344 protein-coding genes, 5 tRNA genes, 1 rRNA gene, 9 pseudogenes and 1 riboswitch (1 of these 360 running past the window's edge) are annotated in these 407269 nt (G+C 49.7%); of the genes and pseudogenes, 54 read left to right on the top strand and 305 right to left on the bottom strand.

Annotated features, from left to right (window positions below):
- Positions 1 to 1123: the 5' portion of a sensor histidine kinase gene (locus ABID13_RS00270; RefSeq protein ID WP_048930671.1), read on the bottom strand. Its footprint begins 662 nt before the window's first position; 1123 of the gene's 1785 nt are visible here — the first part of the coding sequence; its start codon is at positions 1121 to 1123; its stop codon lies beyond the left edge, outside the window.
- Positions 1124 to 1134: 11 nt separating this feature from the next.
- Positions 1135 to 2772 (bottom strand): response regulator, encoded by a 1638-nt coding sequence (locus tag ABID13_RS00275; protein ID WP_007863993.1) that lies wholly within the window; start codon positions 2770 to 2772, stop codon positions 1135 to 1137.
- Between the two features lie 239 nt (positions 2773 to 3011).
- Between ABID13_RS00275 and ABID13_RS00280 the strand changes: the two genes are divergently transcribed.
- Positions 3012 to 4418 carry an amidophosphoribosyltransferase gene (locus ABID13_RS00280; RefSeq protein ID WP_007863992.1) on the top strand — a complete coding sequence of 469 codons (1407 nt, stop codon included), beginning with the start codon at positions 3012 to 3014 and terminating at the stop codon, positions 4416 to 4418.
- A 2-nt stretch (positions 4419 to 4420) separates the two neighbouring features.
- Here the strand turns inward: ABID13_RS00280 and ABID13_RS00285 are convergent, their stop codons facing one another.
- The 15 genes from ABID13_RS00285 to ABID13_RS00355 all read right to left on the bottom strand — a co-directional run bounded on the left by ABID13_RS00285 (position 4421) and on the right by ABID13_RS00355 (position 19860).
- On the bottom strand, positions 4421 to 5080 hold the full coding sequence (locus ABID13_RS00285; RefSeq protein WP_007863991.1) for a precorrin-8X methylmutase: 660 nt from the start codon (positions 5078 to 5080) through the stop codon (positions 4421 to 4423).
- Positions 5081 to 5119: 39 nt separating this feature from the next.
- Complete coding sequence (locus ABID13_RS00290; RefSeq protein WP_048930670.1) at positions 5120 to 6739, bottom strand: cobyric acid synthase; 1620 nt, start codon at positions 6737 to 6739, stop codon at positions 5120 to 5122.
- On the bottom strand, positions 6739 to 7977 hold the full coding sequence (locus ABID13_RS00295) for a pyridoxal phosphate-dependent aminotransferase (protein WP_242849283.1): 1239 nt from the start codon (positions 7975 to 7977) through the stop codon (positions 6739 to 6741). The genes ABID13_RS00290 and ABID13_RS00295 overlap by 1 nt, the downstream gene beginning before the upstream one ends.
- Before the next feature lie 97 nt (positions 7978 to 8074).
- The gene (gene cbiB / locus ABID13_RS00300; RefSeq protein ID WP_007863986.1) at positions 8075 to 9055 is read right to left on the bottom strand and encodes an adenosylcobinamide-phosphate synthase CbiB; all 981 of its coding nucleotides are present in this window, start codon (positions 9053 to 9055) and stop codon (positions 8075 to 8077) included.
- Positions 9056 to 9073: 18 nt separating this feature from the next.
- Positions 9074 to 9571, bottom strand: a complete 498-nt coding sequence (locus tag ABID13_RS00305) for a bifunctional adenosylcobinamide kinase/adenosylcobinamide-phosphate guanylyltransferase (protein ID WP_053095361.1) — start codon at positions 9569 to 9571, stop codon at positions 9074 to 9076.
- Complete coding sequence (locus tag ABID13_RS00310) at positions 9568 to 10398, bottom strand: adenosylcobinamide-GDP ribazoletransferase (RefSeq protein WP_007863981.1); 831 nt, start codon at positions 10396 to 10398, stop codon at positions 9568 to 9570. The genes ABID13_RS00305 and ABID13_RS00310 overlap by 4 nt, the downstream gene beginning before the upstream one ends.
- Positions 10395 to 11051, bottom strand: coding sequence for a bifunctional adenosylcobinamide kinase/adenosylcobinamide-phosphate guanylyltransferase (locus ABID13_RS00315; protein WP_007863979.1), 657 nt, complete (start codon positions 11049 to 11051; stop codon positions 10395 to 10397). Before ABID13_RS00315 ends, ABID13_RS00310 begins: the two co-directional genes overlap by 4 nt.
- A 44-nt stretch (positions 11052 to 11095) precedes the next feature.
- A complete protein-coding gene (gene cobT / locus ABID13_RS00320; protein WP_048930669.1) occupies positions 11096 to 12154 on the bottom strand; it encodes a nicotinate-nucleotide--dimethylbenzimidazole phosphoribosyltransferase in 1059 nt (352 codons plus the stop codon).
- A complete protein-coding gene (locus tag ABID13_RS00325; RefSeq protein ID WP_048930668.1) occupies positions 12151 to 13596 on the bottom strand; it encodes a cobyrinic acid a,c-diamide synthase CobB in 1446 nt (481 codons plus the stop codon). Before ABID13_RS00325 ends, cobT begins: the two co-directional genes overlap by 4 nt.
- The gene (locus ABID13_RS00330) at positions 13581 to 14918 is read right to left on the bottom strand and encodes a bifunctional cobalt-precorrin-7 (C(5))-methyltransferase/cobalt-precorrin-6B (C(15))-methyltransferase (RefSeq protein ID WP_007863975.1); all 1338 of its coding nucleotides are present in this window, start codon (positions 14916 to 14918) and stop codon (positions 13581 to 13583) included. The genes ABID13_RS00325 and ABID13_RS00330 overlap by 16 nt, the downstream gene beginning before the upstream one ends.
- Complete coding sequence (cobK, locus tag ABID13_RS00335) at positions 14908 to 15774, bottom strand: precorrin-6A reductase (protein WP_048930667.1); 867 nt, start codon at positions 15772 to 15774, stop codon at positions 14908 to 14910. The genes ABID13_RS00330 and cobK overlap by 11 nt, the downstream gene beginning before the upstream one ends.
- Positions 15761 to 17257, bottom strand: coding sequence for a precorrin-4 C(11)-methyltransferase (cobM, locus tag ABID13_RS00340; RefSeq protein WP_048930696.1), 1497 nt, complete (start codon positions 17255 to 17257; stop codon positions 15761 to 15763). The genes cobK and cobM overlap by 14 nt, the downstream gene beginning before the upstream one ends.
- A gap of 17 nt (positions 17258 to 17274) precedes the next feature.
- Complete coding sequence (cbiD, locus tag ABID13_RS00345) at positions 17275 to 18459, bottom strand: cobalt-precorrin-5B (C(1))-methyltransferase CbiD (RefSeq protein WP_048930666.1); 1185 nt, start codon at positions 18457 to 18459, stop codon at positions 17275 to 17277.
- Positions 18460 to 18510: 51 nt separating this feature from the next.
- Positions 18511 to 19602: a cobalt-precorrin 5A hydrolase gene (locus ABID13_RS00350; RefSeq protein WP_007863970.1), complete on the bottom strand. Its 1092-nt coding sequence runs from the start codon at positions 19600 to 19602 to the stop codon at positions 18511 to 18513.
- A 45-nt stretch (positions 19603 to 19647) separates the two neighbouring features.
- Positions 19648 to 19860 carry an alpha/beta-type small acid-soluble spore protein gene (locus ABID13_RS00355; protein WP_007863968.1) on the bottom strand — a complete coding sequence of 71 codons (213 nt, stop codon included), beginning with the start codon at positions 19858 to 19860 and terminating at the stop codon, positions 19648 to 19650.
- Positions 19861 to 20091: 231 nt separating this feature from the next.
- Here ABID13_RS00355 and ABID13_RS00360 point away from each other — a divergent pair, with 231 nt between their 5' ends.
- Together ABID13_RS00360 and ABID13_RS00365 are read left to right on the top strand one after the other, a co-directional pair.
- A complete protein-coding gene (locus ABID13_RS00360) occupies positions 20092 to 20820 on the top strand; it encodes a LytR/AlgR family response regulator transcription factor (RefSeq protein ID WP_007863967.1) in 729 nt (242 codons plus the stop codon).
- Positions 20820 to 22157, top strand: coding sequence for a GHKL domain-containing protein (locus tag ABID13_RS00365; RefSeq protein ID WP_007863964.1), 1338 nt, complete (start codon positions 20820 to 20822; stop codon positions 22155 to 22157). Before ABID13_RS00360 ends, ABID13_RS00365 begins: the two co-directional genes overlap by 1 nt.
- An 84-nt stretch (positions 22158 to 22241) precedes the next feature.
- Here ABID13_RS00365 and ABID13_RS00370 read toward each other — a convergent pair whose 3' ends face one another.
- From ABID13_RS00370 to ABID13_RS00400, 7 genes are all read right to left on the bottom strand, one after another.
- A complete protein-coding gene (locus ABID13_RS00370) occupies positions 22242 to 24233 on the bottom strand; it encodes a bifunctional 4-hydroxy-3-methylbut-2-enyl diphosphate reductase/30S ribosomal protein S1 (RefSeq protein WP_045093288.1) in 1992 nt (663 codons plus the stop codon).
- A 2-nt stretch (positions 24234 to 24235) separates the two neighbouring features.
- Positions 24236 to 24913, bottom strand: coding sequence for a (d)CMP kinase (cmk, locus tag ABID13_RS00375; protein WP_007863961.1), 678 nt, complete (start codon positions 24911 to 24913; stop codon positions 24236 to 24238).
- A gap of 67 nt (positions 24914 to 24980) precedes the next feature.
- On the bottom strand, positions 24981 to 26225 hold the full coding sequence (locus ABID13_RS00380) for a BaiN/RdsA family NAD(P)/FAD-dependent oxidoreductase (RefSeq protein WP_048930665.1): 1245 nt from the start codon (positions 26223 to 26225) through the stop codon (positions 24981 to 24983).
- Positions 26222 to 27727, bottom strand: coding sequence for a polyphosphate:AMP phosphotransferase (gene pap / locus ABID13_RS00385; protein ID WP_048930664.1), 1506 nt, complete (start codon positions 27725 to 27727; stop codon positions 26222 to 26224). The genes ABID13_RS00380 and pap overlap by 4 nt, the downstream gene beginning before the upstream one ends.
- Positions 27728 to 27938: 211 nt before the next feature.
- Positions 27939 to 29258 carry an aspartate kinase gene (locus ABID13_RS00390; RefSeq protein WP_007863957.1) on the bottom strand — a complete coding sequence of 440 codons (1320 nt, stop codon included), beginning with the start codon at positions 29256 to 29258 and terminating at the stop codon, positions 27939 to 27941.
- Positions 29259 to 29472: 214 nt separating this feature from the next.
- Positions 29473 to 31557: a sodium-translocating pyrophosphatase gene (locus ABID13_RS00395; RefSeq protein ID WP_045093291.1), complete on the bottom strand. Its 2085-nt coding sequence runs from the start codon at positions 31555 to 31557 to the stop codon at positions 29473 to 29475.
- A gap of 156 nt (positions 31558 to 31713) precedes the next feature.
- Positions 31714 to 32301, bottom strand: coding sequence for a hypothetical protein (locus ABID13_RS00400; protein WP_007863953.1), 588 nt, complete (start codon positions 32299 to 32301; stop codon positions 31714 to 31716).
- A 213-nt stretch (positions 32302 to 32514) separates the two neighbouring features.
- Here ABID13_RS00400 and ABID13_RS00405 point away from each other — a divergent pair, with 213 nt between their 5' ends.
- The gene (locus tag ABID13_RS00405) at positions 32515 to 33027 is read left to right on the top strand and encodes a GNAT family N-acetyltransferase (RefSeq protein ID WP_007863951.1); all 513 of its coding nucleotides are present in this window, start codon (positions 32515 to 32517) and stop codon (positions 33025 to 33027) included.
- A 144-nt stretch (positions 33028 to 33171) separates the two neighbouring features.
- Here the strand turns inward: ABID13_RS00405 and ABID13_RS00410 are convergent, their stop codons facing one another.
- A complete protein-coding gene (locus ABID13_RS00410; protein ID WP_048930663.1) occupies positions 33172 to 36948 on the bottom strand; it encodes a phosphoribosylformylglycinamidine synthase in 3777 nt (1258 codons plus the stop codon).
- Between the two features lie 272 nt (positions 36949 to 37220).
- On the opposite strand from ABID13_RS00410, the gene ABID13_RS00415 reads away from it, so the two are divergent.
- On the top strand, positions 37221 to 38699 hold the full coding sequence (locus ABID13_RS00415) for a DUF1846 domain-containing protein (RefSeq protein WP_007863947.1): 1479 nt from the start codon (positions 37221 to 37223) through the stop codon (positions 38697 to 38699).
- Between the two features lie 269 nt (positions 38700 to 38968).
- Positions 38969 to 39241 carry a hypothetical protein gene (locus ABID13_RS00420; protein ID WP_048930662.1) on the top strand — a complete coding sequence of 91 codons (273 nt, stop codon included), beginning with the start codon at positions 38969 to 38971 and terminating at the stop codon, positions 39239 to 39241.
- Positions 39242 to 39343: 102 nt separating this feature from the next.
- Here ABID13_RS00420 and ABID13_RS00425 read toward each other — a convergent pair whose 3' ends face one another.
- The 13 genes from ABID13_RS00425 to ABID13_RS00485 all read right to left on the bottom strand — a co-directional run bounded on the left by ABID13_RS00425 (position 39344) and on the right by ABID13_RS00485 (position 51744).
- Positions 39344 to 39973, bottom strand: a complete 630-nt coding sequence (locus ABID13_RS00425) for an SGNH/GDSL hydrolase family protein (protein WP_007863946.1) — start codon at positions 39971 to 39973, stop codon at positions 39344 to 39346.
- 19 nt (positions 39974 to 39992) lie between these two features.
- Positions 39993 to 41285 (bottom strand): TRAP transporter large permease, encoded by a 1293-nt coding sequence (locus ABID13_RS00430; RefSeq protein ID WP_007863943.1) that lies wholly within the window; start codon positions 41283 to 41285, stop codon positions 39993 to 39995.
- 17 nt (positions 41286 to 41302) lie between these two features.
- Entirely contained in the window at positions 41303 to 41779 is a 477-nt protein-coding gene (locus tag ABID13_RS00435) for a TRAP transporter small permease (RefSeq protein ID WP_007863942.1), read from the bottom strand.
- 24 nt (positions 41780 to 41803) lie between these two features.
- On the bottom strand, positions 41804 to 42859 hold the full coding sequence (locus ABID13_RS00440; RefSeq protein WP_007863941.1) for a C4-dicarboxylate TRAP transporter substrate-binding protein: 1056 nt from the start codon (positions 42857 to 42859) through the stop codon (positions 41804 to 41806).
- A gap of 157 nt (positions 42860 to 43016) precedes the next feature.
- On the bottom strand, positions 43017 to 44411 hold the full coding sequence (uxaC, locus tag ABID13_RS00445; protein ID WP_048930661.1) for a glucuronate isomerase: 1395 nt from the start codon (positions 44409 to 44411) through the stop codon (positions 43017 to 43019).
- A 44-nt stretch (positions 44412 to 44455) separates the two neighbouring features.
- Positions 44456 to 45229, bottom strand: a complete 774-nt coding sequence (locus ABID13_RS00450) for an SDR family NAD(P)-dependent oxidoreductase (RefSeq protein WP_045093295.1) — start codon at positions 45227 to 45229, stop codon at positions 44456 to 44458.
- A complete protein-coding gene (locus ABID13_RS00455) occupies positions 45219 to 46334 on the bottom strand; it encodes a mannonate dehydratase (RefSeq protein WP_197092202.1) in 1116 nt (371 codons plus the stop codon). Before ABID13_RS00455 ends, ABID13_RS00450 begins: the two co-directional genes overlap by 11 nt.
- A 260-nt stretch (positions 46335 to 46594) precedes the next feature.
- Positions 46595 to 47425 carry a helix-turn-helix domain-containing protein gene (locus ABID13_RS00460; protein ID WP_048930660.1) on the bottom strand — a complete coding sequence of 277 codons (831 nt, stop codon included), beginning with the start codon at positions 47423 to 47425 and terminating at the stop codon, positions 46595 to 46597.
- 44 nt (positions 47426 to 47469) lie between these two features.
- On the bottom strand, positions 47470 to 48189 hold the full coding sequence (locus ABID13_RS00465) for a GntR family transcriptional regulator (RefSeq protein ID WP_048930659.1): 720 nt from the start codon (positions 48187 to 48189) through the stop codon (positions 47470 to 47472).
- 19 nt (positions 48190 to 48208) lie between these two features.
- On the bottom strand, positions 48209 to 49012 hold the full coding sequence (locus tag ABID13_RS00470) for an alpha/beta hydrolase (protein ID WP_053095360.1): 804 nt from the start codon (positions 49010 to 49012) through the stop codon (positions 48209 to 48211).
- Between the two features lie 91 nt (positions 49013 to 49103).
- Positions 49104 to 50351 carry a 6-phosphofructokinase gene (locus ABID13_RS00475; RefSeq protein ID WP_007863929.1) on the bottom strand — a complete coding sequence of 416 codons (1248 nt, stop codon included), beginning with the start codon at positions 50349 to 50351 and terminating at the stop codon, positions 49104 to 49106.
- 174 nt (positions 50352 to 50525) lie between these two features.
- Positions 50526 to 51131 (bottom strand): histidine phosphatase family protein, encoded by a 606-nt coding sequence (locus ABID13_RS00480; RefSeq protein WP_007863927.1) that lies wholly within the window; start codon positions 51129 to 51131, stop codon positions 50526 to 50528.
- A gap of 13 nt (positions 51132 to 51144) precedes the next feature.
- Entirely contained in the window at positions 51145 to 51744 is a 600-nt protein-coding gene (locus tag ABID13_RS00485) for a sigma-70 domain-containing protein (protein ID WP_048930658.1), read from the bottom strand.
- 152 nt (positions 51745 to 51896) lie between these two features.
- Here ABID13_RS00485 and ABID13_RS00490 point away from each other — a divergent pair, with 152 nt between their 5' ends.
- Positions 51897 to 52775, top strand: a complete 879-nt coding sequence (locus ABID13_RS00490; protein ID WP_007863922.1) for a LysR family transcriptional regulator — start codon at positions 51897 to 51899, stop codon at positions 52773 to 52775.
- Here ABID13_RS00490 and ABID13_RS00495 read toward each other — a convergent pair.
- The 6 genes from ABID13_RS00495 to ABID13_RS00520 all read right to left on the bottom strand — a co-directional run bounded on the left by ABID13_RS00495 (position 52756) and on the right by ABID13_RS00520 (position 58453).
- Positions 52756 to 55146, bottom strand: coding sequence for an ATP-dependent DNA helicase (locus tag ABID13_RS00495; protein WP_045093440.1), 2391 nt, complete (start codon positions 55144 to 55146; stop codon positions 52756 to 52758). The two genes, ABID13_RS00490 and ABID13_RS00495, sit on opposite strands and share 20 nt — an antisense overlap.
- A 242-nt stretch (positions 55147 to 55388) precedes the next feature.
- Positions 55389 to 55634 (bottom strand): HPr family phosphocarrier protein, encoded by a 246-nt coding sequence (locus ABID13_RS00500; protein WP_007863918.1) that lies wholly within the window; start codon positions 55632 to 55634, stop codon positions 55389 to 55391.
- A 322-nt stretch (positions 55635 to 55956) separates the two neighbouring features.
- Positions 55957 to 57195: a 6-phosphofructokinase gene (locus ABID13_RS00505; RefSeq protein WP_007863915.1), complete on the bottom strand. Its 1239-nt coding sequence runs from the start codon at positions 57193 to 57195 to the stop codon at positions 55957 to 55959.
- A 24-nt stretch (positions 57196 to 57219) separates the two neighbouring features.
- The gene (locus ABID13_RS00510) at positions 57220 to 57630 is read right to left on the bottom strand and encodes a PH domain-containing protein (RefSeq protein WP_045093301.1); all 411 of its coding nucleotides are present in this window, start codon (positions 57628 to 57630) and stop codon (positions 57220 to 57222) included.
- Positions 57620 to 57775 carry a hypothetical protein gene (locus ABID13_RS00515; protein WP_156200155.1) on the bottom strand — a complete coding sequence of 52 codons (156 nt, stop codon included), beginning with the start codon at positions 57773 to 57775 and terminating at the stop codon, positions 57620 to 57622. The genes ABID13_RS00510 and ABID13_RS00515 overlap by 11 nt, the downstream gene beginning before the upstream one ends.
- A gap of 222 nt (positions 57776 to 57997) precedes the next feature.
- Positions 57998 to 58453 (bottom strand): NUMOD1 domain-containing DNA-binding protein, encoded by a 456-nt coding sequence (locus ABID13_RS00520; protein ID WP_007863910.1) that lies wholly within the window; start codon positions 58451 to 58453, stop codon positions 57998 to 58000.
- 271 nt (positions 58454 to 58724) lie between these two features.
- Here ABID13_RS00520 and ABID13_RS00525 point away from each other — a divergent pair, with 271 nt between their 5' ends.
- Positions 58725 to 59147 carry a bacteriohemerythrin gene (locus tag ABID13_RS00525; RefSeq protein ID WP_007863909.1) on the top strand — a complete coding sequence of 141 codons (423 nt, stop codon included), beginning with the start codon at positions 58725 to 58727 and terminating at the stop codon, positions 59145 to 59147.
- A gap of 73 nt (positions 59148 to 59220) precedes the next feature.
- Here ABID13_RS00525 and ABID13_RS00530 read toward each other — a convergent pair whose 3' ends face one another.
- The 3 genes from ABID13_RS00530 to ABID13_RS00540 all read right to left on the bottom strand — a co-directional run bounded on the left by ABID13_RS00530 (position 59221) and on the right by ABID13_RS00540 (position 63093).
- Entirely contained in the window at positions 59221 to 60372 is a 1152-nt protein-coding gene (locus ABID13_RS00530) for a DUF4317 domain-containing protein (RefSeq protein ID WP_007863908.1), read from the bottom strand.
- A gap of 149 nt (positions 60373 to 60521) precedes the next feature.
- Entirely contained in the window at positions 60522 to 60668 is a 147-nt protein-coding gene (locus ABID13_RS00535) for a hypothetical protein (RefSeq protein ID WP_007863907.1), read from the bottom strand.
- A 151-nt stretch (positions 60669 to 60819) separates the two neighbouring features.
- On the bottom strand, positions 60820 to 63093 hold the full coding sequence (locus ABID13_RS00540; RefSeq protein ID WP_048930657.1) for a bifunctional diguanylate cyclase/phosphodiesterase: 2274 nt from the start codon (positions 63091 to 63093) through the stop codon (positions 60820 to 60822).
- A 204-nt stretch (positions 63094 to 63297) separates the two neighbouring features.
- On the opposite strand from ABID13_RS00540, the gene ABID13_RS00545 reads away from it, so the two are divergent.
- Both ABID13_RS00545 and ABID13_RS00550 read left to right on the top strand, forming a co-directional pair.
- Positions 63298 to 64767 (top strand): GntR family transcriptional regulator, encoded by a 1470-nt coding sequence (locus tag ABID13_RS00545; RefSeq protein WP_048930656.1) that lies wholly within the window; start codon positions 63298 to 63300, stop codon positions 64765 to 64767.
- Positions 64768 to 64903: 136 nt separating this feature from the next.
- A complete protein-coding gene (locus ABID13_RS00550) occupies positions 64904 to 65179 on the top strand; it encodes a GNAT family N-acetyltransferase (RefSeq protein ID WP_007863903.1) in 276 nt (91 codons plus the stop codon).
- A 21-nt stretch (positions 65180 to 65200) separates the two neighbouring features.
- Here ABID13_RS00550 and ABID13_RS00555 read toward each other — a convergent pair whose 3' ends face one another.
- From ABID13_RS00555 to ABID13_RS28615, 9 genes are all read right to left on the bottom strand, one after another.
- Positions 65201 to 66271: a 5'-3' exonuclease gene (locus tag ABID13_RS00555; protein WP_007863902.1), complete on the bottom strand. Its 1071-nt coding sequence runs from the start codon at positions 66269 to 66271 to the stop codon at positions 65201 to 65203.
- Between the two features lie 124 nt (positions 66272 to 66395).
- The gene (locus tag ABID13_RS00560) at positions 66396 to 66878 is read right to left on the bottom strand and encodes a deoxycytidylate deaminase (protein WP_007863901.1); all 483 of its coding nucleotides are present in this window, start codon (positions 66876 to 66878) and stop codon (positions 66396 to 66398) included.
- A gap of 278 nt (positions 66879 to 67156) precedes the next feature.
- Positions 67157 to 67888: a hypothetical protein gene (locus tag ABID13_RS00565; protein ID WP_048930655.1), complete on the bottom strand. Its 732-nt coding sequence runs from the start codon at positions 67886 to 67888 to the stop codon at positions 67157 to 67159.
- 89 nt (positions 67889 to 67977) lie between these two features.
- Positions 67978 to 69801 (bottom strand): ABC transporter permease, encoded by a 1824-nt coding sequence (locus tag ABID13_RS00570; protein ID WP_048930654.1) that lies wholly within the window; start codon positions 69799 to 69801, stop codon positions 67978 to 67980.
- Positions 69798 to 70481: an ABC transporter ATP-binding protein gene (locus tag ABID13_RS00575; protein ID WP_045093307.1), complete on the bottom strand. Its 684-nt coding sequence runs from the start codon at positions 70479 to 70481 to the stop codon at positions 69798 to 69800. The genes ABID13_RS00570 and ABID13_RS00575 overlap by 4 nt, the downstream gene beginning before the upstream one ends.
- 73 nt (positions 70482 to 70554) lie before the next feature.
- Positions 70555 to 71592 (bottom strand): sensor histidine kinase, encoded by a 1038-nt coding sequence (locus tag ABID13_RS00580; RefSeq protein ID WP_048930653.1) that lies wholly within the window; start codon positions 71590 to 71592, stop codon positions 70555 to 70557.
- An 8-nt stretch (positions 71593 to 71600) separates the two neighbouring features.
- On the bottom strand, positions 71601 to 72287 hold the full coding sequence (locus ABID13_RS00585) for a response regulator transcription factor (protein ID WP_048930693.1): 687 nt from the start codon (positions 72285 to 72287) through the stop codon (positions 71601 to 71603).
- Between the two features lie 126 nt (positions 72288 to 72413).
- Positions 72414 to 73847, bottom strand: coding sequence for a solute carrier family 23 protein (locus ABID13_RS00590; RefSeq protein WP_207740175.1), 1434 nt, complete (start codon positions 73845 to 73847; stop codon positions 72414 to 72416).
- A 140-nt stretch (positions 73848 to 73987) separates the two neighbouring features.
- A riboswitch (purine riboswitch) is annotated at positions 73988 to 74084 on the bottom strand.
- Between the two features lie 145 nt (positions 74085 to 74229).
- On the bottom strand, positions 74230 to 74646 hold the full coding sequence (locus tag ABID13_RS28615; RefSeq protein WP_416387858.1) for a peptidoglycan-binding protein: 417 nt from the start codon (positions 74644 to 74646) through the stop codon (positions 74230 to 74232).
- Positions 74647 to 74933: 287 nt separating this feature from the next.
- On the opposite strand from ABID13_RS28615, the gene ABID13_RS00605 reads away from it, so the two are divergent.
- Positions 74934 to 75482, top strand: coding sequence for a ferritin-like domain-containing protein (locus ABID13_RS00605; protein ID WP_007863875.1), 549 nt, complete (start codon positions 74934 to 74936; stop codon positions 75480 to 75482).
- A gap of 303 nt (positions 75483 to 75785) precedes the next feature.
- On the opposite strand, the gene lsrF is transcribed toward ABID13_RS00605, so the two are convergent.
- From lsrF to ABID13_RS00630, 5 genes are all read right to left on the bottom strand, one after another.
- On the bottom strand, positions 75786 to 76664 hold the full coding sequence (lsrF, locus tag ABID13_RS00610; protein WP_045093312.1) for a 3-hydroxy-5-phosphonooxypentane-2,4-dione thiolase: 879 nt from the start codon (positions 76662 to 76664) through the stop codon (positions 75786 to 75788).
- A 62-nt stretch (positions 76665 to 76726) separates the two neighbouring features.
- Positions 76727 to 77911 carry a substrate-binding domain-containing protein gene (locus ABID13_RS00615; RefSeq protein WP_048930652.1) on the bottom strand — a complete coding sequence of 395 codons (1185 nt, stop codon included), beginning with the start codon at positions 77909 to 77911 and terminating at the stop codon, positions 76727 to 76729.
- A 112-nt stretch (positions 77912 to 78023) separates the two neighbouring features.
- Positions 78024 to 79013 (bottom strand): ABC transporter permease, encoded by a 990-nt coding sequence (locus tag ABID13_RS00620; protein ID WP_007863869.1) that lies wholly within the window; start codon positions 79011 to 79013, stop codon positions 78024 to 78026.
- The gene (locus tag ABID13_RS00625) at positions 79010 to 80029 is read right to left on the bottom strand and encodes an ABC transporter permease (protein ID WP_007863868.1); all 1020 of its coding nucleotides are present in this window, start codon (positions 80027 to 80029) and stop codon (positions 79010 to 79012) included. The genes ABID13_RS00620 and ABID13_RS00625 overlap by 4 nt, the downstream gene beginning before the upstream one ends.
- Positions 80030 to 80045: 16 nt before the next feature.
- Positions 80046 to 81569, bottom strand: coding sequence for a sugar ABC transporter ATP-binding protein (locus tag ABID13_RS00630; protein ID WP_007863866.1), 1524 nt, complete (start codon positions 81567 to 81569; stop codon positions 80046 to 80048).
- A 365-nt stretch (positions 81570 to 81934) separates the two neighbouring features.
- On the opposite strand from ABID13_RS00630, the gene ABID13_RS00635 reads away from it, so the two are divergent.
- The 4 genes from ABID13_RS00635 to ABID13_RS00650 all read left to right on the top strand — a co-directional run bounded on the left by ABID13_RS00635 (position 81935) and on the right by ABID13_RS00650 (position 85089).
- On the top strand, positions 81935 to 82849 hold the full coding sequence (locus ABID13_RS00635; protein WP_007863861.1) for a sugar-binding transcriptional regulator: 915 nt from the start codon (positions 81935 to 81937) through the stop codon (positions 82847 to 82849).
- A 29-nt stretch (positions 82850 to 82878) separates the two neighbouring features.
- Positions 82879 to 84444 carry an autoinducer-2 kinase gene (lsrK, locus tag ABID13_RS00640; protein WP_048930651.1) on the top strand — a complete coding sequence of 522 codons (1566 nt, stop codon included), beginning with the start codon at positions 82879 to 82881 and terminating at the stop codon, positions 84442 to 84444.
- Between the two features lie 20 nt (positions 84445 to 84464).
- Complete coding sequence (locus tag ABID13_RS00645) at positions 84465 to 84815, top strand: cupin domain-containing protein (protein WP_007863858.1); 351 nt, start codon at positions 84465 to 84467, stop codon at positions 84813 to 84815.
- A 97-nt stretch (positions 84816 to 84912) separates the two neighbouring features.
- Positions 84913 to 85089 (top strand): (2Fe-2S)-binding protein, encoded by a 177-nt coding sequence (locus ABID13_RS00650; RefSeq protein ID WP_007863857.1) that lies wholly within the window; start codon positions 84913 to 84915, stop codon positions 85087 to 85089.
- Between the two features lie 81 nt (positions 85090 to 85170).
- Here ABID13_RS00650 and ABID13_RS00655 read toward each other — a convergent pair whose 3' ends face one another.
- Positions 85171 to 85710, bottom strand: a complete 540-nt coding sequence (locus tag ABID13_RS00655) for an RNA 2'-phosphotransferase (protein ID WP_045093316.1) — start codon at positions 85708 to 85710, stop codon at positions 85171 to 85173.
- Between the two features lie 16 nt (positions 85711 to 85726).
- Positions 85727 to 86008, bottom strand: a complete 282-nt coding sequence (locus ABID13_RS00660; protein WP_048930650.1) for a DUF503 domain-containing protein — start codon at positions 86006 to 86008, stop codon at positions 85727 to 85729.
- Positions 86009 to 86100: 92 nt separating this feature from the next.
- On the opposite strand from ABID13_RS00660, the gene ABID13_RS00665 reads away from it, so the two are divergent.
- On the top strand, positions 86101 to 86565 hold the full coding sequence (locus ABID13_RS00665; RefSeq protein ID WP_048930649.1) for a TspO/MBR family protein: 465 nt from the start codon (positions 86101 to 86103) through the stop codon (positions 86563 to 86565).
- Between the two features lie 220 nt (positions 86566 to 86785).
- Here ABID13_RS00665 and ABID13_RS00670 read toward each other — a convergent pair whose 3' ends face one another.
- The 5 genes from ABID13_RS00670 to ABID13_RS00690 form a co-directional block, all read right to left on the bottom strand.
- Positions 86786 to 88024 (bottom strand): SLC13 family permease, encoded by a 1239-nt coding sequence (locus ABID13_RS00670; RefSeq protein WP_045093319.1) that lies wholly within the window; start codon positions 88022 to 88024, stop codon positions 86786 to 86788.
- A gap of 35 nt (positions 88025 to 88059) precedes the next feature.
- Positions 88060 to 89091: a uroporphyrinogen decarboxylase family protein gene (locus ABID13_RS00675; protein ID WP_045093320.1), complete on the bottom strand. Its 1032-nt coding sequence runs from the start codon at positions 89089 to 89091 to the stop codon at positions 88060 to 88062.
- A gap of 227 nt (positions 89092 to 89318) precedes the next feature.
- A complete protein-coding gene (locus ABID13_RS00680; RefSeq protein WP_040416618.1) occupies positions 89319 to 90248 on the bottom strand; it encodes a LysR substrate-binding domain-containing protein in 930 nt (309 codons plus the stop codon).
- 797 nt (positions 90249 to 91045) lie between these two features.
- Positions 91046 to 91417, bottom strand: a complete 372-nt coding sequence (locus tag ABID13_RS00685) for a sporulation initiation factor Spo0A C-terminal domain-containing protein (protein WP_349129601.1) — start codon at positions 91415 to 91417, stop codon at positions 91046 to 91048.
- Complete coding sequence (locus tag ABID13_RS00690; protein WP_007863849.1) at positions 91401 to 91664, bottom strand: hypothetical protein; 264 nt, start codon at positions 91662 to 91664, stop codon at positions 91401 to 91403. The genes ABID13_RS00685 and ABID13_RS00690 overlap by 17 nt, the downstream gene beginning before the upstream one ends.
- Positions 91665 to 92543: 879 nt before the next feature.
- Between ABID13_RS00690 and ABID13_RS00695 the strand changes: the two genes are divergently transcribed.
- A complete protein-coding gene (locus ABID13_RS00695; RefSeq protein ID WP_354020858.1) occupies positions 92544 to 92693 on the top strand; it encodes a helix-turn-helix domain-containing protein in 150 nt (49 codons plus the stop codon).
- A 14-nt stretch (positions 92694 to 92707) separates the two neighbouring features.
- Here the strand turns inward: ABID13_RS00695 and ABID13_RS00700 are convergent, their stop codons facing one another.
- Complete coding sequence (locus ABID13_RS00700) at positions 92708 to 92941, bottom strand: hypothetical protein (protein ID WP_048930647.1); 234 nt, start codon at positions 92939 to 92941, stop codon at positions 92708 to 92710.
- Positions 92942 to 93056: 115 nt separating this feature from the next.
- Between ABID13_RS00700 and ABID13_RS00705 the strand changes: the two genes are divergently transcribed.
- A complete protein-coding gene (locus ABID13_RS00705) occupies positions 93057 to 93254 on the top strand; it encodes a helix-turn-helix domain-containing protein (RefSeq protein ID WP_048930646.1) in 198 nt (65 codons plus the stop codon).
- 162 nt (positions 93255 to 93416) lie between these two features.
- Here ABID13_RS00705 and ABID13_RS00710 read toward each other — a convergent pair whose 3' ends face one another.
- From ABID13_RS00710 to ABID13_RS00725, 4 genes are all read right to left on the bottom strand, one after another.
- Entirely contained in the window at positions 93417 to 94109 is a 693-nt protein-coding gene (locus ABID13_RS00710; protein WP_048930645.1) for a hypothetical protein, read from the bottom strand.
- Positions 94110 to 94332: 223 nt separating this feature from the next.
- On the bottom strand, positions 94333 to 95508 hold the full coding sequence (mobV, locus tag ABID13_RS00715) for a MobV family relaxase (RefSeq protein ID WP_048930644.1): 1176 nt from the start codon (positions 95506 to 95508) through the stop codon (positions 94333 to 94335).
- 151 nt (positions 95509 to 95659) lie between these two features.
- On the bottom strand, positions 95660 to 96877 hold the full coding sequence (locus ABID13_RS00720) for a tyrosine-type recombinase/integrase (protein WP_048930643.1): 1218 nt from the start codon (positions 96875 to 96877) through the stop codon (positions 95660 to 95662).
- 244 nt (positions 96878 to 97121) lie between these two features.
- Positions 97122 to 97192 (bottom strand) — tRNA-Trp (locus ABID13_RS00725).
- Between the two features lie 238 nt (positions 97193 to 97430).
- On the opposite strand from ABID13_RS00725, the gene ABID13_RS00730 reads away from it, so the two are divergent.
- The gene (locus ABID13_RS00730) at positions 97431 to 99122 is read left to right on the top strand and encodes a sensor domain-containing diguanylate cyclase (RefSeq protein ID WP_048930642.1); all 1692 of its coding nucleotides are present in this window, start codon (positions 97431 to 97433) and stop codon (positions 99120 to 99122) included.
- Between the two features lie 26 nt (positions 99123 to 99148).
- Here ABID13_RS00730 and radA read toward each other — a convergent pair whose 3' ends face one another.
- From radA to ABID13_RS00775, 9 genes are all read right to left on the bottom strand, one after another.
- Entirely contained in the window at positions 99149 to 100531 is a 1383-nt protein-coding gene (radA, locus tag ABID13_RS00735; RefSeq protein WP_040416687.1) for a DNA repair protein RadA, read from the bottom strand.
- A 97-nt stretch (positions 100532 to 100628) separates the two neighbouring features.
- Positions 100629 to 101045 carry a hypothetical protein gene (locus ABID13_RS00740; protein WP_007863841.1) on the bottom strand — a complete coding sequence of 139 codons (417 nt, stop codon included), beginning with the start codon at positions 101043 to 101045 and terminating at the stop codon, positions 100629 to 100631.
- Between the two features lie 107 nt (positions 101046 to 101152).
- Positions 101153 to 103705 (bottom strand): ATP-dependent Clp protease ATP-binding subunit, encoded by a 2553-nt coding sequence (locus tag ABID13_RS00745; protein ID WP_048930641.1) that lies wholly within the window; start codon positions 103703 to 103705, stop codon positions 101153 to 101155.
- A 25-nt stretch (positions 103706 to 103730) separates the two neighbouring features.
- On the bottom strand, positions 103731 to 104771 hold the full coding sequence (locus tag ABID13_RS00750) for an ATP--guanido phosphotransferase (RefSeq protein WP_007863837.1): 1041 nt from the start codon (positions 104769 to 104771) through the stop codon (positions 103731 to 103733).
- Positions 104764 to 105378, bottom strand: a complete 615-nt coding sequence (locus tag ABID13_RS00755; RefSeq protein ID WP_007863835.1) for a UvrB/UvrC motif-containing protein — start codon at positions 105376 to 105378, stop codon at positions 104764 to 104766. Before ABID13_RS00755 ends, ABID13_RS00750 begins: the two co-directional genes overlap by 8 nt.
- A gap of 41 nt (positions 105379 to 105419) precedes the next feature.
- Positions 105420 to 105827: a GntR family transcriptional regulator gene (locus tag ABID13_RS00760; protein WP_007863833.1), complete on the bottom strand. Its 408-nt coding sequence runs from the start codon at positions 105825 to 105827 to the stop codon at positions 105420 to 105422.
- A 157-nt stretch (positions 105828 to 105984) separates the two neighbouring features.
- Positions 105985 to 107091: a molybdopterin-guanine dinucleotide biosynthesis protein B gene (gene mobB / locus ABID13_RS00765; RefSeq protein WP_227884406.1), complete on the bottom strand. Its 1107-nt coding sequence runs from the start codon at positions 107089 to 107091 to the stop codon at positions 105985 to 105987.
- The gene (locus ABID13_RS00770; protein ID WP_048930640.1) at positions 107075 to 108109 is read right to left on the bottom strand and encodes a transglutaminase domain-containing protein; all 1035 of its coding nucleotides are present in this window, start codon (positions 108107 to 108109) and stop codon (positions 107075 to 107077) included. The genes mobB and ABID13_RS00770 overlap by 17 nt, the downstream gene beginning before the upstream one ends.
- A gap of 263 nt (positions 108110 to 108372) precedes the next feature.
- A complete protein-coding gene (locus ABID13_RS00775; RefSeq protein WP_048930638.1) occupies positions 108373 to 109260 on the bottom strand; it encodes a fructose bisphosphate aldolase in 888 nt (295 codons plus the stop codon).
- 301 nt (positions 109261 to 109561) lie between these two features.
- Here ABID13_RS00775 and ABID13_RS00780 point away from each other — a divergent pair, with 301 nt between their 5' ends.
- Complete coding sequence (locus tag ABID13_RS00780; protein ID WP_007863813.1) at positions 109562 to 110098, top strand: DNA-deoxyinosine glycosylase; 537 nt, start codon at positions 109562 to 109564, stop codon at positions 110096 to 110098.
- 5 nt (positions 110099 to 110103) lie between these two features.
- On the opposite strand, the gene deoD is transcribed toward ABID13_RS00780, so the two are convergent.
- The 8 genes from deoD to mgtE form a co-directional block, all read right to left on the bottom strand.
- Positions 110104 to 110805, bottom strand: coding sequence for a purine-nucleoside phosphorylase (gene deoD / locus ABID13_RS00785; protein ID WP_045093326.1), 702 nt, complete (start codon positions 110803 to 110805; stop codon positions 110104 to 110106).
- 5 nt (positions 110806 to 110810) lie between these two features.
- Positions 110811 to 111578, bottom strand: a complete 768-nt coding sequence (locus ABID13_RS00790; protein ID WP_007863809.1) for a GntR family transcriptional regulator — start codon at positions 111576 to 111578, stop codon at positions 110811 to 110813.
- A gap of 50 nt (positions 111579 to 111628) precedes the next feature.
- On the bottom strand, positions 111629 to 112534 hold the full coding sequence (locus ABID13_RS00795; protein ID WP_007863808.1) for an ABC transporter permease: 906 nt from the start codon (positions 112532 to 112534) through the stop codon (positions 111629 to 111631).
- Positions 112535 to 112537: 3 nt separating this feature from the next.
- A complete protein-coding gene (locus tag ABID13_RS00800) occupies positions 112538 to 113569 on the bottom strand; it encodes an ABC transporter permease (RefSeq protein WP_007863805.1) in 1032 nt (343 codons plus the stop codon).
- Entirely contained in the window at positions 113553 to 115070 is a 1518-nt protein-coding gene (locus ABID13_RS00805; RefSeq protein ID WP_007863803.1) for an ABC transporter ATP-binding protein, read from the bottom strand. The genes ABID13_RS00800 and ABID13_RS00805 overlap by 17 nt, the downstream gene beginning before the upstream one ends.
- Before the next feature lie 16 nt (positions 115071 to 115086).
- Positions 115087 to 116172 carry a BMP family lipoprotein gene (locus ABID13_RS00810; RefSeq protein WP_007863802.1) on the bottom strand — a complete coding sequence of 362 codons (1086 nt, stop codon included), beginning with the start codon at positions 116170 to 116172 and terminating at the stop codon, positions 115087 to 115089.
- A 596-nt stretch (positions 116173 to 116768) separates the two neighbouring features.
- Entirely contained in the window at positions 116769 to 117005 is a 237-nt protein-coding gene (locus tag ABID13_RS00815) for a hypothetical protein (protein ID WP_048930637.1), read from the bottom strand.
- 135 nt (positions 117006 to 117140) lie between these two features.
- Complete coding sequence (gene mgtE / locus ABID13_RS00820; RefSeq protein ID WP_007863795.1) at positions 117141 to 118490, bottom strand: magnesium transporter; 1350 nt, start codon at positions 118488 to 118490, stop codon at positions 117141 to 117143.
- A gap of 392 nt (positions 118491 to 118882) precedes the next feature.
- Here mgtE and ABID13_RS00825 point away from each other — a divergent pair, with 392 nt between their 5' ends.
- Complete coding sequence (locus tag ABID13_RS00825; RefSeq protein WP_045093330.1) at positions 118883 to 120256, top strand: hypothetical protein; 1374 nt, start codon at positions 118883 to 118885, stop codon at positions 120254 to 120256.
- A 58-nt stretch (positions 120257 to 120314) separates the two neighbouring features.
- Positions 120315 to 122168, top strand: a complete 1854-nt coding sequence (gene asnB, locus ABID13_RS00830; protein ID WP_048930636.1) for an asparagine synthase (glutamine-hydrolyzing) — start codon at positions 120315 to 120317, stop codon at positions 122166 to 122168.
- Here the strand turns inward: asnB and ABID13_RS00835 are convergent.
- Positions 122144 to 123529 (bottom strand): sensor domain-containing diguanylate cyclase, encoded by a 1386-nt coding sequence (locus tag ABID13_RS00835; protein ID WP_048930635.1) that lies wholly within the window; start codon positions 123527 to 123529, stop codon positions 122144 to 122146. The two genes, asnB and ABID13_RS00835, sit on opposite strands and share 25 nt — an antisense overlap.
- Positions 123530 to 123701: 172 nt before the next feature.
- Between ABID13_RS00835 and ABID13_RS00840 the strand changes: the two genes are divergently transcribed.
- Positions 123702 to 124049 (top strand): helix-turn-helix transcriptional regulator, encoded by a 348-nt coding sequence (locus tag ABID13_RS00840; protein ID WP_007863788.1) that lies wholly within the window; start codon positions 123702 to 123704, stop codon positions 124047 to 124049.
- Between the two features lie 227 nt (positions 124050 to 124276).
- Here the strand turns inward: ABID13_RS00840 and ABID13_RS00845 are convergent, their stop codons facing one another.
- Positions 124277 to 125479 (bottom strand): FprA family A-type flavoprotein, encoded by a 1203-nt coding sequence (locus ABID13_RS00845; RefSeq protein ID WP_048930634.1) that lies wholly within the window; start codon positions 125477 to 125479, stop codon positions 124277 to 124279.
- A 98-nt stretch (positions 125480 to 125577) separates the two neighbouring features.
- Positions 125578 to 127515: a leucine-rich repeat domain-containing protein gene (locus tag ABID13_RS00850; protein WP_048930633.1), complete on the bottom strand. Its 1938-nt coding sequence runs from the start codon at positions 127513 to 127515 to the stop codon at positions 125578 to 125580.
- A 161-nt stretch (positions 127516 to 127676) separates the two neighbouring features.
- Here ABID13_RS00850 and ABID13_RS00855 point away from each other — a divergent pair, with 161 nt between their 5' ends.
- Positions 127677 to 128969, top strand: a complete 1293-nt coding sequence (locus ABID13_RS00855; protein ID WP_007863785.1) for a RelA/SpoT domain-containing protein — start codon at positions 127677 to 127679, stop codon at positions 128967 to 128969.
- Here the strand turns inward: ABID13_RS00855 and ABID13_RS00860 are convergent.
- From ABID13_RS00860 to ABID13_RS00905, 10 genes are all read right to left on the bottom strand, one after another.
- Positions 128936 to 130339 (bottom strand): aminotransferase-like domain-containing protein, encoded by a 1404-nt coding sequence (locus tag ABID13_RS00860; protein ID WP_007863784.1) that lies wholly within the window; start codon positions 130337 to 130339, stop codon positions 128936 to 128938. The two genes, ABID13_RS00855 and ABID13_RS00860, sit on opposite strands and share 34 nt — an antisense overlap.
- A gap of 183 nt (positions 130340 to 130522) precedes the next feature.
- A complete protein-coding gene (gene asrC / locus ABID13_RS00865) occupies positions 130523 to 131566 on the bottom strand; it encodes a sulfite reductase subunit C (protein WP_007863783.1) in 1044 nt (347 codons plus the stop codon).
- A gap of 17 nt (positions 131567 to 131583) precedes the next feature.
- Complete coding sequence (gene asrB, locus ABID13_RS00870) at positions 131584 to 132375, bottom strand: anaerobic sulfite reductase subunit AsrB (RefSeq protein WP_007863782.1); 792 nt, start codon at positions 132373 to 132375, stop codon at positions 131584 to 131586.
- Between the two features lie 2 nt (positions 132376 to 132377).
- Positions 132378 to 133424, bottom strand: a complete 1047-nt coding sequence (gene asrA, locus ABID13_RS00875; protein WP_048930632.1) for an anaerobic sulfite reductase subunit AsrA — start codon at positions 133422 to 133424, stop codon at positions 132378 to 132380.
- Between the two features lie 185 nt (positions 133425 to 133609).
- On the bottom strand, positions 133610 to 135478 hold the full coding sequence (locus tag ABID13_RS00880) for a beta-glucoside-specific PTS transporter subunit IIABC (protein ID WP_045093335.1): 1869 nt from the start codon (positions 135476 to 135478) through the stop codon (positions 133610 to 133612).
- A 31-nt stretch (positions 135479 to 135509) separates the two neighbouring features.
- On the bottom strand, positions 135510 to 136922 hold the full coding sequence (locus ABID13_RS00885) for a 6-phospho-beta-glucosidase (RefSeq protein WP_007863778.1): 1413 nt from the start codon (positions 136920 to 136922) through the stop codon (positions 135510 to 135512).
- Between the two features lie 146 nt (positions 136923 to 137068).
- A complete protein-coding gene (locus tag ABID13_RS00890; protein ID WP_048930692.1) occupies positions 137069 to 137962 on the bottom strand; it encodes a MurR/RpiR family transcriptional regulator in 894 nt (297 codons plus the stop codon).
- A gap of 132 nt (positions 137963 to 138094) precedes the next feature.
- A complete protein-coding gene (locus tag ABID13_RS00895) occupies positions 138095 to 139921 on the bottom strand; it encodes a cadherin-like beta sandwich domain-containing protein (RefSeq protein WP_048930691.1) in 1827 nt (608 codons plus the stop codon).
- A gap of 39 nt (positions 139922 to 139960) precedes the next feature.
- Positions 139961 to 142264: an SH3 domain-containing protein gene (locus ABID13_RS00900; RefSeq protein WP_048930631.1), complete on the bottom strand. Its 2304-nt coding sequence runs from the start codon at positions 142262 to 142264 to the stop codon at positions 139961 to 139963.
- A 149-nt stretch (positions 142265 to 142413) separates the two neighbouring features.
- Positions 142414 to 143721 carry a D-alanyl-D-alanine carboxypeptidase family protein gene (locus tag ABID13_RS00905; protein WP_048930630.1) on the bottom strand — a complete coding sequence of 436 codons (1308 nt, stop codon included), beginning with the start codon at positions 143719 to 143721 and terminating at the stop codon, positions 142414 to 142416.
- 133 nt (positions 143722 to 143854) lie between these two features.
- On the opposite strand from ABID13_RS00905, the gene ABID13_RS00910 reads away from it, so the two are divergent.
- The 4 genes from ABID13_RS00910 to ABID13_RS00925 all read left to right on the top strand — a co-directional run bounded on the left by ABID13_RS00910 (position 143855) and on the right by ABID13_RS00925 (position 147529).
- Positions 143855 to 144772, top strand: coding sequence for an AraC family transcriptional regulator (locus tag ABID13_RS00910; RefSeq protein WP_197092200.1), 918 nt, complete (start codon positions 143855 to 143857; stop codon positions 144770 to 144772).
- A 212-nt stretch (positions 144773 to 144984) separates the two neighbouring features.
- Positions 144985 to 145224 (top strand): hypothetical protein, encoded by a 240-nt coding sequence (locus ABID13_RS00915; RefSeq protein WP_048930629.1) that lies wholly within the window; start codon positions 144985 to 144987, stop codon positions 145222 to 145224.
- Between the two features lie 130 nt (positions 145225 to 145354).
- Positions 145355 to 146620 (top strand): DNA polymerase Y family protein, encoded by a 1266-nt coding sequence (locus tag ABID13_RS00920; protein ID WP_007863764.1) that lies wholly within the window; start codon positions 145355 to 145357, stop codon positions 146618 to 146620.
- Between the two features lie 18 nt (positions 146621 to 146638).
- The gene (locus ABID13_RS00925) at positions 146639 to 147529 is read left to right on the top strand and encodes an RluA family pseudouridine synthase (RefSeq protein ID WP_045093339.1); all 891 of its coding nucleotides are present in this window, start codon (positions 146639 to 146641) and stop codon (positions 147527 to 147529) included.
- Between the two features lie 16 nt (positions 147530 to 147545).
- Here the strand turns inward: ABID13_RS00925 and ABID13_RS00930 are convergent, their stop codons facing one another.
- The 11 genes from ABID13_RS00930 to ABID13_RS00980 all read right to left on the bottom strand — a co-directional run bounded on the left by ABID13_RS00930 (position 147546) and on the right by ABID13_RS00980 (position 161297).
- On the bottom strand, positions 147546 to 149081 hold the full coding sequence (locus ABID13_RS00930; protein WP_048930628.1) for an RsmB/NOP family class I SAM-dependent RNA methyltransferase: 1536 nt from the start codon (positions 149079 to 149081) through the stop codon (positions 147546 to 147548).
- A 174-nt stretch (positions 149082 to 149255) separates the two neighbouring features.
- Positions 149256 to 149783, bottom strand: a complete 528-nt coding sequence (locus ABID13_RS00935) for a DUF6465 family protein (protein ID WP_048930627.1) — start codon at positions 149781 to 149783, stop codon at positions 149256 to 149258.
- A 160-nt stretch (positions 149784 to 149943) separates the two neighbouring features.
- Positions 149944 to 151992, bottom strand: coding sequence for a L,D-transpeptidase family protein (locus ABID13_RS00940; RefSeq protein WP_048930626.1), 2049 nt, complete (start codon positions 151990 to 151992; stop codon positions 149944 to 149946).
- A gap of 3 nt (positions 151993 to 151995) precedes the next feature.
- Positions 151996 to 152442: a 2-thiouracil desulfurase family protein gene (locus ABID13_RS00945; RefSeq protein WP_048930625.1), complete on the bottom strand. Its 447-nt coding sequence runs from the start codon at positions 152440 to 152442 to the stop codon at positions 151996 to 151998.
- Positions 152443 to 152476: 34 nt separating this feature from the next.
- Positions 152477 to 153835 carry an MATE family efflux transporter gene (locus tag ABID13_RS00950; RefSeq protein WP_007863758.1) on the bottom strand — a complete coding sequence of 453 codons (1359 nt, stop codon included), beginning with the start codon at positions 153833 to 153835 and terminating at the stop codon, positions 152477 to 152479.
- Positions 153836 to 153859: 24 nt separating this feature from the next.
- Entirely contained in the window at positions 153860 to 154990 is a 1131-nt protein-coding gene (gene ytvI / locus ABID13_RS00955; protein ID WP_040416682.1) for a sporulation integral membrane protein YtvI, read from the bottom strand.
- A 55-nt stretch (positions 154991 to 155045) separates the two neighbouring features.
- The gene (gene hisC, locus ABID13_RS00960; RefSeq protein WP_048930624.1) at positions 155046 to 156107 is read right to left on the bottom strand and encodes a histidinol-phosphate transaminase; all 1062 of its coding nucleotides are present in this window, start codon (positions 156105 to 156107) and stop codon (positions 155046 to 155048) included.
- 33 nt (positions 156108 to 156140) lie between these two features.
- Positions 156141 to 157328: a pyridoxal phosphate-dependent aminotransferase gene (locus ABID13_RS00965; protein ID WP_045093343.1), complete on the bottom strand. Its 1188-nt coding sequence runs from the start codon at positions 157326 to 157328 to the stop codon at positions 156141 to 156143.
- Positions 157329 to 157644: 316 nt separating this feature from the next.
- The gene (locus ABID13_RS00970; protein ID WP_048930623.1) at positions 157645 to 160038 is read right to left on the bottom strand and encodes a DUF6449 domain-containing protein; all 2394 of its coding nucleotides are present in this window, start codon (positions 160036 to 160038) and stop codon (positions 157645 to 157647) included.
- Positions 160013 to 160912: an ABC transporter ATP-binding protein gene (locus tag ABID13_RS00975; RefSeq protein ID WP_045093346.1), complete on the bottom strand. Its 900-nt coding sequence runs from the start codon at positions 160910 to 160912 to the stop codon at positions 160013 to 160015. Before ABID13_RS00975 ends, ABID13_RS00970 begins: the two co-directional genes overlap by 26 nt.
- Entirely contained in the window at positions 160905 to 161297 is a 393-nt protein-coding gene (locus tag ABID13_RS00980; protein ID WP_007863751.1) for a GntR family transcriptional regulator, read from the bottom strand. The genes ABID13_RS00975 and ABID13_RS00980 overlap by 8 nt, the downstream gene beginning before the upstream one ends.
- Before the next feature lie 245 nt (positions 161298 to 161542).
- Between ABID13_RS00980 and ABID13_RS00985 the strand changes: the two genes are divergently transcribed.
- The 3 genes from ABID13_RS00985 (at position 161543) to ABID13_RS00995 (ending at position 165656) form a co-directional block, all read left to right on the top strand.
- On the top strand, positions 161543 to 163246 hold the full coding sequence (locus ABID13_RS00985) for a LytS/YhcK type 5TM receptor domain-containing protein (RefSeq protein WP_048930622.1): 1704 nt from the start codon (positions 161543 to 161545) through the stop codon (positions 163244 to 163246).
- 51 nt (positions 163247 to 163297) lie between these two features.
- Positions 163298 to 164041 (top strand): LytR/AlgR family response regulator transcription factor, encoded by a 744-nt coding sequence (locus ABID13_RS00990; RefSeq protein WP_007863747.1) that lies wholly within the window; start codon positions 163298 to 163300, stop codon positions 164039 to 164041.
- Positions 164042 to 164216: 175 nt separating this feature from the next.
- The gene (locus ABID13_RS00995) at positions 164217 to 165656 is read left to right on the top strand and encodes a carbon starvation CstA family protein (protein WP_048930621.1); all 1440 of its coding nucleotides are present in this window, start codon (positions 164217 to 164219) and stop codon (positions 165654 to 165656) included.
- A gap of 152 nt (positions 165657 to 165808) precedes the next feature.
- Here the strand turns inward: ABID13_RS00995 and ABID13_RS01000 are convergent, their stop codons facing one another.
- The 8 genes from ABID13_RS01000 to ABID13_RS01035 form a co-directional block, all read right to left on the bottom strand.
- Entirely contained in the window at positions 165809 to 167680 is a 1872-nt protein-coding gene (locus tag ABID13_RS01000; RefSeq protein WP_048930620.1) for an ATP-dependent nuclease, read from the bottom strand.
- Between the two features lie 189 nt (positions 167681 to 167869).
- A complete protein-coding gene (locus tag ABID13_RS01005; protein WP_048930619.1) occupies positions 167870 to 169081 on the bottom strand; it encodes a molybdopterin molybdotransferase MoeA in 1212 nt (403 codons plus the stop codon).
- Positions 169081 to 169929: a DUF364 domain-containing protein gene (locus ABID13_RS01010; protein WP_007863737.1), complete on the bottom strand. Its 849-nt coding sequence runs from the start codon at positions 169927 to 169929 to the stop codon at positions 169081 to 169083. Before ABID13_RS01010 ends, ABID13_RS01005 begins: the two co-directional genes overlap by 1 nt.
- On the bottom strand, positions 169926 to 171077 hold the full coding sequence (locus ABID13_RS01015) for an ABC transporter substrate-binding protein (RefSeq protein ID WP_048930618.1): 1152 nt from the start codon (positions 171075 to 171077) through the stop codon (positions 169926 to 169928). The genes ABID13_RS01010 and ABID13_RS01015 overlap by 4 nt, the downstream gene beginning before the upstream one ends.
- Positions 171067 to 171879, bottom strand: coding sequence for an ABC transporter ATP-binding protein (locus ABID13_RS01020; RefSeq protein WP_007863734.1), 813 nt, complete (start codon positions 171877 to 171879; stop codon positions 171067 to 171069). Before ABID13_RS01020 ends, ABID13_RS01015 begins: the two co-directional genes overlap by 11 nt.
- A complete protein-coding gene (locus ABID13_RS01025; RefSeq protein WP_045093350.1) occupies positions 171873 to 172907 on the bottom strand; it encodes a FecCD family ABC transporter permease in 1035 nt (344 codons plus the stop codon). Before ABID13_RS01025 ends, ABID13_RS01020 begins: the two co-directional genes overlap by 7 nt.
- Positions 172908 to 173174: 267 nt before the next feature.
- Positions 173175 to 173639: a NanQ anomerase/TabA/YiaL family protein gene (locus tag ABID13_RS01030; RefSeq protein ID WP_048930617.1), complete on the bottom strand. Its 465-nt coding sequence runs from the start codon at positions 173637 to 173639 to the stop codon at positions 173175 to 173177.
- A gap of 90 nt (positions 173640 to 173729) precedes the next feature.
- Positions 173730 to 174563 (bottom strand): cell wall hydrolase, encoded by an 834-nt coding sequence (locus tag ABID13_RS01035; protein WP_007863728.1) that lies wholly within the window; start codon positions 174561 to 174563, stop codon positions 173730 to 173732.
- A 592-nt stretch (positions 174564 to 175155) separates the two neighbouring features.
- Here ABID13_RS01035 and ABID13_RS01040 point away from each other — a divergent pair.
- A complete protein-coding gene (locus ABID13_RS01040; RefSeq protein ID WP_007863727.1) occupies positions 175156 to 176730 on the top strand; it encodes a sodium:solute symporter family transporter in 1575 nt (524 codons plus the stop codon).
- Between the two features lie 108 nt (positions 176731 to 176838).
- Here ABID13_RS01040 and ABID13_RS01045 read toward each other — a convergent pair whose 3' ends face one another.
- The 17 genes from ABID13_RS01045 to nrdR all read right to left on the bottom strand — a co-directional run bounded on the left by ABID13_RS01045 (position 176839) and on the right by nrdR (position 195717).
- Positions 176839 to 177099, bottom strand: coding sequence for a hypothetical protein (locus ABID13_RS01045; RefSeq protein WP_007863725.1), 261 nt, complete (start codon positions 177097 to 177099; stop codon positions 176839 to 176841).
- Positions 177100 to 177309: 210 nt separating this feature from the next.
- Complete coding sequence (locus tag ABID13_RS01050) at positions 177310 to 178098, bottom strand: RnfABCDGE type electron transport complex subunit B (protein ID WP_007863723.1); 789 nt, start codon at positions 178096 to 178098, stop codon at positions 177310 to 177312.
- 16 nt (positions 178099 to 178114) lie between these two features.
- Positions 178115 to 178690 (bottom strand): electron transport complex subunit RsxA, encoded by a 576-nt coding sequence (rsxA, locus tag ABID13_RS01055; RefSeq protein WP_007863721.1) that lies wholly within the window; start codon positions 178688 to 178690, stop codon positions 178115 to 178117.
- 12 nt (positions 178691 to 178702) lie between these two features.
- Positions 178703 to 179494: an electron transport complex subunit RsxE gene (gene rsxE / locus ABID13_RS01060; protein WP_007863720.1), complete on the bottom strand. Its 792-nt coding sequence runs from the start codon at positions 179492 to 179494 to the stop codon at positions 178703 to 178705.
- 11 nt (positions 179495 to 179505) lie between these two features.
- A complete protein-coding gene (locus ABID13_RS01065) occupies positions 179506 to 180120 on the bottom strand; it encodes an RnfABCDGE type electron transport complex subunit G (RefSeq protein ID WP_007863719.1) in 615 nt (204 codons plus the stop codon).
- A gap of 2 nt (positions 180121 to 180122) precedes the next feature.
- A complete protein-coding gene (locus ABID13_RS01070; protein WP_048930616.1) occupies positions 180123 to 181058 on the bottom strand; it encodes an RnfABCDGE type electron transport complex subunit D in 936 nt (311 codons plus the stop codon).
- 15 nt (positions 181059 to 181073) lie between these two features.
- The gene (rsxC, locus tag ABID13_RS01075) at positions 181074 to 182399 is read right to left on the bottom strand and encodes an electron transport complex subunit RsxC (protein WP_007863717.1); all 1326 of its coding nucleotides are present in this window, start codon (positions 182397 to 182399) and stop codon (positions 181074 to 181076) included.
- Positions 182400 to 182596: 197 nt separating this feature from the next.
- Positions 182597 to 184477 carry an ABC transporter ATP-binding protein gene (locus ABID13_RS01080; RefSeq protein WP_007863716.1) on the bottom strand — a complete coding sequence of 627 codons (1881 nt, stop codon included), beginning with the start codon at positions 184475 to 184477 and terminating at the stop codon, positions 182597 to 182599.
- A complete protein-coding gene (locus ABID13_RS01085) occupies positions 184474 to 186222 on the bottom strand; it encodes an ABC transporter ATP-binding protein (protein ID WP_007863715.1) in 1749 nt (582 codons plus the stop codon). The genes ABID13_RS01080 and ABID13_RS01085 overlap by 4 nt, the downstream gene beginning before the upstream one ends.
- On the bottom strand, positions 186223 to 186699 hold the full coding sequence (locus tag ABID13_RS01090; protein ID WP_007863713.1) for a MarR family winged helix-turn-helix transcriptional regulator: 477 nt from the start codon (positions 186697 to 186699) through the stop codon (positions 186223 to 186225).
- A gap of 222 nt (positions 186700 to 186921) precedes the next feature.
- On the bottom strand, positions 186922 to 187548 hold the full coding sequence (locus tag ABID13_RS01095; RefSeq protein WP_007863711.1) for a flavodoxin family protein: 627 nt from the start codon (positions 187546 to 187548) through the stop codon (positions 186922 to 186924).
- Positions 187545 to 190703: a DEAD/DEAH box helicase gene (locus ABID13_RS01100; protein ID WP_048930615.1), complete on the bottom strand. Its 3159-nt coding sequence runs from the start codon at positions 190701 to 190703 to the stop codon at positions 187545 to 187547. Before ABID13_RS01100 ends, ABID13_RS01095 begins: the two co-directional genes overlap by 4 nt.
- 28 nt (positions 190704 to 190731) lie before the next feature.
- On the bottom strand, positions 190732 to 192519 hold the full coding sequence (gene argS / locus ABID13_RS01105; protein ID WP_007863708.1) for an arginine--tRNA ligase: 1788 nt from the start codon (positions 192517 to 192519) through the stop codon (positions 190732 to 190734).
- Positions 192520 to 192616: 97 nt separating this feature from the next.
- Positions 192617 to 193174 carry an elongation factor P gene (gene efp, locus ABID13_RS01110; protein ID WP_007863707.1) on the bottom strand — a complete coding sequence of 186 codons (558 nt, stop codon included), beginning with the start codon at positions 193172 to 193174 and terminating at the stop codon, positions 192617 to 192619.
- A gap of 136 nt (positions 193175 to 193310) precedes the next feature.
- Positions 193311 to 194699: a shikimate dehydrogenase gene (gene aroE / locus ABID13_RS01115; RefSeq protein WP_048930614.1), complete on the bottom strand. Its 1389-nt coding sequence runs from the start codon at positions 194697 to 194699 to the stop codon at positions 193311 to 193313.
- Between the two features lie 29 nt (positions 194700 to 194728).
- Positions 194729 to 195235, bottom strand: a complete 507-nt coding sequence (locus ABID13_RS01120; RefSeq protein WP_048930613.1) for a YqeG family HAD IIIA-type phosphatase — start codon at positions 195233 to 195235, stop codon at positions 194729 to 194731.
- Positions 195236 to 195264: 29 nt separating this feature from the next.
- Complete coding sequence (nrdR, locus tag ABID13_RS01125; RefSeq protein WP_007863704.1) at positions 195265 to 195717, bottom strand: transcriptional regulator NrdR; 453 nt, start codon at positions 195715 to 195717, stop codon at positions 195265 to 195267.
- 175 nt (positions 195718 to 195892) lie between these two features.
- On the opposite strand from nrdR, the gene aroD reads away from it, so the two are divergent.
- Positions 195893 to 196657 carry a type I 3-dehydroquinate dehydratase gene (gene aroD, locus ABID13_RS01130; protein ID WP_048930612.1) on the top strand — a complete coding sequence of 255 codons (765 nt, stop codon included), beginning with the start codon at positions 195893 to 195895 and terminating at the stop codon, positions 196655 to 196657.
- A 256-nt stretch (positions 196658 to 196913) separates the two neighbouring features.
- Here aroD and ABID13_RS01135 read toward each other — a convergent pair whose 3' ends face one another.
- The 10 genes from ABID13_RS01135 to coaBC all read right to left on the bottom strand — a co-directional run bounded on the left by ABID13_RS01135 (position 196914) and on the right by coaBC (position 207716).
- On the bottom strand, positions 196914 to 197207 hold the full coding sequence (locus tag ABID13_RS01135) for a PRC-barrel domain-containing protein (protein WP_045093357.1): 294 nt from the start codon (positions 197205 to 197207) through the stop codon (positions 196914 to 196916).
- 89 nt (positions 197208 to 197296) lie between these two features.
- Complete coding sequence (locus ABID13_RS01140; RefSeq protein WP_048930611.1) at positions 197297 to 198244, bottom strand: hypothetical protein; 948 nt, start codon at positions 198242 to 198244, stop codon at positions 197297 to 197299.
- A gap of 142 nt (positions 198245 to 198386) precedes the next feature.
- Positions 198387 to 199319: a MetQ/NlpA family ABC transporter substrate-binding protein gene (locus tag ABID13_RS01145; RefSeq protein ID WP_045093359.1), complete on the bottom strand. Its 933-nt coding sequence runs from the start codon at positions 199317 to 199319 to the stop codon at positions 198387 to 198389.
- Between the two features lie 238 nt (positions 199320 to 199557).
- Positions 199558 to 200223, bottom strand: a complete 666-nt coding sequence (locus ABID13_RS01150; protein WP_048930610.1) for a methionine ABC transporter permease — start codon at positions 200221 to 200223, stop codon at positions 199558 to 199560.
- Position 200224: 1 nt separating this feature from the next.
- The gene (locus ABID13_RS01155; RefSeq protein WP_007863697.1) at positions 200225 to 201241 is read right to left on the bottom strand and encodes a methionine ABC transporter ATP-binding protein; all 1017 of its coding nucleotides are present in this window, start codon (positions 201239 to 201241) and stop codon (positions 200225 to 200227) included.
- A 559-nt stretch (positions 201242 to 201800) separates the two neighbouring features.
- Positions 201801 to 202718: an SGNH/GDSL hydrolase family protein gene (locus ABID13_RS01160; protein WP_007863693.1), complete on the bottom strand. Its 918-nt coding sequence runs from the start codon at positions 202716 to 202718 to the stop codon at positions 201801 to 201803.
- A gap of 186 nt (positions 202719 to 202904) precedes the next feature.
- Positions 202905 to 204311 carry a dipeptidase PepV gene (gene pepV, locus ABID13_RS01165; RefSeq protein WP_048930609.1) on the bottom strand — a complete coding sequence of 469 codons (1407 nt, stop codon included), beginning with the start codon at positions 204309 to 204311 and terminating at the stop codon, positions 202905 to 202907.
- A gap of 18 nt (positions 204312 to 204329) precedes the next feature.
- On the bottom strand, positions 204330 to 204776 hold the full coding sequence (locus tag ABID13_RS01170) for a GatB/YqeY domain-containing protein (RefSeq protein WP_007863690.1): 447 nt from the start codon (positions 204774 to 204776) through the stop codon (positions 204330 to 204332).
- 30 nt (positions 204777 to 204806) lie between these two features.
- Complete coding sequence (locus ABID13_RS01175; protein ID WP_007863688.1) at positions 204807 to 206411, bottom strand: peptide chain release factor 3; 1605 nt, start codon at positions 206409 to 206411, stop codon at positions 204807 to 204809.
- Positions 206412 to 206531: 120 nt separating this feature from the next.
- A complete protein-coding gene (gene coaBC / locus ABID13_RS01180; RefSeq protein ID WP_048930688.1) occupies positions 206532 to 207716 on the bottom strand; it encodes a bifunctional phosphopantothenoylcysteine decarboxylase/phosphopantothenate--cysteine ligase CoaBC in 1185 nt (394 codons plus the stop codon).
- Between the two features lie 104 nt (positions 207717 to 207820).
- Here coaBC and ABID13_RS01185 point away from each other — a divergent pair, with 104 nt between their 5' ends.
- Positions 207821 to 208597 carry a type III pantothenate kinase gene (locus ABID13_RS01185; RefSeq protein ID WP_007863681.1) on the top strand — a complete coding sequence of 259 codons (777 nt, stop codon included), beginning with the start codon at positions 207821 to 207823 and terminating at the stop codon, positions 208595 to 208597.
- Positions 208598 to 208831: 234 nt separating this feature from the next.
- On the opposite strand, the gene ABID13_RS01190 is transcribed toward ABID13_RS01185, so the two are convergent.
- The 11 genes from ABID13_RS01190 to ABID13_RS01240 are packed head-to-tail and all read right to left on the bottom strand — an operon-like array spanning position 208832 to position 222137.
- On the bottom strand, positions 208832 to 209509 hold the full coding sequence (locus ABID13_RS01190) for a DUF3298 and DUF4163 domain-containing protein (protein ID WP_048930687.1): 678 nt from the start codon (positions 209507 to 209509) through the stop codon (positions 208832 to 208834).
- Between the two features lie 49 nt (positions 209510 to 209558).
- Positions 209559 to 210563, bottom strand: a complete 1005-nt coding sequence (locus ABID13_RS01195; RefSeq protein WP_048930608.1) for an electron transfer flavoprotein subunit alpha/FixB family protein — start codon at positions 210561 to 210563, stop codon at positions 209559 to 209561.
- A gap of 19 nt (positions 210564 to 210582) precedes the next feature.
- Positions 210583 to 211386, bottom strand: coding sequence for an electron transfer flavoprotein subunit beta/FixA family protein (locus ABID13_RS01200; protein WP_007863675.1), 804 nt, complete (start codon positions 211384 to 211386; stop codon positions 210583 to 210585).
- 27 nt (positions 211387 to 211413) lie between these two features.
- Positions 211414 to 212838, bottom strand: coding sequence for a SulP family inorganic anion transporter (locus tag ABID13_RS01205; RefSeq protein WP_007863673.1), 1425 nt, complete (start codon positions 212836 to 212838; stop codon positions 211414 to 211416).
- Positions 212839 to 212894: 56 nt separating this feature from the next.
- Positions 212895 to 214037, bottom strand: coding sequence for an acyl-CoA dehydrogenase family protein (locus ABID13_RS01210; RefSeq protein WP_045093362.1), 1143 nt, complete (start codon positions 214035 to 214037; stop codon positions 212895 to 212897).
- 29 nt (positions 214038 to 214066) lie between these two features.
- Entirely contained in the window at positions 214067 to 215302 is a 1236-nt protein-coding gene (locus ABID13_RS01215; protein ID WP_045093363.1) for a CaiB/BaiF CoA transferase family protein, read from the bottom strand.
- 31 nt (positions 215303 to 215333) lie between these two features.
- The gene (locus tag ABID13_RS01220) at positions 215334 to 216524 is read right to left on the bottom strand and encodes an acyl-CoA dehydrogenase family protein (RefSeq protein ID WP_048930607.1); all 1191 of its coding nucleotides are present in this window, start codon (positions 216522 to 216524) and stop codon (positions 215334 to 215336) included.
- Positions 216525 to 216557: 33 nt separating this feature from the next.
- Complete coding sequence (locus tag ABID13_RS01225) at positions 216558 to 217835, bottom strand: CaiB/BaiF CoA transferase family protein (protein ID WP_048930606.1); 1278 nt, start codon at positions 217833 to 217835, stop codon at positions 216558 to 216560.
- A gap of 27 nt (positions 217836 to 217862) precedes the next feature.
- Complete coding sequence (locus ABID13_RS01230; RefSeq protein WP_048930605.1) at positions 217863 to 219902, bottom strand: oxidoreductase; 2040 nt, start codon at positions 219900 to 219902, stop codon at positions 217863 to 217865.
- A 37-nt stretch (positions 219903 to 219939) separates the two neighbouring features.
- Positions 219940 to 220470 carry a desulfoferrodoxin family protein gene (locus ABID13_RS01235; protein WP_007863659.1) on the bottom strand — a complete coding sequence of 177 codons (531 nt, stop codon included), beginning with the start codon at positions 220468 to 220470 and terminating at the stop codon, positions 219940 to 219942.
- Positions 220467 to 222137: an AMP-binding protein gene (locus ABID13_RS01240; RefSeq protein ID WP_007863658.1), complete on the bottom strand. Its 1671-nt coding sequence runs from the start codon at positions 222135 to 222137 to the stop codon at positions 220467 to 220469. Before ABID13_RS01240 ends, ABID13_RS01235 begins: the two co-directional genes overlap by 4 nt.
- A gap of 481 nt (positions 222138 to 222618) precedes the next feature.
- Here ABID13_RS01240 and ABID13_RS01245 point away from each other — a divergent pair, with 481 nt between their 5' ends.
- From ABID13_RS01245 to ABID13_RS01260, 4 genes are all read left to right on the top strand, one after another.
- On the top strand, positions 222619 to 223197 hold the full coding sequence (locus tag ABID13_RS01245; protein ID WP_007863657.1) for a TetR/AcrR family transcriptional regulator C-terminal domain-containing protein: 579 nt from the start codon (positions 222619 to 222621) through the stop codon (positions 223195 to 223197).
- A 59-nt stretch (positions 223198 to 223256) separates the two neighbouring features.
- Positions 223257 to 223532: a hypothetical protein gene (locus tag ABID13_RS01250; RefSeq protein ID WP_040416590.1), complete on the top strand. Its 276-nt coding sequence runs from the start codon at positions 223257 to 223259 to the stop codon at positions 223530 to 223532.
- 113 nt (positions 223533 to 223645) lie between these two features.
- Positions 223646 to 224422, top strand: coding sequence for an RNA polymerase sporulation sigma factor SigG (sigG, locus tag ABID13_RS01255; RefSeq protein WP_007863656.1), 777 nt, complete (start codon positions 223646 to 223648; stop codon positions 224420 to 224422).
- A gap of 174 nt (positions 224423 to 224596) precedes the next feature.
- Positions 224597 to 225523, top strand: coding sequence for an NYN domain-containing protein (locus ABID13_RS01260; RefSeq protein WP_040416587.1), 927 nt, complete (start codon positions 224597 to 224599; stop codon positions 225521 to 225523).
- Positions 225524 to 225680: 157 nt separating this feature from the next.
- Here the strand turns inward: ABID13_RS01260 and ABID13_RS01265 are convergent, their stop codons facing one another.
- From ABID13_RS01265 to ftsZ, 5 genes are all read right to left on the bottom strand, one after another.
- On the bottom strand, positions 225681 to 226328 hold the full coding sequence (locus ABID13_RS01265) for a hypothetical protein (RefSeq protein ID WP_007863654.1): 648 nt from the start codon (positions 226326 to 226328) through the stop codon (positions 225681 to 225683).
- Positions 226329 to 226389: 61 nt separating this feature from the next.
- On the bottom strand, positions 226390 to 226866 hold the full coding sequence (locus ABID13_RS01270; RefSeq protein ID WP_048930604.1) for a YcxB family protein: 477 nt from the start codon (positions 226864 to 226866) through the stop codon (positions 226390 to 226392).
- Positions 226867 to 227009: 143 nt separating this feature from the next.
- Positions 227010 to 227750, bottom strand: a complete 741-nt coding sequence (gene sigE / locus ABID13_RS01275; RefSeq protein WP_007863651.1) for an RNA polymerase sporulation sigma factor SigE — start codon at positions 227748 to 227750, stop codon at positions 227010 to 227012.
- 30 nt (positions 227751 to 227780) lie between these two features.
- Positions 227781 to 228626: a sigma-E processing peptidase SpoIIGA gene (locus ABID13_RS01280; RefSeq protein ID WP_045093370.1), complete on the bottom strand. Its 846-nt coding sequence runs from the start codon at positions 228624 to 228626 to the stop codon at positions 227781 to 227783.
- A gap of 380 nt (positions 228627 to 229006) precedes the next feature.
- On the bottom strand, positions 229007 to 230302 hold the full coding sequence (gene ftsZ / locus ABID13_RS01285; RefSeq protein WP_048930603.1) for a cell division protein FtsZ: 1296 nt from the start codon (positions 230300 to 230302) through the stop codon (positions 229007 to 229009).
- A 581-nt stretch (positions 230303 to 230883) separates the two neighbouring features.
- On the opposite strand from ftsZ, the gene ABID13_RS01290 reads away from it, so the two are divergent.
- Entirely contained in the window at positions 230884 to 231399 is a 516-nt protein-coding gene (locus ABID13_RS01290; RefSeq protein WP_048930602.1) for a GNAT family N-acetyltransferase, read from the top strand.
- A 127-nt stretch (positions 231400 to 231526) separates the two neighbouring features.
- Here the strand turns inward: ABID13_RS01290 and ABID13_RS01295 are convergent, their stop codons facing one another.
- From ABID13_RS01295 to nox, 14 genes are all read right to left on the bottom strand, one after another.
- The gene (locus tag ABID13_RS01295) at positions 231527 to 231676 is read right to left on the bottom strand and encodes a hypothetical protein (RefSeq protein WP_156200150.1); all 150 of its coding nucleotides are present in this window, start codon (positions 231674 to 231676) and stop codon (positions 231527 to 231529) included.
- Between the two features lie 4 nt (positions 231677 to 231680).
- Positions 231681 to 232208 (bottom strand): hypothetical protein, encoded by a 528-nt coding sequence (locus ABID13_RS01300; RefSeq protein WP_048930601.1) that lies wholly within the window; start codon positions 232206 to 232208, stop codon positions 231681 to 231683.
- A gap of 124 nt (positions 232209 to 232332) precedes the next feature.
- The gene (locus ABID13_RS01305; protein ID WP_007863646.1) at positions 232333 to 233064 is read right to left on the bottom strand and encodes a cell division protein FtsQ/DivIB; all 732 of its coding nucleotides are present in this window, start codon (positions 233062 to 233064) and stop codon (positions 232333 to 232335) included.
- Between the two features lie 147 nt (positions 233065 to 233211).
- On the bottom strand, positions 233212 to 234477 hold the full coding sequence (murA, locus tag ABID13_RS01310; protein ID WP_007863645.1) for a UDP-N-acetylglucosamine 1-carboxyvinyltransferase: 1266 nt from the start codon (positions 234475 to 234477) through the stop codon (positions 233212 to 233214).
- Positions 234478 to 234569: 92 nt separating this feature from the next.
- Positions 234570 to 235793, bottom strand: a complete 1224-nt coding sequence (locus ABID13_RS01315) for an FtsW/RodA/SpoVE family cell cycle protein (protein WP_007863644.1) — start codon at positions 235791 to 235793, stop codon at positions 234570 to 234572.
- Positions 235794 to 235806: 13 nt separating this feature from the next.
- A complete protein-coding gene (gene murD / locus ABID13_RS01320; protein ID WP_007863643.1) occupies positions 235807 to 237165 on the bottom strand; it encodes a UDP-N-acetylmuramoyl-L-alanine--D-glutamate ligase in 1359 nt (452 codons plus the stop codon).
- 33 nt (positions 237166 to 237198) lie between these two features.
- A complete protein-coding gene (mraY, locus tag ABID13_RS01325; protein ID WP_007863642.1) occupies positions 237199 to 238167 on the bottom strand; it encodes a phospho-N-acetylmuramoyl-pentapeptide-transferase in 969 nt (322 codons plus the stop codon).
- A 70-nt stretch (positions 238168 to 238237) separates the two neighbouring features.
- Entirely contained in the window at positions 238238 to 240028 is a 1791-nt protein-coding gene (locus ABID13_RS01330) for a peptidoglycan D,D-transpeptidase FtsI family protein (protein ID WP_045093376.1), read from the bottom strand.
- Between the two features lie 104 nt (positions 240029 to 240132).
- The gene (locus ABID13_RS01335) at positions 240133 to 242454 is read right to left on the bottom strand and encodes a peptidoglycan D,D-transpeptidase FtsI family protein (protein ID WP_048930600.1); all 2322 of its coding nucleotides are present in this window, start codon (positions 242452 to 242454) and stop codon (positions 240133 to 240135) included.
- Positions 242432 to 242962 carry a septum formation initiator family protein gene (locus ABID13_RS01340; protein ID WP_007863639.1) on the bottom strand — a complete coding sequence of 177 codons (531 nt, stop codon included), beginning with the start codon at positions 242960 to 242962 and terminating at the stop codon, positions 242432 to 242434. Before ABID13_RS01340 ends, ABID13_RS01335 begins: the two co-directional genes overlap by 23 nt.
- Before the next feature lie 77 nt (positions 242963 to 243039).
- Complete coding sequence (gene rsmH / locus ABID13_RS01345) at positions 243040 to 243981, bottom strand: 16S rRNA (cytosine(1402)-N(4))-methyltransferase RsmH (RefSeq protein ID WP_048930599.1); 942 nt, start codon at positions 243979 to 243981, stop codon at positions 243040 to 243042.
- Positions 243981 to 244406 (bottom strand): division/cell wall cluster transcriptional repressor MraZ, encoded by a 426-nt coding sequence (mraZ, locus tag ABID13_RS01350; protein ID WP_007863637.1) that lies wholly within the window; start codon positions 244404 to 244406, stop codon positions 243981 to 243983. The genes rsmH and mraZ overlap by 1 nt, the downstream gene beginning before the upstream one ends.
- 274 nt (positions 244407 to 244680) lie before the next feature.
- Entirely contained in the window at positions 244681 to 245577 is an 897-nt protein-coding gene (gene lgt / locus ABID13_RS01355; protein WP_007863636.1) for a prolipoprotein diacylglyceryl transferase, read from the bottom strand.
- Positions 245578 to 245704: 127 nt separating this feature from the next.
- The gene (gene nox / locus ABID13_RS01360) at positions 245705 to 247042 is read right to left on the bottom strand and encodes a H2O-forming NADH oxidase (RefSeq protein ID WP_007863635.1); all 1338 of its coding nucleotides are present in this window, start codon (positions 247040 to 247042) and stop codon (positions 245705 to 245707) included.
- A 295-nt stretch (positions 247043 to 247337) separates the two neighbouring features.
- Between nox and ychF the strand changes: the two genes are divergently transcribed.
- The 4 genes from ychF (at position 247338) to ABID13_RS01380 (ending at position 251227) form a co-directional block, all read left to right on the top strand.
- Entirely contained in the window at positions 247338 to 248435 is a 1098-nt protein-coding gene (ychF, locus tag ABID13_RS01365) for a redox-regulated ATPase YchF (RefSeq protein WP_007863634.1), read from the top strand.
- Between the two features lie 306 nt (positions 248436 to 248741).
- Complete coding sequence (locus ABID13_RS01370) at positions 248742 to 249440, top strand: cyclase family protein (RefSeq protein ID WP_048930598.1); 699 nt, start codon at positions 248742 to 248744, stop codon at positions 249438 to 249440.
- A gap of 16 nt (positions 249441 to 249456) precedes the next feature.
- Complete coding sequence (locus tag ABID13_RS01375) at positions 249457 to 250389, top strand: acetamidase/formamidase family protein (protein ID WP_007863630.1); 933 nt, start codon at positions 249457 to 249459, stop codon at positions 250387 to 250389.
- Between the two features lie 64 nt (positions 250390 to 250453).
- On the top strand, positions 250454 to 251227 hold the full coding sequence (locus ABID13_RS01380) for an FCD domain-containing protein (RefSeq protein WP_048930597.1): 774 nt from the start codon (positions 250454 to 250456) through the stop codon (positions 251225 to 251227).
- 20 nt (positions 251228 to 251247) lie between these two features.
- Here ABID13_RS01380 and ABID13_RS01385 read toward each other — a convergent pair whose 3' ends face one another.
- From ABID13_RS01385 to ABID13_RS01425, 9 genes are all read right to left on the bottom strand, one after another.
- Complete coding sequence (locus tag ABID13_RS01385) at positions 251248 to 251637, bottom strand: RidA family protein (RefSeq protein ID WP_007863620.1); 390 nt, start codon at positions 251635 to 251637, stop codon at positions 251248 to 251250.
- Between the two features lie 29 nt (positions 251638 to 251666).
- Positions 251667 to 252926, bottom strand: coding sequence for a Zn-dependent hydrolase (locus tag ABID13_RS01390; protein WP_007863619.1), 1260 nt, complete (start codon positions 252924 to 252926; stop codon positions 251667 to 251669).
- A 15-nt stretch (positions 252927 to 252941) separates the two neighbouring features.
- On the bottom strand, positions 252942 to 254297 hold the full coding sequence (gene allB, locus ABID13_RS01395) for an allantoinase AllB (protein WP_048930686.1): 1356 nt from the start codon (positions 254295 to 254297) through the stop codon (positions 252942 to 252944).
- Positions 254298 to 254302: 5 nt separating this feature from the next.
- The gene (locus tag ABID13_RS01400; RefSeq protein ID WP_007863614.1) at positions 254303 to 255295 is read right to left on the bottom strand and encodes an NAD-dependent epimerase/dehydratase family protein; all 993 of its coding nucleotides are present in this window, start codon (positions 255293 to 255295) and stop codon (positions 254303 to 254305) included.
- Positions 255296 to 255376: 81 nt separating this feature from the next.
- A complete protein-coding gene (locus tag ABID13_RS01405) occupies positions 255377 to 256465 on the bottom strand; it encodes a sugar ABC transporter substrate-binding protein (protein WP_048930596.1) in 1089 nt (362 codons plus the stop codon).
- Positions 256466 to 256514: 49 nt separating this feature from the next.
- On the bottom strand, positions 256515 to 257468 hold the full coding sequence (locus ABID13_RS01410; protein ID WP_048930595.1) for an ABC transporter permease: 954 nt from the start codon (positions 257466 to 257468) through the stop codon (positions 256515 to 256517).
- A 52-nt stretch (positions 257469 to 257520) separates the two neighbouring features.
- Positions 257521 to 259017 carry a sugar ABC transporter ATP-binding protein gene (locus ABID13_RS01415; RefSeq protein ID WP_048930594.1) on the bottom strand — a complete coding sequence of 499 codons (1497 nt, stop codon included), beginning with the start codon at positions 259015 to 259017 and terminating at the stop codon, positions 257521 to 257523.
- A 21-nt stretch (positions 259018 to 259038) separates the two neighbouring features.
- Complete coding sequence (locus tag ABID13_RS01420) at positions 259039 to 259800, bottom strand: SDR family NAD(P)-dependent oxidoreductase (protein WP_007863607.1); 762 nt, start codon at positions 259798 to 259800, stop codon at positions 259039 to 259041.
- 145 nt (positions 259801 to 259945) lie between these two features.
- On the bottom strand, positions 259946 to 260608 hold the full coding sequence (locus ABID13_RS01425; protein WP_007863606.1) for a helix-turn-helix transcriptional regulator: 663 nt from the start codon (positions 260606 to 260608) through the stop codon (positions 259946 to 259948).
- 488 nt (positions 260609 to 261096) lie between these two features.
- Here ABID13_RS01425 and ABID13_RS01430 point away from each other — a divergent pair, with 488 nt between their 5' ends.
- Positions 261097 to 262527: an alanine/glycine:cation symporter family protein gene (locus ABID13_RS01430; RefSeq protein ID WP_007863604.1), complete on the top strand. Its 1431-nt coding sequence runs from the start codon at positions 261097 to 261099 to the stop codon at positions 262525 to 262527.
- Between the two features lie 171 nt (positions 262528 to 262698).
- Here ABID13_RS01430 and ABID13_RS01435 read toward each other — a convergent pair whose 3' ends face one another.
- From ABID13_RS01435 to ABID13_RS01455, 5 genes are all read right to left on the bottom strand, one after another.
- Complete coding sequence (locus tag ABID13_RS01435; protein WP_007863603.1) at positions 262699 to 262836, bottom strand: OadG-related small transporter subunit; 138 nt, start codon at positions 262834 to 262836, stop codon at positions 262699 to 262701.
- A gap of 42 nt (positions 262837 to 262878) precedes the next feature.
- Complete coding sequence (locus ABID13_RS01440) at positions 262879 to 264027, bottom strand: sodium ion-translocating decarboxylase subunit beta (RefSeq protein WP_007863600.1); 1149 nt, start codon at positions 264025 to 264027, stop codon at positions 262879 to 262881.
- A gap of 27 nt (positions 264028 to 264054) precedes the next feature.
- Complete coding sequence (locus tag ABID13_RS01445) at positions 264055 to 265401, bottom strand: hemolysin family protein (RefSeq protein WP_007863598.1); 1347 nt, start codon at positions 265399 to 265401, stop codon at positions 264055 to 264057.
- 279 nt (positions 265402 to 265680) lie between these two features.
- On the bottom strand, positions 265681 to 267450 hold the full coding sequence (locus ABID13_RS01450; RefSeq protein WP_048930593.1) for an ABC transporter ATP-binding protein: 1770 nt from the start codon (positions 267448 to 267450) through the stop codon (positions 265681 to 265683).
- Positions 267440 to 269182, bottom strand: a complete 1743-nt coding sequence (locus ABID13_RS01455; RefSeq protein ID WP_045093449.1) for an ABC transporter ATP-binding protein — start codon at positions 269180 to 269182, stop codon at positions 267440 to 267442. Before ABID13_RS01455 ends, ABID13_RS01450 begins: the two co-directional genes overlap by 11 nt.
- Before the next feature lie 191 nt (positions 269183 to 269373).
- Here ABID13_RS01455 and ABID13_RS01460 point away from each other — a divergent pair, with 191 nt between their 5' ends.
- Positions 269374 to 270279, top strand: coding sequence for a LysR family transcriptional regulator (locus ABID13_RS01460; protein WP_007863592.1), 906 nt, complete (start codon positions 269374 to 269376; stop codon positions 270277 to 270279).
- Here the strand turns inward: ABID13_RS01460 and ABID13_RS01465 are convergent.
- A complete protein-coding gene (locus ABID13_RS01465) occupies positions 270221 to 271072 on the bottom strand; it encodes a YihY/virulence factor BrkB family protein (RefSeq protein WP_007863590.1) in 852 nt (283 codons plus the stop codon). The genes ABID13_RS01460 and ABID13_RS01465 overlap by 59 nt on opposite strands.
- 46 nt (positions 271073 to 271118) lie before the next feature.
- The gene (locus ABID13_RS01470) at positions 271119 to 271385 is read right to left on the bottom strand and encodes an acylphosphatase (protein WP_007863589.1); all 267 of its coding nucleotides are present in this window, start codon (positions 271383 to 271385) and stop codon (positions 271119 to 271121) included.
- A 67-nt stretch (positions 271386 to 271452) separates the two neighbouring features.
- Here ABID13_RS01470 and ABID13_RS01475 point away from each other — a divergent pair, with 67 nt between their 5' ends.
- Positions 271453 to 271755 (top strand): hypothetical protein, encoded by a 303-nt coding sequence (locus ABID13_RS01475; RefSeq protein ID WP_048930592.1) that lies wholly within the window; start codon positions 271453 to 271455, stop codon positions 271753 to 271755.
- Positions 271756 to 271846: 91 nt separating this feature from the next.
- Positions 271847 to 272674 carry a metallophosphoesterase gene (locus tag ABID13_RS01480; protein WP_007863586.1) on the top strand — a complete coding sequence of 276 codons (828 nt, stop codon included), beginning with the start codon at positions 271847 to 271849 and terminating at the stop codon, positions 272672 to 272674.
- Here ABID13_RS01480 and ABID13_RS01485 read toward each other — a convergent pair.
- The 8 genes from ABID13_RS01485 to ABID13_RS01520 all read right to left on the bottom strand — a co-directional run bounded on the left by ABID13_RS01485 (position 272649) and on the right by ABID13_RS01520 (position 284059).
- Complete coding sequence (locus ABID13_RS01485; RefSeq protein WP_048930591.1) at positions 272649 to 274769, bottom strand: M56 family metallopeptidase; 2121 nt, start codon at positions 274767 to 274769, stop codon at positions 272649 to 272651. The two genes, ABID13_RS01480 and ABID13_RS01485, sit on opposite strands and share 26 nt — an antisense overlap.
- Entirely contained in the window at positions 274766 to 275155 is a 390-nt protein-coding gene (locus ABID13_RS01490) for a BlaI/MecI/CopY family transcriptional regulator (RefSeq protein ID WP_007863582.1), read from the bottom strand. The genes ABID13_RS01485 and ABID13_RS01490 overlap by 4 nt, the downstream gene beginning before the upstream one ends.
- A gap of 99 nt (positions 275156 to 275254) precedes the next feature.
- A complete protein-coding gene (locus tag ABID13_RS01495) occupies positions 275255 to 277342 on the bottom strand; it encodes a PTS sugar transporter subunit IIC/EAL domain-containing protein (RefSeq protein ID WP_048930590.1) in 2088 nt (695 codons plus the stop codon).
- A gap of 70 nt (positions 277343 to 277412) precedes the next feature.
- Positions 277413 to 278465 (bottom strand): ABC transporter permease, encoded by a 1053-nt coding sequence (locus ABID13_RS01500; protein ID WP_048930589.1) that lies wholly within the window; start codon positions 278463 to 278465, stop codon positions 277413 to 277415.
- Positions 278462 to 280135: a coiled-coil domain-containing protein gene (locus ABID13_RS01505; protein WP_007863577.1), complete on the bottom strand. Its 1674-nt coding sequence runs from the start codon at positions 280133 to 280135 to the stop codon at positions 278462 to 278464. Before ABID13_RS01505 ends, ABID13_RS01500 begins: the two co-directional genes overlap by 4 nt.
- 6 nt (positions 280136 to 280141) lie before the next feature.
- On the bottom strand, positions 280142 to 280984 hold the full coding sequence (locus ABID13_RS01510; protein WP_007863575.1) for a carbohydrate ABC transporter permease: 843 nt from the start codon (positions 280982 to 280984) through the stop codon (positions 280142 to 280144).
- The gene (locus ABID13_RS01515) at positions 280981 to 281838 is read right to left on the bottom strand and encodes a carbohydrate ABC transporter permease (protein ID WP_048930588.1); all 858 of its coding nucleotides are present in this window, start codon (positions 281836 to 281838) and stop codon (positions 280981 to 280983) included. The genes ABID13_RS01510 and ABID13_RS01515 overlap by 4 nt, the downstream gene beginning before the upstream one ends.
- Positions 281801 to 284059: a type 2 periplasmic-binding domain-containing protein gene (locus ABID13_RS01520; protein WP_048930587.1), complete on the bottom strand. Its 2259-nt coding sequence runs from the start codon at positions 284057 to 284059 to the stop codon at positions 281801 to 281803. The genes ABID13_RS01515 and ABID13_RS01520 overlap by 38 nt, the downstream gene beginning before the upstream one ends.
- 162 nt (positions 284060 to 284221) lie before the next feature.
- On the opposite strand from ABID13_RS01520, the gene ABID13_RS01525 reads away from it, so the two are divergent.
- Together ABID13_RS01525 and ABID13_RS01530 are read left to right on the top strand one after the other, a co-directional pair.
- Positions 284222 to 284905, top strand: a complete 684-nt coding sequence (locus ABID13_RS01525) for a response regulator transcription factor (protein WP_007863571.1) — start codon at positions 284222 to 284224, stop codon at positions 284903 to 284905.
- Positions 284902 to 286224 carry a sensor histidine kinase gene (locus tag ABID13_RS01530; protein WP_007863570.1) on the top strand — a complete coding sequence of 441 codons (1323 nt, stop codon included), beginning with the start codon at positions 284902 to 284904 and terminating at the stop codon, positions 286222 to 286224. Before ABID13_RS01525 ends, ABID13_RS01530 begins: the two co-directional genes overlap by 4 nt.
- 82 nt (positions 286225 to 286306) lie before the next feature.
- On the opposite strand, the gene ABID13_RS01535 is transcribed toward ABID13_RS01530, so the two are convergent.
- The 26 genes and pseudogenes from ABID13_RS01535 to ABID13_RS01660 all read right to left on the bottom strand — a co-directional run bounded on the left by ABID13_RS01535 (position 286307) and on the right by ABID13_RS01660 (position 322440).
- Complete coding sequence (locus ABID13_RS01535; protein ID WP_048930586.1) at positions 286307 to 288400, bottom strand: HelD family protein; 2094 nt, start codon at positions 288398 to 288400, stop codon at positions 286307 to 286309.
- Positions 288393 to 289241 (bottom strand): helix-turn-helix domain-containing protein, encoded by an 849-nt coding sequence (locus ABID13_RS01540; protein WP_007863568.1) that lies wholly within the window; start codon positions 289239 to 289241, stop codon positions 288393 to 288395. The genes ABID13_RS01535 and ABID13_RS01540 overlap by 8 nt, the downstream gene beginning before the upstream one ends.
- A gap of 177 nt (positions 289242 to 289418) precedes the next feature.
- Positions 289419 to 291539, bottom strand: a complete 2121-nt coding sequence (locus ABID13_RS01545; RefSeq protein ID WP_048930585.1) for a glycoside hydrolase family 36 protein — start codon at positions 291537 to 291539, stop codon at positions 289419 to 289421.
- Positions 291540 to 291545: 6 nt separating this feature from the next.
- Entirely contained in the window at positions 291546 to 292388 is an 843-nt protein-coding gene (locus ABID13_RS01550; RefSeq protein WP_007863565.1) for a carbohydrate ABC transporter permease, read from the bottom strand.
- Between the two features lie 10 nt (positions 292389 to 292398).
- A complete protein-coding gene (locus ABID13_RS01555) occupies positions 292399 to 293301 on the bottom strand; it encodes a carbohydrate ABC transporter permease (RefSeq protein WP_045093399.1) in 903 nt (300 codons plus the stop codon).
- Between the two features lie 85 nt (positions 293302 to 293386).
- Entirely contained in the window at positions 293387 to 294715 is a 1329-nt protein-coding gene (locus tag ABID13_RS01560) for an ABC transporter substrate-binding protein (RefSeq protein WP_007863562.1), read from the bottom strand.
- Between the two features lie 186 nt (positions 294716 to 294901).
- The gene (locus ABID13_RS01565) at positions 294902 to 296473 is read right to left on the bottom strand and encodes a response regulator (RefSeq protein WP_048930584.1); all 1572 of its coding nucleotides are present in this window, start codon (positions 296471 to 296473) and stop codon (positions 294902 to 294904) included.
- Complete coding sequence (locus ABID13_RS01570; protein WP_048930583.1) at positions 296474 to 298288, bottom strand: cache domain-containing sensor histidine kinase; 1815 nt, start codon at positions 298286 to 298288, stop codon at positions 296474 to 296476.
- Positions 298272 to 299606 carry an ABC transporter substrate-binding protein gene (locus ABID13_RS01575; protein WP_161797501.1) on the bottom strand — a complete coding sequence of 445 codons (1335 nt, stop codon included), beginning with the start codon at positions 299604 to 299606 and terminating at the stop codon, positions 298272 to 298274. Before ABID13_RS01575 ends, ABID13_RS01570 begins: the two co-directional genes overlap by 17 nt.
- A gap of 196 nt (positions 299607 to 299802) precedes the next feature.
- The gene (locus tag ABID13_RS01580) at positions 299803 to 301134 is read right to left on the bottom strand and encodes a DUF6034 family protein (RefSeq protein ID WP_143111240.1); all 1332 of its coding nucleotides are present in this window, start codon (positions 301132 to 301134) and stop codon (positions 299803 to 299805) included.
- A 91-nt stretch (positions 301135 to 301225) separates the two neighbouring features.
- Positions 301226 to 302614, bottom strand: coding sequence for a sensor histidine kinase (locus ABID13_RS01585; RefSeq protein ID WP_048930581.1), 1389 nt, complete (start codon positions 302612 to 302614; stop codon positions 301226 to 301228).
- A gap of 7 nt (positions 302615 to 302621) precedes the next feature.
- Positions 302622 to 303287 (bottom strand): response regulator transcription factor, encoded by a 666-nt coding sequence (locus ABID13_RS01590; protein WP_007863546.1) that lies wholly within the window; start codon positions 303285 to 303287, stop codon positions 302622 to 302624.
- A 129-nt stretch (positions 303288 to 303416) separates the two neighbouring features.
- Entirely contained in the window at positions 303417 to 304112 is a 696-nt protein-coding gene (locus tag ABID13_RS01595) for an Ntn hydrolase family protein (RefSeq protein WP_048930580.1), read from the bottom strand.
- A 2-nt stretch (positions 304113 to 304114) separates the two neighbouring features.
- A complete protein-coding gene (locus ABID13_RS01600; RefSeq protein WP_048930579.1) occupies positions 304115 to 304750 on the bottom strand; it encodes a CatB-related O-acetyltransferase in 636 nt (211 codons plus the stop codon).
- Between the two features lie 129 nt (positions 304751 to 304879).
- Complete coding sequence (locus ABID13_RS01605) at positions 304880 to 305143, bottom strand: CD3324 family protein (protein WP_007863539.1); 264 nt, start codon at positions 305141 to 305143, stop codon at positions 304880 to 304882.
- Between the two features lie 287 nt (positions 305144 to 305430).
- Positions 305431 to 305808 (bottom strand): VOC family protein, encoded by a 378-nt coding sequence (locus ABID13_RS01610; RefSeq protein ID WP_007863537.1) that lies wholly within the window; start codon positions 305806 to 305808, stop codon positions 305431 to 305433.
- A 13-nt stretch (positions 305809 to 305821) separates the two neighbouring features.
- A pseudogene (locus tag ABID13_RS01615) lies at positions 305822 to 306820 on the bottom strand (D-2-hydroxyacid dehydrogenase).
- Between the two features lie 46 nt (positions 306821 to 306866).
- Positions 306867 to 308135, bottom strand: a complete 1269-nt coding sequence (locus ABID13_RS01620; RefSeq protein WP_007863532.1) for an SLC13 family permease — start codon at positions 308133 to 308135, stop codon at positions 306867 to 306869.
- 58 nt (positions 308136 to 308193) lie between these two features.
- Positions 308194 to 309132, bottom strand: coding sequence for a transketolase family protein (locus ABID13_RS01625; protein ID WP_048930578.1), 939 nt, complete (start codon positions 309130 to 309132; stop codon positions 308194 to 308196).
- The gene (locus ABID13_RS01630) at positions 309125 to 309952 is read right to left on the bottom strand and encodes a transketolase (protein ID WP_416387690.1); all 828 of its coding nucleotides are present in this window, start codon (positions 309950 to 309952) and stop codon (positions 309125 to 309127) included. Before ABID13_RS01630 ends, ABID13_RS01625 begins: the two co-directional genes overlap by 8 nt.
- 43 nt (positions 309953 to 309995) lie before the next feature.
- Complete coding sequence (locus ABID13_RS01635) at positions 309996 to 310898, bottom strand: hydroxymethylglutaryl-CoA lyase (protein WP_048930576.1); 903 nt, start codon at positions 310896 to 310898, stop codon at positions 309996 to 309998.
- Positions 310899 to 310926: 28 nt separating this feature from the next.
- A complete protein-coding gene (locus ABID13_RS01640; RefSeq protein ID WP_048930685.1) occupies positions 310927 to 312117 on the bottom strand; it encodes a CaiB/BaiF CoA transferase family protein in 1191 nt (396 codons plus the stop codon).
- 211 nt (positions 312118 to 312328) lie between these two features.
- Positions 312329 to 314224 carry a sigma 54-interacting transcriptional regulator gene (locus ABID13_RS01645; RefSeq protein WP_048930575.1) on the bottom strand — a complete coding sequence of 632 codons (1896 nt, stop codon included), beginning with the start codon at positions 314222 to 314224 and terminating at the stop codon, positions 312329 to 312331.
- A gap of 129 nt (positions 314225 to 314353) precedes the next feature.
- Positions 314354 to 315355, bottom strand: a complete 1002-nt coding sequence (locus ABID13_RS01650) for a PspC-like choline-binding domain-containing protein (RefSeq protein WP_045093414.1) — start codon at positions 315353 to 315355, stop codon at positions 314354 to 314356.
- Between the two features lie 235 nt (positions 315356 to 315590).
- Positions 315591 to 321959, bottom strand: a complete 6369-nt coding sequence (locus ABID13_RS01655) for an InlB B-repeat-containing protein (RefSeq protein ID WP_048930574.1) — start codon at positions 321957 to 321959, stop codon at positions 315591 to 315593.
- Positions 321960 to 322074: 115 nt separating this feature from the next.
- The gene (locus ABID13_RS01660) at positions 322075 to 322440 is read right to left on the bottom strand and encodes a hypothetical protein (RefSeq protein ID WP_045093416.1); all 366 of its coding nucleotides are present in this window, start codon (positions 322438 to 322440) and stop codon (positions 322075 to 322077) included.
- Positions 322441 to 322625: 185 nt separating this feature from the next.
- On the opposite strand from ABID13_RS01660, the gene ABID13_RS01665 reads away from it, so the two are divergent.
- Positions 322626 to 322952 (top strand): helix-turn-helix transcriptional regulator, encoded by a 327-nt coding sequence (locus ABID13_RS01665; protein ID WP_048930573.1) that lies wholly within the window; start codon positions 322626 to 322628, stop codon positions 322950 to 322952.
- Between the two features lie 121 nt (positions 322953 to 323073).
- Here the strand turns inward: ABID13_RS01665 and ABID13_RS01670 are convergent, their stop codons facing one another.
- The 11 genes and pseudogenes from ABID13_RS01670 to ABID13_RS01720 form a co-directional block, all read right to left on the bottom strand.
- Complete coding sequence (locus tag ABID13_RS01670) at positions 323074 to 326673, bottom strand: protein kinase domain-containing protein (protein WP_048930572.1); 3600 nt, start codon at positions 326671 to 326673, stop codon at positions 323074 to 323076.
- 66 nt (positions 326674 to 326739) lie between these two features.
- Entirely contained in the window at positions 326740 to 328113 is a 1374-nt protein-coding gene (locus ABID13_RS01675; RefSeq protein ID WP_048930571.1) for a hypothetical protein, read from the bottom strand.
- Between the two features lie 162 nt (positions 328114 to 328275).
- A pseudogene (locus ABID13_RS01680) lies at positions 328276 to 328509 on the bottom strand (DUF4624 family lipoprotein); the annotation flags it as partial.
- A gap of 208 nt (positions 328510 to 328717) precedes the next feature.
- Positions 328718 to 329635 carry a homoserine O-acetyltransferase MetA gene (gene metA / locus ABID13_RS01685; RefSeq protein WP_045093420.1) on the bottom strand — a complete coding sequence of 306 codons (918 nt, stop codon included), beginning with the start codon at positions 329633 to 329635 and terminating at the stop codon, positions 328718 to 328720.
- Between the two features lie 155 nt (positions 329636 to 329790).
- A complete protein-coding gene (gene ligA / locus ABID13_RS01690; RefSeq protein ID WP_048930570.1) occupies positions 329791 to 331743 on the bottom strand; it encodes an NAD-dependent DNA ligase LigA in 1953 nt (650 codons plus the stop codon).
- Positions 331744 to 331762: 19 nt separating this feature from the next.
- Entirely contained in the window at positions 331763 to 332560 is a 798-nt protein-coding gene (locus ABID13_RS01695; RefSeq protein WP_045093421.1) for a pseudouridine synthase, read from the bottom strand.
- 26 nt (positions 332561 to 332586) lie between these two features.
- Positions 332587 to 333636: a tRNA preQ1(34) S-adenosylmethionine ribosyltransferase-isomerase QueA gene (gene queA, locus ABID13_RS01700; protein ID WP_007863492.1), complete on the bottom strand. Its 1050-nt coding sequence runs from the start codon at positions 333634 to 333636 to the stop codon at positions 332587 to 332589.
- Positions 333637 to 333654: 18 nt separating this feature from the next.
- A complete protein-coding gene (locus tag ABID13_RS01705; RefSeq protein WP_048930569.1) occupies positions 333655 to 334695 on the bottom strand; it encodes a hypothetical protein in 1041 nt (346 codons plus the stop codon).
- 178 nt (positions 334696 to 334873) lie between these two features.
- Positions 334874 to 334945, bottom strand: a tRNA-Arg gene (locus ABID13_RS01710).
- A 34-nt stretch (positions 334946 to 334979) separates the two neighbouring features.
- Entirely contained in the window at positions 334980 to 335435 is a 456-nt protein-coding gene (locus ABID13_RS01715; protein ID WP_045093424.1) for a threonine/serine exporter family protein, read from the bottom strand.
- Complete coding sequence (locus tag ABID13_RS01720; RefSeq protein WP_007863486.1) at positions 335429 to 336214, bottom strand: threonine/serine exporter family protein; 786 nt, start codon at positions 336212 to 336214, stop codon at positions 335429 to 335431. Before ABID13_RS01720 ends, ABID13_RS01715 begins: the two co-directional genes overlap by 7 nt.
- A 378-nt stretch (positions 336215 to 336592) precedes the next feature.
- On the opposite strand from ABID13_RS01720, the gene ABID13_RS01725 reads away from it, so the two are divergent.
- Positions 336593 to 337522: a DUF5688 family protein gene (locus tag ABID13_RS01725; protein WP_048930568.1), complete on the top strand. Its 930-nt coding sequence runs from the start codon at positions 336593 to 336595 to the stop codon at positions 337520 to 337522.
- A gap of 24 nt (positions 337523 to 337546) precedes the next feature.
- On the opposite strand, the gene feoB is transcribed toward ABID13_RS01725, so the two are convergent.
- The 5 genes from feoB to ABID13_RS01750 form a co-directional block, all read right to left on the bottom strand.
- Positions 337547 to 339646, bottom strand: coding sequence for a ferrous iron transport protein B (feoB, locus tag ABID13_RS01730; protein ID WP_007863481.1), 2100 nt, complete (start codon positions 339644 to 339646; stop codon positions 337547 to 337549).
- On the bottom strand, positions 339643 to 339879 hold the full coding sequence (locus ABID13_RS01735; protein WP_007863479.1) for a FeoA family protein: 237 nt from the start codon (positions 339877 to 339879) through the stop codon (positions 339643 to 339645). Before ABID13_RS01735 ends, feoB begins: the two co-directional genes overlap by 4 nt.
- A gap of 172 nt (positions 339880 to 340051) precedes the next feature.
- Positions 340052 to 341953: a plasmid pRiA4b ORF-3 family protein gene (locus ABID13_RS01740; protein WP_197092198.1), complete on the bottom strand. Its 1902-nt coding sequence runs from the start codon at positions 341951 to 341953 to the stop codon at positions 340052 to 340054.
- Between the two features lie 150 nt (positions 341954 to 342103).
- A complete protein-coding gene (locus ABID13_RS01745) occupies positions 342104 to 343555 on the bottom strand; it encodes a sensor histidine kinase (RefSeq protein WP_048930566.1) in 1452 nt (483 codons plus the stop codon).
- Positions 343555 to 344283, bottom strand: coding sequence for a response regulator transcription factor (locus tag ABID13_RS01750; RefSeq protein WP_007863475.1), 729 nt, complete (start codon positions 344281 to 344283; stop codon positions 343555 to 343557). Before ABID13_RS01750 ends, ABID13_RS01745 begins: the two co-directional genes overlap by 1 nt.
- A gap of 192 nt (positions 344284 to 344475) precedes the next feature.
- Between ABID13_RS01750 and ABID13_RS01755 the strand changes: the two genes are divergently transcribed.
- Positions 344476 to 344955 (top strand): hypothetical protein, encoded by a 480-nt coding sequence (locus ABID13_RS01755; RefSeq protein WP_007863474.1) that lies wholly within the window; start codon positions 344476 to 344478, stop codon positions 344953 to 344955.
- 196 nt (positions 344956 to 345151) lie between these two features.
- Here the strand turns inward: ABID13_RS01755 and ABID13_RS01760 are convergent, their stop codons facing one another.
- The 8 genes and pseudogenes from ABID13_RS01760 to ABID13_RS01790 form a co-directional block, all read right to left on the bottom strand.
- Positions 345152 to 346333, bottom strand: coding sequence for a cell wall-binding repeat-containing protein (locus ABID13_RS01760; protein ID WP_007863473.1), 1182 nt, complete (start codon positions 346331 to 346333; stop codon positions 345152 to 345154).
- Positions 346334 to 346474: 141 nt separating this feature from the next.
- Positions 346475 to 348457: an excinuclease ABC subunit UvrB gene (uvrB, locus tag ABID13_RS01765; protein WP_048930565.1), complete on the bottom strand. Its 1983-nt coding sequence runs from the start codon at positions 348455 to 348457 to the stop codon at positions 346475 to 346477.
- A 348-nt stretch (positions 348458 to 348805) separates the two neighbouring features.
- Entirely contained in the window at positions 348806 to 349345 is a 540-nt protein-coding gene (locus ABID13_RS01770; RefSeq protein WP_048930684.1) for a hypothetical protein, read from the bottom strand.
- 117 nt (positions 349346 to 349462) lie between these two features.
- Positions 349463 to 350743: pseudogene (locus ABID13_RS28620) on the bottom strand (InlB B-repeat-containing protein); the annotation flags it as partial.
- Positions 350736 to 352535: pseudogene (locus tag ABID13_RS28625) on the bottom strand (hypothetical protein); the annotation flags it as partial. The pseudogenes ABID13_RS28620 and ABID13_RS28625, both read right to left, overlap by 8 nt.
- A gap of 35 nt (positions 352536 to 352570) precedes the next feature.
- Positions 352571 to 354223, bottom strand: a complete 1653-nt coding sequence (locus tag ABID13_RS01780; RefSeq protein ID WP_048930564.1) for an N-acetylmuramoyl-L-alanine amidase family protein — start codon at positions 354221 to 354223, stop codon at positions 352571 to 352573.
- Positions 354224 to 354767: 544 nt separating this feature from the next.
- The gene (locus tag ABID13_RS01785) at positions 354768 to 355658 is read right to left on the bottom strand and encodes a tyrosine-type recombinase/integrase (protein WP_048930563.1); all 891 of its coding nucleotides are present in this window, start codon (positions 355656 to 355658) and stop codon (positions 354768 to 354770) included.
- Positions 355659 to 355956: 298 nt separating this feature from the next.
- On the bottom strand, positions 355957 to 357714 hold the full coding sequence (locus tag ABID13_RS01790; protein ID WP_048930562.1) for a S8 family peptidase: 1758 nt from the start codon (positions 357712 to 357714) through the stop codon (positions 355957 to 355959).
- Between the two features lie 494 nt (positions 357715 to 358208).
- Here ABID13_RS01790 and ABID13_RS01795 point away from each other — a divergent pair, with 494 nt between their 5' ends.
- Together ABID13_RS01795 and ABID13_RS01800 are read left to right on the top strand one after the other, a co-directional pair.
- Positions 358209 to 359396 (top strand): M20 metallopeptidase family protein, encoded by a 1188-nt coding sequence (locus ABID13_RS01795; RefSeq protein ID WP_048930561.1) that lies wholly within the window; start codon positions 358209 to 358211, stop codon positions 359394 to 359396.
- Between the two features lie 45 nt (positions 359397 to 359441).
- Positions 359442 to 359798, top strand: coding sequence for a hypothetical protein (locus ABID13_RS01800; protein ID WP_045093772.1), 357 nt, complete (start codon positions 359442 to 359444; stop codon positions 359796 to 359798).
- A 298-nt stretch (positions 359799 to 360096) separates the two neighbouring features.
- Here the strand turns inward: ABID13_RS01800 and ABID13_RS01805 are convergent, their stop codons facing one another.
- The 52 genes and pseudogenes from ABID13_RS01805 to ABID13_RS02060 form a co-directional block, all read right to left on the bottom strand.
- Positions 360097 to 360690, bottom strand: a complete 594-nt coding sequence (locus ABID13_RS01805) for a nitroreductase family protein (protein WP_007871372.1) — start codon at positions 360688 to 360690, stop codon at positions 360097 to 360099.
- Between the two features lie 50 nt (positions 360691 to 360740).
- Positions 360741 to 360884 (bottom strand): annotated as a pseudogene (locus ABID13_RS01810) (VOC family protein); the annotation flags it as partial.
- Positions 360885 to 360970: 86 nt separating this feature from the next.
- Positions 360971 to 361186 (bottom strand): hypothetical protein, encoded by a 216-nt coding sequence (locus ABID13_RS01815; RefSeq protein ID WP_227162442.1) that lies wholly within the window; start codon positions 361184 to 361186, stop codon positions 360971 to 360973.
- 256 nt (positions 361187 to 361442) lie between these two features.
- Positions 361443 to 362048 (bottom strand): hypothetical protein, encoded by a 606-nt coding sequence (locus ABID13_RS01820; protein WP_007871377.1) that lies wholly within the window; start codon positions 362046 to 362048, stop codon positions 361443 to 361445.
- A 73-nt stretch (positions 362049 to 362121) separates the two neighbouring features.
- Positions 362122 to 362298, bottom strand: coding sequence for a hypothetical protein (locus ABID13_RS01825; RefSeq protein WP_227884806.1), 177 nt, complete (start codon positions 362296 to 362298; stop codon positions 362122 to 362124).
- Between the two features lie 83 nt (positions 362299 to 362381).
- Positions 362382 to 362792, bottom strand: a complete 411-nt coding sequence (locus ABID13_RS01830) for an ester cyclase (protein ID WP_045093771.1) — start codon at positions 362790 to 362792, stop codon at positions 362382 to 362384.
- Between the two features lie 45 nt (positions 362793 to 362837).
- Positions 362838 to 363302, bottom strand: a complete 465-nt coding sequence (locus tag ABID13_RS01835; RefSeq protein WP_007871381.1) for a VOC family protein — start codon at positions 363300 to 363302, stop codon at positions 362838 to 362840.
- Between the two features lie 92 nt (positions 363303 to 363394).
- Positions 363395 to 364156, bottom strand: coding sequence for an MBL fold metallo-hydrolase (locus ABID13_RS01840; RefSeq protein ID WP_048930560.1), 762 nt, complete (start codon positions 364154 to 364156; stop codon positions 363395 to 363397).
- Positions 364157 to 364255: 99 nt separating this feature from the next.
- A pseudogene (locus tag ABID13_RS01845) lies at positions 364256 to 364672 on the bottom strand (ParB N-terminal domain-containing protein); the annotation flags it as partial.
- A 159-nt stretch (positions 364673 to 364831) separates the two neighbouring features.
- Positions 364832 to 365425 carry a VanZ family protein gene (locus ABID13_RS01850; RefSeq protein ID WP_045093769.1) on the bottom strand — a complete coding sequence of 198 codons (594 nt, stop codon included), beginning with the start codon at positions 365423 to 365425 and terminating at the stop codon, positions 364832 to 364834.
- Positions 365418 to 366536, bottom strand: a complete 1119-nt coding sequence (locus ABID13_RS01855) for an ABC transporter ATP-binding protein (protein WP_048930559.1) — start codon at positions 366534 to 366536, stop codon at positions 365418 to 365420. Before ABID13_RS01855 ends, ABID13_RS01850 begins: the two co-directional genes overlap by 8 nt.
- A 16-nt stretch (positions 366537 to 366552) precedes the next feature.
- Positions 366553 to 367392 carry a carbohydrate ABC transporter permease gene (locus tag ABID13_RS01860; protein WP_048930683.1) on the bottom strand — a complete coding sequence of 280 codons (840 nt, stop codon included), beginning with the start codon at positions 367390 to 367392 and terminating at the stop codon, positions 366553 to 366555.
- Between the two features lie 8 nt (positions 367393 to 367400).
- Positions 367401 to 368273 carry a carbohydrate ABC transporter permease gene (locus ABID13_RS01865; protein ID WP_048930558.1) on the bottom strand — a complete coding sequence of 291 codons (873 nt, stop codon included), beginning with the start codon at positions 368271 to 368273 and terminating at the stop codon, positions 367401 to 367403.
- Positions 368257 to 369498, bottom strand: coding sequence for a hypothetical protein (locus ABID13_RS01870; protein WP_048930557.1), 1242 nt, complete (start codon positions 369496 to 369498; stop codon positions 368257 to 368259). The genes ABID13_RS01865 and ABID13_RS01870 overlap by 17 nt, the downstream gene beginning before the upstream one ends.
- Positions 369488 to 371434, bottom strand: coding sequence for a hypothetical protein (locus ABID13_RS01875; protein WP_048930556.1), 1947 nt, complete (start codon positions 371432 to 371434; stop codon positions 369488 to 369490). The genes ABID13_RS01870 and ABID13_RS01875 overlap by 11 nt, the downstream gene beginning before the upstream one ends.
- A gap of 22 nt (positions 371435 to 371456) precedes the next feature.
- Positions 371457 to 372056, bottom strand: a complete 600-nt coding sequence (locus ABID13_RS01880; protein ID WP_007871401.1) for a hypothetical protein — start codon at positions 372054 to 372056, stop codon at positions 371457 to 371459.
- Between the two features lie 33 nt (positions 372057 to 372089).
- The gene (locus ABID13_RS01885; RefSeq protein WP_048930555.1) at positions 372090 to 374219 is read right to left on the bottom strand and encodes an ABC transporter substrate-binding protein; all 2130 of its coding nucleotides are present in this window, start codon (positions 374217 to 374219) and stop codon (positions 372090 to 372092) included.
- 327 nt (positions 374220 to 374546) lie between these two features.
- Positions 374547 to 375695 (bottom strand): sensor histidine kinase, encoded by a 1149-nt coding sequence (locus tag ABID13_RS01890; protein ID WP_007871406.1) that lies wholly within the window; start codon positions 375693 to 375695, stop codon positions 374547 to 374549.
- Positions 375682 to 376389, bottom strand: a complete 708-nt coding sequence (vanR, locus tag ABID13_RS01895) for a VanR-ABDEGLN family response regulator transcription factor (protein WP_045093762.1) — start codon at positions 376387 to 376389, stop codon at positions 375682 to 375684. Before vanR ends, ABID13_RS01890 begins: the two co-directional genes overlap by 14 nt.
- Positions 376390 to 376715: 326 nt before the next feature.
- Positions 376716 to 376904: pseudogene (locus ABID13_RS01900) on the bottom strand (VOC family protein); the annotation flags it as partial.
- A pseudogene (locus ABID13_RS01905) lies at positions 376896 to 377044 on the bottom strand (DUF3795 domain-containing protein); the annotation flags it as partial. The pseudogenes ABID13_RS01900 and ABID13_RS01905, both read right to left, overlap by 9 nt.
- A gap of 132 nt (positions 377045 to 377176) precedes the next feature.
- Positions 377177 to 377396: pseudogene (locus tag ABID13_RS01910) on the bottom strand (chromosome partitioning protein ParB); the annotation flags it as partial.
- 395 nt (positions 377397 to 377791) lie between these two features.
- Positions 377792 to 378685 (bottom strand): NAD(P)/FAD-dependent oxidoreductase, encoded by an 894-nt coding sequence (locus tag ABID13_RS01915; RefSeq protein WP_045093761.1) that lies wholly within the window; start codon positions 378683 to 378685, stop codon positions 377792 to 377794.
- Between the two features lie 173 nt (positions 378686 to 378858).
- Positions 378859 to 379623 (bottom strand): DeoR/GlpR family DNA-binding transcription regulator, encoded by a 765-nt coding sequence (locus ABID13_RS01920; protein WP_007871419.1) that lies wholly within the window; start codon positions 379621 to 379623, stop codon positions 378859 to 378861.
- Positions 379624 to 379749: 126 nt separating this feature from the next.
- Positions 379750 to 380757 (bottom strand): 4-hydroxythreonine-4-phosphate dehydrogenase PdxA, encoded by a 1008-nt coding sequence (gene pdxA / locus ABID13_RS01925; RefSeq protein WP_045093760.1) that lies wholly within the window; start codon positions 380755 to 380757, stop codon positions 379750 to 379752.
- An 84-nt stretch (positions 380758 to 380841) separates the two neighbouring features.
- Complete coding sequence (locus ABID13_RS01930) at positions 380842 to 382128, bottom strand: four-carbon acid sugar kinase family protein (RefSeq protein ID WP_045093759.1); 1287 nt, start codon at positions 382126 to 382128, stop codon at positions 380842 to 380844.
- Between the two features lie 241 nt (positions 382129 to 382369).
- Positions 382370 to 383824: a S41 family peptidase gene (locus ABID13_RS01935; protein ID WP_048930553.1), complete on the bottom strand. Its 1455-nt coding sequence runs from the start codon at positions 383822 to 383824 to the stop codon at positions 382370 to 382372.
- 85 nt (positions 383825 to 383909) lie between these two features.
- Positions 383910 to 385118 carry a murein hydrolase activator EnvC family protein gene (locus ABID13_RS01940; protein ID WP_045093757.1) on the bottom strand — a complete coding sequence of 403 codons (1209 nt, stop codon included), beginning with the start codon at positions 385116 to 385118 and terminating at the stop codon, positions 383910 to 383912.
- 27 nt (positions 385119 to 385145) lie between these two features.
- Positions 385146 to 386054 (bottom strand): permease-like cell division protein FtsX, encoded by a 909-nt coding sequence (gene ftsX, locus ABID13_RS01945; RefSeq protein WP_007871428.1) that lies wholly within the window; start codon positions 386052 to 386054, stop codon positions 385146 to 385148.
- A gap of 93 nt (positions 386055 to 386147) precedes the next feature.
- The gene (gene ftsE, locus ABID13_RS01950) at positions 386148 to 386828 is read right to left on the bottom strand and encodes a cell division ATP-binding protein FtsE (RefSeq protein ID WP_007871431.1); all 681 of its coding nucleotides are present in this window, start codon (positions 386826 to 386828) and stop codon (positions 386148 to 386150) included.
- A 13-nt stretch (positions 386829 to 386841) separates the two neighbouring features.
- The gene (locus ABID13_RS01955; RefSeq protein ID WP_007871433.1) at positions 386842 to 387930 is read right to left on the bottom strand and encodes a PucR family transcriptional regulator; all 1089 of its coding nucleotides are present in this window, start codon (positions 387928 to 387930) and stop codon (positions 386842 to 386844) included.
- A gap of 141 nt (positions 387931 to 388071) precedes the next feature.
- Positions 388072 to 389184, bottom strand: a complete 1113-nt coding sequence (locus ABID13_RS01960; protein WP_045093755.1) for an ABC transporter ATP-binding protein — start codon at positions 389182 to 389184, stop codon at positions 388072 to 388074.
- 264 nt (positions 389185 to 389448) lie between these two features.
- The gene (locus ABID13_RS01965; protein ID WP_007871437.1) at positions 389449 to 390288 is read right to left on the bottom strand and encodes a YitT family protein; all 840 of its coding nucleotides are present in this window, start codon (positions 390286 to 390288) and stop codon (positions 389449 to 389451) included.
- Positions 390289 to 390375: 87 nt separating this feature from the next.
- Positions 390376 to 391209, bottom strand: a complete 834-nt coding sequence (locus tag ABID13_RS01970; RefSeq protein WP_007871445.1) for a CvfB family protein — start codon at positions 391207 to 391209, stop codon at positions 390376 to 390378.
- 24 nt (positions 391210 to 391233) lie between these two features.
- Complete coding sequence (locus ABID13_RS01975; protein WP_007871456.1) at positions 391234 to 391974, bottom strand: acyl-[acyl-carrier-protein] thioesterase; 741 nt, start codon at positions 391972 to 391974, stop codon at positions 391234 to 391236.
- An 87-nt stretch (positions 391975 to 392061) separates the two neighbouring features.
- Positions 392062 to 393294, bottom strand: a complete 1233-nt coding sequence (locus ABID13_RS01980) for an acetate/propionate family kinase (RefSeq protein ID WP_045093753.1) — start codon at positions 393292 to 393294, stop codon at positions 392062 to 392064.
- Between the two features lie 143 nt (positions 393295 to 393437).
- Positions 393438 to 393509 (bottom strand) — tRNA-Gln (locus ABID13_RS01985).
- Between the two features lie 215 nt (positions 393510 to 393724).
- Positions 393725 to 394402 carry a YczE/YyaS/YitT family protein gene (locus ABID13_RS01990; protein WP_007871465.1) on the bottom strand — a complete coding sequence of 226 codons (678 nt, stop codon included), beginning with the start codon at positions 394400 to 394402 and terminating at the stop codon, positions 393725 to 393727.
- Positions 394403 to 394555: 153 nt separating this feature from the next.
- Positions 394556 to 395587: a lysylphosphatidylglycerol synthase transmembrane domain-containing protein gene (locus tag ABID13_RS01995; RefSeq protein WP_007871467.1), complete on the bottom strand. Its 1032-nt coding sequence runs from the start codon at positions 395585 to 395587 to the stop codon at positions 394556 to 394558.
- Between the two features lie 92 nt (positions 395588 to 395679).
- Positions 395680 to 395751: transfer RNA gene (locus ABID13_RS02000), tRNA-Gln, on the bottom strand.
- Positions 395752 to 395891: 140 nt separating this feature from the next.
- Complete coding sequence (locus ABID13_RS02005; RefSeq protein WP_045093751.1) at positions 395892 to 396422, bottom strand: RNA polymerase sigma factor; 531 nt, start codon at positions 396420 to 396422, stop codon at positions 395892 to 395894.
- Positions 396423 to 396458: 36 nt separating this feature from the next.
- Positions 396459 to 397643: a cation diffusion facilitator family transporter gene (locus ABID13_RS02010; protein ID WP_007871470.1), complete on the bottom strand. Its 1185-nt coding sequence runs from the start codon at positions 397641 to 397643 to the stop codon at positions 396459 to 396461.
- A complete protein-coding gene (gene truA, locus ABID13_RS02015) occupies positions 397640 to 398389 on the bottom strand; it encodes a tRNA pseudouridine(38-40) synthase TruA (RefSeq protein ID WP_048930552.1) in 750 nt (249 codons plus the stop codon). The genes ABID13_RS02010 and truA overlap by 4 nt, the downstream gene beginning before the upstream one ends.
- Positions 398386 to 398922 (bottom strand): VanZ family protein, encoded by a 537-nt coding sequence (locus ABID13_RS02020; protein WP_156200148.1) that lies wholly within the window; start codon positions 398920 to 398922, stop codon positions 398386 to 398388. Before ABID13_RS02020 ends, truA begins: the two co-directional genes overlap by 4 nt.
- Positions 398923 to 398929: 7 nt before the next feature.
- Positions 398930 to 400105, bottom strand: coding sequence for an aminotransferase class I/II-fold pyridoxal phosphate-dependent enzyme (locus ABID13_RS02025; RefSeq protein ID WP_048930551.1), 1176 nt, complete (start codon positions 400103 to 400105; stop codon positions 398930 to 398932).
- A gap of 35 nt (positions 400106 to 400140) precedes the next feature.
- The gene (locus ABID13_RS02030) at positions 400141 to 400863 is read right to left on the bottom strand and encodes a DUF554 domain-containing protein (RefSeq protein WP_048930681.1); all 723 of its coding nucleotides are present in this window, start codon (positions 400861 to 400863) and stop codon (positions 400141 to 400143) included.
- Positions 400864 to 401081: 218 nt separating this feature from the next.
- Positions 401082 to 402569: an ABC transporter permease subunit gene (locus ABID13_RS02035; RefSeq protein ID WP_048930680.1), complete on the bottom strand. Its 1488-nt coding sequence runs from the start codon at positions 402567 to 402569 to the stop codon at positions 401082 to 401084.
- Positions 402562 to 403656 carry an ABC transporter permease subunit gene (locus tag ABID13_RS02040; protein WP_007871481.1) on the bottom strand — a complete coding sequence of 365 codons (1095 nt, stop codon included), beginning with the start codon at positions 403654 to 403656 and terminating at the stop codon, positions 402562 to 402564. Before ABID13_RS02040 ends, ABID13_RS02035 begins: the two co-directional genes overlap by 8 nt.
- Positions 403649 to 405232: a sugar ABC transporter ATP-binding protein gene (locus ABID13_RS02045; RefSeq protein WP_040417845.1), complete on the bottom strand. Its 1584-nt coding sequence runs from the start codon at positions 405230 to 405232 to the stop codon at positions 403649 to 403651. Before ABID13_RS02045 ends, ABID13_RS02040 begins: the two co-directional genes overlap by 8 nt.
- Before the next feature lie 150 nt (positions 405233 to 405382).
- On the bottom strand, positions 405383 to 406612 hold the full coding sequence (locus ABID13_RS02050) for a DUF3798 domain-containing protein (protein ID WP_048930550.1): 1230 nt from the start codon (positions 406610 to 406612) through the stop codon (positions 405383 to 405385).
- 408 nt (positions 406613 to 407020) lie between these two features.
- Positions 407021 to 407092 (bottom strand) — tRNA-Gly (locus ABID13_RS02055).
- Positions 407093 to 407185: 93 nt separating this feature from the next.
- Positions 407186 to 407269: ribosomal RNA gene (locus ABID13_RS02060) — 23S ribosomal RNA — on the bottom strand; the annotation flags it as partial.

A 407269-nucleotide genomic window follows, 5' to 3' on the forward strand; every position in this document is an offset into this window, starting at 1 on the left:
CGGCCACAATATCATTCATCAGGCGGCGTATCTGCCTGGCCATGTTCTGGATGGATGTGCCCAGATGCTGTATCTCATAAGAGCCCACCATCTTCACCTCCGCTTCCAGGTTCCCCTCCTCGATCTCGTTTACCGCCTTTTCCAGTTCCTTAATCGGGTCCGTGATCCTGGTGGAGATGTAGGAGTTGATAATGGAAAGAATGAACAAAACAAATGCAATGATAAAAATGATCAGGAGCTTTGTCTTGATATTGTTAAGGGACATCCCATCCAAGGGCGTGACGCCCACGATCTTCCAGCCCGTATATCCAACGGTCTTTACAGTGACGATCCGCTTTTCTCCGCCAAATACAGTCTCATAATTCCCATCCCTCAGCCCGGCTGCCTCCAGGTTGTTTTCCTGGGCCAGACCTGAGTCTATGAGCTGGGCCCTGGGATGATAGATGATCTCCCCGTCACTGCTGATCAAATACACGTAGCCCCCGTTTCCCAGGTTCACCCCGTCAAAAAGCTGCTCCAGGCTGTTGTATCGGATATCGATGAGCAGGACCCCCTGGTCCGTGGAAGGCCCCTGGGTGATCTCCACTGCCCTGGAAAGGGAAATGACCCAGCGGTACTGGTTTTCGCTGGCATCAAAAATAGTCTGCACATGGGGCGTGGAGAAATGAAGGTTCTCCGTCTTTTCCAGGGTGTATTGAAACCAGTTTTCAGACCTCACATCCACATTGGTCTTTAAACGGGCTGCGGGAACGGCCTCCAGCATCTGCCCGTCCTTGGACAGCAGGGCGATATTTTCTATATTATCCTTATTATTGTCATACAACAGTGTGATCTCGCTGCCAATGGAACCGTCCGACAGGTCCGCATTCTTTATGACGCCGTAATACAGGGAATCGGACAGCTTCATGACCGTGCGCAGATAGGAGTCCATGGAACGGTTGATCTGGTTGATCAGGATCTGGTTCTCCTCCTGAATGGTAGACGCCATCTGGCCCGACAGCCTGGTGTACAGGGAGACACCGATAAACACGCTGGCCGCCAGGGCCGTCAGGGTAAAATATATGAATATGATATACCGGATACTGGCCTTTTGCAGATTGAGTTGCTGCTTTTTAAAAAGCATGGTCTTACTCCTTATTTAGTTCCCCTGAACTTTGTGGGGGAGATTCCAAACCGTTTCTTAAACACATAGCTGAAATAGTTCTGTTCCTGGTAGCCCACCTTGGCGGCAATGATATATGTCTTGTCATCGGTCTTGCCCAGAAGCTCCACGGCCTTATCCAAACGCACCTCGGTCAGGTATGCAATGTAGGCCTGTCCTGTTTCCTTCTTAAACATGGTGGAAAAATAGGCCGGGCTCATGTGCAGATGGCGGCATATCTTTTCCACTGAAAGCTCCGGATCCTGGTAATTGTCCATGATATACTGCTTGGCCTTCTGGATTACCTGCTTCATGGTGTTGTCACGTTCCTGGTTCATCACCTGGTTCATGCGCAGGGACGCGGACAAAAGCCATTGGCTGAAATCCTCCCGTTTCTGCATCCTGGGTATGATGGCAAAGGTATCCTCCCTTTCAGACCCTTCTTCCAGCAGCTGTTCCATATCCAGGTCATATTGCTGGATCATCTGTACAATGCTGCTGGACACGCTGAGCATGTACGCCTGGCACTGGCGGAAATGGACTTTGGCATCGCTCATCTTGTCAATAATGGTCTGGACCGCTGCCTCTATCTTTTCCCTTGGTCCGAATTTGATGGCGGATATCAGCTCTGCCTCATCCTTGCCGTCAAATTGGAGCTTTCCGCTGCTCACCGGCTCCACGTCATTGATATAGATGGTGCTTCCGCTGCCCACAATGGCTTTATATCCAAGGGCATCCACAGCCGCCTTATAGGAACTGCTGATATCGGAAAGCTTCTGGCATCCGTGCCCTATGCCGATGGTGATGGGCACCTCCAGGATCTTCCTGGTTTCCTTGCACACATCACCCAGCACATCGATCAGTCCGGTCTGGCTGTTTTCCTCATCAATTGCCGCAATGACCGCGATCTCAGACTCCGCGGTGCGCGCTGAAGTGGCCAGGGCGCACCGGCAGTAATTCTTAAGCTTTTCTTCCACAAGCTGCATCACGGATATGGGGATCAGGTCCTTTTCCTTGTGCAGGGGAAGCAGGACACCGTCCCGAATCTCCTCAGGCTCTATATCAATGGCCGCGGCCACCCACTTTTTGGCGCCGGAAAGGGGGATCGCATACTCCCTCAGCTTGTCCTCCACCTCCGTCTCAGGCATGGGATAACTCACCAGTTCATTTAAGAACTGCTCCCTGAGGATGGGCAGGCTTTTAATATAATTTTCCCGCAAAAGGTTTACATTCCTCTTCTGCTCGATCTCCTCATCCAGGTTGGCTTTGATCCGCTTTAAGATGGCTGTCAGCTCCTCCACATTGACCGGCTTAAGTATATACTCGGTCACGTTCAGCTTAATGGCCTGTTTGGCATATTCAAAATCATCATACCCTGAAAAGATCACGATCTTAATGGAGGGATATTTCTGGCGCACCCGTTCCGCCAGGGTCAATCCGTCCATGTATGGCATGCGGATATCCGTAAGGATCAGGTCCGGCTCCAGGGCTTCCACCTTTTCCAGGGCATCCTCTCCGTTCTCCGCATCCCCCACCACCTTAAAACCGGCCTCTGTCCAGTTTATTTTTCTTATAATACTCTGTCTGACTTCCTCCTCGTCATCCACCAGAATGATCCTGTATAAATCCATGTATGAACGCCCCTTTTCTTCGTAGTGATCAAACCGATCGTACCCTCAGCAGACAAGGGTATCCTATCAAATTATACAATGAGTCCCTGTATTTTGCAATTGCCGGAAATGTCCGGGCTGCTTATGATGTATGATAAGTATAAATAATATATCAATCATATTGTCCTTCACTGCTAATATATGTTATGATTAGTCCTGTAACAGACAGAATTATAGACCAAAAATAAAGAGGTACTAGCATGGGCGGAATATTTGGTGTTGCATCTAAGAACAGCTGTACGCTGGATTTATTTTTTGGAGTGGACTATCACTCCCATTTGGGAACAAAACGGGGCGGAATGGCCGTGTACGGCGAACAGGGATTTACCCGGTCCATACACAATATTGAAAATACTCCCTTCCGCACGAAATTTGATGGAGATTTAGCTGAACTGGAAGGCTACCTGGGAATCGGCTGTATTTCCGATAACGAACCCCAGCCCCTGCTGATCCAATCCCACCTTGGCAGTTTTGCCATCACCACCGTGGGCAAGATCAACAACCTGCAGGAACTGGTACAGGACGCTTACCAAAACGGTCATATCCATTTTATGGAAATGAGTCACGGGAGGATCAATGCCACGGAACTGGTGGCAGCCCTGATCAACCAGAAGGCCACACTTGTGGAAGGGCTCCTCTATGCCCAGGAACGGATCGAGGGCTCCATGACCATACTGATCCTGACCCCCCAGGGAATTTACGCTTCCAGGGACAAGTACGGCAGGACTCCTGTTATGATTGGAAAAAAGGAGGACGCCTTCTGTGCTTCCTTTGAGAGTTTTGCATATATCAATCTGGGCTATTCCGACTATATGGAACTGGGACCCGGAGAGATCGTATACATCACGCCAGAGAGCGTGGAGACCCTGAGTCCTCCAAGGCAGGACATGAAGATCTGTGCTTTTTTGTGGGTGTATTACGGTTACCCCACCTCCACCTACGAGGGAGTCAATGTGGAGAACATGCGCTACCAATGCGGAAAGCTTCTGTCCCGGCGGGACGAGTCCCAGCCCGATATTGTCGCAGGCGTGCCTGACTCAGGCATTGCCCATGCCATTGGTTATGCCAATGCGTCAGGGATTCCCTTTGCCCGTCCCTTTATCAAATATACTCCTACCTGGCCCCGATCCTTCATGCCCCAGAACCAGGGGGACAGAAACCTCATTGCCCGCATGAAGCTGATCCCTGTAAATGCGCTGATCCGCGGCAAAAAACTGCTGCTGATCGATGACTCCATTGTAAGGGGCACCCAGCTGGGGGAGACCACCCAGCTGCTCTATCAGAGCGGCGCCAAGGAAGTGCATATCCGTCCCGCATGTCCTCCTCTGATGTACGGCTGTCCCTATCTGAACTTTTCCCGATCTTCCTCTGAACTGGATCTGATCACCAGGAGGATCATAAAGGACAGGGAGGGCGACTGCGTGTCCGACCAGCTCCTTGCCGATTACGCCGACCCTGACAGCAGGAATTACCGGGAGATGGTGGAGGTGGTCAGGAACCATCTGGGCTTCACCTCACTGCGCTATCACAGGCTGGACGATCTGGTGGAAGCCATCGGAATCTCCCCCTGCAAGCTCTGCACCTACTGCTGGAGCGGCAAAAAATAATATTATTTTATCTGGTACAGGAGGGCATTGCATATGGCGGCAGCCACATTGCTGCCCCCCTTTCTTCCCCTGGCCACAATATAGGGGGTATCTTCCAATGTGAGGACCAGTTCCTTGGACTGCACCACATTCACAAATCCCACAGGAGCACCGATGATCAGCGAGGGCTTTATCCGTCCCTCCTTTACCAGCTCATAGAGCCGTATCAGGGCTGTGGGGGCATTGCCTATGGCAAATATACAGGGGCGTGTACCCTCCGGCGCCCCAAACAGCCGGACTGCTTTTTCCATGCTGGCAACCGCCCTGGTGCACTTCCTTTCTTTTGCCTCCCTGGCAATATCCTCATCCGCCATAAAGCAGAGCACCTCTGCTCCCAAAGCAGAAGCCGCCCTTTTATTGATCCCGGATTTTCCCATGTTCGTGTCCGTTATAATGACCGCCCCCTGCTTCAGGGCTTCCATGCCTTTTTTTACCGCATGGCTGGAAAATACCAGGCTGTCCGCATATTCAAAATCAGCCGTGGTGTGGATGGCGCGTTTGATGACCAGTTCATTCTCCGGATCCAGCCTGATCCCCATGTGGTCCAGTTCCTGCTGTATCAGTTCAAAGCTGCGGTGCTCGATCTGGGAAGGAAGCACCTGTTCCAACTGTATGTTTAACATTTTGTGATTTCTCCTTTTCCGGCTCCTTCAGCCAATCATTCAGTTCCTGCCCCTTGGCGGCAGGCCCATGATCCCATAGACAGCATCCATGTCCAGACTGGCCCTGAGTATATCCGCCAGCTTGTCATACTGCTGCCCGCGGTAGGATCTGTAGTCCCCGTTGGTTACCGTCTCCATGGACAAGCCCTTCTTTTTTGCCAGGCAGCTAATAATGTTCTCCCCAATACCGGGCGCATCAAACACGCCGTGGACATACGCGCCGTAGACATTTCCCCTGTTCCATCCGTCTGTCTTTACCTTTTTCCGGTCGCCGCCCCCTGCCTCCCCTGTCTGTTTTTCCATCAGGTACACCATGGGCCGGCAGATTTCCGGCTCCCGGCGCCAGGATACCAGCCGCGCTGTGTCCATGGCTCCGTTTTCCCTGTCTATGGCGGTTCTCCCCATATGGATCTCATATCCCTCAATACATGCGCCTGACAATGGCTGGAGCACTCCGTCCAGTTCCCCAAAGGAGCCTTCCACCTGTGTCCTCACCTTTTCTTCATAAAACTCGGTCCCAAGGGGAAGCAGCCCCATTCCGGCAATCTCCCTGTTCCCGTCAGACTCCACTCCCTGGGAATCCTTTAATCGTTCCCCCATCATCTGATATCCCCCGCAGATCCCCCACACAGGCACCTGCCTGTCCGCCAGCTTTAACACAGCCGCCTCCAGGCCATTCTGGCGCATCCACAGCAGATCCTGTATGGTATTCTTAGTGCCGGGAAGGAACACCATGTCCGGGGTTCCCAGTTCAGAGACCCTGGCCACATAGCGGAGGGACACTCCCGGGATTCTTGAAAACACATTAAAATCCGTAAAATTGGATATGCGTGGAAAACGGATAACAGCCAGGTCGATCATACCCGATTCCCCGCTGTCCAAATCCCGGCTGCTGTCCAGCCGTGTACTCAGGCTGTCCTCATCCTCAATATCCACATCCATGTAGGGGACCACTCCGGCCACCGGTATATGGCAAAGTTCCTCCAGCATATGGACTCCGGGATCCAGTATGGACTTGTCCCCCCGGAACTTGTTGATCACAAGACCCTTGACCCGGTCACGTTCCTCCTGTTCCAAAAGAGCGATGGTGCCGTACAGCTGGGCGAACACGCCTCCCCTGTCAATGTCCCCCACCAGAAGCACCGGGGCATCCACCAGGGCCGCAAGTCCCATGTTAACAATATCATCTGATTTCAGGTTGATCTCAGCCGGGCTCCCTGCCCCCTCGATCACAATAATATCATACGCCTTGGACAGGCGCTCATAGGATGCCATAATGTCAGGCACCAGGCTGCGCTTAATGGCAAAATAGTCCTTTGCCTTCATATTCCCCCTGGAAATGCCGTGGACGATCACCTGGGAGCCCACGTCCGTGGTGGGTTTGAGCAGAATAGGGTTCATGTCCACGGAGGGAGGGACGCCTGCAGCTTCGGCCTGGACCACCTGGGCCCTGCCCATTTCCAGCCCCTCTGAGGTGATATAGGAATTCAGCGCCATGTTCTGTGATTTAAAGGGAGCGGTCTTATATCCATCCTGCATAAAGATACGGCACAGGCCGGCTGCCAGGATGCTTTTTCCCGCATTGGACATTGTTCCCTGAATCATGATCGATCTTGCCATTATGAATTTCCCCCTGTGAGATCTGTATTTTCCTGTGTTCCTAAATCTGTATTCTCCCGTGTTCCTAAATCTGTATTCTCCTGTGTCCCTAAATCTGTATTCTCCTGTGTCCCTAAATCTGTATTCTCCTGTGTCCCGAAGTCTGTTTTTTCCCGTGACCCGGATGCTTCTGCAAAAACAGCCCTCATATGCCCCAGCAAATCTTTATTTTCCTCCCTGTTTTTTACGCAGATGCGGTAAAACGAACCGTCCAGGCCCGGATAATTGCCGCAGCTGCGTATAAGGACCCTTTTCTCCAATAGGCGGCGGCCCAGCTCCTCCCCCAGTTTTGTTTTAAAAAACACATAGTTTGCCTGGGAATCATACACGGTACAGCCCAGTTTTTTCAGCCCCTCCGTAAGCCACGCCCTCTCTGTCCCCATCAGTTTTCTCGTCCTCTCTACATATTCCTGTTCCTCAAGGGCAGCCTCCCCAGCCATCTGGGCCAGACCGGACACTGACCAGGGCTGTCGGACCATCTGAAGGGCTTCCATCAATGCCCCATCACAACAAAGCCCGTAGCCAAGGCGAAGCCCTGCCATGGCATACAGTTTGGTAAATGCCTTGAGCACAAACAAGTTCCCGTAGTCTCCCAGATCCGGTATAACCGAATACAGCTGGGGCTGATCCAGGAAATCACAGAAACACTCATCCACCACCAACAGGGTGCCGGTCTGTCTGCAGGCAGATACCGCCTTTGTCACAGCCCGGGAGGGCACCGGGATACCCGTGGGGTTATTGGGATTACACAGGAACACCATATCATAGGGGGCTCCTTCCTGTCCTGCCTGCAAAACCGTGGATACAAGCCGGTCCATGTCGGGGACAAAGCCAGCCTGTTCCTCCAGGAACAGGTAGTCCGGGCAGCAGCCCCATGCTCTCAGCGCCTGTTCATACTCAGTAAATGAAGGCGCTGTCACCAGGGCCCGTCCGGGTTTTAAGGCATACACCAGTCCAAAGATCAGATCCGCCGCCCCATTTCCGCAGATGACCCACTGTTCCGGGACCTGGTGGTGTCTGCCCAGTGCTTTTCTCAGCTTTCTGCATTGGCTGTCCGGGTACAGGCCGCACACATCTGTGTCCAGGCAACCGGCCAGCACCCGTCTAACCCCTTCAGGCAAGCCCAGGGGATTGATATTCGCAGAATAATCCAGATCTATTTCCCGGCTGTAAATGTCTCCTCCGTGCTGGTATTCCATGTATCTCTTCTCCTCTCCTTACCCTTGGTACACAGGGCAGATATGTTTTCTTTTATTGGGCCGGTTATAAATTGGGCCGGTTATAAATCGGACGATTTCAAACAGCTGCCAGGGCAGCGGCCAACACGGCGGCTAAAATCCCTTGTGCGGCAAACATCAGCTGATTGGCCCTTCTGATATCCGCCGGGACAATGGGCCTGTCATCCTCCCCTATGAAAGGCTTTTTGTGCAGGCTCCCAAAATACCAGGCATCTCCTGCCAGGCGCAGATGGAGGATTCCGGCGCAGGCCGCCTCCCCATGGGCCGAGTTGGGACTGGCATGCTTTTTCCTGTCCCTCAGGAATATACGCCATCCGTTCATTCCGTCCATCCCCGGAATGAAAAAAGCGGCCAGCACCATAAGACAGCCCGTGACCCTGGCCGGGATCAGGTTCAGGACGTCATCCAGCAAAGCGGCCGTACGTCCAAAGAACCGATATGTGTCATTTTTATATCCTATCATGGAATCCATGGTATTGACCGCCTTGTAAAACGTTCCTCCGGCCGGACCCAATAAAGCCATGAACAGGAACGGCGCCACCACCCCGTCCGAGGCATTTTCAGCCACTGTCTCCACCGCAGCCCTGGCAATGCCGTCCCTGTCAAGGACGCTTGTATCCCTGCCCACGATCATGGACACATGATGCCTGGCCATTTCCACCTCCCCGTCCTCCAGGCTCCGGCACACTTTCATGCTCTCCGTGCACAGCCCCCTGGCTGCCATCATCTGATAACATATGAAGGTTTCCAGGCAAAAGAGAAACAGGAAGGATCCGGGAAATCCGGCGCTGCGGACCAGGCGGAAAAGTCCCCATGGGACCATCCACCAGACGGCACACATGATAAACGTGAGAACAGCTCCCGCAGCAAGTTCTCTCCCCCTCATGCGCCTTCTCAGTTCCAGCTCCAGCCGGGCTATCATCCGGCCCATGAGACGGACAAGATGGGGAATGCAAACCGGGTCCCCAAACATCCAGTCCAGCGCGCATCCTGCCAGCAGCGCTGTGCTGTGAAATTTCCACAATTCAAGCCATCCCATGTTCTTTCCTGCTCCTTGTCATTTGATTCTCTGCCCTATTCCGCAGCACACTCTCCACACCTGGGACGCATACCCGGCTGCCTGGCAGCAGATTCTTCCCACCGTCTCCCGGTATTGGCGTTCAAAGGGATCCACCGGGACAATCCCATACCCGATCTCATCCGTTACCAGGATCCTGTCCGGGTTCGCCTTCATAAGGGCGTCCGCCATCCCCCTTATTCCATCCGCTCCCCTTCCTTCCCCGCAGACTGATTCTCCCAGCATGAGGCGCCTGATGAACAGGTGAAGATCATCACAATACATACCATCCATAAAGGTCCCCCAGTCCGCACCGGCCCCATGGGTCCAGATAACGGGCGGACCGGGCATTCCTGATGGACCGGATTGCCCGGATGCAGCGGACGGCCCGAATGCAGCGGACGGCCCGGAAACTACGGATTCCTCAAGGGAGGGCAAAAGGAATTTTTCAACAAACGCCTTTTTACCCTGACATCTTCCTCCGATCACCAAGATCACAGCACAAAACCTCCTGTCCTTACCAGTATTACCAGCACCCAGAAGCTGGCCAGTTCACAGATCTGCAGGAAACATCCCGCCAGATCACCTGTAATGCCCCCGAATTCTTTTACCGACATCCTGTAATACCATCCAAAGACCAGAAGCTGTACCCCTCCCACGGACGCGGCCAGGATCCCGGCCTCCTTCCCCGCGGTGAGACATGCCGCCGCGGCCAGGGCAGTACACAGGACCAGCCACAGGACCAGGACCAGCCTGTCCAGCTTCTTTTTGGATGTCCGGGCAAATCCGGCTGCCAGTCCGTCCTTTTTTGCCGGCGGAAACCATACCACGGACAGACCGCTGAGAGCCCGCTCCGTCACAAAAAACAACAACGGCACGGCATACAGGACCATTCCCGCCCCCTTCTGACGGGAAGCCAAAAGAAGTGCGTATTCATTGGCCGCCCCCAGGTACAGCATCATATAAACAGCTGTGGAAATAACTGCAAACGCCCCCAAATGGGGATCCTTCAGGATCTCCAGCTTCTTTGGCCTGCCGCCATAGGAATGAAGGGCATCCATGGTGTCCAGAAAACCGTCCATATGGATTCCTCCTGTTACCAGAACAGGGACGCAGGTTCCCACCAGGGCCGTGGTCCAGGGAGCAAAGCCAAGTACATCCAGACCGGCATAAAACCACGCTCCCACCACCAGTCCCTCCACAATTCCCACCATGGGAAAAAAACACATCACATAGCGCATCCGCTCCTGGGTCCATTCCACTGTGGGCATGGGGATCTTGGAATACATGGAAATGGCTATGATACAGGAATAAATTCCATTCATTTGACGCTGCCGCTCCTCTCAACACTGTTCCCGCACCTCTTCAGCCACACGGGAATCCCATAAACCACCTCCACCACCTGGTCCGCCATTTCCGCCAGACGTTGGTTCAGCAATCCCATGAGCCTGATATACTCCATAGTCTCCGGATCATACAGGATGCCGTCCATTGCCACCTCATTGGTGACAATCACCATATCTTTTACCTGGGCTGCGAGACATCTTATGTCCTCAGCCAGGACTTCGGCCAGGGAACAGGCATCCGGCCTTTCAGAGTGTGTCCGGTCAGCGCCGCCTGAGCCAAACATCTCATTTGCCGCCAGATTGGATACACATTCCAAAAGCACTGCCCGGTCCAGTCCCGTATCCGGCTGCTGACCGGGTCCACAACCAAGTCCATGGTTAGATTGACGGTAACGTTCATGGTCAGGTCCATGGCCGGAAAAAACGTTCCCCACGTCCCGCCGGCATTCTAAAGTGATAAATCCTTTTCCCCGGCGCAGTTCCTGATGACGCTTTACCTTAGCCCTGCCCTCCTCCCCAAACACCTCCATGGTCGCCACATAATAGCGCCTGGAACAAGGGGAGCCCATTATAAGGCCTTCTGCATATTCCGATTTTCCGCTGCCGCTGCCGCCTGTGACCAGGTAGATCATTTCCTTCCTCCCATTCCTCCGGATCCGATCCATATCCGGTTCCATCACTTCAGATGTTCATATTGCTCCACATGAATTTCCTCAAAGCTGCTCATCCGGTCATACACAACCGCCGCCATGTCAAGGAGGGGGAACAGGGCCGCTGCCCCGGTCCCTTCCCCCAGGCACATCCCGGCCTGGATGGCAGGCTTTAAACCCAGGGCTTTCAGCACCATTGCCCCTGCCGGTTCCGCTGAAATGTGGGAGGCCAGAAGATAATCCTTTACCGGCGGGCAGATGCCCACCGCCGCCAGGGCTGCCGCTCCTGTGATCAGTCCATCGATCACCACGGGAAGGCCCACCGCCCCACAGCCTATGTAGAAACCGGCCAGCGCCGCCAGGTCCAGTCCCCCCACCTTTGAAAGTACGTCCACGGGATCTTCCCTGTCCGGCCTGTGGAGGGCGATCCCATCCTTTATGACCCTTATCTTTCTTTTGTACCCCTCGGCGGTAAGGCCGGCCCCCCGCCCGGTCACCTGTCCAGGATCCTGATCCAGCAGAACGGACAGCACCGCACTGCTGGTGGTGGTGTTCCCGATTCCCATCTCTCCGGAGCCCGCCAGATTGTATCCCCTGCTTTTCAGACCTTCTGCGATCCGTATCCCCGCTTCCATTGCCATCACCGTCTGTTCACGGCTCATGGCAGGTTCCCTCAGGAAATTCTTTGTACCCATGGAAACCTTTTCCGGTATGACTCCGGGGATCTCCCCGCAGCAGTTCATGCCCACGTCCACAGGTATCACCTTCGCCCCTGCCTTTTCAGCCATCAGGCATACGCAGGAGCAGCCTTTTCCCATGTTTCCGGCCACAATGGCAGTGACCTCCTGCCCTGTCTGTGTCACCCCTTCCTCAACAATTCCATTGTCCGCGCACATAACCACAATTGCCTTTTTATCAATGGAAATGTGATGGGACCCCGAGGCTCCTGCAATACGGACAATATCCTCCTCCAGGACGCCCAGGCTGTTAAGGGGCTTTGCCACCCTGTCCCAGTGTGACAAAGCCTGCTCCAGGGCGCCGCGGTCCGCTCCCCTGACCGAATGAATCGCTTCCTCCATTGTCATGCTCTTGTTTCCTTTCCAAATTTGATACACCTCGCCGCAAACCGTTCCACCAGTTGAGGACAGGAGGGATAATACAGGTGGGGAAAACCTGCCATCACATTTCCCTCTGATCTCATACACGGCCACGACCTGTCACCTACAGGTTTTCTGGCAGTCATTACACAGACCTCTTTTTTCACCTCACAGTTCCAGTAATGGAACTCGTGCCCTTTGATCCATCCGCCAGTGGGCATATAGGGGAGTTCCCTTTCCGGATACAGGGTGATATATCCAAAACGCCCTTTTTCCCTGCCCCTATAGCCGCGGCCGGAAAACACCCCGACCATGGGATAATCCTGTCCATCCGCCCCTTCCAGTGTATCCAACAGATAGAGGTATCCTCCGCATTCTCCCAATATGGGCATTCCCCTTTTAGCCGCCTCGGACACCGAGAGGCGCATGGTCACGTTTTCAGACAGCTGCCCGGCATGGTTTTCCGGATACCCTCCGCCAAACAGAAGCCCATCCAGCCCATCCGGCAGCTCCCTGTCATGGACAGGGCTGAAATACACAAGCCTTGCGCCCGCCTGCTCCATGGCATCCAGGTTGTCTCTGTAATAGAAGCAGAACGCCTCATCCATAGCCACTCCAAGAGAAAATCTCTCAATATTTTTCTTGGAATCTGTTTTTTGTGCGCATTCTTCTTTTGAGTTTTTTTCTCGTGAGTTTTTTTCTCGTATTTTTGCCTGTCCGTTAACATACCCGGAAACCGCTGCCAGCTTTTTTATATCCACTGTCCTCTCCATCACATCGGCCAGCTGCTCCATCTGACCTTTGAGTCCCTCTATCTCATGGGGAAGGATCAATCCCAGATGGCGGCTTTGGACCTGAAGGAAGTCCAGCTCAGGCACATATCCCACCACAGGTATATGAAGCTGTTCCTCCACCAGTTTACCCATCTGTTCATATATCATGGGAGACATACGGTTAAACAGGACGCCTGCAATATGATTATGGCAGGAGGGACTCTCCCCCCGGTCATACGGCGGGATATATTCCATGAACCCATGGATCTGGGCTGCCAGGGACAGACTGGCCCCTTTTGCATCCACCACCAGTATCACGGGGATCTCCAGGATACCGGCCACCTCATAGGAGCTGCCCTTTACGCAAATACCTCCCAGGCCGTCAAAATATCCCATCACTCCCTCAACCACGGCAAAGTGGTCCATGGCAGCGCCTGAATACTTTCTGCGCATATGCTCCGGTGTCTCAAAAAAACTGTCCAGATTTCCGCTTTCCACGCCCAGCACCTTGCGGTGAAACAGGCCGTCAATATAATCCGGTCCGCATTTGAATCCCCAGGGATCCCATCCCTTTCTTTCAAGAAGGGACAGCAGGCCGCAGGTCACCATGGTCTTTCCGCTTCCGCTTTTCCCTGCAGCGATCATAACTCCTGCCATTGTATCTCACCCCCGCCGCCGGCCGGTTCCTCCGCATCGGCCGGATACTGCATGGCTGCCACATACACGGGATTCTGGGCTTTGGGCATGTGATATCTGCCCACGGATTCCACCGGCGCTGCCCATACCTGGACCAGCTCCGTTTCCCGGAATCCGAATTCGCGGATACAGTCCAGGATCTCCCCCACGGTCTCCAATGTAATGGCATTGGCCACAATGCGGGTTTCAGGGTTGGCTTCCAAAAGGGTTTCCACGATCTCCTTCATCCTGCCCCCGCTTCCCCCGATAAACGCATGGGTGGGAGCAGGAAGCTCCTTCATCGCCCCGGGAGCCTCCCCCTCCACGATATGAAAGCCCTGCCAGGCCCCATGGAATTTCTGGGCATTGGATTGGATCAGCTGCAGAGCTTCCCCGCTTCGCTCAATGGCATACACTTCTCCGGTGCCGCCCCTGCGCCTGATCTCCATCCCCATTTCCACGGCCACGGATCCGGTGCCTGCGCCGATGTCATAGCACACAGCGCCATCGCCTATACGAAGTTTTTCCAGGGAAAGCCGTCTGACCTCAGCCTTTGTCATGGGCACCTGCCCTCTGATGAAATCACTGTCCTCAGGCCCTGCTGCGGGATAGAGCTGTCCCTCCAGCGCCTGCTCATTCTCCACCAAAACACAGGCAAGGCTTCCGAACGGATGATGTTCATCCTCCATGATCAGTTCCGCCGGTGTCATCTCCCAGCTAATCCGCTCGTCCTCATAGGAGAAATTTTCTCCCGCCCATACGCTCACATGGCTCATGCCGCTGCTCACCAGCTGGCGGCAGAGGGAAGGCACGCTTCCCGGTCCTCCCAGAAGGACAAAACAGGACCTGTGGTTCCTTATATGGGCAACCACATCGCACTCCCGTCCGTGGTTGCTCACAGCATGGACATTCTGCCAGCTTTTCCCCAGACGCGCGCAGAAGTAGGATAAGCTGGATATGCCCGGAACATACTCCACATCCCAGCCCTCTCTCATAAAGGCTTTGGCAGCCGCCTCCGCGCCGCTGTAAAAGCCGGTGTCCCCGGAAAGCACCAGCGCTGCCTCCTCCCACTTAAAGCTGCCCAGCCACTGCACCATCTCGCTTGGTTTATAGGCGGAAAACACACGCTTTCCCTCCGTATATGAGCGAACACTTTCCAGCATGCGTTCCGCTCCCGTAACCACCTGCGCTGCCTCCAGGCAATCCATGGCCCGGCCTGTCAGCTGGTCCTCGCCCCCCATGCCGATCCCCACCAGATATACAATTGGACGCAGCTCATCCATATATGCATTGTCATCCCTCATGGTCCATCCACTCCTTTATCTGTTTTTTTACTTCCTCCAGTGAAATTCCCTGGCCGCTGTCCGGTCTGTCTATTAAAACGGCCGTGATCCCGGCCCTGGAAGCCGCGTCCAGCTTTTCCTCCAGCCCTCCGGCCCGGCCTCCGTCCTTGGTAACAAGATAACGGCAATCATATTCACGGATCATAGCCAGGTTCATTTCCCTGGAAAAGGGACCCTGCAGGGCAATGATATGGCGTCCTTCATACCCCAGGTTCCTGCATATCTGCACAGACTCCACAGACGGCAGGACCCTGGCATATACCCTCTGCCGGTAATCCTTAAGTTCACAGAAGGAAGCCAGCTCCTTGCTGCCTGTTGTCACCAGTATATTGCCCTCCCTGTGCTTTAACCAGGAAACTGCTGTCCCCAGATCCGGGACGGAGACCACGTCCTCACGCTCCCTGCCTTTGTCCCTCTGACACCGCAGAAGCCGGATCCACGGCCGTGTCTCACATGCCGTTCGTATGTTCCGCGTAACCTCAACCGCATAGGGGTGGGTGGCGTCTATTACCATCCCCGGCTTTACCTGGTCCAGCAATGCCTCCATCCCGGCCCGGTCAAGGCGGCCCTGCCGGATGTCCGGCTGCGCGTCCGGCTGCATGCCCGGCTGCGCGTCTGGCTGCGCGTCCGGCTGCGCGTCCGGCTGCGCATCTGGCTCCACTGTGCAGGATTCCATTATATACTGCCCATATTCCGTGGCCACGCATACCACTGTCTCGCATCCCATGGATACGAGATATCCGGCCAGCAGGCGGCCTTCCGTGGTGCCCGCAAAAAGCACTGCCTTTTTCTTTTCTTTACTTTCACTTTTCTCCATGCCTGTAGCCCCTGGGCGTCACCATATACGGCCCGATCTGTTTGGTGTGCGAGTTTCCGATGTACACAGTGGTAAACATGTCCACCTGCCTGTCCTTTATCTCCTCTAAGGACAACACCTCCATGGACTGTCCCTCCCGTCCAATATTGGCCACCAGACCGCAGACCGTATCCCCGGACCTGTATTTCAGGATCCGCTGGCATGCCTGTCTGAAATAATCAGGTCTCCCCTTGCTGGCAGGATTATAAATACACATGACAAAATCCGCCCGGGCCGCTGACTCGATCCTGTCCCAGATCGTATCCAGCGGCGTCAGTCTGTCGCTGAGGCTGACAACTGCAAAATCATGCATGAGGGGAGCTCCAAGAACAGCTCCTCCCGCACATGCGGCAGTAACTCCCGGCACGATCTTAACCTCTATCCCGGGATACTCCTTGGACAGCTCCAGCATCAAGCCTGCCATGCCATAGACGCCGGCATCCCCGCTGCATATCATAGCCGTGTCCTTTCCCTCCATACAGCACTCCAGGGCCTTACGGCACCGCTCTTCCTCCCGTGTCATGGCTGTTGTCAGAAATTCTTTCTGAGGAAAATGCTCACGCACCAGATCCACATAGACCGTATAGCCTGCAATGACCTGGCAGCGCCTTAAGGTTTCCAGGGCCTCCCCGGTCATTTGTCCCACGTTTCCAGGTCCCATGCCCACCACATACATGGTGCCCGGGGCGCGCTTTCCCTCCCTGTACATGGTCGTAAACCCAGGATCATACAGTTTAGAACGCTCATACCCCTTCTGGGCCACGCTGTCCCCCACCACGATCAGAGCCGTCTTTGTGATATGCTCCTTTTCCGCCGCTTCCTTCAGGGTTCCCACCGTGCAGCGCACCACCTTTTCCTCCGGCCAGGTGGCCTTATAGACAATGGCCGCCGGCGTATCCGCCTTATATCCGCCCTCCATCAGTTCCCGGGACAGTTCCTTCACCATTCCCGTGCTCAGGAATATCACCATGGCTGCACCGTGGGACGCAAAACCGCGTATGGACTCCCGCTCCGGAACCGGAGTCCTGCCCGCCATTCTGGTGATCACCACGCTCTGTGTCACATCCGGCAGTGTATACTCCATTCCAAGGGCTGCCGCAGCCCCGCAAAAGGAACTTACCCCCGGACATATATCATATGCAATCCCCTTTTCATCCATCCAGTCCATCTGCTCCCGGATCGCCCCGTAAATACAGGGATCCCCTGTGTGAAGGCGCACCACGCAAAGGCCTGCTTCCCAGGACCGCTCCACGATCCCAATCACTTCCTCCAGGGTCATCCTGGCGCTGTCATAGATAAGCGCGCCTTCCCTGGTCATGTCAAGAAGCTCAGGATTCACCAGGGACCCTGCATAGATCACCACATCCGCTTTGCCAAGCAGTTTTTGTCCTCGCACTGTTATCAGATCCGGGCTTCCCGGACCTGCTCCTACTATATGTATCATCCATATCACCTTCCGCTTCATTGATTCGCCTTCAAACGTGCAAGCATCCCGGACGCTCCCGGTGTCATTCCCAGTATCCCCCGTTCATTGGTAAATACCAGGGCCTGGATATCCAGTCTGCCCGCCGCCCTTTGTTTCAGATGTTCCGTTATACGTTCCATGATCCGCTCCATCACCTGTTCCCGAAGACCTTCCCTGGTTTCCAACAGCCGAAGCCCTTCGTCCACGGTGATGGCATCCAGTATCAGGTTTACCAAAGAGCAGCCGGCTCCGCAGGCCGCTCCATATGCTGCCAATATCTCCATGCGCCCATCTGCCACTGATGAGTGGGTGTTCATAATACCTGCCGCCAGTTTCAGCAGCTTTCCTCCATGTCCCACCAGGAACAGGGCCTTTACCCCTTCCTCCACCGCCATATCAATGGTACTGCCGATGAAATTACTGCACTTGACCGCCTGGTCCAGCCCGATCCCCAGGGAATGCTCTAAAAACGCCTCCCCGTAATTCCCGGGAGCAATGATAACCCTTTCATATCCTGCCAGCACCTTCTGCCTCAGCTCCAGGCGTATGGTTTCCAAAAGGGCCGATTCACTCATGGGTTCCACCATACCGCTGGTCCCCAGTATGGAAATGCCTCCCTGTATTCCCAGTTTGCTGTTAAAGGTCCTCTTTGCCACTTCCACTGCCCCGGGTACGCTGATCTCGATCTGCAGAAAACCTTTGAATCCGTATTCCATGCACTGGTCAGCCACCTGCCGGAAAATCATCTGCCGGGGCACAGGATTAATAGCTGCTTTTCCCACCTCACAGCTCAATCCATCCTTTGTAACAGTTCCAACTCCCACTCCGCCTACTAGTCTCAGGCAAAATTGGTCATTTTTATATTCATAAAACCCACTTTTACAAATGTCCCTCTCCCCGCAAACTGTGATCCTGGAATATACGGTCAGCCCATCGGTCACATCAGGGTCATCCCCCGCGTCCTTCCTCACCCCGCAGGAAACAAAGGCCTGTCCCATGGAAATGTCCTCCACCTCCAGATCCAGCCCTATCCCCTTAGGCGTGGTAATGGCCACCTGCTCTGTCCGCCTGCCGCCAAGCAGCATAACGGCAGCCGCCAAAGAAGCCGCTGCCGCACAAGTACCCGTGGTATATCCCCATCGCAATTTTTTCTGATTCTTATAGATGTATGAGTCTCCCATCGTATCACCTGCTGTCCAACCTCTGACTTATAAGCTAAAAGTATACCATATCTATATGTATTTCTCAATGTTTAATTTGACCGGAAGCACGGCGGCAGCCACCGTGATCCCGTCCCCGGCTTCACGGCCAAACGCCAGGCCTCCCCCCTTTGCCAGACAGGCTCTCTCGCACACATTGCCCACGCCTACGGTCCGTCTGACAAAGTCCGATTCCCGAAACTCTCCCTTCACCCCGGACAATTCACAGGCGCTGTAAAACGCCAGCTCCCACCCACGGTCTCGGGCCAGCGCAAGCACGGCCGCTTCGTCCCGTTTCACATCAATGGTAGCCAATGTTTTTACAGAAGCCGGATCGATCCCATGTCTGTCCAGGCACTCCCTTACCCGGTGCTCCAGAGCATGGACCTCCACTCCGCGGCGGCATCCAACGCCCACTGTCACAGCTTTTGGCACCAGTCTTAACAGCCCGGGCTTGTCCTGTTTCTCCCCGGACGTTTGATACCGTTCTTTCCATGTTCTCTCATCATTCACCGTAATCCATATATTTCTTTCACAGACATCCCGGACACATCCAGCCGGCACCCGGCCGGTCCCCAGGTCAAAATCACTGAAAAAGCCTACCGGCGTCCCCTCCAGCAGATCCACGGATACCTGCTTTGCAGCTTCCCTGTCCGCGATCACAAGCCGGTTCTCGGCTGCAAACACATCCACTGCAAAAAGGCCGTTCACGTCAGTGGCAGTGGTGATGACGGGAACAGCCCCCAACAGACGCGCGATCCGGACGGCCAGACGGTTTGCCCCTCCCACATGGCCGGACAGGATGGGTATAACAAAACGCCCTGCCTCATCCACCACTACCACGGGAGGATCTTCCATCTTATCCCGGACAAAGGGGGCAATGGCCCTGACAGCGATCCCGGCCGCTCCCACAAACACCATGGCCCTGTGGTCGCCAAACATGGCCGCGGTCCACTGGTCAAGGGACTGTTCCCGGCACTGTATATTAATATTTTCACATTCCCCGTCCCGGAAACGCTCCGGTACATATCCGGTGCATTCCAGCATTTCCCCTGCCAGTCCGTTAGCCAGCCGGCTGCACAGCCGGCTTCCCTTGGCTGTAAAACTGATAATTCCTATCTTCATCTGTATTCCTCCGCTGCCCAACCCCCGCTCCAGTATAACGGATATTTAATCCTGCTGCAATGCCTCCTGCTTCATCTCGCGCTTGCGCTTTGTGATCAATCCTCCGATCCTTCCGCTCTCCTTTGCCGTCAGGCTTCTCCATCCGCCTTCGATGACCTTGGATTCCAGTCCCAGTTCCTGGGCAATCTCAAATTTCAGCTGGTCCTGGGGACTTAAGTTATGAGGATCAAAGGGATCTCCCTTTTTTGCTTTTCCCATGCTAATTTACAGCTCCTTTCATATCTTTCAATTAAGTACAAAAGGATTATGCCCATGCACAGGCCCCCCTATACGGTCTTTACAACTAATTCCAATTACTCTTGCTTTTTAACTTGTTGTATATTATACTGAATCTATATTTATTGTCCCATTATATACAATATTTTGACGAAATTTTCACATAATCTATCGGCTATATATTTCATGTTAAATGTAGAAAGGAAGCACAACGTGAATATCGCAGTAATTGATGACTCCATTGATGAGGCGCGTCAGTTGGCCGGTTATATAAACACGTATTTTACGGATGCACATATCTGCCAGCAAACGACAATATTTAACACTGCCGCTGACTTTCTTCATTTATGGCACAGGAATGCATTTGACCTTGTTTTTATAGATATTTTTCTGAAAGGAGAGGCATCCGGAATCCGTGTTGCAGAACGCATCCGCAAGGATGATGACCAATGCGCCCTTATCTTTACCACCAGCAGCACAGATTTTGCCCTGAAGGGGTATGAAGTCCGTGCCCTGGACTACATGGTAAAGCCCCTGCGCTACGGAAAGTTCAGCCAGACCATGGACTATTTCAGATCCGTGTCCCAGAAAAAGCGCAGCCACTATATCGAAGTAAAAGAAAGCCGCATCATGGTCAAGCTGCCCATTGACGATATCCTGTACACGGACTACAGCAACCACTACATCCAGATCCACCTGGAGGATAAGACCGTGAGAACCTATATGAGGTTCCATGACTTTTCTAGTCTGCTGCTGTGTTATCCCCAGTTCATATGCTGTTACAGGAACTGTATCATCAACATGGATAAGGTTTCCGCCCTTGAAAAGACGGAATTTGTGCTCACCACAGGAGAACAGCTTCCCATCACCAGGAATCTGCGGTCCCAGATCCATCAGCAGTATGCAGACTATCAGTTTTCAAAGCTAAATGGAGGTATCTGATGGTTTCTATCGATATTCAGCTGGTCTGTACGATCCTGGCTGAGATTTTATTTGTAATCCTTCCGTTTATCATTACATTCCGCAAAGAATGGAGATTTTCTGCGGCTAAAATTACAGGTATTCTTGCAGGATACCTTTTTTTTGTGTGCCTTTTTACCTTTGCATCCCTTCGTTTTTCCAGGGATCAGATTTATCTTCCCTGGGTCTGCATCACCATGACGGCCAATGTACTGCTGTGCAGATGGCTTTCAAAGGCAGACTGGCAGGTGGTGGTGTACACGCTGTTTCTGTTTAAAAACTTCGCTGATATTGCTGTCTTTTGCGCCAGCCTGATCTATGCTTCCAGGAACCTTCCCAAAGGAAATCTCCACATCGCCAACGCAGAACTGGCTTACCGCCTGCTGCTGCTCTTTGTCATGGTCAGCAGCGCCTACTATCTGCTCCACTGTTATCTGCTGGAAGCCGTGGATTACACGCGCCCCCTGCCGGTGTGGAAGCATCTGGTCTCCATTCCCGTGCTGTTCTTTATCGTATATCACTTTGATACAGGAAGTGTTCCCGCCCAGCTATTCCTGGCCAGACATCCCAATGCCGCCTTCTCTGTTATGGGCTGGGCCGTATGTATTTACGCGGTGCATTACGTAACCCTGAGAATCCTTTCCAGACTGGCCCAAAGCTATGCCATCAAGGAACAGTACCGGACCACCAGGCTCCTGGCCAGCGTTCAGACCTCCCAAATGGCGACCCTTCAGTACAACCTGGACCAGCTTAAGAAAGTGCGCCATGATTACCGCCACCACCTTATCACTCTCAAGGGACTCCTGGAGGAAGAAAAGGCAGATCAGGCCCTGGAATATATCAACGAATATCTGGGAAGCTTTGAAGCCCTTTCCATGGTGCAATACTGCTCCAACGTATCCTCCAACGCCCTTCTCAATTATTACATCAAGCTGGCGCAGGATCAGGGAATCGATGTGGAGACCTCCATTTCGCTTCCGCCCTCCCTACCCGTTCCCGAGATCGATTTCTGCACCATTCTTGGAAACCTGCTCTCCAATGCGGTGGAGTCCTGTATGCGCCAGACCTGCGGCCCTGCCTCCATTGCCATCAATATCGGACAGGCCGGCAAATCCATGATCGCCCTGTCCGTACGCAATACCTACACCCATGTCATATGCCTGAAGGACGGACGTTTCATGTCCTCCAAAAGGGATGATCTGGGCACCGGCACATCATCGGTGCGCTACCTGGTGGACCGGTATCACGGAATCCTTAAATTCACCTACGAGGAAGGCATCTTTGAAGCATCCCTGCTTTTAAATCCGCTTATGAAGTAACTATAAGGCGCAGGTAACCAGTTCCCGCCCAAAGACAAAAACCGGCTGCAGGCATCTGTCTGCAACCGGTCTTATAACATACGATTATTCTTCTACCTGCTGTGCTACCGCATCAATATCCACGTCAGCTACATCCAGATCCTGTGCTGCAGGAGCCATCATAGCCTTGATGCTCAGGCTGATCTTGTGGTCTGCTTCGTTGAAGTCTACCACTCTTGCTTCAATCTCTTCACCGATCCTCAATACGTCTGCTGGCTTCTCAACATGTTCTCTGGAAATCTGGGAAACATGAAGAAGAGCATCTACGCCCGGCTCCAACTCAACAAATGCGCCGAAATCCGTCATACGCGCCACACGGCCTACTACAACATTACCAACAGCATACTTCTCTGCTGCCTGTACCCATGGATTCGCCTCAGGGAACTTAAGACTCAGTGCAATCTTCTCACCCTGGATATCCTTGATCAGGACCCTCACCTGGTCTCCGGCCTTGAATACCTTCTTAGGGTTCTCAACACGGCCCCAGCTCATCTCAGAAATATGAAGCAGTCCATCCGCTCCGCCCAGGTCAATGAATGCACCGAAATCTGTCACATTCTTAACAGTTCCTTCCACTGCATCACCAATCTGGATTCTGGAGAACAGTTCTTCTTTCAGCTGTGCCTTCTGTGCAACCAACAGCTGCTTTCTGTCGCCAATGATCCTTCTTCTCTTGGGATTGAACTCTGTAATCACAAATTCAATGTCCTGTCCGGCATACTTGGACAGATCTTTCTCATAGCTGTCAGATACAAGGCTGGCCGGGATAAATACCCTAGCGCCCTCAACCTCAACGCTTAAGCCTCCGTCTAATACCTGTGCTACCTTTGCGGTCAGAACCTCCTGGTTCTCAAACGCCTCTTCCAGACGCTTATTGCCTCTGTCAGCCGCCATACGCTTATAGGATAAAGAAACCATGCCCACGCCGTCATTCAGCTTAATGACTTTGGCTTCCATCTCCTCACCAATCTGTACTTTGGTGGTCAAATCTACATTATTGTCGTTGCTGTATTCATCACGGGTAATAACGCCTTCCGACTTATTCCCTGCAATACTCAGAATAATCTCATCTTTGCTGACTTCGATGACCTGACCGGTAACTATCTCTCCTGTACGTATTGGTTTGGTTGATTCTTCCTCTTCCTTTAATAACTCTGCAAAACTCTGCTCTGCCATTCTGGTATGAACCTCCTCAATAATCTTTTTTGGGGTGGATGCCCCAGCTGTAATACCTACGCTGCGCACAGAAGATACACTGTCAGGATCTAAATCGCCGAGTGTCTGAATGTAACATGTGTTTTTACATTCCTTGAGGCATATTTCATATAGCTTCTGGGTGTTAGAAGAATGCCTGCCACCTATAACAATCATGGCCTCCACCTGTGAAGCAATCCTCGCTGCCTCCACTTGTCTTTCCTGTGTTGCATTGCAAATCGTATTTAAAACACTACTATCATAACCCTTTTTTGAAAATTTTTCAACTAATTCTTTAAATTTGTTGTAATTAAATGTCGTTTGGGACACGATACACAGCTTCTGACCCTTAAGAAGAGAAAATTTATCAACCCCTTCCCCGTCTTCTATGACCGTGGTGTACTCATTTCCCCAGCCCCTGATTCCTTCCACTTCGGGATGGTCCGGGCTTCCGATGATCACCACCGCATCCCCTGCCTGGGAATGTTCCGACACGATGCGGTGAATTTTCTTCACAAAGGGGCAGGTGGCATCCACAATCGCCACCTGGCGCTGGCCGAGGATGTCATATATGTGACGGCTGACTCCATGGGAACGGATGATGACCGTCCCCTCTCCCCTGGGCAGGGACAATAGATCCGCCTCTGTCTCCAGCACCCGGACGCCCTTGCTCTCCAGGTCCTTTACCACTTCCTCGTTGTGGATAATGGGTCCATAGGTATAAATAGGCCCCTTTGCCCGCCCATCCTTCACTGCCTGGATCTGCTGGTACACCTGATCCACGGCGCGCTCCACGCCGAAACAGAAGCCGGCGCTTTTAGCCACCACCACTTCCCGCTCCATGGTCACACCTCCAGCCCATGTTCACGGGCAATGGCAATGATGGCATCCGCCACCTGGCTGATGGTCATGAGGGAACTGTCAAGGAGCACGGCGTCCTCTGCCTGCTTTAGGGGTGAATGTTCCCTGTTCATATCCCTGTGATCCCGCTCTTTTATATCCTCTGCAATGGACTCCAGGTCGCACTCCACACCCTTTTCCACCAATTCCCCGTACCGCCTCTTTGCCCTTACATCCACCGAAGCTGTGAGGTAGATCTTGGCAGGCGCATCGGGAAGCACACAGGTTCCGATATCCCGGCCGTCCATAATAACATTTGTTTTTCGCGCCAGCTCCTGCTGAAGTTCCACCAGCTTTTCCCGGACAGGCATGTAAACAGAGGTGGCTGAGGCCATGCTGCCAACCTCCTCGGTGCGGATCAGGTCTGAGACATTTTCCCGGTTCAGGATCACCTGCTGAGCGCCGTCCTCGTACCGGATCGTCACGTCCACATCACGGCATGCCTCTGCAATGGATGCTTCATCCGCGGGATCAATGCCTTTTCTCAGAAAATGGAGGGCCATGGTGCGGTACATGGCGCCCGTGTCCACGTACACAAATCCCAGCTTCTTTGCCACCAATTTGGCAATGGTACTTTTGCCCGCTCCCGCCGGACCGTCAATTGCTATGTTAAAATGCTTCATGCTTTCATTACTCTCCTGTCTTATAATGAGTTTTCAAACGTCCTCCGGCGCCTTGGCCGGACTGGCCCTAAGCCAGGGCCGCGCCCCTGCCTGCCGCCCATCCCGTGGACCATGCGATCTGCAGGTTGAACCCTCCGGTGACCGCATCCAGATCCAGTATTTCTCCTGCAAAATACAGTCCCCGCACCCGCTTGGATTCCATGGTGGAGGGATTTATGTCCCGGACAGAGATGCCTCCCTGGGTGATGATCGCTTCCTTGTAGTCCCTTAAACCGGTCAGGGTGAAGGTGAGCCCCTTGGTCACCTTCACAAGCCTGGCCCGTTCTTCCCTGGTCACCTCATTGACCTTCTTATCCGGATCAATGCCGCTGCGCGCAATGATCACGGGGATCAGTTTGGAGGGATACAGATGGGACAGGGAATTGCGGAACTGCTTATTCATGCTTTCCGTAAAGTCCCGCAGGATCCTGTCATCCAGCTGCTCCGTGGACAATGCAGGCTTTAAGTCAATGACCAGATCCAGGGGCTGCTTCCTGATTGCCTTTGCCCCAAAGGAGCTGGCGCTTAAAAGCAGGGGGCCGCTGACTCCGAAATGGGTAAACAGCATTTCCCCAAAATCCCGGAACAGCTCCTTTTTACCAGCTGATATCCATGCCTCCACGTTCTTCAGGGACAATCCCTGAAGTTCCTTTACAGTATCCGCTTCCTTTACCTCAAAGGCCGCCAGCGCAGGGGACAGGTCCGTTATCTTGTGCCCGCTTTCCCTGGCCCACTCATAGCCGTCACCGGTGGAACCCGTGGTGGGGTAGGACAAGCCTCCTGTGGTCACGATCACGCCCTCCCCGCTGTGAATGCGGCCGCCCACACGGACTCCCACACAAATACCGTCCTCTATCACCAGGCCCTCCACCCTTTGCTGAAGGTGGATCCGGACCTCCTCCCTTTTAAGGATCGAGGTCAGGGCAGCTATTACGTCAGACGACTTGTCCGACTGAGGGAACACACGGTTCCCCCGCTCCACCTTGAGCCTAAGCCCCGCCTGCTCCAGCAGGTTCATCATATCCTGGTTGGTAAAGCCGTAAAAACTGCTGTACAGGAACTTGGAGTTGCTCACCACCGATGCCAGAAGCTCCTCCATATCGCATGCATTGGTTATGTTGCAGCGGCCCTTGCCTGTGATGAATAATTTTTTTCCAAGTTTCTCATTTTTTTCATAAAGGTGCACCTTGGCGCCTTCCTTTGCGGCGGCAATGGCAGCCATCATCCCGGCTGCCCCGCCTCCCACTACGATTATCTCTTTTGTGTCACTCATCTGCTCTCTTTTACTTTCTTGATTTTCTTTTCCAGGGCATCCACCACTGTCTGAAGCACCTTTACCCTGGCATAGTGCTTGTCATTTCCTTCCACCACGATCCAGGGCGCATAGGTGGTGGAGGTGCGGACCAGCATCTCATTGACCGCATCCTCGTACTGGTCCCACTTTTCCCGGTTGCGCCAGTCCTCATCCGTGATCTTCCACTGCTTTAAGGGGTCTGCCTGACGTTCCTTGAACCTGCGCTCCTGCTCGTCCTTGTCGATATGGAGCCAGAACTTAAGCACCACCGCGCCTGCATTGGCCATGTGGGATTCCATCTCGTTGATCTCCTGGTAGGCCCGCTTCCACTGGGTCTCTGTGCAGAACCCCTCAATACGCTCCACCATGACCCGTCCGTACCATGTGCGGTCAAAAATGGCAATATGGCCGGCCTTTGGCACATTGTTCCAGAAACGCCACAGATAGTGATGGACCTTCTCTATGTCATTGGGCGCTGCCGTGGGATTCACCCGGTATCCCCGTGGATCCAGCTGACTTGTCAGACGTTTGATGGCGCCGCCCTTGCCGCCGGCATCCCAGCCCTCAAATCCGATGACCACGGGGATCCGAAGCCGGTAAAGTTCACTGTGAAGCTGGGCAAGCCGTTTCTGCAGCTTTTTCATCCGCTCCTTATACTCTTCCTCCGTCAGGCTTTTAGACAGGTCAATGCCTGAGAGGACTCCGTTTTTAAAGCGGTCCCTGGTTGTCTTTAAAGGAGTTTTCTCCGCCGGCTTCTCCCCGGCAGCCTTTCTCTCCTCCAGCTCGCTTTCCAGACGGTCCATGACGGCTGTCACGATCTTCAGCGCAGCGTAGTCTCTATCCACTGCCTCGATAATACTCCATGGCGCATAATCCGTATCCGTGTTCTCCAGCATCTCCTCATTCATGGTGAGATACCGTTCAAACTCCTTGTTCCTCTCCCAGTCCTCCCTGGTGACCCTCCATGCAGTCTCCTTAGACCCGTCCAGCTTTTTAAACCGTTTTTTCTGCTCCTCTTTGTCAATGTACAGGAAAAACTTTATTATGACCGTGCCGTCATCGCTCAGCTGCTTTTCAAAGGACAGTATGTCCTGATATGCGTCAGGCAGCTTATCCTCGGGCGTCAGCCCGTCAAAGCGGTCCACCTGCACGCTGCGGTACCAGCTTCTGTCAAAAATAGCGATCCTTCCCCTGGCCGGCGTCTTGGTCCAATAGCGCCACAGGAAAGGGCGCATCTGCTCATCCTCAGTGGGCCTGTCACATGCGTACACGTCAAATCCCCTGGGATCCAGGGCCTGGATCAGCCGGTTGATCTGAACCCCTTTGCCTGCAGCCCCCATTCCCTCAAACACAATGATCACGGGAATCCCGGCAGCTTTGCACTCCCGCTGCAGCAGTCCCAGTCTCTGAGAGGCCTCATCCATTACCTTGCGGTATGATTTCTTATCTACGGTTTTATTCAAATCAATTTTTTCCAACATATGCAGATCCTCCTTGTTCTCAGGCACATGATGACAGACAACCTCTTATTATTTTATCCAGTATACCATATTTTTTACTATTAGAAAATAAATAATGACAAGGGGATGGATTTTCCAACATATTCCTGAAAAAATGGCACGGTGCTTTACCGTGCCACTCTTTTGTTGCATATTTAAGTTATTGACCCGATCCCGGATCCTTTGTTCTTTCTCACAGTTCTGTGATCACAAAAATGTCGTAGATCGCACGGATCGCTGTCTCAAAGTCATCATTCTTCACCCCGATGATAATGTTCCACTCACTGGAACCCTGATCGATCATCTTAATATTCACCCTGGCATGGGCAAGGGCGGAAAATACCCTTCCCGCAGTGCCCCGGTTTGACCTCATGCCCCGGCCTACAACTGCGATCAGTGCCAGGTCCGACTCCAGCTCCACGGTATCCGGCTCCACAGCCCTGTGTATCCCGGCGATCACAGACTGCTCATATTCCTCAAATTCAGACTGGTGCACATAGACCGTCATGGTATCAATGCCAGAGGGCATGTGCTCAAAGGAAATGCCGTACTGCTCAAATACGCTTAACACCTTGCGGCCAAAGCCCACCTCGGCGTTCATCATGGCCTTCTCAATGTTGATGGAGCAGAATCCTTTCTTGCCCGCGATCCCTGTTATGGTATGGCGGGGTTTGCGGCAGGTGCTCTCCACGATCAGCGTACCCTTATCCTCAGGACGGTTGGTATTCCTGATATTGATGGGGATCCCCTCCTTGCGGACCGGAAATATGGCATCTTCATGAAGGACGCTTGCGCCCATGTAGGACAGTTCCCGAAGTTCCTTGTACGTAATGGTCTCGATCACCTCAGGATCATCCACGATCCTTGGGTCTGTCACCAGGACACCGGATACATCCGTCCAGTTCTCATACATATCCGCATGGATCGCCTTGGCCACAATGGAGCCGGTCACGTCAGAGCCGCCCCTGGAAAATGTCTTCACCGTGCCGTCATGTTTGGAACCGTAAAATCCTGGGATCACCGCCCGCTCCACATGCTCCAGGCGCTCAGACAGCTCCCTGTTGGTCAGATCCGCCTCAAAGTTTCCGTTATCGTCAAAAAAGATCACTTCGGCTGCGTCAATGAATTCATATCCCAGGTAATTGGCGGTCACAATACCGTTCAGGTACTCTCCTCTGGAAGCGGCGTAATCCCTTCCCGCCTTTGCCAGGAAATTCTCCTCAATCCTCTCGAATTCGTGGTCCAGGTTCAGGTTTAAGTTGAGGCCGTCAATGATATCCAGGTATCTGCTTTTGATCTTCTCCAGGATCTTCTTGTAGGACCTGCCTTCCACAACAGCGTCATAGCAGGCATACAGCATATCCGTAACCTTCTCATCCTTGTCACTGCGTTTGCCCGGCGCGGAAGGAACCACGTATCTTCTGGACTTATCAGCTTTTATGATATCCGCCACTTTCTTGAACTGTCTCGCACTGGCCAATGAGCTTCCGCCGAACTTCACCACTTTTTTCATCTTATCCGTCTCCCTTGCTTCTAACTTTGCACTGCTTATATCTTAACAAATCAACTGCTTTTATACTCTATGGCGTTACAAGTGCAAATGATACCTTACTTTAGCAAGTATGTCAATAGGTTTAGACGAAAAAATTTGCGTACAGAGGACATATGTTTTTATACCGCGGACTGTTTTGCAGAAAATCCAGGTTTATTTCTTTTGTTTTTGTGCATTACAGCAAATGGACCGCTACCACCAGCCCGGCAAACACAATGGACACCATGGAGGTCAGCTTGATCAGGATATTGATGGATGGCCCTGAAGTGTCCTTAAAGGGATCGCCCACCGTATCTCCGATCACCGCCGCCTTGTGTTCAGGACTGCCCTTTCCTCCGTGGGCACCGCCTTCAATGTACTTCTTTGCATTATCCCAGGCACCGCCTGCATTGGACATCATTACGGCCAGCACAAAACCGGTCACCGTGTTGCCGGCCAAAAGTCCCGCAACGCCCTGGGGCCCCAGAAGAAGTCCCACGGCCACAGGAACAGCCACTGCAACCATGGCCGGGGCGATCATAAGCCTTTGGGCGGACTTGGTACACATATCCACACAGGCGCTGTAATCCGGCTCCGCCTTTCCCTCCATCAGCCCTGCGATCTCCTTAAACTGACGCCGTACCTCCACCACAATGGACTGGGCCGCCTCCCCCACCGCATCCATGGTAAGGGCTGCAAAAAGGAACGGAAGCATTCCGCCGATAAAGAGCCCGATGAGCACCGTGGGATTAGTGATGGAAAGATCCAGGGACAGATCCGGCGCGATCTGCCGTACCTTGTCAATGTAGGAAGCGATCAGAGCAAGGGCTGTCAGTGCCGCCGAACCAATGGCAAATCCCTTTCCCGTGGCAGCCGTGGTATTGCCCAGGGAATCCAGGGCGTCCGTCTTATGTCTGACCTCAGGGGGCATATGGGTCATCTCGGCGATTCCCCCCGCATTGTCCGCAACCGGTCCATAGGCATCGGTTGCAAGGGTAATTCCCAGAGTGGAAAGCATTCCCACTGCCGACACCCCCACGCCGTAAAGCCCCGCATTAAAATCCCCCTGTCCGCCTGCGCAGTAATAACTCACCAGCACGGAAACACCCACAATGATGACAGGAGCCACTGTGGACATCATGCCCAGGGAAAGTCCGCTTATGATCACGGTAGCGCCTCCCGTCTCGCTGGATCCTGCCAGTTTTCTGGTAGGTGAATAGGAATCCGATGTATAATATTCCGTAATTGCCCCGATGGCCACTCCGGCCAGAAGACCGGACAGGATGGCTGCATATATCCCCATGTGTCCGGGAAGCAGCACACGGATGGCAAAAAATGCCGCAGCCACCACTAAAAGCGCGCTGATATAGGTTCCTGTCCTCAGTGCCTGAAGAAGATTCTTCTGGGAAGCATCCTCCTTTGTGTTCACAAAAAAGGTCCCGATAATGGATGCCACCACCCCCAGCGCAGCCAGCATCATGGGCACAGCCACGCCCCTGACGCCATACCCTGCCGCCACTGCCAGGGCTGATGTGGATACAATGGAGCCCACGTAGGATTCGTACAGATCCGCGCCCATACCGGCCACATCCCCCACATTGTCCCCCACATTGTCGGCGATCACTGCCGGGTTCCTGGGGTCATCCTCCGGGATTCCGGCTTCCACCTTTCCAACCAGATCCGCCCCCACATCAGCGGCCTTTGTGAAAATCCCTCCCCCAACCCTTGCAAACAGGGCCATGCTGGAGGCGCCCATGCCGAATGTAAGCATGTTGGCTGTGATCTGTGCGATCCGCTCCCCCTCAGGCAGACTGCCAAAGGCCGTGTTCAGGATAAAATACCACACAGTCAGGTCAAAAAGTCCCAGTCCAACCACGGTAAATCCCATGACCGATCCTGCGGAAAACGCCACTCTAAGCCCCTTGTTCAGGCTTTCAGAAGCTCCCTGGGCCGTACGGCAGTTGGCCATGGTGGCCGTCCTCATGCCGATAAAGCCGGACAGGCCGGAGAAAAATCCCCCTGTCAAAAAAGCAAAGGGTGTAAAAAAACTCAAAAAGCCGCAGAATGCCATCACAACCAGGATCGCAAAAACCACGGCAAAAAATATCCCCACGCCCTTGTACTGGCGCCTTAAATAAGCATTTGCCCCTTTCTGGACCGAACCGGAGATGCGCTGCATCTCCGGGCTGCCCCCGGGCTGCCTCTTTACCCTGACAAACATGCAGGCTGCAAAGACCAGCGCTGCCAGTGAACCAATTGCCACGAAATACATAGCATACATAACACCCCTTCTTTCTGAATATGCAACAGATACTTCCCGGTCAGATTCAATCGGGGACCATGATCAAGTTCAACTCCTTTATTTGTTCATTTACTTCTGTTCATTTACTTCCGTTCAAACTTCTGTCCGTTTACTTCCATTCAAACTTCTGTCCGTTTACTTCAACGCTTCCATCTGTTCATTCACCGACTCCTCGCAGGAACGCATGGCTAAAATGGCCTTTTCCATCAGTTCCTCCAAACTCCATCCCAGGCTTTCAGCTCCGCTTTTGATCACATCCCTGGAACAACCGGCCGCAAACCGTTTATCCTTAAATTTCTTCTTCAGGCTGGACACCTCCATATCCATCACACTTCCCGATGGACGCATCCTGGCCGCTGCGCCGATCAAGCCAGTGAGTTCATCCACCGCATACAGGATCTTCTCCATCTGGTGCTCCGGCTTGATATCCACCATGATCCCGTATCCATGGCTGCATACCGCACGGATGAGTTCCTCCTCTGCCCCCGCCTGTCTCAGCAGTTCCGGTGCCTTGATGCAGTGCTCCTGGGGATACATCTCAAAATCCACGTCATGGAGCAGCCCCACAAGTCCCCAAAAATCCTCCTCGTCCTCAAAGCCCTGATCCTTTGCAAACCATCTCATGGCTCCCTCCACGGTCAGCGCGTGAAGGATGTGGAACGGCTCTGTATTATATTTTTTAAGAGTCTCCAAAGCCTGATCTCTTGTAAGTTTTGTGTCCATGTCAATTATCCCCTTTCATTCCGCCATGGGACCACAGCGGTATATGTAATATTTATGATGTTAATTTCAGTATAGCACCCAGGCGGAAAAAATCAAGTATGCCTGCAATTTCAGCCGGAAGTTGACGAAACCGCCCGCCATTATGTATACTGATAAAAAACCGCCCTATATTGGCGGATATTGCAGGATTGGCTGCAGACAGGGAGGTATTACATGATATACCGGTTAGCGACACAAAGGGACCTGCCCAGGCTCCTCCATATGGTGGATCAGGCAAAAGCATCATTCAGGGCCAGGGGCATTGATCAGTGGCAGAAAGGCGATCCGGACGGACCGGGGCTTGCTGCCGCCATTGAACAGAAGACCATCCATGTTTTGGAACAGGAAGGACAGGCCGTGGGCATGATCACAGTGGTCCCCGGGCCGGAAGCCAGCTATGCACAGATTGACGGCGCCTGGTTAAACCAAGAGCCCTATGCTGCCTTTCACAGGGTCTGCGTGGAGGAATCATGCAAGGGCCGGGGCATTGCGGCACAGCTGTTTGGCCGGTCTGAGGACCTGGCGCGGCATATGGGCTTAACCAACATCCGCATCGACACCCATCCGGACAACCGTTCCATGCAGCGGGCGCTTGCCAAAAGCGGATACACGCTCTGCGGCAGCCTCACCCTCACGGAGGGCACGGAAAAAGGCGACCCCAGGCTGGCCTATCACAAGGTGCTGTAAAAGGCCGGTCCGGGCCTTGCCATTGGTCCGATGTTTACCAATCAGCCCAGCAAAAGCAGGCCATGAATATCCCGCCGGTCCCATTGAGGGAACCGGCAGGAAAACACAGCCTGCTTTTTTGTGCTTTTTTCACAGGGTACTTGTTTACAGCTGGAAATATTGAACTCCGCTTTCAAATATCTTCATATCCTGCTCTCCGTAAATGTTCATGGCAACTGCCTCTCCCCGTCTCTCGGAGTGGGCCATCTTGCCCAGGATACGCCCGTCAGGGCTGGTGATGCCTTCTATGGCCATATAGGAGCCGTTGGGGTTCCAATACTCGTCCATGGTCACATTGCCCTTGTCGTCCACATACTGGGTGGCCACCTGTCCGTTGGCGATCAGCCTGTGAAGCCATGCATCATTTGCCACAAACCTGCCTTCGCCGTGGGATGCAGGATTGCAGTACACGCCGCCCAGCCGGGCGCCGGCCAGCCATGGGGACTTGTCGGTCACCACCTTGGTGTATACCATCTTGGAGATATGGCGTCCGATCGTATTCATGGCAAGGGTCGGTGAATCCGGTCCCTGCTCCACGATCATTCCCTCCGGAACCAATCCCAGCTTGATCAGCGCCTGGAAACCGTTGCAGATGCCAAGCATCAGGCCGTCCCGCTCATTTAACAGCTTCTCTATCTCTTCCTTCATCACCTCATTGCGGAAAACAGTGGCAAAGAATTTGGCTGAGCCTTCCGGCTCGTCACCTGCGGAAAAGCCGCCCGGGAACATGACGATCTGCGCCTTGGCCATGGCCTTTCTGTATTCATCCACGGACTGCCTGATATCCTCAGGGCTTACGTTCCTGAACACTTTGGTGATCACCGCTGCCCCCGCCCGCTCAAATGCTTTGGCGCTGTCATACTCACAGTTGGTTCCCGGAAACACTGGAATGAACACGGTGGGACGGCCGATCTTGTGGTCGCAGATATACACCGCATCTGTATGGTAAAGCTTTTCCTCTATAACAGCTTTGTCACCCATTTCCGCCTTGCCGGTCACTGTTGGGAACACATCCTCCAGGGTGCCTGTCCATGCCTTCAGCGCCTCATCCATGGAAATTGACGTACTTCCGTACTCCAATACGCCGCTTTCAGTCACCTCACCGATCACCGTATAGGATATAGAAAGTTCTCCCACTTTCCCGTCCGCTGCCTCGCACACAATATTTCCCCAGCCTGCTCCAAAGAAATCCCTTGGATCCAGGCTGTGCTCTATCTTCACACCCAGCTTATTGCCGAACGCCATCTTGCTCACTGCCTCTGCAAGGCCGTTTCCTTCCACCGCATAAGCGGAAATGATCCTGCCCGCCTTTATATCTTCAAACAGTTTTCCGTACCCCTCCATCACCTGTTCATAATCCGGAAGGTCATATTGGTCTTTTGCGATCCTGAACTCCACGATCTTGCTGCCCGGCTTCTTAAACTCGGGAGTGATGATGTGCTTGCTGCTGCTCACATCCACTGCAAATGACACCAGGGTGGGCGGTACATTGATCTCTCCATCCTCCGTGTCAAAGGTGCCGGACATACTGTCCTTTCCGCCAATGGACGGAAGGCCGAATCCCATCTGTGCATTGTAAGCGCCTAAAAGGGCTGCAAAGGGCTGGCTCCATCTGGCGGGATCCGCATTCATCCTGCGGAAATATTCCTGGAAGGTAAAACGGATCTTCCTGTAATCTCCCCCGGAAGCCACAATCTTTGCCACGGATGACATCACCGCATATACGGCCCCATGGTACGGGCTCCAGCTGGAAAGGTATGGGTCAAACCCGTAACTCATCATGGTCACGGCATCTGTATGGCCCTTCAGCACAGGAAGCTTGGCCACCATGGACTGTGTCTCTGTCAGCTGATATTTTCCGCCGTAAGGCATGAATACGGAACCGGCTCCAATGGAACCGTCAAAGCGCTCCACCAGGCCCTTTTGTGAACACACATTGAGACCGGACAGCACCTCCAGCCATTTTGCCTTGACATCCCCTGTTTCCCTGCGCTCAAAGGGATTTCCCTCACGGCTTGGCACCTCCAGTGTCACATCCGCCTCCTGATGGGCGCCATTGGTATCCAGGAACCCGCGGCTGATATCCACAATGGTCTTCCCGCGCCAACTCATGACCAGACGCGGCTCCTCTGTCACCACTGCCACGGTCACTGCCTCCAGGTTCTCCTCTGCTGCGTACTCCAGGAACTGTTCCACATCTGCGGGATCCACCACAACAGCCATGCGCTCCTGTGACTCGGAAATGGCGATCTCCGTGCCGTCCAGGCCGGCATACTTTTTGGGAACCCGGTCCAGATCGATCTTCAGCCCTGCCGCCAGCTCACCGATGGCAACCGACACGCCGCCAGCACCAAAGTCATTGCATTTTTTGATAATGCTGCTAACCTCGGGACGGCGGAACATTCTCTGGATCTTCCGTTCAGTGGGAGCATTTCCTTTCTGCACCTCAGCGCCGCACACCTCAATGGAAGCCGTGGTATGTACCTTGGAGGAACCCGTGGCCCCGCCGATGCCGTCACGGCCCGTGCGGCCGCCTAACAGGATGATGATATCCCCCGGATCGGAATTTTCACGGATCACGTCTTTTCTGGGAGCAGCTCCCATCACCGCACCGATCTCCATCCTCTTGGCCACATAGCCCGGATGATAGATCTCCTTTACATATCCGGTGGCCAGACCGATCTGGTTGCCATAGGAGGAATATCCCTGGGCAGCGCTGTTGACGATCTTACGCTGGGGAAGTTTACCCTTAAGCGTTTCGCACAGCGGTCTGGTGGGGTCTGCAGCTCCTGTGACGCGCATGGCCTGGTACACATAGGTGCGGCCAGACAGCGGGTCACGGATGGCACCGCCCAGACAGGTGGCCGCGCCGCCAAAAGGCTCGATCTCCGTGGGATGGTTGTGGGTCTCATTTTTAAAGTTCACCAGCCATTCCTCCGTGACTCCATCGATCTCCACGGGAACAACGATGCTGCAGGCATTGATCTCATCAGAGATCTCCATGTCCTCCAGTTTCCCCTCGCTGCGCAGTTTCTTCATGGCCATGAGGGCCAGGTCCATGAGGCAGACGTATTTGTCATCCCTCCCTTTATAGATCACTTCCCTGTCAGCCAGATACTGCCTGTAGGTATTTTCAATGGGTTCCCTGTAATCCCCATCCGTAAAGCTCACATTCTTAAGTTCTGTGGAAAATGTGGTATGGCGGCAGTGATCAGACCAATAGGTGTCCAGCACACGGATCTCCGTGACGGAGGGATCCCTGCGTTCTTCATTCTTATAGTAGTTCTGTATGTGGAGGAAGTCCTTAAATGTCATGGCCAGGTTCAGCGTATCGTAAAGGGCTTTTAATTCCTCCTCCTTAAAGTCCGCTAACCCGTCAAAATACTTTATGTCCTCCGGCACCTCAAACTCAGTTACCAGGGTGGTTGGTTTGTCCTCTCCCGCCTCACGGCTGTCCACCGGGTTGATGCAAAAGCTCTTGATAGCGGCTTCCTGGTCATTTGTAAGAGGTGCTGTGATCACATAGGTGACCGCAGACCTGATGACCGGTTCCTCGTCCTCCTTTAAAAGCTTTACGCACTGCTCCGCGGAATCCGCCCTCTGGTCAAACTGGCCCGGCAGGTATTCCACGGAGAAGATCAGGTCCCCCGGATCCTTTGGAAATGTTTCCTCATATACCTCGTCCACCGGAGGCTCTGAGAAAATGGTTACCAGGGCCTTCTCATATATCTCTTCCGACAGGTTTTCAATATCATAACGGATCAAAACGCGTACATTTTTTAAATCGCTGATTCCCAGGTAATTTTCCAGTTCTTCCCTCAGCTCGCCTGCCTTAACTGCATAATCCGGTTTCTTTTCCACAAATATTCGCCTTACGCTCATTTAGCAACCTCCTGCTTGTTTCATGACCTCTTTTATTTATCGCGGCACAAAAAGGGCAGACGCCCTTTTATCTGTCCTTATCATACCACAAATATTATAGATTAGTAAAATTAATATATTTAATTATTTATCCAGCCTCTTCTTATAAATAATACTGATAATCATGGGAATCTATCTATGGCACATATGAACAAGTTGTGATATACTTGAAAGGTATGCGATTAAATCAGGGTGTTTTCATAACGCCCAAGGACAGGGAGACTACAAAGGAAATGAAAATCGGATTTGATAACGACAAATATCTGACCATGCAGTCAGAACACATCAAGAAGCGCATCGGGGAATTTGGGGATAAGCTGTACCTGGAATTCGGGGGCAAGCTCTTTGACGACTATCACGCTTCCAGGGTACTTCCGGGATTTGAACCGGACAGCAAGCTTCGCATGCTTCTCCAGATGGCCGACCAGGCTGAGATTGTCATTGTCATCAATGCGGCTGACATTGAAAAAAACAAAATGCGCCATGACCTGGGTATCACCTATGACGAGGACGTACTCCGTCTGATCCAGGAATTCCGCGACAAGGGCCTGTATGTGGGAAGTGTTGTGATCACCCAGTACAGCGGCCAGGGCGGGGCTGACCAGTTTAAGATAAAGCTGGAGCACCGGGGCATCAAGGTATACCGCCACTACTGCATTGAGGGCTATCCCAGCAACATCCCCCTCATTGTAAGCGATGACGGATTTGGAAAGAATGACTATATAGAAACCACCAGACCCCTGGTGATCATCACTGCCCCTGGCCCGGGAAGCGGCAAGATGGCTACCTGCCTGTCCCAGCTGTACCATGAAAACAAGCGGGGGATCAAGGCCGGGTATGCCAAATTTGAAACCTTCCCCATCTGGAACCTGCCTCTGAAGCATCCGGTAAACCTGGCCTACGAAGCTGCCACCGCTGATCTGAATGACGTGAATATGATCGATCCCTTCCACCTGGAAGCCTACGGCAAGACAACGGTCAACTACAACAGGGATGTGGATATTTTCCCTGTGCTCAATGCCATATTTGAGGGAATCTACGGTACCAGCCCTTACAAGTCACCCACGGACATGGGTGTAAATATGGCCGGCTTCTGTATCATAGATGACGAGGCATGCAGGGAGGCATCCTACCAGGAGATCATCCGCCGCTACTACCATGCCCTGAACCGTCTGGCCAAGGAGGAGGGCAGCTCAGATGAGGTATACAAGATCAACCTTCTTATGAACCAGGCAAAGATCACCACTGCCATGCGCCGCGTGATCGCTCCCTGTATGGAGCGGGCACAGCAGTTGGGTTCCCCTGCCGCTGCCATGGAACTGGAGGACGGACAGCTGGTAACCGGTAAGACCAGCGCTTTGCTGGGCGCCTCCGCCGCCCTGCTGCTGAACGCCATCAAGGTGCTGGGCAATATCCACCATGATGTGCATCTCATCGCCCCCTCGGCCATAGAGCCCATCCAGACCTTAAAGATCCAGTATATGGGCAGCAAGAATCCCAGGCTCCACACAGACGAGGTGCTGATCGCCCTGTCCATGAGCGCGGCCACGGACGATACTGCCAGAAAAGCCCTGTCCCAGCTGCCCAAGCTGCGCGGCTGCCAGGTACACACCTCCGTTATGCTGTCGGACGTGGATATCAAAGTATTTAAAAAGCTGGGTGTGGAACTTACCTCCGAACCTGTATATGAGCATAAAAAGCTGTACCACTAACAGACATAAGCCAGGCTGTCGCTTGAACGGTTGAATGACCGTAAATGCGGCAGCCTTTTTCTGAACCCGTTTCTGAACCCGTTTCTGAACCCGTTTCAAAACCCTTTTCAAAACCCTTTTCTGAACCGTTTTCAGGATTGTTTTTAGGACCTTACCAGGACTGCTTTTAGCACCGTCCCTTATGCCGCTGCTGTTTTGTAACACATATGCGGATGATCTGAATATGTTAATATCAGGTATAACAGCTAAGGGGAAGGCGAGGTGCGTTCATGCATAAAGTGCTGGATGAAAATTATATTGACCTGCTGATCGACAATATTGTGGCGGATAATCTGAAGCGGGATTATGATTTAACAAAGATCAATGAACGGTATTCCATTTTGCACTCTCCCAAGGAAATGCTTGACATGTGCTACCTGGGGTACCGTCCCTACCACATATTTCCAACTATCTATACATTGTGCTCTGACATTGCCCTTGAAAGTTCAGGTATTTCCTCTGTTCAGAACAATCCGAATTTTGATCTGTACTGGGGCAAATAACCTGCGCCCATGGGCGCACAAAAAAGCATCCCCGCCGGAATCTTCAATACTATAGGCATTGAATCCGGCGGGGATGCTTTTATCCGCGGCCATTTACATGTGTCATAAAATGGTCCTGACCTTTGAAGCCATGGCTTCTGCAAGCCTTATATGATCTTCTCTTTCCATATGAAGCTGGTCCACAGCACTGGGACCAGCATATTCGGCAGCGTTCAGGTAAAAACAATCCTGCCTTTTTGCAGCCTTTTGTACCAGAGGCGCAAGCTTCCTGCTGAGCACTGCCGCATCAGAGGTAAAGCCTGTCATGATACTGTTTTCAATCCCCTCCCCAATCACAATTGGGGAAACAAGCAAAATCTGGGGGACCGTATAATAAGGACCATATGTATAATTTTGTACAAGCTCAGCCAGCTGGCGTATTCCCTCAGCAATATCACAGGGAAGGACCCTAAACCGGCTTTTAAAATCATTTGTACCCAACATGATGATCACCAGGTCCAGGGGTTTGTGGGTGGCCAGGGCCACTGGCAGAAAGGAACGTCCGTTGCGGTAAAGCTCCAGATTGTCCTCCCACACGGTCGTGCGGCCGCCGCATCCCTCCTCGATCACATAAAACTCATTCCCCAGCAGCTGCTGAAGCCTTCCCGGCCAACGGATCTCCCTAGGCCATCTCCCACCGCTGGGATTTGTTCCAAATGTATTAGAATCGCCAAAGCATAAGATTGTTTTCATGCAGCATTTACCTCAGCCATTAATAGGTCCCATAAATCAAATTCGGCAGGAACAATACAATTCCAGGCAGGAATACCAGTACGATCATCTCCAGCATGATCGCCAGAAAGAACGGTATCGCCGCCTTGGTATACTCTTCCACCGGACACTCCAGGATTCCGCAGACCGTATACAGGGCTGAACCCACCGGAGGTGTCATAACACCCATTGTTACGATCGTTGCCATCAGCACGCCAAAATGGACAGGGTCAACACCAAGCCTTGTCACCATAGGCAGGAAAATGGGCGTCAGCAGCAGGAAATTCACATTGCTGTCCAGGAACATTCCCATCACAAAGAGGAACACCAGGATAATGATCAGCAGCAGCTGAGGATTTTCCGTGATTCCAAAAATAAGTGTAGACAATGCCTGGGGCAAATTCACATAAGTTACCGAATAGCTGAACGGCCCTGACAAGGTGACGATCAGCATAACCGCCGCCGTATCGATCATGGAGGTGGACAGCGCATTCACAAAGCCGTCAAAGGTAAACTCATGATATACAAACGCACCTACAATGATCGCGTAAAATACTGCAAATGCTCCGGCCTCCGAAGGCGTGCACACGCCAAAACGGATACCCACGATCAAGATGACCGGGAACAGCAAGGCCCATATGGATTCCCTGAGATTCGTAATCAGCTCATCCTTCGTCAGCTTAGGTGTCTCAGCATTCGGCTTCTCAAAGCCGTGCATCCGGCAGGTAATGTTCACGGTAGCCATCAGCACCACCATCATCAGGACTCCCGGTATCATCCCGGCACAGAACAGACGGCCGATGGATACCTCACCGATAAAACCATACAGGATCAGCCCCAAACTGGGCGGAATTGTAGCTGTGATCAATCCGGTCATGCAGTTAACCGCTGTGATATATCCTTTTGAGTAACCGCGGTTAAGCATTTCCGGTCCCAAGATCCTGGTCTCCATGGCAGCGTCCGCTGTGGCGGAACCGGAAACCCCTCCCATCAAGGTACTCATCACTACGGACACCTGCGCCATTCCCCCGTACATCCTGCGCGTCAGCATAGAAGCCAGCCCCAACAATCTTTTTGTGATTCCCGACTCATTCATCAGATTGCCTGCAAAGATAAAAAAGGGAACGGCCAGGAACGAGTAGGACTGTGTCTGGGCCACGATCCTCTGTACTGTAATGGAAAAGGGAATATCAGGAGTTGCCGCAAAAAAGGCCAGACCTGCCAGGCCGATCACAAAAGAAACCGGCATTCCTATGATTAACAGGACAACAAAGGTAATTAATAGTACTCCCACACTTCTACCTCCAAACTCTATTTCTTTGCTTCCACCAGCTGGCTGACAGACTCTTTGATCTTCAGCAATGCGGTTATGCTCATCAAAACAGAGGATACCGGCAAGCTGAGGGTTACAAACGAGTAACTGATCGTAAGGGTCTGGAATGACCGCTTCCAGCTTTCTACACTAAGGCGGAGGCCATATACAATAAAGATCACCAGGGCTCCCAGCATAATCACCTGGATGACCAGAGTCACTGCCTTTTGAACCTTCTCCGGCAGCTTACGTGTAAACAGGTCAAGGCCAACCAGTTTATTCCGGCGGAATGCAACGTCCGCCCCAAGAAAGCAGGTCCATGCCAGCAGCAGCTGCGCCACATCAATACTCCATGATATGGGATGCTTTACCAATCGGGCAAGGGCTGAGCACATAACAAGCACTACCATCATAAAAAACAGCGTACAGCTCAGAACCTCCTCACCCCTACAAAATAACCGATAGAATTTCTTCATTACGGCACCCCCGTTATCATTCCATTATTTTCCCATCTGTTCCATCAGCTGGCTGCGTACTTCCTCATATCCAAGCTGTGTATATACTGGAACAGATGCTTCCTTAAATGCATCAATATCAACATTATTGTTAATGATCACACCGTATTTCTCAGCCATCTCTTTCTCATACTGCTCGCTGAGCTCAACGCACTTCTGCTGGTATTCCGTACCTACTTCACGGAAAACCTTTTCCATCAGCGCCCTGTCCTCCTCACTTAAACTGTCGCGGAATTTGGTGCCTGTCACTACGGATCCGATCAGCTGGAAATGTTCCGTCTTATTGATGTACTTTGTCACTTCCCACAGACGGGTTGCGTAAAAGGAAGGGGTCTGAACCTCTGCTCCGTCCAGTGCTTTCTGCTGAATCGAAGTATAAACCTCACTCCAGCTCATAGGAGTCGGCACTGCGCCCATGGCTTTGACTGAGCTTGTGCAAAGATCGTTACCAATGGTACGGATCCTCTGTCCGTTCAGGTCTGCGGGTACATTCACTTCTTTGTTAAGGCAGAAGTTCCGGGTGCCGCTGAACCAGTTGGAGGTTACCAGCCATATGCCCTGGTCTGCAAATTCCTTTTCCCACTGTGCATACAATTCTGTTTCCATCACCTTGTCCAGTCCGGTATAATCATCAAAGATATACGGCATCTGCAGCATACCGTAATCATTTACAAAAGATGCCAAACGGCTGGGATCTGATACGGTCAGGATGGCAGCTCCCTGCATTGCCTGCTCTGTCAGGTCATCTGTATCTCCCAGTGAAGAGCTTGGATAGATCTCTGCCTCGATCCGTCCGCCGCTTTCCTCTGAAAGACGTTTTGCAACCTCGCGAAGGGCCATGGTCTGGATATCATCCTCTCCGGCTGTATTACCAAATTTGATCGTTACCTTTTTTGCATCCTGCCCGGCGGATGCGCCGGAATCCTGAGTTGATTTTTCCGAAGAAGCCGTTGTTGTGCTTGTTGTGCTTGCAGAACTCCCGCAGCCCGCCAAAGCCAGGCATCCTGTTAATACAAGTGTCATCAAAATTCTTCTTTTCATCTTTTTTCCCTCCATTTAATGATAGATAGTAAAAGTGGCACGGTCTAATTGCCTCCTGTCATTAACATACCATATTAACATGTTAGTGTCAAGCGTTATTAACTATTCCTAAATAAATGATCCTTTTTTGTTTTTTATTGTGCTATTAAGTCAATATCTATACTCCAAAATATTCTTTTGCATTCCAAAAGCAGATGTTTGCAATTATTCTTTGAAGCATGTCCTGATCGTCAGGCAATTCCCCCTTCTCTGCCCAGCTGCCCACCAGATTACAGAGGATTCTCCTGAAATATTCATGGCGTGTATAGGAAAGATAGCTGCGGCTGTCAGTGAGCATACCGATAAAATGACCCAAAAGCCCTGTATTTGCCAGCACACGCATCTGCTCCTCCATTCCGTCCCTGTGGTCCTGGAACCACCATGCACTGCCCAGCTGAATTTTGGACCTTATGCCGGCATTCTGAAAATTTCCAGCCATTGTTGCCAGCACTGACAGATCCCGGTTATTAAGCGAAAAGAGGATCATTTTGGGAAGCATTTCCATTTGTTCCATGTGGTCCATAAAGGAAGCCAGCGGCACGGCAATCCCAAAATCCCCAACAGAGTCAAATCCAGTGGCTTCCCCAATGCATTTCACCATTCTGGTATTTCTGGAGCGGATACATCCCACATGCAGCTCCATGGCCCAGCCTCTTCTGGAATATTCCTCTGCCAGCCAAATCAGCAGCTCTGTCTGGAACACATCGATCTCATCTTTTGCAGGGCACTCTCCTGACAGAGCCTTTTTTATGATCCGGTCCGCCTTTGCTGTTCCCTCAGGTCTCCAGGGAAACTGTTCAAACCCATGATCCGAGGCAACGCATCCTGCTTTTTCAAATACATCCATACGCGCCAGAAGCGCTTTCTCCAGTGTTTCCAGATCTGAAATTTCCACATCCGCAGCCTGTCCCAATCGCACCATATAATCCCGCCAGGATTCCCTTGTCATTTCCATTACCAGATCCGGCCGGAACGCCGGAAGTACTTTTACCGGAAATGCCTCCTCTATCAGCTTTTTGTGATAAATCAAGGAAGCGGCGGGATCTTCTGTGGTACAAAGACCATATACATTGGATCTTAGAATTAATGACCTGGGGGAAAAATCCTCTGCTTCCATCACTTTAGTTGATTTGTCCCAGATTACCCTGCTGTTTTTCTCTGTCAGCACATCCGTTATATGAAAATACCGCTGTAGTTCCAAATGGGACCAATGGAACAGAGGGTTGCCCACCGCCTCCTGCAGCGCTCCGGCATAAGCATGGAATTTTTCATAGTCATCCGCGGTTCCGGTGATCATCTCTTCCTCAATGCCATGTGCCCGCATGATCCTCCACTTATAGTGATCTCCGCTCAGCCAAAGCTCTGTAAGGTTAGAAGGCTTTTTGTTTTCGTATATTTCCTTTGCACTCAAATGACAGTGATAATCAAAGATCGGGATTTCCCTGCAGCTTTCGTAAAGCCGTCTCCCGGTTTCATTGTACAGCATAAATGTATCATCCATAAATTTCTGCATTTATCTTCCCCCTTCTTCTGCCTATACATTTCCAAACGCGTTGATCAAAAGCCGATGGAACAGCCCCCGTCCACCATTAACGTGGTGCCTGTCACAAATTCCGATGCCTTTGAAGCAAGATACAGGGCAGCCCACCCAATATCCTCCGGTGTTCCATACCTCTTCATAGGAGTATGTCCCAAAATTTTGGCCTGCCTGTCAGGATCCAGGTCCACTGCCTGGTGAAACATGGGAGTGTCAATAAAACCAGGCACGATCGCATTAACCCGGATCCCTTCCCCTGACAATTCCCCTGCCATTGTCCGTGTAAGCCCCAGCACCGCTGATTTTGCCGCAGAATATGCAGTTACATTTGTCATACCAATACAGGCCGACATGGAAGAGATAAAGATGATGCTACCGCCCTTTGCCTTTTTCATATAAGGAACTGCCGCCTGAGTCAGCGCATAAGCGCCAAATACATGCACATCCATAATACGTTTTAATTCTTCCTGGGTAATCTGTTCCATGGGCTTTTTACTGTGAACCCCCGCATTATTGACCAATATATCCAGGCTGCCCATCTGTTTCACAATGTCTTCTGCAAGCTTTGGAGCACAGCTGGTGTCGGTGACATCACAGACAATACCACTGGCCCCCGGCCCCAGACTTTGGCAGGCGGAGTCTAAAACCTCCCTGCGCCGCCCGGTAATTACTACCTTTGCTCCTGCCAGTAGGAATGCCTTTGCCATGGCAGCCCCCAGTCCGGTGCCTCCCCCCGTGATCAGAGCCGTTTTTCCATCCAGTCCAAATACGTCAAGAAGTCTTTCATCCCTCATACGATCCCTCCCCCTGTTCTAATATTTCTTTAAGCAGTCCTTTGCTTGCCATCTGAAGGGCTGACCGCATATATCCCAGGGCAAACGCCATTCCCGCGTGCCAGGGCGCGCTGCACAGTATTTCAGGTGTGTGGTCGGGAATGATCACCCCGTCAAAGTTATGGGCTTCCAGCAGAGCTAACGCTCGCAGCATATCAATATCGCCCTCATCCACAAAGACCTCGTCATATTTTGGCACCTTTCCCTTTACATTCCGAAAATGCACGTAACTGATCCCTCCCTGACCGCCGTACTGCTCTATGGCATCATAGACCGATCCATGGGTCATTTCCTGAATACTGCCCAAGCAAAGTTCCAGCTTATTGCTTTTGCTTGGCGAAATGTCGATCACCCTCTGGTATAGCTCCGGCTGAAATACAAGCCTTGGCATGCCGCGCAGCAAATCCATTGGAGGATCATCCGGATGCAGGGCCATCTCCACCCCGGCTTCCTCAGCCACGGGAAGGATTTCCTCCAAAAACCGCTTCAGCCTGTCCCACAGCTGCAATGAGGACACCGGTTCCAAACATGTGCCATCCCCCTCAGCATAGGTCATATTCCAGATCTGTCCTTTAGGAATAGGGGCGTCATATTTGATTTCGGAACTGTCAAAGCAGGTGCCCATTGCTCCGCCCCGGGCATGGGGATGCTTTTGGTGTCCCCAGACACCGGCCAGACTGAAATTGTAGCCAAAGGAGCGTATCCCGGCTTTTCCCGCATTTCGGATGATCTGCTTTAAAACCTCCATCTGCTCCTGCCGTCCGGGACCGTCCAACAGTATGTCATACCAGTCTGCCGGGCTAAAATTCTCGATTCCGTAAATACACAGACCGTATCTTCCCGCCATTTTCTGGAGGTCTGTCATATGTTCCGCGCTCCATATATCCTCTCCCCCCTTTGCAAGTCCATAGTTTGTGCTGTCATTGGTTGCTGTCACGATCTGCTTTGAGTAGTAGTCCGCAAGATGAATGATCAAATGCGTACATCCACACTGCTTTGCAAATGCAAAATATTCATCAGTTAACATATGTCTGTATAGGCCTAAGCCAAGTTTTATTTCCGACATCACCTGCTCCTTTCATAAAGTATAAGCGTTTGCCTGGATTGTTTTTCAATTGTACCAATTACTCAGGTGGGTTACTAGACATATTTTATAATCTTGGGGCGTATTTTTAACATATCTTAATCATTTCTCCTAAATATATCAAAATCCTCAGGGGGTCCGGGAAATGAATGGCTCACTTGTGTAAACAGTAAAAAAAATTCGGCTGTCATACTTGGATCAGGCATAGATCCAAGTATAACAGCCGAACTATTTAAGTCCGTTTATTTGTTTTCCCTCATTCGGACTCTCTTACGGAATACGGACGGCGTAATGCCGGTGATGCTTTTAAATACCCGGTTAAAATGAGTCACATTAACAAATCCCACTGATCGGCTTATTTCCGTTATCCGATCCTCTGTCTCCATCACCATTCTCTGGGCGTTCAGTATGCGGGTAGTATTGATATACTGCACCACTGTCTGATTTGCATATTCCTTAAATATCTTACACAAATAGGGCGGTGAGATAAACAACAGGTCAGCCAGCTTCTGAAGCGTAAGATCCTCCTGGTAATGGTAATTAATGTAATCCATGATTTCAGAAACACAATCCGTATTCTTTAACTTTTCAGCACCTGACATAACGGATTTTTCAAGCATGGTAAGCACCATTGTATTTAAAATAGATTTCATATATTCTTCCCGGTATTCTCCCGCCCTGTCCTGCTCCTCCATGAACATCTCCATGAGAAAATGCATCCTCTTGTTGGATTTGGCATCCATGCGATAAATACCGGTGCCTGCGGACAGTTTTTCCCGCAGTTCTTCAGAACTGATTTCATGTTCACGAAAGCAGATCAGGATCCGTTTAAACGCAATGTCCTTCCCGCTATATGCACAATGCATGATATAAGGAGAAAACAGGACAAAATCCCCCTGTCTGGCAAAATACGGCTGGTTGTTAATGACAAAATGGCGTTCCCCTGCTTCCATATAGTAGATTTCATAATAACTGTGGTAATGTGCTTTTTCTATATTGTCATTTACTCCACAGACTCTCTCGCAGGCCATTGATTTTCCCTGCTCCATCAAAATTCCAGCGTGGTCAACCATGTAATCCTCCACCAAACGTAACGTCTTTGCGCCATCTGTAAGGGTCAGCTTTGCAGAACAGTAAAATATTCAGGGTATTGCCGGAACAGGTCCCCTTCCTCATCCATTAATTTACACAAATGATCCTGAAGGATCTGTTTGGCTTCCTCTGCCTTTTTCTTTTCAAGGGCATTCACCAGTTCCACATGCTGGCGGATGGAGTTTTTCACGTTATTGATATCCCAGGTTGTCATTGTCCGCATCCGGTCATAATGACTGTTCCTGGTTTTCAAAATTTCCAGAAAAAGCGGATGGCCTCCGATCAGGAACTGGTCATGGTGAAACTTGTCATCCAGGGCAAAATACTGCAAATTCAAATACTGCTCGATCATCTTTTCCTGCTGTTCGATCAACTCCCGCAGCTGCCTGTAGTCATCTTCTGTGGCCCGTTCCACAACGCTGTTTATGTTCTCCAGTTCCAGCAGATAACGAAGCTGCCGTTCTTCCTTTGCCCTTTCCCGGTCGATCTTTGTCACCACTGTCCCGTATTGGGGCATCATGGAAACAAGGCCTTCCTTTTCCAGTTGTAAAAACGCCTCCCTGACCGGTGTCCTGCTCACTGTTCTCTCCATCAAAATCGTCATAGATGCCGCAATCTCACTGGCGCTCATGATCGACCCTGGAGCCCGCTCCAGCCAGCAGATCTGTCCCCGAAGGGTCGCGTAAATATTCTCCTGCATGGTATGGCGGTCCTTGACAACAGGCGCTCTCTGTCCATTCATCATCACAATATTCCCCCGAATCTTATTTGGCAAAGTGAAACTGCTGTCCAAGCCACTGGCAGCACAGGTAAAACCATGTTCTCGGATGCGGATCCACTTCTGCACCGGGCCTGCATACCTCTTCTGTGCACATGGACAGCCCATGGGCACCTGTGGGATACAAATGACATTCGTAGGATACTCCGGCCTGCTGGAGAGCATTGATCAAAACCAGGGAATTCTGGACCGGAACCACTGCATCATCCACGGTATGCCAGATAAAACAGGGCGGCGTATCTTCGCTCACAAAGTTCTCCAGGCTGAATTCTTTCCAGCTCTCTCCCCGCTTTTCGCCTGTTATATTCTCAAAAGAGCCTTCATGGGCATACTCCCCGGCAGATACCACGGGGTAACACAGGATCAAGGCGTCCGGGCGGTTCCATCCCTTATCTTCCGCAATCGGTGCTCTGTCCCGCAGCGTTCCCATGCTCAAAGCCAGATGCGCGCCTGCGGAGAATCCCAGAACAGCCAGCCGGTTCCGGTCCACTCCCCACACATCCCCGTTCCTGCGGATCGTGGCAACACATTCAGAAAGTTCCTTTAAGGGCTGGTATCCCCGCGCTTTATCCGCCACTGAATACAGAAGCAAAAAGACCTGATATCCCTGGGCAAGCCATTCCTGTGTCACCGGGTCCATCTCGCGGTCAGATAAAAATCCATATCCGCCTCCCGGGCATACCACCACACAGGGCCTCTCGTCAAATTGCGGCCAGCTTTCTGACTTTTCGTGGAGATAGCCCCGCATAAGTGCACCTTCCTTGCCAATTTGCATTTCAAAATATCTCATTGTCTCTCCCCTTACTGGTATGTTATCCTAACATGTCAACTCTTTTGATTGTACCACAAGTATCCCAATTTTGCAAAGAGCTTTGCTTGTCTTATTTCTTTTCCACATCCGTATAATACAGATGCCTGGGAAGTCCGTCTGTCATAATAGGAGTCAGCTCCGCCTGGATCAGGGGGCGTATGTAGTTTACAAATTCTTCGGTCACGTAATCTCCATCCCTGTTGATCCACTCCCGCGGAACCTTCTTTTCCACATTGGCTACCTTGTGGACATCATAGATATCCGTCACGCAGATATAGGGATCATCCGACACCCGCTTCAGTATGATCATCTTGCCGGTCTCCCCCTCAAAGGCTTCCTTTACCGCGGCGCCTCCAACCTGGAACGCCTCCGTGATATCCACCCTGGACACAATATGGGACGCACACCTTTGAAGGGAGTTAAACTCAATGGCCCTTGTCTTGCACCCCACTTCCCGGTTGATCTTTTCCGCCAGATATCTGGCCGTACCTGTAAGCTGCTTGTGGCCAAATGCGTCCACAAACTCAATCCCCTCCGTGAGTTCGCACACATAACGGCCGTCAGCCAGCTTCACGCCCTCGGACACGGCCACCACCACTGACTTTTTGTGCCTGTGAAGCTCCTCCACCTTTTTCATAAAGCTATCCACATCAAAGGTGACTTCGGGAAGGAAGATCATATCCGGGCCTTCACAGTCCTCACACTTTGCCAGGGCCGCCGCCCCTGTCAGCCAGCCGGCATTGCGCCCCATGATCTCCAGGATTGTAACGTTCTGCTGGTCATACACCAGTCCGTCCCGGATCACTTCCTTTGTTATGGCCCCTATATACTTTGCCGCACTTCCGTACCCCGGCGTGTGGTCCGTGGCCGCCAGGTCATTGTCAATGGTTTTGGGCACCCCCATAAAGCGGATCCTGCTGCCGTTTAAGAGGGAGTAATCTGACAGTTTCTTAATGGTATCCATGGAGTCGTTGCCGCCTATGTAAAAGAAAAACTCCACCTCCAGCTTGTCCAGGATAGCAAATATCCTGTCATAGATCTCCCGGTCCTCGCAGATCTCGGGGAGCTTGAAGCGGCATGAGCCAAGGTAAGCAGAGGGCGTCCGCTTTAACAGTTCAATATCCAGGTCCGTCTTAATGTGCTCCGACAGGTCCACATACCGTTCCTGCAAAAGCCCCTGGATACCGTGAAGCATGCCGTACACCTTCTTGGCCCCCCTGTCTTTAGCCGTCTTATAAACCCCTGCCAGGCTTGAGTTGATCACCGCCGTAGGTCCTCCGGACTGCCCTACGATCACATTACCTTTAACCTCTGTCATAAGAATACCTCCCATATTTAATTGTAAGCGCTTACAAAACTACTTATATTTTAATATAAAGAAAAAAGAAACGCAAGGGGGGAATCATATTTATTTGCGGAAATTTTTCCTGCGGTTTTCCCGGAGGGAAATCCGCAGGGCAGCCATCCCACTGCGCTGCCCTGCTCTCCCCACTCACTCGTCCAGATGACGGCAGTCATTTAACTCCACAAGGCGGCAGGTATTTGTGCCGGGATCATAGTCAATGGTGGTGATGCTCACATTGCTGACCACGATCTCCTTGGCCTCGGGCTGTCCTTTTAACAGGTGGACAATAAAGTGGGCCAGAGTACCTCCGTGGGCCACCACCGCAGTATCCCCCTCAATATCCCGGCGGATAATGTTCCAGGCCTCCTGACATCGGCTGTCCACCTGGTTCAGCGTCTCGCCTCCGGGCGGAGCTACGGTGGCAGGGTGCTGCCACCATGATTCATACAGTTCCCGGTCCGTGGTAAGTATGTCCTCCGCCCTGCGCCCCTCCCAGTTCCCATAGCCGATCTCCACCAGCTGAGGCAAGGTGTGGATCGGCACGTTCTGAGCCGCCGCAATGGCCTGGGCCGTCTCCATGGCCCGAAGCTGGGGGCTGGAATAGATGGCGGTTATGGGACGGTTCTCCATGCCTTTGGCCAGGGCCTGGGCCTGCATTTTGCCTGCGGCATTCAGAGGAATGTCCTGCCTTCCCTGGATCTTTCCTTCCACATTCCAGTCTGTCTGTCCGTGACGAATTATATATATCTTCATTTGTATTCTCCCCTTACAGTTCTTCCAGGCTCCATCCATCCCTTACAGGATTGTGTCCCAAAGCTTGATCCCCGCCTCCATCAGCAGGGTCTGCCTGTCCTTCACCATGTACCGTGATGGCATTCAGGGCCAGCTTCATGATGTCCTTGATCTCATCCTCCGTCATCTTCATCTTGGCCGCCAGTTCTTCCACTGAGGCTTCACGGCCCAGTTCAGCGGCCAGCATCTGGGATACGGTCTGGAGGACATTCACCCTGGCAGCCATATTTTCTTCAATCTCATGCTCGGCCTTCTGCTCTTTCAGGGCAAGTTCCACCCCTTCCTTTACGCGGCGCTCAAGCAGGCCCTCCCATTCCTCGCTGGCATCATATTCCACGGCCGCCAGCATAAGGGCTGTGTTGGCCTCCTGCACAATGTCTGACATGGGCAGTTCGCTGCCCTGGTATTCTGCCACCAGGTCCAGGACCTTTTTCAGGCTGCCCTCCACCAGGCGGCTCCTGGCATCCCCATCTCCCCGGGCTGTTTTTTCCAGAAGGACAGATTCCTCCTCCAAGGTCATGGGCGCAATATCCCCGATCTCCTCCAGATACATTTCAAAAAAGTTTTCAGCCATATATTTATTCAGTTCCTTTCACTCTGTTCCCTTTATTGTATTTAATAGGATAATCCATCCCCCTGTATAAGTCAAGAGATCAGGAAGAAACCTCTTTACAAACACTTGTGATACGTGATAAGATAGGCATAGTTTATAAGGAGGACTTAATAATGGATATCAACTATGAACTATATAAAGTATTTTACCATGTCGCCATCACACTGAGTTTTTCCGAGGCTTCCAAGCAGTTGTTCATCTCGCAGTCAGCGGTCAGCCAGTCCATTAAGGTCCTGGAGAAAAAGCTGAACCAGCCCCTGTTTATCAGAAGCACTAAGAAAGTACAGCTGACCCCGGAAGGTGAGATCCTTTTAAAACATATTGAGCCTGCCATGAACTTGATCAAGCGGGGGGAAAACCAGCTGCTGGAAGCCCATACCCTAAACGGCGGCCAGCTTCGCATCGGCGCCAGCGATACCATCTGCCGCTACTATCTGGTCCCCTACCTGAACCGGTTCCACAAGGAGTTTCCCAATATCCATATTAAGGTTACCAACCAGACCTCCATTGAGTGCGCCCGTTTTCTGGAAAATGGTCAGGCTGATTTTATTGTGACCAACTATCCCAACTCCGCCCTGGCCGGAAACATGCACACCCGGGTCATCAACGAATTCCATGATGTGTTTGTGGCCAGCAGGTCCGCCTTTCCTCTGGAAGGCAGGAAGCTCACCCTGGAGGAGTTGCTGGACTATCCCATTATGATGCTGGACCGGAAAAGCACCACCAGTGAATTCCTTCACCAGATTTTCCAAAAAAGCCAGCTGGACCTGGTTCCCGAGATCGAGCTCTCCAGCAACGACCTGTTGATTGATCTGGCCCGCATCGGCCTTGGGATCGCATTTGTGCCTGATTTCTGCATCCCTGCCCAGGATGAGAATCTGTTTATCCTGAACCTGAAGGAGCAGCTTCCCTCCCGCCAGATGATGGTGGCCTACAATGAAAGCCTGCCCGTATCCCAGGCTGCCAGACAGTTTATGGATATCCTGCAGTAGAGCACGCCTGGTCCGTCCGGTCCCAGAATGCGTTTACCGCCTGCCCCACATTATAGCGGTTGACCACCGTATAGGTCCCCCACTCCCTTGGAAACAGGGATACACACTGGGGATTCAGGAAGCGGTCGTCCAACAGGGCGATTACCCCCTTGTCCCTGATGGTACGAATCACGCGGCCTGCGGCCTGCATCACCTTATTCATGCCCGGATACTGATAGGCATAATCAAAGCCGCAGCCGCCCTGCTCATCAAAATAATCCCTCAGTATCTCCTGCTCCGTGTTCACCTGGGGCAGGCCGGTCCCAATGATAATGGCCCCAATAAGGCGGTCCTCCTTTAGATCGATCCCTTCTGAAAAGATCCCGCCCATAACGCATAGCGCTGCCAAAGACCGGTCCCTTTCCTCCTCGAAATGCTTCAGGAAATCTTCCCTCTCCTCCTCGGTCATACGATTCTTCTGGGCGATCCAGGTAAAATCCAAAACATGTTCTTCCTGCCGCCGGCCAAGGATCTCTCCTATCTCATTCAGATATTGGTAGGATGGGCAGAACACCATATAATTCCCCTGTCTTCCTTCCACGATCCGGCATATATAATCCGCTATTTTCTCATACTCCCGCCTGCTGCGCCTGCTGTACCGGCTGCTCACATCACTGGCTGCCAGTACCAGGCGGTTTTCCTGGGGAAAGGGGGACTTTGCATATACGGCATACTCTTCCTGGCTGCCGCTGAGCAGTTCCTTATAGTATTGGATGGGCAGCAGGGTCGCGGAAAAGAATACGGTGCTCTCCCCCCTATCCAGACATTCCTTCAGGTTCAGGGACGGATTGATGCACAGGAGCTTTACCATAAACTGTCCGTCAGGAAGAAGCCTGGCATAGATCCGATAATTGTCATCCAGCCTGTCATAGACATATAGAAAATCCCTTGCAGCAAAATAAAATTCCAATACAAGATCTCTGTCCGGAAACTCCACGTTCTCGTTCATAAAGGTTTCCAGTTCCCCGAACAAAGACATGAGCTGCAGCGCCAGAAGATTCACATCAGGGAGAAGTTCATAGTCACTTCCCAGGACCTGCCTGTGAACGATCCCCTCCTCGTTCCCTGACCCATATGCCCGCTTCAGCTCCAGAAACTTCTGGTTGCACTTGTCCAGCTGTGGCAGGACACGGCCTGCTCCTGGCTGGGATTTTAAAATCCGTTTTACTAAAAGCACGTCCTCCTTTACAAGGCTGGCGCTGTACATTTCCCTGGCTCTTGGCACCAGGTTGTGGGCCTCGTCCACCAGGAACAGATACCCCTGTCCCGGCTCCCCCTCTGAAAAGTACCGCTTCAGCCTTACATTTGGATCAAACACGTAGTTGTAGTCACAGATGATCCCATCCACCCAGTTGCTGATATCCAGGCAGAACTCAAAGGGGCAGATTTGAAAGCGCTCCGCATATTCCAGCACCTTGTCCCTGGTAATGCCGTCCACTTCCCCAATGATCTCATAGACCGCATCATTAACCCGGTCATAATGGCCCCTGGCACGCGGACAGGACTGGGGATTGCAGTCCGGCTTATCCATGATGCACAGCTTTTCCTTGGCAGTGATGGTAACCGTATTAAAATACAGTCCCCCTCGCCTCAATATGGCAAAAGCCTCCTCAGCCACACTTCTGGTAATGGTCTTGGCGGTGAGATAGAACAGCTTTTCCCCGTGCCCCTCACCCATGGCCTTCAGACTGGGATAGATGGTGGAAAGGGTCTTGCCAACTCCTGTGGGTGCCTGGATGAACAGGTTGCGCTTTCTGGCAATGGAGCGGTACACATCCACAGCCAGTTCCTTTTGTCCTTCCCTGTAGGGATAGGGAAAAGGCAGCTCCTTAAGGCACTCCTGCCTGCGCAGGCCATGGTGGTAAAGGTATCTCGCCCACTTTACATACTCGTGGATCAGTCCCTGAAACCACTGGGTCAGGTTCTCAAAGTCCCTCTCCTCCCTGAACCGCCTGATCTCCTCCGTCTCTATGTTGCAGTAGGTGATCTGGATCCCAATGGTATCCAGATCATGGTCATGGCTGTAAAAATAGCCGTAACACAATGCCTGGGCCAAATGGACCGGGTCCGGCTCCTCCAGCCGGTCTACATCCATATAAATACATTTGATTTCATCGATCACAGTGCCGGCCGGTTCCGTAATGATCCCATCCGCCCTTCCCTCCACCAGGATCTCGAACATATCCTCCCGGACCCTGTGCTTTAACATCACCTCAGAGCGGTAATCGCTTCCCATACGCCTCTGTATCTTGCGGTGAAGCCTGCTTCCGGCCTGCATGGCCTCTTTCTTTGCCCCTGCTGTCCTGCGGTTATCCAGATCACCGTTTCGCATCACAAATTCCACCAGATTGCGTACCGATATCCTGATTGGCGGCTGCGCCTGGGTCTGTTCCTCCAATTCCCGCTCCTTCCTTGCTCCCCGGATGCCCAAAATTCAATGAAACATCCATACCTGTCATCTGTCCGTCCTTATATCCCACATATCATACCATAAAAAAGGAGGGATTGCAAACAGACGTTCGCAATCCCTCCCGGCCGCTGCCATCAGGCAGCCGTCTATCAGGCAGCCGTCTATCAGGCAGCCGTCACAGCTGCATGGGGTAAAATGGTGTCCAGGTATTCCTCAAACCGTTCATCGGCTCCGTTAAACTGGACTGTCAGTACCCTGGTGAGATCCAGGCTCAGTACTCCCAGAATGGACTTTGCGTCAATGGTTACCCTGTTGTAAAATACGTCAATATCAAAGTCACACCTGGTAGCTTCCTCTACAAACCGCTTTGCTTCAGCTATTGTTGGTAACATAATCTTCTTTTCTTTCATAGTTCAGTCTCCTTTTAGGGGCACCCCCTGATCCCTGTTGCACGGATCCGGGTGTCCATCAATGACAATTGGAAAGGTTGAAATATATATATCACTATTATATTCAATTGTCAAATTTCGTTTCACCCCTCGCCCCTGCCGGGGGGAGGAATTTTTATGTCCATTATCACCTAAACAACAAAAAAATCCGTTATTTTTTTGTAAAATAGTTCAGGACAGTTCCCAAATTTCTGGGGAACCATCCTGATTCTTATCCGCTGCAGCCTGATTTTGTTCATTGAATTTTAGCTTTTCATAGAAAATTCCGGCCCGAAGCCGTCATTTACCGCTTTAAAACAAGGTGCTGCGGCAGTCCGTTGACCATAAACGGCTGATAATCTCCCTGGATCAGCGGCTCCACATAGTTGACAAATTCCTGGGTCACATAACTGCCGTCTTTGTTCACCCAGTTCCTGGGCACCACCTTTTCATTGTTTGCGATCTTGTGCACATCATAGATACCTGCCGCGCTCATATACGGATCATCTGAAACACGGTCGATCACCACCATCTTACCGGTATCTCCCTCATCCGCTGCCTTCACAGCAGCGCCGCCCACCATGAAGGCCTCATTGATATCCACTCTGGACGCCATATGGGAGGCACTTCTCTGCAGGGTTGAAAGTTCTACGGACCTGGCCTTGCAGCCCAGTTCAGCAGCCAGGAAACCTGCCAGATAATCTGCCGTACCTGCCAGCTGCTTGTGTCCGAATGCATCCACATAATCGCTTCCGCCTGCCAGCTGGCACACGTACCGTCCATCCAAAACCTTGATTCCCTCAGAAACGGCGATCACACTGGATGGTTTTTTCTCAATAAGATCCTTGCATTTTTTAAGGAATTTATCAATGTCAAAGGGAATTTCCGGCAGGTAAATAAGATCCGGTCCGCAGCAGTCCTCAGTCCTTGCAAGAGCCGTGGAACCGGTCAGCCATCCCGCATTCCTTCCCATACATTCCATGATCGTGATGGTCTTGCGCTTAAAGGAAAGGCCCATGGCATCCCGTATCACTTCCTTGGTGGATGTGGCTATGTACTTGGCAGCGCTTCCAAAGCCAGGGGTATGGTCCGTCAGCGCCAGATCATTGTCAATGGTTTTTGGAACCCCCAGGAACTTCTGGTCATGGCCCTTCACAATGGCATAGTCTGACAGCTTCTTTATGGTATCCATGGAGTCGTTGCCGCCAATATAGATAAAGACTTCGATCTGCAGCTTATCCAGGATCCCGAAAATCTTTTCATAAAATCCTGGATTCTCATGGATGTCCGGCAGCTTATAGCGGCAGGAACCCAAAAATGCAGAGGGCGTCCGCTTTAACAGCTCAATATCCATGTCCGAGTGGATCTGAGTGGACAAGTCCACATACATTTCCTCCAACAGGCCTTCAATCCCATGGAGCATTCCATACACCTTGTGGAATCCCCTCTCCTTTGCCGTCTTGTATACCCCTGCCAGACTGGAATTGATAACTGCCGTGGGTCCTCCTGACTGCCCAACTATGATATTACGTCTTTTCCCCATACAATATCCCCTTTCTTAGTAGTATTAATAATGGCCGTCCGGCTCATCAAACTCACTCTCATCGTTCCCATCGCCCTCATATCCACCCATAAACTCCCTGGAGGATACCCGCTTATTGTCACGCTCCTGCTCTACCAGCTGGGATAACTGTTCCTTCACCGCCTCGCAATTCCTGATATTATGTATATCAAAGGCCTTCATGGTCTTGTCGCTGCTGTCCACATGGATCGTGCCCAGCCCAACGATCCTCTGCCAAAAGGACCTGCGCAGGGATAGGTCCAGAATGCGGTACAGACGCACCTCATCCTCATGTATATTCAACATACCCGACTTGATAAAAAGACGGTCTTCCGTCAGTCCATATACAGTAAAGGTCCAGGGCAGACCCAGCCAGTTTCGTTTTCTGTCTCTCCATACCAAATCATCACGTTTCATTTCCAGTTCCTCCTCTGAGCGATCCTGCCAATGTCTCTTTTCCTATTGTACTATAAATTCTCGCAAATTTCCATAAAAATCTCGCAAATGCATTCATAATTCTGCGTTTTTTCTCTTTTGTTTCCAATGTTTTCTTATAACTCATAAAAACGCTCCTATCTTCTGAACACATGAAAACAGCTGCCCAAAGGACAGCTGTTGATGATCTCTTGATGATCTCTGTTTTTCTATATCTCTGTTTCTTCTATACCCTCAGTGGACAAGGGGACACACGGTTTTGCACCACAGCTTTGCGATTCTGCGGCGTTACTGTCGCTCGGCGTATGTCCCCCTTGTCCACTGAGGGTAATTATAGTGTATGTATATCTCAATCCTTAAGGTTCTCCTGTTCAGCGTCTTCCTCCTGCTCCTCAGGCAATTCCACTTCTTCCCAGATAAAACCGCCGGCTGTTTTCTGGGCCCCGCTGAGGGCACATGACAGGCTTCTTCTGCTGATCTTCAGGCTTCTGCTGGCATGGGCAATGGAAAGGAACTCCCCAACCACCTCTCCGTCCGGGGTTTTTTGAAGCAATGGCCGCTTATCGTGGTTTCCTATTTTACTTGTAAGATCGATCTCTATGTTCTCCTTGGGAGAATCCACCAAAACCTTCCTCCACACAAATCCGCCTCCGGTTCTGCGCTCGCCGTGAGCCGCCCTGGCTATGGAGCCAATGGAAACTCCTGTGGCCTCATGGGCCGCCCTGGAGCTTTTGTAGTCTGCCAGATACACACCTTCTGTAGAATATTGACGATATACATAACCTGCACTAATTGTCCGACTCATCTGTAGTATTATCCTCCCGTTATTGTAAGATTGCCAAATGCACATAGTCATTATATCAACTATTGACTTCTTTGTCCAGACAACTCCTTACACGTATACCTCCCCCTATTTATAGTGTATTCGTTTTTGCGAAGATGTTTTTTTCAAAACACTACCGCCCGCTGTCTGCCTTTTCTCAAAAAGGCTTGTACTTGTTGCAAAAGTCATAGTAATTTTCCATTGTTTGTGATAAATTATATATATCAAACATTCAGCACGGAGGTAATGGAATATGTATGCAGAATTTACAGATGACCTGATTACAGGTAATGAGATGATTGATTCCCAGCACAAGGAGCTGATCAGCAAGATCAACGACCTATTAAAGAGCTGCGAGGAACGGTCCAACCAGAGCGGGGCGGCCAGGATGTTAAACTTCCTGGCAGACTATACAGACTATCACTTCAGGGAAGAGGAGGAACTCCAGGCTTCCATCAATTATCCTGGCATCAATGAGCACAAGGAGAAACACAAAGAGCTGAGGAACACCGTACAGGAACTCCACGAGATGCTTATGGAGGAGGAAGGTCCCACTGATGCATTTGTGGAAAAGGTCAGTGAAAAAGTCAGGGACTGGCTCTACTACCACATCCAGACCTTTGACCGCTCTGTGGCGGAATTCAAATTCATGAGGGACAACGCGGAGCGTATCTGATGTCCCCACATTCAAAACAGCCGATTCCAGGCACCGGACCAGGTGCTGGAATCGGCTGTTCTTGATTAAAAATCTACTCTTCCTCCGGCCTCTTAATTCCCACCGGTCTCACTGAGATTCCATTTATTTCCACATGTTCATTGATGGCAATGACAATACAGGGCCGCCCCTCTATCATCCTGTTTTCCACCAGATAGGTTTTATCCGGCGCAACCTTGATGCTCACATCCGGGGTCTTGATCTCAAAACTCTTTGTGTTCACCACGTTTGCCGCCACAAAGCTGGTTCCCGGGCCATCCTCCACTTGCGCGTACCGCTGTTCAAATTCTTCCAGCTTTTCCGGCGTTGCCCCATTGGTCTCCAGAAGCTTTTTCACCTGATACTTATCCAGGGTCAGGGGAACGGGCTCATCCTTTGTCTCCTCCACCAGCTCGGCCAGGTTCTCGTGAATGGTCTTCACCGTCTCAAAATCGCAGTTTTCTCCCAATGTCTCCTCCACAATGGCCTGGAAGGTTTCCTTCTGGCTCTTGGCCGACATGGGAACCACGCACCCCAGAAGCTCATCGATCAGGATCTCCGGCATCTGTTCCGGGTTCTTTGAATAATATAAAAGACTGTGGATATCCGTATTCCTGTCATTAAAGGCCGGGAACAGGAATCCCTGGTCCGGCGCCTCCACCAGCCAGTCCCTGCTGCGGTTCTCAATGGCATTGGTCAGGGGATTGTAGCTCAGCCCGGCCTTGGCCAGTTTTACCGGACAGATGGTGCACTGAATAAACTCATACACGTATTCGGAGGCGTCAAACATCTCCATTCCGTCCGTGGCCTTGGCCGGAATATCATACGCACAGTGGATCAGTATGATATAATAATTTTCACCATAGTCATAGTTTGCGATCACCTTATCATAAAACTCCTCCAAAACCCCATCATCCTTAAGCTGGCTGTCCCGCAGCTTCATAAGGAAATGATGTGTGCCTCCCTCGGCCTCGGTATGTAAGGGAAATTCCATATTGATCAGGTTCTTCCCCACCGTACCGGACAGGGCATTCCTGAAAATGGTAAAATACTTAAAGGCTTCCTCCTCGGGCAGGGAAAGGAACGCCTCCTTAAGTTCCGTCTTCTTATTCTTCTCAGCATCTACGTAACAGCCGCAGATACGTGTGATGGCACAGTTTGCCGGAGTAAAAAGCTTTTTTATTTCATTTGCTTCCTTTTTATTCATCCTGTCTCTCTCCTGTCCTTACCGCCTTGTCCCACACCAAAATGGACCGGACGGTTCATATTGACAGCTTTTATACTAGAACAGAATCTCCCATAAGTCAAGTAGCCAGTTTCCCGAACTTACCGGTCTGCTGAGAGTAAGGAAAGATTTTAACAGTCCAGGGTCACCAGTGTCCATCTCTCATTCTGCATCATGACAAAGCATGGCCGTTTGATTCTGAACCGGTAATATTTCTCAACAATATTCTGGACAACTCCGTATTTCATCAGGCTTTCACAGGGCGGATAGATGGGCATATGTAATAACTCCTTTCAATGGTTCGGTCTGCCTTGGCGTGCTGGCGCCAACGCCGGTTTTGCTCCGGGCATAATCAGGCGGGCGCTTTGCACATTTGCCAAAGGGATTCTCATGTCAGACACAGATATTACATTTTATGCAGCCTGTCCTCTAAATATGCTCAAACCACAGCTTCTCAAACTCCCGGGCCGGAAGAGGCTTGGAAAATACATACCCCTGTACCATGTCGCAGCCGATAGAGCGCAGGTACTCCACCTGCTCCGTTGTCTCAATACCTTCAGCCACCACCTGCACATGCAGCCGTTTTGACAGGTCCACCAGGCATGTGATCACATCCCTGGCCTTTGACCCCGTCATGTTGAGGAAAAAGGACCGGTCCAGCTTGATCGTGTCCACGTCAAACTCCTTTAAAAGTCCCAGTGAGGAATACCCAGAGCCAAAATCATCCAGGGAACAGTCAAATCCCAGCATATGCATCTGGCGGATAATGTCCCTCACCCGGTCAATCTGCTGGTTGTCAAAGAAAATGGATTCGGTCAGTTCAAACTCAATGGCTCCCCGCGGAATCCCGTACTCCTGCGCAATGCGGTAAAACTCATCCAAACAATCTTCCTTTGTAAAATGCTGCCTGGACAGATTCACAGAAACAGGGATTAATTCCCTGCCCTGCCGGATCCAGCCGCGGATCAAAGCGCATACCTCTGTAAACACATAGAGGTCCAGCCTGCATATTTTTCCGTTGCGCTCAAACAGCGGGATAAAATCCGATGGATAGATCACGCCTCTCTCCGGGTGGATCCACCGCACCAATGCCTCGGCTCCCTTGATCTTTTCATCGCCAAGCCTTACCTTGGGCTGCAGATACACATGGAAATCATGATTCTCAAGGGAATCCTCAAACAGGTCATTAAGCTCCTGTTCCTTTTTTAATTGTTCCGTCAGGCTCTCATCATAGAACACACATCCCTGCCAGAAATCCAGATCCCGGCCCCGGCAGGCAAGCCTCGTCCTGTCCTGTATGATCGTAATCTCCTGGGAGGGATCCTCCACCCGGCAGGCTCCCTGCCTGAAAGCCATATGGCAGCCGGGCAGGTCTGTGTTGCGGAAGGAATTGATGTCCTGGATCATGTTGTCCAGCCTGCCCTGGACCTCCTGAGGTGTGTTGGCCCTGATACAAAGGAAAAAATAGTCGGATTCGCCTCTTCCCACAAACTCATCCTTGTGCGGGCACACGTGCTGTTCCAGCACCTGGTATATGTAGCCCAGTATTCGGTTGCCTGTAAGGCTTCCAAACCGTTCGTTGATGAGTTTAAAATTCTTCACATTCAACAGCACCACCGTATAAGTACCCGGTTCCATCCCCCTGGCCAGTTCCCGGTACTTCAGCTGGAAAGCGGCGTTATTCCTTCCCCCTGTCACCGGGTCCACAAAGGCAAGGCGTTCCAGCTGCAGCCTGTGGATATGATAAAACCGGTATACGGCAAAAAGAAAAATAAAAAAGATAAGCATTGTGACCGCCATGATCACAAAGGACTGGATGATATAGCGATCGGCTCCGCCGGAAATAATATCAGAGGGGATAAGTGTAAAGAGGAACCAGTCATTGATCTCCAGTTCATTGTATGCCAGAAACAGATCCTCCCCGGTAACTGCGGTAAATTCCAGAATGCCGCTGCTGCCCTTGTGCATGTCAGACTGCATCTGGTAAATATCCGACTTCACCTTACTGTCCTTCTCTTTTCTGAATATATCATCCAGCTGGAGGAACGGCTTTAAATCAGTGGGTGAAATAATCACCTGGCCGGTGCTGTCAACAATGCAGCTGATCACCTGCCCGTTAAAACTTTTAGAGGATATCATAGCCTGCATATTTTCCTTGCTTCTTATCCCAACCAGCACATCCTCCACCTGATTATCCCTGTAAACGGGAACGGAATAAAAAATGCTCCGCCCTCCCAGATAATTGGCACTTACCTTTCCCAAAAAAGAGGACTGGATGCCGGGTATCTTTAAATAGTCTTCCGGTGTCAATTCCCAGGAAGAAAGGTTAGAGTCGGAAGAAATAAAATTCCCCTGTCTGTCCATGATGATCAAAGGATCACATTCCAGTATGCGGGCTTTACGGTTCAGAAATTCAGTGATCGACTCCTCTTCCTGATACATTGTCAGGCGGGAAATGGAATCTGACACCATCTCCAGGTCGGTCATCTTATTGATCATTGCATCCCTGATATCCCTTGTAAGCTGTGATGTCACATCATACAGGTATTCCTGGGTGCTTTGGTTTAACACCACACGCAGTCCTGCCGCATTCCAAATGGATACCGCAAAAACAAAAACCAGGGCTACAGATAACAGTATCATCTGCACTCCCCGGAAAAAAGGCTTTTGATCATCAGGAAATCTGTTTTCTATCTGCTTCATTTCCTTTTGTTCTCCATTATCTTAAAGTGTACTCTGTTTTATTTTAAAATACGGCACAGGATAAATCAACATACGATTTGTGTACGTAAGCATATAGTATTCTGGAAAATCTATGATATAATAGAGTGTATTCCCGGAGTCCTGGCCCCCATTCCTGCGGCTGATTTTCCGAGAGTGCATTAGAGACATTTGGAGGATTTGTTAATGGAGAAAAAAAGAACATTATACGAATACCTGTACCAATGCCTGCGCGAACAGATCCTGACCGGTTACCTGGGTTATGGGGATACCCTCCCTTCCCTTAACCAGTTGTGCGATATCTATCACGTGGGGATCAGGACAGCAAAGGATGTATTAAAGGATCTGAAGGATGAGGGCCTGATCCGGACCGAGGAGAGAAGGCCTTCCGTAGTTATATACCGTCCCTGTACCGGTGCGTTAAATGAGGCGGCCATACAAACTGTCATGGAGAAAAAGACCTCGATCCTTCAGGTCTATGAAACCATGACCCTGCTGATGCCCTGCCTTTTTTCCTTTTCCGCCCAAGTGTGCGGCGCAGAGACGCTGGAGCACTGTTTCCAGCAATTAAAGAAAAGCAGCAGAAAATCCCTGCGGATCCGCTGGAAAGCCTCATCCGTTGCCCTCCACAGCCTGCTGGACGCATCTGATAACCTGCTGTTCAGGGATATTTTCACAAGCCTTGAAATCTGTGCTCGGGTACCGTTTTTCCTGGACTGCACCCAGTCTGAGTTCTTTGCGTCCGCTTATAAGGATTACAAAGATCCCATGTGGATGATGGATGCTGTGAACAGAAAACATCCAAGGGAGATCCATCGCTGTTTTACCGGTATGTATCGTTCCATCACAAGCGCGGTCAGACAGTATCTGGATGACCTGTCCTCCCACATGACGGTTCCCATAATGGATGATCCCGATTACTACACCTGGAGCGCGGAACAGGGAAGGGACCATTACTATATGCAGATTACCCGCGATCTGATCGATAAGATCGGGACAGGCTATTACAAGGACCGTTCCTTTCTTCCACCGGAGGCGGCACTGGCTGAGGAATACCAGGTCTCTGTGTCCACCATACGGAAAGCCCTTGCCGTGCTCAACAAGACCGGTTTCTGCCAAACCTACAATGTCAGGGGTACCCAGGTGACCCTTTTTAACGATGACGCCACACTGCAGTGCATGAAGAACAAGGTCTTTAAAAAGGACACACTGCTGTATCTCAGCGGACTTCAGTTCATGGCCATCGCAGTGTACCCTGCCGCCGTTCTGGCATTTGATTTCATTGACAGCGCCAGCATTGAGCGCCTGAAACAGGATATGAAAAAAAACAACGTCATTCCCCTGGACCTGCTGGTGCAGTGTATCATAGACCATCTTCCCCTACAGCCCTACAAGGTAATCCTTACAGAGGTCAAAGAAATGCTCCACTGGGGTTATTACTATTCCTTTTACAGCGAGGGGCTGAACGCAGCAGACGCATTATACCAGAAAAGCATGAAGGCATTCCGCTGTCTGGCTTTTGGTGAAAAGGAACGGTTTGCGGACCAGCTTTCCCAATGCTACTGCCATATGCTGGAATTTGTCCGCAATTTTCTCACAGGCTGCGGCCTTCCGGAGGCTGCCGTCCTGGCAACGCCCCATCCCGGAACTTACTGATCCCGGACATTGATGAGCGGAGACATTACTGGGATATTACTGTAGGCTGACATTGCCGATAGGGCTTGATGAGGATACGGCCGCATGCTATAATGTATCTCTCATTACCATCATATAAAAACACAGGAGGTTTCATATGGACTTTATTTATGAGAAGAATAGGATCATGCTGCCAGGAGACAATGGCGCCATTCTTGCCGAGGTATCATTCCCGGACGTGGATACGGATACGGTCAATATCGACCACACCTTTGTGGATGACTCTCTGAGAGGACAGGGGGTTGCCGGCAAACTGATGGAAGCAGCTGCAAAACAGCTTCGGGAAACCGATAAAAAAGCGGTTCTGACTTGCTCCTATGCCGTGAAGTGGTTTGAAAAGCATCCTGAATACAGCTCAGTGGTGAAGGGCTGATCACCTGACATCAACCTGATGTCACTTTCCAAAAACAGATTCTTCCTTGATATCCAGACGGCTGCACCATTCCCTCATCTTTGACTCATCATAATATGAAACAGAGAAGTCGTCCAGGGAGAGGCCGATCTGGATATCAGTCTTAATCGTGGCCAGCTGTTTGGAGAGCATGGCAGCCGCTTCCCCGCACACCTCGCCCTCTTCGGTCTTTGTCAGGGCCTTGTACGGGGAACGGCTGATCCCAAGACCATTTTTCCAGAAGTCCTGCAGTTCTTTTAAAGCTGTCTTATCCTCCTTTACATCATGAATGGCCTCATAGAGATCCTCCACACTTTTGTATTCGTTCAAAAGGATCGGCGCAGCGCTTGCCACCCCCTTGACTCCCGGGATATTATCTGAGGTGTCCCCCTGGATCCCCTTTAAGTCGGTTATCTGGCAGGGCCATACCCCTTCCTCCGCAAATACGTGCTCTGCTGTGAACTCAAAGGTTTTTTCCGGCAGGTTGACGCTCCTTTTATCCAGGCCGTAGGGAGCATAATATTTATTGTACAATTCATCTGCTTTTTCCTGTTTGGACTGGACCATCCAGGCTCTTACATTGTGCTCGTCACTGACAAGCTGAAGGTAATCGTGGTCTTTTGTCATCACCACCATGGGGATCTGATCCCTGAATTTCATCACCAGACTGCCTGCATAATCATCCGCCTCAAACTGACTGTCATATAAGACCCGAAACCCTGCATCCTCCAGGATTTGTTCAAGGAGTACAAACTGCTGTTTCAGCGGTTCCGGCGTAGCGGACCTGGTCCCCTTATAGTCCGGGTACAGCTTCCTGCGAAATGTATCCCTTGTTTTATCAAACACAAAGGCAATGTGGTCCGGCGCCTGTTTTTTTAGCAGGGAGGCTGTGGCCTTCAGCACGCCGAAAATCCCATTGGTATACGTACCGTTCTCTGAATGGAGTATTTTATCGTAGTGTTTCTGCCTCTCCTCCTCGGTCTTTGCAAACATGATTTCCCTTGGCAAAACAGCATAATAACAGGTTGACAACAGGGAGGAGCCGTCAACGATCACAAATTTTCTCTCTGACATATTCATTCCATCGCTTTCATTTTAGTCACAGTCCAGTATATCTTTTGCCCGCCCCACCGTCAATGCAAAAAATTCCGGGCCGGATCCCCGGCCTGAATCCCCGGCCTGAGTCCCCGGCCTGGATTCAACAATGCCAGGTCAGTTCACCTGCGGGCACCACAACATACTCATCCGCCCGGGCTCCCATCCTCATGATCACATTGCGGATCCCCGCCTGAATGATCATCCTTGCACATAAAGGACATGGTTTGGCCCTGTGCACGGAATTGTCCATGGGATTGACCCCTGCCAGATAAAGGTCAGCACCCATGGTCTGTTCCCTTGAGCAGTTTAACAGCGCATTCTGCTCCGCATGGACCGCACGGCAGATCCCATATCCCTCTCCCTGGTGCATTCCCAGTTCGATCCTGGGACATTTCCCTGTGTCACAGCAGTTGTCATACCCTCGGGGCGAACCGTTGTAGCCCGTGGAGACTACCACATCATCCTTAACAATCACGGCTCCGTATTTTCGTTTAATACAGGTGCTCCTGTAGGCAAATGTCTCAGCCACATTCAGATATGTGTCTGTCTTTGAAATTCTCTGTATTCCATTGGGCTGTACCATGGTATCTGTTCCCTCCCCATAAGTTCAATGTACTCTCGGAGTCTCCGAGAGTACACATCATTTAACTAATATCTTATATCAAAAATACGGAACTATCAACTAATTATAACCCAGGAATCTGTAAGAAAGTCTTAATTGTTTTTATGTATCTTTTATTCCACGGACAAACTTTTGTCATACTTTTCCAGTAATATAGAACATGTACAAGGCACAAACCTTTTTATATATACCTTTCATACTCATGCCGCCGGGATCATTACTGGCGGCTCCCCTCTTTTTTAGGGTTTCTCGTCTATCTGTTCTCTGGCTTCCTTCAGCTTATCCCCCTGGCTTTCCTGAAGATCCATGGCACTGTCCCACAGACGGCCGGCCCGTTTCCGCTTTGCCTCCAGTGAACGGTTCTCATTTTCAATCATATCGCCAACATTTGCACCGGTTCCCATTCCCTTGCTTTCCAGCTTGTCAATGTGTATCCCGCCCATGTGTATCTCAGCTTCCTGCACCCGTGCATCCCCTTCCTTGTCCTGTGCCGCTGCGATCTTTTCAGCATGTTTTAAGTCCGCCGATGCCCCCGCAAGCCTGCTCATATGCTCCGCGTCCCGCTGCTGCCGGGTTTTGTGTCCATCATCTCTCCCCGGCTTCTTTTGATCGTCCTGTTCCACGGCCTGCTTTGCCTGGCTTGCATATGCATCGGAAATCTGATGGTCGATCTGCTCCAGCTGCTTTCCATAATATTTCAGCTGCTCTTTAATGTCCTCCACCTTTCCTCCGTTTTTAAGCGTGGATTCCACAAGGTCATTCCTGTTCTTTATGACCGCCTCCTTTTGCTTCCTCAGATTCTCGATCATACTCATCAGCTTGCCCTGGGGCGAAAGGTTCACCCGGTCCTTTTTCATATGCCCCGCCTTAGCTCTACCGCCATCCGGATGATTCCTGGCAACAGAGGCATTGATCCGGGCGGTATTGATAACAGAATGTCCAGGCTGCTGCATCGTAAGGTTAACTCTCATCTTAATCCTCCTGTTCTTTATGAGTACTCTTATTCATTATCGTACCATAGCCTGAAAAGTTTACTGTTTTTAATCCAAGAGAAGCTTTTTTACAGTTCATTGATGGTTTCGGTTACGGACAGATCTCCTATTCTTTTCGCCGGAGCATAAGCTGCTATGGCCGCTGCCAAGAGTACAAACACAAGTATGACCGCCAAATTGACAACGGGGAACCGCCAAACAGCATAGCTGAAATGGCTGGCAATAAGTTGATCGAACAGCAGCTTACTGCAGGGCACTCCCACCGCACAGCCGGCGGCGCAGCCCCAGAAAGCATAGGTAAAAGCTTCAGCAGCGATCATCCGGGTGATCTGGCGCCGGTCCATCCCCACTGCCCGCATGGCGCCGTATTGCTTGATCCTTGCGGATACGCTCATGGAAATGCTGTTTACAATATTCAACAGGGTAACCAGGGTGATGATTCCCAAAAATCCATATACGCAGGATACAAAAGCAAAATATGTGCCGGTGGTGCGTTCATCGCGCTTATCGTTAAATACATACCCACCGCCTGCCGCCCGCCCCAGCGCCTTGATGTCCTCATCGGTCGCATCACCTGTTGTCTGGATCATAATCAGGGAGTAATCCTCCACATCCGTCAGGCGGGTAAACGTATCCCTGGAGGTGATCAGTGTAATCTTGCCGTTAGTAAGGCCGTCACTGCTAAAGGGGTCATATTTCAGCAGACCGGCGATTTCCAGTTCACTGCCAGCCACCAGAATCCTGTCGCCAATCCTCAAGGGACTGTTCTGATCCCAGGCTGCCAGGACATGACCGCTGTTTCCATAAACCTTTGAAAGGCTGCTGCCCCGTGTTAACGCACGGTCCTTTTTAAGGCAGTCTAAATCGAAATCATCAAAGGAAATGATATCAACCGCACCGTAAACCGTGGTATCGCCCATTACTTCTGCAGGGACCCCAAGGCAGCTTTGACGGCCATAGACATATTTTACCCCCTTCATACCGCTGATGGTGCGGACCAGTCCGCCTGGGATTGAGTTGGAACCGTCACTGCTTGAAATATCCACGTCAGAGGTGCTGGCCGATTGCGGCATCACGTAGTTTACAAAGTTGATCAATACGGAAAAACTGAGAAAAAGGATAATGGTAAGGGCAAAGGACCCCGTCATCAGAAACAGGTTTTTCTTTGCCGATACCCCATGATGAATGCCCAGGGCTGTTTCGATTTTAAGAAAACGGAAATCAACCGCACAGCGTACCGCCTGCGCTCCTGTCCGCGCATTTTCCCAATGACCGGAAGCTGCCGTCACAGGCGATACGTTTGCCGCTCTTTTTGCCGGTGATCCTGCAGCAAGCAATACAGTGACAACGCCCACCACAATACCGCTGATCAAACCAACAATGCTGAACCGAAACAAGGGTATATGAGAAAATTCCTCACCCACAATAAAACGCAGGACGGCACACAGGACCCATGAGGCAAACGTTCCAAGTAAAAGACCAATGGGGACCGCGGTTTTACACCAATTGAGAGCCTCCAGCCTGATAAAACGATAAATCTGCTGTTTACTCATTCCGATGCAGCGCATCATACCAAAAAACTGTGTTCTTTGGGCCACGCTGCTGTTCATACTGCTGGAGATCATTAAAGCTCCGGCGATCAATACCAGCAGAAATAAAACCGCGGCAATCAACAAAAGGGATTGTCCCATTGCGCTGTTAAACAAATTTTGAACCGGCAGACTACCATGTTTTTCCAGCAGTCTTTCCTGCTCCATCCTGGCCCCCATCTCGGCCATACTGAACACAGCCGTTACCATAAACACGGAAAAAATAATACACAGCAGGGTCATACGGTTCTGCCGCCTGTGTACTTTGGCTGATATCGGGATCAGGCTAAGGTAACTTTTCATTCGCGGCACCTCCCCAAGTCGGACACCACCCCATCGGACACCTGCAGGATCCGGTCCGCTGTCTGTGCAATGCTCCTGCTGTGAGTGATCATAACTATGGTCTGCTCATATTTTCTTGAGGCTTCCTTGAGCAGAGTGATCACCTCGCTGGTGTTTTGGGAGTCAAGATTGCCGGTAGGCTCATCAGCGAGGATGAGCGCCGGCCGTGTGATCAAAGCCCGCCCGATCGCAACGCGCTGCTGCTGGCCGCCGGATAGCTGGCTGGGCAAATGATGGCGGCGCTCTTTTAAATTCAATACAGCAAGCAGTTCTTCCAAATACTTCTTGTTAGGTTTCTCATAATCAAGCAGGACAGGAAAGATGATATTCTGCTCCACGGTCAATTCCGGGATCAGATTAAAGTTTTGAAAGATGAAGCCTATATTCCTGCGGCGGAAAACAGTCAAGCTGCTGTCTTTCATGGAGAAAATGTCCCTGCCATCAATCAACACCTTGCCTGAAGTAGGCGTATCAAGCGCGCCTATCATGTTCAGCAGCGTGCTTTTCCCTGAACCGGACTCTCCGACAATGGCAACGAATTCACCCTTTGGGACAGAGAAAGCCGCTTGCTTCAATGCATGTACAGCAGCTTCCCCCCTTCCATAGGTTTTTGAAACATTCTGTACTTCTAACAGATCCATAAAGTCTAACACCTCTTTCTTCCTTGATCAGGAAAGAGTACCACATCAACATTACTGCCGGATGACACACAGCCTACAATTTTGTAGGAATCAAAAAATTGATGGTAAAAACCGTGCCGGCGCCCAACACACTGTCCACCTCGATGGTTCCCCTGTGCGCTTCCACAATTGCCTTTGCAAGGGGAAGCCCAAGTCCCACCCCCTGCGTATCTTTTGAAAAACGGCTGCGGTAAAACCGTTTGAAGATATAATGTATGTCCTCCGGGTGGATGCCGCTGCCATTGTCTTTCACAACAATCTGGACCATTGACGCAAAGCTTCTCCACTCAACAGAAACAGAATTTCCTGCCTTGGTGTGGTCCAGGGCATTTTTCACAATATTACCGACCGCCTCTGTGAGCCAGTTACGGTCGCACAGCAGTACAACCATATCATCTCCAAAAAAAGACAGTGTTTTTCCTTCCTGTCCGGCCTGAAAAGCAAAATGCCGTTCAATACTTGCCATCATGTCGGACACATTTTCAACTGTCTTTTCCAAAGTGATCGTCCCCGCGTCCAGCTTTGTGATCTTCAAAAGATTCTGCACAAGTGTCTCTATCCGGTCAAGCTCCTGTTCCGAAAGGGCGGCAAACTCCCTGATGGCCGGCGCATCCTCTGCATCTTCCCGCATGATCCCGTTATAGATATTCAGGGCGGTCAGAGGTGTCTTGAGTTGGTGGGATATGTCGGATATGGTATCTTTCATAAACCTTTTCCCTCGTTCCTCATTCTCGGCATGGGCGTTCAGGATGGACACCAGAGAATTGACTTCATGAAACAATCGGTACAGCTCGCCCTCGTCATCACAGTGGATCCGGGCATCCTCATCTCCCCCAATATATTCTTTGATCTGCGCGATCGCTTTTTCCATGATCTTATGCCGGTTCCTAAAATACAGGTACATGGCGGCAAGAACAAAGCTTTCCATGCAGACAGACAATCCCAGTACATACAGCTCCGCATATTCCACCTTCAGACCGATCAGGACAGCGGAAAGCAGAACGGATCCCGCGGCGGACAGAAACACCATACAAAAAAGATGCTTGATTTTTCGATCTGTGAATATTTTCATGGCTCTCCTCAATCCTCAGCATTCCATTTATAGCCCACACGGCGGACCGTCACGATCTTTTGCGGATTGCCTGGGTCATCCTCGATTTTTGTGCGTAACCTGCGGATATAGACCGTCAGCGCACTGCTGTCTATATAGTTTTCATCACAGTCCCAAAGTCTGCCCAAGATCTGCTCCGGCAAAAGGACGATATTCGGATTTTCCATAAACAGGCACAGCAGTTTGTACTCGCCGGCCGTCAGATCGATCATCACTCCGCTTTTATAGACCTCCCGCTTTAGCAGCTGTATCTTGATGCCATTGGAGCTTAGTTCCGTATCGGCCTGGTTGAAATTATCACTTCTGCGAAGAAGCGCATTGACCCGTGAAAGGAACACCGCCAGCTTAAAAGGCTTTGTAATGTAGTCATCACCGCCTATATCAAGCCCCATGATGATATCTGTCTCTTCGTCCGCCGCTGTCAGGAAAATGACCGGTACTTTGGAGGTCTGGCGGATCTTCCTGCATAGATCATAGCCGGAGCCATCAGGCAGGGATACATCCAGAATGACCAGATCATACGTTCCATTCATCCACAGCGTTTCTGCTTCTAATTTTGTCCGGGCAACATCAATCTCATACCCCTGTTTTCTGATGGCAAAGGACAAACCGCTTATTAAACTCAAATCATCTTCAACAAAAAAAATACGCCTCATTCTTTTCACCGTCCTTAACATGCATGCACTTCCGATCATCCCATTATAGTCCATTCATTGGAAGAGTACAAGAAAACAAGAAAAACTGGCATAACCGCAGCTATGCCAGTTCCCGATAACAATTGATTAGCCCAATGTCATAAATGCGTATCTGACCACAAATACCACAGATATCACCAGCGTCAGGGCTTTTACATCCTGCTTCCTGCCGGTCATAAGCTTCATCAGGCAGTAAGTGATCAGGCCGAATGCCACACCGTTTGCAATGGAGTAGGTAAATGGCATGAATACGATAGTGCAGAATGCCGGAAGGGCATTGCTCATCTCACTGAAGTCCACTTCCCTGATATTACCCAGCATCAGAATGCCGACAAAGATCAGGGCGGGCGCGGTTGCCGCTGCCGGGACAATGCTGACAATGGGAACAAAAAGGATGGATCCCAGGAACATAAACGCTGTCACAAGGCTTGTGAGCCCGGTTCTTCCTCCCACTGCAATTCCCGCACTGGACTCCACCACGGTCGTCACGGTAGAGGTTCCAACCATAGCGCCTGCCAGGGTGGAGACAGCATCTGACATCAGGGCCTGTTTCATCCTGATGACTTCACCGTTTTCATCGATCATTCCGGACTGCCGGGCGGCTCCCAGCAAAGTTCCGATGGAATCAAACATATTCACCAGTGAAAAACTGATAACCAGCATAGTCACTGTAAATACGGTTTCCATAAAATTGGTTCCTGCAAATAAGCCCGCGAAGTCCATTCTCATAAAGGAAACCTCTGCAAAATCCCTGAATTTCACCCCGATGTTCATATCCAGGTTTGAGAGGTGGGTGATACCAAGAGGTATTCCAATCAGCGTGGCGGCTACAATTCCTAAAAGAATGGAGCCTTTCACCTTTCTCGCATGCAGGATCCCCATTATGATCAGTCCGATCAGGGCAGTCAGGGCGCCGTTGATGAGCATCATATCCGCTCCCTCCAGCTTCCACTGTGAAAAATCCACCAGACTGACAAGGGTGGCCGGGTTTGAAATAATAATACCCGCATTCTTCAGTCCGATAATGGTGATAAACAATCCGATCCCAGGTGTGATCGCCATCTTGACCGCATCGGGAATGGATCTGATGATCGCCTCCCTCAGGCCGATCGCTGTGATCACAATAAAGAAAATACCTGAAAGAAATACAATAACAAGGGCCTGCCCATATGTATATCCCATTCCCAACACAACCGTATATGCAAAGAATGCATTCAGTCCCATGCCCGGGGCCTGGGCAAAGGGAACTTTTGCGTACAGTGCGCAGAGCACGGTTCCGATAAACGCCCCGATACATGTTCCGATAAATACACCATTTGCAATTTTCTCCGCCATGACCGGATCCCCCATGATCACGTACGGGTCAGATAAGATCTGCGGATTCAAAATCAGAATGTAGGCAATGGTTATGAACGTTGTGATTCCTGCAAGAACCTCCGTTTTAATGCTTGAACGGCTTTGAGATATTCCGAAAAACCTGTCTGCAAAGTCTGCCTTTTGTTTCACTACTATGTCCTCCATATCATTTTTTCTATCTGAACGTATCAACCTTCTGAGCGTATCAACAGTCCAACGCCGCTATCCCTGCCTTGTAGCCGGAATCTCATTGGCTTTTCGTTTCCACTCCCCTCCACCAATAAATACCTGATTACCAAAAAAAGAGTCAACTACAAAAGCCATGTAGTCAACTCTTTACGGTAGTTGGTAGAAACTCTGAGCCAATTCTCAGGATATACATAGTGAATAGCATTATTTTTTAATACAAAAATAATTATATATCCTAAAAGATTTTTAGTCCATTTGCCTTTTTATCAATAAATCACTTTATTTTTTGTGCACATTGTATATTTTTTGCGTTTTTTTATGATTTTCAGAAGGAATTACGCCGGATTACCTTCTTTTATCACTCAATCCCCAATGCTTCTTTTACCTGATCACCGATCACTCCGTCAACGGTGAGTCCATTGTCCTCCTGAAAGGATTGGACGGCCTCCTTTGTCTTTGTGCCCGCTATGCCGTCAGCTTCTCCACAGTCATACCCTTTGTCATTGAGGGCCTGCTGCACCTTTTTCACAAGCTCCTTGTCCGATGAGGAAGCCGACTTAGCGCCCGATGCAGCGGCGGAATCAGAGGCGTAAGGGCATACGCCGCCCGTATGTAAATGTGCGGGATGTCCTCCGCAATGGTAATGATAGGAGCCTAAGCCGCTCTTATTTTTATTATCCTTATGGCCTCCGTTGGAATCAGTCCTTCCCGAGTGCGCTTCTGCGGTGATGACCGAGTATGTATTGATGTAACTTACCGATGTTCCGGCCACCATGATCCCCAGGCCCATTGCAATGATTTTGTTTCTTATATTCCTCATATTCTCCCGCCCCTTTTTTTAATATTTTAAAACAAGTTACTGTATATAGCATAATTATAGCGAAATTGTCAAAATATGTAACCATGTGTTTGGAGTATTTTTATAGTCGATATTACGACTATATCTTGATGGGGAAGGCTTCTCCCTTGGGTGAGAACCTCTATAAAAACAGTTCTATCCTATCATCCTTTCTCATAAAGTTTATTAAATCACCTAACCTGCCCTTTTCAGGAGGATGTTCCATGAATCGTATCCAATACAGTATCCTCGCAAATCCGGATTCTTTTCCAGTTATACATTCCAATTGGTATCCCCCGGTTGCCGTTGCAAAAAAGAACTTACAATATGCAGAGATCCTCACGCCGGACCTTGCCTCTGCCGCCAGCGAAATGACGACCGTACACCAGTATCTGTACCAGTCCTGGACCCTGAGCAATGACTACAGGACCATCCGGCGCGTGATCCAGCGCATTGCCGTGGTGGAACAGCATCATTTTACGATCATCGGGCAGCTCATCGCTCTTCTCGGCGGCCGGCCGGAATGCCGTTCTCTGGAACCTGGCTCGTACTGGTGCGGCAACATGGTGGACTATGACTGTGACCTTCGGACTTTGCTGTCAAAAAATGCTGAATCAGAGCAGTTCGCAGCCCAGGCATACGCAGCCCAGGCAAAAGAAATCAACGATCCCCATGTTTCCAAAATGCTTGCAAGGCTGTCCCTTGATGAGAAACTGCATCACAAAATATTCAGTGATTTTTTATCTCAAATACCTGAGCAGCCCATCTGTTAACAGGATTCCTAAGGCAATCCATATTAGAAGTCATTGAACATTTCTGTTATACCGGCCGTAAGAATTTTGCGGAGTTGCAGCCTGGTATGGAAACTCCGCAAAATACGATTTTAACGCTTAGACCACTGCAATTATCTGCATTTACAAATGAATTAAAGAAATTAGGCTGTTAAGTAAAGCATTCAATTATAAATTAAATTATAAATTAAAGGCAGGCAAAAAACACAGCCTGCCTTTCTGAATCAGTTCTTTCTGAATCAATTCTTCCGCACATCTGCCAGAAAGTACGTTCCAAATACACTTCTAGTGGATTGCATCCTCAAAAAATTCGTATGCTTCTTTATCCGTAAATCCTTCATGCACAATCTTTCCGATTGCTGCCGCCATCTCCAGGGAGTGGGCGCTCTGGAAAATGTTTCTTCCCATGTCCACGCCGTGTGCTCCGCCGCTGATTGCATTGTAAGCCAGGGTCAGGGCTTCCTTCTCCGGAAGCTTCTTGCCTCCTGCCACTACGATGGGAACAGGGCATGCCGCTACAACTTCTTCAAAGTTTTCACAGTAATAGGTTTTAATGATGTTGGCTCCCATTTCAGCAACAATCCTGGTCGCCAGCTTGAAGAAGCGGTCCGTGCGCTCCATCTGTTTACCCACGGCCACAACGCCCATGGTAGGGATACTGTATCTCATTCCCAGATTGATCGCCTTTGAGAGGTTCTCAATACTGGACAGCTGTCCATCGGCGCCGATGAAGGTCTGGATCGCCATACAGTCTGCATTCATACGGATCGCGTCCTCAATATCAACCGCCAAAATTTCATGGGACAGGTCATCGTTCAGCATAGAGGAGCCGGAGGTGGAACGAAGGGCAATGCCCTTGCCGCACGCCGGTGTCACGCATGAGCGCAGAGCGCCTCTGGTCCCCATAAGTACATCCACATAGGGAATCAGCTTAGGAATCACCAGATCCAGACGCTCCAGTCCGGCAGTTGACCCCATAAAGTATCCATGGTCAAAGGCAAACATAACCGTGTTCCCGCTTTTGGGATTAAAAATATTGGACAAATGTTTTTTCATTCCCCAATCCAGGTTGTTTGCTCCCTTAACATAGAAGCCATCGTTATTTGCAAAGGGTACATCCACGTGGTAATCCTTTGCAACCTTTACACCTTCCAAATCAGCCATAACCAGAAATCTCCTTCCAATTCTTCTCCTATAAGTTCATACAATTTTGATTCATTTTTAACTTAGAAGTTATAATCATTCATATTATCTGCGTTAAATACAGTGCGTTCCGGCAGCAATACAACACCGTTATTTACCTCTGCGGTAGATGCGCCCTCAACCAGGCTGTCATTTGGCATAACTTCTACCTCACCGATGTCAGGAATATTAATCTTGTCGCCTACATGTACTTCATTGCCTGCTGCAAGGTAAGCTGCAAGGTAGCAGCCCATTGCGCCCTGTACGCCGCAGTCCCACAGTCCCCACTGCTCGATCACGCCGGCTGCACAGTAATCCTTAATGGACATAGGTGATGCAAAGCCTGTTATTGTAACATCTTCCTTGGTCAGTCCCTTGTTCTGAGCTGCCTTGCACTGTCCCGGAAGGGCGGTGGAGTCATTGCATATGATCAGGTCAATGTCAGAGTGTGCTTCCAGAATGGATGCGCCGATGGAAACCGCCTTCTCTGCATCCTGCTCTGAATAATAATTGTCAGGAGCTACATTTTCCCAGTTCGGGAAGTTTTCTTTGATATAGGCCTCGCCTGCTACCTGCCAGGAATTCTGATCGGCAACCGTTGCCTGTGAATAATGCCAGCAATATTTGATGGTATCATTTTTAGTATCTTTGCCGCGGTTGGTCAGGGAATCAGCACCCATATCAACCAGCATTTTACCTAACAGATCCGGTGTTCCCTGGCTGACCATAAGGGTACGTGCTGTATCGGAAACATCCGAATCCCATGTAACAACGGTAACGCCGGCCTCTTTTGCCTCTGTCAGCGCGGAGTCCAGTCCGGTTGCGTCAACGGATGAAATACAGATCGCATCCACGCCGCTGGCAACTGCGTTGTTGATCACGTTAACCTGGTCTGCAACCGCTGCATTGGCGCTGCCCTGGTAGTCAACGGTAAAGCCCCAACCCTTGGAATACTCCTGTGCACCGTTGTTGGCGGACTCAAAGAATGCGTTTCCTGTCAGTTTTGGAACAAAGGCAACCGTCTTGCCTGCAACATCTGCGCCTGCTTCGGGAGCTGCCGCCTCTGTCTTGCCGTCTTCCGCTTGAGCCTCCTCCGTCTTGCTCCCTGCCGCTTCTGTCTTTGCCTCTGTTGCGGGCGCCGCTGCCGTGGCAGCAGTACCGCCGCCGCAGCCTGCCAGTGAAACTGTCATTGCTCCTGCAAGAACCACTGATAACCATTTTTTCTTCATAACATTGTTCCTCCTTAAATTATTTATAATTGTGATTGTTATCGTATTTTCAGGGAAATTCCGTTCCCATAATACTTCTCTTCGTATCAAAGAAGATGCGCTGTCCGCGCTGTTACAATTTCTTCCTGCGGAACATGGCGATCACCTTCTGGTTATTGACCAGAGAGCGGCCAACCACCACCACCAGAAGAATCAGTCCAACGGGAATATCCAGGTACTGCTGGCTTACCTTGAAGCAGAGAGGGAGCCCGAATCTTAATACTCCGATCACAACCGCTGCCAATGCAGTTCCCAGAACACTTCCCTTGCCCCCGGTGCTCAAGGTTCCTCCCAGCACCACGGCTGTAATGATAGGCATGGTCAGGGTTGCTCCGATATCACTTTTGGCAGTGCCCAGATAGGAGGTGAGGACAATACCTGCCACCGCCGCGCTCATGGCCGACAACACATAGGTGCTCATGATCACCAGCCTGCTGTTGATGCCGGAATACTCCGCCGCATTTTGGTTTACGCCAATTAAGAAAATCTGTCGTCCGTATTTCGTCTTATGCAAAAGGATGTAGGCAATAACTGCCAGCACCAGAAAAATCAGCACCTGGTTGGGTATGACCCCAAACAACTTAAACTTGGTAATCCTGATAAAGCTGTCGGGAAACCCGTTGATCCCCTTATAGCTTTCAGTGGCCGACAAATTGGATACCAGCAGCGCAAGACCAGAAAACAGGAAGCTTCCGCCCAGTGTGACCACCATGGGCTGTACGCCGCAGTAAGCCACAAAATATCCGGACAGAGCACCGCACAGCGCTGCAACTATGATTCCCAGCCCTGCCGCAACCCAGATATTAAGTCCCCAGTCCTGCCAGGATACACCGAGAACAATGGAGGTCAGTCCTACAATGGAACCAGCCTGAATATCAATTCCTCCAGTAATCATGACAAAGGTAACAAATAAGGAAATGATACAGATGGATATCATATCATTGATGCTTCCGAACAGTACACGGGGCATCAGAAATTTACTGTTGGCTGTTGCGAATATTATGAACTCCAGGGCCAGAATACAGATCAGGACGGTCTCCCAGCTTTTTAACGCCTTTTTCATGACTGAACTCCTCCTTTTTTATCAGCGCCCATCGCTGTCCTCGCAGACAGAATCTGGTGCCGGTTCTTCAGGATGGCCCTGTTCTGTGTCACTGTATTGATCACCACGATCGTAATGAGAAGAATTCCGGTAATGGTATTGTCATAGTCAGAAGAAAACCCCAGGAATACAAGGATCCTGCTGATAGAAGACATAATGATTGCGCCGATGGACGCGCCGATCAGGCTGCCCTGGCCTCCTGTCAGGCTGATCCCTCCAAGAACACATGCCGCAATGGCTTTCATCTCGTAGCTGTTGCCCGCGGTGGGCGTAATGAAGCCGATACGCGATGTGTAGATCATGCCGGCCGCTGCCGCAAAAACTCCGCTTACTATGTATGCTGTGATTTTCGTCTGGGATGCAGGGATACCAACAAGGGTTGCTCCTGCCGCGTTATCCCCTACCGCGATAAAATACTTGCCCTTTTTAGTCTGCGTCAGAATCATATGCCCCGCGATCACTACCAGGATTGCCACCGCATAAAAGGTGGTGAGCTGTCCCGCGATCAGGGTATTGGACATCCTTGTATATTCGGCGGGAAGGTTTTCCACCCATGCTCCTTTTGTAAATACGTAAATCAGGCCGCGGACAACACCATTGACGCCAAGGGTAAATATAAGGGATGGAATCTGAAGCACCGACACTCCGAACCCGTTGACAAATCCAATGATTGCTCCGATAGCCAGCGCTGCCAGAATGGCCACGGCCCAGTTGGAGCCGTCCCTCAGCAGCGTTGCTCCCACTGCCGCCGACATGCCCAGAGTCGCGCCCACCGAAACATCGATCTCACCTGTCAGGATAACAAAGGCGCTTCCCACCGCCAGCAAAGTAAACACCACACTGTCATTAAAGCAGTTCAGGATCGATGTGGGCTGCCAGAAGCTTGGATTTACACAGCCTACAATGAATATCAATGCTGCCAGAAATAAAAAACTGCTCATTTCATGGGTTTTCATTATTTTCTTCAATTGATTCATGTCTCTCCACCTGCTTTCATTCTTCTGTCACGCCAAAGGATGCCGCCATCAGGCTGGCCTGGCTGATTTCCGCCCTGGTCAGTTCGCCCTTGATCCGCCCGGAAAATACGACCACCGCCCGGTCCGAAAGCTCCACGATTTCTTCCATATCGGAGGAGATAAGCATAATCGCCACACCCCGGGCCTTCAGTTCATGAATAATGGAATACACATCTCCTCGCGCCGCCGCGTCAATACCACGGGTGGGTTCATCCAGGATCACCAGCTTGGGATTGGTTGAAAGGGAACGGCCGATAATGATCTTCTGCTGGTTTCCTCCCGAAAGGCTTCCTGCTGTCTGATCCTGCCCCGTAACCTTGATGCGGAAGTCGTCAATATATCGGCCGGCCACTTCCTTCTCGGCTTTTTTGTTCAGAAAGAATCCTCCCATCTTCTTATCTCTTAATAAGGAAGATGTGGTGTTGGCAGCCACATCGCTGATGGCGAATAGTCCGTTGAGTCTTCGGTCCTCAGGCACATAGTTGATTCCCGCCTCCAGAACTTGTGCGGTGGAGCATCCTGTTATATCCCTGCCATCCAGAATCGCCTTTCCTCTTAAAACCTTGTCTCTTCCAAATATGGTTGTGGCAAGCTCCGTACGTCCGGCGCCAACAACCCCGGCCACTCCCAGCACCTCACCCGGGTACACCTTAAGGTTTACATCCTCAAAACCATAGCCGGTGTAGCCCTGAAGCTCAAACACCGGCTTCAGTCCCTCATAATTAAGGGTTTTCTCCTCCCCTTTCCCATCTTTGAGATCCGCCACATCCATATTGGGAGGAAGGAGTCCCTTTACCAGCATTTCCCTGGTGAAGTCCGATACGCGCCCTTTTAATGTGATAATTCCGTCCCTCATAATTGCCACATGGGTGGCGATCTGAAACACTTCTGCCAGACGGTGTGTTATGTAAACAATTCCGATGCCCTTCTGCTTCAGATCTTCCACGATCTTGAAGAGGCTCTCAACTTCGTCAAATGTAAGCGCGCTGGTAGGTTCATCCAGGATCAGCACCCTGGCATTCCTCAAAAGTCCGCGCAGCAGCTCCACCAGCTGCTGTTCTGCTATGGAAAGACTCATGGCCTTTCTGTTCAGGTCCAGGTGCCATCCGATATCATCCATAATCTGTAGCAGCCGCTTTCTCAAGGTCCCTGTCTTTTCCTTAAATCCAATGAGGACGTTCTCTTCCACTGTCATGTTAGGAAAAAGCATAGGTTCCTGAGGTACCATATAAACGCCCTTGGCCAATATCACCGAAGGCTTGAATGAATGGATCTTTTCATCTGCGATGACCAGTTCTCCCCCATCCGGCTGATAAATACCCATGATGATCTTCATCAGGGTGCTCTTTCCGGCACCGTTTCCTCCTATCAAAGCCAGCACCTCGCCCTTGCCGACATCCAGATCAATTCCTTTTAATACTGCATTCAAACCAAATGTCTTAAAGACGCCACGGACAGAAAGCAGCACTTCCTTAGAATCACATGTCTCTGCTTGACTCATGTTTATCCTCCTTAGCGCACCTGTTATTGATATTTTTGTTTATAGTCAAAACATTTGTAACACTTGTAGTATACGGGAACCATATAAGTTTGTCAAGGGGTTTTAAGCATTTTAACCCTTGCCCCCACTGTTTTGCCCCTTCTATTTAAGCATATTTTTCTTTATTTTTTACCTCCATCCATTCTTATATTGGCCAATTATTATGTTTTTGTGGATTATTGTTCCTATTTTATGTACATTTCCTATACTATTTCATATTGACATTCATATTTGGCTCTGATATACTAATCACAGGGTGAAACATTTTATTGATTGTCAAACATTTGTTTCTACCGACACAAAAATCGGAGGTGCGTACGGCAGATATGGATTACGAAGATTCCTTGATTGTCAAAACAGCTTGGTACTATTATATAGAAAACATGACTCAGCAGAAAATTTCAGAAAAACTGGGCATATCCCGCATGAAAGTCATCAAACTATTGGAAAAGGCGAAACAGACAGGTGTGATTCAATTTAAAATTTCACCGGAACGGAGCCAGCAGCTGATGATCGAGCAGAAGCTGATCACCCAATGGAATTTAAAGGACATCTTTGTGGTTCCCACTCCGCCAAGCGGTTCCAATCTGAATGAAACCATTGCTCAGGCAGCCGCTATGTATATAGGGGACCGTCTGACAGAAAACATGTTTATCAATATGGGCTACGGAGACACCCCCAGCAGGGTATTAAACCACTTGGCCACCATTGCGGAGTCGCCCATTTCCGTGGTGTCCCTCACAGGAGGAGTCAGCTATTATCTGCCCAATATCCGTTCCAACATTTTCAATGCCAAGCTCTATCTCTATCCGGCGCCGCTTCTCGTCTCTTCCAAGGAGATGTGCAAAGCCATGCGTAACGAGCCTCCCATTGAAGAGATTGCAAGAATGGTCCGCCTGGCAACCATGACAGTGATCGGCATCGGAGCCATGAACGATGATGCCACTATCATTTCCAACGGAATTTTAAATCAGAATGATTTCCTATATCTCTCCATGCAGGGGGCAGTGGGCGACATTCTGACCCACTTTATTGATAAAGACGGAAAGCCGATTCACAGTGATGTGGAAGAGCGTCTTTTCAGCACGCCTCTGGAGACATTAAAAAGTCTGAATAATGTCATTGGGATTTCGGGCGGCCCTCAGAAGGTGGAGGCCATCCGCGCAGCGTTAAAGGGCGGATATCTGGATGTACTGATTACAGATGAAGAAACAGCCATGCAGCTGATTGATTTAAGCTGAAAAAGATAATGTAAAGGAGGAGTTTACATATGTCAAAGAATTATTTTCTTACAGTCGATGCCGGAACGGGGAGCGTCCGGGCCGTCCTGTTTGACTTAGCGGGCAACCAGACCTCATGTGTACAGCAGGAATGGGATCACAGGGAAGATCCCAGATACCCGGGCAGCATGGATTTTGACTGGGAATACAACTGGAAGCTGACCTGCGGATGCATCAGGGGTGTGTTGGAACAGTCCGGCATTTCCCCGGCTGACATTGCAGCAATCTCCACCACCTGCATGAGGGAGGGTATTGTACTCTATGATAAGGACGAACACGAAATTTGGGCCTGCGCCAATGTGGATGCAAGAAGCACGGATGAGGTCAGCCAGCTAAAGAAGGCATATCCCGGACTGGAACAGGAATTATATATGGAATCCGGACAGACCTACGCCCTGGACGCCCTCCCCCGCCTGTTATGGGTCAGGAATAAGATGCCGGATGTCTATGAAAAAATTGCATATGTGGGAATGTTTAACGACTGGCTGATCCATAAGATGACCGGAATCCTGGCCGTGGAGCCAAGCAACGGTTCTACCACCGGACTATTCAGCCTTAAAAAGAGATCCTGGGATCCCTCCATTGCCAGACGCTGCGGACTGCGCACCGATATGTTCCCTGAAGTAAGGGAATGCGGCTCCAGGGCCGGAACCGTGACTGCACAGTGCGGGGAACAGACCGGGCTGGCCCAAGGAACACCTGTGATCGTAGGAGGCGGCGATGCACAGCTGGGCTGTATCGGCGTAGGGGTTGTCAGGCCAAACCAGGCGGCTGTGTTCGGCGGAAGTTTCTGGCAGTATGAATATAATACAGCGGACGGCAGAACAGACAAGGAATGCAGAGTCCGGGTCAACTGCCATGCGGTGCCGGATGTATGGCAGTACGAAGCCCTGGCATTTAAACCCGGACTCGTGATGCGCTGGTTCCGGGACGGCTTCTGCCAGGCGGAAAAAGAGCTTGCGAAGCTGAAGGGCACGGACCCATATGATGTGATGAATGAGTACGCCAAGGACATTCCTGCAGGCTCCTACGGTATGATGTGTGCATTCTCCGATGTGATGAACTTCATCAACTGGAAGCACGCCTCGCCAACCTTTACCAACTTCGAGCTGGATCCGGTACGTTTTTCAAAGTATACCTTCTACCGCGCTATCCTGGAAAATACAGCCATGGTAACCAAGGGCCATCTGGACCTGGTGCGCGAGGCAACCGGGAACCAGCCTGAGGAGATCATTTTTGCCGGAGGCGCTTCCAAGAGCCCGTTGTGGTGCCAGATTTTATCCGATGTTCTTGGACTTCCGGTAAAGGTTCCGGTGGTCAAAGAAGCAACCGCCCTGGGTGCAGCGATTTTGGCAGGCTATGGGACCGGCATCTATAAAGACATGTCAAAAGCAGCAGAAAAACTGGTGCAATGGGATACCACCTATGTTCCGGATTCCGCCAATCATCAGCTCTACTGTGAAATATATGAACAATGGCGCAGAATTTATAAGGCTCAGCTGAATCTGTGCAACCAGGATCTGACCAGAAGTATGTGGGCTGCCCCGGGATTATAAAACAGGAGGAATAGTAGAAAATGTTTATTATAAATGAAAGTGAAAAAGAATATCGTTTCGGGGACAGCGGCCCCAAGTACCTGATGAAAGGTCCCAGAATGAATTTTGCTGTAGTCCAGTTCCAGCCAGGCCAGGATTTCAAGGCACATTACCACAACATCATGGAGGAAGACTTCTTTATACTCGAAGGAGAGATCAACATTGTGGTGGACGGGACCGTGCACCATTTAAAACAGGGAGACTTGATCCACATCGAACCGTTGGAAGTCCACTACTGTTTCAATCCATACGGGCAGACCGTGAAAATGATCTCCACCCTGGCTCCGTTCCAGGAAGCGGATAAAGTGGAGATAGATGATTATAAATTCTAGTAATGGGTGTTCTTTGCTGAAAGCTCACATATAGCCTGCTTTCAATACATATTCATATCCAAACCGCACATACTACCATTATTAGGAGGTGTGTCTTATGGATCCCAATGAAACCGTTTGCTTTTGCAATGATGTTACCCGCGGCATGATCAAAGATGCCATTGCTGCAGGGGCCAAAACCCTGGAAGATGTACAGGAAGCAACAGGAGCCGGCACCGCATGCGGCGGATGCCTTGATGATATCCAGGCGATCATTGACGAGTTGGCAGAATAATTCATCTTTGACCGTGCCCCCATGGAATTGCCATTAATTCCATGGGGGCATTTATCTTCCAGAAACTACTAAGCGCAGGATCTAATTAATAGAAAGGTATCCGGGATCAACATATTTTGTAAGCCAAACCCCATTCTCCGACAAGTAGAAATCAGCCCCATCCCGGCACATTCCGGCTGCATCCACTTTGATCACCACAGGCTCCCCATGGCGCTTTCCGACTTTCAAGGCCGTATCATAATCCTTTGAGAGATGAACATATAAACGGCTCATGGGTTTTAAACCCTTTGTCTTTATGCTCTCCATGAATCGGGTGGCTGTTCCGTGATACAATACATCCGGGGGAAGCATCTTTTTCAGCTCCACGTCCACAGCAATGCTGTGCCCCTGATTTGCTCTGATCCGCGTATGTCCTTCATCGAATCCATACCGATTCTTTTTGTCTTCCCGAACAATCTTTTCCAGCAGATCCAGATCAATAAATCTGCCCGTCCCATTGATGCCATGGATCAGCTCATTTACATCTGCCCAGCCATGTTCGTCCAAAGTTATACCTGCGGCATCCGGTTGATGACGAAGCACCAGACTTATAAATACACTTAATCGGTCATTACTTTTCATGAACGTTCTCCTTTAGTTAACGTATTCCACGATCAAACTCCAATAGCTCCGCTTCCGTGTTGGAATCCACAAAATGTTGTATTGCCTCGGAAACGCTGTCTGCCTGGGCATTATTTGCAACAATACCAGCTAATCCCAAAACAATGATCTGATGGATATCTTGTTCATCAAGTTCCGCCACTGATACATTAAATTTGTTTTGCAGTTTTGCCAGCAGACTTTTTACTACCATCCGCTTCTCTTTTAACGAATGCACCCAAGGAGCATGTAATTTTATCGTTATTGTCAGAATCATCATATGATTACACCTCGTTCATCAAAAACATAATTCATAAGCCACGGCCCCGGTGCATATAATTAGCTAAATACAAGCAAGAGGTATGCCATTGTATGAAAATCCAAAATAAAAGTGCTTTTATCATATCAATCCTTATCCCCCTGGCTGTTGGTGCCGTCTCTGCGTTAATAGGCGGAAATATGTCAACATACGCCGCATTAAACAAACCAGCCTTAAGCCCTCCCGGATTTGTCTTTCCTGTCATTTGGACCATACTTTACATCCTAATGGGATTTTCATCATATATCATCTATTCTTCAAGCCGTCCCAATAAGACAAACGCATTTTTACTTTATGGCATTCAGCTGTTTTTTAATTTTTTCTGGAGCATAATCTTCTTTCATTTTAAAGTTTACCTGTTTGCCTTTATTTGGCTCATAGCCTTAATCTATATAATAGCCATTATGATAAAGCATTTTTATATTGTTAGTCCTTTGGCTGCTTATTTACAGATCCCCTATTTCCTATGGTGTATATTTGCCGCCTACTTAAATTTATCCATATTAATATTGAATTAATACTTTTTACAGCACCGTCTTGCCATGCTCCCCGCTTAGATCCTATGATCTTAAGGTGGGGAGCTTTAATCTCCTCCCGCCTTAAAATTATAAACAGGCTTTGCCTAAAGAATACTACAAAATCCGCCAACTATCAATATGCAGAACAGCAGGCTCCAATGAGCCTGCTGTCCATAGTATGATCCGTTATGATATTATTCAAATACCGCACAAATATGAATTACAGATAGAATACCGCACAGAGAACAGTTGTAACAATACCAAAGAGGACTACTAACGGGAAACCGCATTTTATAAAGTCCTGAATATTGTATCCACCAGCTTCCATAACGATCAGGTTGTTTCCGGCACCAAATGGGGATGCGAACACACCAGATGCACAGATACTAACAAGCATTGCGCCTGCAAGAGGATTGATACCAGCTGCCTGGCAAAGCATAAGGGCAATTGGAAGAACCAGTACAGTTGCAGAAGAGTTCATCAGGAACTGAGTGATCAGCAGCTGAAGGGCTGCAATACCGCCAAGCAGTGCGATTGGAGAAAAGCCTGCAAGAACAGGTGATAACTGGGTTACGAAGAATTCAGCTGCTCCAGTGCTGACAAGTGCCTTACTAATTGGGAAAACGCCTCCCACAAGGAATACGGAAGAGATCGGGATTGCCTTAATAGCCTCATCCATGGTGATACATCCTGTTAAAACAACAAGCACGGAACCGATAACGCCTGCCAGCATGATCGGAATAACGCCGGTTGCCATTGCAAGGATTGTAAATACGAAAATAGCTGCACAGTAAGGCATCTTCTTCAGGTTGTAATCTTTTGTTCCGTCCACATTGACATCGATGTCTCTGTCAGGAAGCAGTCTAACGCCGATAAACATCATGTATAAGATACCAACGATCAATAACGGAACACCAATTTTTGCATATTCAAAAAAGGCAAACTCGGGAAGTCCATTATCCTTCAAAATACCATTTGCAACAATGTGAGGGGTGGTACCTGCAAGAGTGATACATCCGCCCAGAGAAGCAAAGTAGGAAAGCGCAAGTAACAGTCTGGATCTCTTAACGCCAGCCTTCTCAGCCATGGAGCTGACGATTGGCATCATACATGCTGTGGAGCCTGTATCGTTTAAGAATGCAGAAAGTCCGCCGGCCACGATACCTGTTCCTGCCAGCAATCCTTTTTCATTCTTTCCCAGAACTCCGATGATCTTTGTACCGAGAAAATCCGCAAGCCCTGTTTTAAAGAAAGCAGAACCAATGATGCAGAAACAGATCATGAAAATGGATGTGGAATTGGTGAAATCAGCAAAGGCTGTATCTGCCTTAATAATCCCAAAAAGTGCAAGAGCGGTAGGAATGATTGCTCCTGTAATAATAATGGGGATTGGTTTAAAAACTAAAAGTAATATGGTGATAACAAAAATCACACAGGTGATAGTTGCTTGTACAGACATAACATAACCCTCCTCTTACTGTCTTAATGATTCGATCAGTCCTCAACAGACGCGCGGAATGCCTTAAGTTCATCCTCTTGCGTGTTGACTGAGATGGAGCAATCAGGCCCCAGAATAAACGGCTGATCTTTCATTCTTTCAATGGCATTATGGGCCATTGCGCTTATTTCTAATGCTTTATTTTGGCCGAACAGCCGTTCATCACAGCCGCCCATTGGCGTAATCCTTCCAATCCAGTTCTTAGCGCTGTCCAATTTTACATTTCCTGTTGCGGATTCCGCCCAGTGAAGGATATCGATTGGATAGTCGGTAAAGTACTCAGGATTTGAATTAATTCCGCAGGTATGAACCCATATCTTCGCAGGTTTCAAAGCATCGATCAGCATAAGATCGTATTTCCTGACGTAACGCTCCCATTCTTCCTTTGTAAGATAACCAGTTCTTGCCAGTGCCGCCGAACTATAAAAAATACCGTAGAGCCCTGTTTTAACCAGTTTCTCCCCGTATTTTGCCAAAGAAACGGTAATGTTTCTCATGGCCTGATCGGTAAGCTGCGGATAATCTTGAATCGCCCTCACTAAGCCTTCCTTGGATGTGGGCCGATATCTTCCGGAAGCAATTTGTCCAAAAAACATTTCAAACACCGCGCCCGGACAAAAAATCGTATGGAAAACAGGAGTGCCTTCAGACCCAGCGATCACTTGTTTCACTGCGTCTATCTGCTCAAGAAAAACATCCTCACTTCCTGTCAGCTCAACAATTTTTTCTAATTCTTTTCCAAGGTTCTCATCCCCATGAAGCAACGGGTCTATACATGGCGCAACAACCGATCCCATGTAATCGTCATAGGAGTATTTCTGCCCCCATGCTTCGCAAAAAGAAGAAGCTCTGGGTTGAAGTTTGATATAGTCCCAGTCATATGTATTCTGAAATTCAAGCATTTTATTTGCAAATCTTTCAGCTCCGCTATGTTCATCTTCTAAAAAATGTCTCCATGCAGATACCGGAACACGATCCGCCTTCTCTCCGTTTAAAACTGCCTCCAGCCTTTCTTTTTTAGACCACATGCCCTTTCCCCCTTTCATAAAATTTTAATATCACAAATAAACCCGCGTTGATTGTTTATTTACTATTAGATAATATCACTATTTTTGTCGAATTAGAATCACAAAAATTAGATATATTGTATCTAAAAATTAGATATCAAAAAAAGGCAACAAAACATTGCCTTTAATTGAAAATTATTTAGTAAGATTTTAGGATGATTTAGCTCATAAACAAGCATCAAAATGCTTTAGGAGGAGGGGTGGGAATTTTCAATCATCTCCCTGCAAAAGCTGATAAAATGCGCGGTGGCGGATGACAGCGGATGCTCTGATGATACGATAACATGCCTGTCAGCACTGACATCACCGCTTTTTTCCCCTTCAATATCTACAAGCGGACGTACAAAGACATCTTTTGCCGCCAGATCTTTCACATCAGATATACAGACAATCCCAATGCCTGCCATGGCCTGCGCCAGCATAACAGTATAAAGCCTTGAACCCGATACACAGGTAATGTTAGGGTTAACTCCAAACTTTTGGAACGATAACCGTAAAACGTTTTCAAATGTTCTGGGAATGGCAAGAGGGATATTATCTAAATCCCGAATGGATACCTTATCAACATCCTCGGATATCCACGGGTTGCCTTTCGCGCAACAGACATGGAACTTCTGCTTGATCACCAACTCTTTCCTGACCAACGGCGACATGGCTTTACGCTGTCTGATAAAACCAACATCGATCTTATTCTGTATTAAAAGTTCTATGATTTCTTCAGACGGCCGTTCAAAAATACTATACCCGATCCGCGGATGGGCGATCTTAAAATTTGTCAGGATATTATTAAGGACAAGGTCAGGATGGGCCATGGTAAGTCCGATCCTTACGGTTCCGATCACCCCGTTTAATAAACAATCAATATCTCTGTGTGCGGTTTCTTCACAATGTGCGATCTGCTTTGCGATCGGATACAGGATCTTGCCCGCTTCCGTCAATTCCAAGCCCTTTGACTTTCTGATAAACAGCGAAGCATTATATTCTTTTTCCAATAGCTTTACCTGGTTAGACAGCGCGGACTGTACAATATGTAATTCTTCCGAGGCTTGAGTCAACGTCCCGTAATCAGCAATCATTATAAAATTTTTATAATATTCAACATTCATATTTATTTGCATGGTGTTTCAAATGCAATACACCACAACCTCCTTAATACCGCCAAATTTCAAAGATAGAATATAAGAGAGATTTCAGTCATTCTCTATCCGCAGAGCCAATGACCGACATCACCCTAATGTCTTTTATTATACCACATTTTGCGGTAAAGAGAAAGGCTTGTGTTCTTTTATGCGGATTACGGCGGGGGATGTCCTCGATTCTGAGTTCATATGCCGTCAATGGATGTAGTAAATATCCTTTTTGACCGTCATGTCCCCATCATTGATATCCGGATGATATTTGTAGCCAAGGTTTAATTTGCACTTGGAGGTATACTGTAAATAACACCGTTTATTTTTTCTTCTTTTCTTTCCCCCATCTTCATCACTCCATTGTATATAAGGCGTTCTGCCCGTTGTTTTAGGCAAATCCTATATTGTCCTTTTCCAATTTTTTAATATGACGATTCCTAAAACCAGCCATCATAAGGTTCTATTCTTCTATATCTGCATTTTTTAATTCTATTAATGACTTTTCTTCACCGAGCCCTGTCGAACTCACCATTCCTATATACAAATGCATGAACAGTGGCTTCTCCGATTATCAGTGGTGCATGGAGCACGGTATCCATCCGGAAACCTTTTACAACCGGGTCCGTAGACTTAGGAAGAAGGCCTGCTGTGAAATCCCTGAGTTGATTTCCAAAGAGGAGCCTTCACCTGCTCCGATTCAGGAAGTGGTTTGCTTAAATATTTGTAAAAGGCACTTGATTTAAGGAAGGGGCGGAATTCGGTATTAACCGACTGCCCCATAAGTATTAAGCTTGAATTTTTAAATTGCCTGAGCTACTAAGATACGCAAAAAGTATTGCAAGAAATTGACTAGAGGTTGGCCTTCTATCTAGCCTATGACCAGCCAGTTTTTGAAGAAGGCGTGGCTCAGATCTCCATGCTACTTGCGATAAAGTCCTAATATTTCGTTCTACCGAATTACATGATGTTTGATACTGTTTCGCGATTTCAGGATATAGACATTTAGTAACAGAATGTATGCACTCCTCATCTTCTTTCATAAGCAAAAGAGCATATTCCGTGTAACGATATCCGATATAATGCAAGTCTGCTCCAAGCAGAGTCAGTAATGTATGTATTTCTGAAGAATCAAATACGGGTTTATGCAGCATCTCCATTCCTCCTTCCTATCAAAATTTTCAACTCCTTGAAGAAGATCAGAATTTCTTCGTCTGTTAATAAAAAAACATAGTATACCAATGTCATGGCAGAAAATCCATACTTTCCATGTTCTTGATCAATATATGATCGCGGCGAGACACGTAGGGCTTCCGCCATATATTCTTGAGAGAAAGCATGAAAGTTACGGTACATATGAATTTGACTTCTTAAATAGTCTTGAAACATAAGCTTTTTCTCATTCATGAAGATTCCTCCTACATTCTACAAGTATGTAAAAATTATATCGTTAATTGGAAAAATATGCCATGAGGTACGCTTCAGAAGGGTTTCAATGTGTGATATTACTTTTTATAAGTTAAGTATTTTACTTTTATAAAATATGTTACTTTCTAAAACTCTGCCAGATTGTGATTATTTTATCTATAATGATTATAACATATTTATTGGATTTATATCCTTCAATATATGAAATATTTACAAAATTTTGCTATATAATTAATTGATATCAGACAAATGTAGTCAGTCAATACCTATATCACAATATTTTAACATAAAAGAGACTCTCTCTAGCCCCATAAGGATTTATTTTTTATTCATTATTATTTACCCTCAGTGGACAAGGGGATACACGCCCCAACCGCCGTCTTTTGGCGGCTGGCCGCGTTAACGTCAGTCGGCGTACGCCCAGTACGCCTCCATCCGTTGCCCTGCCAGCCGCCAAAATACGGTGATTGGGGTCCGAAGGAGTTTTGCCCCACAATCAAAGACTGTAACAGACGTGATATTAGAAAAAAAGCAAAAAGAAAAAGCCCAGAAACCTTATAAAATAAGGACTTCTCGACTTTCTTCGGGTTGGGCTATTCGTTAAAATAGTCAGCAGGGGAAGAGGGGCTCGAACCCCCATCTACGGTTTTGGAGACCCGCTCTACCACCTGCTAAAGCACGATTTTACGTCATATTTGAAGGCTGTGTTGGCATTACACCCATTTTACACCCAACCTATCTATAGAATAGCATATTACATCTAATTGTCAAGTTATAATAAGTGGCTATCTATACATATCCCTCCCCATAATTTTTTTGAAAGGAGTGATGAATATGAGCACAGAGTATATGACAATCATGGAGATGATGGAATACCTAAAAATTTCACGAAAAACAGCATACAACCTAGCTGCGAGCGGAAGTATTCCCGTCTATAGATTGAGTCCTCGTAAGATGTTAGTTAAAACATCTGATATTGACAAGTATCTATCCAAACGCAAATCGTGAGCAACGGGGCGGTTTTATTCTACCGCCCCAAATTCATCACCAAATTCGTTCATAAACTCAACTAATGTCCTGCATGCGCCTAAATCCATTAGTACAGCCAATGTACGGTCAAATAATTCCTGCGTCATAGGTATCTGATGGTCAATACCTTTTTGAATCTCTTTATCACAATACAGCGAAACCATTACGAAATCTGCAATGTTATATTTCTGTTTATCTGTCAGCTCCTCAAATTTTGGAAAATCCATGATAGCACCCCCTCCCCTTTTCCTCACTTCCAGTATACAGTATTGTGGATATATACACAATATATAAATTACTAAAATATGCGTACAATAAACCTTAAAGAAGAGGAGTTGTACGATGATTGACTATAGCCCATTATGGGAAACGATGGCCCGCAAGGGAATTACACAATATCAAATACTCAAGGATAAAGTTATCGACAATAAAACACTTGATTCTTTGAAAAAGGGAAAGAATATTACATTACTAACTGTCGAACGTTTATGTAAATATCTGGAATGTACTCCTAACGATATAGTAAGCTTTAAAGATTAAAAAGCAAGCCACTGATTGTCGTGACTTGCTTTTTTTGTTTCTTGCATTCGTTGTCCCAGCCAGCCCGCCGCCCCATGGGTTCCCGCTGCTCTGGGACTGCCCCTTTTAGGGGGCACCACTCGTTAATAGGCCTTCGGCTGTAAACAAAATGTAAATATTCTATCAGCCCCGCAGGGGTGGGCTGAACATTAATATCTCCTCAAACTCTGGAATATCATCATGTAAAGATTCCTGCTCTGATCCCAATTGTAATTGTGACTGCTGCACAGGTAGTAATGCTGTATATCGATAAGATATTTCCTCCTTGATAGACAAACTGACTGTGTTATAAGCTGCCTCAACTTTAGTTAATAGTGATACATCATTCCCCAGTATACGAGCTTTTCCACTGCGGGCTAAAGCAGTGTTAAGACGATAAATGATTGCGGCTTTATTGGTACGGTTTTTTACTGGTATGAGTAGTCCGGCACAAGTCAATTCCGATATAGCCCGTTTAATTGTTTTCCTGCTTTTCAATCCAGATAATTTCATAATTTGTAATTGCGTTAATTGAACATATTGATTAGTCGCACACATCATATATGCCTGCCATACCAACCGCGCCGCAGAATTTAAGGTAGTTAATACCGACACATTGCTGTTCAAAGTAGACTGCATAACAAATGATACGTTGCTGTATTGCCTTTGACGACTAATCATTTGCGCTGATCGTGCTATACCTTTCTGCTTGTGTAACGTCTTATACAGTTTAAATGCCTGTTCAGCAATTTCAATATTTCCCGCTGTAGCGGCTGCTCTTCGTATATCAAGCAACATCTGGATTGCGTCATTACATGATGGATTTTCTTTGCTCATAGTATACCTCCCAAATTTGATACATGAATTATGATTATATTTGAACTGGTTTTGGTTTTAAAATTTTAATAGATTCATATATCATAAGGTAAACTACGTTAATCGCTGATTATACAAGACTTTATTCATCAACAGAGTAGTAATTGAATACTACCCAATGTTATTTCCATGCCACTCAAACAGGAACTGCATACCATCTCTATGTACATAAATGTATTCCACATTATCTCTCTGCTCTGTCCTCATAACTGTAATTATGATCCAGACTATTATCCTGATTCCGCAGACGTTGGCCTAACGATATCAGATATTCTGTGTTCTCTTTAACCTTGTGAATGGCCTCGGGATTATTTTCAGCCAGAGCATTTAATCCACATTGATAATTACGCCATTTTATCATATCTCTGACCTTTTCCAATGCTTGTGGCCCACCTGGTTCTCTCTTTAGAAGAGCTATTGTTTCATTCCATTCTTCATTACTACGTTGAAGTGTCTGTTCTGCATTGTCCATTAAAACCTCCATATTGCCCCGTATGTCCTCTTTTTGTCTTTCGATGGTGTCCAGGTCGTTTTTTGCTTGTAAGACAGTATTAAGAGCATTCTGTGCAGCCTGCTCGGCTTCGTATGCCCTGTTCCTTGCTTCTGTAGCCTTATAACGTTCCTGTTCAATATGCTGCCGCCCGGAACCAATATCACCGCGTCCCAAATTGTAAAGGCTGGAAACCTGTTCGTAAAAATCGTCCTGCATACGGCGATACGACTGCCGTCCACCACGTTGCTGCCAATATTCTGTCCTGGATAATCGTGTTGGAGCCTCTTGATAATCGTATATCACTTTGCCCTCAGAGTCTCTTGCCCGTATACAATGCCCTTTCTTGTCCCGAATGAGACAGCCCTGTTCATCACGTGCATAAACATCTTTTCGCCGTTTCGAGCGCTCCACGATTGGTACATAGTCGATATGCATATGGGGCGTTGATTCGTCCATGTGAATAGTTGCCGATATAATATTATTAACCCCAAAATATTTCTCGGCCCACGTTATTGCCCAATTAAAATAATCGAATATACCAAGGGGGATTTCTTTTACAGTCCACAGCCATGCTGTTTCTTTATCCCAGCCCAGTGATTTGAAAAAGTTGGGACTCGCTGTAATGACTGCCTGTTCCATTGCAATTTGTCCTTTACGAGATACCTTGACACCCATCATCTCACATTTATCTTGCCATGCCCTAAATAATGTCTGTTCATTATCACGGCACACACGTACATTAAGATGTGACCGTTCGGCGTCAATATCCCCGTTACGCTCACTACATCTTGTTCTATCTTCTTCGGCACCAATATGTCCAATGCTTCCTACTGTAAACGACTTAATTCGCAAAATACCACAATCCATGTTTAAACCTCCTTTCCAACTTGTATCAATGCTATTGTTATTCATGGGGACAACCAGCTCGCCTTTGCCGGGGCGTTCTAGTTGTCCCCATAACTCACTAAGGGACAAGTCCCCCTGTTCGCTCTCCGAGGGCCCTGCGGGGCTAATAAGTCTAATTATCTGTCCCTGTCATTAATGCCATATCCTCCGGATTGTCCTCCATTGTATGACGATAGTAGCGATCTAACGTCACACTCAAAGATTTATGCCCCGCCCATTTTTGCACAGACTGCGGACGGGCCCCACGCCGGACGATCCAGCTAATACCATCATGCCTTAAATCATGTATTGTGTGAATCTCCAGCCCTGCGCGTTCACAGGCTACTCCGATCACTCGCCTTAAACCACCACGGAGAATATGCCCCTCATGTTCAAGTGTGTCTGAATTGAGTATTCCACTAGAAAATACCAGCTCATTAGATTGTTTGCCATCGCAGGATTTTTCCAGTATTTCCCGGCACGCTGACGCGATCGGAATATCTCGCCGGCTTCCCCATTTAGGCGGTACAATGAGTTTGTGCTGCTCATCATATTGCCTGCGTACATGTATTTTATTTTTGGCAAAATCAATATCTTTGACACGTAGCTCCACAGCTTCACCTACTCGTAAAAACTGATACATGATTATCACTAATGTCTTGCCATATAAGTAACCTCGTTCTAATCCATTACTTACCCGGGCAGCGGGGTTGTAATTTTTACAGAGTTCTTTTTCTAACCTTTGCATTTCCGTATCTGTATAAGCATATTTGTTTGTAGGTTCATCTTCATCATCGTCTAATGCCCATGTATAAGTTTCCTTTGTAGATTGCGGTCGTTTACATCGTGACATGGGATTTCCTCCATCTGGATACACATGCTTGAAAAACATGGAAAGCATATTCCAGCGTTTTCTAATTGTAGAATCCGCCAAATTTGCTTGAACCAATTCCAACATGTATTGCTGGATCATATCGCTGTCTATGTCACTAACTAACTTAGTTCCTAACACCACACAAATCTGTGTAATTGTATCCTCGTCTGTCTGCACTGTTCTAGCAGACCGTGGACGTCCACCATTGCCAACCTCATGCCTTTTATAGGCGTTGTACCAATTCCATATGTAATCTTTAAACTGAATTTTTCCAACTTTAATATCCAGTTTTTTGTCGATGGCTGCAATATGCTTATCATAATTACGTTTCCATGCTTTGCGCGCTTCGGTTTTACCTAACTTACTGCTTCCAGAACAATCAAATGTTTCGCCCTTGTAATATTCCCGGCTCTTTGCCACCCACTGATGGCGGGATTCTAGCCAATTAGCCGTAATAGAATCCTTTTTTGCTGGCATAAAAAAACACCCCTTTCTCACAACAATTATGGTTGTGGTTGGAGTGTCTCTACTAAATTTTATGGTATTAGATATCATATCTCCGCTACACCTAAATTACACCTACAAAGTGGGGGAATGTGTTATCATCTAATACTATTTGCTACTATTTAGTTTTGGTGATAATGCACAAAAAAACAGGCTCCATAGATGTAAAATCTGTGGAACCCATCATTCGGGTTGGGCTATTCGTTAAAATAGTCAGCAGGGGAAGAGGGGCTCGAACCCCCATCTACGGTTTTGGAGACCGCTGCTCTACCATTGAACTATTCCCCTATGGTCTGTTGTATTTCCGAACCTCAATTAGAATACCACATGTTTTGAAAAGTGTCAACCACTTTTTAAAAATAAGCGACTAAATTATACATACAATTCTAAACAATTCACAACATCAATGACACAGTTATATTTCTGTGCTAATATAGTTAGAAAGACAGGTGATTTGATATTTCTATAAAATAAATCAGTTATGAGTCACCGCATAAAGAGGCAGGAAGGTCTATCGGAGGGAAACATGAAAATTATGGGGAAATGGAATAAACGCTTCGAGTATACCGCTGTTTTTCTGGCAGTTAATCTTATTGCGATTCTGTTGTTGGGAAAAAAGGAATCCTTTTATATCCAAAACGCCATGGCCGCTCATGGTGAGGAAAACATACGCCAGATCGATGGGGTCATGAATAATTATATCCACTCCTTCCAGCTGTTCTCCCACATGATGGCCAGGGAGACAGAGGACAACCGTGATCCCGATGACGTCCTGGACTACTTAAAATCCATTGACTCGGAAATGCTGGACATTGAAGGGGATACCTTTGACGGCCTTTATATGTATTATCAGGGCCGTTATCTGTACAGCTGGGACACGCCTTACTCTGAATATGAAAGCACCGGCTATACAGCCACAGAGCGTCCCTGGTACAAGGATGCCGCGGCAGGAAAGGGGGACATTGTCTTCACGCCTCCATACATGAGCTATGCCAACCATTATATCCTGTCCACGATTTCCCAGCTTCAGCCGGATCAGCAGACCGTCTTTGCCTATGATATCAAAATGGGGAATATTCAGAATCTTGTATCTTCCCTGGTAAGCTATGACCGTGAGCAGATGATGATCTTTGATGACAACGGAACCGTGATCGGAAGCACCAACTCCGACTATCTCGGAGGGAACCTTTGGGATTCCCTGGAAGATATCAAAGCTTCCATAGAGGAAACCAGGGCTTCCATAGAGGAAACCGGGGCTTCCATAGCGGAAACCGGGGCTTCCCCGGAAGAAACAAAGGCCGGCCCGGAGCAGGAGCATATACCTGCAGCTGCCGGCAGCCTTTCGGACGCACAGACAGAAAAGCTAAAGGAGCAGATTCAGTCCGCAGAAGCATTTCTCTCTTTCAGGAAAGGCATTGATGCCGGCCTGTCCAATCTTTTGGACCAAACATCCACGGTTCTCACCGTAAAATCCGGGAACAGCACCTACTTTGGATATCTTCAGCCCGGGAATGGTTACCACTCCCTCACCCTGGTACCCGTGGCCTCCATGCTGAAGTCCTCGGTCCAGATCTGGCTGGTCCCTCTCCTGCTTATGGAACTTCTCCTTTTCTACATCCTTGGGCGTATAAGCAAGGACCGGAAAAGCTGTGAACTGAAAGCAGCATACATAGAGCTTGGACAGACGCAGCGGCGCCTGGAACTGGCCCTGTCCGTTGCCCAGAAGGCGGCTGCCATAGATGACCTGACCGGCATGATGAATTTTAAATCATTCCGGAAAAATGTTGCAGAATACCTGAATTCCATGGAAAAGGACGAATCCGGGATCCTTATTATGCTGGACGGAGACCGCTTTAAAGCGATCAATGATAATTACGGGCATTCCGTTGGCGATGAAGTCATCAAGCTGTCCGCCCAAATGATCGTTGGGCGTATCCGCACCATTGACCTTGCCTCCCGGCTCCATGGAGATGAGTTTGCCATATTCGTGTCCAAAACAGAGGACTATTCCGTGGCCAAACGGATCATTGATGATATCAATCATACCATCGCCGCAGAGGCATCCCGGAGAAATATGCCTCCCATTACCCTGTCCGCAGGGGCTGTTACCGCCCGCCAGGGAGACAGCTATTCCCAGCTGATCAAAGCAGCGGACGCGGCCTTATATCGGGCCAAGGCAACCCACAACGGCGGTTTCTCCTATGCTCCCCCGGCCTGAAACCGCAATTGTCCGGATCCGCTCTCCTAGATCACGCCAATGGCCTCCCGCACATTGGCCACTCCAATTATCTTAATCCCCTCCACCGGCTTCATCTTATCCGCGCACACCTTTGGCAGCACGCAGGAGGTAAAGCCCAGCTTGGCAGCCTCGCTCACTCGCTGCCCTGCCTGGGACACGGCTCTCACCTCTCCTGACAGTCCCACCTCTCCGAATATCAGCATCTTTGGGTCCACCGGCCGGTCTTTATAACTGGAGATGATGGCCATGACAATGGCCAGATCCAATGCAGGTTCATTCATCTTCATGCCTCCGGCAATGTTGACATAGGCGTCCAGACGGGACATCTCGTAGCGGCACCGCTTTTCCAAAACAGCCATCAGAAGATTCACCCGGTTATAATCCGTACCCGCGGCCGTGCGCCGGGGCATACCGAAATTTGTCTCGGTCACCAGGGCCTGGACCTCCAGCAGAATGGGCCTGGTGCCCTCAAAGGAACAGGAAACCACTGCTCCTGAGGCCTCCTCCGGCCGGCCGTCCAGCATATATTCGGAAGGGTTCTCAACCTCCACCAGCCCCTCCTCCTGCATCTCAAACACGCCGATCTCATTGGTGGAGCCAAACCTGTTCTTTACACCTCTCAAAATCCTGTAGGAAGCATGCCTGTCCCCCTCAAAGTAAAGCACCGTGTCCACCATATGCTCCAGCACCCTGGGACCGGCCACCACACCCTCCTTGGTAACATGCCCCACCACGAAGATAGCGATCCCGCGGCTTTTGGCGATCTGCATGAGAATACTGGTGGACTCCCTTACCTGGCTGACGCTTCCCGGGGCAGAGGATATCTCCTCCCGGTACATGGTCTGGATGGAGTCAATGACTGCGATCTGGGGCTTTTCAGCGTCTATGGCCTGTTCAATATGTTCCAGGCTGGTTTCACACAGGAATTTCAGTTCCCCTGTCACGGGTCCGATACGGTTTGCCCTCATCTTAATCTGCTTCAGCGACTCCTCACCTGATATGTATAACACTTTCTGCCCCGCTCCGGCCAGGTGCCTGCACACCTGAAGAAGAAGGGTGGATTTCCCTATACCCGGATCCCCTCCCACCAATACCAGGGAACCTGCCACAATACCATCTCCCAGCACCCGGTCCAGCTCCCGGAAGCCAGTGGGGATCCTGTCCTGCTCATCCAAATCGATTTCCGATAAAAGGGATGGCCTGGCTGTCAAAGCTGCCGGCTTTGAGCTGCCGCCCCCCATGCGTCCAAGACTGCCGGCCGGCGTTTTGGACACCGGCTCCTCCACCAGGGAGTTCCATTCCTTACACGCTGGGCATTGTCCCATCCATTTTGAAGATTCATATCCGCACTCTTTACAAAAAAACGCGGTTGTCCTTGCTTTTGCCATTCTTTCCTCCCGGATTCCTTTTGTCAGCCAATACGCCGTATATGATCTGCTCTGTATAGAAACAGGCTGGAATCTCTTCCAGCCCGCTTCCTGCATATTATACTCTCCTGATCGCCTTGACATTGACTGCCAGGCCCTCTTCCAACTCCACGCTTACGCTGAGCTTACCGCTCATGTTGGTCTTCATATTGCCCACGGCTGCATCGTTTACGTAAACTTCGTAGTCTGTATCATTCTCCAGCTGAATCGTGATCTGCGCATCCTTGCTTCCTTCTACTGTGAACTCCACGCCCTCATCCGTAACCTTGAAATGCTCTGCTGCGGTTCCCGGAACAGATTCATATACAAACATGTCATTGCGCTCCAGCTTGGTAATCTCATTGTAGGTCTTGACCTTGTACATATCCCCTTGATATTCAAAATCGGACTTCTTTGCCTTTTGCCCTAACGTATAATTGCCAAAACTAATGGTGCCATCCTGCTCTGTGCAGATTAATTCTTCAATGACCGGCATCTTCTTATCCTCCTGCTAAATGTGCTTAAGTAACTTCCTCATAAAAATTATACATCAATACCAAACAAATAACCAGTGAAAATATTCTTAAATTGATTTCCTTCTCATTAAGCCTTTGTAGCAGCGGTTGATTTCTTTTTTCCCGGCGTCTTGCCGGCGTCTCCCTTAGCCGCCTCTGTCTTGGTACCGGAAGTCCTGCGCTTTGGAGCTGCTTTGGATTTTGATGTAAAGGTCAGCTTTTCTCCGTCAAACCCTACCTGAACCGTATCACCGGCCTTTATGCTGCCATCCAGCATTTCCTCGGCCATCTTATCCTCCACCAGATTCTGGATCGTACGTCTCAGCGGCCTTGCGCCGTATTTCTCATCATAGCCCTTATCGATCAGGTATTCCCTGGCTTCATCGGTCACTGTAAGTTCGATTCCCAGCTGGTCCTTGCTGCGCTTTCCGATGGTACTCAGCATGATGTCCGCAATTCCCTTGATATGATCCTTGCTCAGCTGGTGGAATACGATGATCTCATCGATCCTGTTTAGGAATTCCGGCTTGAACAGACGTTTCACCTCGTCCATGACCCGTTCCTTCATAAAGGTATAATCAGCCTTTGCGTCACTGGCCGCACCAAATCCAAGGCGCTTCGGGGAAATGATATTCTCCGCGCCCGCATTGCTTGTCATAATGATAATGGTATTCTTAAAATCGATCTTGCGGCCCTGCGCATCCGTGATATGTCCGTCATCCAGCACCTGGAGCAAAATGTTAAACACATCCGGATGGGCTTTCTCTATCTCATCAAACAGGATCACGGAGTAGGGATTCCTGCGTACCTTTTCACTGAGCTGTCCGCCCTCATCATAGCCCACATATCCTGGCGGGGATCCGATCATCTTGGACACACTGTGTTTCTCCATGTATTCAGACATATCCACCCGGATCAGTGCATTCTCTGTTCCAAACATGGCCTCGGACAGGGCTTTGGAGAGTTCTGTTTTTCCAACGCCCGTGGGGCCCAGGAATAAGAAGGAGCCAATGGGACGTCCCGGATCCTTAAGCCCTACCCTGCCTCTTCGGATAGCCTTGGAAATGGCGGTAACCGCCTCCTCCTGCCCTACCACGCGCTGATGAAGGATTCCCTCCAGGTTCTTCAGGCGCTCGGACTCTTCCTCAGCCAGCTTGCGCACCGGTATCCTGGTCCATCCGGAAACCACATCAGCGATCTCATTATCGCTTACAAGCAGTTTCTTTGTTTCCTTTTCCTTCTGCCATTTCTCCATGGTCTGATTGATCTTTTCACGCAGCTTTTCCTGCTTGCTCTTGATCTCTCCCGCCTTTTCATAGGCTTCCTTTTTAATGGCCTCTTCCTTGCTCTCTTCCAGTGCCTCTATCTCTTCCTCGTATTCCTTGATCTTGGAAGGTTTTGTATAATTGGCAAGCCTTACCCTGGAGGACGCCTCATCGATCAGGTCAATGGCTTTGTCCGGCAGGAACCTGTCATTGATATAACGGCTGCTCAGCTTCACGGCAGCTGCCAGGGCCTCGTCCGTAATCTCCACCTTATGGTGTTCTTCATAGCGGCTGCGAAGCCCCCTTAAAATGGCCACGGATTCATCTTCCGTGGGCTCGTCTACGGTCACAGGCTGGAAACGGCGCTCCAGCGCGGAGTCCTTCTCAATATATTTGCGGTATTCGTTGATGGTGGTGGCGCCGATAAACTGCAGCTCTCCTCTTGCCAGGGATGGTTTCAGGATATTGGACGCGTCCAGCGCGCCCTCCGCTCCGCCGGCTCCGATGATCGTATGGATCTCATCGATAAACAGCAGCACATCCCCTGAATCGATCACTTCAGAGATCACCTTCTTAATCCGCTCCTCAAACTCTCCCCTGTACTTGGAACCGGCAACCATACCGGACAGGTCCAGGGTCATGACCCTCTTGTCCGCAATGGTTTCCGGCACATTGCCGGAAACGATCATCTGGGCCAGCCCCTCCACAACAGCGGTCTTGCCCACGCCCGGTTCTCCGATCAGGCAGGGATTATTCTTGGTTCTGCGGCTCAGGATCTGGATCACCCTCTGTATCTCCTGCTCCCGTCCGATCACGGGATCCAGCCTTCCGTCCGCCGCCAGCTGTGTCAGGTTGCGGCTGTAGCTGTCCAGGGTTGGTGTGGCATTGCTTTTTCTGCCTCCCTTTGCGCCTGAAATATCATCTTTTACAGCAGGGGCATCCTCCCCCATAGCTGCCAGCAGATCGATATAAAGCTTCTGGATGCTGACACCAATGGTGTTGAGAAGCCTGCTTGCCACACAGTCGCCTTCCCTGAGGATGGCTATAAGGATGTGCTCCGTTCCTATCTGTGCCGCCTTAAAACGCACTGCCTCCCTGTAGCTGTTCTCTATGACCCTGCGGGCCCTTGGGGTATATGCGGTCTGGTTGGTAGTCTGAATGGTGGGATTAGGCGCGATCAGCTGGCTTACCAGTTCGATCACCCGATCCTCCTCCACCCCATTGTCCTCCAGCACCTTGGCCGCAACGCCGGTTCCTTCCTGCAGCAGGCCGATGAGAAGATGCTCCGTGCCCACATATCCATGGTTCAGGCTCTCCGCCACGCCCACTGCCAGTCCCAGCGCTTCCTGGGCCTGCTGTGTATATCGTTCCATCATAAGTTTTATGTCCTCCTTACAAGTGTTACTTAACTTCTATCTCAGGTAGATTCTGTCTCACATATGCTGCCCTTACAGAGTCCATCTCATCCTTATCCAGGGGACGCTTTGCCCAAAGATTCAGGTTTGCGGGCTTAATACCCAGAACCAGGTTGTAAAGGGAACATTTTTTATCAAAGGACATCAGTCCGTCCTCCTCCCCTGCCATTAGCTGGGAAATGAAGATGCGCGCATCCTTTTCAGATATCTTCCTTGCATATTTGAGAACGCCGTAGGACTTATATACCTCGTCCTCGCGTTCCAGTCTCTGTGTATTAAGGGTGGCGTTCCTCACCCTCATCTCCTGGTTGTTCAGCTGGGATGCCGCCTTGGTCACCAGTTCCACGATCTCCTTTTCAGACAACCCTAAGGTCCTCTGGTTGGAGATTTCATAAAGGCTTCCGTAATTATCGCTTCCCTCTCCGTAAAGTCCCCGGATCGCTGTTCCAAAACGGCTCATATCGCCTACTATGCTCTGGAATTTTCTCACCTGGGACAGTGTTGGCAGATGAAGGACCACACAGGCCCGAAGTCCGGTTCCCACATTGGTGGGGAAGGAGGTCAGATAACCGTATTTCTCATCAAACGCATAGGAATAACGCTCATTTACATAATCGTCCATGGCGTCCGCCTTCTGCCATAATTCATCCAGTTTAAGACCGGAAGCCAAAAACTGCATGCGTATATGGTCATCTCCTCCCAGCACCAGGCTGCTGCCCTCATCCTCAGACAACAGAAGGCCCGCCGGCTCCTTCTTGTTCACTGCTGCCAGGTTCAGGATTCTGCGCTCCCTGAGCGCCAGTTTTTCCAGTTCCCTGACCTCATTCAGCTGCTGATACTTGTACGGATTTCCATCCAGTTCCGGAAGATTCTTAAGCCCTTCCTTCATGCGTTCCAGCATTTCCCCGCACTGCTGCGCCGTCATTCTGGAGGGAAATGCATACTCATCCCAGTTCCGGGCCAGGCGGATGCGGCTGTAAACAATATTGGAGTTTTTGTTGTCCACGCTGTCAAACCATTTACTCATGGATATCCGCCTCCTTTTTTAGTTCTTTGATCTGGTCACGGCACTGTGCTGCCAGCTCATACTCTTCCTGCTTCACCGCTTCCTTAAGCCGGGTCTCCAACTCACGGATCTGCTTATTCACAGCCGCTGACCTGCTGTCCATTCCATTTTCCTGAATGGCAGCGCTATCTGCGGTCTCCTTTGTCTCTCCGGCATTGGCCTGGGCGGGATGTTCCTTCTCAAATGTGCTTCTGAATTTGGGATGCTTGCCCTTATGGTTTCCGCTTCCCTGAAGCTGCTTCATCTTATCGCTGATGAACAGGTCGAATACCCCATAGCAGTCCGGGCATCCAAACCGGCTGTTTTCCACAAAATCATCAAAACTGGTGCCGCAGGTGGGACACACCACCTTGCCGCGCACATCGGTCTCCTCCTCATCGTCCTCAAGGCCCAGAAGGCCGGACAGGAGTTTTCCCAACGGGAATTCACCGTCCAGAATGGCGGCGTATTGTCCAAAATCCATCTCTCTCGCACAGTGGGAACAGAGATTGTGCTCTGTCTTGATCCCGTTTATGATCTCTGTGTATCTGATATTGGCTTCCCGGATCTTACATCTTTCACATAACATACGAATCCTCCATTTGTCATCAAAGGCGCGCTGTCACCGCCTTAGTTTTCTTCCGCCTCATCTTCTCCTTCCATACACCCGCGGGTGTACTTATCAAAAATCTCATCTACCAGCTGGTGAACTTCCTGCCTGGTCATATTCTTACAGATTCCCCAGGCAAGCACAACATCCAGGTTCCTGCGCATCTCTCCGATGGCCTGTATCTTATCAATATCCAGACTCACCACTGCGCCTCTGCGGCGGTCCAGCTTCACAAAGCCTTCCTGCTTAAGTACAGTGTATGCCTTATTAACTGTATGCATGTTGATGCCGATATAATCAGCCATCTGTCGCACAGAGGGAAGGGAGTCCCCCTCCCGGATCATGTCCGTGGCAATGCCCATGATAATCTGGTTGCGCAGCTGTATATAGATTGCTTCATCACTGTTGAAATCAATCTTCAATACCATAAATCCACCATCTTTCGTCTTATACTGACATAAAAGTTATATTTGTTCTACAAGCATTATAACAACACTTGTTAATATTACTATAGCAAGGGAACATGGATTCGTCAAGCAGAAAAAGGAGGGAATCCCCCCTCCTTTTACCGTTTTCCCTATTGTTTTAACACTTCCCGTCCATCCATCTTATGATCACTTCGGATATCTCATCAATGGAGTCAAAAGGAAATACCTTTCCCTGCTTAAGGGGCACATCGGATACGTAAGCCAGCACGGTCCGCGGATCACACACCGGTTCAGAGGACACAGCCGCCCTCAATACTTCGATCTTAGGAAAGGAAGAATACTTCTGCCCTTCCAGCAGGATCAGATCCGCCTCCGGGAAAAAAGCAAAGAAATCCTCCGCTTCCATGCCCGGCTGATCCTTGACCAGCGAAAACCGGCTGCCGGAATATACCACGGTCCCATAAGCCCCGGCCTTTTTCATGCGGAAGCTGTCCGTATCCGGTACATCGGCTTCAAACTCGTGTCCGTCATGTTTGATGACCGCGGTGCGTACCCCTGCCCCGGACAGTACCCCCACCAGTTTTTCCAGCAGCCATGTCTTCCCCGCATCCTTCCTTCCGCTGACAGCCAGGACAGGAAGTCGCTTCTTCCCCAGTTCTTTGTAAATCTCCGGGGTGTTTACATTCAAAAACCATGTGTCCGGGATATGTTCTTTTGCGGTCTTTGCCTCCACGCAGTTTACGTGCTCCAAAAAATCCATCATTCGATAATTCTGCGAATGGATCCGGGTCCTCAGTTCCCGCAGGCAGGTTCTGGAATACAGAGCGCACATGGGCTGCAGCCTGCCGTCCCTGGTGCGCCACAAAACAGCATCCACTCCCGGTTTCCAGTATTTTAACAGGCATTCCGCCATCCTGCCCCGAAACAGCGGCATGTCACAGGACACAAAAAACAGGAATGGTTCTGCTGTCTGCTCAAGGCAGGACCAGATTCCTCCCATGGGCCCAATCCATTCCCCATCCTTTCCCCGGACCGTATCCTCCACCACAGTAAAACCTTGCACCGGTTCTCCGCTTTTATAAGCAGCCCGGGACAGATAACACGGGACACCCAGGGAATGAAGTTCATTTCCAATTATATCCAAAAAAGTCTTTTCTCCATGGATCAGGCTGCTTTTATCCGCATACCCCATCCTGCTCCCCTGCCCTCCTGACAGGATCACGCCTCCCCAGCTCATGTCCATTCCCTCACTTCTCCCTGCCATCCAGTTCCCCTTCATTGGCCTCTTCCCTGCATATGGTTTCCTGAAGCTGGCTTTCCAGAACTGCAATTTCCATCACGGCCTGGCGGTAATTAACTGACAGGCGGATGTATTTCCCTTTTTCCCGTGCAGCCTCAGATGCAGTCCATACAATCCGCTCCAGCACCTCCCGGTTCAGGGCCCCTCCTCTCCAGTGAAACACAAAATAGGGCTGTTTTTTCCGCAGCACCGCCTTCATGCGGCCAGACACATCCTCCACCTTGGTCAGCGACAGACGGTTTTCCTTATAATAGAAGCGGGATCCATCCGGACAGGCAGGCATTCCATAAACCAGCGGCTGATGGTCCCTAAACATCATCTTATCATCCAGGTTATAGTAGTCAAAGCGTTTCTGCCCATAACGCCCCAGGGAATTGTCAAAGGTTGCATCCAGATGATACCACGTATTCTTAAGCTTTACCAGGTTCCAGGCATGGCGGTAACGGATTCCCTGTTCCGGATCAGCCTGGCTGATGGCAATGATACATTCCATTCCCATCCTGTCACAAAGGATCTTCACTGTTTTTGCAATCCCTTCGCAGACCCCTACCCCCTGCTGAAGAGGGCCTATGATTTCATGGGAATACTGCTTTTTCAGCTTATCATATGTCACATTGGTGCAGATAAAGTCGTGGATGTATTTCTCCTTCTCTTCTGGGGACAGATCCCCGGCCTGCTGGACCAGGCGGTTGATTCTGGATTCCAGGGCAAGTTTCATCTCCTTGATCTTTTTCTTCTCAAACATGTATTGGGGAATGAGCTGGACATATTGGGAATTGTCAGCATACCGGTAATTAAATCCCTCCACATAAAAGATTGAGGGATGATCCAGACGAAGCCTGAAAAACAAGTCGGAGAGTTCACGCCCGCCCAGGTTCAGTACCGGAAATTCGGGGGCAATTGCCTCAAAGCCGTCCAGCATGGAGCGGTACGCCGACTGCTCTCCTTTTGTCATGTGCTGGTAATAATATTCCTGTCTCATAATCTTATCCTGACATCTGTTATCGTTTAACTTCATTTGCATGTCCGGCTTTTTTAACCGGCTTTTTATATGCTAACATAAAGTCAGGAAAAAATAAACTGCTATTTGTGTTCCTGGTTGCCAAAAAGCACCATCCAAAAAAACAGCATGGCCATAACCAGCCATGCTGTATAACGTACGGGTGTGTAACAATATGTTAATATTATATGGGACACTCATATGTTCCTTCGTGTATTCTTTCGCATGTGTTTTCCCATCTCCCATCAGGTAATGGACGCCTCATAGATTTCCTTAATGGACTGCGCCAGCATGCGGTCAAACTCCCCTTCTGTCTGTTTGGCGCTAAGCCCTTCCGACAATGCCCGGGAGAAACTTGCGATCAATCCGGGGCTGCGGCTTAAGCGTTCATTGGCCTCCTCCCTGGAATAGCCTCCGGACAGGGCCACTACCCGGACTACATGGGGATCCTCCATGATATCGCTGTAGAAACCATGTTTATTCGGAATGGAAAGCTTAAACATCAGTTTTGTACCCTCTGGAAGTTCTGACAGATGAGTTTTGATTTCCTCCTTCATGATGCGCTCGCTCTCAGCCTTGTCAGGGCTGTAGATATCGATCTCAGGCTCCAGTATGGGAACCAGGCCGGCAGCTGCGATCTTCAGGCCGATCTCAAACTGTTGGTCCACAATCTTCTTAATACCTGCCGGATCCGCTTTCTTGATCACGGAACGCATCTTGGTGCCAAAGATATGATGCTCCTTTGCCCTGGTCAAAAGCGCATCCAAAGCCGGAATAGGTTTCATAAGGCGCACCCCGTCCTCCTCCTCTGCCAGCCCCTTGTCAACCTTCAGGATGGGGATGATACCCTTAACCTCCCACAGGTAATCGGCTGTCAGCCTGTCTTCGATCCTGCGCTCCATGGTGTTCTCAAACAGGATTGCGGCCAGGATGTGATCTGATGTAAAGGACGGGCTGGTAATGATCCTGGTCCTCATCTCATGAACCAGATTAAACATCTCTTCGTCCGTGCTGTACTGCTCCTCGCCTATGCCATAATTCTTCAGGGCCTTTGGCGTACTGCCGCCGCTCTGGTCCAATGCCGCAATAAACCCCCTGCCCTTGCTCATACGTTTTAACTGCTCCTGGTTCATAAGGCTACCTCTCTTTCTTGTTGAAAATACAATGAGTTAAAAAGAACAGGAAGACACACCTTGCGCCCGCCTGTTCCTGGTTCTTTTCCAACAATACTGGCTGCATAGGCGCAGACCCAACACATCGAAAACAATCACACTGAGAATACTATTATTACTGAGAATACTATTATTATAGTAAAATCCGCTTCCCATTGTCAATAGAAGTTTCCAGAAGTTGCTAAATATCCAAATGATGGTACAATGAAGTCAGGCCGTATTTCTGCCAAATTTATCCGCAGTACAAAAGGAGAACCACACAATGAATGAAAACAAAGACCTTCTGCTTCCTGGCTATACCAGGGTTTCCCATTCCCTGGAACCTGTATATGACCGGAATTCACGCATCCTGATCCTGGGCAGCTTCCCCTCCGTTAAGTCCAGGGAACAAAATTTTTATTACGGGCATCCCCAGAACCGGTTCTGGAAACTGATGGGGCGGCTGTTAAAGGAAACATTTCCTCCTGAATATCAGGGAAAAAAGTCCATCCTGCTGAGACACGGGATCGCCCTCTGGGACGTGATCCACTCCTGTGACATCAAGGGTTCCAGCGACCAGAGCATCTGTAATGTCACCCCCATGGATCTGGAGCGCATCTTACAGGCCGCCGACATAAGGGAGATCATCACCAATGGCAGCACAGCCCACCGCCTCTATGTAAAATACTGCCGCCAACACACGGGAAGGGACGCTGTCAAATGCCCCTCCACCAGTCCTGCCAATGCCGCTTTTACACTGGACCGCCTGGAAAAGGACTGGGGCGATGTGCTGCTCCCCCTTCTGGAGGCCGGGAGGTAACCTTATTATGCGATCTCCAATGCACACTGGATCATGGCATCCAGGTTTCTCTCACGTTCCCCATTGGTCAGGGCCCTGTCCGTATGGATGCTGCTGCCCACTGTCAGCATGCCCAGGGCGCGCTTTCCGGCCCGGGCAGCCGTACAGTAAAGGGACAGGGTCTCCATCTCCTGGACCAGTACGCCCATTTTCTCCCATTCCCCCTTTTCCCCTTTCCGGTCTTCATAAAATACATCTGAGCTGAATACATTGCCCACCCGAAAGGGGATCCTGCTGCCTTGGGCCTGGCTGACAGCGGCTGACAGCAGACTAAAATCAGCAATGGGTGCAAATGTGCCCGGCAGATGATACTGGGCCGGGAAATTGGAATTGGTGCAGCACCCCATGGCAAAGATCAGATCCCCCACCTCCACATCCCTGTGGATGGCACCGGCCGTGCCTATGCGGATAATGGTATCCACATCATAATTCTGGTAGAGCTCATATGCATAGATGCCCATGGATGGGATCCCCATCCCGCTTCCCTGGACTGAAATCTTTTTCCCTTTATAGTAACCAGTATATCCGTTCATTCCCCTGACACGGTTATAACACACTGCATCGGTCAGATAGGTCTGCGCAATGTATTTTGCCCGCAAAGGATCTCCCGGCATCAGGACCGTGCTGCCGATCTGTCCTGGCTCCGCTTCGTTATGAAATGTTTTCATGTCTATTACTCCAATTTTTTTATAGTATTCCTGTCATTCTTTCTCCTGATACTCAGCTCATGCTGGTCAGGGCCGAAAAACAGCTTCTGGGACAATACCGGTGTGTCGTATTCCGTATAGAGCACCTCCTCCAGAAGTAAGAGGGGATCTCCCTCCTGGATGCAAAGTATATTGGCCAGACGTTCCCTCGCCTGTCCCAGACGGATCTTTGTGTCACTGTACAGTCCGTTGGAGGACAAAAGCTCCGTATAGTACCGGTAAACGGTATCCGTATCCTCCAGATCCACATCGCTGCTGTCCAGTATCTCATGGGGCATATACACCATGGCGAATCCGGCCGGCGTCTCCCCGCAGTAGTAGGTGATGTCAATGACAGCCACCACACTGGACGGCCGGAGTTTCAGCACCTGCTGGTGCTTTTGTGTGGCCGGCTGGAAACCGATGGAGGTCACCACCCGGTCCACGGGCTGGATGCAGAAGTCCACAATTGGATTCCCGACTTTTTCCAGCCCACCTTTACTCATATCCTGATTAGAAAGGACAATATTTCCCTTTCCCTGATGATTAATGATCAATCCATCTTCCTGAAGGAGCAGCATAGCCTGCCGCAATGTGCCTCTGCTGACCTGAAGCTGTTCCGCCAGGATATTCTCCCCGGGCAGTTTGTCTCCAGCTTTGTATTTTCCCTCTTTCAGCCACTGGCTGATGGTCTCATATGCAGTCACATATAACGGTATCTTTACATTCTTCTCTTTAATAACGGTATCCTTCACAGGTCTCTTGTGCTCCTTTCATGCGCTTTGGTGTCAGTTCTAGTATAGGACTAATCCACCAATTTGCCAAGTGCTTCCGGACCTTTTACCCGTTTTCCCACAAACAGCAGCACGATCAGGGTCACTGCATAGGGCAGCATCTGCACGAACTGGGAGGGGATGGCCACATCCGTGAGATAAAATCTGGCCGCCTGGGCAACTGCAAATATCATGCCCGCTCCCATGGAGCCCAGAGGCTGCCATCCGCCAAAGATATTGGCCGCCAGTCCCATGAATCCCCTGCCCGCTGTCATGTCCACCACAAACAGGTTGTTCTGGGAAATGGAGAGATAGGAGCCTGCCAGTCCGGCAATACTTCCCGCTATGATCATGGCAATATAGCGGTAACGGTTTACCTGCACCCCGGCGGTCTGCACCGCATAGGGCTGGTCACCCATGGCCCTGTACCTGAGTCCGAATTTTGTCTTATAAAACACGATCCACACAGCCCCCACAATCAGGAACATCCCATAGAGATAGGGGGACTGTTCCTTAAACAGGGCCCCTAAGACGGGAATCCTGGAAAGCCCCGGAACAGTCAGGTTGGGGATGGATGCCACGGATTCCGACATGCCTTCCGTCTGCCAGATCGTCTTAAGCATAACTGCTGTGATCCCGCTGGCAAACAGGTTGATCCCTACGCCCACCACAGACTGGTGCGCTTTCCATTTTAAGCAGAAAAGTGCGTAAAACCAGCCGATCACGCCGCCCAATACAAGAGACAGGGCCACTCCCGCCAGAGCCGAACCAGCGGCGTAGGAACCGGCCACGCCGGCAAAAGCTCCTATGAGCATAATGCCTTCCACACCCAGCAGGATAATGCCTCCCCGCTCCGCAATGGTGCCGCACAGGGCTCCCAGGACAATGGGAACGGACAGCTGCAGGGTAAGTCCGATAAAATTATTGATCATATCCATATGTCATCCTCTCTTTCTGGTCCATTTGATCAGTTCCGGCGCTGCCACCAGCAGGATCACCAGGCTCTGTATTACAGTTACCATGTTTGTGCTGACCATGGTCTCCCTGCTCATGCGCAGAGAACCCATGTCCATGATCCCAAAGAGCAGGGCCGTGAGAAGCACGCCTGCGGGGTGGTTCCTGCCCAGAATGGCTACTGCGATCCCCGTAAATCCAAAGGAAGGCGAGAAACCTTCTATAAACCTGTGATATTTTCCAAATACTTCGGTCACTCCGGCCAGGGCTGCAATACCGCCGCTGAGAGTCATGGACATGATCAGGAACAGATTGACCCGGATACCGGCCGTACCGGCGGCTGAAGGGTTGGCCCCCACTGCCCGCAGCTGATATCCCACCGAGGTCTTCCACAGGAAAATGTACATGGCGGCTGCTATAAACAGAAGCAGGAACAGCGCCACGGTCAGCTGGGTCCTGGGCAGCAGCTTGCCAAACCAGATCTCCTCTGCAATCAGCTCGGTCTGGGCCGTGGACCCCTCTGTCTTATAGGGACCGTTGACCAGATAGGAGGTGAACAGGGTGCAGATATAATTGAGCATAATGGCCACAATGACCTCATTGGTACTGAATCTGGCTTTGAATATCCCCGGCACGCTGCCCACCGCCATCCCGGCAAGGATACCTGCCAGGATGCTGACGACCAGCAGCACAGGAGCCGGAAGAAAGCTCAGTGTAAGGGCCGTGATGACGCTTGCCATGGCTCCCGCATGAAGCTGGCCTTCCGCGCCGATGTTCAGCATGCCGCACCGGGAACCCATGGCCACAGCCAATCCCGTAAACGCCAGCGGAATGCTCTTGCTGATAGTATTGGCAATGGACTGGGGCGTACCCAATGCGCCCTGTATCAGGGATGAATAAGCTTTGATGGGGGATTCGCCTGCCAGAAGGATGAACAGAGCGCCTATAATAAGGGCTACTCCTATGGCTGCCAGGGATTTTCCGACCTCTGCGGTCTTCTTATTACATATCCATTTCATGAACATTTACCTCCTGTCTCTTTCCTGCCATAAACAGTCCGATCTCCTCTTTTGTGTACTCCCCATTTGTAAACTGGGCGCTGGCCTCCCCCTCATAGAACACGGCGATACGGTCGCTTAAGTTCATGACCTCAGACAGCTCGGCTGAAATCAGAAGGATGGCTTTTCCCTGCTCCTTTAGCTGAAGCAGTGTTTTATGTACACGCTCAATGGCTCCGATATCCAGTCCCCGCACAGGCTGGGCTACCAGCACCAGCCCCGGATCGTGGCTGATCTCCCTTCCAAGGATGACCTTCTGCTGGTTGCCTCCTGAAAGCTGCCCGATCTCCTGTTCCACGCCTGCAACCTTGATCTCAAATGCCTCCACCTGTTTGCCGGCATCCTGCTTCAGCCTGTCATAATCAATAAACCCTTTTTTACAGTATTCCGGTGTATTCTGATACCCCAGAAGAAAATTTTCCGTAATGGAGAATCCGGATACCATGGCATTCTTGTGGCGGTCGGAGGGTATATATCCGATTCCCATGGCTTTCCTGTCCTTTACCGGCAGGGTATGGATCGGCTTTCCGCCAAGCAGGATGCTCCCCTCCGTCACCTTCCGGTTTCCCACGATCATCTCCTCCAGTTCCTGCTGTCCGTTTCCGTCCACCCCGGCTATTCCCAGGATCTCCCCTGCCCGGACAGTCAGGCTCACGGTGTGTTCCGCTCTCTCATGAAGCCGGACTTCCTTTAACTCCAGGACCACATCCCCTGTCTGCTGCCCTTTCTTTGCAACCACGGATTCTACCTGTCTGCCCACCATCTGTGTGGCCAGCTCCTTCTCATTGGTGTCCTGGGTGTTGCAGCAGAATACTACCTTTCCTTTGCGTATAACAGTAATCCGGTCGGACAGGGACATAGTCTCATTGAGCTTGTGGGTGATGAATACAATGGTCTTTCCGCTCTTTTTCAGCTGTCTGAGAATCTTAAACAGCTCCTCCACCTCCTGGGGCGTGAGCACGGCCGTGGGCTCATCCAGTATAATGATATCAGCCCCCCTGTACAGGGTTTTAAGGATCTCCACACGCTGTTTCATACCCACGGATAGGTTGACCACCTTCTCATCCAGGTCGATCCTGAACCCAAACCGCTCCACCAGTTCTTCCACCCTGGCACGGCTCTCCCTGCGGTTCAGGAAAAATCCGCCTGACTCTTTTCCCAGGATGATGTTTTCCAACACGGTCAGCTGGCCTACCAGCATAAAGTGCTGATGTACCATTCCTATTCCCAGCGCATATGCATCATTGGGATTTGCAATGGATGCCTTTTTTTCATTGATAAAGATCTCCCCGGCATCGGGATGATATAACCCGAACAGGATATTCATAAGAGTACTTTTCCCTGTTCCGTTTTCTCCCAGAAGACAGTGGATCTCCTGGTGTTTTACCGTAAAATCAATGCCGTCATTGGCGCGTACCGGCCCAAAGCATTTTACAATGCCAACCATTTTGATTGCGTCCATACCTGCCTCCTGTTTTTTAGTTCAGCTCAGAGGGAACCTGGATCTCTCCTGCTATCACTTTTTGTTTCAGTTCTTCCAGCTGCTCAAGTATCTGATCCGTTACCTGGATATTGCTCTGCTCCACTGTTACATCCACACCGCCGTCACTTAATCCCAGCATCTGATTCTCCCCTGTGTAGGTTCCCTCCACAACGCTGGCAATTGCATGGTAAGCGCAGGAATCCAGCTTTTTAAGCATACTTGCCATCACATAGTCAGGCGCAATGCCGTTTTGGTTCAGATTCACTCCAATGGCCACAAATCCCTTTTCCTCCGCTGCCTGGAACATACCCATTCCGGAAGCTCCCGCTGCATGGAAGATCACATCCGCATCTTTTTCCACAAAGGTATTGGCAATGGTCTTTGCCGTGGTGGGGTCATTAAAACCTCCCGCATAATCGATCAGCACCTTCATCTCCGGCTCTATATACTGGGCTCCCGCCTGGTAGCCTGCCGCAAAGCGGTTGATCAGTGGATTGTCCACTCCGCCGATAAATCCAATGGTCTTGCTGTCCCCCAGTTTACCGTCTATCTTCTCCTGTTTTGCCAGGGCTGCCAGGGCGCCTGCCAGGAAAGCTCCTTCCTGTTCCTTGCATGAATAGGATGCCACATTGGACAGATCCGAGGTTGCGTCCAACAGGGCAAACCTTTGTTCCGGATATGTATTGGCCACATTGGTCAGGGCGTCCACCTGTTCCGCCCCCACACAGATGATCAGGTCATAATCCCCTGATGCCGCCATCTCATCCTGGATGATCTCCTCATCCGACACGGATTTAGGCTCCACTTCATCATATGTAATGCCAAAGTCCTCAGCTGCCTGCTTTACTCCCTCCAGCGCCAGGTCGTTAAAGGAGTTTCCCCCAAGGCCTGCCTCGGTAAATATGATGCCCACATGGATCGCTCCCTCCGCCGCACCGGCGCTTCCTGATTCATTACCGGACTTCTCCTCTTTACTCTGGGCTCCGCTTCCTGTGGCGGATGCGCCGCATCCCATGATTGCGCTGCCTGCCATGCTGACTGCTGCTAAAAGAACTGCCCATTTTTTCATTGTTTTTTTCATTTGATTCCCCTCCGTTTTAGACTTGTTTTATCACTCTTTAAATATGTTTCTAAACTTGTTTAACAAGTTATTTAGAATGTATCACTACTTTATTGATTTGTAAATCTATTTTTTTGTGTTTTCCTTCATTTCGTTAAAACTCCACGAAAACGGAGGGGGGATTTTGTGCACTATTTTAATCTTATTGGGATTTCCTGGATGAATCAATACTAGTACCCGCCATATAACATAATTTGGCCACGGTATCAGGTACATCTGTTGGACACTTCTAAATCATGATGACAACTCCTGTTTTACTGGTTTTGGCACAACAAAAAAACAGGTACCGATTCAGATTTCTCTTTCTCGATACCTGTTTTTTGTTTCTCTGCTCTCTTTACTTTGTGTTTTAGTCATCCCTTTACATGTACTGTTTTTATTTTCACCTTTCATTATCAATTTCATTTTACTGATACTTTCTCGTCATATCATTAAAATGTTCCCGTTCATTGATAATCTACTTGGTATATGAAAATATCAACCGGTCATGTATCTGGTTTCCTTTCACATTTCATCAGGCAGATCTCTTATTCTCTGTTTTCATATATAATTTAAAATTATATAGAAAACGAAAAATCTCTTTCCGGCGGACCGTACCTCCTTGTTTTTATTTCGTTTCTTTTGTTATTTATAGTATACATAATCGCCCATGTTTTGTCAATACTTTTTTCGTTAAATTTCAATCTTATTAGTTTATTGTTTGCTAACATGTGAATATTCTGAATATTTATACGATATATCCCAACAGCCGGGTACCTATGTCCGTCATTCCCCATCATATGCTCCTCCATCATATGCTCCTCCACAATATCGTTCCCCAGAATGCCTTCCCTCTTCCATTCTCTTTCTTGTCTCTTCTTGATCCACAGCAATCCTTTCGTAACTGTTCAGGACAGCCCATCTTTGCGGCTGATTTTCCCAGCGCGCACTTATATGCTTAACAGGCTGCAGGCCAGTTGAAAATAAATGATAAGGCTCACCGCATCCACAATGGTGGTAATAAGGGGCGCCGCCATAATAGCCGGGTCCAAATGCACGGCCTGGGCCACAATGGGCAGCACACAGCCGATGGTCTTGGCGATCACCACGGTGGCCAGAAGGCTTAAGACCACGGTGAGGCAGAGCATTTCCCTTCCCGGGAAACGGATGACCAGCTGGATGTAATTGACCAGCCCCAAAAGAACGCCCACGATCACGCCCACCCTGAGTTCCTTCCACAATACCTTGAATATGTCCCTGGCCTCGATCTCCCCCACCGCCATGCCGCGGATGATCATGGTACTGCTCTGGCTGCCCGCGTTGCCGCCTGTGTCTGTCAGCATGGGGATAAAGGTCACCAGCAGGGGAAGCACTGCAAATGCCGCCTCGTACTTGGCCAGTATGCCGCCCGTGATCATGCTGCTCACCATAAGGATCAAAAGCCAGGCCAGCCTGTTCTTTGCCAGGACAAATACCCCTGTCTTCAGGTATGGTTTCTCACTGGGGATCATGGCAGCCATCTTCTCAAAGTCTTCGGTTGCCTCCTGCTCCATCACGTCCACCACGTCATCCACGGTGACGATCCCCACTAGCCGTTCCTCATGATCCACAACCGGAAGGCTTAACAGGTCATATTTGCGGAAGCTCTCGGCCACCTCTTCCTGGTCGTCTGTGGTCACCGCCTTGATCACATGGGTGTCCATGATATTGCCGATGATCTCCTCATAGGGATGCATCAGCAGGTCCTTTACCGTGACCACCCCTTCCAGCCTCCGTTTGGCATCCATCACATAGCAGGTATAGATGGTCTCCTTATCCACCCCATGTTTGCGGATATAGGCAAACGCCTGTTCCACGGTCATGGTCTTCTTAAGGCCCACATACTCGGCTGTCATAATGCTTCCGGCGCTGTTCTCCGGATACTTGAGGAACTGGTTGATCAGCTGTCTGGTACCGGCGGTTGAGTTCTGGAGCACACGCTTCACCACATTGGCAGGAAGCTCCTCCAGCATATCCACCGCATCATCCACAAACAGGTCGTTGACAATGGCGCTGAGCTCATAATCCGTTATGCTGTTGATGATATGCTCCTGGTCCTCCACAGGAAGGTTGGCGAACACATCACTGGCCACTTCCTTTGACAGCATGCGGAACACCACCACTGTCTTCTCTGAATCCAGTTCCTCTATGAAGGAGGCGATATCCACCTCGTTCATCTCCAACAATATCTCTTTTAGTCTGCGGAACTGCCTGGTATCCAACAGCTCCATTAATTCTTTCAAGTCAAAATTCTCCTGCATCTTATTCCTTTCATGAACGGTACAATCCATGAAAGCAGCACACAAAATAGCCATAATTACAGAAACCTTCCGTAATCCATGGCTATCATCATAAACGCATGAGGAGACGCGCAAAGGCGCCCTGTATCAGTCTGTTAACGGCAGTGAAAGCAAAGCGGGACCAAAGCCGCCATAACAGCTCCCACTACCACACGCTTATGATAATTGTCTGCTTCCATCTTACGACTTCGACCTTCCACTTAGGTTCACTTCCTTTCATTGTTTATTTTATTCCGTTATTTAAGCATACCAGCACACCGCCATAAAATCAACCCCAAAATAAGGATTATTTCACCGCTGCCTGATTTTTCTCATACTATAGATTATATTCTCAAATAACAGGAGTGACTCATATGATTGAATCCACCATAGCGCTGACTCCCCTGCACTATGCCTATCTCATAGGCGTCATCGTCATCCTGGCTGTCATGGTCATGAGGCGGGACACGCCGGCTGTCTGTATTGCTTTTCTTTTCATCCTTGGACTGATCGGTCTTAAATCCGTTACCGGAGGGATTATGACCGTGTTCAATGCCATTCTCTATGCCGGAAAGGAATTCATGGAGGTTTTGGCCACCATAGCCCTGGTCACCTCCCTTTCCAAATGCTTAAAGGACCTTGGCAGTGATTATCTGATGATGGTCCCCATGTCCAGAATCATGAAAACCCCCTCCATCACCTGGTGGATCCTGGGTCTGACCATGTTTGTCTTTTCTCTCTTTTTATGGCCCAGCCCCTCGGTGGCGCTGGTAGGCACCATTATGCTTCCCTTTGCAGTAAAGGCCGGACTGAATCCCCTGGCGGCAGCCATGGCCATGAACCTCTTTGGCCACGGATTTGCCTTAAGCTATGACTTTGTCATCCAGGGCGCACCCGCTGTCTCCGCAGGCGCGGCAGGCATTACCACCACAGGCATCCTTCATCAGGCATGGCCTGTGTTCTGGGTTATGGGTATTGTGACGGTGGGAAGCGCATATCTGTTAAACAGGGAGGAAATGGAAGGAAAGGGGCTGCGCCTGTCCATCCAGACCGAGAGCACCGATCCGCCGCAGAACCGAAGGGCCGCTGTGATCATGGCCGTTGTCACCCCCCTGGCATTTGTGGGGGATATTCTTCTGATGCTGGCATTTCAATTAAAGGGCAACAGCGCCACCAGTATGGTATCGGGCACTGCCCTGATCCTCATGTGCCTGGGCGCGCTTTTGGGTTTCGGGAAACAGTCCTTAGAAAAGGTGACCGGGTATGTGACGGACGGTTTTCTCTTTGCCATCCGCATCTTTGCACCAGTGATCATCATTGGCGCTTACTTCTTTCTAGGCGGAGAAGGGATCGCAGCCATCATGGGCCAGGGATTTTCCCACGGGATCATGAACGACTGGGCCATGTGGCTGGCGCAAAATGCCCCCCTGAACAAATACGTGGCCGCCCTGATCCAGATGGCGGTGGGAAGCCTTACGGGACTGGACGGCTCCGGCTTCTCCGGCCTTCCTCTCACCGGTTCCCTGGCCCGCACCTTTGGCTTTGCCACCGGCGCGTCCGTACCTGTTATGGCAGCCCTTGGACAGATCACCGCCATCTTTGTGGGCGGAGGCACCATTGTACCATGGGGCCTTATCCCTGTGGCCGCCATCTGTAACGTAAGCCCCCTGGACCTGGCCAGAAAGAATCTGGTCCCCGTATGCCTGGGCTTTCTGTGTACCTTTATTGCAGCCTGTTTCCTGCTTTAGGCGTGTTCAAAGCACGCTCCGGGCAGTTTATATCTCATAGAACGAGGAGGAACTGATTATGTGCGGAATTGCTGGTTTTTATAACCCCCATGACCATTACCTGAAAGAAAAAATACATTACGAAACCGTTCTGGCCGACATGGCCGGCCGGCAGCGCCACCGGGGGCCGGATGACAGCGGCCTGTATCTGGCGGAACACGGCGGGCTCTCCCATGCCCGCCTGTCTATTATTGATCTGTCCGGCGGCCGCCAGCCCATGGTGAAATCCGGCTCCGGGCAGACCTTTGCCATTGTCTACAACGGAGAGCTCTACAACACGGAGGAACTGCGCCAGGACCTGATCCGCTGCGGCCGCTCCTTTCAGACCTCCAGCGACACCGAGGTCATTCTCACCGGATACATGGAGTACGGTCCGGAGTTTGTAAAGCAGTTAAACGGCATCTTTGCCTTTGCCATCCTGGACACTGCCAAAAACCGGCTGTGCCTGTTCAGAGACAGGTCCGGTGTAAAACCCCTGTTTTACATGGTACAGGGCCAGGAGATCATCTTTGCATCAGAGCCAAAGGGAATCTTTGCCTATCCCGGCATCCGCCCCAGACTGGACAAAAAAGGACTGAACGAAATATTTTCCATCGGCCCTGCAAGGACTTACGGATGCGGCGTATTCAAAGATATGGAAGAGCTGCTGCCAGGACATTTCCTTATCTGTTCCCACAGCGGGCTGCGTCTTAAGAGCTATTGGAAGCTGGAAAGCCATCCCCATGAGGACAGCTATGAAGAAACCGTTGAAAAGACATCCTTCCTGGTACAGGACGCGGTGCGCAGACAGATGGTCTCCGATGTGCCCATCTGTACCTTTCTTTCAGGGGGCGTGGATTCCAGCCTGGTATCCGCAATCTGCGCCGCGCAGCTGAGAAAGCAGGGAAAGAAGCTCACCACCTTCTCCTTTGATTTTGTGGACAATGACAAGTATTTTAAGGCCAATTCCTTCCAGCCCTCCCAGGACCGCCCCTTTGTGGACCGTATGGTACAGTTTCTGGACAGTGACCACCACTACCTGGAATGCGGCAATCTCACCCAGGCCGACCGGCTCTACGACTCTGTTCTGGCCCACGACCTGCCCGCCATGGGGGACATTGATTCCTCCATGCTCCAGTTCTGCTCCATGGTCAAGGAATACAACAAGGTGGCCCTCACCGGCGAGTGCGCGGATGAGATCTTTGGCGGCTATCCCTGGTTTCACAAAAAAGAGTGCTTTGAAGCCCATACGTTCCCCTGGACCATGGACCTAAATGCCAGAAAGATCCTGCTTGACGACAGCTTCCTGGAGTATCTGGACATGGACGATTATGTAAAAAACACTTACGAACGCTCCGTGGCAGAAACCCCTGTCCTGGCCGAGGATACGCCGGTGGAAGCCAGGCGCAGGGAGATCGCCTACCTGAACCTGAGGTGGTTCATGCAGACCCTTCTGAACCGGATGGACCGCGCCAGCATGTATTCAGGCCTGGAAGCCAGGGTTCCTTTTGCGGACCACAGGATCATAGAGTATGTGTGGAACGTACCCTGGGATATGAAGACCAGGGACGGGGTGGTAAAGAACCTGCTCAGGCAGTCGGCAAAGGGACTGCTTCCCGAAGATATCCTCTTCAGGCGCAAGTCCCCTTATCCAAAAACATATGATACTTCCTATGAAAAACTGCTGGCAGGCCGTGTCCGGGAAATGATGTCCGACAGCCATGCGCCCGTGATGCAGTTCCTGGACCGGAAAAAGCTGGAACTGTTCTTGTCCAATCCCGGCGACTACGGCAAACCCTGGTACGGCCAGCTGATGGCAGGCCCCCAGATGATGGCCTATATCCTACAGATCAACTTCTGGATGAAAACCTATGACATTGAACTGGTGGAATGATCCATTCCGGGCATATAGAACACGCACTGGTTTTTTCCCCTGTGCTTTGCCTCATAAACGGCCGCGTCCGCCTTTACAAACAGTGTGTCATAATCCTGTCCGTCCCTGGGGCACACGGCCCCTCCTATGCTGCAGGACAGTTTCATGGGCCCAAGCATTGGGTCCGTAATCCCTCCCACCGCATCACACAGGCGCCTGGCGCATTCCATTCCCTCCTCCTCGGAGACAACGCCTGTAAGGAATGCCACAAACTCATCCCCCCCAACCCTGCCGATCAGATCAGATGAACGCAGGGTATTGCGGAACAGTTCCGCCACCTGGCAGAGCACCTGGTCCCCGCTCCTGTGTCCCATGGTATCATTGACATTCTTGAAATTATCCAGATCCATGAAAAGCAGGACGGCCCGGGGATGGCGGGGGTCATTTAAGAACCGTCCGATCTCCCTGTGGATGGCCTGTCTGTTGAAAAGCCCTGTTAGGGAATCAACCCTGGCATGCTGCAGGGCATCCCGCAGCCGCTCCTTCTGTCTGCACTGCTCCTTGTACTCCTTGGTGATATCGGTCCTCATGAGAAGCACAATGTGGTTGGCCCTGTCATAATATACATACTGAAACCGCTTGCGGAAATACCCCTTCCCGGAGTCCGTCACCCCGTAGGAGACCGTGTGCTCCCCTTCCTTGTCCAGCACGGACAACACATGATCCATCTGCATTTCTTTTCTGACCCGCTCCCTGTCCTCCTTGACCACATATGTATCAATGAAAAAGCCGATCATCCGGCTGTAGCTGCCGGATGAGTCAGGAGGGAACAGGGACGCCCCCTCATTTCTGCGCAGCAGGGTATAGGCATCCTTGGATGCGTCCAGGCAGATGAGATAATCACAATTCCTGTACACATATCGGTCCACAATCTGCTTCAGTACATGGACCTCCCGGTCCTCCTGGCCCAGGTCGATCCCGTAACACAGCATGATGTCCCGGCAGTGTTTTTCCGGTATCAGAAGCACCCGGGTCCAGGTGTAGCCTCCCGTTTTCCTGAGACAGCGAAATTCCAGGTATAAATGCTCTCCTTTTCCGGCAGCTTCCTCCATCCGTTTTTTATTGAATATCCCCAGGAACATCCCGCATTCCTCGGGATGGATCCTCTCCCATGCAAAAGCCTGGAAATCCTCCAGGGTCCGGTTCACACAAAGGCAGCTCTTATCCTTTGTAAAAAAAATGCTCCTGCACTGGCCGGTAGCTATATTGCACTCCACCAGTTCATCAAAAATCCCGGAAAGGGAGCCTGCATATTCTTTTTCCCGTTCCGCGTCCAGCACCATGCGGTTTTGGGGCTTCCTTTCATCCAACTTCCCATCCATGAACCAATTTCTTCCTTTCCTGCAACATTCCCCTGACCCGGCACTGTGATGCATAGGTTTCCATGTATTCGTGCCTGGTATGCAAGTGTATTTTAATTCATAAAATATATGTATCCCATAGTAATTCATAATATGAGAACTGTAGTGTACACTAGTATTGAGGTGAATCACAATGCATGATTACGTTAAAACTTTAGGTACGGTCATCCGCAAAGCCCGGGAAGAACAGGGACTGTCCCAGGCATCCCTGGCTGAAAAGCTGGGAATTGATGTCCGTACCATTATTAATATTGAAAACTTCCGCGGGAATCCTAAGTTCGAGGTTCTCTATCCTTTGGTTACCACTTTGAGGATCCCGGCGGACAGAATATTTTATCCGGGCGCTGAGGCGTTGGGAGACGCCAAACAGCAGCTTCTCTGGGAACTGCACAACTGCAGCGAGGCAGAGGCCAAGGCGCTTCTTCCCGCTGTCCGGTATGTAACGGAACTGATGCGGAGCAAGGCAGCTGATTCCCCGTGATCCTGCTCCCCCAAATTTTCCCGTATACCTTAATTATTTTACTACGAGAACAAAAAAAATACAACAAGATATTCATTAAGGTACATATTTTTCATGTACTGCAATGTATGATCATACAGAAAAACAGCCCGCGGCACCATCTGTTGCGCCGCAGGCTGTTTTTGTTGTTTCCTGTCATCTCACTGATCCGGTATGAAAAACATTGATCATCAATGGGCGATCACGGTTTATTTCATGGACTCCACAATGGCGTCCGCCATTGCTTCCAGCTCAGCCATCTGAACATCCTTTAATGAGGATTTTACAGTTACCGACTGTTCCATGATCGTCATATTCTTCATGGAACCGATGATCTCTCTCATCTGTTTTCCGGAAAGCACGCCCCATGAACCGTTCTCCATGATGGCCACTGTCCTGTTCTGCAGATTGTGGGCCCTCAGGTCTGTGAGGAAATGCTCCATGTTGCTGAAAATACCGCCGTTGTAGGTAACGGACGCGATCACCAGATGGCTGCACCGGAATGCCTCGGAGATCATAATGGAAGGATGGGTGGAGGACACATCATACATGGCAATGTTCCTTACGCCCCGGTCCGCCAGCATGCCTGCCAGAATATTGGCCGCATTCTCCGTGTTGCCGTAAATGCTTCCGTATGCGATCATCACGGCCTTTTCCTCGGGCGCATAGCTGCTCCAGGTCAGATATTTGTTCACATACCACTCGATATCCGTTCTCCACACAGGTCCGTGAAGGGGGCACAGGGTATGGATCTCCAGGGCAGAGGCCTTCTTTAAAAGAGTCTGTACAGACGGGCCGTATTTACCCACAATATTGGTATAATATCTTCTGGCATCATCCAGCCAGTCCCGTTCAAAGTTTACTTCATCAGCAAAGATGTTTCCGTTCATTGCGCCGAATGTGCCGAAGGCATCGGCGGAAAACAGGATCTTGTCCGTGATATCATAGGTCACCATCACCTCGGGCCAGTGCACCATAGGAGCCATGATAAAGGTAAATGTATGTTTTCCCGTGCTCAGGGTATCATTTTCCTTAACAATGACAGCCCTGGAATCAATATCAAAATTATAGAACTGCTTGATAATGGGAACGGTCTTGGCATTGCAAATAACCTGAACCTCGGGATATCTGCGCACGATCTCACCCAGGGTTGCACAGTGATCCGGTTCCATGTGGTTCACCACCACGTAATCCAGATTCCGTCCCTTTAAAAGAGCGTCTATATTCTCAAAGAATTGTTCTGTAATGGCACGGTCCACGGTATCAAACAGAACCGTCTTCTCATCCAGAAGCAGGTATGCGTTATAGGAGATACCCCTGGGAATGGGAAATGCGTTCTCAAACAGGGCCAGTCTGCGGTCCGTACCGCCAACCCAGAACAGGTCATCTTTAATGCGTTTTACACAGTACATATTCAGTCATCCTTTCGTTAAATGATAATCAATGTTTTATTTCGTTTAGAAGTATACTACATTTTACCCAGATTGTCACTGTATTATTTAGTGTACACTTACTGAAGGATGGTCACGTCCTGGCTTAGGACCCTGTAATTCTCCACCGGATTGCCGGTGCAGTCCAGGAAGCGCAGCCTGCCCAGACCTTCCAGGGGTTTTATGTCTGTTATGTAATTATCCCTGACCGTAAGACGTTCCAGTTCCGGCAAAGCCGCGGCAAACTCCAGGCCGGTGAGCATATTGTCGGACAGGCTAAGGCTTTTAAGTCCGGGATAGTTTCCAAGGAAGTCCGTGTGTTCATCCAGGCTTACCTTGTCATAGTCCACGTACACGATCCCTCCCCCGCCGCTGATCTGAACATTTTTATATAACTTGACTCCGTCCATTTCCACCACTTCCAGGTTCCCATTGGGGGAGAGCTTTCCAAAATCCAGTTCACACTCCACCCCGTTCAGATAAAGTTCCCTCAGGGCAGGCATTCCAAACAGGCCCGATATGTCCTCATAGGTAGCCACACCGTTTAGATCCAGTATCTCCAAGGCCGGAATTTTGCTGACAAATCCCCATTTGGTGGTATCCGGAATGCGGGAGCATTTCAGCCTTTTAAGGTTTGTAAGCCCCGCAAAGGCCGAGGTGGCATCGATATCCACCCACTCCAGAACCAGTTCCTCAAGCTCCCCCATGCCTGCCAGATATCCCACCGTATCCATTCCGGATACCGCAAGCTCTTTCAGCCCGCTAAGCCCCCTGAGATCAGGCTGAGGACAGTTATAGGGCACATCCAGACGCAGCTTCGTAAGCCCGGTCAGCCCTGATACGGCGCTCAGGTCCGTCACCTTGCTGCAGTCCTCAACAGCCAGGGACTTAAGAGTGGTATTCCCCTTCAAACTGTCCAGGTTCAGGACCTCGGCCCTTGACAGGGACAATGAGGTCAGAGCAGGCATGCTTTTCACAAAACCTATATCCTTCATGTTTTCAGACTGGACCGACACCTCCTCCAGCCAGGTCATCACGGACAGAACGGAAAAATCCTTTAGTTCATTACAGTATTCCATGGTCAGGGATTTAAGCCCTTTCATGCCGGCCAGGGCTTTGATATCCGTCAGATCCGATCCCCTGACGGTCAGGCGCTCCAGCCCTGTAAAGACTCCCACTCCTTCCAAGTCTTTCAGTCCCGCGCTGACACGCAGATCCTTTAGCTGTCCGGGATCCTCAAAGGCAGCTGCCACCTCCTGCATGCTCTTTCCATAGCAGCTGATGCGCTCCAGCTTTAACCCCTTAATATCTCCGGCGGATACATATCCTGCCACACTGAGGGCTTTAAGCCCCGTAAAACGGGACAATGCCTTCATATCGATCTTTGTCTTGTCCCGGTCAAACTCCAGCCATGTAAGGTCAGCATCCCGGTCCTCCATCGGATCCTCAAAGCTGTATCCGGCCAGGATATGGTCGGAGGAATATTTATGCTCCACCCACCGGATACCTGCCAGGTCCTCATCCGTCAGACTGCCGGCCGGCTTTCCAATGGCAATGGAAGCCATGTCCCCAAACAGGCCCGTAAGCTCGGCCTTTTCCTCCTTTGGTTCCTCCAAAGCCTTTGACTCTGTAACAGCCCCACCGCTTCCGTTTTTTCTTCTGTCTGTCACTGACACGGGCCCGGGCCCCTTGGATCCATCCCACTGTTTTTTTAATCCCGGTCCGAACACCAGCGCCAAGACCACAAGGGCCAGGCCTGTGACAGCTCCTGCCCGTATCCATCCCTCCTTGTCCCGCCCGGAAGGCTTCCCGGATGAGGAAGGCTGCTTTGATCCCCCCGGCGTTTGGGGCACATAATTCATCCTGATCGGCTGGGAGGACAGACGGACATTCCCCTCCCCCTCGTCCTCCAGCACATAGCGGGACCTGCAGTATTCGCACACCGCTATGTGGGGGTTCTTCTCATCCAGTTTCAGTGTTCCGTTGCAGGCAGTGCATTTGAGTTCTGTCAGCTTCATCCCTGTTCTCTCTTTCTGAAAATCATATGTTATATATGTTTTCCATTGTATCACATAAATTGGAAATAGAAAAGAATACACCTGGACCTGAAAGTATTTGAATTATCACATGCATTACGATATACTGTTTTTATCCAGAAACAGGAACGGAGGTGTTCATATTGGATCTGATCAGCCAATTTATAGAGAACTACCGAAAAAAATATACATTCTATGAAAATGCCGGACGTCTGGCTGCCAAACAGCTGGAGACAGCGCTGCAGGCCGCCGGTATCCGTGCCATTGTAACTTCCAGGGCCAAGAACCCGGGAAGGCTGAGAAACAAAGCCATTTTGAGGAATTCAGAGCGGGAAACCCCATACAGGAGCATGAAGGAAATTTATGATGATATGTTTGACCTGGCAGGAGTGCGCGTATCCCTTTACTTCCCCGGCGACCGGGACAAGGCAGGCGCCCTGATCAACGATCTGTTTACGGTCCTGGAAAACAAGCAGTTCCCGGAACAGTCCAAACCGCCCACCTACAACAAGCGTTTTTCCGGCTATTGGGCCAACCATTACAGGATCCACATCAGCGAGGGATCCGTTGTTCCTGCCCAGAAAAAATACACTTCTGTCCGGGTGGAGATACAGGTGGCTTCCGTGCTCATGCACGCCTGGTCCGAGGTGGAGCACGACCTGATCTACAAACCGCTCCAGGGCGCCCTGTCCGATGAGGAGCTTTCTATCCTGGACGAGCTGAACGGGCTGGTACTCACAGGTGAGATTGCCCTGGAACGCCTTCAGAGTGCCGGAAATGAGCGGATCAAGAATAAAGACACCACCTTCAGCAGCCAGTACGACCTGGCCTCCTACCTTTACAACTATATGAGCAATCACCTGAAGCAGGAGGACATTGAGCTGCGCCTGGGAAACATAGAACTGCTGTTTAAGCTTTTGAGCAAGCTGAAGATCGTTAAAGTAAAAGATATCGAGCCCATATTAAAATCAGTAAAATTTGAAAAAGACCGCCGCAACATTTCCCAGCAGATCATTGACCAGATCATCACGGGCAATGAAAAGCGCTACCATATATATCAGGATCTGCGGACCGGCAATGAAAATGCGGATCCCAAATCCCTAAAAGCCATTGACTATTTCTTCGGCCAGTGGGTTCCGCTGGAGAACCTTCTCAACAAAGCGGCCTGCCGCAATGTTCCCAAATCATACGGCGCCTTTAACATCAATACGCTGAGGCGGATGAACGTGCTTGACAAGGATCTTTCCAACAAAGTGGGCGCGCTGCGCAGGACCAGGAACGTGCTGATCCATGACATTGAGACGCCGGATGTGGAGGAACTGATGCATCAGGGGGATGAGATCCACGAAGTATACCAGGCCCTGGCCCACCGCCTTGTAAAGGGCGATGCTAAGACGGAAACTCATACGATAAAGGAGGGGGATGCCTCCTCCTGATCCCTGATATGACCGCGCAGTATGGTAAGCCCCTGTTTCAGCTCCTCATCACTTTTCGCTGAACAGGTGGCAACCCGCACCGCATTTGCTTTTACTTGGTTTCCCACGGAGAACCGCTCGGCGCCGAATACACTGACTCCCAGGCGTGCCAACTCAGCCTCGCACAATCTTCCGGTGCAGTGCACGGGAAGTTCCAGCCATTGATAGTATGATTCCATGCAGGCCGGTCTGTCCGGAAAATAGGAAACATATATCCCATTGCGCCTGAGGGCGGATCTCTGCTTCTTCTGTATAATCTTACATGCCAGGCCGCTTCGGATGATCTCGGCCGCAATCTCCATGTTTAAAGAAGATATCTTCAGGTTCTGGCTGAAGATCCCCTGCTCCATGGGATTGATATATGATTCCGGGACATACAGGTACGCGATTCTCAGTCCGGGACACAGAGGCTTGGACAGCCCGCTGACATAAATGCAGTTTCCGGGGGCCTCCAGGGTAACCGGGATGTATGGGGTTTCCAAGAGAGAGGCATAGTTGTCATCCTCAATTCCCATCAGATCCATTTTCCTGATGATCCCGCCAATCTCCGTTTTTCGTGCATCCGACCATGCAATATTGGTGGGGTTGCTTCCCGCCGGCATCATGTAAACGCCTTTGATGTTCTGCAGGGCACAGGCGCTTTCCAACTGGTCGGGCCGCATTCCCTCCCTGTCGTTTTCAATGGGGACCAGCTGCAGATACAGCTGATTGGCCAGGCTGATGAAATTGGGATACGTATAGGTATCCACCGCAATACGGTCCCCTGCTTCAAACAGGGATGACAATATGGTGGCAAGGGCGTTCTGGGCCCCTGCTGCAATGATGGTATTGTGCTCGCCCGCATCCAGCCCGAACCGCGACAGCCACCGGGCGCCGGCCAGGATCTGTCCCCTGTCCCCCAATGGATGGGAATATTCAAACAGCTGCTCTGAAAAGGGTTTTTTTAAGATCTCAACGGTCAGATCCCTGATGGCGGCATTGGATTCATAAAAGGGATGGATCAGAGCCATCTCAATCCTTGGAGCAGTGCTCTTTTCCACCGTTGAGGTGGACACATTTGCATAGGGGGTCACAAAGGTTCCTCTTCCTGTCACTGCGTGGATCAGCCCGCGCATTTCACAGAGTTTGTATGCTTTTGTTATGGTACTCAGATTCAGATCCAGAAAATCGGCCAGCTCCCTCTGAGGAGGCAGCTTCGTATTGGCGGACAGTTTCCCGCTTTTAATATCCCTCTCCATCATATCCGCAAGACAATAATAGATGGGATAGGTCAGTTCCTGTTTATCCGGCGCCCAGGACATGGGGTAATCACTAAATGAATTGACTGGCATGGCTATCTCCTTTTTGATGCCATTATATCACCCAAATTGTACCTTTAAAATACTATTCTTGTATGGCATACAATTATAGCATATAAATACGGCATTTCATTATAACATGTATTTATAGCATGTGATCATAAGAAAAAGCGGGGGATACCTGACATATGGTTACGGCACCCCCGCCTTATTAGTTTATTTCTTCTCCTGAGGACCTGCGTGCTTGTGCTCGGAAAGCGGCATCACATGCATATTGCCCCTTTGCTCATTCTCCGCCCAGAAGATGTCGTCCGCCATCTTCGCCTCCGGATTAAATTCCACGCCTTCAAAGATATGCTTTACAAACTCCTTGTAGCCCACCCGGTCAATGAGGTGTCCGCCGTGGAGATACTCCGGCTTGTAATCCAGGGCCCATGCGGAGAACTTCTGCCAGTTGGAGAACATGCCCAGGATCACGTCCTCTGTCACCCAGTTTAGGAACAGCTTTCCTGCCCTTGGGTTCTGCTTGCCTGTTCTGCCTCCCAGGGTAACCCGGTAAAGCTTCTTGGTCCCTCTTGTCCAGGCTCCGGTGGGACAGATCAGGGAACATTCCCCGCAGCCCACGCAGCAGCAGGCATCCTTGTCAACCTTGCCGTTCTTGTTCAGGCTCAGGACCCCGGTGGCATGGTGTTTGCAGGCATCCACGCAGGAACCGCAGCCAATGCACCGGTCAATATCATAGTCCTGCTTGTTTACGCCCATGATGCCAAAGTCATTGAAGTTGGCCTTAACACAGTCATTGGGACATCCGGCCACTGCCACCTTGATGTGGTAATGGGACGGAAATATGATCTTCTCAATTTTCCTGGCCAGCTCGTATGTATTGATATTTCCCTTGATGCAGTGGGCGTTTCCAATACAGGACATCACGTTCCTGGCTCCGATGGTGGGATAGCCGTAATCATTAACCTCCATGTCCACATCGCACATCTCCACATCCACATCATGGATATAGCCTTTGAGAAACTTGTTCACTGCTTCGATGTTCTCGTATTTGATCCCAGGCACATCCAGGGTCTGCCTGGTACCCATATGAAATGTTCCGTTGCCGTAGCGCTCACAAAGTTCCTGCACCATGGACAGGTGCCTTGCCTCTATCATGGCTCCGGGCACACGCATCTGAAGCATAAACTCTCCTGCCACCTTGGACTGCCTGAAACAGTTGATCCTCACCTTTTTAATATCTATATCGTGATTCATTCCTTGCCACCCCTCTCTTAGTCAACCAGATACTTGGCCTGGGTATAGTTAAAAACAGGCCCGTCCAGACATACGTACACCTCATCGATCCGGCAGTGTCCGCATTTGCCCACAGCGCAGGACATCTTGCGCTCAAAGGACATCCAGATCTTCTCCTCAGGCACTCCCTGCTTCAGGACCTCAAAGCCGGTAAACTTCATCATTGGCGGCGGCCCCACCACCACTACTGCATAATCCTCCCCCAGATCCTTAAAGGGGATACGGGACACGAATTCAGTTACAAAGCCGGTCTCCCATCCATCCTTGCGGTCTTTGTCAAGGGCATAGATGGTGTCAAAGCGCCTGCTCCACCGCTCCAGGTCGCCCTTAAAGATAATGCCCTCCTCATTCTTAAATCCGCTGATCAGATGCACGCTTTTCACAAGGTCAGGGTTGTCGTAGAACATATTCAGCATGCTCTTAACCGGGGCAAGACCGGTCCCCCCCGTAATCACCACCATGTGCTTTCCCTTAAACTGGTCAATCGGCCAGCCCTTGCCATAGGCTCCGCGCAGGAACAGGATATCCCCTGCCTTTTTCTCAAATATCACATCTGTCACCTTGCCCACGGAACGGATGGTAAAATCCATATAGCCTTCCCCAAAGGAACTCACCGAGATGGGCGCTTCCCCGATCTTGGGTATGGAAAGCTGGAGGAACTGTCCGTGCTCCGGCTTGATGTCTGTCTCTACTCTATATGTATACTCGTGAAGGCTCTCACGCTTAACTTCCAATATCTTACATGCCACAGGCTTTACAATATTTTCCATACTTATCCCCTCTCCTGTCCCATTTCCCCTGCTTTTATCTCCTCAATGGCATCCGCCATTCGGTTTACCGTGGTCACAATGGAGATATACTCCGGACATCGGTCAATGCAGCGGCCGCATCCCACACACATGTGATAGTCCTTAAATCGCGCCTTGTAGTCGTGGAATTTGTGGAGCACCTTATAGCGCATCCTGTCACCGGCCCTGTTTCTAAAGCTCATGCCCCCGGCCATATCCGTAAAGTCTTTTACCTGGCAGGAAGCCGTTGTCCTCTTTCTCTCACCCACATTTGCATTTTCATTATAAATAATATCCGTGGTGGTAAAGCAGGTACAGGTACTGCAAGCAACCGTACAGGCTCCGCATGAAATACATCTCCCGTCATACTGCCTCCACATGGGATGGTCCTTTAGTTTTGTCAGGACTTCCTTGTCCGGGATCTCCGGCACCGTGACCTTGAGTGCATTTTCCTCCACAAATGCAGGGGCAAACTCCTCCTGTTCCATCCCTTCAAAATAAGGGGCAAAGGTCTCATCCTTTACCTGGACCGCCAGGCCGTCCTCACCAAAACAGACTGCCAGGGAATAATCCTCTGACCGGTTGGTGCCCATGCTGACGCAAAAGCAGGTATCCCAGCCCCCGGAGCATTCCATCATAACGATCTTCACCCGCTCCTTCATCCTCTTATAATACATATCCTCAAAGCCGCCGTTGGTAAGATATATCTTTTCCTGGTGGTGCTGGGCGTGGATGTCGCAGGGGCGCATGAATATCAGAAGCTTTTTGGATGAAACCCTGCTCTCAATAAACTCATCCTCGGTAAAATAAAACAGGGACTGAGTAATGGGGCTTAAAACCTCCTTTGCCGGAAAGTCTGATTTCTCCCTGTACTCAATCTCCTCTACACTGTCCACCCGGGCATACCTGATCAAATCCGTGTCTGAATACCTTCCCTTACCCACAAACCGCTTTGGGGCCCAGATCTCATACTCATCCTGAAGCTGCCCAAAAATCCTGTCGGCATCCTTAATTCCAACCTTATATCCCATGAAATGCCTCCTCCTTTACTGGTTATCCTTCTTTATTATTATTTAAGCCATGTTATTATTATAACAAATCAAAAATGGTCTGCCTAATTATATATTGTAATGGTTAAATAACAAATTTTTATCATTAAGGAAGCCTGGCATTGAATCCCCTTCAACACCAGGCTTACATTCCTAAATAGATTCATTTATTCCACTGTCATGATCAAATCACCAGCCTTGATCATTCCAGGTTCCCCTTTGCACACCGCTGTGTGGTTCGTTGAATTTGATACAATAACCGGAGTCACTGTCTCGTATCCTTCTTTCTCGATGGCCTCCTTATCAAACGTAAGCAGCATATCTCCGGTTTTAACACGATCTCCCGCCTTTACATGGGGCTTGAAATATTTTCCCTGCAGTTCTACCGTATCCATCCCCACATGGATCAGAAGTTCTGCACCGTTCTCAGCCACGATCCCTAAAGCATGCCCGGTATCAAACACCGAGGCAACTGTACCATTTACCGGAGCGTATAATTTTCCTTCCCAAGGCCGGACCGCAACCCCTATTCCAAGCATACCGCTGGAAAACACCTGATCATTAACCTGACTTAATGGAATCAGGTCCCCATTTAAGGGACTGGATATACTCAGTTTGTGACTTCCGCTTCCTGAAGATTTCTCCTTCACTCCAGTTTCTTCCTTCGCGCCGCTTTCCTCCGGCACATCCTCAAACCCAAGACGCCACTGGATAGCAAATGTCACAACAAAAGCAATAAAGGCTGCAATCAGGGCATTGATCACATTACGGGAATCAGGTCCCACATACAGTCCAATTGCCGCCAGACCGGCTCCGCCTCCGCCAAAGCGCTGTACTCCGGTTAAACCGGCATACAGGCCTCCAATCCCTCCGCCAATGGTTGTTGCGATCAATGGTTTGCGGAGCCGTAAGTTAACACCAAACAGGGCCGGTTCTGTAATGCCCAGAAGAGCGGTCACACCGCTGGAAACTGATAGCTGGCGCAATTCCCTGTTTTTTGTCTTCACTGCCACGCAAAGTGCCGCCGCTCCCTGGGCAATATTGGATGGAAGGTTACCGGGTCCTATCACTGTCTCATATCCCAGAGCGGAAAGGGAATTGACATAAGCCGGAAGCAGGCTGTAATGCATGCCGGTCATAACCAGAAATGGCATAAAGGCTCCGATCACAGTGGGAAGAATCCACGGTGCTATTTTTTCTACTGACAGCAAGAACGCCACCAGACCGTCACCAATGATGCTTCCCAACGGTCCCAGCACTACCAGACCGATAGGAGCCATGATCAGTATGGTCAGCAGGGGCCTTGCTATAAATTTAATTACAGCAGGAGTAATCTTTTCTACAAATTTTTCCACATATGACAGAACAAATACGATCATGATAATGGGGATTACAGATGAAGAGTATGTCACCATACGCACCGGAATACCCAATACTCGGACAATATCTCCGGTCTCTTTCAGGGCGATCAGATTGGGATGCAGCAGGACCGCGCCCATGAGCATGGCCATCTGCATACTGCACCCGAATTTTTTTGCAGCTGATGCCGCTAAAAACACGGGCAGAAAATAGTAGGATGCATCTGCTATAAAATTTAGAAAATAGTATGTATTGCCTGTTTTGTCAATCAGGCTGAACAGTGTAAGAATGGATAAAAGTGCTTTGACCATACCGGCACCGGCTATGATCGGCATGATTGGTGAAAAAATACCGGCTATGGTGTCCAGCAGCACATTGAGCCCCTTCTTTTTTTCATTTTGGGGTATTCCGTCCTTGGCCTTGTCTGTTCCGCATCCTCCAAGTTTCTGAAGTTCCTGATAAACGACAGGAACCTCCTGCCCAATAATCACCTGAAACTGTCCCCCTTTATTCACAACCCCCATCACTCCCGGGATTTCCCCGACTTTCTTTTCATCGATCCCTTCCGTTGACCGCAGGCTGAATCTCAGCCTGGTAACACAGTGGGTCAGGTTCTTAACATTGTTTTCGCCCCCAACTTCCTGAAGAATCTTTTGCGCCGTAACCTTAGCATCCATCTCAATACCTCCACATTTATCCTGACAATCATTATCCGATCATATCTATATCTTCACCGTTTGTTTCCAGCACCTTTTTATACCAAGCATAGGATTTCTTCTTAATGCGTTTTAAGCTTCCTTTTCCGCTGTCATCCTTATCCACATAGATAAAACCATATCGTTTGCGCATTTCCCCTGTTCCCACTGATATGATATCGATAGGTCCCCAGCATGTATAACCCATTACATCCACACCATCCAACTCTACCGCCTGCTTCAGCGCCTCTATATGGGATGCAAGAAACCGGATCCGATAATCATCCTGAATTGTTCCATCCTCCTCAACACGGTCAACAGCTCCCAACCCGTTCTCCACAACAAAAAGAGGCATCTGATATCGGTCATACAATTCATTAAGGGCGATCCTCAGGCCGATGGGATCAATGGGCCAGTCCCAGGCATTTCGTTCCAGGAATGGATTGGAACGTTCCACCCTGATATCTGATCCGTCCTCGCTGGATGCAACAGAGGAAAAATAGTAGCTGAAAGCAATATAGTCCACGGTCCCCGCCTTCAGGACCGTTTCATCCCCTTCCTCCATATGCAGTTCCACCCCCATGCGCTTTAACTGAGTCCTGCACAGGTTAGTGTAATATCCTCTGCACATCACATCCGTATAATAATAATTAGGTATCATGTGGAACCTCTGTGCCAGTACATCCTCAGGCCGGCATGTCTTGGGATACGTTGTCGGGTACTGCAGCATGCATCCGATTTTAAACTGCGGATCGATCTCATGACCTGCAATCACGGCCCTTGCGCTTGCCAAAAACATGTTGTGGCTGGCAATGACCTTAATCTCATTATGATCTTCTCCTTCCCTATAGCGTATTCCTGCTTGGTGATAGGGTTCTGCCTGATTCATGGTCTCATTGATCTCATTAAATGTTATCCAATATTTTACCTTATCCTTGTAACGCGTAAACACGGTCCTGCAATATCGTTCAAAACACTCAATCATCTTCCGGTTTCTCCAGGAACCATACTTCTGCACCAGATACAGTGGCGTCTCATAGTGGGACAATGTGACAATGGGTTGGATCCCCTTTTCCAAAAGGGTATCAAATACCTTGTCATAAAAAGCAAGTCCAGCCTCATTTGGCTGCATCTCATCTCCCTGCGGAAAAATTCTCGGCCAGTTTATGGACATCCTAAAACAGTTAAACCCCATTCCCGCTAACAGATCAATATCTTCCCGATACCTGTGATAAAAATCAATCCCCTCATGGCTGGGATAATAACATCCCGGTATCACACCATCATGGACCACCCTGGGAACCCCATGACAGGAGCCCTGCTCCACATCCGCTATACTAAGTCCCTTTCCATCTTCAAGAAATGCCCCTTCCAGCTGGTTGGCCGCAGTGGCTCCTCCCCATAGGAAATCTTTTCTCAAGCTCATAATCAAACCTCCTTATGACCCGATTATAAGCAGGAAAACTTTATTTGAAAACAAACAAGGCCGATTATGAAACAGTGTTTTATCTTCGAGCCGCTCCTCTGTGGCTTTGGATGAAACACTGTTTTAACAATCGGCCATCCCCTCACTTACTCCTTCTCCTCCCCTCCCATGATAATGGAATTGGTGGATTTACGGAAACGTTCCAAAAGGCTGGTGCGCTCCAGCTTTCTCTGATAATTTCCATTGTAATCCTGCTGGAAATAGGCTGCATAGAGAATATCCAGCAGCAGACTGACTGACAGATGTGTACTAAAATCCCCAAGATTCTGGAACAGACTTTCCTTGGTGGATATGGTTAATTTGCAAGCAGCATACTTTGTAAGGGAATTTTCACCAAAGGAGGTGAGGGCGATCACAGGAACCGATCTTTTTTTACATTCCATAGCCACACGAAGTGTCTTTCCTGTCTCACCGGAATAAGAAATAATAATAGCCACATCTTTGACCGACAGACAACCTGCCTCATAAAGCTGATAGTTAAGATTATTAGAAATAGTCACCCTTTTTCCAATTTTGATCATTTTTTCGCGGAAGCACTCTGCCTGGTTGATAGCCGTCCCTGCTGAAAACACATAAACATTTTGGCTATAGCGAAGGAGTTTGACTGCACGCTGCAAAGCATCATGACGGAGAAGGGACACCGTATCCTGTGCTGTCTCTTCGTACAGCAGAGCAATCCGGTTCGCCGCCTTCATTATGGTATCCTTCTCTGAAAAGGGAAAATTAACGTCCACCTCGCCGGGCTGCTGATCCAGATACCGTATTTCTTTTATATACTGTGTCTTAAAATCTTCAAAGCCGCCAAACCCCATACGCTTACACATACGGACAATGGTGGCCGGTGAAGTATAGGTCGCTTCCGCCAGGCTGCGAGATGAATACTTTTCAATATTGCTCCCCTGTTCCAACAGGAAATCCGCAATTTCTTCCTCAGTTTTTGTCATGGTTTCCTTTAATTTCAATTTTTCCATAATCAGCATAACAATCCCCCGTCCTTCTGCCTGTTTTTTCTTATGTTCTATTATAATTATAAAAAACACAGATGCAAGCAAAATGCAGCATCCCGACTACGGAACGCTGCATTCTGCCGCTCTATAAGGATCTATATGAATCTACAGATCAAATATCTCAAAATCATCATTCACGTCATCCTGGGCCAGGCCGGCCGGCTGTTCCGGCTTGGATGTCTGAACCGGTCTGGTTGGCTGGACCGGTCTGGTTGGCTGGGCTGACCCGGTTGTCCGGTCCGGTCTGCCGGACTGGGCTGGCCTGGACGGCCTGGAGGGGCCTGCAGATTTAGGCGGCCGGACTGCCTTGGGCGGTTCCACCGGGTCTATGGGTTTCACTGATTCCATTGGCTGCACCGGCTCCAGAGGCTGTGACGCCCTGGATGGGCGATGCTCTGTCCGGCTGCGCCTGCGGGCAGCTTCTTCCCGCTCATCGGCATCCTCATCCCGGTCCTCATATTCCCCTTCGTCCTCATACCCCATCTGGTATTCGTACTCCCGCCTGTCATCATAGACCCGGCCGTCTTCATCCGGTTCATCCTCATCATCTTCATCCCCGAATTCCTGGCCGTCATACTCGTCATATTCATCATACTCATCGCCATAGCCGTCTTCATCCTCGTAGGCCTGGTCCTCATCCTCCTGATACTCGTCTTCGCCTTCGGAGGATATCTGCTTTCTCTTCTTTGCGGCCGCCCTGCTTCTGCTGCCTCCTGGCTCCTCAGGAGTATCGCCGTCCCGGCCTCCTCCTTTGCCCTTCTTGTTCATTACAACCACCAAAAGGATGATCAGGAGCACCACTGCAATGGCAACGGTTACTGCCAGAAGGATCCTAAACAGGTTAAAGTCCTCACGTACCTTGTCATACTGTACTGCCAATGTATTGTACTGATCCGAGGTCACCATGCTGCTTGCTGCGGGATCCTCAAAGTATCTCTGGATGGTCCTCTCACTGTCCTTCATATCATAGCGGTAGAAGTTCTTTTCACCAGCCTCATTCATACCATACACAACACAGTACTGCGGCTCCTGATCAGCGCCCCATACCCAGCCCTTTACCTTGTGGCCGTCAATATTGATGGTGCTGGTCTTAAATCCGTCAGGAACCTTAACAGACTCGTCCGGAGGAAGTATGGTAATAGTCCGCCTGGATATCTCCATCTTGACCTGTTCTCCTGCATCCGCGGAAGCAGCGCTGGCACCGCCCTCCGCCTTGGTCACCACGATCACATATTCCTTGGCTGTCTCCCCATCCTGGGCCGTGACCTTACAGGTCACCCGGTTCTCTCCCATCTGGAGGCCTTCATTGCCGGAAATCACCTTGTTTGCATTATCATCCGTTGTGTCCGCGCTGATGATCAGCTTATCCACGTCCGTGCCCACGGTCACCGCATAGGTATCCACATCCGGCGAGAATGCCGGACTCAGTTCACCCGGCGAAACCTTCAGGCTCTTTAAGGTGGCATCCTTGGATGCGGTCTGAAGGGCGCTCACCGTAACAGTGGAGCTTCCCTCATGGTCCACGGTCACCAGCTGTGAACTGGAATCATATATCTCCTGGCTGGTTACCGAGATCTTGCTGGAGCCTGCCGCCAAAGCATTAAACTGCAGGGTAAAGGCCAGGGTGCCCGTGTTGGGCGTCCCTGCATCCCCATGAACCCGGACAGCTCCTGCCCCGCCTTCTGCGTTGGTTCCGCTGACAAACTCCAGCGCATTGGCGTCATAGGACAGCATAATATCCGCATTGGCCAGATTACTGCTGCTGCTTATCTTCATATTGACCTTAACCTGGCTTCCCACCGTGGCGGAGGGGTCGGAAAAGGTTATCTTAGCGCTTGCCGCAAATGCTGTCAGCATCTGTGCAGGCATCATCACTGCCATCATGCATGCCATTACCAGAATGGCAGCCCCGTGTCTCATTCGTCTTATCATCATTTATTCCCACTTTCAGATTATCATGTTTTCTTCCTGTCAGGACTGCACTTGCACAATAGTGACATTGCTTCCGCCCGGTGTGTTGCCGCCGCCAGGCATACTGCTGTCACCCGGCGCTCCCGGTCCGCCGCTGCCTCCCGGCCCTACGCCGCCTGAGCTGCTGCCTGAACTGCCGCCTCCCGTGCTTCCATCCGGCGCTGCCGGACTCTGAACACTGCCCTGGGTAGGTCCTCCTGCCTGCTGCACCACATGGATGGTGTAGGTCCGTACATTTCCGTTCTGTGCGGTTACCGTTATAATGACATCGTTGCCTCCGCTCTGCAGGTTTATATTGCCTGCGCCTGCCACGGTGGCGTTGGAGTCAGCCGATGATGCATTGACTGTAATGTTGGTTACGGAAGAATCCACGATCAGGTTATACTCCTGGGTATCCCTGTTAAAGGATGGGGTCAGGCTGAATCCGTCCACACCCAGGCCGGACAGCTTATTGTTAGGGCTTCCGTCCCCCGTGGGAGCGATGCACGCCTGCTCCGGCATGTTGTTAAATACCGGAATATGGAATTCCAGCGCCGAATTCTTCATGGTTGCCGTATATGCCTGGGACAGCTTGGCCGCTTCTGACGCAGCGCCCTGTACATTGCTCATATACTGGTGCTTATAGGGGTTGCTTCCCTGCACATTAAACTTTTTCAGGTAAAATGTATTCTGGCCGGCCTTTACATAGTTTTCCCCATAGCTCTGGGCCCCGCCCCGGATGGATTTTTCCACTGTGTTCCAGGGACGTCCGTAGGTGCCGGACTGTGACGCATATCTCAGCCCCATCTGGATCGCGGACATGGAACCGGACTGATATGCTTCCACATTAAAATAGTTATAATAACCCTCATACCCGGAATAGTTTCCGGATATAAGCGGGCTTGTGCCATTGTTGCCCTGCTCCTGCAAGATCATGGCTGCCAGCACGTAAGGGCTGACCCCTGACTGGGATGCTGCATTCATGATAATATCAATGTAAGAAGCCTCTTCTCCCGAAGGCGAAGTCCCTGCCGTGGATACGCCTGACGGGGAGTTGCTCGATGGTGAATTGCCTGACGGCGAATTGTCCGAGGGCGAATTACCCGAGGGTGAATTGGAAGAGGGTGAGTTACCGGATGGCGATTGGGTGGATGACGTATCACCTGAAGGCGGATTGCTGCCTGTATTGGTGCCGCCCACTGCAACCGGGCCATTGGACGAGGAGGAATTATCCTGTCCGGGAGCCACCAGGCTGACATTGGTTGTCACAAGCTGATGCTCCCTGGGAGTAATGGATGCCTGTGGTCCTTCCAGACTCACCTCACCGCTGCCGCCGGACGCCGGACTGCCCTGGGAAGAACTGTTGCCCGAAGGTGTCGAGCTGCCGCTTGTCCCTGACACACCGGGGCCGTGCTGGCTGTCATCATATGTACTTCTTCCCGGGCCGTTGGACGAACTGCTCCCCGAATGAGAACTGCTCCCTGGTCCCGTGCTGCTGCCCGGACCTGAGGATGATCCGCCGGAAAAATCACTGCCGCCCGTGCCCGTGGATGTGGTGGAACCTGACAGGAATGTACCGGTCACCATGCTGGTAAGGCCTTCCCTTGTCTGGGTATTCTGGTCATATTCATGGGCCAGGAACTGGAATACATAGGTCTCGTCCAGGAAATTCCTGGGATCCATGTAATACCGGATGATATCCGGTGATGCCGCCACCCAGTTGCTGCCATCCAGCCCGGTCCAGGTACTGTTATCCCAGTTATATGCGCCGTCCGCAACAGACTTCCAGGAAGAAACACTGCCGGAAGCTACCAGATTGCGGCTGAGTACGGACTCATTCTCAATGACCGTATTCCAGTCCAGCCCTGTATTCTTTGCCTTAAACACCCAGTTGGGATACTGGGCATGAAGCTGTCTTAAACCGTTCTTATAACTCTCCGGAAATCCCTGGGAATTCAGATATGCCTCGAAATTGGCATCCGGGGTGTAAGAAACAGGAAGCCGGACATAGAGAGAGGACACATAACCTGTACTCACCGCTCCGCCCGTTCCCGTAAATTGGATCTGATACCATGTATTGCCGTCTGTGCCCCGCTGTTCGCCAATGATGTTAATGGCTGCACCTGCCGCCAGCCTGCCCACGGATGAATACCCCGTGCCGGCGCCGCTGCGGACATTCAGGGAGGTTGCCTTTACCGTGGCAGCTCCCGTATATGCGTAGGAATTGAACATTGTAAAAGGCGTGGCAACCGATGCCGGAAGATTTGCTGCCATCATCAACCCCAGCACCAGCGCCAGACCTTTCTTAATTTTGTTTCCCTTCATTATGTACAAATCTCCTGTATTTTCATCCATATCCAATAAAAGTATGAATTTCTATTTTATGACATTAATCCTATTATAATGACAAATACCTTCATATGTCAACAAAAACGCAGGAAACTTCACATAATACAAACTTTCGTAAGAAAAGATTAAATAATGTGGTAACTCCTTCCAAAATCTATAAAAATTTCCAGTACGTGGCGGACTACGCCGAAAAATGTCATCTGCTTGACCCCCCTGTCCGCATACACTGGGAACTGCTTTACCAGGGTCCCGTTCAGGCTGTAATCAATGGTTCCGATCTTCTGCCCTTCCCGCACAGGAGCCTCTAATATAGAAGGGATCCGGGCCGTCACCTGCACCTGTTCATCCTCCTTTAGCAGCATGGGAAGCTTTTTTTCCTCCTCGCTCAGGTGCAAGGACGCGCCTGTGAATTCCTGGCAGTTTCCTTCCTCCTCCCAGCACAGGCCCCCTGTCACCGGAATATCCGGAATCTCCTTTTCACAAAACACATCTCTTATGTTGTAATGATCCAGGCCGTAGGTGTAGAGTTTTCTGGCATCTGTCCATTTATAGGTTTTATGAGGGGGCCATCCGCATCCTAAAAGGGCAATGATGTAAGTTCTTCCCCCATTCTCCATGGCGCCAACGTAGGAGTAGCCCGCTCCCCCTGTAAATCCCGTCTTGCCCGACAAAACACCCTGCATCATATTCAGGAAAGCATTGTGGTTGTAACAGCTGTAGGAACGTTTTCCTGAACTGTCGGAAAAGGAGTAGTTCTGGGTCTGGGTGATTTTAAGGAACTCATCCTTCTTAGGCGACTGCGTTACACAATAGCGCATGATAGCCGCCAGGTCCGATGCCGTGGTGGAATGAATATGTTCTGTTCCGTCTTTGTCCTTTTTCACCCCGTCCAGTCCATTGGGTGTAATAAAATATGTATTCTCACACCCCAGGCTTTTTGCCTTTTCATTCATCAGTGCGGCAAACCCTTCCACGCTGCCCCCTATATTTTCCGCGATCATGACCGCTGCATCATTGTAGGATTCCAGCATCAGGGCATACAGCAGGTCACCCAGGCGGTATTTCTCCCCGGACCGGACCCCCAGATGGACCTTGGGCTGGGAGGCGGCCGTGGAGGATACGGTTACACTGTCCTCCAGATTTCCCATCTCCAAGGCCAGGATACATGTCATTATCTTTGTGGTGCTGGCCATGGGGCGAATGATGTCCTGGCCCTTTCCATACAGGATACGGCCGCTGCTGCCGTCCATGAGAACAGCGGACTGGGCATAGAGTTTCAGAAAATCAGCCGTCTCATCCCCGTCTTTCGCACTCTCCCCGGCAGCCTCACCGCTTCTCCCCTCCTGCTGTGTGATATATGCTCCCTGCACGGTCTGAACACGGCCGCAGACAAGGGAAATCAATAATACAATAGTTACAATAAAACGTTTCATGGCAGCGCCGCCTTTTTGCCTTTATTTCATCCTATTCTGGCCTATATGCATTTATTCATGGAGTACTTCCCTGCCCGGTAAACTGTATGATATAATGAAATGATCATCTGTGTACTGTATAAGGAGGCGCAACATGCTGAAAAATATATGCTGCATACAATTCCGTGAAGGCAGCAAGGAAGAACTGCTGCCGGATTTCAGTCCGGATTTTCCTCATATTGCTTCCTATGTGGAACTGGACAAACTGCATCCGCTCCGCTTCATCCCCTGGCACTGGCACAAGGAAGTGGAATTGTTCTATGTTGAATCCGGTGTGGTGGAATACCATATCCCCAAGGGAACATTTGTGTTTCCTGCCGGTCATGGCGGTCTTCTCAATTCAAACGTCCTCCATATGACTCAGTCCCCCAAAGGGATCGTCCATACGGTTCAGCTGGAGCATCTGTTCGACCCATCTCTCATAGGAGGGACTCCCGGAAGCAGGATTGAAAAAAAATATATCCTTCCTCTCACAACAGCCGCACATATAGGCGTTATTCCCCTGGATCCCGGCCGGCCCCAGCAGGCTTCCATTCTGGAATCCATCCGCCGGTCTTTTCAGATCTCCTCTGAGGAATATGGATATGAGGTCAGGCTGCGGGATTCCCTCTCTGATATTTGGTGCAGGATTCTTGCCATCAGCGCCCCTCTCCTTGATGAAAATGGACACAGCACAAAAAACGATGACAAGCTGAAAATGATGATCATATACATCCATGAACATTTTAGGAATAAGATTACAGTTGGGAATATTGCCGGTGCTGCCTTTATCAGCGAACGGGAATGTTTCCGCACCTTTCAGGAATGTCTGCGCACCACTCCTGTGGAATATCTTAAGGCTTACCGTCTGCAGCAGGCCAGCCGTATGCTGGCCCAAGGCCGGGAATCCGTCACCCTGGTCAGCCAGGCATGCGGCCTGGGAAGCAGCAGTTATTTCGGAAAGGTATTCAGAGAGCATACAGGATATTCACCATTGGAATACAGGCGCCGATACGGCCGGGGGAATGAATGAGTGCAGCAGCCGCCTCATCCGCATCCTCATCCGCATCTGCCCTTTACATCATCTGCGAATGGCAGGATCGTGATAGATAAAGGCGGAAACCATATATAAATAAGAATATTATTTCACTATAATGATATCAGGTAAAGTGATAGGAAATCAGGACAGCCGACCACGCCGGATGATCACGCCAGCTGACCATGGCATTCAAAGGAGGCCCTATTATGATCAAACTGAATATCATTAACATGGAAGAATTCCTGCGCACGGTAAACCGCTGCAAGGGAGCCGTATATATGGTTGAACCGGGAACCGGTAAAACAGATATCACCGAGCAGGACGAAATCCAGGAATATCTGCGCAGAAAACACAGGGATAATAAGGGTTATCTGCCGCTGGTGCTGGAAATCCCCGTTCCTGCGGACTATATGAGCATTATCAACTTTTACGCCGGCGACCTGTGACCTGCTTTCACTCTGCAAAAAGCAATATGACCCCATGAAACAGATTGACAAGAACACCCCTTCATCTTAAACTAGAATATATGTTCTGTCTATACATGGAATCATATCATTAAAAGGAGTGTGAAATATTATGGAGCAGCCGGAAAAGAGACGCCTCATTTTCCACATTGATGTAAATTCCGCTTTTCTCAGCTGGGAATGTGTGTACCGGCTGAGCCAGGATCCCGATGCCCTGGATCTGCGCACCATCCCCTCCGCGGTGGGCGGGGATGCCAGTATGAGGCACGGCATTGTGCTGGCCAAATCTCCTCTTGCAAAGAAATACGGGGTCACCACAGGAGAACCCCTGGCCCAGGCGCGCCGCAAATGCCCGGACCTGACCGTGGTGCCTTCCCGTTTTGATTTTTATATCCGGTGTTCCAGAAAAATGATGGAGCTGCTGGAGGAATATACGCCGGACCATGAAAAATTCAGCATTGATGAGATCTTCCTGGATATGACAGGAACCATCCATCTTTTTGGCGACCCGCTGACAACAGCCAACCGGATACGGGAACGGATCGGGAGGGAACTGGGATTCACTGTGAACATCGGTATTTCCAGCAACAAACTTTTGGCCAAGATGGCCTCTGATTTTGAAAAGCCGAACAAGTGCCATACCCTGTTTTTGGAGGAAGTGCCGGAAAAGATGTGGCCGCTGCCCATCCGGGAGCTTTTCTTTGTGGGAGGGGCTGCCCAGAAAAAGATGGAAAGCCTTGGACTGCGTACCATCGGCCAGCTGGCTGCCTGCGATCCAAAGGTGCTGAAGGCACATCTGGGCAACAAATACGCCGAGCTCATTCACCAGTATGCCAACGGGATCGATGATGATCCGGTGGAGGAAAAGGAACCTGTTAACAAGGCCTACGGCAACAGCATCACCCTGTCCAGGGATATCTCCTCCTATGAGGATGCCTGCCAGGTCCTGCTGTCCCTGTGTGAAACAGTTGGCGCCAGGCTGCGGGCAGACCATGTCCTATGCAATAATGTCTGTGTGGAACTGAGGGATTGGGAATTCAGGAACCAGTCCCACCAGATGGCCCTGCCAGAACCCACGGATTCAACCTCCGTGCTCTACGATCATTCCTGCCGTTTATTAAGGGAATTCTGGACCATGACCCCACTGCGTCTCATGGGAGTGCGGGCCGGAAAGATTTCAGAGGATGCCTTTTCCCAGATCAGCCTTTTTGAGGATCCGGGACTGCAAAAGAAAAAAGAATTTGAAAAAACAGTGGATGCCATACGCAGCCGCTACGGCATAGACAGCATTAAGCGGGCCAGTTTTCTGCAAAAGGATTCCATCGTGGACCATGCAGCCAGCAAGAGAAAACATCTGAACCGCCAGGAAGACATATAAGTCACATCAGGAGAATACATGATCAAGAAAACCATTGAATACCATATAACAGATTCGTCCCAGGATTGCACGGTTGAAGAATTTTTAAAAGCCCGCGGCTATTCCCATCATCTGGTGGTGCATCTTAAGAAGGATCCTCAGGGATTGATTGTTGATCACATCCCTGTCTATACCGTACACCGCCTTCAGGCCGGTGAAAGGCTTAGGGTCACACTTACGGAGGAGGAATCCTCCCATAATATCGTCCCTGTCCCCCTTCCCCTTTCCATTGTGTATGAAGATGAGGATATCCTGGTGATCGACAAGGCGGCCGGAGTTCCCGTCCATCCATCTCAGGGCCACCATGACAACACTCTGGCCAATGCAGTGGCCTGGTATTATTGCCAGAAGGGTGAGCCCTTTACCTACCGGGCCATCAACCGCCTGGACAGGGATACCACGGGCCTTCTCATCCTTGCCAAGCACATGCTCAGCGCCTGTGTGTTATCCCATGAGATGCAAAACCGTAACATCAAGCGGGAATACCGGGCCATGGTGTGCGGCAGGACCATGGAACAGGGGTGCATCCGCAGCCCCATTGCCAGAGTCAGCGGCTCCACCATTGAGAGAGCAATAGACCATGAACACGGTGAATCCGCCTGCACCCACTACAGGCGGATCTCTTACAACGAATCCCTGGACCTATCCTATATCAGCCTTTGGCTGGAGACGGGACGCACCCACCAGATCCGTGTCCATATGAAGTCCATCGGCCATCCTTTACCGGGGGATTTTCTTTATCATCCCGACTACCGCCATATCAAACGCCAGCCCCTGCATTCCTACGGGCTGAGTTTCCTCCATCCGGTTACCGGCAGGTCCATGGAGTTTACAGCAGAGCTTCCCCAGGATATGGCCTGTCTTTTATAAGATCGGGGCCAATGGTTCACATCCACCTCAGTCCCTTGGGATAATGGTTCTTAAGCATTCCTCCGGCAAATTTGCACCAGCCAAGGCTGAGGCCGTCTGTGAGGACCAGCCCCCATCCCTTCCTGTCCCCCTCTGCTCTGACCTCATCCGCTGACAGGGTTTCCCCCTTCAGATATCGGATGACCTCCCTTTCATGGGAGGGAAGTTCAGCCCATCGTTTCACATCCTCTTGTCTCAGAACCAGGGCCAGGCCGTGGGAAGGTTCAAACCGATTTTTTTTCAGGGCCCCCATATGGAGTCCCGGCCGGATGATCTTCAGTCCCTTCATGTCCGGCATCTCAGGTGGCAGCAGATACAACTGGTCGCCAAACAGAACATACTCATCCCTTTCAAGGAACTGCTCCGGCCGCACCAGGGTATCCTTTAGAAACGCTTCATAGTCCTTAAAGATCCCGTCCCTTTTTCTGCTGTCCAGATACACAGCCTCCTTAAAGCGTGCCTGGCAACAAGCTTTATCCCCCGGCTCTCTCTTTTTAAGGACAGCCATATAGTGGCCTTCTCCCTCCAGTTTATGGGGCATGATGCGGAAGGTCTCTTCCAGATGATGTTGTTTTACCAGCTCTGATGTCTGCTCTGACGCCACCCCTTCCTGATCTGATCTCTCCCCTGCCTTCTCCCTATCTTTCCATCCGATCCATTGGGGTTTCCCCTCTGTGAATCCTTCGTAAGCTGCCACGGATTCCACACAAAACTCCTCATGGCGCTCCAGGAAACCCAGGATTGCCCCTTCATTTTCTTCCGGCGCAAAGGTGCAGGTAGAATAAACCATCCTTCCGCCCGGACGCAGCATGGCCGCGGCGCTGTCCAGTATCTCTCTCTGGCGGGCGGCACACATGTCCACATGCTCCTCGCTCCACTGCGCTCTGGCAGCCTCATCCTTTCTGAACATTCCCTCCCCTGAACAGGGCGCGTCCACCACGATCCCGTGAAAGTATTCCGTAAAATGGGGCGCCAATTGTCCTGGCTCCTGGTTGGAAACCACACAATTATAAACTCCCATGCGTTCCATATTCTGGGACAGGATCCTGGCTCTGGCCGGATGGATCTCATTGGACAGCAGGAATCCCTGTCCCTTTAACCGGGACGCGATATGGCTGGATTTGCCCCCGGGAGCCGCGCACAGATCCAGAACACGGTCGCCGGGTTGGGGATCCAGAAGCTCCACCACCGCCATGGCACTGGGTTCCTGAATATAGTACAGCCCGGCCTCATGGTACGGGTGTTTTCCCGGTCTGTGGCTTCCATCGTAATAGAAGCCTTCTTTTACCCAGGGAATCTTTTTCAGGGAAAATCCAGCCCTGTCGCTCACCTTTTGTGCCAGGTCCCTTACTCCCTGCTCCTCCCATCCATCCTCCGTCCCGCCCCAGGCCTTAAGGGAGTTAAAGCGAAGCCCCTGGACCCGTTCACTGTCATAGCTGGCCTCAAAAGCCTCATATTCATCTCCCAGCAATTCTTTCATTCGCTCCTTAAAGCGTACCGGCAATTCCGTCATCTTATATCCATCCTTTATTTTCACTAATCCTTATATTCCGATCCCTTGTCCACTGAGGGTATATTCACATCAGGAAACAGTCCCATGCCATGACGGCAAATGAGCCGCTGTATCATGATGATACAGCAGCCCACTTCATCCTTCAATCCCTGTTACAAATAAATCCAATCCTCTTTAGAGCACTACCTTAAAGTCATCATTGGCCTCTCCGTTCACCACATAGTATGCGGTGCCTTCATTGGCAACAATGTAAAGCTCAATAGTCTTGATCTCCACACCCTTATGATTGCTCTTATATGCTTTTACCGCGCGGTCCAGCACATCCTTGGCCACCAGGTCTTTTCCGTCAAACTGAAAATGTACCTCTGCCTTTGGTTCTGCCTTTTTAGCTGCCGTTTTCTTGGCTGGAGCCTTTACTTCTTTCTTCTCTGCTTCCTTTTTAACCGTCTCTTTTTTAACTGTATCTTTCTTAACCGGTTCCTTCTTGGCCGCAGTTGTCTTAGCCGGAGCCTTCTTCGCTGCTGCTTTCCTGGCCGGGGCTTTCTTGGCCGGTGCCGCTTCTGTCTCTGCGGCTGCCACAGCTTCTGTCTTTACTTCTTCAACTGGTGCCGCCTGCTTTGCCTCTGCTTTAGCAGCTGTTGGCTTTACTGCCTCCTCTGCCGGCTTTACAGTTGTTTTAACATCTTTCTTAGCTTCTACCATAGTCCATATCCTCCCTAGTTTTGAATAATGGCTTTACGAGTAATCCCTTAGATGCATTAAGGGCATTATAAAATGCTTTTTTTCATTTGTCAACAAATTAACCGGAAAAAACGCCCTCACACCTCAAAAAACACCTTTTTCTTACATTCTTTTTTAATAATTATACACCCGGGCCAATTTCGTCACCGGGTCCTGGGCTCTGGAATGCCGGGCCGTATCCTGCCGTTGTCTCCGGCGTCTGAGTACCCTCCGGTGATGCGGACTGCCCCACCGGATCTATGGATATCTGCGGCTCTGTGGGGGCTGGCTGGGACGGCACTGGCTGTCCCGGCTGAGTTTGAGCCGGCTGGGTCTGGGCCGGTAATGTCTGTTCCGGCTGGGTCTGGGCCGGAGGCGCAGCCGGCGCTGTGGCCAAAGGAGCGGTGGTCTCCGGCGCCGGCGCTGTGCCCGATGCTTTGCTGGGCTTGGAGCTTTCCGTGCCCGGCAGGTCATAACAGATCACCGGCATGCCCGCATACACGTTCTCAAACAGCTGCTTGGCAGCCGCATAAGGCATGTTCACACATCCGTGGGAACCGCCCGATTTATAGATGGAACCGCCAAAGCTGGATCTCCAGCTGGCATCATGAAAGCCGATCCCGCCGTTAAAGGGCATCCAGTATTTTACAGGGCTTGCGTACCCCTCCCCCTTCAAAACCGCATCCCTCTGCTTGTAGGTGAGGGCAAATATGCCCGGGGGAGTGGAATGGCCCCGGGAAACATTTCCGGACACAAAGTCCGACTCCAGTATCTTTTCCCCGTCCTTGTAAAAAAACATGTGCTGGGCTGTCAGATTGACCTCCGCATAGGTATTGCCATAGTCAGGGCCGTCATGGCTTGCAGCTGTCTGGGCATAGACAGGTTCCCTTGTTGTATCTTCCCCTGCCTCCAGTATCTCTGCCAGCTCCTCCAATTCAGCTTTCTGGTTGATCCTCCAGCCATAAAACCCGGTCACCTCCACGGTTTCCCCATAGCTGGTTTGAAAGGAGCGTTTTTTGTAGGCTGTGTTGTGTCTGAACGCCAGATCCTTTATGTATTCTGATATCTTATCCCTGTCAAGGGCAACGCTCTGCCCGTCAGAAACCAGCCACTGGTGAATGGTTTCCCCATCCAGCACTTCACTTGTGCTTCCAAAGGTGTATGTCACCGATAGATTGACATACCTGTTCCTTGCATCCCTGGCCGCCACAAGCGCACTGTTGTCAGACCTGATGGAGGGCGCCCGGTAACAGCCCAGCGCCTCCAGGTCCGCTTCCTTTTCAAGGGCCTGCACATGCTCTGCCGCTGTCTTCCTTACCAGGTCCGGATCCAGTTCATTGCCCTCAACTTCAGGTACGACCGCATATCCCTGGCCGCTCACATAATCTGACAAATAGGCATCCGCGGGCACGGTAACCAGTGCGGGGTCAAAGCAGTCCAGCTGTCCCAGACTGTCCTCCAGCTTGCGTTGGTCAAATGCGATCATGGTATGGATATCATATTCCGGGCCTCTGAACAGGTATCTGGGCCAGGCGTACGGATTCTGCTGGCGGATGATCTCCTCCAGGCTTCCGTCAAATACAGTATGCAGGTCAATATCCTCTCCCGAAACAGACTCGCTGTTTCCGCCCTTAAGCTTGAGCGTTAGGCTGTAATCCCTGATTCCTGCGGATATCATATCCTTTACTTCTTTTGAAGACCGTCCCGACACGTCCATTCCATTAATGACCGTATGGGGAAGGTATGTATCCCGGTATCCCATGGCCCGGTAATAATATCCCCCGGCACATGCCGCCAATGCCAGAGCCATCACTATGGCAGCCACTTTCCAATATCCGCCCTTCAACGGCTCCCGGGTTTCGCCGGCTTCCCTGCCTTTGCCGGACGGCTCCTGGCTTTTTCCGGCTTCCCTGCCTTTGCCGGACGGCTCCTGGCTTTTTCCGGCTTCCCTGCCTCTGCCGGACGGCTCCTGGGGGGGTCCGTCTGTTCTTATGCCGTTTTTCCGGTTCTGCGGACTGACGGTTCCCTGTGGCTGCGCCGGGCTCTCCCGTCTCTCCCCGGCTGCTTTTTCACGCGCCTGTTCCTCTTTCCTGGCCATAAAAGCGGCCTTGCTCCTGCTTCGCCGCGGACGGCCCGGATCCTGCTTTTCCTGTACTGATATCCCCTCTTTCTTATTCTGTTCTTTATCCATGCATCAATACCTTTCTAATTCCTCCAGCAATCTGGTAATCCGGCTTTCTCCGTACACCTTGATCCCATGTTGTTCTAAAAGCCCTGCACAGACCCCATCCCCCGGTATCAATCTGGCGGTAAAGGTTCCGTCATAGATCTGCCCCCTGCCGCAGGATGGACTCCGCTCCTTCAATATGGCCGCCCTGCACCCGTAGAGCTGTGCAAGCTTCAGCGCTGTCTCCGCTCCCTTTTGATAGGCCATGGTCACGTCCTCACCATCTCTGGTAACCACCCGCCCCTGTATCCGTTCGGCAGGTGTACGGGGCGTGGCAAGACCTCCCATAATCTCCGGACACACAGGGATCAGGTGATGCGTATGGAGCAGTTCCTCTATCTCCGGCTCAAGTACCCCTTTGCCGTTATATCTGCACTCCACCCCCAGCAGGCAGGCGCTTACCAGTATATTCATATTCCCCATCCTCCCATTTATGTATCATTTTACGTCAGAACCTCTTGTGATCTCCCAGCACCTTCCCGCTCAGGAGCAGATACGTGGCGGTGCTTGTCATACATGCAATGATATCTGAGATCGGTTCTGCAAAGAACACCTTTTCCACCCCGAATACCATGGGCAGAAACAGCATGGACAGGAAATACACCAGCTTCCTGAACATGGATAGGCTGACAGCCACCTTTGCAATGCCCATGCCCGTAAATCCGTCCACCACGGTGTACTGGACGGCCAGCGGGATCACACAAAGGGTGTAGATCCGGATCGCCCACTCCGTAATTCCCACATAGGAAGATTCCCTTGTGAAGATCCGTACAAAATATCCGGGGCCCACCTGGGCTATGATAAACATCACAGCTGTAAATACCAGTCCCAGGACCACGATGTGTTTTTCTGCCCTGCGTATCCTGTCAGGCCTGCCTGCTCCATAATTATAACCTAAAACCGTCTGTGTTCCACCGGTAATTCCTCCCAGCGGCATGGTGATCAAAAGCATGAAGCTCTGCACAATGGTATTGCAGGTGAGAAGCATATCCCCATCCCCCGGCCTGGCAAACTTGCTGATCACCATGTTCATCACAATAATCAGCAGGCTGTCGGAAGCAATGATAAGGAAAGGTGAAAGCCCAACGATCAGCACCTGTTTCATGGTATTCCATCTGTATCCCCCAAACGTGATCCGCACCAGAGGCCTCTTTCCAAACAGGAAAATGAGCACGTATATGCAGGAGGCCATCTGGGAAATCACCGTGGCGATGGCCGCTCCCTTGACCCCCATATTAAAATAGAATATGAAAATGGGATCCAGGACAATGTTGCTGACCGCACCCAGGACAACGGATTTCATCCCCACCTTGGCAAATCCCTGACATATGATAAACTGGTTCATGCCAGCTGATAGCAGCGCAAACACCGTTCCTGATAAATACCAGCTCATGTATTCGTTGGCATAGGGAAAGATAGCAGGGCTGGCGCCAAAAAATGTAAGCAATGGCTCCTTAAACAAAAAGGTAACCGTCATGATAATAAGGGCCATTCCTGTGAGAAGGGCAAAGCAGTTAGCCACCATTTGGGTTGCCGCCCTTTCATTTTTCTGTCCCAGCCGGATACTCATCAGCGGGGCGCCTCCCACCCCGATCCAGCTTGCAAAGGAGGAGATCAGGGTCACCACCGGACCGCAGATCCCAACCCCTGCCAGGGCCACTGCCCCGATTCCTTCTATATTTCCAATGTACATACGGTCCACGATGCTGTATAGCACGTTCACAAATTGAGCCAGCATGGAAGGAAATGCCAACCTCCACACCAGCCCTCTTACTTGATCCGTATCCAGATTATTCTCTACTCTCACCGTACTGCTCCCCTATAATCTAATCTATTCCTTCCTTCGGAAGGCATTTATATCCTTGATCAGGACATCCAGGCTGTCCTTGATTCCCTGGAATGCTCCGTATTCATATAAACTCACAAAAAACAATCCAATGGGCACTGCCAGGATCATGCCGGCTATGCCCTTTACTTTAAAGCCCAGGTATAAAAGCAGAAGGGTCAGGAGGGGATTGAGTCCCATACTGTCTCCCACCAGCTTAGGCTGTACCAGCTGACGCGTAACCTGGGTCAGGACATAAATCAGCAAAAGGCCTGCCGCAAAGGCATACTCGCCTCCCAGTAGCTTGATCAGTCCCCATGGGATCAGGGCCGTACCTGTGCCGAATACAGGCAGGAAATCCAAAAATGCAATGAGAAATGCCCAAAGCGGAGCATATCCCACTCCCAGCACAAGAAATCCCACGGTAAGGATCAGCCATACTACCACCATGATCTTAAACTGTGCCATAAAATAGCCGCCGATCAGGCGGAGAAGTTCCCCTCTCAGGTATCTGGTATAACGCTGGGCCCATGCCGGCGTGTGTGCTTTGATCATGGCCAGTATTTTATCCCGGTCCACAATAAAGAAATAGGCAGACAAAATAGTGACCACCAGATACACCAGTACGGCAGGAATGCTCCTGGCCACTGATCCGGCCGCCTCCACAGTAGGGGAAGCGAGTTTTTCCACTGCCTTTCCCACATAGCTTCCCAGATTGCTGCCGATCTCCGCCCAGGTCTGCTGGATGCTGTCGGGCAGGAACCGGAACAGATGTTCAATCTGTTCCATGCTGCGCGCCACATCCCCCTCAATGCCTTCATAGAGAGCTGGAAGATCTTTCATAAAGCCGTGAAGCAATACCAGGCTTCTGGACAGGATCAGATAGATAAGGCCAACCACCAGGGCCAGGGCCGCCACCACGATCACAATGGAACTGTGCTTTCGTACCAGCTTTACCCTGCGCTCTAAAAAGCGCACCAGGGGATTTGCGATCATGGCTATGATCCAGCCAATGACAAAGGGCATGAAAAATTTCAAAACCTTGGGCCCCATAACGCACAAAAGGATCCAGCCTGTTACCGGGATCAATATATTCAGCATAAGCCGCAGATAATGCTTCCACCCTGCATCTTCCATCCTATCACCTGTCCTGTCTGTCTCTTTTCCCTGTCCTGTCTGTCTCTGTCATCTCTCACTGCTCCCCGAGGAACCGTTCCAAAAATGCAAACAGCGTTTCCATTTCCTCATCCGTTCCAATACTGATGCGCAGGCTGTTGTCCAGCCTCTCCCCATCAAAATACCGCACATAAATCTGCTCCTTTTTGAGAGCTTCAAATATCTGTGCCGCGGGCACGCTTTTGTGGGATGCAAAAATAAAGTTGGCCTTTGAATCCGGGAATGTAAATCCCAATTCCCTTAAGCGGATCTTCGCCCGTTCCCTGGTAGCTGTTATTTTCCCTGTTATGTCCTCAAAATATTCCCTGTCCTTTACAGACTCCACTCCCATCACAATGGAGGGCAGGTTCATGGTATAGGAATTATAGGAATATTTCACATCGTTCAGTGCCTTGATCAGGGCTGGGTTTCCCACCGCAAAGCCTATCCGCAGTCCGGCCATGGAACGGGATTTGCTGAAGGTCTGCACCACCAGAAGGTTATCATAGGTCCCGATCAGCCCAAGGGCGGAAGGGCCTGCAAAATCTATATATGCCTCATCCACGATCACAACCGCATCCTGGTTGGCCTTTATGATATCCTCCACCTGGTCAAGGGGCATATAGACGCCCGTAGGCGCATTGGGGTTCGGGAAGATCACTCCTCCGTTCTCCCTTTTATAATCCCGGGGAATGATGGAAAAATCCCCATCCAGCTTTGGTGTCTCATAGGGGATCCTGTAAAGGTCCGCCCACACCTTATAGAAAGAATACGTAATATCCGGAAACAACACCGGCTTTGGGGAATTAAAGAACGTAAGAAAGGACATGGCGATCACATCATCAGATCCAACCCCCACAAATACCTGGTCCGTCCCTACCCCATAGTACTCCGCCAATACCTCCACCAGATCTGAAACCGTGGGGTCCGGATACTTGCGCAGCCGGTCCGTGTCCATCTCCCTAATGGCCCTCTCCGCTCCCGGCGCCGGGGGATACGGATTTTCGTTGGTATTCAGTTTTATCAGTTTACTGCCCTTAGGCTGGTCCCCCGGTACATAGGGAACCACCCTGCGGACATTTGCTTCCCATGGTCTCATACTCTGCACTCCTCTCTTAATGATCCCGATGAATCAAAGGCCGTAATCAGCCGCCACTTTCTTAAAGGCCGGAAGGGAACGCTCGATCTGGCCATAGGATACACAGTAGGAGATCCTCACATATCCCGGACACGCAAAGGAACTGCCCGGCACCACCAAAAGATTATACTTCTTACAGTTGGCGCAAAACTGCTTCTCATCCGGCTCCGGGGACTTCACAAACAGGTAAAATGCACCTTCCGGCTTAATGCACTCAAAGCCCATATCCCTGAGCCCGTTGTACAAAAGGTTCCTGTTCCTGTCATATGCCTCCAGGTTCACCTGCTCATCCACACATCGTTTGATCACGCGCTGCATCAGGGATGGTGCATTCACCGCTCCCATTACCCTGTTTGCAATGGTAGCCGCGTTAAACACTTCCTCACTGTCTGTCAGCTCATCAGGGATCACCAGGTAGCCGATACGCTCTCCGGGCAGTGACAATGACTTGCTGTAAGAATAGCAGATAACCGTATTGTCATAAAATCTTGTCACGTAGGGCACTTCCACCCCATCATAGGCCAGCTCACGGTACGGCTCATCAGAGATCAGCACGATCTCGGTCCCCAGTTTTGCCGCCCTCTTTCTCAGGACATCCGCCATATCGGTCAAGGTCTTAGCAGAGTACACCACCCCGGTAGGATTGTTGGGCGTGTTAATGATGACAGCCTTTGTCTTAGGTGTTATCTTCCGGGCAAACTCCTCCAGATTCGGCTGGAAATCCTTTGTATTGGGAGAGATCACCACCAGATTGCCGTCATAGTTGCGCACATAATTGCCATACTCCACAAAGTATGGGGCAAACGCAATGACCTCATCCCCCGGATTGAGGATCGTCTTTAGGATCACATTCAGGCCGCTGGCAGCGCCCACGGTCATGATAATATTGTTCTGGTGAAAAGCGGTTCCAAACCGGCGGTTCAGGGACTGTGCAATGGTGTCCCTCACATCCTCGTACCCGGAATTGCTCATATAGCCATGGACAAAAGTGGACTCTTCTTCCTTCAGGATATCACAGATCGCCTGATTCACAGCCTCCGGCGCAGGCACATTGGGGTTGCCAAGGCTAAAATCATATACATTCTCCGCCCCGTAAATGGCAGCCAGCTTCTTGCCCTCCTCAAACATGGCACGGATAGCGGAATTATTGTTCACCAATGGTTTCATCTTCTCTGATATCATATCTTATGTCCTCTCTTTCTCCCTGTCGGCAGACCCCTCATACGGACCGGCCCTTCTGTTGATATGATTGTAGCTTTCCTTTTGGGGATTGTCAATAAAAAGAAAATTGGGATTTGTGGGATGGGGAGAAGGCAGAGGTGGACCAATGAGAAGAATGGGGATGGGGCGGCGGATACGGCGGCGGGCTTGGCAGGTCTGAGACTCCGGGAAACGGCCCGGCCGCCGGAATTGTGCAAAAGGCTCTCTGGGGTTATCTAAAAGGCCGCGGGCCATCGAATATCAGATGGCGGCCGCGGCTTTGTTATATTTGACCGGCCTACTCCACTTCCATGGGAATCCCGGCAAACAGATCCAGCATCTCAGGCGTCACCCGGTCCTCCATAATGAGGCCGGATACATATTGATTGCCCTTCAGCTCGATCTGGCAGTATGAGAACCCTCCTGCCGGCTGATGGAACTGATCCATCTGATAGTATTCTTCCTCCATCATGGCATCCATAAGCAGGGCAATGTCATGGGCGTCTGTGAAGTGCAGGCTTCCGTCTTCCTGGTAATAGGGATTCTTTTTCTGCAGTTCTGCCAGTTCCTCATCCTGCGGTATGTCGCTGTAGGATGATTTTAAAAGGTTTTGGACATTGATGGTTATCTCTTTTACCTGCTCTGGGGCAAAAAAGGTTCCCGGTTTTTCCCCCTGGCTCTCCAGTATCTGGATGGTGCGGGTGAATGAGGGATAAATGGGCCAGTATTGGTTAAAGTCCTCTACCCTGTAATCCCAGTAACCGCCCCTGTATTTGTACAGGGAATCTTCGATCCCTTTTTTCAGATAATGAACCGAGTCCTTTGTCACAAAGCAGATGCTTCCAATGGGGGCTTCCTGGATCCTTGTCTGTGTATCCAGGGCCATAAGGTCTGTCTGATAGGCTTTTAACAGTTCGGTCAGCACGCTGCCCTCCTCCGCGGTGTAGGCGATGGTCCCCGCCTCCTTGTAATACGCCCGGCTCAGCTGTTCAGGCGTCTGGGAAAGGATGCGGTACAGTCCCGTCTTATAATCAGTCTGGCTGTACAGCTTCTCATAGGTATCCATTATGTCGGAAAGATAAAGGCTGTAAGCGCGGCTGACCCGGCGTCCGTTTGTAAGGCGGTAGTTAACAGTCACATTGGTATAGTACATCTGCCTGTCGGTCTCGTTTTCCTCTCCCGCCACTTTACCTGCCACAAAGACGGATGTGGGGCCGTCCGCCCCTCCGATATAGGAAACCCGGGTGTTTGCGTATGCCGGTGTCCTGCTGCTGCCCAGGCGCACCTTCCTGTCTTCAATGGCGTTGCGGCGCCCCTCTTCTGCAATGGGAAGCACCAGTCCCATATCGGTGAGCTTCATATTTTTCTCTATTTCTTCGTAGGCTGCTTTGTAGGTGACTCCAAACTCTCCGCTGTCACTGATGGTGATCTCCCGGCTGTCCAGCCAGTTGCTGTCAATGCCGATCTCCAGGCTGGCGGATGCGATCCGGTCGGCCTGAGGCATGTAGGAGTCATATCCGTACCAGTCATAACGGAAGCTTAAAAATGCCAGCACGCCTGCCGCCAGACAGATGACCAGCTGTACCCTATGGCCGAACAGTTTCTTAAAGTCAAAATGATAGATGATCTCCACAATGCAGTGGGTCAGTATAACGGCCACCACAATTCCGAACAGCCCCCATTTTAAATTGCTCTGGAGGGACCAGAAAAACATACCGCCGGCAAGGCCGCAGCCAATGACCAGGATCATGCGGATCGGCGCCATGGTCCGCTTAAACGCCATGGCTCTGCCCGCCGCCTCGGAGGGACGCTTGCGGTAGAGCTGAAGCCCCAGAAGTGAAAATGCCAGGAATCCGAAGCCTGTGCATATGAGTTCAGGTATATGTTTTCCTATGTTTTTCACGCCCCAGCTCAGGGCAGTCATGTATACGCTGAAGGGCGACAGGTATTTCATGCCCCACATAAAAGGTGAATCCTCGGAACTCCACATATTTCTGGCCGTGGTCAGGAAAAACGTCTCACAGTATGCTGCCAGAAGCATCATGATCGCCGGCAGGAAGAAAAAGAATACGCCGGAGCCCAGGAGGCCCACCACCATGTTTCCTGTCATCATCATGGCAACCACCACAACTGCATACATGAGAAGGAAATACAGCATGTTCAGCGCCCAGCCGCCTGCCATTGGTCCGATCAGGCTTCCCAGGCGCACGCCGTAAGACAGGGCCACTCCCAGCATAAGGATCAGGTTGATCAGGTAGCACAGGCCCACGATCAGGATACCCCCCGTATATTGTGTGCTGTACAGGATCTCCCTTCTCACAGGAATGCTGTGATAAAAATCGATTTTCTTTCTATTGTGCAGATAGGAGAAGCTGGATACACCAATCACCACGGCCGCCACAATGAGCAGGAATACGATCAGGCCGTTTCCAAAGGCCGCATCACTCAGCACCACCTTTGTCTTCAGTTCCAGCAGCTTGGCCTGGAACAGGTCATCGGGCAGGGAACCGTCCTGGACAAAGTTTCTGTATCCGTTATATATAAAGTAATCCGTATTGGCCGCGTTCTCCATGGAGAGTGCAAGGCCGATGGGCAGTGAGAAGAAGAACGCCAGGAAAACCAGGGCAATGGCCCATACGCGGCGCTTTAAATCCTCCCTTAACAACTTAAAGTACAAGCTTCCTGATGTCATAACCAGCCACCTCCGTTTCACTGATAAATATTTCCTCCAGGGACAGAGGGATGCATTCAAAGAACACCGGATCATAGGAGGACATGATCGCCTCTATCTCCGGCCTGGTCCCCCGCACCGTAACCGTGCACAGCCGTCCCCTCTGTTCAATGCTCACCTTGTCAAGAGCCACCAGGTCCTCGGGCTTCATGTCAGGCTGCAGCACACACTGGACCTTATGAATGTTCAGCTTCATGTCATCCAGATCCTTGGAAAGAAGGATCCCTCCCTTGTGGAGAAGACCTACGTGGTCACAGATATCCTCCAGCTCCCTCAGGTTGTGGGACGCGATAATGGGAGTCAGGTTCCTGTCCTCCATGTCAGCTGCAAATATGCTTTTAACCGTCTGGCGCATAACCGGATCCAATCCGTCAAACGTCTCGTCACAGAACAGATAGTCCGTGGCAGCGCACACGCCGCAGATAACGGAAACCTGCTTCTTCATGCCTTTGGAAAATGTGTGTATCTTACGCTTTTCATCCAGTCCGAAACTTTGCATCAGCTTGTGAAACCTGGTTTCATCAAACTTTTCATAGATTTTTCTGTAATAGTGCATCATCTCCAAAGGTGTTGTGTTGCTGAAAAAAAACTGTTCGTCCGATATATAGAAAAAACGCTTTTTTGCAGATGTATTCTCAAATACCTCATGTCCGTCTATGGTGATACATCCCTCATCCGGCTTCAGCACCCCGCTTGCCAGTCTGAGGAAGGTGGATTTGCCGGCCCCATTGGTGCCGATCAAGCCAAAGACGCTTCCGTCCTTTATGGTGGCGTTCAAGTGATCCACGGCCATAATATCATCAAACCGCTTGGTCAGATTCACTGCTTCAATCATGCCTCTCTCCCCTTTCTGTCATATACTCACGGTATTTTTTCTCTATGATCCCTGTCATATCTTCTTCCGTGACCCCGATCTTTATGCCCTCGCTTACCGAGGACTCAAACCGGATCTTCCATTCTCCCAGCATGCCCGCCCTTAGGCGGCTGCTGTCAGCCACAAAACTTCCCTTACCCTTGATGGAATAAATGTATCCCTGCCGCTCCAGCTCTCCATATGCGCGCTGGATGGTATTGGGATTGATGGAAAGCTCCGTTGCCAGGCTGCGCACCGAAGGAAGCTGTGAGTCCTGTGGAAGTACTCCGTTAAACATCAGTTCCTGGAACCGTTCCACCACCTGCTCATACAAAGGCCTCCGGTCCCTGTAGTCCAGTACGATCATCCCTTCTTTCCCCCTTTCCGGAAATTCACCCGGCCTATATAGCGTACTCTCGGAGATTCCGAAAGAACACCTTATTCCAACGGCACAGGCGTATTATCTGTATTAATTATATTAGTACAGTTATCTTCGACATTAGATTACCATATCTTTCCGGGAAAAACAATAAAAGATTTTCTTAAGATTCCCTGTTCTGCAAATATTTGGTATACTGATAGTACCATAAAATCATCACAAGGAGGCCTCCTATGCCCAATACCATGTTTTTCAGCCTGCTTTTAAACATAGGGCTGCTGGTTCTCATCGCCACGCTGCTCACCAAGATACCCGTTGTCCGCAGTATGCTTTTGGGTGATAACAACCCCATTGGCAGCCGTGCTGCACTGGCAGTTATCTTTGGCCTTGTCAGCATCTTCTCCACCTACACAGGCGTGCGTGCCCAGGGAGCCATTGTAAACACAAGGGTCATCGGTGTGCTGGCAGCCGGGCTCCTAGGCGGCCCCTATGTGGGCATGGGCGCCGCCATCATCGGAGGGCTGCACCGCTATCTTTTTGATATCGGCGGATTTACAGCCGTATCCTGCGCCGTATCCACATTTGTGGAAGGACTGATCGGATCCGTTTTTTCCAGACGTTTTAAGGCAGGAAAGATAGACAGCACAGGCGTGTTCCTGATCACGGCCCTGGCCGAGGTGGGACAGATGCTCATCATCATCCTTATTTCCAAGCCCTTTCCCGCCGCCCTGGAACTGGTCCAGTTGATCGCATTTCCCATGATCATCATGAACGCCCTGGGAATGGTTGTTTTTATTGCAACCTTTAACATGGTATTTATGGAGGAGGACAGCCAGTTTGCTGAAAAGATGCGCCTGGCTCTGGGAATCGTGGAACAGAGCCTTCCCCATCTGAGAAAGGGTCTTTACAGCGCAAGGGACATGGAAGCCACGGCTGAGATCATCTACAACTCCACCGCCTGTGCTGCTGTCATGATCACAGATACCCAGAGGATCCTGGCCATGAAGGGGGATGCCCGGTACAATGATCTAAAAGGGGATGCCATATTAAAACCCATACTGGACTCCATCCACAATAAAAAGCCCACTACATTTTCCTATGCGGAAAAACCGGACCCCCTGTATCACATCCTGAAAAACCACATTATCGTGGCCGCGCCCCTGATCGAGATGGATAAACCCATCGGCAGCCTGACCATGGTGGTGAGAAAACACTGGCATACCTCCCAGTCCAACCTGAATTTCGCCTCGGAGCTGGCCAGGCTTTTTTCCACCCAGCTGGAGCTCTCCGACCTGGATTACCAGAAGCAGCTGCGGCGCAAGGCTGAGTTTAAGGCACTGCAGTCCCAGGTCAACCCGCATTTCCTTTACAATGCCCTTAATACCATCTCCTATGTGTGCCGGGAAAATCCGGAGCGGGCCAGGGAACTGATACGCACCCTCTCCTCCTATTACAGGCAGACACTGGAAAACGACCAGTATATGCTGAGCCTTCACACAGAGCTCTACCATGTCTCCAGCTATCTGGAGCTGGAGAAGGCCCGGTTTGAGGAGAAGTTACAGGTCACCATGGATGTGGAGGAGGACATCAACTGCATGGTTCCCTCCTTCATCCTCCAGCCCCTTGTGGAAAATGCGGTCCGGTACGGAGCGGACAAAAGGGGACAGAGAAGCGTTTCCATCAGCGCCCATGGGGCGGGCAATTCCGTGGAGATCGCCGTGACCGACAAAGGTCCCGGCTTTCCCATGGAAGCCGTCAAACAGCTCTACAGCAATGAGGGGAAAGGCAGTGTGGGCCTGAAAAATGTGCACCGGCGCCTGAAAAGCATATACGGTGAGGACAATGGTCTGAAGATCGAATCATCCCAGGACGGTTCCAAAGTATGGTTCAGGGTTCCCATGCAGCCGGAACCGGACCAGGAACCGCTGTATTCGTAAGAGCTTTGCGCGGTTTTGGACAAACCACAAGACAAGGGGGAATTTTTACATATGAAAATAGCTGTGATCGATGACGAACGGCCGTCAAGAAAAGAACTGGTCCATCAGATCCTGTCCGTTCTGCCGGACAGCCGGATCGAGGAGGCGGACAGCGGGGCCGGGGCCCTTGAACTTATAAGCGCCCAGTCCTTTGATCTGCTCTTTGTGGACATCAATCTCAATGATATGGAAGGGACCACCCTGGCCGCTGCCGCCAGGCGCATACTTCCGGACGCCCAGATCGTATTTGCCACCGCCTACTCCCAGTATGCGGTCAAGGCCTTTGAACTGGGCGTGAACAACTACATCCTAAAGCCCTTTGACCCGGACCGTGTCCGCAGGGTCCTGGAAAAGTGCCAACTGGATCTAAAGCACTCATGTCCTGCCGGGGAAGATATAAACAGTCCATCCGGCTCCCTGCCGGTTGGCCGGCTGGCCGTCAATGTAAACCGCACCATTGTGCTGCTGGATATACATAAGATCGTATACATTGAGACCGCCGGACGCAGCTGTGTCATACACACCACGGACGGAGATTACACAGAGAACCAGCTGCTGGGGGAATATGAGAAAAGGCTGGCCTCCTGCGGATTTTACCGCATCCACAAGAGCTATCTTGTCAATCTCAGCCACATCACGGAAATGTTTCCATGGGCCAACAACAGTCTGGCCGTTAAGATGATGGGATATGAAAAAGATATCCTGCCCGTGGGAAGGGAAAAGGTGAAAAGCCTCAGACAGGCATTGGGGATCTAAGATACCGTTGAGGATAAACCTTCCGTTTGTGCATTCACAGCTTCCGTTCATTCATTTATAGGTGTCGTTTGTGCACTTAGTACTGCAGTTCATGCAAAAAGTGTTTTCTTTTGTATATATTTCAGTACAATTAAGACATGACAAATGAACGATTTATCAAACAGGAGGTAGGTTTATGATTAGTTTCTTTGTATGTCTGGCACTTTTAATCGGCGGTTTCATGGTGTACAGCAAGGTGGCTGAAAAAGTATTTGGTCCTGACGACCGCAAACCACCGGCACTTACCATGACGGACGGCAGTGATTACGTCCCCATGGGCACTCCCCGTATTTTCCTGATCCAGCTTCTCAACATCGCGGGCCTTGGTCCCATCTTCGGCGCCCTGGCAGGCGCATGCTGGGGACCCAGCGTATTTCTCTGGATCACCTTTGGTACCCTGTTGGGCGGCGGTGTCCATGACTACATGGTGGGAATGATGTCCATGCGTCACAAGGGAGCCAGCGTATCCGAGCTCACGGGAACTTATCTGGGCGATGCCATGAAACAGGTTATGCGCGTGTTTTCCGTGGTACTCCTGGTGCTGGTAGGCGTCAGCTTCTCCACAGGCCCGGCCAATCTTCTGGCCATGCTGACCCCTCAGGTCCTGGATGCCAAATTCTGGCTGGTTGTTGTCTTGGTTTATTACTTTATTGCCACATTTGTCCCCATAGACAAGGTGATCGGAAAGATTTACCCTATTTTCGGAATCTGTCTTATTGTTATGGCACTTGGAGTAGGAGGCGCCATCCTGTTGGGCGGATACCATATACCTGAGATCTCCCTGACCAACCTGCATCCTTCCGGCACCCCCATCTGGCCGACCATGTTCATATCCGTTGCCTGCGGCGCCATCTCCGGTTTCCATGCAACCCAGTCTCCCCTCATGGCGCGCTGTCTTACCAATGAAAAAGACGGACGCCGGGTATTCTACGGCGCCATGGTCGCTGAAGGCATTATTGCCCTGATCTGGGCAGCTGCAGGAGTTGCTTTTTACGATGGCACAGGCGGATTGTTGAATGCACTTGGAAACGGACAGTCTGCGGTTGTCTATGAGATCTGCTTCACGCTTTTAGGGCCTGTGGGCGCAGTGATCGCCATGATCGGCGTAATCGCCTGCCCCATCTCCTCCGCCGACACGGCATACAGGAGCGCAAGGCTTACACTGGCTGACTGGTTTAAGATGGACCAGAAGCCTGTTAAGAACCGCCTCATGCTCACCATCCCTCTGTTGGGCGTAGGTACTGTCCTGACCCAGGTTGATGTACAGGTAGTATGGAGATATTTCTCCTGGAGCAACCAGACACTGGCCATGATCGCCCTCTGGTCCGCAAGCGTGTATTTATTCCGCAGGAAACGCTTCTACTGGCTTACGGCCCTTCCTGCAACCTTTATGTCGGCCGTGTCCTGTACCTATATCCTGATGGCCAAGGAAGGCTTCCAGCTCTCCACCGCCATTGCTTATCCGGTGGGCATCCTTTTTGCCGCTGTCTGCCTGGGAACCTTTGTCTATACCTGTGTGATGGGCAAGGGAAAAAACGCGGAGTCCCCATCTGCGGAGGATGCATATACGGCTTGATGTATCAGTACAGCCTGGCGCATCAGTACAGCCTGGCGCATCAGTACGGCTTGACGTATAGTACGGTTTCACCTGTATACATAAAAAATATGCAAGGCATAAAATGATCATAGGGCCGGCAGGATTTTCCTGTCGGCCCATTTTGCTGGCAATCATTTATCGGCAATTGCATCTTCCTTTTTACGGCTGTCAAAATATACGAACCTGTCAATAGCCTCCAGTATATCTTTAAACTCTTCACTGGGCGCCATGTCTATGTATGCCTTGAGAATCTCCTGCTCACGCTCCCTGAAGGGCCCATAGAATATATCATAGAGATTATGGCCTCTCATATAGGTCTTGATCTCTTCCATATGTTCCCTCATATCCTGGCAAGATGTAAAATCCCGCCCCATGATCTCCTTTAACTGCTGTCCGCTTCGTATCCGGTAAAGATATTCACGCCACTTGTCATACAGGGTTTTATAAAATGCCTCCTCACTCTCCACGATCCCCAGCTTTGCCATAATGGATGGGTTTAAAAAATAGTTCTCAAAGGAATAATATTTTAATATGAGCACATTGCGCCTTGTCACCTTGGGGAGACGGTCCACATCCTCCAGGCTGCGCTCATCATAATACCTGCACAGCTGGGATGCCAGTTCCTCCGGGTCCTTACCGTCCCCGTCCCGGATCATCAGAAACTGATCCCGAAGATACACCTGATTCATATATTTCAGGTTGGCATACGTCTTTATATTGGTACAGCTGTTGGTGGTAATGATGGATATCCTGGAAAATTTGCCCTCTGAGTCATATATCTCGGAATAATACTTTTCCAAAAGCAGGGGCAGGCGGCTCTTATCCTGTTTCCCCTCCACAATGAACACAAAGCTTACATTTAGCAGGTCGCTGGCACCATACCCCAGGTCATCCAGGATTTCTCCCAAATCTGCCTTTTTCCTGACAACGGAATACCGCTCCTCATCCAGCACCACCTGGCGGATCTGGCGGATGCTGAAATTAAAAAGCAGGTCAGGACTGTGGGTCTTAAAAATGACCTGGTTTTTCTTTGAAAGCCGGTACAGAATCTCGCTGCAGGTCTTCTGAAGCTGGGGATGGAGGAATATCTCCGGGTCCTCCACCACAATGATGCTGGGAATGCGGCTCTGCTCGCTGATATAGGTTTCCAGCAGGGACAGCATATAGATGCTCCTCATCCCCTTTCCCATCAGTTCCACCGGCTTTACACTGCCCCTCTGAAGGTTGTGGGCCGTCACCTCAACGGAAAACAGCTGGTCCGTGTCGCAGTTCAACGTATACTGGATCTCCTCATAACCGCCGTTCTTGTAAAAATTTTCATTGACCTTTCTGGAAAACTCGCTGAGGTTCAGCTGGTAGATCTTATACTCCAGCAAACGTGCCGTCTCAAATACAGTGAGCTCCTCCGGCTTTTTCTTGTTAATCAGGCCAATACACTGGAAGCAGTGGTTGCATTTCTTGGCTCCTTCAAAGATACAGGTCCCTGAACGGAGCCGCCTTAACTCCTCATCCTCCTGGAACATCAAAAGGTCATTCTGCAGCTGGTTTAATTCCCGTTCCGCGGTGATCCGGTAAATATGGGGCAGGACCATGGGGATATAGGGGTTATTCTTGCGGTAAAGATCTTCATACCGCACCCGGCCGTCCAGGTTCACATGAAAGGTAAAGCACAGCTCACCGTCCCGGAAGGAGGGGAGCCGCTCCCCAAACACCCGCTTCCACACATCATAACGCCGGTACTGGCTCACAACGCCTCTCCGGTGAAACTGCTCCAGATCCCCCTCCTCTATGGAAAAGGCAGCATCAATGCGGATCGCCTGCCTTTTCTCATTAAAGTCCTGTTCCTGGATCTGATAGCATCCGCACACAGCGCATACCGCGTCCAGCACAGAGGTCTTTCCTGTATTATTTTTACCCACCAAAATCAGCGCCCTGTCAATATCACGGATCTCCAGGTCGCGGATGGATTTAAAGTTGCGTATGTGTAAATAGGTAAGCTGCATATGGTTGCCCCCGCTTATAAAAGTCATATGTTCTTTCTACCAGTATACGCCATAGAACACATCGGAACAACCCCTGAATTCACCTTATGATACCAACGGATATCACCGGGCCGGGCTGCTGCCGCTGGACTGGGATTTCCGCCATCATGTCACACCTGCTGCCACCGGACCGGGATTTCCGCCGTCATGTCACACCTCCTGCCGCTGGACCGGGATTTCCGCCAATGGAAGCTCCACCTTGACTGTCTCTCCCTTTGTAAACCTTCTTCCCTTTGGACAATAGCAGATGGCTTTGAGATCATTTCTGCACTCAGCCCTTGTCCTGCCGGATACAGGCCAGGGAACCCCATGGAATATCCCCTTATGCACGGATAACTCCATCCCCTGCATGAAATCAATGGGACGGGAGGGAATGTCCCCGTCCAATACGGCGCTGACCCATGGGACCGGGCGGATTTTCCCTGTCACAAGCAGCTCTATGGCTGCTTTGATATAGTATTCGCTTATGAGCTGCGCGCCTCCTGGCGGCCCCGGTATCCCCATAACAGGCACTCCCTCCACCATGGTAAGGCTGCAGTGTTTTCCCGGAGCAACCCCCAATTCGCGAACGATCACAGTTCCAATGGAATCCAGCACATCCATGGTAAAGTCCTTGCTTCCCTTGGATGAACCGGCGCCGATGATCACCAGATCCGCCTGGCGGATGCCACAAAGAAGGGCGTCTTTAATCACGTCCGGGTCATCCTCCAAAATACGCGACACGGACGGCTGTCCGCCAAAACGCCGTATCATGGCCCACAGCATCACACTGTTTGACTCCGTATTGCTGCCTGTTGGGACTCCCCCGCCAAAGGGCACCAGTTCATCTCCCGTGGGCAGGAACAGTACCCTTGGGCGCACGTAAACAGGAACACTCCGGTATCCGGCCCCTGCCAGGACTCCCAGCAGCGCGGGATGGAGCATTTCCCCTTTATGGGCCAGGATCTCCCCTTTCTTTATCTGACTGCCCACAGGAGTCACGTACTCCCCCCATGTTTGCGGACAGGATAAAAGGTGAAGTGCACCACCGGCCTCCATCACCACATCCTCTATGGCTATGACCGTATCAAACGCATCCGGTATGGCCACTCCTGTGTTGCTAAACACATAATCCGTTCCTCCCTTCCAGGCGGATGTGTCCGGAATCCCGGAGGTAAAATCCGAGAACCTGACCGCAATGCCGTCAAAGGCACTGGTTGGACGATTGGGCAGGGAATATCCCGCCCTCAGGTCCTCTGCCACAATCCGGCCATCCCCGTCCCATATCTGAACCTGCTCCGTCCTCCCCTTCCATGGAATATAAGTCTCCAGGATAGAGAACATCTCATCCCGGACAGGTTCTGTACCATATGTATCCCGCATCAGGCATTTCCCCCTTTTTTCACTATTACGGTCCTGTCCGCATATTTTCCAAAAAAATGATATCCCGAGCCGCCTTCGCTGATGATATCCAGCAGTTCATCCGCTTTTGTCACATGGATACCGCCCAGCATGGTAACCCCCCTGGAAAAGAAGGCATCGGGAAGCATACTGGCCGTGGGGCCTGTCACCAGAATCTGGGCCCCTGGTTTTGCCATATCCAAAAGGCCGGGAAGCGTGTCGTTAAGAATGGTCACTCCCGTGATCACCATAAGATCTGCCTCCGGCACATAAACGCCGGCCTGGTCAGCCGGTGCATAGTAAGGCAGCTCCCGCTCTTTTAAGGTTCGCGGATCCTGTTCCAGCACATGAAAACAGGCATTGGCCGCCATCAGCTTTTTAAGCATGGGCACCAGTGCTCCCACCACCACTGTTTTTGGATAGTTCTCCACCTCCAGCTGGTCAAATGCATCCACTCCGGCCAGGATCTCATATCCGGCAGGCACTTCCCGCTCCCACACAGCCATGCTGAGAGCATTGAGAGCAGCAATGCCAAGGGTGCGCCGCAGTATATTGTCCCCGAATATATCATCTAAATATTCCTTCACCGGACGCCCTTTCAGACGTCCGGACAAGGGCATGGCTTTGGCTGAACTGGGACAGCAGACTGCCTGAGGCATTTCCTTTACCGGTGTAAAGCAGAGTCCTCCCTGCCCGGTGGACAGCTTAACCCCTGAAAAGAACAGCCCGAACACCGCCCGTTCAACGGTCATATCCTCCAGCTCTCTTCCCAGATGCTGCCTGACCAGCTCCACGGATTCCCTCAGTATGGCGGATTCATAGCATCTCATGACACGCCTCCTATGATTGCATCCAGCTGCTCCTCACTGACTTCATATTGGAAGAAATGGCTGTAAAAATATGAGATTTTCTCCTTTAATTCATCAGTGCCCACCACTTCAGGATAAAGCTTATTCATGGTCCAGAATACGGTCAGCGGCTGTTCCACGGTCCGGTTCCCCCACACATGGGCCACGGTGGGAATGCTGTAGATCGCACCGTTCTTCACCCCGTTAATATCAGAGTACAGAGAATCCTCCATCAGAACTGTTTTCATGGACGGGTCCGTGACGATCATCACATCCGGATTCCATTTAAGCACATCTTCCTGGGTGTAGGTGCAGCTTCCATTTTCATTATTCCAGCTGTCTTTTGTAACACTGATCCCCCCTGCTGCCTCGATCCACCACTCTGCGATCACATGGGGCTGGGTCAGCTTGTCAATATTTCCGTACAAGACTGTCTTCTTATCCCCATCCTTAAGGGAAGCTGCCTTTTCGCCGGCTTCCTCCACCATCTGGTCAAAATAGGCCAGGTAATCCTGGGCCAGTTCCTTCTTATCCAGCACTTCCCCCATCAAGGTAACAGCTGTCTTTACATCATTGGTCTGCTTCCACTCAAAATAGATCACGTTCAGGCCGTTGGATTCCAACGGTTCAATCAGGTCCTTGGACATTACCAGGCACAGATCCGGGTTCAGGGCCAGCACCTTTTCCATCTGTATTTCCCCGTCCGCGTTCTGAAGCACCGGCGCACCCTTTATCTGAGGCGCAAACTCATACTGCATGGCCCATTTATCAGATTTGGTAAAACTGGCCGTCATGTCGTTGCAGATCTTCTCCCCGCTTCCCATAAGCTCTACAAATGCATTGATGACTCCGATGGATCCAAAGGTTGCGATGCTGTCTATCTCCGTGGGCAGTGTCACGGTCCTGCCGGCCATGTCAGTGACATCATGAGTGGCTTTCCCTTCCTGCTTTGCTGCCCCGGCTGTATTCTCGGCTGCGGTCCCGGCTGTGGTTCCGGCTGCGGTTACAGCCGGAGTTTCGGCCGTATTCCGGCCTGTGTTTCCACAGCCTGTCATCATCCCCGCTCCCAATGCTGCCGACAGGATCACCGCCATAATCCCAGATCTGCCTTTTCTCATATTACGTCTCATTATTTCCTCTCCTTTTGATCACCGGTACACAGACCCTTTGTATGGCCTGTTCCCCTTTATTCTCTAACGCGGCTTCGGTTACAACAACCGGTACGCGGTAAAGTTCCGTTAAATTATCACTGGTTACAACCTGATCCGGTGTTCCAAATGCCATCACTCCCCCATCCCTCATAAGGACCGCTTTGTTGCAGGCCAGGAATGCGTGATCCGGAAAGTGGGAGGTCATAAGGATCCCGTATCCCCCTCCTGACAAATTCCGGATCATATCCAATATTTTCACCTGATTGCTGTAATCCAGGGCTGCTGTGGGCTCGTCCAGGATCAGATAATTGGCCTGTTGGGTCAATGCTCTGGCAATCAGCACCATCTGACGCTCCCCTCCGCTGAGGATCTGAAAATTCTTATGTTTCATATCCATGATCCCCATACGGTCCATGACCTCATAAGCAATGCTCCGGTCCTTCTTTGATATGGATGCACCCAGACGCATATGTGCCACACGTCCCATCAGCACCACCTCCTCCACAGAATAGGGAAATGACAGTCCTGTGGACTGAGACACATAGGCCAGCCTGGCAGCCCTTTCCCTGGATGTCATACAGCAGATATCCCTGCCATCCAGAAGAATCCGTCCCCCATCAGGTTTCTGATGGTTCAGAAGACATTTTAACAAGGTTGTCTTACCCGTGCCATTGGGGCCCAGAAGGCACAGGCAATCCCCAAAATCCAGGTCAAAACTCACATCCTTTAATACCAAGTCTCCGTGTTTGTAGGAAAATCTCAGGTGCTCCACTGTCAGCATTGGGAAGCCCCCTTTCTGGAACGGACCAGAAGAAATGCAAAAACCGGAGTTCCTACCAGGGCAGTCAATACCCCAAGGGGCAGTTCCACGCTGTTAGCCCCCCGTATGATATCGTCCATGAGCAGCAGAAAGAAACCGCCGATGAGAAATGACACCGCGATCAGCCTGGAATATCTGGCCCCCGTAAACAGGCGGGTGATATGCGGCACCACCAGTCCTACCCATCCGATCATTCCGCAGATGCTCACCGACACCACGGTCATCATGGTGGAGGTGACGATCACAAGAAAACTCACCAGCTTCACATTCACTCCCAAGGCCGCAGCCTCTTCCTCCCCGGTTGCCAGCACATCGATCTGGTTCCGGTACAGAAACAGGATGAGGAGACAGACTCCGGTCACGGGCAGGAGGATTCCCACATCCTCCATGTCCCCCTTTCCCAAACTGCCCATAAGCCAGAAGGTAATGGATGGAAGCTGGCTGTCCGTATCCGCGTATGTTTTAACCACGGATAAAAGCGCCTGGAACAGGCTGGATACAATGACTCCGGCCAGAACCAGGGTAGTAACCTCAGCTTTCCCGTAAACAGAGCCGATCAAATAAGCGGCTGCCACGGCTGCCAGACCAAAGACCAGGGCGCTCAGCTGGATCTGGGCCCAGGAGCCGCTTCCCAGCATTGCCAGGGCGGCACCGAACCCTGCTCCTGCCGACACCCCCAAGATATCCGGGGATACCATAGGGTTCTTAAACAAGGTCTGATAGGATGCTCCGGAAACAGCCAGACCGCCGCCCACCAGGATTCCAAGCAGTATTCTGGGGATCCTGACCTGGAAAATGACTTTTTCCACGGCCGGATCCCAATAAGGCGTGAACTCAGTTATCCCGGACCAGAGCACATCCCAAACCGTTCCCACAGGAATGGGATAAGTACCCACCAGGAAAGAAGCAAAAAACAAGCCGGTCAGCAGCATGATCAGGACCAGCACCAATATGCGGAATTTCATTTTCCCCTTTTTATCTTTTCTCATTCCCCTTTACACGCTCCCCCGGACATGATTCCCTGTACGTTCTCCGCCTCAGACCAATCGGCCGCAATCCGTATCCCGGTTCCCCGCAGGGCCAGGCGTGTAACCGCCACCAGGGCAAATCGTTATTCTTTTTAAAGTATAACGATATTATACAATACTTTATCCTATGTGTCATCCACTTTTTAACTTCCTTATAATAAAAGCAGGGCCTTGGCATAAAAAATACCCGGCATACACTGCCGGGCAAAACCAGATCCGCCTAACGGATCAATCCTCTTTAATTTTTACGATCACCTTTTTAATGGGCGCCGGCTCCTGGTCAGCTGCCTTTGGCTTATGGGCATCCCATGGTTGAAAGATCAGGTACTGGTCTGCTTTTGTCACGATCCGAAGTCCCGGAGTTGTATTCTCAAAGAATACCACATCCTTGTCTGGATTATAAGGTGTCTTTACTATCATCTCGTGAACAGGCGCATAGGTCATGACCTCGCTTCCCTCGATCACATACTGGATATCAGTATAGTGCTCATGGGCTTCATACTTTGCCTCATCCCAGGGAATGGTGGTGTAAGCTACAACATTGGCATACACGTTCTTGCCGTCAATCTCATACTTACCTGGTTCAAGCGCGTCCAGATCCGTATTCTGCAGAAAATCCACCGCTTTGGCATATCTGCCTTCCACTCCCAAGTTTCTGTAAAAATCCAGGTTTTTCTTTTCATCAAAAATCATATCCCATTCTCCTTTGTGTTAATATTTTCCAATACAAGTATACACCTAAAGCTATGGGAAACTCAATCCTTTTTTAAGCCCTTATATTCTTTAACGGAAAAACTCATGGCCGTCATGGGCAAAAAGGTAAGTAAGGTGCCTGTCAAACCAGGCAGCCGCTCCTCCGGAACCTCTCCGGTTCATAAAATAAAGGGCTCCGCCCGAGTAATCCTCTCCGTCCAGAGCACGCTCCACACATGCTATGGTCTCCGCTGTCACCTTAACAGAATTGATCCTGCCGTTGGCCACGGGCTGAAACTGGGATGGCTCGTACACAACTGCTTTTATACTGTCAGGAAACTCCTTGGATAATACACGGTTAATGATCACATCTGCTACCAGGATCTTGCCTCTCTCATCACAGATGCCTGCCTCGGCCTGGACAATGCGCAAAAGGACTTGGTAATCCTCATCCGTATAACGGATTCTTCTGGCCGCCCTGCGCTCCTCTTCTGCCTTTTTTCTTGCTTCCTCTTCCTGTCTTTCTTTTAATATCTGTTTCTGAAGTGTCTCTATCTGGGTCTGTGCAGCTGCCTGCTGTCTCTGCTTTTCACGGACATTTGCTTCCAGCAGCGCACCGGCCAGATGTTGGCCTTCGCTGTCTGTGTTTAATAGCCCGAATTGTATTTTTGCTTCCGTAACCAGACCGCTTCCTTCTGCTTCCTCTGTCTGTGTATCCTCCTCCTGACTTTCCTCAGCAATGGGCGCAGCCAGGGCATTCTTGCCCCCGCCGCCAAACCCGTTGGCGGAAAATGCAATGATGGCAACCACCATCATCCCTGTCAGAAGAACAGATGAGGAACGGTACATCTGCTTTGTCACCTTCACGGTAAGTGATTTAACAAAGAGAACAACCGATTGAAGGAATGAATGTAATGTAAGCATACATACTCCTCTTTCCTGGACCCCATTCTGTCTGCGGGTATCCAATTCTCGTTTTTGTTGCAGTGGGTATCCCCCACTTTGTGCATGTTTTTCTGGGATGTACGGCTAATTATATGGGATTTGACTTTTGCAGTCAATGGACTTTTAACATGTTTGTTACATTTTTTATTATATTTGAAATATTTGTAATTATTTTTATGGATATGGTATAGTTTTTCCGTAACTCTTACTCCTAAATTGTTAAATTTTACCTCAATCATTTTACATTTATGTTACATTATTATTAAATTTTATTCATGCCTTTTGATTTCCTTTTTTTGTAATTTATTTTATGTAAAGTATTTTTTACTTAAATCAACTATTATTTACATCTGTTCTCAATTGGCACGCTTAACGTTTTTTGTCGATATTTGGCGTTCATTCCCCACTTTCATCAAAAAACGGCCTCTTCCATATATTTCATCTTACTTTCCTATGTGCAATTCAACCAAAGAATCCAAAACGCATAAATATCCTTTGACTTTCCGCCTCTGCTCTGATACATTAAAGTTCAGAAGTTTTAATTATTAAAGTATTCATGGAGGGTTTAACAATGACAATTAAACTGTTGATGCTGGTCATCTTTTTTTCCATCATGATCGGAGTGGGCTTCTATTCCAGACGCCATGCCACCAACGTCAATGATTTCGTCCTGGGCGGCAGAGGTGTAGGCCCCTGGCTCACTGCATTTGCCTACGGCACTTCTTACTTTTCCGCGGTTGTATTCATAGGCTATGCCGGGCAGTTCGGCTGGAAATACGGCCTTGCATCCACGTGGATCGGAATCGGCAATGCCCTGATCGGAAGCCTTTTGGCCTGGGTCATCCTTGGCAGGCGTACCAGGGTTATGAGCAAGCATTTGTCTTCCGCCACCATGCCGGAATTTTTCGGAAGCCGTTTTGACAGCAAGGGGCTTAAGATCGTGGCATCGGTGATTATTTTCATTTTCCTGATCCCCTATACGGCATCTGTTTATAACGGGCTGTCAAGGCTCTTTGGGATGGCATTTGACATTCCCTACAGTGTCTGTGTGCTGGGTATGGCCCTCCTCACCGCCGTATATGTAATTCTGGGCGGTTATATGGCAACTGCCATCAATGATTTTATCCAGGGCATCATTATGCTGGCCGGGATCATTGCCGTTATCTTAAGTGTGCTGAGCGGACAGGGCGGTTTCACTGCCGCGGTAGGCAAATTGGCTCAGATTCCCAGCGAGGTCCCCCTAACCATGGGGCAGCCCGGCGCGTACGCCTCCTTTTTCGGACCGGACCCCATCAACCTTCTGGGAGTGGTTATCCTAACCTCTCTGGGCACCTGGGGACTTCCCCAGATGATCCACAAATTTTATACCATACGCAGCGAGAAGGCCATTGCCACTGGAACTGTGATCTCCACTATATTTGCCATTGTCATCTCAGGGGGCAGCTACTTTCTGGGCGGCTTTGGACGTCTCTTTGACAGCCCTGCCATCTATAACGGAAATGGAACCGTGGCCTTTGATACCATCATCCCGGCCATGCTCTCCGGTCTGCCGGATGTATTGATCGGGATCGTGGTCATGCTGGTGCTGTCCGCTTCCATGTCCACCCTGTCCTCCCTGGTGCTGACCTCCAGCTCCACCCTTACCCTGGACTTTATCAAGGGAAACCTGGTAAAGAACATGAAGGATAAGACCCAGCTGTTCCTGATGCAGTCCCTGATCGTGGTGTTCATTCTCATCAGCGTTGTGCTGGCCCTGGATCCCCCTGATTTTATCGCACAGCTTATGGGGATCTCCTGGGGCGCCCTGGCTGGCGCTTTCCTGGCTCCCTTCCTCTATGGGCTTTACTGGAAAGGGGTCACCACTGCCGCTGTATGGGCAAGTTTTATCACCGGGGTGGGCATCACCGTATCCAACATGTTCCTCCACTATATTGCCTCCCCCATCAATGCAGGGGCTGTGGCCATGGTGGCCGGACTTGTGGTTGTCCCCGTAGTATCCGTCCTTTCACCCAAGCTTTCCGCCGATCATCTGGAACATGTATTTTCCTGTTACAACGACCTGGTGGAATCCACCAGCAAAAAGGTATTGCCCGATGACCAGTCCTTTGACTCGCCTGCATTCAAAAAGCGGAAAAAAAGCCACTAAGGTACACCGGTATATAAACGTATCAGGCCCGGATAAGACAGCTGCCTTATCCGGGCCTGATGCATATTATATGATTATTTTCCTTCTGTTTTTCTCCTGCTTCAGACCTCAGTTCTTTCGCAGCAGATACATGGCCTTATCCCTGTCTTTGCTGCGGACAAACACCTCATACTCATACTGCAGGCTGCTGTCCTGTCCCAGGCTTCCCGTCCGGCCCCTGAGCGTCCCTGAGCCGGTCCACTGTCCCATCTGATTCTTCACCTTATAAGTATAGCCGATCTGCTCCTGTGCCAGCGTCTGGCGCACTCTGGCAAACTCCTTCATATCCCTTCCAATGTATACGCTTGCCCTGTTAAATATGGTGATCATATTCATCCCTCCGTCAAAAGTAAACTCCTGTTATTCTGCTTTCATTTTATCACGGCGCCCCATGGAAATGTTCACTTTTCTTTTAAACTTCATTTACAATTTCCAGTGGGGACACAAAAAAAAGGCTACCTCCCCCGCAGCACTCTGCCGCAAAAGGAAACAGCCTTCCCTGATATTCACAGGATTTTCTTTCTCATGCCTTACACAATCCTACAGGATCACCTTGACCGGACACTTCTCTGCACACTTGCCGCAGTTGGTGCATTTCTCATAATCGATCACTGCCAGGTTATTCTCCATATGGATGGCGTCAAACTCGCACTGTTTTGTACAAAGGGTACAGCCGATACATCCTGATTCGCAGACTGCCTTTACGTCCTTGCCCTTGGCATGGGAACTGCACTGTACCAGATGCTCTGATTTATAAGGAACCAGCTCGATCAAGTTGTTGGGACAGGAGGATACGCACTTGCCGCAGGCAACACATTTCTCCTTGTCAACCACTGCAACACCGTCCACCACATGGATGGCGTCAAAGGCACATGCCTTCACACAGGAGCCGTAGCCCATACATCCGTATGTACATGCCTTTTCGCCTGCTCCAGGCACCACAGATACCTTCTTGCAGTCATCCACGCCGTAATAGTTATACTGAACCTTTGTCTTGTCACATGTACCCTTACATTTGACAAAGGCCACCTTTTTCTCAGCAGTTCCTCCGGCAACGCCCATGATGGCTCCGATCTTCTCTGCTGCCGAAGCACCGCCCACCGGACATGCGCCCACATCTGCCTGACCTGCCGCAATGGCTTTGGCCAGTGCATCACATCCTGCGTAACCACAGCCGCCGCAGTTGTTGCCGGGCAGTTCGTTGCGGACCAGGATTTCTTTCTCATCTACTTCTACCTTAAACTTCTCACTGGCAACTCCCAGGAAGATACCGATCAGGATACCAAGGATACCTACCACTGCTGCCGCTATAATAATACCTGTTACCATTTTCCTTCTCCTCCTTCTAAATTAATCCGGAAAATCCGAAAAATGCGATTGCCATAAGACCTGAGGTAATCAGGACAATAGGTGACCCCTGGAATGAATATGGTACGTCATTATGCTCAATCTTCTCGCGGACACCAGCTAACATGACAATAGCAATGGTAAAACCAACGGAGATACCCACACCGTTTACAACGCTCTGTACAAAGTTATAGGACTTCTGCACATTAGTAAGAGCCACGCCCAGAACCGCACAGTTGGTGGTGATCAGAGGCAGGTATACGCCCAGCGCCTCATACAGGGACGGCATGGATTTCTTTAAAAACATCTCCACAAACTGAACCAGTGCTGCAATTACCAGGATAAAGACAATGGTCTGGAGATATTCCAGGTGCAGGTTTACAAGGATACCTGTATACACCAGGCTGGTCACAGCGGATGCAATGGTAATAACGAAAATAACTGCTGCACCCATACCGGCTGAGGTTTCCACCTTTTTTGAAACACCGAGGAATGGACAAAGTCCTAAAAACTGGCTCAAAACAACGTTATTAACCAGAGCGGAACCAATGGCAATTAATAATAATTCTTTCATCTATCCACCCTCCTAATTTTCTTTTTTGGAAGTAGCTGCTTTTAACTCTGCTTCCTTCTTTGCTAACGCTTCCTTCTTTGCCGCCAGTGCCTTTTCCTCCGCCTGGCGCTTCCTGGTCTCAAGCACTTCGTGGTTGGACATACAGGAGGAACCGGAACACTCCATACAGTTGCCGCCGCATGCCAGCCTGGATTTTGGAACCGATCCATTGGTGGCAGAAGGCGCTTTGAACTTGTTCTGAAGGGCGGTCAGGATCGCCAGCACAAAGAATGCGCCGGGGGCCAGTACAAAGATGGCAATGTGGTAATCCTCAGGAATGACCACGTTTCCGAATATTGCGCCGGAACCTAAGATCTCACGGACTATGCCGATACAGGTAAGGGCAATGGTAAAGCCCAGGCCCATGCCGATACCGTCAAAGGTGGATACCAGCGGTCCGTTCTTGGATGCATAGGACTCAGCGCGGCCAAGGATGATACAGTTAACCACGATCAGGGGAATGTAGATACCCAGCGCGGAGTAAAGGCTGGGCACATATGCCTGAAGCAGCAGCTGTACAATGGTAACCAATGAAGCCACGATCACAATGTATGCGGGAATACGCACACGGTCCGGAATGATCTTACGAAGGGCTGCAATGATCATGTTGGAAAACAGTAAAACCACGGTTGTGGAAAGTCCCATACCAAGGCCGTTGATAGCTGATGTGGTTACGGCCAGGGTCGGACACATACCAAGCATCAGGACGAAGGTAGGGTTTTCTTTCACAATACCGTTATATAAACGCTCTGAACAGTTATTCATTATCCCACCTCCTATTCGTTCACGCAGTTGTGCAGATAGTATAATGCTGCATTGACCGCGTTGGTTGTTGCGCTTGAGGTAATGGTAGCGCCGCTGATCGCATTGATCTGGGTGTCATCTGCATTACCTGACTTTGTTACACTTAAGGATTGCGCATTCTTGCCTGTAAACTGGTCCTTGAATGCGGGTTCCTTTGCCTTAAGGCCCAGGCCTGGCGTATCGTTGATCTCCAGGAATTCGATCCCTGTGATGGTGCCGTCCTCCTTAAGACCCACAGACAGCTTTACAGCACCGCCGTAGCTGTCATTGGAAAGGGAGGTGATGACATAGCCAAGTTCATTGCCGCTGCCGTCCACTGCCTTTAACACGTTCTCCACTGCCACGCCTCCGAAATCCATACCGGCCAGGTCTGCATTGCAGCCCTCAATGGCGGCCGTAAGGGCATCATCTGACTCAAAGGTCTCAGCCTCGTTAAACACTGCCTTGTATGCCTTGTTGTTGGCGGCAATGGTTGCCTGGGCAATGGGCTCTTTTGTCACCTGGTACACTCCGCCCAGAAGACAGCCTGACACCAGGGTTATAACAAAGAGGATCACCGCGTCTTTCATAAATCCTGCTTTACTCATAATTACTTGCCCTCCTTTCCAAATGCCTTGGGAAGGGTCACCTTTTCAATCAGCGGAACCAGGATATTGCTGATGATGATCGCATAGGACACGCCCTCTGCGGAACCGCCGAAGATACGGAACAGTCCGGTCAGAACGCCCAGGAGGATGCCGAATACAATCTGTCCCTTTGGCGTAATGGGGCTGGTCACATAGTCAGTGGCCATGAAAAATGCACCAAAGATAAGTCCGCCGCCGCACAGGTGGGCCAGGATATAGTTCACATCAAATCCATGACCGCCAAACAGCACTGCGAAAACAACAACCGTAAGTATGTAGGTTCCCGGAATGCGGATGGAGATCACCTTCTTAAACAGCAGATAGGCAGCTCCTACCAGCAGGGCGATCACAGATACCTCGCCGATGGTTCCCGGAATGTTACCAATGAACATGGCAGGGATATCCACCTCACCGCCGCTCTTAAGCACTGCCAGAGGGGTTGCTCCGGAAATACCGTCAAAACCGCTGTAGCTGAAATTGGTCATCTTTCCTGCAAAAGAGATCAGCAGGAAACATCTTGCTGCCAGCGCCGGGTTCATGAAGTTCTGTCCAAGGCCGCCATACAGCTGCTTTACCACAATAATTGCAAAGATACCGCCCAGGGCCGGGATCCATACCGGAATCTCCGGCGGCATGTTCAGCGCCAGGATCATTCCTGTTACAAGGGCGCTGCAGTCGCTTAAGGTGCATGGCTTGTGCATCAGCTTTTCATATACGTACTCGCTGAGCATACAGGCCGCAACCGTTACAATCAATACCAACAATGCATGTAAGCCGAAATGATACACACCAAACGCAGATGCAGGCAACATGGCGATGGCCACATCCAGCATGATGCTGTGGGTGGTCTCATGGCTTCTCACATGCGGGGATGATGATACATTTAATAATTTACTCATTTCCTATGTCCCCTCCTACCCTTTCTTCCTGCGGTTTGCCGCAACCGTCTTGCGCATTTCCTTAAATGCCTGTGTAAGCGGACGCTTGGCCGGACAAATATACGTACAGCTTCCGCACTCCATACACTCCATACCGTTTAATTTTTCAAACGTTTCACAGTCATCGCGCAGGGCTGCCTGCATCATCATCACAGGTATGATATGGCTGGGACATACGCTGACGCATTTACCGCAGCGGATGCATGCTGAAGGCTCCATCTCTGCCACCTGGTCCTTTGTAAAACAGGTCAGTGCGGATGAAGTCTTGCTCACCGGTATATCCAGGCCAAACATTGCCTGTCCCATCATAGGGCCGCCGGAAATGATCTTCTCCGGCTCAGTCTTAAAACCGCCGGCCGCCTCTAACAGCTCCTGATAGTTGGTTCCCAGCTTCACATTAAAGTTCCTGGGATCAGCTACCGCATCGCCGGTCACGGTAATGATCTTGCGCATCAGCGGCGTGCATTTGCACACTGCCATATAAATTGCGATCACGGTATCAATATTATCCACAATACATCCCGCATCGGCAGGCAGCATGGAGGAATTGACCTTTCTTCCTGTGACCGCGTAGATCAGGGAACGCTCACCGCCCTGGGGATACTTTGTCTGCAATGGACATACGGTAATGCGCGGCTCGTCCTTTACCATCTCCGTCAGCTTTTTAATGGCCTCCGGTTTGTTGTTCTCAATGCCGATCACGCCCTTTGCATTGTCAAACAGCTGCAGGATGACCTTTAAGCCTCCTACGATCTTTTCCGGCTCCTCAAGCATCATGCGGTAATCGCTTGTAAGGTAAGGCTCGCACTCAGCGCCGTTTACAAGTATGTACTCAATGGCATTCTCGTCCTTTGGGGTCAGTTTCACATGCGTTGGGAAACCGGCTCCTCCAAGGCCTACGATACCTGCCTCCTTCACAATGCTTCGGATCTCTTCTTTGGAAAGGGCCGAAGGGTCCCTGTCTTCCCCTACTCCTTCAACCGTTTTATATTCCCCATCGTTTTCCACCACAATGGAGGGTACCATTGCTCCGTTCGCCATACGCCTCGGCTCAATGGCTTTCACCGTTCCTGATACAGAAGCAATTACATTGGCTGAAATAAAACCTCCCGCTTCTCCAATCTTCTGGCCTGCCAGTACATGGTCGCCCTTTGCCACAAGCGGTTTCGCAGGTGCACCGATATGCTGTGACATAGGATACACCAGGTCGCCCTTTGGCATCAGAACCTGTACCGGTTTGTTCTCTGACAGCTCTTTTCCCTCATACGGATGGATGCCGCCTATAAAAGTCGCCAAACCCATGGATTCTCTCCCTCTTTCTTTCATAATATTTCCTAGTGCCGCCCGGCGGCACAGTGCAGCCAGCAAAAAACCGGCATACGGGAGAAGCTGCCTGGTCCCCTCCCGAATACACCAGTTTAGTATAGCATAAATATACATTGTATACAATACAGAATTTAATCGTTATTTTTTTAATTTATATGTTAATTTCGTGGCAATTAATCCAGTTCTTTCATACCCGTATACAATTCGTAGTATCTTCCTTTGAGAGCCAGAAGTTCCTCATGATCTCCTCTTTCAATAATCTCCCCCTGTTCCAGGACCATGATGGCATTGGCGTTCCTGACCGTGGAAAGACGGTGGGCTATGACAAACGTGGTGCGGTCCGCCATGAGCCGGTCCATGCCGTGTTCAATGTGTTTCTCAGTCCTGGTATCCACGGAGCTGGTGGCCTCGTCCAGGATCAGCACCGGAGCTTTGGAAATGGCTGCCCTCGCAATATTAAGGAGCTGTCTCTGCCCCTGGCTTAAGTTGGCTCCGTCCCCCTCCAGCATGGTATCATATCCATGGGGAAGGCGCATGATAAAGGAGTGGGCCGAGGCGGTCCTGGCCGCCTGTATCACCTCATCATCCGTTGCGTCCAGCCTTCCGTACCGGATATTTTCCATCACCGTGCCTGTAAACAGATGGGTATCCTGAAGCACCATAGCGATATTCTGTCTCAGGCCGTCCCGGTTCATGCGGCGTATGTCCACCCCGTCAATGGTGATGACGCCTGACTGTATATCGTAGAAGCGGTTCAGAAGATTGGTTATGGTGGTCTTCCCCGCTCCCGTGGACCCCACAAAGGCGATCTTCTGGCCCGGTTTGGCGTACAGGCTTATATCCTTTAATATGGTCTTATCCGGGTCGTATCCGAATGTGACATGGTCCAGGATCACGTGGCCTACCATTGGATGCAGGGTCACCGCATCCTGGTCATCTGCCGGTTCCGGCTCCTCATCCATCACGGCAAAGACACGTTCCGCTCCCGCAAGGGCGGAGAATACATTGCTCACCTGCATGGAAATCTCGTTGATAGGCCTGGAGAACTGACGTGAAAAGTTCAGGAACACGGTAAGGCCTCCCACATCAAATCCCCTGAGCACACACAGCAGGCCGCCGATACAGGCTGTCAGGGAATAATTGATCTGGCTTAAGTTTCCCATGACCGGCCCCATGATGCCCCCGAAAAACTGGGCCCGGATCTGGTTGTTCCTCAGGTCCTGGTTCAGTATTTTAAATTCCTCTTTAGCCGCATCCTCATGGCAGAATACCTTGACCACCTTCTGCCCTGTAACCGTCTCCTCTATATATCCGTTCACAGCTCCCAGGGATGCCTGCTGGGCGGTAAAATACTTCTGGCTCCTTCCTGCCACCGCTCCTCCTGCCTTCATCATAATAGGTATCATAAGCACGGTGACAGCGGTCAGGATCAAATTGGTGTACAGCATCAGGGCCAGGGTTCCTATGATGCTCAGCGCACCGGAGAACAGCTGCACCAGCGTGCTGCTCAGCATCTGCCCTATGGTGTCCACATCATTGGTGAAACGGCTCATAAGGTCGCCGTTGGAATTGGTGTCGTAAAAGCGCACCGGCAGTCTCTGCAAGTTCCCAAACAGTTCATTGCGGATCTTCTGCAGTGCGTTCTGGGCCACGGTCAGCATAACCTTTGCCTGGGCATAGTTGGCGATCACGCCCACTATGAATACCAGCGCCAGCATGACCAGCGCCTTTGCAAGCCCTGCGGCATTCCCCGGGCTTCCGTCAGGCGGTGCGATAAATGTATTGATGATGGGCCTCAACATATAGGAGCCCGCCAGGGTGGCCACGGTATTTACAATGACACAGGCAAAAGCAAGGGTCATCTTGGCCTTGTCCTCATTCAGATAATGCATCAGACGCCTGATGGTCTGCCGGCTGTTCTTTGGCATTCCCTTGCCCACGGCCGCCATCCTGGCTCCTGGCCCGTGGCCCCCCATAGGCCCCTTTGCCGGACCGGAGGAGGGAGTGCGCCCATAGCGCCGTTTCAGGCTTTCGATTTTATGCTGTTGATTCATGATGCGCTCACCTCCTGTGTCTTTTCCCGGTCTCTCTGGGAATAGTAGATCTCCTGGTAAGCTTCGCAGTGTTCCAGCAGGTCCTTATGGCTACCCTGGCCAATGATCCGCCCGTCATCCAACACCAGAATCAGGTCGGATTCCTCCACGGAGCCAATGCGCTGTGCAATGATGATCTTTGTGGTATCCTTAAGGGTGGTCCGGAAACATTCCCTGATCTTAGCCTCTGTGGCCGTGTCCACGGCACTGGTGCTGTCATCCAGTATTAGGATCCTAGGCCGCTTTAACAGCGCCCTTGCAATGCACAGGCGCTGTTTCTGCCCGCCTGAGACATTGACGCCTCCCTGTCCCATATCCGTGTCATATCCATGGGTAAAGGATGTGACAAATCCATCGGCCTGGGCGCTTTGGGCCATGGCCCTGATCTCCTCCCTGGTGGCGTCCTCACTGCCCCAGCGCAGATTCTCCTCAATGGTGCCGGAGAACAGGACATTCTTCTGAAGGACCATGCCCACGCCCTCCCTGAGGTTCCGCAGGGAATACTCCCTTACATCCACGCCGTCCACCAGCACTTGTCCCCTGGTGGCGTCATAGAGGCGGGGTATCATCTGGACCAGGGTGGTCTTTCCGCTGCCCGTGGACCCGATGATCCCAAGGGTCTGACCCGGTTCAACGGTAAAGCTTACATCCTCCAGCACCAGCTCCTTCTCATTGTCCGAATAGCTGAAGTCCACATGTCTGAATTCCACCCGTCCCTCTGCGACCACCAGGTCCTTTCTGGAAGCCTGCTCATCTGTCAGGTCGATCCTGGTGTCCATCACCTCGCTTACACGCTTAACCGATGCCATGGCCCTGGAACTCTGTAAAAAGACCATGGACAGCATCATGAGGGACATGAGGATCTGCACAATATACGTGGTAAAGGCAGTCAGGTCCCCCACCGGCATGTCTCCCGCAATGATGATATTGCCCCCGTACCACACCACTGCCAGGGTTGTGATGTTCATGGCCAGCATCATCACGGGCATGGTGGCGATCACGATCTTCATGGCGCTTAAGCTGCTCTCCTTCAGGTCCTGGTTCATTTCCTTAAATTTGTTATATTCAAAATCCTCCCGCACAAAGGATTTGATCACGCGCACATTGGTCAGGGCTTCCTGGATGCCGGAATTTAACCGGTCCAGTTTCTTCTGCATAACGGTGAACCTTGGAAATGCAGTCCTGAGGATCAGCGCTATGGTCAGTGTAAGGAGGGGGATCACCACCAGGATGACCACGGCCAGCCTTGCATTCATGATAAACGCCATAATCAGGGCGCCCACAAACATTCCGGGGGCCCTGAGCATGAGACGCAGGCCCATCATGACCACGTTCTGTATCTGCTGTATGTCATTGGTCAGCCTGGTGACAAGGGAACCTGTGGAATAGCTGTCTATGTTCTTAAAGGAAAATTCCTGTACCTTTGCAAACAGGTCATCTCTCAGGTCACTTGTAAAGCAGATGGATGCCTTGGCTGAAAAGTAAGCCCCTCCGATCCCTCCCGCGGCCATCACAAAGGTGGTGAGTACCATCACGGCCCCCATGGACAGGATATACGGGAGATTCCTGTCAGCCACGCCGTGGTTGATGATCATTGACATGAGTTTTGGCAGCATGATCTCGCCAAATACTTCTGTCAGCATCAGAAGAGGCCCTATGATAAAAGCGCTGAGATAGGGCCGCATATATTTTTTATACCGCTTCACTTAATTGTCCTCTCTTTCATCTGGTATATGCTGTAAATTCTCATAGATCCGGTCCAGCAGTTCCCCCAGCACCTTCCTGTCATTCTCGGAAAATCCCTCAAACATGGAAAGTTCCATGCGCCGGAAAATGGAAACGCTGTCCTCCACCACCCGTTTTCCCTTTTCAGTGATGCATATCTGGTTACACCGGTTGTCATTCTGGTCCACCAGGCGGCTGATATAGCCTCCTCTTTCCAGCTTCTTAAGGGAAACCGCTATGGTGGCGCCGGATACTCCGTACATTCCGGCCAGCTCCTTCTGGGATACATTGGGATTCCTCGACACGTACATCAGTATCTGATGCTGGCTGCGGTAGACACCGGTTCCCTCCAGCTGGTGTTCCACCATGCTCCGGTGCAGCCTGGTCACCCGTATATACTTTTCAATGAGCCGGTGCTCCGGTGAATCAAAGGGCTCCCTGTATGTTGGTCTTTCCATCTTCCTTCCTCCTCCGTCAGGTGGTTACCTGGCCGATCATCCTCCGATTTGCTATTAGCCGGTTTATCATTAACCGGTTTACTATTAGCTGGTTTACTATTAGCTGGTTTATCATTAGTTAGCTAATTATTTGCATAGTATAACTCTGCGGAGAATAAAAATCAAGGGCCTTTTTCGCAAAAATCCCGGCGCCTTGAAGCAGACGCCGGGATCCCTATGGTTTTACCGTATAAAATTCGTTCTCTTTTTCTCAGTCTCCGGCTGGGGACATGATATCCCCGCCTTTTTACCTGCCTCTATGGACTGGAGCAGCCAGGCCATGTTACGGCCCAGGACACGCATGATCTGCATCCCCTCCTCGTCCTTTTTCACATCCTCCGGGCAGCTTCCGTGCACCATGTTCCAATACTGGGAGGATACCACCGGCATCTGGGAGATCATGAAATATTTATTCAGCTGGTCCAGGGTGGCCGTGGTGCCTGCCCGGCGGGCGGAGGCAACCGCTGCCCCGGGCTTATGCACAGCGTAAGCGCTGCCTGAATAAAAGAACCTGTCTAAGAATGAAGTGATGGCACCGCCCGCGGATGCGTAATGGACCGGCGAGCCCACCACCAGGCCATCGGATCCCTTCAGCTTCTCCACCGCCTCATTGACCTTGTCGTTGTTGTAAATGCATCTGCCCAGCTTAACGCAGGCCCCGCATCCCATGCAGCCGCGTACATCATCCCCGCCCACGTGCAGGATCTCCGTCTCAATCCCGGCTTTGTTCAGCTCTTTGGCCACTTCCGTCAATGCAGTGTAGGTACATCCCTTTTCATGAGGGCTTCCGTTTAACATTAATACTTTCATTCTTCTACCTCCTGGGTCACTATGTTCAGAATATCTTCCCTTGTCAGGCTTCCAAAACTCACCGTTCCCTCTGTGACGATCTGATCAGCCAGGTACTGTTTGGATTCCTGAAGTTTTAAGATGTTCTCTTCTATGGTATTTCTGGTAATCAGTTTATAGACCGTAACCTGTTTTTCCTGGCCGATCCTGTGGGTCCTGTCCGTGGCCTGGTTCTGGGCCGCCACATTCCACCATGGGTCATAGTGGATCACAATGTCGGCCGCTGTCAGGTTAAGCCCCGTGCCGCCAGCCTTCAGGCTGATCAGGAACACGGGCACATCATCCCGCTGGAACTCTCCTACCATGCGGATGCGGTCCTCCTTGGAAGTGGAGCCGGTCAGTTTATGGCACTTGATGTCTTCTTTTAAAAGCCGTGCCTCGACCAGTTCCAGCATGGAGGTGAACTGTGAGAACAAAAGGATCTTATGCTCCCCGGAAACACCTCTGCGTATGAGATCCATACATGTCTCAAGCTTGGCCGATCCGTTTCTGTAGTTCTCATAACACAGCCTGGGATCGCAGCAGATCTGACGCAGGCGCATGAGTTCGGCCAGTATCTGGAGTTTGCCCTCCCCGGCCTGGGCAAATCCCCCTGACTCCAGTTTTTCCTTCAGCTGCACCGCATTGGCAGTGTACAGCTTTTTCTGCTCGTCCTCAAAGTTTGAGTACACTACCTGCTCCAGCTTTTCCGGCAGTTCCTTAAGCACATCCCGCTTTACCCTTCTTAACACGAACGGGCCGATGATGCGTCTGAGCCGCAGCAGGGCATCCTCATCCCCCTCCTTTACAATAGGGGTTTCATACTCTTTCTTAAAATACTGGCTTCCAAAAAGGAATCCCGGCATCAGGTAGTCAAAAATGCTCCAGAGTTCGCTGAGACGGTTCTCCACCGGAGTCCCTGTCAGCGCAAAGCGGGTCTTTACATCAATGGACTTTACCGCCTTGGCACTTTGGGTGGCGGCGTTCTTTATATACTGCGCTTCATCTATGACCTGGTACCTGAACCGTATCTCCTGATAACAGGCCATATCCCGCTTTAAAAGATCGTAGGAAGTGACAAGGACATTGAAGCGGTCCCGGGACCGGATGACCGCCTTAAGCTTCTCCTCCCTTTCAGGCCCGTTTCCCACAATGGAAAGGACCTTAAGCTCCGGCGCGAATTTGCCGATCTCATGCTCCCAGTTATAGACCAGGGAAGCCGGGCACACGATCAGGGAGGGCTGCTGCTCTCCCCCTTCGTATGCGTCCTCCAAAAGGGTGATGATCTGAAGGGTTTTGCCCAGGCCCATGTCATCCGCCAGGATCCCGCCAAAGCCATAGCTGTCCAATGTCTTAAGCCAGCAATATCCAACCCGCTGATACTCCCTAAGGACCCCGCGCTGGGCTTTGGGCACCGGGTAGTCGCTGTCCTCCACGGACTTGATCCCCCTGACCATGGCTTTTAACAGCTGGTCACGGTAATAGGCAACCCCGGGACTTTCCTTTAACAGATGGTCCAGGTACAGGGCCCTGTATGCGGGCAGCCTGAAGGTTCCCTTATGCAGCTCCTTTTTGCTGAGCCCCAGGTCCGCTGCCATCTGGCTGACTGTAAAAAGACCGCCGTCCCCCAGCCTCAGGAACTGGCCGCTTTTAAGCCTGTAGTATTTCTTCTTCTGGCTGTAGGCCGCCAGGATCCTGGACAATTCCTCGCCCTTTAGGTCTCCCATGTCCACGGACAGCTCCAGCCACCCGGAGGACACGCCCACGCCCACACTCACCTTGGGGGAAGGAAGTATCTTCCACTCCCTCAGGCTTTCGGAGATGTAAACCTCCCCCATCAGGCGGAACTCTTCCATACCTGATTCCAGAAGCCGGTAAACCGCATCCTCGTCATCCCTGATCACCAGCTTCATGCCTTCCGGATCCTTATATTTAAAATACTTCTGGATCAGACGGCTGACCCTGCACTCTCCGGGCACGTCCCTGCATATGGTCTTGGGCAGGTTCTCGTCCTCCAGAGGATGGAAGGTATACTCCCCATAAGACAGGCTGGGTTCCAGGAGAAGTTCACCATGTTCCCCGGTGTCAAAACGGAAGGCGGCCCTCAGCGGTTCAGGCTCATAGTCGTTAAAATCCACATCCTCCAGCAGAAGACGGCTGTAAGGGCTTATATTCCTGATCACCCGTTCATAGAAAAGAGGGATATCCTTGTTCCCGATGAGAACGCTCCTCTCCCCTTCCTTCTCAATCTGTTCCAAAAACGGTTCCATGCTGGTGGTAAACGCCTCGCTGCAGCAGTATACCCCATGCCCTGACACCACATAAAGATGACGCTCGCCTTTCAGACATGCGATCATACGGCATGGCCTTTGGTCCCTTCCGTCCGCCACTCCCTGAAACTCCACCTTCAGGCCGTCCCTCCCGTATTTTGATACTTTAAGGGCCATGACCGGGTCCGCGTCCAGCACATCCATCTTCACCTTGATCCCGCCCGGGATCTGTACTTCCAGTTCCTGCCCCATGACCATGGAAAAAAAGCGGTCCCTGTTCATACGGCTCAGGCCGATATCACGGACCGCCTTCTGGTTCTCCGTCACTCCCAGGAGAAGGGACAAAAGGCTTTGGCTCTCCTTTTCAAAGGCGGATTTCTGGTGGTGGAATCCCAAATCCTTTCCATACTCCACGTACGTGCCGTTCTCCACCGCTTCCCTGAAAGCGCTTAAATCCCGAAGGGCATAAAACCGGGTGATGCCGGCCTTAAATTCCAGACGGATATCCCTTGCGCTTATCACAAGAACGGGTACCAGCCTTACGCGGCCCACCTCATCCTCTGCCAGGATCTGCGCCACTTCCCGGTTGGTGTACTCACGGATCATGGTATGCGCCTGGTTGGAGGTGTGGACAGGAGGCTTTGACCCCTCCTCCTTCTGCTGCCTATAATATGCAAAAAGGGCCTCCCCATGGGCACACATGCCCTTATAAGAATTGCCCTTTGCACAGGAGCAAGAGTAATCCTTCACACGGCCACTCCCCAGATATAAAGTTACATTATATGTCTTGCCCTGGTCTTCCACCAGGCCTTTTACACCAGCCTCTCCTTTCCAGAAGCTGCTGGCGTTCATCCTGATAATCTTCATTGGACTGATGCTCCCTTTCGGCGGTCATCTACATGCGGTCCGGCGCCTCAATTCCCAGCAGTCCGATGCAGGTTTCCAGTACCCGTTTGGTGAGGGTGATCAGGCCGATATAGCTGTCCTTCCTGGCCTCATCCTCCTCTGACAGGATCTTGGTATCGTGATAAAAGCTGTTAAACGCATTTGCCAGCTCGTAGATGTACTGACAGATTTTGTGGGGCGCTGTCTCTGCAAAGCTGTTTTCCAGCACCTCGTTGTATTTGGACAGCATAAGCATCAGAGCCTTTTCCGACTCTCCGCACGGAGGAAGAATATGCTTTTCCAGCGCTTGCTCACTGACTGAGCCGCCATTGTCCCTGTACTTGGAAAGAATGGACTTGATACGTACAATGGTGTACAGAATATAAGGTCCTGTATTCCCCTCAAAGGAAGTAAACCGCTCCGTATCAAACACATAATCCTTGCCCGCCTGGTTGGACAGATCCCCATACTTTAAGGCAGCCAGACCCACGATCTTAGAGGTCGTCCTGGCTTCCTCCCGGGACACGGTCCTGTTCTCCATGATCCTGGCATACACAGCGTCATCGATCTCATCGATCAGCTTCTCCAGGCGCATGACTCCGCCTTCCCGTGTCTTAAACGGCTTTCCATCCTTGCCGTTCATGGTGCCAAATCCAAGGAATATCATGGGCGTATCCTGAGCCACGATCCCGGCTTTCTTTGCCACCCTGAATACCTGCTCAAAGTGCATGCCCTGACGCTTATCCACCACATAGATATACCGGTCCGGATGGAAATCCTGCTCCCGTTCCACAATGGTAGCCAGGTCTGAGGTGGCGTACAGGGATGCTCCGTCCGACTTGCGGATCAGACAGGGGGGGATCTCCTTGGAATCGCTCTCCTCAGCCACATCCACCACCAGGGCCCCCTGGCTCTCATAGGCCAGTCCCTTGTCAATGAGCATTTGGATCATATCCCCGATATAAGGCTCGGCATCACTTTCGCCCTTCCACAGGTCAAACTCCACATTCAGGTTGGAGTAATTCTTTTTAAGGTCCTCCACTGAAACAGCCATGATATGCTGCCAGATAGCCCTATAGGGCGGATATCCCTTCTGAAGCTTTAAGGTCGCCTCATGGGCTCTTTCCTTAAACGCCTCATCCTCCTTGGACTTTGCGCTGGCCGCAGGATAAATCTCTTCCAATTCACTGATGGTAAAGGGAGCCTGGGAGGGGAATTCCCCTGTGTATGTCTGGTCAAAATACACCAGCTCCGGTTTTCTGTCCCTCAATTCCTCAATGATCAGCCCCATCTGCAGCCCCCAGTCTCCCAGATGCACATCACCGATCATCTTATGGCCCAGGAACCGTCCCATGCGCTTGATGCTCTCACCGATAATGGCAGCCCTCAGATGGCCCACATGAAGCGGCTTTGCCACATTGGCCCCTCCGTAATCCACCATTACGGTCTCAGGGCGTTCCGGCGCTTCCAGCCCCAGTTTATCACCGGCAGCCATTCCATTCACATAGCCGGACAGGAACTGCTCCGACAGCTTCAGATTGATAAAGCCGGGCATAACAGCCACCGCCTCCTTGAATACAGGATGGCCGCCCTCTCCGGTCAGCTTTTCCACCACAGCCGAAGCTATGTCGATGGGTTTCTTCTTATATGCCTTGGCAGCTGCCATGGCTCCGTTACACTGGTACTCGCACAGGTCCGGGCGGTTGGATAATACGACCTTGGCGAATTTCTCCTCATACCCGCAGGCTGCAAATGCCTGCTTCAGCTCCTGCTCCATCATATCCAGAATTTTCTTCACAGTATGCGTTCTCCTTTGCTATAACAATTCCTTCCGGGAAAGCTAAAAGTGCCCCGGCTGACGCCGGAGCAATTCATAAGCTCTTTTTTACAGATCATTATACACGTGAAAGATACTCGCCGGTCCTTGTATCAATCTTAATCTTGTCGCCGATCTCCACAAATAAAGGTACATATACGGTAGCACCGGTTTCTACGGTTGCAGGCTTGTTGGCTCCCTGAGCCGTGTCACCCTTAAAGCCCGGCTCTGTCTCAGTGATCTCCAGCTCTACAAACAGGGGAGGCTCCACAGAGAACACATTGCCGTTGTAAGAACAAACCTTACATACTTCGTTCTCCTTAACAAACTTCAGGGCATCGCCGATAATATCATGATTCAGGGCAACCTGATCATATGTTTCCTGGTTCATGAAGTTAAACAGGTCGCCGTCAGCGTAAAGGTACTGCATATCTACTCTGTCAATCCTGGCCTGTGGGAATTTTTCAGTCGGACGGAAAGTGCGCTCTACAACGCCTCCGTTAATTACGTTTCTAAGTTTGGTACGCACGAAGGCAGCGCCCTTGCCAGGCTTAACATGCTGGAATTCCATGATCTGAACAACCTGTCCATCAATTTCCAGTGTAACGCCATTTCTAAAATCACCTGCTGATATCATAAAGATATTCCTCCTTGAGTTCGTTCACGGCGCCGCGAAAGCGCCAGGTAAGACTTTAATCTTTTATATTCTATACTATGTAGACAGCATTTTCAAGGTTTTTTTTCCCGGCAGTGCAAATTTCTCCAAAATACAGTTAAATTCCGGCCCTGCAATGTATCTCTTCCACAATTTCCTCCACGCTGCGTCCGTTTACATCCACGATCACATGGGATGCTTCCAGATAGACCGGGCGGCGCATTGCCAGCAGGCCGCGGATCCTTGATTCCACATCCCCGCCCTGAAGCATGGGCCTGTCGGATACATCCCTTCCAATCCTGTCCATCACAGTCTCTGGAGAAACATCCAGATACACCACGCAGCCCAGTTTTTTAAGAAGGATCCTGTTCTCCTCCCGCAAAGGAAGCCCGCCTCCCACAGAGATGATGGAGTGGTCCGTATGGGCCAGCAATTCCTCCAGCACGCCTGTCTCAAGCCTGCGGAAAGCCTCCTCCCCCTGGGTGGCAAAGATCTTGGAAATGGCCATACCGGCCGCTGCCTCGATCCTCTGGTCCGTATCAATGATAGGAAGGCCGTACTCCCTGGCATAGCAGTCGCCCACACTGGTCTTTCCGGCTCCCATAAACCCAATCAGGATCAGGTTATGCTTTGCCTGTGACATGGACAGATGGTCCTGGATCAGCTGCCTTGCCATGGAGATAGTCTCCTCATCCACCCTGACCTGGGGATTCCAAAGTTCATAGGCAATAATACCCTGGTACAGCAGCATGTCCAATCCGTTGACAGCCTTTCCGCCTGCCCCCTCCACCAGTTCCATAAACCTGGTCCTGGCCGGTGTGTACACGATATCCACGCCTGTATGGATCAGCTCATAAAAGTACCTGTCCTCTACGATCACATCCTCCACATGGGGGTGCATACCCACGCTGGTGGACTGGATCGCCAGATATCTGCCCTTTTCCTGGGGAATGGATTCATAACCATCCAGGGGCAGAGCGGACGCAAGGTTCCGTCCCACAAGCCGGTTGATGTACTCAGCCAGCTCCTGGGCCCTGTCCAGATTGCGGTTCATGATGTAAATGGATGCTGCTCCCTCTTTGGCCAGCACATAGGCGGCAGCCTTGGCCGCGCCTCCTGCGCCTATCAGGATACACCTCTCCCCGCCCACATGGATCCCGGCCCCCAAAAGGGCACGAGTCAGGCCGGCGGCATCCGTATTATATCCCTTATAGCCATGTTCCGTCCGCACCAGTGTGTTGACCGCACCAATGGCTTTGGCGTCCCCATCTATGTCTGTCAGGAATTCCATGACCCTTTGTTTATGGGGCACGGTCACGTTCATTCCCAGGATATTCAGGGCAAAGGCACCTTTTACCGCGTCCCCCACCTGCTCATTTTCCACTTTAAAGGGCACATAGGCCAGGTTCACCCCTGTCCGCCGGGCATAAAAGTTATGCATCAGCGGTGACATGGAATGCTCCACCGGGTTGGCTATGAGTCCGCACACTCTTGTCTTTCCGTCCATTTTGCTGTCTCGCTCCCTAATCCTTCTTCTCATGCCTTCCTGCGGCATTGTCTTTTATAAAAATACAGTACCGGTTTTTCCAGATACCGCTTCAGGACGATCTGTATCTCCTCCTTCGGATTCATGGGTTTTACCAAAATACTGTAGATACCGGCCCTGTTGGCGCCGTATACATCTGTAAAAAGCTGGTCCCCCACAAAGATAGTCGTCTCCCGATCCGTGCCCATCCGCTCCATGGCCCGCTCATAGCCGTCCCGCTTTGGTTTCCCTGCCTTGTGTATATAAGCTGATCCCACCTTGTCCGCAAAGTGTTTGACCCTGGGTTCCTTATTATTGGACAGCAGGCATGTGTTCATGCCGATCTGATGAAGGTGTTCAAACAACTCCACGGCCTGGTCATCCGCCGGTGCATCATGGTTTGCCAGGGTGTTGTCGATATCAAATATGGCGCCCCGGATCCCATTGGCGTGATAGTGGTCATAGGGAATCACATAGGCCGATACCTCGTACCGCCTGGGGTAAAACATTTCCAGCATAATTTACATTGATCCTTTCTTTCATCCGCTTATTTCTTAAGCAGCTTTCCAATCTCATCAATAAACGTGTTCACATCCTTAAACTCCCTGTACACGGAAGCAAACCTCACATAGGCCACCTCATCCAGCATCTTCAGCTTCTCCATCACCAGTTCACCGATGACAGAGGTGGGGACCTCCTTTTCCTCCATGTTAAAAATCTGGTTCTCGATCTCATCGATCACAGTGTTGATCTGCTGTGTTGATACAGGGCGCTTATGGCAGGAATGGATGATTCCGGCCTCAATCTTGGAGCGGTCATATGTCTCCCTGGAATCGTCCTTCTTGATCACCATAAGCGGCATGGTCTCCAGCTTCTCATAGGTTGTGAACCGCTTTCCGCAGCTCTCACACTGTCGGCGCCTGCGGATGGAACTGTTGTCATCCGCAGGCCTGGAATCAATGACCTTTGTATCCTGTTCATTGCAATATGGGCATTTCATCTTTTTATACGTCCTTTCCTTCATTCACGGCTTAAGTGCTTCATATATTTTAACCGAATAAGGTTTGAATCGCAAGGACTTTGTATTTATTTTCGCAAGTGTCTGGACGAATCCCATGTCCCGCCTTATAATAAGACCCATAAATAAACCAAATGTACAGAAAGGCTGATTCCACATGAATACTCTCAAGGTTAAAAATATTGTTTTCGGGGAAGGGATCCCAAAAATATGCGCTCCCCTGGTCGCCACCGGCTATGAGGTCCTTATTAAGGAAGCCGCGCGCTTTCCTTCTCTTCCCATTGATGTGGCAGAGTGGAGGGCTGACTGGTATGAGGGGATCCTAAGCCCCGACACCTCCCTGGAGCCCCTTCCCGGCCTCACAGATGCCCTTAAGGGCATTCCCCTTCTCTTTACCTTCCGCACCCATAAGGAGGGAGGTAATCTGCCCGCCTCCGCGGACGCCTACTGCGAGCTGCTGCGCCGGGCCATTGGTTCGGGGTTCATCGACATAGTGGATGTGGAGCTGTTTACAGGAGATGGGATCGTCCGGGAATTGACGGATCTGGCCCACCGAAACGGGATCAGGGTCATCCTGTCCAGCCATGACTTCAGCGCCACACCGGATAAAGAGGAGATCTTAAACCGCCTGAAACACATGGAAGCCCTTGGCGCGGACATTGCAAAGATCGCAGTCATGCCAAACTCCCCGGCGGATGTGCTCACGCTTTTATCAGCCACGGAACAAGCTTTTCGCACCCTCTCCTGCCCTGTTATCTCCATGTCCATGAAGGGCACCGGGCTGGTCAGCCGGTTAAGCGGGGAAATATTCGGATCCTGTCTGACCTTTGGCTCCGTGGGGGACGCCTCCGCTCCGGGACAGATTGATGTGACGGAGTTAAAGATGATTCTGGAGACCATGCACAGAGGGCTCACGGGCTGAGCAGTTGCGAATCCTCTACCCGGATGGTTTTGATGTCAGCGCCGCGATGGATCACGGATTAGCCGGGGGGGATTTCACATTTTTTTCACAAACAGCACATAGAATCATCACATTTTTCCTGTATTGTAAAAAATGTAAAAAAGCTAATGCTTTTCATACAACTTTTTCTCACAAACCGGCCGGCAGGGTATACCCTGCCGGCCACTCCTCCGTTTGGATTATAATTTTTTGTCAGACGCAAAGCCGTGTGTCCTGATCAGCATTTTATGTTCTCCGTCACTTCTTTTTCTTTTATATCCACCAGAATAATGTCATTGCCCACCTGGCAGATGTCACAGAAGGGAATGATATACTCCTTTTCCCTTCCAAGAAAACCGCAGATACAGCCCGGGCCGGGCACGATCAGAGCCAGCAGGCACCCTGTCTCCATATCAAAATCCACATCCCCCACAAACCCCAGGCGTTTGCAGGTCTTTACATTGATTACTTCCTTTTGCTTTAAATCATAGATCCGCGTAGTCGTAACCTCCGGCTGCTTCTTACTACTTATATATGCAGCCCTGAACCCATTTAGACTTTGTCACTGCCTTTCCCTATCCGGAAATTTAAATTGGACAGGGAAAAACAGCACTCCAAAAACTACGGTAACAACTCCGGGACCAGGCCGATCACCTGCATTGCAATGACAAGAATAAGCATGATGATATTTATAACAACGCCCACAATAGAAAGGATCAGTCCAGCCTTTGCCTGTGCGCTCAGCCCATTCTCCCCCTTTGACATAATGGCAAATATGATTCCGAGAATTCCAAACACTATGGCAATCCAGTTGCAGCAGCATGTGACCAGGGCCAGGATTCCCATGACCAGTGAAGTGATGGCCATGCCGTTCTTATCCTCAGCGGGTTTCCGGTACTGGGTCTGATATTGGGTCTGATATTGGGTCTGGTACTGATTCTGCCCATCCCCCTGATACCCCTGCTGATATCCTGGTCCCTTCTGATATCCTGGTCCCTGCTGACATACCGGCCCCCGCTGATCCGGAACCTGCAGCTGACCTGGATCCTGCACCTGGCCTGGGTCCTGGTGCCGCCCCGCGCCCTGATGCACCGGCTCCTGCTGTCCTGAATAGGATGGAGGCGCTGTCTTATAGACCGGTTCTCCCTGATTCGGTCCGGTCCCGTTCTGGCTGATGGGGTTCTGGCTGTTGGGATTCTGGCTGATGGGGTTTGGGCCGCTTATATTCCGGCTGCTCCCCTTCTGGGTTCCCATATTATGGGTTCCCTGGTCCAGGGCACCCGGCTGGCAGCGCCCTTCTTGGCGGCTGCCGGAATCAGTCCCGTAGGAATCGGCATCCCCTCCATGGTTCCACGCGTCATGCTGGTCCGCTGCCCCTGGCTGGATCCATGTATCTGTTACTGAAGATGAGGCGGGTGCCTGGCTCCAGGAACTGTCCTGGGGTTCTGCCGGGCATTCCGGCTGCCTGGACGCTCCAACCGGTTCCTCTGAGTTGTTCCCGTTATCTGTTCTATTCAAGCCGGGGCCGCCTTCCCCTGCATAATTGGCATGATCATGTTCGTTGTCCATGTATTGTCCCCTTTCTCTGGCATGTGTCCTTTGGTCAAAGCATACGTGAAAAGTATACCATAACTTACAAAAAAATACAATCCGCCGGAAACCTGCCCCGGCGGACTGCGTCTTGTAATTGTCTTCTCTTTTATCTGTTCCTTTAGAACAGGGGAACTACGGCACCCTCATATTTTTCTTCCATAAATTGCTTTACCTCCGGGCTGGTCAGTGCCTCTACCAGCGCCTTGGTAGCGTCTGTAGTCTCATCGCCTTCCCTTACAGCCACAATGTTTCCATAGGTGGTTGCTGCCAGGGATTCGGAGTCCTCTGCCGCAAGGGCATCGCTCACCTTAAGTCCTGCCTCAATGGCATAGTTTCCGTTGATGACCGCAATGTCGCAGTCAGGAAGGGAACGTGGAAGCTGTGCGGCTTCCAGCTCTACGATATCCAGATTCTTGGGATTCTCAACAATGTCGTTTCTGGTGGCTTCCAGACCCACGCCTTCTTTTAACTTGATCAGTCCCTGTGCTTCCAGAAGCAGCAAAGCCCTTGCCTCATTGCTCACATCATTGGGAACCAGAACGGTTGCTTTATCCTTTAACTCATCCAGGGAGCTCGTCTTTCCTGCATAGATCCCAAAAGGCTCATAGTGGATGGCTCCTGCACTTACCAGTTTGGTGCCGTTCTGCTCATTAAAGGAATCCAGATATGGCTTATGCTGGAAATAGTTGGCATCCAGATCTCCTGAATCCAGGGCGTTATTTGGCAGCACATAGTCTGTGTACTCCACAATGTCCAGCTCATAGCCCTTTGATGCCAGGACTTCCTTGGCAGCGTTTAAGATCTCAGCATGGGGAGCCGGGCTTGCGCCTACAATAATCTTCTTCATTTCTCCGGCGGCCGTGGTTTCTGCTGCCTCAGTTTCAGCGGCTGTGGTTTCTGCCTCAGCACCTGCCGCAGTGGTATCCTCTGCCGTGGTTGGGGCTGCTGTGGTATCTGCGGTTGTCTCCTTCCCGCTGCCAGAGCAGGCTGTCAGTGCTCCTGCGGCCAGCGCTGCGGCCAGAATAGCTGCTCCTAATACTCTCTTCTTCATAATGTTTTCCTCCTCGTTTCAGGGTTTACCCCTTATTTTTTACCCATGACGGGCTGTTTTATCATCAGCCGGAGCCCTCCTTTTTTTGCGATATCCTTATCACATCAGGAAAGCCCCGGGAGATTTATCGTTTCTGTCTTATCTGTTCCGCTTTACCGGTACTGCCTCATTGGCTCCGTCTTACCGGTTCCGTCTTACCGGTTCCGCCGGTTGCCGTCCTGATCAAACAGGCTCTCGATCAGCGGACCCTCTTATCGCCCCTTCTGGACATTCTCATGAACACTTCCTGGATCAGCTGTACAATAATGATCAGAAGCACTACGGTAACCATCATCATATCTGTCTGATAGCGGTGGTAACCGTAACGGATCGCAATGTCACCCAAACCGCCTCCGCCTGTAAAACCGGCCATGGCGGAATAGCCCAGGATCGTTGTGACGGAAATGGCTGCCCCTACCAGCAGGGAGGGCTTTGCCTCAGGCAGCAGCACCTTCACGATGATCTGCCAGGTGGAAGCCCCCATGGATTTGGCCGCCTCTATAACTCCGGCATCCACTTCCTTTAAGGAGGATTCCACCATACGGCCGATGTAAGGGGCCGCGGCAATGACAAGAGGCACCACCGTGGCGTTGCAGCCAATGATCTTGCCCACAATCATTCTCGTAATAGGGATCACCATGATCAGCAGGATAATGAAGGGAATGGATCTGAGTACATTGATCACCAGTCCCAGGACTTTATTAAACAGGGGAACCGGACTGATGCCGTCCTTGTCCGTAACCACCAGGGCAATTCCCAGCGGAATGCCGATCACATAAGAAAGAGCGGAGGACAGGAACACCATATAAAGTGTTTCCCCGATCCCTTTTATAAGCATCTGCATGGTTGTTGAATCAAACTGCATCTCACCGCACCTCCTCAAACGCCACATTGGCTGTCTTTAAATAATTGCATATCCTGCCCGCATCCGTATCGTCCTCGGGCAGCTGGATGATCATCTGTCCCATGGCCTTGCCCTCGATATCCCTTGTGTCCGCGTGCATGATATTCACCGGCACCTTACAGGCCAGCACCATGTTCGCGATCACAGGCTCCGAGGACTCCCTTCCGTCAAATATGATACGGATCTGCCTGGAGGTTCCAAAGCTGGTCCTCTGGGCTGTCACATCCCCCAGGATCAGCTGACGGCCGATATCAGATTTGGGACCTGAAAAAATTTCAGACACCTTTCCCACCTCTGCAATATGGCTGTGATCAATAATAGCCACCCTGTCACAGATCGCTTCGATAACAGCCATCTCATGGGTGATCACAATGACGGTGATCCCCATCTCCTTGTTTATCTTCTTCAGAAGTTCCAGTATGGACTTGGTGGTATTGGGGTCCAGGGCGCTGGTGGCCTCATCACAGAGAAGTACCTTTGGATTGGTGGCCATGGCCCTTGCAATAGCCACCCTCTGCTTCTGCCCGCCGGACAGCTGGGCCGGATACGCCTTCATCCTGTCCTCAAGGCCCACCAGGCGCAGCAGTTCCTCCGCCCGTTTTTTCGCCTCACCTTTGGCTGTCCCGGCAATTTCCAGGGGGAAGCACACATTCTGGAGCACATTCCTCTGCGCCAGGAGGTTAAACTGCTGGAATATCATTCCCATGGACCGCCTGGCCAGCCGCTTCTCCCTGTCCTTCATGGCCGACAGGTTCTTTCCCTCAAAGATCACCTTGCCTGAAGTGGGCACCTCAAGATAATTAATGCAGCGCACCAGGGTGCTTTTGCCTGCCCCTGACAATCCGATAATACCAAAAACCTCTCCGCTGCGGATCTCCAGATTAATATCCTCCAGCGCTGTCACCGGGCCGCCGGACGTCTGAAACTGTTTTCCCAGTCCCTCCAGACGTATGATGGCATTTTCTTTGTTATCTTCCATGGCTTTTGTTCCTTTCTTCTGTTATTCCAGTATTTAATCCGCCTTGGCAAGTTGGGTCGGGCGCCGGGCGATCCCCATGATATGATTTTGCCGGAGCCCCTGAATAAAACAAAGAATCCTGCCCGCGGGATTCTCCGCCTGCGGCGGGTCGCTTCAGCAACATCTTCCCTTCCGCCGCAGCGCAATCCCCGCGGAGCGTTATTTGTATCATAGGGATTTTCAGAGGAATTTTCTATGATATAAAAAGGGCCGCACGTCCTGCAAGGACTTGCGGCCTGAAAGATTCTCTCCCAAAGCAACTCAATCTAAATTCATCACAATCCATACAGTTGGTACTTACATTCAGTTTTTTGCCCATGCGGATACACAGCACATCATCATGTACATGCCGTTCATCATATCCATATTCATCTGCATGGCTTTGAACTGATTCATAAGATCCTCCTGTATTTATTCTCTATAGATCAACTAGGAATTGTCTTAGTTAAGAAGATACATCACCCAATGGTATTTGTCAAGACTTTTTTGCAGTCTGATCCTGCTCTGATCCTGCTCTGATCTAATCCTGATCCAGTATAAATGCCTGTGCCATGCCCTGAAGTTCCTGAGCCTTGTCCTGATCCAGATCGGCCAGATATGGATTTCCCACAGGCGTCTCCTGGAATAACAAAGCATAGGCCGTACATGCTGCCAGATACGTCCCCTCCACGGAAGGATGCTGACCATCCTCCCCCCAGAGCTGCAGTTCCTCATCCTGCTCCAAGGCTTTGGCAAATACTTCCCCTCCGGGGATCAGCAGCGCGTCCAGCTCCTCTGCAATGGTCCTGTATCCGGCTGCCAGCTGTCCCTGCACCATTTCCCTGGAAAAGGCACCTGCGCCTTCCTCCGGTGCCCAGGTCATGAGAAATGCGGTCTGGCCTCCTGCGGCCTTGATCATCTCGTCCAGTTTCCGCGCATAGGGGTACATATCCTTTTTTGCATTGAAAGCAACAGCCGCATTGGTGTTCTCCTGAAGGACCACAAAATCCCATGGTTCACTTTGCAGCGCATCAGTAAGGATCTCGCCCAGTTCATCTTCCGGGTCTGAAAAGCGCTGGAGCGTATAGGACCCCTCCGTCAGGTCATACACATCCACCCCATGCCCCCCGGCCTGCGCCATCTCAAAGAACATACCCGGAAGATCATTGGTATATGTATGGCTGTTTCCCACAAAAAGGATCTTATCCCCGTCCTTGACAACCGGATCAGGAATCTTCCTGTATGTTTCCCCGGACGCTTTAGCGCTGTCGTCTTTCCCCTCATCCTGCTCTGCATCCTGTGCAGATCCTGTTGTGGTTTCCTCCGATGGCTCCTGCTGTTTTGCAGGCTGGGCCGTGGTCCGGTCTCCGCCATCTTTGCTGTCCGCACCGCATCCTGAAGACGCGGCCGCAGCCATGGCAATTGCCAAAACGGCCGCCATAATCCTGATCCTTTTCATACCCTTCCTCCCATGCCAGCTTACTGGCATAACAATCCGGCATAACAATCTGCGGTTAAACCGCTGCATTGTCCGATCCCGGGACCTCTGCCTGCCGATCCCGGGACCTCTGCCTGCCGATCCCGGACCCCTGTCCTGCCGCCTCCGGCAGGACAGGGGTTCCCTATTTTATCATCTGATACCAGGTCAGCGGCACAGCTCCACGATTGCCTGAGCAAATATCTTGGCGCTGACCACCAGCTCATCCACCACCGCGAATTCATCCGCGCCGTGCATCCTGTTATCCGTATCCGGAAGGGCCGCTCCAAAGGCAACGCCGTTCTTCAGGTGATGCACATAGGTACCGCCGCCAGTGGATTCACAGCTTCCCTGAAGTCCTGTGTACTCCTCGTAGCAGGCCAGCAGCGTTTTTACAAAGCGGGAGTTTCCATCCACATGGTGAGGAGGCACCATGGTCTCATTCTCCAGTGTCACGCCCTTGTCTGCCATGTTTTTCTTCACTGTCCTGAGTACATTATCCTCATTGGAGCAGATGGGGCAGCGGCTGTCAAATATGCCTTCCAGACTGTCTGATGAAACAGTCAGCATACTGAACGCAAGGGTAAGGGCTCCGGACAGTTCATCCCCCATGGCGATCCCGGCAGCCTTTCCGCAGGTGTCTCCGTGAGGAAACAGCTCCACAAGCGCTTTGACAGCGTCCATCTGCCCGCATTCTGCCAGGGGCAGACGCGTCAGGTATAACAGAAGTCCGGTGAGGGCATTCTTTCCCTCCTGGGGAGTGGAGGCATGGGCGCCCTCTCCCTGGGCAGTGATACGGAATACAGGGAAGCTGCCTTCAAAGCCAAAGGAAATACCTGTCTCCGCCTTCATCTCCTCCGCCAGTGTCTCCAGGGTTGCCAGATCGATTCCCTCCACCGTTGCCTTGGCCTTGCCCGGCACTACGTTGGCCTTGATGCCGGCCTCCACCTTCACAAGTCTGGGCACTGCCTCGGAAGCCTTAAACTCAGCATGGAAATGTCCCTCCAGGCGCCCTTTTTCAATGTTGATCACAGGAAATTCCGCATCTGGTGAAAATGTCATGGGAGCTTCCTTTTCCTTGTCATAGTAATAGGCTATATCAGAGCTTCCGCACTCCTCATCCGTTCCCAGGATCAGGCGGACGTTCTTATTCAGGGGGATCCCCAGCTCCTTCACCGCCCTCATGGCATAGAGGGCTGCCACTGCCGGGCCCTTATCATCCGCAGTGCCGCGTCCAAACAGCTTTCCGTCCTTAACAACCGGCTCATAGGCCGATGTCTCTGTCCATCCCTCGCCGGCAGGCACTACATCCAGATGGGCCAGGATATCCAGCTGGCTTTCCTTGTCATTGAGATCAGCGGTTCCCACGTAATTATCATAATTGGTAATGGAAAATCCATAGCCCTCAGCCATGGAAAGGGCTGCCTGGAGGGCCTCAAAGGTTCCCTCACCGTAAGGTTTTCCTTCCGTATAAGGCATCTTCTCGCTGTTGATCCTGCAGAGCCTGCAGATATCCTCTATCATATCTTCCCTGTGGCTGTCAATAAATCCTTCAATCTCTTTTCTATAATCCATTTTAAGAACTCCTTTTCTCTAATTCAACATGGATGCCAATGTCTCATTGACCACTTTTCCATCGGCCTTGCCCTTTACCCTTGGCATCAGCACCTTCATGATGGCCCCTTTATCCTTTGCTGTGGGGGATGCCAGCCCCAGTTCCTCCAGAACGGAAGCTATGACTTCTTTGATCTGCTCCACACTCATGTCCTCCGGCGCAAATTCCCTGTACACAGCAAGCCTTGCGGCGGCATCCCGGCGGATATCCTCACGGTCGGCCGGAGCCAGGTCATAGGTCTCCTGGGTCTGCTTGATCTCCTTTTTCACGATCGCGTCTTCCTCCGCCTCGGTCAAAGGCTCCCTCTTATCTATCTGTGCGTTCTTAAGGGCGGATAACAGCATGGAAAGGGAATCCTTCCTTGCCTTGTCCTTTGCCTTCATGGCCTCCACCATGGCTGCCCTTACAACATCAATTTTACTCATGTCATTACCTCCTTACATTTCCCTGTTTCATTATGCCTTGCCAAATTCACTGAGCCTCAGGTTGGGGTTGCGGTCCAGGACCATTCCCACGCTCCAGCTGTTAATGAACAAAAGCAGCGGATTGTCCTTAAGATCCTTGATTCGCTTCATATCGGATGTTCCCTGGATCCGGGCCACATCCACCTCCTCCGGATTCTCCACCCAGCGGATATGCTCAAAGGGAAGTTTCTCCAGAATAACCTCCACATTATACTCATTCTGGAGGCGGTATGTCAGCACTTCAAACTGCAGCACGCCAACCACCCCCACAATGATCTCCTCCATCCCTGAATTAAATTCCTGGAAGATCTGGATAGCGCCCTCCTGGGCGATCTGGTTCACACCCTTAATAAACTGCTTGCGCTTCATGGTATCCACCTGGCGCACCCTGGCAAAGTGCTCGGGCGCAAAGGTGGGGATCCCCTCAAACTCAAACTTTTCATTGGAGACGCACAGCGTATCCCCGATGGAAAAGATACCGGGATCAAACACGCCAATGATATCCCCCGCATACGCCTCCTCCACGATCTTACGGTCCTGGGCCATAAGCTGCTGGGGCTGGGTCAGACGGATCTTCTTCCCCCCCTGCACATGGTTCACCTCCATGCCGGCCTCAAATTTACCGGAACAGATGCGCATGAAAGCAATCCTGTCCCTGTGGGCCTTGTTCATGTTGGCCTGGATCTTAAACACAAAAGCGGAAAAATCCGGGCGGAAGGGGTCGATCTCCCCGTCCAGCGTCTTTCTTGAAAGAGGCGTGGTGGTCATCTTAAGGAAATGCTCCAGGAATGTCTCCACACCGAAATTCGTCAAAGCTGAACCAAAGAACACAGGCGACAGGTTTCCCCGCTGCACCCGGTCCATGTCCAGTTCATCGCTGGCCCCGTCCAAAAGCTCGATATCGTCAGTAAGCTGCTGGTGATAGTCGTGCCCGATGATACTGTCCAGATCAGCCTCATCCAAATCATATTCCTGGCTCTCCACTTCCTTTGCCCCGCCCATGGCAGCGGTAAAGGTGGTTATCTTTTTCGTAAAGCGGTCGTAAACCCCTTTAAAGCTCTTCCCGCATCCTATGGGCCAGTTCACGGGACAGGTGCGGATGCCCAGCACATTTTCAATCTCGTCCATCAGCTCGTAGGGATCCCTGGCCTCACGGTCAAATTTGTTGATAAAGGTAAAGATGGGGATATGGCGCATAACGCATACCTTAAACAGCTTAATGGTCTGTGCCTCCACACCTTTGGAGCCATCGATCACCATGACGGCCGAGTCAGCCGCCATCAGGGTACGGTAGGTATCCTCGGAGAAGTCCTGGTGTCCCGGTGTATCCAGGATATTGATACAGAATCCTTCATAATTAAACTGCATGGCTGACGAAGTAACGGAGATACCTCTCTCCTTCTCAATCTCCATCCAGTCAGACACCGCGTGCTTGGCTGCCTTGCGGCCCTTTACGGTTCCGGCCAGGTTAATGGCGCCCCCGTAAAGCAGGAACTTCTCAGTCAATGTGGTCTTACCTGCATCGGGATGGGATATGATTGCAAATGTCCTCCGCTTTTTAATCTCTTCTGCCAACTGGTCATCTATCTTTGACAAGTTTTTGTCCTCCATTTTTTAGTATTTGTTCCAATGCACTTTTTAAGTCTAATTTTTTATTTTATTATGAATATGACCATAAGTCAAGGCTTATCCTCTCACATCCCATGGCAATACGCTTCAGCCGCAGATCTCACTGAGAAGGGAATCCGCCACTTCCTCCTTGGACATCATGGGAAGCTCCTTTTCCATCTTCTCTGTGATGATCGTGACCAAATTGGTATCCGTGCCGAATCCCGCGCCCTCCACCTTCAGGTTATTGGCAACGATCATGTCAATATGCTTTTTCTTAAGCTTTGCCCTTGAGTTTTCCAGCATATTCTGGGTTTCCATGGAAAATCCGCACAAAAACTGCCCTTCCCTGCGGTGGCTGCCCAGCCAGCCAAGGATATCGTCCGTGCGCTCCAGGGCAATGGAAAGATCGCTGTCCTTTTTCTTTATTTTCTCAGTTCCCACCGAGGCCGGCCTGTAATCAGCCACTGCAGCTGCCTTGATAATAATATCCTGTTCCCGGCTGCGTGAAGTGACCGCCTCAAACATCTGTCTGGCGCTCTCCACTGCCACCACATCTGCAAACAGGGGCGGCGCCATGTCCACGGGACCGCTTACCAGGGTGACCTGGGCGCCGCGGTACGCCGCAACCCGGGCAATGGCATATCCCATCTTGCCGGTGGAATGGTTGGTAATGTAGCGCACCGGATCCATGGCCTCCCTGGTGGGACCGGCTGTCACAAGGATCTTCTTCCCTGCCAGGTCCTTTGGATAGCCTGCCTCCCGCAGGATATATTGGTATAACACCTCCGGCTCCGGCATCTTTCCGGCTCCGATATCCCCGCAGGCCAGATAACCGCAGGCCGGGTCGATAACCTCCATCCCATACCCGCGGCAGATCTCCAGGTTATCCTGGAGAATAGGGTTCTCATACATATTGGTATTCATGGCAGGGGCTATGATCTTTCTGCACCTGCACGCCATGATCGTGGTAGTCAGCATATCGTCCGCAATGCCGTGGGCGATCTTGCCAATGACATTGGCGGAAGCCGGGGCCACCATCACCACGTCCGCCTGTTTTGCCAGGGCCACGTGCTCCACGCTGAACTCAAAGTTGCGGTCAAATGTGTCCACCAGGCATTTGTTCCCTGTGAGACTTTCAAATGTAATGGGGTTGATGAAATTAGTGGCATTCTCTGTCATGAGCACATGCACCTTTGCCCCCTGCTTTACCAGCATGCTTGCCAGGCCGGCAATCTTATAAGCTGCTATACTTCCTGTCACTCCAAGAAGAACGGTCTTTCCTTTTAACATATCATCCTCCATGCGATCCTCTGGTTGTCTTTCCCGTTTTTCTATGTTACAATCCATGATAAAGTATATCACATATTTTTTCCAATGGAAAGGAGTTCCCCCCAATGATTTTAGCCATTGATATGGGCAATACAAACACCGTGATCGGCGGCATAGACGAAGAAAAAACATATTTTATCGAGCGGGTCACCACGGATCAGGGACGGACCGATACAGAATACGCTGTGAGTTTTAAGAACATTTTGGAAATGCACCAGATCGATATTTCCACCATTGAGGGAGCCATTCTCTCCTCCGTGGTCCCTCCCCTTAATTCCACTATTTTAAGCGCTGTGGAAAAAGTGACCGGGATCCTTCCCCTTCTTGTGGGCTCCGGCATGAAGACCGGCATGAATATTATCATGGACAACCCAAAGACAGTGGGAAGCGACCAGATCGTAGATGCCGTGGCCGCCAGCCATGAACATCCCCTGCCTCTTATCGTCATCGATATGGGTACCGCCACCACTCTGTGCACCGTGGACAAGAAGGGAAATTACATCGGAGGAGTCATCCTTCCCGGACTTAAGGTATCCTTAAATTCCCTGAGCAGCAAGACAGCGCAGCTGCCCTATATCAGCCTGGAGGTCCCCGGCCACGTCATTGGCAAGAATACCATTGACTGTATGAGATCCGGGATCGTGTACGGCAATGTGGATATGATCGATGGCATTTTGGACCGCATGGAAGCGGAACTTGGAGAAGAGCCCACAGTGATCGCCACCGGCGGACTGGCCAAATTCATCACCCCGCTCTGCCGCCATAAGATCATTGTGGACGATGCCCTTTTGCTCAAGGGATTATTGATCTTATATCGGAAAAACACATTACAGGAGCGGTGAGACGCAGTCCCCTGTCCCATCTCCCTCTGTATGTAAAAGAGATTTTAGGCGGTTCTCGCCAAATTTAAAACTGCATCCAAAACAGCGCCCGGATCCCCATCCCGGCGCTGTTTTCTCTATCGCTCATATTTCCGTTTTGTATATATTTCTGTTTTGTATATATTTCTGTTTTGTATATATTTCTGTTTTGTTTATATTTCTGTTTCACCCATATTTCTATTTGGCTGACCGAATTTAATGATCCTCTGTCCCGTCAGCCGCCTTTTGCTCCATTTCCCCAAAAGGCAGAAGAAATTGGGGAAGCCCGCTGGAATAGGGAGCAATATCATAGTGCTGGTAGTAAAGCACGATCCCCTGGGGTGTGAGATAGAAGTTCTCCGCCTGGAAGGTGCTTCGCAGCAATTCAGGGTAATTGTCAAAATAGGTGGATGGATCAGCCTTCAGCCGCTGGGCGATCTCGTATTCGATCCAGTTTTGGATCGCTTCCACATATCCGGGATCGTCCATAAAGAAGTCCCCCAGACGCAGCTGCCTGCCTGTTTCAAAATCCCAGGTCTGGGATGTACGCACCGTCATTCCGTGGGCTCCTCCCGTGAATTCATACTGGTCCAAATACAGGCTGACAATACAGTCATGGTTGTAGGTCACCTGATACCCCATGATAAACTCATAGGAAAAAAAGGGATACCCATTGCTTTTGCCGTACTGGTAATCCGTTACCGCCTGGGGATACAGGCTGTCTTGACAGTGCCTCCTTTTCTCCTCCGCCATGGATCGGTAGAATCCGCTGATGGATGCCGCCTCCCGGCTGCAGGTGCTGGTAAACCCGGGATAATAGATCCGGCAGTTTACCACAGGCGTGCCCTGATATTCCATCTGCTCTGTCACTGTGTACTTTGTTATGGTCTGCATGGAAACCTCATATCTTTTTTTACAATATATGAGCCGCCATGTACCCATATTACGCTCTGGCTTTTTTGATCTCCTCCGTTATCACGGGCACTACCTCGAACAGGTTTCCCACAATGCCGTAGTCTGCGATGCCGAATATGGGAGCTTCCGGATCCTTGTTGATGGCGATAATGCAGTCAGCCCCGCTCATGCCCGCCATGTGCTGGATGGCGCCGGAAATGCCGCAGGCAATGTAAATCTTTGGGGCAACGGTCTTGCCGGTCTGTCCCACCTGATGGGAGTGGCTGATCCAGCCCGCATCCACTGCCGCCCTGGAAGCGCCCACGGTTGCGCCCAGCACATCCGCGAGAGTACGCATAAGCTTAAACCCGTCCGGTCCGCCCAGTCCGCGGCCCCCTGATACAATGATCTCAGCTCCTTCCAGGTCCACCACCTCGCTGGCCGCCTCCCGGATGATCTCAAGGACAGTGGTCCGGATCTTTTCTTTGGGGAAAGAATACGCCTCTTTTATGATCCCGGCCCTGGAAATCCCTGCTTCCGGCTTTTTAAAAACCCCGGGGCGGACCGTACCCAGCTGCGGCCGGCAGTCCGGACATAGAATGGTTGCCATCAGGTTTCCTCCAAATGCAGGACGTGTCCAGGCCATATTGCCGGTCTCCGCATCCACATCCAGACTGGTGCAGTCCGCGGTCAGTCCGGTCTTTAAACGGCAGGAAAGCCTGGGGCCCAGGTCACGGCCCGTGGGCGTTGCACCGATGAGCATGGTGGTGGGTCCATATTTCTCTATGAGAAATGTAAGGGCAGCCGTATAAGCGTCCGTGGAGTACTCCTTAAACTCCTCGGAATCCACAACAATGATCTCGTCCGCTCCGTATTCTCCCGCTGCCTGAACCGAAGCCTCTGTCCGGCAGCCGATCACCACGGCCACCAGCTTTCCCTCCTGCTTATCAGCCAGTCTGCGGCCCGGGTTCAGCAGTTCCAGCCCCACTTTTCTCGGAGTCCCGTCTTCCTTTGTCTCAATCAATACCCATAAATCCTTTGTCTTTGCGTCCATCTGCGGTATCCCCTCCTCCTTATATCAGGCAGGCAGCGCTAAGCACCTGAACCAGCTTGGCTGCCGATGCCTGGTCACTGTCCTCCTTAATGATGACTCCGCCTTTTTTGCGTTCCGGGCAGAAGGATTTCTTCACCTTGGTAGGCGAACCCTTAAGCCCTGCCCGTGTAAGGTCAATATCCGGCAGATCCGCGGCAGTGAGAACAGGGATCACTGCGCGGTTGGCCGCCATCTTCCTCTTAATGGAAGGGTAACGCGGGTCAAAACCAGGCTTGGTAAATGTGATCAGACACGGCATGGTAATGCCGATCATCATATTGTAGTCCGGCCCTTCTTTCAAAACCCGGAAGGTGTTTCCCTCCGCCTCCGCCTCCAGAGCATAGGTCACCTGGGGCAGACCAAGATGCTCCGCGATCTCAGGCCCCACCTGGGCCGTATCCCCGTCAATCGCCTGCTTGCCGCAGAAAATAGCGTCAAATTTTCCCTCTGTCTCCTCGATCTTCCTGATGGTGTGTGACAGAATATAGCTGGTAGCCAGTGTATCCGATCCCCCAAAGGCCCGGTCTGAAACCAGATATGCCTTGTCCGCTGCAATGGCGAGGCATTCCTTTAACGCATTCGTTGCCTGATTGGGGCCCATGGACACCACCACTATCTTTGTATCCGGGTTGGCATCCTTGATGCGTGCAGCTGCTTCCAGCGCGTATCCGTCAAACGGATTGACAATGCTGGGAACGCCGTCCCTGATCAATGTATTGGTCACCGGGTCTATTTTTATTTCCGTTGTATCCGGCACCTGTTTGATACATACTAATATATTCATAATTCATCCCTCATCTTTATAACAGATTTACGCCGCCGCACCTTTTTCCCTTAATTCCTGTGCTCTGCGCTCCTCCTCGTCCTCCGCTGCGATCACAGACCTGTTATATGACAGATCATCCTTTCGCTTATCCCTGGAAGCAATAAATATGTAGCATACAATACCTACCGCAAATCCCCAAGCGGCGCCTCTGGCGACCATGACAGCCGCAATGGCTCCTGCAATGGCCAGGTCCGACTTGTCCCGGCACAGCCCGATACCGCTGGCCGTGCAGGTAAATCCCTGGGACACCAGGCAAAGGCTCATACAGATCGGTGCAATGGGGCGCACCAGGCTTACGATCGGTGTAAAGATCATTGTGATAAACGGCATATAGTTTCCCGACATAGCGCCGCCGTGCACACTGTAGAATCCTTTCTCTCCGCGGTCCTCATACCCCTGAAGCATGGAGATGGTGAACGCCGCTCCCAAAGGGGATGCAAGTGGCCCAAAGGGGCAGATCAGGCCCAGAACCAGGTTTCTCAACCCTGCTGTAATGCTTACACGGTTTACATTCAGCTCACAGTATTCATCTTCTCTTGACTTGGTTCCATCCCTGACGATTTCCTTCAGCACCAGGGTGTCGCCAAATGCAACAATATAAATGGCAAATGCCGTGGGAATGGCGGAAATCAATATGGCGGGACTTGGAAATCCTACGGAAAACGGTGACAGTTCTTTAAACATGATTGCAAAATTCGGAATCGTCAAAATAGGAAAGATGGAAAATTCCATGGGGCTCTCACCGGTGAGAGCAGCCAGGATCATTGCCAGGATAACTGCCGGTACAAGTCCAAAGCTTGCCAGCATCTTTGCCACAGGATTCCCCTTTTTAACCCAGCCCTTAAAAACAGGGCTGTACAGCAAAAAGATCATTGCAACCGTGGATACCATGATCGTGATGGGATAGGTTCCCACACGGCCGCCTGACTTGTATTCACCAAAGATCGAAGCAATGGCCGCACCCAGGACAATGCCGCCTTTGATGCTGGGCGGGACAAAGGCAATTACCTTTTTAGCAAGCCCTGTTCCGCCTAAGAACAGAAAGATTGCCGCCAGCATCAGCTGCAGTGCTGCCATGGCTTGGACCTGAAGCTCTGCCGGATATCCCTGGCAAAACGCAATTACAAGGGGCACTGCGGGCATGATCCACCCGCACACCGTGGGATCTCCTGCCAGGGAATTGATAATATAAAGGAATGTGCTGATAAATGCAGCCCCATAGGCAGCTTCCTCACTCACCCCTGTACAAAGCATGATCGTGGATATTGCGCCAAAACACAATACGCCGTTACACATGCCCTGAATTGCCTCAGGAAATGTGGGATTACAATGGATAAACGGAATACGCACCTTAAACATCCCCATTTTTATATACGGCTGCTCCCCGCCATACGGTCTCTTCATAGCCATACCAAAATCCTCCTCACTTTATCACTTAAGTACCATTATCATCTCTTGGTAAAATCTCAATAAAGTTTTGCCAATTCCCTGGATACCACCAGGCGCTGGATCTGATTCGTCCCCTCAAATATCTGGAATATCTTGGAATCACGCATCATTTTCTCCACGGGATATTCCTTGCTGTAGCCATAGCCGCCAAAAATCTGCACCGCATCTGTGGTGACCTTCACCGCATTGTCACTACAGAAGGTCTTTGCACAGGAGGCCTCCATGCTGACTCTCTTGACACCGGAGTCCAGCAGGCGCATTGCGCCAAATACCAGCTGCCGCCCTGCCTCGGTACCGATCTGCATATCTGCCAGCATCATCTGGATCGCCTGGTTTTCTATGATGGGCTTTCCAAACTGCTCCCTGGTCTTTGCATAGGCCACGCTTTCTTCCAGTGCGTTCTGGGCAATGCCCACTGCCACTGCAGCGTTATAGATACGCCCTGTATCCAGGCCGCCCAAAGCGATCCTGATACCATCGCCCACTGAGCCCAGCATATTGGCAGCCGGTACCCTGACGTCCTCCAGGAACAGGTCACAGGTATTGGAAAGGCGGAGTCCCATCTTGTTTTCATGCTTGCCTACGCTGAGTCCCGGTGTACCGCCCTCTACCATAAAGGCCACCGTCCCCTTGGAGCCAAGAGACCTGTCCACAGTGGCGATAATCACGTACAGATCACTGTATGCGCCGTTGGTGGCAAAGCATTTAGTACCATTGAGTATGTAATCATCCCCATCCCTGCGGGCCGTGGTGCGCAGGCTCAGTGTGTCAGAACCTGCATTTGGCTCCGTCATGCTGAAGCTTCCATGGGCGCCTGGTATTAAGATATCGGCCGCCCTCTGTTTCTGCTCATCATTGCCCCCCAGCAGGATACACTTAAGGGTCATGGATGTGCTGAGCATGGTGATGGCAAAGCCGGGATCACATCTTCCCATTTCTTCCAGAGCCACTGCCATGGTCACATAATCAAGTCCGGCGCCGCCGAACTCTTCCGGTATCTGCAGACAGTGAAGCCCCATTTCAAACGCTTCCCTGTAAATATCCTGAGGAAACTCTCCCTTATCATCCAGTTCCCTCAGATAGGGTTTCACTCTCTTTGCCATAAAGTCACGAATCAAATCCCTGATAGACAGCTGATCTTCCGTATAAATCATTGCCATATTCCTTCACCTCACAAGTTCAAATTAGATCATTCACAGTTATGGTGTTTCACTACGATAGCCCCGCTTCTTTTCATCTCATCCAGCTGTTCCTGGGTATAACCGTACTGGCTGAGGATCTCCTCAGTGTGATAACCGATGGGTTTGGACTGTTCCAGGGGCGGAAGTCCCATACTCTGGAAACGCACAGGCGTGTCTGTGACAATACCATCCACCCCGTTGTCATAGTGGATCTTTCTGAGGAAATCATTCTCCCATGCCTGAGGATCTGACAGTATGTCATCCACGGTAAAACATTTTCCGGCAGGCGTATCTTTTTCCTTAAAAATCCGTACCCACTCATCCGCATCCTTTTTCATAAAGCCTTCTTCAATGAGGTTGACCACTTCCGTGACACGCCCTTCTGCCAGCACCTTGTTATAGCTGCTGTACACGGGGGAGCCGATCAGGTCGGGCCTCTCGATCAGATCCATACATTTGTTGAATTCAGCGTCATAAACCGGCATGCACAAATAGATCCATCCGCCGTCCCTGGTGGGATATGTGTTGTTGAGAGGGCTGGGCGGGTTCTTTCTGGAGCTGGGATAATGATTGTCATATGTACTGGTCACGATCCCCACTGTCAGGAAATACAGGGCGGTGTGGTACAGGCTGATAAATACACGGTCCCCCAGCCCTGTTTTTGCCTTTTTCACCAATGCCCCGCAGATGCCTGCCGCAAGGGCCACTGAAGTGGGAAGATCCCCCAGGGCGTTGGGCCAGTTCATGGGGGCGTCTCCCTCCTGGGGCAGGGAGCGGAACCAACCGCCCCTGGCCGCATAACAAATGGTGTCATAGCCCGGATTATCTTTTTCCGGACCGCGGTCGCCGTATCCTGTAACCTGGGCGTAGATCAGCCCGGGGTATTTTTCCTTCAGTGATTCGTAATCCAGATGCAGTTTATCCAGGGCCTTCTGGCGCCAGCTGGTGGCAAACACATCCGCTGTTTCCAGCAGTTTATGCAGCGCCTCCATTCCCTCCGGCTTTTTCAGATCCAGGCAGATATATTGCCGGTTTCCGCCCACCATCATATCCACGCAGTGATTATAATCTTCCTTCATAAAATCGATCATCTTAAATGACGGCCCTAAATGTCTGCTGGGATCCCCCTGGGGCCGCTCAATCTTATACACGGTTGCGCCCCAGTCAGCCAGCAGCCGCGGTGCTCCGGGAACAGCCACATATTCTGCCAGTTCAATAACTTTAATGCCTTCTAATGGTTTCATAGTCGGAATACCTCTCTTTGTCATCTTACAATCAGCAGTAATTGGATGTCCTTATCTCCCCGTCCGCATCGATTACTTTGCGGACCAGAGTAAGGCGCTGAACCGTGCGGGGGCCTTCCTCAAACCACATGGCGCGTGCATCCCGGTACAGGCGTTCCACCGGCCCGTAAGGATTGTCCTCGAAGTATCCGATCCCGCCGAAGATTTCCAGACAGCCGTCCGACACGGTGCGGACCGTATCAATTCCGTGAAGCTTCATCATGGATGAGATCATCTCTATATCCTCACCCCGGTCCGCTTTCTGGGCGCAGTCCCGCACCAGCAGCCGCAGTGCGTGGACCTGCGTGGCCATATCTGCCAGCATCTGCTGCACGGCCTGACGCTGGATCAGCGCTTTTCCAAAGGTGACCCTGTCCTTTGCCCTGGCAATGGCCAGTTCCAGCATGCGCTGTGAAAGTCCCAGCAGGCAGACGCCGATGGATGCACGGGATACGGCCAGGGCATGGAGGAATACGGTGAGTCCTTCCCCTTCCGCTCCCAGACGGTACTCATCCGGGATCTCCATGTCTTCCATGATCACATCCCCGTGTCCTGTGCCCCTGCAGCCCATCATATGAGGCATGTTTTCCACTCTCAGCCCCTTTGTGTCAGCCGGAACATAAAACGCCGTATGGCCGCCCTTTTTGCGTTTCTCTTCATCTGAGACAGCGATGATATAGTATGCATCGCAGATATCTGTAAAGGAGATCAGGGTCTTACGTCCGTTCAGGACCCATTTGTCCCCTTTCTTTACGGCTGTGCTGCGGATGTCAACGCCGGAACCGCAGTCAGGTTCGGTGAGGGCAAAGGCCACAAAGAAATCACCGGTCCCCATTTTGGGAAGGTACTCATTCTTCATTTCCTCTGTGCCGTGCTCCGCCATGATCTCCCAGCTCAGTCCGTTTGCTACATGGAAAAACATGCGGATCGCCTGGTTGCCCCTTCCTATCTCCTCCAATACCGTAAAGTACTGCTCCAGGCACAGGCCCATGCCGCCGTACTGGGTGGGAAGGGAAAGGCGGAACATATCGTTTTTCTTACCGATCTCCCACATCTCCGGCGGATAAACATTACTTTTTTCCATTTCCGCGGAAAGGGCTTCCAAATCATTTTCAACTACATGGCGGATCTTCATCCTCAGGTCGTACAGTTCCTTCTCACTGATCCTCTGGTCGTTTAACATTCTTTTATTCCTCCTATTTTTGTTTGATTATTCTTACAAATTTGTTAATCCCGTTCTTCTGCCGGAAACACCAGGCGGATCCAGCGGCTCCGCAGCCAGAGACTCCTCCTCCAGTGGTTCCGGCCCCGGCCCCATAGCTTCAATGGTTCCGCAGGCTCCTGTTTCAGACATGTTTAATATTTCCTCGTCCGAGTATCCCAGTTCTTTTAAGATCGCAGCATTGTGCTCCCCCAGTTTGGGGGCGGGCGCCGCATGTTTCAGGGATACGGGAATGGAACTTATAAGCTGCGGTATCCGTGTCTGAAGTGTTTCACCCGTACATGGGAAATCGCAGTATTCCATCAGTCCCGTATCCTGTTCCAATATGTAATTGACGGCATCCGTCTTATCCATGACCCACATGGCGCATATGTCCTTGTCCTCCAGCCATTTCTTCCATTCCTGCGTTGTCCGGCTTTTAAACAGCTGCTCCATTGTATCAAAGGCTTCTCTGGCCTCCCCGGGATGGCTTAGCTTAAATGGCTTTAATTCTTCCAGACCGTTCAGGGAAAGGAAGGTATCCCAGAATTTGTCCTCCAGCATACCCACGGATATCTTTCCGCTGTCCGCTGTCTCGTACACGTTGTAAGCCAGGACCGGGAAGTCCAGCGTATCCGCGGTCAGCCGGCTGCCTGAAAACTGGTACCTGGCATCCAGTATGGAATTCCACCAGACAAACGAATCAAACATACGGATGTCGCAGAACGCCCCCTTACCTGTCCCATTTCTCTGTAAAAGCGCCGCCATAATACTCTGGACCGCAACCATGGCCGTGGACAGATCCACCAGATGGATCGGGCTGGTCTTTCCTCCGTTCAGGGAGAGATAACCGCTGAGGGCCTGGAAATTGATATCGTGAAATGCCATCAGGCTTCTGGGATCATCCTGCCCAAAGCCGGTCAGGGAACAGTGTATGATATCGGGCCTGATCTCCTTCTCATGGCTGTAGTCAATTCCCAGACGTTCCATGACTCCGGGACGGAAGTTTTCAATCACCACATCCGCCCGCTCCAAAAGACGGAAGTATGCTTCCCTGCCTGCTTTGCTCTTCAGGTTCAGGGACAGGCTCTTTTTATTGCGGTTCAGCGCTGAAAAATAGTGGCTGACACCATTGATCTTTGGATCATCGCTACGGCACAGATCACCCCTTGATATTTCTTCAATTTTGATCACATCCGCACCCAGGTCTGCAAAAACCTGAGTCGCATAACCGCCCAGCAGGTATCGGGTATGGTCAAGTATTGTCAAACCGGAAAAAACATTTTCTGTCATATTTATGCTTTCCTTTTTTTATCAGATTCAATTCATGGATATCCCCAGATCGTATGCCTCCCTGAGGGCGTCCATGGCCTTTCCGGGCGTGCAGGCATCACCGATCAAGGAAACCTCATGAAACTCTTTCTCTATCTCCTCATACAGGCCACGGTCCGCTTTTGACCCAATGGCAAGGACCACCGTATCAGCAGGGATCTCCTCTGCTCCATCAGGCCCTTCCACCACTACTCTGTCCCTTTTTATCTCCGTGAGACGGGTGCCTGTGCAGATCCTGACCCCCAGCTTTCTCAGCCGGTCCATCATAATCCAGCGGGTCGTCTTGCCAATATCCCTTCCCGCCTTATCAAGCATTTCCACAACAGTGACCTTTTTGCTGCCGCTGTTAAGCATCTCATACAGCGCTTCCTGGGGCTCTGCCTTGTACAGGGTAAGGAACCGGAGGGCTTCAGGGGTCAATGTCCCTTCCTCCCCCAGCAGGATGGCTGTCTCAATCCCCACCGCGCCGCCGCCCACGACCACCACATCCGAGCCTGTATCTGCATGTTTCTTAAGCACATCCCAGGCCTGCACAATGTGAGCGCCTTCTTCAGACGGAACTCCCGGCCTTACAGGACGTGCTCCGGTAGCTGTCACAACATGGTCAAATCCTTGTTCCTTCACTGCGCGAAATACTGACTGCGCATCCGCCCTGGTGTTAAAACAGAACCGTACCCCCGCCTTTATACAGGCAGACTGCAGATAATCCGCCAGGTAATCAAAATCATGGCGGGCAGGGGGAACGGCCGCCAGCCGCAGCTGGCCTCCACAGCACGGTCCTTCTTCCCATATGACAACCCTGTGTCCTCTCAGAGAGGCCACCCTGGAGAATTCCATTCCGGCCACACCGGCGCCGATTACCAGGATCTTCTTAGGATGGTCCGTCTTTTTTTCAGTGGGCAGGAGTCCGTTTTCATCCCTGAGCAGACTTTCCCTGCCGCACTCGGCATTGCAGAGACATTCAATACTCTTTCCGCTCATGGAATGGTCCAGACATCCCTGGTTGCATCCCACACAGGGCCTGATGTCCTCCACCCTTCCCTCCGATGCCTTGCGGGGAAGTTCAGGGTCCGCCAGCAGAGGCCGGCCAAACACGGCGAAGTCCACATCCCCCCGCTCCACCAGTTCCTCCGCTATCCGGGCATTCATGCGGTTGCCCATCATCACCGGAATTGAAACCGACCGGCGTATGTTCCTCCCCAGATAGCTGAATACGCCGTGGGGCAGGTCCATGGTTACCTGGGGCACACCGCTCTCATGCCATCCTCCGGTGACACTGATCCCATCCGCGCCTGCCTGTTCCAGCATAGCGGCGATCCGGCACGCCTCCTTGTTGGTATTGCTGCCCGGGACAAAATCACTCCCGCCCATGCGTACCGTGACCGGAATATCCTTTCCCACCTGCCCGCGCACAGCCCCAATGGTTTCCACCAGGAACAAAGCCCTGTTTTCCAGGGAACCGCCATACTGATCCGTGCGCAGGTTGGTCAGGGGGGATAGGAACTGTCCAAACAAATATCCCGAATTAGTACATATCTCTATCCCGTCAAAACCGGCCTCCACCGCCCGTCCGGCTGCCCGGGCAAATGCCTGTTCCAGGTCCAGGATCTCATCTACTGAAAGTTCCCTCGGGGTCTCCCCGGTCATCCGCGTAAAAACAGCTGATGGCGCCACTGCCTGCACCCCGTCTATATAATCCCTGGATTTCGCATACCTTCCCTGGTGGATCAGCTGGGCAAAGGTTTTGGCTCCCCCATCATGGATTACCTGTACCAGCGGACGGAGTTTTTCTGTAAAACAGTCCTCATACAGATTAAACCCGGGCATAACATGCCTGTGGGTGGAATCCACATGGATATTGCCTACGATCACAAGGCCGATCCCTCCTGCTGCGCGGACCCGGAAATATTCCAGGCTGCGCGCTGTAGGCATTCCCCCTTCACTATACCCATCCACCATAGGCGCCATTACCATCCTGTTTTTAAGCTGCAGAGCTCCGATCATGGCTGGGGTATACAGTTTCTTCATGTCTTTTCACTCTCCTTATCTTCTTGGAATCACACGGTCACAGTACAAGATGTCTTAAGCCATGAAGGCTGCAGTATGCATAGACCTCCCAGCCTCTCTTGCACTGGAACTGACAATGTTCACGTCCCATACGGCAAATACTGCGATCACAGTATGAATAAGCATCATTTCCGGCCATGGCAAATACAGCCTGAGCCTTTAAAGATGTATCCAAAAATTTCATCTGCCCTCCTTCGTAGGTAAGTAAATAAATCCACTCGATCCGATGCTCCTCTGTCATTGGATGGCTTCCGCCTCCAACCGAGATCCGGACCGCGTTATGCTGCGCCCCTCCAAAAAACACATAGGAGAGAATATGGGTCCTGTCCTCCTCATCCGGACCAGGCGTCTCCAGGCGCAGGCGCGTTCCATTGCACCCGCACTTGGATCCAGTGAGCGGACATCCTCCATACTCTATGCTTACGCTGCCGCAGCTTTCACACCGGTAAAATACCGGATGACTGCTGTGCATGGGCGGGCGGCGGCTGGTCATACAGGCCGTTGTATAATTTTGTCTTTCCGGAATCATTTGACCTCCATATGTTTTGCCTCGCATTTTATCTTCCGTCTGACGTCTTCCCTTAGCTTAAATTTCTGTACCTTTCCCGTTTCCGTCCTGGGCAGGCTGTCTATGAATTCCAGCCGCTCCGGCCATTTATATTTTGCGGTCCCGTTCTTTTCCATATGGGCCTGTATCTGCGCCAGGTCCATTGGTTTATCCTTATCCTTTAACACCAGGTACGCGCAGGCCTTTTCCCCCATACGGTCATCAGGATAGGATACCACGGCCGCCTCAATGATATTTTCATGCAGCATCAGGATACCTTCTATCTCCACGCTGCTGATATTCTCCCCGCCCCGGATGATAATGTTCTTTTTCCTGCCTGTAATACGTATAAATCCATCATCATCCATGATGCAGAGATCCCCGCTGTGGTACCATCCTTCCTCATCAATGGCAGCACTTGTCATCTCCGGCTCATCAATGTATCCCATAAACACACCGGGACCTTTGGACAGTTCCTCACCCTCCACCCAGGGTCCTACCTGATTGCCCCGTTCATCCACCACCTTAATCTCGGTGCCCGGTACGGGCAGGCCGTCTGTTGTCAGCACTTTTTCAGTGGGGAAATAGGGGGAGACAATACAGTGCGGGGCGCTCTCCGTGGATCCGTAAACCCCCAGCACCTTGATCCCCTTTTTTAATGCTTTCTCTACCAGGGTACGTGGGATGGGCGCTCCTCCGCAGTAAAAGAACCGGAGGGAAGAGATATCCACGTCAGGCCGTTCCTCGATCCGGCGCATGACATCATATGCAATTACAGTAGGCCCCTCGATCACCGTGCACTTTTCCTGCTGGATCATATCCAGGCACCGGTCCACGGTATACCGTTCCAGGAGCACGCTGGTCATTCCGGTTATAAAGGGGACGATGACGCCGTACATCAATCCGGTGGCATGGGACAGGGGAACCGGCATGATCATGGAGTCAAAGCTGTGCAGATCCGTCATGGATATATAGCCCTTCATATTGGCTATAAGATTATTGTGGGTCAGCATCACGCCTTTTCCAACGCTCTCTGTACCGGATGTGAACAGAACAATTGCCACGTCATCGGCCTCGCCCCGGCAATACGCTGCGGGCAGTGCATCCCTTTCCAGGATGTCTGAGAGATGGTCCCATTTTCCCTCCTCTTTGCCGTAAGGAGCATGCTTGTCCACGATCACAATCTTTTTCAGACTGGGAACACTTTCAGCCACCTTCTGTGCCAGTTCCACATGATCGTAATTTCTAAACTCACCCGGAACAAAGATCAGTTTGGAAGAACATTTTGACAACCGGTGGATCAGTTCGCTCTCCCTGAAACCGGTAAGCAGCGGATTGACCACAACTCCTGCCTTCAGGCAGGCAATGAGGATCAGGGTAAACTCCGTCCAGTTGGGCAGCTGGACGGAAACAATGTCCCCTTCCTCCAGTTTACATTCTGTCTTTAAGTAAGCTGCCAGCCGGTCGGATGCCTGGTCCAATTCCCTGTATGTATATGACGAGCCCTGGTCATCTGCAACCATGGCCTTGTCAGGATAAGATCTCACTGACAGCAGCCAGTAGTCCAGCAAGGTAGCATCACCCCAAAGCCCCTGCTTCCGGTATTTTTCCGCCTGTTTTTTGTCAATTTCAACTGCTAACTTCCCCATTGTACCCCTCCTGTTTTGCACAAAAATAGTTAAACAATTCAACATTTTACAGACAATATGCTGTGTGTTTCTGTTTGTTAATTTTTTATTAATTGAATTATATCCCAAAAATATTCATATTTGAATTTATAATCAGTAAATACCGTACAAATATGGACTATTGACTATTTTTGTCTAAATATGGACAAATTATTACATGTGTATCAGTGCTGAAAATTCAACGGCAAATAGCTCTTTTCCGGCTGCTTTCATAGTAATTGTGAATTTATTATCGTTTAGACCCCCTCCCCGCGGCAGAGAATCCAAGAGGAAAAATGTAAGAACGCACATATTGACTTTTTCCAAATATAGATTATTATGGTGGAAGAGAGTATCCTAAAACCTATTATTCTGTTTTACCTTTCTTGAATTTCACAACAGATTCCGAATCATTAATCTGACTCTTTGGAGAAAAGAAATAATACACACAGAGGGGATTTTTATGGCCATTGACGTAAAGAAGCTGTTTGCTGATGCAATAATTGAACTAAGCAATGAAAAACCATTGAGCAAGGTAACGGTCACCGATATTGTGAAACGTGTGGGCACAGGGCGGCAGACATTTTATAATCACTTTCTGGATAAAAATGATTTGATATTTTGGATTTTTCACAGGACACTGCGGGGTGAAAAAAGGATCATTGAAGCAAGCGGCTTTTACGCCTATCTTCTGAGTATCTATGAAAAAGCCAAGCTGAACCAGCCTTTTTTTACTCAGGCCTGCCATCTGGAAGGCCAGAACTGCCTTCTGGAATCCATCTACAATCAGACATATAATTATTATAAAGATTACATTTCCAACCGTTTCGGTGAACATGTACTCACAGATGAGTGCCTTTACGCGCTGGCCTTTAATGCCCACGGAGCGTCCAATATGTATGTCAAATGGGCCTGCGATGGTATGGTGGTCCCTCCCGAAGACATGGCGCGCTATGCCATGAATTCCACACCTGACTGCATCAAGGTTTATCTGGTCTCCAAGGGCAGCGAGCCAAAGCAGTTCACCTCGGAAATCGCTTAGATCTCTCTGCTGCCGAAAAGCTCCCTTTGCTGCCGAAAAAAGTGCGGCGGGAAATGGGGATGGATGATGGATATGGAATGATAGAACAGAATGATGAGACAGAAAATGCCGCCGCGCCTGCTGGTGAATCAACCAGCGGACACGGCGGCTTTGGTTTCTTGTTTTATTATTGGTTTTTCTTTTGTATCGCTTTTTTAACAGTAGTTTTAAGGTTAATAATATCCTTTCCATCATCCCACGAAAAGATAAACCCCCTGAAAGTGCCTGATTTTAAACAAAATTCCAGATTTTCCTCTCCTCATGTGCAAAAAATGGAAATCTTTTTCTGCCCCTAAATCGTATAAAACCCTCCGAATCAGTACATCATTTCGTTATAGCAGATTCATCCAGTACAGCCCTGCCATTTTTTTATGTCAGGGTGGATGGCATTATAACGGAGGTAAGGATTATGTCGGGCTACAAAGTTGAGATTTGCGGAGTCAATACCGCCAAACTGCCTTTACTGAGCAATGAAGAAAAAGAGGAGTTATTTCAAAGGATACTGAATGGAGATAAAGATGCCAGGGAGCAGTATATCAAAGGGAACCTGCGCCTGGTATTGAGTGTAATTCAAAGGTTTTCCAACAGTCAGGAAAACATTGACGACCTGTTCCAGATCGGCTGTATCGGACTCATCAAAGCCATTGACAATTTCGATATAACACAGAATGTAAAATTCTCTACCTATGCGGTTCCCATGATCCTGGGAGAGGTCCGCAGATACCTGAGGGACAACAATTCCATCCGCGTAAGCCGCTCTCTCAGGGATACGGCATATAAGGCATTGTACGCAAGGGAACAGCTTACAAGGACAAATGCCAAGGAACCCACCCTGATGGAGATCGCCCAGGAAATAGGGGTATCCAAGGAAGATATCACCTATGCCCTGGATGCCATACAGACACCGGTCAGCCTTTATGAGCCCGTATACACGGACGGAGGCGACCCTCTTTACGTTATGGACCAGATCAGCGATAAAAAGAATCTGGAGGAAAACTGGGTGGAGGATCTGTCCCTGGTGGAGGCCATGAAGCGCCTGCCGGAAAGGGAACGCCACATTATAGACATGCGGTTCTTTGAGGGCAAGACCCAGACCGAGGTGGCTGAGGAGATCCATATCAGCCAAGCTCAGGTAAGCCGTCTGGAAAAGAACGCCTTAAAGAGCATGAAGACCTATTTAAGTTGATTTGTTATTCCTCATCTATTTAACAGGCAACGTCACAATCGGAGTGAAAGATGAAAATGTGCATTCTTGTCGTACACTTTTTCTTGAAGCCCCTCCCATGATGTGTTACACTTAATATGTTAAGAAATTCCATCCTATTCTTAAAACATAACCGGACAGAAAGTGAACATATCTATGGAACAGAGTGAAAGAAGATTTGCAGTATTAATTGACGCGGACAATGTTTCGCCTAAGTATATCAAGTATATCCTGGATGAAGTAAACGACCAGGGGATCGCCACCTACAAACGTATCTACGGCGACTGGACTGACAATGAAAAGCGCAGTTGGAAGAACGTGCTGCTAGACTGGTCTGTAAACCCCATCCAGCAGTACAGCTACACCACGGGAAAGAATGCCACGGATTCAGCCATGATCATAGACGCCATGGACATCCTGTACTCCGGCAATGTGGACGGCTTCTGCCTTGTATCCAGCGACTCTGACTTTACCAAGCTGGCCCAGAGGCTTAGGGAGGCCGGGATGTTCGTCATGGGGATTGGGGAGCAGAAAACCCCCAAGCCCTTCCGGGCTGCCTGCGACACCTTTAAGCTGCTGGAGATCATATCCTCCGATGATGCGCCGGAAGCCACCGTGATTGAAAACCAGAAAACCATTACCAGCATTGACGAGATCCAGAAAGCCATCACCAAGCTTCTTATTGAGAACAACAGCCAGAACCAGCCGATCATCCTGGCCCGGGTGGGCAACTTTCTCACCAAGCGGTTTTCTGACTTTGATGTAAGGAACTACGGATATTCCAAGCTTTCCACCTTTCTGGAAAGCCTGGACAACAACGACTTCCAGGTGGTCAAGCTTCACGGCGGATTTTTTGTACAGGAAAAAAGCGCCAGCATTTCCAAGGCAGAGGTGGAAAAGGCCATTGCACGCATGATCAGGGAGAACAACGGCCATGTGGACAACCTGAGCATTGTCCATGATGAGCTGAAGAAAATTTTCCCATCCTTTGATGTAAAACAATATGGCTTCAGCCGTATTTCCAGTTTTATCCGAAGTTTCGGAAGCTTTAAGATCAAAGATAATATGGTACAGATGAAGTGATCTGCACAATGTAACACCTATATGATATCTGATCGTAATATACACCTGACAGACGGGGTTGACTGTTGACAGCACCCCCGTCTGCCAGGTGTATTGATTTTTATTTCCTTCTACGGGTCATATATTGTTTTCCCTCACTGATGTGATCCTTCAGCGCTCACTGCTCCCAGACTCCGGATGCGTTCACCCTGTAACCGTCCGGTGTCACCGTGTCCGTCATCATGGCGCCGTCCGCACCCAGATAATACCACCATTCCCCCTCTTGGATCCACCGGCCGGCATACATCACACCGTCCTGTCCCAGATAGTACCATTTCCCCTGGTCCGCCAGCCAGCCATTGTTTTTGTATGTGCCATCGCCCATCTTATATTTCCACTGTCCATTCTCCTGTACCCATCCCGCTGCAGCCATGTCTCCGTCTTGTGCAGCAGTTACATAGAACGTGCCCATGTTTACAGCAGCGCCGCTCTCCACCACCACAATCAGCTGTGCCTTGCCGGGGGCTTTGGCCGTATACTCGATCACATTCAGTCCGCTGTCCCCGGTTACCACCTTTGCCGTTATAACGCCTATGTCCGTGGTCCTGATGGAACTCTCTGAAGCCCAGCTGCTCTCCAGTTTGGACAGTACCAGCTGTCCCGTAGTACCCGCCTTTACCGTGGTGCCGTCAAACATAAAGGCGCCCGCCTCCTGACAGCTGATCTCGTAGTACTCGCCTTTCATCTCAAAGCCATAGGCACTGGCCGGCGCTGATGCCATCATGGCTGCCAGCAGGATCACTGCTGCTATTTTACCTTTTCCCATTATGATCTTCTCCTTTCTTTCAAACACCGCATCACCCGGACATCGAATGTCTATCTGCGTATCACCTGAAACCCTTTTTCCCTTCCCGCTGCTGCTCTGTCTTACTCATGGAAATACGTGCCTGCTTTCCCTCCTCACATCTGCACCTTAACTGTTCAAACCAGGCGGCGGCCTCCTTTTCCTCTCCCAGCGCCCTCTTTGGAACTGCCCAGAAATCCTTTTGGTCAAAGAAAAGGATCAAATTTTCAGTCATGTCCAATTTTGATACGGCGGAGTACAGCAGCCTTAGATTCTGAAGCCCGGCCAGTATATGTATGCTTCCAGGCCCGGTCTGAAGCACGGTTTCTTCCTTTAGGTTGGAACCAACCATGCCCTTTAATACTCTGGACTTTCCCTGCCTTTTTCCCTCCAGAACCGTCCGGCTGAACCATTTGTAAAATTCTTCAATCTCCTGTTCCTTCAGTCTGTACCTGATCCCCTCATCCAGCTGGTCCTGAAATATGGCGTCTCTTTCATTTCCCCAAACCTGCTTTTCCATCTGTCTGTTTCCCCCCTTATGGAACCTGCCAAGAGCAGGGCAATTTCCACATTATGGTATAATAACAATGTAGCTCATTTTTCTCCATAAGGCAAGCCCGGATCCCAACAAAAAAAGCCAGCCTGACTGCTGACTTTTTCTGCTTATTCAAATCTTACAATTTCTTTTTTCAGACGCTTCATGATCTTCTTTTCCAGTCTGGAGATGTAGGACTGTGAAATGCCTAACAAGTCTGCCACTTCTTTTTGTGTCATCTCCTCCCCGTCCTCATTGGTAAGGCCGTATCTCAGCTCCACAATCTTTCTCTCCCTTGGGTTTAGACGGCTGATCGCATTGTTTAACAGGCTTTTTTCGATCTCGTCCTCGATGTCGTGGTAGATCACATCCTCATCAGTTCCCAGAATATCAGACAACAGAAGTTCATTTCCATCCCAATCCACATTTAACGGCTCGTCTATGGATACTTCCAGACGTGTTTTATTGTTGCGCCGCAAATACATCAGTATCTCATTCTCAATGCACCGTGACGCATAGGTGGCCAGCTTAATGTTCTTGTCAGGCTTAAAGGTATTGATAGCCTTGATCAGACCAATGGTCCCTATGGATATCAGGTCCTCCACTCCCACGCTGGTATTGTCGAATTTCTTTGCTATGTAAACCACCAGCCTGAGGTTGTGTTCAATGAGGGAAGAACGGGCGTATTTGTCATCCTCTCCGCCCAGAAGACTTATCATCCGGCCTTCCTCTTCGGATTCCAGAGGCGGAGGCAGGATATCAGCGCCGCCTATGTAATGGACTTCCCCCTGCTTTGGCATCAGGACCGTCCTGAAACTGGGCACTGTCTTTAACTGGAAACGGTTTGGTATGGATACTTTTATGATCATGGAAATGTCCTCCTGTATGTTGTGCGTTGTTTAAGTTCCTTCATCGGTTTTTTGTATCAGAATCTGATACTCTCCTGAGGGAGATAAGCTCTGTTTCGTGATGGCCACCAAAGGCTTTTCAACGCAGTAGGTCCTGCCCTCCTGCTCTACCTCCATCCGGTCGATATACACTGCCGGAAGGATTCCATGGCTGGTTCCCACGGACTGATACGGGACATAGACCACTCCCTTCACAGCCGGACACAGCCGCCTCATAAGGCCATCAGCCGCCACATGGACCGGCTGACCGCTAACCGGCTCCCTCAGCCGGTTGCCAGTATCAATAAGCCCTGTAACCTCTTCTTCTCTCTCCCCGTATTTCAAAATGACCCTGCACAGGTCTTTTCTGTGTGCCATGGAGCGGATCAGTCCCCTGATCCCCCCTGAAAAGCCATAGCAGGCCAGTACAGCCCCTGTCATCATAAAAATCCAGGCCAGAACGGGTATCCCCGAACCCTGACCTGCCTGCAGTATCCTCCAGGCATAATATCCAGCTTTTGTGTGCTCATAGAGCATAAGCATCGCTCCCCCAAGCACCACAGATACCAGATAGATACCTGCCACGGATTTCACAATTTCTCTCACACTCTTAAGATGGTAAGCTGCCACTGCCATAAGACTGCTCACTGCCACATACGTCCCCAATACCTCCACCGCCGGCGGAAGACCGGGCATCACGCTCACCACACAGGACCAGATACCGCCGATCACAGCACCGGCCAGGAGCCGCCTTTTTGTAGTCCTGTATGATAAAACCCTGTTTAAGATGGCCAGTACCATCACATCCATGATGGTATTGACCGCAAATACCACGTCTATGTATACTGTATAAACCACTCAGTCCGGCCTCACCTCCCTGAAAAACTTTCTGAAAGCCATTATAACTATTTATATGTACGAATGCTGTCGAAATGACGACCCACAGATACAATATTTATCGACAAAAATCGGGAGACATACCAGATGTTGAGTGTACGTTGAATAAATTTGGGTGCCGCCGGTGGGAAATCGGCCGCAAAGATGGGTGCCGGGGAGGGCCCGAGCGTACACTGGATGTAAAAGGAGGATACAAAAAAATCCCGTCCAGGGAGTTCTCTGATCATACGTGAAAACGTCCCTGTCCAGGATGGATGCTTGCTGTTTTTAGATGGAAAAACAGGACATGCAATGCATGCCCTGTTACATAGCTGAATTAAGATCAGATTCTCTCTGTGGGATTATCTCTTGTTCTTCAGGAAATCCGGTATATTGATCTGCATCTCCTTGTTGGCTGCAGGTCTGAAGGACTGGCTTGGAGCCGGAGCCGGATTCTGGGTGCTGCCGGTATTATAGCCCTGATTGGGGTTATACTTAGGCGGGTTGTAGCCCTGGCTTCCTGATGATGAAGGATTAAAGCTTGGGGTGTAACCCTGGTTCTGTCTGCTGTATGGTGAAGATGCGGTTGCCGCCGCCTCAGGCGCTGCTGCATGGGGTGCCTGAACAGCCGCTGCTGCTACGCTTGGCTTTGCCTTAAAGTTGCTGGTAAATCCCTTCATGGCATTGGACACGGATGCATTGGCACCGTGCTCGTCCAAACCAGTGGCAATGACCGTGATGCTTGCCTCATCCTGGGCATTCTCATCATACATTGCACCAAATATAATATTGGCTTCATCTCCAGCCAGCTCCTGAACATAGCTGGCCGCTTCATTGGCCTCAATCAGGCTGATATCGCCGGATATATTAATGATTACATGGCTTGCGCCTTCGATGGTAGTTTCTAACAGAGGGCTGGATACAGCCTGCTTAACAGCCTCAATTGCCTTGTCATCACCCTTGGCCTTGCCGATACCGATGTGGGCGATTCCCTTATCGATCATAACAGTCTGTACATCAGCAAAATCCAGATTAATCAAACCAGGAACATTAATCAGATCCGTGATACCCTGTACTGCCTGCTGCAGAACCTCATCTGCTTTCTTAAGAGCGTCAGGCATGGTGGTACGCCTGTCCACGATCTCCAAAAGCCTGTCATTTGGAATCACAATTAAGGTATCGACACTGTTTTTCAGGTTCTCGATACCTTCAAGAGCATTGCTCATACGGGTCTTGGCCTCAAAGCGGAAGGGCTTGGTCACCACTCCTACGGTAAGGATACCCATGTCCTTTGCAATCTTGGCAACTACGGGGGCTGCACCTGTTCCTGTACCACCGCCCATACCGCAGGTTACAAATACCATGTCAGCACCTTTCAGTGCCTGTGAAATCTCCTCAGAACTTTCCTCAGCAGCCTTCTCTCCAACATCCGGTCTGGCTCCTGCGCCTAATCCCTTGGTCAGTTTTTCACCAATCTGCATAGCAGTGGGTGCCTTACAAAACTGAAGGGCCTGCTTATCAGTGTTCACACCAATAAACTCTACCCCTGCAATGTTTTCATCAATCATACGGTTTACTGCATTATTACCTGCACCGCCCACTCCTACAACTATGATTCTGGCAGCGTTGTCTGACTCATTTATCTTAATCTCTAGCAAGATTCATATCCTCCTTTTATTCCCTTACTACCACATAAAGCCATGCTCATACTTCTTATTTCTATGTCAATTTCTCATTGATTTCTGGTCTAACTAATACTATATTTGATTTTACAAAAAATATCAATAGCTTTTTTAAGAAAAATTACATTTCCGTTAAATCCTTGCTTTTCCTGTACTTTACAGCATTGCCTGTAATTGGGCGGATGCTATCAAGCTGCTTTCGCGATCGCCAAACACACGTTCTGTATTTTCGATAGCTTCTAGCATATTCCCAGGGTACTTCTACTTATTTTATCCACCTTTATGCCAGCTATGCGAGAAGGCCTAATACCATTTTATAACTCTCTCAAATAGAGCAGAAGCCACAACACCCATGGACATTGTACCAGAATCAGGATCAGTTGACAACATTTCTTTCAAACTTTCGCTTCCTATTATAATATAACTATGGGTATGATCCGGCAGATGCAGAGAACCCCATCGATTTTTGCCGCCATCATAGAAAAACAAAGAGATTTGTGGTAGAATATCTCCATATGTAAAAATACACAGATCATTATTTGAAGGGATCATACCATATGAAAGTGATAGAAACCGAGAGACTGTTATTAAGGCCGCTTACTGCCAATGATGCCAATGATGCCAATGATGTATTTGAATGGGTCAGCGACCCCGTTGTTAATACGTATATGCCTTATAATTTATATACAAGTGTTAAGGATGCAGAAACATGGATCTCCTCAATTAAAGGGGACAACCATGTGTTTGCTTTTGTCCTGAAAAAAGAAAATAAGGTAATAGGTTCAGGCTCAATTTGTTTTCAATCAGATAGCAACGCCTATGAATTAGGGTATAATTTAAACAAAAATTATTGGAACAAGGGATACACATCCGAAGCTTCATTGGCTATGATCCAGTGGGCATACGAAGAACTTGGTGTCCGTGATTTTGTTGCAAACCATGCCAATGCCAACGTGGCATCCGCCAAAATTTTATTGAAATGCGGATTTAAATTTTCCCATTACGGTCAATATTCTAAGTATGATGGAAGTGAAACCTTTGACGCAAGTTATTACTTTATGCATAAAGAGTAATCTACAGTCACTTTGCCCTTGTTCACTGAGGGTAATCGTGGATGAGTAATACGCCTCCCGGTTTTAAGCATTAGGAAACCTTTTCAAAAAGCTGTTTTAAATCATTTAAACTATGTAATTGCCCCAATTATAAATTTTCCGCAATATCAAAGTCAACTCCGTCTTTTGCGCCAAGCTGAATAAGCGAGAATAACTCACGCCCATTATTACAACAAAATTGTGAAATGGTTTTGCCTTTATCTTCCCATGCCACTTTATTCTTTTGATAATAGCGCAATAGTTCACCCCTTTGTAACAGCAGCCAAATCCACACCGTTCTTAGCGCGGTATACCTGATTGACCGCCTGACCGATCTGCATGGCTGAGGAATCCTTGGAAAGCTTGATCTCAATCTCATTGTATTCTTCTTTATGTTGGGAATAACCACGGTTTTCTCCCGAAGACTCCCTGTGCATATACTCGATAGAGATGTTTTCGCCCATATGTACATGGATGGATTCGTGCCTGTTAAGCCAGTATACAAACCCCTTTCCCTTTGTTATGACCTTAAAAGAGGGCTGTAGGCAGGACCTCTCTTCTTCGATGACAACAGGCCTTTGGGAACGCGTCTCAAAGCATTCCACTATGTTCCTGCCAATATCCTCAAATGTATAAGGGTAGTTCATCTCTATAAAATCACCTATGTCAATCCCAAATCCGGCCTGGTGGTAATAATAGATCACTATGACTATATTTTTATGTTTGTCAATATCCAGTGAAATACTGCTGGGGTTCTTATATGTTCTTATCTCTTTTTCCACTTTTGGCAAAGCCGCTCTCATATGGGCGATCCCAGTCATACTTGGCTTTGAGGTATTTTGGTGTCGGGATGATGTTATGTTGAAAATTTGAGTTAAAAAGTTCATTTTCCCTCCTTGCAAAAACCTGGCGTTCTTATTTTTTCTTAAAAGTAATCCCTGCCCTGCTGTTGGTTTCCGAATAATTTTCCAGGCGCATGGTCCCGCTGATCTCGGTGAGATGGGGCTGGGCCGTTAGAATATCATTGAGGGTGGATATCTTCCCATCTATATCTGAATTGTCTCCCAGGGTCACCTCCATCTGTCCGATAAACAGGGTGGCTTGTCCATGAGTGTCATATTTGATCCTGTCCACCGCAATCTCATAGGTGGAAAGCTGCTGGGTCAGGTTGAGGATCTCCTCAAACACATTCTTATCCTCCACGGGAAGAGCCCTGTGAAGCACGATCTGCCCAAAATCCAGTCCAGTGATCCAGGGAACACCCTCCAGCTGGTTGCCGGAACTCTCCACCACGATCCCGTCCTTGTCAAAATACATGTAGCTGCTCATATAGGATACATATCCCACAATGCTTTTTTCGTAGATGATGACCTCCACTTGAAAGGGGCCGTGGAACACCACTTTGTAGTCCTCCACAAAAGGAATCTGGCGGTGGGGTTTAAACCTGTCCGCAAAATAAGCATAAGCGGAATTTTTGCCCCACCTTCCGGAAAACAAAAATTCCTCGATCTGCTTTTCACTGTATTTGTTGCTGCCCGTCACTGAAATATTCTGTATATGCACGGACAGAAGCAGGATGGCTGCCAGCAGTATGACTGCCACAGCGATTCCTGCTCCCGTATGATGTTTCCTACCAAAATTTCTCATGCAGTACCTCACCTGGTTATGAATTCATTTCCCCGAAGCGTGTTTCAAGCGCCTAAACAATCGCAGAATGCCTTCAGCAATCCGCAGAGTGCCTTAAACAATCCACCGAGCGCCTTCAGCGATCCGCAGAAGGGAACGATGGATCACTCACTCCCGCTCCAGCCACCTGATGTCGGCCCCCAAAACCGCCATGTCGCGGCAAATATCCTCATACCCCCGCTCAATGTGATGGCAGTCTCTGATCAGGGTCTCTCCCTGGGCTGCCAGGGCCGCCACTGCAAGAGCCGCCCCTCCCCTTAGATCCGAGGCAGATACTTCCGCCCCCTTCAAAGGGTAATGCCCCTCAATCACTGCTTTGCGTTCCTCAGTTCTTATGGATGCCCCCATCCGGATCAGGGAACGCACCGTGGCAAACCTGCCCTCAAACACCCGCTCCTCAATGGTGCTGGTCCCCTCCCCGGAAGCCAGGAATGCCATAAAGGGCGACTGAAGATCTGTGGGGAATTGGGGGTAAGGCCCTGTCTTAATGTTCAGGCAGCCCGGACGCTGCTTCATCTCGATCCGGATCTGTTTGCAGCACTTCTCAATGCGGACCGATACACCGGCCTGTTTCAGCATTTCCAGGGGAACTTCCAGCTCCGTGGGACAGACTTCCCTTAAGATCACGCTTCCCGTGGCTGCTGCAACTGCTGCTGCATACGTGCCGGCTACAATCCGGTCCCCTTCCACCCGGAAGCTGCTGTCGTGCAGTTCCTCCACTCCCTGTATCATGAGGTGGTCTGTGCCCATTCCGCAGATAACGGCCCCCATGTTGTTGAGGAAACGGCAAAGCTGGCTGATCTCCGGCTCCCTGGCTGCTCCGTGTATAATGGTCACATCTCTGGCCAGAACAGATCCCAGTATGGCCTGCTCCGTTGCCCCCACGCTGGGATAAGGCAGGTGGATCTCCGTCCCCGTAAGCCCTTTGCCGCAGGCAGCTCTAATGTGTCCCTCCGTCTCGCTGATCTCAGCTCCCAGGCTTTTAAGGACCATAAGATGAAGGTCGATGGGCCTGGCTCCGATCAGGCATCCTCCCGGATAACAGCTGCACCCCTCTCCCATGCGTCCCAGCAGGGCGCTGAGTACGACAATAGAAGAACGCATGGCGGTCACATACCGCTCCGGTATGCTGGTCTGGGTGATGTTCCGGGCGTCAATAACCAGGCAGTCGCCCTTATGGCAGCATCTGGCGCCGAGAAATTCCAGTATGTCCAGCATACAGGCCACATCCCGGATAACCGGGACATTGGTTAAAACAGTAATCCCTCTGTGAAGCACAGCCGCGGCCATCATGGGCAAAACGGCATTTTTAGAACCTTGTATGGATATCTCCCCTTTTAAGGGAGTAAGACCAAAGACCTGAATGACAGACAATGGGGCACCTCCTGGTATATATGCCTTCCGCAGAAAACACTATCTACTTAAAGCATATGCCGGGACGTGCCCGCCTGTGCAGGCCCAATTTGTCATTTTTCTAATTTTATCTGATTGGACACGCTGAGTACGACCCCCATCTCCATAAGAAGGAACAGGACCGAGGTGCCCCCGTAACTGATAAAAGGCAGGGTGATTCCGGTGTTCGGTATGGTATTGGTTACAACCGCGATATTCAGGATGACCTGAATGGCAATGTGCCCCATGACGCCCACCACCAAAAGGGCGCCAAACAGATCCGGTGCATTATTGGCAATGAGCATAAACCTGTATATCATAAACAGGAATATCAGGATAATGGACACCGCGCCAAACAATCCCAGTTCTTCACAGATAATGGCAAATATCATATCGTTCTGGGACTCAGGAAGAAATCCCAGCTTCTGGATGCTCTCTCCCAGTCCCTGTCCCACCAGCCCGCCGGAACCAATGGCATAAAGGCCCTGAAGCACCTGGAACCCCTTGTCCGTAGGGTCGGACTCCGGGTTCAGCCACGCCTCGATTCTCCTGAACTGGTAGGGCTGAAGCAGTTTGATGGTCATAAGGAACTTTCCAATGGGCCCGGCAAATGCCAGCGTACCCAGTCCCAGGGCGCCGATGGTAAAAAAGGGCCACTTCACCTTGCAGGCCACGAACAGCATGACAAAGGCAATACCGCACACAATGATGCCGGAACTTAAGTTGTTCATGGCAACCAGGCCCGCGATGGGCAGTGTCATGGCCACCACATATCCCATATTGCGCCACTTGTTGATCTTTATACCCATGGTGGTGATCATGGCGGCCAGCATAACGATCAGGGCAATTTTTACAAACTCCGTGGGCTGAAAGCTCAAGGGACCGATTGCCAGCCACCGCCTTTTACCATTTACCTCCCGGCCCACAAAGCTGACCGCTATCATGAGTATGTACGACATGAGATAGGCCAGCACGGAAAACCTGGCAAATATATGGTAATCCATCTTGGATATGATGATCATGGCCACAAATCCCACGGCCGCGATCCCTGCCTGGCGCTCCATGAAATAAGCGCCGTTGCCTTTGTAATTCAGCTGGGCCGAATAGGAACTGGCACTATAAATCATGACAAGTCCGAAAGCTGTCAGGAAAATGATGCAGAACAGAAGGCTGTAGTCGTAAAAATGTTTGACCTTCTTTTTTTTCTTTGGCATCTGCTGTTCTCTTATGTCCTGGTTCATAGCCGGCCGTTTAGCCTGGCCCGAGGGCCGGGCGGCCGTCTGCACCTTTCCCGCCATAAGCATTTACCTCCTACAGCGCCATGACGCACTCCTTAAAGACACGCCCGCGCTCTTCATAATTCTTAAACATTCCCCAGCTCGCACAGGCGGGACTGAGCAGCACATAATCCCCGGTATCCGCATAAACCGCGCACACCTGGACTGCTTCCTGCATATCTTCCGCATACATGATTTCCGTAAATTTGTGCTTCTTGGCACATTCGGCAATCTTATCCCTGGTCTGTCCGATCAGGACAATGTATTTGACCTTGCCCTCAAACTCAGATACCCAGTCATCATAATCGCTGTTCTTATCATATCCGCCTGCAATGAGGATGGTAGGTCCCGGCATGGCGCGCAGGGCCTGGATGGCCGCATCGGGATTTGTGCCCTTGGAATCATTGTAATACCTGACTCCGGTGCGCTCCCGCACAAATTCAATGCGGTGTTCCACGGGAAGGAATCCCTCCACCACCCTGGCAATATCAGCCATGGAAACTCCCATCTCCAGGCCAATGGCAGCTGCCGCCATTACATTCTCATAATTATGCCGCCCAAGAAGCTTCATGTCATGGACATTGACCAGCACTGTCTCACGGCCCTTCTGGCAGTGGACAATATTATCTCCGTTCATACAGAATCCGTCCGCCAGCTTCTCACGGCTGGAGAACCAGATGACCCTGGGCTTAAGCTCCGGATCCTGGCCAAATCCCCTCAGGACCGGGTCGTCATAATTCAGCACCACAGCGTCCTGTTCCGTCTGGTTCAGGGTGATGCACTCTTTGATACGTATATAATTCTCCATGGTCCCATGGCGGTTCAAATGATCCGGGGTAATATTCAGGATTGCGCTTACATCCGGGTGGAAATCCATGATGGTCTCCAGCTGGAAGCTGGAAACTTCCGCAACGGTCACGGATTCTTCCGTCATGTCCAACACCCTGGCAGTGTACGGGTCGCCGATATTCCCCACCACAAAGGTCTCTTCATACCGCGCCTTTAATATCTCTCCTGTGAGCGCTGTGGTGGTGGTCTTTCCATTGGTTCCTGTTATGGCAGCCAGCTTGCCCATCGCACACTGGTAAGCCAGCTCGATCTCGCCCAGAATGGGGATCTTGGCATCATCCACAACAGCCACAAAGGGACTGTCCAGAGGAATGCCCGGGCTGATGATACACAGTTCAACTCCCAAAAGATCGGAGCGCTTGATCTCTCCCAGCACAACATTGACCTTTGCTTCTTTATCAAGCTTTGCCTTGATGTCTTCTTCCTTTAAGGCAGTGTTACCGTCATAAAGCACCACCTCACCGCCACGCTCCAGTATAAGGCGCGCTGCTGAGATTCCGCTTAATCCAGTTCCTGCAACTAACACTTTCTGACTCTGATTCATTTGTCAATTAACCTCCTCACCGTACGCATGCGACTATAATCCAAGATAAGCAACCATACACAATATTGCGGTTACAATGGCAAATACCGCCACTACCCGGGTCTCTGACCATCCGCACAGTTCAAAGTGGTGATGGATGGGAGCCATTTTAAAAATGCGTTTTCCGCCTGTACGCTTAAAATACGTAACCTGCATAATGACGGACAGCACTTCCACCAGGTAGATCAGGCCAATGATCGGGATAAACAGGGGCATGCGCATCATATAGGCGGAAGCAGCCACAAAACCGCCCAGGGCCAGGGAACCGGTATCTCCCATAAACACCTTTGCCGGATACACATTAAAGAGCAGAAAGCCCAGAAGGCTTCCCACCACCGCTCCTGTCATGGGACTGATTCCCATATCCTCGCCTATGGCCACAATGGTCAGAAACGTGGCAACCAGAATGGTGACACTGGTACAAAGTCCGTCCAGTCCATCTGTAAAATTCACCCCGTTGTCCGTGCCCAGCATGATAAAGAACAGGGCCGGGATAAAAAAGATTCCCAGTGAAAGGAACTTTCCGCCGTCAAACCCGCCGGTAAATGGGATGAGCATATTGGTCCCCACTTCCCCGCTGTTTAACAGATACCAGGCAAAAATACCTGTGATAATAAATTGTCCAACTAACTTCTGCATCGGCTTCAGGCCTTCCGAGCGCTTCATCACGATCTTGATATAGTCGTCCAGGAATCCGATAATGCCGAACCCTACCGTCACAAAAAGGATGGGAATGATCTTGGGATAGCTGGGAATATAAAAGATGGATGTAATGATAATACTGCAAAGTATAATCAGCCCGCCCATGGTGGGCGTTCCCTGCTTTTTCAAATGGGCCTGCGGTCCGTCCTCCCTTACCTGCTGGCCAAATTTAAGCTTGTGCAGAAAAGGGATGATAATGGGGCAAAGCAGTGCGCTGATGGCAAATGCAATAATGATAGCTAGTATGGTTTCATGAATCATAAGGGCACCTCAATCTCATATGTATGTCTTATTTGGTAATTAGTATACGTCTTTTTCCGGGAATAATCAACTATGGATTGGAAACGTGCACAGCAGTTTCTTCCTCCGTTGCCTGAATTCCCAGATAAGGAAGTATATTCTTAAACAGATCTCCAACCACCGGAGCGGCAATGGTTCCGCCGTAATAAATCCCCTCCGGTTCATCGATTGTAATAAGCGCCATGACCTGCGGATCGTCCGCCGGAGCAAAGCCGATAAAAGATGAAATATATTTTTTCAGGCTTCTGGGAAGCTTCTCTGACGTGGCCGTCTTGCCGCCGATCTTGTAGCCTTCCAGCTTTGCCTTTTTGCCGCTTCCCTCCGACACTACCTGTTCCAGCACGTAGCGCATGGTGGCGCTGGTCTCCTCAGAAAGGATGCGTCCCTTGGAGGGATATTTGAAGGCGCGGACCGAAGTCTGGTCCGTGCTCACTGCCGCTACCCCGAAATGGGGCGTTACACGGTTTCCTCCATTGACAATGGAGGCAGCTGTTGTGATCAGCTGGATGGGCGTGATCTGGAACGACTGGCCGAAAGACACTGTGGCCAGTTCCACAAGTCCCATATTTTCCTTTTTGTGCATAATGGTGGCAGCTTCTCCGGGCAGGTCGATCCCTGTCTTTCCCTTAAGGCCGAACTGGGTAAAATATTTATAATACCCATCCACGCCCAGCCTCTGCCCCACATCGATAAACACCGGATTGCAGGAGTTCATGGCACCCTGTAAAAATGTCTCGGAGCCGTGTCCGCCCACCTTGTGGCAGCGTATTTTCCGGTCCTCCACGATCCTAAATCCCGGGCAGGAAAACTGGTCTGTCAGCTTCACCGCACCGGACTCCAATCCGGCTGCCGCCGTAATGATCTTAAAGGTGGAACCCGGTTCATAGGTATCGTTGATACAGGTATTCCTCCACATCTGGTTCAGCTGCTCCTGCTTTTTGGACGCGGGCAGGGAGGCGTTCTGGGCAGCGATCTCCTGAAGGCTCTGGCTGCGCAGATTCTGGTCCAGGGTAAAGGGATCGTTGAGATTGAACTCCGGCACATTGACCATGGCCAGCAGCTCCCCGTTCTGGGGATTCATGACTATGATGGAGACCTTTTTGGCATTCTTTTTTTCCAGAACCTGATAGGCCAGCTGCTCCGCATATTTCTGGATATTCACATCCAGGCTGATGTGCAGGTCATTTCCCGGTATGGGTTCGATCCGGTCCTCGGCGGCATTTTCAATCTCCACCCCTTTGGCATCCGACATGGTAAGTATTTTCCCATTCATGCCTTTTAAGTACTTTTCGTATTTTACCTCCAGCCCTATGATTCCCTGGTTGTCGCCTCCTGTAAATCCAAGCACCTTGGACGCCAGGCTGTCATAGGGATAATAACGCTTGTAATCTTCGTCCACTTTTACCCCGTCCAGCCGGTATGAGCGGATCTTATCCCCCAGTTCCTTATCCACATTGGTCTTTATGATCTCCCTGGAGCTGCGCTTCTCAACCCGTTTTCGGACCGGCTCCTCATCCAGCCCCAGTTCACTGCAGAGCACTTGTATTACGCGCTCCCGGTCCGTCACCTGGTTGTAGATAACGGAAATGGTGCACACGGTCCTGTTATCTGCTATGACCACGCCGTTGGCATCGATGATCCGGCCTCTGGCTGCCTTGATGGTACGTTCCCTCTGGTGCAGGTCCTCCGCCATTGCGCTGTAGTGTTCGGAACAGAACAGCATAAGATAAGCAAGCCGCCCCGAGAGGCTCACCATGACAATGGCAATGAGCAGTGCAAGGACGGCTATATTCTTTCTGTGCTTTGTAAGGTTTGAATTCATGAGCGTCTCCGGCGTCCATCATTGTTAATAATATATTGGGGCCGGTCTCATTTTATGAATCTTTATCCGGAAAGGAGTATCCGGTACTGCTCCAGGTACGGCCGTCAGGGATTACTCCCCGCGGTCTGGGGATCGGCCGTCTCCTCCTTGTAGGGATCGGCCTCAGTTGTGGGTCCGGTATCGGTCCCAGGCCCCTCAGGGGCTGACGGATCCCGGGGAACTGAATCCGGCACCCCGCTTCCCCCGCCATCATCCGGAACCACTTCATCCGTATCATACTGCTGCTGCGTCTCGGCCGGGGTCTCCTCCTGGCCTTCACCCTCCTCCAGGCTTGTCTCCACCTCATTGATCCCCTCGGAGGAAGGAAGGCTTTCCTGTATGGCCTCATCTTCCGGCAGATCCTTGGTGGGAAATATATTCATATAAGGAAGGGTCTCCGTCATGATCTTTGAAAATACCGCGCTTGCGTAGGAGCTGTGGGCCTGCTGCTCACCCGGCGGATAGTTTGGGGTATCGATCACTACATAGACAAACACCTGGGGATCCTCTATGGGCGCAAAGCCCGCAAAGCTGACCAGATAGTTTTTGGCTGAACGGGGCTGTTTTTCCGCTGTTCCGGTCTTGCCTCCCACATCATATCCAATGACCTGGGCTGCCTTTCCGGTACCGGTCTCAACCGTCTGGAACATGGCCTCCTTCAGGAAATCAGCTGTGGACTGGGATACGGTTTCCCGCACCAGTACAGGTTCCTTTTTCTCCACCACGGAGCCCTGTTCATTGAGGATCTGCTTTACCACATGGGGTTCATAATAAGATCCGCCGTTGAGCACGGAGCAGAATGCCGCAGCCATCTGGACCATGGTGCAGTTGTAGTTCTGGCCAAAGGCATTGGTTGCCAGATCCGTGGGCCGCATGTTGTCCGCATTGTATACAAGGCTGCTGGTATCCGCCTCACCCGGCAGGTCGATCCCTGTCTTGTCACCAAATCCAAAGATGGACTGGTACTTGGTAAAGCGGTCCCGGCCTATAATGGCGCCCATACGCATCATGGCCACGTTGCAGGACTGCATCAGCGATTCCTGTACGTTCAGCCACCCGTGGCCGCCCCTGCGCCACGCCGTACACTTGATATCATGATCTCCCACATGGAGGATACCGGCACACTCAAAGCTGTCACTGGGTTTTATAAGTCCCTCCTCCATGCCGGCCGCCACTGTAAAGATCTTGGAAGGGGAACCCGGCTCATATGTGTCACTGACACAGAAATTCCTCCAGATCTGGTTCCAGGCCACCTGCTGCCCGTAGGAGATCACATCCTCCCGGCTGAAATGATCCAGCACCTGGTCCTCTGTAATAGTCTTCCCTTCGTTTTCCCTTCTGTATACAGCGGCTGCTTCTTTTTTTCCAAGAACAAACAGATCCTCCTGGGTAAATCCGCTTACATCCCTGGGATTGTTCAGGTCAAAAACATTGCTTGTGCCCATGGCCAGGATCTCACCGTTGTTGGGATTCATGACAATGGCTGCCGTAACCTTGCTGCCCGTGGTGGTCTGCCATTCATTGATGTATTTCTGTACAATATTCTGGATATTCACATCAATGGTGGAAACAATGGTCTTGCCGCCCTCTGCCGGCTTCACCACGCCCTCCAGGTTGGAGTTCTCGTCCAGGTATCCGTACTCCCGTCCGTTCACCCCAATAAGGCTGCTGTTATAGTACTGCTCAATCCCTCCTGTTCCCACGCTGCCGTCACTGCTGGTAAATCCGATCACATTGCAGGCCAGGGAATTATAGGGATAGATCCTTTTATATTCATCTTCAAACCAGATCCCCTTGACCCGCTTTTTTCCCTCCACCTCGTCCTTGTTCTCATAATAAGCTTTGTTCATATCCTTTGCCAGCTGCTCAAAGGCAGTCTTCTGGTCATAGGTGAGCTGGCGCCCCTTATTATATCTGAGATAGGCGCTGTCCGCCCTCTCCTCAATCAGGCCCCGCACCTCCCCGCCGTCAAAGCCAAAGCTGGTCACCAGCGCCTCTATGGTGGGTTCCAGATAACGCTCCGGTTTGGACATGATCTGTTTGGGGTCGATGATCAGGTTGTATACCTTTTCGCTGGTAGCCAGGTAGGTGCCGTTCCTGTCCACGATATCCCCTCTTCGGTAGGGAATGGTACGGCTTTCATACTCCTGCTGGCGCTGGGTCAGTACGATCTTGTTGTACTGTTCATTGTTGTCCCTGATGATTCTGTAAAGGACCATTATTAATGCAAATAAAGCCAGCGTAATCACCAATACGGTGATTGCCAGCTTTTCCTGCAAATACTTTGGATAAAAGTATTTTCCTTTTGTATTGTGCTGCTCCCGGCCGTTCCCTTTTCCATTACCACCGGGGCGGCCGCCTCCATTAGTGTTCCGGGATGTCTTCATACTGTCTTACATACTCGCTTTCTGTCTTGTCATACAATAACACCTGGTCCTTCTTGGCATAGACCATCCCCAGCTCCTTAGTGGCGATCTCATAGATCTTGTTTAAGTCAATGCTGGTATTGATGCTGGTCTCCAGGGCATCGTTTTCCGCCTTAAGCTGTTCTAACTGTGCCTCCATCTTCTCGATGTTATGCATTCTTGCTGTAATGGATGACTGCACATGGAGGTAGTTGATGCAGAGGTATAAGGTAAACACTGACGCAATGGTAAGCATGATTACATACGGAAGATCCATATACAATGCGCGTTCCTGATTGCGGCGGATCCGGTGATTGTGCCGGACGGACTGGCTGCCTGCCGGTTTCCCCGGCCTGCGCTCCGGCCGTGGAGCGGCCTGCGGCTTAAGCTGTGGTGCCGCGGTGCCGTACATATAGGGATCTGTATGTGCAGCCCTGCGGTTTGTCTGTCTGTTGGTGCGTCCTGATGACGCCTGCGTTCTTGCAGCCATAACCTTATCCTCCCTTCTGTCTTGATATGGTCATCCTTTGTACGAAAATCCTTTGTGCGGCGTTACATCATCTGTATTTATCCCCGTTCAAACACGCGCAGCTTGGCGCTCTTTGAACGGCTGTTTTCTTCCAGTTCTTTCTCTGAGGGCAATACGGGTTTCCTTGATATCACCTTTCCTTTGCTCTTCCTGCCGCACACGCAGACAGGAAACTCATGGGGGCAGATACAGGGGTTCTCATTGGTCCTGAACCGGTTCTTTACGATCCGGTCTTCCAGTGAATGGAACGTAATGATACTCAGGCGGCCTCCCGGGTTTAAAAGGCCGATCATAGTGTCAATGGAGTGCTCCAGAACATCCAGTTCATGATTGCACTCGATCCGTATGGCCTGGAAGGTACGCTTGGCCGGGTGTCCGCCCGTGGCCCGTACTCTGGCCGGGATCGCGTTCTTTATGATCTCCGCCAACTGTCCCGTGGTCTCAATGGGATGCTCCTCCCGCTCTCTTACAATATGCTTTGCTATATTCTTCGCAAAATTATCCTCACCATAGTCCCGGATGATCCTGTACAGTTCCATTTCTCCGTAAGTATTGACAATGTCAGTCGCCGTGGTGGTATTCCTCTGATCCATCCTCATGTCCAGAGGCGCATCCTCCCTGTAGGTAAATCCCCTGGAAGCCTTGTCCAGCTGATAGGAGGAAACTCCCAGATCCAGGTAGATACCGTCCACTTTGCTGAGTTCCAGATCCTCCAGCACTGTTTTGATATTCTCATAATTGCTTCTTACTATGGTTACTTTATCCTTAAAGTGTTCCAGCCGCTTTCCCGCGGCCGCTATGGCGTCCGCATCCTGGTCAATGCCAATGAGACGTCCGCTTCCCAGGCGTTTGCACACCTCGTAGGCATGTCCTCCCCCGCCCAGCGTTCCATCCACATAAATGCCTCCGGGCTTGATATTCAGGCTTCCCACTGTCTCATATAAAAGTACGGACTTGTGTACAAATGCTTGTTCCTCCATTAAATTCCCAAACCTTCCATATGTTCTGCAATCTCTTCCATATCATCAAAGGTGTTAGCCTCCAGCCACTTATCCTTGCTCCAGATTTCAATACGGCTTCCCACACCTACCAGTACTGCGTCCTTCTCAATTCCGGCAAATTCCCTTAAAACCGCCGGAAGAAGAATTCTTCCCTGTTTGTCCACTTCACAGGTGGTAGCTCCTGCCAGAAGGAAACGTGAAAACTTACGTCCGGCAGTGTTGGTAAGAGGCAGTGTGCGAAGTTTTTCTTCAAGAGCGGCCCATTCAGAATTCTCATACACAAAAAGGCAGTTATCAAGGCCCTTCGTTACAACGAATTCGTCACCTAACTGCTCTCTGAACTTGGAAGGTACGATCAGACGTCCCTTCGCATCAACTGTATGATTGTACTCACCCATGAACATAACTTATCACCTGCCGTACGTCAGTGCGGTACTGTGGACAGCTGCGGGGGATCCGAAACCCCCACTTCATCCACAAAACAACCATCCTCTACCACTTTGCACCACTTTCTACCACTTGTATGTCCATCATAGTACAGAAATTGGGAAATGGCAAGAAGTTTTTACGAATTTCTTATAAAATTAAGGCAAAAAAATAAAGCAGTTGCGTGGTTTTTCGCAACTGCCTCTACATATGGGATGACCCCTTTTTTCAGCACTAAATATAGATTTTATGTTAATCAGAAGGGAAATCTCCCCCCACTTTCTCCCCCTTTTTCAGGCCGTGGTGCTTATAAACAATGATGCCCGCAGATATCAGGACCAACGCGGCTGAGAGGAGCTGTGAAACCGCAAGCCCCGAGCCGGGAAGCTTCAACTGGTCTGTCCTAAGGCCCTCGATCCATACACGTCCCAGACCGTATCCCAGGAAATACACCCACAGCATTTCCCCTTCAAATTTCTTGTGTTTTCTGTACCAGAGCATGAATCCAAGGACACACAGGTTCCACACGGATTCATACAGGAATGTGGGGTGCACCTGGATATAAGCGATTCCATTTTCCACGATCTCATTGTCTATCAGCTGCTGGGAGATCATGGATGGATTCACCAGGCTTTTTTTAATGCGCATGGCAAACAGGTTATTGGTAAAGCCGCCAAATGCCTCACAGTTGAAGAAATTCCCCCACCTTCCAATGATCTGGCCAGTGATCAGCCCCAGCACGCCGCTGTCTGCCATGGAAAAAAACGACATCTTCCTCATCCTGGTAAACACAGTGAGGGTGATGACCGCGCCAATGACACCGCCATATATGGCCAGGCCGCCCCCACGCAGGTTAAAAATCTGAAGCAGGTTATCCTTATAGTTGTCCCAGTCAAAAATAACATAATAGGCCCTGGCCCCTATGATGGAAAATATAATACCGTACAGCGCAAAGTCCAGGTAAATGTCGGGATCCTGCCCTCTGCGCCTGGCATCGGAAAATGCCACGGCCATACCGGCCAGCATTCCCAATCCTATGATAATTCCGTAAAATGCGATCCGAAAGCCAAACACCGTGATGCTGTTTGGCAGGTTCTGTATGGTTATTCCCAGATTCACAAAACTCAAATCTGCTCCTGCTGCTTCCATAGATCAATCTCCTTCCTGTTTCATATACTTTCCCATTTTACCCCGAAGTAATATAAATTGCAAGGAGTGATTTATTCCGGCATTTGTGCCGGCATTGATGCCGACATTGATGCAGACGGGACAGAGATTACCGGGCGGCCAGGGCAGCCATTGTGATATAATTGTAGGGCTTGTTAAAATGCGGAAGGAAAAACAGGTCAAAGAGCTTCAGCTTATCAATGGTCACCTGTTCCTCTATAGCCATGGAAAACAGGTGTATGCCCATGGAGATATCGTAGTCCGAACACATCTGCGCTCCCAGGATGATCCTGGTTTCCTTATCATACACAATACGGATCTTCACCTTGTTGTTGCCATTTTCCATGAATTCCGCCTTCTGCCAGTCCTCATAATCTGAGGAAGCTGCCGCATACCCCATCTTCTGCGCCCTTTTCAGGCTGATACCTGTGCAGAGCATATGAAGCCCCCATATGCTGATCCCGTTGGACCCCTGTACTCCCACGGATTCAAGCGTTCTTCCGCAGGCATTGTGGGCGGCGATGATGCCGGAACGGACCGCATTGGTTGCCAGGGCAATGTAATCCGTGGCCTGGATGGCATTATTATAAACCGTGGCGCAATCGCCGATGGCATAGACTCCCGCAACGCTGGTCTCCTGCCTGCGGTCCACCAGGTATGCCCCATTCTTAAACAGTTTGAGCCTCCCCTGTCCCAGACCTGTATTGGGCTTAAAGCCAATGCCGAATACCACCATGTCAGCCTGATACCTTGCCTGATCCGTTACCACGGTCTGTACCCTTTTCCGGCCCTCCAGTTTGACTACGGTTTCCCCCAATGCCAGTTCCACTCCGTGGCTTTCCAGATTCTTCCCCATTATATAGGAAAATTCACTGTCATAATACCCGGCCAGGCATGTGTCCGCACAATCGATCAGCACCACTTCCCTGCCGTTTCTCACAAACGCTTCCGCCAGCTCCACCCCGATATATCCTGCCCCCACCACGGCGATCCTCCTGATGGACGGGTCCTTCAGCTTTTGGATCACATCCCGGGCATTCTGGTACAGCTTTACAAACTGGACATTTTCCAGGTCCATGCCCTGTAGTTCAGGACGGATGGGCAGGGAACCTGTTGCCAGTATCAGCTTGTCATAGGGCTGTTCATGGATTGTTCCATCCTTTTCCCGGCCATATACCATCTTTTTGTCATAGTCTATCCTGGATATCTCTGTTTCCATATGGACCACGGCGCCCTTTTCCTCAAATGCCTCCCTGCTCGAATAAAACAGTCCCTCCGGACCGGATATCTGCTTCCCGATCCAAAGCGCCATTCCGCATCCCAGAAAACTGATATTGGAATTACCGTCAAATGCGATCACCCTGTTTTCCGGGAACTGGTCCAGTATTGTATTAATGGCCGCCGTGCCGGCATGATTGGCGCCGATCACAACAATCGTCTCTCCCATGTTCATATCTTCCTTTCTATGGATCCATGCTTAATGTCTTTCCTTTCTATTCTCCCCATCCTGTAGATTTTTATATACCTTTTGCGGTTAAACATTTTCTGCTTTAATTTCCCCCTGTTTTATGATATGATAATAAGGCTGTAATAGAATCAGAACGTTCCTGACAGGCCAAAAGGATCTGGAAATGGCCTTTGGGCGCGATGAATGCTTGTACATGGACTTTAGCACCATACTGCAAAAGTTGGGGCGCCATGTCCCAGCACCATATATCACATATTAATAGGAAGGTAATCAAATGAAATTAGGTATTGTAGGACTCCCCAATGTAGGAAAGAGCACCCTGTTTAATTCCCTGACCAAAGCCGGTGCGGAATCAGCCAACTACCCATTCTGCACCATTGACCCCAATGTAGGCGTAGTGCCTGTTCCGGACGTAAGGCTGGACAAGCTGACTGAAATGTATAACTCTGAAAAAACCACCCCTGCCGTGATCGAGTTCGTGGACATTGCGGGACTTGTAAAAGGCGCATCCAAAGGCGAAGGACTGGGCAACCAGTTCCTCTCCAATATCCGTGAGGTGGATGCCATCGTACACGTGGTCCGCTGTTTTGACGACCCCAATGTCATCCATGTGGATGGAAGTGTTGATCCGCTGAGAGATATCGAGACCATTAACCTGGAACTTATCTTTTCTGATATAGAAATCCTGGAGCGCCGCATTGCAAAGCAGTCCAAGGGTTCTTTCAACAATAAGGATCTGGCCAAGGAAGTGGAGCTGTTAAAGGCTATGAAAGCCCATCTTGAAGAAGGCAGACTGGCCCGGGGCTATGACACAGAGGATGAGGATGAGCGTGAGTTTATCGGCACCTTAAACCTGCTCACTTGGAAGCCTGTTATATTCGCTGCCAATGTTGCGGAAAGCGACCTGGCAAATGACGGCGCTGACAACGCCTATGTACAGTCAGTCCGCAGCTTTGCCGCTGAAAACGGATGCGAAGTATTTGTCATCTGTGCTGAGATTGAACAGGAGATTGCGGAACTGGATGATGATGAGAAGAAGATGTTCTTAGATGACCTTGGCCTTACTGAATCCGGCCTGGAGAAGCTGATTGCCGCCAGCTACCGTATCCTGGGCCTTATGAGCTACCTGACCGCAGGTCCCCAGGAAAGCCGCGCGTGGACCATCAAGATCGGCACCAAAGCGCCCCAGGCAGCAGGCAAGATCCACAGCGACTTTGAGAGGGGCTTTATCCGCGCCGAGGTTGTGAACTATGATGACCTGATGAACTGCGGCAGCATGAACGCTGCCAAGGAAAAAGGCCTGGTCCGCTCCGAGGGCAAGGAATATGTGATGAGGGACGGGGATGTGGTCCTGTTCCGTTTTAATGTATAATTTATAAACGAATAAGATAAGCCGGTTCCCTGAAAAGGCGGTCCAGTCTCAGAGCGTGTTTCAAAGTGCTCTGTCCGGATCCTCTCTCCTCAGGAACCGGCTTTTGGTTTGGTACAGGTCTTGATCTTTTTTCCTGTTGATGTATAATATAAATATCACTCATCATAGATGAGCAGTGTTTTCATCTTATTTTCATGTGTGCTTTCGGAATCACCATTCAGGTTAATGAGATGTTTTTGCCAGCCGCAAAGATAGATGCCAGGAAGGCTCCGGAGTACACGAATCTAATCTAAAAGGAGGATTTTTATGCAGCGGATCATTGACCTCACCCTTGAAATCACCAACAAAATGCTGGTACAGGATGCCTTTCAGAGCAATATCTATGTTCCTATGGTATCCCACGAAGAGTCAAAATCATTTAACACAGGAACCCCCGAGGATCCCTTCACTTCCACCTGGAATTATCTGGGCATGGTTGAACATACCGGCACCCATGTGGATGCATTTTACCATATGAGTCCCAAGGGCCTTCCCATTGACCAGATGCCCCTTGACCTTTTCTTTGGCAAAGCCGTGTGTTTGGATATGCGCCATATACCTGCCAGGGGAAACATCACTGTTAGTGATGTGGAGAAAGCTGAAAAGGAGGCCGGGGTCATCATCCAGGGCCACATCGTCCTCTTTGCCACAGGAGTCCATGAACGGTATTTCCCATCAAAAGATGTCCTTTGTATGAATCCTGACATCGCTCCTGAGACAGTTGCGTGGCTGGCTTCCCGTGGTTCCAGGATGCACGGTGTGGAAGGACCGTCCACAGACATCATGGACACCCAGCTGTTCCCCAGCCACCGGGCCTGCAGAGATCTGGGATTGTCACACTATGAGTGGCTGGTAAACCTGGACCAGCTTATCGGCAAGGGTGAATTCTTGTTTTACGGGATTCCCTTAAAGCTCAGGAACGGAAGCGGCTCTCCTGTCAGGGCCTTTGCCGTGATTGAAGAATAAGAGGGGAGGGATCCATATGGCACACTATCAACTGTTACCTGCCAGGGACACCCTTCACGGAAGCCTGTCAAAAACAATTCCTCCGGTACTCACCATCGACCCTGGGGATACCGTGGATTTCACCACACTGGAGGCGGACTGGCGGATCTCACCTCCGGACTCCCCCTCCTCCTTAAGCGGGACCTTTATGGAGCGCTCCATGCCCCTTGACCAGGGACACGCCCTTTGCGGCCCCATCCACATCCGGGGCGCCCATCCCGGTATGACTCTTTCCGTTCGTGTTAACCAGATCCTGACCGGCACATGGGGATGGAGCCGTGTGGGAGGCGGGGACCCCGGCCATCTGGAGCATATTCATTTTAAGGGCGGAGAGTACTTCCTGACATGGGAGATTGACAGGAAGAAAGGCACCTGTACAAGCCATCTGGGACACAGCGTCCCTCTTTCCCCCTTCATGGGCGTCATGGCTGTTGCCCCTGACACGGATGACTATGTGAGGACTCACATCCCCGGTCTTTACGGAGCCAATATGGACTGCAAGGACATAACAGCCGGAAGTGTTCTTTACCTGCCGGTCTATGCAGAAGGCGCTCTGTTTTCCACAGGAGACGGCCATGCCAGGCAGGGTGATGGAGAATCCGGCTGTACCGCTATTGAATGCCCCATGGAATGCGTAAGCCTGACCTTTGACCTGATCGATGAACCTCTGGCCAGCCCTGTGTGCAACTCTCCCAAGGGCTGGATCACATTTGGTTTTCACAGTGATTTGACAGAAGCTGCTTATTATGCTTTAATGGAAATGTGCCGTCTGATGGAGCGCCTATATGGATTTAGCAGCAAGGAAGCGCTGGCCATGGCAAGTGTAGCGGTTGACATGCGCATCACACAGCTGGTCAACGGCGTGAGGGGGGCCCATGCTCTTCTGCCCCACGGTATCATAACCTTGTGAGACCCGCAGCATAACAGCACTCTGATTGAAACTGATATATACGATACATTAAGGAGGCTTTTTCATGCCCAATGAATCTTTGAACCTTTCCCTGGAAGAACTAAAGGAGCTTTTTCCCATCCAGTCCGATTTAATTGATTACCTGATTCTTACATTCCTTTTGCAGAAAAACGAACCTACCGGTTCCTGGACCTTTAAGGAAATGTTTGAGCAGGCAGGACTAACGGTGGGTACTGCGACCATAGGAAGAAACCTTAAGATGATGGATAGTCATGGTTACACCGTACAGGTGGCCAACAAGGGAAGGGTCCTTACAGACCTGGGACTGGAAAAAGCCTCCCATCTTCGCGCCCATGCCGCTGAACAGGAGTTCAGCAGGGACCTGATGGCCCTTACCAAGAGCACTGATATGAAGACCCTGGCAGATATCCTGTATGCCCGGATCGCCATTGAATACGAGGCAGCCCGCCTGGCGGCCCTCAATGCCGGTCCCGGGGACCTGGAGGAACTGCAGTGGTCACTGAACCAGCACAAACGCTCCATTTCCCTTGGAAACAGTTCGGCCGGCACGGGACTGGATTTTCATTTGGTTCTGGCTAAAGCCTCCCAAAACCAGGCCATGTACACTGCTCTGAACCTCCTGATCTATCAGCAGCGCTGCATTGAATGGAATGCGCAGGCAGAGGGAATTCTGGAATATTCCACCACGTATGCCGCCATACATGAGGAGATCCTTAACGCTGTAAGGCAGCATGATCCCCAGCTTGCAGCACATTTGATAAAAAGCCATCTGCTTGACATTATCCATGAAATAGAAAAGAATACCGGAACAGTCTGAACCGGTACTCTTTTCTGCTCTCAGTCAGCCGCAACTGCAACTGCTTCTATCTCGATCACCATGCCATGATTAAACTTCCCGATCTGCATGGTACTCCTGGCAGGGGGATTATGGGGAAAATATTTTTTATAAGTCTCATTAAATATCTCAAAGTCATCTATGTTGGAGACAAATACAAGGGTCTTTATCACGTGATCCAGGTCTGAGCCGGCCTCCCGCAAAAGATTGTCCATGTTCTTTAAAATCTGCTCTGTCTGCTTCACAATATCTCCCGGCCCTACCAACTCCTGGGTAACAGGATCATTAGCCGTTACCCCCGCTGTAAAGATCAGATCGCCTGTTCTGAAAGCCTGTGAATACCAGCCGCCCGGCTTTGGGCATTTATCTGTAGAAATCTTAATTACATCCATATTCCCGTCTTCCTTTCATCTCATTGTTTTTATCCAAGCAAGTCCTCCTGGGCCAGACGTTCCACGGTTCTCAACAGAACTGCGGTGCCGTCAGCCATATCCTCCGGCGTGGTGTATTCATCCGGGCAATGGCTGACCCCTTCATTTGAGCTTCTCAGGAAGATCATTCCCATGGGATACAGACGTCCCATCTGCATTGCGTCATGGGCGGGATAGCTTACCATATATTTATGGGGTATCTCCTCCTTCCCGGTGCATTGCTCGATCAATTCCACAAGACGTTTATCGCAGTGAACAGGCTCTGTGTTGATCGTACTCCTGACTGAATAGGTAAGTCCCCTGTCCCTGCACTGCTTTTCCACAAATGCCATCAGGTCATCATATAGTTTCTGCCACAGGTCATCTTCTTTTTCCCTGAAATCCACAGGCACAATAGCCTGGTTTGCCACAATATTGTGTTCTGCGGGAAGGGCTTCTATATAACCAACTGTTCCCCGGGTGGTGGAGCCTGATTCCAGGGCCAGGCGCTCCACCTCACATGCAATTGCCGCTGCCGCCGCCATGGCATCATGCCTGTCCTCCATTGCCATACCCCCTGCGTGGGCGGACACACCGTGTAGCGTTATATAGAACTGTTTGATCCCGGCGATATCCGTCACAACAGCCATGGGCAGGTCCTCATGAAGGAGGTAACATCCCTGTTCAATATGAAGTTCTATAAATGCATAATAGTCCCCCGCTTTAATATAGCTTCCCGGGAAATTGTCCGGCTCCAGTCCCATGTCAAAATCCAGCATTGCCTGCCTCATAGTGATCCCTGTTGCCCTGTCCGTGGACGTGGCTGCATAATCTTCCGGAAGCATACCGCAGATCGCCTTGCTGCCAAAATGTCCTCCCAGGAACTGGCTGGCTTCCTCGTTGACAAATGCGATCATCTCAATGGGACGCCTTGGCTTGATCCCGTTCTCGGACAGGGTGGTAAGCACCTCAAGGGCTGCCATAACGCCTGCCAGTCCGTCAAATTTCCCTCCCATGGGTACTGTATCAAAATGTGAGCCTGTGAGAATGGGGGGAAGGTCCTCCTGCCCCTCCAGTTTTCCATAGATATTTCCCACTGTATCCATCCGCACGGTCAGTCCTGCTTCCCGCATCCACCCCATAAGGACTTCGCACGCTTCCCTGTAGGCAGGTGTCCATGCAAACCGGCTGATCCCTCCTCTGGGATCTGCTCCGATCCCTCCTACGTACTGAAGACGTTCCCATAAACGTTCCTTGTTGATCCCAAGCATTTCTATTACCCCTTTCTATGGTTTAATGAATATTCCACTGCCCGGAACAGCCCATATAGCGCCATCCCTGTAAACAGTCCTTCCCCTCACAAGGGTTTCCGTCACACGGCAGAGAACCTCCTTTCCCTCATAAGGAAAACTGGTGCATTTTGTCTTGGATAAGCTGTCTTTCCTGCTGTAATTCCACCGGCAGTCCATATCCACCAGGGCCAGATCCGCGTCTGCTCCCACCCTGACCGCTCCCTTGCGGGGGTACAAACCAAAACGTTTTGCCGCATTGGTCGCACACAGATCCGCCAGCCGGGAGGCTTTCATCCCCCGTTTTATGACTGCCTCGGATATCATAAGGGGATAGGCAATGTCAATGGAGGGCGCGCCTCCCATTACATTCCACCCATTTCCATCCTCCGGTTCCTTGTCCTCCTTTGTATAAGGCGCATGATCCGTGCCCAGGTAATCAATGGTCCCATCCAGAAGATACTCCCACATCTGTTCCATCCGTTTCCTGTCCCTCAAAGGCGGCTGGATCAGACCGTAGGTTCCTGCGCCAAAATTATCCTCATGATTCAGAAGAAAATAGTGGGCACAGCTTTCTGCCGATACATCCACCCCCTCCGCTTTTGCCTTCTTAATAAGTTCAGCTCCCTCCGGTATGGATAAATGGCAGATATGAAGAGGGCAGCCGGATGCTTTTGACAGGATTACCGCATTCTGTACCGCAATCATCTCCGCATACCAGGGCCTTGCCATGTCGTGAAGGCGAAGGTTCCATGGACCATCCTGAAACCGCTCCTTTAATTCACTTATAATATTCTCATCCTCGGCGTGGAACCCCAGTATCCGCCCATGCTTTTTCACCTCATCCATGGCGTCCTTTTGCTGCTGGTGGTCCAGCCACTTAAATTCCGGTCCTGCGTCCAGGGTAAATCCTTTAAAGGCAATGCACCCTAAGCCGCACAACTCCCCTATATGGCTGTTCCCTCCTGCGATAGCTCCACCCCACAGGGCAAAATCCACCACCGCATGCTGGGAAGCACGTTCATATTTGGTACGGAACGTGTCCTTATCTATAACAGGAGGGCTGCTGTTGGGCATTTCCATCACAAGAGTATAACCGCCTGAGGCAGCAGCCTTTGTGCCGCATTCCCAGTCCTCCCTGTACTCCGCCCCCGGATCAAAGAAATGGGTGTGGGTGTCAATTCCCCCCGGAAATATGTACCGCCCTCCTGCATCGATCCTCTCCTTCCCATCTGCTCCACAGCCATCCTGTAAAATGGCAGCTATCTTTCCATCCTTTATTGCCAATGATGCATTCAGACAGCCGTCCTCCAGCACCAGAGTCCCATTATCTATTATCTTGTCAAATCCCATGGCTTTCACTTAACCTTCCCAAACATCTGCGGGTATTCTTCCGCCCATGCAATATAATCCTTCATGGCTTTTTCCATGTCATACTGCGGCGTATAACCGGATTCACAGAGCCTTGAAACAGACATGGGGGCATTATCCCTGATACCGTGGTAAAACACATTAGATTCCTCCTCCCGTCCGGCCAGTCTCCACTTAAATCCCGGATAATAGGAACATAATGCCTGGCACCAGTCCGCAATGGACCATATACTGCCGGAACTCAAATTATACACATCCCATTCAGGGCTCCTCCCGGCCAGCCAAAAAAGCGCACCGGCAATATCCCTGCTGTACACCCAGCTGGTTCGATTGGGCCTTTTTAAAACCGCCTGGATTCCATCCATGGCATACTTAAGGGTGATGCACGGAGCACTCATTTTATCTCTGAACCTGGTAGGCCTCTCCCATGGTCCAAACACATCCCCCAGCCTTGCACAGGTTATATCCATATGATGAAGATACTGATACCGGAGAGCTAATTTTTCAGAAGTGAATTTAGAAATCTGATACAGGTTTTCAGGATTTAGATTCTCCATCTCCTCTGTCAGGATGTCTGCCTTATATGCCGTGGTTCCATACGCCGCTATGGAGCTTACATACAGGAAGCGCCTGATGCCTGCCGCAACAGAGGCATCCAGCATATTCAAAGTGCCTTTGCAGTTCACATCAAAGATATGCCGGGTGTCATTTTTCTCCCTGTCCTCCGTCACAGTGATCACAGCCATGTGGATAACCGTGTCGGCACCGCTTTCCCCCAGTGACAGCCGCAGTCTTTCCCCATCCAGTATATCGCCCTGAATAAAATGGTAATCACCGCCAAGCTGTCCAAAATACGCTTCCACACAGTCCGCCACGTTACAGCAGTCATAGTTGTAAACCTGAATACCTGCTTTTAAAAAGCATTCCATAACATTGATTCCAATAAAACCGGAACCGCCTGTAAGAAACAATCGTTCCATGGACTTTTCCTCATCTGATGGGGAGTACTGCAGGCTGAAGTTTATGGATTCCGTCCGCAGTGCTCCGCCCCGCAATCTACATTATTTTAAATTAAGGGTTCCAAGGGGATCCAGGATCTTGATCACCTCAGGGTCATGGATATTGTCTGCATCGATGAGCCAGTATGGACTTTCCGTCACATCCGGGAAATCATTTTTTCCGTCAATGGCCTCAATGGCCGCCTTTACGGAATTGTAGCCCAAACCATAGGGATTTTGGGAGATCAGCGCGTCCAGGCTTCCATCGTATATATTATTGATCAGCTCTTCTGAAGAGTCATATCCCACTGCCAGGATATCGGTGCGGCCCTCATCCTTTAACATTTTACTGGCACCGGCTGATGCACCTTCGTTACAGCAGAATACCGCAACCAGATCAGGGTGTTCTGATAACAGATCCTGCATAATATTAGCGGCCTTCTCCCTGTCGCCCTCCGTGTGATAGATGCCTACCAGCTCAAACTGGTCATGCTTTTTCAGCTCGTTTTCAAATCCTCTGTCCCTCTGCTGTATTACATCGGAACCAGCCTCTGATGACACAACGGCAACCTTTCCTCCCTCGGGCAGCTTCTCAGCAATATAGGCAGCTCCTGCAGCGGCGGCGGCCTCATGGTTCACCGATACAGTGGTGAGACATACGGAGGGATCCATCTCGTCATCAAATGTGATCACCGGTACATCCAGGGAAGCCATGGTGTCGTTAATGGCCTTTGCATCAATGGATGAGATGACAAGGGCGTCTATTCCTGACATCATCATGTCCTCCACAATGTTCTGCTGTGTGGCTGTGTCCGTGGAAGAGTTGGTGCCCTGGTAATTGATGGTATACCCATGCTCCGCCGCTGCATCTTCCGCCCCCTGGCGTACCATCTTGTAAAAGTCAAACAGCGTGGATTTTGGTATCACCCCGATCACCATTGTCTTTTCAGTATCAGCTGCCTGATCCCCTGCTTTTTCCTCTGTCTTTTCTTCTGTCTTTTCTTCAGCCTCTTTGTCTGTCTCAGATTCCCCGGCCTTTGCCTGCGTCTCTGCCTTTGTTTCCGGAGCGGCTGTAGTGCCGCTGCCTGCACATCCTGCCAGACTCCCCGCTACCATTACTGCCGCCAATGCTACTGCTAATCTTTTCTTCATATTCCTTCTCCTTTGCATCTATATTTTTGCTGCGTTGATACAGCAACTCCTACTTTTTCAAACGCTCCCGCACCACTTCCAGGAACACTGCCGATATGATAACCACGCCAATGGCCACCTGCTGCCAGAAATAATTCAGCCCGATCAGGTTCAGCCCATTGCTGAGCACGCCAATGATAAACGCTCCTACAATCGTCCCGGCTATGCTTCCCTTTCCTCCGGATAAGGTTGCCCCGCCTATAACCGAGGCGGCGATGGCATTGGTTTCGTACAGGTCCCCTGCCGTGGGAGCTGCCGAGGAAACCCTTGCCGCCAGAAGCATTCCCGCAAATGCCACCAGGGCGCCGCTGATCACATAATTCATCACTTTAATCTTATTTACCGGTATACCGGAAAGATAAGCCGCCTGTTCGTTGCTTCCAATTGCGTACACATAACGGCCAAACTTACTTTTCTTAAGCAAGATGGCCATGACCACCGCGATGACCGCCATGAATATAACCGCCCACGGCAGCCATCCCCATAATTTCCCCGAACCAATCCAGGTAAACTCTGATTTCAGGCCCGACATGGGAACACCGTCCATGATCACAAGGACAATGCCGCGGAAAATGCTGTTAGTCCCCAAAGTGGCTATAAAGGGGACGATCCCAAGCACTGTGATGACAAACGCGTTAAATGCGCCTAATGCCATACCCATGCCAAGGGCCAGGATCATGGCAATGGGGACCGGTATTCCGGCTTTCATGGCAGACGCCACCACAAGACCGGAAAAAGCCACCCCTGAGCCAACCGACAGGTCAATACAGCCGCTGGCAATGATGTATGTTTCTGCAATGGCAACAATGACCGCTACTGATGTCTGTGTGGCAATGTTAAGCAGGTTTCTCTGCGTCAGGAAGCTTTTTGTTGTGACTGAAAAAAATATACACAATATCAAAAGCCCCATCATTGTAAAAATTATCTGTGTATTTATGTTCTTCTTTTGACTTTTCTCACCCATATAGCCTACCTCAATCCTTTATTTTCATTTAATGAGCCATAGAATCAGCCATTTAATGAGCCATCGCATACTTCAGTATCCTGTCCTGCTCCAGTTCCTCCCTGCCCAGCTCTCCGGTCATTCTTCCCTCACACATAACCAGAACCCGGTCGCTCATTCCAATAACTTCAGGAAGTTCCGAGGATATCATAATGATTGTTACCCCTTGCAGAATCAGCTGGTACATAAGCTCGTAAATCTCATATTTGGCATTGACATCGATCCCTCTTGTGGGCTCGTCCAGGATCAGGATCTCCGACTCCCTGCAAAGCCATTTTGCCACAACCACCTTTTGCTGGTTTCCCCCTGACAATGTTTTTACCAGCTGGTCCATCCCTCTAGTCTTGATTCTCATTTTGCGGATATACTGTTCCACTGCCTCATCCACCAGGCCATCCTTGACAAAACCGCCCTTACAAAACTTATCAAGGCTGGCAATGGATATATTGCCGCGCAGGGTCTGCTCCAGCATAAGTCCGTCTTTTTTTCGGTCCTCTGTTATATATCCCACGCCCTCAGAGATCGCCTTATACGGTGATGTAATGTGTTTCACAGTTCCATTGATCCTGATTTCTCCTGAATCGATTTTGTCGGCCCCAAAGATTGCCCTGGCAAGCTCTGTCCGTCCAGCCCCCATCAGGCCCGCGATGCCAAGGATTTCCCCCTCGTATGCATCAAAGTTAATGTCGTACAGGGTATTTGCAATATTCAGGCCCTTTACCTCCAGTGTTTTCTTTCCTCTTTTGTAATCCGGCCTTGGAGGGAACTTCTGAGTCAGTTCACGTCCCACCATTTCCTGGATCAGGAGATCCTTAATGGAGCTGTCATATTCATGCTCCGATATCAGCTTTCCGTCCCGCAGCACCGTCACCCTGTCCACAATGGCATCCAGGTCGCTCATCCTGTGGGATATGTAAATAATGGCAACCCCCTCATGTTTCAATTTTCTTACAATATCAAACAGTATATCGATCTCTGAATCAGTCAGCGCTGCCGTGGGTTCATCCATGATAAGCAGTTCACAGTTGGAGGATAAGGCCTTTGCGATCTCAACCATCTGCTGTTCCGCCACGCTTAGGGTCCCCACCTTGCGAGTGGGGGAAATGGAAGAACAGTTCAGCCTTTCCAAAAGCTGGGCAGCCTCCTTATTTAACTTAGAGTCATTGATAAATCCTTTTAAGGACATCTGTGGTTCACGCCCTATGAAAATGTTTTCGGCAACCGTCAGGTCCGGAAGAAGATTAAACTCCTGATAAACAATACCAATTCCATACTCATGGATTTCCCTTGGATGGACGATCTTTAACGGCTTTCCCCTGTAAAGAATCGTGCCTTTGTCAGCCTCCAACACACCTGTGAGGATCTTCATTAGGGTTGATTTTCCTGCGCCGTTTTCACCTAACAGCGCATGGATCTCCCCTTTCCTTATTTTAAGATTGATATCCTCCAACACCTTAACTGTACTGAATGATTTAGAAATCCCCTGTGTTTCCAGTAAATACTCTCCCATTTACATTCTCCTGTCATCTGTTTAATACATTACATCCCCCAGATTCGGCCCCAGGGTCTGCCCTGTATAGAGGTTGCCATCCGGCTCTGCTGCCAGGAACACTGCGGTTGGCAGGATTTCTTCCAACTCACCAAACCTTGGCAGCACCAGCTCCGCCTCCTTGTTCTTTCTCCACTCATCGCTGACCACACCCATTAGCTGTGTCTCTATGGGCCCAGGCGCAATACAATTTGCCGTAATATTGTATTTCCCCACTTCCCGTGCAAGGGATTTGGTAAAACCGATCACACCTGCCTTGGCAGCAGCGTAATGACAGTGCTCCACGCTTCCCTTCTGTCCTACCTGGGATGCCAGATTGATGATCCTTCCAAAGTTCTGTTTGATCATAACCGGCACCGCATATTTGCATGTAAAATAATTGCTTGTGAGATCCACTGCCAGCATGCGGTTCCACTCCTGTGTTGTAATCTCTGTGAGAAGTTTGGGATTGGATATGCCGGCGCAGTTGATCAGCACATCAATACGTCCAAATTCCGCCACTGCGGTGTCGATCAGCCTTTTGGCCACCTCTTCTTCCGAAATATCTCCTTCCACCAGCACCACCCTGACCCCACAGGCTTCCAGGCTTTCCTTAAACTTTTTCATTCCCTCCGGGTCCTGCTTAAAATGGTTCAGTACAAGGTGTGAGCCCTCCTTTGCAAATATAGCAGGGAAACCGCTGCTCATCCCGTATCCGCAGCCGGCTCCCGTCATAACAGTAATTTTTCCCTCCAGTTTTTTCATGTTTTCCTCCTGATTTTTAATATGTATGGATCTTTTTTATAGATTTCCCCTAATTTAGGGTACAAAAAATACACCTTCTTCAAATCCCTGAAAAAGAATCCACTCCGGTGTATTTTATTGTGCTGCCAGTTAACGAGCTGCCCATTTATTCAGTTTTTGTTCCTGCTTCTTCCTTTTTGATCATATCCAGATAGGCGTACATGGTGTATTTGGATATTCCCAGAAATGTCTGTATACGCTCTCCTGATTTTGTTATGAGAAATGCCCCCTTATCGTTCAGATATTTCAGGAACTGGAGCTTTTCTTCCCTATTCATAACGCCTGCAGGCTTACCCACCAGCTTCTGGCCTTCCTGAAGAAGATATTCCAATAACTGATTTACTTCCGTTACAAATACTTCCTGTTTGTCAGTTGCATTGATATCATAGCGGTTCATGTCTTTCAGATAGCTTTCCAGCTTGACGCTTTCCGTAATATCCGTATTTACGCAAAGGCATCCGATCAGGTTCTCCTCATCATCTTTGATGTACAGCGAGGAGGATCTCAATATCCGGTTGTCCTTTAACTGGGTGATATAATTGAAACGATTTCCGTCCTTCACAGTGCCCTGCAGGACTTCCAGTCCCAGGTTGCTCCCCGTGCCGCCTACCTGACGGCCGGTTATATGGCCGTTTCGTATATCCACTATGGTATTGGCATAGTCCTTTTTCAGATCATGCAGGACCACCTCCGTATATGGACCCAGCTGCTGCTCCAGCATATCCATTAGCTGTGTTAAAAACTTTTTTTCATCTTTCAACTCTTTCATATCTCTGTTTCCTTTTCTGATTGTATATTAGCATACTTTTTGTCTGCCGTAAAGACTTTTTGTAAGATTATTGTGTTTTTGTTGCTTATGCAAAAATTATCAATCTCTTACTTGTGCATATTTCACTATTATTCTTTAATTCAAAACAAGTTGCAAAACTTTTTGTCTTTTTCTCTCCTTTCTGACTATCATCTGCAATGCTGGTGATCACAATACATAACATATAAAATCTTACAAAAAGTCAGGTTTCCTTCCTATTGTACCTAATATCACAGCGCGAATCAACCCCCCTCCTTTTTTTGACGCACCTACCCTGCTTTTCCGATCAGCCGCCTGGCCATATACTATTTTTTTGGTTTTATTGAATTTTACCATATTATTTTCTGTTTCATATCCCTTTTACATCCAAAAACCTTATTATCTTGCTTTTTATATATTGCTGTGCTAAATTAGTAGTATTATTGTTTCAGGAAACGGGGGATTTTAACATGGAATTGTTCAGCACCATTGTGGAGACCGTCAATGCATACCTTTGGGGAATTCCCATGATTGCTCTTCTATTTGGAACACATCTCTATCTCACGATCCGTACAGGGTTCATTCAAAGGAAGACCTTTACAGGCATCAGGCTTTCCGTGACAAGGGATCCGGATTCCAGCGGGGATATCAGCCAGTTTGCAGCACTTACCACCGCCCTGGCCTCCACCATCGGCACGGGAAATATTATAGGAGTGGGGACAGCCATTGCCCTGGGGGGCCCGGGAGCGGTCCTGTGGTGCTGGCTCACCGGTGTATTCGGCATTGCCACCAAATATGGCGAATCCCTGATCGCAGTTAAATACAGGGTCCGCACAAAGGACGGCACCATGCTGGGAGGAGCCATGTACGCCCTGGAGCGCGGGCTGAACATGAAGTGGCTGGGCATCACCTTTGCAGTCCTTGGGACACTTACCTCCTTTGGTATCGGGTGCGGCGTCCAGGTCAATGCCATTTCCAGCATTGTAAACAGCAATGTGAAACCCCTGATCACCAGCGGAGGCCTGAAAAACATGCTGGATACATATCCCTGGCTCATAAGCCTGGCAGTGGGCCTTATTACAAGTGCCATCACCTGCCTGGTCATCTTTGGGGGCGTCAAGTCCATTGCCCGGGTATGTGAAAAGCTGGTGCCTTTCATGGCTTTTTTCTATGTGATCGGGTGCCTGATCATCCTTTTTATCAACCGGGCATTTCTGGGGGAAACATTTTCCGTCATATTCCGCAGCGCCTTTACTGAGGTACGGTCCATTGCAGGCGGTCTGGTGGGTTCAGGCATCATGATGTCCGCCCGGTACGGTATTGCCAGAGGCCTTTTCTCCAATGAATCCGGTATGGGGTCCGCTCCCATTGTGGCAGCGGCTGCCCAGACCCGCAACCCGGTGCGCCAGGCACTAGTATCTGCCACCGGAACCTTCTGGGACACTGTGGTGGTCTGTCTCATGACCGGGCTGGTGCTTGTCAGCAGCATTATAGGCCATGATTCCATCAGCGTTACCAACCTGTCCGGCGGCGAGCTGACCAATGCGGCATTCAGTCTCATCCCTTATATCGGCCAGCCCATCCTGATCGTAGGTATCATCACCTTTGCTTACTCCACGATTCTGGGATGGTCCTACTACGGGGAGCGGTGCCTGGAATACCTGATGGGAAAACGGGGCGTGATCCCCTACCGCCTGGCCTGGGCCATAGTACTGGTGGCGGCGCCAATCATCCAGCTGGAGCTGGTGTGGAGCATTGCCGACACCCTGAATGCCTTGATGGCTATTCCAAACCTCATTGCCGTACTCCTTTTATCCAATGTGATCGTGAAGGACACAAAGTATTATCTGAAGCACCTGGATGAAAAGGATGAAACACCCATTCCGCTGTTGGAGGATTAGAATGTGTAGTCCTATAGAATAAAGCATTCTGCGAGCAGGATTCTCCGCCTGCAGCGGGTCGCTTCAGCTTAAAAGGGCATGATTCCCGGCAAAACTGCCGGAACTCATGCCCTTTTTCTGCTTTCTACTTTCTGCTTTCCACTTCTCTATCTTCTATCTTTTGTCTTCTATCTATTCCTCTTTGTCCTTTTTCCCTGTCACTTTTCCCAGCACCATAACCGCCAGCATGATGACAATGATCGCCGCAAAGATACCGCCCATGCCCTTCCCCATGATTTCCAGGGCAATCTCAATATTTGCCATATTCATTTTTCATTCCTCCTTGTCGCAGTCACCTGAAATCCGGTGGTTCTACAGATACTGGGTTACAATACTGATCACAAGTCCGCCTGCAATAACCGATGCAACCTGGCCCGATACATTAGTGCCCGCTGCCTGCATCAGGATAATATTGCCCGGTTCCTCCTGAGCCGCCATTCTCTGGACCACTCTGGAGGACATGGGAAATGCTGAGATCCCACATCCGCCGATCATGGGGTTTACAGGCTTTTTGCCCGCCATCTTCAGGAACACATTCACCAGCTTTGCAAACAGCACGCCTCCAATGGTGTCAAATACAAAGGCCACCAGTCCGAGGGCCATGATCATCAGAGTTGCTGCATTTACAAACTTCTCAGCCTGCATACTGAAGGATATGGTGATTCCCAAAAGCAGGGTGATCAGGTTTGCCAGCTCATTCTGTGCCGCCTGACTCAGGCTGTTGAGCACGCTGCACTCCCTCAGCAGGTTGCCGAACATGAGAAAGCCTACCAGAGCCACTGACTGGGGTGAAATCAGACCTACAATGATGGTAACAGCAATGGGGAATGCAATACGCAGTGTCTTGTTCACACTCTTTGGATTATACTCCATATGAATGCAGCGCTCCTTGTGGGTGGTCACAAGACGGATGGCAAAGGGCTGGATAATGGGCACCAGCGCCATGTACGAGTAAGCCGCCACTGCAATGGGACCCATGTAGCTGGAGCCCAGCACCTGCGACACCAGAATGGAAGTAGGTCCATCTGCAGCGCCGATGATTCCAATGGATGCAGCGTCCTTTAAGTCAAATCCCATCATACAGGCGATCAGGATTGCAGCAAAGATACCAAACTGGGCTGCGGCTCCAAAGAGAAACAGCACCGGCTGGCTTAAAAGCGGACCGAAGTCGATCATTGCTCCGATTCCTATAAACAGCAGGATAGGCATTGCCTCCGATGCCTCAATTCCTGTTTTAAACAGCCATTCTATGATGCCTGCCGCGGGCACCTTTCCCTGTACCATCTGGTCGATCACACCTGAATAGGGAAGGTTTACAAGAATTGCACCAAACCCAAGGGGCAGCAGCAGGGATGGCTCATATCCCTTTTTTACAGCCAGCCAGATCAGACAGATCCCCACTCCGTACATGATCAGCTGCTGCCATGTAACTGCCATGACTCCATCTAACAGAAAACTCATTTTCATATCCTCCTACGCTTTTTGTTCCTATTCTTCCTCTGTTTCTTCCTCTTTTTTCACTTCCTTTAGTGTCATCTTCACGTAACTGATCACACGTTCATCCATTCCCTCTATCTCATAATCCGCCTCCCCGGTAACCACGGTGATGGGAAGTTCGGCCTGGCTGGGTATGTAGCCCAGCTGTTCCATAAGATAGCCGGACAGTGTATCACAGGAACTGTCCATGTGAAGATGCATCTCCTCCTTTAGGTCAAACAGGGAAATGCTGCCTGATATCCGGTAGGTCCTGTGCGGTTCCAGCTCCAGGATCTCCGGTTCCACTTCCTCATATTCTTCGTGGATCTCGCCCACAATCTCCTCAATCAGATCCTCCAGTGTGACCATACCGGCCACGCCGCCGTATTCATCGATCAGAATCGCCAGCTTTGTCTTATTCTTCTGCATTTCCCTGAACAGGGCGTCCGTCCTCCGGTTCTCAGGCACAAAACAAGGCGGCATGAGAAGGGAGCGGATATCCAGACCGTCAAAGGATTTTCTCCTGGCTTCAATGGTCAGGGCTTTAATGGAAAGGACACCGATAATATTGTCTATATCCCCTTCATAGACAGGTATCTTGGAATGCATGGACTGCAGCACTTCATCAATATATTCTTCCATAGGGTCATTGATATCAATTGCCACCATATCCTGGCGCGGTATCATCACTTCTTTGGCCCGCTTGTCATCAAAGGAAAAGATGGATGTGATCATCTCCTTCTCAATGTCGTTGAACACCCCGGTCTCACTGCCGGTTTCCAGCATGGACTTGATCTCCTCCTCAGACACATCGGTCTCAAGGCTTTCACTGTGCATTCCGATCAACTTAAGAAAGCCGCTGGTGGAAAGGGACAGCAGTCTGATAAATGGATTCATGATTCGGGAAATGTAGTATATGGGGCGCACACAGAAAAGGCTGAAACCCTGGGCCTTCTGTAAGGCGATGCGCTTGGGCACCAATTCGCCGAACACCAGGTTAAAATATGCCAGGATCAGCGTCACCACAACGCCTGCCAGAGTCTGGCTGTAAGGCATGTTCCACGCTTCCATCTTCACTGCCAGTACCTGGGCGATACCGGTTGCAGCAGATGCACTGGAGAAAAAGCCTGCCAGTGTTATGGCTACCTGGATCGTGGACAGAAAGACTGTGGAATCCTCCATCAGCCGTTCGATCAGCGCTGCGTTTTTGTTGCCCTGCTCTGCAAGACGGCGGATCTTGTTCTTGTTGACTGAGACAACTGCCATCTCTGAGCCTGCAAAGAATGCATTGATAAGAGTTAAGATAACTAAGATTGTGATTTGGAATATAATATTGGCCGCTTCCGGGTCCGATTCCATAATAATTCATTCCTCCGTTTTTTCATATTTTTAGTGGTTTCATAGGGTATTATACATAAAAATGTGTGAATTGTCAGCTAAAGATTGTATTAAGATTGGAATTGGGAGTTAAAAGGATATGCAGGGGATGGGGATGGCGTATCCGTTCGTGAAGGGAATGGGGATGGGGCGGCGGATACGGCCGCGGGGCCGTCAGGTCTAAGGCGCCGGTAACCGGCTAAAGACAAGAGGCCGGCGCCCAAACCCGCGGCCGGCCGCTTCCTTGCTCCTGATATCGGGCTATGCACGGGCAAATTGGCTGTTGTATATCTCTGCATAAAAACCATTTTTCTCCAGCAGTTCTTCATGCCTGCCCTTTTCCACAATATGGCCGTCACGCATGACCAGGATCACGTCCGCTTCCCTGATGGTGGATAAGCGGTGGGCTACGATAAAGCTGGTGCGCCCTTCCATCATTCTGGCAAATGCTTTCTGTACCCTGATCTCTGTTCTGGTATCAATGGAGGAGGTGGCTTCATCCAGTATCAGCATGGGCGGCAGGCAAAGCATGACTCTGGCAATGCAGAGCAGCTGTTTCTGGCCCTGGGACAGATTTCCTCCGTCCTCCCTTATGACCGTGTCATATCCCTCCGGCATTCTGGTGATGAATCCATGGGCGTGGGCTTCCTTTGCTGCCTGGATGACTTCATCCTCTGTGGCATCCGGCCTCCCGTATGCTATATTCTCACGGATGGTGCCGGATTTCAGCCAGGTTTCCTGAAGCACCATGCCGTAATTGGTCCTCAGGCTTTTCCTGGTCACATCCCGGATATCCTCTCCCTCCACCCGGATGACGCCGCTGTTTACATCATAAAAACGCATCAAAAGATTGATGATCGTGGTCTTACCGCAGCCCGTGGGGCCTACGATGGCAACCCGCCGGCCCGGCTCTACCAGAAGGTTAAAGTCCTCTATCAGCTTCCTGTCAGGGGTATAGGAAAAATCCACATGCTCCAGCTCCACCCTTCCGTCCACCTGTTCCAGTTCCACTGCATCCGGCTTATCTGCCAGGATCGCTTTTTCATCGATCAGCTCAAAGACACGGGCAGCGGAAGCCAAAGCGTTCTGAAGTTCCGTCACCACGCCGGATATCTCATTAAACGGCTTTGTATACTGGTTTGCGTAACTTAGAAAACTGGTCAGCTGCCCCACTGTCATGAATCCCCGGATCGCGGCATACGCCCCTGTGATCCCCACTGCGGCGTACACCGTACTGTTGACAAACCGGGTGGCCGGATTGGTGATGGAGGAGAAAAAGGTGGCCCGCAGGCTGTACCCGGCCAGGCGGTTATTGATCTCCTCGAATTTACGCTGGGCCTCCTTCTGATAACCAAATGCCTGAACCACCTTCATATTTCCAAGCATCTCGTCTGTCAATGCCGTAAGTTCTCCCCTGGTCACGGACTGATGCCTGAACATAACAAAGGTCCTCTTTGCTATAAAGCTGGCCACAAATAGGGAGATAGGGGTCAGAAGGACCACCACCAGGGTAATGGCCGGGTGAATGGAGAGCATAAATAACAAGGTTCCCACAATGGTGAGCATGCCTGTGAACAGCTGGGTAAATCCCATGAGCAGACCTTCCGAGAACTGGTCAATGTCCGCAATGATCCGGCTGATGATATCTCCTGACGGATGGGAATCAATATAGCTGAGAGGAAGGATCTCCAAATGGTTGAAGGCCCTGGTTCGGATATCCTTCACCACCTTGTAAGTGATGGTATTGTTGATATGGTTCATCATCCACTGCGCCACAGCGGTCAGGCCTACGGCTCCCAGGATTTTCCACAGGATAGTTGTAAGCCCTGAGAAGTTCACATGGCCTGTGCTCACGATCTGGTCTACCGCCCGCCCTGTGAGTATGGGGACGTACAGGGTGAGGGCAACGGTTATCAGTGCCAGGAACAGTGACAGCATAACGCCCCATTTGTATTGTGCAATGCAGGAAAGGATGCGTTTCAGGGTGTCCATGCTCCTGCTTTTATCCAATGCTTTTGTCTTACTGCTCATCCCGTTCCACCTCCTCCTTTGAAAGCTGTGACAGGCAGATCTCCCTGTACACCTCACATGATCTCAACAATTCCCTGTGGCTTCCTATTCCAGCCAGATGCCCGTCATCCAGCACCAGGATCAGGTCCGCCTGTTTTATGGTGGTGGCACGCTGGGATACAATAAACACGGTCATGTCCTTTGTCCCCTCCCTGATGGCCTTTCTCAGCCTGGCATCTGTTGCAAAATCCAGGGCGGATGCGCTGTCGTCCATGATCAGTATCTCAGGTTCGCGGACCAGTGCCCTTGCAATGGTAAGGCGCTGCCGCTGTCCGCCGGACAGGTTCCTGCCCTCCTGGTCAATATGCAGATCCAGCCCCTGTTCCTTTTCCTCCACAAACTCCCTGGCCTGGGCCACATCCAGCGCCCTGAATATCTCCTGGTCAGAGGCATCCAGCCTGCCCCATTTCATATTGTCCCTCAGGGTTCCCTTAAACAGAACGGAGCGCTGGGGCACCATGCCGATCTTTGAGCGCAGTGCGGCCAGGGAGTAATCCCTTACATCCACGCCGTCCACCAATACCTGCCCGTCTGAGGCATCATAGAACCTGGGGATCAGGTTTACCAGCGTGGTCTTTCCCGCGCCGGTTCCGCCGATCACTCCTATGGTCTGTCCGCCCATGGCCTGAAAGGAAATATGGGACAGGGCCTCCGCGTTGGCCTTGCCGTATCGAAAACTCATGTTTTTGAATTCCACCTTGGGGGTTCCGGCATTTCCCATATTCACAGCATTTTCCTTTTCCCGGATACTGGTCTTTACCTGGAAGATCCCATCCACCCGGTTCATACAGGCAATTGCCTTGGAGATCAAAATGATCAGGTTCGCCATCTTGATCAGTTCCACCAGGATCTGCGACATGTAATTGACCAGGGCAATGACCTTGCCCTGGGTAATGATGCCGCCCTCCACCTGCTGCGCTCCTACCCAGATGACGGCCACCACAGCCACATTGATGATCACATAGGTAACGGGATTTAATAGGGCGGATATTTTTCCCACAAAAACCTGCATCTTTACCAGCTGGTCATTTTCCCCCTCAAACTTCTCAGTCTCACTTCTCTGGCGGTTAAAGGCACGGATGACCCTGACCCCCATCAGGTTTTCCCTTGTGGTGAGCAGTACCTTGTCCAGCTGTCTTTGTACGGACCGGTAAAGGGGCATACTCACCAGCATGATCCCAAATACCACCACGCAGAGCACCGGGATCGTCACCACAAAGACCATGGCGGACCGGACATCTACTGTGAAAGCCATGACCATTGCCCCAAACACCACAAAGGGGGAACGCAGCAGCAGGCGCAGGGTCATATTGACTCCGTTCTGTACCTGATTGATATCGCTGGTCATCCTGGTGATCATGGTGGAGGTGCCCACGGAATCGATCTCCCCATAGGACAAACCGCCTATATGGGCAAACAGGTCGTTCCTCAGGGCTGTGGCCATGCCGGTGGCGGCTTTTGCGGCAAAATACTGGGCGGTCAGAGAACAGGCCAGCCCAATCAGAGCCAGCAAAAGAAGGAGTCCGCCCATCTTAAGAATATAGGCATTATCATGGTTCTTGATCCCCACATCCACCATACTGGCGACCACAAGAGGCACAAACAGCTCAAAGCTGGCCTCCAGCATCTTAAACAGGGGACCCAGGATACTCTCCTTTTTATATTCCCCCATATAACCCAACAATCGTTTCATACTCAAACTCCATTCTGCCGCATATCTGCGCTGTATCTTCCTGGTTCCTGCGGCCATTGTCATGTTTCATACATTGCTTTTTTGCACATTGCCATTTTTTGCACTGTCTGGTATTATATCATAGGAATAACCATATTAAAAATATTGTTTTAATATATGTAATATATCTTTTTCATATAGGAGGCGGTGACATGAATCTAAAGCAAATGGAATATTTTATTACCATTGTAAATGAAGGAAGCATTTCAGCTGCTGCCAAATCCCTTCACATATCCCAGCCCCCGCTGAGCACCCAGATGAAACTGCTGGAGGAGGAACTGGGCGTCACACTGTTTCAGCGCGGCTCCCGTTCCATTATCCTCACCGAGGCGGGAAAACTTTTCTATGACAGGGCCCAGGGCATACTGGACATGACCGGGGCCGCCCGCCAGGAGCTGGAACAGATGGGCCGCGGGCTCCACGGCGCCTTAAGGCTTGGAATGATATCCTCAGTGGAGACAGAAGCCATTATAAACCGGATCACCGCGTTCCGCACCCAGCATCCCGGAGTGAATTTCTGTATCTATGAGGGAAATACCTATCAGCTGATGGACAAGCTGAACACGGGGCTGATCGAAGCTGCCATTGTGAGAACTCCCTTTCCAGAGGAGTCCTATGACTGCCTCTATCTGGCCGAGGAACCCATGATGGCAGTTGGAATGGCAAAACATTTCCCCGATCCCCATGCCGACAGCATCAGCCTGGGACAGCTTGCCGCCTGTCCCCTGATCATATACCGGCGCTGGGAAAATGTGCTGAACCACATGCTGCCCCATAACCGTCAGGACTATCTGTGCGTCAATGACGATGCCCGCACCAGCCTTTCTTGGGCTGATACGGGCATCGGAATTGCCATTACCCCGGCTTCTATTGCCCGGTGCACCCGCCCGGGCATGCTTTTGAAACCCATCACAACCCCCGGCTTTTCCTCCCATATCACATTGATCCGCAGAAAACACGGGACCATGTCAGCTATCTGCCGGGACTTCATCACATATTTCAGCGGCGGCTGGGACTCATACCGTCCCCTGGAAACAGTTCCTTCCAGTAATAGTTAAGCTCAGCCCCGAAAAACAGGATGCACATACAGAAATACAGCCATAAAAGCAGGAGCACGATGGCGGTCAGGCTTCCGTACATATAGGAATAATTTCTTCCCCCGATATGGTTAAAATACAGGGAAAATGCAAATGAAAAACCCATCCATCCCACGGTGGAAAACAATGCTCCCGGAATCTGTTCCCTGAACTTCAGTTTTTTATCCGGCACAAAGGTGTAGATTCCCAGGAAAAAGACCACCAGGATCATCAGGGCCCACAGCGCCCTGAAATTGATAATGTGTGTGACCACATCCGCAACAATAGGAAAGCGGCTTACCAGAAAGGCCTGGATCATATTGCCGAACACCAGAAGGCCAAGGGAAAGAATACATACCAGTATAAACACAATGGTATAACCGGAACAGATCAGACGGTTCACCACATACCACCGTTTCTCCCCATGCCCATGGACCCGGTTCAGTCCCCTGGCCACACTGAACATTCCCCTGCCCGCAGACCACAAGGCCGTGATGGCGGTAACACTGATCATGGTGGCCGGCGACTTAAGGGACAGGTCGTTTACCACACGGAAGGCCAGGGATTTGTAATCCACGGGCACCAGTCCCACGATCAATTCCATAAACTGTGCATTGCTGACGCTGGGTATCATCTGGACGGCTGTCAGCAGCAGCATGATAAACGGCACCACGGACAGAATAATAAAAAATGAAACCTGAGCCGCATACACAGTCATCTCATCCTCTGCGTATTTATCGTATATCCGTTTCACTGCCACAATTAAACCTAACATAAACTCTCCTCTGATCCTGGGGCGTGTGCGAAAATCCATCCACGCCCTAATATATTTCCCGGAAACTGCCCTCTTTAATCACGGGGATCTCCTCTGTCTCCATGTGTTCGATCCGGATAAACCGCCCCTCATGCAGACGTTCCACCAGACGGGCAACGGACTTTGGATCCCCCTGTACCTCCATCTCCACATCCCCGTCCCACAGATTCTTTACCCAGCCGGTCAGGCCAAGGGACTGGGCAAAATAACAGGAGGTGTAACGAAAGCCTACTCCCTGCACGCGTCCGGAAAATATTATGTGTTTTCTAATCATATTCACAAAATCCTCACTCCATCACATTCTTTGGCACCCCGGCAGGATATGCCTACGGGTCAATGCCGTGTCATCTTTCCATCCGGGGCTCAATGCCGGTTTATCATTTTATCCGGGGCTCAATGCCGGTTCATCATTTTATCCGGATTTGTTTGGTATCAATTATATAGCACAGGTTTATATTTTACAAGCCAAAGAAAGCCATTGCCCGATTCTGCGTATCCCGCAGGCAATGACCTTCTTCTATATGGATGTATTTGTTATGTTTCGATTTTGGGAATTTAGGCCGCTGTACACGGACGGCATCAGGCAATCCGGTCCTTCAGAAGCAGAAGGAAATGATTTCCTTTACCCGTTTTTCGTTCCGTGATATAATCCACTCATATGCCGCCCAACCGGTTCATAGACTGTTGAATATGCATGCGGCCTGCCTTTTTACTATTTAACATCCGGGGTTTAATATGAAAAAAAGAACCAGAATAACGAATCCATTTTACTGCGGACTGACGGTCCGCAGTTATACAGAACATACCCATAAAATCACCAGGCCACTGCGGGCCGCCCTGATCACAGACCTTCACAGTACAACATACGGTCCTTGCCAGGAGATACTGCTGGAAGCCATCCGCCGCCAGTGTCCCGACCTGATCCTGATGGCCGGGGATATTGCGGACCACAAAGTGCCCATTGACGGGACCCTTTTATTACTGGAAGGCCTGAAAGCGGGATATCCCTGTTTTTATGTCTCAGGCAACCACGAACAGTGGACCGGTGAAATGCCAGCCCTGTGTAAAATGTTCACGGAACATGGCGTGACTGTCCTGTCCGGAACCACTGCCCGGCTCACCCTGGGAAACCAGGCGCTGTTGATCGGCGGGGTGGATGACCCTCACGCCTACACCAATTCCCATCATGCGGTACGGCTTGACAGACGCTGGAAGGAACAGTTCTGGCACTGCTGTTCCCACACAGATGACCACATCTATTCCATCTTGCTGTCCCACCGGCCTGAATTGACCAAATACTACAGAGACAGCGGCTTTGACCTTGTTGTATCCGGCCATGCCCACGGAGGACAGGTACGCATTCCGGGCCTGGTCAATGGACTTTTGGCCCCTCATCAGGGCTTCTTTCCCCCCTTTGCCGGCGGCCAATACCAGCTGGGCAGCACTTCCATGATCGTCAGCCGCGGCCTGTGCCTGAACCATATTCCGCGCATTTACAATCCTCCGGAACTGGTGATCATAGACATCAGGCCCCAGCCTATTTTTCAAAGCCCTTCCACGTAACCTTCCATTCCCCATAGGCCTTTTTCAGTTCCAGGTTCAGATAGGTATAGCTGTCCTCCTCGCCCTTTGCATAAAACCGGTATACCGCCTCTGCGTATACCTCCTTCAGCTGCGGATCCCAGCGGATCGTCAGGTCCGCGGGTTTTGAATCATCCATGGGAACTGAATCTGAAAGTTCCCTTTCAGGAAAAGAACTGTACCTTGCCGCGTTTTTTCTGTCACCCGCCATATAAGCCTCACAGAACTTTCTTGCAGTTTCATACACGGCAAGGGAGGTCTGGCTGTCATCCAGCCTTGTGGCAACCCCGCGGGCCCCGGACTCCTCCATCACCGCAATATCCTCCACCGCCGCTTCCGGAAACAGATCCTCATCAAAACAATACAGTACATCGATCACCCTTCCCGACCTGCTCTGCACCTGGGGATCAATCATGTTTTCCTTATCTTCGGCCCGGTCCAGGGTCAGCAGGATCCTGTGATTATCGCCAAGATCCGCCGCTTCCTGCTCATCAGATCCTAAAAGACGCAGCCAGACCGCATTGGGATACAGCTGTGCCGATGCCAGGGATGCCTGTGTGTCGTCAGGGCCATGGATCACCTGGCCGGATGTATATGCCTTCAGCAGCTCCCTGTCCTTTGTCACAAACAGATAATCCACGCTCTTTCCATCCTGGGTAATGGATATCCGGATGGAACCGGCCTGTTCCGTGTTCCAGAAACTGATGACAAATACTTCGGTCCCGCTCTGAGCATATCCGTATCCCTGGTCAGGTTTCCCGTCCCCGGACAGCTTTGTTCCCTCCCTATCCTCATAGGCCGTCACCTGAACCGTGCCCCCGTTGTCATAGGAGATGGGCAGAGCTTCACCGGTCCCGGCATCCCTGCGTTCCATTGTCAGCTGGTAGTAATTCCCCCACAGCTCCGTCTTAATAAGAGCCAGCATATCGCCTTCCCCCACAGGGACCCGGGGTAATTCCCCGGCAGTCTCCTCTAAAAGACGGCTTTCGCTGTCCACAGGGGGCCGGCTTTCGCCGGCGGCTTCATCCCCCGGCTGTTCCAAAAGACTGCCTGCCACTGCATCCTGGTTTTCACCTGAGGATGTCTCCTCCAGGTTTCCAGTAAATGTACATGCTCCAAGCACTGCCACCATCAGAACCACCACGCCCGCCATGAGCCTGGTGGTTCTTGGATGCCTGGCCAGCACATGGATCCTCTCCCTGACAGTGTGTTTCCCTCCTGTCATGGTAGTAGCAGCTGAAAACAGGCTTTTCCTATCCCCGTTTTGGGCGATCAGGCTTACCAGGGTTCTTCCGTATGCATACCGCTCCTCTTCCCCCAACAGCCGTACAGCCGCCTCATCGCATGCCAGCTCACAATCTCTCTTTGACAAAATGGCTGCTGCCCATACCAGCGGATTCACCCAATAGTAACACAGCAGGACACATCTGAGAATGCCCCAAAAGCGGTCCCCATGGGCAGCATGACAGGTCTCATGAGCCAGGGCATGGCGCAGCTTCTCCTCATCACCTTCAATGGACAGGGGAAGGTAGATGGCCTCATCCGTTCCCAGGCCAAAATAGCAGGGGGATACCATCCCCTCCACAGTATAGATGCGTTCTGTCACAAAGCCCGGTGTCTTCCCATGGAATATCTTCCTTTTGCTCACCAGCATCCTGTAAAACCGGATGTTTACAACCGTCATCCATGCCCCCAGGACCAGCGCTCCCACAACCCATACCACCATGATCCAAAGCTGCCAGTCAATGCCCGCTGCCCTTTGGGCCAGGGTGACAGCCCCGTCCGCAGCATCAAAGTGATAAACATGGCCCGTGGCAACATTGTCAGCCAGATACTTAAGATCTGTCTGGGCAATCATGTTCTGTCTCACGGTCTGGGCCGCATTCATCACGCTGAACCTGGACCGGAACACATCCGTCAGCTTCTGCAGGGGATAGAACATGGGCAGTATGAGCCGGAGGGCGGCCAGTCCCCAAAGGCCATAGCGGATCTTCATGCTGATCCTGTTTTGCAGTAAAAAGCGCAGGAGGCAGACAGCCAGGATCAGTGCAGAAGAAGAAATCAGGACCTCTGTCATGGCGCTCCCTCCTCTGCTTTTCTGAGGATCTCGTAAAGCTCCTCAATCTCCTGTTTGGAAAGGGACTTGGAGGAAGCCATGGCATCCACCATCAGGCTCACGCTTCCCTCATAGACCCTCTCTAAAAATCCCCTGGTTTCCTGCAAAGCCGCGTCCGTCCTGTCAATGGCAGGATAAAACAGTTTCGCCCGTTCCCCCTCCTCATGGCGCACGGCGCCCTTTGCCTCCATGCGGTTCAGCATGGTGATCACCGTATTCTTACTCCATCCTTTATCGCCCTTAAGGGCCCTGGTGAGATTCATGATCGTCTGGGGCGGTTCCTCCCACAGCAAGTTCATGATCTTCCATTCGCCATCGGACAGATTGACCTTTTCCTTTCCTGTCATTCCAAACACCTCCGGTCTTTTGCCTGTTCGGCAAGGTATACATACGTCTACTTAAATATTATCATGCAGGTAGACATATGTCAACCAAAAAGCCGGGAATCAGATGTGCTTCACATATTCGATCAAGTCCTCCAAGGGAATGGGTCTGCTGTAATAATACCCCTGATAGATTCCGCATCCCAGCTGTTCCAGCACCGTGACCTGGTCTTCGGTCTCCACACATTCAGCCACTGTTTTTACCTTCAGGATGCGGGACATATTTACAATATTTCCCACCAACTCACAGGTCTGGGCATGGCCCGGAAGGCGCTTGATCAGGGATCCATCGATCTTTACCTCATCATAGTCAGCCGAGTTCAGATAATTCAGCGAGCCGTGTCCCATGCCGAAGTCGTCCATACTGATACGGATGCCGGACTGTTTCAGCCGCCTTAACTGCTCTTCCAGATTGGGACCCGGATTCAGGGCAACCTGTTCCGTCAGCTCAATGGTCATGTATTTCCCATCCACATCCATCTCCTTCAGGATCCGGTTCACATTCCCCGCAAAGCCGGGGTCCTCCAGCTGAAGGGGCAGGATGTTCACGGAAAAGGGGATGGGGTATCCAAGCTCCCGCTCCGCTTTCTTCATATCAGCGCAGGCCATGGACACAATGGTCAGACCCAGTGAATCGATAAAGCCGCTCTGGGTAGCCAGTGCAATGATCAAAGGGGGATAAATGTATGTATTGCCCATATAATTCCAGCGCAGCAGCGCCTCACACCCGTACAGTGTTTTATCATAGTACATCTGGGGCTGATAAAACAGCTTCAGCTCCCCTTTTGTCAGGGCATACTGCAGGTCGGATGTGAGCAGCTTTGCCGTCTGACGGTTCTCATAGGTCTTCCAGTGGAAATCCCGTACCCACACCGAGTGTTCATCCCGGCTCATGGCTGCTTCCAGGTCCTTGATCTTTGCCAGGAATTCCCCCTCCTGTATCACCTCGCTGTGGCGTACAAAGGGAATGTATATCAGTGTCCCCACCACAAGGTTAAACAGCTGCAGCAGGCTTCCCCTCACAGACCCGGTGGCCATGTACCCGCTGAACAGGACAGGTACGGTCCATTCCACGCTCCTGGATGCCACCGGCACCAGATGAAGGGACATGACCAGTCCGCTGATCACAGAGAGCACCATGGGGGTCAGGATAAAGGGCAGGATCATGTCCGGGCTGAATATGATAGGGAAACCAAACAGTACCAGTTCATTGATATTAAAGATGACCGCGGGCAGGGACAGCTTTGCCAGGCGCTGGTTGTTCTTTTTCCTGGCTGACAGAAACAGGGCCAGTACCAGGCACAAAGCACAGCCGCTTCCCCCCAGGAATACAAAGGTGTCCAGAAATGTCTTGCTGAAAATGCGGGTTGGCACCAGCCCCTGGGCCGCCATCCCCTGGTTAACGGCCACCTCGGATTCAAACAGCCGGCGGGATACCGCCTCCAGCGTGTTGGTTCCGTGGATCCCGAAAAACCACAGCACATGGGATATCAGGATATAGAGGAGCATGGAAAAAAGGCTGTTTCCCATATGTTCAAACAGCCGCATAAAAAGGTAGGAGCCGAAGTTCATAATATTGGTATCCTCAAATACCAGGTACAGGAGCAGTCCCGTGATGCCGCTGATCCCAATGGTGGCCACGGCGGGGAGCAGGCTCTGCATGGAAGCATTAAAATGGTATGCCACGCCCATGGTGTATAGCCTCTGATGGCCTGAGACCCACCGGTAAAACACGGTGAGGATAAAACAGCTGGCCAAAGCAATGCAGATCGCGGTAAAGCTCCACTCCGGCCCCCATATGGAAAGCCCTCCTGTGGGATAGCAGAATGCGATAAAGGAACACAGGGCCACGGCGGGGAAAAATACATGGGTGCTGTCATAAACCCGTTGTTCCTCCCCGTATGCATAGGCGATCATCAGTATAAAAATAAAGGAAAGGGAACCAAAGGTGGCCTGGTAGACTCCCATCAGAAAGGTATGTATGACTCCTCCTGCCATGGAAGCCAGGTAGACCTGCCATACCTCCACGGGAAAATGCATGACCACCATGGAGAACGAACCCATGATCAGGAAGGGTATGGTCAGCAAAAGCCCCTGCCTCACAGAGAAAATAAATATATTTTTATTCAGAAACCTGCGGATTCGCTCCATAAACCCTCCCCATACCTGTTATCCAACCAAACAGGCACCACAAACAGCATTTTATAAAACCATATCCCTATTATACTCTAAATCCGTTTCCTTTCCACCCCCATTTCATACAGTGAAGCCAGATTATTCCTCCTGTCCCTGCTGTCAGGCAGCAGACAGTGCATACAAACAGCCTTTTTTTCAGATCATCCAGCCACTGCACCTGATACGCTTCCCCCATGCGTTCCATGTCGGACTGCAGTTCCCCAAACTTCCTGGTCCAAAAATCAAAATCAGACCATCTGGTGGGAATGATATCCCCGGGTATCCCAAACCCCAGCCGCCATATAAGGAATATGCCCGCTGCCAGCAGCAGTATCCCAGCCCCGCCGGAACACATTCGGTCTCTCACCCCCAGGTCCGGCTTGACTGCTTTTTGGCAAAACCAGAGGGCAGACGCCCAAAGCGGCAGGAGAGACGCCATGCCGGCTGCGGCGAAAAAAAGAGAGCCGTCCACACAAACATACCCTCTTTTCATTCCATACCGGTACAAAAACCCTTCCGCCTTTGTCTTTGCGGAAGCGCCCTTCCCATAATCCATAAGGAGACAGCGCATCCCCTCCTCCTTTTTTGCAGGGATCAATATAACGCAGTCCGGGTCATCCGTAACGCCCCTGACAATATATGGCCTGTCCCTGCAGACCACGCGTTTGCCTGTCACCTCCACCGCCCCGAACAGGTCCATGGCCAGACCCTTACTGATGACACATCCCTCCCTGTCCGTCCTGTAGCCGTATGTCCCCTGTTCCAGCTCCCGGCAGGAAGCCAGTTCCATCAGGCCGTAAACGGACAGACAATCCGCTTTTTTGTCCCTGCCCAGCTCAAGGTTTTGCACCTTTACCTCCTCAGCCAGGGACCAGGCTGTTAGTTCCGGATAAACGCTTCCCCCTTGATCCTCCCTTTCAGTTCCGGCCGTCTCTCCCTGCTCCCGGCCGAGGGCCCGGTCCAGTTCCTCCGCCCTGGGTCCTTCCCCTTCCCGGTAATACATAAAAATACGGCCGTCTGCTGTGTTCAGACTCAATGCCTGTATCCCCCCGTATCCCCACAGGGTCACCAGAACGAAAAGTATGATCCATTTTCTCATGATTCCACCACCCTGACACGGTCCCCTTCTCCCACACCTTTGTCCGACTCTGTGATCAGTTTCATCTCCGGTGTAACGGCGCCTGAAACAGCTGCAGCAGTGCTGCTTTTTTCCAGTACCTCCAGCCCGATCCTCACTGCCGTCATCTCCTCCCCCAGTATGGTCCTCTTTGGTTGGACAGCCAGGCAGAAAAATCCGGTGTTATCCTCCCTCAGTGCTCCGATGGGGATCACACAGGAGTATGCCCCTGATTCCATGTTTACCGCAAAGGATGCACTGCCTCCCAGGCTCCCCTGTCCCTGAGGCATGGCGGCTGTGACCTGTGCTGTTTCGTCCTCCGGCATCTGGTCAACGGACGTTATCTCCGCCTCCACACCGGCCTGCTGTCCCAACAGCTTGACCGTCATTTTGGCTCCTGGTTTTAAAAGGCCGGCTTTCTCCTTATCCACCTGGGAGGTCAGGTTTAAATTTCCCACTGCCAGCTTGATCTGGCGCCCGGATTCAATCCTGTCCCCCGCCTTCAGGTCCATATCAGCCACTACGCCCTCCACACTGGAACTGATCTGTCCTTTGTCCGCAATCAATTCTTCTATTTTTTCCAGTTTTCTCTTGATCTGTTCCATATCCAGCTTCATGGATTCCTGTCTCAGCCTGGATATCTCCCTCTGGGCAGCTTCCCCCGCAACAGTACCTGCGTCAGATACCCTGGCGTTCTCCAGCTTTTCCATGGACTGATACAGTCCTTCCTCCAAGTCCTGTATTTTTCTTCTGGCTTCCTCCACCTTGGCGTCCTCCGCCTTCACGGCATCCTCATATGCCTTGCGCAGTTCCTCTTTGGCGTTCTCAGTCCCGTAATCAATATCCTCATATGTCTCCTCGGCAGCATACATCTTTGCCCTGGCCTCCTCCACTGCCAGATCCTGCTCATCCCGGATATCCTCCAGATCCTCCTCGGCCCGTTCAAGTTCCAGGGCCGCTTTCTCGATCTCCTGCTGGGAGGCGTCCTCCTGCTCCTCCAGCCGGTCCAGTTTTTTCTGCTTATCCTCTACCTCACGCTCCCCCTTTCTTACCGCGGAATCCCTGGCTACCTGCGCTGATTCATAGGCCCTTCCGGCGCTTTTCATGGCTCTGCGGTTGTCCTCCCTCACCTCTTCCCTGGTGCGGTTCTTTTTTTGAATGTAATCATGTTCCAGATCAGCGGTAGCTGACGCATGCTTTTCCTCAGCTTCCGCCAGGTCCTGCCTGCCTAGTTCCAGGGCCCGCTGTGCCGCCGCTACGGACTGGGCGGCCAGGGCCTCTTCGGTCAACCGTGGGACCGGCACAGAGGAGAGCCGCTCCTGCTCAAGGGCCAGCCTGGCCTTTTCAAACTCCACGGAAAGTTTTTCACGTTCCTCCTCCAGACTCTCCATCTGCAGACAAAGGATGGCCTCCCCCTTTAAGACCATCTGCCCGGAATGCTTCAGTATGTCCCCCACCTGGAGATTTTCAGGAAGTGATATGTATGCCATTTTGTCTGCCGTAAATGTCCCGTCCCCCTCTATAAGATACGGGACCACTCCCTGTTTTCCGTATCCTACCTGTACCCTGGTGACCGTGACGGAATCCAGGGCCCTGGACAAAAAGGTCAGAGCCGCCATAAGGGCCAGAAATGTAATTGCTGCTTTCTTCATGTTCATTCACTCCTTGATTCCTGATGCGGCAATCCCCTGCTCCAGTGATTCCTGTCCCATCATAAAAAGGACCACGGGAAGTACCATCATGATAATGGACGCAGCCCACGCCACCCCTGCCTTGTCGGATGTGATCTCCGGCAGGTAGAGGGACAGGGGCCACAGCCGCTTTTCCTTCAGGAATGTCATGGGCTGCTCAATGGCATTCCATGTTTCCAGAAATCCCAGGACCAGCATGGATACGATCCCAGGCTTTCCCACCGGAATCCCGATCTTCATAAAAATAGCCATTTCTCCTGCCCCGTCCAGGCGCGCCGCCTCAAAAAGAGGCCTGGGAATGGATTCAAAAAATTTTGTCATGATAAATACCGGGAATGCGGAAAAGATACCCGGCAGAATGACTGCCAGGTGGGTATTCAGCAAATAGAACCTTTTTAGGACCAGGTAATTAGGCACCATGGTCACCTGAAACGGCTGCATCATGAGAATGATGTAAAGAAGGAACAGGGCTTTTTTTCCCTTAAACTGAAAACAGGCAAATCCCCAGGCGCCTAAAAGCGCAACCACCAGCTGCCCCAGCAAAACCATGCCGGTCTGGAAACAGGAGTTCCAGAACATGACGTAAAAACCAGGGGAATCGATGAGTAATTCCACCAAGGGTCTTAAGGTGGGGTATTCAGGGAGAAATACAGCTTTTACAGGAGCATTTCCCATTCCAAATATAGCGCCGAAGCGCTGAAGCATTTCCCCCTCGGACATAAGCGCATTTCCTGCCATCAATAAAAGGGGAACCCATATGAAAAGGCATATAAAGATCAGGGCCGCCCTTACCAGGAAACGTTTGATCATTTTTTATTCCTCCGCCGGATCCATATAATCACCGGAATCAGCACCGATGATTCGATCATCACTGATGCAGCGCTCATCTTCTGGATATCCAGCGAGACAAACCAGTTATTAAACAGGTGCTGCATCATATAAATACTCTCATGGGGATAATCCCCGGAAATAAGATATGCCTCCCGGAATACCTTAAAGGAATTGATAATGGAAAGCACGGTCACCAGAAATGCAGTGCTTTTAAGGCAGGGTAATGTGACGTAATAAAAGATCTGCCGGGAACCTGCTCCATCCACCCTGGCTGCTTCATAAAGCTCCAGCGGGATCCCATCCAGACCAGCCAGCCAAAGCATCATATCATACCCTGTATTTTTCCATATGTAGGTAAATACCAGGACATAAAAAGCGCTGTTCTGGTTAAGCCAGTCCCTGGTCCCAAATCCCAGTATTGCCACCAGCTGGTTTAAGAGTCCCTGAGGATAAAACAGAATTTTCCACAGCAGGACCACTGACGCAACCGGGATCGCCAGGGGCAGCAGGATCGTGGTTTTATACACATTCCCCCCCTTAAAGGCAGCTGTTACCAGGACAGCCGCCCACAGGGAAAACGCCATCAGGGACGGTATGCATACCAGGATAAAACGCAGGGTATTCCTCACAGCCAGGCGGAATGCCTGACTGTTCCACACCTGGACAAAATTTTCCAGGCCCACGAACCGGCCTCCCACGGCCTGGTAGAAGGAACGCATCACCACATCCGCAAAAGGTATGAGGACAAACAGGGCGGTCCCTGCCAGGCTGGGTGCCAGAAACAGCCATGGCTTTTTATTCTGAGAAATACAGATTCGCTTTGTTCTGGGCATTCTGGGCTGCCTGTTCCAGTGAAAGGCTCCCTTCAAAGTATCCTTTGGTCTCATTGATTATGATCTCCGTCAACACGCGGTCTGTTCTCACCGGCTTATTGGCCCTGGACGCCGCATCAAATATCATACGGCGTTCTTCCTTTGTGGGCCAGGCACCTGCTATTGTGTAGCCGTCTTCACCGCCGCTGACACTGACCATAGCGCTGCTTGAGTCTTCCCTTTCCACCCACGCCTCTGCGGCCAGGGCATTGACGGGGAGTCCGTCCGCCAGGTCGCTGGACTGGACCTCCACGCTCAGTACGTAGAGAACAAATTCCTTTGCCAGGTCCTTTCTTGGGCTGGCGCTGTTGATTCCCACAACACCGGAGGGAAGATAGGAATCCTTCAGGTTTTCCATTTTAAATCCGTGGTTTCTCTGCACGGCCAGGGGAAGCAGGGTGTCAAACATTCCCCGTATTTTATCAATGGCAATAGCGCTCCTGCCCCGGTCCACACTGTCATACTCGCTGTCCATAAGGCCATCCGCTCCAATGGATCGGTTATAGATACGTCCTCTTCCCCCGTCCTCGGATTCGTCAAAGTCCGCCCTGGCGCCGCAGGCATCGCCCAGCACCTTCACGGTTTCCAGCAGCTCCTGGATCTTCCCCGGACGCGGCCTTCCCGTTTCACTGTCCACGATCTCCTCATAGCAAAGGCTCAGTATCTGGCGCGTCAGATTCTCATATTTTGTCTTGGTGCGCAGCGGCAGATGAGAGGGATCGCTCTGATATTCCCTCATGGATTCCAGGGATGCAAGGCTGTCTATGGCCTCCTGGTCCCCATACGTGGCGAGAAGTATCATTCTGGTGGGGATCTGGTAGATGCTGCCGCTGTCCTCTGTGTACGGTCCTGCAATCTGTCCCATCAGTTCCCCTGACGCGGTCATGGGTGCCAGCAGGTCTTTCATATCCTCAAGCACTCCCTTTTCCATATAGGACTGAACCGGAAGCCCGTCAAGGACCAGGATATCCGCTCCGTTTCCGCCCAGCAGTTCCGTGTTCAAAGATCTTATGGTATCCGAGTCCGTGGTCCCCCCGCTGTCTGTTTGTCCATCGATCAGCTCCACCCTCACGTCCGGGTGCGTCAGCTGGAACATGGAGGCTGCCTGGCGTATGGTATCCGTGCTTTCCAGGTTAAGGCCATATACGGTCAGGTTCTGGCAGGGCACGGAGGGCATCTCAGGATCATATGTGTAATGCTTGATCTCACTTTTATCGGACTGCTGCAGCCAGACGTAAAAATCATTCTCAGCGCCCACGAACAGTTTCCTGGCATACGCGCTTGGAAGGCTCAAAGAGTTAAGAGTCCCGTCAGCCACTGTCTCCCATATGCTCCCCCCGGGATTCATGTGGTGGATCCCCTGGGAATTGACCGTAAAGATCCCCCCGCCGCCGTCATGGGCAATGGGCAAAAACTGATCATAGACTGAGCTTTGATAAGGGATCTCCTCTTTCGGGGATGCGGATCCGGTGGTGATATCATATACCAGATACCCGTTAGACCCGTTTGTTATATACAGATGATCCAAAAGAAGTCCTGATTCCTTCCATTCCGAGGAACTCCATTCCTGAGGCAGGGAAACCAAACGCTCTCCCTGAGGGCTGTATACATTTGTCTCTCTGCTGCCGGACAGGAAAATGCTCCCATCCTCCGCCACTGCCACGAAATCCGGCCTTACCTCATAAAAACCGCGTTCATGTTTGACGGAAAACACATCCTCCAAAAGCTCCTGTGGTTCCTTCCCCTCTGCCAGCTTCAGCAAATGGAACTTATAGTCGTCTCCCTTTGGGAAGACCGCGTACCGGTAACCGTCCTGCCCATAGACCACATGGAGAATACCGAAGGGGATCTCAACCCCTTCCAGCAGGCTCTTTTCTTCCCTTTCCCAGTTTCCGCCGGCCCATCTATACCGCCTGGCCGTACCATCCTTAAGCGTATACAGTTCCAGAATCTTATCCTGTGTCTGAACCATGTCAGCAATGATTTCCCCTTCTTCCAGGGGAATGCTGATCGTGCTTTCCGCATATCTTCCCTTTGGTATGTTCTCATCCCGTCCGGCACCCGCGTTCTTTGCAGCCCGGGAAGCTCCGGTTTCCCCGGTCCCCGCAGGAGCCGAGCATCCCCACAGGCCGCCCGCTGTCAGGCACAGTGCAAGGCAAAGGCTTATTAATTTTTTTCTCATATTATCAGTCTCCCTTTTGTCCATTTTCATTTCACCAGTATCATATCAGGTAAATCTCTAAAACATCTGAAAAACTGGTAAAATTTCTTTTAGGTTTTTTAGAGATTTCTCTGTTATAATGTGTTTGGATCTTATTTAGATTAGAATAACGGGGAGCGTATCATGAGAATTTTGCTGGTTGAAGATGATAAAGAACTTTGTGAAGCCATTAAGCTGCAGCTGGAAAAAGCGGGGTATGAAACAGACTGCTGCGGTTCCGGTCAGGAAGCATTTTATTATGCCGCGGAATTTCCATATGATGTGATCCTGCTGGACCGGATGCTGCCCCAGATGGACGGGCTCAGCGTGCTCAACGGCCTTCGCCGGATGGGTGTTGCCACCCCGGTCATCATCACCACTGCCCTGGACGGGATCAATGACAGGATCGATGGCCTGGACGCGGGGGCGGATGATTATCTGGTCAAACCATATGCGCCCGGGGAACTCCTTGCCCGGATCCGCGCCGTCACCAGACGGCCCGGAAAGCTGGAGCCAACCCGCGCGAAAGCCTATTCCAATATAAGCCTGGATCCGGAAAAGCGGGAACTGACCGGACCGTCAGGCATGGTCCAGCTGAGCAAACGGGAATCCGCACTTATGGAATACCTGATCCGCAATGCAGGGCAGATCCTGACCAGAGGAATGATCCTCTCTTACATATGGGGGCCTGACTCCGAGGTGGAGGAAGGAAATCTGGACAATTACGTCTATTTCTTAAGAAGGCGCCTAAAATCTGTAAATGGAGCCGTACAGATCAAGACCATACACGGAACCGGTTACCGCCTTGAGGCAGGAGGCAATCCATGATCAAAAAGCTTAGAAGGAATCTCACCGGGCTTTATACCATAACAACGGGTTTGATCCTCACCCTGGTAGTGGCGGGAATCCTCATTGTAAATGCCAGGGAATTTGACAAAAACACCCTGGACGCCTTTCAGAATCATATATTAAACATCACCTCCAGGCTCCAGGCCGGTTCAACCATCAGCTGTACCTGGCTGGCCCAGCTGGAAAGCGGCAGCAGGCTCATCATACAGATTGAGGACAATGGGATCCCCCTGCTCTACCCCGGTTCCTGGAATCCTTTAAGCGGCAGGGCGGGGCTGGTCCAGCGGGCCAAAGAGGGCGCGCTGGCGCAGAACATTGATTCTTCCAGGCGTCCCGTATCCTCCTCCCTGCTGCGCACCTCCGTTTTTACAATCACAGGAGATCACAATGATTCCTACCTGGCCAGTGTTCTGGTGCTTCCCACCCGGTCGGGCTTCCAAAGCCTGACCCTTCTGGCTTATAAAGATCCGGCCTCCTCCCTTTTATACAGCCAGGGGATCCTGTTCCTGTTCCTCAACACCGCGGGGATTGCCGCCCTGATGCTTGTGAGCTGGTTCCTGGTGGGCAGATCCTTAAAACCCATTGCGGAAAACCAGAAAAAGCAGAATGAATTTATTGCTGCTGCCTCCCATGAGCTGCGTGCTCCCCTTGCGGTGATCCGCTCCAGCCTTTCTGCCATTGCGGCTGCGCCGGAAAAACAGGAGCATTTTATGAAAAATATCGACATGGAATGTTCACGTTTATCCTTTCTGGTAAATGACATGCTTGTCCTGGCATCTGCAGATGCCGGGACATGGACGGTCCAGACAGACCGGCTGGACATGGACACCCTGCTGATCAGCGTCTATGAACGGTTTGAACCCATGTACAACGACAAGGGGGTGTCCCTTTATCTGGACCTGCCCGAATCCTCCCTTCCGGCGATCACAGGTGATGGGAACCGCCTGGAACAAGTCCTTTCCGTCCTTTTGGACAACGCCCTCAGCCACACCCCCGCAGGACGGGAGGTCCGGATTTCGGCAAGGATACAGCAGGAAAGACACCGTTTATCCGGAACGAAAAACAGCCTTTGCCTGACAGTGTCAGACCAAGGCTGCGGTATGGATGATGAGGTGAAAAAACATATATTTGACCGGTTTTACAGGGCGGACAGCGCCAGAAGCGACAAACTCCATTACGGCCTGGGCCTGAGCATTGCCAGGGAACTGGTCCTGCTCCACGGCGGCTCCATCAGCGTATCCGACTCCCCCTCCGGCGGGGCATGCTTCTGTGTGCGGCTTCCCATGGGGCACTGCTAAGGCACCTGTGGGAGCGGCTGCATCTGCAAGGTAGTTTTGGCAAAATACAGCAATGGATGCTTAAAGAAACAAGGACGGGAATCTAATCAATGAATCCCGTCCTCTTTCCTGAAAATGTAAGTGTCAGCCTGTGCATGGCCCTGGTGCAGGCTATGTAGAGCAGGCTTCTGTCATGGTCTGTCCTGTAGTTCCTGTCAGAGGCATGTGGTACAATGACCTGGTCAAATTCCAAGCCCTTGGCCATCTTCACCGAGGTAACGGATATACCGCTGCTGAACCTGGTACTCTCCGGTTCGATCAGATGCACCTCAAATTCCTCTGAAAGAAGATCATACAGTTCTGCGGCCTCCCTGTGGGTTTTCAGGATAATGCCCAGCGAAGCATTGTCCCCTGACCTGAAATCCCGTATCAAATCCATGATGCGGCACAGCTCCTCCTCCTCATTCCTGCATGAGACCAGCCCGGGAACATCCCCATGGCGTTTTACCGGCTCCAGACCGGATGCAGCCCGGATATGGCCGGCAAATGTCATGATTTCATACGTGGAGCGGTAGCTTTTATTTAGCCGGACAAACTCCGCCCCCTCATACAGATGAAGGAGATCCTCCAGGGTGTGAAGGTGGTTTGGGTGGATGAACTGTCCAAAATCCCCCAGTATGGTTTTCTGGCAAGGAAACATCCGGTTCAGGGCAGCGTACTGGACCGGCGTATAGTCCTGCATCTCATCAATAACCAGATGTCTGGTGATCCCGCTCTCCTTAAGCCCTTCAAAGGCCGCGTGAAGGTACAGGAAGGGGTAGACATCCGCCCATTCCAAAGTCTTTTTGTCAGCCATGACAAACAGTTCCTTTTTCCCTATCTTTTCATAGAAATCCCTGTAAACAGCCAGTGTGTTCTTCATGGTCAGCATGGAGGCAAGGCTTTTAAGGATCCCCCCCTGCCGGGGCAGTTCATCCTTCATGATATTCTCTGTGTCAAAGCGGTCCCGGATATCATCGGCAACCATCAGAAGCCTCCGTTTAACCGGAAAGGTTCCATATGCCTTAAACCGCTTTCCGATCCATTTTGCATCTGCACGAAATCTTCCAAAGGTATAATCCTTTGGCGCAAAGACCATATCCGGCAGCATCTCTATATAAGCATCCATAAGACGGACAAAATCCAGGGTGGATTTAAACCGTTCCCTCTCCCCCCGTCCCGGGTCACTACTCCGGCTTTTGCCCCGGCTTTCACCTGGATCACCACTCCGGCTTTCATCCGCATCCCCTTCCTGATCCAAATCCTGTTCCGGCTCAAACCCCATCCGGCCCTCCAGCTGGATCTCTGCCAGTTCCTCAAAGCTCAGTTCATAGATCGGTTCCTCCCCCAGCTCCGGTATTACGTTGGATATATAATCCCCAAATACCCTGTTGGGGGACAGGATGGTTACATTTTTAGCGCTCAGCCTGTTTTTAAACCGGTAGAGCAGGTAAGCGATCCTATGAAGAGCGATGGAAGTCTTTCCCGATCCCGCAACTCCCTGTATGATCATGGTCCCCTGGTTCTCATTGCGGATGATCCGGTTCTGTTCTTTCTGGATGGTGGAGATAATGGATTTCATTTTTTCATCCGAGGTATGGCTCAGCTCCTTTTGCAGCACGTCATCCTGGATATGGGATGAGGTTTCCAGGGCATACTCCATTTTCCCGCCCCTGATCTTAAACTGCCGCTTTTTTGTCAGCTCTCCCTGGATCCTTCCGTCCGGGGCCTGGAAAGCGGCCGGTCCCACCTCGCAGTCATAAAACATGCCGGATACAGGCGCCCTCCAGTCAAAGACCAAAGGTTCCCTGTCATGGTTTAAGGCAAACCGCCCGATGTAATAGGAGAAGGGTTCCCCCTGCCCTGCTTCACAGAAATCAATCCTTGCAAAGTAAGGGGAATCCTTCAGTTTTTTCAGCCGTTCCAGTATTTCCACCGCCATGGCGCCGGTGCGGTCCGTCTGTTTTAAAAGAAGCTCATTCTGAAACATCTCATGGGGATCGATGTCCCCTCTGTGCTCCGCCATGTAGCGCTTGGTGTCCATGTATTCTCTGTCCGATTTTTGGACGGATTCCTTTGCCTGTTCCAGGGCCTGGCCGATCCTTTGATGAACCTGCCGCAAATGCCTGGACTCTTCTTCCAACACGCTCTCACCCATCCTTTTGCACCTCCTGTGAAAGGACAAACCGCTGGGTGGGGTAACCGTATTCCTCCAAAAGTTCTGCCTCCGCAAACCCCAGCCCCTGTATCTCCCTTCGCTGTCCGTTATCCGCCTTGTCCCCTTCCCTGAAGGTGGTAATGCTGATTTCCTGGCCTGTCAGCAGTTCTCCCATTACCTTGTCCAGAAATGCCCTGGGAATCCCCATTTTCCTGTACAGGGGATGACATCCCATAAAATCAATGCTCCCTGTGTCCCAGGAAAACAGCAAAATTCCCACAGCAGTCACCCCGTCCTTTACGATCAGCGCCTGGTTTGTGCGTATCCGCTGTCTCAGCACCTCCATGTACGTATCCTCCTGCAAGTTGGGAAAGCCATCGATCACCAGCCGCACCAGCTCCATCCAGGCGGGTATGTCCTCCTTTGTGGCATACCGGATATCCCATGCCCTGTTTTCCGGCCGCTTCAGCATATCATACCTCCCGTCAAACTCAAACTTTAACTGCAGGGGATAGAATTTTTCCTTTTCCCTGTATTTGTTGGGCGGTATTTTATACATGGATGTAAAAGCATTGGTAAAGGCCTGCTGGCTTTGGTAACCGGATAAAAGCGCGATCTCCACAATGGACTTTTCCGAAAACACCAGAAGCTTTCCGGCCTCGGTCAGCTGCCTTCTCTGGATGTAGTCATGTATGGTCAGTCCTACCGTGTGGGAAAACACCCGGTGCAGATGGTATTTGGAATAATGGACCGCCTGTGCGATCATGTCCAGATCGATCTTCCTGGTGAGATTGGCTTCTATATAATTTACAGTCAATATGATTTCTTCAATGGGCTGCAAGCTCCATCACCTCCTTTTAAGTTGAGCGTGCTCTCCGGGATTCTGAGAGTACACATTGGCAATGCTCCCGGAAACTCCAGGTACAAAGAGTTTCCGAGAGCACTCGGTTATTATTATATACAAAAACATGGAGGTTGTCTTAAGAAATCTTGCGGTAGCATAAAAACCGGATTACAGTTAATCCGCTGTTTCCAGACGGAACAGCCTTGCCGTATACTCCTTTGGCATTTTCACGGAAAAGCTTCCGTCTTCTTTATTCCACACAAACTCCGACTTATACTGTTCCCCACAGGGATAGATCTGGCTCAGTGTTGCGTCCCTTCCCTTCAGATGCGTTACCGGTATGGTCCGGCAGATCTGATCCGATGTCCTTCTCCACACCGCCACATAGGAGGTTTTGCCGCACCTTAATCCCAGGGCCGACCATGGATCCATGTAGTGGGAGAATCCCAGGGGCCAGAACGGCAGGGAAGCCTTTATGTGGCCGCGGATGCTCTTATAACAGCTGATCGCCTCTTTGATCAGTTCCACCCTGGAATCCGACATGTTCAGTATATGGCCGCTCTGGTGGATCCTGAGAAGGATTGCATTGACCATGTTGAATATGGTCTCCTCCTCGTCCCCCTCCGTCATGGGATAGGACCAGATCGCTGCCTGCTCAGGCGTCAGGCCGGAGGGCGCATTGGCGGCAATGGTTGCATATTTGATGTAATCCTCCTGGTCGCTTGTGGACTGGATACTGTGACGGCTCAGCATGGCGTAGTCGATCCTCATACCGCCGCTGGAACAGTTCTCGATCACCAGGTCGGGATATGTTTCAAATATGGTGTCCAGCCAGCTTAAATATGCCCTGTTATGCTGGAGCAGTCCGTCTCCAAAGCTGTCCGCCCCTGTCTCTGTTCCGATCCCAGGTTCAATGTTATAATCCATCTTAATGTATCCTACCCCGTACTCCCTTACCATACGGTCTATCACTTTGGTCGCATGTTCCCTTACCTGGGGGTTTCTGAAATCCAGCTGGTATCTGCTTCTGTAAGCCACCTTTTCCCCATGGCGCCTGAAATACCAGTCATCCGGTACCTGGGAAGCCAGCGGGCAATTGACCCCCATTACCTCTATCTCCAGCCAAAGCCCGGGCACCATGCCGCAGGAGCGGATATAGTCCATAACCTCTTTGATGCCTCCCGGGAATCGCTCATTGCTGGGCATCCACTGGCCCACGTTATCCCACCAGTGCCCTGGGGAGTACCAGCCGCAGTCAACGCAGTAATATTCACAGCCGATCTCAGCCGCCCGTTTGATCATGGGAAGTTCCTTTTTTGTGGTTGGGTCCCCGAACAGGCAGTTCATATAATCATTAAAGATCACAGGAAGGTTCTCATCATCCGCGTTTTTCCTCCGGATACTCCTTCTGTATTTTGTCAGCTCCGCCCAGGCCTTGTCCATTCCTCCAATCGCAGAACCCACTGCTGCGGTGACGGTTGTAAAGGATTCTCCAGGGTTTAACCGGATCCACCAGTGGTTGTGCAGCTCGGTGGGGCCGCTGAGTTTTAAATAATACTGCCCGTCCTCATCGCTGATCTCCCAGTACCAGGAACCGTTGTGCTCGATCTGCCAGAATAAACCGCTGTTCATCTCCTCATTCCGCAGATATCCCACGGGCAGGTACTCCTTGGTAGACCAGGAGCCGGTGTTCCCGATCCCAATGGTTGTGGAGGAACGGTGGAAATCCTCGGGCTGGGCCAGGGACATGCCCAGTTCATCCAATGTAAACTCATTCCAGTGGAACTCCTTTTGCCAGCCATTTCTGGGAAGGAACAGCTTCATCTTTTTGTCCGCATTCTGAAGCCCCTCCTTTGTAACGCCTGTCAGGGCAAAGGAGGACAGATACTCGATCCCCCACGCCTTATCCCCTTTGTTCACCACCTGGCTCCAGGAACGGACAATGGATATCCCGTCATAAAACTGCATATGGCTGTGCACCTCCAGCCCGGTAGGCTGGTCAAATGTGATGATCTCCAGTTTTCTTCCGTTCTGATTCCTGCAGTCTTTAAAATCCTTAAATTTCAGGCGGCAGCCCGGCGCTGTCCTGACATAATTATCCCCGTGGAGCTTGCCCAGCCGGTTAAGGCCGGTCACGGACATTTCCACCAAGGTAAAGGGCAGCAGCCCGTTCCTGGATACCAGATCCTTTTCTTCAAAGGGAAGGGCGGAGAAATGAAGCAGCTTTATCTCCTGCTCATCCGTTAGTTCCATTACCAGATTTATGTTGTTTTCACTGATCTCTATTCGTCTCATCTTAACTCATCCTTTCACAGATCCGCTCATCAGGCCGGATAAAAAGTATTTTTGCATAAAAAGGAATAAACATGTGACCGGGAGCACCGCCACAACGGATGCTGCCATCAGGCCTCCCCAGTCTATGATATTGGAGCCTTTAAACAGCATGATCGCAGGCGTCAGGGTCCTGTATTGATCCGTGGAAATAAAAATGTAACCAAACATAAATTCATTCCACGCCTGGATAAATGCGTACAGCCCTGTGGACACCAGGCTGGGTATGGATATGGGCAGTATAATCTTAACCATCATCTGAAACTTGTTGGTCCCGTCTATTTCCGCCGCTTCCTCCAGCGTAATGGGCACTGTGTCAAAGAAACTGCTCATCATGAAGGTACAAAGAGGAATGACAAACGTGGTGTAGGACAAGATCAGTGAGATATAGGATTCCAAAAACCCGAAGTTCCGCATGATCATATAAAGGGGGACCAGCAAAAGCACACCGGGGATCATCTGGGATACCAGCATGGCGAAATTGGATATCTTGATCATCCGTTCCTTATAATAACGGCTGAATGCATAACCGGCCATGACGGCGATCACCATGGACACAAAGCATGCAATGATGGAAACCAGAAAACTGTTCTTAATGTATTTTAAAAATCCTGCTGTGTAGAGTACTTTTGTAAAGTTCTTAAGCGTAGGCATCCTGGTGATCAGGGAAGGGAACGCCGACCGTATCTCCGAATCCGGTTTCAGCGCGGAAAGGATCATCCAATAAAAAGGGAACACGCAGATGAATGCAAACAGTATTAGCAGCAGATAGGAAATAATATTTATATAAAATCTTTTTTTCTTGCTGATCATTCTATACCTCCTATTCCAGGGACTCGCTGATCTTCATTCTCTGCCTGTAATACACCACAAATATAACTGCCATCACTGCAAACATCATGGTTGAAAGGGCGGATGCAGCGCCTACGTTAAATTTCTTCATGGAGTACCTGTAGATCATAATGGGCAGTGTCTGGGTTGCATAATTGGGACCGCCCTCTGTAAGGATCCATATAAAATCAAAGTTGATCGCGGTCCAGATAATGTGCAGGAAAACAATCACCAGGGACACGGATTTCAGCTGAGGAAGGGTGATATAGAAAAACCGTTTAATGACACCTGCCCCGTCAATGGCGGCCGCTTCCATCAGGTCACCGGAAATGGACTGCATGGCTGATAAAAATGAAATGGTATAGTAGGGAAAGGATCTCCAAATATTGATCAGGATCACCACAGCCATGGCGTATTTTGCATCTCCCAGAAAATCGATGGGACTGCTTGTTATATGTAAGGTATTAAGCATGAAATTGACAATTCCGAATTCCGTGTTAAGCATCCAGTCCCAGGTCATGCCTGCCACAATGATGGGAACCAGCCATGGTATAAAGATCATGGTCCTGAAAAACGCCCTGCCCCTAAACTCCCTGTTTAAGAGGATTGCCGTAATCATTCCCACAAGATACTCCCCCAATACGGAAAAAACGGTCCAGTATATGGTATTGACCACGGTCTGCTTAAACCGTTCATCCGCCATGATGGTCTTAAAATTATCCAGCCCCGCAAATCCGGTGCCCGGCTTGATCAGGCTCACGTGGAAAAAGGAGTCGTGGACCACCTTTAAAAGCGGATACCCTTTTAAAGAAACCAGAAAAACCAGAGCCGGCAGGATCAGGATCAGAACTGTCATTTTTTTTCTTTTGCTTCTGGTCATTTTACTTATTTTCAAGGAACATCTCCCCCTCGTCTTGATGAAAAAATGTCCCAAAAGCCAGATTATATTTACCACTCAGCTTTCGGGACATTACCGTCTGCTATTTACTCAGTTCCCCGGTGTCTGACAGGGATGCATTGACCGCATCGCTGAGCCATGCCGCTGCCTCCTGCGGGGTCTTTCCCTCCTGAAGCACCTTGGCAATGGAATCGTTCATGGCCTGCGTCACGCCGGCAAGCGTAACCCCCGGGAAGGAGATCCCTTCCGCCCCAATGTCAGAAAATCCTTTGCTCCATATACTCTCAGAATATACATCGCTTCTGGGAGATCCGTAAGCCCATACTTTTTCCTGCCACTCTTTTCCTGCAATGGCCTTCATCAGTTCCACGGCGCCCTCTTTATTCTTGCTGTCTTTAAAGACAAACATTGGTTTGCACTCCATGTATGTGTATGGTTTGCTCCCCTCAGGGTAAGGAATGGCATAAGCGCCCATGTCCTTCATGGTTTCCGGGTTTTGGCTTTCCTTATTTCTCAGCCAGTTGCCGGACACATGGGAGGAAACCAGCCCTGTACAAAGGTTCTCATCTGTCTCTTCCCAGGTCCAGTTCCTGGCGCTGGGATTTACGATCCCCTTGTCAATCAGATCCTTGTAGAACTGGAATACCTTGGCAGCCTTGTCCAGCTGGTCCGGATTTTCATTCCATGTGTTTTTATACAGTCCGTCCTCCTGAAGAGTGGCGATCTCCACGCCGCTCTGTGCCAGATACACCAGCAGCTCCTGCGCTGCGCGCACGCCGCTTCCCGTGATCTCAAAGGGATATTTACCCTGGGCATCGTAGTAGCCCTCCATGTTCAGCAGGTCCTCCCAGGTAGCCGGGACCTCCATGCCTGCTGCTTCAAAGTCACCTTCATGTACCAGGAACGCGCGGACCGACATTTCATATGGCATTGCCACCACCTGGCCGTCCATGCTCATGGCTTTCACAACCGACTCGCTGAACACGTCCTTTTCATCCCATGCATTAAATTCATCCGTCAGGTCCTCCAGGATCCCCATGTTGTAAAACTCTCCGATGTATTCGGGAAGCCCCCATGCGCAGTCGGGCACATTCCCCCCTGCCGCTGCGGTCAATACCTTTTCGTGAAGCATATCGTAGGTGAAGTTTGTACAGTTTACCTTGTACCCGGTCTCCTCCTCAAACTTTTTGATCATTTCCAGGGAATAAGTCTCTTTATCACTTCCCGCTGTCCACTGGGTCCACACCTCTATGGTCTGACCCTCTCCCTTTTTTGCAGTGTCCTGCTGTCCCTGTCCGGACGTGGAAGCCGCCTCGCTTTTAGGTTCCTGGGTCTTCTCAGGAGATGAGCCGCATGCTGCCAGTGAAACCGCCATGGTAAGAGCCAATACAGAAGCCATCACTTTTTTCATATTAAATACCCCTTTCTTCTCCATACATTATATTTGATCTTTACTTGATCCTGTATCTGATCCGTATCATTTTGTATGCGCATACATTTTTGATAAACCGACCATACCACACCCTCTGTTCTTCTGCAATAAAAGAGGAGACGCCTGTTAAAAACGCCCCCTTTTTTATTAAAAATACCCCTTTTCTCACATTTTATTTATCTTCTTATAATTGATCGGGCTTTCCCCGTAATACTGCCTGAATTTCTCAGAAAAACTCTTTGCATCATTATAGCCCACCTTCCTGGCCAGCTCCTGGGTGCTCATCCCGCTGTTTTCCAGCAGCAGCTCCAATGCTTTCTGCATTCTCACCTCAACCAGGTAATCCTTAAAATTCTTACCTATCTTCTGCTTAAAAAAGGAACTGAAATAATATTGGTTCATAAAAAAATGCTGTGACAGTGATCTCAGGTTGATCTCCTGGTCATAGTTCTCCCTGATATAGAACTTGATCCCTCTAATAGTCTCATTTTCATTTCCGAGATTGGAAAACACGGTTTTTTCCACAAACTGTTCCAGATAACGCAGAATCATTGCCTTTACCTTTTGAAAGGTGCCAACGCTTCTGATCCCTGACACAAATCCTTCATACGTATGCCTGTCCTCCTCATCCAGACGGCAGTAATTCCCCAGTTCACGAAGCAGCTCCATGAGAAGGGCCACGCACCTGTTTTCCGCAACCACCCGGTTGCCATAGTGAAGTTCGCCGATCAGCTCCAGGCATTGCTTCAGCTGATCCAGCCACATGTCATCGCGCAGGAGGATGGCCTTTACCAGTGCAGAGTACGCCTCGTTGTAGTCGTCAAAGGAATGGTGGTATTCCTTATTGATCCTGTCGTAGATGATCACCGGATCCTGTTTGAAATAGTACAGGTTACAGGCAAATGCAGCTGTTTTATAAGCAAATTTAAGATCTGATAAGCTGTCCGTCCGTTTGCCAATACCGGCGGTCAGACGGATCCCGTACTCACGTTCCATGGTCCTGATCAAAGCCTTCACATCCGTCAGGATCGTTTCCTCCTGATTTTTTCCATAGAAAAATATCATGTTGCAGAAATCCGCCTCCCGTTTCAGGCAGAATCCGTTTTTACGCTTTACCGCATGATCCTCGATCTTTTTAAACACAGTAAACCTTAAAAGTTCAAACTCGCTGCGTTTTTTCTCCGCCCTACCTCTGTCTTCCACGGCGGAAAAGCACACCCCCGTGTAGCTGGCATCTGATGTGGGCACCCCCATTTGCTCAAACTTTTTATACAGATCCTGATACTCATATTCTGATGTGACCGCCTTGAAAACAGCCTGTGCGCTTTTGGCATCCTCCTGCAGATACTCCAGGGAAAGGTTATCCTTTAACGCCCGTTCCGCCTTTATGATTGAAAGCTCCAGTTCCTCCTTTGTCACAGGCTTCAATAAATACTCGATCACACCGTACCGGAGCGCCTGTTTCGCATACTCAAATTCCTGGAAAGCGCTTAAAAAGATAACCTTGGACTTAAGTCCCTTTTCATTTATGTACTTGATCACATCGATTCCTGATTGATGGGGCATGGAAATGTCTGAGATAATAATATCCGGCGACATCTCATCGATCTGGCGGATCAGCTGCTCCCCGTTCCTGGACGTGCCGATCACCTGGGTATTTAATTTCTCCCAATCCACCATCTTCATCAACCCCTTTATGATAAGCGGTTCATCATCTGCTATCACCACTGAAAACATCTAATCTCCCTCTCCTTCTCCATAGTAGACCGGTAATTTCACATGCACAAGAGTGCCCAGCCCCGGCGTGCTGTCAAGCCGGATCCCATAGCAGTCGCCAAACTGCAGCTTGATCCTGTCCTCGATATTCTTAAGGCCAATACTGAACCTGCGTTCCTCTGTCCGTTCCTGGATCACGGTTCCCTTTAAGACGCCGTTCACATAAGCCAGCGTCTCCCCGTCCATTCCCACCCCATCATCCAGAACGGTAATCTCCAGGTATCCCTGTTTTTTCTCCGTATAGACAGCTATGCTCCCCTCTCCCCTGGGTGAGATCCCGTACTTGACGGAATTTTCAATAATCGGCTGCAGGGTCAGGCGCGGTATCCTGCATTTTAAGGTCTCATTTTTCCCGTTGATCTCCAGCTGAACGGCATTCTCATACCGGATCTGTATAATGATAAAATAATTCCGGATACTGTCCAGCTCCTCCTTCAGGGTCACCAGGCTTCTGGCATCCCCGATCAGATAACGCATCTGGGCTGACAGGCTTTCCAGCATCAGCGCCGTATCATGGTCATCATTGGTAATGGCGGACATGCGGATCGCATCCAGTGTATTATACAGGTAATGGGGCTGTATCTGGGCCGTCAGCGCTTTGATCTGGGCTTCCTTCTGGCGGATCTCCGAAATATAGACCTTCTCTATGTGCTTTTGAAGCTGTTCCGTCATATTATTCAGCCCCTCCGCAAGAACTCCCAGTTCATCATTGGACCTGATATCCACACGGGTCTCCAGCTTTCCCGCCTTGATCTTATCCATGGCGTCTTTTAACAGCCGGATCGGCTTTGCGGTGGTCTTTGAGTTAAAATAATACAGGATCATCAAAAGGGCAATACTCACCAGCACCAGGTAAACGGTGCTCCGGATAATGGACTGATACGTCTTTTCCAGGTTTGAAAAGGGAAGCTTTTCCACCACGGCCCAGTCCGTCTGTTTCATGTTGTAGCCGATATAATACATCTGGTCTGATTTCAGGCAGAATTTACGGTCTTCGGGCGAAAAATCCTTTTTCATTTTCCCATAGTCCTCCGCCGCCTCCGTGCCGCTGTAATTGCTGTAGATCAGGGCGTCCCTGCCCCAATCGCAGACAAAGATATGGTCATTGCCCACCAGACCTGCTTCATCTATAATGGTCTGGAAGCTGTCCGCGCTTACATCAATGTATAAGGTGCCCAGTATCTCCCTGCTTGCGGATTCAATGGAGCGCGTGTTCATGATGTTCCGCACATAGGTAAAGTTCTCTTTGGAAGAATTAAAATAATACTCCGTGCCATGGGTGGGAATGATGGTAACCGCGTTTTTCTCAGGAACATAATGGGCATTTCCCCATTCATCCATGAGCTTTTGGTTTACGATCTTCTCCGGTGCCTTGGTGGAGGAATAGACCTTTCCCTTTGTGTCAATAAAATACACATGGTTAATGGAGTCATTCCTGTACAATATCTTTTTCAGGGCGTCCTCCACCAGATTTTCCCTTAAAATATCCGAGATAGCGTCATTGGTCATGATCTCATAAAAATATCCGTAATCATCAGCCTCATACTCATAGAGGTACTTGCTGTGATCACTGATCTCCTCCAGCAGCACCGCTATGTCGTCATTGATGCCCTTTGTGATCTGGGATGCGTTGTGTATGGCGGTCTCCGTTACCTTGTCAATATTCTTTTTAAATACAGTCAGACTGATGACCATAAATGGAAGAAAACCCAGACCTAAAAATGCGATCACCGACTTTGTAAAGATACTGATATATCTTTTATTTTTCCTTTTCACTTGTCTCACTCCACTTTGTATTGAGATAACGGGCAGTTTCCTCCACTGTCATGGAATGGCCCAGGAGCAGATACAGCGCCTTGGACAACTCCCCCCTAAAACTGCCGGAAATATGATCGGCATCCAAAAAAGACTCCTCTTTCCTGGCATAACGGTAATCAATGATCAGATATTGCTGCACGGATGGAGCCGGATACAATACCCTTTTTTTCGTGGTCTGGAATCCATACATGGATTTCAGGATCCCCCGGTAATTTTCATCCTCAAATAAAAACTTCAGGAACCGCTCCGCTGCCTGATACCGGGCCGGGTCCTGGGCACACTCCTTGGAAATGGCCAGCTGGGAACCGATCTCCCTTGTGGCCACCATATCCCCGTTTCCTGTGGGAACAAAAAACCATGCCAGGCGTACCGTACTGCTGTCATCCTCTATCTCCACTCCCATGTTGTCTTTTGTGGAACTCATACAGTCCGGATCCGCCAGTATGATATTGGCGATAAAACTGGGTTTTGTGTAATACATCGCAACCTGGGAGTCCAGGAACTGGGAAATGATCTGGCTGTCATTCATATACACGGAATCCTTCAGCACATACCTGCTGTCCATCAGACGTTCAAAATCCCCCAGCATGTCCATGTAGCCGGGAGCCGTAAAATCCGCGGAACGGATCCCCTGTTCCCCGGCCCTTGGAAGCACATTCTTCTGATAAAAATAATTCAGCCAGTAGGCAATGCTGTCCTCCTTTGTCCCGCCGCACATCAGGGGCACCACCCCGTGGCTGCTGAGGGTTCGGCATATTTCCAGAAATTCCTCATAGGTCTGGGGCGCCTGAAGGTGATACTTTTTAAACAGCACCTGATTATAGATAATGCCGTATGTGGTTGTATAGAGGGGAACTGTATAGACCGTCCCGTTCCTATAGACCGGTTCCTCTATGAGACTGCTGACAGACGGCGGTATGGGACCAAGACGGTCATTGGCCACGTAACCGTCCACATTCTGTATCTCAAACAGATCCGGAAATTCATTTAAGGCTTCCTTGACCTTTAAGCTCTCCTCATAGATCCCGCTTCCCCCATCCTGCAGTTCCAGATCTATGTCCGGGTTCTCATTCTCAAACTTACTGCAAAGGTCGTCCATTACAAGGGACCACGTGATATCGTCCCTGGAATAAAAAACCTTCAGCTTTATCTTCTCCAAACCGGCTTCCGTCCTTGCATCGGTTTCGGGAACCTGGACACTTTGGGAACAGCCGCATAAACTAACAATCACACACGCGGCTACTGCGGCTAATCCTCTCTTCACCCTGTTTTTCATCTTCTTATTCTCTGCTCCTTGCCATTTGATCGGCTGCCTTTGGTCCGGATAAGGGCATCCGGGCATCACCGGGATCATGCAATATACTCGAAGTGCGGACCAAAAGATCCGGCCCGCACTTCGAGTATAGCAGTTTTATCATATCATCTCAAGAATAATCCATCTCAGGTCCGCAAATGGTTTATCCGCACAAAAGTCAATCAGCCAAAATCTGTCCGTCATCAGCCCGTATGGAAAGGATGCGCCCTTCCGGCTCCTGCCTGGCGGTCCAGTATACGGTCTCCCGGCTGCCCTCCGTGGATGTAAGGAAGGGTGTCTTTTCAAGGCTGCCGTAAAAATTCCATACAGGGATCAGTTCCAGTTCCTCCTTTGTATCATCCTTTGGAAGGGAGAAGACATATTCCAGTTTTACACTTTTAACATTTACATACACCTCCTCCATTGTGGTCCCTTCACCGGCCATGGACGTCTGTGCAGCTGCCCCGCCACTGCTGCCGGGGGTAAAATAGTCTTTGCAATACTGCTCAAAGAGTTGGTGCACGGCCTCAAAGGGCAGCAGAAACTCTCCGCCTCCCACCTCCTTTATCTCCTCTTTCCCAATGATCTTCAGCTGGTTCAGGGTTCCGTCCTCACCGTAAAACACGTCAATATACGGGCCTTTTATGTATGAGTTTCCCAAAAGGCTCACCTCCGGCCTGGTGCAGCTGATTCCCCTTACCACCGGCGTAAAGGAAACACAATAATCATTCTCCGACCATGACCTGCCCCTTAACTCATAATAAGATTCCCTCCATCTTCCCCGGCATATCTGATAATCCTTAAAGCCAATGGCCCGGATCAGCGCTTCCGCCTTTTCCTCCAGCTGTGTGCCCTTTTCTTCCGGCTGTCCTTCCATAGTCTCTCCCGTCCCAAAAATGCGGGCAGGTCTGGACGTGCTGCGGCCGTCATTCTCCGTTTTTGTAACCCAGATAATGGAGGTGGGGAATGTGATCTCCTCCCCCATTGTCTGGTAAGAAATCATGTATTCATCTTCCGATGGGCTAATCCCCCTGGCTGTGGTGCTGGTCCCTGTCTGTTTTAACAGTTCCTCCGTTCCCTCCAGCGGAACCGGCTGCAGTGATTCGCTGTGCTCCTCTTCCCATTTAATACCCATCTGGTCCTCCAGGGCTTTCTTCACCGCAGAATACTCTTCGTTTGTAAAATTCACGGAGCCGGAGGTTCCTGAACCGGCTGCCCGCACATCCGGCACTGTTACAAGTGCATCCGCTGAAAGGAGCAGTCCGTCCCCCTTGACCTCTGCCTTATAATATTCCGGTGCCTGTACCTGTTCCTGGATCTGTTCCCCCTCAGTACCCCCGTTCTCTGTACCCGGAACACGTTCCTTGTTGTGATCCCCGGTCTGCTGCCCGGAAACAACATCCGTCTCCTCACCGATCACCTTTGGCTCCTCCGTTCCCCCGCAGCCCCCAAGAAGAACTGCGGCCAGGACCATGCTCAAAAGAAGGGACCGTTTTTCTTTCCGTTTCACTGTCTCTTCACTCCTTTTCTCTTTGATAAGCCCATTGTATCCGGTTTGGACGGCAAAGTCCTCATCAAAATGTAAACGTTTTGTAAACAGGTCACCGGCCATATCCGTCCGGAAGATAAAGGAATACCACGGTCCCCCTGGGCCGGTCCTTCCCCTTCCCATCCCTCTCACTCACAGATTCAATCTTCATCTCCATTCCATGCAGGCGTGCGATCCGCTCGCAAAGAGCCAGACCCAGACCGGAACCGCCCTCACTTCTGCTCCTGGATTTATCCGCCATATAAAATGCCTCTTTCACATGGGGCAGATCCTTTTCAGGAATACCGCAGCCCTCATCCCTTACGGATAAAACGCCCTGATCTGCCCTGAGCCGGATACGGTTTCCCGGTGCTGAGGCCTTTATTCCGTTGTGCACCAGGTTATTTAAAAGAGTGAGCAACAGTTCCCTGTCCCCGTTCACAGACTCAGGCGCACCATCCCCTGTTTCCGCCTCCACCACAACTCCCTTCCGGCTCCACAAGGGTTCCGTTTCCCTGATCACTTCCTGAAACAGGGCTTCCACGCCAAGTTCTTCAAACTGAACCTCATCATTCTCATATGTACCCAGAAAATTCAGCATTTTAGCGGAAAGGCGTTCCAGTCTAAGACCTGCATGGTGGATCTGTTCCAGGGCCCGTTTCCGGTTTTCCTCGGACAGCTTCACATGGAGCAGGCTGTCGGAATACCCGATCACAGCTGTCATGGGTGTCTTGATCTCATGGGCCAATGCCCCCAGAAGCAGCTGCAGATCCTCCACCTGCCCTTCCACCTTCTTGGTCATCTGGTTAAAAACCTGTGCAAACTCCCCGATTTCGTCCCGGCTCTCCACAGGAACCCGCTCATCCAGATTTCCCTCTCCGATCTTCTCAGCTGCCTTTGTCAGCCGCCGTAAGGGTTTCAATGCCCTGTGGACCAAAACAGACACTCCGGCTCCGGTGACAGCCCAGATCAGACCGCAGAGCACAAGCAGATGCGTTCCCTGACGCTCTATCTCCTGATAATACGGGGTAATATCCTGGGTCATCAGCACCTGATAGCCGGGGAACTGGCTGATCTCCCGCTTCATCAGGAGGACTGATCTGGTACCAAGATGCTGGATCATATGTTCCTCCCCAAGCTCGGACGGGGAAAGGATTTCATAATCCGTAAGATTTACAAGGCACTCCTTCCCCTTAAGAAGGGCATACCCCTCCTTGTAACACTTGCGGAACTGGTATTTAAGATATGCCTCCGCCGCAATGTCCCCCAGGTTTTCAAACTCATCCCTTGTGCCGATCTCAGAAAATGCATAGGCAATGGAGTCCATCTGCTTTCCATAATTGTCCACGGCTATGGCTATGCTTTGGGAACGCATCTGCCATACAGCCGCGGTACTGATAGCCAGAAACCCGGCTCCGAGTCCTGACAACAGTATGATAACTAATTTTTTCGTAAGCTTCATCTATACCCTACACCTCCAGGCGGTATCCCAGCTTTGGAATGGTCTGTATCCTGCTCCCAGCCTTCAGCTTCCTGCGAAGGCTGGCCACATGGACATCCACGGTCCTGGTCTCACCGCCGTAATCCCCTCCCCATATCCTGTCAAGCAGCTGGTTTCTGGTAAATGCCACGTTCTGGTTCCTGCAGAAAAAGAGGAACAGGTCATATTCCATGGGTTTTAGGGAGATCTCCTCCCCCTCCTCATATACCTTATGGCTGGACAGATCGATCCTGCATTTGTCAATCTCCATAAAATCCTTTAGTTTCTTCCTTCTCTTTAAGACATTTTCCACCCTGGCAAAAAGTTCCATCATCTCAAAGGGCTTTACCATATAATCCTCCGCCCCCAGACGCAGCCCCTTTACCTTGGAGGCCACATCCGCCTTGGCTGTGAGAAAGATACAGGGGATCTCCTTCTGGTTCAAGCTCCCGATCAGGTCAAACCCTCCGGGCCCGGGCAGCATCACATCCACCAGGGCCAGGTCATATAAGCCTTGGTCTGCAAGGATTTTTTGTTCCGCCTTAACACCGTCCTCTGCCAGATCCACCTCATATCCCACCGCCTCCAGATTCATGGCAAGCAGCTCCCGAATGGAAGCTTCATCCTCTATGATCAAAATCCTGTTTTTATCCATGGCCGCTCTCTCCTGCTTTTGTAGTCAGAATCAGTATACCATGTTTCTCCGGCAAGCCACAATTGATAATCTCATTACAATATTATGAAGATTACAGCCTGGGCCTGCGGATTTTCTATGCCGTCTCTTTTAAAACCCATACTCTTCCATATGTTCAAAGTCATTATTGAGAACATAGTAAACCTTATTCCCGCCAACTGAATATACAAAAGATACTCTGGTTGCCCATAATCCTTCCTGCTTTACAGATTTTAATACGCGGAATGCTTCCGCAACGGAAAACTCATCATCACAGACCTCAAGCTGTTTGACGCCTCTTTCAAATCTGTCATCTCCAGATACAATATAAGGCCTGGTTGTTTCCGGGCGCAACACCGAGTAGTTTGTAATCAGGGAATACCTTGTCCGCTCTAACCGGTATCCCAATCCAGGCTCTATGATAAGTACACGCCCGTTTCTATCCGAAAGCATAGCCTGCATCGTGGTATCCGGAGCATAAACAACTTTGCTGTTTTGCACTATATTAAGCGCGTCATCAAGTGAGATTTCGCCTTTAATAAAGTTTTCAGTCAGCTCAGAAATGGTGCAGCAGGTTCTGCCGTCCGCATGTTTTCCATTTTCATTGCCATTCACATACAGCAGCGTGCCCGTATTTCCGTTCTTATTGACTCCATGAAAGGAATGATAATCGCCGTCAGGCATTTTTATTCCGATATAAAACCGGTCTTTTTCTTTGATAACGGTATGTGTCCAAACCGCAAGGTCTATATCAAAATTAAACCCTGTAATCGTATCAATTCCATTATAAACAAATCTCGTACACATGATCAAATCCTCCTGCTAATCTGTTCCATATTCCCTGATTGTATTGCTTTGATATTTTGGGCAATCGTTTCATCCGTCCAATTCCACCATTGGATATCCAACAGTTCAGAAATGGTCTTATTGTCAAAGCGCTTTTTGATGGGTTTGGCTGGTACGCCTCCAACAATGGTATATGGCGGCACATCTTTGGTCACAACAGCGCGGGCGCCTATAATTGCCCCATTGCCGATGGTAACGCCTGCCAATATCACAGCTTCGTAACCAATCCAAACATCATTTCCAATAATAATGTCCCCTTTGTTATCCCAGCTTTTTGCAACATCCTTTTTCTCAAGTTCCCATTCTTCAAAAAACAGAGGGAATGGATAGGTAGATAACGAATCCATTGTATGATTCGCACTGTTGAAAAGAAATTTCGCACCGCAGGCAATGGAGCAAAATTTTCCGATCAAAAGCCTGTCATGATTGATAGGATAATGGTACAGCACATTATTCTGTTCAAACTTGATTGGGTTGTCTGCAAAATCATTATACATCGTATAATCGCCCACCACTATGTCAGGGCTGGTAATCGCATTTTTAAGATAGATGGTCTGTGTATCCCCTGTTCTTGGATATAACTTTTTTGAATCAGCCATTTTACAATCCTCCTGTCAGCTAATTGTTTACAATGATTGTACTCCGGAGGAAATGTACTCTCAATACACCAAATGGCACCGAAGCGATCAGTAGAAAAAGAGAGCTGCCTTTTCGACAGCTCTCCATCATCATTTCTGATATATTATTTTTCTTATGGCATATACCGAAAGATAGTATTCATCAGCAAGTTCTTCCATTGAAACCCCATTCCGGTGTTTTTCAATGATAGCTTTATTGCGTTTGCCAAGTTCCTTCCGGCAGCCGGATAATTCGCCCCAGGATTTATGCTGTTCATCTTTGGCAGGGATATAGATATAACCCGCCTGAACATATTTTTGCAGTTCCTGGATCAACATATCCGGAAGAATTGTAGTTGCATTTATGTATTTCATGCGGCTTCCTCCTTGATCGATATAGTCAAGCAGCAAAGCCAGCATTATTATGACAGCGACAATAAGATTACTCCATGCAAGTGTCGCTTATACTGGCTTTGCATGGAGCCATACTTTGTTTTTCTTTTTCTTGTTTATGCACATGATTTTCACCGCCGATATGAACTGATCGTTTCCTAACGGTTACAAGTATAACATTTTAATTCGTATAATTCAAGGAACTCCAGCTTATAGCCTCATCAATGGACCGGGGACAGAAACACCTGGCCAGTTTCCCGTGCCTGAGATCATTTATAAGTGCTGATCTCCACCAAATTTCCGTCCGGGTCACGCAGATAAATACTGGAGATCGGCCCACAGGCACCCGTTCTGTCAACAATGCCCAGTTCTATCTCCACTCTTTTGCGCCTAAGTTCCTCCATCGCCTCTTCTATGCTGCCCTCGATGATCAAACAGATATCCTGACTGCCATATGTAACATTCCTGGCTGCGGGCAGAAACTCCGCCGCTTTTCTGTGGATGTTGATCTTCTGGTTACCGAACCTGAGCTCGCATCTGTTGTTCCTTTCATCCAGCTCCATGCCAAGTATATCCACATAGAAATGAAGGCACGCTTTTAGATTCCCTGTTGTGATCACTATATGGTCAAAGCCTTTTACTCTCAAACTTGGTTTCCTTTCATCCTATATCAATTTTTCCGGCCTTACTTATGGAAGGATTCACCACATTGACCGGCTTGCCCTCCATGAATGCCCGCAGATTATCCACCGCCAATGCCATCAGCCGGGCCCTGGATTCCTTAGGGGCCCAGGATATATGAGGAGTGATGATACAGTTCCTTGCCCCCAACAGAGGATTATCCGGCTGTATGGGCTCCTCTGAAACCACATCCAGTCCGGCTGCGTATACTTTGCCGGAATTCAGGGCGTCCGCAAGATCCTGTTCCACAACCAGCTGGCCTCTGGAATTATTTAATATGATCACGCCGTTTTTCATTTTCCCTATGTTTTCCCGGTTAATCATCCCCTCCGTATCCGGAAACAGGGGACAGTGAAGGGCGATTACATCAGAGGTCCTCAAAAGCGTTTCCCGGTCCACATAGTCGGCGATCCCGCGTCCGCTCTCATTCTCAAACCGGTCATTGGCGATCACCTTCATTCCCATGGCCCTGGCAACCTTGCCTGTCATCTAGCCGATACGTCCAAATCCCACAATCCCCATGGTTTTCCCCTCTAATTCGATTAAGGGATAATCCCAGAAACACCAATCCGGATTGCGCATCCACGCCCCTTCATGAACGGCCTTGTCATGATAACCTATATGATGGCATATTTCCAAAAGCAGGCCAATGGCAAACTGCCCAACTGCACTGGTGCCATAGGATGGGATATTGGAAACAATGATCCCCATTTCTTTTGCTGCCTGGATATCCACAACATTATACCCGGTTGCCAATACGCCAACAAACCGTATGGCCGGGCATGCGTCAAATATGCTTTTTGATAGTGGGGTCTTATTGGTAAATACAGCCTCTGCATCTCCTATCCGTTCAATGATCTCCCTCTCTTCTGTCTTGGAGGTGCGGTCATACACCACGCAGTCCCCCAATGCATTGAAACTGTTCCAGTCCAGGTCTCCCGGATTCAGGGTATATCCGTCAAGCACTACAATCTTCATCTTTACCTCCAAATCAACTATGTTTCTTCATATTTTCCAGCTTCTGCTATCCAAACCAGCCAAACACTCCTGCAAACGCCATTACCGCCAGCACGCCAATTGTGATAAAGGCCCAGGCCAGAAGCTGTGCGAACAGCTTATCTCCCGGATACCGGCGGTTAAACTCTTCGTCCGCTCCACAGGCTCCCATGATAATAGCGCCGCCGGTCGAAGCCGGACTCAATCCTGCTACGGACGCAAAGAGGGCGATCACACTTACCATCTCCGCTGTCTGTACACCGCCTCCCACATTATTCACAATGGTTCCCACCGTTGGAATCAATGTGGGGAAAACAACTCCGATCGCTGATGAAAACCATGACATAACCGCTGATACTACACCCATGATACCGGCTGCTGTTCCCGATGTCATAATGGATGACATGGAATTGGCCAGCATATCGATCCCGCCCGTACTGATTACAAGGTTCATGAGAACGCCTACCCCGCACACCAGAAGCAGTGTATTCCAGGGAACACTTCCAACTGCTTTCTTTTCATCTCCTATCCGCAACAGGATCAGAACGGCTGATACCAGAAATGACGCAAGACCCACGTCCATGTTTACAAAAATAACCAGAAGGATCATAACCGCAACACTGATCAGGGCGATCACCTGATCCGCCCGCATTTTCTCCTTTTCACACTCTATTTTTATTCCGTCCGAGGCCTTAACGCGAAATCCTTTATAAGCCGCAAACACAATCAGGAATAATACCAGGTTTCCTATCAATGTGTTAAGTATCAGAGACGTAATGGATATAGATAGCCCCTGTTCTTCCAACAGGCTTCTAATAAGGATTCCCTCCGGGGTGATGGGAGAAAACCTGCCCGAGTAGGTTCCAAGATTACCGATTACCAGCAGCATCACGGGATGATATCCTGTTTCATGCGCCAGAGGAACTGCCATGGCCGCCGCAAATGCCATGGCCGGTACACATCCCGGCCCGATGGCTGCCACAATAAATCCCATGGCAAATACCAGAACAGGCGCCATCCATATCTGCTTTCCGAACACCCCAACCATGCGCCGCATTACAAACTCGATACAGCCATTTTCCTGTATGATCCCAAAGAATAAAGTGACGCCCAGCAGCGTCATAAAAAGTGACGCGCTGAATCCTCCTATAATCTGTTTCCCGGAAAACTGCCCGGATGCATAACCTAAAACAGCAGCTCCTGCAATTGCCAGAAGTCCTACATTTACTTTGCGCCAGAACCCTAATACTACCACTAACAGCAGCAGCAACAGTGCGGTCAACCCAATATCCATCATTCTTACCCCCTGCTTTTTGTGATTTGATAATACTTCACAATCTCTAATATAATACGATTCAACGTTTTAACTCCAATGCTCTCTTGACTGCGCTGATGATATGGCTTTTGCTTATCCCATACTTTTCCATCAGTTCACCTGCCTGTCCCGACTCTCCAAAGGTGTTGTGAAGCCCTACTCTGATCACAGGCACTGGGTATTCTCCGCTAAGGCACTCACACACCGCACTCCCCAGACCGCCTATATCCTGATGGTCCTCAGCAGTTACCACCGCCCCTGTTTTCCTGGCTGCATTTACAATACATTCACAGTCCAGGGGCTTTATAGTATGGACATCTACAATCATAGCATGGATCCCGCCTTTCAACAATTCCTGTCCCGCTTCCATGGCTTCATATACCATGGGGCCGTTGGCAAATATCACAACATCATCACCCTCTGATACCAGCCGTGCCTTTCCCAGTTCAAACTCCGTATCCTCACTGGTGACAACTGGCATGGCCTCCCGTCCGAACCGTATAAAGGCAGGGCCGTTTAATGCAGCAATGGCCATGGTTGCCTTTTCCGTTTCAATGGCGTCACAAGGAACCACCACTGTCATTCCCGGCAGCCCCCTCATAATGCCTGCATCCTCCATAGCCTGATGTGTTGCCCCGTCAGGACCCACATTGATCCCGGCATGGGCGCCTGCCAGCTTCACATTACATCCGCTGTACAGGACGGTTGTGCGGATCTGATCCCATGCCCGTCCAGCCAGAAATACGCTGTATGTAGTTGCAAAGGGTATCATTCCCGAAAGCGCCAGCCCCGCCGCCGTACCCACCATATCCTGTTCCGAAATCCCCATGTCAATGAATCGTTTTGACTTTGCTGTTTTAATCCACTCTGTCCTGGTGGACTTGGCCACATCCGCATCCAATACCACGATCCTCTCATCAGTTTCCACTAATCGTAACAATGCTTTTCCATATCCATCCCTGGGCGGTATCCTATCCAACCTTTCCACCTCCTTCTATTTCCGTCATTGCCTGCTTATACTGCTCCTCATTGGGCACTGCACCATGCCAGCCTGCCTGCCCTTCCATAAAGGATACTCCTTTTCCCTTTATGGTTTCCGCCACCAGAACGGTGGGGCGTCCCTTTGTCTCCCCGGCCGACCGGTATGCCTCGTATAATGCATCCAGGTCGTGACCGTCAACCGTGATCACATTCCATCCAAAGGAGCGCCATTTGTCGGCCACCGGTTCCACGCAGCACACATCCGCTGTCATTCCGTCCAGCTGTACATGGTTGTTATCCACTATGGCGCATACATGGTCCAGCTTCTGCTGGGCCGCTGTCATGGCGGCCTCCCACACCTGCCCTTCCTGGATCTCCCCATCGCCCAGAAGGCAATAGCACCTGCCTTCAATGCCCTGCATCCTGTATCCCAGGGCCATTCCGTTGGCAATGGAAAGACCTTGCCCCAGGGAACCGCCGGAGCTGTCCAGCCCCGGCACCTGCTGCCTGTGGGGATGGCCCTGGAGGATCGTCCCCATTTTTCGGAAGGTTTTAAGTTCCTCCTCCCTGAAGAACCCCTTTCTGCACAGCACACTGTATATTAATGGGCTGGCATGGCCTTTGGACAACACAAAGCGGTCACGTTCCTTCCAGTCGGGGTTCATTGTATCGCACCGGAACAGATCCGTAAAATAAAGGGCTGCCATGATCTCTACCCCTGAAAGGGAACCTCCCGGATGCCCGGATCCAGCGTCATAAACCATGTTGATAATATCTTTTCTGATCTGAACACAGATATCTTTTACTTCCTGTTTCAATTCCATTCTCCTCGTCTAATAAGCCTTTTGCTGCGCCGGTCCCCTACTCCTGTGTCACCACACATGGATTTGGGGAAATATGAATCTGGTGTCCGCTGAAATTACCGTCAATGTGTTCTTTCGCAAATCTTGCTGCGTCAAGCAGCTTATCAAAGTCGATTCCCGTATCATACCCACAGTGGTTCAGCATATAGACCAGATCCTCGCTGGAGGTGTTGCCAGTGGCTCCCGGCGCAAAGGGACAGCCGCCCAGACCGCCAACCGCTGCCTGGATACTGTCTGCTCCGCTCCCGAGCGCCACATAGCTGTTAAGGATTCCCATATTCCTTGTGTCGTGAATGTGGGCATTAAATTCCACTCCCGGAAATTCCGACTTCACTGCCCTAAATATACGCTCAACCAAGGCAGGATAAGCCAGGCCTACGGTATCGCAGAGTGTAAATGCGTCCACGCCGATCTCCTTAAGCCTTCCTACCAGCAGCAGCAAAGCCTCCGCCGGCATCTCCCCTTCAAATGGGCATCCGAATACACAGGCAATATCCTGGGTTATACGGATATCCGGGAATGTCTGGCGGATCTTCTTTATTTCCTCCACAGACTCATCCACCGTACGTTTCACATTGGCCCTGTTATGGGACTCACTTAAGGAAATAACCGGAGTTATCTCCTTAAGCCCTGCGGCAACAGCCGATCTGGCCCCATAAAAGTTGGGTACCAGCGCAAAGAAATCCACATCCTCATACTTATGTAACACCCGATCCGCGATCACGGCCGCATCCTTCATCTGCGGTATGGCTTTTTCGCTTACAAAGGAGGTCACCTGTATCTTCTTAAAACCTGACTGTACCAATCCGTCAATGATCTGAAGCTTTATCTCTGTGGGTATGAACTCCTTAACATTCTGAAATCCGTCCCTTGGACCGATCTCAACTACCTTTGCTTTCATAATCTTAAACGCTCCTTTCCGTCCCCGGCTAAAATACTCCCTCTTCTGTCAGCTTCTCATACTCCTCATGGCTGGTTCCCAGGAACTCCTTCAGGATTTCCTCTGTATGCTGTCCCAAAAGAGGAGCCGGGGTATCAATGGCTATTTTATTGTTGGTAAACTTTAACTGGTTGCCTGTAACCTTCATTTTCCCCGCCACCGGATGTTCCAGTTCCACAAACATTTCCCTGGCTCCTGCAATGTGGGGATCCTTCACAACCCTGTCAATGGTATTCACAGGGCTCGCCGGTATTCCGGCTGCCAGAAGTGTTTCCACTACATCATCAATCGTCTTTTTAGCGGTCCAGGCTTCAATTATGGGTTTCAGCTTAGCATGGTTCTTTACACGTTTGATATTGTCACCAAACTCCTCTCCTTCCAGTTCCGGGATCTGAAGTACTCCCTTGAGCAGTCCATAAAGTTTATCATTGCCACATGCTATGATGACCATGCCGTCCGATGCTTCAAAGGTATCGTAGGGATAGATTGCCTCATACCGGTTGCCGATACGGTCCGGAACCCTGCCTGTGCACAAATAAATCATATTGATGATCTCCAATGAAGACACCATGGAATCCACCAGCGATACATCCACCTTGTCTCCCTCCCCTGTTTTAAGCCGGTTAACATAGGCTGCCAACACTCCGGTACAACAGCTGATACCGCCCATTACATCAGAGATAGCGGTCCCTGTTCTGGTAGGCTGTCCTCCCGGCCATCCGGTGGTACTCATAAGGCCGCTCATGGCCTGGCCGATAATGTCATACCCGGCCCGCTGGGAATACGGTCCGTAATGTCCGAAGCCCGATACGGCGCCATATACAATGGCGGGATTGATCCTGCGCAGTTCTTCATAACCAAGCCCCAGCTTTTCCATCACACCGGGCCTGTAATTTTCAAGTATGATATCGCTTTTTGCAGCCATCTCCTTAAAGATCCGGCGGCCTTCCTCCGATTTCAGATTCAGGGTCATGCCCCGCTTATTCCTGTTCAGATTCATGAAATACGCGCTTTCCCCATTGACAATGGGGGCATTCTTCCTGGCATCATCACCTCTGCCCGGCATCTCAATCTTTATAACCTCCGCGCCCATATCAGCCAGCATCATTCCGCAGTAGGGACCTGCCAGAACCCGTGTCAGGTCAAGAACTTTTACACCTGTTAATAAACCCTTATTCATTTTTACCATTCCTTTCAATTTTGTATTTGTACACTTATATAAAGCAAAATGCGTGCCAACTTTAAAAAAGTACGGATTTATCAGGGTTTTTCGTATTATTACCTCATATAGCCTCCCCTGAAGCGCAAAAAATGTTTCAAATTTTCGATTTTCAAAAATTTGAAACATTTCCCATGCTGACATATATGTATTTTTAATATTACTTACCGGATCAATCAATTACAGCCTGTTTCTCATCTTTCAGGATCCTCCATAAGGTTGTCCTGCTGATCCCCAACAGCTGCCCCACCTGATCATTATTGTAGGAAAACAGCCTTTTTATCTCCTTAATCAGTTCCTTTTTATTCTTATCCCCATATTTTTCCTGTAAATCTTGAACCAGCTTTTTCTCACCGATTGCTTTTATGATGCACCGCTTGGCATAGCCTTCACTAAACTTGGTGCTACATTCCATATACAAACAGAAACGCTCACAAACATTCTGAAGTTCCCGTATATTGCCCCTCCAGGAATAGGATGTCAGGATCCTCTTCATATCTTCGGTCAGCACAATATCCCAGGATTCAAGTTTTCGTTTCTTATTGCAATAAAAATCAAACAGCTTGATCACATCATCCTCACGGGCTTTAAGAGGTGGGATATGCAGTTCCAGTACATTCAGGCGGTAGAGTAAATCCCGGCGGAACCCGCTGTCCTGCATATGTTCCAAATCCTTATTTGTGGCTGTTATAACACGCACATTGATCGGGATAACCCGGTCTCCTCCCACATGCATGATTTCCTTCTCCTGAAGGACCCGAAGAAGCCGCGCCTGAAGAGCCGGGGATATCTCACCGATTTCATCCAAAAACAGGGATCCTCCTTCCGCCAATTCAAACAGTCCCTTTTTTCCGCCCTTGCGGCCTCCTGTAAATGCCCCTTCATCATATCCAAATAATTCAGATTCCAAAAGATTCTCCGGCAAAGCCGCACAATTCACCGCCACAAAAGCACCGTTTTTGCGCAGGGATCCATTATGGATACTTTGGGCAAACAGTTCTTTTCCAACTCCCGTTTCACCGTAGATCAGCACCGAGGCATCACTGCGGGCAAATAATTTTGCCTCATCCTTTGCCATTTTCATGTGATAGGAATCACCAATGATATCAGACAATGTGAACTTAGCTGTAAATCCACGTTTTTTTCTCTGCTCAGATTGTTTGTTCCGGTAATCCAGTTCCGCCTTCTTGTAATCGGAAAACAAGGCAAGGATAATGATATAGCCAAAACAATTTCCATTTCCATCATCAACTGGGATCCAGCGCTCAATATACGTTCGGTTATCCACCTGGACCACCATGGATTCCGGCCCTTCCCGGTTTTCAGGAACACATTCAGGAAGTACATCCTCAATGATCTTCCCTTCGAGTATACCGGACGGCTTATGCAGCAGTTCGTAAACAGTCCTGTTGCAGTCAATGATCCGGTTCTCCGTATCCAGGTAAAGGACACCGTTGGGGCTGTACTCCATCATTGCTTTCACAAACTGATTCCGCTCTTTATCCCTGCGTATTTCCCTTAACAAACGCCTGGCTTCCTCAATTGACTCCTCTATACTGTCTTTCCCATAATATAGAATAACTCCCTTTCGTCCAAGGCTGTTGGCCAGCTGGACAGCCAGGCCATTTCCCACAAAGACATCCGCTTCACTCTGCCGTATCTTTTCCTCCAGTTCTTCAGTATCCTCATAAATAATCTCCATAACCGGCCGCTGGATCTGCTCCAGATATTCCCTCAGACGGCTGTTCATGTGTGTCATATAGCTTACCAGACACACCTTTTTCCCTTCCCTGAATCCAGTTTGGACCGCCTGCATATAATCCAAAATTGTTACCTTATAATTGATGACAGGAACTTTAAAATATCCCCTGATCACCTCCGCATTGGCGCCTCCGGCTATTATGATCTCCGCCCCCTCCAAAATAGAACGGTTGATCCGGTCCAGGTTCTCCTCCCGAACCCCTTCCACTATATCAAAACAGCAGGTTTCATCCTTATAGCTGTCTACTACCTGACGCACCAGCTGATCCAGTTCCCCGTATGTTACACAGCATATTTTTTCCTGCACCCCATGCTCCTCCTTTGTCTGTTTTCTTTCAGTATAGGACAAAGGACCAAACCCATCAAATGTTTTCCTGGATTCAGTCCTTTTCTTTTTATTCCATCAAATTATAAAACCCTTCGGCCTAACAATCACTTACTGTACCCAGGCGCCGGAACCGTTCACATAGCGGCCGTCAGGAGTCCATGTGTCCGCATACATCACACCGTCCGTTCCCAGATAATACCACTTTCCGTTAATGGCCTGCCATCCGGTCATCATGGCTCCGTTTCCTGCCAGATAATACCATTCGCCGTCCAGTCTCAGCCATCCCGTCTGCATATATCCTGAACTGTTAAAGTGATACCAGGCACCATCGATCTGCTTCCAGCAGGATGCCGGATAACCGCCGGTGTCATAGGAATACCACCAGCCTGTGCCGTCCTGTACCCAGCGGCCGCTGCCGCCGTAATTTGCAATTTCATCCTCGTCAATGGACAGGGAATCAGAATCGTCCGACCACTCTCCTGCCTTGTCATTGTATGTTGAGATGGCTCTTACGCGGAAGGTGTAATCCCCTTCCCGGTTAAAATAACCCGCAAAATCATAGGAGGTACCCGTGGTACTGACCGTTGTCACGGTCTTCTCATCGCGAAGCAGCTTTACCTCATAACTCTTGGCCCCATCGATCTCATCCCATTCAGCTACGGTATCTTCCCACTGAAGATTGGATGTGCCTTCCAATTTTCCGCCAATCCGCTTCAGTTCAGCATAAACCTCTATATAATCGCCGCTGTCATAAACCTTGGCTCTTTTAAACTTGGCATTGCATCCGTTTAAGGTAAAATGGCTTTTGCTTGTATAGGAAAAACGGTAGCCATCCCTGGCGGAAAGCTCAACCTTTACCTCCGGTACATCACCTAATGTCCAGGTATCCTGGTTCTCCGAGTTGGTGTATTCCGCGGACTCCACATAGTATTCACTTCCCCCTGCCTTTACCGTAATGTCACCTATGTCATCCCCGCTTTTAGGAGTTTCACCATAAGAAAATTCCAGCCTAACTTTGTCAATCTTTGTGTCGGATGCAAATGCAGTAAACCCGGAACTGACTGTCATAACAGCTGCCATGACCAGGCATAACGCTTTCTGCTTTTTCATAACGATCCCCTCTCTGTTATCATTTGGATTATTTCCAGTTACAATTTCCAGTTACATATACTCATTATAGTAAAAATACCAAATTTATACAATCTAATAATCCTTACAATTTCATAATTCTTTTTCAGATAAACCGTATGAGAGAAACTATGTGAAATGGTCCGGACCCAACATTCAAAAAGCCGGCAAAGGAAGTTTCCTATCCTCTGCCGGCTCTCTGACTTTTCAGCAAAGCTTATGCAAGCTTGCTCATAAATCTGACCACACAGTTTACGCCGGGAATCTGATACTGGATGATCCCGTTTTCACCCACCACAATGGTGATCGCCGTTACTCCTCCGTTGGCATCTGTGATCAGTGCCGCGATCTCCTGTCCGGGAGCAAAGCTGGTCTGCTCCATCTGCGTCTGTGAAACTGCTCCGTTTGTTCCTGCAACCACCTCATATGTGACAGCTGCCCCGACCTGCTGATACTGATGCAGATCAATGTCCACCTTGTCATTGTATACTGCTGCAACGCTTTGCACACCGCTTTGGATCGCCTGCTCCGCCAATACAACTGCCGTGTCAAAGCCCTCCAGCTCCGTGGTGCCGGACTTCTGTGAGACCTGAGTACCGTCCGCATATACGACCACATTCTGCGTTACTTCTGTTCCCTGTATGGTAACAGTCTTTTGCTGAACAGCGGCTCCCTGTACCTGGGAGGCCAAAAGCGTTCTGGAGGAACCATCCATGCCCACGGCTATGGTTGCCACAGCTGCCGTCTGTCCCCCCGCCACGGGAACGGTCACTGGTTCTGCTGTTGAAACAATGGTATTGCCGCTTATGCTTCCTGCCGCTGTCTGGACCGCAGATGCTGCTACTGTGCTTTCTCCGGTCTGCACGGTCACAGTCTGATTTTCTTCCACCGTAACTGTTACCGATGCCGTATTACCGGTGCTGCCATTTGCGCTGCCGGCTCCATTATCTGCACTGCTGTTTCCGGTTCCCATACCGCTGTTCCCACTGCTTCCGCTTCCACTGCTGCTTCCATCACTTCCGTCACTGCTTGAAATCACTGTCCATTTTGCATACAGTGTCATATTTCCATGGCTCTTGCCCGCAATCTCCGTGACGCGGTTTGTGAAGCTGCCGTCTGTGTACCAGCCGTCAAAGGTATATCCGCTTCTTGAGGGCGCATTTAACAGGATGGTGCTCATGGCTCCGGTGTAGCCTGAAGGATTTGCACTGTTATTGGTTCCGCCGTTCAGTTCATAGGAAACCTTATAGGTAATCAGGGTACCGTGTCCTTCTTGGTCAAAGCGGTAATACACGCCATCCACGGGCACGTCTGCCGAAATAGCCAGATATCCTCTTTCATTTACCCAGAAATCTTTGATCCATGTGGATTCCACCGGTGTCTGGATGCTCTCATCATTAAAGAGCAGATAGCACAGGGTGCCTGTTTTGTCATTTACAAAGCAGTAATCCCACCGCTCTGCCTTTTCTCCGATTCCGGCAACCTTTCCGCCTTCAAGGGCATATTTTTTAACTGTGGTCCCGTTGTCCAGCTTTGTGCTGAAAAATTGGTCCTCCAGCGCCGTCCAATAGCCAGCACTGTCAAAGGTTCCGTAATACCCTGCCACTTCCTTTGTCACATTGACAAGCATACGCCCTTTGCCGTCAACATAGCGGAATTTTTTCTCCCCGCCTTTTACCTCTTCGATCCAATGGCGGAGCATCATTTTCCCATCTGTTCCAAAATAATAGGTGTGTTCACCGTCAGATACAAACTTATCAGTCACCATATCGCCGTTGGCGCCAACATAGCATACAATACTTCCGCTCTCCGGATCACGGATAAAATCTTCTGTGATCAGATGGACATTGCCGCTTAAGTCAATGTTGTAATACCTGCCGTCTATGAGTTTCTGGTTTGCGTTAGTCACCATGTTCCCCTCCGGACCAACAAAGCACACAATATTCCCCTGCCTGTCGTATACAAAGGCATCTGTGATCAGGGAGGCCAGGCCGTTTCCGTCAATATTATAATACTTACCGTCTATGAACTTCCCTGTCTCATTGATCACTTTGTTTCCATCCGCACCTACATAGAACAGGTTCCTGCCCTCTGAATCCACAATGAAGGAATCCGTGATCAGGATTACGGCGCCTCTCCCGTCAATATTATAATATTTGCCTTCTATGAGCATCTGGACTGCATTTGTCACCATCTGCCCGTCTTCCCCTACATAGCATATGATGCGTTCTCCGTCACGGATCAGGGAGTTTATGATCAGGGTGACATTTCCCATATCATCAAAGCTGTAATACATACCTTCTATGTTCATAGATGTCCGGCTGGTGATCTTATTTCCATTTTCATCCATGTAGTAAATCTTATCCCCGTTGGAATCCAGGATAAATTCATATGTGATCAGCATAACATTGCCGGATTCATCAATCCTGTAATACTGATCCCCGATGGGCTGCTGGTCTACGTTTGTAACCCGTTCTCCATTTTCCCCAACGTAGCACCAAATGCTGTCACCTGAATAGATCAGGGAGTTTTTGATCAGTGTGACCTTTCCGTCCGCGTCAATATCATAGAACTTCTCTTCTATGAGTTCCTGCTGTTTATCCGTTATCTTATCCCCATTTATATCCAGATAATACAGAGGATTTCCGGACTCGTCATACACAAACCCGGCTGCGATCATAGTGGGGAGGCCCGACTCATTAAAGTTATAATATTTGCCGTCTATCTCCATTCCAGTAACGCTGATCACCTTGTTTCCGTCTGCATCTACATAGCATATTTTTTCTCCGTTGTCTTTAAGGATAAACTCGGATGTAACCAGTGTGACCTGCCCCTCTGCATTAATATTGTAATATTTCTCCCCTATCAGCTCCTGGGTCCGGTCCGTCACCTTATCTCCCTGTGCGTCCAGGTAATACAGGGGTTCCCCGGACTCATTGAAAATAAAACTGTTTATGATCATGGAAGCGCTGCCCGACCCATCAAAGCTATAATATTTGCCCCCTATTTCTTTTTGCTTCTCATTGGTCACTTTATTTCCGTCTTCGTCCACATAATAGGTAGTCTCCCCGGCTTCAATAAAGGAACTCACGAGCAAGGTGACCCTGCCGTCTCCGTCAATGCTGTAATATTTACCTTCCACCTCCTGCTGAGGCACATTTGTCACCTTCAGGCCGTCCGCACCCACATAAAAAGCAATCGTCTGGCCGTCTGATCCGTAAATAAAGGCATTTGTAACCAGAGAGGCATTGCCGGTCCCATCAAAGTTATAATATTTACCATCTATCTCCTTTTGTTTTTCATCAGTCACTTTGTTTCCATCTTCATCTACATAATAGGTGTTTTCCCCGTCTGTGATAAAGGCGCTCACGAGCAAGGTGACCTTTCCGTTCCCGTCAATGCTGTAATATTTGCCTTCCACCTCCTGCTGCGATATATTTGTCGCCTTCAGGCCGTCCGCGCCCACATAAAACGCAACGGTCTGGCCGTCCGCCTCGTAAATGAACGCATTGGTGATCAGCGTGGCATTCCCCCTTTCGTCCAGGCGGTAATATCTGCCGTTTATCTCCCTCTGGTCTTCATTGGACACCTTGTTTCCGTTTTCATCCACATAGTACAGTACGGTCTGTCCATCCGCAGCATATATACAGGAATTGGTGATCAAGGTAACTGCGCCCAGCTCATCAAGCTGATAGAATTTACCTTCGATCTCCTGCTGGGGTACATTTTTCATGATTGCCCCATCCTCACCCACATAACACCGGACCGTCCCATCCTGCCAGTAAATAAAGGAATTTGTGATCAATGCAGCTATACCTGACGCATCAAAGTCATAAAACTTATCGTCTATTTCCTTATGCTTCTCATCAGTCACTTTTTCTCCAAATACATCTACATAATACAGGATATTACCGTCCGGGTCATGAATGAACGCATTGGTGATCATGATTCCTGAGCCATCCGCCTCAAAATTATAATAATTGCCATCGATCTCCCACTCGGTTTTGCTGCGTACCTTGCCGCCATTTTCATCTACATAGCATAGGATGTTGTTTGTTTCCGGATCACGGATGAATGTATTTGTAACCAAAGTGCTGTGTCCCTCTATATTAAACGTGTAGTACTTATCATCTATCTCCAGTTTATCCAAATCGTTTCCGGTCACCAGATATCCATTTTCATCGACCCGCAGATCTTCAATCCACAGGGAACTTACGGTTTCGGCCGCCAACAGGCACTTAGTCTTTCCGGTTTCGTCAGACAGGAAGGAATAAGGCTGCCGGTTCTCCCCCTCTCCCGCGCCTGCGATCCTGCCATCCTTGCCCGAGTATTGCCGCTTTCCGTCATTATCTTCAAAAAATGTGTTAGGAATTGCAGTCCAATAGCCGTCTAAGTCAAAGGCGCCGTAACGCCCGCCTGCCGCCGTTGTCGTATTCCAAACCATATATCCTTCGCTGTTCACAAAGCGGTATGTTCTTTCTCCGCTTTCATCCACACCTTCGATCCACTGCTGGAATACCTGGGCCCCATCCTTATCAAAATAATAGGTGAAGTCTCCCAAGGTAAAGAACGCTTCCCTTACTATGTTTCCCTGGGCATCCACACCGCACAGGATCGTTCCGTCTGCATTAAAAATAATGGAATCTGTGATCAGGCCAGCGTGTCCCTCTCCGTCAAAGTTATAGTACTTGCCGTCTATCTTATGCTGGCTGCTCTCCTGTCCGGTCAGCAGATAGCCGTTTTCCTGTACCCATAAGTCCTCCACCCATCCGGATGCCGCCTGCCCCATGGTTGTTCCGTCCTCGGTCAGCAGATAGCATTTCCTGCCGTTTTCGTCACTTACAAAGCAATAGTCCTGCCTGGCATCCTTTTCACCAATACCTGCAACTTTTCCGCCTTTTCCGGAATATTTTGTCACCTCTGTCCCGTCATCCAATTTATCTTGAAAGAATTGGTTTTCAATGGCGGTCCAATAGCCCTCCATGTCAAATTCACCGTAGTATCCGCCCACCACTTTCACATCGCCATAGACCATATAACCCTTGCCATTGATATAACGGAATGTGGCTTGGCCGTTTTCGTCCACACCCTCAATCCATTTGCGGAACACCTGGGCGCCGTCATCGCCAAAATAATAGGTGCGGTCACCATCGGAGACAAACTGGTTCTTCACCATTTCCCCATTTTCATCTACATAGCACAGGATCGTCCCATCCGCGTCATAAATAATGGAATCCAAAACCAGTGTACTGTGCCCTTCCTCATCAAAGGTGTAATACCGATCGCCAATCTTTTCCGGCTTCATATCATCACCGGTCATAAGATAACCGTTTTCATCGATCCACAAATCCTCAGCCCATGCGGATGTCACCTCCGTCCCTCCGGACTGGGACGGCAGCAGGCATTTGGTTCCATTTTCATCATTCTCAAAGTAATAAGGCTGCCAGCTTTCTTCCTCCTCTTTGGCCGCGATCTTTCCATCCTTGCCCGCATACTGCAGCTTTCCGTCATTTTCAAAAAATGTATAGGAGATTGCTTCCCAATAGCCGTCATCAGCAAAATTGCCGTAGTACTTACCTGCTGCCTTTGCCTCCTCACCCATGATGATCTCTCCGTTGCTGTCCGCATAACGGAAGCCGCCATCCTTGTCTCCTATCCATTTCTTTGTCTCTTTCTTCCCATCCTTGCCTACATGGATCACCGCGTGATCCAGCTGGATAAACTCATTTTTTATGACCTCATCCGTTGGATCCCCATTCTCGTCTGTTTTATAATAATATCCTTTTTCCTCATCAAACACACAGTCTTCATCCAGTATGATATACCAGCTTCCGTTCTCTCTCTCCTGTGACGCAGCAACCGGCTGCACTGATGTTGCGGTTTGGGCAGTCTGCTGTCCTTTTGCAGTCTGGCCCTCAGGATCTTCGGCCCCGGCTTCTGATTTGTCTTCTGTTTCACTGCCCCCGGCTCCAGATTCCGGGTTTCCTTCCGTTTCTCCGTCTCCGGCTCCAGGGTTCCCCTCTGTTTCGCTGTCTCCGGCTTCAGGGTTCCCCTCTGTTTCGCTGTCTCCGGCTTCAGGGTTCCCCTCTGTTTCGCTGTCTCCGGCTTCAGGGTTCCCCTCTGTTTCGCCGTCTCCGGCTTCAGGCTTCCCCTCTGTTTCGCCGTCTCCGGCTCCGGGATTTCCCTCTGTTTCCTCATTTCCGGCTCCGGGATTTCCTTCCGTTTCGCCGTCTCCCTTTTCAGGATTTCCTTCCGATTCTCCATCTCCTGTTTCGGGGTTTCCTTTTCCGCTTTCCGTTTTATCCTCTGTCTCCCCATTGCCCGCTTCCGGATTGTTTTCCCCTTTGTCCTCTTTCCCCCCAGCTTTGTCCCCAGCTGCCGGATCTGATACCGGATCTGCTTTCGGATCTGCATCCGTATCTGCATCCGTATCTACTTCCTGTCCTGTAATACCGGTCTCCTTGGCGTACGCAGTGGCCGTGCCCAACCCAGGGCTTGCCGCAACTGAAACGCAGGTCATCATAAAAGCAGATGCCACTGCAATTGCCCTTTTAGCACTTCCTTTTACTAATTTTGTCCTCTTCATTATGTACCTCCATTTATTCAGGGAGGCATTGATCCATGCAAGCCGTCCCCTTTCTGATTATTACACATTATAACGTATTTTCGTATATATATCAACGTCTTTTCGTTTTATTGTCTCAATTTTTCCTTGTCTCAGCGTTTTTGCACCTGGCATAGTGTGCGCGAAATAAAGCTCTCTGTTTTTTTGTCCCCAATTCAAGATATGGTTTTAATTGTCTTCGCTTTACCAGGCTCCTGGTCCGTATATATTCGTTGCATATTGTCCTATAGGAAAAGTCGTCAATTACCTGGCCTCCTTTGCAAAAAAGCTTGTGGTACAGAAAAAAACCGTATTCATCCCCCAATTCCATGGACCTCTCCAGGCAAATCTTTGCCAATGTCCGTTCCTCTATGCCGCCCGCGGCAAATACCAGGCCCAGCTTTCTGTACGCTTTTCCGGATCCATGTAATGCCTGGATCCAAAGCATGGTCAACCTGTCCATTGTCGTCACCACCTTTCTTCCATTATGATCATACCGCGTTTTTTTTAGTTTTCTTCCAAACGTTTCCGCTCCAAGTAACGTTTATTCGTCTTATTAATGACGTACAATAGTATCTGGGTTAATTGAAATTTCTCATATATAATAGAAATGGCCCAATTTTGACTATTTTAACAGTGAGGTTTTTCATGGATGATATGATAAATCCGTTGGAGCGCATTCAGGAGCTTTGTGAAGAACGGCATTGGTCCTACTACCAGCTCTCCAAAGCAGCAGGAATCACATATTCCACCTTAAACACCATGATCAATAAACAGAACATGCCATCCATCCCAACCCTTTTCAAATTATGTCAGGGATTTGGCATTACTGTTTCCGATTTCTTTGAACCAAACCGCAGCAAACAGGGTTTGACTTCTGAACAGGCCCTCTGTCTTTCACTTTTCACCACTCTTCCCCAGGAAGATAAGCAGCTGGCCCTCGCCTATTTGAAGGGTTTATCCAAGACACTTTGATCCCAGAACCAAACATGGCTCTATACGCGACCAGCATTCCAAGCACGCAAAAACAGCAAGCCCCAACTGTTTCATCCGTTGGATCTTGCTGTTCTTTTTACATTAAATAATATGCTTTCGTCTATCTCCACTTCAGGTATATCCCATCATAGGTTGTGGAGTCCATTCTTTCAACCTCCCTTCCATTCTCATCATAACAGATGATCCACCGAAATCCGCCATCCTCAATGGGGTCTTTTCCTTCTATTACGGCATACCCATCTGATGAACTGCATGGTTTTTCCTGGACATCTATCATGGTGATCCTGCAAAGGATCCCATCCTGAGTATACTCATAGCAGATCCCTGCAAAGCCGTTTGCATTCATGCACATGGACCCGTCCAGATCCAGGTAACGGACCGTCAGCGGTTTATACGTATCTGTTTCCTCGTCATAACCCAATTCCAGAGTGCGCTCCCCAAAGCCAAAAGCATGCTTACAAGGCTTCCCTGTTTCATCCAGAAACCTTTGTCTCACAGAATACCCATGGTCGTAAAACCGTTCCTCAACAGCGTATCCGTTGGTATTTTTCTGAAGATTTCCATTTCCGTCAAAATAGGACACGTTTGTCACATTGCCCTTTTCAAACACAAATTCCAGATGCTCCGCTCCCTCCGGTCCCTTTGCCGGATTTCCGGCCCTGTCATAAAACCACAAACCGGTCCTGTTATGCCACTGGTCATAGCTAAGTTTTACCCGGGCCCATCCTTCCCGCCCCTGGACCAGGGAATTTTCCTTATCCCTGTATGTGCTTTCCACCAGGTTTCCGCTTTCATCATATACATACTCAACCTTGTATACCCCCTGCCTGGAAACTCTTTTTCTGTCCTGGTCCAGGTAATACTGGGCCGTCCTGATCCCAAGTTCATTGTACTCAAACTCCAGGCCGGAAATCCCGTTCTCATCCTTGCTGTAGCTGTCCGCATCCGTAAAACTGTTGAGAAACATATTGTAATGTATGTATCCCTCCTGGGTATAGTATTCCTTGATGCGTACAATATCTTTTCCCAGTTCACCGTAATCCTCATAGTATGCGTTCACGTTTCCAAAGGGAAGATTGTCCGGGGATTCACTTCCCGTACAGCTGATCACCCGGTAAGCCCCTTCCGCAGATTCATAGAAATCCTTTCCGTAGGAATAGGTAACATAGCCGGATGAAGAAAGGATATCTGCCGACCGGTAAGTGGTCTCCCCATTGTAATACAGCGGATCATCATAAAAGATTTCAATGTCCGCAACATCTGTGGCCCACAGGAAGGATCCTGTCCCCAGCCCCTTGGTGAATCGTTTTCCAAATATGGTTTTACTTTCATTGGTCCGGATGGCCCAATATGAACTCATCTGCGGCAGATCATCCTCTGTTACCGGATGTATCCCCTTGGGAACATCATAGACTTCTTTTATATCATGGTAGTATTCCGTTACCGCACCTGCTGCCGGATCATGTCCTTTCCCCGGCAGGATGCGGCCGATCCCAACAAAATCCAGGGCCGCCAGGCAAACCGTAAGGCCGATGGCCACCGGCAATCTCAGGCTATGGAGCCTTTTTTCATTGTCCCTCCCGCATTTGGCCAGATAATGCTGAAAATCATCATGGATCAATCCATAATATCCATTGCTGTTTTTCGTTACAAGCCCCAGATTTCCGTCAAGCTGTTCCGCCACTGCAAAATCAAACCATTCCATCTCGCTTAAGCTGCCCAGCATCATGCGGGATTTCCCAAGGTAATCCTTAAATTTCTTTCCGAACCCAATCTTCCTCAGATTTCCGTAATTCTGCCTCAGGATCTGATACATCTGGTCAAATGACAAAAGAGTGCGCTTCTTTCGCGCCATGGCCAGGGCAATAGCGGGCAGAAGATGCACCAAAATGTACTTATGGCACAGCTGCATGGATTCATTTCCCGCATCGATCCGCAGCTGGGTAGTACAAAGATTCTCCATATACAGACGTACCAAGTCATCTGCACTGCGGATGCTCCTGTCTGATGCCACATGGGTCCGGTTATCCTTTTCCATGGAAATAATGCTCTTGTAAAGATCCAGCATCATGGGATTGGACAAAAGTTCTCTCAGGTTTGTCTTTTCCGGAAGTGGTATTCCATATTTTTCCAATTCATTTCTAACTGTCTGTGATGGCAAGGGGAGCAGTTGGGCAGACTGGAACATTGTAAGCCCATATTCCAGAACTTCTTCCGTTCTCTCTGTCACCAATACACCCACACCCGGTTTATCACCCAGGCCCTCGATTTCCCTCAGCAGTTTTTCCCGATTGCTTCCCGCTTCATTTAGGCCGTCTAACAGCAGGATCACCCCTGCATCCAAACCGGCCCGTTGGTCAAAGATCCGCTCCAGTTCATGGAGTGCATCCTCTGTATCCGGCTGCCCTTCGGAAAAACACAGCTGCCTTAAAAAATATTTGCGGATAAAGCAGGACTCACCCTGGGTCTCCTGATAGTCTTTCAGCGAAATGTAGTAAACCACAGGAGCATTTGCCCGGTAGCTTTCCACATGCATTCCCCAAAGTTCTTTCAGCAGACTGGTCTTTCCCATCCCACCCGGTCCCTTTAAAAGAACATTATGTCCCTCTTTCAGATAATCGTACAGTTCACGCAGCGTAATCTCCCCAAAATCCGATATGGAAATGTTTTGGGGAAGGTAAACATGATCCATATCCCCTGTCCGGCGGTATAAGGTCCTGCTGCTTTCCCAAAGGGCGCTGTTGGAAATGCCTTTCCCGTCAATGCGCTCAACCAGTTCCTCCAAATCCCGCTTTAAGGAATCAATATCCGCGTATCGTTTTCTTGATAAAACCTGCAGCCCGCGCAGCAGGATCTGAATCGCTTTGGAAACGGCAGACTGAGGTTCGCCACAAAAGATCTCCAGCCCGGAACAAAGCTTTTTCTGCATATGCCTGGGATCCATCTCCCGGTCCGTCATCCCATCTTTGGTGAGCATCCGGTAAAACACCGCGCACACAGAGTAAAGGTCTGAGGAATAGTCGATGGATGACACATCTTCTTCAAGGACCTCCGGAGCCGCATATCCCGCCTTCCCGGCAAACAAAAACTCACATGCTTCTATGTCCGACCGTCTAAGGACACTGTTGTAGTCAATCAGCATTGCCTGTTCCGGAAGGAGCAGGATATTGTCAGGGCTGATGTCCAGATGAAGCAGTCCATTCTGATGCAATCCCCTCAGCGCATCCAGAATCTTTATGGTGATGACAGCTGCCTGCCGAAGGGTTTTGGCGGGTTCCTCCCCACTTAGCAGATCCTCAAGTATCACTCCCCCGTGAACCGTCAGTACGGAATAATAGGTGCCGTATGCTTCATAGGAGTTATGATTACCGGATATCTGGGACGGGAGCTTTTCCAAAAGTTCCAGATTGACCTGATTGCCCAGGCGAAAGCACTTCCTGCTGTGTTCGATCTTCTGCCCTGCCTCCTCCGTCCAGCAGATCTCGCCCTCCTCATTCCGATAAATATGCCCTCTGGGATCATAGGGATACAGCTCTTTGATCAGAACATGGTGTTCCTGATCCGTGTTCAGCCCATCCCGGTATGCAGCGTAGTACACCACAGAACTGCCGCCATAACCGGCAATACCTAAAATCCGATATGCGTTTTCTCCAAGATAGAGAACCTCACCGTCTTTCCGAAACGTCCTTGTGTACGCCATCCATCCGTTCCGCCTTTCTCCCGCAATGCTCTTGCTGACTTCCGTTATAAGTATATCAGGGGATCATCAGATATCCGCTTCCGTTTTCCGGTCCGCATCCATGTTACAGTCCACATTCATATTCCGGTCCATACCCATGTTCCGGTCCGCCCCATGTTCCGGAAATAACAGTTCCAGGGTCTGCTTCAGCCGGCTGCTCATGGGATCTCCTTCGCCTCCGCTGTAGCTGGCCCGAAGCGCGTACAGAACAAGGCAGTCAAAGGCATTTCCCGGATCCAGCCGGTTCATACCGAACCTGTCAAGAAACAGATTCATCAGATGAAGACGTGCTTCCATGCGCTCGCCTCCGTCTTCACTCTCAATCCTCTCAAAATACAGATCATCCATCCCTGATCCCATATCGGAAGTTTCCATTTCCTCTGCTTCAAACTCTTCGGTCAGCAAAAACAGCAGCAGGAGTACCTTGCGGCTCACGTCATTTTCCCTGGATATCATTTTATAAAGGATATCTTCGCTGGGCCAGCTGTCCTTGATCACCTGCTGCAGATAAACATAATCCCGCTCCTGCCTTTTCGCCTGTTTTTTCTCCGATTTACTCTCCGTTCTCACCGGAACATGCATTTGCATAAATTCTTCAACCACTGCCTTGATGGACTGTTTTCTTAAGCCTTCCTCCCTTTCCGCCAATCTGTTCAGAGAAGTCTCGTCAAACTCATCTTTGTGCTTTTTCATAAAGTCAAAGGAATCATCCTCAAACCCCTCATCCGGATCCTGCAGCCGGCCAAGCATTTTCATAAATTCCTCATATGCCGTATTATGAAGGATTCCCAGCATTTTGCCGTGGTCAATGAAAAAGGCGCGGAGTTCTTCCTCTGTCTCCACCCGTTCACTGAACTCATCTTTCATGTATAAGGTATGCACCGCTGTCTGTTCCCGGACTTCCTCCCTTGCTTCAGACTGCTTTGCCAATGCCCTCTCAGCCTCATAAATGGGGATCAACTCCTCCTTTAATCTTTGTGCCTCCTTATAAGTCCTTCCGGTTTTCAGACAGAATGCATAAATCAGTTCCACTGGATTTCGATAGTGAATACCCGTATCCGAGGAACTGGCCAGCAGCCGGTATGCCTGCTGCTCATCAAGGCGCAGTGCAAAACAAATCTGAAATAAACTTTCCCGGCTGGGTTCATTGCATCCCTTGATCCAATTCTTTACATTGCGTGTAACGCTGTCCCGCTTTTTTCCGGTTATTTCCTCCAGTTGGCCAACCAGCACCTTTTGCAGGTCATTGCCGGGATAAACCTTGGTCAATACATCAGAAAATGTTCTGTAAATGGCTCCATGGTCCAGGAAATCGATCACTTCCCGGGGCGACAGATCAAACCGCTGGATTTTTGATTTGTTACACCTTGAAATACGTGTCATATCACTGGCGTTGTCCATAGTTTCTCCTTGGTTATGTTGATCAATAAATTTTTGTGATGAAATGATTGTATCGCATTTCCAGCCTGAAAACTGTATTTTCCCGCTCTGTTCACGCTTAAGTCTGACTATGATTATACTATGTTTGGAATAATATCTCAATATGATCCATATTTTATAATTATTTTGTCTAGCAGGATTATTGCTTATATTTTTCTTTTTCAGATCAGATTTTCTATCCCATGCATTACTCCGCAAGCTCTCGTTTGTTTTGTTACCTTTTATTTCTAAAATATCACTTTCGCCGTCCATAGCCAATAGAACCTCAGCAGTGAGTACTTCTAAATCACCAGATACGCAAAACAGCTTTTCATTGATAAATCGATCTATATCATTATAATCTTCATCTAACTCCACTACAAACTGGAATATTAAAACAGGATGACTGAAACCATTTTCTCAGTCATCCTGCTTTTATTTTTTTGTTTGTGTCAAACAGAGCCTACTGAATTTTGACTTAATAAGACACTCGACCCGAGCCATCACACCGCGAACAGGTTCCCCAGTTGCAGTATAGGCAGTTATCCTTGAACTCTTTCCCAAAAGCTTATGGCAGGTATAGCCTTCACTCCTCCTCATCCAACACATAAGGCGTTGTCTGATACACATAGTAATTCAGCCAGTTTGTATACAATGTATTGGAGGTATTTCTCCATGTCAACGCCGGTACCGAGAAGGGATCATTGTGTTCATAATAATTACAGGGCAGTTCCGGATCCAACCCCTTGTTTAAATCCCTGTGATATTCATTGTTCAGCGTCATCCTGTCATACTCCGGATGGCCCTGGACAAAGACCTGGCTGCCGTCACAGCTCATTACAAGAAAGACTCCCGCCTCCTCTGATTCCGCCAGCACCATGAGCTCAGGATGCTTTAAGATATCACTTTTGCGCACTTCCGTATACCTGGAGTGTGGCGCCAGGAAGTAATCGTTCAGGCTGCGCACCAGGGGCACCTTCCTGTTTAACACCTTGTGATTGTAGATACCGGACAGCTTCCTCTTCATTGGATACTTATGGATCCCATAATGATAATACAGTCCGGCCTGGGCTCCCCAGCAGATATGTATGGTGGATGTCACATGTGTCTTGCTCCACTCCATGATTTTGGAAAGTTCCGGCCAGTAATTAACCTCCTCAAATTCCAGGTTTTCCACAGGCGCCCCGGTGATGATCATGCCATCGTATTTTCGCTTTCTGATATCGTCAAATGTTACGTAAAATTTATTCAGATGGCTGGCCGAGGTATTCTTGGACACGTGGGTGGACAGCATGAGAAAGGTGCAGTCCACCTGCAGGGGCGTATTGGATAATGCCCGCAGAAGCTGTGTCTCGGTATCCTCCTTGATAGGCATCAGGTTCAGGATTAAAATCTCCAAAGGTCTGATGTCCTGCCTCATGGCACGGTCCTCATCCATGATAAATATATTCTCTGATTCCAGAATGGCTCTGGCCGGAAGTTCCTTTTGTACTTTTATTGGCATACTTGTTCTCTCCCTTCAAATGTTGTGTGATCCATTCACAAACAGCACAGATTCGCCGGCAATCCCACAGCCGCTGCATACAGGTTTTTGTCTGAACCATCCACGAGCGTGTTTGAATAATCATTTCCGCCATCCGTATGCCGGCCGAAACTGTGCTACAACATTCGCAGGAACTCCTCCTCGGATATGATGGGAACCCCAAGTTCCTTTGCCTTTTTATTCTTTGATGAATTGGAGGCCGCATCATTATTGATCAGATACGTGGTCTTGGCAGTGACAGAGCCTGTGGCTTTGCCGCCCTTGCTCTCGATCACTTCCTGCAGCTCCTTGCGGTTTGCAAAATGTTCCACCGATCCGGTGATCACAAAGGTCATTCCCTCAAAAACAGCCTCGCCTGTCTCCGCCTGCTCCAACTCAATGGTAAGTTCTTTTAGCAGGTGATCCACCGACTGGTTATTTTTCTCCGATGAAAAGTAATCCATCCATGCTTGGGCCAGCACGCCTCCGATCCCGTCCACAGCCACCAGCTCCTCAGCCTGGGCATGGCGCATTTTCTCAAAATCAAACTTAAACTCCCTGCAAAGCATCTTGGCATTGGCAAGCCCGATCCCGGCAATTCCCAGACCATAAACCAGCCTTGGCAGGGTAGTATTGGACGCCGTCTGTATGGATGCCATCAGATTGTCATATGATTTCTGCCCAAAACCGTCCATCTCCACGATCGTGTCCCTGTACTGGTCCAGATGGAAAATGTCGGCATACTCATGGATAAAACCTGCCCCGATAAATTTCTCCAGGGTCGCCTCTGAAAGTCCGTCAATATTAAGGGCATCGCGGCTTACAAATAATGTAAAACTCTTTATCTTCTTAGCCTGGCAGTCAGGATTGATACAGTACAGGCTTTTCACGTCATTGATCTGTTTGATCTGGGTTTCTCCGCCGCATACGGGACATTCCCCAGGTATATCTTTTACCCCGCTGCGGGTCAGATTGTCTGCGATCTGGGGAATGATCATATTCGCCTTATAAACAGTTATGGTATCGCCCACTCCCAGTTCCAGCCCCTCCATAATGCTCAGATTATGGACACTGGCCCTGCTCACCGTGGTTCCCTCCAACTCCACCGGATCAAACACTGCCACCGGATTGATCAGCCCTGTCCTGGAAGCGCTCCACTCAATGTAGTCCAGCCGTGTCTCCCGGATCTCGTCCTGCCACTTAAACGCAATGGAATTGCGCGGAAACTTCGCAGTCCTTCCCAGGGATTCCCCGTAAGCAATATCATCATAGGTAAGCACCAGACCATCGGAAGGAATGTCATTGCCCTCCACCGCGTCCGCAAATTCCTTCACCGCCTCAGGCAGGCTCTCTGCGGTTACTTCCGTAAATGCCACAACCTCAAATCCCTGTTCCCTCAGCCATTCAAACTGTCTCCTCCTGGAGTTGTCAAAATCCACCCCCTCCGCCCTCACAAGGGCAAATGCCTCGAAATGCACGTTCCGCTCAGCCGTGATCTGGCTGTTGAGCTGGCGCACGGAGCCGCTGCACAGATTCCTGGGATTCTTGTATTTTGCATCCACGTCCTCGATTTCCTCATTGATCCTGCGAAAATCCGAATAAGTGATCACAGCCTCTCCCCGTAGTACCAGCTGTCCCTCATAGGAAATACTCAACGGAATATTGGAGAATACCTTTGCATTGGCAGTGATCACTTCCCCAATCTCTCCATTTCCCCTTGTAACCGCCTTCTGAAGGCTTCCCCCTTCATAGGTCAGCACAATGGTCAGACCATCCATCTTCCAGGACAGCAGGCCCTTCTGGGTTCCCAGCCATGCCTGCAGATCCTCCACGCTCTTTGTCTTATCCAGCGAAAGCATGGGAGAATCATGAGTTTCCTTGGGAAGCTCACTTAACACCTCATACCCTACCTTCTGGGTAGGGCTTCCTGACATGATGATTCCTGTCTCCTGTTCCAGAGAACTCAGCTCATCATAAAGCTTGTCATACTCAAAATTGCTCATGATCTCCCTGCTCTCCTGATAGTAGGCTTTTCCCGCCTGCCTCAGGATGGAAACCAATTCTTTCATTCTCTGAATTCTGTCTTCCATTCTGTTCTCCTGATTTAGATTACTGTCCGCCATGTCTGACCGGCAAACTGGTGGAATCCTTTAAAAGACGGGTCAGTTCCCGGTATTCCTCCGGTGTCACCTTCCTGCTTTCCCCTGTTTTAAGGTTCCCCAGACAAAGGTTCATGATCCGCACCCGGACCAGCTGTTTTACATGATATCCGCAGGCTTCGCACATGCGGCGTATCTGCCTGTTAAGTCCCTGGGTCAGTACAATGGAAAATGTCTTTTCCCCCACTTTGTGAAGCCTGCAGGGCCGGGTCCCCACATCCAGTTCCTTCAGATACACGCCCTTTGCCATCTGATCCATGAACTCCGCTGTCACTGCATGATCCACGGTGACAATATACTCCTTTTCATGAGCATTGCCGCTGCGCATGATTTTATTCACCAGATCCCCCTGATTTGTCATAAGAAGCAGACCCTCCGACTCCTTATCCAGCCTTCCCACCGGATAGATCCGTTCCGGATACTTCAGGTATTCCACTATATTTTCAGCCCTGTCCTTGGATGAGGTAGTGCACACGATCCCCCGCGGCTTGTTTACTGCCAGCAAAATAGGCTCCGGCCTTCCCGATGTCTCCCAAGACACAGGGATTCCATTACAGACCACCGTCTGCCCCGGTGACACCTTCTGCCCCATAACTGCCGGACAGCCGTCCACCAGCACCCTGCCTTCCTGAATCAGACGGTCCGCTTCCCGCCGGGAGCATACCCCCATCTGACTGAGCCATTTATTCAGACGCTCGTCCTTAACCGATTCGTCTTTCACTGATTCTTTCTTAACCGCTTCTCTCATAACGATCTCTCTCATATCCTCTACAGCTACTGGTTCCCCGTTTTTGGATCAGATGCAATGAACATAGCATCCCCAAATGAGAAAAACCGGTAGCGTTCCTTCACAGCCTCCTGGTAGGCATTGAGGATGTGCTCCCTCCCCGCCAGTGCACTCACCAGCATGACCAGGGTGGACTCGGGCAGGTGGAAATTAGTGATCAGCGCATCCAACACCTTAAACCGGTATCCCGGATAGATGAAGATCTCCGTCCATCCTGTCTTTGCCTCCAGAATCCCCTCCTGGGTGGAAGCTGATTCCACTGTCCTGCAGCTTGTGGTTCCCACACAGATGACCCGGCCGCCGGCTGCCTTAGTGTCATTGACCTTCCTGGCCTCAGATTCCTCCACCACATAAAATTCCGAATGCATATGGTGGTCCAGCACATTCTCCACCTTTACCGGGCGGAAAGTACCAAGACCCACATGAAGCGTCACATGGGCGATCTTCACTCCCATGTCTTCTATCTGTTTTAAAAGCTCCTTTGTAAAATGGAGCCCTGCCGTAGGTGCTGCTGCCGATCCCTCATGCTTTGCATACACGGTCTGATACCGGTTCTTGTCCTGAAGCTGATGGGTGATATAAGGAGGAAGCGGCATCTGACCCAGTTGATCCAGGATCTCCTCAAAGATCCCCTTGTAGCTGAACCGGATCAGCCGGTTTCCGTCATCCACGGTATCGATGACAGTGCCGGTCAGAAGCCCCTCTCCAAAATCAATCACAGTACCTGGCTTGGCCTTTTTTCCGGGCCTGACCAGGGTTTCCCATATATCATTCTCCCTGCGCTTTAACAGCAGTATCTCAATCTTTGCACCGGTGTCCTTCTTTGTTCCGAATAATCTGGCCGGTATCACCTTGGTATCATTAATCACCAGACAATCCCCCGGTCTTAAATACTCCACAATATCCCTGAATACCCTGTGCCGGATCTCTCCTGTATCCTTGTCAAGCACCAGAAGCCTGGAGGATGACCTGTCCTCCAGAGGATCCTGGGCGATCAGTTCTTCCGGTAAATCAAAATAAAAATCCTTAACATCCATGTCTTTCTTCCTCCAGCATCACTCTATCTTCACATTGGAACCGCCAGTGGTCCCTTCGGCCGGTTCCTGTCCGCTGGAAGCAGTCTGTCCCTCTAAGCCTTGTCCCTGGGATCCGTTTTCCCCTGCTGGGGAACCGCTCTCAGGCGAGACGGCCGAATCATCCTGGCTTCCCTCATTCCGGCTGTCATCGGCCTGGGTGCCATCATTGCCGGATTCATCACTTCCGCCATCCTCCAGGGATACAAAACTGTCCTGTCCATCCTCCTCGGAGTTTGAAACAACCGCACCGTTTCTCAGATCCTTATAAATTCCCGCCAGCAGGGTATCGGACTCAATAGCCTGCCTCAGGCGCTCATTAACCTGGTTGGATAACAGTCTCACGTCCTCGGACTGGTTCTGCTTTGCCACATAATCGGCCTCGTCACCTACCACATTTTCACGGATGATATAATTGCCGCTGTCATCCTTCAGCACATAACACCACATCAGGCCGGGTGCCAGGGTATCCACTCTTCTGAACTTCACCTCGTAGGTCACATAGACCACATAGGATTCCTCTGTCAGACCTGGCTTTGTATAGCACACGATATCCTGATAATCTTCAATGTACACGGCTTCATTCTTCAGCTCATCCTTGCGCGCATTTAAGCTCTCATCCGTTGCCTTTCCAAATAGCTGGAACAGCTTTTCAGCGTCCTGGTCCACCTTTGCCTGGAAATACTCGCTGATGATCAGGTTCACCTGTGGAATCTCGTCCTTCTGAAGCTCATAATCCGAAAAATCCGTTGTATACTGACTGTTGTCCGGTGCAACCGCATCCTGGCTCTGTTCTTCCTGCCCCTGGTCTTTCTGCCCCTGGCTGTCCTGGGAGCTGTGGCCGGCATCCGCTGAAGTCTCGGTTCCCGGGGCAGCAGTCTGCTTGTCCGATGGCTTTTTGTCCATCACCACAATAATGATGACCAGCACGATCACGATCAAAAGAGGGATTGCCGCCATACGAATGTATTTTATCTTGTCATCAGCAGATCTCCTGCTGGTCCGTCTTCTGTTCTGTCCCATATTATAAGTCCTCCGCTCTAATACCACTTCCATGGAATTTGATTCATTCAACTACTTCGTTTTATTCTAACAAAAACCACGGCAAAATGCAATGTTACCATCCTTTAAGAATTAATTAAAACACCGCAAAGGCAAGGTCTCCCCTACACTCTGCGGTATCAAAAAATGCAATCAAAAATGCGTCTGAGAGGAATCGAACCTCCGCACGCGGCTCCGGAGGCCACTGCTCTATCCACTGAGCTACAGACGCATCCCCATAATAATACTATATTTTCCCAAAAACTTCAAGCCCTATTTTTATCTTTGTTCTTTATCATCTTAAACATGGAGTCCATAAGGAACACAGCCATTGCAATGGCGCCTGCGATCTGCATGGTTTCGATCAGGTAATAGGTGGACTGTTCCCGGCTGCTGCGGATGATATTGTATACACAGTTATAAATAGAGGTTCCCGGAACCAGGGGCAGGATTCCCGGGATCAGGAAAACAGACACAGGCGCTCTGAGTATCCTGGCCAGGATATGCCCCAGCAATGCAACAGACAGGCCGGACAAAAATGCGGCAAAGATCAGGGATCCCGTTTCCTCTCTGATCAAAAGATACACCAGCCAGCAGACACCCCCTGTCACACCGGACCAGCCCAGATATTTCTTTGGCAGGTCTAATACGATCCCGAAACTGAGCACTGCCATAAACGATCCGGCCACCTGCACAGCTTCAGCTACATGACTTCCTACCATATGCCTCCACCTCCTGCCAGCTGATGGAATAATGCCATACTGGCACCCACTCCGGCTGCCACTGCAAGTGCTGTCACAATGGCCTCCAGCATCCTGGCTGCCCCGGAAGAATAATCCCCGTTCAGGGTGTCCCTCACCGCCGTGGTAAAAATAACCCCGGGCAGCAGCGGCATGATGGCGCTGATAATAACAATATCCGTATTACTCCCGGGAAAAAGCCACCGGTTCATCACCAAGGCACTGAGGCCCAATGAAAATGCTCCCAGCACATTGGTACAAAAGTCATTAAGCATGATACGGGATGCCACATATACCACCAGACCCAGTACGCCTCCAGTAACAGCGGCAGCTCCGCAGTCCACAGGGCTTCCCCCCAGCACAATACCGAAGAAAAAGGCAATGAACATATAGTTCAGGGCTTTCAGCCACTTCTTATACTGGGAGCCGGCCTGTATCCGTTCCAGTTCTTCATATGCCTCGGCGGGCGCCATTTCCCCTCCACACAGCTTCCTGGACACCTGGTTGACCAGATAGATCCTGCCCAGATTGGTGGAACGGTCCTCCACCCTGCGCACCAGGGTGATCGGTTCCCCGTCCCCGCTGTCCAGGCTTACGAAAATACCTGTGCTAAATACCATAGACTGCGCTTTCCTGCCGGGACAGCTGCTTAGGATATATTGGATCGTACCCTCGATTCTGGCTATCTCAGCCCCGCTTACAAGCATGATTTCCCCGGCCAGCACCGCAGTCCTTGCCAGGAGATGATCTTCATTTCCCATGTTTTCACCTGTGTATTTTAATCTTACTTATACTCACATATTTCGCCAATTTTGAGTATAACAGCCATGCCGGTTTTCGTCAACAATCAGAAACGGATTCACCGCCTCCCTGAGAATATAAAGAATTCATAAAATCCCCCTCCTTGCCATTGACAAAATGGGAAACATGGATTAAGCTAGGTTCAATTCTTAATTATTCTATCCATGATCCATCTTTTTCATCCTGTAGATTCTAAGGCTGCATATTTCTCAGCATTGATCCCAGGCCACCCTTATGGTCCGCATTCTTCATGATCCGCATTCTTCATGGTCCGCATTCTCCATGATATGTAACTGTATCACAGTTATCATAAATATTATAAAAAAGGGGGTAGTTTCGTGATATACGAAGCATTTCTCAACAAAGTAACCAAGCAGATGACACAGGAACTGGGGGAGGGCTATGGCCTGACACTGCGCAAGGTCCCCAAGAACAACGGACAGATCCTGGACGGACTGTGCATCACCCATGGGGATGACCATGTGGCTCCGGCCATGTATCTGAATCCCTGCTATGATCAGTATCTGGCAGGACGGCCCATGGAGGATATTGTGGCAGAGCTCATTACATTGTATCAGAAGAACCACACGCCGCCCGACCTGGACTACGCCAGGCTGGCACGCTACAGGGATATGAAACCCCATATTGCCTGTAAACTGATCCATGCCGTTTCCAACCAATCCCTTTTAGAGGAGATCCCTCATATCTTGTGGCTGGATCTGGCCATTATCTTTTACCTGTGTATCCATGAGGATGACAGCGGCCTGATGACCGCCGTGATCCATAACAATCACCTGGATGTATGGGATATTTCCCTGGAGGAATTAAAGGAGACGGCACTTGCCAACACCCCATCCCTGTTTCCCCCTGTGATAACCAGCATGTCACAGATGATCGAAGACTTGAGCCGGGCCGTGGCAGAGGAGGAATCCGCATGTCTTCCCTCCTCTGACCAATCCGCGCCATTCTTTGTATTGAGCAATACATCCGGAATCAATGGCGCCGCATGTATCCTGTACCCGGATGTAATAAAAAACTTCGCAGAAATAATGGAAAAAGATATTATCATCCTTCCATCCAGCATCCACGAAGTTCTTCTGCTCCCTGATGAGGGAGACATTTCCTGCGATGAGATGAGCAGGCTTGTGACCCACATCAATCAAACCGAGGTTCCCAAAGAGGACCGTCTCTCCAATCAGGTATATCTCTATTCACGTATCCATCAGACCCTTACCCTGGCGTCCGGCTGTATGATACCGATCTGCTGATCCCATCTTACATGCGCTCCCTGCCTATCCAAACAGCAGGCTTCCCACCTGGAATACCAGTACGGCTCCGGCCCATGCGACCGCCAGCTGAAAGAAAACCATGCCAATGGTCCATTTCCAGGAACCGGTCTCCTTTTTGATCGTTGCCACTGCAGCGATACAAGGAGAATACAGCAGGCAGAATATCATCAATGCATAGGCATTTACCCCGCCGAAACCGGCCACAGACAGGCTGGAGGACAGCTGGGACATACCTGCCGCAGAGTTAATATTGTTAATGCCAAAAAGGACACTGAAACTGGATACCACCACCTCTTTGGCTGAAATACCCGAAATAAGGGCAACCGCCACCTGCCACATCCCCAATCCTGCCGGGCGCAGCACCGGGACCAAAACATGACCGATAATGGCAGCAAAGCTGTCTGATACATCGGATACAAAGCCTGCCGGTCCCAGGTTGAGAACAAACCAGAGTACAATGGAAGCAATAAATATAGTGGTTCCGGCCTTACTTAAGTAGTCCTTTACCTTGTCCCATACATAGATGGCCACGGTTCTGCTGTTGGGGGTCTTGTACTCAGGCAGCTCGATCAGCAGGGCATTCTGCGAGCTGTCGTGCTTCTCATGCATATGGGCCACAAATGCCACGAAAATCGCCATGCACAGGCCTATGATATACAGGGAATATGCCACAAACAGGGCCTTATCCGGGAAAAACATATCAGCAAACAGCACATAGATGGGGAGGCGTGCGGAACAGGACATAAAGGGTGTGATCAAAATCGTCCTGCGCCTGTCCTTCACACTTTCCAGAGCCCTTGTAGCCATTACAGCCGGCACCGTACACCCGAACCCCAGCAGCATGGGCAGGAATGCCTTGCCTGAAAGTCCCACCATGCCCATTGTCTCATTCATCACATAAGCAACCCTGGCCATATATCCGCTGTCCTCCAAAAAGGCCAATGCCAGGAAAAGGATGAAAATATTGGGCAGAAAGGTGAGGATTCCTCCCACGCCTGCAATGATCCCATCCACGATCAGGGAAGTGATCCACTGGGCCGCATGGATATTGGTGAGAAATGCAAGGGACGCCCGGGATAACACGTCCAGCCCGGTCTCAAAGTATCCTTTGAGGAAATCTCCCACCGTAAAAGTCAGGAAAAATACCAGCGCCATAATCCCCAGGAACACCGGGATCCCCCACACCGGGTGGGTCATGATACGGTCTGCCTTGTCCGTGGTAGCTGCCTTTACATCCTTATTAAAAAGGCATTCCTGGATCACTTCTTCTATGTAATCGTACTTTTCATTGATGATCTGCTTTTCATAGTTCTTTGTAAGGATCTGCTCCATCTTTTCCAGAGGATGGTCGCTTATGACCACCTCATCAAACTCCAGGAACTTAATAGCATGCCAGCGCATATTGTCCATTTCACCGTATGTTTCATACAGCGCTTCCTCGATCCGGGCAATCTTCTCCTCCACCTCGGGGCTGTAGCGGATAACCACTCCCTGAGGTCCTTCCTCATAATGATGGACCACTGCATGCATCAGGACATCCAATCCTGTGCGCTTCCTTGCAGAAACCGGGACCACCGGAATTCCGCCAAGCATTTCCGGAAGGCGGTGCATGTCAATCTCCATGCCCCTCTCCTCCACGATATCCATCATGTTGAGAGCCAGGATGACCGGCTTCTTAAGTTCGATAAGCTGCATGGTAAGGTACAGGTTGCGTTCCAGGGAGGAGGCGTCCACCACATTAATGATAACATCCACTTCCCCGTCCTCGATACATTTTCTGGTCACCTTTTCCTCTATGGTGTAGGAGGTAAGGCTGTAAATACCTGGAAGGTCGATCACTTTGATGGGGCGTCCCTTGTAACTAGTCTCCCCTTCCACACGCTCCACGGTAACGCCGGGCCAATTGGCCACTTTGAGCTTGGCTCCTGTAAATGCATTAAATAAGGTGGTCTTCCCACAGTTGGGATTCCCCACAAATCCCACTGTAATGGGACGCTTGCTCCTCTCATGCTTTTTAGCCCCCGGCTTTCTCCCGTCAGGTTCCTTTCCAAGGATCACACTTCCATACGAATCGCTTCCCGATGCTCTGCCCTGACCGTTCATGACGCATGCTCCTCCCTGACAGTTATCCCTTCCGACAGGCGGCGGCCCAATGCCAGCCTGGTCCCTCTAACTTTGATGATAACGCTTCCGCTTCCCTTTTTATTCAATATATTCACAGGCGTGCCTTCATTGACCCCCAGGGCCTCCAGCCTCCTGGTAATGCTTTCATCCACCTGAACACCGGCCACCACATACCGGCCGCCAACCTCACACTCATTTAATCTCTTTTGCATTCCGACTTGTATCCTCCTGTAAAATCCTTCAAACCATATTCATTGTATGCTTAATAAGAAAAATTGTCAACAAGAAGAGTTTGTCACAACAAACTCTTTTTTAACAATGGGATGAAATGAGATAAAAATACAAAAAGACACAGAGAAATCTCTCCATGCCTTTATGGTAATATCAACGGTTTTTTCCGCAGCAGTTCTTATATTTCTTACCGCTTCCACAGGGACAGGGATCGTTTGGATATACCTTCTTTGCCTTCTCCCCCTGTCGCTGTGAAAGGCGGATGATATTGTCCTTTTTTATCCCGGATCCTAATGCTCCCTTATCAACCAGCTCCAGGGGCGTATATCCCCGGTTCATCAGCATGCGGGTATTGTTCCACAGTTCGCCGATGGCCTGGACCAGCTGCTCCATCTGCGCCTGACCGTTACATATAATATCATTTTCCACCAGGATATTTAAAATCTCCCGCATCTGGCAGCCGTCTGTGATCTCATGCTGAACCATCATCCCTGCATACTCCGCGGTCTCCTGATCCAGTTTCATTTTCTTTACCAGAAATGCAATAAAATTCTTCAGGAACCGGTCATTGGGCAGATACCCGGTCCGGGCCAGGTCACGGATCTCATCTCCTGTGGGTATATAAAACTCCTTATCTCCCTGTGCCATAAGAAGTCCTCTGTCATTGGGATAAAGGAGCTTGTTATAAAACATATCCTTCTTATATACAAACTCCATAAAGCAATCCGGTACCTGTTCCGCCATCCGGACCAATTCCTCGCAGCTGACAGAATCCCCGCTGGCAGCGGCAAAATACCGGGTCATGATCTTTGCCGGCAGGATCCCGCAAAGAACGGCTGCCGCATCAAAGCAGTCCACCAGGGCACTGAATCGTCTTCTTTTTTGCTCAAATTCTTCTGACTTTATGGATTGGTAAAGATTCTTCACATCTTCAGGAATCACAATCCGGTCATCTTCCCTGACACCTATATAACAAGACTCATAAAGTCTCTCCAGCAATTCTGCCTCATCCTCATCACCGATCCCGCCATTTTTAATAATCTGCTCAAAGCGATTCAGCTCATCCGTTCCAATGCAGACAAAATACCGTATGGCCTCCTCAGCTTTCAGCATCTCCGCTGACAATGCGGTGATCAGCCGTTCCTTCCCATACTTTGAAAACTGATCCATGCCTTTGAGCTCTGCAATCTCCACCAGATCCTTTCTGGTGAAATCAGCAAATATATCTTTTAAGTAGACAGCCTGTGGGATCTCATCTTTCAAATACTGTTGAAATGCCTCCCTGTCATTCTCTAAACTAATGTCATACCTGTTGATATTTTTTCTTATAAGCTCTGCCATCATTTGTATGGAATCCTCCATCCTGTGACGGTCCGAACGGAGAGGAATGTTCTTATTCCGGTCTGATTTTGTTGCTTTCAGTCCAAATTCTCCATTCAAAAAATCCTCGTAAATCTCTCTGCCCGTGCGCCTGTCCCCTTTTCCCCAGATAAGGAAACAATCACTTTCAAGAATCTCATTCACCCCAAGCATATCATACGCTTCCTGATATCCCTGACACTCTGCCCATTCGCATCTCTCGTCATGCTCGGGATGGCCTTTATCAGCCATAATTTCAAGGCACTGGTAATATCCCTCGATCCCCCCACAGTCTTCCATGGGACACGCCCCTTTATATTTGATCACCTGAGGATAGTTAAAGGGATAATCCGCAATGATCTTCTCAATCGTCACCCGGTGTCTCCAGTAATCTCCCAGGTCATATATATAGGTAAACCAGTCATTTTCCTCCATATACTTGCGGATATAAGTGGTATTGGCTTCCCCGTAATCATATCTTCCGCCCTTGAAATACTCAAAATCTTCCACATTCTCCATAATGCATAATTCCAGATGATAAAACTCAAACTGGGACAAATGATACCCGGTCCATCCCATTACCTTATTTAAGATCACCCCCAATTGGGAAAATGTAATACCTGAGGGGACAATACACCGTCTCCAGATCGGCGGTTTGGAGCCATTGATCACAATTTTCAACTGATATGCCTTCATCTTTTTTCCTTTCTCCATCGTACCTTCACTGCACCATTGGCTGCAATGCTTTTCGTTATATAAAACCTGATGCTAGAATTATATCATTGATATGTAAAAAGGGATAGATGCCATTTTAACACCTATCCCTCCACCGGCTCACCCACCGGTTTATTTCCCTATACAATGGGCAGGATCGGGAGTGCCGGCGGGCAGAACCAATCTGTAATAAGCCCCGTTCTCCGGCGGTTTACGGTTGCCGATTTCCACTCGCCCCCCCAGATACTCCATTCCGGTGCGCACCACAGAGAGCCCTATTCCAAATTCTCCTCCCTTGCCCTGGTAGAACCGCTCAAACACATGGGGAATATCCTCCATACTAAATCCCATTCCATCATCCTCAACCAGTATGACCGCCTGCTCCCCATCCGTTTCACAGCGGACCAAAACTTCACTTTTCCCATAGCGGATGCAGTTGGAAAGGACGTTTTGTACGATCCGCCCTAAAAGTTCAGGATCCGCCCACACATAAACATCCCGCTCTCCCGGTTCCATCCGCAGCTTACTCCCTCCCGCGATCCCTAGAAGGGCGTCCATTCGTTCTTCCAAAAATTCTTCCAGATCTATCTCTGTCATATGCATCTTTAGTTCATTGTTATCCATCTTCGTAAGTGTGAGGATACTCTCCACCAGATTCATCATGCGCATGCTCTCTGATAAGATGACTCCGGCGGCTTTTTTGTGGTCCTTCATCACATCACACTGGATGCCCTGGGCATATCCGATTATGGACGACAGCGGCGTTCTGAGATCATGGGATACATTTTGAAAAAAACGCTCTTTTTGTTTTTCACTTTCCCTGATCTTTAATTCCATCCGGTTGCATGCCTGTTTCAGCGTCTCCAGTTCCCGAACCGAATAAACATCTTCGATCTGCGCAGACTTCCCGTCTCCGATTGCCTTAGCCTGTCCGCATAACTGTTCCAAGGGCCGTGCAATACTGCCTGCCACCATCCATATCATACCGGCAGCAACAAAGACAGCCGCAATTGCTATAAATGCCAAAAGCTTTCCCGTATAGTTCCATAACAGCGCCACATCCGGTATCCTCGCTGCTGCAATAAAATATTTTGCCCTGACATTATTCTCTGCCTCTGCCTGAAAAAGACGGATGCTCCAATTTTCACCGCCCGCTTCTATATTCGTTCCAGCCGTCCGATCCAGCTGTCCGCTTTCGATCAGTTCAACACAAGCTGAAGTAAATCGGTCAAAGCCAGCCGTTTCATCCTGATCATCCGGGTAAATCTTCTTTAATTTTGAATTAAAGACCAAAAGCCTGCCGCCTGTCTCACCTGATTTTACACTCTGCTTAACCTGCTTTAATAGTTCTTTGGAATATGCTCTGTCTTCCTCAGGCGTTCTGTCCTCCGGTGCAGGTGCATCCCGGTAAATTTCCCCGGCCAGTCCCTCCACGATCTTTATGACCCGTTCCGCATCCCGTTCTGCCGTGACATTTACATACCATTGGGATGTGGAAGAAAAAATAAACCAGGCTGAGCCGGTCAGCAGAAGGATCACCAGCAGAACCAGATAAAATATACGCGTATGTATTCTGTTTCCCATTAAGATTGCTGCCTTTCCCAAACCGGCTGTTGTGTAAGGCGGTATCCATATCCCCAGACCGTCTCCACCATTGCAGATACATGCTTCTGTTTAAGCTTCTTTCGGAGACGTTTTACCAGGTCGTCCGGCATCCGCATTTCATCCTGGATTCCCTTGCATCCCCAAATCTGCTCCAGCAATTCCTTTTTAGAAACAGCCGCTTCCTTTCTCTCGATCAGATACAAAAGAAACTCAAACTCCGTAGGCGTAACCGTAAACGCCTCATCGCCCGCATACACTTTTCGTTCCTTTCTGTATATCCTTAGGTTACCGCACTCATACTCATCCTGGACCGGTCTGTCGCTCCCGGACTGTTCCCCGGACAGTTCTGACCTGCGAAACAATGCCTTTACACGGGCAATCAATTCCAGGGGCAGAAATGGTTTGGAAATATAATCATCACTTCCCATGGTAATCCCCGTAACCCGGTCCATGGGGCTGTCCTTTGCCGATACGATCATGATCGGCACCCTGCTTTCTTTGCGGAATGAAGTACATAAACTGAGGCCGTCCTCTCCGGGCATCATCACATCCAGAATGATCATGTCCGGCATCTTTTCACGGACCGCCTTACGTATACTATAGCCATCCCCAAAGACCTCCACTGCATATCCCTCATTCTCAAGAAATGTTTTCATCATCATTCGTATGTTCTGTTCATCATCCGCTATATAAATCAGTTTCTGCATCCTGCTCTCCTCTGTTATTTTTTTCCAAATCGAAATATATGTCTATCATCATAACATTTTATCAGAAAATCGTAAACGGCTGCCACATATTTGCCACAAACATGCACTGTTAACCACCAAACTGAAACAGGTATAATAACCTCGTGATCAGCATTCACACGACTAAAACAAACCAGAAAGGAAGTATTTATTATGAAAAAAAATATTAAAATTTTATGTACCGCAGCTGTCATGGGCTGTCTCACGGCCTTTCCCTCATGGGCTGCAGAGACAAAAGCCGAATACAAGGAAGAGATTGCCCCGGTCCGGGCGGAGTTAAAAGCCCTGGAATCAGAAATGAAACCTATACGCGAAGAAAACAAGGCTTCTGCTGCCCGTTATAAATCGGTACGCCTTTCTAAAAAGGAAACCGGCTCTCTAAGTGTCAGCAAGGAAACATGGAAAAAAGCAAAGGAACTTCACAGTCAGATCACGGCGATCCGCAAAGATATGGGCAAATCCACCGGCAAAGACTTAAGACAGCAGATAAAAACCGCTGTTAAGGAGAAAAATTTCCATACGGCCATCCAAAGCATGGACCAGCTCCTGGAACTGAAAAAATCAAGACAGGATCCCATCAATGAGATCCATCAGATCTGGCAGCAGATCGATACACTACTTCAGCAGGGTTAATACCCGGAACTGGGATAACGGGTGCAACCGGAAAAACAGCTGTAGCAGGGATAGTTGCTGCAGCAGGGATCTCATTTTATTTAAAATGCGATAGATGGTATTTCAGCCATCTACCGCATTTTTCAGCAAACTTTTATTTTACAAAAATTCTACAAACTTCAATTTTGCAAACGATCAATAGCCACATTTAAACCGATTACTGCACCCATGCTCCTGAACTGTCCACATATCTGCCGTCCGGTGTCCACGTACCGGCGTACATCACACCATTGCTACCCAGGTAATACCACTTGCCGTTTACAGCCTGCCAGCCCGTTGTCATTGCGCCTGATGCGTCCAGATAATACCACTGGTTATTCATCTTTAACCAGCCTGTCTGCATAGCACCGCTGCTGTTCAGATAATACCATCTTCCATTGACAGCCTGCCAGCCCGTCTGCATCTCACCGCTGCCATTCATATAATACCACTGTCCGTTCACAGCCTGCCAGCCCGTTGTCATGACGCCATCCCCGTTCAGATAATACCAGGTCCCGTCCAGCCGCTGCCAGCCGGTCACCCGATAGCCTGAATTGTTAAAATAGTACCATGCACCGTCAATCTGGCGCCATGAGGAGGACGGATATCCGCCTGTGTCATAGGAGTACCACCATCCCTTCTGGTCCTGTACCCAGCGGCCGCTTCCTCCATAGGTTCCCAGTTCATCCTCATCCACATAGAAGGAATGGGAATCCTCGGACCACTCTCCTGTTTTGCTGTTATACTTTGAAATTGCTCTTACCCTAAAGGTGTAGTCCCCTTCCCGGTTAAAATAGCCGGCAAAGTTATAGGATGTCCCTGTGGTGCTGACCGTGGTCACTGTCTTGTCATCCCGCAGCAGTTTTACATCATAGCTTTTAGCTCCCTCTATCTCATCCCACACAGCAATGGTATCTTCCCAGTCCAGGTTTGATGCCCCTTCCAGCTTTCCGCCAATGCGCTTCAGCTCTGCATAAACTTCAATGTAGTCCCCGCTGTCATATATCTTGGCTTTCTTAAATTCCGCATTACATCCCGAAAGCTGAAAATGGCTTTTGGATGTGTAGGAAAAACGGTAGCCATCCTTAGCAGACAGTTCAATCTTTACCTCAGGCACATCGCCCACTGTCCAGGTATCCTGGTCCTCTGAATTCGTATACTCCGCTGATTCCACATAAAACTCGCTGCTTCCCGCTTTTACAGTGATATCGCCGATATCATCACCGCTTGCAGGCGCCTTATCATAAGAAAATGTAAGTTTTACCTTATCAATCTTAGTATCTGCTGCCCAAGACGTGATACCGGTACTAATAGCCATCACGGCTGCCAAAATCAGGCATAATCCTTTCTGTTTTCTCATAAACCTTCCTCCTTGCCTACAATTATATAAATTTTGTTTTAATTGCCTATCTTTATTATAGTAAATCAATCCATTTTGTACAATTTAATAATCCTTAAGAGAATATTACATTTTTAAGACCAGGGGGAGATAGGTTACAAATTATTCCATGTCTAATAGTATTTTCTTGATATCCATCATTCGGTCGCGAAGTCTTGCAGCCTCCTCAAAGTTAAGTTCAACCGCGGCCTGACGCATCTTCTTTTCCAGTTCTTTCACCAGCTTGTTAAGCTCCTTCACATCCATGGATTCCGGATCCTTCTTAAACCGGGCATCCTTTTCCTCCACTGCCTTGGATATTGCGATCAGGTCTCGGACCGCTTTTTTGATGGTTGTTGGAGTGATCCCATGTTCCTCATTATACGTTTGCTGGATCTGCCGCCGGCGTTCCGTCTCCTCAATAGCCACACGCATAGAGTCCGTTATCTTATCCGCATACATGATAACATGGCCCTCTGAATTTCTGGCAGCACGTCCCACGGTCTGGATCAGTGAAGTTTCAGAGCGGAGGAATCCCTCTTTGTCCGCATCCAGGATCGCCACCAGGGTGATCTCCGGTATATCCAGTCCTTCCCTCAAAAGGTTAATGCCCACCAGCACGTCAAACACATCCAACCGCATGTCTCTGATGATCTCAGCCCGCTCCAGGGTGTCAATGTCTGAATGGAGATACTTTACGCGGATTCCCACTTCCCGCATGTAATCCGTCAGATCCTCGGCCATTCTCTTAGTCAGGGTGGTGATCAACACCTTGTGATGATTGGCTACTTCCCTGTTTACCTCTGAGATCAGGTCATCGATCTGTCCTTCCACAGGGCGGACGCTGATTTCCGGATCCAACAGGCCTGTGGGCCTGATGATCTGTTCCACACGCATCAACTCATGTTCCTTTTCATAGACAGAGGGAGTTGCTGACACAAACATCATCTGGCTGATCTTATCCTCAAATTCCCCAAAGCTTAGCGGACGGTTGTCCAATGCGGAAGGCAGACGGAAACCATAGTTTACCAGGGTGGATTTCCTGGACCGGTCGCCTGCATACATTCCCCTGACCTGTGGAAGGGTGATATGGGACTCATCCACAATGATGAGGAAGTCATCCGGAAAATAATCGATCAGCGTACAGGGCGGTTCTCCGGGAAGCCCTCCTGTCAGATGCCTGGAGTAATTCTCAATACCGGAACAAAAACCAGTCTCCCGCATCATCTCCACGTCAAAATTCGTGCGTTCCGAGATTCTCTGCGCTTCCAGCAGCTTATCTTCACTCTTAAAAAACGCAACCTGCTCCTTAAGTTCGGCCAGGATATTCTCAGTGGCCTCCATCATCTTTTCCTTCGGGACCACGTAATGGGAAGCAGGAAAGATAGCGATATGACCCAGCTGAGATTTTATCTCGCCAGTTAGCGTGTCAATCTCCGCAATCCGGTCCACCTCGTCCCCAAAAAACTCAATCCTGTATGCCTCACTGTCAGAATATGCCGGAAAAACCTCAAGCACATCCCCGCGGACCCGGAAGGTGCCGCGCTTAAAATCCATATCATTGCGGTCATACTGGATATCGATCAGTTTGTGGATGATCTCATCCCTGTCCTTTACCATGCCGGGTCTTAGGGATATTACCATCTCCTTGTAGTCAATGGGACTGCCCAGACCATAGATACAGGACACGGATGCCACAATGATCACATCCTCCCTCTCAGAAAGCGCAGCCGTGGCTGAGTGGCGCAGCTTATCAATCTCATCATTGATGGAGGAGTCCTTTTCTATATAGGTGTCTGTGGAAGGGACGTAAGCCTCCGGCTGGTAGTAGTCGTAGTAGGAGACAAAATACTCCACCGCGTTCTCCGGGAAATATTCCTTGAACTCGCTGTAGAGCTGCGCGGCAAGGGTTTTGTTGTGGGCAATGATGAGGGTCGGCTTCTGGATTTGCTGGATGACATTTGCCATGGTGAAGGTCTTGCCAGAGCCCGTAACCCCTAGTAAAGTCTGGAATTGGTTGCCTTCCTGGAAGCCTTTTACAAGGGCTTCAATCGCCTGCGGCTGGTCGCCGGTGGGCTGGTATTCTGAGTGTAATTTGAACTCCATTTTCGCTTTTTCCTTCCTTGGTGACCACTTAAAAAGTTCGCCTATTAGGCAGAAATTCGTAAAGGAAAGCCTTTTTATCCTGCCTGATAATCGAACTATTGCTATTTTACGAATGATGGTCGCCAAAACGCTATTTTCTTGACACCGCAACACCAGATAAAACCTGGTGGAATTAGTAATACCAAAGGTCACCAAAATTATAACATAGCGGAAGAAAAAAGTATAGGCGCAAATGTGAACATTTGTTCTTTTTCTTGCGCCTGTTTGATTATGATATTTCAAGCAACTTCAAGTTAAAGCTAATCTTTGCCTGCCAGCAATATGAAAATAGTCCTTCGCTGGAATAGATCACCGCTTTTCATTTTCGGAGATTCTCCCGCGTTTTTTGTTTCCGGTCTGTACACCTCGTGTACACTCATACTCACGCAGCATTCTCATCAACTCCAGTGCACTACGAAATGAAATATAGTTTCCTTTGCTGCATTTACCTTTTATACGCCCCTGCATACTGGAGAACTGCCGTTGATGAATTTCAATTACCAATGTTTCATATGCGCTTGTACCTAAGGCCATAAATCGATTCATATTTTGAATCTTTGTACAATATTTCAGAGGAGTATGCTCTCTGTCCAGTTCCCGCTTCACATATGCTTCTTTCATGTAGGCGTTCAAAAATCTTGGCTCTGTTGTTGCCATTGGCCGATGCAATCTCGCACATAATATATCAATCTTCAGTACCAAGTCCAGTATGCCGGTAAATTCTACTGGTTCCTTTAAATAAAAATTTATAATATTCCCACTTAGTTCTCCCTGCTTGTTTTTAATGCAAATAAGAAACACACTCATACGATCCGTGTTTGCCAGTGCAACGAACTCGCTTTCTTCCATATATGTCACCTTATCTCTCATATTTCCTTCATTGATAATGGCTTTATCCGCCTTGCCGCATATTATAACTCTGCCCCATAATGCCATTAGGCACTATAGGGCAGAATCAAACCCCACTTAAGGTGTTTCCCGAATCCAAGCTCCGTTTTCATCGACTTGGTATCCATCTGGTGTCATTTCATTTATATACAGGGACCCCAATGGGCGGCCATTCCGGTTCGTATATTCCCATCGCTTCGATACCCCGTTAAACGTCCAAGTCTTCTGCTGGTTATCAGCTGTTAGATAATACCATATTCCATCAATCTTCTGCCATCCCAGCAACATAACTCCGGTGAATGGGCTCAGGTAATACCATCTGCCATCGGTATCATCATAGTGCCATCCCTTTGTCATTCGACCGAACCAGCCATCGTGTACATCTGACAGGAAATACCACTTGTCCGTACTCTGGTCCAAGAACCAGCCGCTGTCCATAACGCCCTCACTGTCAAAATGATATGTGGCAATCTGGCTGCTTCCATTATGTGTGTATCGTATATTGGCCCAGCTATCTTTGATATAGGCTCCGTTGTTTAATACAAATGCCCACTTATGGTTAATCAGGTCAAAGTTATCCCATCTGCCATCGGTTCCTTCCAAATAAGTGCGGTAACCGTTTTCTGCACTGCTATTACCCGGTCCACGTCCTCCACCAGAAGAACCTTTTGAGCCGCCGCCCGAGCTGCCTCCGCCAGGGTTATCGCCTCCGCCAGGATTGTCTCCTCCGCCAGGATTGTCTCCTCCGCCAGGATTGTCTCCTCCGCCAGGATTGTCGCCTCCGCCACTGCTAATACTGTCTACCAGTGCTTTCAGTGTATCAAAGGCATTCTCCAGATCATCAACCGAAGGTCTGGGCAGGCGGTTCAGCACTTCGACAGCCTCCTCCACAGCCTCAGTAATGGCATCTCTGTCTTCTGCGCTTACAGACCCATTATTCTTCAGGGCATTGGCGATATTAATCTCCTCCTGCAGCCTTTCTTTTGCTTCCTGCCACTGGGTATCGTCTTCGGGCTCATAGACAGCATACAGTTTCAAATCTCTTGTCACTGGATCTGAAGTATCATACATCCCTCCTCCAGACTGGCGTTTCGACAGGCCTGTGAACTCATACGCTATGCCTGTAACGGAATCCGTATAGCCTTCGTGAATATCTAAATCCATATAGTCTTCCGTATCATCCAAGGACCTGCCATCCCTTACCTTAAATGTGTGAACCTGCCCCCTTCCGGTATCCATGATGGTCACTTCATACGCTTTATAATAACTAAATACCAGAGTATCACCGATATTAGCTTCAAAGGCAAAGCTTCCAGTAAAATTCTCATCCTCATTCGGGTCAGGTGTTATCAGAGCTTGCCGGCGCACCATTCACAGTTCCGCCTGTGGCAGAATCCCGATATATAAAGGACACCGTATATCCATTCCGCTTTAATACTGCATTCCGCCCATTGCCAAGGATTTCCGTTCCCGCGCTTACATACACACCGGAATTCCCCGCCTCCTGGTCTGCTTTAAAATTATCCGCAAAGGGGCAGGAGCCTGCAGCCCCCGGATAACTACTTGACGGCACAGCTATCTTTACTTCCTGACTAGGCTGGGATGATATCCCTCCCGGTGATGCCAGAGGAAGCTGCTCCGCTGTAACGCCTATCTGGGACGTGTCCAAATCGCTCATAACTGTTATATATTTATCCTGAGCCAGATATACGTTTGCCTTCTTCCCGGACGGAGTTGTGTTGTCCGATATCTGATTCCGGTTTCTGATTTCAAATGCACCTGACCCATTGTAATAAACAGCTCCCTTTCCAGCGGACACATTTCCGGAAACCGTTCCAAAATTCATGGACAGTCCCGCGCTTCCCGTTACATTTACCGCGCTTCCCTGGCCAGACTCACTGCCGCTGCAGTTAGTGATTACAGCGCCGCTGTTAATCTCCAGCTTTCCGGATGAAGCGGATATCAGGGGATCCTGACTTTCCGCATGGTTTCCGTCCAGGACAATGTCAGTAAACTTTAAAGTGGGGCCTGATACGTTAAACAGCGGACCCGTATACCCGGATGCACGCGTCAGGGTTCTAATATAATCACCATCCTCATTCATAGGATGCCCCTCATGGTCATAATCCGTACTGGCAATGGTAATATCCTTTTGGCTGTTTCCCGTCACATCAATAGCGGACGAAATCTCCGGATAATCCATTACATAAATATATCCCTTATTATTTCCGATTTTATTAAGCGCATATTCAATGGTTTTAAAAGGACTGCTATAGGTTCCTTCTGCGTTGGAAGAATCCTGACCGTACTGGTCCGATACATAATAGGAGGTATCTCTGATGGCAAATGCAACCCTCCTGTGAACCGTCTCATATGGATGAAGCTGGAACTCCCACGAATAGGCCATCCCCGAGTCAATACCACTTACCGAACTGCCTCCGCCTTCATTAAACACATTGCTTCCCCAAGCGCCATAGTTTCCAATCCATCTGGTATCAGGAGGCGTTACTCCAAGGCTGCTGTCGTTTGTGATGCAGTCAAACGTAGTCTTGACATGCTGGTTTACCATATGAAAGCCACGGTCATTTTTATATACCGTTGCATAGTCATCTTCCTGGGTGCCTCCAATCATAACATCGGTTCCGGTTCCCATTCTTATGGTCCTGCCATTTAATCCGCCCTGACCATTTTTGTCATAGACGTAGTAATCAACAAACACATACTTATTATCCGGACTCGGGGATACTGCAATCTTCACCTCTATGCCATAGGAATCCAAAGACTGTACCCCGCCGTTTGTATTGCCTCCTATCAGCTGTTTGGAATTAGTCCCGACCTGAAACCAGGTTGCATACCCTCCGTTACTGTAAGTTGTTTTAATACCAGCCTGAGCATAATTATGCTGCCCTGCCTGCAGGCCCCTAAGGTCGAAACGCCAGGAATTACCTCCCCCTCCCTGGCCAGTCACAGAACCATTCTTCCATGTATATGCAGTTGCCTCGCTGGCCCCATCTCCCAGATTTTCATTCTGCAGCTCCGTGGATGCATATGACAGAATGTTGGGCTGTCCCAAAACAATTCCTGTTATCATGCATATGGCCAGCAACATGGCGGTCAGGCGTTTATAGAATCTATGTATGCCGCTGTTCATTTGTTTCATCTCCTTTGTATATTTTTCATCTCCTTTTAAAAATTCAGCCGTTCTTCCTCCGGCAGGCTGTCAATATCAGGCTCTGTATCGGCAGCTGCAATGAGCCCTTCGGCAAAGTGGTCTTCCTTATTTCCCTTATCATAATGGTAGAATCCTGTCCCTTCCGCTCCTCTTCTCCACCTTGGCTTATCTTCATCTCCACACCAGGCCGCAAAACGGTTTCGGATGATGAGCAGCCAACCGCCATCTTTATCCTTTACAATCTTCTTTGTTCCTTCAACCACTTTTCCCCGGGCATCCACCACCTGATAATAGGTATCCGCTCCATCTTTCACTTTTACAACCCCGTATCCATATTCTTCATCCGCTTCCAGGCGGAGTCCATTGATATAGTACATGTCATCCTTTTTTTGAAGTTGGTTCCGGTTGCCGAACGCTTTTCCATTGGAGGCAAACCCAAAATGAAACACCCCATCCTCCAGTTCCACTGCGATATCCTTCCCGATCTGCATAGAGCCATCGTTAAGTTCATCCGGAGAAAACAGGTACAAATCCGACTTTTCAATACCATATATAGCTCCCTCAATAAAATCCTCTGAGCTCCAGTCATCCACTTCATACCGGGCTACAAACTCAGACTTTCCATCGAAGAGGACAAAACCTGTCTGCATCCTGCCAATCCCGTCAAAAGCATAGGAACGCCCATTGATTTTTCGGATACGGTTCCTATATACCCCGCCCCTTTCATCCGTATGCCACCAGCTGCATTCCTGGTCATAATAATCTTCCGTATCCAGATTCTCCGATGGATACATCCAAAACCAACTATCTTTCAGAAGCACGCCACCGTCATAGCCGGAATAATATCGGGCTGAAACATCGCTGCTGGGATTACTCTTATCTGCATTGCTGATACTGGCTACCTTACTACACCAGGGAATCATGATGCCATTTTCATCAAAACCGTACTTGGCGCCATTGATGTTTTTTTGTCTCAGACGGTCTCCATTGCTTTTAACCTTCTTTGAATGGCTGTCAAAAAAAATCCACATCCTGTCATAATCCATGTAGTTTCTCCCTGCAACCTCACTGTCCAGGTCGGCCCCCCTGATTCCTTCATCAATATCTCCATAATCCAGCCATTCTCCGGTCAGGAGCCTTCCATCCTCTTTTGCATAATAAACCCCTTCAACAAATGGGGTGTCTGAATCCTCAATGGGATTGCCATCCTCGTCAAACCATCCCGACATCATCTTCCCATTTTCGTCAAATATGTAGGTATTGCCCCCTATATTTCTTTTAAAGCTGCTGTTCTTACGCCGGTAACCTTTCCCATCTGCGCCGAAATAGTACCATCCTTCTTCAAACCCATCTTTGGCAGTCTTTCCTGCATCCGCATATATCCATGTATCCTGTACCATTCTCCCTTCTTCATCCACATAGTAAACAGAATCCTTATCCCTGAACACACAATGCTTCAATATGGTTCCGTCCTCCGACAGATAATACCAGTAATCCTTTGACTTTTTCCAGGTCAGGGTTACTGTCCGGTTGTTCTGGTCATAATAGCTCCATTCTCCCCCCGACATGTTCCAGCCTTCTGCCGCTTGTGCTGTTACCAAAAACAAAATCGCGGTAAATCCTATTGACAGCATAAGAGTTGCGATTGCCGTTATTCTTCTTCTCATTCCAAATATTCCTTTCATCATTGATATCTATGATAAACCACCGGAATATCTCATCCCAGCGGGAAAACCTTAGCTTTACCAAACTTCACCCCGTTTTCCATTGTTAGCAGACGGAAATAAATCTAAGCGTTCCCTTTTTCTCATCATGCACCTCTTTTAATATGTAAACGGTCGTCCAACATATCTGTCTCTGATATCAAACTCAGTGTAGGATATGTTCCTGCCAATAACACGGTCATGACTGTAATAAAAAATCTATGATATCTTCTCGCCATGTTCCCCTCATTACGTGTATATACAACGAAATATCTCTTTTGTTGTAAAACCACTTCAGATTTTAATAGAAAGAAGGTGAAAACCTAACTGGCAGAATTTTCGAGAAACTTAAATACCACAGATTCAGGCATTGCAAATAGGCCAACCTTTAAAAAATCAGTTGGCCATTTTATTATGTCGAAAAACATATATTTATGATATTTATTAAGAATATCTGTAGACTTCTTTCTAAATATGTAGTAAAATTATTATTATTGCACGGACATCTTTACAACAAAAGAGATAATTTGTTGTAAAAATCAAACAATACTTCAAGTTTTTCTAATTGTCTCATATGGCTGCGGCCGCTCTCCATTGTATAAATCCTTGTTGTATTAATATTACTGTGCCCTAATATATCCGCAAGCCCGACCAGGTTTTTCTCCTGCTCATAATACAGCCTGGCAAAAAGATGGCGAAAATTATGTGGAAATACTTTATCCCATAATACATCAGCTCCTTCACACAGTTTTTTCATATTTCTCCATATATTGCTTCTGTCGAGGGCTTTCCCATTTTTAGTCACAAAGATCATTCCGCTATCAATATGCTTTTTCTTTGCGTAGTCCAACAGCATAGAACACAAACGAGGAGTCAGAAAAACGGTTCTTATTCTCCCTTTACATTCAACTTCTGCTCTTCTCTGTTTTGCTGCCTCTATGGTAATAAAAGGAACTTCGGAAACTCGTATTCCTGTGGCGCATATAGTCTGAAGGAGCATACCCATTCTTTCATCTCCCTTTTCGTAAGCGGATTTCACCAAACGCTTATATTCATCTTTACCTATTTCCCTGTTTTCCGGGCAAAAAACACTGCGGCTTACCTTCAAAAATTTGGTCCGGCAATCCTGCCATGCGTTATATGCAAAAAAGCCATTGACTGCTGCCAGCGCACTGTTGACCGTTACCGGAGCCATTCTCTCTCTCAGTATTCCCTTCCACATAATTACGTCCCTTTTCTCCACGCTCTTCCCATTCATATACTGCATGAACAATCTCAGATAATGCCTGTATTGCCTGATAGTCCCTCTACTCCTTTCGCATCCATAAAGCCATTCGCAATATCTGTTAACGGATTCTTCTGTAATTGTTCTTCTTAATAATCTACTTTCTTCTTTCATCAAATCCTGCTCCTTACATCAATATAGTCTTTACAAATATAATTCCCCAGTCATTGGTAGTTATCCTAAATGAAAACAGAAAAATAATGAAGATATCTTTTATAAAATAGACACGATAAACATCTAGAATAAGCAATAGACTGAACTACTGAGTAACTATAAACAAACCAAGCCCCACGATCGCAAAAAGCTTTTGCCATTGTGGGGCTTGTGCCAATCCATCTTTTATCTTTACCATGTTATTTGTTTTTTAGTATACTCTTATTATTATGAGGGCCTGCTGCTTTTGATAATTCATTCATCTTATTTCTCTTAACCGTAAAAAAGTTTCATATATATCCAGAGCCCCATATCCCCACTCCCTGTTGGGATATGATAGTGCTGGATTTCGTTTTGCTCCCCTTATTAAAAAAGATTTGATGGCGGCTTCACTCATTGCTGTGTTATGTCCTTCTATAATGCCCCAGCTTAAAAGATTAGCGACTGCACCAGCAACATGGGCGGCAGCAACCGAGGTTCCTGTTCGGGTAGTCATGGGAATGAAGTCTTGGTTCCTGCGCCCTATCGATGGACCGCTTACATTAACCCCTGGAGCTGCCAGATCCGGTTTAATCAATCCACCTATTGTGTACCCACGGCCGGAATGAATGTAGATGCTGTTATTTAAATGATTGTAGGCGCCTACTGTGATTGGAGAGGGAGAATCTCCCGGGAGGGTTATGGTAGTATATGGACTGGGAGCCAAAAACACGGTTTCATCGGAAATCAGGTTATGGGCCGGAAGCCACATATTAAATTGCCCAGTGAGATACTGAGTATTATACACGCGTATTCTCCAAATTCCATTTGCAGGGGCATTAAAACGTATAAAAACAAGCTGTTTGCCTGCGCCTGTCTCAATCAGCTGGTAATTAACAGTAATGACTGTGGGTTCTAAGAGGAACCCAATAGAGGTTTCGTTTCTGCCTATAATAGGAATGCGGCCTATGGATTCACCACTGGGAGAGACGAATCCAACGGAATATGTATCAGCGGCGGCAGCCCATAGTTCTACTACAAATCCGCGCTGGGATTCCGCGTTCCCGACTCGAATTTCCACCTCAACGGACTCTTCCCCTATCGGTACAGAGCCCATGTAATGATGCCCCCGACCAGTTTCATTGCCTGCAGCAATTACTGTGGCCATTCCCAGATTTCGGCTGATATCTTGAAGCATCACATTAAGTGGAGATGTCCCTTCATGGCTGCCCAGATTGGAGCCGATTCCCAGTAGAATGACCAGAGGCTTTCTTTGGCTGTATGCCTCCACGCGCAGGTACTTAATGCCCATCATAATATCATTCTCCTGATAAGCATCAGCATCACTGCTAACAAGATAGAAATCACGCAGATATTGTTTGGCTGGTTTTAATTTAACGATTACAAGTTCGCATTCCGGGGCGGCTCCTGTAAAATCCTGATTAGGCAGGATTCCTCCAGCAGCAATACCCGCCAAAAAGGTTCCATGTCCGTTGGTATCGGTAGACGGCACCACGGTAAGAGGATTATCAGATTCCAGTGCCTCGTTAATCTGCTCCCGCGTATATTCTGTGCCGTAGGTTGCCCCGCTGGCATTATAGCGGTTGGGTACACCGGTAGGAAGGATACTTTTATCTTCCGGAAGGCTCTGATCCCAAATACTTATGATTCTGGTAGTTCCATCCTGATTGCGAAAAAGGGGATTGGTATAATCAATTCCTGTGTCTATAATGCCGATTATAACACCTCTCCCTTGATTGCTCAGGGCAGGTGATGCGTGGGTTGCTAAAATGCCGGAAGCGTCCATACTGGAACTATCCAACAGTGTGTACAGTCCAGGGATACTGTAATAGGTAAACTCTCTTAGTGATATGGGTTCTACGGCATCTAGCGGGGTATATATAATACTGAAATCAGTGCTTACAAAGTCCATACAGAGAGTATCTTCCGAATTACCAGGAAGTTGCTGCCGGCTTCCGTAACGGTAGATAAAGTCAGCAATGGTCTCTGAGGCTGAATTAATAGGGCAGTCCGCCATGAGGTACCTCATATAGGGTATTGATAACAGTATATGCTGAATTTCAGAAACCTTTCACTGATTGGCAGCATAAAGCAAACAAGCAATTTTTTTCACATTCACTTACTGCTCCCTGCTCAGCAATTAAATACGGTCGAACGTATATATTCAGCTTAAGGATAATCCCCGCATATTTAACATACCGCCAAGAGGCAGCAAAGGGCGGGATAAGGAGTATGGCAGAAGAACTACTGTGGAACGTTCAAACAAACGCGAGAAACAGGACTGCGAATCATAAGACGGCAAGCACCGCTCTACGAAGATTGAATCCTGCTCAGACAAGTATACAACTCGTACTATTTATACATACTATTCCAGACACTTTCCTCTCTTATTTTTATGTATCATATGATTTCTCATTATTTTTATGGTACCCTCAGTGGACAGAAACGTGCAAAGCGAACTCATTTTCATATTCTTAAAATACAATCATTATGAATCCGGAGGATATTAATATGAAACCAATTTTTGATTCTGCAAAGCAGTTGAAACCGGAACTTACATCAATCAGAAGAACTCTGCATCAATATCCGGAAATAGGTTCGCTCTTACCCAAAACCCAGTCGTTTGTTTTTAACAAATTAAAAGAGTATGGGTATTGCCCTCAGAAACTATGCAAAAGTGCTGTCGTTGCCACGATATCAGGAAAACAACCGGGCAAAACCATCCTTCTTCGAGCAGACATGGACGCTCTGCCCATTCAGGAAGCGGCTCCTGTTCCTTTTGCCTCCAAAAATGGCTCTATGCATGCATGTGGACACGATATGCACACAGCCATGCTTTTGGGAGCAGCTAAATTATTAAGACAATACCAGCAGGATCTGGTGGGAACCGTAAAACTGGTATTTCAGCCTGACGAAGAGGGATTCACAGGTGCAAAGGCGATGCTAAAAGCCGGTGTTTTGGAAAACCCCCATGTAGATGCAGGCATTGCTTTCCATATTGTTTCCGGCATTCCATCCGGAACGGTTATGTGTGGTTCAGGCACCTGCATGGCAGGATGTACTTTATTTCAGATTCATATAAAAGGTACCGGCTGCCATGGCGCAATGCCGGAAACCGGAGTTGACCCCATCAATATTGCGGCCCATATTTATCTGTCTCTTCAGGAAATCATCGCAAGAGAAATTGCCCCCACCCAGCCTGCCGCACTTACCATTGGCAGGTTTTCTGCCGGCGAAGCTCCAAATATCATCCCTGAAGATGTGATTCTGGAGGGAACCATCCGTGCAATGGATTGCAAGATATCCAAATATATCTTTGACAGAATTGAAGAAATCTCCATTCAGACAGCTTCTCTCTTTCGCGGACAAGCTTGTGTGAAAGAAATTGCTTCCGCACCACCGCTGCAAAACGACAGTGAAATGGTCAAGGAGCTTGCCAGCTACATGAAGGAATGCTATGAGCCTTATAAAATAGTATTGTTTACACAAGGCGGTATGGGATCAGAGGATTTCGCCTCTTATACTTATGAGAGGCCATGCTGCTATATGTTAATAGGCGCCGGAACCCCAGAGGAAAATCCTCTATTCGGCAAACCGATGCATAATGACCACGTTGTATTTAATGAGGAGATTCTTTCCCTAGGCAGTGCACTTTACGCATCAAATGCCATAAACTGGCTGCGAAACCATAGCCAATAACTTTTTCTTTGTATGCTGAATATACTAATAAAAAAGGGTATTCATATGCGTACAAAACGATATACCGTTGTCATTGCGGGACTTATACCGGAAATCGTCACTCAGAACATTCTGGTTAAGATTTGGGGAAAAGCTGCCCAAAAAGTATACGCGAGTACAGGCATATATGTAAACGCATGGTTAAGCGAATCTTATTTCCTCTGTGGAGATAAACGGGGACCCGATCTGGACGGGCTGACCGCGAACTTTATAATCATATGGAATCCAGTGGAGGTTGGAAGTTATGAAGAGTTCCATGAAGCTTTTACACAGGTTGTAAACGGTGTAAGGGACATATTGGGTAATCCATATGTGTGGATTACGATAGATGACATAGAGTTCTATTATTTTGTAAAATGCTGAGAACAGAGAGCCGCCTTTGGGCGGCTTTCCTATTCTCCAAAGCACTGACTCATTAAGTTGTCTGCCGATTAAGACAGGCATCCTGTTTGTGTTGCACGTAAAATGAGCGTGTAAAGCTAGGTTTTAGAGTTGGGCCTGATTATCTGAAAATGTGGGTGGGGTAAGCAAAAGTTCCTTCACCCGCATTAAGTTTTGTGTTATTTTCATATGGTTTCTGTCCTTTTGCTTTCATATTCATTGCAGATAAATCAATTCAAATTTTCCAGTTCTGCAAACTGGAAATTGTTATTCTGACAAATTACCTTCTCCACTCCACTACATCATCAATCTTCTTGCGTGGCCTTTCTTTAGGAAATTCATTTGGATAACCAAATGCAATAGCCGCAATAAGTTGTCCGTCACTATCCAACCACTTACACAGTTCTGGATATGCAAAATAAATATCACATATCCAAAGACTACCTATTCCCTTCTCAGTCGCGGCGAGAAGCATATTTTGTATAGCAGCACTTATAGATTGAATATTACAGATTTCATAAACACGTTCTTCTGTTGTTAATTCTTCCATAATACTTTTCCCTAGTGAATTAACAACAAAGACTATGATTGGTGCTTCTGCCATTATATCAATAGTGTATTTTGCAGAAGCTATGTGTTGTCTGCTTTGCGGTAACAATGCGCTATCGTTTTCTTCTCTCCCGATTCCTAGCCGGAAAACATTTATCATGTCTTCCTTAGCATTTCCTTGTATCACAATGAACTTCCATGGTTGTCTATTTTTAGAAGAAGGGGCTTTTATTCCACTTTGGATAATATCTATAATATCTTTTTGAGATATAGGTTTATCAATGAATTTCCGTGTGCTTCGTCTGTTATAAATTGAAGAAATCATTTTTACTTTTGTCCTTTCAAATATCGACTTGTTTATTCCTCCACCACATATTAGTTATTCGGAAGTTTTGTCACATTCTCAATAAAAGCATCCATTTTCATAGAGACTTCCTCCATCGTCAGGGCGGAATCAAGAAAACGCTTGACCACCACTTTCATATTCTCTCCAACCTCTATAAGATGCCCATCCAGATCTCTGTTGTGTTACTCACCGACAAACCTGAAGTTGTCTTAGAACTTTAATACGGCAATCTGTTCTTCTCCATCTTTTTCTCCGGTTTCTATAAATCCAAAAGAGACATACAGCTATTTGGCAACCGTGTTCTCTGGTTCATATGATAGCCAAACGGAAAAGCATACCCGTTGGATGTAATAGCGGTAGACGCTTCAATAATGCTGATATCATTGCCAGCAACAAAAGATTTCTGACTATCTGAGACTTTTAACTTTAGAATATCCCAGACATTTTCGCCATTTATCTTTTCCAAATGAATCATTCCATTCACCTCTGAAAATCCCGATTTGTTAAATTGTTATAAGCCAAATGCGTCAGAATCGCAACCGCTTCGACTATTTCATGGGAAATTCTGGATTCAACTTTTCAACGGAAAAATGCTCAATGATGCAATGCCAATTTATATAGGTTGTTTACTTGAAATAAGGCCGGATCTTATCTGCACCTTGCCCTAAAACTGCATTCCAAAATTTCTTAACATCCATCTCTGCGCTCCTGTCAAACTGATTCGTCATTTCTTACTTTTCGATTGAAATAAACGGAGGAAAGGTATCGGAGCTATCGTTACGCCGCATAGTTTTTGAGTCCACATCAAAGCACTTGCCGTTGTATTCATAGTGTAGCTTATTAGCTTTAACATAAAAACAATGTTCCGATTGAAATGCAACAGGCTTAAAATGCCCTTCTTGTATCGGCTGATCCCGATACAAGACCTGATCTTCCGATAACTTCAGCACATCATTTTCAAGATGCACATCATAAATCCCACTTACGATAGCCTCTGCTGCCACATTTTTCCCTGATGCTGAAATGAAACGAAAACAGCCAGTCAAACTATTGGTGCTTTTTCGCTCCGCTAGTTCAAATCGGAACAGGGATACACTGCTGAAATCTTTTCGCAATTTTTCACGTTCTCCATCCTTTCCCATGAGCCATATCTTCTCATTAGATACAATAAACATATCCAACTGAAATCCGCTCTGAGAATATTTTAGATTAGAGAAAGATATTTGATCTGAGTAAACGCCCTGTAACGCACCATTTTCAAGTTCGTAAACTAATTCCTTTGTAAACAGCGTTTTGCCATCCACATTCGCTTCAATGAAGTTGATGATTTCTTTCATTAGCACCCGCCCATCCTTTCAATTTAAAATACACCTTTTTATGCCAAGAACGCATACAAGCAACTTACAATTTTCAAGCCACACAACTTCTTATTTTCTTTCCATCCCATGCCGAAATTACATGAGAGGAATTTTGCATTGCACGAACAAGTTTTTCTGGATAATTTCCAGATTCCCATTTGACAGACAAAAACAATCCTTGCAACTCTGCCGCAGTAAAAACTTTTGTTTTCTTATACTCGATATTCATAAATTGACCTCTTACAAATTTCGTAATATATAAGAGTGGGGAAATTATCCCCTATTCTTATTTTTCGATTTCACGTTTCAAAATTATATTGCTCCTATCATACCTGCTTCAAATAAAGTTTCAAATGTATTTACTGCACCTCCATGCTCCACAATCCTCCCATCAACTACCTTATCAACATTAATGCCAGTAAATACCAATCGTTTGTTGGTTGGCTTCATTCCTAGCCATTCACCTTTATGTGTACCCTCCATTACAAATTCAGAGATGACATAATCACCATCACAAAATTGCTTAATAATCTTCATCTTATAATCGGGATATGTCTGCTTTGTTGCTTGTATGTGTTCTTTCATACCTTCAACGCCAACTGGAATCAGTCTTTCTCCCATTTTCACACAACATTTTTCATGGACAAACTCTGCTACTTTTCCAATTTGATTTTCAGATATGATAGTTTCATAGAAATATTTTATTTTCTCCACTGAATCCATTGTCCTACCTCTCAACTTTCCACTAGTTTATTCCTTCACCACGTATTAGGTATTCAGAAGTTTGGTCAAATCCTCAATAGAAGCATCCATCTTCACAGAGACTTCTTCCATAGTCATACCTGACGCCAGAAAACACCTGAGCACCATTTTCATATCCTCGCCAACCTCTATGAGATGCTCGTCCAGATCGTAGAACCGGATTACACGTTGTCCCCAGCTATGCTCAATGACTTCTCCCAAATATTCAATGTCCGAGTATGCTTTCAGCTTATTCAGGAAACCGTCAAAATCCTGTTCCTCAAAGACGATCTCCGCGTTGTTGGATTTCTTCAATACCTTTTCTTTTGGTATACTTACAAGCCAGTCAAAATCCTGCTGTAATGCCAGCCCACAGGTAAAAGCGATATTCCTTCCGTAATCCTGGTAGACCTCTAGCCCGAACAGTTCCTCATAAAACTTTCTTGCGGCGCTGATGTCCGCTACCGATATAACTGTACATACATACTTCATATAAACGCTCCTCAATCTATAGCTGTTCTTTATTTCTGATAAAGCCTTTTGTATAGCACACAACTAAATGAAATTATACTGCTTCCTTCTTTTTATAGCCATACTGACCAATCTCCATAGTCAAATGTACCGCTGCCGTGATGTAATTTACCATCTTCCCGTAACTGCCTAAACGCATTTCTCATTCTGATTAAAATCTCCGGCTGAATATCCAAACTATGATGCGCAGGAAAAACCTTTTTGACCGGAAGCTCCGAAATCTTTTCAAGAGAAGCAAGGTATGCGTCCGGGTCTGTTGACGGATAATAGGCAAATAAAGTGTCCTTGTAAACCAGGTCTCCGGTAAACAGATAACCTCTGTCTGATTCCCAGAAACACATATGCCCCGGAGCATGGCCCGGTGTATGCAATACCTGTATATTCCGTCCGCCTAATTCAATGTTCTCTCCATCCTCCAGTACCTTTGTTGGCGTCCCCTGGAAAAACTCATAAGTGCCTGTATCGTAACCGTCTGGTAAATCGCAGCGGTCTGCCACCATCTCTCTGATTGTTTCTATTGTCAGAGGAAACTCACCGTTCAGCCAGCTCAATTCTTCCGCATGGGCATAAAAGTCCGGAAAATACTTATGGCCGCCAATATGATCCCAATGAATATGGGTGGCAACAGCCGTAACAGGCTTATTTGTCAGCTTCATTACTTCATCATAAATATTGCAGATTCCCAGACCCGTATCAATCAATAAGCTGCGGCTGGAGCCATTTAACAGATAGCAATGCGTCTCCTCCCAATGCCGGTATTCGCTGATAATATATGTATCTTCATCAATCTGATCAATCGTGAACCATTTATCCATTTGCAAGCATACCTCCATAATTAATATCTGATTCCCTTTGCAGAACATCACTTATTTTTCTGCCAAAGGGCGTTTATTACTTTCACTCATTAATATTATTTACTCTTTTTTCGTCTCTTCCTCTACAGGGCACCACGCCTCTCCAAATTTTATATCCCTGAATAGAGCGGCAAGACCTGTAATTTGCTTGAGACGCAAAATTTCATCTCTATCCATTCCCAAATGCTTTGAGATCCAGGCGTCTGATCGCCCAAACTCATGAAGTTCCTTTACGATGTTGCTCATCAGATCCACATCGTGAGTGCCTCGTACCCTGTTATGGCGAACGGTGCTGGCCATACGTTTATCAATCGGTTTCTCAATGACAGAAACCGGCAGCAATCCTTGTTCTCTCTCGTAGATATCCGGATGATCCATCATCACCTGATACCGGTGGAAACCGTCCACAATCAGATAAATATCCTGCGATTTTACATAATAGCATACGACCGGCATCGTATATCCGTCTGATTTGATGCCCCTTCTCCTGAAGCTCCTGAATTACAGACTCGTCCAACCCACCGCCTTGTCGATGGAATCCTTTCATGCTGCCTCCCTAAACGGTTTACACACCTGTGTTTCCCTCTTTCCTTGTTTTTTATCATTGTAACATCTCCTGTACTGCCAGGCAATTCCCTATAAAGAGAAATTACCTAATACAAACTGAATAAACGGCTGGGAAAAAAACATTACTACGACAACCGTTGCATATAAAAGATATAACTCACGTTCCTTGCAGCCAAGCCAGTTTAATTGTGGAAACCGTTTAATAATCAATCTGCCTATTAAATATCCTATCATTGTACCTGCCACATTCGTTATCACATCATTTATATCGGTTGCGCGAAAGGTAAATATCTGCAGTATTTCAATACCCAGTGATGTCATCAGGCCCAAGCCCACTGTTTTCATCATGCTTCTGTATTCGGGCCATAAGCATGGAACAAATATACCTAATGGGATAAAAAGTAAAACATTCAGATAGCTGTTGGTTATATCGTTCAGCATACCATAAAAAGGAATAAAATTATAAGACCAACCGATTTTAATCCCTGTCACACTGGGAACCCCCACCAAAAAGCACATTGCAGTCAAATATAAAATTAAAATAATATAGGCAGCCGTCTTTTTTATGTTGTGGAAAATAAATATTTGATATAAAAAAAGAATCGGTATCAGTATCATTGATGCAGCCGCAGTTTCTATCCCTGTTGAATATATTCTATACATAAACATCTCCATATGCATATCCTGTCTCTGTACTAAATAGATGTATCTTTTCCGGCTTTAACCGAATATATGCCTCCTGCCCGACCTGGCCTGAGTAATCCGCGCCTGTTACCATTGTAATATCCGGTATGTCAGCCCCGGTGAGGAAAACCGCCACTTCACGCCCGGTATTTTCTAAAATGCTGATTTTCATCCGCACCGCATGAGGCTCGTCCGGTGCAGCCGGCACAATGTGTTCCGGACGGATACCGGCCTTAACAGGCCCCTGCAGTCCTCTTGTGGTCAGACCGCCTTTATCCATTGGAATACGGGCATTTCCCAGGGTCAGATAATGTTGTCCGTTATTTGAAATAAGCTCTGTGTCCCACACATTCATATTGGGGGAGCCTATGAATCCTGCAACAAACAGGTTTGCCGGATTTCTGTATATTTCCTGCGGTGTTCCGAACTGCTGCAGAACACCGCCTTTCATCACGGCAATGCGCGTCCCCATCGTCATTGCCTCCGTCTGATCATGGGTAACATATATGGTGGTTACCCCCAGCTCCCGTTGGAGCGTTATAATCTCCCGGCGCATTTCTGTGCGGAGCTTCGCATCCAGATTGGCTAACGGTTCATCCATGAGAAAAAGTCCGGGTTTTCTTATCATGGCCCGCGCAAGGGCAACACGCTGGCGCTGACCGCCGGACAAGGCCCCCGGCTTCCTTTCAAGCAGAGCATCCAGCTCCAGCTTTTGGGCTGTTTCTGCTACCCTTCCCTCTATTTCCTGTTTTCCAATGTGCTGCATTTTAAGGGGAAATGCGATATTATCTTTTACCTTCATATTGGGATAAAGGGCGTAATTTTGGAATACCATGGCAATATCGCGGTCCTTTGGCGGAACCTGGTTCACAATCCTGCCATCCATAACGACCTCACCGCTGCTTATACTCTCAAGTCCTGCAATCATACGCAGCAGTGTTGTCTTTCCGCATCCGGAAGGGCCTACAAATACTATAAATTCCCCTTTCTTTATTTCCATGTCCATATCCTTAACAGCATGAACATCACCAGGATACCATTTATTCACTTTGCTTATCTGCAGATCGCCTGCAAAATTCCTGTTTTCCATAAATTAATCCTCTGTGTTAATCTTTCATTCCGGAAGATATAATGCCCTGCTCCAGATATTTCTGACCGGACAGGAATATCAGAAGAGGAGGCATCAGCGTAATCAGTGACGCGATTAATGATACCCCGGCGTTATCCGCTGTGATGTTTGGCATATACAATGACAGCGGCCAGAGCGCCTGGTTTTTTAAGAATGCCTGAGACGCCTCTATTGCGTTCCAGTATTCCAAAAACCCTAATACCACAGCCGACAGAATGCCCGGTGCGCCCAGCGGAAGCCCAAACCGCAAAAATGTCTGAAATGAGGAAGCCCCGTCCACGGCCGCCGCCTCCATGACCGCCGCCGGTATGTCCATGAAAAAACGTGTCATGATGAATACCGGAAGCGTTGATGCCGCACCGGGCAGTATGACCGCCCATGCGGTATCAATCAGGCCCATCTTATTCAGGATAAGATAGCTGGAAACCATGGTTACCTGAAATGGCATGAGCATCAGGACAATATACAAAGTATAGAGTATCTTTTTTCCGCGAAAGTGAAACTTTGCAAACGCCCATGCCGCAGGAGCGCCCAAAAGGACATGACCGAGTATGATTGGGAAAACCTGCCTGCAGGAATTCCAGAATACCGTAAAGAACTGGGGCGTATCCAATAATAGTTCCACATATGCCGCCAGTGTCGGATAACGAGCAATTACGGGCCATACAGCCGTTCCTCCCCTTCCTTTCAGGACAGGCGCAAGGTTTTCAGACAACTCTGCCCCTCCCATAAAGCTCCCGGATATCAGCATCCAAAGAGGCATCCATATAAAGACCGCAATCAAAACAAGGGGTACGCCAAGAAGCCATTTTTTCATATCCTCTCTCATATCCTATCTCCTCTGTCCATGATTTTTTGCAGCAGTAGTATTAAAATAAATACCAGAATTGCCATCATCACAGCTCCGGCACACATTTTATCCACATCCAGATTGCCGTACCAGTTATTAAATAAATGCTGAAGCATGTAAATACTGTCATCCGGATAACCTCCCGCAATCAGATAAGCCTCCCTGAACACCTTAAAGGAATTGAGCAGCGACAGTACTGTAATGGTAAATAATGTGGGCATAAGATTGGGGAGTGTAATCCTCACAAACCGCTGAAGGCTTCCGGCGCCGTCTATCTGAGCCGCCTCATATAATGCCGGATTTATGGCGCTGAGTCCTGACAGCCACAGCACCATATTATACCCGAAATTCTTCCACAGATAAGCAAACACCAACACGCCAAAGGCTGCCTTACTTCCAATCCAGTCAACCGAATCCATACCCCAAAGCGCAAAGAACGCGTTGAGAAGTCCATTTTTGTGAAAGAACACCCGCCACAAAAGCACAATCGAAGCAACGGGAACCGCCATGGGCACAAGAAACGAGGTCTTAAAAATGCCGCGTTTTTCCCTGAAGGAGGCCAGCATCAGGGAAACAGCCAGGGAAAAGAGTAACAGAAGCGGTATGCAGACTAAGATAAATTTTGCTGTATTAGCTGCCGCCATCTTAAACGCATGGTTTCTCAAGACTGCCAGATAATTTTGAAATCCCACAAAGCGGTCACCGGCAGCCAGGAAAAAGGAACAGCGCAGAGCATCCAGCATAGGAATCAGCACCATAATGCTCACGAACAGCAGGCTCGGCAGCAAAAACAGCCATGGTACCATTTCTTCCCGGACCGGAACACTGTATTCACATTTTTTCCTCATCCAAAATCCTCCCTTCACGAACATCGGCGGCAAGTGTTTCTTTCAGACAGTAAAACAGAAAATCCACACATATCCACAGGAATGGCAGAAAATACATTGCTTTGCAAAAAGTCATATTGTGAGCAGAGGCTATCTTGAATGAAATCAGGCCAAGAGTCAGTGTATATGCCGCACAATAGAAAATCATTCTTTTGTAAGAGCGTATGGATACCAGCATTGCTGCGGCTGCCGTAAAGGCAGAGGCGCAAACAGAAAGCAGCACTGCCATAAATGACGAGGTCCAAAGCTCTATATCCCGGAAGGAAGGCCCCGCGGCCATCCAGTAGACCATATTTTTTCCCTGTTCCTTAAACAAATTTTCCCAAAACTCAAAATCAGACCACATTGCAGGGATAAACTCGGAAGGAAACTCTGGCAGGTCCATACAAAACCATAATACGGCCAATATACCGAAAGCCATTAAAAGATAAATAGCCAGCAGCAGGGGATAACGGTAAAGCCTTTTTCCATGCCTGATCACGCGCCCAAGGATTCCAAATGCCAGAATGATCGCAGGGAACCGGAGTATCATGCCAAGTACCCATGCAAATAATGTCAGGTCAAGGATCCCTCCCACCGGAAAACCTGCCGATGAGAGATACTGACCGGCCCTCTCCCCTGCTCCCGGATCTGTAAACGTCAGCTGCATATTGGATAAGGGTTCTTCCGATTCCGCCTGCGCCTGTAAGAATAACCTTGGTTCTTCCTCCTCAAATATGCCTCGGACATAGAACTGCTTTCCTTCCGCCTTTACCGGCACCCCAATCACATTGATACTTCCCCACAGAGAGAATGCCAGACCGGTACTGACGGCACAGCCAGAGGCATCCGATCTGGCCGGATAAGCGCCGTCCGCCAGCATGGAGGATGATATATCCCCGCAGTCTCCAAAGACGTCAACAACATCCGCCTTCATCTTCTTTTTATCTGAAGCCATTATCTCCTGTTCCGGGTATATCTGCCATAAAGTGACCTCCGGCTGGTTTCCTGCTCCATCCTGCCTTGCATACGTCTGCTGCCTGATAAGCTCTGAGGGGCTGACACCGTTCTTTTCCCATTTAATGCTCACACTTGTACAGTGACTGATGGCCGTACTATAGAAAGAACAAGCGGCACACCAAAGAACCGCTGCCAGTATTGCTGATATTGTCAACGCCCGGTAATGGGCAAACCTGTTATTTTTCAATACGGACCCTGTCTCCTTCCGATATGATCTTATTTGAGCTTATAACTACCTGATCCGAATACGTAAGCGCGCCATCAACATACATGGTCTGACTGTCCCTTTCCTTAACGGTTATATCTACCCTTGCAATGACCCATTCTGTTCCCAGTACGGAGCTTTGTCTGCGGAGTACGAATACGTGATCTCCGGCGGAATCACTTCTGAGTGCGGTAAGAGGCAGACAATTTTGATACGTCTCGCTTTTTCTGCTCAGAAAAAGCTGTGCCGGCATACCGGAAGTATAACCTCCCTCCGACAGAACCGCAGTTACTAAAACCTGGTCCGACTCGTCCGGCGTGCTGATGGAATGAATCTCCACATCTGCTTTTTGTGTGCTTCCGTCCAATTTGTAATGAAGCTCTCCTTTGTCCCCGGCTGAAAAGCGGCGTGCTGAATCTTTATCCAGTTTTCCTTCAAAAACAAACCCTCTGTCAGCAGAGGAAAGTATGACTGCATCTTCCCCCTCCTTTGTTTTATCCCCGCGTTCCAGCGTCCTCACCACCGTACCAGGGGCCGGAGCCAAAAGGCATCCCCCATTATCCAAAATTTCCTGTAATGCAGCACGCGATTTCTCCTTATCTGACCGCTCAGATTCACAGGTGATTCTGTCAATCTCACCTTCCTTCTGCAATACATCAGCCTGTCTCCGGGCATCTTCCAATGCTGCCTGGGCGGTCTCAACTGCCCTTCCCGCAGCATAGAGTTCTTCCTCCTCAGAATATTGGTTATCCTCTGACTCACGCCGGGCACGGTTTAACGCTTCTCTTGCAGCATCAATGGCAGACTGGGCCTCACTGACTGCAGACTCAGTTGAAAAATCGTTGCCTTCCCTGACTGCTTCCAGCACTGTTTCTGCTTTATAAAGAGCATCTTTGGCTTTATCAATGTTACGTCTCCAGCGTCTCTTGATGGAATCCAGGTTATCGTCTGCCCTGTCATAGGACGATGAGGTATAATCTGCTTTTGAAAGTTCCTTTTTTGCCTGGTTAAATGCCTTTTGCGCAATGGAAAGTTCTTCCTCCGCCTCCTTCAGCTCCTCCGTATAATCCGCGGCATCATCCGGCTGCTTCCCTGCAATCGCTTCCTTTATTTCGCTGACTCTCTGATTTGCCATATTAAGTTCATCTTTCGCCTGCTCATACGTTTCTAATGCCTGCTGATAACCATCCTCTGAATCATCAAGATTTTCTGATTCCTCATCCAGCGCCTGTTCTGCGGCACGGATGGCGTCCTCCGCGTCCTCCCTTACGTTTTGCAGGTTTTCCCTCGCTTCCTTCACAAGCGCTTCTGCCTTATTAATAAGATTCTTTTCCGCATCTGCCAGTGTTTCTTCAAGCTTTGTATAATCTTCTTTCAGCCGCATCTCTGCCCTGGCATACTTTGCAGCAATGCGCTCATACGCCTTTTGGGCATCCTCCAGCGTACGCTGTGCCTCAATCACATCATTGCCGCCATTGTCTGCTGAAAGATCGATTCTCAGGTTAAGGATATGGATTTCTTCTTCCAGCTTCTTAATCTGTTCTTCTACGGAAGGTTTATCAAATTCTATCAGTATTTCACCTCTGTCTACCGGTTTGCCCTCCCCTGCATTGACGGACACGACCTTAAGGCCATCCGGAAGGCTAATCCCCTTCTCTGCTGCCGCATGGATAATCCCTTCCATTTCAGCCCTGTTCATTAACGTTTTGCTTGTCATGGAAGACACTGCAACATGGGCAGTTGTAAAAGAATGGGATGCACGGGAAATGATTGTGCATACAAACATAAATGCGAAAAATCCAATCATAAGATATACAGCCATGCGCTGTACACGTTCTTCTATAAGGGGCCTGTATTTCTTTCCGGAAATAAGCATGGCCTTTTGTTCTCTTATTTTTTCCCCAATATGTAAACGCATAGCTGTATCATCTCCTGTCAGGTTAATTGAACACAATCATAATAATTTTGTCTGCCAGGTAAGAACCGTCCGCCTGCTGTTTCCCGAAACACAGTACAAAATCACTGTCCCCTATCCTGTCTTTTTCACTGTCCTCCAAAGAGTAGCTGCTGCCATCCGATTTCACGGTTCCCTTTTGAAATACTGTGTCTTCTGTATAAGTAACCGTCATGCTGCCCCCATCTCCTGAAGATGAAGTGCCGTCCGCAAAGGGTGATGTATTAATCACGCACCCGGTATTCGAGCATTTGCCGGCTGTGCCGCTCAAATCAGCAGACTTCATCATGTCATTCGCATCTGCAAAGGTATCCATTGTATCTGAATCCCCGTTCCCGGCATCATCCGGACTTTGCAGAGGTGAATCATTTTGGACCGCTTCCTCCTGCTTTTCAGGGACTTCCTCCTTCTCCGCCTTACCGGCAGTATTTACAGGATTGCTTTCCTGTCGCTCTGTCGCTTCCATTCTTTCTGTTTCCGTTTTTGCATTTGTCTCCGTACCTGCACAGCCGGTAACCAAAAGCATCCCCGCGCAGATAGCTGCATATATCCCCATCATTCCTCTTTTCATAAGCTGTCTTTTCATCGTTTTGAATTCTTTCCTTTGCATATAAAATTTTTACATTTGTTCATTGATATAAAGACTGGCCCGGCTCTGAATTCTTTCAGCCGCTTCCAGGGCGCTCCTGGCCCCTGAAAAATATTCCCGGGCCTCCTCCAATATCAGTGATTCCAGTGTCTGATTGTCATTCTCCACATAGGCTGCGCTGCTTAAAAGCTGCTTTGTCAGCTCCGCATCTTCTTTTGTTGCCTTGCCGTCTTCGTAAATCCACGTCCAGACAGATTTTCCATCCACCGCCGCCTGCGTGACCTTATCAAACGCCCTCTTATGAATCGGAAGCATCATACAGGACATCTGATGCTCCTCTGTCAATAGTGTTCTGACAAATTCCCATGCCCCTTCCTTCCGGGTGCTGGACGAGGAGATTCCAACCTTCACTTCCGGTTTGATTACATGGTACTCACCGCCGCCTCCGGGAAGTCCAAGAAATCTCAGGTTTCCGTTGTAGTAATTTCTGTACCGGGTGATGTGGTAAACGCTCAGCACAGTCTCATAGGCTGCTGCATAGGTATCACTTATCTCCATTCCTCCAAAGCCATTCTGGCTGCTTTCCTGTATTTTACCGGCAAATTCCAGCATTTTTACAAATTCAGGCGAATCAAATGAGCATTTACCCAGGCTCCAGTCAATAAAACTGCCGTCTGTCTGAAGCATGTCTCTCAAAAAGGAAGCTCCGGACAGATTGTCTATGGAATTGGCTCCGTAAGTATCAAGGACCTTTTCCAGATCCTGAACGGTCCAGCCATTGCTTCCATCCACAACATCCGCGCCGGCCAGCATAGTGGATATGGCTGCTCCGTCTGTAAGATAAGGTAACTTTCCATCCAGGCTGATAGCTTCAAAGACATTTTCAAAGTAATCCTCTGTCCGGATTTCCGGATCATGTTCCATATATGGATAGAGATCTTCCAAAAGCCCTTTACCTAGATAAATCTGTACAGACAAATTACTCATATCCAGGATATCCGGCATATCGCCGGAGATGATCCGTGTATTAAGATTCAAAATGGCATTATCCCATTCCTCGTTGGAAACATTTTGTGCATACGGAAAATACTCTGTCAGCTCAACCTTATACCTGTCGTTTGTTTTGTTAAAATCGGATACGGCCTGGACAATGCCAGGAGTCGCAGTCAGGCTCACCATACTCAAATCCTCCCTCTCATCCTCCCCCTTGGCCAGAACCGCCATTTCATACGATAATACCCCAGTCTGATTGGATGAGGCCGCCAGGACCACAAAACGCCCATCCGTGCATTCTCCAAGATGAACTTCTGATGTGCCAAGTCCCATATCCGACCAGTTAAAGACAGGGATGCCCTCCTGTGCTCCCGCAGCATACCCATACAAAACGGAAGAATCAAACCGATAGAAATCTTTGTTCACTCCTCCATACAGTCCTGCTGTTGCTCCCAGACAGATTTTATCTTTCCTCCAATCCCGGCTCTCCATGTCCACTGTAAGCAGGTCATAGTTCATACGGTCCGAGGAAGTCGCACAAATACCAATCTTTCCTTCGGCAGTCGTTGTCGTTGTCATAAGATTTCCCTCATAATCGAGAGCAAATAAGAAACTGCCGTTGTTGTCGAACAGATAGACCAGCGTATTTCCGCCTTTTGCAGCCACACAGATATTTCCCTCCATATCAATGCTAAGGAACAAATCTCTTCCAACTGCCGATATGACCGGGCTGTCCATCACACCTGCCAGGTCAACCGATTGGACCTGTGAACCACTGTTGTCAAATTTCCTTAAACTATAACCGCCTGTCTGTTCCAGGCAAACCGCCCAGATGCTGTTATCCGGGGCAAAGCCAAAATCCAGAAGTGAGACAGAAGCATCCAGATCCAGATTCTGTTTCAAAAACTTGCCGTCATCAATATCCATTGCTGCCAAATAGGACGTGCCATCTTCCTCCAGGCAGCACAGATAGGCCATATCATCTTTGAGCAGAAGTCTTTCGATTCCTGTCACGGTGTCTGGAATATCAAAAAAGTCTGCAACATAGGAAGCAGCAGGCTGCATGGTATCCATGCGGTTCCCGCAGGCTGTTACGGTAAAAATCATTGCTGTTGGTCCCAGAATTGTAAAGATCCGTTTTATCTTCTTTCTCATAGCCACCTCCATTTTCTAAAATTACCTCCTTTCATATAAATATTGCCTGCTCTATCAGGCAGTTTAAGCATACCATTGATGAGCAGGCAGTTTTTTAATTTGAGATAATTGATTTTCTATGGAATGGTAAATGAATGATTAAGAAATTCCTAAGGCGATATGGCAATGATCAGCATTCGTCTGTCTGACAAAAATTTTACCTCATTACCAATTTTTTTATTGACAATGAGGTTGATTTTTCTTGCAATGCTGTAAAAATATTCTTCTTTGAGAGGATAACCGGCGTAGGATTTTTTCTCGACTAAGCCAAACTGTTTTAGTTCATTCAGTTGCAAATCTCTAAGGTTTTGTGACAGGGATTTTGGATGAATCTAATGGGATTTCAATGATGAAAGCAGTGCGTCCATTACTGCTTTCAGCCTTTATCTGTCCGCCATGCAGTACAATAATATTTTTTGCAATAGCAAGCCCCAGGCCGGAGCCCCCTGTTTCGCTTAATCTCGCATTGCTTAAACGGCAGAATTTATCAAAAATCACATTGAGCTTTTCCTCCGGAATTTCCCCGTCATTTTCAAATTGAATCACAGTCCATTCTGAAAGTTCTTTGGCCGATACTTTGATAACACTATTGTCCGTACTATAAGAAATGGCATTTTTAAGGATATTATTAAATACTCTGGCCAGCTTATCAGAATCTCCATATACAGATATGTCCTCATCTACATGATTCTCTATGATCTTTCCACATGCATTCAACTGCGGATACAATTCATCTGAAATCTGTGCAATCATATAGTAAAGATCAACCTTTGTCTTTTGAAGTGGAAGGGCTTCAGAGTGGCTGCGGGTGATCTCAAAAAATTCATTCACCAGGTTTCTGAGCCGATTGGCTTTTTCCCATGCGGTGTGGATATATTTTGCTTTCTCCTCATCAGGCATATCCGGTGTTTCATCCAAAAGACTAAGATATCCGATTACAGAAGTCAGTGGGGTCTTGATATCATGAGCCAGATATACCACAAGATCATTCTTCTGCTGCTCTGCCCTCTTAGCCTTATCCGCCCGTTCTGCAAGCGTCCGCTTTACGTCAGCCAGTTTATGCTCCACACTCTCCAGTTCCGGAGACAGTGAAATCGCCGCCCTTTCCTCCATAAGCTTGTCAATCCCTGTTACTACTTCATCAAAATATCTTTTATATGTGTCCAACAGCATGTGGAACAACAAAAAAACAAATATGATAATGACCAACGCAAGAATAAACTGCATATTGACAGTCACTATCTTGAAATATATCAAATCAGCTTCCTTCTCACTGATTGAAAGACTGCGTGCAAACCACCCAACAATCGCATCTGCCAAATGTCCACGCGTCAGCATCCGCAGTGCAAAGACTGCAGCAACTGCTCCCACTGTAATCCATAATCCTCTGATAAATGTAATATGGCCGAGCTTTGAATAGTTGTATTTTGTATTTTTAAATTTCCCCAATTTTATATCCAACCCCCCATACCGTTTTTATATATCTGGGGTTTTCCCCGGTATCCTTCATCTTCTCGCGAAGATGTCGGATGTGTACGGTAATCGTATTGTTACTCTTGGTATAATATTCTTCCTGCCAGACTTCATGGAATAATTCTTCGGCACTGACGACACTGCACTTGCGCTCTAAAAGAATCCTTAGTATGGAAAATTCCGTAGGAGTCAGTGACAGCGTCTCTCCATTAAGCCGGCATTCATATGTCTTAATGTTCATCGTTAATCCGGCATATTTAAAGATTTCATCCGCTGCCGGAACCGCTGAGCCTACATTATATTTCTTATAACGGCGAAGCTGGGCCTTTACCCTTGCTACCAGCTCAAGAGGCAGAAACGGTTTTGTAATATAATCATCTGCACCAAGCGTAAGTCCGGTAATTTTATCCGTCTCTCCATCCTTTGCCGTAAGCATAATTACCGGATATGTGTACTCCTTACTTCGTATGGACTGACATATCGAAAGTCCGCTGATATCCGGAAGCATGATATCCAGTATAGCCAAATCAAAGTCTGTACTCCCGATACAGACAAGTGCTTCCTCTCCTGAATAAAACTTATATACATCCATATTTTCATTTTGAAGATATACTTCAATCAGATCCGCAATTTCTTTCTCATCATCAACAACAAGTATCTTTTCAAGCAAAGCATGACACTCCTTTCAGTTTAGATCATATACATTATACCGCAAATAGACTTTACTTGATTAAGAATATTATCAGTACTTTTGATGCCTATCATATTTTATCACATAATCAACTTGGGCCATTAACGATTTGTGAACTTCACCTTTTTGCATTTCCTTACGAATGCGGGTATTTTCAATGACGACCGGAACATCTGCTCCATTATTATTTTTTCTATTCGTCCATGAGATATTAGCTGCTTTAAAGTATTATTTTCCCTTTTTTAAATTGCTGTGGTTTTTTATTAAATTCCATAAATATATAACCCATTTTTTCTTTCTGGAATTTAGCTGTTCATAAGTTTTGTTAAGTCCTCCACAGAAGCGTCCATTTTCACAGAGATTTCTTCCATTGTCATACCGGAAGCAAGAAAACGCTTTAGCACCATTTTCATATCCTCCCCAACCTCTACGATATGACTGTCCAAATCGTAAAACCGAATCACCCGTTGACCCCAGCTATCGCCGTGCTCCATGCTGCATCTTGCAATTTTGCATGCCTGGTTTCCTTCACCGCAGCCGCAGCCAGGACAGTTTTATTCAAAAACATGGGACAAAGCCCACAATTTAATCCACAGAGGGAAAAAAATTGATTCTGTCGTTTAAATCCTTTCATGATACCTCCTTAAGTCCTTTACACGCATCCGATTCAGCTGAAGTGAATTTATACTTGTCCCAACATACTTATTTCCTCTAACATTATACTGGGTCTGTGGAATGATTGTATTATTTAATGCTAAAGAATTTATTAATCATTTCCTAAGGTGCAGATAATATGCGTTTTCCCGCTATCAGAGGACTCTTCGGCCAAAACCACATCCTCACCAGGCCGCCATGCCTGTCCAAACTTCATACCGCGGAACAGGGCAGTCAGAACGCCCCAACTCATACAGTTCCTTAATGATATTACTCATTAAGCCCACATCATGTGTTCCACAGGCGCGGTTATGACAGATGGTACTTGCAATCCACTATGAGCTAAACTATTATTGTCCATTTTGGACCTCCTGTGCTTTTTATTTGTGGTTTGCAGACCTACATTTAGTTTAGCACAGGAGTTGCTTTTATCTGAAGATATTCCCTCCACCTGCAGAGCAGGCGGTTTATTTTTACCGTGGCACAAAAAAATAAGAGTAGGGAATTCCCATTTCCTATTCTTATTTTTCCTCTTAATTGTACTAGCTATAATGGATATAGCTAATCGATCATATCTTCAGCCATAGCCACCAGTTCATTTTTTGACATATATGGTATCTTTTGAAAGAGATTGCCCTGATGCCGGTTCGGCAGATGGTATATTGAGTTTCTTCGGAATTGAAAACACTAACCATCGCCGACTGGGATGCATTTCCGTTTGTTTTTATTAACACATTGATGCCGCCTGTATTCCTGCAATTGCACCATCAGCAACTGCTGTAGCTACCTGTCTTACTTTCTTTACACAGATATCTCCAGCAGCAAATACTCCCGGAATTTCTGTCTGCATCAATTCATCCACTGGAATATATCCGTGTTCTAACTTCAATTCCGTGTAGATCTGAGTGTTCGGAACAATTCCTGCATAAACAAATACTCCGCACTCTCCATCTTTTACAATCTGTTTATTTCCTGTTTTGTTGTCGGTAAATTCAAGTTCCTCAACTATTTCGTTGCCATATACTGCTGTGAGACTTGAATGTGGCATGATTTCAATGTTATGGTGTGCGGCAACCTTATCTTTAAATTCCTGTATACATACAAGTTCATCTTCCACGCATACGATTGTTACTTTTCCAGCAATTCCAGCCAGGTAAATGGCTTCCTTTACTGCGCCATCTGCTCCACCAATGATATAGATATTTTTACCCTTATAATCAGGACCATCTTTTGGTGCGTTTAATCGGACACCTTTCAGACTTTCACCTGGAATTCCTAACATACGGCCAGAACCACCATTAGCGAGAACCACGGTTTTACATTCATAACTTTCTTGATCCGTAACGACTTTCTTAATTTTACCTATTAACTTTGTTTCTGTCACGTTCTCATAGCGAATCTCTACACCGGCACTAAGTACTTGCTCTTTCATACGTTCAGCAAATGTCTTACCAGATTCTTCTTTCATGATTGCCGTATAGTGCGTAACTGTCGAGACAGTTCCAATCAAACCGCCAACCTGACCCTTTTCCAACATCAGAATCTTTTTTCCTCTGCTTTTTCCATAAATAGCTGCACTGATACCGGCTGGTCCGGCTCCAATAATAATCATATCATACATTTGAATATCCTCCTGCTGCACACATAACAATATTGCCTTATTTATATAGCTGTTCCATTGATTCTACAATCTGATTTAAGTTTTCTTCATTTCAGGAATCCTTAATTGATAGCATATGCAATATACTCAGATTTTACCCATTACGAACATTATATTCATAACCAGGCGGCCGTCTATTCCGTCCCATCCCCCACCATGATCAGATGGATATCCCGCTCCTGGATCCGCTCCAGCTCCTTTTCATCAAACACCTTTGTGGTCACCACGCCTGTATAATCCTGGAGGTTGTTGATCTTCATCAGGGCCTGTCGGTTAAATTTGGAATGGTCCACCACCAGGTAACTTCTGTTTGCATTTTTTGTAACCATGCGCTTTAGGGATGCCTTGTCCATGGTGGGGGTGAGTACATTAAAATTGGAATCAATAGACATTGCCCCCATAAATGCGATCCCCACATGAATATAGGACATCATCTGATTGGAAAATGTCCCGAATATGCTTCCTGTCTCCTTCTGTACCGTGCCACCGCAGATCATCAGCTCCACATTGCTTCTGTGGAGAAGAAATCCCACCTCAATATCATTTGTAATGACAGTCAGGTCCGGTATGCTCATGATCCGCTTTGCGATCTCGCAGATCGTGGTACCGGAATCCAGGAACACCGTGTCCCCGGGCTTTACCATGGCCGCACAGGCTGACGCCAGCTGCTGCTTTTCCTCCATCATGGTGACCATCTTTTCCGTATAGGTTGCCTCATGCTTGATAACCGCCGCACCGTGGCGGCGCTCGATGATCCCCTCCTGCTTCAGCTTGTCCAGATCCCTCCGGATCGTCATCCGGCTCACATCCAGGATCTCGGCCAGACGCTCCACCTGTATATTGCCCTTTTCACTGACCAGCTCCACGATCCGGTTCTGCCGCTCCTCTGCTGCGCTCATGTTGTCCCCGCCTTTCTCCACCTGTTTAAACCAATGGTACTATCTCTCCATGCTGCTGTCAATACCACACGCAGAATGCCGGCCGCATATTCCGCGTCCGGCATTTGTCATGTTGAAATCTTTCCCTTAATCTCCATCTTTTCTGAGAAACGCAGGCGAATACTTGGCAGCCAGCCTGATTGCCTCCACCATGCTCACATCACTTGCAATCCCTGTTCCCGCAATGTCCATGGCTGTTCCATGGTCCACAGAGGTCCGCAATATGGGCATTCCCGCTGTCACGGCAATGGTCCGTTCAAAGTCCAGCGTCTTGGTGGCAATATGCCCCTGATCGTGATACAGGGACAGCACGCTGTTGAACTTTCCCTGAAGCGCCAGATGGAACACGGAATCAGCTCCCACAGGTCCCACCACCTTATATCCCTCTGCCTGCAAGGCTTCAACCGCCGGATAGATGGCGTCCATCTCCTCATCTCCGAACAGGCCGTGCTCCCCGCTGTGGGGATTCAGCCCCGCGATCGCCATGGTCCCATCCTCCACCCCCAGCTGGCGCAGTGCCTGGGTGCAGCGCTTTACATAGTCCATGACCCGCTCTTTTGTGATCATGTCGCATGCCTTTCTCAGGGATACATGCCTTGTGAGGAAAAATACCCTCATATTCCTCACCTCAAACATGGTCAAAGGATCCGGCGTGTCCGTAAGCGCCCCGAATATTTCCGTATGACCGATAAAGGGCACTCCCGCAGCCCTAAGGGACTCCTTGTTGATTGGCGTGGTGGACACGGCCGCCACCTTTCCCTCATTTGCCAGGGAAATGCTTTCCGCAATATATTCATACGCGGCCTGACCGCACATGCTGCTGATCTCCCCCAGCTTAAGCCGCCCCATATCCACATTGTCAAGGTCCATGAGATTGATCACATGTTCCTCAAATCTTCCCTCCCCCGGTTCCTTGACCACATGGATGGCCATGGGAAGGTCCACGATCCTGATTGCCTGTTCCATCACCTTTTTGTCACCCACTACCACGCACCTGGCGCACTGAAATGTTTCTTCCCTTGCCAATGCCTTTGCCACTATCTCCGGACCGATGCCTGCCGGGTCTCCCATTGGTATTGCAATGATTGGTTTCATCTTTTATCCTCCATCTGTTTTATATACTATATTCGCAGCTGTTCAGGACAGCTTGCCATAATTAACTTTCATTCTACCACAACCTCAGACCACTGTCTCAAAATATTCCATACACTGCATCAAAGTATCCTCCCTTCCCACCAGACCGCCTTTTGTGATCATGGGCAGTCCCTGGTGGCTGCCGCCAATGGTATTGGAGTAAATGGCCAAGGGGATCACTTCCCCTTTCACATGGAATCCGGAAATTCCCAGCTTCTCACAAAATGCCGCTGCCACATCCCCTCCTGAAGCATAAACGCCGCCGATCCTGCCGTCCATCTCCCCAATCAGGTCATAGAGGACCTGGGCAATGGTGTCTGTGATCACACCGGCACATTCTTTCATGGAACTATGTTTTGCTCCATCTATCTTGGACAGATCCACCACATCGTCCTTTGATTCTGTGGTGGTTATGACCACAATGCCGTGCGATTCCTCTGCTGCCCGCACTTCCTCCATCACACGTTCCATTTCCGCCCTGCGCCTGTCTTCGTCAAAAAACTCTGTTGCCCGTATTCTCACCACCAGTGGGTTGGCATTTTTCTTCAGATACTGCAGCTGCTGTCTGGTCAGATCGCTGGCGCTGCCAATACCGCACAACAGCTTTTTCTGGATTGCCTCTTTTTTGCGTTTGAACAAATTGCCGGCCAGGGCCGCTGTGAAAGAGCCGGGATCAATGGCCGCGATCTTTAATCCGCTGGCCGCGCAGCAGGCTGCAATGGCATCAATATCCCGGGCAGTCCGGGCATCCACCACAATGATCCTGTGTTCCTCCGCCTGCTTTAACAATTCTTCCAGCAGCTTTCCGGAACTCTCCACCACCTGTTCCAGTCCGATATATCCCACCGGATATTGGGACTGCTGCTTTACGATCTCTGTAATCCTGGATGTATGTACCGGAGAAGTGGGATCATTTGCCGCCTCGGTCATCTGAAGAGGAACTCCGTTGACCAGCAGGATATCACCAATACTGGTCCGCCCTGACCCGGGAAAGGAGGCCACCACCACAGCCCTGTAATCCTCCCCCAGATAATCCAGGATACTGTCGATCTCCGCTCCTACATTTCCCCTTAAAGTGGAATCAATCCGCTTGCTGTAAAGAATGGAATCACTTTTTGGGAAAAGGGCGGCTGTTTTTTGTACCCTGTCATAAGCCTCATCCCTGCTGATACCCCTGCTGTTGGTACTGATGCACAGCACATCATAATCCTCAAACTGTTCCATATGGCCTGTCTTCAGTATGGTGGCTACCTTAAATCCATTCTGCGACAGAATGGCGCCTGTGTCATTGGCTCCGGTCAGATCGTCCGCAATTATAACTGTGTTTATCATTGTAAAACCTCCTCAGACAAAATCCTTTTCTTCTCCTCTTATAAACTCCATGGGCCCTGTTCAATGTTTATAGCCACATTCTAATGGCTGACCCCTCCATAGTCAACGGTTTGACCTGATTTGTTCGTTTTGCGGGGATTTAAAAATCGTAAACGGAAAAAACGAACAAAACTCCCGGGGGCTGTTTAGGCCCTTGGGAGTCTGCTCCTTTGTTTCGGTCATGGTCTTTATCTATATATGATTACTGTATCTTATCCTTCAGCACCTGGACCGCCTTCTGGATCTGATTATCCTCCTCCGGCTTCACCACTGCCTGGGTCTTCAGCTTCTCATCCAGTTCCACTTCCACATCCGGCTCTATTCCTTTTCCGTGAAGATCAAAGCCGCTTGGGGTATAATAATGTGCAGTGGTGATTTTAATGGCAGAGCCGTCCCCCAGAGGAATCAGGTTCTGCACGATTCCCTTGCCGTAGCTGGTGGTCCCAACCACGGTGGCCCTGTTATAGTCCTTCATGGCTCCGGTAAAGACTTCAGACGCACTTGCTGAATCGCCGTTCACCAGAATCACCAGCGGGAGATCCACCTCATGTTTGTCGGATGCAGTGAACACATCCCCCTTCTCATTCTTATCGGCCGTGTACACGATCAGGGTTTTTCCATCTCCCTTATCATATCTGGAAATATCATCCGGCAGCAGATAATCGGCCATCTTCACAGCTCCGTCCAGAATACCGCCCGGATTGCTCCTCAGGTCAATGATCAGCCCCTTCATTCCATCCTTTTCAAGTTCATCCACAGCTGCCTTAAACTGCTCCACTGTTATCACATCAAACTCCGTGACCGCAATGTATCCAATGTTGTCCTCCATCATCCGGTGCTCCACCGTAGGCACCTCGATCTTGCGCCGTTTCATGGTAAGCTCCGCATATTCATCTTTATCCGCACGGTAAACCGTAATATTGACAGGTGTGCCCTCCTCGCCCTTGATGTAGTTATTCACAAGCACATCCAGGCTCTCTGAGGCAACCAGAGTATCCTCCACCTTATAGATGATGTCCCCCGGCTGCATTCCTGCCTCCAGGGCCGGCGAACCCTCAAACACCCTAACAATGGTACACAGCCCCGTGGTCCTGTTCTGGCTGATCATGGCTCCGATACCGGAATAAGTCCCCTTGGTGCTGTCCTGCAGGGATTTGTAATCAGACTCCGTATAATACACGGAATACGGGTCATCCAAACCGGCCAGCATACCGCGGTAGATAAAATCTTCCACGTTCTGCGCATCCTCCTCATAGAGGAAATATTCCCCTATGATCTGCTGGATCAGATCCATCTTAGCCGTAACCCTAGAAAAATCCACGCCTTCCTTATCCTTGCTGCTGTCAGAGATAGCAGGCGCCCGCCCTTCGGTCTGTGTTCCGGGCTGACGGCTCATCACCTTTTTTCCGAAAATGTAAATGCCCGCAGACATTCCCACCACGATCAATCCCACAAATGCAGTGACCAGCGCTCCGGCCAGCACACCGGTCCAGAAACGGTTCTTCCCATTTCCCTGGCGGCTGTTATCCGGTCCCTCCGACTGCCAGTCCGGACCTGCGTTATCCGGCTGCCAGCCGCTGTTTCCACCAGCCGGCCCCTGCATCTGACGGTCCGGGTCATTCATGTTTTTTTGTTGATCAAACTCACGATTATCCAATTTAAAATCTCCTATCTGTCCGTTCCAGCACAGTGTACCGGGCTCTATGAATTTAAAACACGTCTTATTCTATACTTATGATACATCATGGGCTGACATAACTTCGGGGATTCACATACGTTCCGCCTGAGCGGATCCCAAAGTGCAGATGGGAACCGGTGGAATACCCGGTGGACCCCACTTTGGCGATCACCTGGCCCTGTTTTACTTTTTCCCCCACTCCTACCAGCAGCTTGGAGCAGTGCATGTAAACCGTACTCACTCCCCCTCCATGGTCAAGCATGATATAATTGCCAGCTGAATAGCTGTATGTAGAGATCACCACCTCGCCGTCCGCTGCCGCAATGATATCCGCGCCGGTAGACGCGCCGATATCTATCCCTTTATGGTTGCTGGAAGCGCCCTCTGTAGGCGACTCCCTGTCTCCAAAGTTCGATGTGATCCGGCTGCTGGACGGACAGGGCCACTTAAAACTAATATTCCCCAAATTCTGTACTGTATACGTTTTGCCGGCCGCCTCTGCTTTTTTCCTGGCTTCTTCTTCCCGGCGCTTCATCTCCGCCTCAATGCGCTTCATCTGGTCTTCCTGGGCCTTGATATCCGCATTGTACTGGTCTATCTCTGTCTGGGCCGATGCGATCTTGGCATTATAGGAGTCCAGTTCCGCTTTTTTTGAATCCATCAGCTTCTGCACGGAAGACTGCTTTGCCTGGGTGGTCTCCTGGAGTTCCACCAGGCCCTGCCGCTCCTGCTCCAGGTTTTTCTCCCTGGCAGCCACGTCATCCTTGGCCTCGGCGTACTGCCGCAGCATCTTCCTGTCATACTCCGCTATCTGGCTCACGTATTCCGACCGGTTCAGCAATTCCGATATGCTGCCTGATTCCATGACCATATCCACAAAACTGCTCTCTCCGTTCTCATACATATACTTGATACGCAGCTTCATGGTGCTGTACTGGTGCTCCTCCACATCCTTTGCTTCCTCCAGCTCTGCCCTGGCGGTTTCGATCTCAGCCTCCTTGTCGCCGATCCGGACTTCCAGTTGGGAAAGTTCATCTGTCAATGTGGCCAAATTGTTATCCAGCTGCTTTACATAGGCTGCCGTATCGGCCTTCAGGGCCTCCAGCTGATTCAGGGCGCTCTCCACCTTTTTCTTCTCTTCTTCCAGGGCGGAAACCTGCTTTTTCGCATTGTCGATCTCCACACTGGTAGCGTAGGAGGAAAATGCAGCCATTCCGCCAAGCGCCAGGCCAATGGCAACTGCCGCCGGTTTTATGAAACCATTTCCTTTCATGGTCCTCTCCCTTTCCGGTGTGTAATATTAAACCTTTAAATGCCTGTGGATGGTAATAAAGCTGACAAAAAAACCGATCCCGATCCCCAGCACTCCGGCCGCGCCTGCCATATAAGGAAAAATCTCTTCCAGGGCAATGGGCTGAAAAAGTCCGGTGATCATCTGGTACCGCTCATTCACATAAACCACCGCCCTCTGATACAGGAAATACATACCGGCCAAAGGCACTGCCGCGCCCAATGCGCCTAACAGCACCCCTTCCACCACAAAGGGGGCGCGTATCATATAGTTGGTAGCCCCGATATAACGCATGATCTCATTCTCACGCCTTCTAAAGGAGGCTGCCACGGAAATGGTGTTGCTGATCAGGAAAACGGCAACTGCCAGCAGCACTCCGATGATCACAACCGAAAGGGCGCCGATGATCCTGCCCACGCTTGTAAAACCGGCAACCGCCGCGCTGGAATAGCGCACCTTGCGCACACCGTCCATGGCATCCAGCCTTTTTACAACCTCATCCTGATCATCCAGTTCATTTAAAAATATCTCATAGGACGCGGAACCGGACAAAGGATTGTCATCTGCAAACCCTTCCGCCAACTCCTCCATGCCCTCAAAATACTGCGTTTTAAAATTTTCCCATGCCTGGGCAGCGGATACGTAATTTACCTCCCGCACCTCGCCCCAGCTGCGTATGGTGTCCCCCGCTGCCAGGATCTGCTCCTCCGGCATCTGCTCATCAAAAAACACGGTGATCCCCACCGTTGTCTGGGCAGTCTTTGCCACATTCTGCACATTTGCCACCAGGGCAAAAAAAAGGCAGAATAAAAAAATACACGCAGAAATAGTCGCTATGGAAGCCAGCGAAAACAAAATATTTCTGCATATATTTATGATGCCCTGTTTCAGGCAATACCAAAATGTACTGATTCTCATTCCTGTTCATTTGCCTTTCCGGCGGATCCGCGCTCTGCGGTACAGGCTTACCTGCCCCGGCACCAGCAAACCAGGACCTGTTTCAAGCAGGCCCTAATACTCGCTGTAATATCCGCCCTCATCACTGATAACCGCCCCCCGTTCCATGGTGATGACACGCTTATTCATCTCATCCACCATCTCCTGACTGTGGGTGACCACGATCACCGTTGTCCCTCTCTGGTTGATCTCCTCCAGAAGCTTCATAATCCCGTGGGTATTGAAGCTGTCCAGATTGCCTGTGGGCTCATCTGCCAGGAGTACCTCCGGGTTGTTGATCAGTGCCCTGGCAATGGCCACCCTCTGCTGCTCCCCGCCGGAAAGCTGTCTGGGATATGCCTTGTACTTGGAAGACAGCCCCACCAGCCTGAGCATCTCAGGCACGGTCTCTTTGATCACCCGGGTGGGCACTCCGATTACCCTCTGGGCAAATGCCACATTCTCAAACACAGTGCGGTCCTTCAGGAGTCTGAAATCCTGAAAGACCACGCCTAATCTTCTGCGGTATTTGGGAATATACCTTCTCGGCATCTTTCCCAGGTCCATATCATTGACCACGATACGTCCCTTTGTAGGTTCCAGTTCCTTAAGGAGCAGCTTCATAAGAGTGCTCTTGCCGGAACCGCTTCTGCCCACGATAAAAACAAATTCCCCGTCCTCAATGGTCAGCGAAATGTCCTTCACCGCCTTGCTGCCGGTCTCGTAGGTCTTGCTTACGCGACTTAACTCTATCATCTGTCACTCCGGTTTAATAATCCAGGCTCTCCATATACTTCATATACTTTGCAACCATAAGTGCAATCTTGAATGTTATGGCATCTTCAAAGATACGCAGGTCCAGCCCGGTGCTCTTCTGAAGCTTGTCCAGACGGTATACCAGGGTGTTGCGGTGGATATACAGCTGTCTGGAAGTCTCAGACACGTTCAGGCTGTTCTCGAAGAATTTGTTAATGGTTGCAAGTGTCTCCTCGTCAAAGTCATCCGGCGACTTGCCGTCAAACACTTCGCGGATGAACATCTTACACAGCGGAATGGGTAGCTGGTAGATCAGACGGCCGATCCCCAGATTATTATAAGCGATCACGTTCTTGCTGGCATAGAAAATCTTTCCTACGTCCAGAGCCATCTTGGCCTCCTTATAGGAACGTGAAACTTCCTTTATATCATTGATCGTGGTTCCATAAGCAACACGCACCTTGGTCATGGCCTCTGTGTTCAGCATGTCCAGAATGGTATTGGCTGTTTTATCCAGTTCGCCGTAGGACTCTCCCTGGCGCACTTCCTTTACAAGGATGATGTTCTTCTCATCCACGGCGGTGATGAAATCCTTTGTCTTGGATGCAAACAGGCTTCTCACTGTCTCCAGTGCATTTACATCCTTCTCGTTGTGGGTCTCAATAATGAATACCACACGCTTAACATCCGTGTCAATGTGCAGCTTCTTGGCCCTGTTGTAGATGTCCACTAAAAGCAGATTGTCAAGCAGCAGGTTCTTGATAAAGTTGTCCTTATCAAAACGCTCCTTGTATGCAACCAAAAGGTTCTGGATCTGGAATGCAGCCAGCTTCCCTACCATATACACATCATCACTTGCGCCCTTGGCAAGGAGGATGTATTCCAGCTGGTGCTCGTCAAACACCTTAAAAAACTGGTATCCCTGAATTACCTGGCTGTCTGCTGGGGAGTCCACAAATACCAGGATGGAGCTCTCGGAATCTTCCGCATCCGTAAATGTGGATGCAAGCACCTTTCCCTCTGTATCGCATATACCCAAATCAATTCTTGTAATTGCTTTTAATCCATCTAATGTGGTCTGAAGTATCTGATTTGAAATCATTCTATACTCTCCTTTTCAAACGTATTCGGAGTAACTAATATCCCTATTTTCATATTTTAATGCAAAATTACAAAAAAAGCAAGAGAGTTGTACACTCTCCTGCCCCTTTTTACCTTAATTTTCATTTACGTTTTATAAAAACTAGTTAAGAATCACGAGTTCGGTATCTTTGTCAAACACATGGATCTTCTCTAAATCCATGGCCAGCTGGATTGTATCCCCAGGTCTTGCGGTGGTACGCGGATTTACTTTTGCAGTAAAGTCAGCATCTTCAATATCAAAATACAGCAGTACCTCGGAGCCTAACATCTCGTATACACGTACGGTTGCGTCAAACACGCTCTTTGGTGACATGGCCAGGAAGGATTCCTCATCATGAAGATCCTCAGGACGGATTCCCAGGACAACTGTCTTTCCTACATATCCCGCTCCCTCCAGCTTCTTTGCCTTTCCTTCCGGAAGTGCCACGGTGTGCTCTCCGAATGTCAATGTAATATCGGAACCGGACTTTCCAACCACTGCCTCGATCATATTCATCTGAGGAGCTCCGATAAATCCTGCCACGAACTTGTTGCATGGCTTATCATACAGGTTCTGTGGGCTGTCTACCTGCTGAACAACACCGTCCTTCATAACAACGATCCGTGTTCCCAGTGTCATGGCCTCTGTCTGGTCATGTGTTACGTAAATAATGGTGGTTTCCAGTCTCTGGTGCAGTTTGGAAATCTCTACGCGCATCTGGCCTCTCAGCTTTGCGTCCAGGTTGGACAGCGGCTCGTCCATCAGGAATACTTTGGGGCTGCGGACAATGGCACGTCCCATGGCCACACGCTGTCTCTGGCCGCCGGAAAGAGCCTTCGGCTTACGGTCTAACAGATGCTCCAGATCAAGGATCCTGGCTGCGTTGTGTACCTTTTCATCGATCTCAGCCTTTGGTGTCTTTCTCAGTTTCAGTCCAAACGCCATGTTATCGTATACGGACATATGTGGATACAGGGCGTAGTTCTGGAATACCATTGCAATGTCTCTGTCCTTTGGCTCAACATCATTTACCAACTTATCATCGATATACAGTTCACCGGAAGAGATGTCCTCCAGACCAGCGATCATACGCAGGGTGGTGGACTTACCACATCCTGAAGGGCCAACGAAAATGATAAATTCCTTGTCTTCGATCGTCAGGTTAAAATCCTTAACTGCAACAAAACCGTTGGGATATTTCTTGGTTACATTCTTCAGCAATAAACTAGCCATTCTGTTCTTTCCTCCTAAAATTCGCTTTGCTTGCATGTAAAAAAACGTGGTAAAATGCCTGTTTCTGCTGGGTTTTCCCGGTGCAGAAGCATCATTTGTAACTGTTAATATCATACATGAAACCCTCTGAGGAATCCATATTGTAAATCAACAAAATACAATTTTGGGATTTAGCTAATTTGTATACGAAAAAAAAAAAGTGCTGTAAATCACAAAGTATTCCAATAATTCCCGTTAAAAATTTGTTTATTATGTTAATCAGTGTCAATATTCAATAAAACCTTCGCCAAAAACCTCCCTTGCATCACTCACAATGACAAATGCTCTTGCGTCAAATTCAGACACGATCTCTCTTATTTTTACGATCTCCTTCTTGGAAACCACGCAGAACAGCATCTTTTTCTCCTCATTGGAGTACATCCCCCTTGCCTCCAGGCTTGTAACCCCTCTCCCCATCCGCTCCAGGATCGCGTCCGCGATTTCCCTGTAGCTGTCGGAGATGATATATGCCTGTTTGGAGAACTTAAGGCCTTCGATCAGGCCGTCCGTCACCTTGGACACACAGAAAATGGCGATCAGGGCATAGAGAGCTGTGGGAATGCCAAACACCGTTGCACCCGCCAGCACAATGATCCCGTCCAGCACCTGCATGATCTGCGCCAGCGTATAATGCTTCATCCGCTTCTGCATCAATGCTGCCAGCATATCCGTGCCCCCGGTGGTACAACTGGCCAGAAATACCATGCCTGTCCCCACGCCGCTTATGATACCGCCAAAGAGGGCTGACAAAAGGATGTCATTGCCCATATAGGAAGCCTCAGGCAGCACATAAAGGGATACGGACAGCATCACGGTTGAAAACAGGGTGCGTTTGATGAACTTCCAGCCCATGACATACAGCCCCGCTGCAAACAGCGGGATATTGAGAAGGGTATTGGTCAGCCATAGCGGTACGGACCACAGTTCCTTGGCAATGATGGCCAGGCCGGACACACCTCCTGTTACCATACTGACCGGATCATAAATACTTTTAATAGCAAATCCAATAAGAAACGTCCCCACCACGATCAGGCCATAATCCCCAGCCACACTTCTCCTGTTCATAACCCCAACTTCCTTTCCATTTCAGTCAAACATAAGGCAGCCACCATAAAAAGGGGACTGCCGGATATCTTCTATATACGCGCTTTTCTATATACGCTCAATGGTCTTTTCCGTGATCCGTATTTTTCCCTCTTTTAGCAGACGCCCCACCGCGCGCTTAAACGCGTTCTTGCTCATGTGGAACTCCCGCATGATGACATCCGGGTTTGCCCTGTCGTTAAAAGGCAGGACCCCGTCAAACTCATCCATAACCTTAAGTACGGCTTCCGCATCCGTTCCCATCTGCACGTACGCCCTCTCGCGGGCACACAGATCCAGTTTGCCGTCCTCCCGGACCTTGGTCACCCTGGCCTGCACCGTATCCCCTTCCCTGAATTTTCCAAAAAGTTCTTTTTTGGGGATCAGGCCGTAATATTTGTTATCCACTGCCACAAAAGCCCCAATAGTATCATTGATCTCATAGATTGTACCGGTAACCCAGTCCTCCTCCTTGTAAGGAGACTGGTTGCTCATGTGGGAATACACCCGCATGGTGGCTGCCAGACGCTTGCTCTTGTCCACATAGAGGGTCACGAGACAGCGCTCCCCCTTGCGCACGGGGTGTGTCTGCTCCTTAAAGGGAAGCAGCAGATCCTTCTCCAGTCCCATGTCCAGGAACGCCCCCATCTTTGCCACGTCCTTCACCTCCAGCATGGCGGTCTCTCCCACCTGCAGCTTGGGCATGCCCGTGGTGGCAATAAGGCGGTCTGAGGAATCCTTATAGATGAACACCTTCACCTTGTCCCCGATCTTAGCGCCCTCCGGCACCTGCTTCTTTGGAAGAAGCACTGCGGGCTCGTCCTCAGCCTGCTCTCCCACATATACGCCAAAATCCTTTGTCCTGAGTATCTCCAACTCCTGTACTTTGCCTAATTCAATCATCTTTTTCTCCCTCTGGTCTTTCGTCTAACGCAGTTTTTCCTGCATCTGCGGCTCCGTCTGCAGCCATACGACTGCATAAGTATCCTGTGTTGCACTGTCGTCCAGGGATACCGTCCACTCATGAGCGCTCCCCTGGCTTACACGGGGGATGATCACATTCCCCAAAACTGCCGCTTTCTTATAGTCTGCCCGTATTTCCCTGATTCTAAGCCCTTCCGGTATGGATTCCCTGGCCATGTCCACATACTGGGCATTGTTTACATGGTGGTTTGTATCGATATGGTGCCTTGCCACCACAATGGGCTTTCCCTCACCATAGTGATCAGGCACCGGTATTTTCCTGGGCGCAGGGCTCAGAATCAGGGGCGCCTCCGCTTTTCCGTAGGGGGCCGTATCCTCGGGATGCACCCGGATGGGCGTATTCTTTTCTGTGTCATAAAGGAACCACACAGACCCGGCCCTCACAAGATGTCTGCCCTCCCCGTCCAGAAGGACAAAATTACGATACCCGTAAATGCCTTTGAAGGAGCAGTGCCACGTGCCCACCACCAGTTTTTCTCCCAGCCGCGGATAACGGTCGATCATGATCTGCCAGGAAGACAAAAGCCACGCTTTGTGGTTGCTGTCCAGATACTCCACCCCCACCCGGGCGTCCTCCGACTGGAAGGTACTGCAGTCCTGCATGTAATTAATGATTCCCACAAGGGAAAGCTGTCCGTATTCGTCCGTCTCACTGTAACGGACCCTGCTGTTAAATGTATACATAGTTACCTCGTTGTCCAAACCGGTCTGACACCGGAATCATTCCTCTGGCCATTGTATCATACATATGGCCTTTAATACAAGCGGGTTTCAGGAACCTTTTCCAACCTTTTCAGGCCTTTTTTTCAGTCCCTTTGCCACGGTTGCCGCTTCCCTGGCGATCTCCAGTTCCTCATTGGTCTTGATCACAAGCACATTCACCTTTGAGGAGGCATCGGAGATCCTCACAGCCTCCCCCTCCTCCCGGTTCTTTAACTCGTCAATAGCAATGCCCAGATACTCCAGATAGCTGCAGATCTCCTCACGGATATCGGAGTCATTTTCCCCGATCCCCGCTGTGAAGACAATGTTGTCTACCCCGTTCATGGCAGCCGCATAGCTGCCCACATATTTGGCCACCTTATACGCAAATATCTCCCTTGCCAGGGCAGCCTTTTCATGGTATTTGATCTCCGCGTCCTTCAGTTCCCTGAAATCGCTGGAAAAATTCTTGGAAATGCCCAGCACGCCGGACTCCTGATTGAGAATGGTCATGATCTGCTGGAAATCCAGCCCTTCCTTCTTGGAGAGGAATTCCAGGGCACCCGGGTCCACATCCCCGCACCGCGTTCCCATCACCAGGCCCTCCAGGGGCGTAAAGCCCATGGAATTGTCCACCACCTGCCCGTACTTTACAGCGCAGATGCTGGCTCCATTGCCCAGATGGCAGACAATGGTCTTTACCCTGCCGGGATCCTGCCCCATGAACTGGGCCGCCCTGCGGGACACATATCGGTGGCTGATGCCGTGGAATCCATACCTGCGTATCTTATGCTTCTCATAATACTGGTAAGGCAGTCCGTACAGGAACGCCTTGGGTTCCATGGTTTGGTTAAATGCCGTGTCGAACACCCCTACCATCAGGGTATCCGGCATCAAAGTGCGGCAGGCCTCCACCCCCACCAGATTGGCCGGATTGTGCAGCGGCGCCAGGTCATTGCACTCTGTCATGGCCTGGATGACCTCCTGGGTAATGACCACGGAACCGGTAAACTTCTCCCCCCCATGGACCAGGCGGTGCCCAACCACATCGATCTCCCCGAACTTACTGATCACTCCCTGTTCAGGGTCTGTTAAGGTGTCCAGTATGATGTGCACAGCCTGGGTATGGTTTTCCATGGCCGTCTGTTCCTTTAGGGAAATGCCGGTATCCGTCCTGTAGGTAAACCGGCCGTCAATACCAATCCGCTCGCATAGCCCCTTTGCCAGTACCCTCTCAGTCTCCGAATCAATGACCTGAAACTTCAGTGAGGAACTTCCGCTGTTGATAACAAGAATCTTCATGTGAATCCCACCTTCCCCCTGGTTGTACAAACAATGTATGGTTAAAAAAATTATATACCAGTTTCTGGATGGTGTCAAAAACAATCATCAAAAAAGCCTTTAAATACAAGGATCCTCCCTTATATTTAAAGACTTTGCCTGAACTGGGCTACAAGGATTCGAACCTTGAAATGACGGAGTCAGAGTCCGTTGCCTTACCATTTGGCGATAGCCCATTATAAATTCCCCGCACCTTCCAGTCTCCGGGACCAGCTTACTGCCTGGCGCCTAACTGTCAGCTGCGGAATTCATTATACCCATATTGTGCCATTTAGTCAAGCACTTTTTTAATTTTTCTGATATTTTTTTAATACCCTGTTTCAATCCTTTTTCAATAATCCCTGTTTTGTCCTCTGTTCCCTTTACAACAGCCCGGATCCTTATCGGATCCTTATGAGGTCATTGCGTCCGTGGCCTCGGAATAATCCGGAATCCAGCCTGCCAAAGCAGCCGAAACCTTTTCAATAAAGAAATGGGAAATATTTCCCACAATCAGGGCGGCGATCACGGTGCCTTCACGGATTCCCAGCACCTGACCCTTGACCAGGACTGACACCACAACTGCGCTGGCCACAATACTCATATCAAAACCTGTCTTTACATGGCCGAATCTCCAGCCTGTAAGACCTGCGATCACGCGCACAAGGCCCTCTCCCGGAAGGATCAGGACATTTGGTATAACCTCAAGGGCAATCCCCAGTCCCAAAAAAACACAGCCCAGAAGCAGCATCAGTATTTCTCCCACATATCCGCCGGTCTGCCAATAGGAAAGCAGACGCAGCCAGCCATCAATACAGACGGAAAAAAGCAGAGCGGCCGGAAGCTGGAGCAGCTGGATCTTCTGGAAGGATTTTCCCAAAAGGACCACCTGTATGATGAACATGACGGAATTTACCATCATGGTAAACACCCCCAGACTGTGGGGGAAAATAAAGGTCAATACAAAAGCAAGGCTGGTAATCGGCGATGTCCCAAGCCCTGCTTTTGTAATAAGGCTAATTCCCAATGCACTGAATATAACTCCTGCGATAAACATTCCATAACGTTTTAACATATCTGAATTTTTCACGTGCCCGCACCTCTAATTTTTTTGGCATGGCCAAAAATTATTTATATATTTATCATAGCACGTTCAAATCCCCTCCACAATTGGCATACTGACCAACTTCTCTCTTGATTTTCAGCAATATTCACAAATATTTTTATGATACCTAAAAATTTTTTAGGCTCTTCTCTGCCTTTTATCAATCAGGATATGGGCGATCAGTGTCACGGCTGCACTGAAAACCAGCTGCACATAATAGGCGATCCCCCTGGACAGGACCATGGCAGGAAGGAGCAGGTCCCCATAAAAGATGGGATCGAAGATGGTCAGGAATAAATGCTCGCTGATCCCCATGCCCCCGGGCAGGGGCAGCATATCTGCGGATATGGATATGGCTGACTGAAGCAGGATCAGGGCAGCCATATGTGTTCCTGTGAGTCCAAATGCCTTATACACAAAATATGTAACAGAAAATAAGGCCGTCCTTTGGCAAAAGGTGAGAAACATCACACGGATCAAAACCTCCTTGTGCTGCCGCAGATAGGCGGACGTATCATTGTAATGATCCATGGTCATGTTCAGCCGCTCTGTCCTTGAAGTTTTATCCTTCAGAATGTGCAGCCTGACAAGAAATCCCAGCAGCTTCATCACAATATTCTTGGCAAGGGAAGTATGGAAGGCCAGGATCAGCATGGCCAGACAGAATACAACATTCAATGTGAGTCCCAGATAGAATACGGGCATGGCCTCGCAGACATAGCGGTTCAGCAATCCTCTGCCAAACAGGACCAGAAGACATCCCGTTATAACCAGCACTAATTTATATGTAATGGTGACCACCATCAGCACCACGGTAGCCACAGGCACCGGGATCATGTTCCTTCGCATGTAATACACCTGGGCCGGCTGGCCTCCTCCTGCGGAAGGAGTGATGCAGCTGAAAAAGAACCCCACTGAAGAATACATAAAGCAGGTCCTTCTCTTTGTTTTTATATGCAGGGTGCCGAACAGATAGTGAAGGATCGCGGATTCAGCCCATATGAAAAATACCACACATGCAACTCCCATTATCAAATAAAACGTCTTGGCCTCGGTAATGGTTTCTGCGATATCGCTTAAATCTTCCCCTTTAAACACGCTGTAAATGGTCAGCAGAAATACGATCAGCAAAAATGCCCCATTGATCATATTCTTCTTTCTCTTGGACATAGGCTTCCCCTTTTCCCGGTCACCCCGGACAATACCGGGAATATAGCAAAAAATCCCGCAAGAAGGTTCTCTTACGGGATGATAAACGCGAGCTGGGCTACAAGGATTCGAACCTTGAAATGACGGAGTCAGAGTCCGTTGCCTTACCATTTGGCGATAGCCCATCAACACAACGAAGGTTATTATATACTACAGATTTGATTTCGTCAAGTATATTTTGAAAATTTATCCAAAATATATTTCGGACCAATATAGTTCGGACAATATATCTCGGACATCATACAGCCGGAATGTCAGCAGGATGTCAGTTGGGATATTTCAGGATATGCTGAAGTTTTTTCATGGACCGGTTATATTTGGACAGCACGGTTGCCAGCGGCAGCTCCAACGCTTCCGCCACCTCCCGGTGCTTCATGCCGGCCGCTGCGTGGAGAAGCACGATCTGACGTTCCTCCCTGCTGATCCTTCCCAGGGCGTCCAGAAGCACCTTTCGGTCAGCCGCCTGTTCAAGGGGTTCGCAGTATACTCCCTCTTCCTTTCCCTCCAGGTCATCAAGGGCCATGTCCGACATCATTTTCTGCTGCCTGAATCTCATATAGCACAGATTCCTGGCAATGGTAAATACCCAGGCTAAAGGCTTTCCCTGGGGAACATAGGAGTCCGCCTTGGTCCATACGCTCAAATAGGTTTCCTGCACCAGGTCCTCGGCCTCATAAGGGCTTTTGGTCAGTGATAGGATAAAGCTGTAGACCGGACGCACTGTTTCCTGGTAAAATTCCCTGAAAGCCTCCCGATCCCCTTCACCCATGGCCTTTATCATTTCTTCCTGTGACATCTACCCGTCCCCCTTCCGGGGATTAGCCTGGTACCGTTACTCCCTGTTACCCGACATAAAGCTGTTTTCCACGGTAATGACGCACTCGCACCGCCTGTCCCGCTGTTTTACTTCATCGCTAATCCTTGCCTTCAGTTTACCCTGGACAGCCTGTTTATATTCCCAGGGAACCACTAAATCAAAGATCAGGTTGATCCTCTCCTGCCCGTCTACCATCCTGAAATCGTGGAACGCCAGGCGGCTGTCAATATTTTCCAGAACTTCCGCCACCATATCCTTAAATTCCATGACCCTCTCATCATGTGTCTCCACAGGGTCCATATGGATGACCAGCAGCATATGGAAACGCCGCATGGCCTCGCGTTCGATCCGGTCGATAATTTCATGACTGTATTCCACATCACAGTCATTGGGGACCTCTGCATGGATGGAAGCCATGCTTCTGCTGGGCCCATAATTATGTACGATCAGATCATGGGTTCCCACAATACCGTCAAATCCCTCCACAAAATTGCTGATCTCCTCGTAGACTTCAGGGTCGATTCCCTCCCCGATCAAAGGAGCAAGGGTATCCTTTGCAATATTCACTCCCGCGACCATGACCACCACGGAAACAATCAGGCCCACAATGCCATCCACATTAAGGCCAAAGGCCCCGTAGATGCCAATGGAACATATGGTGGACGCAGTGGTTGCCACATCCCCCATGGCGTCCGCCGCAGTTGCCAGCATGACCTTGGAATTGATCCTCTTCCCCAGCCTTTTATTAAACAGGGAAAGCCACAGCTTTACGCCGATAGAGAGAAGCAGGATAATGATGGATATCCATCTAAAGGACATAAGCTCCGGATGGAATACTTTGCCGATGGATGTCTTAAACAGCGAAAATCCCACCTGGATAACCAGGAAGGCCACAATAAATGCCGCGATATACTCAATCCTTCCGTGTCCGAAGGGGTGATCGTCATCTGCAGGCTTTTCCGCCATTTTCACCCCAATAAAACCAATGATGGAGGAAGCCGCATCAGACAGGTTGTTAAATGCATCCGCCATAACAGAGATACTGTTCACCAGCACTCCGATGAACAGCTTGGCTGCAAACAATAGCATATTACAGCCGATTCCCACCATGCTGGCCAGCGTGCCGTACTGTGTCCGCACCTGGATCTCGTCCACCTGGTCATAATTTTTCACAAAATGTTTTACTAAAAAATCTGTCATCTCAATTCTCCGTATTCTACCTTTTCAAGAAACAGCCCCTGGGAGGGTGCCGTGAATCCGGCCTCCTGCCGGTCCTTTGCCTCCAGAATCCGGCTCATATCACCGGGCTGCCGCTTTCCAAGCCCCACTTCGATCAATGTGCCGGTCAGGATTCTCACCATCTGCTGGAGAAAACCATTTCCGGTAAATGATATATGAAGCTTTGTATCTCCAATGCGCTCAAATTGAACAGACTCCAATGTGCGCACCGTGGATTTTTTCATTTTCTTATTGCCGCAAAAACTTTTAAAATCCCGGGTTCCTGTGAGAAGGTCAGCTGCCTGCTCCATGGCCTTCACATCCAGTTCCAGGCCCAGTCCATAATAATATCCCCTCTGGAACACATCCTTTTTCGGCCCCATCTCAATCTGATACCGGTAGGTCTTTCTCACCGCGTTCAGACGGCTGTGGAACCGCTCAGGAGCTTTTTCTATTTTCCATACCCCGATATCCTCGGGAAGATACCGGTTCAGATATTCCATCACATCCCTGGGCGCCATTTCCCGGTTCAGCCGGAAATCAGCAACCTGTGCCAGGGCGTGGACACCGGCGTCCGTCCTGCCGGATCCCCTCACCTCAACAGGAGCCTCATCCAGACGCTTAAGTATCTCCTCCAGCTTTCCCTGGATCGTTCTGTCCGTATTCCCCTGCTTCTGCCATCCGTCATAACGGGTGCCATCATAGGACAGCCATATCACATAGTTCATCCTGTATTACTCCTATCTTTTTTACTTCGGTCTTTTTTACTACGATCTGTTTTACTTCCCCTCCATCCCGCCAAAGCAGCGGCAAGGAGCAGGCCGCACATCACCCCGCAAAAATCCAGCCACACATCGCTGATCTGTCCGGACCTGCCGGAAACAAAAAGCTGGATAGTCTCATCCACAAAGGGGACTATAAAGGCCATTTCCCCCGCTGTCCTCAATCTCCTGACGCCTGGGATCCATGTCCTTGACCAGGCGCAGAGAATACAGCCCAATCCTGCATATTCTACAAAATGTGCTGTTTTCCTTATGATATGTTCCGTCAGCCAGGCGCTGTCGTATCCCAGCAGTTCCAGGAAGCGGTGGGATTGTTCCAGCAAAAATCCGCTTTGCCGGGAGGAAATACTGGCAGGTGTCAGGGAATTACCGTAAATAATTCCGATATACACAACCAGCACCCACAGCCATGCATTCCGCAGCCCGCCGGATGTTTTCCTGTTGTTCATTTCCTTCCGTCTCTGTTCCCCCTGCGCCATCCGGCCCTCACTCCTGTTCCTTCAAAATCCCGCTTCGGTCCACGGCCTCAATTGCCCTGTTCAAAGCTTCCTCATCCTGTACCAAAGCCAGGCGCACATATCCTTCTCCAGAGGGACCAAAGGCACTGCCCGGAGTCACCATGACCCCTGCTTTCTCCACCATATCCATGACAAATTCCTCCGAAGTCTTGTAATGCTTCGGGATGGCAGCCCACACAAACATGGTGGCCACAGGGCGCTCCATCTTCCATCCGATCCGCGTAAACCCATCGCACATAATATTCCTGCGCGTTTCATACGCCTTCATGGTTGTCTTTACACAGCCCTGGTCGCCGGTAACAGCGGCAATGGCCGCCTCCTGTATGGGGAGGAACATGCCGTAATCCATATTGGACTTTAACAGCTTTAATCGGGACACCACGTTTTCATTGCCCAGGCAAAAGCCGATCCTTGCTCCGGCCAGTCCATAGGTTTTGGACAGGGAGTTGAACTCGATCCCCACTTCCTTTGCGCCGGGAAAGCGCAGAAAGCTTCCGCATGTTCTGTTATCAAACACAAGATCACTGTACGCATTATCATGGAGCACAATGATATCATATTTTCTTGCAAATGCGATCAGTTCCTGATAGAACGAATCCGGAGCCATGGCAGTGGTGGGATTATTAGGGTATGAAACCACCATAAGCTTTGCCTTTTGAGCCACATCCTCAGGAATCTCATCCAGCTGAATGATGTAACCATTTTCCTTTTTCTGGGGCATGTAATACAGGTCCGCTCCCGCGATCTTTGGCCCATCGCCAAATACAGGGTAACAGGGATCCGGAACCAGCACCATATCCCCCTCGTCCACCATGGTCAGTGCAATATGCGCCAGGCCCTCCTGGGATCCAAGCAGGGAGCATATCTCCCTTTGGGGATCCAGTTCCACCCCATATCTGCTTTTGTACCAGCCTGCAATGGCATCTAAAAGTTCATTCCTGTCGCTGATGGCATACACATAATTGGAGGGATCCGCCGCCCCTTTGCAAAGCGCTTCCCTTATGTGAGGAGCCGGAGGGATATTGGGCGCACCGATGCTCAGGTCAATGATCTCCTCCCCCTTTGCCATCTTTTCCTTTTTGATCACTGCCAGTTTGGAGAAAATCCCCTCCCCGAAACAATCCATTCTTTTTGCAAATCTCATCTTTTTCATCCTCCCTATTATATCCGTATCTATACTTAAAATCCCAGCAGGCATACTAAAAGCGGCAAAAATACAGCCGGCAGCAGGTTTCCGATCTTTATTTTACTTCCCAGGACCAGATTAAGTCCCAGGCCAAAGATTAAGATGGAGCCGATGCAGGACATCCTGACGATCATCAGTTCCGTCAGGTAAGGCTTTACCAGCCCGGCCAGGGCCGTCATGCTTCCCTGGTATATGCCCACGGGAAATACGGAAAAAGCTGTTCCAATCCCCAGGGCTGCCGTAAATACAATGGAAAGCACTCCGTCCATGACGGCCTTTGTAAACAATGTACTGTAATTGTGATTCAGCCCATCCTCCAGGGAACCTACAATAGCCATGGCTCCCACACAAAAAAGAAGGGAACTGCTGACAAAGGCTTCTGTAAAGGTTCCTGACTTCTGACCGCCGGGAATCCTGGACCTGCACCACTCTCCCAGCTGCTCCAGTTTATATTCAATATTGATCCATTCTCCAAAGGCAGCTCCCGCCACCATGCAAACAACGGTCACAAGGGTATCCCGCGTCTCAAAGCCGTCACCGGATATTGTCATCAATCCCTGTATGGCCCCGGTTACTCCCACAAATACCACACACAGTCCCACTGCGCTGGAAATGGTGTCCTGCAGACGCTTTGGCAGCCCGCCTTTTAACAGCATGCCCACCAGGCATCCGGCCAGGATCGCCCCTACATTCACGATTGTCCCTAATCCAGCCATCATCATCCCTACCTGTTCTTTTTATCTTCATCTTTTTATCTTGTTGGGGCAGGCAAAATGCTTTTTGGAGGTAATATTGCGCATTTTTCAGATTCAACCGCCCATTTTGCCTATTATAGTACAATTTTCCAAATATGACAAGACAGGAAAAGACAGGAAGCCTCCTGGTGGAAACTTCCTGTCCCTTTGATGTTTAATTTATTTTAATACGCCCGGATCTAAGCGCCTGTTCCCGGGCTGGGATTGCCTCCCGTCCCTCCCAGGGCGCCTGCAGGTGGCGGCGGCATGGTGGATGGTTTCACAATCTTTTTCCAGGCATGCATTGCCAGTGCCATAGCGATCACGCCGTAAGATACGAACACACGGAAATACTCTCCGATCACCGGATCTCCAAAAAGTTCCTTGCCGGCCAAAGGCGCTACGATGAACAGTGTGTGGAACAGGATGATACCTAGTATCGCCTGCCTGTTGTTGGCCTTCTGTACGGAAGCGCCGCCAACTAACAGGGCTGCAATGGCGAACTGTCCCACCTGGGTATGTGCGCCGTAGGTGGAAAATGTTCCCACGTTCTGAAGAAAGATCAGCTGTCCCCAGCTTGCCAGCACGGTTGAGAAGATCATGGCAATAATACGCGTCTTGTCAACATTGATGCCTGCTGCATTGGCAACCGTGCGGCTCTGTCCAACCGTACGCATATTCTGCCCCAGGCGTGTGCGCATAAGGGCTGTGTTAAAGAAGCACAGACCGGCAATACACAGATAGGTCATAACAGGCAGATGCACCACAATCAGGACTTTGAAAATAGCGGGTATATAGGTGAGTCCGTATACAGCGGCTGCCAGCACACAGTTGACAACTGCCTTCTTTCCGTTAAACTCCTTCTTATAGATAAACCTGGATGCCAGGAACTTCCACACCTGCCAGATCAGTGTTCCGGCACAGCTCAGCTCAATAGCGTTGAGCAGGAGCAGACGGTCCGTTGCCAGGAACTGTTCGATCACGGGCACAAAGGTCATGCCGTAAACCGCAGCTGCCAGAACCAGCTTGATCATGGTTGCCTTCCAGTTGATCTCCAGTTTCTTTGACTTCTTAATGATGACGGAGGCAATCATGCCAATCACACAGAGATAGAACCCGATCTCGATGATGGTCAGCATAGGAACCGTATCCAGTGCATACTTGACCGTATCCTTAAGGTCAATGGTGTTCTTAACGCCAACGCCTGTTGCAATCATCAGCGTGGGATTATATAAGGGGATCACTCCGCCGAATATGAACAGGAACAGCAGCTGGTACAGACCTTCCGCAAAGTAGGAAAGGACCAGACCGCCGATCATCTCCGCCCCCTTCATATGGTTGAACAATTTTCCAACCAAAAAGCCGAAGAAAATAGCGATGGGCGTGGCGATTGCAACGGTCAGCAGGAAGCCGCCAATTCCCACAAATCCCCAGTAAGTGGTCAGGAAAATGGCTACCTGTGCTGCCATGGCTCCGATTACAATACCAAAGTTCAGTCCCATACCAGCCAGAACCGGTATGATCAGGGACAGCACCAGAAATGAGTTACGGGCAATACGTGTAAACAACTCCGGTATTACAAAAGTGAGGGGCTGTTTGGAGGCAATGGTTCCGCCCACACACAGGATGATGAACAGAATGACTACCTTATTCTTAAATAACACGTCCAATGTTTTCTTTCTATTCACGTCCATCACCTTCTTTCGTTTGTGCTAATGCGTAGATGATGATACCATTGGAGATGATCAGACGCATTACTTCCGACAGGTTTCCTTCCGGGATAAACTGGTTTGCCACCGGCAGCCCTAGCGCCAGGATTCCCTGGAACAGGAATGTGCCAATAAGTACATTGGAAATCCTTGCCCTCTTTGGTGAGGCGCCGCCGATCAACACGGCTGCTACCGAGTTAAAGCCCATCATCATGGGGCCGTTATAAAGCTGCATGAATCCAAATCCCTGGGCATATACAATAATGCCGACTGCGGCAAGAACGGTTGAAAGTGTGGTTCCCACCAGACGCATCCGGTTAACATTAATACCGGCTGCTTTTGCAAACATGGGATTGGAACCTGCTGCCGACATGGCCATACCTGTCTTGGATTTCATAAACAGCCACACTAACAGGCACATAAAAAACATAAACAGCAGCAGGCCTGTAGGCACTGTGAATTTACCGATCTTAAAGGATAATGTATCATTCATGACGCCGCTGAAGGATGTGGACAGGGAGATGGTATTCCTCAGCCCTTTGCCTGCGTTGGGCCATTTCAGCTCGCCGTTTTGGAAGGGAAGAAGCATCCAGAGCATGTTCATGAAGGCAATGATCGAGAAACCCACATAGGTTGTTACAGTCATCTCAGAACCCTTTACCTGGTTTAAGAGAAGGCCGTACAGGTATCCGATCCCGGTGGCCAGGATCACGCCGATCACAATGGCGACCAGCACGGACACCCACATTCCAAACATGGGGCTAACCGCCACCAGGGCGGGGATCCTGGCCACATCAAGCTCAATCACGATCAGACCGCCCAACAGGCCGCCTACAATACCCATGGAAATACCAAAGTTCAGGCCGATTCCGCACTGTACCGCAGGGACCATGGCCAGTGTCAGGATACCGAACATTCCCCATCTGCGGACACAGTCGCTTAAGAGCTGCATTAGGTTCATCTGGAATCCGCCTGCAGCAATCACCAAAAAGATAAAAAAGCCTACAATGATGATACGGGGCAGACCAAACTTCTGCACTGCTGATTTTACAGGATTACTACTCATGATCCTCCCCTCCTTTCACTTTTGTGCCTGACATAGCCAGACCAAATTCCGCATCAGGAGCATCAGGACTTAAGATCCTGGACAGCTTCCCGTCTGAGATAATGGCGATCCTGTCAGAGATGGAGCGCAGCTCCACCAGTTCAGAGGATACGATGATAACCGTCATTCCCTGTTCGCGGTTCAGCTTTGACAGATATTCCAATACCAGCTTCTTGGCACCGATATCAATACCGCGGGTGGGCTCGGATACAAAAAGGATATCCGGTTCCAGGGTTAACGCCCTGGCCAGGCATACCTTTTGCTGGTTACCGCCTGAAAGGCTTCCGGCTGCCTGGCGGATACCTGTACAGCGTATATCCAGGCGCTTAACCATATCCTGCGCATGCTCTCTGGCTGTCTTGCCGTCAAAGAGCCGCATCCATAGAACCTTTTTAAGGAATTTGTTATTGGTCTGCATGGCTGAAAAAATGATATTGTGCTCAATGCTCTCATTCAGCAAAAGGCCAACCCCCTTGCGGTCCTCTGATACAAAGGCAATCTTATGCTCCAGGGCGCATCCCAACTTTTCCAGGTTCAGCGGTTCACCATTGATCATCACCTGTCCCTCGGCCTTATAAAGTCCCATAATACCATTGGGAATCCCCAGTTTTCCCTGGCCTGCCAGACCTCCAATCCCAAAGATCTCCCCTTTGCGTATATCCAGGTTGATCCCCTTTACCTGCTCGCCCGGCATATCCACGTAATAGTCCTTCATGCTCACTGCAATGTTCGTGTCATTGATAATGCGCCTGTCCTCTTCGCTTGTATCCACCAGCTTCTCCACCTTGCGGCCGATCATAAGCTCTGCTATCTCCACCACATTGGTATCCTTGATCTCCCTGTGAGCCACAAATTCGCCATCGCGGAGAATGGTCATGCCGTCCGCCACTGCCATCACCTCGTCCAGGCGGTGGGTAATAAAAATAATAGCAATCCCCTGGGAAGCGATCACACGCATGGCTTCCAGCAGACGGTCCGCCTCAGACTCTGTAAGTACTGCGGTGGGCTCATCAAATACCAGCAAACGGATGCCGGTCTTGTCAATCTCCCTGGCGATCTCAATAAACTGCATGTAGCCAACCGGAAGGCCGGCTACCTTTACATAGTCTTCTATTTGTAACCCTATAGTCTTAAGGGCTTTTTTTGCATCCTTTGCCATCGCTTCAGCGTCCAGGCTTTCCATGGATTTGCCAAAGATACGGCTGACCAGATTCGGGGTACTAATTTCACGTCCAATCTTTATATTCTCCGTTACGGTAAAACCAGGAATCAACATAAACTCCTGATGAACCATTCCAATTCCCAACTCCATTGCCTTTAATGGAGTATCAATATTCACCGGCTGGCCTGCCATTTTCACAGATCCGCCAAATCCACCGGTGGAGTGAATGACCGGCATTCCAAATAAAATATTCATGAGTGTAGATTTTCCAGCTCCGTTCTCACCCATGAGAGCATGGATTTCACCTGGCTTAATGTGCAGGTTAACTCCTTTGAGTACCTGGTTACCGGAATATTCTTTTGTAATATGATCCATTTCCAGGACATACTGTGTATTATCCAAGTTCACAACCTCTTTTCCTTCGGACTTCTTTAAAAACTCCACGCCGCCTTAAAAAGGTTTCGCCGTCTGCCAATGCAGGACGGCGAAACCACAGATACAATGAATTCTTACAATATGTATGAATTACTCAAATGTAACGAAGTCTGCCATTACCAGGTAATGGTTGTCTTTTGCATTACCACTGTCATCTACATAATTGTCAATGGTCATCTGGATCTCACCTGCGCACTCCTGAAGGGTATCACGAAGTACCTGATCATCCAGTACAACACCATTGGTCTGTCCCTCTAATACCTTCTTAGCATACTCCACACCTGCCTCAACAAACAGCATGTTACATGGAACACCCCATGTGGAAACTCTTCCGTTCATGCCGGCTTCGTCAACCTTTGCCTGAAGCTGATCTAACATGTAATCCACATCAGCCTCATGTCCGGCCATATCGATATTCAGTGCAGCCGGGAATGCATGGAATGGGGATGGGCAGCACTGTAAGGAGTAGATTGCGCCCTGCTCAAATACGGAACGGATCAATGGCTCCTGCATACCGCAGTTGGTTGTGAAGAATACGGTATCCTTGCCATACTTCTCAATCTGACGCGGAACATCCTCAAGGATGAACTGCTGAGCGCCTGTGATACCGGAATCACCGGTCGGGTCCGGAGCAGTTACGTCAACTAACTCAATGCCGTTCTCTGCACAGTATTTCTTCAGGTTCTCATGACGTGCAACGATCAGGGCATAGCTCATGTGACGGGGGAAGGAATAATGGATCATGGTCTTGGCTCCCTGTGCCTTTGCCTGAGGAGGAATCACGATGCCGCATCCCGGCTCATCTACCTGTAAAACAATATCAGCCTTCGGATTGATAACGCCTGGATCCTCGCCTGGAGTACCTGCGATAAAGATCATGTCAGGACGTGTCTCACGTACCTTATCAATGGCTGCGGCTGTTCCGGGAATGGCCTGGCACCATACGATTGCCTTTACAGCCGGATCAGAGGCCATCGCTACTGCATTAGAGATAACGGTCTCTGTCTCAGTGGAGAAATTATCCGGATATGTAGAGGTAACGATCATGTCGCCATACTTTTCTTTCATCTTGTTTGCCTGGGTAATCTCCTCATCACCCTGGGAAGCAGTACCTGTGATGATACCAATCTTAAAATCAGCAGCAGGCGCCTCTGTCTCAGTTTCCTCAGCTGCGTCCGTCTCTCCGCCTTCTGCTGCAGTGGTTGCAGGAGCTGCGTTTGTGGTTGGCGCCTCAGTTGCTGCAGGCTCTGCGCTGCGGCATCCTGCCAGTGAGAATGCCATAGCGGCCGCCAGTGTAAGGCTCAGTAATCTTTTTTTCATGCTCTCTCTCCTTTTAATAAACATTTTCTTCTAACTTTTCCAAGCAGGTTACAAAGCTTTTTCTTCGCCCCTTCTTATGATGAAAGTTATGTTCAAAATTATACCATATAAAAATGGTTTATGTCTACTGAAAATGTGCAACATTTACGTTTTTATATCATCTCTCTTTAAATTATATTTTATTGTTGACCAAAAAACCAAATAATTCTGATTATCACCAAATAAAAGAAAATTTTATGCATCTTTTACATTTATGTAAACCATTAATTTTGTGAAGGAAAAACTACCATAATAAATTATTTTTATGAGGTAACGTTGGCAATCAAATGAGCAAGAATTGAGCAAGAAAAATAGGCAAATAAAAAACTGGAATTTCTTAATAATCAAGAAATTCCAGTAAACAAAAAAAGCGCGAGACGGGATTCGAACCCGCGACCCTCGCCTTGGCAAGGCGATACTCCACCACTGAGCCACTCGCGCATTTACTTATTATTTAGTTATCCGGTATCATACATACCTTCAAAACCACATATTGAAAACCGAATTGAAACTTCCTTCTTTTCCCTAAACCTTTTGGTTAAGCCCTCGACCGATTAGTATTAGTCAGCTACATACATTACTGCACTTCCACCTCTAACCTATCTACCTCGTCTTCTT

The sequence above is a fragment of the Enterocloster citroniae genome (genome assembly GCF_040545455.1).
Classification (GTDB): domain Bacteria; phylum Bacillota; class Clostridia; order Lachnospirales; family Lachnospiraceae; genus Enterocloster; species Enterocloster citroniae.

Excerpts from the sequence above, each read along its gene's own strand:
- metA (WP_045093420.1), bottom strand. The coding sequence starts at position 329,635 with ATGCCAATAAAAGTACAAAAGGAACTTCCGGCCAGAGCCATTCTGGAA.
- ABID13_RS00585 (WP_048930693.1), bottom strand. The coding sequence starts at position 72,287 with ATGAGGCGTATTTTTTTTGTTGAAGATGATTTGAGTTTAATAAGCGGT.
- pepV (WP_048930609.1), bottom strand. The coding sequence starts at position 204,311 with ATGGATTATAGAAAAGAGATTGAAGGATTTATTGACAGCCACAGGGAA.
- ABID13_RS00730 (WP_048930642.1), top strand. The coding sequence starts at position 97,431 with ATGAAAATTATGGGGAAATGGAATAAACGCTTCGAGTATACCGCTGTT.
- ABID13_RS00825 (WP_045093330.1), top strand. The coding sequence starts at position 118,883 with ATGATTGAATCCACCATAGCGCTGACTCCCCTGCACTATGCCTATCTC.
- ABID13_RS00285 (WP_007863991.1), bottom strand. The coding sequence starts at position 5,080 with ATGTTAAACATACAGTTGGAACAGGTGCTTCCTTCCCAGATCGAGCAC.
- ABID13_RS00560 (WP_007863901.1), bottom strand. The coding sequence starts at position 66,878 with ATGGTACAGCCCAATGGAATACAGAGAATTTCAAAGACAGACACATAT.
- asrA (WP_048930632.1), bottom strand. The coding sequence starts at position 133,424 with ATGGGATATAAGGTTGGAATTAAGGATGCCGACAGGATTTTTGGGCAG.
- ABID13_RS01455 (WP_045093449.1), bottom strand. The coding sequence starts at position 269,182 with ATGAAACGATTGTTGGGTTATATGGGGGAATATAAAAAGGAGAGTATC.
- ABID13_RS00485 (WP_048930658.1), bottom strand. The coding sequence starts at position 51,744 with ATGGCTGAAAACTTTTTTGAAATGTATCTGGAGGAGATCGGGGATATT.
- ABID13_RS01800 (WP_045093772.1), top strand. The coding sequence starts at position 359,442 with ATGCGTACAAAACGATATACCGTTGTCATTGCGGGACTTATACCGGAA.
- ABID13_RS00800 (WP_007863805.1), bottom strand. The coding sequence starts at position 113,569 with ATGAAATGGATATGTAATAAGAAGACCGCAGAGGTCGGAAAATCCCTG.
- ABID13_RS00940 (WP_048930626.1), bottom strand. The coding sequence starts at position 151,992 with ATGGATAAAGAACAGAATAAGAAAGAGGGGATATCAGTACAGGAAAAG.
- ABID13_RS00975 (WP_045093346.1), bottom strand. The coding sequence starts at position 160,912 with ATGATTGAAGCAGTGAATCTGACCAAGCGGTTTGATGATATTATGGCC.
- ABID13_RS00465 (WP_048930659.1), bottom strand. The coding sequence starts at position 48,189 with ATGATGAATGGACAGAGAGCGCCTGTTGTCAAGGACCGCCATACCATG.
- ABID13_RS01785 (WP_048930563.1), bottom strand. The coding sequence starts at position 355,658 with ATGAAAGAAGAAAGTAGATTATTAAGAAGAACAATTACAGAAGAATCC.
- ABID13_RS01465 (WP_007863590.1), bottom strand. The coding sequence starts at position 271,072 with ATGTTAGGTTTAATTGTGGCAGTGAAACGGATATACGATAAATACGCA.
- ABID13_RS00945 (WP_048930625.1), bottom strand. The coding sequence starts at position 152,442 with ATGAATATACTGGTAAGCGCCTGCCTGCTGGGGGTGGAGTGCAGATAT.
- ABID13_RS00740 (WP_007863841.1), bottom strand. The coding sequence starts at position 101,045 with ATGCCGGTCATTGAAGAATTAATCTGCACAGAGCAGGATGGCACCATT.
- ABID13_RS01445 (WP_007863598.1), bottom strand. The coding sequence starts at position 265,401 with ATGGAATCGGACCCGGAAGCGGCCAATATTATATTCCAAATCACAATC.
- cbiB (WP_007863986.1), bottom strand. The coding sequence starts at position 9,055 with ATGGGATGGCTTGAATTGTGGAAATTTCACAGCACAGCGCTGCTGGCA.
- ABID13_RS01200 (WP_007863675.1), bottom strand. The coding sequence starts at position 211,386 with ATGAATATATTAGTATGTATCAAACAGGTGCCGGATACAACGGAAATA.
- ABID13_RS01440 (WP_007863600.1), bottom strand. The coding sequence starts at position 264,027 with ATGAGTTTTCTGTTAGATGGAGTCATGGCAGTTACATGGCAGCAGCTG.
- ytvI (WP_040416682.1), bottom strand. The coding sequence starts at position 154,990 with ATGGAAGATGCAGGGTGGAAGCATTATCTGCGGCTTATGCTGAATATA.
- ABID13_RS00980 (WP_007863751.1), bottom strand. The coding sequence starts at position 161,297 with ATGATCGTACTGGACTACAGGGACCGGAGGCCTTTGTATGAGCAGGTG.
- ABID13_RS00620 (WP_007863869.1), bottom strand. The coding sequence starts at position 79,013 with ATGAAAAAGGCGTTAAAAAGCTGGGAGACCGTCCTGATCTGTATTCTG.
- ABID13_RS00660 (WP_048930650.1), bottom strand. The coding sequence starts at position 86,008 with ATGATGATTCTGACAATAACGATAAAATTACATGCTCCTTGGGTGCAT.
- uvrB (WP_048930565.1), bottom strand. The coding sequence starts at position 348,457 with ATGGAGTTCAAATTACACTCAGAATACCAGCCCACCGGCGACCAGCCG.
- ABID13_RS01970 (WP_007871445.1), bottom strand. The coding sequence starts at position 391,209 with ATGATTGAATTAGGCAAAGTACAGGAGTTGGAGATACTCAGGACAAAG.
- ABID13_RS01210 (WP_045093362.1), bottom strand. The coding sequence starts at position 214,037 with ATGGCAATGATTTATACGGAAGATCAGCTGTCTATCAGGGATTTGATT.
- ABID13_RS00935 (WP_048930627.1), bottom strand. The coding sequence starts at position 149,783 with ATGGTAGAAGCTAAGAAAGATGTTAAAACAACTGTAAAGCCGGCAGAG.
- ABID13_RS01955 (WP_007871433.1), bottom strand. The coding sequence starts at position 387,930 with ATGATTTCAAATCAGATACTTCAGACCACATTAGATGGATTAAAAGCA.
- ABID13_RS00455 (WP_197092202.1), bottom strand. The coding sequence starts at position 46,334 with ATGTCGGAAATAAAACTTGGCTTAGGCCTATACAGACATATGTTAACT.
- ABID13_RS01980 (WP_045093753.1), bottom strand. The coding sequence starts at position 393,294 with ATGAAGATTCTTGTTATCAACAGCGGAAGTTCCTCACTGAAGTTTCAG.
- mobB (WP_227884406.1), bottom strand. The coding sequence starts at position 107,091 with ATGGCAGGGAGAAGTGAGGGAATGGACATGAGCTGGGGAGGCGTGATC.
- ABID13_RS00515 (WP_156200155.1), bottom strand. The coding sequence starts at position 57,775 with ATGAGTTATAAGAAAACATTGGAAACAAAAGAGAAAAAACGCAGAATT.
- ABID13_RS01825 (WP_227884806.1), bottom strand. The coding sequence starts at position 362,298 with ATGAATATCGAGTATAAGAAAACAAAAGTTTTTACTGCGGCAGAGTTG.
- ABID13_RS00290 (WP_048930670.1), bottom strand. The coding sequence starts at position 6,739 with ATGGCAAGATCGATCATGATTCAGGGAACAATGTCCAATGCGGGAAAA.
- ABID13_RS01400 (WP_007863614.1), bottom strand. The coding sequence starts at position 255,295 with ATGGAACGATTGTTTCTTACAGGCGGTTCCGGTTTTATTGGAATCAAT.
- ABID13_RS01855 (WP_048930559.1), bottom strand. The coding sequence starts at position 366,536 with ATGGAAAACAGGAATTTTGCAGGCGATCTGCAGATAAGCAAAGTGAAT.
- ABID13_RS01215 (WP_045093363.1), bottom strand. The coding sequence starts at position 215,302 with ATGAAACCATTAGAAGGCATTAAAGTTATTGAACTGGCAGAATATGTG.
- ABID13_RS01450 (WP_048930593.1), bottom strand. The coding sequence starts at position 267,450 with ATGAGCAGTAAGACAAAAGCATTGGATAAAAGCAGGAGCATGGACACC.
- ABID13_RS01920 (WP_007871419.1), bottom strand. The coding sequence starts at position 379,623 with ATGAGCGCAGCAGAGGAGCGGCAGAACCGGATCGTGGAGCTGGTCAGT.
- ABID13_RS01205 (WP_007863673.1), bottom strand. The coding sequence starts at position 212,838 with ATGGCTATGAAGAGACCGTATGGCGGGGAGCAGCCGTATATAAAAATG.
- ABID13_RS01470 (WP_007863589.1), bottom strand. The coding sequence starts at position 271,385 with ATGATTAGAAAACACATAATATTTTCCGGACGCGTGCAGGGAGTAGGC.
- lgt (WP_007863636.1), bottom strand. The coding sequence starts at position 245,577 with ATGGAAGCAGCAGGAGCAGATTTGAGTTTTGTGAATCTGGGAATAACC.
- ABID13_RS00275 (WP_007863993.1), bottom strand. The coding sequence starts at position 2,772 with ATGGATTTATACAGGATCATTCTGGTGGATGACGAGGAGGAAGTCAGA.
- ABID13_RS01415 (WP_048930594.1), bottom strand. The coding sequence starts at position 259,017 with ATGGGAGAGTATTTACTGGAAACACAGGGGATTTCTAAATCATTCAGT.
- ABID13_RS01265 (WP_007863654.1), bottom strand. The coding sequence starts at position 226,328 with ATGGGAAAAGGTAAAATAGCAGCAGTGATCCTGCTGGCAGCCATGATG.
- asrC (WP_007863783.1), bottom strand. The coding sequence starts at position 131,566 with ATGAATCACGATATAGATATTAAAAAGGTGAGGATCAACTGTTTCAGG.
- ABID13_RS01010 (WP_007863737.1), bottom strand. The coding sequence starts at position 169,929 with ATGAGATGCTATGAATCCGCCATACTGAGGGAATCCGTGGAGCTGGTC.
- ABID13_RS01170 (WP_007863690.1), bottom strand. The coding sequence starts at position 204,776 with ATGAGTAAAATTGATGTTGTAAGGGCAGCCATGGTGGAGGCCATGAAG.
- ABID13_RS01605 (WP_007863539.1), bottom strand. The coding sequence starts at position 305,143 with ATGAAATACATAAATGCAACTACAATTCTTCCGGATATGTTGATCCAG.
- ABID13_RS01045 (WP_007863725.1), bottom strand. The coding sequence starts at position 177,099 with ATGATCACCATATTTAACAGGGCAAGCGTATACATTGGAAGGGATATG.
- ABID13_RS01860 (WP_048930683.1), bottom strand. The coding sequence starts at position 367,392 with ATGAAAAAATGGCTTCTTGGCGTACCCCTTGTTTTGATTGCGGTCTTT.
- ABID13_RS00350 (WP_007863970.1), bottom strand. The coding sequence starts at position 19,602 with ATGAAGATAGGAATTATCAGTTTTACAGCCAAGGGAAGCCGGCTGTGC.
- ABID13_RS01930 (WP_045093759.1), bottom strand. The coding sequence starts at position 382,128 with ATGATAAACACAGTTATAATTGCGGACGATCTGACCGGAGCCAATGAC.
- ABID13_RS00840 (WP_007863788.1), top strand. The coding sequence starts at position 123,702 with ATGCATGATTACGTTAAAACTTTAGGTACGGTCATCCGCAAAGCCCGG.
- ABID13_RS00280 (WP_007863992.1), top strand. The coding sequence starts at position 3,012 with ATGGGCGGAATATTTGGTGTTGCATCTAAGAACAGCTGTACGCTGGAT.
- ABID13_RS01670 (WP_048930572.1), bottom strand. The coding sequence starts at position 326,673 with ATGGCGTACACAAGGACGTTTCGGAAAGACGGTGAGGTTCTCTATCTT.
- ABID13_RS01095 (WP_007863711.1), bottom strand. The coding sequence starts at position 187,548 with ATGAAAGTATTAATGTTAAACGGAAGCCCTCATGAAAAGGGATGTACC.
- ABID13_RS01550 (WP_007863565.1), bottom strand. The coding sequence starts at position 292,388 with ATGATCAGCAAGAAAAAAAGATTTTATATAAATATTATTTCCTATCTG.
- ABID13_RS01035 (WP_007863728.1), bottom strand. The coding sequence starts at position 174,563 with ATGCTTACATTACATTCATTCCTTCAATCGGTTGTTCTCTTTGTTAAA.
- ABID13_RS01885 (WP_048930555.1), bottom strand. The coding sequence starts at position 374,219 with ATGGAGGTGGCTATGAGAAAGAAGATAAAACGGATCTTTACAATTCTG.
- ABID13_RS01270 (WP_048930604.1), bottom strand. The coding sequence starts at position 226,866 with ATGGAAAAGCAGGTTTGGGGAAATGAAAGAGACGCCATATTTCAGGAC.
- ABID13_RS01780 (WP_048930564.1), bottom strand. The coding sequence starts at position 354,223 with ATGAGAAGAAGAATAACGGCAATCGCAACTCTTATGCTGTCAATAGGA.
- ABID13_RS00760 (WP_007863833.1), bottom strand. The coding sequence starts at position 105,827 with ATGGTATTGAAGATTGATTTCAACAGTGATGAAGCAATCTATATACAG.
- ABID13_RS01040 (WP_007863727.1), top strand. The coding sequence starts at position 175,156 with ATGACAATTAAACTGTTGATGCTGGTCATCTTTTTTTCCATCATGATC.
- ABID13_RS01290 (WP_048930602.1), top strand. The coding sequence starts at position 230,884 with ATGAAAGTGATAGAAACCGAGAGACTGTTATTAAGGCCGCTTACTGCC.
- ABID13_RS00815 (WP_048930637.1), bottom strand. The coding sequence starts at position 117,005 with ATGATGGAGGAGCATATGATGGGGAATGACGGACATAGGTACCCGGCT.
- ABID13_RS00545 (WP_048930656.1), top strand. The coding sequence starts at position 63,298 with ATGGAGAAAAAAAGAACATTATACGAATACCTGTACCAATGCCTGCGC.
- ABID13_RS01510 (WP_007863575.1), bottom strand. The coding sequence starts at position 280,984 with ATGATCAAACGTTTCCTGGTAAGGGCGGCCCTGATCTTTATATGCCTT.
- ABID13_RS00510 (WP_045093301.1), bottom strand. The coding sequence starts at position 57,630 with ATGAAACGTGATGATTTGGTATGGAGAGACAGAAAACGAAACTGGCTG.
- ABID13_RS01430 (WP_007863604.1), top strand. The coding sequence starts at position 261,097 with ATGGAATTGTTCAGCACCATTGTGGAGACCGTCAATGCATACCTTTGG.
- ABID13_RS00810 (WP_007863802.1), bottom strand. The coding sequence starts at position 116,172 with ATGAAAAAAACAATGAAAAAATGGGCAGTTCTTTTAGCAGCAGTCAGC.
- ABID13_RS00330 (WP_007863975.1), bottom strand. The coding sequence starts at position 14,918 with ATGAGGGATGACAATGCATATATGGATGAGCTGCGTCCAATTGTATAT.
- ABID13_RS00565 (WP_048930655.1), bottom strand. The coding sequence starts at position 67,888 with ATGAGAGTTAACCTTACGATGCAGCAGCCTGGACATTCTGTTATCAAT.
- allB (WP_048930686.1), bottom strand. The coding sequence starts at position 254,297 with ATGGGATTTGACAAGATAATAGATAATGGGACTCTGGTGCTGGAGGAC.
- ABID13_RS01015 (WP_048930618.1), bottom strand. The coding sequence starts at position 171,077 with ATGAGACGTAATATGAGAAAAGGCAGATCTGGGATTATGGCGGTGATC.
- ABID13_RS01525 (WP_007863571.1), top strand. The coding sequence starts at position 284,222 with ATGAGAATTTTGCTGGTTGAAGATGATAAAGAACTTTGTGAAGCCATT.
- ABID13_RS00930 (WP_048930628.1), bottom strand. The coding sequence starts at position 149,081 with ATGACGGAATTGCCGGTACGCTTTAAGGAGCGAATGAAAGAATTGCTG.
- rsxA (WP_007863721.1), bottom strand. The coding sequence starts at position 178,690 with ATGAAAGAATTATTATTAATTGCCATTGGTTCCGCTCTGGTTAATAAC.
- ABID13_RS00780 (WP_007863813.1), top strand. The coding sequence starts at position 109,562 with ATGAATGAAAACAAAGACCTTCTGCTTCCTGGCTATACCAGGGTTTCC.
- ABID13_RS01705 (WP_048930569.1), bottom strand. The coding sequence starts at position 334,695 with ATGGGACAGAACAGAAGACGGACCAGCAGGAGATCTGCTGATGACAAG.
- cobM (WP_048930696.1), bottom strand. The coding sequence starts at position 17,257 with ATGATACATATAGTAGGAGCAGGTCCGGGAAGCCCGGATCTGATAACA.
- ABID13_RS00720 (WP_048930643.1), bottom strand. The coding sequence starts at position 96,877 with ATGCCAGCAAAAAAGGATTCTATTACGGCTAATTGGCTAGAATCCCGC.
- ABID13_RS00885 (WP_007863778.1), bottom strand. The coding sequence starts at position 136,922 with ATGAGCTTGAGAAAAGATTTCCTATGGGGAGGAGCCACTGCGGCCAAC.
- ABID13_RS01880 (WP_007871401.1), bottom strand. The coding sequence starts at position 372,056 with ATGAAAAGACAGCTTATGAAAAGAGGAATGATGGGGATATATGCAGCT.
- ABID13_RS00425 (WP_007863946.1), bottom strand. The coding sequence starts at position 39,973 with ATGAAAACAATCTTATGCTTTGGCGATTCTAATACATTTGGAACAAAT.
- ABID13_RS01515 (WP_048930588.1), bottom strand. The coding sequence starts at position 281,838 with ATGCCCAGAACAAAGCGAATCTGTATTTCTCAGAATAAAAAGCCATGG.
- ABID13_RS00775 (WP_048930638.1), bottom strand. The coding sequence starts at position 109,260 with ATGAACCAGGAGCAGTTAAAACGTATGAGCAAGGGCAGGGGGTTTATT.
- ABID13_RS02050 (WP_048930550.1), bottom strand. The coding sequence starts at position 406,612 with ATGAAAAAAAGATTACTGAGCCTTACACTGGCGGCCGCTATGGCATTC.
- ABID13_RS01560 (WP_007863562.1), bottom strand. The coding sequence starts at position 294,715 with ATGAAAAAAGTGATGGCTTCTGTATTGGCTCTTACCATGGCGGTTTCA.
- ABID13_RS00535 (WP_007863907.1), bottom strand. The coding sequence starts at position 60,668 with ATGCCCATCTATCCGCCCTGTGAAAGCCTGATGAAATACGGAGTTGTC.
- ligA (WP_048930570.1), bottom strand. The coding sequence starts at position 331,743 with ATGGAAGACAGAATTCAGAGAATGAAAGAATTGGTTTCCATCCTGAGG.
- ABID13_RS00540 (WP_048930657.1), bottom strand. The coding sequence starts at position 63,093 with ATGAAGCAGATAGAAAACAGATTTCCTGATGATCAAAAGCCTTTTTTC.
- ABID13_RS01435 (WP_007863603.1), bottom strand. The coding sequence starts at position 262,836 with ATGAATATGGCAAATATTGAGATTGCCCTGGAAATCATGGGGAAGGGC.
- ABID13_RS01195 (WP_048930608.1), bottom strand. The coding sequence starts at position 210,563 with ATGGACGCAAAGACAAAGGATTTATGGGTATTGATTGAGACAAAGGAA.
- ABID13_RS00310 (WP_007863981.1), bottom strand. The coding sequence starts at position 10,398 with ATGAATGGAATTTATTCCTGTATCATAGCCATTTCCATGTATTCCAAG.
- ABID13_RS01025 (WP_045093350.1), bottom strand. The coding sequence starts at position 172,907 with ATGAGAAAAGATAAAAAGGGGAAAATGAAATTCCGCATATTGGTGCTG.
- ABID13_RS00315 (WP_007863979.1), bottom strand. The coding sequence starts at position 11,051 with ATGATCTACCTGGTCACAGGCGGCAGCGGCAGCGGAAAATCGGAATAT.
- lsrF (WP_045093312.1), bottom strand. The coding sequence starts at position 76,664 with ATGGCTGATTTGGAAGGTGTAAAGGTTGCAAAGGATTACCACGTGGAT.
- ABID13_RS00440 (WP_007863941.1), bottom strand. The coding sequence starts at position 42,859 with ATGAAAAGAAGAATTTTGATGACACTTGTATTAACAGGATGCCTGGCT.
- ABID13_RS01500 (WP_048930589.1), bottom strand. The coding sequence starts at position 278,465 with ATGAGAAAATGGATCATACTTTTCGTTCTGGTGACCCTGTGGGGATAC.
- ABID13_RS01755 (WP_007863474.1), top strand. The coding sequence starts at position 344,476 with ATGAAAAAAAATATTAAAATTTTATGTACCGCAGCTGTCATGGGCTGT.
- ABID13_RS01805 (WP_007871372.1), bottom strand. The coding sequence starts at position 360,690 with ATGATTTCTTCAATTTATAACAGACGAAGCACACGGAAATTCATTGAT.
- asnB (WP_048930636.1), top strand. The coding sequence starts at position 120,315 with ATGTGCGGAATTGCTGGTTTTTATAACCCCCATGACCATTACCTGAAA.
- ABID13_RS01850 (WP_045093769.1), bottom strand. The coding sequence starts at position 365,425 with ATGTATAGAATATATTCAACAGGGATAGAAACTGCGGCTGCATCAATG.
- ABID13_RS01065 (WP_007863719.1), bottom strand. The coding sequence starts at position 180,120 with ATGAGTAAAGCAGGATTTATGAAAGACGCGGTGATCCTCTTTGTTATA.
- rsmH (WP_048930599.1), bottom strand. The coding sequence starts at position 243,981 with ATGGAGGAACAAGCATTTGTACACAAGTCCGTACTTTTATATGAGACA.
- ABID13_RS01600 (WP_048930579.1), bottom strand. The coding sequence starts at position 304,750 with ATGGCTGATTCAAAAAAGTTATATCCAAGAACAGGGGATACACAGACC.
- ABID13_RS00835 (WP_048930635.1), bottom strand. The coding sequence starts at position 123,529 with ATGGATGGGAAGTTGGATGAAAGGAAGCCCCAAAACCGCATGGTGCTG.
- ABID13_RS01665 (WP_048930573.1), top strand. The coding sequence starts at position 322,626 with ATGGATGATATGATAAATCCGTTGGAGCGCATTCAGGAGCTTTGTGAA.
- ABID13_RS00475 (WP_007863929.1), bottom strand. The coding sequence starts at position 50,351 with ATGACAGAGGTTAAAGGTAATGTGATCGTAGGGCAGTCCGGAGGACCT.
- ABID13_RS01520 (WP_048930587.1), bottom strand. The coding sequence starts at position 284,059 with ATGAGAAAAAAATTAATAAGCCTTTGCCTTGCACTGTGCCTGACAGCG.
- ABID13_RS01420 (WP_007863607.1), bottom strand. The coding sequence starts at position 259,800 with ATGAAAAAACTGGAGGGAAAAATTACTGTTATGACGGGAGCCGGCTGC.
- ABID13_RS00705 (WP_048930646.1), top strand. The coding sequence starts at position 93,057 with ATGATTGACTATAGCCCATTATGGGAAACGATGGCCCGCAAGGGAATT.
- ABID13_RS01565 (WP_048930584.1), bottom strand. The coding sequence starts at position 296,473 with ATGTTTTCAGTGGTGATAGCAGATGATGAACCGCTTATCATAAAGGGG.
- ABID13_RS00795 (WP_007863808.1), bottom strand. The coding sequence starts at position 112,534 with ATGGATATGATCAATAATTTTATCGGACTTACCCTGCAGCTGTCCGTT.
- ABID13_RS00435 (WP_007863942.1), bottom strand. The coding sequence starts at position 41,779 with ATGAAGAAATTCTATCGGTTATTTTGTAGGGGTGAGGAGGTTCTGAGC.
- ABID13_RS00460 (WP_048930660.1), bottom strand. The coding sequence starts at position 47,425 with ATGGTTGACCACGCTGGAATTTTGATGGAGCAGGGAAAATCAATGGCC.
- ABID13_RS00805 (WP_007863803.1), bottom strand. The coding sequence starts at position 115,070 with ATGGACGCAATCAAAATGGTTGGCATTGTAAAATGCTTTGGGCCGGTA.
- cbiD (WP_048930666.1), bottom strand. The coding sequence starts at position 18,459 with ATGGGAGACTCATACATCTATAAGAATCAGAAAAAATTGCGATGGGGA.
- ABID13_RS01695 (WP_045093421.1), bottom strand. The coding sequence starts at position 332,560 with ATGAGAGAAGCGGTTAAGAAAGAATCAGTGAAAGACGAATCGGTTAAG.
- ABID13_RS00520 (WP_007863910.1), bottom strand. The coding sequence starts at position 58,453 with ATGAGTCGGACAATTAGTGCAGGTTATGTATATCGTCAATATTCTACA.
- ABID13_RS00920 (WP_007863764.1), top strand. The coding sequence starts at position 145,355 with ATGGAGCAGCCGGAAAAGAGACGCCTCATTTTCCACATTGATGTAAAT.
- ABID13_RS00390 (WP_007863957.1), bottom strand. The coding sequence starts at position 29,258 with ATGAAAAAAGTGGTGAAGTTCGGCGGAAGCTCATTGGCCAGTGCGAGA.
- ABID13_RS01740 (WP_197092198.1), bottom strand. The coding sequence starts at position 341,953 with ATGAAGGCATATCAGTTGAAAATTGTGATCAATGGCTCCAAACCGCCG.
- ABID13_RS00655 (WP_045093316.1), bottom strand. The coding sequence starts at position 85,710 with ATGAAAAGTAATGACCGATTAAGTGTATTTATAAGTCTGGTGCTTCGT.
- ABID13_RS01315 (WP_007863644.1), bottom strand. The coding sequence starts at position 235,793 with ATGGCGGGAAAGGTGCAGACGGCCGCCCGGCCCTCGGGCCAGGCTAAA.
- ABID13_RS00755 (WP_007863835.1), bottom strand. The coding sequence starts at position 105,378 with ATGTTATGTGAAAGATGTAAGATCCGGGAAGCCAATATCAGATACACA.
- ABID13_RS00630 (WP_007863866.1), bottom strand. The coding sequence starts at position 81,569 with ATGAGTCAAGCAGAGACATGTGATTCTAAGGAAGTGCTGCTTTCTGTC.
- ABID13_RS01585 (WP_048930581.1), bottom strand. The coding sequence starts at position 302,614 with ATGAAGCTTACGAAAAAATTAGTTATCATACTGTTGTCAGGACTCGGA.
- rsxC (WP_007863717.1), bottom strand. The coding sequence starts at position 182,399 with ATGGGTTTGGCGACTTTTATAGGCGGCATCCATCCGTATGAGGGAAAA.
- ABID13_RS01425 (WP_007863606.1), bottom strand. The coding sequence starts at position 260,608 with ATGAAAGAGTTGAAAGATGAAAAAAAGTTTTTAACACAGCTAATGGAT.
- ABID13_RS01305 (WP_007863646.1), bottom strand. The coding sequence starts at position 233,064 with ATGAGAAATTTTGGTAGGAAACATCATACGGGAGCAGGAATCGCTGTG.
- radA (WP_040416687.1), bottom strand. The coding sequence starts at position 100,531 with ATGGCAAAAGCAAGGACAACCGCGTTTTTTTGTAAAGAGTGCGGATAT.
- ABID13_RS01375 (WP_007863630.1), top strand. The coding sequence starts at position 249,457 with ATGGCACACTATCAACTGTTACCTGCCAGGGACACCCTTCACGGAAGC.
- mgtE (WP_007863795.1), bottom strand. The coding sequence starts at position 118,490 with ATGCAGGAGAATTTTGACTTGAAAGAATTAATGGAGCTGTTGGATACC.
- ABID13_RS00635 (WP_007863861.1), top strand. The coding sequence starts at position 81,935 with ATGGATTACGAAGATTCCTTGATTGTCAAAACAGCTTGGTACTATTAT.
- uxaC (WP_048930661.1), bottom strand. The coding sequence starts at position 44,411 with ATGCAGAAATTTATGGATGATACATTTATGCTGTACAATGAAACCGGG.
- ABID13_RS01545 (WP_048930585.1), bottom strand. The coding sequence starts at position 291,539 with ATGAGACGAATAGAGATCAGTGAAAACAACATAAATCTGGTAATGGAA.
- ABID13_RS01250 (WP_040416590.1), top strand. The coding sequence starts at position 223,257 with ATGGATGATGGATATGGAATGATAGAACAGAATGATGAGACAGAAAAT.
- ABID13_RS01750 (WP_007863475.1), bottom strand. The coding sequence starts at position 344,283 with ATGCAGAAACTGATTTATATAGCGGATGATGAACAGAACATACGAATG.
- ABID13_RS00985 (WP_048930622.1), top strand. The coding sequence starts at position 161,543 with ATGCCCAATACCATGTTTTTCAGCCTGCTTTTAAACATAGGGCTGCTG.
- ABID13_RS01485 (WP_048930591.1), bottom strand. The coding sequence starts at position 274,769 with ATGACAGAGGTCCTGATTTCTTCTTCTGCACTGATCCTGGCTGTCTGC.
- pap (WP_048930664.1), bottom strand. The coding sequence starts at position 27,727 with ATGTTGGAAAAAATTGATTTGAATAAAACCGTAGATAAGAAATCATAC.
- ABID13_RS02030 (WP_048930681.1), bottom strand. The coding sequence starts at position 400,863 with ATGGCTGGATTAGGGACAATCGTGAATGTAGGGGCGATCCTGGCCGGA.
- ABID13_RS01240 (WP_007863658.1), bottom strand. The coding sequence starts at position 222,137 with ATGGGGAAGTTAGCAGTTGAAATTGACAAAAAACAGGCGGAAAAATAC.
- murD (WP_007863643.1), bottom strand. The coding sequence starts at position 237,165 with ATGAATCAGAGTCAGAAAGTGTTAGTTGCAGGAACTGGATTAAGCGGA.
- ABID13_RS01330 (WP_045093376.1), bottom strand. The coding sequence starts at position 240,028 with ATGAATTCAAACCTTACAAAGCACAGAAAGAATATAGCCGTCCTTGCA.
- ABID13_RS00505 (WP_007863915.1), bottom strand. The coding sequence starts at position 57,195 with ATGGGGAAAAGACGTAATATCATAGTTGGGCAGTCAGGAGGACCCACG.
- ABID13_RS01225 (WP_048930606.1), bottom strand. The coding sequence starts at position 217,835 with ATGACAGAAAATGTTTTTTCCGGTTTGACAATACTTGACCATACCCGA.
- ABID13_RS00970 (WP_048930623.1), bottom strand. The coding sequence starts at position 160,038 with ATGACATCAGGAAGCTTGTACTTTAAGTTGTTAAGGGAGGATTTAAAG.
- ABID13_RS01030 (WP_048930617.1), bottom strand. The coding sequence starts at position 173,639 with ATGATTTTTGATGAAAAGAAAAACCTGGATTTTTACAGAAACTTGGGA.
- ABID13_RS02045 (WP_040417845.1), bottom strand. The coding sequence starts at position 405,232 with ATGGATCATATTACAAAAGAATATTCCGGTAACCAGGTACTCAAAGGA.
- ABID13_RS01140 (WP_048930611.1), bottom strand. The coding sequence starts at position 198,244 with ATGGACAACGAACATGATCATGCCAATTATGCAGGGGAAGGCGGCCCC.
- efp (WP_007863707.1), bottom strand. The coding sequence starts at position 193,174 with ATGATATCAGCAGGTGATTTTAGAAATGGCGTTACACTGGAAATTGAT.
- ftsE (WP_007871431.1), bottom strand. The coding sequence starts at position 386,828 with ATGATAGAGTTAAGTCGCGTAAGCAAGACCTACGAGACCGGCAGCAAG.
- ABID13_RS00470 (WP_053095360.1), bottom strand. The coding sequence starts at position 49,012 with ATGAGATATTTTGAAATGCAAATTGGCAAGGAAGGTGCACTTATGCGG.
- ABID13_RS01245 (WP_007863657.1), top strand. The coding sequence starts at position 222,619 with ATGGCCATTGACGTAAAGAAGCTGTTTGCTGATGCAATAATTGAACTA.
- ABID13_RS01820 (WP_007871377.1), bottom strand. The coding sequence starts at position 362,048 with ATGAAAGAAATCATCAACTTCATTGAAGCGAATGTGGATGGCAAAACG.
- coaBC (WP_048930688.1), bottom strand. The coding sequence starts at position 207,716 with ATGTTAAAAGGAAAGACCGTTCTTCTTGGAGTGACAGGAAGTATAGCA.
- ABID13_RS01460 (WP_007863592.1), top strand. The coding sequence starts at position 269,374 with ATGAATCTAAAGCAAATGGAATATTTTATTACCATTGTAAATGAAGGA.
- ABID13_RS00995 (WP_048930621.1), top strand. The coding sequence starts at position 164,217 with ATGATTAGTTTCTTTGTATGTCTGGCACTTTTAATCGGCGGTTTCATG.
- ABID13_RS02025 (WP_048930551.1), bottom strand. The coding sequence starts at position 400,105 with ATGAGATTTGCAAAAAGAATGGATTGTTTCGGGGAGGGGATTTTCTCC.
- ABID13_RS01620 (WP_007863532.1), bottom strand. The coding sequence starts at position 308,135 with ATGATGGATATTGGGTTGACCGCACTGTTGCTGCTGCTGTTAGTGGTA.
- ABID13_RS00415 (WP_007863947.1), top strand. The coding sequence starts at position 37,221 with ATGAAAATCGGATTTGATAACGACAAATATCTGACCATGCAGTCAGAA.
- ABID13_RS01155 (WP_007863697.1), bottom strand. The coding sequence starts at position 201,241 with ATGGAAGATAACAAAGAAAATGCCATCATACGTCTGGAGGGACTGGGA.
- ABID13_RS00895 (WP_048930691.1), bottom strand. The coding sequence starts at position 139,921 with ATGATAAGACGAATGAGACACGGGGCTGCCATTCTGGTAATGGCATGC.
- ABID13_RS01790 (WP_048930562.1), bottom strand. The coding sequence starts at position 357,714 with ATGGCGGACTGCCCTATTAATTCAGCCTCAGAGACCATTGCTGACTTT.
- aroE (WP_048930614.1), bottom strand. The coding sequence starts at position 194,699 with ATGGACGGAAAGACAAGAGTGTGCGGACTCATAGCCAACCCGGTGGAG.
- ABID13_RS00700 (WP_048930647.1), bottom strand. The coding sequence starts at position 92,941 with ATGGATTTTCCAAAATTTGAGGAGCTGACAGATAAACAGAAATATAAC.
- sigG (WP_007863656.1), top strand. The coding sequence starts at position 223,646 with ATGTCGGGCTACAAAGTTGAGATTTGCGGAGTCAATACCGCCAAACTG.
- ABID13_RS00405 (WP_007863951.1), top strand. The coding sequence starts at position 32,515 with ATGATATACCGGTTAGCGACACAAAGGGACCTGCCCAGGCTCCTCCAT.
- feoB (WP_007863481.1), bottom strand. The coding sequence starts at position 339,646 with ATGAACGGTCAGGGCAGAGCATCGGGAAGCGATTCGTATGGAAGTGTG.
- ABID13_RS01370 (WP_048930598.1), top strand. The coding sequence starts at position 248,742 with ATGCAGCGGATCATTGACCTCACCCTTGAAATCACCAACAAAATGCTG.
- ABID13_RS01590 (WP_007863546.1), bottom strand. The coding sequence starts at position 303,287 with ATGGATAAAAACAGGATTTTGATCATAGAGGATGAAGCTTCCATTCGG.
- ABID13_RS01830 (WP_045093771.1), bottom strand. The coding sequence starts at position 362,792 with ATGGATTCAGTGGAGAAAATAAAATATTTCTATGAAACTATCATATCT.
- ABID13_RS00670 (WP_045093319.1), bottom strand. The coding sequence starts at position 88,024 with ATGTCTGTACAAGCAACTATCACCTGTGTGATTTTTGTTATCACCATA.
- deoD (WP_045093326.1), bottom strand. The coding sequence starts at position 110,805 with ATGAAAACATTTCATAACGAAGCGGAGCCAGGACAGATCGGCAGCACG.
- ABID13_RS28615 (WP_416387858.1), bottom strand. The coding sequence starts at position 74,646 with ATGGTGGCCGGAACATCGGTAAGTTACATCAATACATACTCGGTCATC.
- ABID13_RS00395 (WP_045093291.1), bottom strand. The coding sequence starts at position 31,557 with ATGTATGCTATGTATTTCGTGGCAATTGGTTCACTGGCAGCGCTGGTC.
- pdxA (WP_045093760.1), bottom strand. The coding sequence starts at position 380,757 with ATGAAACCAATCATTGCAATACCAATGGGAGACCCGGCAGGCATCGGT.
- ABID13_RS01260 (WP_040416587.1), top strand. The coding sequence starts at position 224,597 with ATGGAACAGAGTGAAAGAAGATTTGCAGTATTAATTGACGCGGACAAT.
- ABID13_RS01490 (WP_007863582.1), bottom strand. The coding sequence starts at position 275,155 with ATGACAGGAAAGGAAAAGGTCAATCTGTCCGATGGCGAATGGAAGATC.
- ABID13_RS01975 (WP_007871456.1), bottom strand. The coding sequence starts at position 391,974 with ATGTATACATTTAACAGCAGGGTCCGTTACAGTGAGACGGACGAATAC.
- truA (WP_048930552.1), bottom strand. The coding sequence starts at position 398,389 with ATGAACTATGTGATATGGCTGTCCTATGATGGCACCCGTTATGACGGA.
- ABID13_RS01390 (WP_007863619.1), bottom strand. The coding sequence starts at position 252,926 with ATGCTTGGGATCAACAAGGAACGTTTATGGGAACGTCTTCAGTACGTA.
- ABID13_RS00990 (WP_007863747.1), top strand. The coding sequence starts at position 163,298 with ATGAAAATAGCTGTGATCGATGACGAACGGCCGTCAAGAAAAGAACTG.
- ABID13_RS01635 (WP_048930576.1), bottom strand. The coding sequence starts at position 310,898 with ATGAAAGCAAAGGTAGTTGAGATCGGTCCAAGGGACGGATTTCAGAAT.
- ABID13_RS00900 (WP_048930631.1), bottom strand. The coding sequence starts at position 142,264 with ATGAAGGGAAACAAAATTAAGAAAGGTCTGGCGCTGGTGCTGGGGTTG.
- ABID13_RS00365 (WP_007863964.1), top strand. The coding sequence starts at position 20,820 with ATGGTTTCTATCGATATTCAGCTGGTCTGTACGATCCTGGCTGAGATT.
- ABID13_RS01675 (WP_048930571.1), bottom strand. The coding sequence starts at position 328,113 with ATGGACAACGCCAGTGATATGACACGTATTTCAAGGTGTAACAAATCA.
- ABID13_RS00915 (WP_048930629.1), top strand. The coding sequence starts at position 144,985 with ATGATCAAACTGAATATCATTAACATGGAAGAATTCCTGCGCACGGTA.
- ABID13_RS00750 (WP_007863837.1), bottom strand. The coding sequence starts at position 104,771 with ATGAGTAAATGGTTTGACAGCGTGGACAACAAAAACTCCAATATTGTT.
- nox (WP_007863635.1), bottom strand. The coding sequence starts at position 247,042 with ATGGGAGAGACGATTGTTGTGATCGGCGCCAATCATGCCGGCACGGCG.
- ABID13_RS00490 (WP_007863922.1), top strand. The coding sequence starts at position 51,897 with ATGGATATCAACTATGAACTATATAAAGTATTTTACCATGTCGCCATC.
- ychF (WP_007863634.1), top strand. The coding sequence starts at position 247,338 with ATGAAATTAGGTATTGTAGGACTCCCCAATGTAGGAAAGAGCACCCTG.
- sigE (WP_007863651.1), bottom strand. The coding sequence starts at position 227,750 with ATGATCATAAAAGTATCCATACCAAACCGTTTCCAGTTAAAGACAGTG.
- ABID13_RS00615 (WP_048930652.1), bottom strand. The coding sequence starts at position 77,911 with ATGAAGAAAAAATGGTTATCAGTGGTTCTTGCAGGAGCAATGACAGTT.
- ABID13_RS00850 (WP_048930633.1), bottom strand. The coding sequence starts at position 127,515 with ATGAAGCTGACAGAACTCAAATGCACTGCCTGCAACGGAACACTGAAA.
- ABID13_RS00845 (WP_048930634.1), bottom strand. The coding sequence starts at position 125,479 with ATGTACTGTGTAAAACGCATTAAAGATGACCTGTTCTGGGTTGGCGGT.
- ABID13_RS00625 (WP_007863868.1), bottom strand. The coding sequence starts at position 80,029 with ATGAATCAATTGAAGAAAATAATGAAAACCCATGAAATGAGCAGTTTT.
- ABID13_RS00605 (WP_007863875.1), top strand. The coding sequence starts at position 74,934 with ATGAATCGTATCCAATACAGTATCCTCGCAAATCCGGATTCTTTTCCA.
- ABID13_RS00570 (WP_048930654.1), bottom strand. The coding sequence starts at position 69,801 with ATGAAAAGTTACCTTAGCCTGATCCCGATATCAGCCAAAGTACACAGG.
- ABID13_RS01650 (WP_045093414.1), bottom strand. The coding sequence starts at position 315,355 with ATGAAAAAGCAGAAAGCGTTATGCCTGGTCATGGCAGCTGTTATGACA.
- ABID13_RS01340 (WP_007863639.1), bottom strand. The coding sequence starts at position 242,962 with ATGGCTGCAAGAACGCAGGCGTCATCAGGACGCACCAACAGACAGACA.
- ABID13_RS00355 (WP_007863968.1), bottom strand. The coding sequence starts at position 19,860 with ATGGGAAAAGCAAAAAAGGGAGATCCCTTTGATCCTCATAACTTAAGT.
- ABID13_RS01090 (WP_007863713.1), bottom strand. The coding sequence starts at position 186,699 with ATGGAAAGACCAACATACAGGGAGCCCTTTGATTCACCGGAGCACCGG.
- rsxE (WP_007863720.1), bottom strand. The coding sequence starts at position 179,494 with ATGAATAACTGTTCAGAGCGTTTATATAACGGTATTGTGAAAGAAAAC.
- ABID13_RS01960 (WP_045093755.1), bottom strand. The coding sequence starts at position 389,184 with ATGGCTAGTTTATTGCTGAAGAATGTAACCAAGAAATATCCCAACGGT.
- ABID13_RS00325 (WP_048930668.1), bottom strand. The coding sequence starts at position 13,596 with ATGGCAGGAGTTATGATCGCTGCAGGGAAAAGCGGAAGCGGAAAGACC.
- cmk (WP_007863961.1), bottom strand. The coding sequence starts at position 24,913 with ATGAAGCATTTTAACATAGCAATTGACGGTCCGGCGGGAGCGGGCAAA.
- hisC (WP_048930624.1), bottom strand. The coding sequence starts at position 156,107 with ATGAGACCATGGGAAGCAAATGTCCGCAGGGTGGTTCCCTATGTACCG.
- ABID13_RS00495 (WP_045093440.1), bottom strand. The coding sequence starts at position 55,146 with ATGCGAAACGGTGATCTGGATAACCGCAGGACAGCAGGGGCAAAGAAA.
- lsrK (WP_048930651.1), top strand. The coding sequence starts at position 82,879 with ATGTCAAAGAATTATTTTCTTACAGTCGATGCCGGAACGGGGAGCGTC.
- ABID13_RS02010 (WP_007871470.1), bottom strand. The coding sequence starts at position 397,643 with ATGACAGATTTTTTAGTAAAACATTTTGTGAAAAATTATGACCAGGTG.
- ABID13_RS01795 (WP_048930561.1), top strand. The coding sequence starts at position 358,209 with ATGAAACCAATTTTTGATTCTGCAAAGCAGTTGAAACCGGAACTTACA.
- ABID13_RS00890 (WP_048930692.1), bottom strand. The coding sequence starts at position 137,962 with ATGCTGATTATGGAAAAATTGAAATTAAAGGAAACCATGACAAAAACT.
- ABID13_RS01020 (WP_007863734.1), bottom strand. The coding sequence starts at position 171,879 with ATGCTGACAGTGGAGCACCTGAGATTTTCCTACAAACACGGAGACTTG.
- ABID13_RS01405 (WP_048930596.1), bottom strand. The coding sequence starts at position 256,465 with ATGAAGAAAAGATTAGCAGTAGCATTGGCGGCAGTAATGGTAGCGGGG.
- ABID13_RS01770 (WP_048930684.1), bottom strand. The coding sequence starts at position 349,345 with ATGGAAGAAAGCGAGTTCGTTGCACTGGCAAACACGGATCGTATGAGT.
- ABID13_RS01915 (WP_045093761.1), bottom strand. The coding sequence starts at position 378,685 with ATGTATGATATGATTATTATTGGAGCCGGACCAGCCGGTATCAGTGCA.
- mraZ (WP_007863637.1), bottom strand. The coding sequence starts at position 244,406 with ATGTTCATGGGTGAGTACAATCATACAGTTGATGCGAAGGGACGTCTG.
- ABID13_RS01120 (WP_048930613.1), bottom strand. The coding sequence starts at position 195,235 with ATGCTGGAAATGTTTTACCCCAGGCGGTACGAGGTATCGGCCTATGTG.
- ABID13_RS00380 (WP_048930665.1), bottom strand. The coding sequence starts at position 26,225 with ATGAGTGACACAAAAGAGATAATCGTAGTGGGAGGCGGGGCAGCCGGG.
- ABID13_RS01385 (WP_007863620.1), bottom strand. The coding sequence starts at position 251,637 with ATGGATGTAATTAAGATTTCTACAGATAAATGCCCAAAGCCGGGCGGC.
- ABID13_RS01505 (WP_007863577.1), bottom strand. The coding sequence starts at position 280,135 with ATGAAGAAAGCAGCAATTACATTTCTGGCCCTTATGGCGGCTCTGACC.
- ABID13_RS01185 (WP_007863681.1), top strand. The coding sequence starts at position 207,821 with ATGATTTTAGCCATTGATATGGGCAATACAAACACCGTGATCGGCGGC.
- ABID13_RS00905 (WP_048930630.1), bottom strand. The coding sequence starts at position 143,721 with ATGAAACGTTTTATTGTAACTATTGTATTATTGATTTCCCTTGTCTGC.
- ABID13_RS02020 (WP_156200148.1), bottom strand. The coding sequence starts at position 398,922 with ATGGCGCAGGGGGAACAGAGACGGAAGGAAATGAACAACAGGAAAACA.
- ABID13_RS02005 (WP_045093751.1), bottom strand. The coding sequence starts at position 396,422 with ATGTCACAGGAAGAAATGATAAAGGCCATGGGTGAAGGGGATCGGGAG.
- ABID13_RS00770 (WP_048930640.1), bottom strand. The coding sequence starts at position 108,109 with ATGAGACAGGAATATTATTACCAGCACATGACAAAAGGAGAGCAGTCG.
- ABID13_RS00295 (WP_242849283.1), bottom strand. The coding sequence starts at position 7,977 with ATGGAATACCAGCACGGAGGAGACATTTACAGCCGGGAAATAGATCTG.
- ABID13_RS00525 (WP_007863909.1), top strand. The coding sequence starts at position 58,725 with ATGTATGCAGAATTTACAGATGACCTGATTACAGGTAATGAGATGATT.
- ABID13_RS00590 (WP_207740175.1), bottom strand. The coding sequence starts at position 73,847 with ATGGAGGACATAGTAGTGAAACAAAAGGCAGACTTTGCAGACAGGTTT.
- aroD (WP_048930612.1), top strand. The coding sequence starts at position 195,893 with ATGAATACTCTCAAGGTTAAAAATATTGTTTTCGGGGAAGGGATCCCA.
- ABID13_RS01575 (WP_161797501.1), bottom strand. The coding sequence starts at position 299,606 with ATGAAAAACAGGGTGAAGAGAGGATTAGCCGCAGTAGCCGCGTGTGTG.
- ABID13_RS00665 (WP_048930649.1), top strand. The coding sequence starts at position 86,101 with ATGAAAATCCAAAATAAAAGTGCTTTTATCATATCAATCCTTATCCCC.
- queA (WP_007863492.1), bottom strand. The coding sequence starts at position 333,636 with ATGGATGTTAAGGATTTTTATTTTGATTTACCGGAAGAACTGATCGCC.
- mraY (WP_007863642.1), bottom strand. The coding sequence starts at position 238,167 with ATGATTCATGAAACCATACTAGCTATCATTATTGCATTTGCCATCAGC.
- ABID13_RS00550 (WP_007863903.1), top strand. The coding sequence starts at position 64,904 with ATGGACTTTATTTATGAGAAGAATAGGATCATGCTGCCAGGAGACAAT.
- ABID13_RS00690 (WP_007863849.1), bottom strand. The coding sequence starts at position 91,664 with ATGAATGAGAAAAAGCTTATGTTTCAAGACTATTTAAGAAGTCAAATT.
- ABID13_RS00925 (WP_045093339.1), top strand. The coding sequence starts at position 146,639 with ATGATCAAGAAAACCATTGAATACCATATAACAGATTCGTCCCAGGAT.
- ABID13_RS00410 (WP_048930663.1), bottom strand. The coding sequence starts at position 36,948 with ATGAGCGTAAGGCGAATATTTGTGGAAAAGAAACCGGATTATGCAGTT.
- ABID13_RS01495 (WP_048930590.1), bottom strand. The coding sequence starts at position 277,342 with ATGGAGCGAATCCGCAGGTTTCTGAATAAAAATATATTTATTTTCTCT.
- ABID13_RS01480 (WP_007863586.1), top strand. The coding sequence starts at position 271,847 with ATGAAAAAAAGAACCAGAATAACGAATCCATTTTACTGCGGACTGACG.
- ABID13_RS01080 (WP_007863716.1), bottom strand. The coding sequence starts at position 184,477 with ATGAATCAACAGCATAAAATCGAAAGCCTGAAACGGCGCTATGGGCGC.
- ABID13_RS00580 (WP_048930653.1), bottom strand. The coding sequence starts at position 71,592 with ATGAAAATATTCACAGATCGAAAAATCAAGCATCTTTTTTGTATGGTG.
- ABID13_RS01835 (WP_007871381.1), bottom strand. The coding sequence starts at position 363,302 with ATGAAGTATGTATGTACAGTTATATCGGTAGCGGACATCAGCGCCGCA.
- ABID13_RS01995 (WP_007871467.1), bottom strand. The coding sequence starts at position 395,587 with ATGTCCAAGAGAAAGAAGAATATGATCAATGGGGCATTTTTGCTGATC.
- ABID13_RS00370 (WP_045093288.1), bottom strand. The coding sequence starts at position 24,233 with ATGGAGCGGGAAGTGGTGGTGGCTAAAAGCGCCGGCTTCTGTTTCGGC.
- ABID13_RS01660 (WP_045093416.1), bottom strand. The coding sequence starts at position 322,440 with ATGGACAGGTTGACCATGCTTTGGATCCAGGCATTACATGGATCCGGA.
- ABID13_RS00695 (WP_354020858.1), top strand. The coding sequence starts at position 92,544 with ATGGAGATGATGGAATACCTAAAAATTTCACGAAAAACAGCATACAAC.
- ABID13_RS01720 (WP_007863486.1), bottom strand. The coding sequence starts at position 336,214 with ATGGGAAATGAAGATCATCTCCTGGCAAGGACTGCGGTGCTGGCCGGG.
- ABID13_RS01220 (WP_048930607.1), bottom strand. The coding sequence starts at position 216,524 with ATGTTAAACGACCAGAGGATCAGTGAGAAGGAACTGTACGACCTGAGG.
- ftsX (WP_007871428.1), bottom strand. The coding sequence starts at position 386,054 with ATGAGAATCAGTACATTTTGGTATTGCCTGAAACAGGGCATCATAAAT.
- ABID13_RS00675 (WP_045093320.1), bottom strand. The coding sequence starts at position 89,091 with ATGTGGTCTAAAAAAGAAAGGCTGGAGGCAGTTTTAAACGGAGAGAAG.
- ABID13_RS01410 (WP_048930595.1), bottom strand. The coding sequence starts at position 257,468 with ATGGGTGAGAAAAGTCAAAAGAAGAACATAAATACACAGATAATTTTT.
- ABID13_RS01005 (WP_048930619.1), bottom strand. The coding sequence starts at position 169,081 with ATGCGGGATACATATGGTACAGAACCTGTCCGGGATGAGATGTTCTCT.
- ABID13_RS00650 (WP_007863857.1), top strand. The coding sequence starts at position 84,913 with ATGGATCCCAATGAAACCGTTTGCTTTTGCAATGATGTTACCCGCGGC.
- ABID13_RS01160 (WP_007863693.1), bottom strand. The coding sequence starts at position 202,718 with ATGAAAAGGATCAGGATTATGGCGGCCGTTTTGGCAATTGCCATGGCT.
- ABID13_RS00480 (WP_007863927.1), bottom strand. The coding sequence starts at position 51,131 with ATGAAGATATATATAATTCGTCACGGACAGACAGACTGGAATGTGGAA.
- ABID13_RS01735 (WP_007863479.1), bottom strand. The coding sequence starts at position 339,879 with ATGCAAAAGAGATTAAATGAGTGTGAGGTTGGCGGCCGGTATGTGGTG.
- ABID13_RS00880 (WP_045093335.1), bottom strand. The coding sequence starts at position 135,478 with ATGGATGCTAAGGTTACGGCGCAAAAGATTCTTCAGGAAGTTGGGGGC.
- ABID13_RS00910 (WP_197092200.1), top strand. The coding sequence starts at position 143,855 with ATGCTGAAAAATATATGCTGCATACAATTCCGTGAAGGCAGCAAGGAA.
- ABID13_RS01940 (WP_045093757.1), bottom strand. The coding sequence starts at position 385,118 with ATGAAAGGAAATGGTTTCATAAAACCGGCGGCAGTTGCCATTGGCCTG.
- ABID13_RS00575 (WP_045093307.1), bottom strand. The coding sequence starts at position 70,481 with ATGGATCTGTTAGAAGTACAGAATGTTTCAAAAACCTATGGAAGGGGG.
- ABID13_RS01230 (WP_048930605.1), bottom strand. The coding sequence starts at position 219,902 with ATGAAGAAACTGTATACCCCAGCCATGATCGGAGCTCTGCAGCTTAAA.
- asrB (WP_007863782.1), bottom strand. The coding sequence starts at position 132,375 with ATGGAAAATATTGTAAAGCCTGTGGCATGTAAGATATTGGAAGTTAAG.
- ABID13_RS01335 (WP_048930600.1), bottom strand. The coding sequence starts at position 242,454 with ATGAAGACATCCCGGAACACTAATGGAGGCGGCCGCCCCGGTGGTAAT.
- ABID13_RS01595 (WP_048930580.1), bottom strand. The coding sequence starts at position 304,112 with ATGTGTACGAGATTTGTTTATAATGGAATTGATACGATTACAGGGTTT.
- ABID13_RS00555 (WP_007863902.1), bottom strand. The coding sequence starts at position 66,271 with ATGTCAGAGAGAAAATTTGTGATCGTTGACGGCTCCTCCCTGTTGTCA.
- ABID13_RS01050 (WP_007863723.1), bottom strand. The coding sequence starts at position 178,098 with ATGGTAACAGGTATTATTATAGCGGCAGCAGTGGTAGGTATCCTTGGT.
- ABID13_RS00450 (WP_045093295.1), bottom strand. The coding sequence starts at position 45,229 with ATGAGGGATGAAAGACTTCTTGACGTATTTGGACTGGATGGAAAAACG.
- ABID13_RS02040 (WP_007871481.1), bottom strand. The coding sequence starts at position 403,656 with ATGAGTAGTAATCCTGTAAAATCAGCAGTGCAGAAGTTTGGTCTGCCC.
- ABID13_RS01865 (WP_048930558.1), bottom strand. The coding sequence starts at position 368,273 with ATGAGGAAAAAATGTGAATACAGTGTTCCGGTCCGGGAAGAAATGGTA.
- nrdR (WP_007863704.1), bottom strand. The coding sequence starts at position 195,717 with ATGAAATGCCCATATTGCAATGAACAGGATACAAAGGTCATTGATTCC.
- ABID13_RS01100 (WP_048930615.1), bottom strand. The coding sequence starts at position 190,703 with ATGAAGATTATCAGGATGAACGCCAGCAGCTTCTGGAAAGGAGAGGCT.
- ABID13_RS00420 (WP_048930662.1), top strand. The coding sequence starts at position 38,969 with ATGCATAAAGTGCTGGATGAAAATTATATTGACCTGCTGATCGACAAT.
- ABID13_RS01745 (WP_048930566.1), bottom strand. The coding sequence starts at position 343,555 with ATGGGAAACAGAATACATACGCGTATATTTTATCTGGTTCTGCTGGTG.
- ABID13_RS01235 (WP_007863659.1), bottom strand. The coding sequence starts at position 220,470 with ATGATTCCGGAAAGACAAAATTATACAACGGCCTGTATGACCAGCCGC.
- ABID13_RS01145 (WP_045093359.1), bottom strand. The coding sequence starts at position 199,319 with ATGAAGAAGAGAGTATTAGGAGCAGCTATTCTGGCCGCAGCGCTGGCC.
- ABID13_RS00645 (WP_007863858.1), top strand. The coding sequence starts at position 84,465 with ATGTTTATTATAAATGAAAGTGAAAAAGAATATCGTTTCGGGGACAGC.
- cobK (WP_048930667.1), bottom strand. The coding sequence starts at position 15,774 with ATGGAGAAAAGTGAAAGTAAAGAAAAGAAAAAGGCAGTGCTTTTTGCG.
- ABID13_RS01815 (WP_227162442.1), bottom strand. The coding sequence starts at position 361,186 with ATGATTCATTTGGAAAAGATAAATGGCGAAAATGTCTGGGATATTCTA.
- ABID13_RS00965 (WP_045093343.1), bottom strand. The coding sequence starts at position 157,328 with ATGATATCAGAGAAGATGAAACCATTGGTGAACAATAATTCCGCTATC.
- ABID13_RS00530 (WP_007863908.1), bottom strand. The coding sequence starts at position 60,372 with ATGAATAAAAAGGAAGCAAATGAAATAAAAAAGCTTTTTACTCCGGCA.
- ABID13_RS00860 (WP_007863784.1), bottom strand. The coding sequence starts at position 130,339 with ATGCCAGTCAATTCATTTAGTGATTACCCCATGTCCTGGGCGCCGGAT.
- ABID13_RS00710 (WP_048930645.1), bottom strand. The coding sequence starts at position 94,109 with ATGAGCAAAGAAAATCCATCATGTAATGACGCAATCCAGATGTTGCTT.
- ABID13_RS00500 (WP_007863918.1), bottom strand. The coding sequence starts at position 55,634 with ATGAAAGAAAAGAAGATTATGTTACCAACAATAGCTGAAGCAAAGCGG.
- ABID13_RS01380 (WP_048930597.1), top strand. The coding sequence starts at position 250,454 with ATGCCCAATGAATCTTTGAACCTTTCCCTGGAAGAACTAAAGGAGCTT.
- ABID13_RS01965 (WP_007871437.1), bottom strand. The coding sequence starts at position 390,288 with ATGAACAGGAGAAGTGTGGCTGGGGATTATGGCCTGATCGTGGTGGGG.
- ABID13_RS01000 (WP_048930620.1), bottom strand. The coding sequence starts at position 167,680 with ATGCAGCTTACCTATTTACACATACGCAACTTTAAATCCATCCGCGAC.
- ABID13_RS01715 (WP_045093424.1), bottom strand. The coding sequence starts at position 335,435 with ATGGTAGGAAGTCATGTAGCTGAAGCTGTGCAGGTGGCCGGATCGTTT.
- ABID13_RS01150 (WP_048930610.1), bottom strand. The coding sequence starts at position 200,223 with ATGCAGTTTGATTCAACAACCATGCAGATGCTTATAAAAGGGATCGGG.
- ABID13_RS00745 (WP_048930641.1), bottom strand. The coding sequence starts at position 103,705 with ATGATGGAACGATATACACAGCAGGCCCAGGAAGCGCTGGGACTGGCA.
- ABID13_RS01070 (WP_048930616.1), bottom strand. The coding sequence starts at position 181,058 with ATGAGTAAATTATTAAATGTATCATCATCCCCGCATGTGAGAAGCCAT.
- ABID13_RS01875 (WP_048930556.1), bottom strand. The coding sequence starts at position 371,434 with ATGCGTTTACATATTGGGGAAAAAATAAGAGAACAAAAGGCCATGCTT.
- ABID13_RS01640 (WP_048930685.1), bottom strand. The coding sequence starts at position 312,117 with ATGAATAAGGGTTTATTAACAGGTGTAAAAGTTCTTGACCTGACACGG.
- ABID13_RS01535 (WP_048930586.1), bottom strand. The coding sequence starts at position 288,400 with ATGGGTGAGAGCGTGTTGGAAGAAGAGTCCAGGCATTTGCGGCAGGTT.
- ABID13_RS00685 (WP_349129601.1), bottom strand. The coding sequence starts at position 91,417 with ATGGAGATGCTGCATAAACCCGTATTTGATTCTTCAGAAATACATACA.
- ABID13_RS01760 (WP_007863473.1), bottom strand. The coding sequence starts at position 346,333 with ATGAGAAAACAGAAAGGATTATGCCTGATTTTGGCAGCCGTGATGGCT.
- ABID13_RS01655 (WP_048930574.1), bottom strand. The coding sequence starts at position 321,959 with ATGAAGAGGACAAAATTAGTAAAAGGAAGTGCTAAAAGGGCAATTGCA.
- ABID13_RS00680 (WP_040416618.1), bottom strand. The coding sequence starts at position 90,248 with ATGCAAATAAATATGAATGTTGAATATTATAAAAATTTTATAATGATT.
- mobV (WP_048930644.1), bottom strand. The coding sequence starts at position 95,508 with ATGGATTGTGGTATTTTGCGAATTAAGTCGTTTACAGTAGGAAGCATT.
- ABID13_RS01530 (WP_007863570.1), top strand. The coding sequence starts at position 284,902 with ATGATCAAAAAGCTTAGAAGGAATCTCACCGGGCTTTATACCATAACA.
- ABID13_RS01840 (WP_048930560.1), bottom strand. The coding sequence starts at position 364,156 with ATGGATAAATGGTTCACGATTGATCAGATTGATGAAGATACATATATT.
- ABID13_RS01190 (WP_048930687.1), bottom strand. The coding sequence starts at position 209,509 with ATGCAGACCATAACAAAGTACACAGTGACAGAGCAGATGGAATATCAG.
- ABID13_RS00400 (WP_007863953.1), bottom strand. The coding sequence starts at position 32,301 with ATGGACACAAAACTTACAAGAGATCAGGCTTTGGAGACTCTTAAAAAA.
- cobT (WP_048930669.1), bottom strand. The coding sequence starts at position 12,154 with ATGACAATGGAGGAAGCGATTCATTCGGTCAGGGGAGCGGACCGCGGC.